370 protein-coding genes, 6 tRNA genes, 5 pseudogenes and 1 riboswitch (2 of these 382 cut by a window edge) are annotated in these 461,373 nt (G+C 40.6%); of the genes and pseudogenes, 160 read left to right on the forward strand and 221 right to left on the reverse strand.

Going from position 1 to position 461,373, the window contains the following annotated elements:
* The 3 genes in view from araA to A9970_RS09830 are tightly spaced (at most 42 nt apart) and all read right to left on the reverse strand, a layout consistent with a single transcriptional unit that may run on beyond the window.
* Positions 1–638, reverse strand: the 5' end (the start) of a protein-coding gene (gene araA / locus A9970_RS09820) for an L-arabinose isomerase (RefSeq protein WP_182982171.1). The gene continues 865 nt to the left of window position 1, outside the view; 638 of the gene's 1,503 nt are visible here — the first part of the coding sequence; the start codon lies at positions 636–638; the stop codon falls past the left edge of the window.
* A 42-nt stretch (positions 639–680) separates the two neighbouring features.
* Complete coding sequence (locus A9970_RS09825; RefSeq protein WP_182982172.1) at positions 681–1,373, reverse strand: L-ribulose-5-phosphate 4-epimerase; 693 nt, start codon at positions 1,371–1,373, stop codon at positions 681–683.
* 17 nt (positions 1,374–1,390) lie between these two features.
* Positions 1,391–3,079 carry a ribulokinase gene (locus tag A9970_RS09830; RefSeq protein ID WP_182982173.1) on the reverse strand — a complete coding sequence of 563 codons (1,689 nt, stop codon included), beginning with the start codon at positions 3,077–3,079 and terminating at the stop codon, positions 1,391–1,393.
* Positions 3,080–3,410: 331 nt separating this feature from the next.
* Between A9970_RS09830 and A9970_RS09835 the strand changes: the two genes are divergently transcribed.
* The 17 genes from A9970_RS09835 (at position 3,411) to A9970_RS09915 (ending at position 22,781) form a co-directional block, all read left to right on the forward strand.
* Positions 3,411–4,115, forward strand: coding sequence for an NrtR DNA-binding winged helix domain-containing protein (locus A9970_RS09835; RefSeq protein WP_153844265.1), 705 nt, complete (start codon positions 3,411–3,413; stop codon positions 4,113–4,115).
* 147 nt (positions 4,116–4,262) lie between these two features.
* Positions 4,263–4,913: a hypothetical protein gene (locus A9970_RS09840; protein WP_182982174.1), complete on the forward strand. Its 651-nt coding sequence runs from the start codon at positions 4,263–4,265 to the stop codon at positions 4,911–4,913.
* A 367-nt stretch (positions 4,914–5,280) separates the two neighbouring features.
* Positions 5,281–6,783, forward strand: coding sequence for a F0F1 ATP synthase subunit beta (gene atpD / locus A9970_RS09845; RefSeq protein WP_075994361.1), 1,503 nt, complete (start codon positions 5,281–5,283; stop codon positions 6,781–6,783).
* A 21-nt stretch (positions 6,784–6,804) separates the two neighbouring features.
* Entirely contained in the window at positions 6,805–7,053 is a 249-nt protein-coding gene (gene atpC, locus A9970_RS09850) for an ATP synthase F1 subunit epsilon (RefSeq protein ID WP_120335003.1), read from the forward strand.
* A 398-nt stretch (positions 7,054–7,451) separates the two neighbouring features.
* Positions 7,452–8,342, forward strand: a complete 891-nt coding sequence (locus A9970_RS09855) for a branched-chain amino acid transaminase (protein WP_075994363.1) — start codon at positions 7,452–7,454, stop codon at positions 8,340–8,342.
* Positions 8,326–10,026, forward strand: a complete 1,701-nt coding sequence (ilvD, locus tag A9970_RS09860) for a dihydroxy-acid dehydratase (protein ID WP_153844268.1) — start codon at positions 8,326–8,328, stop codon at positions 10,024–10,026. The genes A9970_RS09855 and ilvD overlap by 17 nt, the downstream gene beginning before the upstream one ends.
* A 119-nt stretch (positions 10,027–10,145) precedes the next feature.
* Positions 10,146–11,888: a biosynthetic-type acetolactate synthase large subunit gene (gene ilvB, locus A9970_RS09865; RefSeq protein WP_153844269.1), complete on the forward strand. Its 1,743-nt coding sequence runs from the start codon at positions 10,146–10,148 to the stop codon at positions 11,886–11,888.
* Positions 11,889–11,896: 8 nt separating this feature from the next.
* Positions 11,897–12,487, forward strand: a complete 591-nt coding sequence (ilvN, locus tag A9970_RS09870; RefSeq protein ID WP_070570155.1) for an acetolactate synthase small subunit — start codon at positions 11,897–11,899, stop codon at positions 12,485–12,487.
* A 14-nt stretch (positions 12,488–12,501) separates the two neighbouring features.
* Entirely contained in the window at positions 12,502–12,966 is a 465-nt protein-coding gene (locus tag A9970_RS09875; RefSeq protein ID WP_220801573.1) for a DinB family protein, read from the forward strand.
* Positions 12,967–13,011: 45 nt separating this feature from the next.
* Positions 13,012–14,493, forward strand: coding sequence for a ketol-acid reductoisomerase (gene ilvC, locus A9970_RS09880; RefSeq protein WP_088163107.1), 1,482 nt, complete (start codon positions 13,012–13,014; stop codon positions 14,491–14,493).
* 134 nt (positions 14,494–14,627) lie between these two features.
* Positions 14,628–16,025, forward strand: a complete 1,398-nt coding sequence (gene leuC / locus A9970_RS09885; protein ID WP_153844270.1) for a 3-isopropylmalate dehydratase large subunit — start codon at positions 14,628–14,630, stop codon at positions 16,023–16,025.
* Between the two features lie 10 nt (positions 16,026–16,035).
* The gene (gene leuD, locus A9970_RS09890; protein WP_075994369.1) at positions 16,036–16,626 is read left to right on the forward strand and encodes a 3-isopropylmalate dehydratase small subunit; all 591 of its coding nucleotides are present in this window, start codon (positions 16,036–16,038) and stop codon (positions 16,624–16,626) included.
* Positions 16,620–18,098 carry an ATP-binding cassette domain-containing protein gene (locus tag A9970_RS09895; RefSeq protein ID WP_182982175.1) on the forward strand — a complete coding sequence of 493 codons (1,479 nt, stop codon included), beginning with the start codon at positions 16,620–16,622 and terminating at the stop codon, positions 18,096–18,098. Before leuD ends, A9970_RS09895 begins: the two co-directional genes overlap by 7 nt.
* A 177-nt stretch (positions 18,099–18,275) precedes the next feature.
* Positions 18,276–19,349 carry a 3-isopropylmalate dehydrogenase gene (gene leuB / locus A9970_RS09900; RefSeq protein WP_159727357.1) on the forward strand — a complete coding sequence of 358 codons (1,074 nt, stop codon included), beginning with the start codon at positions 18,276–18,278 and terminating at the stop codon, positions 19,347–19,349.
* Positions 19,350–19,390: 41 nt separating this feature from the next.
* Positions 19,391–20,554: a 2-isopropylmalate synthase gene (locus A9970_RS09905; protein ID WP_120335010.1), complete on the forward strand. Its 1,164-nt coding sequence runs from the start codon at positions 19,391–19,393 to the stop codon at positions 20,552–20,554.
* Positions 20,555–20,766: 212 nt separating this feature from the next.
* Positions 20,767–22,014: a threonine ammonia-lyase IlvA gene (gene ilvA / locus A9970_RS09910; protein ID WP_075994373.1), complete on the forward strand. Its 1,248-nt coding sequence runs from the start codon at positions 20,767–20,769 to the stop codon at positions 22,012–22,014.
* A gap of 251 nt (positions 22,015–22,265) precedes the next feature.
* Positions 22,266–22,781 (forward strand): DUF2911 domain-containing protein, encoded by a 516-nt coding sequence (locus A9970_RS09915; RefSeq protein ID WP_182982176.1) that lies wholly within the window; start codon positions 22,266–22,268, stop codon positions 22,779–22,781.
* A gap of 125 nt (positions 22,782–22,906) precedes the next feature.
* Here the strand turns inward: A9970_RS09915 and A9970_RS09920 are convergent, their stop codons facing one another.
* The 9 genes from A9970_RS09920 to A9970_RS09960 form a co-directional block, all read right to left on the reverse strand.
* Positions 22,907–24,790 (reverse strand): sodium:solute symporter family protein, encoded by a 1,884-nt coding sequence (locus tag A9970_RS09920; protein ID WP_182982177.1) that lies wholly within the window; start codon positions 24,788–24,790, stop codon positions 22,907–22,909.
* A 42-nt stretch (positions 24,791–24,832) separates the two neighbouring features.
* The gene (locus A9970_RS09925) at positions 24,833–25,732 is read right to left on the reverse strand and encodes an endonuclease/exonuclease/phosphatase family protein (RefSeq protein ID WP_182982178.1); all 900 of its coding nucleotides are present in this window, start codon (positions 25,730–25,732) and stop codon (positions 24,833–24,835) included.
* Positions 25,733–25,885: 153 nt separating this feature from the next.
* Positions 25,886–27,061: a glycosidase gene (locus A9970_RS09930; RefSeq protein WP_182982179.1), complete on the reverse strand. Its 1,176-nt coding sequence runs from the start codon at positions 27,059–27,061 to the stop codon at positions 25,886–25,888.
* A gap of 31 nt (positions 27,062–27,092) precedes the next feature.
* Complete coding sequence (locus tag A9970_RS09935) at positions 27,093–28,913, reverse strand: aryl-sulfate sulfotransferase (RefSeq protein WP_259655365.1); 1,821 nt, start codon at positions 28,911–28,913, stop codon at positions 27,093–27,095.
* Positions 28,914–29,035: 122 nt separating this feature from the next.
* The gene (locus A9970_RS09940) at positions 29,036–29,515 is read right to left on the reverse strand and encodes a hypothetical protein (RefSeq protein WP_153844279.1); all 480 of its coding nucleotides are present in this window, start codon (positions 29,513–29,515) and stop codon (positions 29,036–29,038) included.
* Positions 29,516–29,576: 61 nt separating this feature from the next.
* Positions 29,577–31,199, reverse strand: a complete 1,623-nt coding sequence (locus A9970_RS09945; protein WP_153844280.1) for a RagB/SusD family nutrient uptake outer membrane protein — start codon at positions 31,197–31,199, stop codon at positions 29,577–29,579.
* A 41-nt stretch (positions 31,200–31,240) separates the two neighbouring features.
* Positions 31,241–34,258 (reverse strand): TonB-dependent receptor, encoded by a 3,018-nt coding sequence (locus A9970_RS09950; RefSeq protein ID WP_182982180.1) that lies wholly within the window; start codon positions 34,256–34,258, stop codon positions 31,241–31,243.
* Between the two features lie 469 nt (positions 34,259–34,727).
* On the reverse strand, positions 34,728–35,597 hold the full coding sequence (locus tag A9970_RS09955; protein WP_075994380.1) for an AraC family transcriptional regulator: 870 nt from the start codon (positions 35,595–35,597) through the stop codon (positions 34,728–34,730).
* A 242-nt stretch (positions 35,598–35,839) separates the two neighbouring features.
* On the reverse strand, positions 35,840–38,242 hold the full coding sequence (locus A9970_RS09960) for a prolyl oligopeptidase family serine peptidase (RefSeq protein WP_182982181.1): 2,403 nt from the start codon (positions 38,240–38,242) through the stop codon (positions 35,840–35,842).
* Positions 38,243–38,703: 461 nt separating this feature from the next.
* Here A9970_RS09960 and A9970_RS09965 point away from each other — a divergent pair, with 461 nt between their 5' ends.
* The 4 genes from A9970_RS09965 (at position 38,704) to nrdF (ending at position 42,563) form a co-directional block, all read left to right on the forward strand.
* The gene (locus A9970_RS09965; RefSeq protein WP_046673718.1) at positions 38,704–38,937 is read left to right on the forward strand and encodes a co-chaperone YbbN; all 234 of its coding nucleotides are present in this window, start codon (positions 38,704–38,706) and stop codon (positions 38,935–38,937) included.
* Positions 38,938–38,971: 34 nt separating this feature from the next.
* Positions 38,972–39,379, forward strand: coding sequence for a class Ib ribonucleoside-diphosphate reductase assembly flavoprotein NrdI (gene nrdI, locus A9970_RS09970; RefSeq protein ID WP_083296125.1), 408 nt, complete (start codon positions 38,972–38,974; stop codon positions 39,377–39,379).
* Entirely contained in the window at positions 39,339–41,444 is a 2,106-nt protein-coding gene (gene nrdE, locus A9970_RS09975; RefSeq protein WP_120335019.1) for a class 1b ribonucleoside-diphosphate reductase subunit alpha, read from the forward strand. Before nrdI ends, nrdE begins: the two co-directional genes overlap by 41 nt.
* A 132-nt stretch (positions 41,445–41,576) precedes the next feature.
* Positions 41,577–42,563 carry a class 1b ribonucleoside-diphosphate reductase subunit beta gene (gene nrdF, locus A9970_RS09980; RefSeq protein WP_070570180.1) on the forward strand — a complete coding sequence of 329 codons (987 nt, stop codon included), beginning with the start codon at positions 41,577–41,579 and terminating at the stop codon, positions 42,561–42,563.
* A gap of 69 nt (positions 42,564–42,632) precedes the next feature.
* On the opposite strand, the gene A9970_RS09985 is transcribed toward nrdF, so the two are convergent.
* From A9970_RS09985 to A9970_RS10030, 10 genes are all read right to left on the reverse strand, one after another.
* Positions 42,633–43,526, reverse strand: a complete 894-nt coding sequence (locus tag A9970_RS09985; RefSeq protein WP_153844285.1) for an alkaline phosphatase — start codon at positions 43,524–43,526, stop codon at positions 42,633–42,635.
* 385 nt (positions 43,527–43,911) lie between these two features.
* A complete protein-coding gene (locus A9970_RS09990; protein ID WP_182982182.1) occupies positions 43,912–45,078 on the reverse strand; it encodes a glycoside hydrolase family 76 protein in 1,167 nt (388 codons plus the stop codon).
* Positions 45,079–45,133: 55 nt separating this feature from the next.
* Positions 45,134–46,780, reverse strand: coding sequence for a RagB/SusD family nutrient uptake outer membrane protein (locus tag A9970_RS09995; RefSeq protein ID WP_182982183.1), 1,647 nt, complete (start codon positions 46,778–46,780; stop codon positions 45,134–45,136).
* 11 nt (positions 46,781–46,791) lie between these two features.
* Positions 46,792–49,848, reverse strand: coding sequence for a SusC/RagA family TonB-linked outer membrane protein (locus A9970_RS10000; RefSeq protein WP_227550055.1), 3,057 nt, complete (start codon positions 49,846–49,848; stop codon positions 46,792–46,794).
* 482 nt (positions 49,849–50,330) lie between these two features.
* Positions 50,331–51,893 carry a RagB/SusD family nutrient uptake outer membrane protein gene (locus tag A9970_RS10005; RefSeq protein ID WP_153844288.1) on the reverse strand — a complete coding sequence of 521 codons (1,563 nt, stop codon included), beginning with the start codon at positions 51,891–51,893 and terminating at the stop codon, positions 50,331–50,333.
* An 18-nt stretch (positions 51,894–51,911) separates the two neighbouring features.
* Positions 51,912–55,058 (reverse strand): TonB-dependent receptor, encoded by a 3,147-nt coding sequence (locus tag A9970_RS10010; RefSeq protein WP_182982184.1) that lies wholly within the window; start codon positions 55,056–55,058, stop codon positions 51,912–51,914.
* Positions 55,059–55,482: 424 nt separating this feature from the next.
* On the reverse strand, positions 55,483–57,198 hold the full coding sequence (locus A9970_RS10015) for a GMC oxidoreductase (protein WP_182982185.1): 1,716 nt from the start codon (positions 57,196–57,198) through the stop codon (positions 55,483–55,485).
* A 7-nt stretch (positions 57,199–57,205) separates the two neighbouring features.
* Positions 57,206–57,694: a gluconate 2-dehydrogenase subunit 3 family protein gene (locus A9970_RS10020; RefSeq protein ID WP_182982186.1), complete on the reverse strand. Its 489-nt coding sequence runs from the start codon at positions 57,692–57,694 to the stop codon at positions 57,206–57,208.
* Positions 57,695–57,781: 87 nt separating this feature from the next.
* Complete coding sequence (locus tag A9970_RS10025) at positions 57,782–58,441, reverse strand: HAD family phosphatase (protein ID WP_182982187.1); 660 nt, start codon at positions 58,439–58,441, stop codon at positions 57,782–57,784.
* Between the two features lie 36 nt (positions 58,442–58,477).
* Positions 58,478–59,113, reverse strand: coding sequence for a DUF6266 family protein (locus A9970_RS10030; protein WP_182982188.1), 636 nt, complete (start codon positions 59,111–59,113; stop codon positions 58,478–58,480).
* A 482-nt stretch (positions 59,114–59,595) separates the two neighbouring features.
* Between A9970_RS10030 and A9970_RS10035 the strand changes: the two genes are divergently transcribed.
* The 4 genes from A9970_RS10035 (at position 59,596) to A9970_RS10050 (ending at position 64,014) form a co-directional block, all read left to right on the forward strand.
* Positions 59,596–60,207 (forward strand): fumarylacetoacetate hydrolase family protein, encoded by a 612-nt coding sequence (locus A9970_RS10035; RefSeq protein WP_182982189.1) that lies wholly within the window; start codon positions 59,596–59,598, stop codon positions 60,205–60,207.
* 13 nt (positions 60,208–60,220) lie between these two features.
* Complete coding sequence (locus A9970_RS10040; protein WP_259655366.1) at positions 60,221–61,945, forward strand: M23 family metallopeptidase; 1,725 nt, start codon at positions 60,221–60,223, stop codon at positions 61,943–61,945.
* A gap of 74 nt (positions 61,946–62,019) precedes the next feature.
* The gene (gene bcp, locus A9970_RS10045; protein ID WP_075994391.1) at positions 62,020–62,481 is read left to right on the forward strand and encodes a thioredoxin-dependent thiol peroxidase; all 462 of its coding nucleotides are present in this window, start codon (positions 62,020–62,022) and stop codon (positions 62,479–62,481) included.
* A 63-nt stretch (positions 62,482–62,544) separates the two neighbouring features.
* Complete coding sequence (locus A9970_RS10050) at positions 62,545–64,014, forward strand: glycine--tRNA ligase (protein WP_075994392.1); 1,470 nt, start codon at positions 62,545–62,547, stop codon at positions 64,012–64,014.
* Between the two features lie 92 nt (positions 64,015–64,106).
* On the opposite strand, the gene A9970_RS10055 is transcribed toward A9970_RS10050, so the two are convergent.
* The 6 genes from A9970_RS10055 to A9970_RS10080 all read right to left on the reverse strand — a co-directional run bounded on the left by A9970_RS10055 (position 64,107) and on the right by A9970_RS10080 (position 73,884).
* Positions 64,107–65,546 carry a hypothetical protein gene (locus A9970_RS10055; protein WP_182982190.1) on the reverse strand — a complete coding sequence of 480 codons (1,440 nt, stop codon included), beginning with the start codon at positions 65,544–65,546 and terminating at the stop codon, positions 64,107–64,109.
* Between the two features lie 76 nt (positions 65,547–65,622).
* Positions 65,623–67,341 carry a M64 family metallopeptidase gene (locus tag A9970_RS10060; protein ID WP_182982191.1) on the reverse strand — a complete coding sequence of 573 codons (1,719 nt, stop codon included), beginning with the start codon at positions 67,339–67,341 and terminating at the stop codon, positions 65,623–65,625.
* A gap of 215 nt (positions 67,342–67,556) precedes the next feature.
* Positions 67,557–68,417, reverse strand: coding sequence for an AraC family transcriptional regulator (locus tag A9970_RS10065; protein WP_070570223.1), 861 nt, complete (start codon positions 68,415–68,417; stop codon positions 67,557–67,559).
* Between the two features lie 65 nt (positions 68,418–68,482).
* Complete coding sequence (locus A9970_RS10070; RefSeq protein WP_182982192.1) at positions 68,483–69,685, reverse strand: DUF4369 domain-containing protein; 1,203 nt, start codon at positions 69,683–69,685, stop codon at positions 68,483–68,485.
* Positions 69,672–72,011 carry a glycosyl hydrolase family 95 catalytic domain-containing protein gene (locus A9970_RS10075; protein ID WP_182982193.1) on the reverse strand — a complete coding sequence of 780 codons (2,340 nt, stop codon included), beginning with the start codon at positions 72,009–72,011 and terminating at the stop codon, positions 69,672–69,674. The genes A9970_RS10070 and A9970_RS10075 overlap by 14 nt, the downstream gene beginning before the upstream one ends.
* The gene (locus tag A9970_RS10080) at positions 72,001–73,884 is read right to left on the reverse strand and encodes an alpha-L-fucosidase (RefSeq protein ID WP_182982194.1); all 1,884 of its coding nucleotides are present in this window, start codon (positions 73,882–73,884) and stop codon (positions 72,001–72,003) included. Before A9970_RS10080 ends, A9970_RS10075 begins: the two co-directional genes overlap by 11 nt.
* A gap of 593 nt (positions 73,885–74,477) precedes the next feature.
* On the opposite strand from A9970_RS10080, the gene A9970_RS10085 reads away from it, so the two are divergent.
* Complete coding sequence (locus A9970_RS10085) at positions 74,478–74,966, forward strand: META domain-containing protein (RefSeq protein ID WP_182982195.1); 489 nt, start codon at positions 74,478–74,480, stop codon at positions 74,964–74,966.
* A 147-nt stretch (positions 74,967–75,113) separates the two neighbouring features.
* Here the strand turns inward: A9970_RS10085 and A9970_RS10090 are convergent, their stop codons facing one another.
* Positions 75,114–75,788: a hypothetical protein gene (locus A9970_RS10090; RefSeq protein ID WP_182982196.1), complete on the reverse strand. Its 675-nt coding sequence runs from the start codon at positions 75,786–75,788 to the stop codon at positions 75,114–75,116.
* 136 nt (positions 75,789–75,924) lie between these two features.
* On the opposite strand from A9970_RS10090, the gene A9970_RS10095 reads away from it, so the two are divergent.
* The gene (locus tag A9970_RS10095) at positions 75,925–77,097 is read left to right on the forward strand and encodes a PLP-dependent aspartate aminotransferase family protein (protein WP_153844304.1); all 1,173 of its coding nucleotides are present in this window, start codon (positions 75,925–75,927) and stop codon (positions 77,095–77,097) included.
* A gap of 70 nt (positions 77,098–77,167) precedes the next feature.
* On the opposite strand, the gene tpx is transcribed toward A9970_RS10095, so the two are convergent.
* Positions 77,168–77,668 carry a thiol peroxidase gene (tpx, locus tag A9970_RS10100; RefSeq protein WP_120335038.1) on the reverse strand — a complete coding sequence of 167 codons (501 nt, stop codon included), beginning with the start codon at positions 77,666–77,668 and terminating at the stop codon, positions 77,168–77,170.
* 148 nt (positions 77,669–77,816) lie between these two features.
* Between tpx and A9970_RS10105 the strand changes: the two genes are divergently transcribed.
* The 3 genes from A9970_RS10105 (at position 77,817) to A9970_RS10115 (ending at position 80,980) form a co-directional block, all read left to right on the forward strand.
* On the forward strand, positions 77,817–79,043 hold the full coding sequence (locus A9970_RS10105; RefSeq protein ID WP_153844305.1) for an OmpP1/FadL family transporter: 1,227 nt from the start codon (positions 77,817–77,819) through the stop codon (positions 79,041–79,043).
* Between the two features lie 22 nt (positions 79,044–79,065).
* Complete coding sequence (locus tag A9970_RS10110; protein WP_182982197.1) at positions 79,066–80,394, forward strand: SGNH/GDSL hydrolase family protein; 1,329 nt, start codon at positions 79,066–79,068, stop codon at positions 80,392–80,394.
* Positions 80,395–80,563: 169 nt separating this feature from the next.
* Positions 80,564–80,980, forward strand: coding sequence for an OsmC family protein (locus A9970_RS10115; protein ID WP_182982198.1), 417 nt, complete (start codon positions 80,564–80,566; stop codon positions 80,978–80,980).
* 153 nt (positions 80,981–81,133) lie between these two features.
* Here the strand turns inward: A9970_RS10115 and A9970_RS10120 are convergent, their stop codons facing one another.
* On the reverse strand, positions 81,134–83,506 hold the full coding sequence (locus A9970_RS10120; RefSeq protein ID WP_182982199.1) for an outer membrane beta-barrel family protein: 2,373 nt from the start codon (positions 83,504–83,506) through the stop codon (positions 81,134–81,136).
* A gap of 185 nt (positions 83,507–83,691) precedes the next feature.
* Between A9970_RS10120 and A9970_RS10125 the strand changes: the two genes are divergently transcribed.
* The gene (locus tag A9970_RS10125; protein WP_182982200.1) at positions 83,692–85,035 is read left to right on the forward strand and encodes a sensor histidine kinase KdpD; all 1,344 of its coding nucleotides are present in this window, start codon (positions 83,692–83,694) and stop codon (positions 85,033–85,035) included.
* An 83-nt stretch (positions 85,036–85,118) separates the two neighbouring features.
* Complete coding sequence (locus A9970_RS10130; protein WP_182982201.1) at positions 85,119–85,793, forward strand: response regulator transcription factor; 675 nt, start codon at positions 85,119–85,121, stop codon at positions 85,791–85,793.
* 3 nt (positions 85,794–85,796) lie between these two features.
* Here A9970_RS10130 and A9970_RS10135 read toward each other — a convergent pair whose 3' ends face one another.
* On the reverse strand, positions 85,797–86,852 hold the full coding sequence (locus A9970_RS10135; protein WP_182982202.1) for a DUF2157 domain-containing protein: 1,056 nt from the start codon (positions 86,850–86,852) through the stop codon (positions 85,797–85,799).
* A gap of 157 nt (positions 86,853–87,009) precedes the next feature.
* Between A9970_RS10135 and uvrA the strand changes: the two genes are divergently transcribed.
* The 5 genes from uvrA (at position 87,010) to A9970_RS10160 (ending at position 94,737) form a co-directional block, all read left to right on the forward strand.
* Entirely contained in the window at positions 87,010–89,850 is a 2,841-nt protein-coding gene (gene uvrA / locus A9970_RS10140; RefSeq protein ID WP_159727395.1) for an excinuclease ABC subunit UvrA, read from the forward strand.
* A gap of 303 nt (positions 89,851–90,153) precedes the next feature.
* The gene (gene mutL / locus A9970_RS10145; protein WP_153844312.1) at positions 90,154–92,040 is read left to right on the forward strand and encodes a DNA mismatch repair endonuclease MutL; all 1,887 of its coding nucleotides are present in this window, start codon (positions 90,154–90,156) and stop codon (positions 92,038–92,040) included.
* 12 nt (positions 92,041–92,052) lie between these two features.
* Complete coding sequence (locus tag A9970_RS10150) at positions 92,053–92,739, forward strand: rhomboid family intramembrane serine protease (protein ID WP_153844313.1); 687 nt, start codon at positions 92,053–92,055, stop codon at positions 92,737–92,739.
* 11 nt (positions 92,740–92,750) lie between these two features.
* Entirely contained in the window at positions 92,751–93,629 is an 879-nt protein-coding gene (locus A9970_RS10155; RefSeq protein ID WP_182982203.1) for a rhomboid family intramembrane serine protease, read from the forward strand.
* Positions 93,574–94,737, forward strand: a complete 1,164-nt coding sequence (locus A9970_RS10160) for an endonuclease/exonuclease/phosphatase family protein (protein WP_236582734.1) — start codon at positions 93,574–93,576, stop codon at positions 94,735–94,737. The genes A9970_RS10155 and A9970_RS10160 overlap by 56 nt, the downstream gene beginning before the upstream one ends.
* On the opposite strand, the gene A9970_RS10165 is transcribed toward A9970_RS10160, so the two are convergent.
* Complete coding sequence (locus A9970_RS10165; RefSeq protein ID WP_088163153.1) at positions 94,727–96,337, reverse strand: S41 family peptidase; 1,611 nt, start codon at positions 96,335–96,337, stop codon at positions 94,727–94,729. The two genes, A9970_RS10160 and A9970_RS10165, sit on opposite strands and share 11 nt — an antisense overlap.
* 311 nt (positions 96,338–96,648) lie before the next feature.
* On the opposite strand from A9970_RS10165, the gene A9970_RS10170 reads away from it, so the two are divergent.
* The 5 genes from A9970_RS10170 to A9970_RS10190 all read left to right on the forward strand — a co-directional run bounded on the left by A9970_RS10170 (position 96,649) and on the right by A9970_RS10190 (position 101,518).
* The gene (locus A9970_RS10170) at positions 96,649–97,218 is read left to right on the forward strand and encodes a hypothetical protein (RefSeq protein WP_075994411.1); all 570 of its coding nucleotides are present in this window, start codon (positions 96,649–96,651) and stop codon (positions 97,216–97,218) included.
* A 130-nt stretch (positions 97,219–97,348) separates the two neighbouring features.
* Positions 97,349–98,746, forward strand: coding sequence for a class II fumarate hydratase (gene fumC / locus A9970_RS10175; protein WP_075994412.1), 1,398 nt, complete (start codon positions 97,349–97,351; stop codon positions 98,744–98,746).
* Positions 98,747–98,851: 105 nt separating this feature from the next.
* On the forward strand, positions 98,852–99,283 hold the full coding sequence (locus A9970_RS10180; RefSeq protein ID WP_227550058.1) for a fumarate hydratase: 432 nt from the start codon (positions 98,852–98,854) through the stop codon (positions 99,281–99,283).
* Between the two features lie 63 nt (positions 99,284–99,346).
* Positions 99,347–100,501 (forward strand): MFS transporter, encoded by a 1,155-nt coding sequence (locus A9970_RS10185; protein ID WP_120335055.1) that lies wholly within the window; start codon positions 99,347–99,349, stop codon positions 100,499–100,501.
* 15 nt (positions 100,502–100,516) lie between these two features.
* The gene (locus A9970_RS10190; RefSeq protein ID WP_182982204.1) at positions 100,517–101,518 is read left to right on the forward strand and encodes an acyltransferase; all 1,002 of its coding nucleotides are present in this window, start codon (positions 100,517–100,519) and stop codon (positions 101,516–101,518) included.
* 21 nt (positions 101,519–101,539) lie between these two features.
* Here A9970_RS10190 and A9970_RS10195 read toward each other — a convergent pair whose 3' ends face one another.
* The gene (locus tag A9970_RS10195; protein WP_182982205.1) at positions 101,540–102,004 is read right to left on the reverse strand and encodes a copper resistance protein NlpE; all 465 of its coding nucleotides are present in this window, start codon (positions 102,002–102,004) and stop codon (positions 101,540–101,542) included.
* A gap of 195 nt (positions 102,005–102,199) precedes the next feature.
* Complete coding sequence (locus A9970_RS10200) at positions 102,200–102,574, reverse strand: DUF3127 domain-containing protein (protein WP_075994416.1); 375 nt, start codon at positions 102,572–102,574, stop codon at positions 102,200–102,202.
* A gap of 77 nt (positions 102,575–102,651) precedes the next feature.
* On the opposite strand from A9970_RS10200, the gene A9970_RS10205 reads away from it, so the two are divergent.
* The 8 genes from A9970_RS10205 (at position 102,652) to A9970_RS10240 (ending at position 113,044) form a co-directional block, all read left to right on the forward strand.
* Complete coding sequence (locus tag A9970_RS10205) at positions 102,652–103,830, forward strand: class I SAM-dependent RNA methyltransferase (RefSeq protein WP_153844545.1); 1,179 nt, start codon at positions 102,652–102,654, stop codon at positions 103,828–103,830.
* A complete protein-coding gene (locus A9970_RS10210; protein WP_088163158.1) occupies positions 103,823–104,470 on the forward strand; it encodes an HD domain-containing protein in 648 nt (215 codons plus the stop codon). Before A9970_RS10205 ends, A9970_RS10210 begins: the two co-directional genes overlap by 8 nt.
* A 265-nt stretch (positions 104,471–104,735) precedes the next feature.
* Positions 104,736–105,503 (forward strand): glycerophosphodiester phosphodiesterase family protein, encoded by a 768-nt coding sequence (locus A9970_RS10215; protein ID WP_182982206.1) that lies wholly within the window; start codon positions 104,736–104,738, stop codon positions 105,501–105,503.
* 102 nt (positions 105,504–105,605) lie between these two features.
* Complete coding sequence (locus A9970_RS10220) at positions 105,606–106,442, forward strand: endonuclease/exonuclease/phosphatase family protein (protein ID WP_075994419.1); 837 nt, start codon at positions 105,606–105,608, stop codon at positions 106,440–106,442.
* 229 nt (positions 106,443–106,671) lie between these two features.
* The gene (locus tag A9970_RS10225) at positions 106,672–107,469 is read left to right on the forward strand and encodes a DUF4197 domain-containing protein (RefSeq protein ID WP_182982207.1); all 798 of its coding nucleotides are present in this window, start codon (positions 106,672–106,674) and stop codon (positions 107,467–107,469) included.
* Positions 107,470–107,816: 347 nt separating this feature from the next.
* Complete coding sequence (gene pepT, locus A9970_RS10230; RefSeq protein WP_182982208.1) at positions 107,817–109,079, forward strand: peptidase T; 1,263 nt, start codon at positions 107,817–107,819, stop codon at positions 109,077–109,079.
* A gap of 17 nt (positions 109,080–109,096) precedes the next feature.
* On the forward strand, positions 109,097–109,660 hold the full coding sequence (locus tag A9970_RS10235; protein WP_220801575.1) for a nitroreductase: 564 nt from the start codon (positions 109,097–109,099) through the stop codon (positions 109,658–109,660).
* A 210-nt stretch (positions 109,661–109,870) separates the two neighbouring features.
* Positions 109,871–113,044, forward strand: coding sequence for a TonB-dependent receptor (locus A9970_RS10240; RefSeq protein ID WP_182982209.1), 3,174 nt, complete (start codon positions 109,871–109,873; stop codon positions 113,042–113,044).
* A 77-nt stretch (positions 113,045–113,121) separates the two neighbouring features.
* Here A9970_RS10240 and A9970_RS10245 read toward each other — a convergent pair whose 3' ends face one another.
* The 8 genes from A9970_RS10245 to A9970_RS10280 all read right to left on the reverse strand — a co-directional run bounded on the left by A9970_RS10245 (position 113,122) and on the right by A9970_RS10280 (position 125,294).
* Entirely contained in the window at positions 113,122–113,829 is a 708-nt protein-coding gene (locus A9970_RS10245; protein ID WP_182982210.1) for a hypothetical protein, read from the reverse strand.
* Positions 113,819–114,367 (reverse strand): RNA polymerase sigma factor, encoded by a 549-nt coding sequence (locus tag A9970_RS10250; RefSeq protein WP_075994424.1) that lies wholly within the window; start codon positions 114,365–114,367, stop codon positions 113,819–113,821. The genes A9970_RS10245 and A9970_RS10250 overlap by 11 nt, the downstream gene beginning before the upstream one ends.
* Before the next feature lie 144 nt (positions 114,368–114,511).
* Complete coding sequence (locus A9970_RS10255) at positions 114,512–117,109, reverse strand: TonB-dependent receptor (RefSeq protein ID WP_182982211.1); 2,598 nt, start codon at positions 117,107–117,109, stop codon at positions 114,512–114,514.
* A 772-nt stretch (positions 117,110–117,881) separates the two neighbouring features.
* A complete protein-coding gene (locus A9970_RS10260) occupies positions 117,882–119,138 on the reverse strand; it encodes a YeiH family protein (RefSeq protein WP_075995001.1) in 1,257 nt (418 codons plus the stop codon).
* A gap of 122 nt (positions 119,139–119,260) precedes the next feature.
* Positions 119,261–121,042 carry an acyl-CoA dehydrogenase family protein gene (locus A9970_RS10265; protein ID WP_153844322.1) on the reverse strand — a complete coding sequence of 594 codons (1,782 nt, stop codon included), beginning with the start codon at positions 121,040–121,042 and terminating at the stop codon, positions 119,261–119,263.
* A gap of 135 nt (positions 121,043–121,177) precedes the next feature.
* On the reverse strand, positions 121,178–122,353 hold the full coding sequence (locus A9970_RS10270) for an acetyl-CoA C-acyltransferase (protein WP_088163166.1): 1,176 nt from the start codon (positions 122,351–122,353) through the stop codon (positions 121,178–121,180).
* Between the two features lie 30 nt (positions 122,354–122,383).
* The gene (locus A9970_RS10275) at positions 122,384–124,813 is read right to left on the reverse strand and encodes a 3-hydroxyacyl-CoA dehydrogenase/enoyl-CoA hydratase family protein (protein ID WP_182982212.1); all 2,430 of its coding nucleotides are present in this window, start codon (positions 124,811–124,813) and stop codon (positions 122,384–122,386) included.
* Between the two features lie 40 nt (positions 124,814–124,853).
* A complete protein-coding gene (locus tag A9970_RS10280) occupies positions 124,854–125,294 on the reverse strand; it encodes a MarR family winged helix-turn-helix transcriptional regulator (RefSeq protein ID WP_075995002.1) in 441 nt (146 codons plus the stop codon).
* Positions 125,295–125,570: 276 nt separating this feature from the next.
* Between A9970_RS10280 and A9970_RS10285 the strand changes: the two genes are divergently transcribed.
* A complete protein-coding gene (locus tag A9970_RS10285) occupies positions 125,571–126,533 on the forward strand; it encodes an isopenicillin N synthase family oxygenase (protein WP_182982213.1) in 963 nt (320 codons plus the stop codon).
* Positions 126,534–126,633: 100 nt separating this feature from the next.
* Here the strand turns inward: A9970_RS10285 and A9970_RS10290 are convergent, their stop codons facing one another.
* The 4 genes from A9970_RS10290 to A9970_RS10305 all read right to left on the reverse strand — a co-directional run bounded on the left by A9970_RS10290 (position 126,634) and on the right by A9970_RS10305 (position 130,177).
* The gene (locus A9970_RS10290; RefSeq protein ID WP_236582732.1) at positions 126,634–127,389 is read right to left on the reverse strand and encodes a porin family protein; all 756 of its coding nucleotides are present in this window, start codon (positions 127,387–127,389) and stop codon (positions 126,634–126,636) included.
* Between the two features lie 5 nt (positions 127,390–127,394).
* The gene (locus A9970_RS10295) at positions 127,395–128,591 is read right to left on the reverse strand and encodes a PCMD domain-containing protein (RefSeq protein WP_259655367.1); all 1,197 of its coding nucleotides are present in this window, start codon (positions 128,589–128,591) and stop codon (positions 127,395–127,397) included.
* A 144-nt stretch (positions 128,592–128,735) separates the two neighbouring features.
* Entirely contained in the window at positions 128,736–129,050 is a 315-nt protein-coding gene (locus A9970_RS10300) for an MmcQ/YjbR family DNA-binding protein (protein ID WP_310889279.1), read from the reverse strand.
* Between the two features lie 572 nt (positions 129,051–129,622).
* Positions 129,623–130,177, reverse strand: a complete 555-nt coding sequence (locus tag A9970_RS10305) for a thioredoxin family protein (protein WP_182982215.1) — start codon at positions 130,175–130,177, stop codon at positions 129,623–129,625.
* Positions 130,178–130,404: 227 nt separating this feature from the next.
* Here A9970_RS10305 and A9970_RS10310 point away from each other — a divergent pair, with 227 nt between their 5' ends.
* The 3 genes from A9970_RS10310 to dnaK all read left to right on the forward strand — a co-directional run bounded on the left by A9970_RS10310 (position 130,405) and on the right by dnaK (position 136,006).
* Positions 130,405–133,092, forward strand: a complete 2,688-nt coding sequence (locus A9970_RS10310) for a TonB-dependent receptor (RefSeq protein ID WP_182330662.1) — start codon at positions 130,405–130,407, stop codon at positions 133,090–133,092.
* Entirely contained in the window at positions 133,085–133,969 is an 885-nt protein-coding gene (locus A9970_RS10315; protein ID WP_182982216.1) for a GLPGLI family protein, read from the forward strand. The genes A9970_RS10310 and A9970_RS10315 overlap by 8 nt, the downstream gene beginning before the upstream one ends.
* Before the next feature lie 132 nt (positions 133,970–134,101).
* Positions 134,102–136,006 carry a molecular chaperone DnaK gene (dnaK, locus tag A9970_RS10320; protein WP_153844330.1) on the forward strand — a complete coding sequence of 635 codons (1,905 nt, stop codon included), beginning with the start codon at positions 134,102–134,104 and terminating at the stop codon, positions 136,004–136,006.
* 109 nt (positions 136,007–136,115) lie between these two features.
* Here the strand turns inward: dnaK and A9970_RS10325 are convergent, their stop codons facing one another.
* The 3 genes from A9970_RS10325 to A9970_RS10335 form a co-directional block, all read right to left on the reverse strand.
* Positions 136,116–136,799 carry a TIGR02117 family protein gene (locus tag A9970_RS10325; RefSeq protein ID WP_182982217.1) on the reverse strand — a complete coding sequence of 228 codons (684 nt, stop codon included), beginning with the start codon at positions 136,797–136,799 and terminating at the stop codon, positions 136,116–136,118.
* 98 nt (positions 136,800–136,897) lie between these two features.
* Positions 136,898–137,809, reverse strand: a complete 912-nt coding sequence (locus A9970_RS10330) for a sugar phosphate nucleotidyltransferase (RefSeq protein WP_120335075.1) — start codon at positions 137,807–137,809, stop codon at positions 136,898–136,900.
* Positions 137,810–137,943: 134 nt separating this feature from the next.
* A complete protein-coding gene (locus A9970_RS10335) occupies positions 137,944–139,485 on the reverse strand; it encodes a helicase HerA-like domain-containing protein (protein WP_182982218.1) in 1,542 nt (513 codons plus the stop codon).
* Positions 139,486–139,653: 168 nt separating this feature from the next.
* On the opposite strand from A9970_RS10335, the gene A9970_RS10340 reads away from it, so the two are divergent.
* The 5 genes from A9970_RS10340 to A9970_RS10360 all read left to right on the forward strand — a co-directional run bounded on the left by A9970_RS10340 (position 139,654) and on the right by A9970_RS10360 (position 145,609).
* Positions 139,654–139,989, forward strand: a complete 336-nt coding sequence (locus A9970_RS10340; RefSeq protein ID WP_228280107.1) for a hypothetical protein — start codon at positions 139,654–139,656, stop codon at positions 139,987–139,989.
* Between the two features lie 247 nt (positions 139,990–140,236).
* A complete protein-coding gene (locus A9970_RS10345) occupies positions 140,237–141,778 on the forward strand; it encodes a SulP family inorganic anion transporter (RefSeq protein ID WP_182982219.1) in 1,542 nt (513 codons plus the stop codon).
* Positions 141,779–141,985: 207 nt separating this feature from the next.
* Positions 141,986–142,633, forward strand: coding sequence for a carbonic anhydrase (locus tag A9970_RS10350; protein WP_182982220.1), 648 nt, complete (start codon positions 141,986–141,988; stop codon positions 142,631–142,633).
* A gap of 178 nt (positions 142,634–142,811) precedes the next feature.
* The gene (locus tag A9970_RS10355; protein ID WP_182330657.1) at positions 142,812–144,482 is read left to right on the forward strand and encodes a glutamine--tRNA ligase/YqeY domain fusion protein; all 1,671 of its coding nucleotides are present in this window, start codon (positions 142,812–142,814) and stop codon (positions 144,480–144,482) included.
* Between the two features lie 461 nt (positions 144,483–144,943).
* Positions 144,944–145,609: an OmpW family protein gene (locus A9970_RS10360; protein WP_182982221.1), complete on the forward strand. Its 666-nt coding sequence runs from the start codon at positions 144,944–144,946 to the stop codon at positions 145,607–145,609.
* 145 nt (positions 145,610–145,754) lie between these two features.
* On the opposite strand, the gene A9970_RS10365 is transcribed toward A9970_RS10360, so the two are convergent.
* The 5 genes from A9970_RS10365 to A9970_RS10385 form a co-directional block, all read right to left on the reverse strand.
* Entirely contained in the window at positions 145,755–148,784 is a 3,030-nt protein-coding gene (locus A9970_RS10365) for a DUF2723 domain-containing protein (RefSeq protein ID WP_182982222.1), read from the reverse strand.
* A 247-nt stretch (positions 148,785–149,031) separates the two neighbouring features.
* Positions 149,032–149,988, reverse strand: a complete 957-nt coding sequence (locus tag A9970_RS10370) for a methylenetetrahydrofolate reductase (protein ID WP_153844338.1) — start codon at positions 149,986–149,988, stop codon at positions 149,032–149,034.
* Between the two features lie 70 nt (positions 149,989–150,058).
* A riboswitch (SAM riboswitch) is annotated at positions 150,059–150,161 on the reverse strand.
* Between the two features lie 218 nt (positions 150,162–150,379).
* On the reverse strand, positions 150,380–151,231 hold the full coding sequence (locus tag A9970_RS10375; RefSeq protein WP_182982223.1) for a hypothetical protein: 852 nt from the start codon (positions 151,229–151,231) through the stop codon (positions 150,380–150,382).
* Between the two features lie 103 nt (positions 151,232–151,334).
* Positions 151,335–151,859, reverse strand: coding sequence for a ribosome maturation factor RimM (rimM, locus tag A9970_RS10380; protein ID WP_075994448.1), 525 nt, complete (start codon positions 151,857–151,859; stop codon positions 151,335–151,337).
* A 119-nt stretch (positions 151,860–151,978) separates the two neighbouring features.
* Positions 151,979–152,500: a 30S ribosomal protein S16 gene (locus A9970_RS10385; protein WP_075994449.1), complete on the reverse strand. Its 522-nt coding sequence runs from the start codon at positions 152,498–152,500 to the stop codon at positions 151,979–151,981.
* A gap of 359 nt (positions 152,501–152,859) precedes the next feature.
* Between A9970_RS10385 and A9970_RS10390 the strand changes: the two genes are divergently transcribed.
* Positions 152,860–156,210 carry an exodeoxyribonuclease V subunit beta gene (locus A9970_RS10390; RefSeq protein WP_182982224.1) on the forward strand — a complete coding sequence of 1,117 codons (3,351 nt, stop codon included), beginning with the start codon at positions 152,860–152,862 and terminating at the stop codon, positions 156,208–156,210.
* An 8-nt stretch (positions 156,211–156,218) separates the two neighbouring features.
* Positions 156,219–159,098: a PD-(D/E)XK nuclease family protein gene (locus A9970_RS10395; protein ID WP_182982225.1), complete on the forward strand. Its 2,880-nt coding sequence runs from the start codon at positions 156,219–156,221 to the stop codon at positions 159,096–159,098.
* Positions 159,099–159,192: 94 nt separating this feature from the next.
* Here A9970_RS10395 and A9970_RS10400 read toward each other — a convergent pair whose 3' ends face one another.
* The 3 genes from A9970_RS10400 to A9970_RS10410 form a co-directional block, all read right to left on the reverse strand.
* Complete coding sequence (locus A9970_RS10400) at positions 159,193–160,062, reverse strand: cupin-like domain-containing protein (RefSeq protein WP_088163188.1); 870 nt, start codon at positions 160,060–160,062, stop codon at positions 159,193–159,195.
* Positions 160,063–160,491: 429 nt separating this feature from the next.
* Positions 160,492–161,262, reverse strand: a complete 771-nt coding sequence (locus A9970_RS10405; RefSeq protein WP_075994453.1) for a uroporphyrinogen-III synthase — start codon at positions 161,260–161,262, stop codon at positions 160,492–160,494.
* 11 nt (positions 161,263–161,273) lie between these two features.
* Positions 161,274–162,248: a DUF4271 domain-containing protein gene (locus A9970_RS10410; protein ID WP_182982226.1), complete on the reverse strand. Its 975-nt coding sequence runs from the start codon at positions 162,246–162,248 to the stop codon at positions 161,274–161,276.
* A 123-nt stretch (positions 162,249–162,371) separates the two neighbouring features.
* On the opposite strand from A9970_RS10410, the gene A9970_RS10415 reads away from it, so the two are divergent.
* Together A9970_RS10415 and A9970_RS10420 are read left to right on the forward strand one after the other, a co-directional pair.
* Positions 162,372–162,935: a DNA-3-methyladenine glycosylase I gene (locus A9970_RS10415; RefSeq protein ID WP_182982227.1), complete on the forward strand. Its 564-nt coding sequence runs from the start codon at positions 162,372–162,374 to the stop codon at positions 162,933–162,935.
* Between the two features lie 104 nt (positions 162,936–163,039).
* Positions 163,040–163,537: a hypothetical protein gene (locus tag A9970_RS10420; RefSeq protein WP_182982228.1), complete on the forward strand. Its 498-nt coding sequence runs from the start codon at positions 163,040–163,042 to the stop codon at positions 163,535–163,537.
* Positions 163,538–163,581: 44 nt separating this feature from the next.
* On the opposite strand, the gene hpt is transcribed toward A9970_RS10420, so the two are convergent.
* A complete protein-coding gene (gene hpt / locus A9970_RS10425) occupies positions 163,582–164,121 on the reverse strand; it encodes a hypoxanthine phosphoribosyltransferase (protein WP_075994457.1) in 540 nt (179 codons plus the stop codon).
* Between the two features lie 27 nt (positions 164,122–164,148).
* Complete coding sequence (locus A9970_RS10430; RefSeq protein ID WP_182982229.1) at positions 164,149–166,323, reverse strand: transglycosylase domain-containing protein; 2,175 nt, start codon at positions 166,321–166,323, stop codon at positions 164,149–164,151.
* Between the two features lie 294 nt (positions 166,324–166,617).
* Between A9970_RS10430 and A9970_RS10435 the strand changes: the two genes are divergently transcribed.
* Positions 166,618–167,682 carry an Mrp/NBP35 family ATP-binding protein gene (locus A9970_RS10435; protein ID WP_153844347.1) on the forward strand — a complete coding sequence of 355 codons (1,065 nt, stop codon included), beginning with the start codon at positions 166,618–166,620 and terminating at the stop codon, positions 167,680–167,682.
* A gap of 88 nt (positions 167,683–167,770) precedes the next feature.
* Here A9970_RS10435 and A9970_RS10440 read toward each other — a convergent pair whose 3' ends face one another.
* The 5 genes from A9970_RS10440 to A9970_RS10460 form a co-directional block, all read right to left on the reverse strand.
* The gene (locus A9970_RS10440) at positions 167,771–168,538 is read right to left on the reverse strand and encodes an exodeoxyribonuclease III (protein ID WP_120335089.1); all 768 of its coding nucleotides are present in this window, start codon (positions 168,536–168,538) and stop codon (positions 167,771–167,773) included.
* Between the two features lie 73 nt (positions 168,539–168,611).
* A complete protein-coding gene (locus A9970_RS10445) occupies positions 168,612–169,370 on the reverse strand; it encodes a peptidylprolyl isomerase (RefSeq protein WP_153844349.1) in 759 nt (252 codons plus the stop codon).
* Positions 169,371–169,428: 58 nt separating this feature from the next.
* Positions 169,429–169,776: a hypothetical protein gene (locus tag A9970_RS10450; protein ID WP_153844350.1), complete on the reverse strand. Its 348-nt coding sequence runs from the start codon at positions 169,774–169,776 to the stop codon at positions 169,429–169,431.
* A gap of 71 nt (positions 169,777–169,847) precedes the next feature.
* On the reverse strand, positions 169,848–170,294 hold the full coding sequence (locus A9970_RS10455) for a low molecular weight protein-tyrosine-phosphatase (RefSeq protein ID WP_153844351.1): 447 nt from the start codon (positions 170,292–170,294) through the stop codon (positions 169,848–169,850).
* A 511-nt stretch (positions 170,295–170,805) separates the two neighbouring features.
* Positions 170,806–172,359, reverse strand: coding sequence for a Do family serine endopeptidase (locus tag A9970_RS10460; RefSeq protein WP_153844352.1), 1,554 nt, complete (start codon positions 172,357–172,359; stop codon positions 170,806–170,808).
* A gap of 230 nt (positions 172,360–172,589) precedes the next feature.
* Here A9970_RS10460 and dapF point away from each other — a divergent pair, with 230 nt between their 5' ends.
* Positions 172,590–173,369: a diaminopimelate epimerase gene (gene dapF / locus A9970_RS10465; RefSeq protein WP_182982230.1), complete on the forward strand. Its 780-nt coding sequence runs from the start codon at positions 172,590–172,592 to the stop codon at positions 173,367–173,369.
* A 260-nt stretch (positions 173,370–173,629) separates the two neighbouring features.
* Complete coding sequence (locus tag A9970_RS10470; protein WP_182982231.1) at positions 173,630–176,515, forward strand: DEAD/DEAH box helicase; 2,886 nt, start codon at positions 173,630–173,632, stop codon at positions 176,513–176,515.
* Positions 176,516–176,524: 9 nt separating this feature from the next.
* Here A9970_RS10470 and A9970_RS10475 read toward each other — a convergent pair whose 3' ends face one another.
* Positions 176,525–177,334 carry an AraC family transcriptional regulator gene (locus A9970_RS10475; RefSeq protein ID WP_159727434.1) on the reverse strand — a complete coding sequence of 270 codons (810 nt, stop codon included), beginning with the start codon at positions 177,332–177,334 and terminating at the stop codon, positions 176,525–176,527.
* Between the two features lie 380 nt (positions 177,335–177,714).
* Here A9970_RS10475 and A9970_RS10480 point away from each other — a divergent pair, with 380 nt between their 5' ends.
* Positions 177,715–178,764, forward strand: a complete 1,050-nt coding sequence (locus A9970_RS10480) for an HlyD family secretion protein (RefSeq protein WP_182982232.1) — start codon at positions 177,715–177,717, stop codon at positions 178,762–178,764.
* Positions 178,765–178,770: 6 nt separating this feature from the next.
* Positions 178,771–180,348: an MFS transporter gene (locus A9970_RS10485; protein ID WP_182982233.1), complete on the forward strand. Its 1,578-nt coding sequence runs from the start codon at positions 178,771–178,773 to the stop codon at positions 180,346–180,348.
* A 222-nt stretch (positions 180,349–180,570) separates the two neighbouring features.
* Here the strand turns inward: A9970_RS10485 and gltX are convergent, their stop codons facing one another.
* A complete protein-coding gene (gene gltX, locus A9970_RS10490; RefSeq protein WP_182982234.1) occupies positions 180,571–182,091 on the reverse strand; it encodes a glutamate--tRNA ligase in 1,521 nt (506 codons plus the stop codon).
* Between the two features lie 121 nt (positions 182,092–182,212).
* On the opposite strand from gltX, the gene A9970_RS10495 reads away from it, so the two are divergent.
* The 5 genes from A9970_RS10495 to A9970_RS10515 all read left to right on the forward strand — a co-directional run bounded on the left by A9970_RS10495 (position 182,213) and on the right by A9970_RS10515 (position 187,039).
* Complete coding sequence (locus A9970_RS10495) at positions 182,213–183,442, forward strand: HAMP domain-containing sensor histidine kinase (RefSeq protein WP_153844359.1); 1,230 nt, start codon at positions 182,213–182,215, stop codon at positions 183,440–183,442.
* On the forward strand, positions 183,423–183,971 hold the full coding sequence (locus A9970_RS10500) for a DinB family protein (protein ID WP_153844360.1): 549 nt from the start codon (positions 183,423–183,425) through the stop codon (positions 183,969–183,971). The genes A9970_RS10495 and A9970_RS10500 overlap by 20 nt, the downstream gene beginning before the upstream one ends.
* A complete protein-coding gene (locus tag A9970_RS10505; RefSeq protein WP_046673622.1) occupies positions 183,937–184,362 on the forward strand; it encodes a hotdog fold thioesterase in 426 nt (141 codons plus the stop codon). Before A9970_RS10500 ends, A9970_RS10505 begins: the two co-directional genes overlap by 35 nt.
* Positions 184,363–184,664: 302 nt before the next feature.
* Positions 184,665–185,957: a glucose/galactose MFS transporter gene (gene gluP, locus A9970_RS10510; protein WP_182982235.1), complete on the forward strand. Its 1,293-nt coding sequence runs from the start codon at positions 184,665–184,667 to the stop codon at positions 185,955–185,957.
* Positions 185,958–186,193: 236 nt separating this feature from the next.
* The gene (locus A9970_RS10515; RefSeq protein WP_182982236.1) at positions 186,194–187,039 is read left to right on the forward strand and encodes a DUF2911 domain-containing protein; all 846 of its coding nucleotides are present in this window, start codon (positions 186,194–186,196) and stop codon (positions 187,037–187,039) included.
* 89 nt (positions 187,040–187,128) lie between these two features.
* Here A9970_RS10515 and cdaA read toward each other — a convergent pair whose 3' ends face one another.
* Positions 187,129–187,923, reverse strand: coding sequence for a diadenylate cyclase CdaA (cdaA, locus tag A9970_RS10520; RefSeq protein WP_182330648.1), 795 nt, complete (start codon positions 187,921–187,923; stop codon positions 187,129–187,131).
* 60 nt (positions 187,924–187,983) lie between these two features.
* Here cdaA and A9970_RS10525 point away from each other — a divergent pair, with 60 nt between their 5' ends.
* The gene (locus A9970_RS10525) at positions 187,984–188,700 is read left to right on the forward strand and encodes a pyridoxine 5'-phosphate synthase (RefSeq protein WP_159727442.1); all 717 of its coding nucleotides are present in this window, start codon (positions 187,984–187,986) and stop codon (positions 188,698–188,700) included.
* Positions 188,701–188,852: 152 nt separating this feature from the next.
* Here A9970_RS10525 and lepB read toward each other — a convergent pair whose 3' ends face one another.
* The 5 genes from lepB to A9970_RS10550 form a co-directional block, all read right to left on the reverse strand.
* Complete coding sequence (gene lepB, locus A9970_RS10530) at positions 188,853–190,421, reverse strand: signal peptidase I (protein WP_182982237.1); 1,569 nt, start codon at positions 190,419–190,421, stop codon at positions 188,853–188,855.
* A gap of 16 nt (positions 190,422–190,437) precedes the next feature.
* Positions 190,438–191,181 (reverse strand): 4-hydroxy-tetrahydrodipicolinate reductase, encoded by a 744-nt coding sequence (gene dapB / locus A9970_RS10535; RefSeq protein WP_153844365.1) that lies wholly within the window; start codon positions 191,179–191,181, stop codon positions 190,438–190,440.
* Between the two features lie 185 nt (positions 191,182–191,366).
* On the reverse strand, positions 191,367–192,089 hold the full coding sequence (locus A9970_RS10540) for a DUF5683 domain-containing protein (RefSeq protein WP_120335101.1): 723 nt from the start codon (positions 192,087–192,089) through the stop codon (positions 191,367–191,369).
* A gap of 1 nt (position 192,090) precedes the next feature.
* Complete coding sequence (locus A9970_RS10545; RefSeq protein WP_153844366.1) at positions 192,091–193,026, reverse strand: ParB/RepB/Spo0J family partition protein; 936 nt, start codon at positions 193,024–193,026, stop codon at positions 192,091–192,093.
* A 1-nt stretch (position 193,027) separates the two neighbouring features.
* A complete protein-coding gene (locus tag A9970_RS10550; protein ID WP_070561294.1) occupies positions 193,028–193,825 on the reverse strand; it encodes a ParA family protein in 798 nt (265 codons plus the stop codon).
* A gap of 227 nt (positions 193,826–194,052) precedes the next feature.
* On the opposite strand from A9970_RS10550, the gene A9970_RS10555 reads away from it, so the two are divergent.
* The gene (locus A9970_RS10555) at positions 194,053–194,574 is read left to right on the forward strand and encodes an NADPH-dependent FMN reductase (RefSeq protein ID WP_159727449.1); all 522 of its coding nucleotides are present in this window, start codon (positions 194,053–194,055) and stop codon (positions 194,572–194,574) included.
* A 204-nt stretch (positions 194,575–194,778) separates the two neighbouring features.
* Here the strand turns inward: A9970_RS10555 and A9970_RS10560 are convergent, their stop codons facing one another.
* Entirely contained in the window at positions 194,779–197,724 is a 2,946-nt protein-coding gene (locus tag A9970_RS10560) for a pitrilysin family protein (protein ID WP_182982238.1), read from the reverse strand.
* 260 nt (positions 197,725–197,984) lie between these two features.
* Here A9970_RS10560 and A9970_RS10565 point away from each other — a divergent pair, with 260 nt between their 5' ends.
* Entirely contained in the window at positions 197,985–199,166 is a 1,182-nt protein-coding gene (locus A9970_RS10565) for an acyloxyacyl hydrolase (RefSeq protein WP_182982239.1), read from the forward strand.
* Between the two features lie 119 nt (positions 199,167–199,285).
* Here the strand turns inward: A9970_RS10565 and A9970_RS10570 are convergent.
* The 17 genes from A9970_RS10570 to A9970_RS10645 all read right to left on the reverse strand — a co-directional run bounded on the left by A9970_RS10570 (position 199,286) and on the right by A9970_RS10645 (position 222,568).
* Positions 199,286–199,360, reverse strand: a tRNA-Val gene (locus A9970_RS10570).
* A 35-nt stretch (positions 199,361–199,395) separates the two neighbouring features.
* Positions 199,396–199,470: transfer RNA gene (locus A9970_RS10575), tRNA-Val, on the reverse strand.
* Between the two features lie 9 nt (positions 199,471–199,479).
* Positions 199,480–199,557 (reverse strand) — tRNA-Val (locus tag A9970_RS10580).
* A gap of 10 nt (positions 199,558–199,567) precedes the next feature.
* A tRNA-Val gene (locus A9970_RS10585) sits at positions 199,568–199,645 on the reverse strand.
* Positions 199,646–199,775: 130 nt separating this feature from the next.
* A complete protein-coding gene (locus A9970_RS10590) occupies positions 199,776–201,845 on the reverse strand; it encodes a putative porin (RefSeq protein ID WP_182982240.1) in 2,070 nt (689 codons plus the stop codon).
* Between the two features lie 113 nt (positions 201,846–201,958).
* On the reverse strand, positions 201,959–202,774 hold the full coding sequence (locus A9970_RS10595) for a purine-nucleoside phosphorylase (protein WP_153844371.1): 816 nt from the start codon (positions 202,772–202,774) through the stop codon (positions 201,959–201,961).
* A gap of 119 nt (positions 202,775–202,893) precedes the next feature.
* Positions 202,894–204,384, reverse strand: coding sequence for a sodium:solute symporter (locus A9970_RS10600; RefSeq protein ID WP_182982241.1), 1,491 nt, complete (start codon positions 204,382–204,384; stop codon positions 202,894–202,896).
* Positions 204,385–204,424: 40 nt separating this feature from the next.
* Entirely contained in the window at positions 204,425–205,237 is an 813-nt protein-coding gene (murQ, locus tag A9970_RS10605; protein WP_145329004.1) for an N-acetylmuramic acid 6-phosphate etherase, read from the reverse strand.
* Between the two features lie 22 nt (positions 205,238–205,259).
* Positions 205,260–205,895, reverse strand: a complete 636-nt coding sequence (locus A9970_RS28660; RefSeq protein ID WP_310889280.1) for a polysaccharide deacetylase family protein — start codon at positions 205,893–205,895, stop codon at positions 205,260–205,262.
* Between the two features lie 59 nt (positions 205,896–205,954).
* Positions 205,955–207,781 (reverse strand): glycoside hydrolase family 9 protein, encoded by a 1,827-nt coding sequence (locus A9970_RS10610; protein ID WP_259655368.1) that lies wholly within the window; start codon positions 207,779–207,781, stop codon positions 205,955–205,957.
* 42 nt (positions 207,782–207,823) lie between these two features.
* Positions 207,824–209,683, reverse strand: a complete 1,860-nt coding sequence (locus A9970_RS10615; protein WP_182982242.1) for a PQQ-binding-like beta-propeller repeat protein — start codon at positions 209,681–209,683, stop codon at positions 207,824–207,826.
* Positions 209,684–209,826: 143 nt separating this feature from the next.
* The gene (locus A9970_RS10620; RefSeq protein WP_182982243.1) at positions 209,827–211,668 is read right to left on the reverse strand and encodes a RagB/SusD family nutrient uptake outer membrane protein; all 1,842 of its coding nucleotides are present in this window, start codon (positions 211,666–211,668) and stop codon (positions 209,827–209,829) included.
* Between the two features lie 13 nt (positions 211,669–211,681).
* Positions 211,682–215,173: a TonB-dependent receptor gene (locus A9970_RS10625; protein WP_182982244.1), complete on the reverse strand. Its 3,492-nt coding sequence runs from the start codon at positions 215,171–215,173 to the stop codon at positions 211,682–211,684.
* Positions 215,174–215,224: 51 nt separating this feature from the next.
* Complete coding sequence (locus A9970_RS10630; protein WP_259655369.1) at positions 215,225–216,469, reverse strand: DUF1343 domain-containing protein; 1,245 nt, start codon at positions 216,467–216,469, stop codon at positions 215,225–215,227.
* Positions 216,470–216,914: 445 nt separating this feature from the next.
* Entirely contained in the window at positions 216,915–217,571 is a 657-nt protein-coding gene (locus tag A9970_RS10635; RefSeq protein ID WP_182982245.1) for an N-acetylmuramoyl-L-alanine amidase, read from the reverse strand.
* Positions 217,572–217,629: 58 nt separating this feature from the next.
* Positions 217,630–219,402 carry a SusD/RagB family nutrient-binding outer membrane lipoprotein gene (locus A9970_RS10640; RefSeq protein WP_153844381.1) on the reverse strand — a complete coding sequence of 591 codons (1,773 nt, stop codon included), beginning with the start codon at positions 219,400–219,402 and terminating at the stop codon, positions 217,630–217,632.
* Between the two features lie 7 nt (positions 219,403–219,409).
* Entirely contained in the window at positions 219,410–222,568 is a 3,159-nt protein-coding gene (locus tag A9970_RS10645; protein ID WP_182982246.1) for a SusC/RagA family TonB-linked outer membrane protein, read from the reverse strand.
* A gap of 595 nt (positions 222,569–223,163) precedes the next feature.
* On the opposite strand from A9970_RS10645, the gene A9970_RS10650 reads away from it, so the two are divergent.
* Positions 223,164–223,811 (forward strand): DUF6266 family protein, encoded by a 648-nt coding sequence (locus tag A9970_RS10650; RefSeq protein WP_182982247.1) that lies wholly within the window; start codon positions 223,164–223,166, stop codon positions 223,809–223,811.
* 15 nt (positions 223,812–223,826) lie between these two features.
* Here the strand turns inward: A9970_RS10650 and A9970_RS10655 are convergent, their stop codons facing one another.
* From A9970_RS10655 to nagA, 3 genes are all read right to left on the reverse strand, one after another.
* Positions 223,827–224,381: an acyl-CoA thioesterase gene (locus tag A9970_RS10655; protein WP_182982248.1), complete on the reverse strand. Its 555-nt coding sequence runs from the start codon at positions 224,379–224,381 to the stop codon at positions 223,827–223,829.
* A 99-nt stretch (positions 224,382–224,480) separates the two neighbouring features.
* Positions 224,481–226,106 carry a glycoside hydrolase family 10 protein gene (locus A9970_RS10660; RefSeq protein WP_182982249.1) on the reverse strand — a complete coding sequence of 542 codons (1,626 nt, stop codon included), beginning with the start codon at positions 226,104–226,106 and terminating at the stop codon, positions 224,481–224,483.
* A 95-nt stretch (positions 226,107–226,201) separates the two neighbouring features.
* Positions 226,202–227,308: an N-acetylglucosamine-6-phosphate deacetylase gene (gene nagA / locus A9970_RS10665; protein WP_182982250.1), complete on the reverse strand. Its 1,107-nt coding sequence runs from the start codon at positions 227,306–227,308 to the stop codon at positions 226,202–226,204.
* 147 nt (positions 227,309–227,455) lie between these two features.
* Between nagA and A9970_RS28900 the strand changes: the two genes are divergently transcribed.
* The 10 genes from A9970_RS28900 to lipB all read left to right on the forward strand — a co-directional run bounded on the left by A9970_RS28900 (position 227,456) and on the right by lipB (position 240,128).
* Entirely contained in the window at positions 227,456–227,587 is a 132-nt protein-coding gene (locus A9970_RS28900; RefSeq protein WP_310889281.1) for a DUF6728 family protein, read from the forward strand.
* Between the two features lie 12 nt (positions 227,588–227,599).
* The gene (locus tag A9970_RS10670) at positions 227,600–227,986 is read left to right on the forward strand and encodes a RidA family protein (RefSeq protein ID WP_182982251.1); all 387 of its coding nucleotides are present in this window, start codon (positions 227,600–227,602) and stop codon (positions 227,984–227,986) included.
* Positions 227,987–227,989: 3 nt separating this feature from the next.
* Entirely contained in the window at positions 227,990–228,922 is a 933-nt protein-coding gene (locus A9970_RS10675; RefSeq protein ID WP_310889282.1) for an EamA family transporter, read from the forward strand.
* 433 nt (positions 228,923–229,355) lie between these two features.
* Complete coding sequence (locus A9970_RS10680; protein WP_182982252.1) at positions 229,356–232,415, forward strand: SusC/RagA family TonB-linked outer membrane protein; 3,060 nt, start codon at positions 229,356–229,358, stop codon at positions 232,413–232,415.
* A gap of 10 nt (positions 232,416–232,425) precedes the next feature.
* Positions 232,426–234,096, forward strand: coding sequence for a RagB/SusD family nutrient uptake outer membrane protein (locus A9970_RS10685; RefSeq protein WP_182982253.1), 1,671 nt, complete (start codon positions 232,426–232,428; stop codon positions 234,094–234,096).
* Between the two features lie 263 nt (positions 234,097–234,359).
* Positions 234,360–234,770, forward strand: a complete 411-nt coding sequence (locus tag A9970_RS10690; protein WP_182982254.1) for a hypothetical protein — start codon at positions 234,360–234,362, stop codon at positions 234,768–234,770.
* Between the two features lie 45 nt (positions 234,771–234,815).
* Entirely contained in the window at positions 234,816–235,529 is a 714-nt protein-coding gene (locus tag A9970_RS10695; RefSeq protein ID WP_182982255.1) for a hypothetical protein, read from the forward strand.
* A 36-nt stretch (positions 235,530–235,565) separates the two neighbouring features.
* Positions 235,566–237,671 (forward strand): ATP-dependent DNA helicase RecG, encoded by a 2,106-nt coding sequence (gene recG / locus A9970_RS10700; protein ID WP_182982256.1) that lies wholly within the window; start codon positions 235,566–235,568, stop codon positions 237,669–237,671.
* 510 nt (positions 237,672–238,181) lie between these two features.
* A complete protein-coding gene (gene hflX / locus A9970_RS10705) occupies positions 238,182–239,372 on the forward strand; it encodes a GTPase HflX (protein WP_182982257.1) in 1,191 nt (396 codons plus the stop codon).
* A gap of 60 nt (positions 239,373–239,432) precedes the next feature.
* Positions 239,433–240,128 carry a lipoyl(octanoyl) transferase LipB gene (lipB, locus tag A9970_RS10710; RefSeq protein WP_153844393.1) on the forward strand — a complete coding sequence of 232 codons (696 nt, stop codon included), beginning with the start codon at positions 239,433–239,435 and terminating at the stop codon, positions 240,126–240,128.
* Positions 240,129–240,310: 182 nt separating this feature from the next.
* Here lipB and A9970_RS10715 read toward each other — a convergent pair whose 3' ends face one another.
* Positions 240,311–241,531, reverse strand: coding sequence for a hypothetical protein (locus tag A9970_RS10715; RefSeq protein ID WP_182982258.1), 1,221 nt, complete (start codon positions 241,529–241,531; stop codon positions 240,311–240,313).
* Between the two features lie 288 nt (positions 241,532–241,819).
* On the opposite strand from A9970_RS10715, the gene A9970_RS10720 reads away from it, so the two are divergent.
* Positions 241,820–242,038 carry a hypothetical protein gene (locus A9970_RS10720; protein ID WP_182982259.1) on the forward strand — a complete coding sequence of 73 codons (219 nt, stop codon included), beginning with the start codon at positions 241,820–241,822 and terminating at the stop codon, positions 242,036–242,038.
* Positions 242,020–242,304, forward strand: coding sequence for a Txe/YoeB family addiction module toxin (locus A9970_RS10725; RefSeq protein WP_182982260.1), 285 nt, complete (start codon positions 242,020–242,022; stop codon positions 242,302–242,304). The genes A9970_RS10720 and A9970_RS10725 overlap by 19 nt, the downstream gene beginning before the upstream one ends.
* A gap of 186 nt (positions 242,305–242,490) precedes the next feature.
* On the opposite strand, the gene A9970_RS10730 is transcribed toward A9970_RS10725, so the two are convergent.
* On the reverse strand, positions 242,491–242,871 hold the full coding sequence (locus tag A9970_RS10730; protein WP_182982261.1) for a hypothetical protein: 381 nt from the start codon (positions 242,869–242,871) through the stop codon (positions 242,491–242,493).
* 28 nt (positions 242,872–242,899) lie between these two features.
* Positions 242,900–243,316: a hypothetical protein gene (locus tag A9970_RS10735; RefSeq protein WP_182982262.1), complete on the reverse strand. Its 417-nt coding sequence runs from the start codon at positions 243,314–243,316 to the stop codon at positions 242,900–242,902.
* Between the two features lie 190 nt (positions 243,317–243,506).
* On the opposite strand from A9970_RS10735, the gene A9970_RS10740 reads away from it, so the two are divergent.
* Genes A9970_RS10740 through A9970_RS10750 form a run of 3 tightly spaced genes read left to right on the forward strand, consistent with a single transcriptional unit; the run spans position 243,507 to position 247,070 of the window.
* Entirely contained in the window at positions 243,507–244,778 is a 1,272-nt protein-coding gene (locus A9970_RS10740; RefSeq protein ID WP_182982263.1) for a hypothetical protein, read from the forward strand.
* A 23-nt stretch (positions 244,779–244,801) separates the two neighbouring features.
* Positions 244,802–246,496, forward strand: a complete 1,695-nt coding sequence (locus tag A9970_RS10745) for a HEPN domain-containing protein (protein WP_182982264.1) — start codon at positions 244,802–244,804, stop codon at positions 246,494–246,496.
* Between the two features lie 25 nt (positions 246,497–246,521).
* Positions 246,522–247,070, forward strand: coding sequence for a YcxB family protein (locus tag A9970_RS10750; RefSeq protein ID WP_182982265.1), 549 nt, complete (start codon positions 246,522–246,524; stop codon positions 247,068–247,070).
* Positions 247,071–247,089: 19 nt separating this feature from the next.
* On the opposite strand, the gene A9970_RS10755 is transcribed toward A9970_RS10750, so the two are convergent.
* Together A9970_RS10755 and A9970_RS10760 are read right to left on the reverse strand one after the other, a co-directional pair.
* Positions 247,090–247,728, reverse strand: a complete 639-nt coding sequence (locus tag A9970_RS10755; protein ID WP_182982266.1) for an NAD-dependent epimerase/dehydratase family protein — start codon at positions 247,726–247,728, stop codon at positions 247,090–247,092.
* A gap of 75 nt (positions 247,729–247,803) precedes the next feature.
* Positions 247,804–249,381: a Na+/H+ antiporter gene (locus tag A9970_RS10760; protein WP_182982267.1), complete on the reverse strand. Its 1,578-nt coding sequence runs from the start codon at positions 249,379–249,381 to the stop codon at positions 247,804–247,806.
* A gap of 173 nt (positions 249,382–249,554) precedes the next feature.
* Here A9970_RS10760 and A9970_RS10765 point away from each other — a divergent pair, with 173 nt between their 5' ends.
* The gene (locus A9970_RS10765) at positions 249,555–249,926 is read left to right on the forward strand and encodes a hypothetical protein (RefSeq protein ID WP_153844404.1); all 372 of its coding nucleotides are present in this window, start codon (positions 249,555–249,557) and stop codon (positions 249,924–249,926) included.
* A gap of 2 nt (positions 249,927–249,928) precedes the next feature.
* Complete coding sequence (locus A9970_RS10770; RefSeq protein WP_182982268.1) at positions 249,929–251,344, forward strand: PLP-dependent aminotransferase family protein; 1,416 nt, start codon at positions 249,929–249,931, stop codon at positions 251,342–251,344.
* A 231-nt stretch (positions 251,345–251,575) separates the two neighbouring features.
* Here the strand turns inward: A9970_RS10770 and A9970_RS10775 are convergent, their stop codons facing one another.
* From A9970_RS10775 to A9970_RS10805, 7 genes are all read right to left on the reverse strand, one after another.
* Positions 251,576–253,219 carry a PepSY domain-containing protein gene (locus tag A9970_RS10775; protein ID WP_182982269.1) on the reverse strand — a complete coding sequence of 548 codons (1,644 nt, stop codon included), beginning with the start codon at positions 253,217–253,219 and terminating at the stop codon, positions 251,576–251,578.
* 6 nt (positions 253,220–253,225) lie between these two features.
* Positions 253,226–253,504 carry a hypothetical protein gene (locus tag A9970_RS10780; RefSeq protein ID WP_145330364.1) on the reverse strand — a complete coding sequence of 93 codons (279 nt, stop codon included), beginning with the start codon at positions 253,502–253,504 and terminating at the stop codon, positions 253,226–253,228.
* Positions 253,505–253,514: 10 nt separating this feature from the next.
* A complete protein-coding gene (locus tag A9970_RS10785; protein ID WP_153844407.1) occupies positions 253,515–253,847 on the reverse strand; it encodes a hypothetical protein in 333 nt (110 codons plus the stop codon).
* A gap of 29 nt (positions 253,848–253,876) precedes the next feature.
* A complete protein-coding gene (locus A9970_RS10790; RefSeq protein ID WP_182982270.1) occupies positions 253,877–256,291 on the reverse strand; it encodes a TonB-dependent receptor in 2,415 nt (804 codons plus the stop codon).
* Between the two features lie 126 nt (positions 256,292–256,417).
* Positions 256,418–257,134 (reverse strand): DUF4198 domain-containing protein, encoded by a 717-nt coding sequence (locus tag A9970_RS10795; protein ID WP_182982271.1) that lies wholly within the window; start codon positions 257,132–257,134, stop codon positions 256,418–256,420.
* 386 nt (positions 257,135–257,520) lie between these two features.
* On the reverse strand, positions 257,521–258,333 hold the full coding sequence (locus A9970_RS10800; protein ID WP_153844410.1) for an MBL fold metallo-hydrolase: 813 nt from the start codon (positions 258,331–258,333) through the stop codon (positions 257,521–257,523).
* Between the two features lie 76 nt (positions 258,334–258,409).
* Complete coding sequence (locus A9970_RS10805) at positions 258,410–259,837, reverse strand: L-serine ammonia-lyase (RefSeq protein ID WP_182982272.1); 1,428 nt, start codon at positions 259,835–259,837, stop codon at positions 258,410–258,412.
* 215 nt (positions 259,838–260,052) lie between these two features.
* Here A9970_RS10805 and A9970_RS10810 point away from each other — a divergent pair, with 215 nt between their 5' ends.
* A complete protein-coding gene (locus A9970_RS10810) occupies positions 260,053–261,600 on the forward strand; it encodes a glycoside hydrolase family 10 protein (protein ID WP_182982273.1) in 1,548 nt (515 codons plus the stop codon).
* A gap of 92 nt (positions 261,601–261,692) precedes the next feature.
* Here A9970_RS10810 and A9970_RS10815 read toward each other — a convergent pair whose 3' ends face one another.
* Both A9970_RS10815 and A9970_RS10820 read right to left on the reverse strand, forming a co-directional pair.
* Positions 261,693–263,399: a glycoside hydrolase family 3 protein gene (locus A9970_RS10815; RefSeq protein WP_182982274.1), complete on the reverse strand. Its 1,707-nt coding sequence runs from the start codon at positions 263,397–263,399 to the stop codon at positions 261,693–261,695.
* A gap of 314 nt (positions 263,400–263,713) precedes the next feature.
* On the reverse strand, positions 263,714–264,256 hold the full coding sequence (locus A9970_RS10820; protein ID WP_153844414.1) for a TetR/AcrR family transcriptional regulator: 543 nt from the start codon (positions 264,254–264,256) through the stop codon (positions 263,714–263,716).
* A gap of 217 nt (positions 264,257–264,473) precedes the next feature.
* Between A9970_RS10820 and A9970_RS10825 the strand changes: the two genes are divergently transcribed.
* Positions 264,474–267,212, forward strand: a complete 2,739-nt coding sequence (locus A9970_RS10825) for an outer membrane beta-barrel protein (RefSeq protein ID WP_182982275.1) — start codon at positions 264,474–264,476, stop codon at positions 267,210–267,212.
* Positions 267,213–267,250: 38 nt separating this feature from the next.
* Here A9970_RS10825 and A9970_RS10830 read toward each other — a convergent pair whose 3' ends face one another.
* A complete protein-coding gene (locus A9970_RS10830; RefSeq protein WP_182330631.1) occupies positions 267,251–267,925 on the reverse strand; it encodes a response regulator transcription factor in 675 nt (224 codons plus the stop codon).
* A 121-nt stretch (positions 267,926–268,046) separates the two neighbouring features.
* The gene (locus A9970_RS10835) at positions 268,047–269,483 is read right to left on the reverse strand and encodes a cell wall metabolism sensor histidine kinase WalK (RefSeq protein ID WP_182982276.1); all 1,437 of its coding nucleotides are present in this window, start codon (positions 269,481–269,483) and stop codon (positions 268,047–268,049) included.
* A 119-nt stretch (positions 269,484–269,602) separates the two neighbouring features.
* Here A9970_RS10835 and A9970_RS10840 point away from each other — a divergent pair, with 119 nt between their 5' ends.
* The gene (locus A9970_RS10840; RefSeq protein WP_153844418.1) at positions 269,603–270,970 is read left to right on the forward strand and encodes a DUF4270 family protein; all 1,368 of its coding nucleotides are present in this window, start codon (positions 269,603–269,605) and stop codon (positions 270,968–270,970) included.
* 3 nt (positions 270,971–270,973) lie between these two features.
* Positions 270,974–271,996: a kelch repeat-containing protein gene (locus A9970_RS10845; RefSeq protein ID WP_153844419.1), complete on the forward strand. Its 1,023-nt coding sequence runs from the start codon at positions 270,974–270,976 to the stop codon at positions 271,994–271,996.
* 478 nt (positions 271,997–272,474) lie between these two features.
* On the opposite strand, the gene A9970_RS10850 is transcribed toward A9970_RS10845, so the two are convergent.
* The 3 genes from A9970_RS10850 to dnaG are packed head-to-tail and all read right to left on the reverse strand — an operon-like array spanning position 272,475 to position 275,902.
* A complete protein-coding gene (locus A9970_RS10850) occupies positions 272,475–273,503 on the reverse strand; it encodes a glutaminyl-peptide cyclotransferase (protein ID WP_153844420.1) in 1,029 nt (342 codons plus the stop codon).
* Between the two features lie 30 nt (positions 273,504–273,533).
* The gene (locus A9970_RS10855; RefSeq protein WP_145330336.1) at positions 273,534–273,890 is read right to left on the reverse strand and encodes a YraN family protein; all 357 of its coding nucleotides are present in this window, start codon (positions 273,888–273,890) and stop codon (positions 273,534–273,536) included.
* A gap of 8 nt (positions 273,891–273,898) precedes the next feature.
* Positions 273,899–275,902: a DNA primase gene (gene dnaG, locus A9970_RS10860; protein WP_182982277.1), complete on the reverse strand. Its 2,004-nt coding sequence runs from the start codon at positions 275,900–275,902 to the stop codon at positions 273,899–273,901.
* Positions 275,903–276,128: 226 nt separating this feature from the next.
* On the opposite strand from dnaG, the gene A9970_RS10865 reads away from it, so the two are divergent.
* Positions 276,129–277,514 carry a nucleotide sugar dehydrogenase gene (locus A9970_RS10865; RefSeq protein WP_153844422.1) on the forward strand — a complete coding sequence of 462 codons (1,386 nt, stop codon included), beginning with the start codon at positions 276,129–276,131 and terminating at the stop codon, positions 277,512–277,514.
* A gap of 139 nt (positions 277,515–277,653) precedes the next feature.
* On the opposite strand, the gene A9970_RS28665 is transcribed toward A9970_RS10865, so the two are convergent.
* Together A9970_RS28665 and A9970_RS10875 are read right to left on the reverse strand one after the other, a co-directional pair.
* Entirely contained in the window at positions 277,654–277,845 is a 192-nt protein-coding gene (locus tag A9970_RS28665) for a hypothetical protein (protein WP_228280105.1), read from the reverse strand.
* 256 nt (positions 277,846–278,101) lie between these two features.
* Complete coding sequence (locus tag A9970_RS10875) at positions 278,102–280,213, reverse strand: M3 family metallopeptidase (RefSeq protein WP_153844423.1); 2,112 nt, start codon at positions 280,211–280,213, stop codon at positions 278,102–278,104.
* Positions 280,214–280,384: 171 nt separating this feature from the next.
* Between A9970_RS10875 and A9970_RS10880 the strand changes: the two genes are divergently transcribed.
* Positions 280,385–281,461 carry a DUF4407 domain-containing protein gene (locus tag A9970_RS10880; RefSeq protein WP_120335147.1) on the forward strand — a complete coding sequence of 359 codons (1,077 nt, stop codon included), beginning with the start codon at positions 280,385–280,387 and terminating at the stop codon, positions 281,459–281,461.
* A gap of 90 nt (positions 281,462–281,551) precedes the next feature.
* Here A9970_RS10880 and rmuC read toward each other — a convergent pair whose 3' ends face one another.
* Together rmuC and A9970_RS10890 are read right to left on the reverse strand one after the other, a co-directional pair.
* The gene (gene rmuC, locus A9970_RS10885; protein WP_182982278.1) at positions 281,552–282,874 is read right to left on the reverse strand and encodes a DNA recombination protein RmuC; all 1,323 of its coding nucleotides are present in this window, start codon (positions 282,872–282,874) and stop codon (positions 281,552–281,554) included.
* 203 nt (positions 282,875–283,077) lie between these two features.
* Complete coding sequence (locus A9970_RS10890) at positions 283,078–284,265, reverse strand: formimidoylglutamase (RefSeq protein ID WP_159727490.1); 1,188 nt, start codon at positions 284,263–284,265, stop codon at positions 283,078–283,080.
* A 191-nt stretch (positions 284,266–284,456) separates the two neighbouring features.
* Between A9970_RS10890 and A9970_RS10895 the strand changes: the two genes are divergently transcribed.
* The 5 genes from A9970_RS10895 (at position 284,457) to A9970_RS10915 (ending at position 292,572) form a co-directional block, all read left to right on the forward strand.
* Positions 284,457–285,428, forward strand: a complete 972-nt coding sequence (locus tag A9970_RS10895; protein ID WP_182982279.1) for an NAD-dependent epimerase/dehydratase family protein — start codon at positions 284,457–284,459, stop codon at positions 285,426–285,428.
* Positions 285,429–285,537: 109 nt separating this feature from the next.
* A complete protein-coding gene (locus A9970_RS10900) occupies positions 285,538–286,830 on the forward strand; it encodes an HAD-IB family phosphatase (RefSeq protein WP_182982280.1) in 1,293 nt (430 codons plus the stop codon).
* A gap of 137 nt (positions 286,831–286,967) precedes the next feature.
* Positions 286,968–287,552 (forward strand): hypothetical protein, encoded by a 585-nt coding sequence (locus A9970_RS10905; protein WP_182982281.1) that lies wholly within the window; start codon positions 286,968–286,970, stop codon positions 287,550–287,552.
* A gap of 292 nt (positions 287,553–287,844) precedes the next feature.
* The gene (mfd, locus tag A9970_RS10910; RefSeq protein ID WP_182982282.1) at positions 287,845–291,180 is read left to right on the forward strand and encodes a transcription-repair coupling factor; all 3,336 of its coding nucleotides are present in this window, start codon (positions 287,845–287,847) and stop codon (positions 291,178–291,180) included.
* A 201-nt stretch (positions 291,181–291,381) separates the two neighbouring features.
* Positions 291,382–292,572 (forward strand): PLP-dependent aspartate aminotransferase family protein, encoded by a 1,191-nt coding sequence (locus tag A9970_RS10915; protein WP_182982283.1) that lies wholly within the window; start codon positions 291,382–291,384, stop codon positions 292,570–292,572.
* Between the two features lie 85 nt (positions 292,573–292,657).
* Here A9970_RS10915 and galK read toward each other — a convergent pair whose 3' ends face one another.
* The 5 genes from galK to A9970_RS10940 all read right to left on the reverse strand — a co-directional run bounded on the left by galK (position 292,658) and on the right by A9970_RS10940 (position 298,183).
* Positions 292,658–293,812 carry a galactokinase gene (gene galK / locus A9970_RS10920; RefSeq protein ID WP_182982284.1) on the reverse strand — a complete coding sequence of 385 codons (1,155 nt, stop codon included), beginning with the start codon at positions 293,810–293,812 and terminating at the stop codon, positions 292,658–292,660.
* 1 nt (position 293,813) lies between these two features.
* Complete coding sequence (locus tag A9970_RS10925) at positions 293,814–294,863, reverse strand: UDP-glucose--hexose-1-phosphate uridylyltransferase (RefSeq protein ID WP_153844430.1); 1,050 nt, start codon at positions 294,861–294,863, stop codon at positions 293,814–293,816.
* A 68-nt stretch (positions 294,864–294,931) separates the two neighbouring features.
* Positions 294,932–296,206 carry a metallophosphoesterase gene (locus A9970_RS10930; protein WP_182982285.1) on the reverse strand — a complete coding sequence of 425 codons (1,275 nt, stop codon included), beginning with the start codon at positions 296,204–296,206 and terminating at the stop codon, positions 294,932–294,934.
* 12 nt (positions 296,207–296,218) lie between these two features.
* A complete protein-coding gene (gene hemH, locus A9970_RS10935) occupies positions 296,219–297,253 on the reverse strand; it encodes a ferrochelatase (RefSeq protein WP_182982286.1) in 1,035 nt (344 codons plus the stop codon).
* An 81-nt stretch (positions 297,254–297,334) separates the two neighbouring features.
* Positions 297,335–298,183 (reverse strand): 4-hydroxy-3-methylbut-2-enyl diphosphate reductase, encoded by an 849-nt coding sequence (locus A9970_RS10940; protein ID WP_182982287.1) that lies wholly within the window; start codon positions 298,181–298,183, stop codon positions 297,335–297,337.
* A gap of 279 nt (positions 298,184–298,462) precedes the next feature.
* On the opposite strand from A9970_RS10940, the gene A9970_RS10945 reads away from it, so the two are divergent.
* Complete coding sequence (locus tag A9970_RS10945; protein WP_075994543.1) at positions 298,463–298,882, forward strand: nucleoside-diphosphate kinase; 420 nt, start codon at positions 298,463–298,465, stop codon at positions 298,880–298,882.
* 141 nt (positions 298,883–299,023) lie between these two features.
* On the opposite strand, the gene ybeY is transcribed toward A9970_RS10945, so the two are convergent.
* Both ybeY and ruvX read right to left on the reverse strand, forming a co-directional pair.
* Complete coding sequence (ybeY, locus tag A9970_RS10950) at positions 299,024–299,452, reverse strand: rRNA maturation RNase YbeY (RefSeq protein WP_182982288.1); 429 nt, start codon at positions 299,450–299,452, stop codon at positions 299,024–299,026.
* A gap of 48 nt (positions 299,453–299,500) precedes the next feature.
* Positions 299,501–299,914: a Holliday junction resolvase RuvX gene (ruvX, locus tag A9970_RS10955; protein WP_046671589.1), complete on the reverse strand. Its 414-nt coding sequence runs from the start codon at positions 299,912–299,914 to the stop codon at positions 299,501–299,503.
* Between the two features lie 321 nt (positions 299,915–300,235).
* On the opposite strand from ruvX, the gene def reads away from it, so the two are divergent.
* Positions 300,236–301,462 carry a peptide deformylase gene (def, locus tag A9970_RS10960; protein WP_182982289.1) on the forward strand — a complete coding sequence of 409 codons (1,227 nt, stop codon included), beginning with the start codon at positions 300,236–300,238 and terminating at the stop codon, positions 301,460–301,462.
* A 123-nt stretch (positions 301,463–301,585) separates the two neighbouring features.
* On the opposite strand, the gene A9970_RS10965 is transcribed toward def, so the two are convergent.
* Positions 301,586–302,575, reverse strand: a complete 990-nt coding sequence (locus tag A9970_RS10965; protein WP_088163260.1) for an aspartate-semialdehyde dehydrogenase — start codon at positions 302,573–302,575, stop codon at positions 301,586–301,588.
* Between the two features lie 576 nt (positions 302,576–303,151).
* On the opposite strand from A9970_RS10965, the gene A9970_RS10970 reads away from it, so the two are divergent.
* From A9970_RS10970 to A9970_RS11015, 10 genes are all read left to right on the forward strand, one after another.
* Complete coding sequence (locus A9970_RS10970) at positions 303,152–304,099, forward strand: NAD-dependent epimerase/dehydratase family protein (RefSeq protein WP_046671586.1); 948 nt, start codon at positions 303,152–303,154, stop codon at positions 304,097–304,099.
* A 2-nt stretch (positions 304,100–304,101) separates the two neighbouring features.
* Positions 304,102–304,827 carry a YebC/PmpR family DNA-binding transcriptional regulator gene (locus A9970_RS10975; RefSeq protein ID WP_182982290.1) on the forward strand — a complete coding sequence of 242 codons (726 nt, stop codon included), beginning with the start codon at positions 304,102–304,104 and terminating at the stop codon, positions 304,825–304,827.
* Between the two features lie 119 nt (positions 304,828–304,946).
* Complete coding sequence (locus A9970_RS10980) at positions 304,947–306,212, forward strand: hypothetical protein (protein WP_182982291.1); 1,266 nt, start codon at positions 304,947–304,949, stop codon at positions 306,210–306,212.
* A 64-nt stretch (positions 306,213–306,276) separates the two neighbouring features.
* Positions 306,277–307,020, forward strand: a complete 744-nt coding sequence (locus tag A9970_RS10985; protein WP_046673148.1) for a DeoR/GlpR family DNA-binding transcription regulator — start codon at positions 306,277–306,279, stop codon at positions 307,018–307,020.
* 23 nt (positions 307,021–307,043) lie between these two features.
* On the forward strand, positions 307,044–308,504 hold the full coding sequence (locus tag A9970_RS10990) for a lipopolysaccharide biosynthesis protein (protein ID WP_182982292.1): 1,461 nt from the start codon (positions 307,044–307,046) through the stop codon (positions 308,502–308,504).
* Positions 308,505–309,377 (forward strand): glycosyltransferase family 2 protein, encoded by an 873-nt coding sequence (locus A9970_RS10995; protein ID WP_182982293.1) that lies wholly within the window; start codon positions 308,505–308,507, stop codon positions 309,375–309,377. It begins immediately after the preceding gene.
* Positions 309,378–309,380: 3 nt separating this feature from the next.
* Positions 309,381–310,295: a glycosyltransferase gene (locus tag A9970_RS11000; RefSeq protein ID WP_182982294.1), complete on the forward strand. Its 915-nt coding sequence runs from the start codon at positions 309,381–309,383 to the stop codon at positions 310,293–310,295.
* Positions 310,296–310,300: 5 nt separating this feature from the next.
* Entirely contained in the window at positions 310,301–311,056 is a 756-nt protein-coding gene (locus A9970_RS11005; protein WP_182982295.1) for a glycosyltransferase family 2 protein, read from the forward strand.
* Positions 311,056–311,271, forward strand: coding sequence for a DUF3820 family protein (locus A9970_RS11010; protein WP_046673143.1), 216 nt, complete (start codon positions 311,056–311,058; stop codon positions 311,269–311,271). Before A9970_RS11005 ends, A9970_RS11010 begins: the two co-directional genes overlap by 1 nt.
* 95 nt (positions 311,272–311,366) lie before the next feature.
* Positions 311,367–312,353 (forward strand): rhodanese-related sulfurtransferase, encoded by a 987-nt coding sequence (locus A9970_RS11015; RefSeq protein ID WP_182982296.1) that lies wholly within the window; start codon positions 311,367–311,369, stop codon positions 312,351–312,353.
* 128 nt (positions 312,354–312,481) lie between these two features.
* Here the strand turns inward: A9970_RS11015 and A9970_RS11020 are convergent, their stop codons facing one another.
* The 5 genes from A9970_RS11020 to trmB form a co-directional block, all read right to left on the reverse strand.
* Positions 312,482–313,177 carry a DUF937 domain-containing protein gene (locus A9970_RS11020; RefSeq protein WP_182982297.1) on the reverse strand — a complete coding sequence of 232 codons (696 nt, stop codon included), beginning with the start codon at positions 313,175–313,177 and terminating at the stop codon, positions 312,482–312,484.
* A gap of 124 nt (positions 313,178–313,301) precedes the next feature.
* The gene (locus A9970_RS11025; RefSeq protein ID WP_259655370.1) at positions 313,302–314,792 is read right to left on the reverse strand and encodes a DUF5689 domain-containing protein; all 1,491 of its coding nucleotides are present in this window, start codon (positions 314,790–314,792) and stop codon (positions 313,302–313,304) included.
* A gap of 64 nt (positions 314,793–314,856) precedes the next feature.
* On the reverse strand, positions 314,857–316,395 hold the full coding sequence (locus A9970_RS11030) for a SusD/RagB family nutrient-binding outer membrane lipoprotein (RefSeq protein ID WP_182982299.1): 1,539 nt from the start codon (positions 316,393–316,395) through the stop codon (positions 314,857–314,859).
* Positions 316,396–316,406: 11 nt separating this feature from the next.
* Positions 316,407–319,673, reverse strand: a complete 3,267-nt coding sequence (locus A9970_RS11035; protein WP_259655371.1) for a SusC/RagA family TonB-linked outer membrane protein — start codon at positions 319,671–319,673, stop codon at positions 316,407–316,409.
* Between the two features lie 436 nt (positions 319,674–320,109).
* Positions 320,110–320,766 (reverse strand): tRNA (guanosine(46)-N7)-methyltransferase TrmB, encoded by a 657-nt coding sequence (gene trmB / locus A9970_RS11040; RefSeq protein WP_159727515.1) that lies wholly within the window; start codon positions 320,764–320,766, stop codon positions 320,110–320,112.
* A gap of 201 nt (positions 320,767–320,967) precedes the next feature.
* Here trmB and A9970_RS11045 point away from each other — a divergent pair, with 201 nt between their 5' ends.
* Positions 320,968–321,909 carry a GDP-L-fucose synthase gene (locus A9970_RS11045; protein WP_182982300.1) on the forward strand — a complete coding sequence of 314 codons (942 nt, stop codon included), beginning with the start codon at positions 320,968–320,970 and terminating at the stop codon, positions 321,907–321,909.
* A 16-nt stretch (positions 321,910–321,925) separates the two neighbouring features.
* On the opposite strand, the gene A9970_RS11050 is transcribed toward A9970_RS11045, so the two are convergent.
* From A9970_RS11050 to A9970_RS11060, 3 genes are all read right to left on the reverse strand, one after another.
* Positions 321,926–322,426, reverse strand: coding sequence for a hypothetical protein (locus tag A9970_RS11050; protein WP_075990247.1), 501 nt, complete (start codon positions 322,424–322,426; stop codon positions 321,926–321,928).
* Positions 322,416–322,835 carry a hypothetical protein gene (locus A9970_RS11055; protein ID WP_182982301.1) on the reverse strand — a complete coding sequence of 140 codons (420 nt, stop codon included), beginning with the start codon at positions 322,833–322,835 and terminating at the stop codon, positions 322,416–322,418. The genes A9970_RS11050 and A9970_RS11055 overlap by 11 nt, the downstream gene beginning before the upstream one ends.
* 181 nt (positions 322,836–323,016) lie before the next feature.
* Positions 323,017–323,286: a YtxH domain-containing protein gene (locus A9970_RS11060; RefSeq protein ID WP_075990249.1), complete on the reverse strand. Its 270-nt coding sequence runs from the start codon at positions 323,284–323,286 to the stop codon at positions 323,017–323,019.
* Between the two features lie 235 nt (positions 323,287–323,521).
* On the opposite strand from A9970_RS11060, the pseudogene A9970_RS11065 reads away from it, so the two are divergent.
* A pseudogene (locus A9970_RS11065) lies at positions 323,522–324,574 on the forward strand (YifB family Mg chelatase-like AAA ATPase); the annotation flags it as partial.
* Here the strand turns inward: A9970_RS11065 and A9970_RS11070 are convergent.
* The 34 genes from A9970_RS11070 to A9970_RS28670 all read right to left on the reverse strand — a co-directional run bounded on the left by A9970_RS11070 (position 324,549) and on the right by A9970_RS28670 (position 351,296).
* Complete coding sequence (locus tag A9970_RS11070) at positions 324,549–326,036, reverse strand: recombinase family protein (RefSeq protein ID WP_182982303.1); 1,488 nt, start codon at positions 326,034–326,036, stop codon at positions 324,549–324,551. The pseudogene A9970_RS11065 and the gene A9970_RS11070 sit on opposite strands and share 26 nt — an antisense overlap.
* A 108-nt stretch (positions 326,037–326,144) precedes the next feature.
* Complete coding sequence (locus A9970_RS11075) at positions 326,145–326,360, reverse strand: hypothetical protein (protein ID WP_182982304.1); 216 nt, start codon at positions 326,358–326,360, stop codon at positions 326,145–326,147.
* Positions 326,361–326,530: 170 nt separating this feature from the next.
* A complete protein-coding gene (locus A9970_RS11080; RefSeq protein WP_182982305.1) occupies positions 326,531–327,022 on the reverse strand; it encodes a hypothetical protein in 492 nt (163 codons plus the stop codon).
* Between the two features lie 12 nt (positions 327,023–327,034).
* Complete coding sequence (locus A9970_RS11085; RefSeq protein ID WP_182982306.1) at positions 327,035–327,682, reverse strand: hypothetical protein; 648 nt, start codon at positions 327,680–327,682, stop codon at positions 327,035–327,037.
* 108 nt (positions 327,683–327,790) lie between these two features.
* Positions 327,791–328,399 carry a hypothetical protein gene (locus A9970_RS11090; protein WP_182982307.1) on the reverse strand — a complete coding sequence of 203 codons (609 nt, stop codon included), beginning with the start codon at positions 328,397–328,399 and terminating at the stop codon, positions 327,791–327,793.
* Between the two features lie 14 nt (positions 328,400–328,413).
* Entirely contained in the window at positions 328,414–329,229 is an 816-nt protein-coding gene (locus A9970_RS11095; protein ID WP_182982308.1) for a DUF4099 domain-containing protein, read from the reverse strand.
* Between the two features lie 28 nt (positions 329,230–329,257).
* A complete protein-coding gene (locus A9970_RS11100; protein WP_182982309.1) occupies positions 329,258–330,484 on the reverse strand; it encodes an ArdC family protein in 1,227 nt (408 codons plus the stop codon).
* On the reverse strand, positions 330,474–330,632 hold the full coding sequence (locus A9970_RS11105; RefSeq protein ID WP_182982310.1) for a hypothetical protein: 159 nt from the start codon (positions 330,630–330,632) through the stop codon (positions 330,474–330,476). Before A9970_RS11105 ends, A9970_RS11100 begins: the two co-directional genes overlap by 11 nt.
* A gap of 1 nt (position 330,633) precedes the next feature.
* Positions 330,634–331,134: a M23 family metallopeptidase gene (locus tag A9970_RS11110; RefSeq protein WP_182982311.1), complete on the reverse strand. Its 501-nt coding sequence runs from the start codon at positions 331,132–331,134 to the stop codon at positions 330,634–330,636.
* Entirely contained in the window at positions 331,131–331,562 is a 432-nt protein-coding gene (locus A9970_RS11115; RefSeq protein WP_182982312.1) for a hypothetical protein, read from the reverse strand. The genes A9970_RS11110 and A9970_RS11115 overlap by 4 nt, the downstream gene beginning before the upstream one ends.
* Before the next feature lie 35 nt (positions 331,563–331,597).
* A complete protein-coding gene (locus tag A9970_RS11120; RefSeq protein WP_182982313.1) occupies positions 331,598–333,634 on the reverse strand; it encodes a type IV secretory system conjugative DNA transfer family protein in 2,037 nt (678 codons plus the stop codon).
* Between the two features lie 86 nt (positions 333,635–333,720).
* Entirely contained in the window at positions 333,721–334,569 is an 849-nt protein-coding gene (traN, locus tag A9970_RS11125) for a conjugative transposon protein TraN (RefSeq protein ID WP_182982314.1), read from the reverse strand.
* Positions 334,570–334,589: 20 nt separating this feature from the next.
* Positions 334,590–335,753 carry a conjugative transposon protein TraM gene (traM, locus tag A9970_RS11130; protein WP_182982315.1) on the reverse strand — a complete coding sequence of 388 codons (1,164 nt, stop codon included), beginning with the start codon at positions 335,751–335,753 and terminating at the stop codon, positions 334,590–334,592.
* A 15-nt stretch (positions 335,754–335,768) separates the two neighbouring features.
* Positions 335,769–336,209, reverse strand: a complete 441-nt coding sequence (locus tag A9970_RS11135; RefSeq protein ID WP_182982316.1) for a hypothetical protein — start codon at positions 336,207–336,209, stop codon at positions 335,769–335,771.
* Entirely contained in the window at positions 336,187–336,807 is a 621-nt protein-coding gene (traK, locus tag A9970_RS11140; RefSeq protein WP_148908905.1) for a conjugative transposon protein TraK, read from the reverse strand. The genes A9970_RS11135 and traK overlap by 23 nt, the downstream gene beginning before the upstream one ends.
* A gap of 21 nt (positions 336,808–336,828) precedes the next feature.
* Entirely contained in the window at positions 336,829–337,971 is a 1,143-nt protein-coding gene (locus A9970_RS11145; protein ID WP_310889283.1) for a plasmid transfer protein, read from the reverse strand.
* Between the two features lie 18 nt (positions 337,972–337,989).
* Positions 337,990–338,775 carry a hypothetical protein gene (locus tag A9970_RS11150; RefSeq protein ID WP_182982317.1) on the reverse strand — a complete coding sequence of 262 codons (786 nt, stop codon included), beginning with the start codon at positions 338,773–338,775 and terminating at the stop codon, positions 337,990–337,992.
* Positions 338,776–338,777: 2 nt separating this feature from the next.
* Entirely contained in the window at positions 338,778–339,452 is a 675-nt protein-coding gene (locus A9970_RS11155; protein ID WP_182982318.1) for a hypothetical protein, read from the reverse strand.
* Positions 339,449–340,108, reverse strand: coding sequence for a hypothetical protein (locus A9970_RS11160; protein WP_182982319.1), 660 nt, complete (start codon positions 340,106–340,108; stop codon positions 339,449–339,451). Before A9970_RS11160 ends, A9970_RS11155 begins: the two co-directional genes overlap by 4 nt.
* Complete coding sequence (locus A9970_RS11165; RefSeq protein ID WP_182982320.1) at positions 340,105–340,767, reverse strand: hypothetical protein; 663 nt, start codon at positions 340,765–340,767, stop codon at positions 340,105–340,107. Before A9970_RS11165 ends, A9970_RS11160 begins: the two co-directional genes overlap by 4 nt.
* Positions 340,764–343,253 (reverse strand): TraG family conjugative transposon ATPase, encoded by a 2,490-nt coding sequence (locus A9970_RS11170; protein WP_182982321.1) that lies wholly within the window; start codon positions 343,251–343,253, stop codon positions 340,764–340,766. Before A9970_RS11170 ends, A9970_RS11165 begins: the two co-directional genes overlap by 4 nt.
* The gene (locus A9970_RS11175) at positions 343,225–343,536 is read right to left on the reverse strand and encodes a DUF4133 domain-containing protein (RefSeq protein ID WP_182982322.1); all 312 of its coding nucleotides are present in this window, start codon (positions 343,534–343,536) and stop codon (positions 343,225–343,227) included. Before A9970_RS11175 ends, A9970_RS11170 begins: the two co-directional genes overlap by 29 nt.
* The gene (locus tag A9970_RS11180) at positions 343,533–343,841 is read right to left on the reverse strand and encodes a DUF4134 domain-containing protein (RefSeq protein ID WP_028069947.1); all 309 of its coding nucleotides are present in this window, start codon (positions 343,839–343,841) and stop codon (positions 343,533–343,535) included. Before A9970_RS11180 ends, A9970_RS11175 begins: the two co-directional genes overlap by 4 nt.
* A 41-nt stretch (positions 343,842–343,882) precedes the next feature.
* Entirely contained in the window at positions 343,883–344,188 is a 306-nt protein-coding gene (locus tag A9970_RS11185) for a DUF4134 domain-containing protein (RefSeq protein WP_182982323.1), read from the reverse strand.
* Between the two features lie 7 nt (positions 344,189–344,195).
* A complete protein-coding gene (locus A9970_RS11190) occupies positions 344,196–344,516 on the reverse strand; it encodes a hypothetical protein (RefSeq protein ID WP_182982324.1) in 321 nt (106 codons plus the stop codon).
* Positions 344,513–344,860, reverse strand: a complete 348-nt coding sequence (locus tag A9970_RS11195; protein ID WP_182982325.1) for a hypothetical protein — start codon at positions 344,858–344,860, stop codon at positions 344,513–344,515. Before A9970_RS11195 ends, A9970_RS11190 begins: the two co-directional genes overlap by 4 nt.
* Positions 344,857–345,492: a ParA family protein gene (locus A9970_RS11200; RefSeq protein WP_182982326.1), complete on the reverse strand. Its 636-nt coding sequence runs from the start codon at positions 345,490–345,492 to the stop codon at positions 344,857–344,859. Before A9970_RS11200 ends, A9970_RS11195 begins: the two co-directional genes overlap by 4 nt.
* Positions 345,493–345,529: 37 nt before the next feature.
* Positions 345,530–346,702, reverse strand: coding sequence for a relaxase/mobilization nuclease domain-containing protein (locus A9970_RS11205; RefSeq protein ID WP_182982327.1), 1,173 nt, complete (start codon positions 346,700–346,702; stop codon positions 345,530–345,532).
* Positions 346,699–346,938 (reverse strand): plasmid mobilization relaxosome protein MobC, encoded by a 240-nt coding sequence (locus tag A9970_RS11210; protein WP_182982328.1) that lies wholly within the window; start codon positions 346,936–346,938, stop codon positions 346,699–346,701. Before A9970_RS11210 ends, A9970_RS11205 begins: the two co-directional genes overlap by 4 nt.
* A gap of 167 nt (positions 346,939–347,105) precedes the next feature.
* Entirely contained in the window at positions 347,106–348,155 is a 1,050-nt protein-coding gene (locus A9970_RS11215; RefSeq protein WP_182982329.1) for a DNA cytosine methyltransferase, read from the reverse strand.
* 613 nt (positions 348,156–348,768) lie between these two features.
* Positions 348,769–349,722, reverse strand: a complete 954-nt coding sequence (locus tag A9970_RS11220) for a toprim domain-containing protein (protein WP_182982330.1) — start codon at positions 349,720–349,722, stop codon at positions 348,769–348,771.
* Positions 349,723–349,739: 17 nt separating this feature from the next.
* Positions 349,740–350,573, reverse strand: coding sequence for a hypothetical protein (locus A9970_RS11225; RefSeq protein ID WP_182982331.1), 834 nt, complete (start codon positions 350,571–350,573; stop codon positions 349,740–349,742).
* A gap of 29 nt (positions 350,574–350,602) precedes the next feature.
* Positions 350,603–350,878, reverse strand: a complete 276-nt coding sequence (locus A9970_RS11230; protein WP_182982332.1) for a hypothetical protein — start codon at positions 350,876–350,878, stop codon at positions 350,603–350,605.
* A gap of 295 nt (positions 350,879–351,173) precedes the next feature.
* Positions 351,174–351,296 (reverse strand): hypothetical protein, encoded by a 123-nt coding sequence (locus tag A9970_RS28670; protein ID WP_259655372.1) that lies wholly within the window; start codon positions 351,294–351,296, stop codon positions 351,174–351,176.
* A 398-nt stretch (positions 351,297–351,694) separates the two neighbouring features.
* Here A9970_RS28670 and A9970_RS11235 point away from each other — a divergent pair, with 398 nt between their 5' ends.
* Entirely contained in the window at positions 351,695–351,913 is a 219-nt protein-coding gene (locus A9970_RS11235; RefSeq protein ID WP_028069958.1) for a hypothetical protein, read from the forward strand.
* Between the two features lie 43 nt (positions 351,914–351,956).
* Here A9970_RS11235 and A9970_RS11240 read toward each other — a convergent pair whose 3' ends face one another.
* The 5 genes from A9970_RS11240 to A9970_RS11260 all read right to left on the reverse strand — a co-directional run bounded on the left by A9970_RS11240 (position 351,957) and on the right by A9970_RS11260 (position 358,998).
* Positions 351,957–353,135 (reverse strand): hypothetical protein, encoded by a 1,179-nt coding sequence (locus A9970_RS11240; protein ID WP_182982333.1) that lies wholly within the window; start codon positions 353,133–353,135, stop codon positions 351,957–351,959.
* A gap of 156 nt (positions 353,136–353,291) precedes the next feature.
* Positions 353,292–354,485, reverse strand: coding sequence for a hypothetical protein (locus A9970_RS11245; protein ID WP_182982334.1), 1,194 nt, complete (start codon positions 354,483–354,485; stop codon positions 353,292–353,294).
* Positions 354,486–354,503: 18 nt separating this feature from the next.
* Complete coding sequence (carA, locus tag A9970_RS11250; protein ID WP_220801578.1) at positions 354,504–355,586, reverse strand: glutamine-hydrolyzing carbamoyl-phosphate synthase small subunit; 1,083 nt, start codon at positions 355,584–355,586, stop codon at positions 354,504–354,506.
* A gap of 48 nt (positions 355,587–355,634) precedes the next feature.
* A complete protein-coding gene (carB, locus tag A9970_RS11255) occupies positions 355,635–358,475 on the reverse strand; it encodes a carbamoyl-phosphate synthase large subunit (protein ID WP_182982336.1) in 2,841 nt (946 codons plus the stop codon).
* A 118-nt stretch (positions 358,476–358,593) separates the two neighbouring features.
* Positions 358,594–358,998: a ribonuclease P protein component gene (locus A9970_RS11260; RefSeq protein ID WP_182982337.1), complete on the reverse strand. Its 405-nt coding sequence runs from the start codon at positions 358,996–358,998 to the stop codon at positions 358,594–358,596.
* A gap of 203 nt (positions 358,999–359,201) precedes the next feature.
* On the opposite strand from A9970_RS11260, the gene A9970_RS11265 reads away from it, so the two are divergent.
* Entirely contained in the window at positions 359,202–360,047 is an 846-nt protein-coding gene (locus A9970_RS11265) for a universal stress protein (protein WP_182982338.1), read from the forward strand.
* A 599-nt stretch (positions 360,048–360,646) separates the two neighbouring features.
* On the opposite strand, the gene A9970_RS11270 is transcribed toward A9970_RS11265, so the two are convergent.
* From A9970_RS11270 to nhaA, 5 genes are read right to left on the reverse strand one after another with little or no spacing between them, the layout of a single operon-like run.
* Positions 360,647–362,479, reverse strand: a complete 1,833-nt coding sequence (locus A9970_RS11270; protein ID WP_182982339.1) for an ABC transporter ATP-binding protein — start codon at positions 362,477–362,479, stop codon at positions 360,647–360,649.
* A 22-nt stretch (positions 362,480–362,501) separates the two neighbouring features.
* On the reverse strand, positions 362,502–364,238 hold the full coding sequence (locus A9970_RS11275) for a phospho-sugar mutase (RefSeq protein WP_182982340.1): 1,737 nt from the start codon (positions 364,236–364,238) through the stop codon (positions 362,502–362,504).
* Position 364,239: 1 nt separating this feature from the next.
* Positions 364,240–365,049, reverse strand: coding sequence for an inositol monophosphatase family protein (locus A9970_RS11280; RefSeq protein WP_182982341.1), 810 nt, complete (start codon positions 365,047–365,049; stop codon positions 364,240–364,242).
* Positions 365,049–365,846, reverse strand: coding sequence for a type I methionyl aminopeptidase (map, locus tag A9970_RS11285; protein WP_182982342.1), 798 nt, complete (start codon positions 365,844–365,846; stop codon positions 365,049–365,051). The genes A9970_RS11280 and map overlap by 1 nt, the downstream gene beginning before the upstream one ends.
* Before the next feature lies 1 nt (position 365,847).
* Entirely contained in the window at positions 365,848–367,014 is a 1,167-nt protein-coding gene (gene nhaA / locus A9970_RS11290; RefSeq protein ID WP_182982343.1) for a Na+/H+ antiporter NhaA, read from the reverse strand.
* Positions 367,015–367,137: 123 nt separating this feature from the next.
* Between nhaA and A9970_RS11295 the strand changes: the two genes are divergently transcribed.
* Together A9970_RS11295 and A9970_RS11300 are read left to right on the forward strand one after the other, a co-directional pair.
* Entirely contained in the window at positions 367,138–367,977 is an 840-nt protein-coding gene (locus tag A9970_RS11295; protein ID WP_182982344.1) for an AraC family transcriptional regulator, read from the forward strand.
* Positions 367,978–368,446: 469 nt separating this feature from the next.
* Positions 368,447–368,653: a hypothetical protein gene (locus A9970_RS11300; RefSeq protein ID WP_182982345.1), complete on the forward strand. Its 207-nt coding sequence runs from the start codon at positions 368,447–368,449 to the stop codon at positions 368,651–368,653.
* Between the two features lie 244 nt (positions 368,654–368,897).
* Here A9970_RS11300 and A9970_RS11305 read toward each other — a convergent pair whose 3' ends face one another.
* Entirely contained in the window at positions 368,898–369,314 is a 417-nt protein-coding gene (locus tag A9970_RS11305) for a transcriptional regulator (RefSeq protein WP_259655373.1), read from the reverse strand.
* A 333-nt stretch (positions 369,315–369,647) separates the two neighbouring features.
* Between A9970_RS11305 and A9970_RS11310 the strand changes: the two genes are divergently transcribed.
* A complete protein-coding gene (locus A9970_RS11310; protein ID WP_182982346.1) occupies positions 369,648–371,414 on the forward strand; it encodes a hypothetical protein in 1,767 nt (588 codons plus the stop codon).
* 3 nt (positions 371,415–371,417) lie between these two features.
* The gene (locus A9970_RS11315) at positions 371,418–374,471 is read left to right on the forward strand and encodes an ABC-three component system middle component 1 (protein WP_182982347.1); all 3,054 of its coding nucleotides are present in this window, start codon (positions 371,418–371,420) and stop codon (positions 374,469–374,471) included.
* 359 nt (positions 374,472–374,830) lie between these two features.
* Here A9970_RS11315 and A9970_RS11320 read toward each other — a convergent pair whose 3' ends face one another.
* The 4 genes from A9970_RS11320 to A9970_RS11335 all read right to left on the reverse strand — a co-directional run bounded on the left by A9970_RS11320 (position 374,831) and on the right by A9970_RS11335 (position 380,566).
* Complete coding sequence (locus A9970_RS11320; RefSeq protein WP_182982348.1) at positions 374,831–376,162, reverse strand: glycosaminoglycan attachment site; 1,332 nt, start codon at positions 376,160–376,162, stop codon at positions 374,831–374,833.
* 416 nt (positions 376,163–376,578) lie between these two features.
* Positions 376,579–378,822, reverse strand: a complete 2,244-nt coding sequence (locus tag A9970_RS11325) for a S8 family peptidase (protein ID WP_182982349.1) — start codon at positions 378,820–378,822, stop codon at positions 376,579–376,581.
* A 1-nt stretch (position 378,823) separates the two neighbouring features.
* Entirely contained in the window at positions 378,824–379,942 is a 1,119-nt protein-coding gene (locus tag A9970_RS11330; protein ID WP_182982350.1) for an AAA family ATPase, read from the reverse strand.
* A gap of 261 nt (positions 379,943–380,203) precedes the next feature.
* On the reverse strand, positions 380,204–380,566 hold the full coding sequence (locus A9970_RS11335) for a helix-turn-helix transcriptional regulator (protein ID WP_182982351.1): 363 nt from the start codon (positions 380,564–380,566) through the stop codon (positions 380,204–380,206).
* Positions 380,567–380,673: 107 nt separating this feature from the next.
* Between A9970_RS11335 and A9970_RS28905 the strand changes: the two are divergent.
* Both A9970_RS28905 and A9970_RS11340 read left to right on the forward strand, forming a co-directional pair.
* Positions 380,674–380,793, forward strand: a pseudogene (locus tag A9970_RS28905) (ATP-binding protein); the annotation flags it as partial.
* Positions 380,794–381,165, forward strand: a complete 372-nt coding sequence (locus A9970_RS11340) for an ATP-binding protein (RefSeq protein WP_310889284.1) — start codon at positions 380,794–380,796, stop codon at positions 381,163–381,165.
* Here the strand turns inward: A9970_RS11340 and A9970_RS11345 are convergent.
* From A9970_RS11345 to rsfS, 4 genes are read right to left on the reverse strand one after another with little or no spacing between them, the layout of a single operon-like run.
* Positions 381,162–381,785 carry a rhomboid family intramembrane serine protease gene (locus A9970_RS11345; protein ID WP_182982352.1) on the reverse strand — a complete coding sequence of 208 codons (624 nt, stop codon included), beginning with the start codon at positions 381,783–381,785 and terminating at the stop codon, positions 381,162–381,164. The genes A9970_RS11340 and A9970_RS11345 overlap by 4 nt on opposite strands.
* 8 nt (positions 381,786–381,793) lie before the next feature.
* Positions 381,794–382,441, reverse strand: a complete 648-nt coding sequence (locus A9970_RS11350; RefSeq protein WP_182982353.1) for a lactate utilization protein — start codon at positions 382,439–382,441, stop codon at positions 381,794–381,796.
* A gap of 55 nt (positions 382,442–382,496) precedes the next feature.
* Positions 382,497–384,578 carry an ATP-dependent zinc metalloprotease FtsH gene (gene ftsH, locus A9970_RS11355; protein WP_182982354.1) on the reverse strand — a complete coding sequence of 694 codons (2,082 nt, stop codon included), beginning with the start codon at positions 384,576–384,578 and terminating at the stop codon, positions 382,497–382,499.
* A gap of 46 nt (positions 384,579–384,624) precedes the next feature.
* Complete coding sequence (rsfS, locus tag A9970_RS11360; protein ID WP_046673130.1) at positions 384,625–384,999, reverse strand: ribosome silencing factor; 375 nt, start codon at positions 384,997–384,999, stop codon at positions 384,625–384,627.
* A 47-nt stretch (positions 385,000–385,046) separates the two neighbouring features.
* On the opposite strand from rsfS, the gene A9970_RS11365 reads away from it, so the two are divergent.
* From A9970_RS11365 to pfkA, 4 genes are all read left to right on the forward strand, one after another.
* The gene (locus A9970_RS11365; protein ID WP_220801580.1) at positions 385,047–385,817 is read left to right on the forward strand and encodes a biotin--[acetyl-CoA-carboxylase] ligase; all 771 of its coding nucleotides are present in this window, start codon (positions 385,047–385,049) and stop codon (positions 385,815–385,817) included.
* 155 nt (positions 385,818–385,972) lie between these two features.
* Positions 385,973–386,422 (forward strand): protein-disulfide reductase DsbD domain-containing protein, encoded by a 450-nt coding sequence (locus A9970_RS11370; protein ID WP_182330617.1) that lies wholly within the window; start codon positions 385,973–385,975, stop codon positions 386,420–386,422.
* An 86-nt stretch (positions 386,423–386,508) separates the two neighbouring features.
* The gene (locus A9970_RS11375) at positions 386,509–388,215 is read left to right on the forward strand and encodes a protein-disulfide reductase DsbD (protein WP_182330616.1); all 1,707 of its coding nucleotides are present in this window, start codon (positions 386,509–386,511) and stop codon (positions 388,213–388,215) included.
* Positions 388,216–388,411: 196 nt separating this feature from the next.
* Complete coding sequence (gene pfkA, locus A9970_RS11380; RefSeq protein ID WP_075990255.1) at positions 388,412–389,386, forward strand: 6-phosphofructokinase; 975 nt, start codon at positions 388,412–388,414, stop codon at positions 389,384–389,386.
* A 168-nt stretch (positions 389,387–389,554) separates the two neighbouring features.
* Here pfkA and A9970_RS11385 read toward each other — a convergent pair whose 3' ends face one another.
* From A9970_RS11385 to A9970_RS11405, 5 genes are all read right to left on the reverse strand, one after another.
* Positions 389,555–390,001 carry a hypothetical protein gene (locus A9970_RS11385; protein WP_182330615.1) on the reverse strand — a complete coding sequence of 149 codons (447 nt, stop codon included), beginning with the start codon at positions 389,999–390,001 and terminating at the stop codon, positions 389,555–389,557.
* 302 nt (positions 390,002–390,303) lie between these two features.
* On the reverse strand, positions 390,304–391,443 hold the full coding sequence (locus tag A9970_RS11390; RefSeq protein ID WP_182982355.1) for a TlpA disulfide reductase family protein: 1,140 nt from the start codon (positions 391,441–391,443) through the stop codon (positions 390,304–390,306).
* A gap of 74 nt (positions 391,444–391,517) precedes the next feature.
* A complete protein-coding gene (locus tag A9970_RS11395) occupies positions 391,518–392,282 on the reverse strand; it encodes a YgcG family protein (protein WP_120335179.1) in 765 nt (254 codons plus the stop codon).
* 202 nt (positions 392,283–392,484) lie between these two features.
* Positions 392,485–392,913 (reverse strand): TPM domain-containing protein, encoded by a 429-nt coding sequence (locus tag A9970_RS11400; RefSeq protein ID WP_075990259.1) that lies wholly within the window; start codon positions 392,911–392,913, stop codon positions 392,485–392,487.
* Between the two features lie 154 nt (positions 392,914–393,067).
* Positions 393,068–393,646, reverse strand: a complete 579-nt coding sequence (locus A9970_RS11405) for a LemA family protein (RefSeq protein WP_046673163.1) — start codon at positions 393,644–393,646, stop codon at positions 393,068–393,070.
* A gap of 165 nt (positions 393,647–393,811) precedes the next feature.
* Between A9970_RS11405 and A9970_RS11410 the strand changes: the two genes are divergently transcribed.
* Together A9970_RS11410 and A9970_RS11415 are read left to right on the forward strand one after the other, a co-directional pair.
* A complete protein-coding gene (locus A9970_RS11410; protein ID WP_153844455.1) occupies positions 393,812–395,356 on the forward strand; it encodes an NAD(P)/FAD-dependent oxidoreductase in 1,545 nt (514 codons plus the stop codon).
* A 59-nt stretch (positions 395,357–395,415) separates the two neighbouring features.
* A tRNA-Gly gene (locus tag A9970_RS11415) sits at positions 395,416–395,488 on the forward strand.
* A gap of 334 nt (positions 395,489–395,822) precedes the next feature.
* Here the strand turns inward: A9970_RS11415 and sufD are convergent.
* The 3 genes from sufD to sufB form a co-directional block, all read right to left on the reverse strand.
* The gene (sufD, locus tag A9970_RS11420) at positions 395,823–397,130 is read right to left on the reverse strand and encodes a Fe-S cluster assembly protein SufD (protein ID WP_182982356.1); all 1,308 of its coding nucleotides are present in this window, start codon (positions 397,128–397,130) and stop codon (positions 395,823–395,825) included.
* A gap of 59 nt (positions 397,131–397,189) precedes the next feature.
* Complete coding sequence (gene sufC, locus A9970_RS11425; RefSeq protein ID WP_046673119.1) at positions 397,190–397,948, reverse strand: Fe-S cluster assembly ATPase SufC; 759 nt, start codon at positions 397,946–397,948, stop codon at positions 397,190–397,192.
* 62 nt (positions 397,949–398,010) lie between these two features.
* On the reverse strand, positions 398,011–399,462 hold the full coding sequence (gene sufB / locus A9970_RS11430) for a Fe-S cluster assembly protein SufB (RefSeq protein ID WP_153844457.1): 1,452 nt from the start codon (positions 399,460–399,462) through the stop codon (positions 398,011–398,013).
* Positions 399,463–399,794: 332 nt separating this feature from the next.
* Between sufB and A9970_RS11435 the strand changes: the two genes are divergently transcribed.
* Positions 399,795–400,265, forward strand: a complete 471-nt coding sequence (locus tag A9970_RS11435; RefSeq protein ID WP_046673117.1) for an Lrp/AsnC family transcriptional regulator — start codon at positions 399,795–399,797, stop codon at positions 400,263–400,265.
* A gap of 126 nt (positions 400,266–400,391) precedes the next feature.
* Here A9970_RS11435 and ung read toward each other — a convergent pair whose 3' ends face one another.
* Positions 400,392–401,066, reverse strand: a complete 675-nt coding sequence (gene ung, locus A9970_RS11440) for a uracil-DNA glycosylase (protein ID WP_153844458.1) — start codon at positions 401,064–401,066, stop codon at positions 400,392–400,394.
* Between the two features lie 222 nt (positions 401,067–401,288).
* Here ung and A9970_RS11445 point away from each other — a divergent pair, with 222 nt between their 5' ends.
* Complete coding sequence (locus A9970_RS11445; protein ID WP_075990263.1) at positions 401,289–401,828, forward strand: hypothetical protein; 540 nt, start codon at positions 401,289–401,291, stop codon at positions 401,826–401,828.
* 67 nt (positions 401,829–401,895) lie between these two features.
* Here A9970_RS11445 and A9970_RS11450 read toward each other — a convergent pair whose 3' ends face one another.
* The gene (locus tag A9970_RS11450; RefSeq protein WP_182982357.1) at positions 401,896–402,360 is read right to left on the reverse strand and encodes a hypothetical protein; all 465 of its coding nucleotides are present in this window, start codon (positions 402,358–402,360) and stop codon (positions 401,896–401,898) included.
* A gap of 67 nt (positions 402,361–402,427) precedes the next feature.
* The gene (locus A9970_RS11455) at positions 402,428–402,910 is read right to left on the reverse strand and encodes a DUF4293 domain-containing protein (protein WP_075990265.1); all 483 of its coding nucleotides are present in this window, start codon (positions 402,908–402,910) and stop codon (positions 402,428–402,430) included.
* 194 nt (positions 402,911–403,104) lie between these two features.
* Between A9970_RS11455 and A9970_RS11460 the strand changes: the two genes are divergently transcribed.
* Positions 403,105–403,626: an acetyltransferase gene (locus A9970_RS11460; RefSeq protein WP_153844460.1), complete on the forward strand. Its 522-nt coding sequence runs from the start codon at positions 403,105–403,107 to the stop codon at positions 403,624–403,626.
* Here the strand turns inward: A9970_RS11460 and A9970_RS11465 are convergent, their stop codons facing one another.
* From A9970_RS11465 to murF, 3 genes are all read right to left on the reverse strand, one after another.
* Positions 403,627–405,390 carry an ABC transporter ATP-binding protein gene (locus A9970_RS11465; RefSeq protein ID WP_153844461.1) on the reverse strand — a complete coding sequence of 588 codons (1,764 nt, stop codon included), beginning with the start codon at positions 405,388–405,390 and terminating at the stop codon, positions 403,627–403,629.
* 24 nt (positions 405,391–405,414) lie between these two features.
* A complete protein-coding gene (truA, locus tag A9970_RS11470; RefSeq protein ID WP_259655374.1) occupies positions 405,415–406,209 on the reverse strand; it encodes a tRNA pseudouridine(38-40) synthase TruA in 795 nt (264 codons plus the stop codon).
* A gap of 292 nt (positions 406,210–406,501) precedes the next feature.
* Positions 406,502–407,803 carry a UDP-N-acetylmuramoyl-tripeptide--D-alanyl-D-alanine ligase gene (gene murF / locus A9970_RS11475; RefSeq protein WP_153844462.1) on the reverse strand — a complete coding sequence of 434 codons (1,302 nt, stop codon included), beginning with the start codon at positions 407,801–407,803 and terminating at the stop codon, positions 406,502–406,504.
* Between the two features lie 315 nt (positions 407,804–408,118).
* Here murF and A9970_RS11480 point away from each other — a divergent pair, with 315 nt between their 5' ends.
* The 11 genes from A9970_RS11480 (at position 408,119) to A9970_RS11530 (ending at position 421,069) form a co-directional block, all read left to right on the forward strand.
* A complete protein-coding gene (locus tag A9970_RS11480; RefSeq protein WP_182982358.1) occupies positions 408,119–408,766 on the forward strand; it encodes a pectinesterase family protein in 648 nt (215 codons plus the stop codon).
* A gap of 101 nt (positions 408,767–408,867) precedes the next feature.
* Positions 408,868–409,329 carry a hypothetical protein gene (locus A9970_RS11485; protein ID WP_182982359.1) on the forward strand — a complete coding sequence of 154 codons (462 nt, stop codon included), beginning with the start codon at positions 408,868–408,870 and terminating at the stop codon, positions 409,327–409,329.
* Positions 409,330–409,336: 7 nt separating this feature from the next.
* Positions 409,337–411,253, forward strand: coding sequence for a glycoside hydrolase family 88 protein (locus A9970_RS11490; RefSeq protein WP_182982360.1), 1,917 nt, complete (start codon positions 409,337–409,339; stop codon positions 411,251–411,253).
* 181 nt (positions 411,254–411,434) lie between these two features.
* Positions 411,435–411,560 carry a pectate lyase gene (locus A9970_RS11495; protein ID WP_259256301.1) on the forward strand — a complete coding sequence of 42 codons (126 nt, stop codon included), beginning with the start codon at positions 411,435–411,437 and terminating at the stop codon, positions 411,558–411,560.
* A gap of 12 nt (positions 411,561–411,572) precedes the next feature.
* Positions 411,573–413,093, forward strand: coding sequence for a tagaturonate reductase (locus A9970_RS11500; RefSeq protein WP_182982361.1), 1,521 nt, complete (start codon positions 411,573–411,575; stop codon positions 413,091–413,093).
* An 8-nt stretch (positions 413,094–413,101) separates the two neighbouring features.
* Positions 413,102–414,748 carry a UxaA family hydrolase gene (locus A9970_RS11505; protein ID WP_159727539.1) on the forward strand — a complete coding sequence of 549 codons (1,647 nt, stop codon included), beginning with the start codon at positions 413,102–413,104 and terminating at the stop codon, positions 414,746–414,748.
* A gap of 14 nt (positions 414,749–414,762) precedes the next feature.
* Positions 414,763–416,163 (forward strand): glucuronate isomerase, encoded by a 1,401-nt coding sequence (uxaC, locus tag A9970_RS11510; protein WP_153844468.1) that lies wholly within the window; start codon positions 414,763–414,765, stop codon positions 416,161–416,163.
* Positions 416,164–416,168: 5 nt separating this feature from the next.
* Positions 416,169–417,194, forward strand: a complete 1,026-nt coding sequence (locus A9970_RS11515; RefSeq protein ID WP_227550070.1) for a sugar kinase — start codon at positions 416,169–416,171, stop codon at positions 417,192–417,194.
* On the forward strand, positions 417,191–417,835 hold the full coding sequence (locus A9970_RS11520; RefSeq protein ID WP_153844470.1) for a bifunctional 4-hydroxy-2-oxoglutarate aldolase/2-dehydro-3-deoxy-phosphogluconate aldolase: 645 nt from the start codon (positions 417,191–417,193) through the stop codon (positions 417,833–417,835). The genes A9970_RS11515 and A9970_RS11520 overlap by 4 nt, the downstream gene beginning before the upstream one ends.
* 100 nt (positions 417,836–417,935) lie before the next feature.
* Complete coding sequence (locus A9970_RS11525; RefSeq protein WP_159727543.1) at positions 417,936–419,378, forward strand: MFS transporter; 1,443 nt, start codon at positions 417,936–417,938, stop codon at positions 419,376–419,378.
* 71 nt (positions 419,379–419,449) lie between these two features.
* Positions 419,450–421,069, forward strand: coding sequence for an NADP-dependent glyceraldehyde-3-phosphate dehydrogenase (locus A9970_RS11530; protein WP_153844472.1), 1,620 nt, complete (start codon positions 419,450–419,452; stop codon positions 421,067–421,069).
* Positions 421,070–421,251: 182 nt separating this feature from the next.
* Here A9970_RS11530 and A9970_RS11535 read toward each other — a convergent pair whose 3' ends face one another.
* The gene (locus A9970_RS11535; protein WP_182982362.1) at positions 421,252–422,019 is read right to left on the reverse strand and encodes a rhamnogalacturonan acetylesterase; all 768 of its coding nucleotides are present in this window, start codon (positions 422,017–422,019) and stop codon (positions 421,252–421,254) included.
* Between the two features lie 488 nt (positions 422,020–422,507).
* Here A9970_RS11535 and A9970_RS11540 point away from each other — a divergent pair, with 488 nt between their 5' ends.
* Positions 422,508–423,518, forward strand: coding sequence for a LacI family DNA-binding transcriptional regulator (locus A9970_RS11540; protein ID WP_182982363.1), 1,011 nt, complete (start codon positions 422,508–422,510; stop codon positions 423,516–423,518).
* A 60-nt stretch (positions 423,519–423,578) separates the two neighbouring features.
* Here the strand turns inward: A9970_RS11540 and A9970_RS11545 are convergent, their stop codons facing one another.
* From A9970_RS11545 to A9970_RS11555, 3 genes are all read right to left on the reverse strand, one after another.
* A complete protein-coding gene (locus tag A9970_RS11545) occupies positions 423,579–425,987 on the reverse strand; it encodes a TonB-dependent receptor domain-containing protein (protein ID WP_182982364.1) in 2,409 nt (802 codons plus the stop codon).
* A gap of 138 nt (positions 425,988–426,125) precedes the next feature.
* Entirely contained in the window at positions 426,126–427,796 is a 1,671-nt protein-coding gene (locus A9970_RS11550; protein ID WP_182982365.1) for a PspC domain-containing protein, read from the reverse strand.
* Positions 427,789–428,160: a PadR family transcriptional regulator gene (locus tag A9970_RS11555; RefSeq protein ID WP_046673104.1), complete on the reverse strand. Its 372-nt coding sequence runs from the start codon at positions 428,158–428,160 to the stop codon at positions 427,789–427,791. Before A9970_RS11555 ends, A9970_RS11550 begins: the two co-directional genes overlap by 8 nt.
* A 154-nt stretch (positions 428,161–428,314) precedes the next feature.
* Between A9970_RS11555 and A9970_RS11560 the strand changes: the two genes are divergently transcribed.
* Positions 428,315–428,698, forward strand: coding sequence for a VanZ family protein (locus A9970_RS11560; protein ID WP_083663417.1), 384 nt, complete (start codon positions 428,315–428,317; stop codon positions 428,696–428,698).
* A gap of 192 nt (positions 428,699–428,890) precedes the next feature.
* Here A9970_RS11560 and A9970_RS11565 read toward each other — a convergent pair whose 3' ends face one another.
* The 6 genes from A9970_RS11565 to A9970_RS11590 all read right to left on the reverse strand — a co-directional run bounded on the left by A9970_RS11565 (position 428,891) and on the right by A9970_RS11590 (position 435,958).
* The gene (locus A9970_RS11565; protein ID WP_182982366.1) at positions 428,891–429,589 is read right to left on the reverse strand and encodes a ComF family protein; all 699 of its coding nucleotides are present in this window, start codon (positions 429,587–429,589) and stop codon (positions 428,891–428,893) included.
* Between the two features lie 41 nt (positions 429,590–429,630).
* Positions 429,631–430,701: a 23S rRNA (adenine(2503)-C(2))-methyltransferase RlmN gene (gene rlmN, locus A9970_RS11570; RefSeq protein WP_153844478.1), complete on the reverse strand. Its 1,071-nt coding sequence runs from the start codon at positions 430,699–430,701 to the stop codon at positions 429,631–429,633.
* Between the two features lie 104 nt (positions 430,702–430,805).
* The gene (locus A9970_RS11575) at positions 430,806–431,387 is read right to left on the reverse strand and encodes a tRNA-(ms[2]io[6]A)-hydroxylase (protein WP_153844479.1); all 582 of its coding nucleotides are present in this window, start codon (positions 431,385–431,387) and stop codon (positions 430,806–430,808) included.
* 71 nt (positions 431,388–431,458) lie between these two features.
* Positions 431,459–432,499 carry an Atu2307/SP_0267 family LLM class monooxygenase gene (locus A9970_RS11580; protein ID WP_182982367.1) on the reverse strand — a complete coding sequence of 347 codons (1,041 nt, stop codon included), beginning with the start codon at positions 432,497–432,499 and terminating at the stop codon, positions 431,459–431,461.
* Positions 432,500–432,673: 174 nt separating this feature from the next.
* A complete protein-coding gene (locus A9970_RS11585; protein WP_182982368.1) occupies positions 432,674–433,342 on the reverse strand; it encodes an AcvB/VirJ family lysyl-phosphatidylglycerol hydrolase in 669 nt (222 codons plus the stop codon).
* Positions 433,343–433,363: 21 nt separating this feature from the next.
* On the reverse strand, positions 433,364–435,958 hold the full coding sequence (locus A9970_RS11590) for a phosphatidylglycerol lysyltransferase domain-containing protein (protein ID WP_182982369.1): 2,595 nt from the start codon (positions 435,956–435,958) through the stop codon (positions 433,364–433,366).
* 125 nt (positions 435,959–436,083) lie between these two features.
* On the opposite strand from A9970_RS11590, the gene A9970_RS11595 reads away from it, so the two are divergent.
* Complete coding sequence (locus A9970_RS11595) at positions 436,084–437,319, forward strand: glycosyltransferase family 4 protein (protein ID WP_182982370.1); 1,236 nt, start codon at positions 436,084–436,086, stop codon at positions 437,317–437,319.
* A 4-nt stretch (positions 437,320–437,323) separates the two neighbouring features.
* Here A9970_RS11595 and A9970_RS11600 read toward each other — a convergent pair whose 3' ends face one another.
* Positions 437,324–438,424, reverse strand: coding sequence for an MBL fold metallo-hydrolase (locus A9970_RS11600; RefSeq protein WP_182982371.1), 1,101 nt, complete (start codon positions 438,422–438,424; stop codon positions 437,324–437,326).
* 8 nt (positions 438,425–438,432) lie between these two features.
* Entirely contained in the window at positions 438,433–438,969 is a 537-nt protein-coding gene (gene dcd, locus A9970_RS11605; RefSeq protein ID WP_046673098.1) for a dCTP deaminase, read from the reverse strand.
* Between the two features lie 119 nt (positions 438,970–439,088).
* On the opposite strand from dcd, the gene A9970_RS11610 reads away from it, so the two are divergent.
* The 5 genes and pseudogenes from A9970_RS11610 to A9970_RS11630 all read left to right on the forward strand — a co-directional run bounded on the left by A9970_RS11610 (position 439,089) and on the right by A9970_RS11630 (position 441,928).
* A complete protein-coding gene (locus tag A9970_RS11610; RefSeq protein WP_153844485.1) occupies positions 439,089–439,730 on the forward strand; it encodes a 4'-phosphopantetheinyl transferase superfamily protein in 642 nt (213 codons plus the stop codon).
* Positions 439,731–439,840: 110 nt separating this feature from the next.
* A tRNA-Glu gene (locus tag A9970_RS11615) sits at positions 439,841–439,912 on the forward strand.
* 247 nt (positions 439,913–440,159) lie between these two features.
* A complete protein-coding gene (locus A9970_RS11620) occupies positions 440,160–440,729 on the forward strand; it encodes an Arm DNA-binding domain-containing protein (RefSeq protein WP_182982372.1) in 570 nt (189 codons plus the stop codon).
* A 228-nt stretch (positions 440,730–440,957) separates the two neighbouring features.
* A pseudogene (locus A9970_RS11625) lies at positions 440,958–441,329 on the forward strand (RHS repeat-associated core domain-containing protein); the annotation flags it as partial.
* 212 nt (positions 441,330–441,541) lie between these two features.
* Positions 441,542–441,928: a hypothetical protein gene (locus A9970_RS11630; protein WP_220801582.1), complete on the forward strand. Its 387-nt coding sequence runs from the start codon at positions 441,542–441,544 to the stop codon at positions 441,926–441,928.
* Between the two features lie 355 nt (positions 441,929–442,283).
* On the opposite strand, the gene A9970_RS28675 is transcribed toward A9970_RS11630, so the two are convergent.
* The 3 genes and pseudogenes from A9970_RS28675 to A9970_RS11640 form a co-directional block, all read right to left on the reverse strand.
* Positions 442,284–442,454, reverse strand: coding sequence for a hypothetical protein (locus A9970_RS28675; protein WP_259655375.1), 171 nt, complete (start codon positions 442,452–442,454; stop codon positions 442,284–442,286).
* A 42-nt stretch (positions 442,455–442,496) separates the two neighbouring features.
* Positions 442,497–442,745 (reverse strand): annotated as a pseudogene (locus A9970_RS29040) (transposase); the annotation flags it as partial.
* 41 nt (positions 442,746–442,786) lie between these two features.
* Positions 442,787–443,011 (reverse strand): hypothetical protein, encoded by a 225-nt coding sequence (locus tag A9970_RS11640; protein ID WP_182982375.1) that lies wholly within the window; start codon positions 443,009–443,011, stop codon positions 442,787–442,789.
* Positions 443,012–443,370: 359 nt separating this feature from the next.
* On the opposite strand from A9970_RS11640, the pseudogene A9970_RS11645 reads away from it, so the two are divergent.
* Both A9970_RS11645 and A9970_RS29045 read left to right on the forward strand, forming a co-directional pair.
* Positions 443,371–443,990: pseudogene (locus A9970_RS11645) on the forward strand (transposase).
* Positions 443,917–444,213: a transposase gene (locus A9970_RS29045; protein ID WP_409079950.1), complete on the forward strand. Its 297-nt coding sequence runs from the start codon at positions 443,917–443,919 to the stop codon at positions 444,211–444,213. Before A9970_RS11645 ends, A9970_RS29045 begins: the two are co-directional and overlap by 74 nt.
* Positions 444,214–444,947: 734 nt before the next feature.
* Here the strand turns inward: A9970_RS29045 and A9970_RS11650 are convergent.
* Positions 444,948–449,723, reverse strand: coding sequence for a DUF6443 domain-containing protein (locus tag A9970_RS11650; RefSeq protein WP_182982376.1), 4,776 nt, complete (start codon positions 449,721–449,723; stop codon positions 444,948–444,950).
* A 31-nt stretch (positions 449,724–449,754) separates the two neighbouring features.
* Positions 449,755–453,225, reverse strand: coding sequence for a hypothetical protein (locus tag A9970_RS11655; RefSeq protein ID WP_182982377.1), 3,471 nt, complete (start codon positions 453,223–453,225; stop codon positions 449,755–449,757).
* A 539-nt stretch (positions 453,226–453,764) separates the two neighbouring features.
* On the opposite strand from A9970_RS11655, the gene A9970_RS11660 reads away from it, so the two are divergent.
* Genes A9970_RS11660 through A9970_RS11665 form a run of 3 tightly spaced genes read left to right on the forward strand, consistent with a single transcriptional unit; the run spans position 453,765 to position 455,081 of the window.
* Positions 453,765–454,115 carry a transposase gene (locus A9970_RS11660; RefSeq protein WP_182982378.1) on the forward strand — a complete coding sequence of 117 codons (351 nt, stop codon included), beginning with the start codon at positions 453,765–453,767 and terminating at the stop codon, positions 454,113–454,115.
* The gene (locus A9970_RS28680) at positions 454,108–454,353 is read left to right on the forward strand and encodes a hypothetical protein (RefSeq protein ID WP_259655376.1); all 246 of its coding nucleotides are present in this window, start codon (positions 454,108–454,110) and stop codon (positions 454,351–454,353) included. Before A9970_RS11660 ends, A9970_RS28680 begins: the two co-directional genes overlap by 8 nt.
* A 32-nt stretch (positions 454,354–454,385) precedes the next feature.
* Positions 454,386–455,081 carry a transposase gene (locus A9970_RS11665; protein ID WP_259655377.1) on the forward strand — a complete coding sequence of 232 codons (696 nt, stop codon included), beginning with the start codon at positions 454,386–454,388 and terminating at the stop codon, positions 455,079–455,081.
* Positions 455,082–455,185: 104 nt separating this feature from the next.
* Here the strand turns inward: A9970_RS11665 and A9970_RS11670 are convergent, their stop codons facing one another.
* The 4 genes from A9970_RS11670 to A9970_RS11685 all read right to left on the reverse strand — a co-directional run.
* Positions 455,186–455,809 (reverse strand): hypothetical protein, encoded by a 624-nt coding sequence (locus A9970_RS11670; RefSeq protein ID WP_182982379.1) that lies wholly within the window; start codon positions 455,807–455,809, stop codon positions 455,186–455,188.
* A 240-nt stretch (positions 455,810–456,049) separates the two neighbouring features.
* Positions 456,050–457,396, reverse strand: coding sequence for a BT_3987 domain-containing protein (locus A9970_RS11675; RefSeq protein ID WP_182982380.1), 1,347 nt, complete (start codon positions 457,394–457,396; stop codon positions 456,050–456,052).
* Between the two features lie 22 nt (positions 457,397–457,418).
* Positions 457,419–459,257 (reverse strand): RagB/SusD family nutrient uptake outer membrane protein, encoded by a 1,839-nt coding sequence (locus A9970_RS11680; protein ID WP_182982381.1) that lies wholly within the window; start codon positions 459,255–459,257, stop codon positions 457,419–457,421.
* An 11-nt stretch (positions 459,258–459,268) separates the two neighbouring features.
* Positions 459,269–461,373: the 3' portion of a TonB-dependent receptor gene (locus tag A9970_RS11685; protein WP_220801584.1), read on the reverse strand. Its footprint extends 1,198 nt past the window's final position; the window shows 2,105 of its 3,303 coding nt (coding positions 1,199–3,303); its start codon lies off the right edge, out of view; the stop codon is at positions 459,269–459,271.

Raw genomic sequence — 461,373 nt, forward strand, 5'->3', positions numbered from 1 at the left:
CCAATGGCATAGGTGTTTACAGCGAAACCAAATTGCGACTCTGCCTCTACTTTATCGCCGTCCGTAACAGCCACATAACGCATGTTATCGCCGAAACGTGCAAACTTAGCCCCTTGCCAGTCGTGCCATCCCGCGGCTGCCCGCGCCCAAACATTAATCCGTTCCAGCACTTCCGCATCTTGCCAATGCCCTGTTACGACTTTACGACCTATTTTTAAGCGGCTAACGATGTGTCCAAATTCGCGATCCCCATGCGCACTTTGGTTGAGATTCATAAAATCCATATCGATACTATTCCATGGGATATCCTGATTATACTGCGTATGCAGATGCAACAATGGCTTTTGCAAGGCTTTTAATCCTCTGATCCACATCTTTGCAGGTGAAAATGTATGCATCCAAGTAATAACCCCAATACAGTTTTTTTCATTGTTGGCGGCTGCCAATGTTGCATAAATCTCGTCCGTATTTTTTACGATCGGTTTATATTTTACCGCTACTGGAATCGCTGCTTGGGTATGTAAATAATTGGCTATTTCCTCAGCATGTAGGGCAACTTGTCGCAAGGTTTCTTCACCATATAGGTCTTGGCTTCCCACGACAAACCAAACCTCAAGCTCTTTTAAATTGATATTCATGTTAAATTGTAGTTTTTGCTATAGATTTTTTATTACTGAAAATTATTGACCATAATAGGCGTTGATCCCATGCTTCCGTTCGTAATGCTTTTTGATCAGTGCAGGCTTTAATCGAGGCGCATTCGGATTGATCTGTTCTGTCAACCAAGCCATTTTAGCAACCTGTTCCAATACTGCACTGTTATAAACAGACTTTGTTCCAGTTTTACCCCAGGCAAACGGTGCGTGGTTACCAACGAGAATCATCTCCACCTCTTTATAATCCAGCTTATTTTCGGCAAAGTGATTGATAATCTGAAACCCCGTTTCATGCTCGTAGTTTCCGGCGATCATCTCATCGTGCATTGGTGGAGCACAGGGAATATCGACCGTCAAATGATCGGCATGTGTCGTTCCGAAAATGGGAATATCCCGTTGCGCCTGTGCCCATGCTGTCGCATAGGTGGAGTGTGTGTGGGTGATCCCACCGATTTCCTTCCAATGTTTATACAATAGCGCATGAGTTTTCGTATCTGATGATGGCCGAAGATTTCCCTCAACCACATGACCATCAAAGTCTACAATCACCATGTGTTCCGGTGAAAGCTCTTCATATGGAACCCCACTTGGTTTAATCGCAAAAACTTCCTGACGACGATCGACAACGCTCACATTTCCAAATGTAAAAAGCACCAATCCCAGCTGGGGCAATTGCATATTGCAATGGTAGGCTTCTTCTTTAATTGAATTATACATGATTAAAATTTGAATGGTTAAACAGTAATGGCGAGCGATTCCTTTCCTTCGATGAAAGCTCCCAAAGCCTTGTAATATTCATAGCGTTCGGCGTAGATGGTTACCCATTTTTCCTCAGGTATGTAAGTTCGTTCAAAACCCTGCCCCATTGCCTTCATAGCATCTTCAACCCGGTCATATAAACCAGCAGCTGTTGCGGCGAACATTGCTGCGCCAATGGCACAAGTCTGTTCACTTTTATGAATACGAATAGGCATATTCATCACATTCGCCATCATTTGCATAATAAAAGGTGATTTCTTTGCAACTCCGCCTAAACCGATCAAGCCTTTTACCGGAATACCCTGCTCCACGAAACGGTCAACAATAGCCTTCGCGCCAAAACAAGTCGCTTCGACAATCGCCCTGAAGATCCGCGGAGCATCTGTTCCAAGGTGCAAGCCTGTAATCGCTCCTTTCAAGGATTGATCCGCATCCGGAGTTCGACGACCATTGAGCCAGTCCAAAGCTAATTCAGATGTTGCCGTTACGGAAAGTAATGCAGCCTGCTCACTTAGACTGAACAAGAGTTTATCTTCTAGGGTTGCCATCAACTGTTCACGCGTATGCGCTTCGATCTCTTCAATATCTTGTATCAAATTTTTCGTTGGCCACAGTAACACCTGTTTCAGCCAAGCGTAAGCATCTCCAAATGCCGATTGTCCAGCTTCCATACCAATCATTCCCGGTATAATTGAACCGTCTACCTGACCGCAGATTCCCCTGACCAACGTATGCTGAACCTCCTCCTTTGGGGCAACTAGCATATCACAGGTCGATGTCCCCATCACCTTACTCAGATAATATGGCTCAATTTGTCCTCCGACGGCCCCCATATGACAGTCAAATGCACCGACACCAACAACGACTGATGTTGTAAGACCTAATCGTTGCGCCCATTCTTCCGAAAGCTGACCGGCAGATTGATCAGCAGTGTATGTTTCGGAAAACAAACGATCAACCAAACCATCCAGCAATGGATCAAGTGTTGAAAAGAAAGAATTTGGAGGTAGGCCATCAAATTCTTTGGCCCAAAGCGATTTATGACCTGCTGAACAAACCCCACGCTTCATAGCAGACACCTGTGTTCCTCCAGTCAATAGAAAAGGAATATAATCACAATGCTCAACCCAGCTATATGTGGCGGTACGGACCTTTTCATCAGTCCTAAAAACATGAAGTAATTTGGCCCAGAACCATTCAGAAGAGTATACTCCGCCCACATACTTCAAATAATCCACCGGACTATTTTGATTGTGCAGGTTAATTTCTTTGGCCTCACCAACAGCTGTATGATCTTTCCATAAGACAAACATGGCATTGGGATTGTCTTTAAACTCGTCCAACAATGTCAATGGAACCCCGGCTGCGTTTACGGCAACTGGAGTAGATCCCGTTGTATCCACGGAAATTGCTTTTACAGCCGCGCCAATATTGTCGATTTCCGATTTGAGCAAACAATCTTTTATTGTCGCTTCCAAGCCTTCGATATAATCCAACGGGTGTTGCCTAAACTGACTTAAAGCAGCATCACAATACTCCCCTCTTTTCCAACGCGGGTAGTAAAATACAGAAGAAGCTATTTCCTCGCCATTGTTAGCATCAACCAATACCGAACGGACCGAATCACTTCCATAGTCCACCCCAATGACATACGATTTATTCATTTTTGCTGAATTTGGTTTATAACTTATAATTGTTTCTAACGCCTTATTTTTCAATCCCCCCCTTTCTGAAGTTCGCCTTGAAAAAATAATTAGTGTCAAACAAACATTTATTTTTTTAAATATGAAAGAAAATTTTCATATTTAAAAAATAGAGCTAACTTCATAGCAGCAAATTATGGTTAACCCGAATTCCTGACATAGGTGTATAAAAGCCTTTTAAAGGGATGTAACAGACAATTATTATACTTATTTTTAGCTATTTACTTTTTTACATAGTTTTGCTCGTGGAATAAATGGGGTGGTGTCAGATAAAAAGATAAAACGATAGACGATGGAATATTATAAAAAAGATTCAGGGATCCTTTTGGCAGTAGACTGTATCATATTTGGATTTAACGGCGAATCCCTTGAAGTACTTTTAATTAAACGTGATTTCGAACCAGAAAGAAATAAATGGAGTCTGATGGGTGGTTTCGTTCAATCCGACGAAAGTCCGGAAGAGGCGGCGAGCCGAGTGCTCAAACAGTTAACAGGACTTGAGAATGTATACATGGAGCAATGTAGTGTATTCGGTGAACCTCAGCGTGAACCTAGCGACCGGGTTGTTAGTATCTGTTATTTTGCGCTGATTGATACGCAGCAATATAAACATATCCTAAGTGACGATTACGAAGCTCAATGGTTTCCATTACGGGAGCACCCAACGCTGATCTTCGATCATGATCAGATGATCGCTTCGGCACAGCACCGTCTACGTATGAAAGCAGCCTTGTATCCGATATTATTTGAACTGCTGCCTGAGAAATTCACGATTCCCCAGATTGCAGCACTCTATGAGGGAGTTTACAATATCGAGTTGGATAAGCGCAATTTCAGCCGAAAACTGCTTTCCTCAGACCTCATAATCAAACTGGAGGAAAAGGATAAGGAAAATTCAAAAAAAGGAGCATACTATTTCAAATTAAATACGGCGATTTATAAGGAAAAGATCATGTCCTTTTTACGGTATTTGCCAAGTTGGTCTATCGAATCATGATAAAGTAGCGGGAAATGACCTATGGGAATTGGAATATATTTCACTTAACATTTTCGTTTTTTCAATAATTCCTTATATTTATCACAGGTATATCCTAGTTTTACAATTAGGATAAGCTAGATTAACGCATTTTATAAAATAAACAACATGAGCAAATTGAGATTAGCATTTATATTCTTTACGATTTTATTTATTTCATCACATACGCTATTGGAGGCACAAACTCCTGCTGCGGCTCCCGCCACTACAGCAACACAACAGGATAATGCCTTCAAGTACAGTCCGGATGGATTAAAAAAAGGAAGTTTGGCAAATCAATTTGACCACCTGAATTATATTTCGAAAAACAACTATGATTTCAAGATGGTACGAAAAACCAATCTTGATATTGTGAAACGAAATGTAATTGATACCGTAGCAAAACTCCACAAGGAAATCAGCTCTTTAAAATCGTCTTCAAGCAACTATACATCCAACACCAAAACTTTACAAGATTCTATTCAGGTTTTAAAGGATCAGCTGACACAGGAGAAGGAAAAAACAGAAAGTTTCTCTTTCTTAGGAATCAATACATCTAAAACTTTTTACAATACTGTTGTTTGGACGATCATTGCCGTATTGGCAGTAGCAGCATTTATCTTTTTATTTTCTTATCGGAAAGCGAAAGTGGACACGGTGGAATTCCAAAAAACGGCCGAGCAATCGCAGGAGGAATTCGCTACTTTCCGCAAAAAGTCCATGGAAAAGGAACAACTGCTCAAGCGCCAGTTGCAGGACGAACTAAACAAAAAAATCTAGTCCTGCTTTTCATAAAATAGCAGATTTATTTTGATCGACCTGTAACGAATCCTAGAGGCACTCCGTTACAGGTCGATTTTATTTAATCAGGTTCCATTCCTAAAACGAATAAAAGATTCAGTGAAGTAAAGCACTAAACTTCAAAAATACGTAGCCCAATAAAAGAGAAAAACTATATTTGGAGGTATAGAAATCGAAACATACAGAATTACAATCGATAACATTTTGACCTACATTAATAAAATTGTAATTTAATTGCAAATTCTATTTGTTTTTAAAAACGAATAACCTTATTTTTGCTGACCAAAAAAGAGGCCTTTTATGTCTCTTATATAAAATTGATTAATAAATATTTAGTCCCTATAATATGCCCAAGATTGGTAAAATAGCGCAGATTATCGGCCCAGTTGTTGACGTCAACTTCGCCGACAGTGAAAATCTACCTAAAATTTACGATGCATTGTACATTCAAAAAGAAAATGGACAACGTGTTGTATTAGAAGTTCAACAACACTTAGGTCAGGATCGTGTACGTACAATTGCCATGGACGCAACTGAAGGTTTAGTTCGCGGAATGGAAGTTGTCGATACTGGTGCTCCTATCAAAATGCCTGTTGGTGAAGAAATCAAAGGTCGTGTATTCAATGTAGTTGGTGATGCCATAGACGGGATCCAAAATTTGAATAAGGAGAATGGTCGTCCTATCCACAACGTACCTCCTAAATTCGAAGATTTGTCAACTGAATCCGAAGTACTTTTTACTGGTATCAAAGTTATTGACCTTTTAGAGCCATATGCTAAAGGCGGTAAAATTGGTTTATTCGGTGGTGCCGGTGTAGGTAAAACTGTATTAATCCAAGAATTAATCAATAATATCGCAAAAGGTCACGGTGGTCTTTCTGTATTCGCTGGTGTAGGTGAACGTACACGTGAAGGTAATGACTTATTGCGCGAGATGTTGGAGTCTGGTATCATCAAATATGGTGAGCACTTTATGGAAGGCATGGAAAAAGGCGAATGGCCTTTGGATACTGTTGACCACGAATTGATGAAAGATTCTAAATGTACTTTCGTATTCGGTCAAATGAACGAGCCTCCTGGTGCACGTGCACGTGTTGCTTTATCAGGTCTGACAGTTGCGGAATACTTCCGTGACGGTGATGGCGAAGGTCAAGGCCGTGACGTATTATTCTTCATCGATAATATCTTCCGTTTTACACAAGCAGGTTCTGAAGTATCTGCCCTATTGGGTCGTATGCCTTCAGCTGTAGGTTACCAACCAACATTGGCAACTGAAATGGGTTTAATGCAAGAGCGTATTACTTCAACTAAAAACGGATCAATCACTTCGGTTCAAGCCGTATATGTACCTGCCGATGACTTAACTGACCCTGCTCCAGCGACAACTTTCGCTCACTTGGATGCAACGACAGTATTGTCTCGTAAAATCGCTGAGCTAGGTATCTACCCTGCTGTGGATCCTTTGGATTCTACATCACGTATCCTTTCTCCTGCCGTTTTAGGTAACGAACACTATAATACTGCACAACGTGTAAAAGAAATTCTTCAACGTTATAAAGAATTGCAAGATATCATCGCCATCTTAGGTATGGACGAGTTATCTGAAGAAGATAAACAAACTGTACACCGCGCACGTCGTGTACAACGTTTCTTATCTCAACCTTTCCACGTTGCAGAACAATTTACAGGTTTAAAAGGTGTATTGGTAGACATCAAAGATACCATCAAAGGTTTCAATATGATCATTGACGGTGAAGTAGATGAGTACCCTGAAGCTGCCTTCAACTTAGTAGGTAACATCGATGATGCTATCGAAAAAGGTAAAAAATTATTAGCAGAAGCAGTTTAATCTAGATTATATCTAAGAATAATGAAATTAACAATTATCACTCCAGACAAATTAGCATTCGAAGGCGAAGTAACTTCAGTTACTGTACCGGGCACTGCGGGTTCTTTTCAAATTTTGAAAGACCACGCTGCCATTGTTTCTACTTTGGAAGATGGAAAAGTAATTATTCAACAAGGTAAAGGTGGACAAGAAGTGTTCATTAAAGGTGGTGTTGTGGAAGCAAAAGACAATGTCATTACCGTGCTTGCTGAAGGAATTATCGGAGATTAAATCAAATCGATTTTATAAAATCTAAAAAGCTTCCGATAGAAATATCGGAAGCTTTTTTTTTAAAGTTTTTTTGACATTTTCTTCATTTTAGGAAGAAAATTGGCCATTGTAACAAAAAATAATTTTTTGACCCTGTAGACCAATTTTAAATATGGTATACGACTAACAAAATATAAAACCGAATAAAACGAGTTACTGAAAAATAAAATTTTACAAAAACAGATTTAATAAAATTTTATTCTAAATACAAAATTAGTACTTTACCTATTGCCAATTATTGTAATTCCTGCTACCTTGAGGAAATGAAATTCGAAAGTTTTTATAGAAGCTTGAGATAGCATGATTTACCACCAATATTACAACAAAGGGAACTATTATAATTAGGTAAATTTTGGGTTATGAAATATTACGATAAAAACACGTTGATCTATTTAGATGGAGCTTTTGTAAAAGCTTCCGAAGCTGCATTGGATCCCTTTGCACAGTCACTGCATTATGGGTATGCAGTGTTCGATGGTTTACGTGCGTATAATACCCACAATGGACCACGTATCTTTAAAGCTGACATGCATTTCGATCGCTTAAAGAGATCGTGTGAAGCAGTTAATATTCCCTATCGTTGGAGCAACCGAGAGCTGATCGACATCTGTTATGAGCTCCTGGCCAACAACAACCTAAGAGAAGCTTATATACGTCCATTGGTATTGACCGGTTCAAATATGCACCTAACCTCATCAACCGAAGCAACCATCATGATGGCAGCATGGGAATGGGGACCATATCTTGGTCAAAACCTATTAAAGGTATGTATCTCTGATATCAAAAGACCTAATCCGAAGTCGTTTAAAATTGACTCGAAGATCTCTGGGCAATATGTAAACTCCATCCTTGCGACAACAGAAGCCATCAGGAAGGGTTACGACGAAGCGTTAATGCTCGACCACGAAGGCTACGTTGCCCAAGCATCCAGTGAAAATATTTTCATCGAAAAGGATTTCAAAATCTATACGCCACCAGTGAAGAATATCTTCCCGGGCATTACACGCCAGACTGTAAAAAACATTTGTAAAAAATTAAACTTCGAAGTCATTGAAAAGCAGTTGACGATAGAAGACATTTACACTGCTGACAGCGCTTTCTTATGCGGGACTGCGGCAGAAATTATCGGAATCAAACAAGTCGATGATGTCATCTACAAAGAAGCCTGGGAACACAGCATAGGTGCATCAATCCAAAGAAGATATAAAAATTTAGTATTAGAGAACGAAAATTATGAAGTCATCATCTAACGGCGAAAACGGAATGAACAAATACAGCCGTACATTTACACAAGACGAAACGCAACCTGCTGCAAAAGCAATGCTTTATGGTATCGGTCTTACGGATGCCGACATGGACAAAGCACAGGTCGGTATTGCCAGCATGGGATATGATGGTAATACGTGTAATATGCACTTAAATGATTTGGCACAAATCGTCAAGAAGGGCGTTTGGAACAATGATTTAGTGGGTTTGACCTTTGGAACCATTGGCGTCAGTGACGGTATGAGCAACGGTACCGATGGGATGCGTTATTCGTTGGTAAGTCGTGATGTGATCGCTGATAGTATCGAAACGATCTGTGGTGGACAATATTATGATGGCTTGATCTCTATTCCTGGCTGTGACAAAAACATGCCTGGTGCAATTATGGCAATGGCTCGTTTGGACCGTCCTTCTTTAATGGTATATGGCGGTACTATCGCTCCAGGCCACTATAAAGGTGAAGAATTAAACATTGTGTCTGCATTTGAAGCATTGGGACAACGCATCTGCGGAAATCTTTCCGATGAAGACTATGAAGGCATTATCAAACATACCTGCCCTGGTGCTGGTGCTTGTGGCGGAATGTATACTGCAAATACCATGGCTTCGGCAATTGAAGCCTTGGGAATGAGCTTACCATACTCATCTTCCAATCCAGCGATCTCGGAAGAAAAGAAAAATGAATGTTTAGAGGCAGGTCAACATATCCGCACATTACTTGAGAAAGATATCAAGCCCTCTGATATCATGACACGTAAAGCATTTGAGAACGCGCTACGTACCATTGTTATCTTGGGTGGCAGTACCAATGCTGTACTTCACTTTATTGCAATAGGCAAAGCCGTAGGCGTAGACATCACGCAAGACGACTTCCAACGCATGAGTGACGAAACCCCTGTATTAGCGGACTTTAAACCGTCCGGTAAATACTTAATGCAAGATCTTCAGCAATTCGGTGGAACTCCTGCTGTTATGAAATATCTTTTAAATGAGGGTTTACTTCATGGCGACTGTATCACGGTAACAGGAAAAACGGTCGCTGAGAACTTGGCTGATGTTAAATCAATCATGGAATATGATCAACCGATCATCAAACCATTGAGCGATCCAATCAAGGCTACAGGACACTTACAGATTCTTTACGGGAACTTAGCAGAGAAAGGTTCTGTTGCCAAGATCTCCGGCAAAGAAGGTGAAAAATTCACTGGCCCTGCACGTGTATTCGACGGAGAGCACGATTTAGTGGCCGGTATTGCATCTGGCAGAATCAAAAAAGGAGATGTTGTCGTGATCAAAAATGAAGGTCCTGTTGGAGCACCCGGCATGCCTGAAATGCTTAAACCTACGTCACTGATAATCGGCGCGGGTCTAGGTAAATCTGTTGCTTTAATCACCGATGGCCGTTTCTCAGGTGGAACACATGGTTTTGTCGTAGGACATATCACACCAGAATCTTACAAAGGCGGATTGATCGGTCTTGTCAATGATGATGACATTATCGAGATCGATGCGGTGAATAACAGTATCAATGTACTGCTTTCCGATGAAGAGATCGCGCAACGCCGTGCCGCTTGGGTCCAACCAGCGTTAAAAGTTAACAAAGGAGTTTTATACAAATACGCTAAAACTGTTGCCGATGCCTCAGAAGGCTGTGTAACGGATCAGTAGAAAATAAAAAACAGAGACATTAAGCAAATAGAGACCTAAACAATCGACGCTTAATGTCTCAGATCTAATATCTAAATACTAAAAAGACTGAATAATCAACAATAAAAAAAATCAACGTAATGAGTACACTGGAAATAACAGAAAATAAGGCCGCTACAGCGCAGCAAACTCCGACACAAATTTCGGGATCGAAAGCTGTATTGGAGGCCTTATTGAGCGAAGGAGTTGATACCGTATTTGGTTATCCTGGAGGCGCAATTATGCCGATCTATGATGCCCTTTATGATTATACGGATCGTCTGAAGCATATTTTAGTGCGCCATGAACAAGGTGGAATCCACGCGGCGCAAGGTTATGCAAGAACTTCAGGTCGTACAGGCGTCGTCTTTGCGACAAGTGGTCCTGGAGCAACAAACCTAGTTACTGGACTGGCTGATGCCATGATCGATAGTAACCCTATCGTCTGTGTCACAGGTCAGGTCTTTGCTTCACTATTGGGAACAGATGCTTTTCAGGAAACAGATGTCATCAATATCACGGCACCAGTCACAAAATGGAACTACCAAGTCACCGACGCAACTGAAATTCCAGCTGCACTCGCAAAAGCATTTTATATTGCCAGCACAGGTCGTCCAGGACCGGTATTGATCGATATCACTAAAAATGCACAGCTACAATTGTTCGATTACTTCGGTTACGAAAAATGCAACCACGTTCGTAGCTATAGACCTGCACCACAAGTTCGTAAAGAATATGTTGAGCAGGCAGCCGAGTTAATCAACAATGCAAAAAAACCGTTTGTTCTTTTTGGACAAGGCATCATCTTGGGGAAAGCAGAAGAAGAGTTCAAAGCTTTTATCGAGAAGACAGGAATTCCATCGGCAGCGACCGTAATGGGGTTAAGTGCACTTCCAACGGATCACAAACTCCATGTAGGAATGCTCGGAATGCATGGTAACTATGCGCCAAACGTGATGACAAACGAATGTGATGTTTTAATTGCTATCGGTATGCGTTTCGATGACCGTGTAACAGGTCGTTTGGACAAATATGCCAAACAGGCAAAAGTAATCCATTTGGATATAGACCCGGCAGAGATTGACAAAAACGTACAGACAACCGTACCTGTATGGGGAGACTGTAAAGAAACTCTTCCGATGCTTACAGAATTGGTAACGGCCGTGGATCACTCCGCTTGGCTTGCACAATTCCGTGAACTTGAAAAAGAAGAAATCAAAGAAGTCATCCAAAATGAGCTTCATCCTCAAACTGATATCATGACCATGGGTGAAGTGATTAACGTATTGAATGAATTGACAGGTGGTGATGCAATCATTACAACGGACGTCGGTCAACACCAAATGGTAACTTGTCGCTATGCTAAATTCAATAACAGCAAATCGAATGTAACCTCAGGGGGCTTAGGAACGATGGGCTTTGGTCTTCCGGCAGCAATCGGTGCCTGGTACGGTGCTCCAGAGAAAACTGTCGTAGCAATCATCGGTGATGGTGGTATACAAATGACGATCCAGGAGCTCGGAACGATTATGCAATTTGGCGCAAAAGTCAAAATCATGATCCTCAATAATGAATTCTTGGGCATGGTACGCCAGTGGCAGCAATTGTTCCACGACAGACGTTATTCATTCGTGAATATCACGAGTCCTGACTTTGTTGCAGTAGCGAAAGGCTATTACATCGACGGTCAGAAGATTTCGGAACGTAAAGACCTACGTAATGCCCTGAAAACCATGATTGATCACGACGGAGCATATCTATTGGAAGTGATGGTAGGTAAGGAAAACAATGTATTTCCAATGGTTGCACAAGGAACATCGGTATCTGAGATACGTTTAAAGTAGAATTTAACATGGAAAAACAAGAATATACCATCACCCTATATACAGAGAATTCAATCGGTCTTATCGGTCGGATCTCAACAATTTTTTCAAGAAGAAAAATCAATATTGAAAGCTTGAATACTTCTCCTTCTGAAGTAGAAGGAATACATCGTTTTACCATCGTAATCACGGAGGCTGAAGATGTTTTGCGTAAGCTTTGTCGTCAACTGGAAAAACAGATTGATATCCTCAAGGCCTATTACAACACTAATGATGAAGTGATCTGGCAAGAACAGGCGCTGTATAAAGTGCCTGCGGATGTTGTCAATGAAAAGGTATATGTAGAACGCTTATTACGTCAATATGGCGCCAATGTTGTTGTGATCCGCAACGACTATATCGTCTTTGAAACTGCAGGTCACCGCGAGGAGATCGATAAGTTGACAGAAGAATTGACCAAATATGGTTTGATCGAATTTGTCCGTGGCGCACGTATCGCCATCATTAAAGATAGTGCAGGTTTCCATTCCAAATTGGTTCAGTTTGAAGCCAAGGAACCATCGATAGAAATTGTAGAAAACGAGTATCTCGACAAAAGAGATGACGTATTTACGATGTAAGCTTTAATAGTATTATGCAAGAGACATTTAAATTTATCTTAAAGTCACGTCAAAAATTCATTGAATTACTTGACGGTCTTTCCATTGAACAGCTTAACAAAATTCCCGCGGGATTTAACAACAATATCATCTGGAATTTTGCCCACATTGTCGTCAGTACACAGACCTTGGTTTATGTCCGTACAGGAATCAAGGCCGATACGACTTGGGTGAACTATAACGAAGATTATAAAAAAGATACCAAGCCAACCCGCTTTGTTGAACAAGCAGAGGTTGATGAATTGAAAGAAATTGCAATCCGCAGTATTGAGCAAATTGCTGCTGACTATGAAAACGGTGTTTTCGGAGAAATCACCTCTTTTTCAACAGCAACCTATGGCTATCCAATGGATACCATTGAAGAAGTTATAGCCCTGACATCAGGACACGATAACGTTCATTTCGGTTACGCAATGGCTCAACGCAGATTAGTACAATAATTAAAATAAATAATCAACAACCCATAACAGAAAGAAAGTAAAACAATGGCAAATTATTTCAACACCTTACCGCTTAGAGAGCAGTTAGAACAATTAAGTCACGCTGAATTCATGGACAACACCGAATTCACGGATGGTGTAAATGCTTTAAAAGGTAAAAAAATCGTAATCGTAGGATGTGGTGCGCAAGGCTTGAACCAAGGTTTAAACTTAAGAGATAGCGGACTGGACGTTTCTTATGCTTTGCGTAAAGAAGCTATTGAACAAAAAAGAGATTCTTGGAAAAACGCTACGGACAACAACTTTAACGTAGGCACTTACGAAGAATTGATCCCATCTGCGGATTTAGTTATCAACTTGACTCCAGATAAACAACATACTTCAGTAATCAACGCTGTAATGCCCTTGATGAAAGAAGGCGCTACGTTATCGTATTCACACGGTTTCAACATCGTTGAAGAAGGTATGCAGATCCGTAAAGATATTACTGTCATCATGGTTGCTCCAAAATGTCCAGGTTCTGAGGTTCGTGCAGAATACCTTCGTGGTTTTGGTGTTCCTACCTTGATCGCTGTTCACCCGGAAAATGATCCACAAGGAAAAGGCTGGGCTGAAGCAAAAGCGTACTGTGTAGGAACAGGTGGACACAAGGCTGGTGTATTGAAATCTTCATTCGTAGCTGAGGTAAAATCAGATTTGATGGGTGAGCAAACGATTCTTTGTGGATTGTTGCAAACAGGATCGATCTTGTCTTTCGACAAAATGATCGAGAAAGGCATCGAAGCTGGTTACGCATCCAAATTGGTACAATACGGTGTAGAAGTGATTACGGAAGCCTTGAAACATGGTGGTGTGAGCGGAATGATGGACCGTTTGAGCAATCCCGCAAAAGTAAAAGCATTTGAGATCTCTGAAGAATTGAAGGATATTATGCGTCCTTTATTCCAAAAACACCAAGATGATATCATGTCAGGTCACTTTAGCAAGACCATGATGGAAGATTGGGCAAATGGTGATGCAAATTTATTGAAATGGAGAGCCGAAACAGGTGAAACTGCATTCGAAAAAACACCTGCTGGTGATGTTAAAATCAACGAACAAGAGTACTTCGACAACTATACGCTAATGGTTGCTTTCATCCGTGCAGGTGTTGAATTGGCGTTCGAAACAATGGTTGAAGCAGGTATCAAACCAGAATCAGCATATTACGAATCATTGCACGAAACACCATTGATCGCTAACACAATCGCTCGTAAGAAGTTGTTCGAAATGAACCGTGTTATCTCTGATACAGCAGAATACGGTTGTTACCTATTCGACCAAGCTTGTAAACCTTTGTTGGCAGACTTCATGAAAACTGTTGATACGGATTTAGTCGGTAAAAACTTTAACGACAACAAAGATGCTGCAGTTGATAACGCACAATTGGTTGTCATCAATGAAATTCTGCGCGATCACCCTGTAGAAATCGTTGGTCGCAAATTGCGTAAAGCGATGACTGCAATGAAAGCGATCAAAACTGTTTAAAAGTCCATACGAAATTATACATGCTCCAAAAATCATGAATATTTCGTAATTTAGTATATTGAAATCAAGGTGATATTGAGACATTTACAATATCACCTTGATTCATATAAAAATAACATAAGAGAGATTAAAAAATGTCAAAAACATTAGTAGAAAAGATTTGGGATGCTCACGTCGTCAAGCGTGAAGAAGGGTTTCCGGATATTATATATATCGACACCCACTTGATTCATGAAGTTACTTCACCTCAAGCTTTCGATGGCTTGCGTAAAAGAGGAATCCCAGTTTTTCGTCCAAAGCAAACGGTAGCTACTGCCGACCACAACGTACCGACACTCAATCAACATTTACCGATCAAAGAAGAGCTATCCCGTTATCAAGTTGATATGCTCACCAAAAATTGCGCTGAATTTGGTATTGAATTATATGGTTTGGGGCATCCATACCAAGGGATTGTACACGTTATTGGTCCGGAGCTGGGTATCACCCTACCAGGTAAAACGATGGTCTGTGGCGATAGTCATACCTCAACACATGGTGCTTTTGGAGCTATTGCTTTTGGTATTGGAACCTCTCAGGTTGAACAGGTCTTCGCAACACAATGTTTATTGCAGTCGAAGCCAAAAACAATGAAAATTGAAGTCAACGGTACCCTTCAAAAAGGTGTTGGGGCAAAAGATATCATCCTATATATCATCTCCAAAATCTCTGCTGCGGGCGGTACAGGTTACTTTATTGAATATGCCGGTTCAGCAATCCGTTCATTAAGCATGGAAGCACGTATGACCATTTGTAACATGAGTATCGAAATGGGTGCACGCGGAGGCTTAATAGCTCCGGATCAGATCACTTTCGACTATGTAGAAGGCCGTGAATTCGCACCAAAAGGTGAGGAATGGGATCAAGCCCTAGCGTACTGGAAAACATTGTATTCTGACGAAGATGCCATCTTTGATAAAGTGTTGACTTTTGATGCTGCAGACATTGCGCCAATGATTACTTATGGCACCAACCCTGGCATGGGTATGGGTATCGCGGAGCATATCCCAGCAACTATCGCACAACCGGAATCAGAAAGACCATCGTACCAAAAAGCATTGGATTACATGGGCTTTAAAGATGATTCAACAGTCTTAGGCAACCGTGTTGATTATGTTTTCATCGGAAGTTGTACCAATTCCCGTATTGAAGATTTACGTGAAGTAGCTTCATTCGTTAAAGGCAAGCAAAAAGCACAAGACGTTGAAGTATGGATTGTACCAGGTTCAAAACAAGTAGAAAAACAAGCTAAAGAAGAAGGCTTGGATAAAATATTTGAAGCGGCAGGATTCCAGTTACGTGAACCAGGATGCTCGGCATGTTTAGGTATGAACGAAGATAAAATCCCTGCTGGTAAATATTGTGTTTCGACTTCAAATAGAAATTTCGAAGGGCGTCAGGGACCGAATGCCCGCACCATGCTGGTATCTCCTTTGACAGCAGCAGCAGCGGCAGTAACAGGTAAAGTAACAGATGTAAGAGAGTTGATCTAAGCAGAAAAAAATGAAAAAATTTGAAACTTTAACGTCACAGGTAGTCCCTCTACCTATCGAAAATATTGATACCGATCAAATTATTCCCGCACGCTTTCTAAAAGCAACTACGCGCGAAGGTTTTGGTGATAATTTATTCCGCGACTGGCGTTTTGATACAGACAATCAGCCCAAAACTGACTTTGTATTGAACAACCCGACCTATACAGGGAAAATATTGGTTGCCGGTAAGAACTTTGGTTGTGGTTCAAGCCGCGAACATGCCGCATGGGCTATTCAAGACTATGGTTTTGATGTGGTCATCAGCTCATTCTTTGCCGATATATTCAAAGGAAATGCCCTTAACAATGGTGTATTACCGATTCAGGTACCCGAAGAGTTTTTGGCAAAAATTTTCGAATTGGTGCACCAAAATCCGACAACAGCCATTATCGTTGATCTTGAAAAACAAACAGTCATGTTGACAGAGACAGGTGATCAATTTGAGTTTGAAATCAATCCATACAAAAAATCATGTTTGATCAATGGATATGATGACATTGATTTTATCCTTAACCAGAAAGATTCAATCGAAGCATTTGAAGCAAACAGACAATGGTAGATCCTGTCGTCCATATTGCCAATTTAACCATTCAGTACGGTAAAGATACCGTACTGCACGACTTAAATTGGCAAATTTTTCCTGGCGAGCAATGGATCTTAGGCGGTCCGAGCGGTACAGGAAAAACCACACTTGCAAAAGCGATTGCCGGGCAATTGAAGTATGAAGGCGAGATCACATTCCACCTTGATCCAACGAGCCCACTGCCGGCAAAAATTCACTACGTTTCCAATTGGTTTCAGTTTACCAATCTTGAAGGCGATCGCAATTTCTATTACCAACAGCGCTACAACAAATTTGCAAAAAACGATACATTAACGGTTTTTGCTGAGTTGAAACATTTTGCGCAAGAAGAACAGCTTTCTTTTGAAAACGTACGTTCTTACCTGAACATTTTTGGATTCGAAAATTTCAAAGATCAGCAATTGATTGAACTTTCGAGTGGCGAACATAAAAGACTGCAATTGATCAAGGCCTTGTGGCTTCAACCTCAGGTGCTCATTATCGACCAGCCTTATACAGGACTAGATGCACAGTCTCGGGAAGATCTCAATCAGATTTTCGATCAGCTTGCGGATAAAGGAGTTACCTTGTTGTTGATAAGTAATGATGACGAACAACCGGAATGTATCAATCGTTTTGCGGAGATCCAGCATGGTAAGATTGTTATTCGCCAAAATAGCAATGAGCTATCCAGAGGATTGCCCCGCACAAGAAAGGCACTCCCCTATTTTCTGCAACGAGCCCCTGAAGTAACTTCTCCGATCATGGTAAAAATGAACAAGATCAATATCTCCTATGGCGAAAAACAAGTCTTAAAGAATATTGACTGGGAAGTAAAAGCCGGCGAAAAATGGTTGCTACAAGGGCATAATGGTTCAGGAAAATCCACGTTGCTCAGTTTAATCAACGGCGATCATCCACAGGCCTATGCCAACGACATCCATCTTTTTGGCAAAAAAAGAGGATCTGGAGAAAGCATTTGGGATATCAAGGAACATTTGGGTATTATATCGCCAGAATTGCATTGGTACTATGATATGAATGCCAACGTTGGGCAGACTATTGCTTCTGGATTTTTTGATTCCATGAGCCTATACCAGCGATTAGGATTTGAACAACAGCAAAAGCTCGAGCAAATTCTCCATTTTTTTGACCTTAAAGAGGTTAAACACAAAACCTTGGGGTCGTTACCATTAGGCCAACAACGTTTGGTCCTATTGGCTCGCACGATCGTGAAGCATCCAGAATTGCTGATTTTGGACGAACCTTGTCAGGGCTTAGATAAAGAGCAGACCCAGTATTTCAACGATGTCATTGATGACCTCAGTAAAAGTGGCCAGACGCTCATTTATGTAGGGCACTTCCAGACACAACTACCAACGTGCATTGACAATAAAATCGTGTTGGAAAAAGGAGAAGTAAAGGCTGTATCCGAAGTTATCCACAAAAAAGAAGCTTTATCAACATAAAAAATATGGAAAACTTGAATTAATTCGAAAACAAGAACAAAAAAATAAAAAGAGAATCAAGCTATCGGCAAAACACTGGAAATCAAAAGTCAAAAATAAAGACAATACAATAGGGCTTAGGCCTATCTTCCAAAGTTTCAATATACATATCGCTGATAGCTCAATACTAAAAATACAATGAAGAAAAATATTTTAATCATACCTGGAGATGGCATCGGCCAAGAAGTAACAACTTGGGGTAAAAAAGTTTTAGAAAAAATCGGTGAAAATTATGGTCATGAATTCAGCTTTGATGAAGCTATCATGGGCCATACTGCAATTGAAGCTACGGGCAACCCTCTTCCTGATGAAACATTAGCGAAAGCAAAAGCTTCTGATGCTATCCTTTTCGGCGCCATTGGCCATATCAAGTATGATAATGATCCTTCTGCTAAAGTAAGACCTGAACAAGGCTTGTTGAAAATCCGTAAAGAACTAGGTCTTTATGCAAATCTTCGTCCAATCCTTTTATTCGACGAGTTATTGGATGCTTCGAGTTTAAAGCCTGAAATTCTTCAAGGTACAGATATCCTTTTCTTCCGTGAATTGACAGGTGATGTGTATTTTGGTGAAAAAAACCGCAATGAGGACAACACCTTTGCGTCAGATCTGATGAACTACCATCGTTACGAGGTTGAACGTATCGCACGTAAAGCTTATGATGCAGCACGCACACGTAACAAAAGATTATGCTCTGTTGATAAAGCCAATGTATTGGAAACATCCCGCCTGTGGAGAGAAGTTGTACAGGAAATCGCAAAAGAATATCCGGATGTTGAAACCGAGCACATGTTTATCGATAATGCAGCCATGCAATTGGTTAAAAATCCGAAGAAATTCGATGTGGTATTGACAGCCAATCTTTTTGGTGATATCTTGACAGACGAAGCGTCACAAATCGCAGGCTCAATGGGTATGTTGGCCTCTGCTTCCGTAGGTGATGGCACAGGCTTCTTCGAACCTATCCACGGCTCAGCACACGATATCGCTGGTCAAAATAAAGCAAATCCACTTGCTTCAATTTTATCTGCAGCCTTGATGCTTGATATTAGCTTTGGTCTACAGGACGAAGCTAAAGCTGTTACCAATGCTGTTGCTGAAACATTAAAAGCTGGTTGGAGAACCGGTGATATTGCCAACAGCAGCACTGAAGCTTCAAAAATCTTAGGTACTCAGGAAATGGGTGAAAAAGTATTGGAGTTTATTAAATAGTATACCCTTTTTAATTTGTAAATCTTTTGAATTAAGAAATTATGTTACACGATCCTAATCATCTTTACATTTTCGACACCACCTTACGTGATGGCGAACAGGTACCAGGCTGCCAATTAACTACTCCAGAGAAAATTGAGATTGCTAAAGACTTGGAAAAACTAGGGGTAGATATTATCGAAGCCGGTTTCCCAGTGTCTAGCCCTGGTGATTTTCAATCGGTGGTAGAATTATCTAAAGCGGTGAATGATGTTATTATATGTGCATTGACCCGTGCCAATCAAAACGATATTGACGTAGCTGCCGAGGCATTAAAATATGCCAAACGCCCACGTATCCATACCGGTATTGGTTCTTCGGACATGCATATCAAATATAAATTCAACAGCACAAGAGAAGAAATTTTAGAACGTGCTGTTGCGGCTGTAAAACACGCCAAATCCTATGTAGAAGATGTCGAGTTTTATGCAGAAGATGCTGGTCGCGCAGACTTGGAATTTCTAGCTAAAATGGTTGAGTCGGTGATTGCGGCTGGTGCTACGGTGGTCAACATCCCTGATACAAACGGTTATTGTTTACCGGACCAATATGGTTCAAAAATCAACTACCTAAAGGAAAATGTACGCAATATCGATCAGGCAATTATTTCGGCACATTGTCACAATGACCTAGGACTTGCAACAGCAAATTCTATCGCTGCCATACAAAACGGAGCCCGTCAGGTAGAATGTACGATCAACGGTATCGGCGAACGTGCCGGAAACACGTCGCTTGAAGAAGTAGCCATGATCCTTAAGGTGCACAACCAGTCGTTTGGAAGCTTAACGTCAAACATCGATAGCCGCATGTTTACGTACTTATCGCGCAAGGTAAGTGAAATGATGAATATGCCTGTCCAACCGAATAAAGCAATCGTTGGCCGTAATGCCTTCGCCCATAGCTCGGGTATTCACCAAGATGGTTTCCTAAAACACCGCGAAAACTATGAGATCATCAGACCAGAAGATGTTGGTTTGATTGAAGCTGATATTATTTTAACTGCACGTTCAGGAAGACATGCCCTTAAACACCATTTGGAGCGTTTAGGCTTCCATCTTGAAAAAGATGATTTAGCAGATTGCTATCAACGCTTCTTGGTTTTAGCCGACGAAAAGAAAAATATTTGTGATGATGACCTAAAAAGCCTCATCCAGGAAAAAATATAAAAAAGGAAGGCTGCAGATGCAGCCTTTTTTTATCATAAGTACATTTTTTTTAAAGGATACAAATGACACATAGCTGATTATTATTTTAGCATGTGTTCAGACGATCTTCCAATCAAAATCAACTAAATTTAAACACTGTATAGGTAGAATCTCTCATATAACAGCGAATATCTGCGTTTTATTTGCTACCTTAACTAGGCAATCATCTAACAATGAATCTATCAACCTTAAACATCAATTCAGAAGCTACACTTGACCGCATCAAGTCTGTGGTCAACAGAACACCGCTTCAATATAATCGGCATCTATCCGAAAAATATGGTGCCGAAGTCTATCTCAAACGGGAAGATTTACAAGTCGTACGTTCCTATAAATTACGCGGTGCCTACAATAAAATTATCTCCTTAACAGCGGAAGAGCGACAACGCGGCGTTGTATGTGCGAGTGCAGGTAACCACGCCCAAGGCGTTGCTTTCTCCTGCAATAAACTCGACATCAAAGGCGTGATATTTATGCCGGGTCCTACACCACGCCAAAAGATCTCACAAACGGAAATGTGGGGTAACGGTAATGTAGAGATTATCTTGACAGGAGACACTTTTGATGACTGTCAAAAAGCGGCGCTGGCTTACACAGAAGAACATGGTATGACTTTCATCCCGCCATTTGATGATCTCAAAGTTGTGGAAGGACAGGGTACTGTGGCCGTTGAAGCTCTACAAGATCTTCCCGATATGGATGCCATATTTATCCCAATTGGTGGCGGTGGACTTGCCGCGGGAGCGAGCTATTACCTGAAGAGTAAAAACAAAGCGATCAAATGTTATGGTGTTGAACCCGAAGGAGCTCCTTCTATGCAAGCGGCCTTGACACATGGCGCACCGATCGAGCTCGAGCATATCAACAAATTTGTTGATGGAGCCGCTGTTAAAAAAATCGGTGCAACGACATTTGAAATTGCGAAACAATTGTTGGATGATACACGCTCTATTCCTGAAGGAAAGATCTGTACATGTATCCTAGAGCTGTATAATAAGGATGCAATTGTCGTTGAGCCCGCGGGTGCTTTATCGGTAGCTGCTCTTGAATTTCACAAAGATGAAATTAAAGGCAAGAAAGTCGTCTGCATCATATCCGGTGGAAACAACGATATAGACCGCATGAGTGAAATCAAAGAATTGTCTCTGCTTTACGAAGGGTACAAACATTATTTTATCGTTCGTTTCCCACAACGCCCAGGTGCATTAAAACTCTTCGTTTCTGAAGTATTGGGACCTAAGGATGATATTACCCGTTTTGAGTTTATCAAAAAAACAGAACGCGAAAGAGGTCCAGCGCTAGTCGGCATTGAGCTCAACAAGCCTGAGGATTACGAAACATTGATTGAACGCATGAAAGAATATAAGTTTGATGTCATTGAAATCAACAAAGACCAGACACTATTTGAATATCTTGTTTAAATAATAGGTATAAACGGAAAAAGCCAATGATTCATATCCTGGCTTTTCTCGTTTATATAACCAAAATACCTCACCCAAAGTCTTCAAAAAAAACTAACAATTCCATAACTTAAAAAATCTTATATTTCCTTTATTAAAAGATATTCAATAGCTGAGAAGAGATCGATAAATTATCTTATTTGGCCAAAGGCATATTGCATATAAAAAGTAATTTATCTAAGTTTAATTGTTTAATCAATAATATACGAAAAATGAGAGTACTAATTTTAACAATCCTGACCTTAATAGGTCAACTTACCTTTGCCCAGACCGACAAAAGTAAACGCCCGAGTCCTCCAGACAACACCAAAGTAACCACCACCGACGGTGTCACGATCGACATTAACTATAGCCGCCCTTCTTTGAAAGGCCGTCAGCTTGGTGTTGATATCGCCCCTATCGGCATTGTATGGCGTACTGGAGCGAATGAAGCGACCACCATCGAATTTAATAAAGATGTATTGGTTGAAGGCAAGAAATTAGCCGCTGGAAAATATGGTCTTTACAGTATCCCTGGGGAACACGAAACAACAATTATGTTTAATAAAGTGTGGAATCAGTGGGGAACAAAATATGATGCCAACGAAGATGCCCTACGTGTTTCTGTTAGCAATGCCACAGCAAGCAATTCACAGGAACAGTTTAAGATCAATGCGACTCCACAAGGAGCTATTTCTTTGGAGTGGGGACAGTATGTAGTTCCATTTACGGTTAAAGTGAGCAACTAAACGCAAAACCCATCATCAATGTAATCGGTACGGTACGAGTGAACGATTTTTTAATCAAACAACGGGCCGTCCGATTACATGATTCTTCGCTTCTTTCAGCCCTATTTTAAGAACTTAATTACTTATCAATCCGCTTTATTCATTCCGTATTTTATCATAAAAGCATCGTATTCAGCCTCATCGCGGCACATCTTGTCATACCAGTTCTTTTTAAGAATCAGTGTGGTAATACCCAATATCAGTACACTGGTCAATAAGCCCTGTCCCTGTTGAATAACAATATACATCGGGATCAATGTCAAACAACATTGCCATACAATCCCCACCCCAACATTAAATAAATCACGCTTAAAGTGATCGTTTCTTTTAAGATCAGGGTATTTCTGCAATGCTTTTTGGTGAATTGGCCCCCAAAAGCCCCATGGGCGAACACGAACATAAAAATCAACCAACACAGATTCCTCAGTTGGCTTAGATAACCAAGTTCCAAGTAAGCAACCTAATAACGATAGGACAAACAAAAAGGGGAAATAATAAAGCGGCAAAGTATGTGGGAAAAACTGAGGCAGAATAATTGCGCCGAATATACCAGTCAACATTCCCCAAAAAAATCCCGTCCCATTAAATCGCCACCAATGCCACTTAAGCACATTCGCGGCAATATATCCACCATAGAGTGCCGAAACGATCCACTGCAGCACCGAATTGATGTTTTGGACATATAATCCGATGATCGTGCTACAGACAACCACAGAAACAGAAACAATATAACTCAAACGAATCTGTTTTTTAGGCGAAGCCGAACGATAAAAAAATTTCAGCAAGACATCATTGACCAAATACGCTTGCGCCGCATTTATCGTTGAAGCAAAAGAAGACATAAAAGCAGCCAGAAGTCCCGCCAATAGTAAACCTGTCAATCCAACCTTCCCAAAACGACTAATTGCTTTGGGTAAGATGATCTCGAAATCCATATGGCTTCCCATTGCTGTAAACTCATCCCGAAAGAACACAAGCGCTAACACCGTAAAACCCATGATCATCAGATAACGCGGGATCAGCAAGATAACAGATACCGAACCGCTCATTAATGCGGCCTCTTTTGGTGACCTACAAGCAAGAATCTTTTGCATATCATAGTTTGCCGCGGGCCCAGCCATACTCATGAAAATACCTTTGAAAAGCATCATCATCACAAATATGGTAAACAGGTTGTATTGATCATCGGCTATTCTGTCCATAATAGAAGGGAGTACGTTACTCCAGTCCATATCCAAATGCCAGCCAAAGAAGGGAGAGTCCCATCCCTCAGGAGTATTGGCGGCCAACAATTCAGGACTTACCTGCTGCATTGCAATCACTGCGATTGCAATGCCGGATACAATCATGATAGCGAACTTCACCATATCTGCCCAAACGATACTATGCATGCCGCCAAGCATGACATAAAATGTCGTGATAGCAGTAAAAAACATGCCGTATAATTGGGGAACATACATCGGGTCAATAGTTAAGGGAATGAACCGCGAAAGCTGTTCCCAGGGGAAGAATACCTCCATAAATTTACCGATTCCGATAAAGCCGTAACATAGAAAACCCAATACTGCTACAATAGCGTATAGAATGACAATGGTGTAAGCTCCATCTGCACCCTTACCATGTCCAAAACGGGTTCGGATCCATTCAGCTCCCGTCAAAACATTTGAACGCCGCAGCCATACTGAAAGGTAAACCATCAGGAAAATCTGATTAAAGACAGGCCATAACCAAGGAATCCACATACTCTTGAGGCCATAGACAAAGGCAAGATAAACCATCCACATTGTGCCCGAAATATCGAACATCCCCGATGCATCAGAAATACCAAGCATATAGTAAGGAAGTGACTTCCCTCCCAAGAAATAAGAGTCGAGATCCTTAGAAGCTCGCTTTTTAAGAATCAGGCCAATGACAATCATCGTCAGCAAATAACAGACAATGATCACTATATCTATTACGGAAAGTTCCATGAATATTCTTCTCGTGGTCAACCGCAATCTACAATTATATTTCTACTTCTCCAATTGGCCAATCACGACCGAAACTGGGTAATGATCTGATATTCCTTCGAGATCAGGACCATTGTGCACTTCGACCTGCTGAACCAAAGGCGACAATCGCTCCGACAATAAGATATAATCAAGTCTTTCCGACACTTCTGCTAATCGGCTGTCGCCCCAATTCCAGCCATATATTGTTGCTGTAGGAAAACTGACCCGCTTATTTTCTGGAAATACAGTACGTCCGATACAATCATCAAAACCTGCAGCAATAAAAGTCGACAGCACACTATAGTCAAAACGCTGGCCACGCATATTGCCATATTCTGGATGCGCTTGATCCCAATTCGATAAATTCTTTCTCAGTTGTGCTTTGTGTTCCAGCCAAATTGCATCCAATGGAGAATAAGCATTGAGGTCCCCCATGATCATACAGTTATTCAAGGAATTACTCTTGATATAATCCACAATCTGCTGTGCTTCTTTTAATCGATACTTCCAGGAAAAAGGGCTGAAATGTGTGACTATAATGTCAATATCTTTAATTTTAACATGCAGCATACCATGCCAAAACTCATCCACCTGGGCTTTGATCAGGGTAATCGGATAGCGAGATGTAATCCCTACTGGATAGCCCTTCTCCTTGAGTAAGACGCTGTAGTGGTGTCCGTAGGATTCGGCCAGCTGTTGAAGATCGGCCTGTTTGAAATCGACCAGTTCTTCCAAAGCAACAATATCCGGTTGCTGTCGTTCCATCCAATGGACAAATTTATCCGATCTTGCTTTCGTATGCTCAAATCCATTCCAGATATTATAAGATATTATCTTTAGCGGTTGATCGGCCTGAGATTTCACTGTCAAACACAGCAAGAGTAAAGCAATCACTCCATAAAACTTGATCAGATCTTTCATTTGTATACTCCTAAATATCGATTTTATAACTAACAATAAGCCTTTATAACTAACAACAAGCCGGGCTATCCGATCTAGAATAGGAGACCGGCTTTCAATTTTCACATCCTATTATCAGGCCCGTTTCACACCGTTTCGGGAACAAATTCCAGATTACATAACATATAGCGCATTGCGACCAATAAGCTGGAGGACATTGTCAACCGAGGTTGCCGAGCGCAAACCGTCGGATGCTGTATTTAGACAATAATCCAAAAGCCGGTCAACCGAGGATACAGCAACATGCATTCGTGTATCACTCGATGCATAGTAGATATAAACCATGCCATTGGGATTCATGATCCAACCGTTAGAAAACAACACATTGGAAACATCACCGATCCGTTCTTCTCCCTCCGGAGCCATCAGATAACCAGCAGGCTCGGCGATCAATTGGCTTGGATCATCCAGACTGGTGAGATAAAGGTAGAGCACATAACGTAACCCTGCTGCCGTCCCCCGTACGCCATGGGCAAGGTGTAGCCAGCCTTTCTCCGTTTTTAAAGGCGCAGGGCCCTCACCATTTTTCAGCTCTTTAATCGTATGATAAAAACGTTTGTTGATAATTTGTTCTTCAACAACAACGGCATTTTTAATATCATCAATCAATGACCATCCAATTCCACCTCCACGTTTTGCTAGGATAAAATCATCTTGTGGTCGTGTATAGAGGGCATATTTCCCCTGTACAAATTCGGGGTGCAATACGACATTTCGCTGTTGACTGCTCGCTTTCAGATTGGGTAAACGCTCCCAGTGCTTCAAATCTTTTGATCGAATGATCCCTGCTGAAGCAACGGCGCTGGAGAGATCCCCCGGAGCAGCTGCGGCATCGCGTTTTTCACTGCAAAAAATACCATACACCCAACCGTCTTCATGAGCAGTCAGCCGGATATCATATACATTTGTTTCCTCTTTATCCAAATCCGGAAGTACCAATGGCTGATCCCAAAAACGAAAATTATCCACCCCATTTTCACTTTCTGCTATCGCAAAAAATGATTTCCGATCAGCCCCTTCAACCCGAACAAACAACAGATACTTTCCTTGCCAATAGAGTGCCCCCGCATTCATTGTTGAATTGAAGGTGATTCGCTCTAGAAAAAGAGGGTTTGTCAAGGGATTAAAATCGTAACGCCAGGTCAACGGGATATGTTCTTTGGTAACAACAGGATATAAATAACGCTTAACAATTTTTCCTTGATTAGACAGTTCAACATTAGTTCTCTCCAATAATAAGCGTTGTGATTCGATAATATAAGCTTGCTGACGTTCAAATGATTCGGCCATAAATTTAGTTCAGTTCAAAAAAATAGTTACTTTACAAGTTTTCGGGATAAAGTGGCATACGGGTCACACGATGGAATGCCGTACCGCTACCAGTAGCGACCTCAAGATCAAATATCACTTCTTTTGTTTTCGGATCAATCTCCACAACACGTCCGCCCGAACCAATAGAAGTTGCTACCCCCATACCCGGACAAAATAAAACATGTCCAGTTTGCCCCAAATATTGTACGCCCGATATGGCCTGTGAAAAGCCTTGCGTGCCACGATCTTTTCCATAAGACCATACTTGCTGTACCGTTCTATTGGTCAGGTCAACCTTATATTCCACTACCCGGCTAAAGCTTTTCACCCCGGGAGCAAAATTTGATTTCCATTGCCGGTTATACCCATTGTCAAAAACCAAAATACGATCCTTGCTCAACGCGACAGGTGTATGTGGCCCCCAAGGCCAGTCAAAACCTGCAACCGCAGCATCTCCATTGATCACTGCTGGGTCTGTAATTGCAGTGCCATCTTCGGCAATTGGCTTTAGCAACAAGGTCTGATATTTGGCTCCCCAATTTTTATGGGGCGATATAATCCATTGCGTCACTCCCGAATGATTAAAACTGAAAATCCCCTGATAACGTGCCGTGGCCAATAAATCTTCGCCAATTTCTGTAATTGAATTATTATGTGCCCAATTATTTGGACTCTGCGAGAAGGCCGGTGGTGTAATACCATCGGGCTTGATATAACGCGTTGTATCCAGTTGCTTGGCAAGATCCCATTCATTGACTAAGACACCTGTTTGGGGGTTCAATTCGATGATAAAGTCGTTAATACGCGGTTCGCCATTAGTTAAACGTGCCGCAACTTTGGTTACATTGATCAAGAAATTACCATTGGCAGCTTCACTAACCTCATGGTGAAATCCATACCCCAGTTTCCCCAGATCCCACTGATTGATCAGATTTCCAAAAAGATCAATTTCAACAACACGTTGTTGCGACTGGTCACCCGAAATAAAGGTCCCTTTTTTGGTCCGCTTAAGACCTATCGATCCGGAAAACTTCTGTAAATCAGGCGATTTTTTCAACAGCAACAACCAACGCAATTCCCCCTCGTTATCAATCATATAAGGTAAAGAAGTATCTAACTCACTCTGACCGGGATAACTCACCAAATTGATCCCAGGTTCCATTTTCTCGGTTTGCCCCTTGACAATCTTCCATTGGGGAAAGTCTTGTACTGTTAGAGCTTGTGTGATAATATGTATCGTTGTGCTACCGCGCTCGTTGCCTTCCTGGTCAGTAAAAGCAAGATCGACCACATTATCATAATCGGCATATAAGCCTAATATCGGTACGTTTTGACGTGGTGTATCATCGTTACATAAATGCGTAATGGCACCCAATTTGCCATGCTTACCATGCACAGTCACCCGTACTCGACCATAGGTCGGTAACCATACATTTACCATGGCCGACAGTGGATTATAACCCGAAGGATCGAGTTTAATATTTTCAACAATAAAATCGAGCGAAGTACCTTTGGTAGGTACCTCCACCTCCGATCCGTCGCTAAAGGAGAGTTTTGTACGCCAATGTGCCAGATCAGAAGTTATCTTGAGAATATCCTTTACGGGGACATTTACGGCTCCCTTCTCAAAGTTGAAAACATACTCTAGTGTATGTTGATTGACATCAAGCAACAATTCTCCAGCATCGATTTTGGATGTCAATGCCAGCTTGGAAGATAATTCATTCGTTGTTTCCCGATCTTTCTTACAGGAAAAAAACAACAGAACAAAGCCTATAAGTGGCAAAATCAAAGTAGTGAAAAATCTACCCATCCGTTGTACTGCAATCATACATATTATTGTTTAAAAGAAATTTCAAAAAGTATTCCGGCAGAGGCATCTACTCCCCTACCGGAAAAAACTAACACTCAACTGTGGAATCGAGAATAAATTTTTATGTGTATGCCAAGCTCTTAGTGATTTACACAGAAAGGATAACCACTAGCTTGACTAGCAAGTATACATATGATGGAAAATTGGTCATAATCATTAAGTTGATAATTTCCGAAGTTCGACTCCGGCCCCCCGCATTTAGATCCCTTCATTGGCAATCCATAAAGATATTGGCCAGAATTCGATCCTAAAAAGAACCCTTCAACTTCGTAAGTTCCTGCTGGAATGTTCGTATAAAAGTTAACACCAGGTGCAATAGGATAATACAAAGTCATCACTATATTTCCATTTTGTTTAAGATAAACACCACAATTAGGTAATGCTGTACCTGTTGAATTATTGAGGTTTATAGAAACGGTATTAGCAAATACCAGCTTCTTTGTTTTTACATAACCCTTACTATTTGTATTATTCTCATTTTCAATAAGTTTAGGAACAGAATAGCTGCTTGCAACAAAAGCCATACAACACAATAAGCATAATGTCAGATAATTTTTCATAATACTTTACAATTTTAATGATCGTTAAATTTATACGGATTAAGATTTTGACTATACTTCTTTATCGCCACAACGGATGCTGCTGAATCTTGGTGTTGGTATTAATTTCACCCTCTGGCAAAGGCAGATAATAATGCTTTGGTTGAAACTCGGTGGCACCTTGCTTTTTATTATCTACAAAAATCTGCTTCATTTGAGCATAAGGATACCAGCGTTTTAAATCGAAGAAACGATGACCTTCAAAGAAAAACTCAAGTTCGTTCTGGTGAATAATCTCTTTCATCAAATCATCCGCGTTGGTCCAAGTTTTATTGGCTAATCCTGCACGATCGCGAACGCGTTTTAAACTAGAAGCTGCCCCGGCAGTGTTACCATTCTTAGCACATGCCTCTGCATGTAAAAGTAGCACTTCTGCAAAACGTAGCAGACGGAAGTTATTGTTTGTATTTGCGGCGTCGTACATACTGTTAGCTCCGGATACATTTCTAAAGAAGTTGGTGTATTTCTTGATCAAGAATCTTCCAGGCTTATTATCTATCGTCGGATACACAAGACCTGGATTTGCTGAAATTTTAGCCATAGACTCTGACCACAACTTATCAAAAGAAAGATTGCCGAACCAAGCGCCGTCTGTAAGACCAGTTTCATAGTCCGAATATTTCCAGTAGAAGCTGGTATACATCCGTTTGTCAAAACGGCTATCTGATCCACTTGGGCGCTCCTCTGCGATAAAATCGCGAACAACGGAAATACCTGGTACCAACTTAAACCAAGCCCCTGTACCTGCCGGTCCCGCAAAATTGGGAATGATAAATCCTTGACGACTATTGGGATTCTCTGCCCCCCAAATACCATCTGAACCATATTTACCATCATATACCAATTCCCAAACGGATTCTTTATTTAACTTTGTATTGTCTTTAAAATTATCTTCGAAATTTTCGACAAGATCATAGTTATAAGGAGCAGTTAACAGCGTCTTCAATTCTGTTTCGGCTTCCCCGTATTGTTTAGTATACACCAATGCCTTTCCTAAAAAAGCAATCGCTGCTCCTTTAGTCACTCGGCCTGCTTCTGCTGCTGGACGTGTAACAGGTAAATTTTCTTTTGCAGCCTTGAAGTCCGCGATCACTTGTTTCCAGATATCAGCTTCAGCTGTCGATGGTTTATTTTCGGGATCAACATCTGCGGGAACCAACAATAACGGTACATCACCATAATTGGAAGCCAACAAAAAGTAATATACGCCCCGTAAAAAAGTAGCCTCGGAAATCAGCTCCTTTCTCTTTGCTTCGTCCATGGAAACTTTCCCAATATTATAGAGAAGCACATTGGCTCGATTAATACCATTATATAAACTTCCAAAATCACTTCCTCCAGTTCCCGGAGTATTTAGAAAGGTTGCATATTCCCATGTAAATCTTTCTTCACCTGCAAGGAACCAAACATCATCAGCACGATTCATCGTCTGCCATCCCGTATAGGCGCCATAATACCCTTCCATTTGCCCACGGATAGGTGAATAAACGGTTGCCATTGCCGCCTGTACTTCAGCTTCATTCGACCAGAAAATCTCCGACACCGGTTTGTTTGGGTTCGTACGATTGAGAAAATCTTTGCTGCAGCTTCCCATCAAAAGAAGAACGGCTGCTGCTGCTGTATATTTTTTAATTGAAATCTTCATCCTTTTCATTTTAAATTTAATTGTAAACTTCCTGTAATCCACTAGAAATTAGCCTGTATACCAAACATAATAGTTCGCGCCAGCGGATACCGACCATGATCTGTACCAGCTGTCATTACTCCTGTCTGGCCGACCCCATTATCGTTATTGCTTGGACCTAAATCAGGGCTATAACCTTTATATTTTGTTACGGTAAACAGGTTGTCAGCAGCCAAATAAATACGCGCATTTTTCAAGGTTACTTTATTCAACCAAGTATTAGGTAGTGTATAGCCCAATTCTATTGTTTTTAAACGGAAGAACGCACCGCTTTCCAACCAGCGGTCACTGACGCGACGTACGTTACCATTGGGATCCTCACGCGTATAACGCGGGATATCGGTATTGGTACTACTTGCTGTCCACGAATTCAAAAGACTGGTAGAATAATTATGCACCTCACTTGTGCTCTCTATTCTAGCACGCGTATAATTGTATATTTTGTTACCGTACATACCATCAAAGAAGAACGCAAAATCAACGCCTTTATAATCCAGTCCACCACGGATACCGTAGGCTAATGAAGGATAAGGACTGCCCATGTATTGACGATCGTTGTTATCGATCTTTCCATCGCCATTGTAGTCAACGAACTTAATGTCCCCAGCTTTGGCAGTAGGTTGGATTACAGTACCATTCCCCGATTTATAGGCTTGTACTTCAGCATCTGACTGGAACAATCCATCCGTTTGAATCAGCCAAAAACCGCCAATGGGATAACCAACTTTAGCCCAACTAATTACACCTTCACCCTGTGGATTATATCCCTCAAACTCCTGCTTATTTCCCACGGTAATCGCTTTCATTTTATTTTTAACGGCCGAAGCGTTGACACCGATATTGTAATTTACCTCACCAATTGCATCGCGATAGCTCGCTAAAAACTCGAAACCCTTGTTACTGATAGTACCCGCATTCATTACTGGTGAACCCGATTTTCCTGCAGAAGGTGGTTGGTTGATTGACAACAAGATATCTTTCGTATTTCGAACATAATAATCTGCACTGATTCTTAGCTTACTTTGTAAAAAAGCCAGGTCAACACCGAGGTTACTCGTCTCGGTCTCTTCCCAAGTTAGATTAGATGGCGAAACCCAGCTCGTTCCAGGGATTGCTCCTTGCCACCACGCTCCACCTTGGATATAGTTAATACCGTATCTCGTAACATTTTGTGTCGTATAATTGGCAATCTCCTGATTACCCAAGCGACCATAAGTTGCGCGGATTTTGAATTCATTGACTGTATTTTTCGCCTTTTCAAAAAAGCTTTCGTTCATGATATTCCAGCCCAGAGCCACCGATGGGAAAACCCCATAGCGATGTCCATTATCAAACTTCGAAGATCCGTCTCGACGAACCGTTGCCGTAAATAGATAACGGTTATCATACGTATACATCACACGACCAAATTGCGATATCATGGATGCTTCCTGCAGACTTCCTGAAGTTGATTGCTCTGCTGGTGATGCTGCATCAATTGCATCCGTGCCTGCTGGAATATCAAGTCTCTTGGCACCAAATCCTCTATTTGAGTTTTCCTGAGAGGAGTAACCCGCCAATAAGGAAATTGTATGCTTATCAAAAGTATTGTCGTAATGTAAGGTATTTTCAATCAGCCACTGATTATTGAAGAAAGCGCTTTCATTCAGCGAAGATTGCAAAACGGCAGTACCATCGGGACGTCGATCCGATTTGTTATAATTTCTTCCTGTGGTTCTATTAATCCCTACATTCAATCTATATTTTAATCCTTTTACAAAAAGATCTGCCTCCGCATATCCATTGAGCATGATATCTGTCTGATAGACATGATTAGTATTGAGATTCAAATTACCAACGGGATTATCCAAATTTTTCATCCATGGTGCATAGGTTGAATATCCACCGACAACATTGGCATCATAAACTGGTAATAACGGATTTTGACGAAGGATATCTGTGATTACCAAATTGGCATATTGGCGATCCCCCGATTTAATCAAGAAAGTATTTCCAACACGGAGATGATCATTGAAAAAGTTAAAGGTATTTTTGCTACGTACATTGAAAGATTCATAACCCGTTGTTTTCAAAATACCTTTTTGATTCAGATACCCTCCGGAAACACTATAGGTCGATCGATCGCCACCACCAGCAACATCCAGATTGATCTTATTCACGGGTGCTGTTTGAAACACTTCATCTTGCCAGTCGGTATTCGCATTGAAGTCTTTGGCCTGTACTGGTAGGTATCCCTTTTCGTCCACAAATTTTTTCCATTGCGGTCCATCCATCAAGCTCATTTTTTTTGGTAGACTTTGTACCCCAGTATAAGCATTTAAACTCAACGTGGCTGGACTTGCCCTTTTACCGCCCTTCGTTGTAATAATCACCACTCCATTAGCCGCACGAGAACCATAAATAGCTGCTGCTGATGCATCTTTTAATACTTCCAATGAAGCGATATCATTTGGATCTACCGTATTGATATCGCCAAATACACCATCAATCACATATAAAGGATTAGTACTGCCCATCGAACCTATACCACGAATATTGATATTCATTCCTGCTCCTGGCGATCCGCCAGCATTTGACACACTCACCCCAGCAACGCGCCCCTGTAAAGCGCCGGCAGCACTTTTAGCTAAAGTAGATTGTAGATCCTTGCCCGTCACGGATGCCACTGCACCAGTCAAATCACTTTTTTTCACCGTACCATAGCCGATCACCACAACTTCATCTAATTCCGTACCCGACTGAAGTACAACACTATAGATTGATTCATCATTGACAAGCACCTCTTGCTCCTTCATCCCCACGTAGGTAATTTTTAAGGTTTTTCCTTTCGCAACATCAAGTGTAAAAGAACCATCTGCATCTGTTTTCGTTCCGCTGGCGCTGCCCTTGATATTGACCGTAGCTCCTGCCACTGGCTTATTATCCGCATCGAGGACTTTGCCCCTCACCTTTTGGGATTGCTGTGCAAAGGCTAAGCTCCCATAAGTGGAAAGTAAGAGTAGTAAAGCTGTTTTTCTCATATTGTGTGTATTTAAGGTTTACAATAAATAGATGGTTTGTATAATATGTCTATACTTAATTGGTATTCTTATATCGGTTTGTTTGACGAAATTAGAGAAAAGGAGAAGCCGTAAATAGCAAGATCAACTCATTTGTATTGTACTTTTCATTCATATTTCTCCTGGGAAAAACACAAAAATGTCAACACAAACGATTGCGCAAAATAGAAATGACAATAAAATAGGAAAAAAAATGAGGCAACAGAACAACACTGTAAACAGTTAAAAAACAGCACATTAAAAACAAAGAAAGGTCACTTTATTGAACTTTAGACTCACTTGTATTGAATTATCTAGCAAGAGGAACAGAGGTAATCAATAATTAAATAGCGTTGAAACGCCCCCATATTCACGGAATAGTTGACTTTATTTAGATAGACCTATATAGATCTTTCGTTTATCTAAAAAAGAGAAATGGAAAAAGAAAAAATTAGATGATCATCTGTTGCTTGCGGAGGCTATTTCTATACTCGACGGGAGTGAGGTCCTTTTTCTTTTTAAATACACGGTAGAAATACGAAACGCTGTTAAAGCCACATTGTTCGACAATATCGGCAATCAAGGTCTCTTCTTTCAGTAGTCGCACAGCCATATTGATCCGAAAATCGAGCAGATAATCTGTAAAATTCATCCCTGTAGTCGATTTCAGAAAACGGGAAAATGTTGATTTGCTCATGTTCATCACCGCGGCAACCATAGGAAGGCTCAATTCTCTATTTACATGGGTAACGATATATTCCTGCAATCGTCCCATCATCAATTCGCTATTGCTCAGCACTGTATTGGTCGCAGTAGATAATACACGGATATCTTCACCCTTGGACAATTCGTACAGCAACACCAAAAGTTTCATAACCGAATAGAATCCATCCCTTTCCAAAGTCAGTATGCGTAACAGCGGTAATACCCGATCTACTGTGTCTTTCCCAAAAACTACACCACGCGAAGCTTTGGATAATAACTGCTGTATACTTGCAAACTGCTTTTTATCCAGATACTGTTCAATTAATGAAGGGTGAAACTGAATCGTGATCTCATGAATATCATTCGATTGGCAATCGCCATCTTTCCAGGCGTGTTCAAGCTCAGGACTTGCAATGAGTACCAGATCCCGCTCGCCAATAGACTCTATCGAGTTGCCAATGATACGTTGTGCCCCCACTGCCCCCTCAACATAATTGAGCTCATATTCTGGGTGAATATGTACAGGAAACGTAAAAGAAGATTTTCTCCGATCGAAGACCACAAAGCAGTCATCGGAAGATAATGGCGATTTCTCTCTAAATATATCAGGTCTCATAATTGGATTTTCCCTCCAGTAAATTACCCAAACTTAAAAAAATAATATGTATAATCCATTGGTACTTCAGCACATTTGCCGGCCGGCCAACAGGAGCCTGCCAAAGTTGAGCCCTAACTTCGGGGTATCCAAATCAGATTAACGCAGATCAAGTGAAGCATATCGATCCATCTAAGCGAAACTTGAGCAACAAAAAAGGTTGCCTTTTACGGCAACCTTTTATATTCGTTTTGATTTTCACCTTATTTTTTAAGGTATTTCTCCAAAAATTGATCCTGCTCCCAAAGTAAATGGAAGATATTTTCTTTGGCGACGTATCCATGTGCTTCGCGTGGTAAAATAACCATACGCACGGGAGCTCCCAAGTTTTTCAGGGCCTGGAAATAGCGTTCTGTCTGCAGGGTGAATGTTCCGGGATTATTATCGGCTCCGCCGTGAACCAACAAAAGTGGGGTTTTCATCCGATCAGCACTCACAAATGGAGACATCGTCATATACAAGGCTGGATCATCCCAGAAGTTACGTTGTTCACTCTGAAAACCAAATGGTGTTAAGGTCCGATTGTATGCTCCAGAACGCGCTATTCCTGCGGCAAACAATTTTGAATTGGACAACAGATGTGCTGTCATAAACGCACCATAGGAATGCCCACCCACAGCAACTTTTTTCCGATCGATATAACCCAAATGATCTACCGCATCAATTGCAGCTTCGGCATTTGCCACAAGTTGTTCAATAAAGGTATCATTCGGTTCTTTTGTTCCCTCTCCAACAATAGGGAAGGCCGCATTATCCAATACAGCATACCCCTTCGATACCCAGTAGATAAAAGAACCATAACTTGGGAAGGTAAACTCCTTCGGATTGGCCGTACTTTGTCCGGCTGTATTTTTGTCCTTATATTCCCGTGGATAAGCCCACATTAGCAGAGGCAACTTCTCTTTCTTCGTAAAATCATAACCGGCAGGTAAATATAATGTTCCGGAAAGTTCGACTCCATCCTTGCGCTTGTACTTTAAAATCTCTTTATGAACTTTTTCCAAAGATTTAAACGGATTTTCCAAGGAGGTGAGTGTCAGCTGTTTCCCCGATTTCATATTTTTCATGAAATAATTCGGATAAATCGATGCTGACTGAAGCGAAATCAACAAATCCCCAGTTTTAGGGTTTACTAGTTGGGTGATACGTTCCTGCATTTCAGATGCTGGAGCAGTGTAGATGCGTTTTTTCTTCAATGAATGCAGATCAAGCTCATCCACAAAAGGAAACTCGCCATTTTTAGTAAAACCCTTACCTACAAACAACGCTTTATCCTTATCTATATACATCGAATAAGTGCCTAAACTATTTTTTTCCATATACACATCTCCCGGATCATTATAGACGTCCTGACTGTTCCGGTCATGCAATAGTTTAGATTCTCCCGAGGAAGGATTCACCACAAAAGTTTTTGCATTTCTCGTATCATACCACTGCGAATTGATCAATGCATATTTATCATTCCCCCATGTTACACCAGCATAACGGTCTTTGATTTTAAAAATAAGCTTTCCCGCACCATTGTAAGGGTAAGATAAAGTATATAAGGCATCACGAAACTCCGCAGGTTTGTTCGCATCCCCGCCATCCAAGGCTTCTACATAAGCCAACGTAGCTGGCTGATCACTCCGCCAATGCCAGGCACGTTTTCCCGATCGTGCCGACGAAAAACCTTTGGGCATTACCTCTGTCAAGGCTGTCTCATTGACCAGCGCTATTTCCTTGCCCGATCGATCATATATACGAACCTGCTGTGGAAAAGACGAGACCGGAACTACGTAGGAATAAGGTTTTGCGATCGTCGTGATCATCACATACTCACCATCCGGCGAGAAACTGATCCCCGTATAAATGGCTTTATCTTTAAAGGAAGAAATCTTGCCGTCCAGATCTACAAGTTCAAGGTTGGATTGCACCAATGTTTCAAAATTCACTTCATCCTGCGGATTTTTAAGCAGGTCTTGGTATGTCCTCAATTGGGACACCTTCCCATCACTTGTTGAGACAATAGGTCCCGTCGGCAAATCTTTTGAAGGATCCAACAGTGCAGCCCTATCCTTTGGCAGGCTTGTAATCAGTAAACCGGAAGAATTTCTCAGCCACTGAAATGGTGCTGTCAATGTTCCATTCAAATTGTAAGCTGTCAACTGTTTGACATTTCGCGTTGCAAGATCAATGACAAATAAGGCCGTTCCACTTTCATTTGTATTGCTAAATGCCAAACGCTTATTGTCTGGAGAGAACACAAAATTGGCCATCGCCGCTTTTTCGGGCATCCCCATGAAGTCGGAAAATTCCATATTTTGTCCTATTTTTTTCAAGGCAATCTTATCGAAAAAGATTGTCGAACTTTCCATGTTCGTTTTAGGATTAATCCGCAATCCCGCCAGTTTCATTTCTTCCTGGCCTAAGTCCGCCAGGCTTTTATACGTAGGCCGGAACGTAAATAACATCCAATTTCTATCGCTTGAAATCTTTATTTGAGGTGGGCGCACATAATCGGCTAAGGCCAAAATTTCTGTAGAGGGTTTTTGAAAGGTAATATTTTCCTGCGCCTGCGTCTGTAGCGACGCTAGAAGCAAGAGACCATAGAATAGTTTCTTCATAAATTTATTTTTCAAATTAGGGCAAAATAAAGTAATAAAATTTTCATAAAAAAGCAAGCTTTGTAGCTTTTTTATGACACTAAAATTAAACTTAAATCATTTGTAAAATAGTGGTAAAATTTACTAATTTAAAGTTATCCACATTTGTAAAATTAAGATAATCAACAATTTACAAACACTAATCTGCAGCAAACGCATTCTCTGACAAACTTTTACCCAAAATGTGGAAAAGTCAAACTACCGCATCGAAAGAAAATATAAGATATTTGTTAAGCTAATGAAAGAATTGGCAACTCAACGAAGTTTTTAAGTATCGAAACACAGACTTTTCTTTTTGATGAATTGTCTATTTTAAATGGCCAGATGCACCTTAAATCTGGTCTCCCCGATTAAAATTGATACCATTAACTCCGTACCGAGTTTTTCTATAAAGATTGGAATAAAAAAATAAACAAGTAAACATGGCAAGAATTATCAAATTTGAGAAAAACGATTGTGCTCCTTGTGCACAAGTATCGGCTTATTTGGATCAAAAAGGTATCCAATATGAAACGGTTAATCCTTTTGATGAACCAGACTTGGCCGCAAGATTCAAAATCCGCACAGTTCCTACGGTAATTGTGTTGGAAAATGAAGAGATTCAACACCGTATCATTGGCTTTAAACCAGAGGAATTGGCTGCCATTGCACTTTAATAAATTCAGCGTATCATTAAAATGAAACAGTGACATGATACACATTTATTATGATTCCAGAACGGGGAACGTACAACGTTTTATGGATAAAGTAGCTCAGATAACGGGTTGGCAAATCCATAAGATCACCGCCGATTTAACGGTAAAAGCCCCTGGTCATTTGGTCACTTTCACCACAAATTTTGGACAGGTGCCCGAAAACACAAAAGAATTCATGAAACGCGAAGCTAAAAATATCTATTCTGTTACTTCCAGCGGCAACCGCAACTGGGGACCGAATTTTGGTCTAGCAGCTGATCGCATTTCACAGGATTTCGACATTCCACTGGCGTTCAAATTTGAACTGTCCGGAACAATGGAAGATATTAATCAATTTATTGACATCTTAAAGAACTTTTGCGATGGTAGCAAACGAAGTAGCAAAAAACTGGATATTGCTTAATAATGAAATCATGATTAAGCATGATGACGAATTCAGCTTACATAAAGATAAGGAAGCGGTTCGTGCATATTTCTTGGAATATGTAAATAAGAACACAGTGTTCTTTTATACATTAAAAGAAAAAATAGACTATTTGGTAGAAAACAACTATTATATTGACTTTTACCAATGGTTTACATTTGAAGAAATGGAAACGGTATTCAACTATGTATATGCGAAGAAATTCCGTTTCGAATCTTTTATGGCGGCATTCAAATTCTTCCAGAGCTACGCTTTACGTGATGACTCTGGCGAGAAGTTTTTAGAGCGTTATGAAGACCGTGTAGTTGCTGTTTCCTTATTCTTGGCAAGAGAAGAGGGTGTTCAAAAAGCAATTGAGTATGCAGAAATCATGATCAATCAAGAATATCAGCCAGCGACACCTACATTCTTAAATGCAGGAAAGAAACGCTCGGGTGAATTGGTATCTTGTTTCTTGGATGAAATCGGCGACAACTTAAATGGTATCGGTTATGCTGTTGATTCCGCAATGAAATTGTCTTCTATCGGTGGTGGTGTATCGTTCAATATCTCTAAAATCCGTGCTCGCGGAGAAGCTATCAAAGGTGTTGAAGGCCGTGCTGGCGGTGTACTTCCAATCATGAAGATTATGGAAGATACATTTTCATATGCTAACCAGTTGGGACAACGTCCGGGTGCTGGTGCAGTATACCTCAATATTTTCCACTCTGACATCGAAGAATTTTTAGATTGTAAAAAAATCAACGTTGACGAAAAAGTACGTATCAAATCATTGTCGATCGGTATCATCGTTCCTGATAAATTCATGGAATTGGCAGAAAAAGATGAACCCTGCTATTTGATCTACCCACATACGGTGATGCAAGAGTATGGACAATTCTTGGATGAGATGGATATGGACAAGATGTACGACGAATTGATCACGAATCCAAACGTGAAAAAGAAAAAAATCAATGCTCGTCACCTTTTAGTTAAAATTGCACAGACACAAAAAGAATCAGGATATCCTTATATTTTCTTCAAAGAGAACACCAACCGTGTCCATGCATTGAATGAAATCGGTCAGGTGAAATTCTCGAACTTGTGTACTGAAATCATGCAAGTATCTCAAGTATCCGATATTGAGATCTATGGCAAACAGGACACGATCCGTTATGGTATCTCCTGTAACTTAGGCTCCTTAAATATTGCGACTGTAATGGACAACAAACGTATCAAAGAGACCGTAAAAACGGCTATGCGTGCTTTGACTGTCGTTACAGACGTGACCAATATCGATATGGTTCCATCTATTGCAAAAGCAAACCGTGAGTTACATTCTGTAGGGCTTGGTGCAATGAACCTCCATGGTTACCTTGCAAAAAGCTTCATCATGTATGAATCTAACGAGGCGCTGGATTTTGCCAATACCTTCTTTATGATGATGAACTATTATTCATTGGAAGCTTCGATGGAAATTGCCAAAGAACGTGGTAAAACATTTGTTGGGTTTGAAAAATCAGCCTATGCCGATGGAACGTATTTCAACAATTACATAAACCGCGATTACATACCTAAAACAGCTAAGGTAACGGAGTTATTTGAAGGAATACATATTCCAACAGTAGAAGATTGGTTGGAATTAAAAGCAAAAATCAAAGAACATGGTATTTACCATGCTTACCGTTTGGCTATTGCTCCAAATCAATCGACTTCGTATATCATGAATGCAACCGCATCAGTCATGCCAATCGTAGATATCATTGAGGTACGTGAGTATGGAGATAGTACAACTTACTATCCAATGCCATACTTGACAAACGATAATTATTTCTATTTCAAATCGGCTTATGATATGGATCAATTCAAGGTCTTAAAATTGATCTCGGTTATCCAACGCCATATTGATCAGGGTGTATCTACAATTTTGCATACAAACTCAAAGGATTCGACGAGAGATTTGTCTAGATATTATATCTATGCACATAAATTGGGATTGAAATCCCTTTATTATACACGGACAAGAAAATCGACCATCGACGAATGTGTCTCTTGTTCAGCTTAATTTTGAGATTTTAGTATTTGGATATATAATGGGAGAAAGTCAAAAGTTGCCTACGCCATTGGCGGCTTTTGGCTTATCTAAAATCAACAATCCAAATACGTGATAATAAATGCCTAATACTTTAAACTAAAAATGAGTAAAACATATAAAGCTGTCAACTGGAATACCCCTGAGAACGATTATGTATTGATGTTCTGGGAACAAAATATCCGTCAATTCTGGATCGATACGGAATACATTCCTTCAAAAGATATCGATAGCTGGAAACGTATCAGTCCAGAAATGAAAGATGCGTATAAAAAAGCTTTAGGAGGATTAACCCTATTGGATACCCTTCAAAGCCATACTGGTATGCCTAAAATCATCGATCATATCGATACATTACAGAATAAAGCTGTATTGTCGTATATGTGTATGATGGAAGCTATCCACGCAAAATCGTATTCCACTATTTTCACGACAGTTTCTACAACCGCCGAAATAAACGACATTTTCGAATGGGTTCAACAAAATAAATATCTTCAATACAAAGCAGAAACGATTGATGGCTACTACCGTGCGATCGATAAAGAAGATGCTTCGGACGAAGAGATTTATATGGCGATGGCTGCATCCGTATTATTGGAGTCATTCTTATTCTATTCTGGATTCTTCTTGCCGTTATGGTTATGTGGACAAGGTGAAATGGTTGCTTCTGCCGATATCATTAAGAAAATTATCGCAGACGAATCAATTCATGGTGTATTCGTTGGATTAATAGCCCAAGATCAATTCAAAAAATTAAAAAATCAAGATCAGGTAAAAGCTCGTTTCTTGGCCTTGCTTTACAATTTGTATGAAAATGAGCTGAAATATACAGAAGAGATCTATACTGAAGTTGGCTTAACTGCAGAGGTAAAAGAATATGTTCGTTACAATGCCAACAAAGCATTGATGAATTTGGGCTTTGATCCGATCTTCGAAGTAAAACAAGTCAACCCAATCGTATTGAATGGTTTGAATACTGAAACGACACAACATGACTTCTTCTCTAAGAAATCAACTAACTACGAAAAAGCAACGGAAATTGTCCATCTAAAAGATGATGACTTCAAAATGGATGTGGTCGTAGATATATAATATTGACGGTTCGTCAAACAAAAAGCCCCAAAGAAAATTCTTTGGGGCTTTTTGTTTGACGGGCAACGACTATTGTTGGAATGCTTTGATCGCCTGTCCGCGCCAAGCGGCATCAAGCGGTGCACCAAGCAACCATGTTAACGTAGGCGCGATATCATAAATCATCAAAGTTTCCTTGATTTCTTTTCCTTTTGGCACACCAGGTCCGGTCATTACCCAGGGAATCTCCACCTCGGCCAGCGATTTACCACCGTGTCCTTTTCCTGTACCGCCGTGATCCGCAGCAATAACAAAAATTGTTTCGTCTGCAATTCCTGCATCTTTTACAGCTTGCTGTAAGGTACCAATACGTCTGTCGACCTGTTTCAGTTCAGCATAGTATTCCGGTGTATTGTGCCCGATATTATGGCCTACACCATCAGGTTGGTCGAAATGCACAAAAGTAATCGTCGGTTTCTCCTTTTTTATGATATCCACAGTGGTACTCAAAGCCGCTTCATCATCATCCTTAGTGTTAATGACCTTTTGCACGACTTTGTTGTCGATCAAATAGCCTATACCCGGCCAACTATGTACCACAGCAAACTGTGCCTTGGGATTTTTGCTGGCAACAGCATTAAATAAGGAAGGAAACATTCCGTTTGCTGTTTTGGTTGTAGAAGGGATCTCGGGTGTCTTGCTATCCCATTCTGTATATCCATGCGCGGTAGGACCAGCGCCCATAATCATGGAAGCCCAGTTTACAGCACTAGAGGAAGGTAATACGGTACGTACATGTGTACTATATGTCCCCTCCTGCATCATCTTTTTAAGATTTGGCATTTCCGCTTTTGGTAAAGCATAAGCTCCAAAACCGTCAAAACCAACTAAAACAATGTGTTTGATCTTTTTGCTCTGTGCCGATACAGCACTTGTGGATAGCCCCAGTACGATCAATGGTAATAATAGATTTTTAATTTTCATCTGTATAATTTTTTTTTCAATTGCGATGAAGCTATCAGATTTATTCATTCCCTAATGTGATTGAATAAATCATGATGGTTTCATAATAAAATAACTTGGTATTCAATCAGTACGCAACCTCCTCAAGCTTTCTTGTATCCAGAATAGATAACCTGATGTTCCCGCCTATCCAATGAATCGTTCACATGCTAGATCAAGGTTTATCGATCATATTTTACAAGTCACGCTGGTAATAAGTTGACCTACCTCAAAAATAGAAATTTTACAGCGTCTATTATGTTAAGTAAACATTATTTAATCTCTCTAACCAATATGTTACAGAACAAAAAAAAGACGCTGAAAAATTATTTTCAGCGTCTTAACCTTATACCGTTTTACATCGATTTTAATACCCAGCTTTTGCCAACCGTGCATACATTTCGACAAAAGCACATTGATCGAGCAGCCATTTCGATTTATGTTGATCTTTCAGGCTCCAGTCTGCACTAAATAATCCTTCTTTATCGCGCATATGCTGCCAGGCAAATTCAAGATTCTTCGCAAACACTGTGAGGTACTTTTGGTCACCGTTCACTAAAGCGAGCTCTATGTAACCACGCATCATGACAGCATGAAACCACAAATTGCTATTTTTCAATTTTGGAAAATCCAATTTCTCCTTCGTTTCGAAAAAATAGCCGAAACATGCCTCAGCCAGCTGTTGTGCCTCCGCGAGGTACCGTTTATTTTTCGTTAACTTATAAAGCAATGTAGCCGCCTGTAACATTTGTCCGGCGTTGTACGAAAACTTAGCTTTTCCAATGTTTCCATTGAGCTGCATATTGTCCCAATATAACTTATCTTCGGGATCCTGAAGATTTCTTTTTGTCCATTCATAAAGACGCTCCCCTTCTTGCAGATAGTACCTATCATTGGTTGCCATAAATAACTTCAGTGCAAATACACTTGCTGGTGCATTCGAACACGTATTTTTAGATTCCTTTTTCTGTTCACACCAATAAACGCCACCGCCTAATTTATCATCCTCCCCACTCTTTACAAAATTCCAGATCTCTTTGGCTGAAGTCAGGTAGTTTGTTTTTTTTGTATGGATATAGCTATCTGTAAAATCGATACCCAACCAGATATTATCGTCATAAAAACGATCCGAGGGAGGAGCTGTATTTAAATAAGAAGCATAGCCAATAGGCGACCTACTTTCATCCCTATATTCCTGTAACCCCATCAGGACTTTTTTGTCGAGTATGAACTGAAATGCCTTTTTTGTTTTTGGCAATTCCATCAAGGCATTTACAGCCGAGAAACTACCCGAGAAAGGCCAGAGGTAAGCATATTTCTTATGCTGCGCTGCCTGTTGATTATTATCCAGATAATCGGCTTTAAAGTTTTCGTCAAAGGGATATTTTTCAGCCAAGAGCTGATTCTTGGTATTTCCAAACTTGCTATAGATGCTATCTAAAGTTTGGATAGCATAGTTTTGAAAATTATTTTTTTGTGCAAATAAGGTTGCACCAATAAAGTTCAAAAGAAACAACGTAAAATATCTTTTCATGTGTTTTAGGTAAAAGAATAGTAGATGCCTATGCGGCATCTACTATTCCTGAACATTAATAACCAGGGTTTTGTTTTAAATTGGGATTCATCGATATCTGTTGCTGAGGTATTGGATACACTGTTTTGCTGTCAGAAGAAGGTTTATGATCCCACCAAGTTGCTGTATGAAATTTGCCGAAGCGGATTAAATCCTCCCTTCTAAATCCTTCAAAAATAAATTCACGTCCTCGCTCTGCCAAGAGCTCGTCAAGTGTCAGTGTGCTGGTGGTATACTTTGCTTCACTCCAGTCTGTATCAGAAAAGGCTCTCTTTTTACAACTATTAATCAAATCGACAGCTTCTTGTGAAGGGCGTCCTCCATTTTTTCGCATCAATGCCTCGGCTTTCGCAAAATAAATCCAGCTTAGACGATAGACGTTCCAATCCGTATTGTTGTAATTTGCATTCGCAGGTATTTTAATACCGTTGACAGTACCCTCTACAGAGTTACCAAGCTTATATTTATTAAATCGGATACCACTATTCTCTTCTCCATCGCTCATTGTAGAAGACGTACCTCCAGTCTTAGCCCTTCGAATATAATCAACAAAAACAAGCTGTTCTCCTTTGTATTCCTCCGAACCTTGCACAATTTTACCGTCCACAAACTTAACCATAGGTCCGCTTAAAAACCATTCTTTTTTTCGCAAATCTTTTTCGTTATATTGATCGAAAACACCCGGAATTAACACAATACCGTTATTGCCAGTTCTTCCCCCACCATAGATCTCGCTTTGCACAAAATGATAAAATTCCCCTGGAAATCCAGGTTCAAAGTCTGCTGTCTGATAATCGTAGGCAATTGAAAAAATAGTTTCCTTAGACATGTCATTGGTCGGCACATAGGAATCTGTTAAATTTGGATCTAATGCCATGGCACCATTCAAACCTCCTCCAGCGCCCGATATCAATTTATCAGCAGCCGCAATACAATCGTCCCATCGCGGTTGACCAGACCATCTTTCAGCATTCAAATATAGTTCAACGAGCATTGCATAGCCTGAAGCCTGAGAGACTCTTCCCAGCATACTTTTTGTTAATTTAGGGGCTGAACCAATGTTATCTAAAATTTCCTTTTCAATAAATTCAAAAACCTCTTTTGTAGAAGAAGGTAGAGGCAAGGGCTCCTCTGCTGAACTCGGGGCTTTGGTAGTTATTGGAATATTGCCGAATAAATCCATTAGCTTTAGATAATGTAATGCCCGTAAAAGCTTTAGTTCAGCAATAAACTCATTCTTTTCAGCATCTGTTATCCCCATGCGAGCCACGTCAGATTTTTCGAGAATATCAATGGGGCTATTACACAAACCTACTCCCCAATACATCAATACCCATGCGTTGTTTAACCCACCTTCATCTACTGTCCAAGTATGATAATGCAGCCTTTTCCATTTGCCTCCATCTTCTCCATGCCGCCCTTTGGTCGGCCAGGCCAATTGATCTGCGGATAATTCTGCTGGCCGCCACCATCCATCCTGCCCTGATGGTGATATCCACGCATTTGCATGCGTGTATGGACGCAATACAGCTGATATAACCTCATTCTTATTTTTATAAAAATCGTCCGCTACAATGATATCATAAGCGTTTTCATCTAAATTTGTACAACTTGATGCATTAATTACGCAAGCTAAAAATAAAATCTTAACAATATTTTTCATAATACTATCTATTAAAAACCAAAATTTACACCAAACAAAAACGATCTCGTATTGGGATAAGGTCCTCTACTATCAATACCTAAACGTTGTCCATTTACTTCATTACCCAGCCCCGTATCCAATACAAAATCAGGATCATTCCCTGAATACCCTGTTATTGTTGCCAGATTTTGAGCCGTCAAATATATGCGCACATTATTCACCCAAGTGTTACTTTTCAATTTAAATCGATATCCCAATGTAACTTCATCAATTTTTAAGTGACTACCACTTTCCAAATAGTAATCAGAATACATATAGGTATCATTAATATCTTTATATTTGGTAAAAGCATCTCTCAAAAGATTCTCTGACCAGACCTTATTGCCATAAGAAAGTGCCGTTGTATTTAAGATATCATAATCGAATTTACCCCGCATAAAAATTCTCAGATCAAAATTCTTATAGGAAAAATTATTCGTCCAGGAAATATAATATTTGGGGACTGCATTTCCTATTACCGCTAAATCAGAAGAATTCAAATCATCTCTTGAATTATTAATCGCATCATTGTGCACAGCTTCGCCATTTCGGTTATAAAAAAGCCATTTTCCTTCATCATCAAATCCGGCAAATCGTTTACCAAAAAATTCACCGATCTTGTGTCCTTCGTACGTTGTGAATGCATCGCCCAATGCTCCTGCTCCGCCGATTTCACCAAATGTTTTATATTTTACTTTAAATATATCATTCGAATAACTATCTAAAACATTTTTTAGCGTACTAGCTGTAAAATCCATGTTCCACTTAAAATTCTCACGATCTATAGCACGATAGCTAAGCGCTAGCTCAATACCCTTTGAAGAAAGTGTACCTACATTGGAATATATATTATTTCTTATATAAGGAGGCTGTGGGGTAGTATATGTATCCAAAAGATCAACAGTTTTTCGTTGAAAAACATCAATTGAACCTGAAAGCTTATTGCTCAACATTGTGAAATCAACACCGATATTTGTTTCCTTCTTCGTCTCCCACCGCAAGTTTGGATTCGGATTACGGTCGGGTCCGTAGGTTTCTCGGTAGGACTCATCAGGGAACAGATATTTTCCTCCTCCCCCCAAAGTTAATCGAGAGGCATTATTAGCAAAGCCCGTATTTCCCGTTTCGCCATAACCTGCACGTAATTTCAAATTATTTATAAAACCGATATCTTTCATAAAATCTTCATTGCTGATGTTCCATCCCACTGATACTGCCGGAAAACTCCCCCATTTGTTATTTGCTCCAAATTTAGACGAACCTTCACGCCTTAGAATAAACTGAGCCATGTACTTATCCGCGTAGGTATAATTTACCCGGCCAAAAAAGGCGATCAAAGTATTGTCATTCTTATAGCTGTCCATATTAGCACGTCCATCCCGAAGCGCTTGTCCTTCCGACAAATTATCTTCATGGAAATTATTATTTATAAATCCCCTATTGTCTGCACTTTGTCCCTCGTCTTTCTCATAACGATAACTATATCCTGCTAATGCTGTGATTGCATGTTTTTCCGCAACGGTAGTGTTATATTGAAGTGTCGGTTCAAATGCATATTTTTCATTCAACAGATTGGATTTGGAAGCATATCCCCCACCCGGATAGTCTTGATCTTCTAAAGATGCTTCACTATTGAGCGCTCTATAAGCACCATCTGTATAGGAATTACGTTGTACCGACCCAAAAACACTGGCCTTTAATCCCTCAATTATATTTAAATCTGCTTTTCCGTCTAAAGAAGATGTCTGTTGTTTCCGATAACTTGTTTCAGTAAACAATCGCGCAAATTCATTTGTACTCGTTCGGTCATAACGAAAAGATCCATCATCGTTATAATTTGAGAGCGTCGGATTTTTCGTAGCTTCACTTTCCCAGCCACCACCGCCTAACAAGTTCGCATTGTTCGTATTGGTAGCGATATTGAGGAGAAAATTCAAACGATCGTTAAAGCCCTTCTGGTTTATACTCGTTCTCACTGTATATTCCTTTCTTGAATTTTCCTTTGCAATACCTTCCAAATTTCGGAAATTGACACTTCCACGATAGGTAGTTGATTCATTACCTCCAGACAGTGAAAGGTTATGATTTTGTGAAAAATTATCTTTATTAATCAATTCATCAAAAAAATCGGTAGAATGGCCAAAATCAGTTTGTTTTAGCTCACCAGATGCAATCTTATCCCTAAACTCTTGTGGAGTTAAAAAATCAGGTCTATTATAGACAAAATCTTTGCGAAAATAACTGGAATAGTTGAATACCGATTTACCAGGTTTTCCCCTTTTTGTCGTAATCAGAATGACACCGGCATTGGCGCTTGTTCCATAAATCGCAGCACCAGATCCATCTTTCAGCACATCTATAGACTCAATATCATCTTGTTGTAGTAGATCCGGATTACCTCCAGGTATCCCATCAATAACAAACAATGGACTGGCACTACCAGTGACAGAAATCGCGCCCCGCAATTGAGTCGCTACACCTGAATTAGGATTTGACCCACTTCTAGACACCTGCAATCCCGCGACCTTTCCTTGAATGAGATCCAACGGGTTTCTCGCGCCGCTTTGACGAAATTGGTCTGCACTTACATGGGCTACTGAAGAAGTAACTTCCCTTATTTTTTGCGTACCATAACCGACAACTACAACCTCTTCCAACTGACTTTGGTCTTCTTCCAATTGAACAGAAATGGTATCGCCAGAAACTGTAACTTCTTTCGCTTTGTAACCAATAGAAGAGACAACCAACACGTCTCCCTGTTTAGCATCCAAAGAAAAATTACCTGACACATCTGACTGTGTCCCCTTCGATGTTCCTTTAACAGTGATGTTTACACTTGAAATTGGCTTTCCATCAGCATTCAAGACTTTTCCCTTAATTTGTTGTTGGGGCTTTTTCGATTCCGTTAGAAAAGAGTTGCTTAACATCCTTTGAGAAGAGACAGTAGCCTGCGCATGCTGCATTGCTCCTGCGATAAAAATCAAAGATAAGAATAGCTTAGATTCTCCTTTTAATCGCACAACTGTTTTTAAATCAATTTTGCTCATATTTTTATTATGGTGATTAGTATATAAAACGATTTAGCTTATTGGCAAAGGCATTTTTATTTATTATTATTTATAATAGTTGCCGAAAACAGTGATTATTGTGTTATTCAATACACATCATTATATCGGAAACATTTAGTATTAAATATTAATTGAGTATCGGCACGTGATTCAAAATCGCCATCCTATATCAGCAAAATCGGTTTTGCTAAGAAAGTAAAAAAAATGGAAGCTTTTTTAGAAATATACGTTGGATTTCCTTCTTTGGTTTATTATTTAGTTCAAGTGTATGATTCGATCGTTAAGATAGGTATTTTTAATTTTAAATCAAAAATAATTTAGAATTATTGTTTTTATGAAATTCAGTTAAAAAGCAACTTATATCCCATAAAAAAGAACTCATGAATATTCACAAGCCCTATTTTTATACATTGATAAGATAAAGGGTAGATTGAATACCCTTTATCTTATATTAGTTATGTCTATTGGTATCCTGGATTCTGAGTCAGTTTATTATTACGCTGTATCTCATCAGGAGAAATAGGCCATAATAAGTCGGATTCTTTAAATGTTGCTCCAGAGCCATTCTTTGCACCAATCAATGGAACAAAATCTACTTTTCCAGCTTCTGTTGTAGAAATAACAGGGAACATTTTAGTTCTAACAATATCGTCCCACATTTTAAATTCCAATGGGAACTCGCGGAGACGCTCTTTCCAGCATTCTTTCACAAAATTTTCTGCTGATAATGTTTGCAATTCGGCCGTATAAGCAGAAACTGATTTTCCTTCTGTATTAGCACGAGCTTTGACCTTCGCTAAATAACCCGCTGCTTCCGCACTTACACCCGTTGATTTAGCAATACTCTCAGCGGCAGTCAATAATGCCTCAGGATAGCGGTAAAAATTCCAGTCTTTTGTACCCCTCCCTGTTGTCAGCAATGCCTGTTCATCCACATAATACCATATTCCTGCATCTGTAGATGTCCATGTTTTACCGTTAATCGGATTTGTATATGACCAATGGTAGAACTGATTTGGTTTAATCCTTAAATCTTTTTTATCATAAACATTCAAAAACTGCTTAGTTGGGCCAAAAACACGCTCAAATATCGAATAAGTAGTAAATACAGAAACTGCCGAAGAACTAAAAGCAGTCGCTGTTCGCGCACCACTATTATTAATAGTTTCATCAAACTCCTGTGCATATATAACCTCATCTAAGTCATCAGTCTTACGCAGTAAGTTATATGCACTACTCTGCTCAAGATCAATATTTTCAGTCATCTTATGCGGAGAATTCACCACAATTTTAGCTGCTGTTGCCGCATCTGCGTATTTTCCCTCTTGCAAATAAACATCAGCTAAGAGCATTGCTGCTGCATATTTAGTAATGCGATGCCCATTCTCTGCGAATTTTTTTGCAGGCAATACTTCAACCGCACTCTTTAAATCTTGCTCGATCAACTCATATATTTTCGCAGCATCTGTACGCTCTATGTAAAGTGGATCAGTCAAGTTTTCGTTAGGGAGCGTATACAACGGGAGTGCCCCGAATGTTTTGACAAGGTAAAAGTAGTTATAAGCTCTAAAGAATTTTGCCTCTGCCAACAACGTATTTTTCTTTGCCTCATTTGGCATACTTATTTCTGGAATGTACTTTATACCTGCATTGGCAATATTAATCGCTTTAAAACCTTCATCCCAGATCGTATTCATCGTTGGCGAGATGATATTTGTATTTTGTTGTCGCGTCAATTCACGGGCGAATAAACTAACACGTTCTTGTCCTTCGTAGCTATTTGTAAAATATCCAGTCAAAATAGTATTGATCGAGGCTGTAGATCCAAGGTAAGAACCGGTAGAAGAATAACGTATTGGCGCCCCGCGACGATAAAGTGAATTTACAGTTGCTTCGGCCTGTCCTTCATTCTGATAATAACTTATTAACGATAAGTTTGAGCCCGGATTTTCTTCCAAAAATTTATTACAGGATGTTGTCAATGCCATTCCGGCTAATAACAACATGATTAATTTAGTCTTCATCTTTTTAAATTCTATGAATTAAAATGTAACATTAACACCTAAAGAGAAAGTCTTCGCTCTAGGATAAGAGAAAAAGGTCATATTTTGTCCAAATTTACTCTCCCCTTGTGAGGTACTTTCTGGATCATAACCTTTAAAATCTTTTGATGTGAACAAAAATGGATTATTTGCATTCGCATAAACACGTAATCTCGATAATCCTATTCGCTTCAACGCATCAGCTTTGAATGTATATCCCAATTGCATCAAGTTTACACGAAGATAGGATCCGTCCGCAACCCAAGCATCATCCACATTGGTATCCTGTCCCGCATGCCCACCATTGGTCAGATAGATGGCCTGCTGCATGGTATTCGGATTGGAACCATTGTATGCATCTGTCAAAATTTCCTTCAGACCATTGGTAATTCCAAAACGATCATAAGTAGAATGGAAAAATTGTTGCATGACATCCACTCCTTTGACAAATTGCAGATCTAGGGTAAAATCGAAGTTCTTGTAACGGAGGTTGTTAATAAAACTACCTGTCCAATCAGGTAGTCCTTTTCCTATGATTTCCTTTTCTTTTGAACGTTTTGCACGTCCTATATCTTTTATTTCTGCATTTCCTGCGTCAACATCCGCCTGTGTATATACGCCTAATCTTCTATAGCCATAGAAACTATTTAGGTTTTCACCGACACGAATAATGCTATTGGCCCCGCCGACCCAATCATTTTGTAAGATATCAGCGTTGTTCTCGCCTAATTTCAAGACTTTATTTTTGTTATAGTTTCCGTTCAACGATGCCTTCCACTCAAAATTCTCATTGGTCACAATTGTACCTGTAATCATCATGTCTAAACCTTGATTCTGAACAGATCCTATATTCTTATAAACCGAATTAAAGCCGGTTGCCCTTGGTAGAGGCGCCTCCAACAAAAGATCTGTCGTTTTCCGACGATAATAAGAAATATCAAAGTTTAATCGATTTTTTAGTAATCCCAGTTCCACCCCAAAATCAAACTGGGCCGTTTTTTCCCATTTTAAATCCGGGTTCGAAATCGTGTTCACAAATGAATATGGAGCCCTAGCATTATTCAGCAAGATTGTTCCAGCGTCGACGATTGACAACGACTTATAGGGGTCGATTTCGGAGTTACCTGTCAAACCGTAACTTGTATGTAATTTCAAATTACTGATTGTTTCGTTGCCTTGTAAAAATTCCTCATTGGACACATTCCATGCCAAACCTAGTGAAGGGAAAAATGCATATTTATTGTTCTTACCAAATTTAGATGAACCATCATAACGGCTGGTTACCGTTGCTGAATAGCGATTATCATACGAGTAAGCAGCTCTTAAGAAATATGAATTCATCGCCCATTCATTGACATTAGACTCGAGTCCAGAAGGAGTGATGCCCAATCCCATGTTATTATACTCGTAAAAATCATCCGGAAATCCCTCTGATCTCATTTTATCGTAATCATACGTTTTCTTTTGCCAAGAGAGACCTGCCATTGCATTGATCCGATGTTTATCGAATTGCTTATTATAGGTTAGATAAGTTTCTTCCTGCCAATACAATGTATTTGTATGGGTACGTTCTGCCCAGCCATTCGGCCTAGAAATATTATTTAACAGCTTTGAAGAATATCCCTTATAATCTTTTCTATGGTGGTCAATCCCTAGTTGTGTTTTCAAATCCAAACCATCAGCTAGATGAAATGTTAATGCCGCATTTCCAAAAATTTGTGTATTGTAGCGCATTCGTTTTTGCAAATCTAGAATGGCGACGGGATTGGACATACCTTCAAAACCCAATTGTTCTGCTACAGTCGATGACGACGAATTCGTATAGAGACCGTCCTTATCATAAACTGGATACCAAGGAATCATCTCAATCATGGTACGACGAGCTTCCTGTCCACCGCCATCTTCTGGAGTATAACGTCCCCAAGTGTGATTAACGGTTAAATTAATTGCTGTAGATAACCAGGATGTAGGTTTTGCATCATAAGCCATTTTTGCATTTATCCGCTTGTTCCAGGTATTATTCATGATCCCTTGTTGGTCGGTATAATTCAAAAATGCACCAACAGAAGATTTTTCATCACCTTGTTGTACATTTAGTTGATGATTATGTGAAATAGCTGTACGTGTTGCCTCTTTCTGCCAATCCGTATCATACAGTGGATTACCATTTCCATCAAAATAGTTTGCATCATTAAACCAGGTCTTTTTATCCAAAGACCAAGATTTTCCTTGGTATTTGTTTTCATTCTCCAATCCGATCATAAAGGCATCCACCCATTCCTGTGCATTCAGCACATCCATGTAGCGTTGAGCAGAGCTCACTCCAGCTGATCCTTGATAACTAATTGTTCTAGATCCGTCTTTATTTCCACGTTTTGTTGTTACCAAGATAACGCCATTTGCACCACGTGCACCATAAATAGCTGCAGAAGAAGCATCTTTTAAGACCTCAATATTTTCGATATCATTCGGATTCAACAAATTGAAATCTTCCATCACGACTCCGTCGACAACGTAAAGAGGATTGGAAGACGAGTTGATCGTAGCCACACCACGGATAACGACTCTATTTCCATATGCTCCAGGTTGACTGGAATTAGAAAAGATATTCACCCCCGAAGCTTTTCCCCTCAAGGCATCTAAAGGGCTAAAACTCTGATCTTTGATCATGTCTGCCCCTTTGACCATGGCGATAGAACCTGTCACATCAGATTTACGCATTGTACCGTAACCAACAACGACAACCTCGTCCAATTGGCTTTGATCATCGTCCAATTGTACAGAAACAGTTGCACCGGAAACAGTAACTTCTTTGGCTTTGTAACCAATGGAAGAGACGACCAATACATCCCCCGATTTAGCATCCAATGTAAAATTACCCAAGGCATCAGATTGTGTGCCCTTTGAAGTACCTTTAACGGCGATGTTAACTCCTGAAATTGGTTTTCCAGTAGCATCCAATACTTTTCCTTTAACTTGTTGCTGCACATGGTTTACTTCTTTTACGAAGGATTTGCCATCGTAATTGGCAGAAGTTCCGACTGCGGCATTGACTTGTTGGAAAGTACCAGCAATGACAGCCAATGAGAAAAATAACTTTGATTTTTTCCCAAGCTGCGCAAGTGATTTTACGTCAACTTTGCTCATATTAATAGTGATTTGGTTTATAAAAACGTTTTAGCAAAAAGATGCTTAGAACGTCTAGTTTAATTTAGTTTCCCTTAATTGATGGTTTTAAAATCGATCTGCTTTCTTAAAATTGCATATGATACTCCCCTTGCTTTCATTTAACAGAAAACATAAGGTTTCAAAATGTCTATGGGATTATTGCCGCATAGCATCTGTAATAAATTAAGCTAAATCGCTTTTGCTTTTGTTGTAAAATTTTTTGGTTTCCCTATTTTGGTTCTTTAATTGTCTTTTTTATTACTTATTGGTTCTTTAATTGTTTATTCGTTATTGTTTTCCCTTTTGGTTATTATTTCTTGGTTTTAACGTGCTATTAAGTTGGAAAGATAGCACTTTAATTTTACTGGGGAAAGATTTATTTTCAAAACCTTTCCCCAATAAACTAAATATTTCCTTTCTTCATCTCGCTGATCGCATAATCGACAGATCGTGCCGAAAATGCCATATAGGTCAATGAAGGATTTTGTGTTGATGTTGAGGTCATACTTGCACCATCTGTGACAAAAACGTTTTTCACAGCATGCATCTGATTCCATTTATTCAGTACCGAAGTTTTCGGATCGTGCCCCATACGTGCACCGCCCATTTCATGGATATCCAAACCTGGAGCCTGCCAGTGTGTATCCGGGCGAATGTTTGTGAAGCCAGCATCCGTAAACATCTCCGTCATGACAGCAATGTAATCCTTTTTCATTTTTTCATCATTCTCATCATAATCGACAGCAATTTTTAACAAAGGAATACCCCAGTCATCTTTCTTATTGCTATCCAATGAAACCATTCCTGATTCTTTTGGTATCGTTTCACCCATCATGTGAGATCCAACCTGCCAAACACCTAATTTAGGATTCAACAAATTGTTCTTCAGATCTAGCCCTAAACCTGAACGATCTGACTCTTTACTACGTGAAGCTCCGAAACCGGCGGCATAGCCCCTTAAAAAGTCTGTTTCCTGTTTGTGCAAGTTTCTGAAACGTGGAATATACCCTCCACCTGCGGGATTCCGCCCTTCGGCCGTGAAATCCAACATCCCTTCATACTCTGCATAAATGCGTGCACTATAGTTGTGAAAGGCAACATATTTTCCGAGCACACCACTATCATTACCCAAACCATTTGGAAAACGGTTCGATTTAGAATTCAATAAGATCAAATTAGTATTGATTGCAGCCGCATTGACAAAAATCAGTTTGGCATAAAAATCAATTTCCTCTTTTGTATTGGTATCTATAACACGTACACCGACTGCTTTTCCTTTTTGTTCATCATAGAGAATCGAATGAACAACCGAAAATGGGCGTAAGGTCATATTCCCGGTCTTGGCGGCCCAAGGGATTGTCGTTGCATTGGAACTGAAATATCCACCAAAAGGACATCCTCGCTGACAAAGTACGCGATTCTGACACTGTACACGTCCTTGTTCGATGTGAATCTGATTTGGTTTAGATAAGTGTGCACAACGTGCTGAAATAACTTTGCGTTCCGGAAATTTCTTTTGGACGCTTTCTTTAAAATACTTCTCGACAATATTTAATGGGTACCCTGGCAAAAACTCGCCGTCTGGCAATTCAGGAAGTCCATCGTGATTACCGGCAATACCGGCAAATTTTTCGACATAAGCGTACCAAGGTGCTAAATCAGCATAACGTATCGGCCAATCTACGGCAAAACCATCTCTCGCTGGCCCTTCGAAATCAAAGTCAGACCAACGTTGCGTCTGTCTCGCCCATAATAACGACTTGCCACCAACTTGATAGCCTCTGATCCAATCAAAAGGTTTCTCTTGAATATAAGGGTGTTCCTTGTCTTTTACAAAAAAATGAGCCGCATCTTCATGGAATGCATAACATTTGCTGACAATCGGATTTTCTTCTTTTACTTTGAAAGGCATTTCATTCCGATGTTCAAACTCCCAAGGCATCATATTGGTGGTTGGGTAATCCTTAATATGTTGTACATCACGTCCGCGTTCCAAAACCAATGTTTTCAAGCCTTTCTCGCACAACTCTTTTGCGGACCAACCGCCACTAATTCCCGAACCGATCACGATCGCATCGTAGGTTCTATTTTTTTCACTGTCAATATTTAGATTTGCCATCTGCTATTTATGCCTTAACTTTTACCGCACCATTGTACGGACCCGGAATAAGTTTATAGATCACCTTATTCTTCATCACGTATTCTGAGTTCATATACCCCTGAATTGCACGCGATTTGAAGGTCTCAAAAAAAGCCTTCTCGTCGGTTTGGTCTTTTAACCCCGCCAAAGTGGTCTCAGTCTCTTTGCTATTTTTTAAATTCAACTGTTTTCTCAATTTGTTGAAACCAGCGACAAATTTAGCCTGATTTTCTGGCGACTCACAGTCATCCACCATTTTGATGACGAAAAGATGTAAGTTCAGATCCTTTCCTCCCGGTGTATCCGATTTCGGAATCAGGATATTAGCCAGATCGCCCAAAAATTGCTCATCCTCCGCCGAAATCTTCAGCTTATTTAATACAATTGATGCACCTCCATCATTCAGACAGGACGACAAAATTGTCAGTCCTCCAGCTATAATGAAAAATTGCTTTATTGCGGTTCTACGGTTCATAATCAGAGTTCCCTTTACAATTCGGTAATATTACATATATCCGAATAAAAATACAAATGCTAAAACGATTAAATTATTTTACAACCCTCAAATCCATTGCGCCAACAGGGCTTTTGCCTCAGATAAGTTTTCCACAATGTTATCAACAGCTGTTAGTCTAGCACGTTCTACCTCCTGTTTCGTAACTGCAATCAACTGCGTCCCTGCTCCCAACGCAGATGTACTTCCGGTTGATGTATCCTCAATAGCCACACAGCGGTCAGTTGGTAGACCCAGATTTGTTAATGCCAAACGATAGGGTTCCGGATTGGGTTTTGGCAACTCCACACACTCACGCGTGACAAAAAACTCAAAATAATCCAAAAGCTCATGCTTGCCCAAAACAGTATCGACTGTGCTTCTATAACTCGAGGTCACAAGCCCAATACGGATATCTTCTGCTTTCAAAAAAGCTAAAATTTCTCGTGCTCCAGGCATCAATTCAATATCGCTCATGTTAGAATCGGCATAGGCCGCACGTGTACGCTTCCACATATGTTCTTCCGTCACGTCGTAGCCATAGTCCTCGGTAAGACGCTTGACATTATGTGCTAAAGTATGTCCAGCAAAATCGCGAATCCAATCTTCATAGTTGATCTGAAGGTTAAATTCTTGTTTTAATATAGGTGCCCAGTTTTTGAAATAGAAATATTCCGAATCAATTAACGTACCGTCCAGATCGAACAATACCGCCTGTATTTTATTCATAGTGTTAAAGATACACAAGTAGGTGGAAAAATCCTATTAAATGACACCACAATAGGTAGAATTTGAGAATGCACCATGATAGGTATCCCAAAAACCGATGTAGACATGATAATCAAATTTATCCTTTTTAAATGCCGCGACGTCAACCGTACATTCCCCCTGCGCCGCATCCGCGATGGCCATTTTGAGGTCGCCCTCCCGATCTAAACTAACTAAGGCCACATTTAATTTAAACATGCTATCCCTGTATTTCGGGTTCGGTATCCACGATAATTTCAACAGACCGTCTTCCCAACGAGCCTGAACACCTTCGGGTGAGACGAGATCCCCGACAAATACCTGCACTTTTTCCATATTAATAACTGGTTTATTTTCGACATCCACATCAAGCGCATTTTTGAAAATATGCTGCTGTGCAAGTTGAAATTTCCCTCGTCCGGAGTTTTTAGTTTCTTCAAATTGATACCCAAAGTTGACAATAGGCTTTATCCAGCCACAAAACTCACTTACCAATTTTATTTTCTGACGATGCGCCAATTGCGCGGCAGTTGGTGGTTTCGTACTTTTCTTCCTCGCCCCCCGGATAACACATTTTCCATTGAGATTGTAGCCATATACTGAACCTACTTTGCCTCGAAAACCACCATTTGGACCATCTTCTAATATTGCCATTTTTAAACCTTTTTATTGTAATTGCGGGATCTATTTTACACCCTAACAAATAATAGTTATCAATGTTTGACTTAATTTAGCAATAAATTAGAATTTAGCTAGGTTTAAGTTAGGGTTTATTTAGGTTATACCTAAACAAACCCTAACTAAACCCTAAGCTAACCCTAACTAAACCCTATGTAAATAGTTGCTTTGATAGTATGTACAAAAGCAGTTGTTTTCCTTCATTTTTGGATAAGCTTTGGACATTTATTAAGTTTGTTGTGGTAAACGAAAACTAATGTATACCGAGTATGAATGCACGACCAGCTTTTAGAAGATAGCCATTACGTTCGTTAGCATAGCGCATTCCGGCCAAGTGTAGGTAATTCACAACTAGCATATAGTACTTTCTAATACCGCCTCAAACGTACACGCGATGAAAACCGAGCTCATGAGTTCGCAAGAAATCTGAAAGCTTCATTGCCTTAAAAATTTATATAATGAAAATAATTGCAATCGGTCGCAATTACATCGACCACGCGAAAGAGCTCAATAATCCAGTCCCCGAGAATCCCATTATATTTTTAAAACCTGATACTGCGGTATTAAAGGATAACAAAGATTTCTATTACCCGGAATTCTCCAAAAATATTCAGTTCGAAACCGAAGTTGTCCTCCGGGTCTGTAAAGAAGGAAAACATGTGACACCAAAATTTGCATCAACATACTTCGATGCAGTCGGTCTGGGGATTGACTTCACCGCAAGGGATGTACAGCAGGAACTAAAAGCAAAAAGCCTTCCCTGGGAATTGGCAAAAGCATTTGACCATTCTGCAGTGATCAGCAACTTGATTCCTAAAGAAGAGCTTGCAGATGTGAACTCGATTGATTTCTCCCTGCAGCAAAATGGGCAAATAGTTCAGCAGGGAAACACCAAGGACATGATTTTCTCCTACGAGGATCTGATTGTGTATACCTCCAAGTTTATTACCCTCCGCAAAGGGGATCTCATTTACACAGGTACACCTGTTGGTGTCGGTTCCGTTGCCATCGGCGATTTATTGGAAGGTTTCATCGGCGAACAGAAGATGTTTAGCTGTAGAATTAAATAAGTTGGGACATCTTATGACAAAAAAAAGAATAGCATTACTGGCCATCCTCACTTGTATGACAGGTTTGAGCCAGGGACAAGATATTATCAAAAGCCGCAATTATCCACAAAATTATTTTGTACGGCCCATGGACATTCCGCCGCAGGCTTCAGGATCGTTCGGCGAATTGCGCGCAACGCATTTCCATGGCGGGGACGATTATCGGACACAACAACGCATCAATATTCCTGTGCATGCAGCGGCGGAAGGTTTTGTATCCCGCGTCAGGGTACAGATAGGTGGTGGTGGTAATTATGTTTATATTGATCACCCCAATGGTTACACATCGGTATACATGCACCTAGAAAGTTTCAATTCGGATCTTGCTAAAATCATCAAAGATGAGCAGTACAAGCAGAAACGTTTTGATGTCGATGTATTCCTCAAACCAAATCAGGTCCCGGTGAAAAAAGGCGAGTTTATTGCAAATTCGGGCAATACAGGTGGCTCTGCAGGTCCGCATCTTCATTTTGAAATCCGTGATACAAAAGCGCAGCTACCACTCAATCCACAATTGTTCGGACTGCTCTTTCCGGATGGTGTAAAACCGATCATCCGCGGCATGACGGTCTATGATTTAGGCTCCGAACTGTTTGATGAAAATACGCCCCGCAGACATCAAACGATCAAATCCGTTGGTAGCGGCAATTATAGTTTAGCAACAAACGCCCCCATCTCTGTGAATGGCACCTTTGGGCTAGGCATTAACACGGTTGATAAACGCAGTGGTATCTCATTTACGTATGGCGTCTACTCGATCGAACTTTTTTTGGACAACAAAAACATCAGTACGGTGCTGTTTGAATCAATCCCTTTTGATCAGACCCGTGCGATCCAGTCTTACGTCGACTACCCCTACTTAAAAAAATCCGGTGTACGCGTTCAAAAAAGTTTTAAAGATCCAAACAATCCGATCAACATCTATAAACACCTGGACAACCTGGGAAAAATCGAATTGAAAGACAATGAGGTCCATGAGGTAAAATATGTTGTCAAGGATGTTCAAGGGAATACGAGCGAATTGAATTTTAAGGTGCAGAATAACCCTTCACTTTCCATCAGCCGTACAGGTGCTACAGGCCTCAAAATGTTCCACTATGCTGACGAGAATAAATATGAAGCGGAGAATGCTCGGGTTTATATGAGCAAAAATATATTGTATGACGACCTTTACTTCAATTATTCGCAGGGAGCAAAACCTGCAAAAGGCTACTCGGCAATGCACTATATCCACAACGCTTATACACCGGTATTCGGATACTACAAACTCATGATCAAACCAGACTACAGCTTGTCTGAAAATCTTTATGACAAAGCTTTGATTGTTTCTTCCGACGGCGGAGCACAGGGAGGTAAATATGAGAACGGTTGGGTTGTGGCCAATGTACGCGAGTTTGGCGGTTTTTATGTTGCTGTTGACACCATTGCACCGAATATTGTCGCACGTAACCTGACCGACGGAAAGAATGTGAGTGGACAGCAATCCATTGACTTTACAATCAGCGACAATCTCTCTGGAATAGATACTTTTGGCGCTTATATTGATGGAAAATGGGCCTTGATGAAATATGATCCTAAAACGAGACATATCTGGCACGACTTCGAACCCGACTTAAGCAGTGGCCGACATGAGTTTAAACTCGAAGTGAAAGACAATAAAGGGAATTTAAAGACATACGAAGCTTCTTTTATGAGGTAGACCCCTAATTTTTGGCAATAAATCAGGGGGTTCAAGAGATTAATCGTATCTTAATCGACTAAATACAATGTAATATGGCAACACTAGAAATAGGACAGAAAGCACCGGATTTCAGTGCAAAAAATCAAAATGGTGAAACAGTCCATCTTTCAGATTTTAAAGGGAAAAAAGTTATTTTATATTTTTATCCAAAAGACAATACCCCAGGCTGCACCACGGAGGCCTGCAATTTCAGAGACAATTATCAGTCTTTGAAAAAAGATGGTTTTGAAATCATAGGCGTAAGTGTGGACGGCGAGGCATCGCACCAAAAATTCATCAGCAAACATGAGCTTCCTTTTCAGCTGCTTGTAGATGAAGACAAGAGCCTTGTAGAGGCTTATGGTGTATGGGTAGAAAAGAACATGTATGGTAAAAAGTATATGGGCACAGCACGCACCACTTTTGTGATTGATGCAGATGGCATTATCCAGCATATCATCAAAAAAGTAGATAACAAAAATGCGTCCCAGCAGATCCGTGATTTAGGCATTTAAAGAATACCTCTTATCAAGAATCTTATATCTAAAATCTAAAACTAATATCTATATTTGCCACTTATGAGCAAACAGACAGACGACTTTTTCAAAAGTGTAGTATCACACGCGAAGGAATACGGTTTTGTATTTCAATCGAGCGAAATATATGACGGATTAAGTGCCGTCTACGATTACGGTCAATTAGGTTCGGAATTAAAAAACAACCTAAAGACTTATTGGTGGAAATCCATGGTGCAATTGCACGAAAACATTGTTGGTATTGATGCCGCAATTTTCATGCACCCTACGACATGGAAAGCCTCTGGTCACGTTGATGGCTTTAACGACCCGATGATCGACAATAAGGATTCAAAAAAACGTTACCGTGCTGATCAATTGATCGAAGATAAGATTGCACGTTATGAGGCAGATGGCAAGACAGCAGAAGCTGCTGCATTATTAGACGCTTTGAATACCGCATTGAATGCAGACGATTTAGCTGGACTAAAAACCATCATTGAAGAACATAATATCGTATGTCCGGTTTCAGGCACCAAAAATTGGACTGAAGTACGTCAATTTAATTTGATGTTTGCAACTCAGATGGGTGCTATGGCAGATGGAGCAGATCAAGTTTATCTTCGCCCTGAAACTGCACAAGGTATTTTCGTCAACTTCCTGAACGTTCAAAAGACAGGACGTATGAAAATTCCTTTTGGTATTGCACAAATTGGTAAAGCTTTCCGTAACGAAGTAATTGCACGTCAGTTTATCATGCGTATGCGTGAATTCGAGCAAATGGAAATGCAATTTTTCTGCCGCCCGGGTACTGAATTGGAATGGTACAACAAATGGAAAGAGACACGCTTGAAATGGCACTTGGCATTGGGCTTCGATCCATCAAACTACCGTTACCACGATCACGACAAATTAGCGCATTACGCAAATGCTGCAGTTGATATTGAATTCAACTTCCCATTCGGATTCAAAGAAGTTGAAGGTATCCACTCGCGTACAGATTTTGACTTGAAACAACATCAGGAATTTTCTAAAAAGAAAATGCAATATTTTGATCCTGAAATCAATCAAAACTACATTCCATATGTAATTGAAACTTCAATTGGATTGGATCGCCTTTTCTTAACTGTATTATGTAACTCTCTGGTAACGGAAGATCTTTCTACAGCAGAAAAACAAGATTCTCGTGTTGTATTGAAATTTCCACCAGCATTGGCACCGGTAAAAGCTGCAATTTTACCATTGACCAAAAAAGATGGTTTACCAGAAAAAGCACGTGAGATCCTAAATACGTTAAAATTGGATTACAACGTTCAATATGACGAAAAAGATGCCATTGGAAAACGTTACCGTCGTCAAGACGCAATCGGAACACCAATCTGTATTACAGTCGATTACGATTCTCTGGAAGACAACACCGTAACCATCCGTCACCGCGATACGATGGCACAGGAACGTGTTGCCATTGCCGATCTTGAAAAAATATTGAATGACTTGGCTGGTTGGAATACCTTGCTAAAAAAATTGATATAGCCAATCCGCTATCACAGAAAAGGTGTCCATTGCTGGACACCTTTTTGTTTTAATAGATGTAGGGCGGCTAGATGCTAAGTACAATAACTGTGCTAGTATTCTATCACAATATGATCGTCCCAATGTTCATTCTTCACGATCTGAAAACCCAAATTCCCATTGGCAGTCTCCAGCAATTTGCCCTTAAACTGTATTTGAACATTATTTCGGATTTCGCTTCCCAGTTCAAATGTACGCAGTAATTGGCCGTCTTTGAAAACTCGAAACTGATACCGAATAGCCTTGTTATCGAGATAATAGCCCATAAATTGGTTGAACGAAAAACTTTGATCAGCTACCGTAAAATGTGGGACAACCGTCAACACACTTTTATCGAACTGATCACTACTTCGCGTCATAAAAGGATAATAATGAAATACAGGATGAAGTTGCTCCACCTGAATACTATCAATTGCGCTCAGATCTTCGCTGTCTGTAAAGGTCAACTTGACCTCACTGTAGATCCGGTTTAACTTCAGTACCCGCTCTAGCGCCCCCTTAACCTCAAAGGTATCCCGACCTGCAAACAACTCCGCAGATTGTTCAGAAAAAGCATTCGTAGCATAAAAGTGTTCAAAATCCACAGCCTCCGCCATAATCAGCGGCAATGTTGAATTTTTAGCAATCAGACTCAGGTAATAGGTTCCATTTGGCAATTCAACATCGAAAGTTTCCTGCGAATTAAGTACGCCCGATTTGATCATGGCCTTCGATTTTGCATCGAACACATGGTAGTAAAATTTGCTTGGTAAAGCCTGCGGCTTTACTTGCCCATAAATCATCAAGTTATCCATCTTAAAGGTACCCGTCGTTGGACTGTAGCCCACTCCACCGTCTCTGCTCCCGGCAAATAATGAGATTTTCAACCAAAGCTCTTTGCTGCTGCCAAGCGAAATATTTGCCAACGATGTACTTATTGGAATTTTAGCTGAAAGTTGCACATTCGGGGGATACCTGATTGTGTCCGAGAGCACTGAAAAACTATTTCCCATATCCAGGGAATAGCTCAACATGAGCGCTCTTGGTCCTGTACTCGAACTATTGCCATCAAACGTCCAGCTGCCTAAGGATTGAATACCTTTGGTAGGGATTTTAATTAGGATCTCTTTCCCGCCCTTAAAACTTATGGCTTTTCCCGTTGCGGGCCAACCGCCCAAAAAATCATAGTCTGTCTTTGCATTGTTGTAATCGATCAAAACAGCGGCATCGAGTGCAACTTCTGGAACAGTGTTGCTATTATCAAACGTCCAGTGGTACAGCAATTCGTTTTCGGAAGCAGCTCCGCTCAGCGCAGCTCGTTTTGCCGTGGTTGATTGTTTTTTTAGAGGAGTAACAATCGCTTCAAAATCCTTGACTTTGAATTTTACCGCATGAATTGTTTCATCGTTTTCATCGGGAAGTTTTGCATGCTTTTTGCACGAAGGCATTGCGGCTAAAACCAGGATGAATACGCATGAAAGAATTCCCCAAGTTGACTTGGATTTTCTTTTCATAAATATAAATGATTTATAAGTTAATTAACCGGCAGATTAAAATTAACTTATAAATCATTTCACTCCAATAGTATAACTAAAAAGTTACAATCGTTTTCTCGCTTTTGCAAGTGGTCTCTTTATCTATTTTTTGAACGTATATCTTTCCAGAAGAGGTTGTTAATTTCATTTTGAGCACATTATTCACCCCTGTTGGACGTACATACTCGCCATTAAATTCGTCCCATTCATAAATCGGATTACCTTCTTCATTCAACCAGATATAGTTATAACGCGCATCGACTTTATCTTTTACCGTCAACTGTAATGTGTTTTTCTTCTTGTCGATTTTAACCTGAATATTCTTTGGCTTATCAATTTTGTCCAATGTGTTGATGTAAACTTTTGTTTTCTCGGAAACCCGGTCATCCCAAATACCACGGACGAGGTATACTTTTGATTCCACAATATTTTGCAAAAAAATATTATTGCCCGTCTCTTCCCAAAACCCTGTGGCGGCATCATACCAGCGATATTCAAGTCCTGCAATAGGATGCTTCACTGTAAGCACCTGAGCACCACCATAACAGGTTTCCAATGTATCGCCCCATGTGATCGATGGCTTCGCTAAATCAATCAATTTTACCTGATTAAATGTCCACACAACCGAGTCTCGATGGTTGACATAGGATGGATTCCGTAATAGATTTGTCGTATCCTGAATCATCACCTTCAACGTATTCGCTCCAACGCTTAGCATTCCCGGATCGAGGTAAATCGAATCAATGTCGGTCGCAATTGTTTGATCATTCAACAACCAGGACATTTTAAAGGTATTCGGGGAAGGTTTTGCCAGACGTAGCGAAAACTTTTGAACACTATCTAAGGTAATCGGCTTATCGAGGGCAGGTTTTACCTGAATAAATGGACTTGACTTTTTCTTGATGGAAGCAACAAATTGCTCTTGACAAACGGGACAAAATGGAGCTACCAGGTATTGCATTTTACAATATTCATGTGGTCTAAACCAGTTAGAGGGCGAACCTTTACCACCATAAGAATAAATACCAACTCCGTCTTTTCCAAGCCAGTATTTCCAGGGGACCTGCTTTGCATCTGCCGATTGTGAGCGGTTTGCAGACTCAATAGCATATTGATTCCCAGCCCAATACTCATCCGCAAGCTGGGCAAAGGAATGTCCAATTTCGTGCACCGCGATGTCATTGCTCTTAAAATTAACAGTAGAAGTTGCCCATTTTCCTCCTGAACCACCATAAAATGGGGAATTGACCAGCACAACGACCTGTGTATAATTTGGGGTATGCATTTTCAATACCTCTTCAATACGATCATTTTTCTGCGGTACAACCAAACGATGTAAACCACCATTGTCAAAGCTGCTTCCAAAAATCGTGTTCGGATGAGCAATCGGAACAGCATGATCTCGTGTAAACTTATTGTAACGTGGGGGATATTTACTCAGATCGGTTTCACCATGTACACAGTCACCCGCTTTGCAGTCGTGCACTGCACCAGATTCCTCGGAGATCGTACGAATAGCAAACACATTAAAAAAACTGCTGTATTGCTTGAAGGGTTCGATCGCGAAAAAATAGTTGGTAAACTGCTTGGCATCGGCAGCGTAATCATCCAGCTGTGCTTTGGTGTAACCGTCCCCCAAAATGACCAGATTGACAATATGCTTATCCGTTCCTTGGTATTGCAATGTATCAATCTTAAAAAGAGAAGATTGGGCCCGGAGCTGCAGCGCAGATATACATAAAACTATGAGTGCAATAAATAGATTTTTATTCATCGAATGGTTATCGTTAGAACTCAAAAATACCATTTTAGCACCTGCTATTTTTAAATTTTATTGACGAGTCTTTCTCCGATATTGTCAACAAAACCATTCTTCCGATTTCCGCGGAGGGGAGCCTACCAAAAATCAACGGGATGAGGATCCTGCCATAGCTCGGAAATCTCCATAGACTATTCCATTAAACGGCATAGTAACATCCGCCAAACAGCCTAGTCGCGCATACGATGTTCCTGTACATATTCACTCGGCGAAAGTTTGGTTATTTTCTTGAACACCCGATTGAAATTGACAACATTGTTAAACCCTGTTTTAAAAGCGATATTAGAAACACTTTCCGAAGATTCGTCAATCAACATTTTACAGGCGCGTTCAATCCGGATTTCATTGAGGAAGGTAACATAGGTTTTCCGGGTATGTTTCTTAAAATACTTGCAAAATGCGTGTGGCGTCATGTGTGCTACCGCAGCTATATCTTCCAAGGAAATTTTGTCTCCAAAATGCTGGAAAGTATATTGGAATATTTCATTGATTCGCAATCCTTCGGCATCTGAGAACTTCTTTTGTGGAATACCTGTATACAGCGAAGTCCATTGATCTACTTTTTTACTTAAAAAATTAATCAGCTTCACAAACGAGAGAAGACGATCTATGCCCGCACTCACGTTAATCTGTACAAATTTTTCTTTCAACGCGACAGAGTGCTCCGCATCCAATTTTTTACTGACGTTGATGTGTTCCAGGAAATACTTGACATCATCGAATTCAGGAAAATCCAGAAAGGGTTTAAAATGCTCGTAGTCGAAAAAAATATGGATGGCATGAATGCCATCCCTTATATCTTCCCCCGTTTTGAACATATGCGGTTCATCCGCATCAACGATATAGATCTCGTCCTCTTCAAAACTATGTGTAAAGTTGCCAATCATAAAGGTTCCCCGCCCTTTCAGAATATAGGTCAGCTGGATTTCCTTGTGTCGGTGATAGTTGCTATAGAATGAAGGCAGAATGTCTTCCTGCACACAAATAGATCCTTGGTAAACAACCGGAACTGTAAATTGAACGACTTTCATTACGTATTGAAATAACAAATATTAAACAGTTAATTCAAATGTAAGATTTTTTAAGACAATAATCGTTAATTTTTAGCAAGAAATTCCTTTACCTTCCCTAAAAACTGAGGCATTGCTGGATCCTCACCACTCAAGGATAAAATTTGGAAGGTCTGCGGATTTATCCATAGATAACTTGGCGTACGATCTATACCAAAATCATTTTCCATCGTTGCTTGGTCGTTATAATTCAAAAAATAGCTCTGCTTGCCTAGGGCGAGCTCTTTACTTGATTTGATCCATTTATCCAAATCCTTATCCAGCGAAAAATAGATAACCCTTACCCCCATAGCGTTCAACTGAGATTCTTTTTTCCGTAACATCACTATATCTGCCTTGCTATTTGTATTGGAAGTTCTCCAAAACGCGGCTATCAGCATTTTAGCTTTTGAAATATCCTTTAAATTCAAACTATCCCGCTCTACATTCATCGGGCTAATAGCAGGAAATACAGGCATATTTTCATAGAAGTCTTTCACCCTATCGACCTTTTCGCGGGCAAATTTAAAATAAGGATGCTTCTGCAAATCCGTATTAAAACTCAGCAATGCCGCATCGAATTTTTTATAATTCGTCTGATCCAAGGAGATGTATTTAAAAAAATAAGGCAATACTAAGGATGAACGGTGGGTACTATCGAGAATAAAATCGGCGTATAGTATGCGTGGATTAAATGCGGCATTGCCGCTTAAGCGCTGTATTTCATCCACTGCTTTTTCATAGGAACCATCATTTCTTGCAGCCATCGAAGGCAACTGGCTCTCCAACTGCCTTACCCGTTGGCTTTTATTTGCCGTTCTATTTTTTTCCTCCTCCTCACGCTGTTTGTAGTTCGCATTGAACTGTATGAAATCCTTGGCATTCTGCGAAGAGGTTGTCAAGGTAAACTTGCCCTGATTTTCACTCAAATCATAGTCACTCCCGCCTTCGACAAATAATGTATAGGCCTCCAAACCCTTTATCTGAATATCATAAAATCCGGCCATGGCTAGTTCGCCTTCCAAAACAAATTGCCCATTGGCAACCGGCGTTTTTACAAATTGCTGCAGTTTATTATCGTGATCGACGAGGCTCACCTGAGTCCCGTCCGCGGCAGTGGTTTTTCCAGTTATCTTATAGCTAAAGCTATTCAACAAGGCGGCTGTCTTCGCCGATTCGGACTTTTGTGTACAGGCTGTCGTCCCCAAGGCCAGCACAGAAATCAAGCAAAAATATTTAACGAACTTCATAATCTTTATAGTTTCCGTTTTCAAATAGACGAAGCTTTCCTTTTTTACCTTTAATCTGCAAGGCGGAAACCTTTCCATTTTCCCATTTGATGTCTACGGTATAGTTTCCACGGGTTTTAAGTCCCTTAACTTCACCCTTTGACCAGGCTTTGGGTAGAGCAGGTAATAGATGGATATAACCGTTGTGACTCTGTATCAACATCTCGGCAATCCCGGCTGCGCCGCCGAAGTTTCCGTCTATCTGAAAAGGCGGATGCGCACAGAACAAATTAGGGTAGGTACCTGCCCCGACTCCCTGATAGGTTGTTTCATTGGTAAAAGCGGGCTTAAGCAACTGCCTTAGAATTTCGAGTGCATGATCACCATCCTGTAATCTCGCCCAAAACAATATTTTCCAAGCTCTAGACCAGCCAGTTCCTTCGTCGCCACGTACAGCTAAAGTCTTACGTGCTGCGTCAGCCCATTCAGGTGTTGTCTGTGGCGAGATAAATGCCGCGGGATACAGACCATATAAATGTGATACATGTCGATGTTTAGGTTCAACTTCCTGATAGTCCTCGAGCCATTCCATCACGCGCCCCGATGGGCTAACGACTACCGGCGGAGGGATATCCTTCAGCTTCGCTTTCAAGGCGCCGGCAAAACTATCGTTCGTCGCAAGGATAGAATCAGCTTGAATCACTGCCTGGTATAATTCCCGTACGATCTGGTTATCAATGGTAGGTCCCATTACAACCGCAGCAACTTTTCCATTGGCCATTCGGAAAGCATTTTCCGGCGACACAGACGGTGAAGTGACCCACCATCCTGTTTTAGGGTCCTGAACCAATGTATGATCGTAGAACTCTGCCGCTCCTTTGAGTATCGGATAAATCTCTTTGAGGTAATTTTTGTCCCCGGTAAACAGATAATGTTCCCAGAGATGGTTACATAACCAGCCTGATGCCGTACTCGCTCCCCAGGAAGCCTGCTCACCCGGAGCGGAATACCCCCAGATATTCGTCATCATATAGACCACCCAACCCGGTGCGTTATAGTAAGCCTTTGCTGTCTGCTCGCCAGTTTTTGCAATCCGCTTTATCATTTCAATAAAAGGCTTATGATATTCGCTCAGGTTATTGACCTCCACGCCCCAATGATTCATCTGTGCATTGATATTGAGATGATAGTCACCATTCCAAGGTGTATTGATCTGATTAGCCCATAGTCCCTGCAGATTTGGCGGCAGAGAATTTGTATTTTTAGGAGCAGCACTTGAAATATTCAAATACCTTCCATACTGATAATAAATCGTGGCCAGATCAGGGTCCTGAACTGGATTTTTATAGAAATTGGCAATCCGTTCATTAGTCGGAATAGCGTTATTCGCCGTATTTCCAAACAAATTAAGATTTACCCGATTAAAGATTTTTTGATAGGCAGCAAGATGGTTTTTATATATTTTCTGTTCGTCAGCAGTTTTTGCTGCTGCAACAGCCGCTTTGACAACAGGTAAAGGATCCTTCCCATAATAGGAAGTACTTGCTGAGAAATAGACCGTGAGACCGCCTTTTGCAGACAGCTCTAAGGTTTTATCCTTTTTACTGATCTGCAGATTTTTACCTTTAACCTGAATTAATCCAACGAATTTCAGATTTTTACCTCCCTTTCCATCAGGCAAAGATCCCTCGATCAGAATCCCATCGTCCAACAAGGTATAACGGTCAATATTTTCCTGGCGCTGAAATGATATGCCTAACTGCTGTACCTCATCTTTATGTTGACTCAATTGGATAACACCTACATTATTGTCAAAAGAAGTATAATAACGGCGTTGGACCTGTTGGCCGTTGATCTTGAATGAAGTTTGTGCCGAGGCCGTCGCTAAGTCCAAGGAACGCTTGTAATCTTGGATCGTTCCAGCGGGCAATTTATAATCCAGCAAAAGGTCGCCGAATAGCTGATAACAGCCATAGGGAACCTTTGCACCATTACCAAAACCGGACCCCTTGCCTTTGGTCACAAAAGTTTCATTGACCAGTTTTTCGGCTTCATCATTTTTACCTGCTTTAAGCAGTGCCTGAATAGCTTCAACATTTTTGTAGGCTTCATAATTATTGGGATCTTCTGGACTGCCCGACCACATACTGATCTCGTTGAGTACGATCTTTTCCTGACTAGGGTTTCCATCTGGCATCATGCCGATAAGTCCATTTCCCAATGGCAGAGTTTCTTCCCAAACCTTCGCGGGCTTATTATACCAAAGTACGAGTGGATTTTGCTGAGCAAAAAGAGTCGTGGTATGACAAATACATACCACGATAAACATTAAGAATTTATTTGCCATACAATTCAAGTTCCGCTATGGCTAATTCATTGCCGTCGATAAATTGTTTTGGTTCAAATTTGATAAACTTGGTTGCGCTGTTCGTATCAAAAAACACCTGTTGCAAAATTGGATTTGCCTTAATATTGGAAAACTCGCCCTCTTTAACAAGGGTCCATGTTTTCCCGTCGGTACTGGTTGAGATTTTATAATGTGTTGGTGTCCCTATGTTCTTTCCATCCTGACGAGGAAGGAAGCCGATACCAGAAACAGGTTTGTCTGTAGCGACAACGATTACACCTTGATCGGCAACAGTCGCAAAAGTACTTGGTTTTCCGTCAGATATATAAGCATTATTATTAGATCTACCTGTCGAAATCTTAAATCCGGTCAGCTTTTTCACCTCTTTGGTATTAAATGCAAAGGGCTCGTTATACTCCTTGAACAATCCAAAATCACTGAGCGTAATCGCTACAGGAGCATAAACATGAAGACGTAATTTACTTGCAGTTTGAGGTTGCTCGAGTTTGATGAGTCGGTTTGCGCCGATACTTGTTGCTTTGGCCAAAGGCTTCCAGCTGTTATTTTCCCAACGTTCAATCGAAACACTATCGATACGTTGTCCCAACTTAATATTCTCTCTCAACTGAATAAGATCGAACTTCGCTGGGGATTTTAATTTTATTTCCAATGTTGCCGATGTTTTGGAATCGTCTGTTGCCCAATAGCTATAGCGATCATTATCGGTAATAAATGAAGTCCCATAGGATTTTGAATCACCATTACGGACATTGGATGCCGTGATGGTTGCTCCCTTAGCCAGATTTGTACGGAAAGTTTCCTTCACTTTTTTTCCAAAAGCCTGCAACGACTTCACATCATTCTCATGTAATGTACCAGAAGGCATCGGTGCTAAGCCAAGATTCATGCATGCTCCTCTTCCAACTGATTTTAAATAGATCTCAAAAAGCTGATTTGGTGTTTTTACACGACTATCTTGTTCTTCATGATAAAACCATCCCGGACGTTGTGGCACGTCGCATTCAGCAGGTATCCAATATTTACCATTACGGTCGCCTGTTTCGGCATTATGTGATTCTGTTGCTCCAGGTACAGCGACTTTTCCATTTAAGCCAATCGGCGTAAATGTTGCCCATGATGTTTCAGCAGCAAATCCTTTTTCATTACCCACCCAACGCATATCCGGACCGATATCTGAGAAAATAACGGCTTCAGGCTGTAATTTACGTACGATAGGCCAGGTTTTTTCATGCCACTGATAGTAAGTTGTTCGATCAATAATACGCTTCCCTTCATGGCCACCATAAAAGCCATCACCTCCATTTGCTCCGTCATGCCAAGACGTAAACAATGGACCATAATTGCTCATCAATTCAGTCAGCTGCTGTCTGTAGGCTTCAGCATAGGCCGGAGTACCGTAACGTTCGTCGTGACGATCCCAAGCAGAAAGATATACACCAAATTTCATCCCATTTTGATGGGTCGCTTGCATAAAATCTTTGACCATATCACCTTTTCCATTTTCCCATGGTGAAGAAGCGATACTATAGGATGTTGTCTTGGTTGGCCACAAACAGAATCCATCATGGTGCTTCGCCACACTAATTAAGCCCCTGAAACCACCTGCTGCAGCTGCCTTAGCAATTTGATTTGCGTCAAAAGCCGAAGGATTAAACAACGAGGGCTGTGCGTCACCATAACCCCACTCCTTATTTTGGAAAGTTGTCGGCGTATAATGAATCAAACAATACGTTTCCATCTCTTGCCACTTTAATTGACGCTCGGTTGGCAGAGCCCCGTAAGCTTTTAAAGTATCTGATTTGGCTACAGGCCCGCTGGAAAGTAAAATGGAGGATAACAAGATTGTCAACATAGTCTATATTTATGTGCTAGAAAATTAGGTTGTAAAGCCCTAAGATAAGAAGTTTTGCAAAATGCTGTATGTAACATTTGCGTACAAAACCGACCGATGCTCAGCTCCAATAGGATTTATCCCTAGGTCAAATCGTATTCTTTGTTTTAATCAATCGATTGATTAAAACAAGAATTCCAATTTATCAATGGTACTATTTACAGCCAATTATTTAACTTTTCGTATACCGGCATAAGCGATTTTTTATCTTCAACACCAAAGAAAAACATGCTGTACCTCGATTGATATGCTATATCAACACAAAACTGTTCTTTTTTCACCCTAATTTCCCCAAAAATCTGATTCTTTCGCTTGTCGTTCAAACAAAAATCATCCATCCGTTATTAATAGAGGATAAAGTAGTTAACAGCATTCGACTAGATGCTCCATTGGGCTATACTTGAGATTGGCATGATAATTATAAGTATAGGGCAGAAAAAGGAATGTTTTTTCTGAAAGTGTCTGTCTTTATTGACCAAAAAGAACCTTCAGGTTGTTTTCATGGTTTTTGATGCTGAAGAAATAATGAAAGTTTTATATTATTAAAAATGATTATGAGAGGAAATTTAATGATTTTAGCGGTTGCATTGGCGTTTTCAACAATCGCATGTAACACAACTGGAAAAAAAGCTGAGGCAACAGGTAGCGGCGACACTGCGACTACGGTTCAAAAACCAAGCACAGTGGACAATTCGTCTTTGGAAGGCACCTGGGAACTTAAATCCCTGACCACACCAGAGACTGCAGGAAAACAACTTAAGGATTTATTTAAGGACAAAATTCCAACATTAACTTTCAACACAAAAGACCACAAAGTAGATGGTAACAACGGTTGTAATGGTATTGGTGGAACCTACGAAAGCGAAAAAGGCAATTCGATCAAAATCGGAGATAAATTGGTTTCAACCATGATGCATTGTGAGAACGCAGCTTACAACGAATTTATGAATGGTTTAAAGTCTACGACAAACTTTGATGTACGGGATAATGAATTGACATTTATTTCTGGAGATATCGTGGTGATGCAATTCGTAAAAAAATAAGTTAGTTTAATGATATAAAAAAGGCTAGTAAAATTTACTGGCCTTTTTTTATTTAGGAGTCGAGGTTATCCACCAGGTTATGCTTCGGATAACATTCACAACCATTGATTCATCCCAAAGCATAAAGTTTAATCGTATTATGTTTCATTAATTGAAGAGGCTCACGTCCCATTTTTTCTCACTTGGCGGAGTTCGTTGGCCATTTTCAAAGATCGTTACAGTAGTTTTTTTTAAATAATTATTTTTGGACAGTGCCCTCGGCATAAGATCTTCAAGTACTGTAAGTCCTCTTACCTTATTTTCTTGTGTATCATAATTACTAAATATTTCTACTGTCTTGGAGGTAACATAGGAAAATTCAGATACAATACTGTCCAAATTTTGTTTTTGATTAAAATAAAACGTCTTGTCGGTATATAATTTACCGTCAACATATCGATATTCTTTTTTCAACCGGTTCCCCTCATATTCATAGCTATAGAAATTAGTGGAGACATCTTTTTGAACGATTGTTCTTTCAACAATCAACTTATTCCGATACAATAATTCATGCGTTTCAGTAAAAGCCATCATTGCATTGGTACTCTTTTTTTTCAATATTGCTCGATTGCCACTTAAGTTAACATCCCAATAAATTTCATCGGTAAAATAAGGCTTGTAACCTGTTGCCAAAGGTAATGGCATCACATCACCGGTAATGCGTGTAAGTTTATTCCCTTTATAGGTCAGTTTCATCTCGCTCAATGCAGATATTAGCTCTCTCTCTATATAAGAGTTTAAATAAAAAATCGCAATTTTTTTCGGTTTGTTCCCTAAGTCCATTTCTCCTTCCTTTGAACAGGAAAAGCAAAGCACTAGGAATATAGTACAAGGCAAAAGCCATATTTTTTTCATAAAATGGGTTATTTCATTGCTAATTATACAAATATAAAATTTTCATCTCGTACCTTTACACATCATGAAACAAGATCAATCTAAAATCATACGTGAACAGGTCGATCGTTCAGCACTTCGCGAACATTCGACTCCTTTATACCTTACATCAAGTTTTATCTTCGACAGCGCTGAACAAGGTCGGGCGGTCTTTGCTGGCGAAGAGGATGCAATGATTTATTCCCGCTATGCCAATCCAAATACTTCAGAATTCATCAACAAAGTTTGTATTCTTGAAGGTGCAGAAGCAGGATTGTCTTTTGCATCAGGTATGGCAGCAGTATTTGCTTCCTTTGCAGGAATTATCGAAAGTGGAGACCATATCGTTTCTTCACGCGCAATATTCGGCTCCACACATCAGTTATTTACGGAACTATTCCCACGTTGGGGTGTTACCACAACTTACGTAGACGCAGCTAATCCTGAAGAATGGGAAAAAGCAATCCAGCCGAATACGAAAATCATCTTTTTAGAATCGCCATCCAACCCTGGTCTGGAATTGGTTGATTTGGAATGGTTGGGTAAATTCAAGGAGAAATATCCTCATATCATTCTGTCGATCGACAACTGCTTTGCCACACCTTATCTTCAGAAACCGATTCAATATGGATTTGACCTGGTTATCCATTCGGCGACCAAATATATGGATGGGCAAGGGCGTGTCTTAGGTGGAATTGTTGTCGGAAAACAAGAGCTAATCGACAAATTGATGTTCTTCATCCGGCATACAGGCCCGGCGCTATCCCCATTCAATGCCTGGATCATATCAAAAAGTTTAGACACGTTGGGCATCCGTATGGACCGCCATTGTTCTAACGCATTGGCTTTGGCCGAGGCATTGGAAAATCATGCGGAAATTGAGGATGTAAAATATCCATTTTTACCAAGCCATCCACAATATGAGCTGGCCAAGAAACAGATGAAAGCTGGTGGCGGTATTGTAACCTTTGTTGTCAAAGGTGGTTTTGAGCGAGCAAAAGCCTTTGTAGATCATTTGGAAATGATTTTATATACCTCTAATTTAGGAGATTCAAGATCAATCGCAACGCATCCAGCCTCCACCACACACTCAAAGTTATCGGAAGATGAACGCCTGAACTTAGGTATCAGACCAGGCAGCATCCGTCTGTCGGTGGGTTTGGAAGATCAACAAGATATCATCAACGACATCTTGCAGGCTCTGGAGAAAACAAAATAACAACAAGAAGACATATTAAATAAAAAAGCCTTTGCTTGTGCAAAGGCTTTTTTATTCATTCACATCCTTCTTAATTCAACGATGCGATCGCTGCGGCATAGTTTGGCTCGTCAGCAATTTCTGCAACTTGCTCTTCATACAACACTTTTCCAGTTTCATCTAATGTAATGACAACACGGCTCAACAAACCCGCCAAAGGTCCGTCCGCAATAGCCAATTGATAAGCATCTGAAAAGTTTGAATCTTTATACTCTGATAATGTCACTACATTATTTAGACCTTCTGCTGCACAAAAACGACCTTGTGCAAAAGGTAGATCTTTCGATATACATAACACTACAGTATTATCCAACTGCGATGCTTCTTTATTAAATGCACGTACGGAAGCGGCACAAGTTCCGGTATCTACACTAGGAAAAATATTTAATACAATTTTTTTTCCCTTGAAGTCTACTAGAGACTTATCGGAAAGATCGCCTGCAGTTAATTTAAAATCAGGAGCTTGCTCGCCAACCTGTGGTAAACTGCCTTTCGTGTTTACTGGATTGCCTTTAAAAGTGATTGTAGCCATATAATATGATCGTTTAATTTTTAGTATCCTTGCATTTAAAGGTACGAGCAAAAAAAATATTACACAACATTTATTAATTTTAGTCAAACATTTATTATGTTAGCATTGTATTTGATAGAGGAATGTTAACCAAACAATAAACACTAGTATGAAGAAACTACTATTCTCAATACTTTGTGCAAGTCCGTCACTCTTGTTTGCACAAGGATCACAAGTGAATCTACAAAGTCCCAAGGCAGTGGGAATGGGAGGAGCAGGCTCTGCTTACTTTTTAGATGAATCTTCCATTTTCTATAGCCCGGGTGCCTTAGCAAAAATGGACCATAATGCTATTTCCGTTGCCGGTAATGCCGTGATGTACAAGTCTGCATTTCAAGAGGTTGGAAGTACAGTTGTTTATCATACTAGAAATCAGATTTCAACTCCTTTCTCATTATTTGCCGCATTCGGCCCTAAAAACTCCTGGTGGAAAGCCGGTATTGGAGTCTACACACCTTATGGTGGAGCTGTCGATTGGGGAAAAGATTGGGTTGGTAAATTCAGTTTGGTTAGCCTTTCGCTACGTGCAATCTATATTCAGCCCACATTAAGTTTCAAACTGACTGAAAATTTTAGTGTTGGGGGTGGTTTTGTATACAACATTGGTACCGTAGACCTCGAAAATTCTGTTCCCGTATTCTATCCGGATGGTCACGCCGGATTGGCAACCCTAAAAGGAACTGGAACTGGAACGGGGTATAACGTGGGTATTCATTATAACTTAGAAGACGAATTTGCAATATCGGTAAGTTACCGCTCTAAAGTCGTCACCAAACTTAAAAATGGGGATGCAAATTTTGACGTACCTGAATCCGTCGCAAGCAACTTCCCTGCGGGCAACAAATTCAGTGCTGAATTACCGCTGCCATCCACATTTGCAGTGGGAATGGCCTTCCCTATTTCGGAGAAATTGAAGATGGCTATTGATGCCACACTCATCAACTACGACATTTATAAGTCCCTGGACTTCGATTACAAGGAAAATACGCCTGTATTACAGGATACGCATTCACCAAAAAAATATGATAAAGCAGGATCTGTCAAAGCAGGATTGGAGTATATTGCTTCCGACTGCCTACAATTACGTATAGGTGGCGGTGTGATCGCAACACCGGTGCAACAGAGTGCCTATGTCTATCCGGAGACACCAGATAACACCAGGTACTTGATATCTGGGGGTTTTACCGTAAAACCGTCACCGAAAATTGACGTCACAGGTTCTTTTGCATACCAACGCATTGTGGCTCGCCAGTCAACCAACGTTGAGAGTCATCTTTCGGGTACTTATGCGACAAATATTTTTGCTCCTGGTATCGGTGTAAGCTATAAATGGTAATTAACAGCCAAATTTGACTAAGATGAAAAAAAACAAACTTTATATAGCTGCGGCGTTAGCACTTTTTGCGATCGCCTCATGCAAACCGTCCTTGGACGAATATAAGCCTTCGGCTGGATCGCTTAATTTTTCAAAATATGTTGCCATCGGAAACTCATTGACAGCAGGTTATGCCGATGGAGGACTTTACTTGGAGGGCCAAAAGGTGGCTTACCCCAATTTAATTGCGGAGCAATTAAAACAAGTGGGTGGTGGTGAGTTCAAATCGCCATTTTTCAGTGAAGATCAAGCCAATGGTTCTGGCTATATTACGCTTACAGCACTTGTCAATGGCCAGCCGGTGACGGCACAGGTAACGGATAAATTAGCCTACCGCTCAGCTTCACCAAAATTATTGACCAAATATACAGATCCGATCAACAACCTTGGTGTACCAGGTATGCGTATGGACCTTTCTATGGTAGCAGGTATGGGGTCTCCCGCTGGAAACATGTATTTCGAGCGATTATTACCTGATGCAGATGCGATGAAAACATATTTCACCTATTCCACCACGCAAAACCATACCTTCTTTAGTTTTGCGCTTGGAAATAACGACGCGCTCGGCTGGGCAACAAATGGTGGTGTAGTGAACATTAACCCAACAACTAAGCAACCGGATCCGACAACTGTGTTGACAGAAACAGCTCAGTTTACTGCGATTCTCAATGGCTATGTACAGGCATTGACTCAAGGGGACAGAAAAGGGGTACTGGCAACAATTCCTGATGTAACAGCAACACCTTATTTTACGACGGTAACCCGTGCTGCTTTATTGGCAGCCGTAAATGCAACAAATCCGCCGACACCGGTAACAAATATCTATATTGCAACAAAGTCAGGTCCTCGTGCAGCTACTGATCAAGATTATTTTGTTCTACCATTCTCCTCAACAGGATTATTGGGAAAACCTAATGCAGCACAAATTCCTTATGGCTTGCATCCTTTGAACCCCGTAGAAGACAAATACGTGCTTGATGTAAGCGAAACGGCAACTGTCGTACAACGCATCAATGAGTTTAATACCGCCATCAAAGCTGCTGCAAATTCAAAAGGCTTGGCCTTAGCTGATGTGCATGAATTCTTGAACAATGTAAAAGATGGTGTTCGTATCAACGGATTAGCGGTGAGTGCCAAATACATTACCGGAAATGCTTTCTCTTTGGATGGTATCCACCTAACGCCAATTGGAAATGCCCTAATGGCCAACATCTTCATCAGTGCGATCAATTCAAAATATGGATCGAAGATCCCACAAGTTGACGTAGCAAAATATCGCGGTGTTAAATTACCTGATACTGTTTCAAAATAAACAGTGATCAATATACTGACAAAAGGCAGACGAATAATCGTCTGCCTTTTTTGTATATTTGTTTAGTATAGATTGAACAGAAAAAACTCTTATGGATTGAAAAAGAAGATGAAGTATTACCCCATCTCCTCACAGCCTAAACTAGCAAAAAAGAATAAAATAGAATAAGATGAAAATCAAATTAAACCGTGTCAACCAAGCTGTGCATTTCGAAGCCAGCAGTGAATTATCCCCTGTCAAAGTCAACATTGATGGCTCGGAAGCTATCGGCGGTGAAGGAAAAGGTGTTCGTCCAATGGAATTGGTTTTAATGGCACTGGGTTCTTGCAGCGTCTTTGACCTCCATAGCATACTGGTAAAACAACGCCAACAAATTGACGATATCCAGGTCGAAGTAGAAGGTAAACGCCGGGAAGAAATTCCACAAGTATTTACAGATATTCACATTAATTTTTTCCTAAAAGGTGAAATTGATGAGATAAAAGCAGCCAAAGCGGCTGAATTAGCCGTTAAAAAGTATTGCTCAGTACACGATATGCTTGCCGCTGGTGGTATTAATATCACGTATTCGTTGAAAATAAACTAAGAAAATACTTTCTTAGCATCTGATAATCCTCCACATACGATGTGGAGGATTATTGTTTTTAATGAATGCTACATCCATTTCCTTTACCAATGTATTATGAATAAAATAGGTACAGGGAATCGGAAGGATTTAACTTTACTAAGGTTAACTGATTTACAAACGATTCTGCTCTTCTGTTCTAGTGGGTTGATTACTGCTTTTGACTTTCTGATTTCCAAAATGATACCGCAGCGTCAGATTTACTTTTCTGGTATCCCGATAGTCCCTATAAAAATTATTTTGATCGCCGTACTTGGATGATATCGTCATTTTCTCTGTTTTGAAAATATCCATAAATGATAGATTTACTTCAAATTTCTTTTTAAAGAATTTTCGATTTGTCGTCACATAGGTACTTGAATACCCTGTAATATTAAATGGCCCCTGTATCGTGGGCGATGTAAATGTATTACCCAGTTCAAGGTTCCAACCGGCATCCTTATTCAGCACATAGTTGGTGCTTACGTTTCCGTTGCCGATATACACATCATTCTTGTGCAACACGTCATCAGTACCCATAAAGTAATTCTGGTTATACATCCCCTCTAGCTGCAGATTCAATCCCCAGCGTCCGGTCAGCTGAAAACTCTTTCCTAAGTCTATCCCCGCTCCCTGTCCTTTCTTGATATTGGTATATTGGAAAATCAGTTGATGATTGTTGTTATCTTGGCGGGAAATTTCCATATTGGGCCACTTTTCAAATCGGTAGAAGAGATCGATATTCCAGTTGTTTTTTGTCCAGGTCAGATTCAGGTTATGAACGATCGTCGCCCTTAAACGTGGATCTCCCTGAAAATAAGAAAAACGATTGTAATAGGATTTTGCAGGATTAAGCCAAGAATACGAAGGTCGGCTGATACGCTTTCCATAGGAAAAACCAAACTGCTGATCATCAGTCAAGGCATATTGCATGTAAAATGTCGGAAAGAGCACAAAATAATCACGCTTATTGATGTCAGCCGGTTCGGATACAATACCTTCCAAATCGGTATATTCTCCTCTTAAACCAGCTTTCCAGCTCCATTTTTTCCAAGCATAGTCCAATGAGCCATACAAAGCTACATTACGTTCTTTGTAATCAAACACACTACTCTTATCAGACCTTTGCTCGAGCTCTCCTGATTCATCGTCAAAGAAAACAAGGGTGCTCGTCGTTTTCACATCGCTAAATTTTCCACCGAATTCCATGCCGAGGTTCTTTATTTTTCCCGTAAAATCTATCTGTGAAGAAAAAAGCCGATTTTTATTTCCATTATTACTGATAAATCGGGTATCTGTCGGTTCCTCCCCCTTAAATCGCAGCGCCGTCAGCACATCCTGATCATTTGTCGAATGATTGTCAGTGAAGTAGGATGACCAATTTATGCTCCACCTGGAATTAAGCTTCTTTGTTACCTGAAGGTAGAGGTTATTTGTTTTTGTCGATCGTTGATGATCATTGGTGGTAAAATAACTGGACTCCTGTACATGATTTTTATCGTATATAATGGTGGGCACTTCATAAATACCATAGGTTTTCGGTCCGTAATATCCATTTAGTCCAGCATTAACCGTCCAGGTTGTATCGGGGGTATAGTCTATCGAAAATACATAGCTGTTCTGACTGTTATTGGTATCAAATCGATCCATGACACCTTCCCATGAGGTTTGCTCATTCGGATAATATACATAATTCGTTTCATAGCGTGCGTAAGTCCCTCGTCCGAAATTATAAGTACCACGAAGATTGAATTTTTCATTTTTATAATACTGGGTCAGTCCAAACAGTTGCTTCCAGGTACTGCTTTTTTCGGCCAATGCAACCACCGTGCCTCTATAGCCATATAGGTTGGATTTGGAAAGTTTAATATTGATAATCGTGCTTCCCTCAGCTTCATATTTTGCAGGTGGATTGGTAATAACCTCTATCGATTGCACGTCGCTACCTGCTGTATTCTCCAGATAGGTTTTCAGTTCGTCCCCCGTGAGCATCACTTTGCGGTCATTAATGAGGACAACAATATTTTTGTTTCCACGGACCATTAAATCCGCACCATTCACCATCACCAATGGCGTACGCTTCAAAATATCCCAGCTATTCAGTGCTGAAAGATTGGAATTTTGAACGTTAAATTCCAAGCGGTCCAACTTACGGATCAATCGGGGAGCTCGACCCACGACCTGCGCTTCTTCGAGTACCTTTGCTTCAGGAAGAAGTTCAAGTAACAAAGGGCGAGAAATGGTATCGCTGCGAAAAAAAAGTTCCTGAGACTTGAAGTTCAGATAGGTTGTCCGTAGATAGTATCCATTAGGGTGATCCAGCGTAAGTATAAACTTTCCAAAATGGTCAGTCTTTACTTCACGGATCTCTTGATAGTTGCTATCCAATAGCATAACGGTCGCTCCCGCCAGCACAATTTTGTTTGCATCCTGTACTTGTCCCCCGATTTGTTTGGTCTGTGCTGAAAGCAACAAGGGGAAAGCCAGAAAAAATAGGATCAATTTCATGTACAAATAATTAGTCTTTTAATTCTAGTATAGCTTATCCGCATTATTCTATTTGACAATCGCGGCCATTTCATACTGATATGCTATGCTTCAAAAGTGTCTATAGTTGCGACAAATAATGGTTAATGAAAGGTTAATACTGGGTTAAGGTATATTATCTTAGCCGTCAGCAGTTATATTTGTGTATGGAATTGAAACCCAAAAGTTATATCGTCCTCTTCACGTTATTTTTTGCCGTACTTATTGGCATACAGGGGTATCAATTGTACAATACCTATCAGCTCAAACAGCGTGATATTTTTGCCACTGTGAAAAGTAAGCTGGGCAAGCTTCATGACAACGACAAGCTTTTTGATGATGATTTAATGAGCAAGGACATTGCTAGAGACTACTACATCAAATTGGTTAAAAATGAGATAACAGCCGAAAAACTAAAAGAGCTATACCGCGCAAATGCCCATAAAACTTCCCAGAAGCTCACGCGATATGTCGACAGTCTATTTCAACCCTTAGGAATGGATGTCATCCTGAAAAAGGAAATTTTGGGTATTTACTTCAAGAACCTAGAAAAACAAATCGCAGCGGGGCCTATTACTGTCTACATAACAAATGGAACGTTTCGTCAACCCGTAGAGCTCTCTTCAAGCGAATGGATAACTGAAAAAACGGAAACACAGAAAATCAAAGACAGTATCCAAAGCCGGGAGATCTTGTACACCTTTTTTGTACACCGGAAAACTTCCTTTGAGGTAACGAATCTCAACTGGATATTGTTCAAAGAACTCACCTCACTCCTATTGAGCACCTTATTTATTCTAGCCGCTTTTCTTTGGCTTTTTTATAGAACCATTCAGAACCTCAGAAAACAGCAGAAACAGATCACCGTACTGCACGATGTCGTCGACAATATTTCACATGAACTCAAAACACCTATTGCAACCCTGAAAATTGCCGCTAAAACACTTCGAAAATCAACAGACGAAAGCATTATAACGGTCATTGAACGACAAGTAAATCGCTTGGAACAAACCCTTGACCCACTTAACGAAAATCTTCAAAATATTGATCAGCCTCCTGTCACCAGTACAGAACTTCAAGCTATTTTCGACGATTTTCAATTGACCAATCCCGCTATCGCATTCCAATTAAGTCCCTTGCCTGACGGCAAATTATGTCTGAGTCCAAATGATGCGACAACACTATTTCAGAACCTGATGAACAATGCCGTAAAATATGGTGCAACTTGGATTAATATCTTTTTTGAGGATCAGAAAGGTAAACTCTCGGTTTGTATACAGGATAATGGTTATGGCATGGAGGAGTCCGAGTTACCTTATATTTTCGACAAGTTTTACCGCATACAAAAAGACAATGTTCACGACACCAAAGGCCTGGGAATAGGTCTTTTCCTTGTAAAAAAAATCGTCGATCGTTATCACGGACAGCTTACTGTAACTAGCAAGCCCGGTGTAGGGACTACGTTTAAAATCCAGCTGCCGCATGCGCTTATTCCATCATCGGAAATATGACCAAAAACAAGGATAAGCTGTGGAAAGAAAATAGACGGCCATAGACTAAAGCATTTATATTAACTCAACTACTGAAAACAAAAATGAATAAAATATTACTCGTTGAAGATGATCCAGATTTTGGTTTTATGCTTAAGCAATACCTTGAGCTATCCACATTTGCCATAGACTGGATAGCACAGCCCAATGATCTTACGGAAAATTTTCAGCAGCTAGCCGATTACGATCTGGTGATACTGGATGTTATGCTTCCTCAAATCAGTGGTTTTAGCCTCGCCAAAGAAATCAATGCACTATACCCTGCTTTACCCTTTATCTTTTTAACAGCGAAGGAGCAAAAAATAGATAAGCTCACGGGACTAAAAATCGGTGCCGATGATTATGTCACTAAACCTTGTGATCCCGAGGAACTCTTGCTTCGCATACAAAATATATTAAAGCGAAATCAGAAGAATAGTACTCCAAAATCGATCGCCATCGGGAGCTATCTATTCCATCCTGAACAATTATTATTAAGCCATACTTTGGAACAATTTAAGCTCACTGAACGTGAAGCACAACTTCTCCTCTTTCTATGGCAACACAATGGTCAGCTTGTCACGCGTGAAGAAATTCTTGAAAAGGTATGGGGAAATGCAGATTTCTTTACAGGAAGGAGCATGGATGTCTTTATTACCCGGATCCGCAAATATTTAAGCCTGGATCCCAATCTGAGCATCAGTTCGAATAGAGGTGTCGGATTTACGATTCAATTTTAAGGGTTATCCAGCAATCTCTTCCTTCCGTTTGTTCCATAATTTCTCTGCCCAACGGCCGACAAACCAAAAGGACACGGCCAAAATCAAAAAGAACACTGCTCTATTGATATTATCCCAGAGATACTCGACATAGCGGGTATAGATATTGAGCACTAAAAATACAAAGCCTACTTCTCTGCTGACATTATCTTTCGCTTTTAAGCCGTAGACAACCAGGAATGCCGACACGGCAGTGGATAAAATACCCCAGTAGAACATATGGTATTGACGTACAGTCGTCCATTCATAGAAATCAGCATAATTTCCAAAAATAGAAAGGGTCCACAAGGATACCATCAGATAGATCAATCCCACAATATAACTAATGGGCTGAAAGATTTGTAGCCTTTCAAACCTGGGTTGAACCCAAACGGCTAAAGCGGTTATCAGTGCTCCAAAAATGGTAAAACGCAGCGGGTAGTTCATCCCCCAAAACTTAAATCCCCAATTGCTGTGGTAGGCGGTCTCGGTCGCAAACCATACTCCCAAGGCCAAAAGCATAAACGTCCAGATCAGCTTACTCTCGAGCTTAACGGCAAGAAAGCCATAAATCGCCACGGAGAGTAAAAATAACAGGGAATAGTGCATCGTATCTTTATCCAATACTTTACCCATGAACCCGATACAGGCCGCAGTTCCGAAAACCCCAATCAGCATCATGGTTTCCGTGGATAGATTTTTATAAGGATAGCGTTTCTTATACCGAAAACCCAACGTATAGAATAATACAGCCACGGCAGCGAAAAAGAAGCAAAAAAGGATATTAGGTGCTTCGTAGAGTGTATCCACAAAGGCCAAGAACGATGCATCTGTAAACAACGAAAAAACAGCGAAGACCAGAGATGCCAAGGCAATCCAAAAGGCATATCTAGCGAGTTGTCCCCAATCAAAACTTTTCACGTCTAGACTATCCATCAGCTCGTTCGCTTTTTGTTCATCCAATAAGTTCTCTTTCTTCCAAAATTGGACAATATCGTCGATCGATTGTTTCTCTTGTTTGCTGACGTCGTATTTTCGCATAAATTTAGATTTACTGTGCAAGGTACATTATTTTTTTAAATCACTTGTATATCACATTTTGTTCCAAAAGTCAGATAGGCTCGCATAATTCCTTTAAAATCTGTAATTTTGCATGTTTTGCATTTAATCCCTCACACAGGGACCTTAAGGAGTTTTCATGGCAGTAAAAAGAAGCCCAGATTTGGGCGAACAAAGTGAAGTTCAGGTATTTGGAGCGCGTGCGCATAATCTAAAAAATATAGATGTTTCTTTTCCGAGAAATGAATTGGTTGTTATCACAGGTTTAAGTGGCAGCGGAAAGTCTTCCTTGGCTTTTGACACCATTTATGCTGAAGGACAACGTCGGTATATGGAGACATTCAGTGCCTACAGCCGTCAGTTTTTGGGTGGCATGGAACGTCCGGATGTGGACAAGATATCGGGCTTAAGTCCAGTGATCTCCATTGAACAGAAAACCACCAGCAAAAACCCGAGGTCCACTGTTGGAACCATTACTGAGGTGTATGATTTTATGCGTCTACTATTTGCCCGAGCAGGAGAAGCTTTCTCCTATGTGACTGGTAAGAAAATGGAGCGTATGTCGGACGATCAGGTTATCGAACGGATTTTGACTGAGTTTGAAGGACAGGCCCTGAACATCCTGGCTCCAGTGGTTAAGGGTCGTAAAGGCCACTACCGTGAGTTGTTTGAACAAATCCGTAAGCAAGGTTATGTGAAGGTACGTGTGGATGGAGAAATATTGGACCTTGTTCCAAAAATGCAGGTCGACCGCTACAAAATACACGATATTGAAATCGTCGTAGATCGTCTGAAAGTAGAGCGTGAAGATAAAAAGCGCTTACAGACTTCAGTGATGCAGGCGATGAAAACAGCGAAAGGCATCATCAAGGTCTCCACGAAAGATAATCAGGAGCAATTCTATAGCCGTTATCTCATGGATGCCGAATCGGGGATCTCTTATGATGAGCCACAGCCAAATACCTTCTCATTCAATTCCCCATACGGTGCGTGTCCTACATGTGATGGTTTGGGCTATATTTTTGAAATTGATAAGAATGCCGTTATCCCGGATAAAAAACTAAGTATTCAAAAAGGTGGTTTGGCCCCTTTGGGACCTACCCGGGAAAATTGGACTTCGGAAGTATTGAAAGCTGTCGCAAAAAAATTAGATTTTACAATTACAACACCGCTTGAAAAACTAACTGAAGAACAGATTGACCAGCTTTTATTTGGCAATAAGGAAGAGCCTATCGTTGTCACGGTATCTTATGGAAGTTATGGCACACGAGAATATCGTGTTGAATTTGAAGGAATCTTTAAGATGCTGGAAGAGTTTTCGGGAAAATCATCGGATGAGGCGCCTTCTTTAGATGACTTCAGAACGAAAGTGACCTGTCCAACCTGTGCGGGAGCGCGTCTGAAAAAAGAGTCTTTACATTTTAAAATTGCGGATAAAAACATCCATGAGCTCTCAACGATGGACATTACATCCATCAAAGAATGGTTTGATCAGGTTGAAAGCAAACTTGATGAACGCCAGCTCATTATTGCAACGGAGATATTAAAGGAAATCCGCGCACGTTTAGGCTTCCTGCTGGATGTCGGCCTAAATTACTTGACCTTGGACCGTACAGCTAAAACACTTTCGGGTGGCGAAGCACAGCGGATCCGTTTGGCCACACAGATTGGTTCCCAACTGGTGAATGTACTTTATATTCTGGATGAGCCGAGTATTGGGCTCCATCAGCGGGATAACGAACGTTTGATCAATGCGCTTAAAAACCTACGCGATATTGGCAATTCGGTCCTTGTTGTAGAACATGATAAAGACATGATCCTACATGCCGACCATGTTATCGACATGGGACCTGCTGCAGGCGTTCATGGTGGCACTGTGGTTGCCGAAGGTACACCAACAGAAATCCTAAAATCAAACTCTTTAACAGCAGCTTACCTCAACGGGACAAAAGAGGTTAAGATTCCTGAGAAACGCCGTGAGGGCAATGGAAAAACATTGTCATTACATGGAGCAACCGGACATAACTTAAAAAATCTGTCTGTCTCTTTTCCATTAGGAAAACTCATTGTTGTATCGGGTGTTTCAGGTTCGGGTAAATCAAGCCTAATCACAGGTACTTTATACCCGATTTTGAATAAACATTTTTTCAGAGCCAAAGCAATTCCACTTCCTTTCAAAAAAATTGAAGGGTTAGAACATATTGACAAAGTCATCGAGATCGACCAAAGTCCTATCGGCCGTACACCACGGTCCAACCCTTCGACCTATACTGGTGTATTTTCGGATATCAGAACCTTGTTTGTTCAGCTTCCAGAAGCTAAGATCAGAGGCTATAAGCCAGGAAGATTCTCCTTTAACGTCAAAGGCGGTCGTTGTGAAACCTGTCAGGGAGCCGGGCTGAAAGTCATCGAAATGAATTTCCTTCCCGATGTACAGGTTCCTTGTGAAACATGTCACGGAAAACGCTACAACCGAGAAACTTTAGAGGTACGCTATAAAGGAAAATCCATTTCCGATGTACTTGATATGAGCATCAACGACGCTGTGGATTTCTTCGAAAATGTACCGAGCATTTACCGAAAGATCAAAACACTGCAGGATGTAGGTTTGGGTTATATCACCTTAGGACAGTCCTCGACAACCTTATCGGGAGGTGAGGCACAACGGGTAAAATTGGCTACTGAACTTTCTAAAAAAGACACTGGAAATACATTCTATATCCTTGATGAACCGACAACAGGTCTTCACTTTGAAGATGTTAATGTTCTTATGGGCGTTATCAATCGCCTGGTCGGGCGCGGGAACACCATTTTGATCATCGAGCACAACCTTGATGTCGTTAAATCGGCTGATTGGGTCATTGATATCGGTCCCGAAGGTGGCAAAGACGGTGGGCAGGTTCTATTTGAAGGAACACCTGAAAACTTAATTAAGAATAATAAAAGCGAAACAGCACGTTTCTTAAAATTGGAAATGTAATGTCTACAAAACGGCATCTGCGAAGTATTATGTTTCGTGGCTGCTGTTTTCCCGGGATGGCTCGGTTATTGCGCAGGAATGTTTTCCAACTCCTTGGGCTTTGTCTTACAGGGGCAATAGATATCGCACACTGACTTTGACGGCCGAGGAAGAGGGCGCAACTATTTATCAACGCCATCCATTTTCATTTGTATAAATGAACACATTAAAGGTTTTTGCTTTTAAAGAACATACAGAATGTCCGGTTGATTTTCATCAGTGTTTATACGCTGTAAATATGGATATTTCTTAACTTTGTATTATATGTCGGATATTATTCAATTACTTCCAGATAATGTTGCTAATCAGATTGCGGCGGGAGAAGTGGTGCAGCGACCAGCGTCTGCCATTAAAGAATTGATTGAGAATGCTATTGATGCTGGAGCTGACAAAATAAAACTTATTGTTAAAGATGCAGGCAAGTCATTGATCCAGGTCATTGACAATGGCTGTGGCATGAGCGTAACTGATGCTCGTCTTTGTTTTGAACGTCACGCAACATCGAAAATTCGTAAGGCTGAAGACTTATTCGCTATCCGCACAATGGGTTTCCGTGGTGAAGCAATGGCCTCCATTGCTGCGATTGCACAGGTAGAGCTCAAAACACGCCGCATCGAAGATGAACTGGGTACAGTTGTTGAGATAGAGGGATCAAAAGTTGTCAACCAATACCCGGAAGCTGTTGCTGCCGGAACAAATATTTTAGTTAAAAATCTTTTTTACAATATTCCTGCGCGAAGGAACTTTCTAAAGAGTAACTCCGTAGAAATGCGTCATATTATTGATGAATTTCAACGTATTGCCTTATCAAATCCACAGATTTTCCTATCCTTACATAGTGACGGAAATGAGATCTACCATTTGCCAGCTGAGACGCTGAAACAACGTATTGTCCATATTTTCGGAAACAATTACAATCAGCGACTTGTCCCTGTGGAAGAAGATACATCCATCATTAAGGTAGAAGGTTTTGTGGGAAAACCTGAATTTGCAAAAAAAACACGTGGTGAACAGTTTTTCTTTGTCAACAAACGCTTTGTACGTGATCCATACCTGCATCATGCAGTCATGAATGCTTATGAAGATATTTTACAGGCCGAAACATTCCCTTTCTATGTCTTATTTATCGACATAGATCCTGCACGCATCGATATCAACGTACACCCTACCAAGACAGAAATTAAGTATGAAGACGATAAGGCTATTTACGCCATTATCCGTTCAGCCGTAAAAAGATCATTGGGACGGTACAATATCATGCCATCTTTGGATTTTGAACAGGAAACGAGCTTCACCAATCTCATCACAAAAAAGGCATTGGATGAAATTATCGTTCCAACGGTAACTTTTAATCCAAACTTCAATCCATTTGATACAGACAAATCAAAATCTGGTTCGAGCTACACGCGCTCGGAAAGCTACGCTGAGGGACTCAGTAAGAAAACAGGTGGCATACCCAGCAATTGGGATTCCTTGTACCAGATTGTCGAAAAAGAGGAATCTGTTCAGCTGCCATTGCATGCGGAGCCAGAATTGCATACGGATAACTCACAGACCATTCAGGCCGAAGATAAGTCATCCTCAAAGCTCTTTTTTCAGCTCCATAATAAATATATTGTTTCTCAGATTCACTCTGGATTTATTCTAATCGATCAACAGGCTGCACATGAACGTATTCTCTTTGAACAATTTCTTGCGCAACTGGACCAACATAAAGGTCTGAGTCAACAAAGTTTGTTTCCACAGACTTTGGACCTGAATGCTGCAGATAATGAATTAATGAAAGACCTCCTGGAGGACATCAATGGCTTAGGCTTTCAAATTCGTGAATTTGGAAAAAATTCCTATATTATTGACGGAATTCCTGCAGACTTAGGAACAGGATTCGACGAAATAAAGATGATTGAGAAAATATTGGAGGATTACAAAAACAATCAATCTGAGTATAAGCTCGCTAAGCGAGAAAATCTTGCCAAGAGTCTTGCCCGTAATGCGGCCATTAAGCCCGGTACCGTATTGGACAATACAGCGATGGCGGAGCTTGTGGATAGACTTTTTGCTTGTCACTCACCCAATATCTCCATTTATGGCAACCCTGTAATTGTAACATTTACATTGCAAGAATTAGCTGAAAAATTTGGTAAAAATTAGAAGATAAAATATATGTTTCCACAACTGACACCTGTTATCAAGAATTTATTGATCATCAATATCATATTTTATATTGGATCACAACTTGTACCTGCAGCATATGATTATCTTGCGGTCTATTATCCGGACTCCCCTTATTTTAAAATCTGGCAGGTGATTACGCATATGTTTATGCATGACAAGAACAATATTACCCATATTTTCTTCAATATGTTTTCCCTGGTTATGTTCGGTCCTATGATTGAGCAGGTACTTGGGTCAAAACGTTTTTTAAATTTCTACTTGGTTTCGGGAATCGGTGCCTGGTTTCTTTATACAGCTGTAAATGGTATACAACTCTATAATGCGACAGGTTCTTTCGCTCCACTTCACGGCATAAGCGGAAACGAACTTATTGCCATGGCCAATACCGGAAATAATGAAGCACTAACTTACCTCATTCCGATGTTAGGGGCCTCAGGAGCCATTTATGGTGTTCTATTAGCATTTGCCTACCTTTTTCCAAACATACCACTTCAATTTTTGTTTATTCCTGTACCAGTCAAAGCAAAGTATATGATCGGTGGATTCATCCTCATCGAAATTTATATGAGCTTGTCTAGACCAGGAGATTCTGTGGCTCACCTGGCGCATGTCGGTGGTGCACTATTTGGCTATCTACTGCTTAAACTGTGGAAGATTAGAAAAGGAATTTATTAATATCGTGCGCAATGAATAACATCGGTTTAAAAGATTTTTGGAGACAAACCTATAAAACTGGCTCGCCCGTACCTTTGGTGATCAGTATTCAGGTCTGTTTATTTGTCCTCATTTATTTTTTAGATCTACTCTTCGAATTAAAAATTGTACCACAAAGCTTTTTGGAGCCTATTGTACGCCGGTTGAGTTTACCGAGTAATTTCTCAGCATTTATTGCACAGCCTTGGTCATTAATCACATCGAATTTTGTTTACGTCAAGCTTCTGACCATACTTTTTGATAGTCTTTGGCTCTATTGGGTCGGTCAGATCTTTTTTACCTTCTTAAACAAGCGGCAATTTCTATTTGTTTATATTTCTTCTTGGTTGCTCGGCAGCATTCTTTATATGGGCTTTGGGTCACTTATTCCCGTTTCTGACAGCGTTCAGCTCATGGGTGGCTCTCTTCCCCTGGCAGCGATATTGGCGGCAATTGTCACTTTGGTCCCCAAGTACGAATTACGCTTCCTGCTTATTGGTACTGTTAAGCTAAAATTAGTGGCTATTATTTATTTTGGATTGGAATTCCTTGCCCTTACCATGACCAATCGACCTGCTGCCATTTCATACTTTGCTGTTGTACTCTTCGGAATGGGATTTACTTATGCGCTAAAATCGGGGATGGACTGGTCCACAATTTTTCAGAAAAAACAAAAGAAGCCTGCAAAAATGAAAGTCGTTGTAGGTAACAATATTCCGACAAATCGGAAACATCGTTATGACTTACCCAATCAGGACGAAATCGATGCTATCTTAGATAAAATTTCTATTTCTGGCTACGACAGTCTAACGAACCATGAAAAAGAAACGCTCTTTAGGGCAAGCAATAGTGGTGACAAGGTTGATGGATAAAAGGACATTTTTAAGAAGAAAACTGGGCTTTATAAGTAAAACAATGTTCCTGGCAAATATGCTTGCGATCGTTGCATTGCTTATGAGCTATTCGGCGACCTTCATTAATCCTAAATCTTTTTGGCCCATTGCATTTATGGGCCTGGGCTACCTTCCAATTCTTCTTATCAATATTGGATTTATCTTTTATTGGCTACTCCGCAAACGGAAAATTGCTCTTTATTCACTCGTAACAATCCTCATTGGATGGCCTTTTTTAACTAAACATTGGAACATTCGCAAAGAGAATGCCCCTGTATCCTCCGAGACACGTACCCTGCGCATCATGACCTTCAATGCTCATTTGTTCAAAAAAGTAAACGATGAGAAAAAAAACTTTAAAGCCGACGTTGTCCGAATTATTGACAGCATATCTCCCGATGTGATCTGCTTTCAGGAATATATTAGCAAGATCAAAGGAAAACATGTGTTCTCCGAAGAATTCAAGGATAAACTGGGCTATGATTATTTTTTCTTTGAGCCTAGTTCTAAAAACGATTACGAGGCCTATGGAATGGCTGTCCTGTCCCGCTTCCCAATCTATGATTCAGGTACCATCAGAGACAACGATTACGGAATCAACCGGATTAGTTATGTAGATATCAAAAAACAGGATACACTGATTCGCATCTATAATATACATCTCCGTTCTTTTGCGCTTCAAAATGAAGACAAGGAATTTATCCAAAATCTGTCCAATAATAATGAATCGGATAATTCGAGGACACGTAAATTGAGCCGCAAACTTAAGAATGCCTTCGAGCTTCGTAGCGAACAGGCGCATTCGTTAAAGAAACACATGAATGAATGTCAATATCCTTATATTGCCGTAGGTGATTTCAATGATACTCCAATGAGCTACTCGGTCAATCTAATTGGAGACGGGCTGTACAATGCATTTAAGGAGAAAGGTAATGGCTGGGGAGTAACCCATCATGCCCTCCTTCCGATATTCCAGATCGATTATATTTTTGCCAGCCAGAAATTTCAGGTGATGAACTATCAGATTGTCAAACAGAAATTGTCGGATCATTATCCTGTATGGTCTGATCTTAGACTTAAACCTTAGGCATTTGATAGCCCAACGTTTTAAGACCTATTTCAATAAATTTATCTCTTCGGTTTTTGATTTTGTAATACGCTTCACGACCAAAATAATATCGACCTACCAAGGCCTCGATATCGGATTGAATTAAATCATGTAAGTTTTTTGCTTCTTTGGCTGTGACCGCGATCCGCTTTTGACTATTAAGATATGAAATGAATAAATCAAATTCTGTTGCTGGCAAGTGATAGCCACTAATAAAATTCTCGATAGAATATGCCGGCAGATGTTTCGTGAAGCGATCATAAACAAACTCTTCGATCGCATTGGAATGAAATATCTCGCGATACTTGGCACTGGTTTCATTGGTGTCAATCGGGATGGTTACATCCGGAAGAATACCGCCACCACCGAAGACAAGCTTTCCTTTGCTGGTTGTAAACATTTCTTTTTGGCTGAATTCGGTATCCATTGTCCATAGATCGAAGCCTGTCATGTATTTTGCTGCATCAAAATTCGCCCGTGCATATTTTCGCTGAATACATCTTCCAAGCGGTGTATAGTAGCGAGCCACAGTCAGATTGATTGCAGAACCGTCTGAAAAATCAAATTGCTCTTGCACCAAACCTTTGCCATAGGATCTGCGGCCGACAATAGTTGCCCGATCCAAATCCTGAAGAGCACCGCTCAGTATTTCGCTCGCTGATGCTGTACTTTCATTGATCAGCACAATGACCCGGCCATCACCAAAATCGCCCGCCTTCTCAGAATAGAAATCCTGGCGCAGTTCATTCGCACCCTCGGTATACATCAACAGTCTCTTTTCTTTGAAAAATTGACCTGCCAGGTCAATTGCCGTATGTACAAATCCGCCGCCATTATTACGTAGGTCCAAAATAAGATCTTGAGCTCCGCTTTTTCGTAAGTCAATGAGTGACTGCCTGAATTCATCTGCTGTCTTATGTCCAAATCTTCGAATTTTCACATAAGCTGTTTTCGGAGCGATCATATAGGATGCATCTAAACTCGAAACATTTACCTGATCACGAATGACTTTTATTGGATTGCCCAATACCTCTCCATTGCGTTGAATGGAGATCAATACAGCTGTTCCTTTCTTTCCGCGGATCAGTTTTTCAATTTCGGATTCGGCAACCTTTCTTCCGACAAGATCCTTATTTCCGATCTTTAAAATGCGGTCGCCAATACGCATACCTGCTTTTTCAGCGGGACCTGCTGCAACCATCCCAACAACAAGTAGCGTATCTTTCAGGCGAAAGTACTCTACTCCGATACCATCAAATGTTCCCTCAAGAGTTTCCTGCTTTGCAAGCACTTGATTGGGTTTCAAAAAGGTGGAAAAGGGATCCAGGCGGGAAACAACATGCTCGATGGCTTCATCCTGCACGGTGTCTATACTGACATTGTCGACGTAATTCTCGGAAATTAATTGAATGAGATATTGTAATTTATCAGAATTGCCATTGGAGCGCAAACTTGAAAAGGTTGTTTTCTGGTTACTTCCCTGTTCCTCGGCATAATTTTGTCCCAACAGCAAGCCGAGAAGCAATACTGCAGCATATGTAGCGGCTACAAAAATATTTCGTTTAATACTTTTCTGCATGGGAAATCTTCATGAATTACCGAAGATGAGACAAACTATTCAACAATTAATTACTTTATCAAAAATAGCAAGTTTATTCGGTTAAACGAGTTTTTGAACCCATATTTTTACATTAAAAACAAAAAGTTCACGTCATTGTTTTGGTCAGGAAACAAAGCTGTCCATGATTAAAAGTCTTTATCAAAAATCATAACCAAACAGCTACTAGGAGTGCCAAACATTTAATTGCAATAGATGACAATGATCCCTATAATTTAACTTGCAAATTCGCGTAAATTTATCTTAGTTTGAATTGAAAAAGATTCCACTTTATGCACGAAATCGAACCTTATTACAATTGGCGGGACTATTACATTGCCGCTGAAGATGAACAATCCCCATTTTATGGTACAGTCTACAGCGAATTCGATTTTGACAAACAGATCTATAATTTTCTTTTGCACCCACAATGGGATGAATTCGGTTCGCTTACCTTATATCTGAAAATACTATTTGTAGACTATGAGAAACAGTACTGTATTATCGAACTAATTGGTGAATGGAATGATGCAATCTACAATGACATCATGTTGCTCAAGCGAGAGATTATCGATGTATTGATCAGTCAAGGGATCAAGTATTTTATTCTCATCGGAGAGAATGTACTGAATTTTCATGCTTCAGACGACTCTTACTATGAGGAATGGTTTCAGGATATCGAGGACGGATGGATTGCGGGTATTGGTTTCCGTGAGCATGTTATTGAAGAATTCCAGCAACAAAATATAGATTATTACATTAATTTCGGTGGTACATTGAACGTGATTCCCTGGCGGACGTTAAAACCGAAACAGGTTTTCCACCATGTGAATGATTCCTTGACAAAACGTCTTGGTTTTTAAAACCTGCTTATTGTGTCTTTCTGCTTTAATCCTTGTTCTTTACTGTATTATCCTGTAACTTTGTGAGTGATGTATGATGTGCTTTGCACATATGCTTTTAATTTTTACGTTTTACTTATACTTACATACTATGTCATTCAGAATTGAAAAAGACACAATGGGTGAAGTTCAAGTACCTGCAGACAAATACTGGGGTGCACAAACAGAGCGTTCACGCAACAACTTTAAAATCGGACCGGCAGCTTCAATGCCACACGAAATCGTCGCAGGCTTTGCTTATTTGAAAAAAGCAGCTGCTTATGCTAACCACGAGTTGGGGGTATTACCTGTAGAGAAACGTGATGCGATCGCTACAGTATGTGATGAGATCTTGGCGGGCAAATTGGATGATCAATTTCCATTGGTTATTTGGCAAACGGGCTCGGGTACACAATCCAATATGAATGTGAATGAGGTTGTAGCAAACCGTGCACAAGTATTGGCTGGACATAAAATTGGTGAAGGTGAACCTGTGTTAAAAGCAAATGATGATGTAAACAAATCACAATCATCTAACGATACTTTCCCTACAGGAATGCATATTGCGGCTTACAAAGCTGTTGCTGAAGTTACCATTCCAGGTGTAGAAAAATTGCGTGACACATTGGCGAAAAAAGCTGAAGAGTTTAAAAACGTAGTTAAAATTGGCCGTACACACTTAATGGATGCTACTCCATTGACTCTAGGTCAAGAGATTTCAGGTTATGTTGCTCAATTGAACCATGGTCTGAAAGCTTTAAGAAATACACTTTCGCATTTGTCAGAACTTGCATTGGGTGGTACTGCTGTAGGTACAGGATTAAATACACCAAACGGCTATGACGTTGTCGTTGCTAAATATATCGCTGAATTTACTGGCCTACCTTTCGTAACCGCTGAAAATAAATTTGAGGCATTGGCTGCTCACGACGCAATCGTTGAAACACATGGTGCATTGAAGCAATTGGCTGTTTCATTAAATAAAATTGCAAACGATATCCGTATGTTGGCTTCTGGCCCACGTTCAGGTATCGGTGAAATCTTGATCCCTGAGAACGAACCAGGATCATCGATTATGCCAGGTAAAGTTAATCCAACGCAATGTGAAGCATTGACAATGGTTGCGGCGCAAGTGATGGGTAATGATGTGGCTATTACAATTGGTGGAACGCAAGGTCACTATGAACTAAACGTGTTCAAACCATTGATGGCCGCAAACTTCTTACAGTCTGCTCGCCTATTGGGTGATGCTTGTGTTTCATTTGAAGAGCACTGTGCAGCTGGTATTGAACCGAACTACAAACGCATCAAAGAATTGGTAGACAACTCATTGATGTTAGTAACGGCACTAAACACAAAAATTGGTTACTACAAATCAGCAGAAATCGCGCAAACAGCACATAAAAATGGTACTACGCTTAAAGAAGAAGCCGTACGCTTAGGTTATGTGACTCCTGAAGATTTCGATGCCTGGGTAAAACCAGAAGATATGGTTGGAAGTTTAAAATAAGCTGTGACTTTTATTTCAATAAAAAACATACGAACAAAAACATACCTATTGGCACTTGCCATAGGTATGTTTTTCTTTTTTACTGCCTGCAAATTCAATTCGGATATGCAGAACGAAGGCGCACCCTTTTTACAGGGAGAATGGGTCCAAGACAGTATTCCAGGACAACAGCAGATGATGCAATATACCTTGACCGATTTCAAGTTTACCTGTGATTCTGTTTACGCGACCATGCACGTCAACAATAAGGTACAAACAATCCCGGATAGCTGTTACAAAAATGGATCTTGGACAGAACATGCAAAGGGTATTTATGTTTTGCGTGGAGACTCCATCATTGTCGATGGTATTTATACCAAAGAGAATGGCAAGCAGAAAATTTCAGGCTGCTATCTTTCCGGCCAGTACATCCCCCGCTTTAAAGTTGTTTATCATGCTGCGGATTCGGTGGTACTGGAAAGCAGATTAGATCAACGTCAGATCATCTTAAGAAAGACTAAAAATATTACTTGTGTCCCTCAAAAAAGGTATCAGTAATTTTTAGTACAATCTATTTATTATCTTCGTACCATTATCGTACAACCTCAACCTTAAAATACAATGAACAAAGGAATTATCGCTTTGGCATTTGGCGGACTTGCCATCGGAATGACCGAATTCACGATGATGGGTATCCTGCCTGATATTGCCAAAGATCTTCATATCGAGATCCCTACTGCCGCGCACCTGATTGCACTATACGCACTGGGTGTTGTTGTAGGTGCCCCAACATTAGTCCTATTTACGGGAAAATATCCACCAAAGAAGGTATTACTTTTTTTAATGTTGCTCTTCTTTATTTTCAACGGCCTATTTAGTATTGCTCCAGGTCAATTTTTGATCAGCCTCTCCCGCTTTATGGCGGGGCTTCCGCATGGTGCATTTTTTGGTGTTGGATCTGTTGTTGCTGCTCGGTTGGCACCAAAGGGAAAAGAAGCCCAGGCTATATCTATCATGTTCACAGGAATGACCATTGCCAATTTGGCTGGAGTACCGCTAGGAACCTACCTCGGCCATCATTATTCATGGCGTTTGACCTATGGTATCATCAGTATATTGGGATTAATCACTTTTGCAGCAATTTATGCTTGGATGCCAAAAATTGAAGCTTCCAAAGGGAATAACATCTTTAGCCAGCTCAACTTCTTCAACAAAAAAATTGCCTGGCTATTAATGGCTATTATCGCCATCGGTACCGGTGGACTTTTTGCATGGATCAGTTACATCGCGCCTTTAGTGACCAATGTGTCGGGCATCGCTGCTGATCGCGTACCGTTGATTATGGTCCTGATCGGTGTTGGTATGTTTTTCGGGAATCTTATCGGCGGAAAATTGGCCGATACAATCTCCCCAACCAAAGCTGCGATCGCTAGTTTTTCCGCCATGGCGCTATGCCTTGTGATGGTTTACTTTATATCGCCTTTGGGCTGGACAGCCTATCCTTTGGCATTTATTACTGGACTGGTATCCTTCACCATTGGTTCGCCGACACAACTGATGTTAATTCGCGCTTCAAAAGAAGCTGCAACATTGGCTGCGGCAGGTGGCCAGGCTGCCTTTAACCTGGGCAATACCTTAGGTGCATTTTTAGGTGGAATTCCAATAACCTGGGGTTTAGCTTATAACACACCTTCGCTTGTTGGCGTGGGCATGGCGAGCATTGGCGCACTCCTAACCCTGCTGTATTTGAAAGCCTACGACAGTAAAAGTCAATAAAAATAGCATAATCAAATGGCGCGAACCAGTTATATCAGTGTACTACGTATTGTTGCGATATTCCTCGTTATCTTGATTCATTCCTCTTCGGGCTACCTAAACAGCAATGAATTTGAGTCATTCGACTGGAGTTATGCCAATTGGATCAATAGCTTCTCGCGCTTTGCAGTACCCCTGTTTGTCATTATTTCAGGCGCTCTGCTGCTACAGAAAGACGAAAGCACGGGACAATTTTATCAGAAACGTCTGTTAAAAATTGTCCCGCCCTTTCTTTTTTGGACGATCGTCTATCTTCTCTATTATTTTATTCGGTACATTGATTTTGACTATATTGGTTTTCCACAAGTTATTAACATTGTGTTAATTCGCTTAAAATCAGGCACGAATGCACACCTTTGGTATCTATACATGATACTTGGGCTCTACCTTGCAGTTCCTTTCATACGCAAAATTGTTGGCAACTGCAGTAAAAGGGAGCTTGAGATCTTTTTGGGATTGTGGTTTGCAGCGTTATTTTTTACGAATAAATGGTTCAATAGTTACCTACCTAATTTTGACCTGACCTTTTTCTCGGGGTATGCGGGTTACCTTGTCTTGGGGCATTATTTACGTAATTATCCAATCCAAATGGTCAAATTATCAAGTTTTACGTTTTTTCTGATCTGTTGTTTAATTACGGCTTCGGGGACATCGCATTTAAGTGTCTCTCGCGGAGAATTTGACCCGACACTTTACAACTATCTTTCGCCAAATATCGCATTGAGTGCAGGCTTTTTATTCATTTTCGTGCAAGGTCTTAAACTCCCAGAACAGCTTAACCCCTTCTGGGAATTTATCGACATTCACAGCTTTGGCATTTACTTATGCCATATTTTATTGCTGAATTATATTCATCCTTTGCTTCCATTATCCACTTTGTGGAAAATCCCGGCAGCAACGGTTCTCACCCTGTTAGCGAGTGCCTTACTGACGTATCTTCTCCGAAAAGTTCCCTACGGTAAATACGTCAGCGGCTAATTCTGTTATCGGAGCTTCGTTTTACAGTTTCTCTCCTTCGACCTTATTGTACACATAGAGATGTGCATTGGGACCATCGATCGCATGGCCTTCCTGATCTAGTCCAATCAGCTTATTTTCACCGACCTTCAATTTCATATTTGTCTCTTTCCCTGTGAGATGAACAACGGATCCGTTGTCGTGCCACATGACTTTGCCAGTATCTTCAACCTTGGTATTTTTATTAATATATTCACTGACGATGGCAAAGGTATTATCATTCTTTAAGGTGATATTGGTTTTGATACCTTCACAATCTGCACAGGGAATAGTAGCTTCATAGGTACCAGCCCAATCCAGTGAGTTTTGCGATGTATGGGCAGTATCTACTGCCGCAGTCTCATGTACTGAAGAATCTGCTGTAGCATGCTGACTCTCTTTTGAAGTTTGATTGCATGCATTTAGCGAAACTGCTGCTAAGCAAAGAAATAATACGGATGATTTCATATTTATTGTTTTTTGATGTACGACACCGTATAGCAAGCAATTTCAGCGCCAAGAAAAATCAGGTGCCCATGCTGATGCTATGAAAGAAAAAAGGCTTCTTGAAGAAGCCTTTCTATTGTAAATAACTGGATTGTTTACAGTTCAAATAATCTATTGGCTACCGCAAAGGCGATAGTGCATAAAATCCTATTCAGATTAGAATGGTAGATCATCATCATCTGATGAACCAGCCAAATCTACAGGAGCAGGCATATCTGCGTAACCTGGAGAAGATGGTGCTGGAGCAGCATTACCCAATTTTGTTACACGCCATGCTACCAATGAATTGAAATAAGTTGTTACGCCATCTTTATTAGTCCAAGGACGACCACGAAGATTAAAAGATACTTCTACCTCTTCACCAATTGCTAGGTTATCAAAAATTGACGTTCTGTCTTGTGTTGATTCAAAACGGATATACTCAACAAATTGTGGGTTTTCGGCATAAGCTACAATCATATCGCGTTTTTTGAATGATTCTGTCACTTGTTGTGTCGCTCCTATCTCGTGTACTTTTCCTCTAATTTCCATAATCAAAAAAATAAATATTAAAGCGTAAAATTAAGCAATTTTTGAGGAAGAGTTTAATTAACTTTGTACAAAATATGATGGAAGTTTTCAACACCCCCAATAAAGTTATTATAACGTGCAATAAGCGCTTATCACCTTATTTGCAACAGGAAGTTAAAGAGTTAGGTTTTGACATTGTCAGGGCATTTCCTACAGGAGTAGAATTAAAGGTCAGTATAAACGATACGATCAAGCTCAATCTGAACCTGCGCACAGCATCTCAGATTTTGTATTCGTTAAAAGAGTTTACGGCCAATAATCCGACGGAGCTCTATGAAGAATTGAGTCAAATCGCATGGGAAGAACTCATTCAATTTGACGGATACTTCTCTGTCAGCTCCAATGTAGACAATGAGACAATCAGCACACCATTATTTGCAAACGTCAAAGTTAAAGATGCAATCGTGGACCGTATCAAGGAAAAAAAGGGTATGCGCCCTAATTCAGGTCCGGACAATAATAAAGCGGTTGTGCACTTGTACTGGAAAGATGACCGTGCTGAAATTTTTCTCGATACCTCAGGTGAAACATTAGCGAAACATGGCTACCGGAAGATCCCGGGAAAAGCGCCAATGTTGGAAGCCCTGGCAGCCTCGACTATTATTGCGTCCAAATGGGATGGTAATTCTCCATTTGTGAACCCGATGTGTGGATCCGGAACTTTAGCTATTGAGGCAGCTCTGATTGCAACAAACAGAAAACCTGGATTATTACGCATGAACTATTCATTTATGCATTTCATAGGTTACGATGAAACAGTTTTCTTCCAGGAGCGTCGCGTACTTAAAGATCAGATCAATAAAAAAGCGGCTCCGCAAATTATCGCAAGTGATATCTCGGAAGAGGCTATCAACGTCTCCAAGATGAACGCAAGAACTGCTGGTGTAGAGCAATTAATTTCATTTGAAGTATGCGATTTTGCCGAAACACACGTTCCTAAAGAAGGAGGGGTCATTTTATTCAATCCTGAATATGGTGAACGTTTGGGCACACACAGCAAGCTAGAAATTACCTATAAGCGTATGGGAGATTTCATGAAACAGGAATGCAAAGGTTATAGAGGCTATATATTTACTGGAAATCCAGATCTGGCAAAGAAAATCGGGTTGCGCGCATCCCGACGTATAGAATTTTATAATGGTAAATTAGATTGTAGATTATTAGAATACGAATTATACGAGGGTACTCGCGAAAAAACAAAAGTATTGTATGAATAACATTATTGAGCGCACAGTAGCATTTGTGCAAGACCGGTTGAAATTTGCAGAAGCAGGCCACGATTGGTCGCATATTCAACGCGTATGGAACAATACGAAGTTAATTTTAGAAGATGAAGAAGCAGATGTTATGGTGTGCGAATTGGCGGCGCTATTACATGACATCGCTGACAGTAAATTCCATGATGGCGACGAAACAATCGGCCCTCGTGTTGCCGGAGAGTTTTTGGCAAGTCTAGAAATTTCGCCTGAGATCATCGACCATGTCAAGAAAATCATCTTCAACATGTCTTTCAAAGCAAGTTTAGGTGAAGTTTCATTCCATTCAAAAGAGATGGAGATCGTGCAAGATGCTGACCGTCTAGATGCTATTGGCGCAATAGGTATTGCCCGCGCGTTTAGCTTTGGCGGAAACAAAGGCCGTGAGATGTATAATCCCAACGTTCCCGTTCAGGAATATAAGGATAAGGAAGCGTACAAGCATTCGGAAGCTCCTACAATCAATCACTTCTACGAAAAGCTACTATTGTTAAAGAATAAGATGAATACAGAAGCAGCGAAAAGAATCGCAGCGCATCGCCATGATTATATGCTCAGCTTCCTAGATGAGTTCATGGCCGAATGGAACGGTAAAAAATAAATTACACTTAACAATTCCTAAATATAAAAGTGGTACTTTAGATCTTGTACATCGAGATAAAAAGTACCACTTTTTTTGTCTTATGTAAAATCAGCTTTTAAACAGATTTGTAAGAAATGATCCTATCATTAGGGGTCGATTTTTTACCATAAACATCTTAATCGGTAATATAAATGCCCAAAAAGAGAAATAGAATAGGAATAAATCAACGAGTGAAACGTGCAAATTATGCCGTTGAAAACAAACACTCATACATAATTATCACATGAAAAAACATATTTTTAGCTGTCTGACACTAGCCATGGTGATCTCATCTTCGGCATTATTTGCACAAACTAAAGCCATTGCGCATCGTGGCGTATGGAAAAACAGCCATCTTCCGCAAAATTCTATTGCTTCTTTAACAGCAGCCCACGACCTTAAGCTCTTCGGATCCGAATTTGATGTGCATTTGACCAAAGATAATATTCTTGTGGTCAACCACGATAATGATTTCTATGGTATCGATATTGCCACAGCAACGTACAAGGAGCTCTTAGAAAAGAAGCATCCTAACGGTGAATCTATTCCCACCTTGGAAGAATATCTTAACGCTGGAAAAAAATTAAAAGGTTTACGTCTTATCCTTGAATTGAAAATCAATAAACTAGGGGTAGAGCGTACACTTGAAGCGACAACAAAAACGGTGGAAATGGTTAAAAGCTTGAAAGCAGAGAAAATCACTGATTATATTTCCTTTAGCTTTGAGGCTTGTCAGAAGATTCACGAACTGGCGCCTAAGGCCAATATTCAATACCTCACAGGTGACAAAACTCCTGCTGAGGTGAAGGCTGCGGGAATAAATGGTTTGGATTATCACTTTTCGGTTTTCAAAAAGAATGCGACATGGCTGAAAGATGCACATCAACTTGGCATGAAAGTGAATGCGTGGACAGTAAACACAGAAGAGGAAATGACCAATCTAATTAATCAGAAAATTGATTTTATTACAACTGACGAACCTGAATTGTTGCTCCGTGTATTAAAGAAATAACAATACCGTTGAAATAGTCATGGTTCCTAATCAGTTGACCACTTATCAGGCCGACTTGATGAGCGTGACCGTTTCAGTACCTTTTTAAAAACTAGATTCTAAATGAAAAAAAGTATTATTCTCGCTTTAGCGCTCTGTCTATCCTTTCTGTCTTATGCACAGGAATTTATTGCAGCCAGCTATAATATCCGTCAAAGAAATACCGTCGATGTTGACAACATGTGGAACGACCGTAAAGTTCCGCTAACTAATCTGATTAAATACCATGGCTTTGATATCTTTGGTATCCAAGAAGGTTTTTTTGATCAGGTTCAAGACCTCAAAAAGCTCCTTCCTGGATTTGATTACGTGGGTGTTGGTCGCGACGATGGTGCACAAGAGGGCGAGCACTCGGCTATTTATTACAATACAAATCGCTTTAAAGCAATAAAGAGCGGAACTTTCTGGCTTTCAGCGACAGATACCGAACACCCGAATAAAGGCTGGGATGCAGCACTACCGCGGATCTGTACCTGGGGTATTTTTGAAGACAAGGCCAACAAAAAACGCTTCATCTTCATGAACACGCACTTTGACCATATCGGCCGCACTGCACGCACCGAGAGTGCCAAGTTGATTCTAGAAAAAGCAAAAGAGTTTGCCAAAGACCTACCTTTGATTTTAACCGGCGACTTCAATGTGGATGAAAAAGATGAGGCTTATTTCACATTAGCCAATAGCAAAGTAGTCACTGACGTACATGAACTGGCAACATTCAAATATGAACCCAATTCTTCCTTCAATGGCTGGGGCAAAAGCATCAGACCAACAGGCCGCATTGATCATATTTTTATTACCAAACCTTTCCAGGTTAAAAAATATGGTATCCTGACGGACACGTATATGAATAAATTCCCCTCAGATCACTTTCCAGTAGCAACGACGCTCTCCTGGAAATAATATCATGTTAATTACAACAACCCTATAACACAAACAGCAGGTTCGCTTAGAATCTGCTGTTTTATTTTGTGGGACAGCTTTTTATTTATACCGCATCAGGGATAGCGATTCAGCACGCTGTAGCGCATTTGCTACGATTCTTGACAATAGCTATGGTTCCTAGCAATTGCTTTAAACTTTCACATAAATTAACAGTCGATATGTTTAATTTTGACAGCAAAACAATAACATGATGAAATTTCCACTATTATATTGCACACTATTTGTCTCAGGACTACTTTATTCCAATGCAAGCGAAGCACAGATTTTTAAGAAAATCAGTGAAACATTGACAAAAGCAAATCAGGGCCAAACCGACAGTACTAAAACGACCACAGCATCAAAATCCAATACCTTGACGTCTTTATCCAACAAAGATGCTTCATTGGGGATCAAACAGGCTTTAAGCAATGGTTTAAATCTGAGTATCGAATCTTTAGCCAAGAAGGATGGTTTTTTGGGTGATGCGGCAGTAAAGATTTTGATGCCTGCCGAAGCACAGAAAGTAGAAAAAACACTTCGCGCTGTTGGTATGGGAAAATTATGCGATCAGTTTATACAGAGCATGAACAGAGCTGCTGAGGGAGCCGTTAAAGAGGCTGCCCCCGTATTTGTCAATGCACTTTCAAAGATGACAATTACAGATGCGACCAATATTCTTTTAGGCAGCAAAGAAGACGCCGCGACAACGTTTTTTAAAACAAATACATCGACAGAATTAACGAACAAATTTAGTCCTGTTATCAAATCTGCCATGGGTACAAACAATGTGGACCAGTATTGGACACAATTGACCTCAGCTTATAACAACCTCCCTTTAGGCAATAAAGTGGAGACAAATCTTACTGCATACGTTACGCAGAAAGCAATAGACGGTCTTTTCATCAAAGTTGCCGACCAGGAGTCAAAAATTAGACAGAACATAGGCGGCAGTAGAAATACCAATATTTTACAGAAAGTATTTGGTTACGCAGACGAAAAGAAATAGAGAACGATACACTTAAAAAAGGACCTGTCAACGATTTGATAGGTCTTTTTTTTGATTTGGGATCATCCAAGATTTCTGTTCACATAGCTATGGGTAAAACTTTACTGTTCAAAAGCGCTACAGCACATTGTATGTAGCAATAAATTATAGATAACAATAAATTCCTTTCAGCGGGAATTGGGGTCGTGCCCCCTCCTATGAGTTTCAGTTATTGTCAGTTTGTTAACAAATAGAATTAAACCTGTGGAGTAGGGACAAATTGTTTGTAAATGCAACCAAATTAAATTGCAAATAAAAAGCAATTTATCTAAGTTTGACCACCCTTATCACATTAAGGCTATTAGAAAATGAGCACATTTGAGATCAACAACATAAGTGATTTTTCGGTATCCGAAAGATTTCAACGCTATGTACAGATTGACACACAATCTGATGCAAATTCACCAACATGTCCTTCTACGGAAAAGCAAAAGAACCTTGGAAAGTTACTTGTAGCGGAGTTGCTAGCATTGGGTATTTCAGACGCAGCAATGGATGAAAATGGATATATCTATGCAACTATTCCATCCAATACTGCAAAGCAAGTTCCTGTTATCTGCTTCTGTTCTCATATGGATACATCTCCGGACTCTTCTGGAAAAGATGTTAAACCACTGGTTCATCCTAATTATCAGGGCCAGGATCTTGTGCTTCCTGACGACAAGAGTATTATCATCAAATACGCCGAACATCCCGATCTAGCCAATCAAATTGGCAATGATATCATTACAGCGAGTGGCACCACTTTGTTGGGTGCAGATGACAAAGCAGGTGTGGCCGAAATCATGGATGCTGCCCGTCTATTAATGAAACATCCTGAAATCAAACATGGTGATATCAAAATTCTTTTCACACCAGATGAGGAGATTGGCAGAGGTGTTGATAAAGCAGATTTGAAACGTTTAGCAGCAGATTTTGCTTATACAATGGATGGCGAAAGAGCTGGAACCATTGAGGATGAAACATTTTCAGCGGATGGAGCTACATTAACTATTCATGGTGTATCCGTACATCCCGGCTTTGCTAAGGGTAAAATGCAAAGTGCCATCAAAATCGCCAGTGCGGTAATTGATGCACTACCAAAAGATCGACTTTCACCTGAAAGCACCAACAAAAAAGACGGCTTTGTACACCCTGTTCATATCAGTGGATCTGTGGAAAAAGCTGAAATTCAATTTATCGTACGCGACCACGTTACAGCCAATCTAAAGAAACATGAAGATGAACTGGAAGGCATCGCAAAATCGATTGTGGAACAATATCCAAACTGCACCTATACTTTTGTCGTAAAAGAACAATACCGTAATATGAAAGAAGTGCTGGATCAGCATCCTGAAATTATGGAAATCGGCATGGAAGCCATCAACCGTGCAGGAATGGTGGCCGAAAGAAGGAGTATCCGCGGTGGAACAGATGGCTCCCGCCTTTCGTTTATGGGCTTACCTTGTCCAAATATTTTTGCTGGAGGGCATGCTTTCCACGGAAAACAAGAGTGGGTAGCTGTACAAGATATGGAAAAAGCCGTCAAAACAATTTTGCATGTTGTATCTTTATGGGAAGAAAAAGCATAAAGGAAAAATAAATTATAATGAAAAACGACGTATTAAAAGCAATACACTACAGAAGATCCGTATTTCAAGCTTCCTTTACTGAAGAAGAAGTCAGTAAAGAAGATATCTTGAGTATCTTGGAAGCGGCCAATGCTGCTCCAACACACAAAAGAACACAACCTTGGCGTTTTGTGATCTTCCGCAAAGAGGGATTAGAACGTTTAGGCACCGAATTGTCACGTATCTACAAATCGGTAACACCTACAGAGAAATATACTGAAGCAACTGAAATAACAATGGGCAAAAAAGCAACACAGTCAAACGTTGCCATTACGATTGTTGTCAATTATACGGGTGAAGTTCCTGAATGGGAAGAATTGGCTTGTACGGCTGCTGCAGTTGAAAACATGTGGTTGGCTGCGCACTCGCTAAATATCGGTGGATACTGGGCGACACCAGGTTTAATCAATCACTTGGGTGGTTTCTTAAATCTCGAAGAAAATCAAAAATGTATTGGTCTATTCTACTTAGGACACCACCAATCTGAGGTGCGTGAACCTAACCGTACACCCATTGCAGATAAAATTCGTTGGGAAGAGTAAATCCTCTCATCTTTATACACAGAGCGGGCGGCTCGGATTCTTCCGAGCCGCCCGCTCTGTGTATAGGTTAATTAATTATACGCAATAGGCAGCCTAAATCCATTTTTATTAAATATTTAATAATGAGTCCTTAACCATTTAACAATCTTGCAGGGATAATTTCGCAACATACTTGTGACAGACACTAATCAACTAAAAAGTGAAATTATTATGCAAAGACAGATCATTTGGTTAATCTCATTAACCATCATTACATTTTTTCAAATTCCAACTAACAGCTGGGCTCAGGGTACTGAAGCAACCATTACAGGCCGTATCATGGACAACAATGGCCCTGTAAAAGGAACGTCCGTATCAGTAAAAAATGAATCTACCGGGTTTAAACAAACAACACTGACGAACCAAAACGGTATCTATACCTTTCCACAATTACCTTTAGGCTCGCCATACAGCATATCGGTAAACCATGTTGGCTATGCAGAACAAAAAAAGACCGACTATAAATTAAGCTATGGTGACGAGCTCAATGTGGATTTCACCTTATCATCAGCTGAAAATAAATTGGATGAAGTTATCGTTCAAGGAACTGCAGCTGATCTAAAAAACAAGATCAAGACATTGGGTGCATCTACAGCTATTACGGCTAATGATCTCAAAAAAATGCCTGTAAATGGACGTAATTTCTCCTCGCTAATTGATTTATCACCTGTTAGCAGTGGAACAAATCTAGCTGGACAACGAGCATCTTCGACCAATTTTACGGTAGACGGCATGAATTCACGCAGTACAGTAGCTGGCGGGAACAGCGGTGGTGCCTATTCAATCTCCATGGAAGCGATTCGCGAATTCAAGGTAGTGACCAACGACTACGATGTTACGTTCGGCCGCAGCGGTGGCGGAAGTATTACCACAGTAACCAAATCAGGTACAAATACTTTAACAGGAAGTGCGTTCACTTTTGCACGCGCGGGCTGGCTTTCGAGCAAGTACAACCTTAATGGAACGGCACGTAAACAAAAATTCTCCACCTATCAATATGGATTCTCACTTGGCGGGCCAATCATCAAGGACAAAGCCCATTTCTTTGTAACCTGGGACCGTCAGATGGATACCCGCCCACTTCAGATCGCTGATATTCAAACAACGGAGGATATTGCACGTTACAAAGTAACGCAGGCTACTTTAGATGAGTTTACCCGCATTGCTGTAGGCAAATATGGCGCTAGCGCCGATCGTCTGTTTGGTTCTTTCGACAAAAAGAAAAAGACCGATGCTGCCTTTGCCCGCATTGACTGGCAGTTGAACGATAAAAACCTATTGACAATTCGTAACAACTTTGTCTACGACATGGACAATCAACAGGAAGGGGACAATACAGGGATCAATGCTTTTGAATCTTATACGAACAGAAGGTACATAAACAATAGCCTAATGGCCTCCTTGCGTACGTCTATCAACTCCAAACTGACCAACGATTTGAAGGTACAACATTTCTATGAACGTTCAGAAGCACAACATAATGTTGCTGGATTTGATCAATCACACAGTATTCCGCGTGCGATCGTCGAATCCGTTCAATCTGTAGACGGTACAAATAAATATACCAATTCAATACAGCTTGGTGGTCAGCGTTATGCGCCAGAATGGTTTAATGGAAATATGTTACAATTGGTCAACAACCTATATTATAATACAGATAAAATCAAATATACCTTCGGTGCAGATGTCATGTATACCAACATGGACTTCCGCTACGGCAGCGAAATGAATGGCCGTTTTTATTTTACCGGTTTACAAAATTTCGACAACCTGACTCCTTATCGCTATGCCCGTGATGTATATATGACCGACAAAGAAAACACCTTGGTCAACAATCTGGCTGTAGGTCTTTATGGACAGATGGAAGCTAAAATCGCAAGAGGTCTTGATGTTGTCGGCGGCCTACGTCTGGACAACACGAAATACCTAAAGAAGGCAACATTCAACCAAACGGTCTATGACGAACTGGGTCTCTCGACCGATAATGGGATCAATACTTTTCAGATACAGCCCCGTGTGCAGTTCAACTGGGATATCAATGAAGAAAAGAAAAATATCATCCGTTTTGGCGCTGGTATATTCGGTTCGGCCCTCAACCCCTATTCTATGTTAAACAATATGTTGTTTGATGGTTCACGCATTGCCGGTGTAGATATTACTGACCCGACCTTAATTCCCAAGCCAAATTTTGCAGGATATCGCAAGGATCCCGATACAGCTCCGGGACGTGAATTGTTGGACAACCCAAAGATCGAAAAACTTGTCACCATCAATACCAATAGCAAGGATGTGAAAGTGCCGACGGTATATAAAGCCAATATTTCCATCAATCACTTTTTCACACCTTCGTTACGTATCGGGTTAAGTGCTTACGGAACTTGGGGACGCAACAATTATATGTATGTAGATCGCAATATGGTGGAGGACCCTTACTTTAGGTTGACTGCCGAAGGTAACCGTGGGGTGTATGTTCCAGCATCGAGCATCAACACGACAAATGGTGCCGCCAACTGGACCAATAGCCGTAAAACCAAACAAATAGGCCGCGTACTGGAAATGAACAGCGAAGGGAAAAACAATTCTTACACCGTTGTACTGGACGGAACTTATCGTTATTATAAAGACGGTCAGATCACGATGTCTTACACCTGGAACGATACCAAAGACAATACCTCCTATAACGGTAATGTTGCCAACTCTGCCACCCTTTCCCTGATGGTCAAAGATGATCCACGCGACTTGAGTACGATGACATATTCGGACAATCAGTTCCGCCATAAAGTCGTCTTTTATGGTACCATGCCATCGTTATGGGGTGTTTCGATGGGTTTACGTTTCAGCGGGATTGCAGGAACACGCTATTCTTTAGCGGTCAATGGGAATGTCAACGGCGATTTTGTAAATTCCAACGATCTTGCCTTCGTATACGATCCAAATAACAAAAACACACCCGATTACATCAAAACCGGCATTCAAGCTATTTTAGATGATCCAAATGCAGAGCAGAGCATCAAAAAATACATCAATGGAAACCTCGACCGCATAGCTGAACGTAACGGTGGCATCAACGGTTTTTACGGCGTATTTGACCTGCACTTGGCCAAAAATCTAAAAGTTTACAAGAAACATGGTATTGAAGCTTCGATAGACATTTTCAATGTAGCCAACCTTTTGAAAAAAACTTGGGGTGTAGGACACAATCTGGGTAAACAGAATCTATATGCCATCAAAAGCTTCGATGCAGCGAATCAACAATATGTTTACAATATGAGTTCAGGCGTTGGCGTATCTAACTTAAATGGTAATCCTTATCAAGTACAATTGGGTCTGAGATATGCATTTTAAGTAATTCAGACCATATAAAAAAGCAGCGAGCCATTTCTTTCATAGGAAATGGCTCGCTGCTTTTTATCAGATCACTTTTATTTTTTTTCAATTCCAAAACAATGCGGAGGTTTAATGACAGCTGCTTGTGCCGGATTATTTTCCGCTTTGACGGGGAAAACAATCTTTAAACGTCCTTTTGTTCCCTGCCATTTTGGTCCATTCTGTAGAAGGTGAACCGTTTCATTAAAGAGTAACTGATCGGGTTGCCCTTCGGCACTAATATTGGTGGGCACTCCATTTTTGTCGACCGTAAAATTAACAATAATTTCGCCTCCTCCTGCAGGCGCTACCGACTTCTGATTGAGGTACTGTTCAAAAATTTTCCATCCTTCACGGGGTGTTGCATCCCCCCCGTCCAACAAAGGTTGAACAGATACCCTATTTTCAGGTTCACTTAATTCTACATCCGTTGTACGCTCAGCTTTACCGCTAAAATGTTTAAAATATAGCAGGGCCAATAAAGTCACAAACAGTACACCTGCGGTAGCACCTATGGCCAAACGCTGCCATGTGAAATACTGGGCGTGTCTTGTTGCAACAGTATCTTCCACCCTACGATTGAGGCGCTGTTGTAAGAGGCTCAATTGCCGGGCATCCACACCATTTTGTAATCGGTAACCATCGATGGCATCTTGTAAAAAGGGATCTTCCAACGCTTCACGTTCCAACTGAAACATCTCCTCTTTACTCATCAAACCTTGGATGTAATTATGGATCCTTGATAATTGATAATTATTTTCCATTTTCTTTCCTTTCCATACAGATTTTCAGATTGCGCTTTCCATTTTGGATAGCACTTTTGACCTTATTCAAATCATATCCAGTCAAATCTGCAATATCTTTATAACATTTTTGCTCGAGATAAAACAAACGTACACATTCCTCTTGTTCGCGGTTTAAAGTTTGCATACAGCCTTCCAGTTTCTCGAAATCCTTTTCTTCCCATTTAGCTTCACTGGTATCATTTAGCTTTTGTTCGCTTTCAAACAAATTGTTTTCAATATCAACCTGCGTGGTCCGCTTATCCTTACGTAATTGCATAAGGCAATAATTTTTACTGTAAACGTGTAACCAGCTCTTAAAATTATCGACTTCATATTGACGAAGCTTCGGTATCAGTTCTTCAAATATCTGCATCACAGCATCCTGACTACGATCGGGATCCTGTAAGTATTTAAAGCACACACCATAAAGCAAAGACATATAGGGCGAATATAGTTTCCCCAGTGTAGACAAGTCACCGCTTGTTTTATAGTGTTGTAAAAGCTCTTTTTCGTTCATGCGCAAATCATTCACCTTAATGATGATTTAATATACAAATTTCCATATATAAAAAAAGGAGCTATTGAAAATTACCGAAAAAAGAAAAACCGTCCCCATGATGAAATGGAGACGGTCGATAAGAATATAATATGAATTACGGATTTAATTTCCTTGTTTCCAATTGTATCGCAGTGTAACGCCGTAAGTCCTTGGATCGGCAACTACACCTGCGTATTGCCCATAACTTCCAGGCGCCGCCAGCAACTGTTCGTAGTAATCTTTATTTGTTAGATTTCTACTCCACACAAACACCGAAATACCATTCGATCCCCTGAATCCTAACCTGGCGTTCAATACCGAATAGGCATCAATATTTAGGTATTGTGAGGGGGAAGAACTTGATGAAAATTTAGAGCGGTGAAATAGGTCTGCGCCCAAAAAGTAAGATCCATTAATCCCGATCAGCTTACCGCTTTTATTCGCTTCGCCACCCAGCGACCAGGACCATTTGGAAACACCAGGAAGGACGCCGCCAGAGATATCTTTAAAAGCCTGAGCTCCGCCAACCTCTTCTAAAGGGACAGGTGCATTGGTAAATTTGACATACTTGGCATCTGTATAGGCTAGCGCTCCATTCAATCGGAGAAAATGTCCGATGTTGATGTTTCCATCCAATTCAACTCCCTTTACACGCACCTTCTCGGCATTGGCCAGATAACCACGGTTCACCCCAGGTTCAGGAGTCTGCACTTGGGTCTGATAGTCTTTGATATCCGTTTGGTAGACGGTCAGATTGAGGAGTGAATTGCGTGTTGGATTTGTCTTCACACCAATTTCCTTATGACGTACAGCCTCAGGTTTTACTTCGGCGAGATCCAGCAACACTGCTCCATTGGCTGTCGGCAATCCACCAACGTTGATACCAACAGGTTTATAGCTGATGGAATACGTTGCATAAGCATTTATCTTCGGATTGAAACGATATCTTGCCGATAGCTGACCTGAGAAATTATCGGCATCCGCATTGATATCAAAAGTCTGATTGGTATATACACCGTTCTTTAAGGCTAGCAGTGCCGGGTCTGACGTCTGCAAACCACCATAGGTCTGCCTATCGTAGTTAGCCACCTTTTTATCGTAGTTGTAGCGCAGCCCTGGGAGGATGTGTAATTTTGGTGTCACAGCCCAATCAATCTGTGTATAGGCTGCCAGGCTTGTACTCTTAATTCCGTAAACGGTCTTGATTCCAAAATTGTCAAATAATCCTGGTGTCTGCCACAAAGCACTGGTAGAGCTTTTTTGAAAACGCCAAAAGGCAGACCCTGTTTCTTCGGTATGTACGGGATCTGTACCCAGATCCTGCCAAAGGCCAAATAAACCAACAACCCCGCTGACCTTTTCACTGATTTTTCCAGAGTATCTGAATTCCTGTGACCACTGATTATGGACGGAATTACCTGCTGAAACGGTGTATACCGGAAGTCCCAAGTAATCGCGGTCATTGAGCGGAACCCATGTCCATGTCCGCCACGCAGAAGTTGAGGTCAGTGTCCCTTCTCCAATCTTGATATCGGCATTCAATGCGACACCACCCAATTTATTATCAGCTTTGGACTGTGTATCCAAATCTATCTTACGCTCGAAGGCACTTTTATAGGGCAACTCGTAGCCAAGATCTTTAATAATTGCATCAAATTGTCTGTAGTCCGCACGCTGTGTTTTTACAACTCCGGCAACCGCCCAACCGTAACCATCAGGCTTTTGTGATGACACGTCCCCAGAAAGCACCAGTTTGATATTTTCAGTCGGGGTAAACAGCAATTGCCCTCTAAAGCCCAGGTTGTTGATATCATTGATCTTCCTATTGGTATGTACATTAAACAGGTTTCCATCCCGTTGTGTGCCAGAGAAAGAAGCTCTCGCAGCCAGGTTTTTGGCCAATGGCCCTGAGATTGAAGTCTTCGCCTGAATAAAACCTTGGTTTCCGTAACTGACTTCCACATTGGCCTCTGGTGTGAATTGTGGTAAACGTGAGGTTATATTGAATGCACCTGCTGTTGTGTTCTTTCCAAAGAGTGTACCTTGGGGTCCACGCAGTACCTCTATCTGGTCGATATCAATAAAGTCTAGCCAAGTCGCGGCAGGACGGGCAATATATACACCATCAAGATAAAATCCTACACCAGGATCGATACCATCATTGGTGAGGCCATAAGTTGAGCCCAGTCCCCGGATATTAAGCGTCGTATTACGTGCATTCGATGCATATAACTGAACTGTAGGTACAAGCTCTTTTAGTCGATTGACATTAAATGCCCCTGCATCCTCCAATGCAGCGCCACGAATAATCGATATGGGAATCGGAACATCCTGTAACTGTTCCTTACGACGGCGTGCAGTGACCACTACTTGATCCAATGCTTCCAATCGTGGTGTAAGTTCAATCACTGCCGGAGAATGGTCTACAACGATATGACGGGTTTGATAACCGACAATGGATACAATCAATGAAAATGGCAATTTTTGTCCAGTTACAAACTGAAAAACGCCTTTACTGTCGGTTTTCACCTGGTGTGTAACGGCCTCCAACTGAACCGTTACGCCTTGCAGAGGCTCTTTTGTTACGGCGTCAATTACGGTACCTGTTAACGAGGCATTTATAATAGGTTTAGGATTTTCTACTTGCGCGTAGGTATGGTAAGAACCTGTTAAAAGCAAGCTAAAAATGACGCTAATTCGAAAAATAGCATTTTTTTTCATAAATTTATTCAGTTTAATGGTGAATCTAAAACAAGTGCCAACGCCAATCGATACTTGCTTCATTGTTAAAACTTTGTAAAAGGGAAGCCTCGGCTTCCCTTTTCTAATATAAGAGAGTGTAAGAGAGAAATTTTAACAACACATTCGTTTCTTGTCACTTTTTAGGGTAACAACAGATCCTTCTACCGAAGCAACCAATAAACTTGTTTTTGGAGAGTAATTTTGTTTCATTCTTTTTATCTTGTTATTTTCTTTTATTTCCTGCTGCATAAACGAATCAATTTATGCACTTATCAAGCGGCAATCTCAAACAACTTTAATCACATGTCTTTTTTATAAAATCAATTTCATGGCTAGTTCGATTCATAATCAAGTCAGTCCTTTTTGCTCGCCTTCCTATTTACCTGTAAATCAGATAACGATACAAATATATAAATATTTTTTAAAAGACTACTAATTTGATAGATTTAATGATGTTTTTTTTCAAAAAGCCATTAAACATTAATTTTAAGACACTTAAAGCAAATAAAAAGCGCTTCGAATTTCTTTCAGCATGAAAAAAATCACGAAGGCAACCATCCTACACACCAACAGTCCAGCGAAAATCAAGAAGCAAGCAATTTTATAAAAAACGAAGATCTGTGCTACGAATCTGAAAAAAACGCTACTCATAAACCCTTGATGAAAAAGCATAAAAAAGGCCGTCCTAGTTAGACGGCCATCTTTACAATCATATTTTAACGATCTATTTCACCTTGAAACACTTACCGTCTTAGCGAAATAGCACCAGAGCAATCAATAGGGTAATAATAACATTAAAAGTCTGGGCAATCAGAAAAGCATATAGCGGTTTCTTGTTATCTTGAGCAAAAAGATCCTTAAAGTTCGTTTCCAAGCCAATGGATGTAAATGCCAAGGTAAACCAGAGGCCCTGTAAGTTTTTCAAACTTCCTTTGACCGCATCAATCTTCTCAGGAGATATCACGAATGAAAAGAGCAACGATGCAAATACAAATCCCAACACAAACTTCGGAAAACGTTCCCATATAATTTTTAGCGTAGGCTTATCCCGCTTGGTTTCATCATCAACCGATTTCGCATAAGTCCAATAAATACTGATTGCAAAAGCAGCTAGCCCCAACAATACGTTTTGGGAAAATTTCACAATGGTACTGATTTTCAACGCTTCTTCTCCTACCAGGGAACCTGAAGCCACGACAGCACCGGTTGTATCAATACTCCCGCCGAGCCAAGCACCGGTAACTTCTTGCGACAAGCCCATCCACTCCGCCATATAAGGCATGAAAATCATCATTGGAATCGCTGTAATAAGAACCAGTGAAATGACATAGGAAAGCTTTTTGCTATCACCTTTAATTGCTCCCGAAGTTGCTATCGCTGCGGAAACACCACAAATAGATACTGCACTCGACAGCATTAGGGACATCTCCTTGTCAATCTTTAATTTTTTACAGATCCAGAACGCAAAATACCAAACAGACAATACGACAGCCAGTGCTTGAATAAGCCCCAAGGATCCCGCTTTCAGGATATCCCCGAAGATCACGGTAGTCCCGAGCAGAATTAGGCCTATCTTGACATACAGCTCGGTACTGAGCGCCTCTTTAAACCAATTAGGCAGTTTAAAGCAATTGCTGATGACTAAACCGATAATCAAACTAAAAATTACAGCTTCGAGATTATATTCTTTAACCGTTGCATTTCCTGCCAGCACCAATGCAAATACGGTAAGGATAAATACAACAGGAAATACAACGAATAAATGTTTCACAGATTTCCCCAAAAGAAAGGCGCCCAATATCGCGGTAACGAATACAAAAATAAACTGCTCAAAAAGCTTCATTAAATTTGTCGGGTCGAAAACCGTTGCGACGAGTTCGGCGGAATTACTCCACGAAAAACTAGGTACTGGCGCAACAATTCCTGAGAGTGCAAGAAATATGGTAGCGATCCCCAAAATGACGACTACCCAGTCTTCTGTAAATGTAAATGATCTTGAAGATGTCATATAATGGTTAGGGTTTAAAAGGTTAAATGTAGCATAATTACAGTGACTTTCTAGGATTGTAACACAAAAATGGCCGAAGATTTCTCTCCGGCCATTAACCAAAACCAATAATCTATTACCAATCAAAAACAATATTTATTCTCATCTATCAATTTCTTTGCGATTCGCTGACGTGCATCTTTCACATTAAATGGCTGTGCTTTTGTGAATCTGCGCAAACCAACCAACATCATATTCAGTTCATCACCTTCACCAAAAGAATATAATGCTTCTTTACCGGCGGCGCTGATTTTATCAATAGCACCATACAGATAGATCTTAGCCATATCTTTTGCATAGTCTGCTTTATCAGATCCTGTATGCAGCAATTTTTCTGCGCGCAACAAGACTGACTCGGTGATATAAACATACCCGATAATATCAGCAATATTCATGAGGATTTCCTCTTCTTTGGAAAGGGACATCATCAATTTTTGCACAGCTGCTCCCGCAATCAATAACCCTGCTTTTTTAAGGTTTGCCACAATTTTCTTTTCTACAGCGAAAGGCGCATCGTCCTCTTCACCAAAATCTGGAATAGCGAGTAGCTCTCCAGCTACAGCTTGGGCAGGTCCCATCAGATCCAATTCACCTTTCATGGCCCGTTTTAACAGCATGTCAACGACAAGCAATCGATTCACTTCATTCGTACCTTCAAAGATCCTGTTGATCCGTGAATCCCGATAAGCGCGTTCCATTGGCGCATCTGCCGAGTAACCCATTCCACCATAAATCTGTACCCCTTCGTCAACCACATAATCCAACATCTCCGAACACCATACTTTGATGATAGCGCACTCAATTGCAAACTGCTCCACAGACTTCAATTTTGCTTTAGCTTCATCCATACCGCCAGCAATCAATGCATCGTAGGCATCATCAATATTTTGACCGGCACGATACGATGCCGACTCCACAGCAAACAAACGTGTTGCCATCTCAGCCAGCTTATAACGAATGGCTCCAAATTTAGAAATCGGCAGATTAAACTGCACACGTTCATTGGCATACTGCACCGCATGATTGATCACCATACGTGCCGAACCGATCGTGGCGGCGCCCAGTTTTATACGACCAATATTCAGGATATTTACAGCAATCTTAAATCCATTTTCACGATCAGAAAGCATATTCTCTACAGGAACGGCGCAATCATTGAAAAAGATCTGACGTGTTGAAGATCCCTTAATACCCAATTTATGTTCTTCGGGATTCATCGTGATGCCACCAAAGTCTTTCTCTACAATAAATGCCGTCAGGTTTTTATCATCATCGATTTTTGCAAATACGATAAAGATATCTGCAAAACCACCGTTTGTAATCCACATTTTTTGTCCGTTGATCAAATAATGTGTCCCTTCGGCATTTAATTTTGCGGAAGTACGACCCGAATTTGCGTCCGATCCAGCATTGGGCTCTGTCAAACAATATGACGCCTTCCATTCACCGGTAGCAAGCTTTGGAACATATTTTGCCTTTTGGGCATCATTACCATAATACAAAATAGGCAGCGTACCGATTCCCGTATGAGCAGACAATGCGACAGCAAAAGAAAACCCGCCACCTACCGCATCGGCAACAAGCATAGAAGTGTTGAAATTCTTGCCGAAACCACCATATTCTTCGGGAATAGAAACACCCAACATCCCCAGTTCACCGGCCTTATCCATCAAACTAGGCATAAGTCCTTCTTCTTGCGCATCGATACGGTCCAGCTTGTTCAATACTTCTGTATCCAAGAAATCCAAGCAGGTCTGACGAATCATTTTGGCTTCTTCATCAAATTCTTCCGGAATAAAAACGGCTGTATAGGGAGTCTCTCTAATCACGAACTCTCCGCCTTTAATTGCTTTATTTTCACCCATTGTCTTTTTAGATTTATATGGACCAGCAAATCACTGCTTAGTGATGATGCTGTCCACAATGTTTTTAAATACTTCTATGCGTTATGAGATCAGAGATCCATATTTCGTTTATATTGCTATTCTTAGCGGCTAATTTCAATCCAATAACTCAAAAATACCAGCAGCTCCCTGACCAGTTCCGACACACATCGTCACCATGCCATATTTTTTGCCTCTGCGTTTTAACTCGTTTAAGACTTGGACCGTCAATTTAGCTCCTGTACATCCAAGTGGATGCCCTAAAGCGATGGCACCGCCATTGACATTTACTTTCTCTTCGTCTAATCCAAGTTCACGAATAACGGCTAGCGATTGAGAGGCGAAAGCTTCATTCAGCTCAAAAAGGTCAATATCTTCCTTTTTAAGACCGGCTCTTGCCAAAGCCTTGGGTATGGCATAGATAGGTCCGATACCCATAATGCGGGGCGGAACACCTGCTACAGCAAAACTAACGAGCTTTGCTATAGGTTTTACACCAAGCTCTTTCACTTTTGCTTCAGACATCACCAAGACAAATGCAGCCCCATCAGAAGTTTGTGAGGAATTCCCTGCTGTGACGGAACCATTCGCTGCAAAAACTGGTTTTAATTTCCCTAAAGCTTCCAGGGAAGTATCGGCTCGAGGACCTTCATCCGTATCAACGACATATTCACGCGTTGCAATCTTGCCGTCTTTCAAATAATTTTCTTTTACGGTGATAGGTACGATACCATCTTTCAAATGACCATTTTGAATAGCTGCAACTGCCTTTTGATTTGACTTAAGTGCAAAAGCATCCTGATCTTCACGTGAGACATTGTAATCTTTGGCTACAGCTTCGGCAGTCAATCCCATACCCCAATACCAATCTGGATGTTCTTTTGCCACGACAGGATTAGGCACAATTTTCCAACCTCCAAAGGGCATTCCGGACATCACCTCTACCCCACCGGCAATAATAACATCGGCCATCCCAGTCTTGATCTTTGCTACCGCTGTTGCAATAGTCTCCAAACCTGAAGCGCAGTATCGATTAACGGTTACTCCCGGGACCTTATCCGTGTCCAATCCCATCAGTGAAATGAAACGTGCCATATTGAGTCCCTGCTCCGCTTCCGGCATGGCATTCCCAACGATGACATCATCTATATCTTCTTTATTTAAATTTGGCACAGTGGATACAAGATGTTTAATAACATCCGTGGCTAAATCATCCGCCCGCATAAAGCGAAATACTCCCCGCGGCGCTTTGCCTACTGCTGTACGAAATCCTGCTACTATATATGCTTCCATTATTTTTATTTTTTTCGTGAGTAGTGATTTTTAGTTCCGTAAAGGCTTACCCTTGGTCAGCATAAATTGAATCCTTTCAAGCGTTTTGCGTTCGGCACAAAGCTCGAGGAAAGTTTTACGTTCAAGATCCAGTAGATACTGTTCAGATACTTCGGTCGGTGACGATAAATTTCCACCACACATCACCCAGCCTAGTTTTTCTGAGATCTTTCGATCATAATCAGAGATATAATTACCTTCACGCATCGATGAAGCCCCTACATACACGATCCCTAATCCTTGGTTTCCTAAAACCTTGATATCATTGCGTGGAGCAGGCTGAACATAACCCTCATCAGCCAATTCCAGTGCCTTTGCTTTGGCATCTGCCAAAAGGCGGGCACGGTTCATTGTAATTGCAAATTTATCTTTCTGCAAATAGCCGAGTTCATAGGCTTCATAAGCAGAAGTCGAAACTTTCGCCTGCCCAATGGTCAGGAATTTATCTTTTAAGGTGTTCTGAACAATCTGATCCTCCTTAAATTCCTCCGAGGCACGTAGTGTAAATTCTTTGGTTCCACCGCCACCGGGGATAACACCAACGCCAAGTTCAACCAAGCCCATATAAGTTTCGGCGTGAGCCTGAACAAAATCAGCATGCATGGAAAATTCACAGCCCCCACCGAGGGTCATTTGAAATGGCGCAACGACTACAGGTATTGACGAATAGCGTAAGCGCATGGATGTATTTTGAAAGGCACGAACGGCCATATTCAATTCATCAAAATCCTGTTCTACAGCCATCATGAAAATCATTCCAATGTTGGCGCCAGCAGAAAAGTTTTTCCCATCATTGGACACCACTAAACCGCGATATTCCTTTTCAGCGAGATCAATAGCTTTATTCAGGCCCTGGATAACATCTCCGCCAATGGTATTCATCTTGGTATGAAATTCACAGTTAATGATACCATCGCCAAGATCAATAATAGAAACACCCGTATTTTTCCAGATTGTTTTACTTTCCCGAATATGATCCAATACGATCAGATCTTCCGTTCCGGGAATAGCTTTATAAGATTTGGTCGCAATATCATAATAGTGACGTACACCATTTTCAATTTTATAGAATGATTCACATCCCGCTTCCAACATCTCGTGTACCCAGGAAGCAACCTCCCCATCCTGACCTGGAAGTCGTTTTTCTTCGGCCTTAATTTTAGCTAAGGTCTCTCGGACACCTAGCGCATCCCATACTTCAAATGGTCCTAACTCCCAACCAAATCCAGCACGCATGGCATCATCAATGCGGAAGAAGTCATCTGTAATTTCGGGAACACGGCGGGACACATATTCAAACAATGGATAATGCATGGCACGGAAAAGTTCCGCCGCTTTATCGCTTCCTTGTTCATATACTTTCATCCGCTTGCGGATATCCTCCACAGGCTTGGTGGCTTCCAAAGTAGCTGATTTCACTTTTTGCTGTGAACCAAATTCCAGTGTTTTTAGATTTAAAGACAAAATCTCCGAATTACCATCGGCAGCTTTTACTTTTTCATAAAACCCTTTCTTGGTTTTCTCACCCAACCATTTATTCTCTACCATCTTATTGATGAATGTTGGAAGTTGGAAGACACCCTTGGCTTCATCTTCGGGCGCATTCTGTGCCAGTCCATTGGCAACATTCACCAAGGTATCAAGTCCTACAACGTCAGCCGTACGAAAAGTTGCCGATTTGGGATGCCCCATTGCGGGACCGGTATATTTGTCGACCTCTTCCACTGTCAACCCCAAGGGTTCCACTAAATGGGTAACCGCCAACATCGAATAAACACCGATACGATTACCAATAAATGCTGGTGTATCCTTACACAATACAACCGATTTTCCCAGCATCTTATCGCCAAAGTGAAGAATAAAATCAATTACCTCAGGCTTGGTGTGCGGTGTGGGAATAACTTCCAATAAAGGAAGATAGCGTGGTGGATTGAAGAAGTGCGTACCGCAGAAATGATCTTTAAAATCTTCACTTCTGTCCGCTGTCATTAAATGAATAGGAATACCAGAAGTATTGGAAGTAATCAATGTTCCAGGTTTACGAAATTGCTCAACACGCTCGAAAACAGACTTTTTAACATCAAGTCGCTCAACGACAACCTCTATGATCCAGTCCACATGAGCAATATCTTTTAGATTATCATCAAAATTTCCTGTTTTGATACGTCTGACAAATGACTTGCTATAAATTGGCGAAGGGTTTGTTTTTAAAGCCGTGTCTAGGGAGCTGTTGACAATTCGGTCCCGAACGACCTTACTCTCCAACGTGAGACCTTTGGCTTGTTCCGCTGGCAGCAGTTCACGCGGAACGATATCCAACAATAAAACTTCAACACCAATGTTAGCAAAATGACAAGCAATTCGCGAGCCCATAACACCCGAACCGAGAACCGCCACTTTTCTAATATTTCTGTTCATCATAACATATTTATCATGCACTTCTGTACATTTGGTTTAACTTCTAAACGATTACTTCTTCCTTGTAACTGGTTGCAAGCTCATTGAGTTTCGCTAAAGAAGCAATCAATTGATCACGTTCATTTTCTGAAAAATTATCCGCTAAGTATTGATTGAAATTACGCACCACATCCTTGGCAATTCTTCTTTTCTCCCGACCCAATTCAGTCAAGTATACTTTTACTGACCTTTTGTCGGTTTCACTCGTTTCACGGTATATAAATCCCAATGACTCCAAATTATTTAACACCCGGGACAAACTAGTTGTTTTAACTCCTGTCAAATTTGCAATCTGAGAAACAGGTGTACCCTCTTTATGGATGTTAATCAAAATATAACCTGCAGCCTGGGTAAAACCGTACTGCGAAGCAATTTGATTATATTTATTGGCTATTGTCTGCCAGCCTGTTTTTAAAAAATAGTCGATTGTCTGATTTTGGTTCATAAGCGTACTCACAAGCTATTTATTATGCTTGCATAACAAATATACCAGTTAGTAATCAGAATAACAAGATCCAAAATATAAATTTTGTCATATATTCGTCAGCATGACTGCGCTTCATATTTCTTAGCTGAATTTGCCAATAATAGAAAATGTGGAAAACTTTTAAGCACTGAAATACAACCAAATAAAACAAAACATAAAACTTTTATTAACAGCTCCTGTTTAATAATCAAAATTAATTCCGTTAACTTTGTCCTGAACAAACATCAACACCGTATGGCTTTAGTAAACATACCTCGCTTGGACTTGCTACATTATACTCAAGGAACCCAAGAACAACGAAATCAATTCATCCAAGATATTGGCAAGGCTTTTAACGAAACGGGCTTTGTAACGATTGCAAATCATGGCTTATCAAAAGAGCTGATTGAAGAATTATATCAGGTAGTGCCTGAGTTTTTTGGTTTGCCGACCGAGACGAAGGAAAAATATGAATTTCCAGAACTTGCAGGTCAACGTGGCTATACAGCAAAAGGAAGAGAAAAAGCGAAAGATGCGAAGACTCCTGATTTAAAGGAATTTTGGCAACGCGGTCAAACGATCGTTGGTGAAGAATACTCCAAAGCTGATTTTCCGGACAATCCTGAAGTGGCTGAAATACCTCGCTTTAATGGTGTGACAGCTGAGGTCTATAAAAAATTAGAAGATACAGGCCGGGACTTATTAAAAGCGATTGCTACCTACCTCGATCTGGAAGAAGATTACTTTGAAAAATATGTTATCAACGGTAATTCTATTCTACGTGCAATACACTACTTCCCAATCAGCGATCCGGATGCCTTATCTCCAGATGCTGTACGTGCAGGCGCTCACGAAGATATCAACCTCATCACCTTATTGATTGGGGCTAGTGCAGATGGACTTGAAGTATTGACAAAAGACGGAGAATGGTTCCCTATCAAAGCCAAAGGTGAAGATATCGTCATCAATGTGGGTGATATGTTGCAACGGTTAACAAACAATAAGTTGAAATCCACTACGCATCGCGTAGTAAACCCGCCACGTGAAAAAATGGGTACTTCCCGTTTTTCTATTCCATTCTTTTTACATCCAAAATCCTCCATGAGTTTGGCTTCATTAGATTCCTGCATCGATGCGGAACACCCGAAGGTCTACGAAGATTATACCGCTGGTCAGTACCTGGATGAACGATTAAGAGAAATCGGATTAAAAATGTAAGACTCCGCATCATTTAAATTGGTTTAAATGAGCAGAATAGCATATAAAAAAGAAATGGCCGATCCTAGGATCGGCCATTTCTTTTTTATGGATATGAAAGCTATTTCAACTTATAACCTATACCAACATTCATAAAGATATTATGCAATCCGAAACTAATACTTTCAAATCCGGTTTTCATAATATTATTGAAACCATAATCCAACTGTGCCAACGCAAAGAATCTTTTGTCGATAGCATAATGGGCTCCCAAACTCATACCAACATCAATACTCCTGACACTCTCCGAGAAATCATAATCGGCATTATCCACAACAATTTTATTTCCAGTAGGTTCTTCATGTCTAAGATAGCCATTGTAAGCCTCGCCATAGAATTCCTTTTTTACCGCAAAAGAAATATAAGGACCTGCCTGCACATTCCAACGATTTGAAAGCTGATAAGTCGCTTGAATCGGCACAGACAGATACAGATTATGCACTTTGGTTGTAATATCACCCGTATAATAACCTCTCAGCTCCTCTTTTGCATCATTCACAGCATTGAATGTCGTCTTATATCCCTTAACACTCGCTTTTGTATCCATGCCCTTTCCTTCGAAGACGAGTCCCAAAGATACTCCCCATTTGGGATCAATATGATAGTTTGCCCTTGCTCCGACAAAAAAGGGAACATTCGGATTATAGCTTTTAATTTTTCGGATTTCACGTGGCAGTGAAAGCGGTGCGGCTCCGCCGATCTTACCGCCAACCATCACATCAAAACCTAATTTACTTTCACCCGATGTATTTTCCTGCGCATTTGCAACAGACCCTATCAAAACCATCGCAGCAAGTGCGATTGTATATTTTATCATTTTCATTATTTCTTCGTTACAATTTTGAGATCATCCACCGTTAACTTACTACCGACAGCACCAATAAAATTATCACCATATTTACTCGAAGACATCACAATAGCAATGCTATAATCCAAATTGGCAACGTCAGCATCATTTACTTTCGCCGTGTACTTAAATGGCAATGTAAACTTGACAAAACCATTGGTCGCTGTTGCGCCACCATTTTCCAGCCTGGCTATAGCCACTATACTTGGATCTTTCAAAATATTATGTCCAGTCAAATAGGAAACTTTCTTCTTCGGATCAGGCTCCGAATCCATCAGCTGCTTCCGATTATAAAAAACCGCATAGATATCACAGGAATCTTTGGTATTGACCGGCTTCATGTTTTCGTCCGTCACCGTCGCGCCAGGACTATATTTATAGTAACCTTCCAAAACCAAGGGTATCTGATTGAAAGGAAGACCAAACTGCGTTGCCGAAAGTGGATCTGTCAATACAGGTCCCGTGTCAAACGCTCCTATAAAAAGATTTCCCGCAGCAATAGGTTTCTTGAACATCGCCCCAAAAGCACCGGTCAACTTCGTTTCCAATAAAGCCGCTTTCGATCCTGAATGTGCATCCGAACTCGTTTTAGTAGGGTATGACTCGGGCTCCTTTGCACCTCCTCCCAAGCTCAATGTCAAGGAGAAACTTGGATTTCCGGAAGCCCAATTATAGAAATCCTGGCCATCAATTTTATTATAAAATATGGTGTATTTATCATCTTTATCGATCGCCGTATCTTCAAAACCATATTCTGTTGGAACAAATCCACCATCTGTTTTCACAATTTTAATCAGGTAGTTCTTTGTAAACTGATGATCTTCGGACGTAACTTTATAATATACGCCGTTTTTTAGCAATTCATCAACAATTACTTTATTCATATCCTGAGTTCCGGCCGGCATTTTCAAAGAATCCTTCAAAAGTTCAATCGAGGCACCAGGAGTCAGGTCAAAAGTCATATTCAACTTGGTAAGATCATGAATATTGGGCTGAAGATAAAGTGTAACTTGCGTATTTGAGATAACCGGGTTCAGCAAGAAGACATCTTCATCGGCATGAACACCGACAATATCCGCTTCCATATTAAGCGCTTCTTCCTTTATACAACTTCCCAAACTGAAAAGAAGCATAAAACAGATTACCCACGAGTAATTTCGTGTTCGTTTCATAAAAATAATATTTAGTGTAAATTTAATGATCGATGTTATTGAGCGATACATCGATTTGGCAAAGCTACCATTCCTCGCTCCAAAAACAGCTCTTTTAATACCTTTTATGCACCAAGCAACTAATTCTTTACACGTAAACCACACTTAGCGCCCACTAATTTCTTGTCTAATCTTCGCGGGCAGGCTTTCGACAATAAGTTGATAGCTATGCAAAATCAACTCTTCAAGCTTTCTATCATCAAGTTCCCGATTGGCAATAATGGTATTCCAATGCTTTTTATTCATATGATACCCCGGAAGCACTGTGTGTTCGTGCCTTTCACGCAGTTCGATTGCCCACTCCGGATTACACTTCACATTAAACCGCAGCTCATCAATCTGATCCAGTCCCACCAATAAAAAAATCTTGCCACCAACCTTAAATACCAGTGTATCCGGACCAAATGGCGTCTCTTCCATAACTGGTCCAATAGATAAACAATATTCCCTCAGATCTTCAATGTTCATATTTTTTTTAGTTTTAGTTATCGCTCAAGCTAATCTGAATGCCCTTCATAAAATGGACAATAATTCATATAAAGCTAACAAAAACAGCGGGTCGTTTTACTTAAAATCTTTTAATCTTTAGCAAAGGCGATATTAAACCTATTGGCAATAAAGCGATATGGATACAAAGAAAAACAATTGCGGAATAAACTGGGATTAGACAATGAAAAGGATAGGACAACCTCGGTCTTTATAGGAATTATCGACGGATATGAAGCGGTACTCATTCGGAGCTTCTTCGCTTGTAACCGAAGAAGCTCCGAATGAGTACCGAACAAGTACCGAGGAAGCACCGAACAAGCAGCGTTAAAAGGCAGAATATATTATACTGAAATAGGCTTACATATACCAAAGTTAAACGCGGACTGTTACAGCGAATTCTTTCACTTTTTCAAACCATGCTCAGGAAAGACCAGGTCTACTCCTGAGATGATTATCCGGTTAAACTTTAAAATTGCCAGTCTATTATAAAGATGTATTTTTTCTTATTTTTCTAGCAAAGCCTGGATTTCCTTTTGGATTTCGGTTCCTTTATCGGCATTGTACCACTTTTGAATCTCCTCTTTGATTTCGGAGAAATCTGCCCCTTGCGCTTTCATATTCAAAAACAGCTCCTGGCAGGCTTGCGGTCTTGGACCCCAGACAGCCAAATCCTGTCCCTGTTCATTACGTATCACCAGAATTGGAATAGATTTACCTCCGTTGGTTAAATAAGAATCGATCAGAAACGGAGCGCTGTCACGCAGTTGGATATCCACCGTGATATTGGGATTTTTGGAGGCCATCTTCGCCAACATAGGCACCGAATGCGCTGCATCCCCGCACCAAGGTTCAGTAATAATAATCCATTGTTGCTTTTCAGTAATTGACTCCACAAACTGTTCAAAAGTCGACGTTGGTTCAAAGCGTTTTAACCAACGGCCCATTCTTGTCCAGTTCATTTTTGTGTACTGATAATATTCATCATCTTGATAGGCTGGGTGATTCTCAGGATGATTTAAGATATCTTCGAATTGTTGTAAGTAATTTTCAAACGTCATAATACCAATTTTGTGCAAAGGTAAATTTTACTTCTAACTTTCTCAAAAAACCTTCCGCCAACAATCTGTATTGAATGCAATAAAAAAAATGATGCTCAAAAAGTACATGTACAGCAAGAAAAAATGTGATTTCCTCTACCTTATATACCAAAGATTTTACATTCAGAAGAGATGTTTTACATTTATTAACGATTAAGTAAATTATATTTGAAAGATACAACCCGTACATGAAAAGATTAGTTCAATTAATACTTTTACTATTTATCGTCATCAACAGTGCTTACTCCCAAATAAACATCAAGGGGAGGATTCTAGACAAGGCGGATGACAAGCCCCTGACCAATGCTTCCATTATTTTACTGAACCGCGATTCAGTCCTCCGTTATTTTAACCGAGCCAATGAAGAGGGAAAATTCCAGGTCAAAAATATCAAACCCGGGAGCTATATTATTTTGGCCACGTACCCCAAGTTTGAACTATATAGTGATACGATCCAAATTGCAGACAAAGATCTCGATTTGCATGATATCAAAATAAATTCCCAAAGAAATGTTTTGCAGGAGGTGATTGTCACCCGACGTCTTCCAATTACACTGAAAGGCGACACCATCGAATATGATGCGGCGAGTTTTGCAACAGAAAAGAATGCGAAGTTAGAAGATTTACTACGCCGTCTACCCGGTTTTACGGTTACGGGAGACGGAAGTATCACTGCTCAAGGGAAATCAGTACAGAAGGTTTTTATTGATGGGGAAGAATTTTTTGGTTATGATCCTAAAATAGCCATTCGAAATGTACGGGCAGATGCCGTTGACAAGGTGCAGCTCTATGAGAAAAAATCGGAGGAAGCTGAGCTGTCAGGTATCGATGATGGCGTAAGAATTCAGACAGTTAATGTTGTACTCAAAGAGAAAGCAAGAAAGGGTGTCTTTGGAAACATGGAAGCATTGGCTGGATCAAAAGAATTGTATGCGGGAAATCTCTTTGCGGCCAAATTTAATAAGACTGAGCGGATTGGCATCACCGCGAGTCACAACAACATGGGTAGTTCAAGCGGTCGTGAAGGCTCTCTACGGATGAACAACCAAATTACGGGCGCACCACTGAACACCAACCTTGGTGCCAATTATGAAAATCAGTTCTTCAAAAAAGCCCTAAAAGTCAATGCCAACTATGGTTACGACAACAACAGCAACAGGAACCACTCGGAGACTTACAATAAGAATGTACTACCAGACGAGTCCATTCAGGAAAAAAACAGCAAAAACGATAATGAAAGGCATAGTCGAAGCAATGGTTTAAGGTCAACCCTTAACATGCGACTGGATTCCACGCAAACTATGGAACTTCAATCCAATGCCAATTGGGCCAACAATTCTAATCTAACCTATACAGACAGCAAAACGGGCGACGGATCAGGTAATCCGATCAGCGACTTTAGGGAGAACAATCAATCCAATTCTTCAAGCTCCAACAATAATTTCCGTTTAAATTATAGAAAACGATTAAAAGCGGGTCGTTCTGTAAACCTAATGGTCGGGAATAACCATAAAGAGTCAAATTCAGACAGCAAAGTCTATTCGCGAACCTATTTCTACAAAACAGGAGATAGCACAATTATTGACCAAGACCGGCACGGACGGAATAGCGGAAATGACTTCAACTCGTCAATTAACTTCAATAACCGAATCAGCGATTACATTAATTTGGCGCTAGGTTATAGCTTTAATCATTCGAAGAATACGAACACACAAAATTCGACAGACAATATCACGCAAAAGTTTGATTCACTGTATTCTCAAAATCAGATTGACAATAACACCAATCAAGGTGTTAATATTAACTTTTCTTATCGTAAAGAAAAGCTGGAAATCAATTTTTCAAACCGTACGTTCTACAAGAATCAAAAGTTAAATGATAGTTACAGATCAATCGATCTCGCCCGGAATTTTTGGGACAACAATTTAAACGTTGATGCGAATTATCGCCTTTCAAATAGCAAAAATATACGTTTAGCTTATCAAAGTTCGAATATCATCCCCTCCTTCGATCAGCTACAACCACTGCAACCTCAGACCAATCCTTTGTTTCAACAAGTTGGTAATCCGGACCTAAAACGCGCGGTGAACAATAATATTTCGGCCAATTATAATGCTTTCAGTTTATTGAAAGGAACCAATATCAATATCAACGGAAACTTATCTTTCGTAAATAATCCGATTGTCAACAAAACAACCATACTGGACAACTCTGCCCAGATCAGTACTTATGAAAATCTATCCGGTAAATCCAACTGGAATGGCGGTCTGAATATCAACCATATGCAGCCCTTGGCCAATCGTCGTATCAATTTTAACAAAAGTGCAAACGTTAGATTTAACAACAGCTATAGCTACACCAAATTTGAAGGCGGACAATCCGGCGGCGAGTTTCTGCTGAACAATGCAAAGAATACCAACTTTAGCCTAGGTTCAAGCTTAAATGAGCAAGATTCAGAAGGATTCGATTTCGACCTTTCTGCAAACGCAGGCTTTAATATCCAGCAAAACTCGATCAACACACAATACAATGCAACAAGTTTTCAAGGTGGGACCTCAGCCTATGTCAAATACTTTCTACCGAAGAAGTTTAATATCATGGCCAACATCTTCTATAGCTATACAGGACCTACGAAACTTTATAAGAAATCAATCAATCAATTTTATACCAATATCGAATTGGAGAAAAAAGTACTGAAAGATGAGAGCATGACACTCAGTGTAAAGGCCTTTGACCTCTTCAATACGTTTAACAACACACGCCGTAATGCGAGTGATACCAACTACTCCGAATCCGTTCAACAGGTATTGACACAGTATTTCTTGGTCGGTGTAAAATGGGATTTTAACAAATATCTAGGGAAAGGAAATGATTAAAAAAATATATTTAACCGTAATCATCTGCTGTTTGTGTGGCTTATCGCTTCAGGCGCAATACGCCTATTTTGGAAGTAGGGGTACCATTAGTTTTGACAAAGTCACCTACACAAAAGCACGCATACGGCAGATGTCCAACGACATGAGCTCGAAAGGGATGGACAGAGGTATGGGAATGGTCGAATATCTTGACAAGGTACCGGATTCACATACAGAAAAATTAAACTTCTACTTTGATGAGAATTCTACCGTGTTGATGCCCGAGGAAAGCCAGGGTACCGAAAAACAACGTGCTGAAGTAAAAATGGCTGCACCTACCATAACTTCGGCCAATGGCAGAGGGGGCAGATCTCAGGGCGCGGCCCGAATCGGAGGAAACCAAAGAGGACAATTTAGAGGTGGTGCCAACAAGAATGGCAAAGTCCTCTACCAGGATCTGAAAGGTGGTACAGCGGACATCCAGCTTGACATCGACGAAAAATACATTCTTTCGGAAACATTGGACAGCATCACTTGGCGTTTCACGGAGGAGTTCCGCAATATTGCTGGTGTAAACTGCCGTAGAGTCAACGGTGCCACCAAAGACTCACTTTATCTAATTGCTTACTATTCGGAAGAAATCCCAGTATCAGCAGGACCAGCCTTGAGTCATGGCCTCCCGGGAATGATATTGGGTCTTGTCATCCCAGAAATGCACATTCAATATTGGGCTACAAATATCGCCTATACCAATAAACTTGTTCCTTCTGATTGGCGGGATAAGAAATCAAAAAAAATGAAACTTGCCGAATTCTCGGAAATCTTTGGCAGATATATGCCACGCAATCGCCAAAACGAGTCAGCAAAAAAAAGGATATTAGAGCAACTGGTGTATTGAAAATGTCAGTTTGGCAGTACCTAAAGACAAATTGATGACAAATAGTGTTTTTTTTACAAAACTTTTGGATTGGCATAAGGGTTGATAATAGACTGATAGAATTTATTTAAGTAAAAAATTAAAACACAAGATATGTCTAAAATTATAGGAATTGACTTAGGTACTACAAACTCATGTGTTGCCGTAATGGAAGGTAACGAGCCTGTAGTAATTACGAACAACGAAGGTAAACGTACAACTCCTTCGATCGTAGCTTTCGTAGAAGGTGGCGAGCGCAAAGTTGGGGATCCAGCAAAGCGTCAAGCAATTACTAACCCGCATAAAACTATTTATTCCATCAAGCGTTTTATGGGACTTTCATACGATGAAGCTGTGAAAGAAGCTGAACACGTACCTTATAATATCGTTAAAGGTGACAACAATACACCTCGTGTAGAAATTGATGACCGCAAATATACACCACAAGAGATCTCTGCAATGATTCTTCAAAAAATGAAGAAAACAGCTGAGGATTTCTTAGGTCAAGAAGTAACTGAAGCTGTTATTACAGTTCCTGCATATTTCAACGACGCACAACGTCAAGCAACAAAAGAAGCTGGTGAAATCGCTGGTTTATCTGTAAAACGTATCATCAACGAGCCTACAGCAGCAGCTTTAGCTTACGGTTTGGACAAAGCACACAAAGACATGAAAATTGCTGTGTTTGACTGTGGTGGTGGTACACATGACGTTTCCGTATTGGAATTAGGTGACGGTGTATTTGAAGTTAAATCTACTGACGGTGACACACACTTAGGTGGTGATGACTTTGATAACGTAATCATCAACTGGTTGAACGAAGAATTCAAAAGTGAAAACAATGGCTTTGACTTGAAAAAAGATCCAATGGCATTGCAACGTTTGAAAGAAGCTGCTGAGAAAGCGAAAATTGAATTATCAAGCGCAACTTCTACTGAAATCAACTTGCCATATATCACTGCTGATGCAACTGGTCCAAAACACTTAGTTCGTTCATTATCACGCGCTAAATTTGAGGCTTTGGCAGCTGACTTGATCAAGAGAACAATTGCTCCTTGTGAGTCTGCATTGAAAAATGCTGGTTTCAGCAAATCTGATATTGACGAAATTATCTTAGTAGGTGGTTCTACTCGTATCCCTGCAATCGTTGAAGCTGTAAAAGCATTCTTCGGAAAAGAACCTTCTAAAGGTGTAAACCCGGATGAAGTTGTAGCTTTAGGTGCTGCTATCCAAGGTGGTGTATTGACAGGTGAAGTAAAAGACGTTTTATTATTGGATGTTACTCCACTTTCATTAGGTATTGAAACAATGGGTGGTGTGATGACTAAATTGATCGAAGCAAATACAACAATTCCAACTAAAAAATCGGAAACGTTCTCTACTGCTTCAGACAATCAGCCATCTGTAGAAATTCACATCTTACAAGGTGAGCGTCCTATGGCAACCCAAAACCGTACAATCGGCCGTTTCCATTTGAATGACATTCCACCAGCTCCTCGTGGCGTTCCTCAAATCGAAGTTACTTTTGATATTGATGCGAATGGTATCATCAAAGTATCTGCGAAAGATAAAGCTACTGGAAAAGAACAAAATATCCGTATCGAAGCATCTTCAGGTTTGTCTGACGACGAAATCAAACGCATGAAAGAAGAAGCTGAAGCAAATGCTGATGCTGACAAAAAAATGAAAGAAGAAGCTGACAAAGTAAATGCAGCCGACGCTTTAATCTTCTCAACTGAAAAACAATTGAAAGAATATGGCGATAAAATTTCAGCAGATAAAAAAGCGCCAATTGAAGCTGGCTTAACAAAATTAAAAGCTGCTTACGAAGCGAAAAACTTTGCTGATATCGACGCTGCTTCCGAAGAATTGCAAAATGCTTGGAATGCTGCCTCTGAAGAAATGTATGCTGCTTCTCAAGGTGGTGCACAACAACCTCAAGGTGATGCAGGTCAAGCTCAAGGTGGAAACCAAGGTGGTGATGATGTAACTGACGTAGATTACGAAGAAGTGAAGTAATCACTCCTCCTCATAAAAAAAGCTCCGGGATTAACCTGGAGCTTTTTTTTGTCTATCATTTTCACTACCTCACTTCACATTCAGCGAGATCCTGCTTATGGATTTCTAGCTACTTCTTATGCTTATAGTGACTTAATATTCCTTTGTCCAATGTCGCCCATATACCTGCTGGCATAGCCGCCTTCTTTAAGGCATTATTTGTCCAGGTATTGCAGGAATAAAACATGCTATAGGCTCCTTTTGCTTCATAAAAAGCGTCTGAGTCACCATACTGTGCATCTGTTTTCACCAAAATAGTTTCCGCTTGATTTCGATCCAACGAATCTTCTATGTACTTTATCAGATCCCGGTATTGGGATCTACTGATTTGATAAGCAAAACATAACTCATCCTGTTGAACCGAATTGTAATAGGTCACATGAATGGCAGACTCCCCCAATCCAAAGGCAGCAACAAAAGCCGTCGATGCTTTTAGATCCTTCCATTCTGGTGTATCCAAATAGAATCCTTTATCACCCCAACCGATACCCACATACCGATATCTGCTATGTTTCCCAACTGTATTCCCATAAGGAAATAGTTGCGACCAATCCATATCTTCGTTAACGACAGGCAATACAATATCGGTATGAATACCATTGGATTGAACAAAAACCTGAATCGTCTTCTCTTCGTCTATATTCTTCTTTGGAGCCGAAATTCTTGACAGACTGTATTCAGCAACAATATAGAGCACACAAAAAGACAACAATCCTAAAATAATATAACCAAACACCTTAAGAATTTTTTTCATCTAAGATCTATTTCCGCTCAATTAATCTAGCGCACAGGTAAAAAAAAACCTGTATTGCTTGACAATACAGGTTCAATATAAGCTATTTCTTTTAGCTCTTAAAATAACTTTTCAGGATATATTCCATCAGCTACTAATTTCGAAATCGATTCTTGTACGATAGGTTTATCTTCTTTATAAGTTACGCCAAACCATTTCGAAGAAGTTGGGATCACTTTAAAATCAGCCAACTTATGTTTCACCATATAATCCGGTACGGAAGGAATGAAAAATTCTGCTTTTAAATTCTCCTTATTTTCCTCAACAAATGCAGGGAACATCGCCTGCGCCACTTCGAAAATCTTTGGTGTAAAACCCCAAAAATTCATCGAAACGCGGGTTTTTGGATCTAGGTCTGTTTCAACACCATTTTCTTCATAAACGATTTTACGATCGTCACCTTCACCTTTGTAGTATATATTTGTACGTTCAGTTACACTTTCCATGTGACCAGAAGGAGTAACCTCACATACTCCGCGTGAAACATAACCATAATCAGACATGGTATTTCCAACCTGGAAGCCCATCAATGACATTTGCTCATCAGAGACTTCGGTTGTTAAGAATTGGGCCATTTTTTGAAAAGAATCCGAGCCATAGAAATCGTCTGCATTGATTACACAAAAAGGTTCATGCACTTTATCCTTAGCGCTCATCACCGCATGGGCAGTACCCCAAGGTTTAGTTCTTTCGATAACGTGGTTAACACCGAATTTCGTTAGGTCAAAATCTTGAAAAGCGTAATCTACTTCTATTTTACCTTTCAATTTTTCATCAAACACCGATTTCATCTTTTCCAGAAATTCTTCCCGGATAATGAATACAACTTTTCCAAATCCTGCGCGAATGGCATCGTAAATTGAATAGTCAATAATTGTCTCGCCGTGTGGGCCAAAACCGTCTACTTGTTTTAAAGAACCATACCGGCTAGCCATTCCTGCTGCCAAAATCAAAAGGGTTGGTTTACTCATATTTAAATTGCGTTAATAGAATTTTCTTTTCGTCCGCAAACTTAGCTAAATTTGCCCTTAAAAGCAAATCTAGCTAAGTTCAGCTCCACCTTCAAAGGTATAGTATTGAAACGAAAAGAATCAAAAAATTATTGTTATTTCTTTTTTAAGAATGCGTTTAATAAACCCGTCGCTAATTTACCCAAAAACTTAACGCCTTCCCGTGCTAAAGTCGTTGTCGCAGTTCGTTGTGCAGCCTCCAAAGGCGTCTGTCTTCTGGAAGAAGGCCGACTTGCCTTCTCTGCTTCTTTTTCCTGTGCCGCACGTTGTTGTTCCTGCTCCGCTGCTTGCATTCTTTCATCTATGATTTCAGCTGCAGAACGATTTTCTTGTCGCTCCTGGTATTTAGCTTTCAAATCAGACTGATTGATAATCTGGTTGATTGTTGCATCAGCTGCAGGCCCCATCACGGCACGTGCCGGCACCAAATGCGTAGCAACAACCTCTGTAGGAATACCTTTGTCATTCAATACGGTAATCAATGCCTGTCCCGTCCCCAAAGCGGTCAACACCTGATCAATTTCATAAAAATCAGATTTTGGATACGTTTTAACTGTCTTCTTTAAGTTTTCAGCATCATTGGGTGTAAAGGCACGCAATGCATGCTGTACCCGATTTCCCAATTGCGCCAATACAGACTCCGGCACATCGGTTGGAGACTGTGTACAGAAGAAAACACCAATCCCCTTCGAACGGATAAGACGAATAATCTGATCCACCTGTGTCAAAAAGGCTTTAGGAGCTCCGTTGAACAGCAGATGGGCTTCATCAAAGAAAAAGACCAGCTTCGGTTTATCCAGGTCGCCAACTTCGGGCATATTTTTAAACAATTGTGCCAACAAACTCAATAAGAATGTAGAATACAGTATGGGCTGATCCTGCACATCGGAAATATTCAACAGGCCAATCACGCCCCTACCATCTACTTTTTGAAACAAATCGTTGATATCAAACTCTTTCTCGCCAAAGATATGAGCCAAACCTTGCTGCTCCAGGGCGACGATCTTACGCAGGATAGTTCCTGAGCTGGCGGAACTAATCTTACCATAATCGCTTTTGATTTCTTCGCTACCGGGTCCTTCTGAAAGGTAGCTTAGCAGTTTTTTAGTATCTGAAAAATCGATCAATGGCATTTGATGATCTTGCGCATATTTAAACATCGCGGCCAATACCCCTGTTTGTGTTTCATTGAGCTCCAGGATCCGGCCCAGCAAGACCGGTCCGAAATCTTCTACGGTAATCCGCATAGGAATCCCCTTATTGCCAGAAAGTGAATACAGTTCAACGGGAAACGACGACGGCTCAAACGGCACCCCCACAGCGTTTCCCCGATCAATAAGGGCCTGATTGGTGACACCTGGTTCTGCTAAGCCTGATAAATCGCCTTTGACATCCAGCATAAATACAGGTACAGAGGCATCCGACAACTGTTCGGCAATCAATTGTAGCGTACGCGTTTTACCGGTTCCGGTGGCCCCGGCAATAAGTCCGTGACGGTTCATCATTTTCAAGGCTAAATTCACTTTCGCTTCAGCCAAAATTTCACCATTGAGCATTCCCGCTCCCAGATAGATAAATGCTCCTTTGGGATTATAGGAGGCCTGGACCTTCTCAATAAATTGTTCTTTATTTGCCATATGAAAGGCTTAATATTTATAAATCAAAAAAAATTGAAAACTTTTCAAAAAATAATCTCTTCGTCACAATTTCGTGCCAAATTTTATTTTTAGTGCACTATTAATTTGAATTTAACATAGAATTACTATTTTTACGATGTAAAACAGTAAGATTAAAGGTAATAAAAAATGTTAAATAAGAGATTTAGATTTGTGGCAGCATTCCTTTGTGCTATCATCTTTTTCACAAAGATGGCCATTTCTATTTCGCCTATTTTTTCCAACAGCTTAGATCAAAGCACCATCTTACAAGTCGTTTTACAACTGGAAATCGAAAACAATAACGGTGCAAGTAACGATACACTTGAAACCGCCTCAAAATTTTTCAATACAAAAACAGAAGAACCTATTGTATTTGAAACCATTACCGTTGAGAACCAAGGAAAACAGAAGAATTATCTTAAAAATGAGAAAAGCATTTTAGCTTTCCATCCTACGGTTCCAACACCGCCTCCTAACTGTTAATACAGGCATCCCTGAGTTAGGGATGTATTTCCATCGACCCGCATGCAAAAGATAAAGCATGTGCGGTATCCTTGATTTTTCTGAAGTAACCTTATCTGCTTTAGCTTGGTTGAATCTTATCGCGTTGAGCTTTCTCAGCAAGACGCTTTGTCAATGCTATTGAAGGTCATATGATATAATGATACAAAGCTACAGCTAGCTAAAGGTTGCCTGATGAAAACTTTATTTATAGATAAACACAAATTTTATGTTTGGAACTCGTACGTCGGCTTTTCTGAAACTATCGAAAAGAGACTTAAAATATGACTTCCCTGCTAGTGTTGTGGTGTTTTTGGTGGCACTTCCATTATGTTTGGGAATTGCAATGGCCTCTGGTGCGCCATTGTTTGCAGGATTATTGACTGGTGTAATTGGTGGAATCGTTGTCGCTTCAATCAGTAAATCACCACTCAGTGTAAGTGGGCCAGCTGCTGGCCTTACCGTTATTGTCTTAGGTGCTATTCAGAGCCTAGGTGCATATGAAACCTTTCTACTTGCCGTCGTGATCGCTGGTGTAGTACAGATCATTCTTGGCATATTAAAAGCCGGGATGATCGGCAATTATTTCCCTTCAGCGGTCATTGTAGGTATGCTTGCTGCGATCGGTATCACAATTATCATGAAGCAGATTCCTTTGGCATTGGGCTTAGTGGAAACACATGCCTTCGAAATGGACAATGGACATGGTATTGGCGCCTATTTTGATACGATCGCCTCTGCGATCAACTTTGGGGCATTAATCATCTGTGCACTATCATTGGCAATCCTAATCTTCTGGCCATCTATTCCAAAGCTTAATAAGATTCCGGCCCCATTGGTTGTCGTGATTCTGGGCGTAAGCTTAGCTTATTTTTTCAACGGCTCAGCGTTCCAATTGCATGACAAACAATTTGTTTTGGTCCCTATTGTAGGTTCTTTTGCGGAACTCACAGGATTATTTACCCTACCGGACTTCACACAGATTGTCAACAAAGAGGTGTGGATAGCTGCATTTACGATTGCAATTATTGCAAGCCTAGAAACCTTATTGAGCATCGAGGCGGTTGATAAAATAGACCCTTACAAAAGAAATACGCCAACCAACCGTGAACTCGTTGCACAAGGAATCGGTAACATGACCAGCGGACTTCTAGGTGGTCTACCCTTAACATCCGTTATCGTACGCTCATCAGCAAACGTCAATGCAGGTGGAAAAACGAGACAGTCCGCTATCATGCATGGCATGTGGCTATTGGTCGCTATGCTCGCTATCCCAACAATGCTGAATATGATTCCTTTGGCATGTCTTGCAGCTATCCTTCTCCATACAGGGTACAAATTGGCTAAACCAAGTCTATTCACCTCGATGTACAAAAAGGGCTTAGATCAATTTATTCCATTTTTTGTCACCATAGTAGCGATCGTGTTTACCGATCTTCTTATGGGTGTAGGAATAGGTATTGTCGTGGCGACATTCTATATTTTGAGAGCAAATATGAAAAATGCTTTCAAATATAATATTGAAAAAGACAATGAAGAAGATAAGGCTGTCATTACATTAGCGGAGGAAGTATCCTTTTTGAACAAGGTTCCGATCCAACAGAAATTATACAGCTTACCAAAATCTATCAGTAAGATCCGCATCGATGGAACATTCAGTAAATTTATAGACAAGGATGTCATCGAAGTCATAAAAGATTTTGAACAGAACGCGAGAAGTAAGGGAAAAGACATCGAGCTTTTGCAGGTTGTCTATAAAAAACCCTCATAGGCACTGGCTTTCGACATATATCGTGGGCGATTACCTTCCATCGTTCTACCGGCAACCCTTGGTTGAAACAGGAGGAAGGATTATTGAATATCAAGAACAGATTTTCAATAAAAAATAAGTTGTTTGACGTAAACAATGAATTTAGACATTTGTATTATTATAATAAAATCGAACAATGCCTTTGGGCAAGAGTGAAATAAGAAGAATATGGAAAATAAAGATTTAAAAATAGGATTTGACAATATCATTAAGGGAAATAAAGAGTGGATGGAATTCGTAAAGAGTGACGCTACGGGACGCTTCCAACAACTTGCTAAAGGTCAAAATCCGGAAATTCTTTGGATCGGTTGTGCAGATAGCCGTGTACCCGCAAATGAATTGACAGGTACAAAGCCGGGGGAGGTTTTCGTTCACCGTAATATTGCCAACATGGTCATTCACTCGGATATGAGTATGCTTTCCGTATTAGACTATGCCGTGAATGTGCTGAAAGTAAAACATGTGATTATCGCTGGTCACTATGGCTGCGGTGGTGTTGCGGCTTCTTTAAGCCGTAAGCAGTATGGTATTATCGACAACTGGTTGGGCCATATCAAGGATGTCTATCGCTTACATAGCGCAGAGATCGATGCGATCCAGGAACATGATAAAAAAGTAAATCGCTTAATCGAGCTCAACGTACAAGAACAGGTTTTCAACCTTTGTGCGACGTCGATTATCCAAAACGCATGGAAAGAGCGTAATGATCTTGCAGTACATGGAATGATTATCAATATCGGCACGGGAGAATTGATCGATCAACACTGTACCTTTACCAATAATGATGAGCTAGGTGAAGTCTTCGCTTATAAATAGAGTAGTAATAACAATCGGTAAAAAGGGACGAAGTTTCGTCCCTTTTTTATTTCATATCCCAACGTTATTAAGTCTCTCCATTCCAACAGATACAGCTGGCATATTCAACCACTCATGCTAAGCCGAATATCTACGATCTCCTAGCTAATATTTCACGGCGAATAATTAACTTTGTATTATGAGTGAAGAAAAATCATTAAATTTTATCGAGGAAATTGTCGAAGAGGATCTTCGTACAGGGAAGCATGGCGGACGTGTATTGACACGTTTTCCTCCTGAGCCAAATGGTTACCTCCACATTGGTCACGCCAAATCCATCTGCTTGAATTTTGGATTAGCACAGCAGTATAATGGCAAGACTAATCTACGTTTTGATGACACTAACCCTGTCACTGAGGACACTGAGTATGTTGAAAGTATCAAGAAAGATATTCAATGGCTTGGATTCCAGTGGGCAGAGGAATTATATACTTCAGATTATTTCGAGACACTATATAGTTATGCCGTTGATCTAATTAAAAAAGGTCTAGCTTATGTCGACGACAGCACTGCTGAAGAAATTGCAGCAGCAAAAGGTACCCCAACAGAACCGGGTGTTCCAACTCCCTATCGCGATAGGTCTATTGAGGAAAATCTAACCTTATTCGCGGCTATGCGTGCCGGTAAATACCAAGATGGTGAAAAAGTGTTACGCGCAAAGATTGATTTAGCTAGCCCGAATATGCATTTGCGTGATCCTTTGTTATACCGCATCAAACATGCACATCATCACAGAACAGGGAATCAATGGTGTATCTACCCGATGTATGATTTTGCGCATGGACAATCAGATTCCATTGAGAAAATCACACATTCGATCTGTACGCTGGAATTTATTCCACACCGTCCACTTTATGATTGGTGTATTGATAAATTGGAGATTTTCCCTTCTAAACAATACGAATTTGCACGTTTGAATATGACTTATACCGTCATGAGTAAACGTAAATTGCTGCAGTTGGTCAATGAGAAGTTTGTTGAAAGCTGGGACGACCCGCGTATGCCTACGATCTCAGGATTGCGCAGAAGAGGGTACACACCTGCGAGTATCCGCAACTTCTGTGAAAAAATCGGTGTTCAAAAACGTGAAAACATGATCGATGTCAGTCTTTTGGAGTTTTGTATCCGTGAGGATCTCAACAAAACGGCATGGCGCAGAATGGCTGTTCTTGATCCGATCAAATTGGTGATCACAAACTATCCTGATGGTCAGGTAGAGGATCTTGTCGGTGAGAACAATCCAGAAGTCGAAGGTGGTGAAGGTTCACGCTCCATTCCATTTTCAAAGGAGCTCTGGATAGAGCGCGATGATTTTATGGAAGATGCACCAAAAAAATTCTTCCGTTTAGGCCCTGGGCTTTCTGTACGTTTGAAACATGCTTACATCGTCACCTGTCATGATTTTGTGAAAGATGAAAACGGCAATGTAACGGAAGTTCATTGTACGTATGTTCCAAACTCAAAATCAGGAGAAGACACTTCGGGACTAAAAGTAAAAGGAACAATCCACTGGATCTCGGTTCCACATGCAAAAGAAGCCGAAGTGAGATTGTACGACAGATTGTTCAATGATGAAAATCCTGCTGCTGCAGAAGATTTTAAAGCATCGATCAATCCGGAAAGCCTACATATTATTGAACGTGCTTACATTGAACCGGATCTTGCAAATGCAACGCCGGGGAAAGGATATCAATTTATACGATTGGGGTATTTTACCTTAGATACACATTCAACTCCGGCTCATTTAGTCTTTAACCGTACGGTTACATTAAAAGACTCTTGGGGTAAGGAAGTAAAGAAAAACGCGTAAAACCGTAACCCATAAAAAGAAGAGGTTGGAAGTGATTCCAACCTCTTCTTTTTATAGTGTATTCTTATCCCCAATATTCTCCAACATGCCGGATTTATATCCCCATTAATCTTGCTAAACTACACCTCTGTCAACCTCTTGAAACATCCGCTCTCATAGCATAAAGCTTCGCAAAGGACCCACTGCTGCTCGAAAGTGACCACCTTTTATCAGGTTCGCCTGTTCTCAAGCTAGATAAATGCTAGAAATATGCCTGCCCATTTACTTTCTTCGAACTGAAAACCTACAACAGACGATTTATGCCCTCCCGTACTTCTCTTTTTTTTACAGCAGTAATTTATAAAGGTACATCATCTGCAATAAGAAAAACGTCGTATCATTCATTTTTCAACCTGATTATCGTCACTCTTTTGCCGTGATTTTAGCAATAGTTTTACAGCAAACAAAATACCCTTAATGATATGAAAAAGCTACTTTTAATTGCACTAACACTCACCCTAGGCGCACTAAGTTTACAGGCACAAACAATCCCTAATCAACGCTGGCAAATGAGACTCAGAGGTGTGACAGTCATGCCAAACGAATCGGCCAATATTAATACCATAGGCGGAGACGTCGACATCAATACGAAATTGATCCCTGAACTGGACTTCACCTATTTCTTCACAAAAAACATTGCTGCGGAATTGATCCTTGGGACTACAAAACATAAAGTTAATACAACAGGTTCAAATTTAACTGCCATTGGTGGTAGTTCATCCAGCAATGTCGATCTTGGCAGTGTATGGCTCCTTCCACCTACACTGACAGCTCAGTATCATTTCCTCCCCGATGGTGCCATTAAACCTTATGTAGGTGCAGGAATAAATTATACAATATTCTATAGCGTCAACGCGGGACAAACGGTAAAAAATGTAAAATACGATAATGCTTTCGGTTTTGCGACTCAACTGGGAATTGATTTTAAGCTATCTGAAAAATATTTCGTGAATTTGGATGCGAAGTACATTCTTTTAAAAACCGATGTCAATGTTGATGCATCAAATCTTGCACCTAACTTATCCATACCGGCAAAAGTTGACATCAATCCCTTCCTGCTCGGCTTTGGTGTCGGCATGAAATTCTAATCATTTGGCTCATTCCCTATCCTATATGTATCGAGGCCTCTTCCAATATTTTAGAAGAGGCCTCATCTGGTTTTTTACCTCAAGTATAGCAGTCAATTTACCGTTTAGGCAGACCGCGTAAATTTGGTTCAGTGTGTCATCAAAATTATTCTACTCCGTACCAATTTTGATATTGCTGTCTCAAGCGCTCAACACGTGCCAATCGCTTGGTATCTTTTGCTTCCAATAAAATAGCCTTATACCGGTCTACAGAGTCCAAACCGGTCTGAATATCATTCCACTCGAAGCTCAGGTTTTTCTTATCCGTCACCAACTGATGTAGATACTCCATATTTTCAGCCACATAATCAAGGTTTCTGTCCATCATCCTGTTGGCTAGCTGAGGTTGTCCCGAACGATATAGACTGTCGATAATATCGGCATAATTGATGGCATCCGACATCGCATATACGCGATCTGGTAATTGATCGTATGCTTTTTTTGCTACTTCCCCAGCTTGTTTGACCTGACCATTGGCCAAGAGCATCCGGGCGGCTTTTCCAAATATATCACGGGCGTACATACTTGTAAAGCGAAACGAATCTGTATCTAAATACTGTGCATTTTTAACATTGCCCCAATGATACGTATGCATAATATTGTTATATAATGCTTCCATGTTAACTAGCCCGGCCTGCTCATTTCGTTTTCCTGTCGACTGATCTGTAGCAGCGACGGGCATCAATCGGGAAGTAAAGCCCTCATTGACCAGGTATTTATCCAGGCCCAATTTAATGTCACTTGGCAGCATGTTCGAAAAATATATTGGTCTGTCCCAATGGTTATTTTCAAGCACCGATAACAGGGTTAAATCCGCCCTGGTCAGATGATCATTCGGAATTTCCCATTCCATTGCAGAAACAATAGCGCCCTGAAAATAAGCCGGAACCGCTTTTTTCTTAACCACCTCCTCTTTATCAATGCGCAATTGGACCTTCTTGGAAGGGAAATAGTTTTCCATATCACCTGAATTCAGCTGAACTTTATACTCGGGATCATCCGATGTGACAAACTGCAATAATTGCTGTATATCCACCGCATTGTCAAGCCGTCTATCCACAAAAGGGATATAATCACGAACGCCTTTTTTCGTCTTTTCAGCTGGGATCGTCACGGGAAGACCTGCCGCTTGATACGTCGGCTGCTTGGCCTGTTGCATATACCAATCGCCAGTCAGATAACTTAATACCACAACCCGAACATCCGGACGTACTCCTTCCACTTCTTGCAAATACCATACAGGAAATGTATCATGATCTCCATAGGTAAATAGAATAGCATTTGGAGCACAGGATTCTAAATAATTACGTGCCATGTCCCTTGCCAGCGATTTTTCAGAACGATTATGATCATCCCAATTTTGATGGGCCAAAATAATGGGACCGCCCAATAAAGCGAAAGAAATACCTGTCGCTAACGCATACCTTGTTTGTACAAAACGGTTGAGAAACCGAACAAATGCTATTGCTCCCAGTCCGATCCAGATCGCAAACGCATAAAAAGATCCTACGTAAGCATAATCTCGTTCCCGAGGTTGCATAGGAGTTTGGTTGAGATAAACAACGATCGCTATTCCCGTAAACACAAACAGTAAGGTCAAGACCAAGGTATAAGGTTTATTATTTCGGTACAACCAGATCGCTCCGGCTATCCCCAGTAGCAGTGGAAGGAAAAAATAGGTATTCCGGCTCGGGTCATGCTCCTGCGATTTGGATATTTTATCTTGTCCTCCTAAACGCCAATTATCCAATGGTTTAATCCCCGACAACCAGTTGCCGTCACTATAGGTCCCATACCCTTGCCTGTCATTCTGTCTACCGACAAAATTCCACAAGAAATATCGGGTATACATATCGCCCAGTTGAAAATTAAAAAAGAACTTAAAATTATCCGAGAATTGTGGCTGCTGCCCCTCCTTCAAATTGAGGTAACTCCTATAATAAGCTTGATGGGCTCCATCTTGACTATATATGCGGGGAAAGAAAGTTTCCTTATCAAACGTATACTTATCGACCTGACTAAAAGGAATATACCCTGATTCATCTTTGCGATAACCGGTTTTACTCTCGACACCAACGACTTGTGAATCATAATTGGGTCCTTTGAGTAAAGGTTCCCGGATATATTGCTCCCGGCTCAGATAACCCAAAAAAGAAAACACATTGTCTGGCGCATTATTGTTTAACGAGGGATTCGCTTTTCCACGGATCAAAACCATGGTATAGGAGCTATACCCAAATAGAATAAAACAAAAGACCAGCAGCCCGGTGTGGAGTGTGTATTGCCGCTTTTTATAAGAATAATAGAGCCCATAAATGAGGAAGCTCCCCAACAGCAGACAAAAGAAGAAGATGCCTGAGCCAAAGCCCAAACCTAGCGAGTTTACAAACAAGAGGTCTACCTTAGCTGCGAGACCGACCAACCATTGAATAATTCCCCACAAAACGGCCCCCAAGATCAGCACTCCTACCAAGAAAGCTTGTATTGTGCCTTTCGCACTAACCTGTCCTGCTCTTCTGAAATAGACAACCATCGCTATAGCCGGAATTGCCAACAGATTTAATAGGTGCACTCCGATCGAAAGGCCCATAACAAAAGCAATAAAAACCAGCCAACGATCGCTACCTTCTTCATCTGCACGCACTTCCCACTTTAAAATTGCCCAAAAAACAATCGCTGTACACAATGAAGACATCGCATATACCTCAGATTCAACAGCCGAATACCAGAATGAATCACTGAAGCAGAAAGCCATTGCACCAACTAAACCCGCAGCAAAAATTTGGAAATAATTCGATAATTGAACTTTCTCTTGCCTGTTGAGTATCCTTTTGGCAATTGCTGTTATCGTCCAGAATAAAAATGTAACAGTAAGCCCACTGCAGATTGCGGATCCAATATTCATCCAATAGGCAATTTTACCTGCATTACCAAAAGCCAGGTTGGAAAATATATTCTGAATAAGAAGAAATAATGGTGCTCCCGGTTGGTGTGCCACTTCCAGCTTGTAGGCACAGGCAATAAATTCACCACAATCCCACCAGCTTACCGTCTTTTCAACGGTGGCGATATATACACATGTAGCAATTAGTCCGCAAGCAAAGCCGAGTAGAGAATTTAATCTAGTGTACTTCATAAGGTCAATTTGGTCTATTGTTAAAATCCTTTTTAGCACTTTAAGTTAAAAAGTTATCCTGACTCCAATAAGTTAATTAACACTATTTAACACAAGTATCTGACTATAAACAGGCTATTAAACCCTGAATATACAGATCGGCCTAAACCACACTATCAAAATTCTGGACATATTTTAGGCTTTCACAACGAATACTGCCATAAAAAAAGGGAGCTTATGCGCTCCCTTTTCGTATTATTTTTATGAGTTAGGCTAGTTTTTCAACAATCTTCTTTGTTGGACCGGGATTACTCATCGTATAGAAATGTAATACCGGAGCGCCAAATTTAATCAGCTCCTGACATTGTTGCACCAACCACTCCTCACCGACTTGTCTGACGTCGGCATTCGTTTTACATGCTGAAACAGCATCGCTCAGTTCCTCCGGAATATCTAAATGAAATATCCTTGGTAAGGTCACCAACTGCTTTTTCGTTGTCAGTGGTTTTAATCCTGGAATAATAGGCACATGGATTCCATTGTCTCTACATTTTGTTACAAACTCTTTGTATTTTTCAACATTAAAGAACATCTGAGTCACAATAAACTCTGCTCCCATATCGACTTTTTGTTTCAGATATTTAAAATCAGTATTGAAATTTGGCGATTCAAAATGCTTTTCGGGATATCCCGCTACTCCGATGCAAAAATCAGTCTTTTCCGATGTGATAATGTCTTCATGCAGATACTTTCCTTTATTCATATCAGTTACCTGTTCCAATAGGTCTGTTGCAAAAGCATGTCCACCATCGCTCGGTATGAAATCGGCATCGCCCTTACGTGCATCTCCCCGCAATACCAAGACGTTATCTATCCCCAGAAAGTTCAAATCGATCAGGGCATTTTCAGTTTCCTCTTTTGTAAAACCACCACATATCAAATGGGGCACCGCATCTACTTTATATTTATTCATGATTGCAGCACATATCGCCACTGTCCCAGGACGTTTACGATAGGAAACGCGTTCCAGTAATCCACTCGCATGCTCTTTATAGATATAATCTTCCCGATGGTAGGTTACGTCGATAAAAGGAGGTTTAAACTCCATCAGTTCATCCATGGTTTTAAAAATACTTTGGATGCCCTGCCCTTTTGCCGGTGGCAATAGCTCAAAAGAAAACAATGTTTTTCCTTTGGCATTCTGGATATGATCGATAATCTTCATTAAAAAACTGTTTTTAGTTTGGTTGGCTTACATCGAAACGCACAAGTCGAGGAATCGTTTATCTACATGTAACTTATCTTTCCCACATGGAGTAGGGTAGAATTTAGCACCTTGAACAATACAGGTTGCTAAGGCTTCAACGGGTCTAGTCCCTCGGCCTTTCTCTATAAGCGTTGCTAATATCGTTTTAAAAAATCAAAAGACAAAAATATTTTTTCGAAAAGGCAAAAATAGCGGCAAAAAGACTTCAATAAATGCGGCTTCAGGTTTATTCCCAGTCAACAACAGGAATTTACGCTCCACCAAAAGTAAAAGACTTAAAAAAACAGATAAAATTAACGATCGAGGATCATCGACAGCGAAGAGATTGACTATGCCACAACAGGATTGGCTAAAGATTCGCTGCCAGGGAATTCCGTAGATTTTTGAGATAAAATGTGATCAATAAGAGTCCTGTAACATGGTACTCCTCTTTCGATCCAAATTTAAAACCATCAAATAAATATTGATAGGCGACTAATGCATTTTTTTCGTTGTAAAATAATTCCTTCCAAGAATCGGGAACATCTGCCCATGCCTTGAGCACAATGCCATTCTCAGCATAAATAATGGGTGATTCAACACCATCCATTCGATAATCGTGATGTGTACCAGAACTTGATATGTGTTGGAAATAAGCGATAGAATAATCTACAAAATTCAATGCCCTGGCTTTTATCTCCTTTTCACTTTCTGATTTTACAGGGGCATTTCGCCATAGATTCACTTGACTATCAAATTTGCTGGGGGTCTCCCGGATAGGGGTTTTATCTAACGCAAAGTTGATATAAAGTCTTTCGCTAGTGGGTATACGTGCTGAGCTAAACTGTGAAAAATCACCTCTCAGCTGAACAAAATCGCTTTTTACCTTAATAATATCTAATGCGAGGCTACCTTTTTTCTCATCGGTCAATTCTAATCGATCGCCATTGAATCTATACTTACCGAAGAGTAAGATATCATCGATCGCCATGACAAACTTGTCTTTATCATGGAGAGAGAGAAAGGATCGGTATATCGTAGGATCATTACCATAGGTATCTGCCTCGACATTTTGGGGTGATTCTCTTTTTACTTTATGATACTCTTCATTTGAATAGCCCAATATCATTTGGTAATTGCCTTCAGGAAAGTCCTTTTTCTTCCCAAAGAAAGCACAAGAAGACAACGAGAATATGAATAGCAGCAGTAATAACGGTTTCAAAATAAATCAATAATTATGGCCAGTAATAATATACAGACCAAGATAAGAAATTACTGCAATAGTTCGTATACGGCTATTTATTTGAATAAGCTCGGGGATATGCTTATTCTTTATAAAGATCCACCAAGCCTTCTGGCAATTCAACTTCAATGATCTCCTCTTCGCCATCGATTCCTAAGATCAAATCATCAGACAACGGGAACATCAGTTCTTTACCGTCCATATTTACCGAAGCGACAAATTGTTGTGGAAATTCCTGAACATCTGTTATTTGCCCCAATTCACCATGGTTTTCATCAATCACTAAAAAACCGATTAAATCAGTATATCTAAAATCATCTGGATCGCGCTCGGGCATCTTATCATTGGAAAGATATAGCTTTTTACGTACAAGTACTTGAGCCTTATCGATATGATCCACATCCTCAAATGTCACATACGCTGTACTATTTTTTTGAAATTTAATGGTATCAACAAAATAAGGAACAAGCTTTTTGTTCACTTCCACAAAGACAACATCGATATTCAAACTCTCGTATTCCTCGAATTCAAAAAATAGTTGTACTTCTCCTTTAAGACCTCTTGTTTTACTGATGTAACCGATGTAAAAGCTTTGATCAATAGTCATATATTTCGTATTTAGCGATTAGCTGTGAGACATGATTTGGCGAACCATTAGCCTATTGGCTGTTTCAAAAAAAGCCGGCTCAAGATTGAGTCGGCTTTCTCGAATACTTTATGAAAGAATTAACCTTCAGTTTCTTCTGATGCAGGAGCTTCAGTCTCTTCAGCAGCAGTTTCTTCCGCTACAGGAGCATTTTTAGCAGCTACAGCAGCAGCTTTTTCTTCTTTTTTCTTAGCTTCAGCCACTAAAGCAGCTTTTTTAGCTTCAGCTTTAGTTTGTGCTAAACCATCTTTTTTACCAGAGATTCTTGCATCATTAGCTTCAGTCCAAGCTGTAAATTTAGCTTCAGCAGCAGCTTCATCAAAAGCACCTTTTTTCACACCACCTTGCAAGTGTTTTTTGTAAAGAACACCTTTGTAAGAAAGGATAGCGCGAGCAGTGTCAGTTGGTTGAGCACCTTTATTCATCCAATCCAAAGCTTTTTCAAAATCCAAAACGATAGTTGCTGGATTTGTGTTTGGGTTGTAAGAACCAATACGTTCGATGAATTTACCGTCACGTGGAGCGCGAGAATCCGCTACGACTACGTGGTAAAAAGGACGTCCTTTTTTACCGTGTCTTTGCAATCTGATTTTAGTTGCCATTTTTTAATTTTATTTTATGTATTCAACATATCCCCCGAGCTTCATACTAGAGGGGATGCAAAGATAGTTATTTTTTTTTAATCATCATTATAATTTAATAAAACTTCACTGAAAACGACAGGGTTAGCTCTTTTCAACAAGCTCTTTCAACCGTAATACCTACACCTTAGACCTTCATCTTTTCTTGCTTCCATACGGAAGCTACAACAAACTTTTCAAAAATCAAGACAAAAAACAGCTCCTTCCTTCAAAAGGACACCTTTACCAAATGTAAACAGGATGAACCGTTTGGGTACAGTGCCTTCGAAATAGTCATCGACATTTTTGCCAATTCACTTTTTACTTTCTACCTTCATTCCATGAAATCTGTTGCGCCATTAAAAATACTAAAAGCTTCAGCCGGTTCGGGAAAAACCTTTAGCTTGACTTTACACTATCTCACGCTCCTACTCTCCAACGAGAATAGCTATAAGGAGATTTTGGCGGTGACATTCACCAATAAGGCAACCGCCGAGATGAAGGAACGTATCCTCTCGGTACTCCATGGCTTGGCAACAGGCAATCGTAGCCCTAAAATTGAAGATATCAGAAAGCTTTTACTCCAGCAGCAGCCAGACTGGAATCCGCATCTGATACAGGAGAAAGCTTTTCGGGTTTATCGACGTATCCTACATGACTACAGTCATTTTACCATAAGTACAATTGATGGTTTTTCCCAAAAAGTCATTCGTGCATTTACGTATGAACTCAATCTTGATGCTGCTTATAAGATTGAAATGAATGTCAATAAAGTGAAAAATGACCTGACAGTCATGCTTAATCAATTGCTGGATGAACGACCCGACCTACTGGATTGGATTATCGCTTATGCGGAAAAGAAAATAGCAAAAAATGAAAATTGGAACTACCGTCAACAACTAATGGGTTTGGCAAGTCTTATTTTCTCTGAAAATTTCCAGGAATTTGATGGTGACATCAATTCTGCCAATCCAAAGGAAGTTTTTAATCTCCTCAATCAGGAAGTTGAACAGAAGATAAACTCCTTCACTGAGGCGCTCTCCATGACAATTGAAGCCTTTAGTGAAACATTTAAGAATTTTAATATCTCCGAAAGTGACCTGAAAGGTAAATCGCGCAATAAAATAATCTCCGCTAGCAAAACCAATAAAAAAACGGAAAAGCTGAGCGCTTCCGAAATCGCCAAGGTACTGGAAAAATATATCCAGTTGATCGACAATGAAGATGCTTTTACAGATAGTGACAAAAATATACGTCATGATCTTATCGCCGCACTCGGGCCCATTCTGGCATCGTTCCAAAAGCTACACGATAATCTATCGGCTTACATTGCTTATCAAGCGGTACAAAGTAATCTCTATTACCTACGCCTGCTCAAGGAAATGAGCGATTTACTGACGCAATGGCGGCGGGACAATGGTGCTCAATTAATCTCCGACTCGCAGATTTTATTAAACAAACTCGGACTTGATGAAAATAGCGATCCAACATTTATCTGGGAGAAGATCGGCAATCGCTTTAACTACTTTTTGTTTGACGAATTTCAGGATACTTCGCGTATTCAGTGGAAAAACTATAGTCCGCTATTGATCAATGCATTGGCAGATGCCAAAGGCACAATCAGCGAACACCTGATCGTTGGGGATGTCAAACAGAGTATCTATCGCTGGCGGAATGGGGATTGGCGTATACTCCTGCAACAGGTAGAACAACAGGTTGGTCATACCTTTCACTTAGACGAGGATAGCAAAACCACCTTTATCGAAAACGGAAGCCTCGACACCAATTTTAGAAGTCTTCCAAATATCATCCATTTAAACAATTACCTCTTTAGCAGTATTCCCCAACATCTGCAACAGGTACTGAATGAAAAAGTATTCGAAAGCCTTGATGAAGAAGGTAAACAATGGTGGATTTCTGCTGGCAATGACAATATGCTGGTCAAAGCTTATGAAAACAGCCAACAGGAAGTACCTGAACATAAAAAAGGGAAACTTGACCAATTAGGATCTATCGAAATCTCCTACATTCCTGTCACTGATGGACGCTATAGAAGAAATCAGGTTATTGAAGAATCGTTACTACAACTATGTCAAAAAATAGGCGACTGGATCGGTAGCGGACGATATCAGGCGCAGCAGATCGGTATCCTGGTACGGAGTAATGTACAGGCTAAATTGGTCATCCAAAAGCTCATGGACTTCAAAAAAGAGCAGCAACTTACATTTGAAGTGATATCTGGTGATGCTTTATCCTTAGCGAGCAATGATGCTGTACTATTATTGATCGAGACGTTGAAGGCTTTAGTCTATAATTCAGATAAACATACCATCCATAAAGCAAAGATGGTCTATCTATACCAGCATATTCAAAATAAGACAATCGATCAGAATGCATGGTTAAAATTTGCCAGCAACGACATCCGCGCACTTAAAGATTATCTCCCTGGGGCGCTGATTGACTCCTGGGAAATGGCACAGAAACAGCCTTTAGTTCATTTAATTGAAAAACTCATTGAAATCTACGGTTTCACAACCACAGATAATATCCACCTCCCTTACCTCCTCGCATTCAAAGATATGATCTCAGCTTTCTCCACCAATGGCGAACGTGGCATTATACAGTTCCTGGAGTTTTGGGAAGAAGATGGCAACCGGGCGGTGCTCCCTTCCAACGGAGAAATTAATGCGATCGAGGTAACAACAATTCACAAATCAAAAGGTCTAGCCTATGACGTTGTGATGATTCCATTCTGTTCCTGGGATCTCGATGGCATGATCAATGGCGATTTTTGGATAGAGACCTCGGATACTCCTTTTTCCCAATTGGGAAAAATTCCAATAAAATATACATCTACAGTCGGCAAATCTGTATTTTTCAAGCAATATTTTGAAGAGATGCTGTTCAACTACATGGATGCACTCAACACATTCTATGTAGCAACAACACGTGCTGTTGAACACCTCTATATTACGGCACCTTCCTTTAAAGAATCTGTTGACAAAAAAACGGGTGAAATTACAGGATATGATATTAAAGACGAATATATCAGCGATGTGCTTTATCAAGTCTTGGATAGCCCGATAGCTCCGTTTGCACTGGAAGAAAAAGGTATACACATCGATCAAACGATCGAACAAAAAAAACATCAGGCTCAAAAAGACAATATTATTTCCCTTCGCCATTACCCCATTTCCAAAGAATTGGAAATGGCCTTAGAAAAATCGAGTACACGTAACATCAATGATATTATGATGCTGGAGAAAGCCGCGCAGTACGGTATATTGGCCCACGATATTATGGCTCAAATTTCAAAGGAAGAAGACATCCATAAACTGGTACGCCGACTGATCCAGGAAGGAATCCTTTCCAAAGAGGAAGAGCCTTTTCTCATGCAGGAGATCAATCAGATCTGGAAGCACCCCATGATCAATAAATGGCTCACCGGAAACTATAAAATCTGGAATGAAGCAAGCATTATTACCGCCAAGGGTGAGACCATTCGTCCCGATAAAGTCTTCACCTCCGTGGAAGAAACAATCGTTCTGGATTTTAAATTCACACAGACAGACTATATTGGGCACAAGTATCAAGTCGACAACTATAAAAAGAATTTGGAGAACCTTGGCTATAACAACGTTAAAGCCTATCTCTATTATGCGAAATCAAATCAATTAACTGAAGTAAAATAAATAGCACGATGCAGACAGCCTTTCTAAAATTAGTAGCAGCAGACATTCAAAAACGTTTTGGAAACGATCTGAGTGAAATTGCCATCGTGTTTAATAATAAACGGCCGATTACCTACCTCAAAAAACATCTTGCCGAAGTGTATGGTCAGGCGATCTGGTCGCCGCAGTTTTTTACGATTCAGGAATTTTTCAGACTTTCGACCGATGATACCGAAGCCAGTCCTTTAACCCAATTTTTTCATCTGTTTAATATTCATAATGAGTTATTGGTAGCTGAGGGCAAGCAACCAGAAACGCTGGAAGAGTTCTATCCCATTGCCGAAATTATATTGAGTGACTTTGGTCAACTGGATTATGATCTCGTTCCCATCGAGCAGATCTATCTAGAACTTTATGACAATACCAAAATCGACATTGCTTTTCAACATCTCACGCAAGAACAGCAAGGGTTTATCCGTCAATTTTGGCAGTCCTTTTCTATTGCGGGGCATAGTGGAGTACAAGAGCGCTTTCTTCAACTTTGGAAAAGACTGCCCGTATTATATGATCGATTCAAAGAAAAGCTCAAAACAGAAGGCCAAACCAACTATCCAACAATCTACCGTGATCTGGTTGATGGCAAGGCTACAAATCAGCAGTTTGCATCTTCCTTTCAGCATATCCTTTTTGTCGGTTTCAATGCTTTAAATAAAGCCGAGGCAAAATTATTTAGACAATGGCAGGACAAAGGCAGCGCACTATTCTACTTTGATGCCGATGCCTATTACCTGGAGGACACTATGCAGGAGGCGGGACTTTTTATCCGTCGAAATATTTTTCAAACAGGTTTGGTCAATGCCCTTGGCGATAGCCCGAACATTATAGGCAATAGAACCTCAACCGTAAATCTATATGCCAGCACCGGAAAAATCAGCCAAACAAAATTGCTCTATGATATCCTCGAACAGCACCATAACATGGAACAGACCTCTGCCATTCTTCTAGCAGATGAAAACCTACTGGTTCCTTTGCTACAGAGTCTACCCGATGTCAACCCCAACATCACAACGGGATATCCCCTGACGCAGTCTCCCATTTTCGGCATCCTGGACCTATGGATGGATGTTCATTTGGAGATATCACAGTTCAAGAGACGGAAGATTCCTTATCAGGTCATAGAGACCTTTATCAACCATCCGCTCAGCATGGTTTCTTTGGCAGATAAACTTCAGATCCAAAAAGAGATTGCCGACAAACAGCTCTTTGAGATCGCATTGGAGGAACTTCATCTCAAAAGCTCCCTGCCTCAGTTTTTTGTGCCAATCGAAAATTCTGCACATTTGATCCCTGCGCTCATTCTGATCGTCGATGACCTATTGCATAGCATCTCTTCTCAGGAGCGCATCCGCCAAATTGACAACAACCTCTTGATCGAAACAAAGAAAACGTTAAATCAGCTGCTACTGGGCTTTGAAACAGTTGCGCCCTTAAGCATCAGCTTCCAGATTGGCCTGATTAAAAAAGCAATTGCCCCAATTAATTCGGCGATAGAAGGAGATCCGCTGGAAGGAATTCAGATTATGGGACTCTTGGAGAGCCGTTGTTTAAATTTTGACAACGTATATATTTTAGGCGCAAATGAAGGCATTCTACCCAAAACGTCCAATTCACCGACCTTTATACCCAATAGCCTGAGAAGCGCTTATGGCCTTCCCATATTGGAGAATCAGGATGCCCTGTCAGCTTATTTATTCTATCGCCATTTTCAATACAGTGAAGGAATACATATTTTCTACAATGGCTTAGTAGACGAAAGCTCTACCGGCGAAGAAAGTCGTTTTATCAAACAGCTGGAGTTTGAAAGTAAATTTCAGTTTGACCGAAAAATTCAACAACAGACCATCCAATTTGCCGATAAAGCACAAGAGATTGTCATAGAGAAACGTGGTGAGGTCTGGGAAAAGATGTATCAGGACTTTATCGTCAACCAAAAAAGGATATCTGCAACAGCACTAACAACTTACCTGCAATCCCCGCTACAGTTTTTTTTAAAACATATTGCCGGCATCAAAGAACCGCCTTCAATCTCTCAGGAATTTGAGATGAATAAACTGGGAACTGTCATCCATAATGTCATGGAGAAGATATTCCTACCTTTCAAGGGGCAACAGGACTTTACACCGACAACTGTCTTACGGCACGAGATAGACAAAATAGAAGCACAGGTGATTCGTGAAATAGGCCTGCAATATCAGATCGAATTAAAGACAACACATGATTTAAACAGCCTGCAGCGGATCATGCTGAAGATTGCCTGCGAGTATGTCAAGATGTATCTTGAATATGACATCAACAATTACAAAGCATTTCGGATTATTGAACTCGAGAATGACAAGGATTATGTACTGCCCTTTCCTATTGAGATCAATGGAGAAGAACAACAGGTCACACTTTACGGCATCATTGACCGTGTAGATGAGGTCGTAACACACGACGATCGCATGATCAGTAGAATTGTTGATTACAAGACTGGTGGAGACTCGATCATATTCAAAGAAATCGACCAGGTGTTTGCGCCAAATACCGAAAATAAAGCCATGGTGCAGACGCTATTCTATGCCTATGTATTTGAACAGAAAACAGGAAGAAAACAACTCGAACCCCATCTCTATGTCGCCCGTAAAATGCGGGAAGAAGGGACATTATTCAGTGGTAAAGAGGGAATATTGACGGATGAATTCCTTGCTTTCCAGAAAGAAAATTTTGTCAGATTCCTGCGAGATATTCTTCAGGAAATCTTTAACCCAGATGTTCCATTTCGGCATAACCCGGACGCAATGATTTACCCCAGCGACCCTTATACACTGTTCTACCGGGAAGCTAGCAAATGGGTTGATGCAGAAGAATGAGTACAGCAAAGGCTTTAAGAAGAGGTCAAACTAAATGATGTACAAAAAATACATTTAAAAACAAAAGGGGACATTTTACTGTCCCCTTTCTATATTAACGTTTATTTCTTTTAATTGCATTATTGGCTCGACGTTTTGCTGTATTAATTTTATAATGGAACCAATGGTCTTTGAAGATCTTTCGCATCGTATTGTCAAAATGCCTTGTGATAAACAGATTACGCGCCCCCTGCAATTTCTCGCTGATCGAATTTGCTAAAGCCCTAACAGAAATCGAATAGCCTTCTGTCTCATATTGAATATAATGCCACCAACCTGCCGGCATATATAAGGTCTCTCCAGGATGAATAACCGCTTCATAACCATCTAAGTACTTAATCCCGGGATATTCCTCTTCACTACTATATTTGGGGTTTGCAATACTATGAAAATTGTATGGCAATTTATACATCAAATCAGATTGATCATTCGGAAAAAGCCAAATACGTTTTAATCCTTGAAATTGAGAAATAAATACGTGTGACATATCAATATCGAAATGGTTACGGGTACTTGACCCCTCTCCACCAAAGAACATAAATGGCAACCATTGCAATACCTTACCTCCTGTGACATCGTTATAAATAACATCGTGTTTCAGTTCAGGACGTATTTTGAGTAGATTGAACAAAAACAACCGTAACTCTGTAGGTTCTTTTGTGATCAGATCCAAATATTCTGCAAATGTCATATGGCCAACAGGAGCACTGGCAGCACGGTCCATTGATTCTTCCTCTTTTCCATAGACATCTATCTTTATATCTCCTGCGATTTCCTTAAAGTAATCATAACTCCATTTCTTCCACGCTGGACTTTCTGCACTTATAAAATCTGATATAATTACAGGAAAACCTGGTTTCAGATAATTCTTTAAAAAGTCCTCTGATTGAATGCCCGAAATTTTATCAACTTGCTTTAACTTCACGACTGACTAATTTTGCTTAATTACAAACATAAAAAAATATTTCTATCAAATTTTAAAAATACTGCCTATGCTTTATTTTTAATTGGAATAAATTATTCCAAGCAATTTAATAGAAATATACTTAAAATCTCAATGACCATCGTCACTTTTATTACATTTTAACATCATCGATTCGACTCGCCACCATTTCTATACCCCTACAGATAAAAATACGATTCATCTATCTTTCATACAACATGAACATACTTCACAAATTGATCATCCGGCCAATTCGTAAAATTGTCATCGTACCATTCCCGATTCGGAATGATAAAACTCAACAACAACGCCCGTAAAAGTCTTTACAGATCTTTGCGGACCTTAAACTGCATAAATAACAAAAAAAGGGTCTTAAGAACCCTTTTTTTGTTATTTACCTTATGTTAGGTACTACTTATTTACCTTTTTGATATATTCTTCTACAGCCATCGTCATACTAGGAGCTTTTGGTGTTGGAGCAGGGATATCTAAAATCAATCCGTGATCTAAAAGTGCCTGTTGAGTAGAAGCACCAAATGCTGCAATCCTGGTATTATTCTGCTTAAAGTCAGGAAAGTTATCATATAAGGACTGTACACTTGAAGGGCTAAAGAACACGATAACATCGTAGAAAACATCTTTCAAATCAGTCAAATCGCTTACAACAGTTCTAAAAAGCACAGCTGGTGTAAATTTATAGCCGTTTTGTTGTAACCAATTACTTGTTTCCTCATTAGCTACATCCGAACAAGGGAACAAGAAATTCTCCCCTTTGTGTTTTTTCAATACCTCTTCAAGGTCTTTCGCGGTCTGTTTACCAAAGAAAATCTTCCTTTTTCTATATTGAATATACTTTTGAAGATAGAGGGCAATCGTCTCTGAAATACAGAAATATTTCATTTCTGCAGACACTTCAAATCGCATCTCTTCACAAATTCTAAAATAATGATCTACAGCATTTCTACTCGTAAATATTACGGCAGAATAATCTGCTAAATTAACCTTATCCCTACGCACATCTTTGGCAGGAACTCCTTCTACGTGTATAAAACCTCGAAAGTCTAATTTTAACCCGTATTTCTTTGCTAAATCATAATAAGGGGACTTATCGTTTTCAGGTTTTGGTAAAGTCACCAGTACACTTTTTACCTTCTTTGCTCTTTCTACGTCTGAAGTTTGCATATTAACCAGTTTTAGCTCAATAATCTTAACAGTATTAATATTGGTGCTATTTCTAGGCAACAAAGGTACAAAATTAAATAGGAAATTGAAAATTTATACATAGACATAATATGAGCCGCGGTCTTAAGAAATCGATAGAAAAAGAGTAAAGCCGCTCCAACGATGGCCAAATGCAGCACAATACCTACTGATGTCAAGGGTACAAGGCTCAAAATTAATAGTACAGGAAGCATTAAAAAAAGCGTATTGAAATAAATCAGATACAGCACTGTCACATACTCCTTTACTAGCTTTCTAATTTCAAAAACAAAGGATAAGAATCGGATGAAACCAATTTTTAGCGCAAATAAACCGCCCACCATTCCCGCCGTCTTCATATAATTGGGAAAAGTAATAAAATCGAATCTATTTAATTCATACGCATAGAATAGACTTACAAATAAGCCTATCGCCCCGGAGAATAATACGAATAGAAAAATAAATGGCCAGGATGTCAAAATCGTATCCTCTTTGCTTACAGAGAGTAAAACCCGATCATCCCAGTAACCCTGAAAAACCAATTTGATATCAGAGGGAAAAAATACCCGAATCAACCCAACACCAAAGATCAATGCAAGAACCGTAAATAGAATCCAGTTTTCACGATGAGCCTTGAGCGTCCCATATTGCCGATCCAAATTGCTTTTTCTCAGTTCACCCTGAAAATACTGCTGTACATCAAAATTATAAATGTTATGAACCCTTAAACCTTCCCCGTTCACTGTTACGATCCGATATTGATCTTGTAACGCTGGGTTCAAGGACGCCAAAACTTTTTGGTTAGGCGTTTCGACAGAATCCCTGACAACATTTAGACTATCCGTCCTAACGATGCTGCTGTCCTGAACAACTGCCCGTAAAGTCCGTCGCTGTGCATTTGATCCTGTTATTGAAAATAGCAGGAATACTACAAATAGAAAATGATATTTGAAGATAGTTACGCTCATTAAAATGAATTGTCTCTTAACGGCAATGAAATGTTCAACAACCGTCTATATTCGAAACTCTTAAATTGTGGTCGTAAAGTTAGGATAAAAAGTTATATTGCATTCAAAAAATCTTCAGAGAACATGTACAAAGAAATCACACGTTGTCAATGGTGCGGATCTGACCCACAATATGTAGACTACCACGATAAAGAATGGGGACGACAAGTCCGCGATGACAAAACTTTATTTGAATTCTTGATCTTGGAGTCTGCACAAGCTGGTCTAAGCTGGATCACGATTCTTCGTCGAAGAACGGCATACCAAGAAGCTTTTGCCAATTTTGATGTTGACCAAGTCGCTGCTTATACAAACAAACATGTTGCTAGACTTTTGGTCGATTCGGGAATCATCAAACACAGGAATAAAATTGAATCCACCATTACCAATGCGCAGCACTTCAAGAAAATCCAAGCAGAATATGGTAGCTTCTACGACTATTTATACACCTTTTTGCCCGAAAAACAACCGATTGTCAACCACTGGACCAGTTTGCAACAGGTACCTGCAACTACAGCTATTTCTGATAAAATAGCAAAAGACATGAAGAAAAGGGGATTCAAATTTTTCGGTTCTACCATCTGTTATGCTTATATGCAGGCCGTTGGAATGGTGAACGACCATATCGAAACCTGTTCGTTTAAATAGCTAACCATTAAAATACGCATAGGTTTCGCAAATACTAATTTATAGAAATCAAAACAGGTTCTCTACACCATAAAAACAGACCGTTAAGAACAGAAATGCAGTATATGAATCAAATCGACCTAAAACAAAACCAATTGGTATTAAAAGAAAAAAGAGGTCCGCTAATTGCCAGACTATTCATCTATTTACTTACCATATTTTCTATAATTCTACCCCTTGGTGGCGTCACTGTCAATGTATCCAATAGCGGGCTGACAATTGTGGGTGTTATCATGCTTGGCTTATTTGGATTAATAGCATACTATATGCTCCGTGTTTCATTATGGAATACCTATGGCGCTGAAATTATTGAATTTCAAAAAAACAAAATCAACTACACCGCCGACTACCAATGGTTTAAAGGGGGTCAAAAAGAATTTGATTTTGAAAAGATAGACTTTACAATACAAAAATCGGGCTATGAGGAAGATAACAAAGGTGTCTTAGTCATTAAATTTGATGAAAAGGAAATATTTGAAACTGTCTCTAAATTACCCTTGTCTGATTTAGAAATTTTACGCATAAATCTAAAGGAATTATACAACGATCAAACAATTGAATAAATCAAAATTCTATAGTTGCAATCTAATGATCACTTGTTAGTACATTAGACTGCTACGTTTTTATAAATATCAGGGAGATTCCGACAAAGACCATTAAAGTCCATACCATACCCAACGACAAATTCCTTACTTATTTCAAAGCCAACATAGGTCAATTCCTCGAAATGATACTGCAGCGCCTCGGGTTTCACCAGAAGTGCACAGGCAATCACACTCGCTGGATTCAATTTTTTCACGGCATCCAATGTATACTTCAGGGAATGCCCAGAGTCAACAATATCTTCTACAATAATCACATCACGGCCTTCAAGATCAATACCAAGTCCTAAAAGCTCGTTTAATTCAGATTGCCCCGTTCCAATATAAGACGCCAACTTAATAAACGACATCTCACAAGGAACATCAATTTGCTTAAGCAAATCTGCCATAAACATAAAACATCCGTTCAAGACGCCTATAAAAACAGGCTGTTTATGTTCATAACGCAGGCTTATATCAATCCCCATCAAGCGCACTCGTTTCTGAATTTGCTCCTCTTCAAATAAAGGTTCGAAAAGCAGTCCGTCAATTTCTATCTTTTTCATGCTAATATTCTTCTTTCGTCACAGGCACTATTTATGTGCGTCGTTTTCTTTTTCCTCTTTTTTACGCCCCAATATCTTATCAAATAGCGATCGTTTTGGTTTCTCCTGCTCACTAGCCTCCTCATCTTTCTTTTCCGTCAGATCCATTTGTTTTAGCTTCTTTGGAACAGATACACGCTCAAGATTGTCGGCAGGAGAATTACTTTCGAGACGATCGAACAACAATGGATCATCTCCCATATCAAATACATCAACAGAATCGACCACAGCTGGTCTTGCTGCTCGCAGATGCGGCTGCAGAACAACTTCATAAAAACCATAATTTGAAGTTGTTGAATCCACACTAATCTGCCCTGTTTTGGTCATAATATGACCATAGGTATTAAAATAGCGCAACATATTCCCTTTCAGGTGCCCTGTCCAGTCAAAAAAGTTCAATCCCTTTTTAGGACGCGGAACAATGCTCGACAAAAATATACTTTCTCCAAGGCCTAATTGCGCCGGTGTTTTCCCAAAATAATAGCGTGCAGCTTCGGTAATACCATATACATTATTGCCCCATTCGATGACATTCAGGTAAACCTCGTACATGCGTTTTTTACTCACTTGCTGAGAGCGTTCCATCAGCCATACCAGCAAAATTTCTTCCAGCTTCCGCACCACGGTCTTATTCCGATTTAGAAAAACATTTTTCACCAGTTGCATTGATATCGTACTTGCCCCTCGTTTAAATCCTTTCTCCTTGATATTTGTAGCAATGGAGAGCTTAAAAGCCTTCTCCTCAAAGCCCTTGTGTTTAAAGAAAAATGGATCTTCTGTATTGATCAAACTAATCTGCATATAACGGGATATTTGATCTATAGGTGTAAAATTAGGGTTTTGAGGTCCGACAACAATCTCCCGCATCGGCTTACCATCTTCATAGGCGGTATACGTGAATGGTGTATTTAACATCGCAATATCGGCCTCCCCCCATTTGACTACTTTTAAATCCTTATCATCCATCTTAGAAGAGAAAAGAAGCTTTTCGGGCTTTTTGATTTCGAGAGCAAAGTTCAGATCGTATTGAATATGCCCCTCCACCTGAATACCGTCTAAGCCAGGAAATAATCCAACTGGCATGGCATCAAAAAAGTGCTGAGCCTCTATCCTATCGGTATGAATGGCAAGGAAGAGTTCTTTTTCCGGCTTGTGCACATATTTGATATAAGGAGAAAACACAAAATCTTTGACCTGTACGGTACTTTCTTTGCTTACTTCAATCGACGATGCTCCGATATTCAATGCACCTTGCATTCTGGCCTCAGGAAAGATAACATCTTTACTAGAAATACGCCAGTGATTTACTTTCAGATTTTTAAATCCCCATTGCCCATGCAACTCCAGTAACTCCTTATTTCTTCTATGAGCCTTGTCCAATCGGAAGGATATTTCATCAAAACTTACCGCAAGACCAAATTTGCGCTGTAATAGTGGAAGATTTACCTCCTTCTTATCGGAAAAAAGACGAAGATCACACTCTTGATTATCTGAATCAATCGTTCCGGTCAGATTCCAAGCTGCCTCATGGTCATTTAGCAAGAACTTCGTTTCCATATCTCCGCCGTCTATCACAGCAGAAGGAATAACAACGCGTTGTGAAGTACTGTCGTCACGATAGGAAAGTTCAAGGTTTTTGAGATCGAGATCATTTGGAATCTTAAAAAATACATTTTTCAACAATCGATCTGCCAAGGCCGCCAGATTCTGCTTTGGGTTATCATTTTCAACAGTATCCTTTTTCTGCTTTTTGAACAGGAAATCGTAGTTACTGATCGAATCCTTTTTAACAAGAGAAACCTTCCCATTATCTAAAAGAACTTGTCCTAACTTCACATCCCCAAATAACAAAGGCCATAATTTAACAGATACTGTCAAATCATTGATTTGGGCTAATTGATCTCTATTTTTGGGCAATAGCTGTATATTCTTAAACTGTACGGCATTAATCCCCTGGAAAGCATAATATTGAATCTTCAATTCCATATCATACTTTTCAAGCAACTTCGCTTTCGCTTTGTTGATTGCTCCCATGAGCATGGCATCTCTTTTCTGATAAGCATACGTGCCTACTGCGATCGCCAAAACCAAAATAGCAGCTAAAGCGATATAAAGCCATCGCCATTTGCGGGACTTAAAAGATGTTATAAATCGATTGGACATAATTATTACTTAATGCAAATTCGTGCATATCAACAGTCAAACTTAGATAAATTTGGCTGCATATACAATTATAATTCACTGAAACCAGGATGGCCTTTATCCCTTTCTACAGTCCGACAAAATTATTTAGAAAACACCTTGGTTACCCGAAAACGAAAATGTACTGGATAACGGATCTTTCCTAAAGATTAGGAGTACGATACAGTAATCTTAATCCCATTAAAAACAAAGAAATGACATGAAATTGATCCGCAATGAGTAGTTTTGTAATCCATGATTACAAATGAATAATAGATGGTTACCAAAGAACAAATATTAAATGCATTATCCTATGTTGAAGAGCCTGATTTGAAAAAGGATCTTGTAACATTGAATATGATTCAAAATATCGAGATCGAAGGTGAAAAAATTTCTTTCGATGTCATTTTAACTACTCCAGCTTGCCCGCTTAAGGACCATATTGAACATGCCTGTCGAAACGCCATAGCCCATTTCATAGACAAAAACCTCGAAGTTCATATCAATATGACTTCCAATGTGATCGGAAAACAAGGTGCGCAAGTCTCAGGTATTAAAAACATCATCCTGGTATCTTCAGGCAAAGGTGGAGTTGGTAAATCTACTGTTGCCGCAAATCTTGCGCTTGCTCTCCATGCTAAAGGTGCTAAAACAGGACTTTTAGACGCCGACATCTATGGTCCATCTCTTCCGATTATGTTTGGGCTTGAAGGCGCTAAACCAGGTTCAGTTGAAATGCCAGACGGTCAGGTTAAAATTGAACCGCTTGAAAAATTTGGACTGAAATTACTTTCAATAGGATTTTTCACTGATCCAAACCAGCCTATTCCATGGCGTGGACCGATGACAACCTCGGCCATCAAGCAGCTTTTTAACGATGCACATTGGGGTGAACTGGATTACCTGGTTGTTGATATGCCTCCAGGTACTGGTGACATCCATATCACCGTATCTCAGACATTCCCTATCGCGGGAGCGGTCATTGTCACAACCCCGCAGCATGTTGCCCTGGCTGATGCTGTAAAAGGAATTGGAATGTTCTTAATGGATAGCATCAATATTCCATTATTGGGTGTCGTGGAAAATATGGCCTATTTTACACCAGCTGAACTGCCAGAGAATAAATATTATATTTTTGGTAAAGATGGCGGAAAACGTCTTGCAGAAGAATATAAAGTTCCTTTCCTAGGTGAAATCCCTTTGTTAAAAGGCATTTCTGATGCAGGAGATAATGGTTTCCCTGTTGCCATAGATACCGAAGATCCTGTAACGAAATCATTTTTAACGATCGCAGAGAAAGTTGCCCAGCAACTTTCCATTATCCATAGCCAGGGGAGATAGTTCGTTAATAATGTGCTCTTGCGCTTCACCATAAAAAAAGGCTTTCATACGTATGAAAGCCTTTTTTTTATGAAATGTTATCTAATTATTAGATAGCAAGCTCCAGCAATACCGGGCAATGGTCGGAATGGACTGCATCCGGCATTATGCTGGAAGATTTGATTTGTTCCGCCAAAGGTTTTGAAACCATATTATAATCAATACGCCAGCCCAAATTCTTTGCACGAGCCCCTGCGCGATAGCTCCACCAACTATAGTGGTGTGGATCAGGATTTAAATGGCGAAAAGAGTCAATATACCCCGAATTAATAAAATTCTCCATCCATTCGCGCTCTTCCGGAAGAAATCCCGAAGAATTTGCATTTGATTTTGGATTGTGAATATCGATGGCACGGTGACAAATATTATAATCACCACAAACGACCAAATTCGGTTTTTCGATCAAAAGCTTATCGCTATATAACTGAAAATCCTCCAGAAAACGGTATTTAAAATCCTGTCTCACATCTCCTGTTGTACCTGATGGAAAGTAGGTACTCATCACTGAAACCTGATCAAAATCAGCACGGATAATACGCCCTTCAAAATCATAATCTTCATGACCGCAACCATACTCAATATGCTTAGGTGTGATTCGCGTAAACAAGGCGACTCCGCTATAGCCCTTTTTTTGAGCTGGATACCAGTAATGCTCATAGCCCATCTGCTCCAACAAAGCAATTTCGGGAATTTGATCCGGTGTAGCTTTAATTTCCTGAAGACATATGACATCCGCATTTACAGTTTTCAACCAGCCTAACCAATCTTTCTTCAAGGCTGCACGTAAACCATTCACATTATAGGTTACTATTTTCATTTTTTGAGTATTGAGATTCTAAATAATAGGGAAAAAAGCGCTTCAATCCCTGATTTGCGACTTCATAAAAACATTAATAATCCTTAGAAGAAAACAGATCACCGATTTTAGAAAAGATACCAGTCTGAGGTTTTAGACCTTTTAATTCCCGCTCTAAGTTTAACGCTTCTCGCCTCGTTAGCACATGCATGTTCATCTTTTGGTCGACTTCCGGTCTATCGTGCTTATCTGTTTTCACAGCTGCAATCTGATCAATAACATCCACTCCCTTGACCAACTCACCAAATACAGTATAATTCCAGTCTAAATGTGGCGCACCGCCAATAGTCGTGTACGCTTGGCGTTGGGCTTCCGAAAATTTCTTACCATTCATCCGTGTTTGCTCCAAACGATTGAGATCTTCAGGGGTGAATACTTTTCCCTGAACAAGATAAAACTGAGAACCCGAAGAAGCTTTTGCGGGATTGTTATCTCTAGCTGCTCCAATAGTACCTTTTTTATGGTATAGACCATCTTCGATCTCCGCAGGAATGGTATACCCTGGCCCTCCATTACCCAGCTGCGCTCCTCCAACGGCATTTCTTGAGTCAGGATCGCCCCCCTGAATCATAAAATTCTGGATGACGCGATGGAACAAGGTTCCGTCGTAGTATTTACTTTTTGCTAATTTCACGAAGTTATCCCGATGTTTTGGTGTCTCATTGTACAACCGCAGCACACAGGTCCCCTTGTCAGTAACGATCTGTACATATTTAAACTCGGGTTTAGCCGCAAATGCCAAAACCTGTAAAAAGCAGAATACTGCTATTAAACTAGCCTTTAAAAATCTCATCTGTTAATAATTATATGTTCCCATTTAGAACTTCCTGTCTTTTCAATTGTGTTATCTTCTAGATAACGTTTAATTCCTCAAAATAATTTATGATCAACGACTTCATAATCAGTTCCTGTTCCAAAAGAGTATAGTTAGGAATAGGTTTTACCAATTCCCAATGTGGCCACCCTTCTTCATCCAGACCTTTCAGATTATAAAATCCCATAGCACTGAAAAGACGACACGTCGCAATGTGCATCAATTCTTCTTTTTCTCGTTTTGAGAATTTTTGGGCACCTTTCCCCAATTCCTGAACACCAATAAGGAATAAACAGACCTTGATGTCAGGCTTTTCCATATCGAATAGCGAAGCAATTTCACCCTGTAGGATGCTCCACTTCTTGTTTACTTCTGCTGCCTTCATTTTTTTGTTTTAAACAAACTAAGATAAATTTACGATGATTTGCAAGCAAATTAACGCACAGATAAATACAGTTATACTATTGGATTCCCCCCTTTGGCAATAACCTCTGCACAACGTTGATCAATCATCTGAAACACTGGATCGAACAAATTATCATCAAAATACGGATCAGGAACAACATCATCTCCCAAAAACAATTTAACTTTGTGCAGATCTTCCTTATCAATCACCTGAGCGCATACATCCGCATAGTTTTGTCTATCCATTACAAATATAAGATCGTATTCGGAAAAAAATTGCGGTTTGAAATGCCGAGCCCGCTGACCGGAAATATCGACACCATATTTCTTTGCAATTGCTATAGCTCTACGATCGGGGGCTTCACCAATATGCCAGTCGCCTGTACCCGCCGATTCAACGACCCAGTTTAATTGCTTATCTGCTGCTTTTTGTTTCAATATACCATGTGCAAGGGGAGAACGACAGATATTTCCCAAACAAACCATTAAAATCTTCATCTCTATAATTTTTAAAAGCTATCAAAGAGTAGCCATACCACGCTATGATCCAACTAAACGGTGCAAAGAACGCCATTAGCCGACATAATCAGGCTTTCGCGCTTGTCAATAGCAAAATATGTAATAAATCACAAGGCCAGAAGGGCCCAGCATAAAAAGTGCTGGAGCTGTTTCGGCACTTCATTCCGCAAAATAGCTAAACTAAAATGATTAAGGAAACAACCGGCTTAAAATTGACTTACTTCTTACCAAGTGTCCTAGCTTTCCCATAAAGTCCTTCTGACTCCGTATCCACCAACAGCAATGAAAACAGACCGGAGAACTTTGCTGTCCAATAACCAAGTTCAATGAAGCCAATGAGACTAAACTCTTTTCATTAAACCAAGCGTAGCGAGCTGAATGATATCGTCATAAAAAATACGATCAATAACACAAAGCATAAAAAAGGTGGCCTAACCTTACGGTTAGAACCACCTAAACTATATTAATCAACCAATTCTTAATTCAATGTTTAATATTCTACAGGGAAGCTCAATTGAACAGCACCACCTTGCGGAGATACTCCTTTCAATCGTACAATATTACGTTGCGTTGCACCAAGCGCTGTTTCAACATCATCTACTGTATTGACCGCTTTTCCATTCACCTCTGTAATGACCAGTCCACGCTCTACACCGAAATAATCAAAGATGCCACCACGATTCACTTGGGTCACAACAACTCCAGAGTTTACCCCCAGTTCCTTTTTCTTCTGAGCTGAAGCAGGAATAAAGCTTGCCCCTAATTTATTGTAAATCTCCGTTGCACTTTTAGAAGCTTTTCCTCCTGTACTTGCAGTCTTCAAGGATTCTTCACCTTTCAATGTCATAGTTACTTGTTTTTCCTTACCATCACGTTTGTAAGTAACATTGACCTTATCTCCAGGACGCGCACGACCTATAGTTTCACTTAAGACAGGTGAACCTGTAATCACTTTTCCATTAATCTTGGTCAAGATATCTCCTTTTTTGACACCTGCAGCCTCTGCAGCACCGCCACCAACTACATCTTGAACATATAAGCCATCCACATCTGTAAAACCTTTTTCCTTGGCCAATTCAGGTGTTATTTCAGTATAAGTAACACCAATATAACCACGTTTTACATTACCGTATTCGACAAAGTCATCAACAATCTTTTTCACCAAATTGACCGGAATCGCAAAACCATAACCAGCATATGTTCCTGTTGGAGAGGCTATGGCCGAGTTAATACCAATCAATTCTCCAGAAGCGTTAGTCAAGGCTCCGCCACTATTCCCTTTGTTGATAACCGCATCTGTTTGAATAAAGGATTCGATCGCTGAACTTACTGGGATTTGATCCTGTCCACCACCAAATGGATTACCACGTTGTTGTTGACCTTCATTCAAAATACCAATCTGACGACCTTTAGCACTAATGATACCTGCGGTCACTGTAGATTGAAGTCCAAGCGGATATCCGAAAGCCAGTACCCATTCACCGACATTGACATTGTCTGAGTTACCCAATTTGACAACAGGAAGGCCCTTACCTGATACTTTCAACAAAGCCAAATCGGTATTCGGATCACGTCCGATCAATTTAGCTTCAAACGAACGCTTGTCTGTTAGTACCACTTCAATTTTATCTGCATCTTCCACGACGTGATTGTTCGTTACAATATAGCCATCATCGGAAATAATTACACCTGATCCAGATGCCTGTACGGGTTGCGACTGCATTTGACGACGTCCACCACCTTGTGGCATGCCAAAAAACTCTTCAAACATATCGAACGGAGAACCCTGCGATTGCTGCGACCCCTTACGGCTATAAGTAGTCTTAATATGTACGACACCCGGTGATACCGCCGCCGCAGCTTGGGTAAAATCAGGATTACCTGTAGAGGACATTACCCCTGTTGGATTGTTTGCAAAATAAACCTTTTGTTTGTCTTCGAAAGACATACCATCAAACTTCTTATTCTCAATAAGCTTGTAACCTCCTAATGCTACCGCTCCACCGAAAACAGCTGTTAATAGCGTTAAACCGACCTTATTCATAAACTTATTTTTATTTTAAAATGTCTTAATATAAGCTGATAATTTTTGCTCTTAAAATTACCGATTTTATTCGGATATGTTCAAATGTAATACCATTTCGAAGCCTTCGGAAAATCCGACACGTTAAAAAATGTTAATTACTAGACAAATGCAATCATTTTAACAAATCTTAACTTTTCTCCGTTTTTTTGTAACAAAAAAACGTACTTTTGTTACTACAAATCAACGTAATGGCATCAAAAGTAAGATTTTCAAAATATCAGGGAGCAGGCAATGACTTCATTTTAGTAGACAATCGCGACAATGCATTTGACCGCGCAGATGAAGCATTGGTAGAAAAGCTCTGTAACCGCAGGTTTGGCATTGGTGCCGATGGTCTAATGCTCTTACAAACCAGAGAAAATTACGATTTTGAGATGATTTATTATAATGCCGACGGCAGAGAAGGCAGCATGTGTGGTAATGGGGGCCGTTGTATCGTCGCTTTTGCACACGACTTAGGCATTATCACTGACAAAACTGTCTTTTTGGCAGTAGACGGCATACACCATGCCTCTTTATCAGCAGACCTTGTCAATCTCCAGATGATCGATGTAACAGATTTTGCCCGTGATGGAGAAGCCTATCTGTTACAAACCGGTTCTCCACATTATGTTGAGTTCGTAAAAAATCTGCAGGATAAAAATGTCTTCCAAGATGGCTACGCAATTCGCAATAACGCTACTTATGGAAAAGAAGGCATCAATGTAAATTTCATTGAAGCTGAAGGAGATGGTTATTTCCTCCGTACATTTGAGCGCGGTGTTGAAGATGAAACCTATGCCTGCGGCACTGGAGCAACTGCTGCGGCCATGGCTGTCGCCTTGCAGCAAAATTTAGAAGGTGATATCAATATTCCTATCCGAGTATTGGGAGGACAGCTTTATATCTCCTTCCATAAGCAGGGCAAGCATTTCACAGAGGTGTTCTTAAAAGGCCCGGCACAGTTTGTCTTTGAAGGGAACTATTAGATTTTTACTCCTATAGCGATCAAGGTTAATTGCAATCCAAATTTTCCATCCAAGAAAATCAAGATTGGAATATCGCCTGCTACCCTTGGTGTTCACGTATATTTGAGTACAACGCTCTTCATGTAGTTAGGTATTAGATTTTAACCAAACGCTAAGCAATCCCCAGTAACCGATTTTTAAAATTTCAACGCGCAAATTGCGATTAATGGTATATTTTATTGTATATTAGATACCTTTATTTATAAGGTCCGCTATTTTTAATGCAACAGTCAAAGTCATTTCCAGTATATAAAATCGTTTATTCTATATGTGAGCACCCCTATCTTGGCTATCTTATTGAGCCACACATGGTCAAACTCAATCCCAATGGGACTTACTCACTACGCTATCAACGTATATTTAGCAATACTGTCGATGCTTACGCCGCTGAATTGGATGAATTAGATTATAAACTAATTCGATTGCTCGATGAAATCGAACAAACTCACCTCATCAAAAAATACTACAAAAAAGCAATTAGACCTGTCGATTTCTTTTCCAAAGTTTTCGATAAAAAGCTATATGAGCTTCTTCGTCCTAAAATTGATGAAAAAATGATTCAATTTTTTGAAGCTGTTGGAGACAAACCGCTTTTCATGATGAGCAAAGATGGTTATCCAGCAGATCAAGAAATTAAATTGGCAACCTCTGCGGCATCGGTTCTATTTCATTTTCGACGAAACGAAGAAGAAACACGTTATTTCCCGACAATCAAATACGAAAATCAGCGTCTGGAGTTCATGTTCAAAAATGCCATTGTCTTGACCAATGTACAAGCATGGTTACTTTTAAACAATACCCTATATTATTTCGATCAGGCTCTTGAGGGCAAGAAGCTCAGCCCTTTCCTAAATAAACGTTACATTTCTGTCGGTAGAAGCACTGAAAAAAAATATTTCGAGACCTTTGTATGTGGACTGATTGAACGCTATCATGTCTATGCCGAAGGATTTGAAATTCAAACCCACCAGCACCAAGCAATTCCGCTCCTCCATTTGATTTATATCGAAGATGGAGCGTCGCAATTACAACTGCAATTCAAGTACGGACCGCATACCTTTACCGCGGGAGCCGAGAATAAAGTTACTGTTCGTATGGAATATAATGTGGAAGATGACCATTATATATTCCACCGTGTCAAACGCTCTTTGCAATGGGAAGAACAACAAAATGAAAGCTTAAAAAAATTGGGCCTACAGGATGTTGACCCCCAACTCGGTTTATTAACGCCAACTACCCATACTGGGAAACGGCTTTCAGTATTTGACTGGATGAACAACCATCAAGAACAACTTGAGAAACTTGGATTCCACATTATACAAAATAGTGAAGAAAAACGCTTCTTCATAGGTCATACCTCCTTAGATATCTCCATTGATGAAGACAATGATTGGTTTGATATAAGTGCTATCGCAAAATTTGGACCCTATGAGATTCCATTTATCCAGCTGCGCAACCATATTCTTAATAACATTAAGGAATTTACCTTACCGAATGGAGAAATTGCCATGATTCCGGAAGAATGGTTTGCAAAATACAATCATCTCTTCCAATTTTCTGCAGATCGGCATGAGCTCAAACTAAATAAGGTACATATTGGTCTACTCTTTGAAATTAGTGAGCATACACAGCTGGTATTTACGCGAAAACTACAGAAGCTAGCCAACTTTGAAGAAATTGCTGATATTCCCGAACCAAAACATTTCAAGGGAAATCTTCGCCCATACCAAAAAGCAGGATACAATTGGTTTAATTTTTTGAAGCAGTATAAATTTGGTGGCTGTCTTGCGGATGATATGGGTTTGGGTAAAACCATACAGACTTTAGCCCTATTGCAACAGCAAAAAGAACAACTCCAAGACGAACAGGATATCCGTACCTCACTTTTGGTTTTACCAACATCATTGGTATACAACTGGCAAAAAGAAGCACAGCAATTTGCTCCACAGCTTAATATTCACCTTCATACCGGAAACAACCGCATTAAAGATGCCTCACTTTTCGCCAAATATGATCTGGTAATTACCACCTACGGGATTGCCCGTATTGACGAAGAAACCTTGAGTGGCTTTTATTTTAATTACATTATCCTCGATGAGAGCCAGAATATCAAAAACCCAACTTCCAAATCTTTTAAAGCCATCAAAAGCCTAAAAAGCAAAAACAAATTGGCTTTGAGTGGAACTCCTGTAGAAAATTCCGTTTCGGATCTTTGGGCACAGATGCACTTCACCAATCCAGGACTACTAGGCAGTTATACCTATTTTCAAAAGGAATTTGTACAGCCCATAGAAAAGAAAAAAGATGAAGAAAAAGCACAGCGTCTTCAAGCGATTGTCAAACCATTTATATTAAGACGTACGAAAGATCAGGTGGCAACAGAATTACCGCCAAAAACTGAACAGGTCCTTTATTGTGAAATGACGGAAAAACAATCCGAGTTGTACGAAAAAGTCAAATCTGAATATCGCAATGCAATTCTTGACGGACAATTGGACAGCAAGCCTAAATCTACGCAAATTGCGCTGTTGCAAGGCTTGACAAAGCTCCGACAATTGGCCAATCATCCCAGAATGGTGGATGAGAAATTCTCGGGTGATTCCGGCAAGTTCGAAGCTGTAATTGAAACACTTGAGATGGTCATGCAAAGAGGCAACAAAGTACTGATTTTCTCCCAGTTCGTAAAACAGCTCAATATCTTCCGTCAGTATTTCGATAATAAAGGTACAAATTATGCCTACCTGGATGGCGGCACAAAGAATCGGGATGAAGCCGTAAGCCAATTTCGTAAAAACAACGATACCAAGTTATTCCTTATATCGATAAAAGCAGGTGGGGTGGGACTCAATCTGATTGAAGCCGACTATGTTTTTATTCTGGATCCGTGGTGGAATCCAGCTGTGGAACAACAGGCTGTAGACCGTTCACACCGCATCGGTCAAACGCGCAACGTGTTTATCTATAAATTTATCAGTAAAGATACCGTCGAAGAAAAGATATTAGCTTTACAGAATAAAAAGAAATCGATTGCACAAAGCCTGATCACGACAGAAGAAAGCTTTATCAAGTCACTATCACAGGAAGATCTGCATGAACTTTTGGCCTAAATAAAAACATTACTCTTTATATCCATTAATCTTCGCCATATATATCGATGGACGGATACCCGTTACACGCGTAAAAATATTGCTAAAAGAAGACAGCTCGTTGTATCCCACTCGCATAGCTATTTCTAGAATGGAGTAGCTATTCTCGGACATCAGTTCCAGAGCTTTAGCAATTCGTATGGCTCTTAAAAACCGGATATAACTAATCCCCATATCTTCTTTAAACAAACGTGACAATGAGCGGCTGCTCATCCCGAATTGCGCCGCAATCTGTTCAATGGTATAGGCCTGATCAATGTTACTGTTCAGATATCTAGCCACACTCCTGAGCTTTTCACTTTTAGGATAGGGATGTTGCATCGGAAAAGCATCTATTGGTGAACTCGTATCCGGAATAATCGCCATCATCGCACGCAAGAGACAGTATTTTGAATAATCAGCCGTTTTGCTAACCCCTCCGCTCCAATCCTGAGCAAATAAAAACATTTCACGTACCAGATCATTACTAAGAAATATATTCGGCGTTGAAAGTACAGACGGCATATGCTGCTGCTGCTTGAAATAAAAACTATATAGCGGGATACGAGAGCTTGTGCTCTCCAGATGATAAGTTGTATTTGCCGGAATCCACATATAAAACCTTGCTGGCAAATACCAGTGCTTTGTTGTTGTAAACACATGAATAATACCACCGTCAGCATAGATCAGACGCGCCTTTTTATGTTTGTACTCGCGAGAATCGATACGATCGACATACATGTGGTCTACATAAAAGTCATATCGGTCAGCATCGATAGCTGCAAGTTTTTCCTCTTCCATAATCTAAAATTACACTTTTTCTACAATATGGCGCAAACGAACAAATATCCGTCCGACTATACAAAACAAAACATTTCCATCCCACAGTATCTTTGTACGGCCATATTCTCAAGCATTCGGATGAGCTGATCGATATTCCAAGGATTCAAATTTAAGTAAAATGCAAAAACAGAAAAATTGCTACTCCGAGTACATCATAAGCGGAACTGAATACTGGCACAACGGGCTTTAATTAAATTTTTAAAAGTCCCCTACAACATAGGATTAAATAAAAAAACTCAACTGCAAATTTAGTTGATGCTAAAATTATACAGTTAGCCTGTGTTGACACACTATAAGCACATAAAGCAGGCTATTAAAATCGCGCAATCAAAACAATAATGAATAAAGAAGATAAAAAAGACAAAACAAAAGGATTTAATAAAATGCTCGTCATATTTGCCAGCCTATTATTATTGACCGGTATTGGCGTCTTAGTCAGGCACCTCATTTTTACCAATCAATATGTAACAACAAATGACGCACAAATCGATCAATACTTGACACCTATTGCCAGTAGAGTCTCTGGTTTTATCAAGGAGGTACGATTTGAGGAAAACCAATATGTACATCGGGGCGACACTTTATTAATTATAGATGCCAGTGAGTATCAAACCAAGGTTGATATGGCGAATGCCGAACTCCAAAGTAGCCAGAGCAATGTTGAGGTAATCAGCAAAACAGCCAATGCCACAGCCAATAGCATTTCCGTTCAAAAGGCAAGATTAGAAGCTGCAAAAGTAAGTGTATGGCAGACCGAACAGGATTACAATCGATTCAAGAATTTATTTGAAGCAGAGGCTGCGACCAAACAACAGTACGATAATGCCAAAGCAGCATATGATATAGCATTGGCACAATTGCACACCACAACCGAAGAATATAATTCAGCTCAACTAAACACCTACAAAGAAAAAGCAAGCGAGTTACCGGCAAGAGCCAATATCAATATCAAAAAGGCTGCAAAAACAAATGCACAGCTTTTTCTTTCGTACACCGTAGTTACAGCACCTTATGATGGCTTCGTTGGAAAACGAACCATCCAAGCAGGACAATATGTAAAGGAAGGTCAGACACTTGCCAATGTCATTAGTGAAGAGAAATGGATCAACGCTAACTTTAGGGAAACTCAACTCGAAAATCTTGCAGAAGGCACTATAGTTACTATACAGGTAGACGCTTTTCCCAAACTCAGTTTTAAAGGAAAAATTCACTCATTTTCTCCGGCATCAGGTTCCAAATTTGCCGTGATACCACAAGACAATGCAACCGGAAATTTCGTAAAGATTGAGCAACGAATTCCCATTAAAATTGTATTTGATCCAAAACAGGATCTGAAGAAATTACGTGCCGGTATGAATGTCGTTATCCATGCTGCCCATCAATCCTAATCGCCCATGAGTACGAACAAATCTTTATACTACAGCTGGGTGCCCGAATGGATAAAACTTCCGCTTATGATAGTAGCGATGTTTCCACACCTCATGTTAATGTCGCTCTTCCATTCCAATACAGCATTTACCGCTTCGGCACTGGACATTGAAGCTGAGGATATTCAGTATTTTCTATCCTTGATGTATGGTGCCATTGTCGTTACCTTACTTATATTTCAACGGCTGTTCTCGTTTTTTAGGGTAAGGACATACATACTCTTGACCTGTAGCCTCTCCATCCTGATTCTACTCGGTATTTCACTTACAAGAGACCCTTTCCTTATTGGTATTCTCCGCGTGATCGAAGGTATTTTCTGTGTACTGGAAGGGGCATGCTTTCTTCCGCTGCTTATGATGCAGATTAAGCATAACAAAAGCCGAACGATCGCCTATTTTTTCCTGTATACCTTTATGCTTACAGGATCAACTTTGACGACATCCTTACTCAAAGAAAGCATAATGGACTATGGATGGCAAGATATGATCCATGTCGTGCTCTATTGGCATTTGATAGTGATTGCAATAGCCTTGCTGTTACTCAACAATAATCGCTTGGGTAAAAAGTTCCCACTCTATCAACTGGATCTGGCCAGCTGTCTATTTTTATTGATATCATTGAGCTGCGGGGCCTACGTTTTAATTTATGGTCGCAAATACTATTGGTTTGAATGCTCCACGATCACCATTAACTTCGCACTTTTCCTTATTTTCGGAGCACTTTTCATCATTAAACAGCGGATGGTCAAAAGACCGCTTTTTCATTTTGAGATCCTCAGATACAAAAATGTGATCTTTGGTGTTATACTGTTTTTTCTCTTTTATATTATTCGCAGCTGTCTCAATAATGTATACACAGTGATGGCTACCGTATGGAAGTGGCCCTGGCATTATATTGTTGATGTACAGTACATCAATGTGCTTGGTACAATACTGGGTGTTGGCAGTTCAGGTTTCTTACTCCTGCGCGATGTATCCCCTAAATATATCTTTGGTTTTGGCTTTTTGATATTGGCGACTTCATGTTTTCTATTTGTACCCACATTTTACCCTGATACCACAATCTGGGCAATCGGTCTTCCTTTGTTTATTCAAGGAATCGGACAAGGATGGCTTTTTACACCACTGGTTATTTATATTTTGACAGGTGTAGAATCCCATCATGCTGGCAATGCAGGCCTCATGGGCACAACCGTTCGGTTTTGGAGTACCAATGTCGGATTTGCACTTATTCAAAATGCCAGCTATACACTAAATCAAAAGCATTATATTCAACTCGAACAGACACTGAATACAAGCAACCCACTGACAATAAACTATTGGAATACATTAATGGAGAAATATACCGGAATATATGGCGATCAGATAGCAGGTCGTATTGCAAGCAAAAGTATTTCGGGAACCCTAAGTCAGCAAGCTTCACTAATCAGTAACATGGAGATATTTACTTATCTGGGAATCCTGGGAATACTGATAACAGGGCTAATATTTTTATTCGGCCCAGCCAAAACACTTTTCATGCGCCTAAGGATGCCATACTTGTAAACGAGGCAGCTAAATCTCCTATATACAACTTTCATGCTTTCGCAAGCAGCAACAGCAATGAAAGCGAACCGGAGATTCCTTTTGCCTAATAAACCGAGTATCACGAGCTCATTGATGCCTTAATAAAAACAATACGAATCAACTAAACAGGTTCTTTCAAAAAAGGGGCTGTTTGCAAATCAATGCAGACAACCCCTTTTCGGTATCTCGTACTTAATCTATTTAAGCATCGAATTCTTTAAGTGCTTTTTTCACACGTGATATTACCTCGTTTTTGCCGAGCAATTCAACAATCTGAAAGACATCTGGTCCAAATTTACCGCCTACCAACATAATCCGGAATGGCATCATCAGTTCGCCCATTTTCATTCCCGATGCCTGAATCGCATCTTTGAAGAAAGGTTCCAATTCAGCAGCTTTCCACGTATCAAATCCTTCGAATGATTGGTTTATACCCTCAAAAAATGCTGTTTTTTCAGCAGACCACTTAGGCTTTACAGCATTCAAATCATATTCCGCAGGTTGCAAAAAGAAGAAAGACGCCTGACTCCAAAAGTCCTCAACAAAAGTTAAACGCTCTTTCACAGCATCCAATACCCTGCTCACGTAAGCTTCATTGGCATCTACTTGATGATGTTCCAATACTGTTTTGATCTGTGGCAACAAGGATTCTGTCGACGTGCGTTTAATCCATTCATGGTTGAACCATTTTGCTTTTTCAAAATCAAATTTCGCACCGGCTTTACTGATACGGTCAACACCAAATTTTTGAATCAATTCATCTAAGGAGAAAAGCTCCTGTTCAGTGCCATCATTCCAACCTAACACGCCGAGCATATTGACAAAAGCCTCGGGTAAGAAGCCCATCTCACGGAATCCTTTTGTTGTATCGCCAGATTTAGCATCGGTCCAGTTCATAGCATAAACAGGGAAACCCAAACGATCGCCGTCACGCTTGCTTAGTTTACCGTTTCCATCTGGTTTAAGAATCAACGGAAGGTGCGCCCAGCCTGGCATGCTATCTCCCCAACCGAGGTATTCCCACAATAAGATGTGGATGGGTGCCGAAGGCAACCACTCTTCACCACGGAATACATGCGATATTTCCATGGCCTTATCATCTACAACAACAGCGAGGTGATAAGTCGGCATCCCATCTGCCTTAAGCAATACCTTATCATCGACAAGATTTGTATCAAAAGCAACCTTTCCACGGATCATATCAGTGAATAATACCGTTTCATCTGTTGGAATCTTTATACGGATGGTGTGCGGAGTGCCCGCATCCAATAATTGTTGAGTTTCAGCCTCAGACAAACTCAATGAATTACGTAATTGAAGTCTGTTCTCGTGGCTATAGCGAAAATTAGGCTGCAACTTACGCTGCTCATCCAGCTCCTCTGCTGTGTCAAAAGCATAGTAAGCATAACCATTCTCGATCAGCTGTTCAGCATATTTCCGGTAAGATGGTTTTCGCTCACTTTGACGGTAAGGTCCGTACTCGCCTCCTTTTAATGGGCTTTCATCTGGAGTCAAACCACACCATGCTAAGCATTCGTTGATATATTCCTCAGCACCTGGGACAAAACGAGTTTGGTCCGTATCCTCGACACGTAAAATAAAATCTCCCTGATGCTGACGCGCATAGAGAAAATTAAACAAAGCTGTACGTACCCCACCAAGGTGAAGACCACCTGTCGGGCTTGGTGCAAAACGCACTCTTACTTTTCTTTCTGAACTCATGTCGCAAAATTACCACAAAATTTTTGATTTGGGCGGCACCATAACTTCTTCAATGAAATAAAAGTGCAGAAAACAGACATTTATTCAGTAATTTGCAAATGAAGGACACGAATACGGAATCATGAAACCCTCTCAGATTACCCAGCAACGCTGGAAATTTATCTTGCTTATCTTTGCCGCAGTCATTGCTGTCGCCTCGCTGGTTTATACCAATTACCTCGTTCGAAATCTTGCACATGCCGAACGTTCGAAGGCTGAGGTATGGGCCATGAGTACCAAAAATATCATGACCATGCCCGACGTTGATGATGAATTCATTACATTTATTTACGCCGTAAGAGATAGTCTAAATTTACCCGCAATTATTACTGACGACAAGGAAGACATTATTTTCTGGCGCAACCTCGATTCCACAAAGACAAATATTAAACCCGGACACAACGACAGTGTTACAAAGCATCTCGATTATGACCCGGCCTATTTCCAAAAACAGCTTGCATTTATGAAGAAAAGCCATCCGCCCATTACGTTGGAATTGGAAAATGGACAAAAATGGCGTGTGTATTATAAAGATTCATGGTTTTTACAACAGTTAAGGGTGTTTCCTTATGTGCAACTATCGCTGATTGCACTCTTTCTCATTATTGCTTATACCGTTTTCAATTCTATCCGGAAATCCGAACAAAATCTCGTTTGGGTAGGGCTCACGAAAGAAGCCGCACATCAGTTAGGCACCCCTATTTCGTCGTTGATGGGTTGGTTGGAATTGATTCGCATAAAATTCGATGCCGAAGAAGATGACACCCTAAATGAAATGGAAAATGACATTAAGCGACTTGAAATCGTCGCTGATCGCTTTTCGAAAATAGGATCTACTCCCGTGCTGACTAACCATAACCTGTATGATGTCATCAAAAATTACATGGATTATTTTCGCGTACGAACCAGTAATAAAATTGCTTTCGAATTAAAAGGCGACACACATCTCGAAGCACAGCTTAATATTCCACTCTTTGATTGGATTATCGAAAATTTATTGAAAAACGGAGTAAACGCCATTGGCACAGAAGGAAAGATAACTGTTAATATTTCAGAAAATATTGCGAAAGAAGAAATTTTTATAGACATTAGTGATACGGGCAAAGGAATTCCGAGATCAAATTTTGAATCTGTTTTCCAGCCAGGGTTCACAACTCGGAAAAGAGGTTGGGGGCTTGGCCTTAGTCTGACAAAAAGAATGGTGCGGTACCACCAAGGGCAAATTTTTGTAAAAGAATCTGAAGTAGGTAAAGGAACAACATTTCGAATAATCTTAAAAAGCAATTTAAAATATGAAGCCACTCAAATCTGACGAATATCCAGCAGTCTACGCGCCTTATATTGAGACTGTCGTCGATAACGTGTTTGATGCACTAGAAGAACAAACGCTCTCCTTTCCAGCATTTCTGGACACGATACCAGAGGAAAGAGGTAATTTTAAATACGCCGAAGATAAGTGGACAATCAAAGAAGTTGTTGGCCACGTCATCGATAATGAGCGTATCATGGCTTACCGAGCATTGCGTTTTTCACGTAACGACCTTAAAGAGCTAGCCGGATACGATCAAGACTACCTCATTCAGTATTCTCGTTACAACGATCGCACCTTAGAAAGCCTGAGCAAAGAATTTACTTTTCTCCGCAAAGCGAACATGATGCTTTTCAATAGTTTTAATGAGGCTGAATTAGAACGTAAAGGGATGGCATCTGAACGGCTAACAAGTGTAAAAGCGCTCTTGTATGTCATTGCGGGCCACCTCAATCATCATCGCATCATTATCCAAGAACGTTATTTAAACTCAGACGATGTCAAAAATTTGGTTTCAGCATTACAGCATTGAGGAAATAAACGTATTTTTCAACAAATACCTATCGGGTCTGCTCGAGATTCAAGCGACAGAAATTGATGACAACTCCATCACTGCGACCATGCCGGTGACAGATAAAGTCAAACAGCCACATGGTATTTTACATGGCGGCGCTTCTGTCGTTCTGGCGGAATCCTTGGGAAGTATAGCATCTAACCTCGTGGTTGATCCAGAAAAATACCGCGGAGTTGGACTTGAAGTAAATGCCAATCATATACGCCCGGTAAGTAGCGGCGTAATAACAGCAAAATGTAGCCCAATACACATTGGTCGATCCACACATATTTGGGAAATAAAAATGTACGATCGCTTCAACAAATTAAATTGTATCTCAAGACTTACAGTAGCTATCGTTCCAAAATAACGATAACTATACGACTCTTGCTAACTCGATTTATCACCTCGTTCCAATTACAATTCGACAATATTTATAAGCAAAGAAGGATAAATTTCACAATTTATCCTTCTTTTTTTTGTCAATTAATTATCAAAATCCCCCAAAAATATGCCTTTATTTATTTCCGATATTCAAGAAATTTAAGTAGTCTTGTAGGATGGATACTTTAAAAATCAGTAATTATGAAGCGCAATCGTTTGTTCATTCCTTATTCCTACTGATTTACCAATCCTCGAACGATAACTTAACTAAATATAATAAAACAAAACATGACCACTAATCCTAACGTTGGTAAAACAGCTTTTCGCCCTATGGCCATCTGCTGTGGTTTATTTTTTATCCTCGGTTTTATTACCTGGGCAAACGGAACCTTAATTCCATTCTTAAAAATTGCTTGTAACCTCGAAACAGATTTACAAGCTTTCTTCGTAACCTTTGCTTCCTATATTGCTTATTTTTTCCTAGCACTTCCAAGCTCAGTCATCATTAAAAAAATTGGTTTCCAAAATGGTTTAGTTGTCAGTCTTATTATATTAGGTTTAGGATCTTTGATCTTTATTCCTGCGGCAGATAATAGAAGCTACGGCCTATTTTTAACAGGAATCTTCATCCAAGGTTCAGGAATGGCATTGTTACAAACAGCCGTTAACCCTTACTTAAGTATTATTGGCCCCATTGATAGTGCCGCACAACGCATCTCAATTGCTGGTTTTTTCAATAAATCGGCCGGTATTATTGTACCTATCCTTTTCGGAACACTCTTTTTAAAAGATGCTCAAAAGGTAACAGCAAAATTAGAAGCAACAACGGATCTTGTCCAAAAGAATGCGATCTTAGATGATCTTCTTCAACGCGTACATACTCCATACATCTCGCTAGCAATTATATTCGTTGCCTTCGCAATATTCTTAAAGTTCACACACCTGCCTGAGGTCGATATGGATGCCGAAGAAGAAACCAGCGCAGAAAGCGGAACTGTGGCAGCAAAGAAAACATCGATATTTCAATATCCGCATTTGTTCTTGGGAGCTTTGGCAATTTTCTTCTGTGTAGCTGTTGAAGTTATGGCGGGAGATATCATTGGCGTCTATGCACGCGAACTGAAAGTTGATCCCTTCTTTACAACCTATGCAACAGCATTTACACTCGCTTGTATGTTGATCGGTTATATTATTGGTATTATTTCTATTCCAAGATTTGTATCACAACAAATGGCCCTGCGCATTTGCACAATCATTGGCATCACATTCACCATTATTTCTGTTTTTACGACTGGTACAACTTCATTTATATTCGTTGCCTTGTTAGGAATCGCTAACTCCCTCATGTGGCCAGCTATCTTCCCGCTAGGAATTAAAGGCCTCGGAAAGTTCACGAAAACAGGGTCAGCCATCATGATTATGGGTATTGCAGGTGGTGCTATATGGCCTTTGATCTACGGATTGTTAAAAGATCATTTACATATTGATTTTCAACACGCATTCTTATATGCAATGATTCCGGGCTATCTATACATTATGTTTTTCTCTATAGTAGGTCATAAAGTTGGAAAAACGAATTAATGTAAATCCATCTTATATTTTAAGAAAAAAAGGCATCTAAAAATAGATGCCTTTTTTTCTTAAAATTCTTCCTATTTTTAGGAGATAGATGCTGTAAGAGCCATTAAATATTACAGCCATACTATAATCAGATTTTCTGTTTTTTCAACAGGAGAAATGGAAAGCATGATCAAATGCATATCAAGAGCATATTGAACCACAGGATTAAGCATACAACAAAACAAACAATAATACAGATGAAAAAGAATCTTTTTGCAATTGCCATTGCCGCAACAATGATGTTTACGGCCAACGAATCTTTTGCTCAGTTAAAACTACCTGCAGCAAGTAGCTCACAGACAGTTACACAAGGATTAGGTATTGAAAACGTAACCCTTAATTACAGCAGACCTAGCATGAACGGTCGTAAGATTTTTGGTGATCTTGTTCCTTACAACGAAGTATGGCGCACAGGTGCAAATACAAATACCACATTAACCTTTGAAGGTGATGTTGAGCTGAATGGACATAAGCTTTCCGCCGGAACCTATGCTCTTTTCACGATCCCGAACAAATCAGAGTGGACCATCATCATCAGTAAAAACACAAAACAATGGGGCGCCTATACCTATAAACAAAGTGAAGATGCTTTACGCTTCAATGTAAAACCTCATACCCTGGCAAATCCAGTAGAAACTTTCAGCATTTCTTTCGACAATGTTACGCCTACAGGTGCTGTATTGAGTTTGGCTTGGGAAAAAACGTCAGTAAAGGTTGATCTCAAAGTCAATCAACAGGCTAAAATATTAGCTTCGATCGACGAAGCTATGAAGGGCGAGAAAAAACCTTATTTTGCCGCAGCCCAATATTACTTTAGTAATAACTTAGATCTAAATAAAGCGCTAAACTGGTATGACGAAGCTGCCAAAGCTCAACCTAAAGCTGCTCACGTTCTTTATTGGAAAGCAAAAGCTCAATTAAAAGCTGGCGATAAAAAAGGTGCAATAGAAACTGCAACGAAAGGTCTTGAAGTTGCCACAGCAGATAAAAATAGTGAATACATCAAATTGAACACACAAGTTATCAACGCTGCAAAGAAATAGGTATTTATAGCTAAAAAATGCCCCCAGAAAGTATCTCACTTTTTGGAGGCATTGCATTTAAGGCCTTTTTTATAACTCGGCTTTTAGTTTTATAGCTCGTCTTTTAGCAATTGCTCAAGTTCTTCTGGTGAAACGTTCATATTGACGTTTCCATCCTTCGCAAAAGATATTTCACCTGTCTCTTCAGAGACAATAACAGCAATCGCATCCGAGATTTCCGTCACCCCAATAGCGGCACGATGCCGTAGTCCGAATTGCAGCGGCAAATCCTCACTATCCGACAATGGTAGCACACAAGATGCTGTCATAATCTTAAAATCAACAATAACGACTGCACCATCATGCAAAGGGCTATTTTTATGAAAGATACTTTCAATCAAACGCTTCGAAATATGAGCATCGATATACTCACCGCTACTCTGGTAATACTCCTCATCAAAATATTTTGAAAAAACCAATAAAGCGCCTGTCCGTGTACGCGACATGCTTCTACAGGCTTCAATAACGGGTTTTATATCCTCCGTCAAATCCTTTTGTATAGCCTTCTTATTCCCGATAAACGACCAAAAAACCTTTTTCCGCTTCATGGATATATTCTTCCCAACGTGCAGTAAGAACCGCCTGATTTCCTGTTGGAACACGACAATCAATGCGATGGACCCTACAGATATAAAACCGCCGAATATTTCGGTCAGCAAGCGCATATGCATCTGCTTAACGACTATGTAAACACCATAAAACAGTGCTACGCCAATCAGGATATTAACGGCAATGGTCCCTCTAATCAAACTATAGATATAGTAGATAATAATCGCTACCAATATGATATCAATAACGTCCAATAGGCGAAAGCCGCTAAACAGGCTATAGTCGATTCCATCCATATATGCAAGTTAAAAAAAAATAGATATTATTTGTATTTTTACAACATAACATACAGGAAAATGACTAGACTTTCAGTAAATATCAATAAAATCGCAACGCTCAGAAATTCTAGAGGTGGCAATAACCCTAATCTAGTATCTGCGGCATTAGCCTGTGAACGTTTTGGAGCACAGGGTATCACTGTCCACCCGAGACCTGATGAAAGACATATTCGATATCAGGATGTCTTTGACTTAAAAGCAGAAATTCAGACCGAACTCAATATTGAAGGAAATTGCCAGGAACAGAAATTTATTGACCTCGTATTGGCCAATAAACCAGCACAAGTAACCTTAGTGCCAGATACCGAAGGACAATTGACCTCGAATCATGGCTGGGATACCATTAAGAACAAAGCCTACCTGCAAGATATGTGCAAATTGTTCAAAGATGCAGGTATACGCGTTTCTATCTTTGTTGATCCGGTCGAAGAAATGGTAGAGGCAGCGGCAGAAACCGGAACAGATCGCATTGAGCTTTACACCGAAGGATTTGCCACGGAATATGGCTTTGACAGCGAACTCGCTATAAAACCTTATTTCAAAGCAGCCTTAAAAGCACGTGAAGTCGGTTTAGGTCTAAATGCAGGCCATGACTTAGATCTCAACAATCTGCAATATTTCAACCAACATATCCCCGAACTCCTGGAAGTAAGCATAGGCCATGCCCTCATCGCTGATGCTCTATACTTAGGACTAGAAGAAACGATCAAACGTTATCTAGCTTGTTTGAAGTAATAGCATGTTCGGCGAAGAGCGCGAACTTTATAAATAAGCTTATTGTGACCTAGCGAATTGCACAAAAGACATAAATAGAAAAAGGGCTTTCTTAAACGAAAGCCCTTTTTATTACCCCACAAATAGCGGTACTATTGCTGAACTTGCAATTATTAATGAATTCCTTTAAAGATACGGTTCCAGCGAATTTTCGAAAGTCCGGTACCAATGTCGTCCCAGCTCATCCAAGTAAATAAGGCCTTTCCGACAACATGATCCTCTGGAACAAATCCCCAGCCCCTTGAATCCAAAGAATTATGGCGATTATCACCCATCATCCAAAAGTAATCCATTTTAAAAGTATAATGGTCTGCTTTCACATCATTGATATAGACTCCATCCGAACGTTTTTCCAACTTGTTATTTTCGTAAACACGGATAGCTCTTTCATAAATGGGCAGAGTCTGTGCATTTAATGCCACTGTCCATCCTTTCTTCGGGATTAAAATAGGTCCAAAATTGTCAAAATTCCATTTGTATTGTGGATCATACGGATAAGCTCCTTCTCCACCCGGATTTCTTCTGATTTCTTTGACATTCGACCAAGATTTTACAATGGCTAGTTCATCTTTTGTCATGAACAACTGATAAACACCAGGCTGCTGATCCCCACCGACCGCTTCTATTCTCAACTCTCGTAACCTATCCATATTTAATGGGGTACCATCCGTTAATACGAGATAGTCCAATTGGCTTTCAGGAGGATCAAATCCCGGTTGATCGTTCACAAAGAGTTTAGCATCTTTCATGAAAATTTTATCGCCAGGCAATCCAACACAGCGTTTAATATAGTTCTCCCTTTTATCAATAGGTCTTGCCTGGATTGTAAACTGAGAATTGACGGTCTGCCAACCATATGCGCGAACAAGATCATAATAACTTGAATTTTGGTTTTCAAGCGCAACAGTGTCACCTGCAGGAAAATTGAAAACAACGACATCATTACGTTCAATCTTTTGAAATCCTGGCAAACGTTTATAGGGTAGTTCAATTAATTCAGAATACGCTTTTCCTCCAGTGATAGGCATCGTATGATGTGCAAAAGGAAACGCAATCGGCGTGTTGGGAACACGCGGTCCATAATTTAACTTGCTTACAAATAAGAAATCCCCGATCAACAAGGTGCGCTCCATAGATCCTGTAGGAATCATATAAGCCTCGATCAGAAAGCCACGAATAAGCGACGCTGCCACAGTTGCAAATACGATGGCATCTGCCCATTCGCGTACCATGGATTTCTTGTACGGATATTTAATTTTATAATCTTTATAAGATTCAAGTGCAATTTCGGCACGCTTCTCCGCTGTCAATTCAACACCATCTTGGCTCGCAGCCTTTAAATTTTTAGCATATAAGCCATTCAAAAAACGCACATTATTGTCCTTTGCCCACATTGGCAGAACAATAAAAGGCACTAAAACTGCAGCAGCATTCTCCCAAAACCGGCGTTTTCCAAAACAATGGATAAAATCAAGATAAAGATTATAGAAAACAAAGACATTGACAATTGGAACTAGTAATAGAATCACCCACCATGTAGGTCTTCCCGTCAATTTTGCCTGAATATACTGGCTATAAAAAGGCACGATCGCTTCCCAGCCATTTCTGCCAGCTTTAACAAACAATTGCCACAATCCATATCCCGATATTGCTGTTAAAACCGCAAATATAATTAAGCCCATAATCTACTAATTAGTACTATTTATTAAAATCAAAAATTTCAGTAACCTGATAGAAACCTCTTTTGCCATTCAACCATTCAGCAGCAACTACAGCTCCTAAAGCAAATCCATCACGGCTATGTGCGGTATGCTTAAACTCTATTTGGTCAACCTCGGAACTATAAAGTACCGTATGTGTTCCCGGAACCTCTTCGATACGATGGCTTTCAATTAAAAGCTCCTGTGGTTTTGGAATAATTTCATCCTGATCACCAATAACAGTATTCACCCAGGTGGTTTTCACATCGCTATTATCCAATATCCCCTCAGCAATCGTAATTGCTGTACCACTTGGTGCATCAAGTTTATGAATGTGATGTATCTCCTCTACCTGAACATCATATTGTTTGTATGGTTGTAGGGCCTTCGCCAACATCCTATTGATATGGAAGAACACGTTCACTCCGATGGAAAAGTTAGATCCATACAAAATGGAACCATCAGCCTCCAAACACTTCGCCTTAACTTCCTCCAGTTGATCATACCAACCGGTTGTTCCGACGACAATAGGCACACCTGCCTCAAGGCAAAGATTCATATTATCCAGTGCCGCGAAAGGTACACTAAAGTCTATTGCGACATCAGCTCCTTTGATATCATCAGCAGTCAGGTTAGGACGATTATGTTCATCGACAACTAAAAAAATTTGATGGCCTCTTTTCAGCGCGTATCTTTCGATAATCTGCCCCATTTTGCCATATCCCAAGAGAATGATGTTCATATATTTAGAAAAAAAAGTATAGTTTATTTTTAAAATTAAAAAATTCCAATGAAATACCCATGTTTAAAAACCACAAACATCAATCTAAACTAGCAGTGTATATGCAATATTCACTAAAAGACAAATTAGATAAACCCGGATCAACAATCATTTCCAATCGAAATATCATTTTAGGAATACGGGATTTAATTGAATTTCATGGTCAATTTAAGTCCTACAGTAGGTTTAAATGAATAAGTTCCCGACGCGAGACTCGCATCCATTAAAGTAGGTCCAATTAAGAAAGCAGTCTTTTTGGGCTTATCGTCACCAATACTCCAGCGATATTTAAGCATCGAGTCAATATAAGCCTCTGCGACATTCAGGCCATAAACACCTAAGGTAAGCAGCACCATGAGATCTCGATTTCGCCGCGCATTATCTTTTGCTCGGATGATAGATTGGTCTGAGATTCCGATGTAATAAGGATCAATTGGCTTACCAAGAGCTTTGTCTTGTAATACCCCCAGTAGTTCCTTATAATAACGGTTATTAAAATCAAAAACTAGTACGGTTGTTATTAAGCCACCATAGATTGCAGGCACTTTTATCCACCAAACGCCACCGTTGGTGTATTGTCCCCAGCCTGGAAGGACCAAAGAGCGTTTCCAAGCCTGTTTATTTTTTGCTTCAATAGCCAAGCGTGTCGAATCCTTAAACACAACCTTCTCTTTCGCCTTAGCCTCCTCCTTCTCCCGTTTTTTACGTTCCTTCCGAGACTCTTTCTTTACGGTATCCTGTACCGATTTTTGTTTTATGCTATCTATTTTGACTGGTGCTATTTGTTTCTTAGGAATTGTATCCACAGTCTGTCCATGTACCACCGACAGTGCAAACACCGCAAATATCAAGCTTATTAACTTGGCCATATTACCAATCTAACAATTCAAGAATGCGACTTAAATCATCTTCCGATTCAAAAGGGATCTCAATTGCTCCTTTTCCTTTTGTGCTCTTCAGATTCAATTTGACGCGAGAAGAAAATTTCGACGCCAGATCATCTTCAATTTTCTGCAATTGAAAAGACATCGGAGCATTATCTTTTCCAGCTTTTTTCTTACCACCTTTTTGTAACTCACGAACCAACTCCTCCGCCTTACGAACGGATAAACCTTGATCAATAATCAACTTAAAGATATAAAGCTGCTTATCAACCTCCGGAATATTAATCAAAGCACGAGCATGTCCCATGGTCAATGCGCCATCGCGTATTGCCGCTTGAATGACAGGTGGGAGTTTTAATAAACGGAGATAATTTGTAACAGTAGAACGGTTTTTGCTGACACGCTCACCCAATTCTTCCTGTTTTAGATTACATTCCTCAATCATGCGCTGAAAGCTCAAGGCTACTTCAATCGCATTTAGGTTCTCCCGCTGAATATTCTCAATCAGGGCCATTTCCAGCATCTGCTGGTCGTTGGCGGTACGGATATACGCTGGAATTTCGGTAATACCGGCCAGGCGTGAAGCACGGAGACGTCGCTCTCCGGAGATCAACTGATAATTACCGTCCGAAATTTTACGTACGGTAATCGGCTGAATTAATCCTTGTAAAATAATCGATTCCGATAACTCCTGTAAGGCAACCGGATCAAATTCTGTACGCGGCTGAAAAGGGTTGACAGATATTTCTTCTACACGAACATGGCTGATACTGCCATTCTCTTTTGTTGTTTTTACAGCAGTTGATGTAACTAGAGGAGCTTCTTCCACTTGCTGATTACTTTTAGCAGGAACTTCTACACTATCGTTTAATAGCGCACCTAAGCCTCTTCCCAGTCCTGTTTTACGCTGATGTGCTGCCATATTATGCGGTTACTGTTTTATTCATTTCATTAAGATGCCCGTTTTTTTGTAAAATCTCTCGCGCCAAGTTCAAATAGTTGATTGCCCCTTTACAGGACGCATCATGCATGATAACAGAAATTCCAAAGCTTGGAGCTTCGCTCAAACGGGTATTTCGCTGAATAATCGTATCAAAAACTAAATCTGTGAAATGTGTTTTCACTTCCTCGACCACCTGATTTGACAATCTTAAACGAACATCATACATGGTCAACAAAATCCCTTCGATCTCCAAACTTGTATTTAAACGGTTTTGAACTATTTTAATTGTGTTCAACAACTTACCAAGTCCTTCTAGGGCAAAGTATTCGCACTGTACCGGAATGATGACTGAGTCCGAAGCAGATAGTGCATTGATTGTAATTAAGCCTAAGGAAGGCGAACAATCGATGATAATAAAATCATAATCCTGTTTCACCTGATCCAAGATTTTTTTCATCTTGTACTCCCTTTCGTGCATATTGATCATCTCAATTTCTGCCCCAACCAAATCAATATGAGCCGGTAAAAGATCCAAATTTGGTGTTTCTGTTGACTGAATAGCCTCACGAGGATCCAAATCATTCACTAAACATTCGTATACACTTGCGCTGATTGTACGAGGGTCAAAGCCAATCCCAGAAGTAGAGTTTGCTTGGGGATCTGCATCGACCAACAATGTTTTATATTCTAAAACCGCCAAACTAGCCGCCAAATTAATTGACGTTGTGGTTTTTCCGACCCCACCCTTTTGATTTGCGATTGCAATTACTTTTCCCATCTTGAATGAAAACCTTTCTTAATTAAAATGTCATTTTATTCCACATTTCACTTCTTTGAAGATCAATTTGCCAAATTTTTTATCCGTAATTCAAATTAACAAAACAAATTCAGCATATTTCGTACTTTTGATTGATCGAAAGCACATATCCTCAGGATGCTAAGATACAAAAAATCAAGATATGTATCCACTTTGAAACTGCGCTTTTTATAAGTATCAACAACACAATGATTTTAATAATATCCGGAACAAACCGTCCCAATAGTAAGACGTTAAAAATAGCAAAGTGCTACCAGCAATTACTTGATCGTAAGTCAATTGAAAGTGACATCTTTTCGCTGGAAGATCTGCCAGCAAACATTTTAGAAACAGATCTTTATGGAAAAAGAAGTACAGCATTTGAACCTATCCAAGAAAAGGTCAGTAAAGCGGAACTGTTTATTTTCATCGCACCAGAATACAACGGAAGTATACCAGGAGCGCTCAAGCTTTTTATCGATTGCTGCACTTTTCCGATCAGCTTTTATCACAAGAAAGTTGCATTGGTCGGACTGTCTTCAGGACGCTATGGCAACCTCCGCGGCATCGATCATCTGACTGGCATATGCCACTACTTAAGAATGCACGTGCTTCCCCTCAAGATCTTTCTACCCAATGTTCAGAACGAACTGAATGACGACGGGCAGTTATTCAAAGAAGATACGCTGCAATTCATCAACGAACAGATTGAGGAGATTATCCGGTTTTAATACACTAGCTTGAGTAGCCACGATAACGAATTCACCCTAAAATTAATCCTCCCCGTGAACAGTGAAACAAGGATTGCGTAGCGTGAAATAAGAAAAAAAACAAAGGGCATCACAAAACCTGACACGAAAGAAGCCTCCGGCAAACACCGGAGGCTTCTTTAATTTCATAAGCTAATCTAATTCTTAAGACAAGCAATTCTGGATCTAATAGCCGAAGATCTCTTTAAGATCCAGCTTTTTAACCTCGCCCAATTTTGCAAGATCTTCTGGCTTAAGACTTTCTTCCTTCGCTACAATACAGTAAACGTACGGCTTTTGACTCATTTCTTTCTTGTGGAAAGTATTTAGATCGCCATAAGTTAATTTTGGCGCTTGCTCATAGACAACTTTGCGAATATCAGTTGCATTCCCCAAACGTTGTGCCGCCAGATAACTACCTAAAATAGAAGCATTCAACACACGCTCACTGGCAATTGATTTTTCCAGACTTACTTTCGCAATATCCAGCCCTTTAGCACTTTCAGGCAATACATCCAATAGTTCGTTCATGCCTTTAATCGCATCGTTAAACTTATCCGCCTGCGTCCCAATGTAAGCGCCTACTGTATAATGGTTTTCCTTTTTATAAGGTTGTCCATAATAAGCATAAGTTGAATAAGCCAATGCTTTTGATTCACGGATAGTCTGGAAGACAATACTTCCCATTCCGCCACCAAAGTAATTATTAAACAATGAAACAGTCGGTGTCAAAGCACTGTTGTATATTCCTGAACTTCTATACCAAAACACTTCAGCCTGCTTCATATCGAAATTAGCAAAAAGGACCTGGTTCTTGCTTGTTGGCAATTCTGCAAACACGACCGCCTTTTTCGCCTGAACATACTCTCCAGCACCTTGTTTCAAAGGCTTCGCTTTCGCTACAAATTCCGAGGCAGTTAATGGGCCAAAATAAAGCATCGTATGTTTCATATTAGCCAAATCGTGCAATGCCTTCACCAAATCCTCCGCTTTTAAAGCATCCAATTCCGCATCTGTAAACACATTATTAAACGGATTTTTAGCGCCGTATTTAGCATAAGATTTTAGACCCTCCATGATAGCGCCCTTGTTTTCTTTCGCATTTGCTCTCGCTTTTTTAAGACGGGCAATATACATTTTGAAAGCCTCCGGATCAGCAACACAATTACGCAATAAATCCTGAATCAAGTTCAATGTAGCCGTAAAGTTGGAATTCAAACCTGAAATCGACACCATGGTTTCCTCATTTCCTGCAGACACCGAAAAATCAGAAGCCAATTGATAAAAATCCTTGCTGAATTGCTCACTAGACTTATCTTTTGTACCCAAAAATTCAAGGTAACCCGCAGCCAATGAAAGTAACTTATTGCTCCATTTTCCACCATCAAAACGATAAGACAGCGAAAACAGTTCATTATCTGAGTTCTTTACAGCAAGTACTGGCAAACCGTTTGCAGTAGCTTTCTGAATATCTTTGTTATAATCTACCCATACCGGCTGGATTTTATCCTCTGGCATTGCTTCAACCCGCTTCAAGAACTCAGACTGGTCGTCACGATTCACCGTTACAGGAGTAATCTCAGGTTTAACAACTTTAACAACATTACTATCAACACCCTTACGTTTATAAATAACGACGTAATTATTATCATTCAAGTATTTGTTAGCAAAATCCACCACATCTTGCTTGGTGATTTTATTCAATTCATCCGAATATCCCACAACAGACGCCCAATCCTGGCCCGAAGTAAAGGCATCCATCAATGATTCAGCTCGGTCACCATAGCTTTCATTCTGTTTGATTTCGTCTTTCTTCGCATTGTTGACAATGGCTGTAATCAAATCATCCGAGAATTCACCTTTTCTCAATTTCGCCAATTCTTGCAACAGCAGCTGTTGTACCTCTTCCAAGCTCTGTCCCTGACCAGGATTACCCTGCAACAGGAGCAAAGAGTAGTCTTTTAACACATACGGAAAAGCACCTGCACCTAATAATTTTTGATTCTTCACCAAATCCAGATCAATCAGACCAGCAGAACCATTTGTCAAGATCTGACTCATCAAATTGAGCATACGGGCATCCTTTGTCGCAGCGCCAGGAAAACGGAATCCCATTAACATAAATTCGGCATCCGGACCTTTAACCTCGCGGACAACAGGAGTTAAAATTGGTTTCTCCGCATCAAAAGTATAGGCCGGAACTTCTTTCGCCTGCATAAAAGCAAAAGTCTTATCCACCTTTTTCACCACCTCGGTAGGATCAAAATCCCCCGACATAATAACCCCCATATTATTAGGGACATAATAGGTATGAAAATATTCACGAATCGCTTTCAAAGACGGATTTTTAAGGTGCTCTACAGTACCAATTGTCGTCTGCTTTCCGTAATTATTATTGGGAAACGCTGCTGAAAACATCGACTCCACAGCCTTACGATTATCTTTATCCAAGCTGATATTTTTCTCTTCATACACAGCTTCCAGCTCAGTATGGAACAGACGCAATACCGGATATCTAAATCGTTCTGCCTGTACAGCAAGATACTTATCCATTACATTACTAGGAATTTGCTCCTGATAAACAGTCTGCTCAAATGAAGTGAAAGCATTGGTACCTTCCGCTCCCATTGATGCCATCAATTTATCATACTCATTCGCAATAGCATATTTCGCAGCTTCTCCAGATACTTTATCGATTTCCTTATAGATTGCTTTCCGTTCGGTTTCGTCTGTTGTACCATTGTATTTCTCATAGAGCGCATCAATCTGATCTAACAAAGGTTTCTCCTTTGCCCAGTCTTTAGAGCCAAATTTATCAGTTCCTTTGAACAACATATGCTCCAGGTAATGAGCCAAACCGGTGTGATCTTTTGGATCTGTTTTGCTCCCCGCCTTTGTTGCAATGTAAGTTTGAATACGTGGTTCTTTTTTGGTCGGACTCAAAATCACAGTTAAGCCATTTTTTAGCTTATAAAACCGTGAATGTGTAGGGTCGTTGGTTACGTACTTGTAGGTGTACCCCCCCTCAGATGCTTCTTTCCAATCAAATTTGGTGTTTTGGGCAAACAAAGCACCCCCTGCTGTTGTTAGTGCAAACGTAACAGCAGTAATTCTAAATAGGTTTTTAATCATATTTCCTTTTTCTTTTCACCTCAAACTTAGATAAATTGCTTTTTATATGCAATATAATTAAAGACATAAACAATAATTATTTACCCATTTGACATCCTGATGGTTAATCCGCCCAATTTCTCTCGCCATTAACCGACAAGATGTGGCTGAAAAATGGCATTTTTTACAACTAGATTTCGCGACTGTTTAAATACTATTGTTACAATGATATATCATTCTTATTTTTGCAAAAATTTTAAAAAACGCTAACGTTTTATTTCATGAGATCAAGAATACTTGCTTTTGTGGTCCTGGCACTACTCTCCTTTCGTGCCACTGCACAGGTCACACCCCGAATAGAGAATCCGAAAGACACTTTACAAAGCCGTACCCCAGCCAAGACGAGACTTATATTTCAACTTGAACATGAAAGCGGGGGCGAACTCAAATTCAATGAGCGCTCCAAAGAAACCCTTGCTGACTCATACTATAGTGGACTAAATTTCAGAGTCGGTTTTCAAACTCAGTTTCAAGACTCATTAAAGAGCATTTACAATGAAATATACAACTATCCGATATACGGCATCGGAATCTACAGCAGTACTTTTGGTCAGGAACACCTCGGACGACCTTTCGCGGCCTATGGCTTTGTCGCCATTCCCATTAGACCAAAAGTAAACTCGAGATGGAATTTCAACTATCGGATTGCACTCGGCCTCTCTGGCAGATTCAATCCCTATAATGAGGAAGACAATCCCTTCAACCTACTTATTGGCAGCAAAAATAATGTATTTATTGATCTTGGACTTCAGGTCAACTACCGTCTAAACAAAAACTTCCAGGTAGGGGCCGGCGCAGCCTTTCATCACTTCAGCAATGGAGCCCTGGCATTACCAAACACCGGGATAAACCTCGTCCCCTTGAGCCTATCTGTTTCGTATACACCAACAAACAAACCTTTTGATTATAGAAAAACGAATATCCCACAGATAGAGAAAACGGAGGAGCTCCATTTCAACTATGCCTTTGGCTTCAAGCAGATTGACCGCGAACACGATGGCCAATATTTTAAATCTACATTAGGCGCATACTACAGCAGGCATTTCGGCTACAAATGGCGCCTTGGCGCTGGGTTCGATGCCTTTTATTCAGCTAGCGGAAACGACGAGAAGGTTGCCGGCGACAAAGCCGGGAAATTCTCCGCCCTATTTTCTTACGGCCCAGCATTCTACATTGATCATGTGTTAAATTCACGTCTATACATCAACGGAAATGTAGGAGTTTATCTTCATCGCAACGAATTCAATGGCGAAAGCATGCCCGTGTATTTAAGAGCAGGTGTACGTTATAAAGTATACAAAGATTTCTTTGCCGGTGTTTCCATTAAAGCCCATGGCGGTAAAGCTGATTTTATTGAATGGACGACAGGTTACGGAATTAAACTAGGTAAGAAACGGAAATAGTAAGAAAATAAACGCGAGAGATTCCCGAGACAGATTGAATACCGGATCGGGGACTTTCAAATTTACAAAGCATTCGACCCATAAAAAAAAGCGTTCATGAAGAACGCTTTTTTTTATCGTGGGGATTACTGGGTTCGAACCAGTGACCCCTACCTTGTCGAGGTAGTGCTCTAAACCAGCTGAGCTAAACCCCCTAACGAAAAAAAAGCACCATTTGATGATGCTTTTGTGGAGGCTACAGGATTCGAACCTGTGACCCTCTGCTTGTAAGGCAGATGCTCTGAACCAGCTGAGCTAAGCCTCCGTTTTGGATTGGTGGAGAATACTGGATTCGAACCAGTGACCCTCTGCTTGTAAGGCAGATGCTCTGAACCAGCTGAGCTAATTCTCCGACTTTTGTATGGTGGAGGCTACAGGATTCGAACCTGTGACCCTCTGCTTGTAAGGCAGATGCTCTGAACCAGCTGAGCTAAGCCTCCATACTTTTTTAAAGAACGCCGTTCCCTAATTGCGTGTGCAAATATAGCTTAAAAATTCTATTCTCAAAATTATTTTATAAGATTTTATGCCTTTAATATCACAACAAGCTAAGAAACACCGAAATAATTTTTAATCATAGAACTTCCAAGAAATACCAAATCTAAAATTAGCACTATTCATCGGATAACGTCTGACCGTATAGTAACCGTGCGGATAGAAGTTCTGATTTAAAAAATTATAACTCAAAAACATATTTACCCGTTGTATATTCGCTGTAATCCATAAATCCATGATTGGATATGTCGAAAACTCAATCTGTTTGTAAGCATTGTAAAACTGCCCTGTCCCAATCGAATAATTCGGATTGGCATAGGGTGTGTTGAACTTTGCGTCCAGACCGATACTATAATCAATAACTTTATAAAACAGGTTACTGTAATACAAACTATGCCAGGTATACAGCTCCGGAACAGCCAAGACATCCTTTTGATCTGTCTTCTGATAGACCACAAGATTATCGAAGGTAAAATGGTTTAATTTAAATTTTTGTCCAACAGTTACCTTTAACAAATTAGCTTTATCCAATTGTGCCGGAACAATCCATTTATCTTTCTTCGGATCGTTCTGTGGATTGGACAACTCTTCGAAATAAGTATAATTGTTCATCAGAAAATACTCCACCTTGCCATGGAAACCAAGCATCGGATTGGCATATTGAAAACCCAGATTCTGAATTTTCGTCTTTTTAAGGTCTAAATCATTCCATTTTCCGTAGGTATAATTCAAATTCTCGAAAACCATCTCCGGGGATTTGTTCTGTGAATAAGCTGACAACGTCACCTTTCCGATTTTATCCCCCATCGAGATATCCGCTTTAGCTTCATACAAGAAATCTCCAAAGTTGTGGCCAAATACGATTTGATTCGCTTTTAAACTAAAATCAAGTCGATCTGAAAACTTATACCCTAATTCACCTTTCACGATCCCGTTCTGATAAAAACGATCAAATGTCGTGCTATCCGGCAGTTTCTTCAGCGGCTGTGGATAAGCTGAAGTATTATTATAATAGCGATTTGAATCCAGTTGATTTTGCTCCACCCAGTTCATGTCGTGCTGAAAAGCCAAATTCAGCTTTGCCTCGTTCTTAAAGACCGACTTCCCTCTGAGAAAAAAATTATATTCAAATTCATTTGAAACATTCGTGATCAGCGTCTTATCATTGTTTAGCGCCAATGCCCTATTATTGTATGGCAAAGCCGCATTCTGGTCATCCATGTTCTTGAAGAAACTGTAAGTCTGCCTTCGGATGCGGGTATTATGTGCCATGCTATTCGTTGGACGGATCTCCATCGTAGGCTTCCCTTTATCGATCGTATCCAATCGCCCCAAATAAAGTGACTGTCTCAGGAAAAATGAATTATCCCACCACTTAGATCGAGGTATCCTTGTGTTACCTGCATCATAGAATTTTGGTATAAATCGGTCCGGCGATTGTCTATTTCCAGGCGCAAATGGAAGATCTTCCGTAATAGAACCATTCTCCATGGCATCCAAACGATTAAATACCCCATTGATCAACAAATTATACCGATTATTTTTCGATTCATACCAAGAAGCAACTGAAGCTTTTAAATCGGAATAACTCTGTCCAAGGTAAAATCCATCCGTTTTGGTAGAATGAAAATCGACATTCATATTCCATTGGGAATTGATATTCTGGGCCACCCGAGCCCTAAAAACCTGGTCATTAAAAAAGAATCCTACCGCAGACAATTCGGAGTACCTTGCGCGGGCCCTAAAATATTGGACCGAATCGGGGTTCAATAAATAACGTTCCAACGCTGTAAATCCAGACTGAAAGCCAATGGTCTTTTTAGGCTGGAACAATAGATCCCGTGTGGCAAGCCCATAGGCTCCAAGGTTCACACTGGGATTCCAGGGTAAATTCTGCGGATTATAATATTGATAATTATGATGTGACGTATCAATCTGCCGCGTATAAGTGCCTTTTTTTAACATATCCAACGTTGCATATCGGATATACTTTGCAGACAGGATAACGGAATCCTTCTTTCCATCCTCCTTGGCTCTAGCCGAGTCTAATGCACTGCTCCAATCCTCTTTGCTCTGCGCAATGACATCCACGGAATAAATAAATAAAACACACCATGCGGCAAGTATGCGTACGATCAACTTCATCTAAAATTATATAAAAACCAAAAAAGCTAAATTCACCTGAATGAACCAATTACCCTTCACACCACACAAATCCAACAACCTTCTCCTTCAACAGTGACACATAAAGATGTAATTTATTGCAAAGCTATTAATTCTTTCAAAATTAATGTCATTTTAGGTTCCGCTTTCTCCGCAACAGTGACAATTTCCTGCAACGACACAGGTTTAAGTTGTTCATGAAAGCCCTCATCCGTAACAACAGAAATGGCAAATACCGGAAGAGCCATATGATTGGCGACAATAACCTCCGGAACGGTACTCATACCGACCACATCGCCACCGATCAGGCGCATATAACGATATTCAGCTTTTGTTTCCAAATTTGGACCTGCGGAAGAAACATAAACAACTTTTCGCGCAGCAATATCATGTTTGGCTGCAATTTCAAGAGCCTGCTCGATCATCTTTCGGTTATAAGGCTCGCTCATATCCGGAAATCGTGGTCCAAACTCAGCCAAATTTTGTCCGCGAAGCGGATTATCCGGCAATAAATTGATATGATCTTCAATAATTCCAAGGTCACCTTTTTTCACATCAGGATTAAGGGATCCCGCAGCGTTGGAAACAAACAATTTCTGTACCCCTAACACTTTCATGATCCGGATCGGAAATGTAATCTGCTGCATATCATAACCTTCATAATAATGCAACCTTCCCTGCATAGCGACCACATTGCGTCCACTCAGCTTTCCAAAAATAAGCTTACCAGAATGAAATTCAACAGTTGAAATAGGGAAATTAGGTATATTGGAATACATCAGCTGATACTCGACTTCAATTTCATCAACCAACTTACCTAAACCAGTACCTAGGATGATACCGAATTCTGGAGCAAAATCTCCAATTTTTCTACGGATAAATTCCGTAGTCTCATTTATGCTATGATACATACGTACAGAAAAACTAAGTATATCAAACTTAACTTAATTTTTCTGTACGTACAAATCAAAATCACTACTTGTATTTACATCTTCTCACCAATGGAGAAACTTTTTATAGCTGAAATGCATTAATTGTGGGACAATGCTTTTTCACTTGCTTTACCTGGAGAACTGATCAAAAGCATTACAAACGTGATAAAACCATTTATAATGATCAAATCCAATCCGACAACATACGGTGTATACACCTCAATAACATAGGTTTTAAGCAAAAATAATATGGTAGGCGAAAGCACACAGATATAGGGTACAGCCTTATCCCGCACCGCATATTTTGTGAATATTCCAAAAACGAATAAACCCAACAAAGGTCCGTACGTATAACTCGCCGCAGTAAAGATTGCATTTACGACCGAATCATCATTGATCAGCTTAAAGACCAAAATAACCAACAACATCACAATGGAAAAACCAAAATGGACATAGTTACGCTGTTTGATCAGCGCTGGATCATTGGGATTTTCTTTTTTATTGAAGTTTAAAAAGTCTATGCAGAAAGATGTCGTTAGCGCAGTTAGCGCACTATCTGTCGTTGCAAAAGTAGCGGCCGTCAGCCCCATCATAAAAATGATTGCAGGAACAATAGCCAAGTGGTTTAATGCAATTTCTGGGTACAAATAATCGCGTGTTGCCAGTTGAGTCACATCAATCCCGTTTTTAGCCGCATAGATATACAGCAAAGCACCGACAGCTAAAAAGAAAATATTAATGACCACAAAAACACTTGTAAACGTGATCATGTTCTTTTGGGCCTCTTTAATGGTCCCCATCGATAAGTTCTTTTGCATCAGATCCTGATCAAGCCCCGTCATTGCAATGGTCACAAAAATCCCTCCCAAGAATTGTTTCCAAAAATTTGCCTTACTGCCTACAAAATCATCCCAGAAAAAGATCTTAGAATAACTACTTTCTTTCACAGCCTCGAAAGTATCCACAATACCAAAATCTAATCCTTTTGCCATAAAATAGATGGAGAGAATTACTGCAGTCACTAAAAAGGTAGTCTGTAGGGTATCCGTTACAATGATTGTCTTTAAACCGCCCTTATTTGTATACATCCAGATTAACACCAAACATATAACGACCGTAATCGCGAAAGGCACATTCCAGGCATCAAAAATAAAATGCTGCAATACGATTGCCACCAAATAAAGACGAAATGCCGAACCTATCGTACGGGAAACCAAAAAAATAGCAGCACCTGTCTTATACGTGGTGTGCCCAAAACGTTCTTCCAAATACGTGTAAATGGAAGTCAAGTTCATTCTATAATAGAGCGGAAGCAATACATAGGCAATAATGACAAAACCAACGGCGTTCCCAAGAACAAATTGAAAATAGCTAAATTCAGACGCACCGACTGCGCCGGGAACCGAAATAAAAGTTACGCCGGAGAGCGCGGTACCGATCATCCCAAAGGCGACCATATACCATTTAGAGTTCCGGTTTGCGACAAAAAAAGTAGAGTTATCGGAAGCCCCCTTCGAGGTGAAGTGAGCTACTGCAAGCAGAACTGCAAAATAGATTATTATAAAAGATAATAATATTACTGGTGACATAGTTTGTTTTTAAAAATAGGTGATTTTTAGTAGGTTATACTCAATGGGTAGCCTGATAAGCTTCAATTGCCTGTCTTACATTACCAAATTGTTCAAGTAAAGCCGCTGCCTCTTCTTCAAGCGCCCCGGTTTGATCCATAATGATACGTACACCACGACCGACCAGCTTATGGTTTGACAATTGCATATCGACCATCTTATTCCCTTTTACCCTGCCCAATTGGATCATCACTGCGGTACTGAACATATTTAACACAAGTTTCTGTGCTGTACCCGATTTCATCCGAGTAGATCCGGTAACGAATTCTGGCCCAACAATAACTTCAACCGGATACTGCGCTACTTCAGCAATCGGAGACCCCCCATTACAGACAATACATCCCGTCACAAGTCCTTTCTCGTTTGCCGTTTTTAATCCGCCAATAACATAAGGTGTGGTTCCAGAGGCCGCAATACCGATAACAACATCGTTTTCATCAATATCATAGGCTTCCATATCTTTCCAGGCCTGCTCCAAATCGTCTTCTGCAAATTCAACTGCTTTTCTAATTGCAGTATCACCACCAGCAATTAACCCAATGATCCATTCAAATGGAACGCCGTAAGTCGGAGGTAATTCTGACGCATCCAACACGCCCAAACGACCACTTGTACCAGCGCCGATATAAAAAGTTCGACCACCAGCCTTCATTTTCTCCACAGTGACTTTAACCAATGCTTCAATCTGAGGGATAGCCTGCTCTACAGCAAGTGGCACAGATTTATCCTCATTATTGATATTTGTCAATAACTCATGCACAGACATCTTGTCCAAATCCTGATAATTCGAATCTTTCTCCGTTGTATTTACCATTATTAGTATATATTGTATTTCTTTATTTCAATAAATCGGGCACATCCAAAAGTTGATACCCTTTCCCCTTTAATATGCTAATGATATCATCCAAATGATGATACAGTTTATCTTTCCGCCGATCATCGGTTCCCATGTGAATCAATATCAGAAATCCATTGAGCCCATATCGAGTTTCATAAGACCAGAGATTGTCGAGAATCGCTGTCGACGATAAATAACGAGCCCCCATTTCAGGATAGGTATAGTCAGCTGCAGTCCGTATTCCTGGTGTATAATTAACCGAATTTAGACCAACTGCTTTTGCCCAATCGACTGTTTCACTATTATACCATTCATAAGAAGGAATATAATAGGACAGCTGCTCTCTTTGAACGCCCACACGTTCCAGTGCTTTCAGATTTGCCCTTAGATCAGCGACAAAAGAGTCACGCTTCACCAAAAGCACATCCCTACTCCCCCAGTCACTCACCAGAAGATGTTTATCCGAGTGCCCCGAAATCCAATGGCCATCGCTTAACATCTGACGGACATACGCCTCAAAATCTGGCGTTCTGAGATAATCACCTGTCAGGAAAAAAGAGCCTTTAACGCCATTACGTTTTAGACTTGCTAATACCTCAGCTGTACCCTCAGATAAATCATGACCTGTAAACACCAGAGCCACCTGCCGTTTTGTCGAGTCGCCCCGGACAATAGCACCGAAAACATCCCGTGTTACTTTTTTCCGGTCGGCTCCTCCATTGCCTTACCCTCCTTTGAAGCCAGCAGATAAATCAACGAAGCGGTACCATCCATTGTCGGCTCATTCGTACTATAATCTCCGTAGTCGTCATGATAGACCGCCAAATCACTTTGAAACTCCGCATAGCTATCCGGATTATTCAACTTGATACCGATCAGATTGCGATACGTGGATGCCATAATGGGCCCATCAACCAAACCGCCATCGATCGGATGCTTTCCAAGAAAGGTAAACGCCGAATGCGGATCAACAGGTGTATCGCCCCCAGATGGAAGACCATATACCATACTCGTGCCCCAAGGGTTCGTCCCAAATAACCAGTCAAAATTTGCTTGGGCTAGCTCATCAAAATGCGCATCTCCCGTCAATTCTTTATACCAGAGACATTGGATCGCAAAGGATACCGTTAAGTTGTTGCTACACCAGATAAAGGGAACTCCGCGAAAAAAAGCATTTTTTTCGGCTCTCCGATTGACTTCCTCAATCCCCTGTTTATAATAAGAAACAATCTCCTCGCGATCTTGTCCTTTTAATCCTTTTGCCAACTCATAATGCCCAAGATTGATAAAAGGGTACCACTGATAATGTGCAGCAGTATCGCTTACCATCCAAGGTGTAATCTTTTCTTGCCGGGCGTAGTCTAAGGCTTCTCGTGCAAACTTTTCTTTTTTTGTCACCGAAAACCCCATTGCAGCGGCCAACTGCATATCGTCCACCCAATTATCTTCGGCATAAATATAAGGCGATTTCACAGAAACTGTCTGTGTCACGCCTGGTTTTATATTGGCATAAGCATAGGCCGTTTCCGATTTCTTCGAAAGCAGCTTTGCATATTTCCCATCCTCTTTGTCAAACAACATCGCCCCCAGGCGAAAAGCACTACTAAATTTACCAGCAGTAGAACTTGTCCCCGTCGTATTATTCATAAACTTACCACGCTGTTGTGGTTCGCCATCGATAAAATACACCGGTCTCTCAAATCCACGACCATAATAGGGATCTTCCTTTGGCATCCGCATGCTTGCATGATCCCGGTCATCACCAATCTGATTGTACATTTGATTGGCTTTAGGATGCATTTTCAACAACCAATCCAAGCCCCATTTTGCTTCATCCAGTACATCGGCACGACCGTTTTTTCCATCAAGACCATTTGCTTGCTTTAGATCACCAAATACCTTTGGAAAATCGCGGTAAGCCGCTAACAGATGAAATGTCGCATTTGCCGACGTTGTCGCATATTGCAAATAATCAGAAGCATCATGCCAACCTCCACCCGCATCGATATGGGAGCTATCGGGAATACCAACCTTTCCTGCATAAAGCGCAAATCCATCATGTGTATGGCAGCTGTCTTTCAGAAAAGGGTTAAACAATGTCCGTTGTTGCCGCATATAACGCAGTACAAAATCTGCCGCTCCTTTGTAAACGTCCCGAGCAATGCGAAATGTTGGAGACTTCACATCACCAGCCTGAACAAAAAAGCGTCCTGTATCCTGCATAGAAGAGAAATCCAAACGAAAGCTTTGAACAAAAGGACCATAAGCCCCATAATCTTTTCCAACAGGATGCACATAAACTGTTTTACCCGTTTCTGCGTTTTTAATTTCAAAAGAACGAAGCTGCCTGATTGATTTCCCGCCCCATACCGCGACCTTCTTGCCCGCCGGAGTATAGCCCAATTGGTTTATTCTAATCCAAGCATTTTGCTGTGCTTTCGCAAAGTTACAAACAAAACATGCAAAAACAAGCAAAAAAGCTTGACGTAAATTTAAGAAGTTTAGACATTTTTTTATCATATCAAGGCATTTATTTTCAAAAAGATCAATTCAATCGATTGCTTAAAACTGTAATGAAACTATTTTGCCATCCATCGTACTCGCTATCACTGTATTCCTGCCATTTAGCACTACAGGATTAACCATTCCATTGGATATTTTATATTGCCATATTACCGCGCCTGTTTTTGCGTCAACCCCGGATAGCAAACCCGAATGACTCGGCACAAATACCAATTTGCCATTGGAGGTAATTGCAGAAGGTGTCAATTCGTAGGGCAATTTAAGCTTGGACTTCCAGGCAACAGCCATACGATCACCAGCAACTGAAATACCCAAAAGATCCCCATCCATCGTCTTCACATAAACCAGTTTATGATCTGCTGCCAACCCCATAGATTCGCGCACCCGAATGGTATCTTTCTTTTCCCGCCAAATGACCGCCCCCGTTTTCGCATCCAGTGCTGTCATAAAACGATCCGGTGCAACTACAAAAACACGATTATTTACCCCCACTGGATTACATGCCGCCGCTGAAAACATCCGATTAGCCTGTCCATTATTCCATTCCCACGACAGCTTACCTGTATTGACATTCAAAGCATAGAATCCATTACTCCAGGAGCCAAAAATTACATTCCCCAAATAATATGTTGGCAGGGTCGATACAAATCCTTTGACCTGATCAAAGCTCCATTTTACAGCCCCCGTCTTGATGTCCAGTGCTCTAAACTTACCATCCGAACCACCGATATAAGCCACGCCATTATGTAGCAGAGGCGAACCCAAAACAGCCTTTTCAGTCTGTACCTTCCACAACAACTTGCCATTACGGGCATCTACAGCATAAATTGCATGATCCGATGATCCCGCCACGACAATCCCTTTCCACACAGCCGGAGTAGAATAAACTTTACCACCTGTACGAAATGCCCATAGCTTTTTGCCAGTTTTTAAATCAAGCGCAAAGATATCGCCCGCGGTATTTGATGTAATCACGCTATTTTTGTAAACAGCTAGTCCCGCCCCAATATCACTAGCGTCTTCGAAAGTCCAATTGACTTTAACCTGATCTGCATATTTGGTATTCACAGCATAACTTGGTCTCGGATAGCTTACCGTTTCATTTTCATAATGATGATTAAATAGAGGGACAACAACCCAAGATTTATCCTGCATCCCTACACCGGGATTACGCTCCTGATAACTCGCTTTACCATCAGCGATAGTCACAATATTATAACCGCCAACCTCTTTATTCGCACGCAGGTTGGAACGCCCCATTACTCCTGGAATTCCTTCCCAATCGTATAATTTATTGGCATGGCCATGTCCGCAAAGCGCCAATTGAACATTCCGCGTTTTGACCCTTTTTAAAGCGTCAAACCAGTTGTTTAACGATGAATCCTGTGGATAATGATTAATATAGATCAATGGCAGCTGATTATCAGGATTCGCTGCAAAAATGGAATCCATCCAAACCAGGTTTTCACGAGGAATCTGGCCAGGACTCATACGCATATTTGGCCCTGAATTGGTTCCAATGAATGTGTAACCTTTATGCTTAAAGAAAAAGGTCTCACCACCAAAAACGGTACGAAATGTATTGGCTCCATTTTCAGACCAATTTCCATCGTGATTTCCCGGAATCACATACCAAGGCAGCTGCAAACTATCTAAGATGCGCTTTGCAAGCTTTAACTCATGATCAGCACCAAACTCAGTGATATCTCCGGAGAGTATAACAAAATCAATATCTTTCAATGTATTCAGGTCCTTTACAGTACGTCGCAAATCCTCCTCTCCTGTTGCACCACCGACATGCGTGTCTGTTACGTGGGCAAATTTGAAGGACTGTTGCGCTATCACAACGTTAAAAACGCAGGATAATGCAATAAAAAAGGTGATAATTGGAAACCTCATGCGTAATGTTTTCTTAAAAATAGCGTTTTTATGCATAATAATAAAATAAAAATGCGTTTTTATGCATCTTCATATAAATCAAAATTCGTTATGTATTAAAAAGCCTTTCTGAAATTCAGAAAGGCCTTTTAATACAATGCTATCTATTGCCAACCTGGCGTCTGCGTTAAGATATAGCCCAAATTCGCATATTGTTGAATCTGATTTAATCCTACAGGAGCCAAATAAGACCGATCGGTAAAACTTACCCTGTTTGCAAATTTCGGAATAACGTAATACCCCACCATAGCGTCGCCATTGGTTCCGTTATAGGTAATGGTATTTCCTGCTGCATCACGCACTTTTAAAACGCCTTCATAAGCTTTTGTTAAACGATTTGGCAGATCCTTTTTGATATTTACCCAAGGGCCTAGTGAGTAATCGACACTACGCGCAAAATTCATATAATCCAATTTTTTCCAGCGGCGAATATCATTCAGTCGCGCATATTCATATACAAACTCCATTCTTCGTTCACGTCTGATTTCCCACATCAAGGGCGACACATCCGCATCACGATTTGGATCGTTCGGCAGAGAATTTAATACCAAAGGCGCTGTTTTCTTTACCCCTTTTGCTATGGCATCTGCATCTAGCGGTCTATTCCGTACGGCATTGATCGATTTATCCAAATCACCTTGGGTAACAGCTGCTCCGCCAAAAAACTCGGCAAGAATCTGTCTTGCCTCAATCCAATTCAATACAACTTCGCCAAGACGCACAATTGGAGCATCATTTGTATTTGTATTACTACTCCATTTTGCCGGATACGTTTTCCCGATATACGTCAAAGCCTCTCTAGCAGCAAATTTATGACCATAAGCAAATGTTGAAGAAGCTGTATTAACTGTATCCATCAACGAAGCTTCAAATCGGGGATCTCTCGTTCTCGCCAAAGACTTCATCGAAAAGTCCGAAGCATTTGTGAGCGCTGAGTTTTGCCAAACCTTTCCATCGTTGCAGATAAAAGATTTCAACAAATCCAAGTTAACCCCTTTCTGCCCCTCAGTACCATTGCTGTAAGAACCTACGGCGTGTGTCACCTTTAATGCATCATTATAGGTTCTAAAGAATATTACCTCCGGATTACTGGAGAGATCCTCAGATGCAAACAGGCTTTTAAAATCACTTCCAAAAGACCACTTACCACTATTCATGACCACTTCAGATGCTTTAACAGCAAGCGCAAGATACTTTTTCGCACGATCTTGATCTAAGCCATGGTATTTTTCCCAGGAACCTTCAAACAACATTAGATTAGAAATAAGTGCTGCTGCTGCATACTTATTTACATAACCTTTTCCATCATCAGCACGCATGTTATCAAGCACATACTCAAAATCTGTATAGACTTTATCCATCACCTCTCCGCGCTTGGTACGTTCCTTATACATTGTAGCCTGATCCTTTGGATCTACTTCAACATCAAAATAAGGCACATCACCAAATACAGAAACTAACCTACTATATTCATAGCCTCTAAAAAAACGAGCAACTGCTGTCCAGTGCTTATACTCAACCTCTGATAATTTTGACTTGGCCTTTGTTTCAATCCTACTCAACATCACATTAGCCTTTCTGACCCAGTAAAAATTCCAGGTAGGACCCGAGTAGGTAGTCAACATATCAGGTGTTACCGTGCTCGCCCCTCTACTCGTCGGAACAACTGCCTCAAACCCGCCCTGAATTCCTTCAGAGGTAAAGTCATCCGCATAATTATACCCCACCAAGGGAGCATAGGCCGTACCATAAAAAGTATTATAGCCAACAAAATAATTTAAATAAAAATCATTTGCATACAAACGAACATCAGCTTCATTTCTCCAAAAATTTTCATCGATTACTTTAGTTTGATCAGGCCTATCCAGAACATCCTTACTACAACCTACCCCCAACAACATGGCGGATAGCATGATAGTTCCTATTTTTATTCTATTTAATTTCATCTGTCAAATTCGTTTAAAAGTTTAACTGAACACCAAATGATGCACTCTTAAATGTTGGTGTCCCCACACCTGTACGTCCACCATTGTAATTCGATTCATTAAAAATCGAGAAACCTTCCACTTCTTCCGGATCGATCGGTAAACCCCGAAGCTTATCCCAAGTGAAGAAATTCTCCAACGAAACATAAACACGTAAGTTATTTAGCTTAGCTCGCTGAACAATATGCTGCGGAATTGTATAACCCACAGTTAAGTTCTTAATTCTCAAATACGACATATCCAATAAGTAGCGCGACTGAACTTGCATATTATTCACATTTGCACTGCCTCCATTGTTAAATGCAGCAGGATAGAAAGCTCCCTGATTATCTTTAGTCCAGTAATCATTTACAAAGCTTGCAGGCATGGCACCGTCTGAAGTGTTAAATCCTGGAATCGCCAAGAATCCCGCTCCCCAAACCTTACGTTGTCCCACACCTTGGAAAAATGCTGAAACATCGAAGCCTTTCCAATCAGCACCAAATCTAAAACCATACTGATAACGAGGCGTCGAATTACCAATGATCTTCATATCGCCAGGATTATCGATGGTACCATCACCATTATCGATCTCCCCGTCACCATTCAAATCTTTGAATTTAACATCCCCAGGACCAAAATAGAAATTAGTTGAATTTTGGAATCGTGGCTGATAAACAGGTTTTTCACCGTTCGGCCCTTCTTTTAATAGATAGACGTTATCTGTACTTCCGTGATATTTAGTCATATCTGCATTTGGTTTTACCAACTGCGGATTGTTATCTCCATCCAACACAAAATCATTATATTGGTACAGACGGTCAGTCTCATATCCCCAGATATCACCATACACCCTACCATTATAATTCACACCCGTAGTGCGTAACGACGTATATCCACTAAAGACAGATTTAGAATCATCTAAATTAGCTCTAAAATTAATTCCCAATCCATTTTCAAATCGATGGTTAAAATCTATAGCCAATTCAAAACCTTTAGTCGTCAAGGTACCAAAGTTACCCCAAGGTGCCGCAGAACCCAAGGTCAGTGTTGTCCCTTCCAAAGGAGCAAACATATTTTTGGTCTTCTTCTGATACCAGTCAAATGTCAAACCTAATTTATTCTTAAAGAATCTAGCATCTGCACCAAAATCCAGGGTTTCCAAATCTTCCCACGTAACGCTTGGCCAATTCAGTTTTGGCGTACCGACAGAATTTAACAACGCCCCATTGACAATGTAATTAATCTGACCCGCATCCATGTTTGAAACATAAAGATCAGAAGGCACCGTTTGATTTCCGATAACACCCCATGAACCCCTAAACTTCAACTGATTTAACGTAGCCCTTGACCAGTCCATGAATTTTTCTTCTGAGACTACCCAGCCTGCTGAAAAGGATGGAAACCATCGCCATTTCAAATCTGTTGGAAACTTGGACGAACCATCATAACGGATATTACCTTCAAATAGATACTTATTCTTATACGCATAGTTCACACGGCCAAAATACCCCAACTGTGATTCCCAATACTCACCACCGCTACCCGTAATTTGGCCCACAGCCAAATCAAACTGAGGATTTGTGATATCTAATAAATCAGCTCGCTGTGTCCAATGGTAAGAACCATCGTTTGTTACTCTATTTAAACCAAGGATAAATTTAAAGCTATGATCATCATTCAAGTCAAGCTGATAAGTTGTAAATGCATTGACAGTATGCTTATGTTCATTTTGCGAACGCATATAAATATGATCTTGCGCAGAACCATTAGCTGTATACATATCATTGGAAAGATCATAAGCTAAAGTTGCATCAGCATCGCCCTTATTGACAACAGCTCCTTCTTTATTGACATAAACTGGATTTCCTTGCGCGTCAACCCGTTGCTTGGCAGCTACCCAAGAATTGGCAGCGGTATATCTTGTTCCATTTTTACGCCAGCTATAATCCTCATTGGTAAATGTATAGTCTACATCTACTTTCCAATTTTTCATAATATTAACTGTAGCACCAGCGCTTAAATTAATATAATTACGGAGCATGGAAGCTTGGTTTGCCGCCTCATTTTCACTCCATGGACTTCTTATCGGGTTGCTATTTTCGTCATAGCCCATTGGATACAGGGAACTCCAGCGATACATGTACAACCATGGATCGGCCGTTGTTGAGTTTGTCGCATAAGGATAGACCTTGTTCCGTTGCGCAAACATAGCCCCACCCCTAATAGTCACATATTTATTCAGTTCGGTATTTAGTCTTAATGCAGCATTATACCGTTTAAATTTATCCGAATCACCTGCCTTTAACATACCGCTCTGATTCAATGAACCAAATGAAGCAGTATACTGTGTTTTCTTAATCGTGCCATTTAAAGACAAGTTATGCGTTTGTGTTGGAGCCCATTCCCGCACCATATAATCATAAGGATCATAAGTTCTAACGCCATATTTTTTCGTTGGTGATCCTGGATCAACATACCAGTCTCTACCATATACCGTTGGATCATCTTTACCTATAGTGGAACCATATTTTTTATCCCACTCAACAGCACGCTCATAACTCTCTCTATTTACTTTATAGAAAGCACCAGTCTCGGTTCCCCCGACTCTTTCCAGTGCATCGATCGTATATTTTAAAGCATTGACGCGTCCCATTTCCAACTTTTTATATGGATTCTGGAATGAGAAGTTATTGGAATAATTTACGGTAACCTTTTCCGCACTTCCACCTGTTTTCGTCTTAATCAATACCACCCCAAAAGCAGCTTTCGCACCATAAATAGACGAAGAGGCAGCATCTTTTAATACGGTGATAGATTCAACATCGTCAGGATTTACGTACTGTATACTTGGAATCTCCACATTATCCACCAAGATCAATGGACTACTATTGCCCTGAATTGATGATATCGCACCACGAATACGCATCGTTGGATCAGACCCTACCTCTCCACTCGGAACTGTGACACTAAAACCTGGTGTAGTACCCTGAATTGCCCTACCAACATCGGCAATCGGACGACTCTGTAAATTTTCCTTCACATTGATCGATGCAACTGCCCCCGTTAAGTTGGCTTTTTTCTGCGTACCATAACCGACAACAACCACTTCATCCAATGCTTGATTGTCATCAATTAACGTCACATTCAACAAGTTCGAAGTCACAGGAACTTCGCGTGTAACATAACCCACAGATGAGAATCGTAACTTGCTCCCCACAGCAGCTATAATTTTGAAATGCCCCTGCGCATCGGTCTTCGTTGACACATTACTGCCAATGACAGACACGCTCACTTCAGAGACTGGACCTTTTCCATCCGTTACAGTACCTTGCACCGTATTTTGAACCGAGCTTTTTAAAGAAGAACTGAGAAGAGCGCTTGTTAATTTACCACTGTTCAAAGAACCTTCTTTTTTTGTAAAAGAATAGGATTCAGAAGGAAAACTCAATCCAAGAGCAACAGAAAATAGTACAAATTTTCTCATTGATTATAGAGTTTTAAAATAAATGATTCTAGTTAATATTGTTAGTTATCGCTATTCAAAATCAGTGTAAAGCAAATACTTCTTTCGCATTTGCTTATATATTTTCAGATCAGCTTCCCAGGAAGCACGAATCTGGTCCTCAGATTCTCCTGCAAGAATTTGCTTACGTAATTGATCAGTTCCAGCCAACTTGTCAAAAAATTCAGGCCTCGCAAAAAAGGTAGATTTATCGGGAGTCTTTTGATAAAAGTCCAACAAATATTTCAATGTAAACTTTTGATTATCTGCATTCAAACCTCTCAAGTCGACACCATAATTCTTCGTCCCTTTACCCTCCACGTGTTTAGACATACCATGACGCTCACCAGGGGTAAACGTAAAAGAACCATACACCGGATTTGTATATCCTAAAATTTGGAACGGCCAATCCGTCCCGCGTCCTACAGAAATATCTGTACCTTCGAAAAGACACAAAGAAAGATACAGGCGCACAGAAAGGTGATTAGGAAGACTTGGCGAAGGAATAACAGGCAAATCATACATACTATTATGATCCCAATTTTTGATCTTTACAATTTGTATATCAGCCTGACGACCATTCTCCAGCCAATGCTCCCCATTGATCATCAGTGCCAACTCTCCAATTGTCAAACCATGTATCATGGCGATTTTATGCCAAGAGACATCGGACTTAAACTTATCATCATGACGCACAGGGCCATCAACCTGATCGCCATTTGGATTGGGACGATCCAATACAATTAATTTTTTGTTATGCTTTGCACACAATTCCATCACACGGTGCAAAGACGTGATATAGGTATAAAAACGTGCTCCAACGTCCTGGAGATCAAAAATCATGACATCAATGGAATTGACAATAGAGTCTTGTTTCTTATTTCCACCATACAATGTAAACAGTGGCAAACCAGTCTTTTGATCAACATCATTCCCAAACTTCTCACCACGTTCAACATTCCCGCGGAAACCATGTTCAGGCGCAAAAGCAAATTTTAAGTCAACTTTATTATCGATCAAGACATCTACAAGATGTTTTTTATCAGACCCCACAATGGAAGTTTGATTTCCCATTATCCCCACTTTTTTATCCTTTAGCTGTGATAAATACAGCGTAAGCTGATCTGCTCCTGGCACAATAGCTTTGTTCGTTACATTACCAGAAATGCTGTTTTCTGCTTTTTTATCTCCTTGCATAGATTTCAAAGAACTCCCACAAGAAACAAAAACAGCAATAGAAACAAGAAAGTATAGTTTTAATAAGGCATTTTTCATCATAAATAGACTCTTAGATCATACATAAATTGCAGTTTTATGCATGAATAATTGAAAATCAGAATAAAAGTAAGTAGAACTTTTCGTTTTTAAAACTAAAAACTACACAAAAACGCAAAAGAAAGTAAGTATTCACTTACATTGCAGCGATAAACATGATATAAAAATAAGAGTTACCCACTAAATCAGAAGAACAGAAATAACTATAAAAACCTGATAATGAGCATATAAATGAAAAAATAATTGGTAAAATTAAAATCTGGTAAGTGTGCAAAACACACCTATATGTAACAAATAGAATACAATTAACATTTTGTTAACAATACAGCAAAACACAGCAAAACCGCAAAATATATCGCAAAACGATTGCATTTCGCACACTACCAAGTTAATCCTGCAAAAGAACGAAAACAACGTATATAAGCTATCCCTAGAACAGATATTCTGATTAAGGTAGCGGGCTCAATTTTAGATCGACAAGATGTTTTCTCAATTCATTCATAAATTTATCTCCCGGATCATCTTTACCCGTGATATAATTGGGATCAGTTTCTTTCCACCAACTTGTTTTCTTAAAACGCTGATATTCATGATGACCCAATACAAATTCAATGGGGTATTTTTTACTGAGATAGCGGATCAGTTCTTCATTGGCTTTTAGTTGCGCATCGGTCAATGGGTTCTGACGGCTACCTATATTCTCAATACCGATAGCGCAATAATTGAGACCTATCGTATGCCGCGCAAAAATAGAATCCGGCAGAAACTGGTAAATAGTTCCATCCCGATCAATGACAAATTGCGAAGAGACGTTCAATGGACTGGCCTTGGTCAGTTCCGGTCGTCCCGGAAGCCTGACAGGATTAAAGGTATTAAAAGTTGCTTTTACGCTGTTGTTGGCCGTCCAATGCACCACCACCATTTTAGGATGGATAACAGGTGTCGACTGCGTCAGACCATGCCGATTTTTCAGGTAATCCAACGAGAGCTGAACACGCTCCTTGTCCCAGGCAATCGGTTTTTGAATAATCTTGGGCGATTGTGCGAATCCTATAGATGTCCACAGCAACGCAAAAGCTGTCGTTAAATAATTAGTGAATTTCATACATTAAAATTACAAAAACAAAGCCGTTAAAAAACGGCTTTGTACAATACATATTATATTATTCGGCAATATCCCACCATACTGGATAAGACCAAATATCATCACTTAAAGCATTAGGATGTGATGCCATTAGGCTTTGCGCATTATAGTTGATCTCATGCGACACTTGCCTAACACGTCTAAATTGCTTACCATCGGGTATTTTAGTTTTCGCAGCTGCAGTAACTGTGTACTCATAAGGAACGCTCCAGCCAGGATAAACATTGGCACTAAAATCATAACGTCGCATATCATTCCAGTTCTGTTGCGTAAAAGACATCGCTATGAACTTTTGTGTCATAATTTTCGGCAGTGTAATATCTGCAGCAGTTCCAATACCTTTATTGATAAATTCATCAATTTTACTTTGAGCCATTGGAGATTTGCTCTGATTGACGTTGCCATAAGTAGCCAACTTAAGATTCATAAGGTCGATGTGCCCTTGTATAGCAGTTTTATAAGCGGCAAAAGCACCTGCCTTATCACCTTTTTTAAATAAAACCTCTGCCTTAATAAAATTCATTTCAACAGATGTTAAGAGATGAGTCGGTGCATCGGGGCGCGAATAAAAAGTTCCACTTGCAGCAACAACACCGTCGTCCCATTTATAAATATCGGGTGTTTTCTCCGCCTTTGCATTCGAGGTGCTCCTAAACGAAACATATACGGTATCACCCCATCGAGCAGTATTCGCTGAATTGATATACCAACTATGCGGAGCCACCGAACGATTATTACTTTCAATAGCAACATCTTTGGCATTATACGAGGCGACAATAGGACCAGATTTCATGCGGATATCAGACTGCATATCAACCCCTTTAGAACGAGCCATTTTTTTCGGAATACCATATTCCGCCCATGGAATCAACTTATCCGCTCTCGGATCCTCAACATTTTTGTTATCAAAATTGGTCAATAAATTCTCATACCATTTGGTCACCAAAATATTGGAATTCATCCCCACATTATCATAAACAATGGAAGTCTTAACTGGATCTGCAAACAAAATATCACCAAGATTATCCCCCTGTACATCAACATGATTTACAATTGTACTTTCATTGATGGATAGTGGCGCATTATTTAATGCAGCCAAAATATCATCGGGTTTGTACAAACTTGATTTTTTCGATAAGTTATTTAGCCAGCGCGCTTTTACCCCATAACACATCTTTATCCATTTCGAAACATCCCCACCGTTCCAGCTATCTCCCGCAGACAAAGCTGTAGCTGTGGCAGGTTGCTCCATCTTGAGATAAGCAATAGCTTCATCAATTTCCTTTAGGCAACCTTCAAAAATAGTTTTTCCATCATCAAATTTGGGGGTGATAACATCTCCCAATGCCTCTGTATAAGGCATTTCCCCATACCAATCTGTCATCAGCATAAAACCCATGGCACGAATTGCCTTCATCGCACCAATATAATGATAGGCATTTTCTGCTTTGGCTTTTATCTCTAAATCAGAGAAATTGGCCCCTGCTCCTACAAAAAAGAACTGATAAGGTGTCGTCGACATCCCAGCAATGGGGTTCCAACCAGCAATCATACTATTGGAAGCGGTACCATTCGTAAAACTCAACTGTTGTGTCACAAAACCCGCCCTAGCACCAGCAGTACCTTGCGCATATAAATAATAATGCTGAATCCATGCCAATCGACTATCAACCGATGCTACCGTACTAGAAGGTGTATTGGGATCCACATTGATATCCAACCAACCCTTACTACAAGAAGAAAGACTAGCCACCCCTATCAACAAGGCCAATAAATATTTTGATTTTTTCATAATGTGCTTAGAATTTTAAATTAACACCAAAAGTTACACCTGCCGTGCTTGGCACTCCATTATAATCAATACCAACAGAACTCGAACCTGTCACTCCCGATCCTGCTGCACTAGCTTCTGGATCCAATCCTTTGTAATTAGTCAAAAGCCATAAATTCGTACCTGTCAGCGTCGCTGTCAACCCTTTAATAACTTTGGAAACATTAGATTTTTTAAGCAAAGAATTTCCGAAATCATAAGAAACGGAAACAGTGCGCAATCTCAACCAATTGGTTTTTGTCATAAAATTGGCACTTTCTTTTATATAGTGTATCCCCCAATAGTCTTGAATGATCTTTTTACCACTTGTTTGCGCTCCACTCACCAGATAAGATTCATTTGCATTGAATGTAAATGTTTTATCCTCATAAACTGGAGCTGCAGCTGTCCCAGTGTTCACAACACCAGACAATGTCAATTCATCACGCTCCAATGTACGCATGCTCAATCCATTAAGTGTCATCGCATAATCTGTTCCGTTATAAATATCACCGCCAATACGATAGTCCAACAAAAATGAGAGGTTGAAATTTTTGTAGGTTAAACTATTATTTAAGCCGCCAATTAATTTCGGTTCCCGATTACCGATATTATACGTCGTCGCATTATCACTAGTTGGCATACCCGTATTGGCATCAAGGATCAACTTACCATCTGGAGTGCGCGCATATTTTGATCCAGAAATACCCATAAAACTTCCACCATTGAATGACGCAGCCTTAGCATTACCAACTTGCACATCCGTTACATAAAGAATGTCCACGCCAGAAATCAGGTTATCTACTGTTCCCTTATTCCGAGACATATTTAAGGTAACATCCCATTCAAAATTTTCTCTTTTGATAGGTTTACCCGTTAATGAGAGCTCCATGCCTTTATTGTAAATATCGCCCGCATTGACCGAGACAAAAATATAGCCCACAGACTGCCCTAAACGTGGCGAAAGGATCTGATTATACGAATTATTGGTATAATAAGCGTAATCTACACCCAATCGACCATTTAAGAAACGTAATTCAGCCCCAACTTCAAAAGATCCTGTCGTTTCTGGTTTAAGATTTGGATTCCCTTTTGTCCAGCTATTTCCTGTTCCAATAATTCCACCTAAAGATTCTCTTGGTGTCCACAGATAGGTATTTGTAGCATATGGCGTAGCATCCTTACCAACACGGGCCCAAGAAGCACGTAACTTACCAAAGCTCAGCCAGTCTAGCCCTTTATCTTTCAACAACTCCGTAAAAACAAAACTTCCTCCCACAGAAGGATAAAAATAGGACTGATTTGCAACCGGGAGTGTGGATGTCCAGTCATTTCGACCGGTTACATTTAAGAAAAGGAAATTTTTATAGGAAGCCCGTAATTCACCATATAGGCCATATAACCTCTTCTTGGAGGTAACTTCATCAAAAAGCTTATTTGCTTTATCAATATTTCCAAAACTATAGAAGTTATTAACGACAAAATCATACCCCATCCTTCTATTTGTATTCACCTTGGTCTCTTCAGCGAAATAACCGACCATGGCCCCTAAATCAAAATCACCTATTTTCTTATTAAAGTTGGACATTAAATTGGAAGACCAATAGTTGAATTTCAAATCATTCTCAGACATCATACCATTTTGCCAAAGTTGTTTAACAGCCCCGTTTTCGGCAATTAATGTAGAGTTTTTAGTTAAATAACTATCCATCCCAACACGATAAGATACATTCCACCAATCAAAAATATTCATATTGGCATTAATACTTCCTGTGATCCTTTCTGTATTATCGGTTAATTTATTTTTATTGATCGTCCAATACGGGTTTTCAACATCATCCTGAAGCTCCTGCAAACCTTCGAACATCCGATATTTAGTTCCATCATCATTCAGATATTTCTTCATATCATCACTTCTCGACCAGCCGTAAACTGAAGAAATTGCTCCAGCTCCGCCAGAACCATATAGCCCCGCCGAAGTTAAAGTCTTATCTGTATTGGCTAAAGTATAAGCCACATTGGCTCCTACACTTAATTTTCCAAATTTTTGATCACCATTAAAGCGAAAAGCCGTTTTTCCATAACCAGTTTCCGGGATAATACCCTGTTGATCAAAACGTGATCCAGACAAATAAAAAGACCCATTCTTATTACCACCGGTCATGTTAACTGTATTATCAAAAACGGTAGCCGTCCGAAAAAAGTCCCCAACATTATCATAAACTTTTTCCCCTGAATTGAAAGCCTCTCCCCAAGATTGTGTTGTATAGTTATCTAAAGTCCCAGCACTGTTATAGTACCCACGCTTGTACTTACCTTGTTGTTCAGGCAAACGATTAGCCCAATTTGCAGAAAAACGACTCGAAAAGCCTATTTCAACGCGCCCTTCACTACCACGTTTCGTCGTAATAACAACCGCTCCAGCCGCTGCACGTGAACCATATAAGGCTGCTGCCGCCGGACCTTTTAATACGGAAACATTTTCAATATCTTCCGGATTAATATCCATGACACGGTTGCTATTGGAAGTTGACGTTGCTTGCATTCCATCAAATCCGCTATTTCCTCCAATGGGCGTTGAATTATCATAGATAATACCGTCGACAACAAACAAGGGCTGGTTATCCCGCTCAAGTGAGGTACCGCCCCGAAGGATAATCTGCGCACCTGCACCTGCTGCTCCCGAAGATTGTGTTACGTTTACCCCCGCAATCTTACCTGCCAATGAATTGACCAAGTTAGCGGTCTTATTCTTCATCAACTCATCCGATTTTATATCCTGAACAGCATAACCGAGCGCTCTCTTTTCCTTCTTAATTCCCATTGCGGTCACAACAACCTCTTCAAGCGCCTCCTCACTGCCAGAAAGCGCAACATTGATCGTTGCATTTGTCCCAACCAATTGTTGTCTTTCCTGAGACCCCACGGCTCTAAAAATCAAAATATCGCCTGGCTCCGCATTGATGGTAAAACTTCCATCAGGCTTGGTTTGTGTACTGACAGATTTACCTTTGATGCTCACGGTTACATTAGGCATTGTACCACCATCAGAGGCATTCGTCACTTTACCCGTTACAGTTTTGGTCTGTGCCCATAAACTGGTTGACAGCATCACCCCTGAACAGAATAAGAGAAATTTTTTATTCATGGTTTTTAGTTAGTTGTTAATAATTTTCCATAACGGGCGGTTCCAACCCTAGGTTTATATCAATTACTACACAATAGTATGAAAAGCTTCCTGTTTTTGCAAGCTTATGCGTAATTATTTGAAAAAGAAATAACAATAAACACATTAACGCACAATCTGACAACAAAAAAGCCATAAATCCACATAAAAACAGATGCAAAAACGCACAGCACAGCAAAATAAAAACAAAAATATCTTATAAAAGCATTTAGCAGGACCTTTTCACCGCACTTGATAGCAAAAAACAAACATTAGCACAACAAAATCACCAATAGCATGCATCATCCAACAGATAACAGCGTGCTTATGCAATGAATTATTCGATTTACACCGCCATTTTAAACTAATTAATAGCTATTGTATTCGGAGATCGCTCGGTGCTTCTTCGGTACTTGTTCGGTACTCCTTCGGTACTTCTTCGGTTGGAACCGAATAAAGTCCGACTAAATTCCGTTTAAGCTTCGTTATAATTTCGAAAAAAGGCCGAACTTAATATTGACCGATATCTATTTATTTTGTAACTTAAAGAAAAATCAATAGCAATTAACTTAATATTATGGCAGTCATTAAAAACGGTGCCAATGGCACGCTTTCGGGCAAAGCAGGATCAGTGGTGTTTGTCACCAACGGAAATACAACCTATGCAAGGGGGCTACCAAAGAAAACCAAAAAAAAACCTTCTGCAGATCAAATCCAATCAAGGTCGCGTTTTTCCCTTATCCAGAAATTTATCTCCCCAATGCTAAGTTTATTACGGGTAGGATTTAAAAATTATAACCCCGATAAAAAGGCCTATAGTAACGCCATGTCCTATAATCTCAATCATGCGACAGAAAAAACCGCAACTGGCTATGCCATCAATTATGAAAACTTTCGCGTGAGTAAAGGGGTTCCCAATCCCATTTCCACCTATACATTTCAGGTAGATGAAGAGACAGGAACATTTACAATCACCTGGGAATATGACGCAAATACTACATTGCAATACGACATTAGCTCAAGTAATTGCCGTTTGCTGCTATACAATCCCGATGAGTGCGCATTCACAAATGAAAGCATGAATCCCCTGACGCATAAAACACAGACAGCCACCCTAACCCGACAGCAAACCGTCGGCAACTATCATGTCTATGTATTTTTCTACAAAACAGACGGAAGCGATGAATGCACAGACAGTAAATATCTAGGGACATTTAAATGGTAAGAAAGGGAGGAAGATCTAGGAATTCAGACTGATCTTCACATCAAAATGCTGTTTAATATAAACCTGTTGTTCGGCAGAATCCGTTTCCAGATCTTGGATAGCACGATCTCTTTCTTTGTCGACCTCCATCTTCACCACACAACGGTAGAAACGAAATACATCTTTTTCGGTCTCCAATATTAACCTTGGCACCCGGGCAGGCTTGCCTGTTTCATCTTTTGCCACCATCGTAAAATAAGAGGAATTACAATGCTTGGTTTCACCCGTCTGAATATTCATGGCTTCGACCCGAATACCGACTTCCATAGAAGAGTTACCCACATAATTCACAGAAGCGATCAATGTCACCAATTCCCCTACCTCAATAGGCTTCAAAAAATCAACTTTGCCAACTGACGCTGTCACACAATAATGTGCAGAAAATTTGGACGCCACAGCAAATGCGATCTGATCCATCAATGATAAAATATAACCGCCGTGTATTTTACCGCCAAAATTAGCATTCGAGGGCAACATCAGCTGTGACATCCGAATCACAGAGTCGCTTACTGTTTTATAGATTTCTTCCATACCTATAAATTTACCTTGCATAGATTACAATTCAAAACAAAAAAGGGATATCTAAAATTCAGATATCCCTTTTTTAAGTGTTGATGACACAACAGCTCGTTATTTTATCTTCTCAGCGACATACGGCCCTTCGTTGCTCAGGCGGTCAACAGCTTTTACCGCAACATACTGCAGTTTTTTGTTGTTCAATGTCGTTGGAATGTCCTTACTTGTAACCCCCGGATCCAAAATCTCATATTGCCATACCCCACCGTAGTTGAGATATAATACCCATTTTGAAACCTGATCAATTTGCTGGTGCTGCCATTTCGCAAAAATATTGCCCCCTTGAGGAGTCAATAGCAAAGTCGGTTTCAACAAAGGATTTGCATTCAACCAAGGACTTGTTGGCACCAATGCTTTCACCTGATAAGGACCATTCACCAAAGCTTGTGTCATGGCCGGGTTTTTGGTCAGTCCCGCCAAACTCCAGTGGATTACACCTTCCCGGTTATCAGGCAATAGTGTCCGTGCTGCCTCCACTTGATTAACAATTTCCTGAACATACTCCGGACCACGCCTGCCAACCGTATTGATGCCCGGCCAAAGGTGGCGTCCCAATGTATTTTCACTTTCCCACCATTTTAACAAAGCCGTATAACTCTGTTTGGCTGGCTGTATGGGCCAATACAACTGCGGAGCAAAATAGTCTATCCAGCCTTTGTTCAACCATAATTTAGCATCTGCATAAAGCATATCATACTGGCTAGACCCCTGAATTCCTGACGGATAACCGGGTTTCCAGATACCAAAGGGACTGATACCGAATTTCACAAAATTCTTCTCTTTCTTAATATCCTTATAAATACGTTCGATAAAGGTATTTACACTATTTCTACGGAAGTCTCCGCGCGATAGATCCCCACCATTACGTTTGTATTCATTGTAACTATCCGAATCCGGAAAATCCTGACCACCATTATATTCCGCGTAAGGATAGAAATAATCGTCGAAATGCACACCATCGATATCATAACGCTTGACAATATCCATAACCACGCGCGCTGCGTGGTCCTGTGTAGATTTTTTGGATGGATCAAACCAATAATAGCCCTGTTTCAATTTGACAACCGACTCGGGCATTTTGCGCGCCATGGAAGCTGAAGTAACGGCACCGCCAGCGGTATGGTGGGCACGATAGGGGTTCAACCAAACATGAAGTTCAATCCCTCTTTTATGAGCCTGCTCAACCCAAAAATCAAGCGGATCGTAATAAGGAGAAGGTGCTTGCCCCTCTGTACCGGTCAAAAAGTACGACCAAGGCTCAAGATCACTTTTATAAAATGCATCGGCTGATGGGCGTACTTGAAAAACAACAGCATTAAAATTATTATTTTTCAGAAAATCCAATATGCCGATCGCTTCCTGTTGCTGTTCAGCTGTACTCAGGTTATTTTTGCTCGGCCAATTGATATTTGCAACAGAGGCCACCCAAGCTGCGCGAAACTCGCGCGGTAACACAGGAAGATCGACAACGATTTCCTTCTTCTTTTCTGCAACTGGCTGTTCTTTTGTTTCAATTGTATTTTTTACCCGTTCGCGCTTGGGTACCGAAGGCGGGTCTTTTTTTACAATTTCGACATTTGTAGTTGTGGTATTGGCAGGCTCCTGTTTCTTATTTTTCTTGGATGAACAAGAAGATAAAACAAAAAGTGCTGCCGCTAAAAATAATAGGGAACGTTTCATCAATCTATAGAATAGTGTTTTTTCAAAAATAACTAACGAAGATACGTATAATATTAGTCAATCTCGGCCAGTCGGCCAATCTTCTCCGAAATGGATCAGCGCTTTAACTCTCCTTTGAAGATCACCTGCTCCAGCTTAAAGTCATCATTAAAGACAATAACATTCGCCATACTTCCATGATTGAGATTTCCGATATCTCCTCTATTTAAAAGATTTGCGGGATACAGCGTTGCCATTCGGATCGCTTCATCGAGTGGTATGCCCACCTTTTGCACGGCATTTTTCACCCCTTCGAGCAAGGAGATTGCAGCCCCTGAAATGGTACCATCAGGTAAAGCATAATATCCATCGTTCAACACATGCTGATAAATATCTTTATCGCAACTGGCAACAGCATCAGTAATCATAAACAGCCGCTCACCCATCTGACGTTTCGCAATTTTTACCGCTTCAAAGCTTACATGATGTCCGTCGACAATAATACTTGCCTGTGCAGTCGGATGATTAAAAATTGCACCGACCAACCCAACTTCGCGATGATGTAAAGGCGACATTGCATTAAACAGGTGGGTGCTTGTTGGAATCCCCAAATCATAGCCGTGCGTACCTTCCTCAAAAGTTGCATCACTATGTCCAGCACTGAGCAGCAAATTATAGCCCTGCAAATACTTTAAGACATCGTCCGTTATACATTCAGGCGCTATCGTCATCATCTTGACAACCTGATTTCCGGCCAAAAGATCGTCAATCTTTTCCTTCGTAGGCTCGATAATTAATTCCGCAGGATGCGCACCCCGTTTTTTAGGATTTAAGAAAGGACCTTCCAAATGTAGCCCTAAAAATGCATCATGCCGGAAGCCTTCTGCCACGCGAATGGCATCCTTAAATACAGGGATGGTATTGGTCGCCAGGGTCATCATAAAAGAAGTCGTACCTTTACCGACCAAGCCCTCGGCGATGCGTTCCAAAGAGGCTACACTACGCTCGGCGGAATACAAGTCTGATCCGTCACCATACAATTGAAGGTCAATCAGCCCAGCACAAACAGTAGACCCGTTAACTGGATAACTGGTATAATCTGCAGGCACCTCCTGATCATTGACAATCGCTACAATTTTACCTTCGCGGATCAGCAATGCTTTTTGTTCCAAAATCGACTCACCAGTGTATATTCTGCCACCAATTAATGCTATCTTATTCATATAAATTCTATTTCATTACCAAGTTACCAAAATTCAAAAAAATCCGGCCACTTGTACAAGATTTTGTTTTATCGTCTACCGGGAGTTCTTTCAAAGTTTTTGATCTTTTCATTTTCACTTTCTAATTTACTGTTGTAACTTAGTTCCATGTACTTTTTTAGAAAGCGTAACGCAGATCGCCCGACGAATGGAAATATAAAAGCCATGCATATTATTAATGCAACGGCCATAATTATCTTTTTATTGGGCCTGATTTACAAAATATTTTTCACCTCCTAAACACTGTCATCCATGTCAAAAAAAGAAATCTTAAATACAGACAAAGCTCCTGCTGCAATAGGACCATATAACCAGGCAATTAAAGCCGGCAATACATTATATGTCTCTGGACAAATCCCACTGGTTCCCGAAACAATGGAGTTAATTTCATCGGGCGTGAAAGACGAAGCGCACCAGGTGTTGAAAAATGTAGAAGCTATCCTGACACATGCCGGATATACTTTTGAAGATGTTGTCAAAGCTTCGATTTTCTTAAGTGATATGGGCAATTTTGCATTAGTCAATGAAGTATATGCGGAATATTTTAAAGACGCCCAACCAGCACGCGAGTGTGTTGCGGTCAAAACTCTTCCCAAGAACGTCAATGTCGAGATTTCAGTCATTGCCTGGAAAGATTAATCCGTGGGAAATAGCAACGAAACAGCAAGCCGCGGAAAATATCTTTTCGCGGCTTTTTTGGCCCCTTTTATCTGGGGATTTATGTCTATCCCTGTACGCTGGATACGCGGCTATCCGGCCGAGGATATTCTGTATTTTAGAATAATAACTGCGCTCCTGATCCTCTGGATATACCTGTTGCTGTTTCGAAGAAAAACCATGCAAGCTGATATTCGGAAGTTCCAACTTCTACCTCGTGTGGGCAAGCTCCGCCAGACCTGCCTTACCCTACTCGCGTCGGCCTTAATCTTTGGAAACTGGTTTACCTATATCTATGCGGTCAACCACATCAGCATTCAGTCTGCGGCATTGGCCTACCTGACCTGCCCCTTGATCACTGCAGCGGGAGCCTATCTCATACTCAAGGAGAAGCTAACGAGCTGGCAAAAAACAGCACTTTTTATTGCTTTTGGCAGCGTTTGTCTCCTTGCAAAAGGTTCGTTACATGATGTTCTCTGGGCTATTACTATTGCCACCTGCTACGCTTTTTATCTGATCGTACAACGGATATCCACGAGTTTCGATAAACTCAATCAATTGGTGATCCAGCTCAGTATATGTGCATTGTTTGTGATCCCCAAACTGATCTACAATCATCATGCAATTCCGGCAGAGCCCCTATTTTGGGGCACCATAGTTCTTATCGCATCGCTATTCACGATTATCCCCCTTTTCCTGAGCATGTATGCACTCATAGGCATTTCATCAACAACGACTGGCGTTCTGCTTTATATCAATCCGCTGATCGCATTTACTTTGGCTGCAACCTATTTCCGAGAACCCGTTTCTCCAATAAAATATATCGCTTACGGAATTATATTTGTTGCAATTATCCTTTTTAATATCAAAAACATCAAGGAGACTGTTTCCACATCGAAGACGCCTGCAAAACAATAGATCATTTGTTATTTTCAAATAGCTCCTAAATCAAGTACACTGTCTGAAATTAAACAGATTACATCTTTCGGATGATGAAAGACAGTCGCGCAATCTCGACTTAAAAAAATGACAAAACATATAACAAAATAATTATCAAGGCTTTAAAAGTAAAAAACACCTTATATGTATCATTTTTGTTTCATAAAATTTTTGATTTTTGCTCAACTATAGTAAATTAGATCTTTATTAAGGGAAATCACAGCGCTCTTTCTTCCTATAACTAGGTATTGAATAGCATAAACACTATTACAAATAATCACTTATTTTGCCCCCCGATTATTCAATATCTTCTCTTCTAACCAAAATGCTAAATGGAATTAGCCCATTTCATTAAAAATTTCACCGTTATGAAAATATGTATATAAAAAACTGAATATAACACATATACTATATGAATAACAAATTATACTCTACATTAAGGGTGTTAGGTATTGTTCCAACAATGCTTTTTTCAGCATCTTTATTGCACGCGCAAACCAACCAGGTAAAGGGAACGGTTGTAGACGCTAAAACCAAAGCTCCTATTCCAGGTGCCACAATCAAAGTATTGGGCACTTCCAACGCAAGTTCTACGGATGTTAAAGGTGCATTTCAGATCAATGTCGACGACAAAAACCGCATACTAAACATCAGTACGGTCGGTTACGAAAATAAAACGGTTACATTGGGCCCTGGAGAAACGACAGTAACGGTGAGTTTGGAAGAACAAACCCAACAACTGGAAAGTGTAGTCGTTACTGCTTTGGGTATTAGCCGTGCACAAAAATCATTAACATACTCTACGCAACAGGTCAGTGGTGACGAATTAAACAAAGTTAAAAGCACCAACTTGGCGAATAATTTAAATGGTAAAGTCGCCGGTGTTAACATTGCTTCCAGCTCTTCTGGACCAGGTGGTTCAGCAAAAGTTATTTTGCGTGGTAACAAATCGGCTTCCGGCAACAACCAGGTACTTTATGTTGTCGATGGGGTTCCAATCAATAACCAGACATTGGCAAGTCAGCCAGACAACGTTTTCGGTGGACAACGTGATGGTGGCGACCCTATTTCATTGATCAACCCAGAAGATATCGAAAACATTTCGGTATTAAAAGGAGCATCTGCGGCGGCATTATATGGTAGCCAAGCAGCCAACGGCGTTATCTTGGTAACAACAAAATCAGGTAAACAAGGTCGCACAACGATCAACTTCTCATCAAGTGCACAGATCGAACAAGCTGTATCAACACCTAAATTCCAAAACCAATATGGTCAAGGTTCGGGTGGTAAAAACAGTAACACCAGTGTATTTAGCTGGGGCGACAAAACCAATGGCGCCAACTATGATAATGTAGGTGAATTTTTCCGCACAGGTAGCAACTTCACCAATTCATTGACATTGTCTGGAGGTAACGAAAAAAATCAAACGTACTTCTCTTATGCAAATACGCTTGCAAAAGGTATTCTTCCAGAAAATGACCTGATGCGTCACAATTTCAACCTTAAGGAGAGTGCTTCATTTTTTGATAATAAGTTGACTGTTGAAGGTAGTGCCAATTACATTACCCAAAAATTGGATAATGCGCCTAGTTCGGGCTTTTATTACAATCCATTGGTTGGAACTTATCTATTACCACGAAGCTTAAATATCGCAGACTACAAAAATTACGAAACCTTTAATACAAGTCGCAATCTGAATGAACAAAACTGGTTCAGCCTGAGCGATAGCCCTACAACACAACAAAATCCATGGTGGATCGTCAATAGAAACCCTACTCAATCAACCCGAAACCGTTTGCTTTTAAATGGTAGCGCAAAATATAAGGTTGCCCCATGGATCAGCATTCAAGCCAGAGGAAGTGTCGATCGTACTTCAGAGGTTTGGGACCGCAAAGTCTATGCGAGCACACCGAATCCTTTAGGAAAAACAAATGGTAACTATAATTACACAAATACGACCATTACACAACAATATGGTGATGTGGTTGCCAACATGAACTTTAATGTCAGTGATAAATTTCAGATTACTGGATTGGTCGGAACAAGTATCACAGACTGGAAAACCGAAGGTGTAGATTTTAACACAGGTATTGATGGATTAAAAATCCCCAATCAGTTCTTTATTCAGAACACAACAACTCCTGTGACTTCGACATTGTCGGCTAATCGGAGACAATTACAATCGGTATTTGCATCAGCCAACTTAGCTTATGACAACTGGATCTATTTAGATCTGACGGCGAGAAACGACTGGTCTAGTACTTTAGCTTTCACAGGAACAAAATCTTTCTTTTACCCTTCTGCGGGATTGGGTGTCGTATTGAACGACAAGTTAAACTTGCCTGAATTTGTCAATATGGCCAAAGTTCGTGGTTCATATGCGGTAGTGGGCAACGACTTGCCTCCATATACCAGTTTATTAACAAACACGGTGAATCCATATGCAGTATTGACAGTCAATGACATTGCTTTCTTAAAAACATTAAAGCCTGAAAAAACCAAATCTTTTGAGATCGGTACAGAATGGCGTATGTGGAACAACCGTTTGAATGTGGATGTTACGTATTACAAAACAAACACGACGAATCAATTCTTCAAAGTTGCTGCTAGCCAAGCTTCGTTAAACAAGCAATATGCGATTAATGCGGGCGATATCCAAAACCAAGGTGTTGAAGCATTGGTATCATTGGATGCTATTAGAAATGACAATTTCAAATGGACAACAAGCGTCAACTTCACCTACAATAAAAACAAAATAAAGAAACTAGCTGATGCTGTTCCTGAATTTAATCTAACTGGTGAAAATCAAAACAACTTTGCTTCCAAACTTGAAGTAGGTGGTTCTTTTGGTGATATTTACGGGCAAGATTTTGTTCGCGATGGTGAAGGAAGGATTATTATTTCTGAAGATGGTATTCCTCAAAAAACCAATGCCTATACGAAGCTAGGAAACTCGAATCCGATTTGGCAAATGGGCTGGAACAATAGTTTCAATTATAAAAATTTCAACTTAAGTTTCTTGATTGACGGCAAGTTTAATTATGATGTCATGTCAATTACACAGTCGGTAATGGATGGTTATGGCGTATCTGAGGCAACTGGAGCAGCCCGAGCAAATGGTGGTGTTGCTGTAAACGGCGTTACACCAAATGGAACTCCTGTTTCTGTCGTCGATGCTGAGAAATGGTATACATCAACTGGAGGTATAGGTCCTGTCAGCAGCCAATATATCTATGACGGAACAGTCGTGAGACTTCGTGAGTTGACCTTTGGCTATGACTTCAATATCAAAGATAGCTTTTTCAAAAAACTGCGTGTAAATGCTGTAGGAAGAAACCTATTCTACATTTCGAAAAAAGCGCCTTTTGACCCGGAAGTAACGATGTCAACAGGCAATTCGTTGAGCGGTGTGGATATCTTTATGATGCCTGCTACGCGTAATTACGGTCTTACATTAAATGCAACTTTCTAAACGATCAACAATGAAATTTAATATCAAACATATATCTAAATTCTCGCTTGCCCTGTTACTTCTCGGAGGAACATTGACCAGCTGTACAAAGAATTTCGAAGAATACAATAAAAACAATATTGGGCTTACCGACGAAGATTTAAAAGGTGATGGACAGGATCTTGTGCTTTTTCTCAGAAATGCACAAATGTCTATCTATAATTTTTCCGGTGCTGGAGACCCTAACTCCTATCAGGTACAACAAAACCTGAATGCAGACGTTTTTTCAGGCTTTTTCATGTCACCTACGCCTTTCAATAGCGGACAAAACAACCTGAATTATGCGATGGTTAATGGATGGAATGGCGAACCGTTCCAGGTCTTATATCTCAACGTTATCAAATCCATTGAGAAGCTAAAAAGCAATGGACTTGCAGAAACATATCCAGCACTATGGGGCTCCGCATTAGTGATAAAAGTAGAAGCGGCCAGTCGGGTGACAGATATCTATGGTCCTATTCCATATAGTAAAGTAGGTACTTCCAATACCGTTCCATACGACAAACAATCGGATGTATATGCTGCTTTCTTCAAAGAGCTTGATGAGGCTGTAACAGCATTGAAATCATACAAAGCAGATAGTCCAATGGCTGCTAAAATTGACCAGATCGACCTTGTATTTCCGAATACAGATAATCAGGTCAGATTTAAAAATTGGTTGAAAATTGCCAATTCATTGCGCCTTCGTTTAGCGATGCGTTTGGTTAAAATCGATGCGACATTAGCGAAAACACAGGCTGAAAAAGCATTGGATCCAGCAAATGGCGGTGTCTTGGAAAGCAATAGCGAAAACTTCAAGATCACTGTACCGGCAGATGGAACCTACAGCAATCCACTTTGGTTTATTTCCAAAAACTGGGCTGACACACGTATCAATGCGACGCTTTCGTCTTATATGACAGGATTAAATGACCCGCGTATCTCCAAATACATGGCACCCGTCATTAAAGATGCAACCACAACGGCTTTCGCTGGTAAATACATTGGAATCCGCACAGGAGCAGAGGGTATCGAAAAGGATAAATACCAAAAGCTATCGGCTTTGAATACCGAAGGTACAACGCCTACTTTCGTAGCGACAACAGCACCATTATTAATGACTGCTGCTGAGGTTTACTTCCTACGTGCCGAAGCAGCATTGAGAGGTTGGAACAATGCTGGCGGAACAGCACAATCACTTTATGAAAAAGGAGTGGAAACTTCCTTTACGCAATGGGGTGTAACATCAGGTTTAAGCACTTACCTAAATGATAATACAAGTAAGGCAGCAGCTTACGAGGATCCTTTTAATGCGAAGAATAACGCAGCTTCACCAAGCGCACTGACCATCAAATGGAATGAGGGAGCTACCAACGAAGAAAAATTGGAACGTATTATCACACAGAAATGGTTGGCGATCTTCCCTGAAGGACAAGAGGCTTGGAGTGAATTCCGTCGTACAGGATATCCACGTCTATTCCCAGTTGTTGTCAACAACAGTGGTGGACTGATCGATACTAAAATACAGATCCGTCGTTTACCGTTCCCACAAAATGAATACAATACAAATGCAGCCGAAGTACAATCCGCAATCTCCTTGTTGGGCGGACCTGACAACGGCGGTACCAGACTTTGGTGGGATGTAAATAAGGGTAATTTCTAATCGAGAAATCATCCGGAATAAATTCTCAAACGGGGCTGTCCAAAATGATTGGACAGCCCTCTTTTTATGCATTCTCTTCTCTTCTCTTCTCTTCTCTTCTCTTCTCTTCTCTTCTCTTCTCTTCTCTTCTCTTCTCTTCTCTTCTCTTCTCTTCTCACGGCTACTGCGACATACTCCAAGTTCCCTTAACAAAAACTTAATAGAGACCTCCTGTAGCAGAGATCAAAAATTACCCGTTTAGTTAAAAAACCAAAAAGAATATTATGAAAAATCTTTCCATTTTGGGTATGACCACCCTCTTAGCCTGCAGCCTGCTATTTGTTGTCTGTAAATCAGAATCACATTTGGAAAATCCCTACAAGGACAAAACAGAAAAGGAACTTGAGTCGCTTTCCAATGAGAAGTACCGCAAAATCGTTGCTTTTGCTAGCCCAAAATCATGTACTGACGCTACGGAATGGGAAATGTTGGAAATACGGACAGTGTGCGGAATAAGTTACCTCCCCTACCACAAATCTGTAGACAAAACAAAATTGCAGAATATGATCAATGACAACAACAAACTGATGGAAATATACCAGCCGATGATGGCGCCCAGAATAAATTGCACACCTTATCAAAAACCAACAGGTATTATCTGCAAAGAAGGGCAGGCAACAATTAAATACGAATAGACAGATTCTACACATAAAAATAGCAAAAACCCTAATTAACCAAACATGAAAAAAATAATCTTTATAGTCCCGATTATTGGACTTATACTCTTCTTTGCCTGTTCGAAAGATAGTTCTAAATCGTACGAATATTGGAATGAGCAAGTCAATGCAAAAGCGCAGGAACTCAACAAGCTGCTTGAATCTGTTCCCTGCACAAATATTGAAGAATTTGAAATTGTACAGCGTCCATATTATACATATTACCTAGTGCATTCTTCACTGAAAAACCAATTCGAAAAATTGAATCTCGAATTGGCTCATCTCCAAGATGAGCGAAATAAAGCCGCTGAACGTGAAGGAAAAACGTTCTATGATGCACAACGGCTATCAATGCCAATCCCCAATCCACCTGTTGGGAAAGTCTGTTATAGTGGTAAGGCCGCACTCCGTTTTGCCTACGATCTATCGCTTGAGGAAATCAACACAGAACTAGCCAAAAGACTCAAGGAGCTGAAAGAGTTCTATAAAGACGTGACCTGCTCGAATCCAAATGATTGGACCAGCCATTTTTTACGCACAGGCTGTTGTATGGAAGGAATTGCGGTACACAAAACCATCCGATCAACCGAGATGATAGAAAAAATAGAGCTCTATAACCGTCTCATGGAAAACAAGCTGCGTTTGGAGAAAACAACCTGTCAAGGGGACTGTCCAAATATGGCTAGACCAGTTCAATGCAGGGATGGAAAACCATTTGTAGAAGTATATAAATCGTAAAAATTAAATTTTTCGTAATTTAGCCATTCTAGAAGAATGGCTGAATTAAGTTTAATTACCCCCATAGAATACCTCAAAGGTGTAGGTCCACAAAAGGCAGATGTGCTCAAGAAAGAGTTGCAGGTATTTACCATTGGTGATCTACTGACGCAATATCCTTTCCGTTATATCGATCGTACGGAATTCCATAAAATTAGGAAACTCCACCCAGACATGATGGCAGCACAGGTCCTGGGCCGTCTGGTTTCTTTACAGCTCGTGGGTGAGAAAAAGACAAAACGCCTTGTCGGTTCATTCAAGGACGAAACCGGCTCCATGGAACTTGTCTGGTTTCAGTCTATCCCATGGCTCCAAAAATCACTGAAAGTAGGTTCGGCCTATATTATTTATGGCAAGCCGAGTGAATTCAATGGACAACTATCCATTACTCATCCCGAAATGGACCTGTACAACCCGCAGGTAAAACAGGTCGGCAATATGAGCTTACAGCCTGTATACTCTTCAACGGAGAAACTCAAAAAATTCAACCTTGATGCCAAAGGCATACAGCGGCTACAGCAGACTGCACTGGAAACCGTATTTCGCACTATAGGCGAATCGCTTCCCCAGGAAGTTCTCACTAAACATCGCCTCATTTCGCGGCAGCAGGCTTTCGCATCCATACACTTTCCAAGCGATCAAAAGGAGCTGAACCAAGCGATCAAACGCATCAAGTTTGAAGAACTATTCTTTATTCAGCTCAAGTTGCTCAACAACAAACAGCTCAATACCCAGAAGTTTAGAGGCCAGCGGTTCAATAAAGTCGGTGAAAAATTCAACACATTCTTTAATGAGCGCCTTCCGTTCCCGTTGACAGGCGCACAGAAGCGCGTTGTGAAGGAAATCCGTATCGATACCAATACAGGCGCGCAGATGAACCGTCTGGTGCAGGGTGATGTTGGCTCCGGGAAAACAGTTGTTGCCCTGATGAGCATGCTACTCGCTGTCGACAATGGATTTCAGGCCTGTATGATGGCTCCAACAGAAATCCTGGCGACACAGCATTATCATGGACTAAAGCAGCTCGTAGGCGATGACATCGTCAATATCAAGCTACTTACAGGCTCCACAAGCACGAAGGAACGTCGGTTGATCCACCAGGCACTGGAAGATGGCAGCTTAGATATTTTAATTGGCACCCATGCCCTGATCGAGGATAAGGTGCAGTTCAAAAACCTGGGCTTCGTTGTTATTGACGAACAGCACCGCTTCGGCGTAGAACAACGGGCCAAACTCTGGCGGAAGAATGTCATTCCACCGCATATGTTGGTCATGACAGCCACACCAATTCCACGGACATTGGCGATGACCATGTACGGCGACTTGGACATCTCCGTGATAGACGAGTTACCTGCGGGGCGTAAACCGATCAAGACTGTTCACTTTTTTGAAAGTTCACGTTTAAGGATGTTCGGCTTCATGCGCGAGGAGATCGCCAAAGGCAGGCAGGTCTACCTGGTATATCCCCTCATCAAGGAAAGCGAAAAACTGGATCTGATTTATTTAGAGGCAGGCCTTGAGAATTTGCAACGCGAATTTCCGCTACCACAATACAAGATCAGTATTGTTCACGGCAAGATGCCCGTAAAAGATAAAGACTTTGAGATGCAACGATTTGTCAAACATGAAACGCAGATCATGGTTGCCACCACCGTTATAGAGGTCGGAGTTAATGTTCCTAATGCATCGGTCATGGTCATTGAAAATTCCGAACGTTTTGGATTATCCCAGTTGCACCAATTGCGTGGCCGCGTAGGCCGTGGTGCCGAACAGTCTTTCTGTATCCTGATGTCGGGCAATAAGCTGAGCAAAGAAGGACGATTAAGGCTGGATACAATGGTGCGTACCAATGACGGGTTCGAGATTGCAGAAGTCGACCTACAGCTACGTGGTCCAGGCGATATATCGGGCACCCAACAGTCGGGTGTACTTGACCTCAAGATGGCGAACCTAGCGACAGATCAGGCATTGCTTACCGAATGCCGTAACACCGTCATTGCTATTTTCAAAGAAGACCCAACACTACAAAGCGAAAAGAATCATTTACTGCGAAGCTTCCTCGCCAGAAAATCCGATGGCATTGCTTGGGACAAGATTTCTTAACCGCATGTCATTTTCGCGACAAAAAACGGGGCCAGCAAATAAATCGATAACGTGTTTAAGTGAATAAACAGAGCGCATTGGAATCTAAAGGCCGCTCTTCAACATAAATAGGATACGAATTGTTGTTAATTAGCTTTTGAAGACAATTTATCTTTTTTGTATATAAAACCAAATTTATTTACTTTTGCATCATTATGAACATGATATAGAAAAATATCCCTTCTTTTACTAGGCAAAAGATGGCGACCGAACGCTTACATATTTTGAGTTGCCCTGGTAAGCAAATCACAGGAAATTTATTGGTTAATGGAGAATTATGTCATAATCGGCATCAGTCTTGTGTGGTGTACAAACGCATAAATTCTTAAATTTACCTTTTCAAACAAAAACCGGGCTTGCGAGCTCATTGAAAATAATTAAAAAGTGAACGTATAACAAGAGGTAGGCAATAGCGCACATTGCAAAGCTTAATGACCTGCCGACTTCACTTGAAAGACTTAATAGTACAAAATGGCCAGATTTAAAATACACGATACAGCTATAAAACCCGAAACAGCCGTCTTGGTGAGTGTCATCACGCCAAGTGTGACGGAGACAAAAGCAAAAGAATACTTGGAGGAACTTGAATTTCTTGTACAGACTGCCGGTGGTGAGACCAAAGGCATGTTTACACAGAAACTGGGCTTCCCCGATCGCGCTACATTTGTCGGTAGTGGAAAGCTGGAAGAAATAAAAGCATACGTCGAAGCCGAGGAAATCGACATCGTTGTTTTCGACGATGAGCTTTCACCTTCGCAGTTGCGTAATATTGAAAAAGAACTGAAACGCAAGATATTGGACCGCTCCAATCTCATCCTGGACATCTTTGCCCGTCATGCCAAAACTGCACAGGCGAAGACACAGGTGGAATTGGCACAGCTGCAATACCTTTTACCACGTTTGACCCGTATGTGGACCCACTTGGAACGTCAGCGCGGGGGTATTGGTATGCGCGGTCCGGGGGAGTCACAGATCGAGACTGATAGACGGATCATTCTGGACAAAATTTCCTTGTTCAAAGAACGCCTAAAAGCAATCGACAAGCAAAACGAGACACAACGAAAAAACCGTGGTGAGATGATCCGTGTAGCTTTGGTAGGTTATACCAATGTCGGAAAGTCGACGATCATGAATATGATCTCCAAGTCTGATGTATTGATCGAGAATAAACTTTTCGCAACATTAGATACTACAGTACGTAAAGTTGTTATCGACAACCTTCCTTTTTTGCTTTCAGATACCGTTGGTTTTATCCGCAAACTACCGCATCACTTGGTGGAATGTTTCAAATCCACATTGGATGAAGTTCGGGAAGCCGATGTCCTGATTCACGTAGTCGACATCTCGCATCCGAATTTTGAAGATCATATCCAGGCGGTAAACGAAACATTGAAGGACCTTAAAGCGCTGGACAAACCAGTGATTACGGTGTTCAACAAAATTGACCTTTATAAACCGGCGGTCGAAGAAGGACACGATGGCGAGGAGATCGAGGTAACGTTGGATGATTTCCGTAATTCCTGGATGGCAAAAAATTCAGATCCCGCAATCTTTCTGTCAGCAACAAATAAAACGAATATCGAAGAGTTCAAACAAAAACTTTACGATATCATTGTGGAGATGCACAATGAGCGTTACCCATACAATAACTTATTGTATTAATTTTGACAAACAATGCTGTGAATGGGCCTTATGTCCATTCACAGCTTAAAAAAATACAAAATGAACAAAGAGGTGCAGTTTCAAGATTGGGGTCTTGTCGATTATCAGGAAGCCTGGGATAGACAAGAATCCATCTTTAAGGGCGTATTGGACATTAAGCACGACAATAGGGTCAACGCGACAGCAACCAGTACCCCGAATTACTTGATCTTTACAGCACATCCCCATGTTTACACCTTAGGGAAAAGCGGGCACGAGGAATACTTGCTGTTAGATGAAAAAGGACTCGAAGAGAAAGAAGCCAAATTCTATAAGATCAACCGTGGCGGCGACATTACCTATCACGGTCCGGGACAGATTGTCGGTTACCCGATCCTGGATCTCGACAACTTCTTTACAGATATACATCTTTATCTGCGTACACTGGAAGAAGCGATCATACTGACCTGTGCTGATTTCGGTATCGAAGCCGGGAGATATACTGGATTTACCGGTGTATGGATAGAGCCCGATAAACCGACGGCACGCAAAATCTGTGCGATGGGGGTTCGCGCTTCACGCTGGGTGACCATGCATGGTTTTGCATTCAATGTCAACACAGACCTCGACTATTTTGGCAACATCATTCCTTGCGGTATCGACGATAAGGATGTAACGTCTTTAAAGCGGGAACTTGGCAAAGAAGTCGATATGGAAGACGTGAAAGAAAAATTGAAAGGCCATATTGCACAACTCTTTGAAATGCAAGTAGTCTAATTTAAGATTTCAATAACATCCAAAGGCCCTTTGAAAGCGGAGTTTTAATTCCCCTTCAAAGGGCCTTATTTTTTGAGCATCCCTGTTCCTCCTCGTTAATAAAATCCTTGCTAACATCACAAAGGAAGGACATTTTCAAACGCTTGGAAGTCTATACTTGACCCCTACACAATTTCGGAGTATTAACAATAATACATGCACTCATAGCTGGCCAGTTTCCCATCAACAAATCTGAATATAAATAATCCTGCATCGCTATTTTGAATATAGTACGTATGTGGTGTTGAAATCCAATCTGCCGAAAGCAATTCACCAAAGTGGTTTACAAAGTCTTTTTCTGCGTAATTGGCATCCATCCGCTCGTTGCCCATGACAATGGTTTCGCCATCACTAAAAAACAGCTTATACATCGTACCGACCACTTTCCCCTTATAGTTTTCTTCGAAGGCAACGATCATATTCGGTGTTTTATAGTAATACCGCGGCTCCCAGCCACATTCGGGCATATCGGGAATTTCGGAAACCCGTTGTAAAGCCAGTTGCTTCATCTGCGCATCCGTAATCTTGCCGTCAGCTAACGACACTCCTTTCCATTCGAAATGGAAATTCAGCGCTTTCAGTTTCTTGGCATAAACTTCGGACTGGAGCTCATTTTGGAATTTATTGGCCAAGAGTAATTCAAAGTCTATATCAACTTTGGGATCTGCTATTCCCGCTTGTCCATAGGATTCCTTCCAATAGGTAAGGGCCTGTTTTAATTTGGGATACTTGGTCCACCCGATCTCACGCAGGCGGCCAACTGCTGCCAGCTCTTTCTCCTGGTCCTTTCCTTTTACGGCCAGATATTCTCTTAGCACCTTGTCATACGTTAGTTCAGATCCCAAAAACTTCATCTGAATATACTCCGGACTTTCATGAAAGTGGTCTCCAATGTAGACCCATCCATCTGTGTAGAGCGGCACATAATCGATACATACCATTTCATTGAGCCCGGCCCTACGCACAGCGGTACTTGTTGTATTAGGAGCCTTACGCACGCGCAATTGCGACACCTGCACATAGAAATGTGGGCATTGGGCATCTGTTGTTCCGCGATAGAAATATTGCTTTGGCTCGCCGGCAGATCTTTTTCCGAACATTGCACTTTTCAAAGGCTGACGGTCAATATAGCCGATATCCCCATTACTCACCTGCACCTTATACTGTGTATTGGTGGAATCTAGCAGGTAGACAGGTGCCTCCGTTGGGAAAACCCCCAAGAGGTCTTTACTGTTTCCTGCTTCACGGTAAAGGTGCCCCCATGTTGAGGTATACATTGGCCGTTGACCCGCTGGCTGTGCTACTGCCTGATGCACAAAACAAGCTAAAAGCAGACAGCATATAATAAATACTTTTTTCGACATAAAATTAATTCTTTGAATACATGACTAGTGGTCGTTCCATTGCGATCAACAGTAGGGAACGAGACATCTATAAATGCAACAGAAACTTTTCCTGGCTGCCGATCAAACACGCACCGTTGCAATAACGAAATTAAAACAAAAAAGAGGCCAATGAAATCACCGGAATCAGGTATTTTTATTATAACCCGCCTCTGCGACATGCTATTCATTTGTAAACTAACAAAATAGTTTTCGTATCTTTGTAAGTAGAGTATAAAGTTTGACCGCTAGAATTAAAAAGGCAAGATTATGACAACAACAGTATTTTCATTTGAATATTCTTCCAGTTCTTCGGAAAGAAAAAAAATCATTGCTGTTCTGAAGGCCCTTGGCGTGAAAAATGTCTCTATTCAGGAAAAAGAGCTCCCATCGGATCTATCACAACTGATCGAGGAAGGGAGAAATGATTTAAAGGAAGGGAAGACAAAAACTGTAACAGCCAAGAATATATGGGACAGTATCAAATAGAACTCTCGGTAAAAGCACAGAAAGATCTTCTTCAAATAAAGAAGCGAGGAAGCAAAATCGATATGAGTAAGGTCGTAAAACTCCTAGAAGAATTAGAGAACCACCCGAGGACAGGAACCGGCCTTCCTAAACCACTCCGAAATAATGGCGATGCAGAAATATGGAGTAGACGACTGAACCAAAAAGATCGAATCATATATGAAATAATTGATTCTAAAATCATAGTATTAGTGTTCAGCTTTATAGGCCATTATGATGATAAGTAAACATAATTATCATCATCGATCTTTAAAAAAAATATTTTACCTTAAATCTATATTACCGACCTATACCGTATCTGCGGTGATATACCCCTCGTATCAATTCAGTAAAATTTGGTGTAGTCGATTAACTAAAAAGACCGAGTCCTTTACGAAATACCATTTATATAATACGCTTCCGTGGGATTGAGGCTACTTTTTGTTTAATAAACTCACCTGTCCTTCCAATGACTGGATTGTTTTTTCCTGTGCCTTGACCGTTTGCTCTAAGGCATTGACCAGCTGCTTATAAATTCCGAGGCCTTCGGCTGTAGCTGGAGCAGTTTCGGCAGGTGGAGCACTTACTACATTTCTCTCATCCTTCCGCATCATAGTTCCTTCGCCCATCAATAACCAGGCTGGACTAATATCGGGATGCCTGGACAGTATAGCAACCATGGCATCCGAACTGAGTGCAGTATTTTTCTGCCCTCCCTTAAAGTTTGCATAGGAAAGTTGCACATCTTTGAAAAACTCAGTTTTGCTGATTCCTTTGGTTTCAGCAATAAGCAGCACACGTTCCTTTACATTCACCGATACCCGTTTTTTAAATACAGACTGTTTATTTATTTCTTAAAGACTTTATTTCCTGCTCTTGAATCGACAATAATCGCTCCAACGAAATAATTGTCTTCTCCTGAGATTTAATAGTGATATTTTGTGACGATATAACCTGTTTTAAGGAATTGACAACGGCATTAGTAACGCCTTCAATTTCATTTGTCAGATAGCCTTCCTGTTCCTCTTCCTGAGCAAGAACAGGCTTTAGCATCTCGCCTTCGCCTTTTAACAACCATTCGGAAGAATATGCTGGATATTTTTCAACAATACTAACTAACCATTTCGCCTGTACATCTGTATTGTTGGTTAAGGCACGTGTAAATACACCTCTACTAGCTCCAACGGCAGTTTCAAAGGCTGTTACGCTCAGTCCTTCTCTATCTGCAATAACTTTAATTCTCGTTAAAAAAGAACTCATAATCAATAATTATCAATATAAAATTTGTTTAATCGAAAATTAGTGTTTAAATTAGCTTAATTATTGATAATTATAAACACAACATTAACCAAAAAAACTTACAAATGAAACCGATAAGGCTTTGGATCAGGTGCACGGATCGTTATTAGCCCTACGCAGCAGTTTCATCAACTTTAAAACATATAATCTGATGAAAAATACGCAAAAGAAACTAAAAGCGAAACATTTTCGCTATTTAACCCAAGAATACATCGAGGATCCGATGAAATATCTTATAGAGTTCTTTGAAAGCGAAACATCCATACCTGACTGGTTAGCAGACCTAAATATGCTAATCAACGCGGCTTCAAACGCAAAGATGAACCCACCACGTTCCTCTATCGGATATCTTACCAAAAAATTAATTGAACAGGTAGAATTGGCATATGTCATTTTTAGGAAATGTAAACTAAAAACAATAGAACAACCGCTGAAGTTCAACAAAGGCGTTTCAGACTACTGGAATAAGCTATTAGCAATAGACTCATCGGCAAGCAATATTGACACAGCAGCAGATAGCATTAGCCGTTTTTTTTCTTATGAGTCTTTACAACAATGGTACGACATTCTTGATGATTTATGGATAAGTTTAGGAGACAGAGATAACGGCTTTTTAGGCAATAACGGTCATGAAATACTTGCTGTAAAAGAATTCTTACTGCGTCTAGCGACTTCTCTCGGAAAGATCTATGAAAATAAAATACTTCCAGACTATGTTAAAGAAAATCAAGAAGACATTGCAGATGAGCAGCGCCAAACCCAGCAATCTTTGGACGAAACAGAAGACGAAATACTTCATCCAAAAAAACGCATCATATCGCCCGACTGGCTTGCTTCCCAATCTTATTCCATCTCAGCATTAAAAGACTTCTTTGATAGAGACGATCTAAATGGATGGCGAGAAGATATCCGATATTGGTACCAAACGGTCATCGACGAAAAAGAATTCTGGTCTGCTGATCATGAAAACAGTAAATTTTCGGGGGCAAATCTACTCTTTAACTATGCTTGCCTTTACGCCTTATTGGAGATGTTATCCAATAAATCTGAGGAATCCTCTAATCTACCAATCGGTATGGACAATTCATTTTCGATATTGCCCGAATGCCAATCAGTTTTGATTAGGCATGCAAAAGAGGAGATTATACTTTATTATGTATCGAATGAAGAACTAGACAATCCTTTGTCAGCACTATTGGCAACAGTTAAAACATACGATCAACAAGAATGGAATGAAATCTTGTATGAATGGATCAACTATGGCCTCGCCAAAAACCGATATACCGGCGCCTATTCAGATTACGGTACACGAATTTACCAGACTATGATCAAAATAATAGAACTCGCCTATTTAACAGCTTTTTCTGAAGAGATAGAATCTCTCAATCAAAAACAGACAGCTCTTCTAGAAACAGAAATATAAAGCCCATTTATTCAATCCATATTATGAACACCGATATTAACCCTATTATCGAGGCAATCCTTCGTGCTGTTGCCGTCGATGAAATTTACCAATGGACTTTTGACCACGATAGTAAAAAGTATCAGATGCTGCAGATTAATATAGCATCAAATACAGGAACGCGACATTCGGATCCCCGTAGCCTGATTAACAAAATCGTCAAAAACCGGCCATCAGACTTATATATCAAAGTGTGCCTTACGCACGAAGCACAAAAACAACTGGATCTCGGACAGGCTCGCACTTATCTGATCTACCAGCCTGAAAATCGAGTTTATCAAAATCCGGTGCAAGAAATCCCACTGATCTTTCCGAATTATACAGCTATGGAGATTATCGAAAAAACACGGACATATATCGATAAGGAAAAGGGCAAGATTCGATCTTTTATAGATGGCTACAATTTCTATTTCGAGCATAAAAATTATGCACATGCAGCCTTTATGCTACATCAGGCCATCGAACTATCCTTGAAAACCGCAGAACATATCCTTTTAAATGATGATCGAAAATCACATTCGCTTACAGGTAGTATGGGCTACCTTAAAACTTTTGACTCCAAACTGGCGAGACTAATCGACAACAAAGAAGAAAAACAAGCCTTAGCTAAAATCGATGAAGCTTATATTGGTTATCGTTATAATCAAGACTATTTTATCGATGAAGCTGTATTAGAAACAGGCTATCAAATTTTAATAAACACGTTAAACTGGATCTACGATTATTCCAATCTTTTATTCGAAGAAATTAAGTCAAAACTTAACCCAGTCCCAGTTGCTAACAATGAAGTTGAAAATTGCAAAAATAACAATGAAATATACAAACAAAACTATTGTAACGCCAATTATCGAGACCTCATTTTAAACGCTATAGAGCGCTATTGCACGCCTGCGCTGGTAGTATGTTTCGGTTATGATTCTGATCATCACAACTATCAGAATGCACTCCGAAGGACAAAAAATGATTGTATCACGCATGCCTACTATATTTTTGTCGCTTATGATATTTTAAGCGCTGAGATCAATAATCTAACGCAGCTCATAACGGATTTGCTCCCCAACAATGTATCGCTTACGCTCGCCCCTGAAAACACCACCGCTTTCAGCAAACAGCTTTCAAAGGGTCATCCCTTTTTTCTTTCGCTCCTGAAAGCCGGCGACATCTGGTTTCAGAATCCATCAATAGCAAATATCGATCTGGAAAGCATCGTTGCCCCACAGCTTAATCTGGATTATGTACATCAACAATGGAAGACGCGCTATAATAATGCGCGCACATTATATTTACCCTACGAGGAAGACTGGTCGTCAATAAGCATCGAGGCCACATATTATATGCTATCGCAAGCGTTGGAGCAGGCTTGTCTCGGGGTAATCAATTCCGTCATCCAATACAAACCGCAACGTGTCAACCTGACTTTTCTGATGACGCTCTGCAAATTGATAGTCCCTAATGCCTACGCAACATTTTGCCTAGATCATGAGGATCATCTTCACGCCTTTAAAAACATTACGGAAGCACAACAGCAATTTAGGCACAATGCAAATTACCAAGCGAATCCGCTAACCATTCTAAGATTACAGGAACTCACCAAAGCGTTTATCGAAAAATGTAACAATGAGATGGAAATCTATTTTGAGAAAATTTCCAGCCAACAGCTGCTCGAAAAAATCGAATAATCCAAAAATTTGATATTTTTATCTTATGAAAGAACTGAAACTAACACTTTCCGAACAGGATCAATTGGAAGCCATACTTTTTAGCATGTCCAAATCTCCACAGATCATCAAAGCCCGTAAGAATGCTCGCTTACTTTTCTTGTTGTTGATGCTGATCCTCGCAGTTCCCTTCTTTTATTATGAAAAATTTCTGGCAATTCTAATTATCCTTGTCGGCCTACTCGCGTTCCTATTTTTTCAAAAATACCTGGGAATATACTATAAAAGATATGGCACCAGATATGTCAGGAGCCAAGAGTTCAAAAACCGCATCGGCCTTGTCCATACCATCACTTTTGAAGATGATCATCTGGAAATCAAAAGTGATCAAATGGAAGCCAAATATCAATTCAACCAATTTGAATATATAACGGAAACGTCCTCGGCTTTTTTTATAAAATTAAAAATGGCTGACCAATTATTTTTTCCAAAAAATCAACTATCAGAAATCGCTGAATTCAAAGTTTTCCTGCAGCAACTTTGTCAGCGTCTTCAAATAGACTATCGTGAAGAACTAAACTGGAAATGGGCATAACCATAACATCCCGAGCGGTTTAAGCCAAAGCGCGAATATCTTTAATCTCCAATATATTATTAACACCATCTCTTTCCACTGCATGTATCATCGCCCTTCCGACCTCATGCAAGGATAGTACTGCCGAAGGGGCAAAAAACTTGATGATTTTGGCCACAAAAGCAAAGGGATTGGCATGCTTTTGCCCTGCAACAGTCGTCATTGCCCCCGGTCTAAAGTTATACTCCTTTTTGAACGGTAATTTGGCCAGATCATTCTCTGTCTTTCCCTTAACCCTAGCCCACATCACCTTGCCTTGCTCCGTACTATCGGTGCTTCCGCCGGATACATAAATAAAACTGATCTCCGGATTAATTTCCAGCAGGGACTTTGCAAAAGCCAGTGTCGTATCATACGTAATATAACGGTACTTGTCTTCTTTCATTCCCACAGAACTCACACCTGCACAGTAAAAGCAGGCATCATATCCTGCAATCGCATCTCTAAATAGCGAAAGTTTAGTAAAGTCTTCAACCAAAAGTTCCTTCAATTTAGGATGTTGAATGGCCGCTGTACGACGCGAAATGCTCAGCACAGCTGTTACCTTTTCGTTTTGGAGGCATTCCAGCAAAACACCTTCGCCAACCATTCCGGTGGCTCCTGTTATGATTACTTTCATATTTTGTCGTGGCTCCTTTGGAGCCTTTAGTTATACAAGTATTATTCTCGTCGGTCGTTTTACACAACCAAATGGCTAAATCCGTCGCAATCGCTCTTCTTCCAAGTCGAGTTGATATAACTGCGAACGAACAATACCCTCATCAATGGTCGACTCACAGTTTAGCTTCTGAAGATACTCCCGTTGCACATCCAAAAGCTCCATAAATATCACTTTCGTTTTTTCGTTCATCCAGGAATCATCTGCCGCATTCACCTTTTCCTCCCAATGTTTCAAAATACGGTCCATAACATCGCGATTGTGCAGTTCTTTCTCATGTTTATCTTTTAGAAATTGGTAAACATGATGTTTTAACCCTTGCTTCATACGAGTACGAACCTGCTCTTCGGGCTCTTCTTCAAAAGTTTCAAATAGTCTGGTCCTTTTGATCAAGTACGGTAAGGTAAGCCCTTGTATCAAGAGCGTGGATAAGATCACTACAAAGGTGATAAATAAGATCAGGTTTCGCTGCGGAACAGCCACACCGTTCATAACAACAGGGATGGACAATGCTGCTGCCAGTGATACAACCCCGCGCATGCCGGTCCAGCCCAACAAAAGGGGCATTAGAAAACGCTGTTTGCGAGACCGTGACCTTGGCGCGACAGCAGGACGGAAAATTAGGGTAGCAATCATAGCCACATACGAGCTGATGATACGGGCAAGGATCAATACTGCCGTTACCAAAAGACCGTACCCTATAGCTTCCCGCAGTGAAGTTCCATTGGATCGCAGACCGTCAACAATCTCCGGAAGATCCAATCCAATAATAAAAAATACAATACCATTTAAGATAAATACAAAACTCTCCCAAACACTCAGACCCCGCACCCGGCTCGTACTATTGAGAAATGTCAACCGCTGACCGGACATCAAAAGACCTCCAGCAACAACAGCCAACACACCTGAACTATGGAATTGCTCCGCAATCCAATACATAAAGTAGGGTTCAATCAAGGTAAGTGCAATATCCGACGGCGCATCTGTCGGCAGGCGTTTGTGCGCCTGTATAAAGAACCAACCCAATAACAGGCCAATACCCACACCACCGACAAGCATCCAGATAAAGGATACCGCAGCTTGTCCCCATACAAATTGCCCTGTCCCAACGGCAATAAGGGCAAAACGGACAATGATCAAGGAAGAAGCATCATTTAATAGGCTTTCGCCTTCCAAGATAGCAGAAGTGGCTTTGGGAACTTTCACAAATTTCATAATCGCCCCCGTACTGACGGCATCCGGCGGTGACACAATGCCCCCCAACAGAAAACCCAGCGCTAGTGTAAACCCCGGTATATAATAATTGGCAACCACCGCAACGGAAAGTGCGGTAAAGAATACAACCAAGAAGGCAAAACTCCCTATAATGCGCCACCATTTCTTCATCTCCTTAAACGAAATAGACCAAGAGGCCTCGCAGAGCAGTGGTGGTAGAAAAATGAGGAAGATGACATCCGGATCAATTGTCACTACGGGCAAAGTGGGAATAAAACTGATCAATAGCCCCGCCAGAACCAAGAGAATGGGATAGGCTATCCGTAGTTTGGTGGCCCACATTTCGATCAATACGATGATCGCGATCATCGCGATAAATAACGGAAACAAGCTATGCATACGAGTTCATAATTTATGGATCCAGAGATATCCTTTTCCTAGTGTAAAGATCTCAAATGGAAATTAAAAAAACTCATGGTCATCTTATTTTTTTCTGTACCCTTATTTTAACAGCACTCTGTACCTAAACAGCATCCTGTACCCTTCTTAAATTAGCAAAAAGATTTATTCTTATGGCGACAACTGCAAATCAACCGTATCTGATCAGACAAGTGGATCTTTCTGATTTAGCGCTTATCAAAGAAATACTCAACAAAAAACAACTGGATACAGACTCGATAGGCATGCCTTTTATGGCACTCGATCAATGTAATCAATTAACAGCTTTTTCGTCCGTAACAATCTGCAAAAAAAATCTGTTATCGATCGAAATTACCTACGAAGCGCCTATTTCGGACACGCTCTCCAAAGTATTCACGGAAAAAGTACAATCCTTCTTCGAGCACCAGTTGATTGACCTATTTGGTTCGGAAGAATTGCTCAGAAAAGGAATCCATCGATATAACAACTGGTTAAATCAAAACAGAAACAGTAAATTAGCATAAGCATGGAGCAGCAACTGTTATATAAGAAAATAGCGAATATTGTAGAGAATCAGATCAAAAATGGCTCTTTGGTCTATGGAGATCGTTTGCCCTCTGTCCGGAGCGCTCAGAAGCTATACAATGTAAGTTTAAATACAGCAAAAAGTGCCTATATGGAATTAGAGAGCAGATCTCTAATTGAATCGCGACCAAAATCAGGCTATTTCGTTAGCCGGTCGGGACTTCGTCGGATGGCTATTCCTTCTATTTCCACGTTTAAAATAGACGAAAAGAAACAAGATCCTGCAGCGTTGATCGATAAAGTTTTTCACTCCCTGGAAGACAAGGAAATTACACGCTTTTCACTGGGTTTACCCAGTGCATCATTACTTCCGATTCAGAAACTCAATCGATGCATTATAGAGTCGGTTCATGAACTGCATGATTACGGTGATCAATACGGACAGGTACAGGGAAGTCCAAGCTTACGGAAAGAAATTGCCAAATGGTCAATGGTACTTGAAGGAAAAATAAGTGACGAGGATCTTATTATCACGTCGGGCGCCATGAATGCGATCTACAGCTGCCTTCGCGCAGTAACTAAGCCTGGCGATACCATCGCGGTGGAAAGCCCCCTTTATTTTGGTTTTATTCAGGCCTTTCAACTACTGGGTCTCAAAACCATCGAGATTCCGACCCACCCTATTACGGGAATTGAATTAGATGCCCTGAAAAAAGTTATTCATAAAATTGATGTCTGTTGCTTCGTTACCAACTTTAGCAATCCATTGGGCGCGCTAATGCCTGAAGAACACAAGAAAGAGCTTGTCAAACTGCTCGCCCATCACCATATTCCATTGATTGAAGACGATCTGTATGGAAACATCTATTTCGGTTCGTCACGGCCCAAGCCATGCAAATATTTTGATGAAGAGGGACTGGTGATGTGGTGTGGATCATTTACCAAAGTATTGGCGCCAAGTTTTCGGCTCGGATGGGTTGAGCCCGGACAATACAAGGATAAGATCCTAAAACAAAAACTCATACAGACGATTTCGCAGCCTGCAATTTATCAAGAGGCGGTTTCCAAATTCTTACAGATCGGCAGGTACGACCATCACCTCAATAGCTTCAGAAAAAAATTGTACAGCAATTATGTCAATTTCAGAAACAGTATTGAGGCCCATTTTCCGGAAAACACAAAAATGTCACAGCCTGAGGGTGGATTTGTACTTTGGCTAGAACTGGATGCTAAAATTGATTCAACGATGCTCTACGATTATGCCCTAAGGCAAAAGTTGAGTTTTGCTCCAGGAAGGATGTTTACACAGCACGATCAGTTTAAAAACTGTATTCGGCTCAACTATGCCGTGGACTGGAACGAAAAGACTGCACAGGATCTGATGCGCCTTGGGCGATTTTTCAAAGCCGTACGCTAAGAAAGCCGTACTCCAAGTAAATCAATCCCAGTCTATTTCATCAACCTGAATGGGAGGAGGAATATCATTGGGACCTTCTTTGAAAAAATTACCACTTTTCCATCAAGGATCAACATGGCATCAAAGATTTTTCCCAAGCCTTACCCTATAAACGTTCCAAGGGCACCTTGTGAGCGCCCTTGGAATTAAAAAACGAAGTGTACTTACTTCGCAGAGAGAAAAGAATCTTTGTTAACGAATAGTCTCAAAGAATTTTTTAGTCTTGTTATAGGCGATTATACCGATGATACCGATCATAAGCCATAAAAAGTCTACGACAAAAATATCACGCTGTCCATTGCGAAATGTATCCCAGATCCAGTTGCCGGTCATAAAACCATTGACTAGTGGAATAAAAAATGCCAATATGCTTCCAACCAGCAATGTTTCGCGATTGGTGCGTCGAATGCTTCTCCGTATAATATAATACAGTGAAAGTACAAGCCAACTATAGAAATACACACGGTAAATAAAATCCTGATTAACCTCTGGACTCAATTTAATGGCAATGAAAGTCAGCGCTGTAACAGGTAGCATGGTCAGACATATTGCCGTGAAGATATTGGCCGCCCAGAAATTGAATTTCCGTTTTCGTGGAATTACATTGTTTTTGTCACGTGCTACCAGCCAGATTAATATACCAGAGATAATGACTAAACAGCCCATGACACCTAAAATAAAGTATACCATCTTAAGCGGATAGCCACCATAATCACCATAATGCAGACGGTATAAAAGGCTCCGGACACCATCGGCATAGGTAGCATCACTGATCGGGGATTTTTCGGCCACAATTTTATTGTCGATAGCTCTCACAGACAATATACCCGATCCAGCAAAGCTCTTGTTAAACTGCGGCTCCAGCTCCATGACAACATGCATATTGGAATCTGCATAGTTTTTGATCGTAATGCGCTGAAAATCGGATTCAGGCCATTTATATTTTGCCAGATCCAAAAATGGAGCAATCTTAATGTCTGCCTTTAAAGGTTTGTAGGTATAAGGAAAATCGGTCTCGGCACTAACCCCCATCTCCTGATACATTTTTTGTTGATCACCATCATACAACAACTTGCTCAGCGGCAAAGCCAGGACAGAATTAATGATCAAAAACGTGCCTGTTACCGCAAAGATAAATTGAAACGGAAAACCAATAACACCCAATGCCGTATGCATGTCGGTCCATACCGTTTTCCATTTACTGAACGGTCGAAACACGAAGAAATTTGAGACGATCTTGTCCCAATGCAGCAATAGTCCTGTAATAAGAGCAAATAGGAAAATAAAAGCGGTAATTCCAGCAATAAGATAACCAAAGGGAGCTATACCTACCCTAATGGGTACCTGATTGAGCTGAGCCATGAAGTGTAAGCGGAACAGAAATTCGCCCATATCGTAATTCTGCGTATAGTCACCTGACTTCTTATTTGCAAAATTATATGTAAAGTTCTTTGAATCATCATCTCCACCTCTTCTGCGGCCCTTCTGTTTTGCTGCTTTCTGTTCTGGAGTTACCTTTGCTAGATTTTCTTTGTTGAGGATGCTATCGTTAGATGCGCTCAAGCCCACATAGGCTGAGGTTCCTTCCCGGTGCATATAAAACGTGATATCGCGTCCATGCAAATTTGTTTGTCCTTTGAGCGAATCGAGCAAACGATCAAAGTTTTGGTGATCTTCGCGATAGGTCTTATAGGACGTATTATTCTGCCAGGCAGCGATTTCATTCCTAAAAAATGCAAATGATCCCGCAAAAAATATCACATAAAGGATAGCGCAAATGATAATGCCACTAATGGTATGCGTATTGAAATAGATATTATAATTTCGGTTATTCATGGTCAATTACATTTTGAAAAAATAAGGCAGCGAAAAAACTGCAGCCAAGAGTAAATATAGTCCCCATATTTTCCATCCGTTCTTTGCAAGGAAAGCAAACAGTAAGAGTACTGCCCATAGGAGATAGCCCGTGAAGCAAGCCGTGACAACAACATCCTTTTTCTCAAAAATATGTGTGACCAAGACGTGGAAAGAGAGCATGACAACATAACCACCGATAAATCCGGCTGTAATTTTCAGGAATCGCTGAAAGGGCGTACTGAGGTATTTTTTATTAGCAGGCATATTTTATCGGTTAGGAAATCAATAATTCAACACAAAGGCTAAATACATACAATCCCACAATTGGGTATAATTTGAAATAGCGATAAGGATTCAATAGGACTACAAGACACATCATGCACATGAAATAGGCAAAAAAAGCAAAAAAGCCCGCGCCAAATCCTTGCATATAGAGAACAGTGCCAAATGGAAAGAGCAGCAGCAACATGCTCAAAGTGCGCACAAACTTAGTTTGTGCGCACAGCTTTTCAAGCCATTGTGGCCTAGGGCCAAATTTCACCTTTTTGCTCGTGTTGTAAAAAAGGTATGCTCCAAAGAGTATAACGACTAGTAATGTACTATACATCGATTCTATAATTTATCGAGATCGTTTATTTAAAACTTATAGGTAACCCCCATACGGAAATTACGTCTAGCTTCTACGATATAGGTGTAATAACTAACACTTTCTGTAACACTCGCATTTTTTGCAGTCGTAGAACCTGAGGTCAGCAACCTCCTGTTATCTAACAAGTTATTTACCATCACAGAAATACTATATTTCCCACTTTGATAGCTGATTCCACCATCCGTTCTTATATAATTCTTAAAGTTACTTTCTTTTGTCGTACCAATAGCACGATCGAACATTCCCTGAACGCTACCTGTTAGCCCCAGTCCTTTCAATGGTCCCTGCTGCAAACGGTAGGTTAACCAAGCATTTGCAGTATGTTTTGCTGTATTCGGTGTGATATTTCCGATATTTTCTTCTTTTCCATCTTTCGATATTTTGGAATCTGTCAATGCATAGTTGGCATTAACATTTAATCCCTTGACAATTTCACCCGTAATATCGAACTCTATCCCCTTACTTGTCGTTTCACCTAGGGCGATTTTAAAGAAACTATTACCACCTGCAATTGGATGGTCAAGATCATCTGTTAAAGCATTCTTACGTTTGATTTGGTATGCACTTAACGTAGAAATCCATTTTCCATTACCCCACTCTTTCTTAATACCTGCCTCTAGATCATTACCTCTGACGGGCTTAAAAGCATTTCCTTCCCAATCGGTACCGGCCTGCGGAACAAAAGACTGGTCAAATAATCCATACACACTTGTTGATTTGTCTATGGAATAACTTAATCCAACACGTGGTGTAAATGCTTTATCCGTCCGATCCGCTACAGCCGTTTTCCCTACAGTTTGGGCTATTGTATAACGCAAGCCTAAAGACAAACGTAGTTTTTCTTCCAAAAATGCCATTTCATCATGTACATACAAAGACGAATACGATACCGAGTTAACATAATTTTGTCCCCCTGCCCTTACTTTAATACTTTTGGACCTGTCAGGATTAGGTATTGCCGCTTCCGCGATTCCATAAACAGGATTATAGACATTCAATGGTTTTGTGACCAATGTATCTTTTGCCAGTGGCGAAAAATCACCCCAGAATTTTTTAGTACCAAAGTCAGCACCAGCCAAGATACGATGACGAACGCTACCGGTATATTCTTCTCCTGTAAACGAGAATTGGCCAAATTTGTTTTCCCCTGCTTCATCAGCCATATTATAGGTTCGAGACATGTCACCGTTGGCACGCATCGCACCCACCCACGAACTGGTAGCGATCATTTTAAAATTAAAATAAGCAAGCTGCCCATGGAAATTCCATTTGGAATTTAGTTTTCGATCAAAATATACGTATGCACTATGATCTTTGATTTTATTTGGCGCAAATGAAGGATCTCCTGCAAAAAAATCATTTGAAATACCTGGATCGGCGAATCCTTTTGGCGAAAATGCATAATTACCATTTGACAAGTAGGTAGAACCTTGATAGGTATATTCAAATGTCAATGAAGTTAATGAATCCATCTTGTAAGTCACGACAGGAGCAATCACAATACGGTCACTATAGTTATATTTTGTATAGAAATCCTTCTGTTGACCAGCTACATTCAGACGGTAAAGTAGCTTTCCATCTTTCCGCAATTTACCATCTAAATCAAGAGCAGCACGATACGTACTAAAACTACCTGTATTCAGCGTCACAGATCCTTTGGTATTTCCTGTCGGTTTCTTAGTCACAACATTATAGAACCCTCCTGGTTCGCCATTGGCTAACATAAATCCAGCAGGCCCCTTTACAAACTCGATCCGCTCGATCATACTCGCATCTTCGGCTGTAGGTCCCCAAGAAGCTTCGATATTCATCCCGTTACGGAATGCTGGGATCTTAGAGCCACGCATGCGTATATTGGCATATTGGTTGTCCCAATGGCCTTGACGTGTAGCCCCGCTAATATTACGCGTAATACCATCCACAATATCAAACACCTGTTGATCGGCCATTAAATCAGAAGAAATAACCTGTATATTTTGAGGCAACTCTAAGATCGGTGTTTTAAGGCGTAACGATCCGGAGATACTGTCAAACTTATAATGCTCATAGTATTTACCATAAACCGCAACTTCGTCGATAGCTTGCGATTGGTCTTTTAAGATGATGGGGCCAAGGTTTGTCGTCTCATCTTTTACGTTCACTTCCATCGTGTGCTTGCCGTAACCGATCGCTTTAATCTCGATATGATAGGTTTTGGATGAAAGCTTATGAAAAGCGAAATGCCCCTCACTATCTGTGCTGGTGGTCACACCCGTATTGGTTAATTTTACTGTCGCCCCTGTGATAGGTTCAGATTTTTCATTGATAAGAATTCCTTCAATTATTTTGTTCGTCTGTGCTTGTGCAACAGAAAAAACCGAACTAATCATAGGAATAGCCAGAAAGGATAAAGTTTTATTCATGAATGTAGTATGGTAGATGTTTTTTATAGTAGATATTTCTTAGATATTCTTTTTTTGCAAGGATCCATTGGTGTTTCCATCGTTTCAGATGAACCCTTTATTATTTTGTCTGCGCTGTATCTGCAGTTATTTGATGGTAATGAAAGTTGTACTTCCCTGCCATGCCGAAGCATAGGGTTTTCCTTCATGTTCACCTGCTGTCTCAGCAAACGTACTGGCTTCCAAAACGTATGGACCTGACCAGATTGCATCAAATTTCAGTATACCATTCTCGTCCGCAACAAACTCTTTCCCCCAACCAGTCGCCGAAAAAACAGAAACTTTGGCCTGAGGCACAACTTTGCCGAAGCTGGTGATCTTTGCTTGTACGCTTTGTCCTTTTTTTGCGTTAGCCGCACCAAGCAGCTCAATCTGCAATGGGCTTTTTACAGCCTTATAATCAAGTGTTGCAGACTTTCCTACGACAACAGGTACTAAGGAAGAAAATTCATACTTCGTTTTGCCGCCGAGATCTTTAGGTGCTTTAACAATAGATAGGAAATAGGTTCCTGCTGCTGTAGGTTGAAATGAACCGCTAAAGTGATCGCCTTTATTCGTCAACTGAAGCTTGACGGGTTCCTTTCCCGGGGCATGCAACATTAATGAGAAGTCCTTCACGTCGGAGTACCATTTGTCGACCTGATCTCTTTCATTCGTTGCAAACTCACCGTAATATACCTTGACTTCATGGGATTGGTTTAACGTCCCATAAGAAGATGATTCAATCCAAAGGGCATGTGCATGACCGGTATGACTACACAGTAATACCGCAAGAAATGTAAAAAATGAAATTAAAATTTTCATAATATGTTGATTGATGTTTAGTTTTCTTCAACTTATTATGGGAGAATTTGCTGGTTTAAGCGAGCTCTACAACGAATAAACAATAAAATTCGTTATCTTGCAAGTTCTTCCATATCGTATATCGGGAGTAACTGACACAGCGTGCTGTTTCAGTCATCTACATCCAGTTGCCGCTGTGTGTAGATTTACGCCATGTGATAGATTGCCGTCTATTACATGGTGTTTTTGTTTCTTTTTGTCCAAATAAGTACACAAGGTGTTATTTAGACTGATTAAAAACAAAGCAAATATAACAGGAAATCTTTTTAAATCAACTAATTTTTTTATTTTACAGTATTCTTACGCTTTAACTGAAGAAATACAGCGAACAAAAAGTGCGTTTTACGCTAGGAAGAGAGTGCGGAAGGGATTGAAAAGGATGTTACAGGATTCTCTAGCACAAGTTTCAGGTCGAATAATTCCGTTTCCTGGTAACGTGTCGCTACATGAAGCTGGATACGTTCGCAGTGTGGCTCGAAAGTCTGCTGAACCAGATCGACCGTATTATTTTCGCCGGAGAGGTGAGTTAGAATAAGATGTTTAAGGCGATCTGTTTTATAGGCGTTAAACAGTTCGACGGCAACACGATTTGAAAGGTGTCCCCAACCACTGCTGATCCGATTTTTCAGAAAATACGAATAGCGTCCTGTACGCAACATCTCCTCATCATAATTTGATTCCAGGAGCAATACATCCGAATGTTGAATAACATGCTGCACATTTTCGCAAGGTCGCCCAATATCTGTAAGTACACCAATATTGTATGTTCCATCTGAAACAAGGAAACTACAGGGTTCTTTGGCATCGTGATATTTGGGAATACCGTAAACTTTGAGCCCTCCGATTTCAACGACTTCATCGTGACTTATGATATGAACCAAATGAGCTGGCAAATGTAATCGGGTACCATCGTAACTCCCCTTGGTGATATAAACCGGTAGATTATATTTTTTGGCAAATACTGATAGGCCTCTGATATGATCAGAATGTTCATGGGTAATGAAAATTGCTTTGATCTGAGTCGGTAAAAGCCCCAGATTGTACATCCGAAGGTGTATATGTTTGCTGTTGATTCCAGCATCTATCAAAATAGCCGAATCATCTTTAGCGACATAATAACAGTTTCCATTACTTCCGGAGGCGATTGCACAATATTTCATTCGTTTACGCTATTTATAAGAATATATCTATTTTACCGCGGCAAAGATACGAAAAACAAGAAAACTCAGACAGTCATTAACATTCCGGCAAACTCAATGGAATATTGACGGCAAGTCCACCGTCTGCTGTTTCTTTATATTTAGCATTCATATCCAAAGCGGTCTCCCACATAGTTTTAACCACAGTATCCAGGCTCACTTTTGCCTTATCTGGGTTCGATTGCAGTGCTAATTGCGCAGCAGTAATTGCCTTAATGGCTCCCATTGTATTACGCTCAATACAAGGAATCTGAACCAACCCACCAATTGGATCACATGTTAATCCAAGATGATGTTCCATCGCTATCTCGGCAGCCATCAGAACCTGGCGCTGCGATCCACCCAACACTTCTGTCAGCGCACCGGCAGCCATCGCTGATGAAACGCCAATCTCGGCCTGACAGCCACCCATTGCAGCAGAGATCGTTGCATTTTTCTTAAATATTGAACCGATTTCAGATGCCGTAAGAATAAATTGGATAATTCTATTCTCACGCATACCGTCGTGGAAAGTAATATAATATTGCAATACAGCCGGGATAACGCCCGAAGCTCCATTGGTAGGCGCTGTAACCACACGTCCGAAAGAGGCGTTCTCCTCATTTACGGCAAGTGCAAAACAACTTACCCAATCAAGAATATATTGAAAGTTTTGGCCGCCCTCACGAATGGCCGCTACCCAGGACTCATAATCTTGATAACTGCGTCCCTGCATTAATTTCTTATTTAGCTTGGCTGCTCTACGTTCAACGTTTAGCCCCCCAGGCAATGTCCCTCCGGTGTGACAGCCCCGGTAAATACATTCATGGATTGTATTATAAATATTCAATACACCTGCTACGGTTTCACTTTCTTCACGCCATGCACATTCATTTTCAAGGACCAGCTCGGAGATTTTCAGCCCCGTTTTCATCGTCCAATGCAAGAGTTCGTGTGCAGTATCGACAGGGAATGGAAGATCTACTTCAGACAGGACACTTTCCGTATCATTTTCCTGCACCACAAAACCGCCACCTATAGAATAATAAGTTTCGGTAATTGCCTTTCCATTAGCTAGAAAAGCCTGAAAGGTAACGGCATTGGGATGGAAAGGCAAGCTTTCGGCATATAAAAACAATAAATCTTCCTGGTAGGAAAATGGGATCATTCGTTCGCCAGCGACTTCGAGTTCGCCGACAGCCTTGATATGCTCGACTTTGGGTGTCACTCTATTGACATCAAAGGTGACCGGATCATCTCCACTTAGCCCCAGTAGAACGGCAATATCAGTACCGTGCCCGGCACCGGTTTTGGCCAAAGAACCATATAGCAGAATTTTGACTTGTTCGACTTCATGTAATAGGCCTTTTGACTTGAGCACAGCGGTAAATTGCTGGGCAGCGCGCCAAGGTCCTAAGGTATGCGAACTCGAGGGGCCGATACCAATCTTAAACATGTCAAAAACGGATATTTGTTCTGTGCTCATAATCTTTTTTATTGCGGTTAGCTGATCAAGCCATTGCTTTTGTGAAAACCGCATCTAAATTAGCACAAATAAAGTACAATGTTACCTGTATTTGCATTATTATCAATTTGAAAACCAAGCTCAGGTTCTTTTAACAAGTATCCAACAAACATCTTACATTTTTTAGGGAAAAAGTAAGAAATGCTTCCCTATCTTTGTTGGCTATAATTTATAGAATGACGGGAAAAACATATTTATATTCTTTTTTTACCATTGTTATCTGTTTATTTTCGATTAGAACGTATTCCCAACAACTACCTAAGCGGGAGTTCCGTGGAGTGTGGGTTGCAACCATAGGTAATATAGACTGGCCCTCTGTCAAAGCGGGCAATAATGTCGCACTGCAAAAACAGGAGTTTATTGATTTACTCGACCAGCACCGCAGCGCGGGACTGAATGCAATTATTTTGCAGGTACGTCCTGCTGCCGACGCTTTCTATGCAAAGGGCAGAGAGCCCTGGAGTAGATACCTGACCGGAAAACAAGGCCTGCCTCCGTCGCCATTTTATGACCCCTTAGAATTTGCGATCACAGAGGCACACAAAAGAGGCATGGAACTACATGCCTGGTTCAATCCGTATCGCGCTTCAACAACATTAAATCCGGCCCATTTTTCGGAAGACCATATTACCAAGCGCCACCCAGAATGGTTCTTCACCTATGCTGGCAAGAAGCTTTTCAACCCAGGTATTCCGGAAGTTCGTAAATATATTATTGATGTGATAATGGATGTAGTCAAAAACTACGATGTAGATGGTATTCATTTCGATGATTATTTTTACCCCTATCCTGATAGCAGAAATACACCGGTACCGGATCAGATTACCTTTGGTCAATATAACAACGGGATCGAGAAAATTGACGACTGGCGACGCAACAATGTCAACGTACTGGTACACGATCTTGGTGTTGCCATCAAAAAGATAAAACCTTATGTAAAATATGGCATTAGCCCCTGTGGCGTATGGGACAACAAAGAAAATAATACCGCTGGCTCAGATACCCGTGGTCTAAGTGCTTACCGGGAACTATATGCTGATGGTGTAAAATGGATGCAGGAAGGTTGGATAGACTACATCAATCCCCAGATCTACTTTCCTTTCAAAAATCGCGCTGCAGCATATGAGATCTTAGTTGACTGGTGGCAGAAACACACCTATGGCCGTCACTTTTATGTGGGGCATGGGGCTTATCGTGTTACAGAAAATAAAATCGGCTGGACAGACCGCAGTCAAATCCCCAGACAGGTACGCCACTTAAGAGAGGAGCACGACGTGGAGGGAAGTATTTATTTCAGTTCCAAATCACTCACGGACAATCTTGTTGGACTGCAGGATTCCATGCGAAATGACCTGTATCGCACACCAGCTCTCCCCCCCACAATGCCTTGGTTAGATAGTATCCCACCCAATGCCCCTTTCGGTCTTCTGGTTAAAAATTCGGCCAATGCTAAAATGAACACCTTATTTTGGCAAAAACCAGATGTGGCCACTGATGGGGAGTCTGCTTATGGCTATGTGATCTATCGGTTCAACCTCGATGAAAAAGTGAACATTAAGGATCCTGGAAAAATCATCTTTATTACCTTTGATGGCGATAAGCTTCAATATACCGATGACGATATCAAGCAGCATCAACAGTATAAATATGTCGTTACAGCTATTGATCGCATGAAAAATGAAAGTAAGCCGTCAGATAGCAGGAGTGCTAACGAAGAAATTTAAAGGTTTAAAAAATGCCTCTCCCTAAATGGCTTTGCTAATGCAATGGGACCATTTTCGGAAGAGGCATCCTGTTTGTGTGATTTTATAATACGTTATTTCCCCTGTCCGTATTTAAATTTTTTGTTGATCGTAACCGGAAGTTTTCCTTTCGGCGTATTTTGCCCCAAAATCGTTTTTACTGCTGCTTTCTGCATGAAGGCATCATTTTGATAAGCCAACAAAATTGTCTTTGCTTTTTTCGTTGCTTCGAAACCATCCAAAGCATAAGCATTGGTAAATAAGGTCAAGATCGATTTTTTTGCAAATTTCTTCATCAAGCCCTGAACATCTTTATTCAATACCATGGTCGGACGCGGACGAAGTCTCGTGTCATGCACAGCGATAATAAATTGTTTATTTTTCTTTATTTCTTTGGTAATACGCTTGATATCATCCTTACTCATGCTGTCTGTGACGAAATACTGTGTTTCATTGGTCAGCGCACCCGCTAATTCATTCTGAAAAGTCTGATTAGCCGTAATTCCGATATTGATAATAGCAGTAGGTAAATCCTTTTTGAATGATTTTAATTTTTCGGTAGAGTTCAATGCAGTGATCGCTGCATTTGACAGTTCGTCAATGAGCTGAACCGCAGATGCACGATGTAAATCATTGTATAGATTTTGCTGTGCAGTTGCTTGATATTTGTCCAAACCAAGCCATAATTTAGCAGCCAGCACTCTTTTAACACGTGCATCAATATCGGACTGCGCGATACGTCCCTCTTCGATCGCTTTTAATATCAAATCGATCGCACGTTTGCTGTTTTCCGACACTTCAAGTAAATCATGCCCTGCAATGATAGCCTGTACATCGGCCTCTCCATTTGGGAAAAACTTCTTTACACCTTTCATGTCCATGGCGTCAGTGACTGTTAGCCCTTTAAAGCCAAGTTCGTTGCGTAAAAGATCGGTAACGACCTTTTTGGAAATCGAAGATGGCATATTAGGGGTATCATCTAAACTCGGAATGTTCATGTGTGCCACCATGACAGCAGGAGCTCCGGCTTTGATAAGTTCTTTGAACGGATACATTTCCAGGGTATCCAAGCGTTTTTTGTCAAAAGGAAGTTGCGGCAGATCATAATGTGAATCCACATCTGTATCTCCATGTCCCGGGAAGTGTTTGATGGAAGCCAATATACCGCCATCCACCATACCGTCCATATACGCTTTTGATTTCTGGGTTACATTATATTTATTATCACCAAAGGAGCGGATACCGATCACCGGATTTTTAGGGTTATTGTTGATATCCACATCGGGTGCAAAATTGAAATGCATACCTATACGTTGGAAATCTAAGGCCACTTCACGACCCATGCGATAAATCAACTGATTATCTTGAACGGCTCCTAATGTCATCTGATATGGGAACGACAAGGTTGAATCCGGCATACGCATACCTAATCCCCACTCGCCGTCAAAGGTCATCATCAATGGTACCTTTGACAGGGATTGATAGCGATTGAACATGTCGACATGACGTACGGGACCGCCCTGAAAAACAACTAGACCACCCAAATGTTCGTCTTGTATCACCTGAGCGACCGAGTCAATATACTTCTGACCTAGATTTGTATGTGCTCTAACCAAAAATAACTGAGCGACTTTTTCTTTTGGCGTCAAGGTATTGAATACCGCATCTACCCATTCATGCTGAGAGTTGATGTATTTCACAAAATCTTTTTTGTCCTGAGCTTTCAAAAAAGAAATTGTGCCGACTAATGCCAATATTCCCAGACCGAGTTTTTTGAACATAAATTAGTTTGTATAATGTATTTAAAATAGAAATACTAAGAACGTTATTATTTCGGACAATATGAAATTGTTTTTGCAACAATTTCATATAAAAACGCATAAAACAGCATTCCGTTAGGTTACAAAGCAGAAAAATGACGCATGCAAATTTGAGGAAGCGATAAAACAGTAAATATGCGAAAGAAGTGATACCTCTTGAAAACAGCTCTGTGCCAATGATTGTAGCCCACGATAGCCGGTTTGACCAGACAGAAAGAACTTTAGTAAGGAAACGGTTTTTAGAAAAAGTCTATAACTTAGCCTTATAATATAATCTAAATCAGGTTATACTTTTTCTCTAGAAAGAGTGCCAACTCTATGGTATTCTCGAGTTCTCCAATGGCTTCTTTTTTCCACAGAGTATCTATGATCAGCAATAAGAATTCGGTTTCAAATTCAGGACTCTCATAACCCAGCTCTTTAAAAGCACGGTGAATAATGGGTTGAACCGGCTTCATAAATTGTTCGTGCTGCTGTTTGGAAAAAGGGTGATGCGACAAACGCTCCTGCAACCTCCAGAATATGGGTTCTGCACTGACCAGCTTGCCTGGGAGATTGATCATGGTACGCAGGAATTCCTTTGGTTCACGATAGGTCATCATTCCACGGTGATGTGTAAGAACTTTTCGGTAGCCTGATTTAATTAAATAGACCAGTAGTGCATCTTTATTCCCAAAATGTTTAAAGATTAATGCTTCGGAGACCCCTGCATTTTGGGCAATCGTTTTGGTAGAGGTATTTGTATAGCCTTGATCTGAGAAAAGCAACAATGCTTCTTTCATAATACGCTCTTTTCTACTCAAAACACTTTCTTTCATCTTTTATTTTTTTTATCTATACCCGTATATCACTACATCTCTACACGGTTTTGTTCAGTTGATTTTTAATTCTACTGCAAATATATCTAATCTTTCCATTCACTTGGGGTTATTGTAACTAAAATGATAATAATTCGTAACAAATAGTGCCATATTTTTGGGATATAAAATTATATAACCGTCAACAACACATTAAAACACATTTGTACCTCGACCGATGAAGACCAAACTTTGGACCATTTTGTTCTTTTCTATCTGCTTATTATTGGGGACGAACGCGCAAGCCCAGCAGTATATTACGGGCAAGTTGCTCGATAATACGACTTCGCAGCCTATCAGAGGTGCAAGCATCACCATTATCGCGGTAAAAGATTCCATTAAAGTACAGGTCCCTACAGATATTTTGGGCAGGTTCAGCAGCAGTACACTTCCCAATGGAGATTATCTGGTCAGTACACAGCCGATGGGCTACAGCATGGATCTTCGGCGTGTAAAACTAATCGGCCAAACAATCGATCTAACGTTTAAACTCACTAATGCCGAGATTGTGCTGGACGAAATTAACATTTCTTCGAGCAGTATACAGGTTAAAGGGGATACACTTGAATTTGACACCAAGAAATATGTCACACAGGATTTTGCAGATGCTGACGAATTGGTCAAACAGATTCCCGGCGTTGAAATTGATGACGATGGCAACGTAAAAGCACAGGGAGAACCTGTCAATAAGATTATTATTGATGGTAGGGAGTTTTTTAGCACCGATCCTAAGGTTGCTTTAAAAAACCTTCCGGCCGATGTTATTGCTAAAATCCAGATTATCGATGACAAAACCGAGCAGGCCAAATTTAGTGGTTTTGACGACGGAAAACGTATGAAAGTGATCAATATCGTCACCAAGCCTGATAAAAGAAAATCATATTTTGGTAAGCTCTCTGGGGGAGTAGGTCCCGATCAGAAATATGCCATAAATACCCAGGTGACCAAAATGAACCCCAAGCGCCAGTATGCCATCGATATAAATACCAACAACGTCAATCAACCCAATGGTTTTGCTCCACGCGGAAACACAAGAGGACGTACCGGACAAGGAGTGACGACCCGCTTCAACGCCGGGTTCAACTACTTGGATCGTTTTTTCGAGGATCGGATGGATTTCAATGCGAATTACACGTACAATTATACGGACAATAATATCCTCAGCCAAAGTAAAACAGAATATACGGCAGGCAACCGGGCCAACCAAATCAACAATCAGGATCAATTAAATAGCACCTACAGCAACAATCATGCATTCTCTATCCGCGCAAACTGGAAGATAGATTCTATTCAAAAATTGGACTTTCAGCCTAATTTTTCCTATCAGAGTAACGACAGGAACAGCAGCTCTAAAGGCAATACGTTATTAAATCTTACAGAGATGCTTAATAGTTCAGATCGTAGAAATAACAGTTTTGGAGAAAATTTCAACTGGGGAGGAGATCTCACTTACATGCGGAGACTCAACAAACCGGGGCGCACGATCAGTTTTAATTTCAATGGTTCATTTAGCAGTAACAAGAGCCATGCAACAAATTTTGCACTAAACTCTTATTATAAAGATGGTGTATTTAACCGCGTCGATACCGTCAACAATAGGAATTACTCCATTGGCGATAATAATGGCTTTCGCTCAAAGGTAGCCTATACCGAGATGCTCGGTAAGTATTCCCGGTTGCAAGGGAATTATACTTTTCGGAATACGGCACGCTATTCGGACCGCAAGACCTATGAATTTCTGGCCGAAACAGGCCAGCTGGGTGAATTAAAAAACCGTCTTTCTAATGAATTCCGTAATGATTTTGTTTACCATAGCGGTGGGATCTCCTACTTATTTAACAAAAAAGACAGTATAAGATTTCAGATTGGCTTAGATTATCAGACGGCTTCACAGGTCAATGATAAATTATTTCCCAATACACTGACAACAAAAAGCCACTTCAATAGTCTGCTGCCCAATCTAAACTTCCAGTATAATTTCAATAAAGACACGCGGATTGAGTTTCGGTATAATGCAAAGACAAATACCCCTTCTATCGAGCAATTGCAAGATTTTACAGACAATCAAAATCCACTACGCATTAGCTCAGGGAATCCGGATCTTAAGCAAGAATATGACCACAACCTTGTGGTACAATTTAGATCAATCAATAAAGGCTCGGGCAGAAGCTTCACCTCCGACTTTACTGCAGATTTTATTGAGCATAAAATCTCCAATACCATTTTCACCACAGATTCAGCCTTTACGATCACCGAGGATGTTGTACTCGGGCCAGGTGGGCAATACATCAGGCCTGAAAATTTCAATGGAGTCTATAACCTCAAATGGCAAAATAGCCTTGGATACCGCTTTGAACCATTGAAACTTAATTTCAACCTAAACAATAACCTCTATTTCAACCAGAATTACACCTTATTGAATCTCGAAAAGGTCAATGCGCAAACGTACGGCTTGAGTCAACGCGTCGGCGTCAATACAGCATTCAGTAAAGACGTTATCATTGGATTGGATTATAATGGAAACATTGCCTTCTCCAAGAACTCAGCAAGCGAGAAATCGAATTATTCGGTCTATAAACATACCATTGGCAATTCCATTGCATTGACCTTGTTAAAAACATGGACGCTCAATTCAACGTTCAACTACCTATACAATGGCAGCATTCTGAATTCAGCAAGTACAACAAGTTTGTTATGGAATGTCTCTATCGGCAAGAAATTGTTCAAACGTAGGAATGCCGAAATCAATCTCACGGTATTTGATATTTTTAACGACAATAAAAATATCAATCAGCAGGTAAACGATCTTTGGGTACGTGTATCCCAATCAAATGCAATAACACGCTACGCGATATTAAGTTTCACCTATCATATTCGTGGGCTTGGCGGAAAATCGGGCATGAAAAATCGTCGTTAGCCACAGTGCCCTTGACGTCAATCCACGTGGAACACGTCTCAATCGACGGTAAGCATATACCCTACCCCTCTGACATTGATAATCTTGATCCGATCATCCTGACTGAGGTATTTCCGTATACGGCTGATAAACACATCCAAACTTCTTCCTGTAAAATATTTATCATGGCTCCAATAGGCACGCATGATATCCTCGCGTGGGATGACCTTATCTTTTTGTTCGTATAACTTCCGCAGCAGTTCACTTTCCCGGAAAGACAGCTTAAGCACCTCACCTTGATAAGTCAACTGATGTTTTAAGCTATCGAGGCTATAGTCTCCTATCATCAGCTTTTGGCCGAATAACATCTTGGGACTATTTTTCAATAGGGACTCTATCCGCACAACCAATTCTTCAATCTTAAACGGTTTTTTAACATAATCGTCCCCGCCCAAACGAAATCCCCTCACAACATCCTCTGTCTGCACTTTGGCTGTCAAGAAGATAATGGGCACCTGCGTATCTGATTCGCGTATTTTTGTTGCCAATGTAAAGCCATCCATGACGGGCATCATGACATCGACGACCAAAATATCCGGCCGAGCCGCTGTAAATGCTCCCAAGGCTTCGTGACCATTACTGCAATGGGTAACATGAAATCCATTAGCTTCCAAGCTATCGGCAACGATCATTCCGAGACTTGGCTCGTCTTCTACATATAAAATTTCAATCATAGCGTTGTCATTCAATCAAAATATATTTCGGCCTTGTTTCAAAGACATCTTTGGGATAAATTAGCCCAATTACTGCCCGATAAACAGCCCTATTTCTGCTCAGAAAAATAAATAATGCTGTCTATTTATACGGTAATCGGATACTGAAGGTACTTCCTTTTTCCAGCTCACTATCGACGGTAATCTTGCCATCGTGCCTTTTTACCACCTGCTTGACATAAGCAAGCCCCAAACCAAAACCCTTGACATCGTGCAGATTACCGGAGGGAACCCGAAAGAACATATCAAAAATCTGAGTATGGTATTCCGCGGAAATCCCTTTGCCATTATCTGTAATACGAATATGGACATTTTCCTTGGTTTCCTTCACTTCCACCTCAATATAAACCTGCTGTCCAGCGTATTTTATTGCATTTTCCAGCAAATTATTGATCACATTTTTTAAATGGGCTTCGTCGCCATTGATCCTTATCTCACTTGGAACAGCAATAAGCTTAAAGTCCACTTGCTTAGTTTTATTCAGCTGAGCAACTTCAATGGCTCCCTTCACCATGGCGACAAGATCGAAGTCAGTACGTTGCAAAACAATGCCCCTTGATGCATCGATATCCATTTGAAGCACTTTTTCAATCATATTGGACAGATGCTCCAGTTCCTTTTTGGAGATATTCAGATAGCGATTCATCTTTTCCCTGTCATCCTGTACACCATACAACTGTATAGCTTCTATGGCTGCCATGACAGTAGATACCGGCGTTTTGAGTTCATGTGTCATGTTATCGACGAAGTTCTTACGCAGCTCGGCCATCTTATTTTGGTTGAGAATGGTTTTCATCAAATAGAAGAATGTCCCGAGCAGCAGTCCAATCAAGAGCAGTGAGATTAACAGCTGCCAGCTTAAGCTATACAGCAGATACTTCCAATCCTCCTGAAACTTGATCACAAGAAATTCATTTTTTAATGGGTTGACCATCATGGGTCTCGTCCAAGCAAGATTTGCTTCGCGGTACTTGCGTCGCACATCTTTGATTTGATCGTGCGGAATGGTGACAATAGCCATTTCAAATGGCACTGATATGCTCTTATTGTTCAGGGATTCTTTAAACTTTCTTTCGATTAAATCCAGATTAGCTTTGTTCATCTCAAAGTCCCGGAACAGAAAGGGCGGGATAATTGCGCCTTGCCCTTCGCGGTCTTTGGGAAACATTTTCTCTCGTCTACCGTGGCTATCGCGATCAAAGCGCTCATTTTTAGGACGTTCGGCATTTACACGTTGTAAAGCCTTATCCAATTCAGCAGCGGGCACTAAGACCGAAAGCTCTCGTTTTACATCTTGGAGGAGTCGATTCCGATCAGCCTCCGGGCCATCTAACTGCCGATCACCATTGCGCGTTTGGTATGCCTCTTGAACAGCATTAAAGAGCGAACGCTCAGCGGTAGAAAGAAACAGGTCGCGACGATTTGTATAACTTCCATAAAGCCAAATTCCCAGTACTACAGTAATTCCTGCCCCTATTAAAACGATCAAACTGATCAGTAATTTAAATCTTCTACCCATAACTAAAACAAATTTAAATTACTAGATTTGCAATCGCTGTGGTAATTAACCATATTTAACAAAATATAACACTGATTAACAGTTGGCATTGATTACTTTTGCACTATTCAAAAATTAATATGATTAAAGACTTTAAGAGACGTAGTATTCAACTTTTACTTCCACTTTTTACATTGGCCGCTTTCGTTGGTTGTAATAAAGACATTTCGCTCTCATTGGATAGTTCAAGAGATGAAACAATCGGTTTAGTACCAATTGATACGGTTTCCGCCAAAGTTTCGACTTATCAATTGGACGATATTCCGACTTCCTCTACTGGAACAATGCTTGTCGGAAAGAATAGCAATGCTGTTACGGGTAGTATGAAGTCTACGGCTTATATGCGCCTCGGAGTAGGAACGATAAGCAATGCTTCTATACCTGATGATGCGGTACTGGATTCTGTGACCTTGGTATTAACGCCAAATAAATACTCTTACGGTGATACAACGAAAGTACAAAAGATATCGGTACACCGTGTTACGGAAGAAATCACGCAAACGCAGATTGATTTAACCAAACCGGTTGATGAACGTCCTGTTTTTGTCACTTCTGCAGCAATCTTCAGTAAACAAAAGTTTGCCTATGAAAATACGCCATTGGCAGAACTTTCCTTTAAACCACGTATACAATCAGCAGATTCATTATTCTTTAGGTTCAACAGTACCATTAGCAATGAGCTATTTACGATGATCAAAAATAATGACAACCGGATTCAGAACAGCACAAGCTTCCAAGAGTATTTCAAAGGATTGGCACTTGTTCCTGACAATAGCAATACTGCAGTTATCGGATTCAAGGACACTGTATTTTTACAAGTGCACTATTCGTTCCTGAATAATGAAGGGACGAAATCTGTTGGCAAACAATATTTTTCCATTGACAACAAGGCTTACCAGTACAATCAAATTGAAGCAGATCGCTCTGCAACAAAGTTTGCGCCGATGAGCTTAAAAAATCCTCAAATTTCGAGTCAACAAACTGATGGAAATGTGTTTTTAGAGGGTTCAACGGGTGTTGTAGCAAAAATTGAGTTTCCAACGTTATTAGAATTGGTGAATAATCCATCAATTGCAATTAATAAGGCTGAACTTGTCATTGAAGTCCCTAACGGAGCTTCCAGTATTTTTGATCAGCCGCAAAGTTTAGTCTTAATGGTGGCAAGTAATAATGGAAATCCGATTAGTTTGGTAACTTCACCTTATTCGACAACAACACAACAAGCAACATTAGTGCGTGGAAATGATTTTGGTTCGAATGGAACATATACATTCAATCTTATTGAATATTTAACAAAAATTAAAACAACAGCATACAATAATACTTCATTATATCTATCTTTACCGACATCGGGTTTGTTTTCAACTGGAAATAGATTAATATTGGCAAAAGATAATGAGAATGATCCGAAAATTAAATTAAACATCCTTTATACTAAATTTCAATAATTTATGAACAAGAAAAATTGGCTACTCGTTTTATTAGCTTTTGTATTTACAGTTACAACTTTCTCTTCTTGTAAAAAAAGTGACGACAGCTCAACCAAATCAGACGAATGGTTTGCAAAAGCTGCTTTTAAAGGCCCACAAACTTCATCTGCTGCTAGCTTTTTGATAAATAATGTTGCATATGTCACTACTGGTCTAGCAAGTAATGCTGGTGGTAAGCCTTTCCGTGTGAAAGATACGTATGCGTATGATGCAGCATCAGATACTTGGGCTGAAAAAGCGCCTTTCACAGGTGTTGAGAGAAACGGTGCCATCGGTTTTTCCATTGGTAATATCGGTTATGTTGGTGGTGGAAATGACGGAACAAACAACCTAACAGATTTCTACAAATTTGACCCTACGGCTAACAGCGGAAAAGGTGCTTGGTCAAGCATTGCTCCACTTCCTATTGCTTTATCAAATGCGGTAGCTTTTACTTTAAATGGCGCTGCTTATGTTGGAACAGGTGAAACTGTCGTTAGCGGTGGAACAACAAATACAAATGAGTTCTACAAATATGATCCAGCTGCTAATACTTGGCAAGCAATTAGTGATGCTCCTTTTTCAGCGAAAAGAAAAGCAGCTTTCTCTTTTGTTGTCAATAATGTAGCCTATGTAGGTGGTGGTATCTCTAACGGTTCTTACCCAAAAGATTTCTATAAATTTGATGGTAGCAAATGGACTAAATTGAACGATCTAAACAGAGCAGATGATTCATATACTTACGATTTGACTCGTTCAAATGCTTCTGCTTTCGCAATCAATGGTACTCCATTCGTTGTTGGTGGTTACAAAAATGCTGTTATCAACAGCACTTGGAAATATAATATTTCTGGTGATTACTGGACGAATGATAACGGCGCTTTCGCTGGTTCAGCACGCCAAGATGCTGTTGGTTTCGCTGTAGGAAACAACGGTTACATCACTACTGGACTTAATGGTTCATCTCGTTTTGACGATACTTGGATGTTTACTCCGATTTATTAATCGAAATAAAATCAATATAAAAAAAGGGATGAAGTTTCAAACTTCATCCCTTTTTTTTGCTTCAAATATTTTGTTTCTATTGGTTAAAAAAGATTTCTAGGTCTCTTTTATGGCTGTCCGCTATAGCGAAATCAGTCATCAATATAGCATACATCCAGCTGCTATTTACTAATATAGGGCAACTCTCTTGTTCTTCATTAATTGAGGTGCACCTGACGAGAGATCTGCTCGTCATAATATTTCATTCTCTCCATGCAGTTTTAAAAGCTTCCGATACAGTTTTAAAAGCGATCTCTCTCAGCCCGGTGCGTCATTATAAAAAAGATGGAATTGAAAGCCTCACACGATAACATCCATACTTCAAAGAAGAATGGGGGCAATAAAAAAACCTTGTCAGATAATTCTGACAAGGTTTCCATTTTATGCGAACTTGCAATACTTTCGACCTCACGAAGAAAGGTTAAGATCTGAAGTTCATTTATTTTTCAACTGTCTTGATTTCAAATAATGTATTCCATAACTTCCCTGTTATAAAGAGACGCTTTCCGGCTTGGTCGTAAGCAATTCCATTCAATTCATTGTCATATGCGGAAGTATGCTCATAGATACCTACAAGATTAATCCGTCCTTCTACCGCTCCTGTTTGAGGGTTGATTATAACAATAACATCTTTTTGATAGACATTTGCGTAGACTTTGCCGCCTATATATTCCAGTTCATTAAGTTCATCCACTGGCCCAGCTTCATCGTAAACTCCGATAGCGTTTAGCTCCTTACCGGTCGTTGCATCTAAAAAGAACAATTTATTGGATCCATCAGACTTTATCAAATGCTGCCCGTCGTAGGTCAAGCCCCACCCCTCTTTGCTATTTTCATATTTAAAGGAACTTTCCTTTACAAACGAGTTTTTATCAAAGACATATCCTTCTCCCTGTTGCCACGTTAACATAAATAACTTATTACCTACCAATGTCATTCCTTCGGCAAAAGTCTTTTCATCAAATTTGATTTCCTTGAGTACTTTACCTGTTTTTAGGTCGACCTTTCTCAAGTTTGACTCACCATAACGGCCATTAGATTCGTAGAGAATGCCATCAGCAAACTGTAGCCCTTGTGTAAAAGCAGTCGTATCGTGCGGGTATTTGTTGACAACCTCAAAACCATAGTTCTTCGCATTTTCAGGTACAACATAAAATGTACTTGAAACAGAATCGGGTTTTCCAGCATTGTATACCAAGGCGGAAATATTACGTGTACCGTAGGCCATATCTTTGGTATCGATCGTAATTGCCGTAGTGTCAGTTGAGGACCCCACATGTTTATCATCAACAAAATAAGCCACAGAGTCCATTGATACTGATTCAAATTTCAATTTCAACTGGACTTGAGCTCCTTTTAAAACAGCTTGATTTGCTCCAGGAGATGCAAATTCCAAACTTGATTTTTTTGACTTACAAGAAGCAAAAGCTAGCGCTGCAATTGCCATAAAATAAGTGATTTTTCTCATCTATGTATAATTATTTATAAGTACGTATCCTTAACTATCCCAAAACGCATCTTTGATATGGTTGAGTACTGTTTTGGGAGATCTTGTTATTGCGACAACATCAAATCTGACTTCACCGACATAACCTGTTTTAAGAATATAAGCCTGTGCTGCACGAATCAGTAATCGCTGTTTTTTGCGATCTACAAATTCGTAGGGTTCACCGAAATCCGTTCCCGACCGTGTTTTTACTTCAACGAATACCAAGGTATCCCTGTCCACGACAATCAAATCTACTTCTAAATTCTTAAATCGCCAATTTCTTAACACTATTTTATAGCCTTGCTCCACGAGGTATTCCATGGCCATTTGCTCACCCCATTCGCCCGTTTCAAGATGCTTGGCCATATCAAGTATTACTTAACAATCGTATTTCCCAGAAAGCCTCCCAAGAGCCGTTCAGCTTCTTTAAGTTTCTGATATTTAAAAATAAGGACTTCTAGGTTTGCCACATCTTGTTCATGTTTCATTTCTTCACGAATATGATGCATTTCTGCCTCAATCTTACGTTTCTTAATCCGATAAATTGCTGTAACAACAAGTTGTTTTAAATGCTCGTATTCCTGCGTTACATAAATTTTACGCTTATCGTCATTCCAATTTTCGCTGAGCGAATATTTACTGGCAACACTATTAATCGCCAAATCGGATATTGTTGTATCCGAATTCGAATAAAACTGCTTAGCATCTGGAATTTCGTAATTTTCTGCAGCATCTCTATAGACTTTTAAAATATAGGCCGCAGCTTTATCCTTAAATTCGATGTCGCCGATATTCCCTAGTAGCAGTCCTGCAACGGGAATATCCCCGTCACCTTCCCAGGTTGCCAGATAATCCCCATAGTTGATTAAAATACGGACAATCTCCCGTTCCTGAAGAATTTCCGAAGTCAGTTGTACCGGTTGTTCGACATTCTCCATAGGAGCTATTCCCCCTCTTTCATCGTCTGTCATGAAGAAATCCGGAGGTGGACCGTCCATCCCAAAAGGTGGCATCCCTGCATTTGGAGGGGGGCTCTGTGGTTTACGAGCAGCATCCTTATCTGCCTTCTTTGCTCTATTGAGCCTAATCTTGTTGAGTTCAGCCAATAAAATGCGCTCTTCGATATCCAAAAGGCTGCTACATTCCCGGATAAAAACCGAAACCTTAATTTCATCGGGAATCAATGCAATACTTTCGACGACATCACGGATTACCGAAGCCCTTTTTATTGGATCGTTATTGGCATCGCGAAGCAGGATATTCGTTTTGTAGAAAATAAAGTCCTGCTGATTGGATTTGACATAATCTTTAAAAGCTGTGGCGCCAAACTTTTGCACGTAAGAGTCGGGGTCATTACCGTCGGGAAAAAGCAGCACTTTAACGTTTAAGCCTTCTTCGAGCAGCATATCTGTACCGCGTAGGGAGGCTTTGATCCCTGCTTCATCCCCATCATAAAGTATGGTCACATTCTTTGTGAATCGGGAAATAAGCTTGATCTGACCTGTTGTCAAAGACGTTCCCGAGGAGGAAACAACATTTTCGACTCCAGCTTGATGTACCGAAAGAACATCGGCATAGCCCTCTACCAAGTAGCAATTATCCTCTTCCATAATTGCCTTTTTGGCAAAATTCAATCCATACAGCACATCGGATTTATGGTAGATTTCGCTCTCGGGAGAGTTTACATATTTGGCGACCTTTTTATCCGTCTTTAGTGTCCGACCACCAAAGCCAATAACACGCCCTGTCAGGTTATGAATCGGAAACATGACCCGGCCACGGAAACGATCATATAAAGATTTATCATCGCGTTCAATAGCCAAACCACTCGCGGCCAAATAATCTGGGTGAAAACCCGCTACCTGTGCTTTATCGACCAATGCAGTCCATTCCTCCGGCGAATAACCCAATTCAAATTTTTTGATAATATCCTCCCGGTAGCCACGCTCCTTGAAATAGTTGAGTCCGATGACCTGGCCCATTTCAGTTTTCCAGAGTTGTTCAGCAAAGAATTTACTGGCCCAAGCACTTAGGACATATAGACTTTCCCGTTTATCCTGCGCAGCAAGCTGGGCTGGAGAACGCTCGATTTCTTCAATTTGAATCGAATATTTATCGGCTAAATAACGGATGGCTTCCGGGTAAGAGAACTTTTCCAGTTCCATGACGAATTTAAGGGAATCTCCACCAACACCACAACCAAAACACTTATAGATACCCTTTGACACAGAAACGTGGAAGGAAGGCGTCTTTTCATGGTGAAAAGGACAATTTCCAATCAAAGAAGTTCCCCGTTTCTTTAAATCAACGAAGTCTCCCACCACCTCTTCTATCCGTGCTGTTTCCAGTACCTTATCAATAACTTCCTGCTTTATCAAACCGTTTCTTTTTTAATGTAAAATTAGAATAAATCTTTTGCATCTCCACTACGAAATGGCTTCTTTAATGGCATTGCAGAAGGGCAATGAAACAAATAGAAGGAAAAACAATGGATGAGCCAGTTCGTCTAAATAAATTGTTTTGATATGCTGTGCTTTGTATTGCATATCAAAAGCAATTTATCTAAGTTTGTTCTTCAATTTATAGCTGATTAAGATAATCAAAATGAGCAAAACAATCAAGAAAATATGCTGTATAGGTGCTGGTTATGTCGGTGGACCTACCATGTCAGTTGTTGCAAAGCAATGTCCACATATTGAGATTACGATCGTCGACGTCAATGCCGCCCGTATTGCGGCTTGGAATGATGAGAATCTAGACAACCTTCCTGTATACGAACCTGGCTTACAAGAGATTGTTGCAGAAGCGCGTAATCGTAATTTGTTTTTCTCAACCGATATCGAAAAAGCTATCGACGAGGCCGACATGATTTTTATTTCGGTCAATACACCGACTAAGAATTACGGAAAAGGCAAGGGAATGGCTGCAGACTTAAAGTATATTGAACTTTGTGCACGGCAGATCGCAGCGGTTGCCAAAAACGATAAAATTGTTGTTGAAAAATCGACTTTACCCGTCCGCACTGCGGCAGCTTTAAAAAGTATCCTTGATAACACGGGTAATGGTGTTAATTTCCATATTCTTTCCAACCCTGAATTTTTGGCTGAAGGCACAGCAATACAGGATTTAATCAATCCAGACCGTGTGCTTATAGGCGGAGAGAATGATGAAGCTATCGCCGCATTGGTCGACATCTATGCACATTGGGTAAGTCGCGACAAGATTCTCACAACGAACCTTTGGTCATCTGAACTTTCAAAACTAACCGCAAATGCCTTTTTAGCACAACGTGTCTCCTCCATTAACTCCATCTCGGCACTATGCGAGAAAACAGGGGCAAACGTAGATGAAGTTTCCAAGGCGATTGGTATGGATTCCAGGATTGGATCCAAATTTCTGAAAGCTTCTGTAGGTTTTGGTGGCTCTTGTTTTCAAAAAGATATCCTCAATCTGGTTTATATCGCACGAAGTTACGGTCTCACAGAGGTTGCCGAGTATTGGGATCAAGTGATTTTGATGAATGATTATCAAAAACAGCGATTTGCGGACAACATTATCCAAACATTGTATAATACTGTATCGGGCAAAAAGATTGCGTTCTTAGGCTGGGCATTCAAAAAAGACACCAATGATACACGTGAATCTGCAGCGATCTATGTTGCAGATTATCTATTGAGTGAACAAGCTGAAATCACGGTCTATGACCCCAAAGTGTCTGCTGAACGTATCTATGCCGACCTCGATTATCTGAATACGCGCTCTTCGGAAGAAAACCGAGCTTTGGTAAAGGTTGTCAATACCGCCTATGAGGCTTGCAATGATGCACATGCAATTGCAGTATTGACTGAATGGGATGAATTTAAACGTTATGACTGGGCCAAAATTAAGGAGCACATGAAAAAGCCTGCATTTGTGTTCGATGGCCGTAAACTATTGAACCGTAAGGAACTTGAAGACCTTGATTTTAAATATTACGCGATAGGCGAGTAATCAATATATAGATAAAAAGAACCCTCAGCATATAGTCGCATAAGTGTATGCAACTATAACTGAGGGTTTTGTTTGTGCCTGTTGTCAACGCGTAAGGAAAGAGAGATGAAACACAAGCGATGCAACAGGACTTTTTATCTTAATTATTCAGCATTCCATAAAACTCATTCATGTAATAAGATTCTTGGAGTGCATCCCTGAAATTCTGCCATTGTTCTTCATCAAATGAAAATACGATATCTGGATAAGGTGTTTTCATAATCAACCGAAATTCACCATCTGGAAATGTGCTAAAAAAGAGCTCATCACCATTACTTTTCGTAATATTCAAGAAATCGAAGAATTTATTCCTCGTAAATGTCAGTACAAAACTTTGTTGCCAGATATAATATGTTTGACACTTATGGCAAACACTAATATGGGTATCTCCTCGTTGGCTTAGAATTTTTGTGTCACACATACTACCTACATTTATTTAGACTCATTATAAATAATATTCAAATGTAAGAATAGTTTTTAGAATAACAAGTACCTGAACAAAAAAAAGGCGATATATTTCTATATCGCCTTTTTTTGATTAGAGAGCATTAGTTCAAACCTCTCTTTTTCAATAGATATTTTGGATCTGGATCTGCACCTCTAAATGTACGGTACATTTTAGCGGGATCATCAGTACCTCCTTTTTCAAGGATATTTTTACGGAAAGAATCCGCTGTCACTTGATCGTACAATGATTTTTCCTTGAAAGCTGCGAAGGCATCTGAATCCAATACTTCAGACCAGATATAGGCATAATAACCTGCAGAATACCCTCCAGCGAAGATATGTTGAAAATATGTACTTCTATAGCGCGGAATAATAGCGTCAATAATACCTATTTTTTTCATTGCTGTTTTTTCAAAGCCATTAATGTCTTTTGAAATTTCTTTTGTGGTAGCATGATAATCCATGTCTAACAACGCGGCAGAAAGGTATTCAACGGTTGCAAATCCTTGATCAAAGGTACCGGCCTTTTCCATTTTCTGAATCAATGAATCTGGCATTGCTTCTTTGGTCTTATAATGCTTAGCATATGTTCTTAACACCTCTGGATCCGCTGCCCAATTTTCCATCACTTGTGAAGGTAGTTCAACAAAGTCACGTGGTACAGAAGTTCCCGCCATTGAACGGTATCTTACATTGGAAAGAAGACCATGCAAAGCATGTCCAAACTCATGGAACAAGGTAGTCGCTTCATCAAATGTCAACAAGGCAGGATTTTTCCCCACTGGTTTTGTGAAATTGCATACGATGGAAATTACTGGAGCAACACGTTTGCCATCTTTTGTTGACTGGTTACGGTAAGAAGTCATCCAGGCACCCCCTCGTTTTGACTCACGCGGGAAGAAATCGGCATATAGCAGACCTAAATGTGAACCGTCTTTGTCTTTAACTTCATACACTTCCACATCTTTATGGTAAGTTGGGACATTGTTTAAGGCTACAAATGTCAAACCATATAATTTATTGGCTACAGCAAATGCTCCTTCACGAACTGCAGGGAGGCTCAAATAAGGTTTAATTTCGTCCTCATTCAATGCGAAGCGTTTTTTGCGAATAATCTCTGTATAATATCTCCAATCGTAAGGGGCCACAGCAAAATTACCTCCTTCAGCCTTAATTTCCTTTGCTATATCTGCTTCTTCACCTTTTGCTTTAGCGAGTGCTGGAGTCCAAAGTTTATTTAATAGTGCATAGACATTGGTCGGATTCTTCGCCATTGATTCCTCTAGTACATAGGCCGCATGTGAAGAATAACCCAATAATTTTGCTTTTTGAAGACGGAGATTAACAATTTTTTGAATGATCGCCTTATTATCGTTGGTGTTATCTTGATTACCGCGTAGCTGATATGCCTCCCAAAGTTGCTTTCTCAATTCACGATTTTTTGCATATTGAAGAAAGGGCATAATGGAAGGATTCTGTAAGGTAAACACCCACTTATCCTTCTTTCCTTTTGCTACGGCTTCTTCAGCTGCTGCTGTTTTCAACGATTCTGGCAAGCCTTCCAATTGGCTAGCAGAATCAACGACCAGTGTATAAGCATTGGTTTCAGCAAGCAAATTTTGTCCGAATTGCGTTGTTAATGTTGAAAGCTCAGCATTAATTTTTTTCATTTTTTCCTTATCAGCATCCTTTAAATTCGCTCCGGAACGTACAAAACTTTTATAGGTTTCTTCCAACAGTTTATTGTCCTGTTCGTCTAATCCAAGTGTATTTCGGCTGCTCCAAACTGTTTTGATACGGTCAAATAGTTTGGTATTCATCGAAATTTCATCAGAATGACTCGATAAGATGGGGGCCAAATCTTTTGCTATCGCCTGAATACTGTCATTTGTATTGGCACTATTTAGATTATAAAATACAGTAGATACATTACTCAATAATCCACCTGCATTTTCTAGGGCGACTATCGTATTTTGAAATGTTGCTTTATCCGAATTGTTGACTATCGTGTCAATTTCCAAATTGTGTACTTTTATCGCTTCATCAAAAGCTGGCCTAAAATGCTCTGTTTTGATCTTGTCAAAAGGAGGTACATTAAATGGGGTTTCGTAAGCCAATAAAAGAGGATTATCTGTCATCACTTTTTTTTCCTCACAACCAACAAATGCAGTTGCCACTATCGCAAAGAATGGCAAAAGTTGTCTTTTCTTCATATTATCTGATTATTCCTGATTTTTTTTTCAAAGATAATAAAATTAGGCAAATGGTAGGCCTCGTTAAGGAGGTGTGCAAAGGAACCTGAAAACAGTCATCGTATTGTAAAACAAAAACTTATTCATAAACCTTGTTAAAAATAATCTGTCAATTTGGATAAAAATATTTTAATGAGCGATATTAACCGTTTCTTTTGGAGATGTGCGGGGGTACATCAAGAAACTCTTGAAAAATATCCGGAAGAGCATAGTAAGTACACAGCCATAGGTGCTACTATTTTTTTTACGGGATTGTTTGCCAGCCTTTCGGGTGGCTATGCCATGTATTTCGTATTTAGTGGTGGGGCATTTGACTGGCTTTTGGCCATTGTATTTGGCATCATTTGGGGTTTAGCGATATTCAATATGGATCGCTATATTGTACTTAGTATAAATAAATCAAAAAGTGGCCTTATGCAGCTTCTGCAGGCTCTTCCACGAATTTTATTGGCAATTTTGATTGGTTTGGTTATCTCTAGGCCATTGGAGTTAAAAATCTTCGATAAAGAGATTCGAGAAAACCTCCGTGTACGTTTTCTCGCAGATCAACGCGCTAAAATCGACACGCTCAACAGTACTTTCAATAAGAAATATGCCAATGAGGTTTCGCTTTTAAAAGCGATTACGGTCGAACGTGATTCATTGGAAGCCAGTATTAAAAATGATCGTACAAAATTGAATTACGAGATATTCGGGAACAAAACAACTGAAACATCTGGTGTCATGGGATATGGCCCTTATGCCAAAATGAAAGAAGAAGAGCTGAAGAAAAAAGAGGGTTATTTGGACACTTTACGGAACAAGATAACGACCCAACAAAACGCAATACGTCAGAAACAGAAATTTGAAGGGATATTGGACCAAAAAGTCTTATCCAACGCTTCTTTGGACAGCGCCGTCAATGTCGCTGGTTTTGCAGACCGCAACTCTGCGCTGGGCAATCTAAGGTACGATGCCAATGGAAAGGTCAACGAATCCAATGCAAATGCTGTATTTTTTATTGCGCTGCTTTTTGTCTTCCTCGAATGTCTTCCGGTAATCGTCAAGCTCTTGGCAGGAAAGGATCCTTATGACAACGAAGTCCAAAACCAAAGGACTATTCATGATTACGAATCAGACACCAATGTCACTGTTCAAAAAGAAGCTGTAGATCGTTTAAAGGATACGTATGTGGATGTTTCCATCAATAAGCGGATGAAAGAGCTTTAGTAGAACCTCTAGCATAAGTTAGCAGAGCAGGCTTTGCTTTGCACGGTTAAAAATTATAAACGGGCTTACCTTTCGGCAAGCCCGTTTTTGTTAATCTTCCTCATCTAAAAATTTGGAATCGATCTGTTTATTTGCTTTGGCTCCTAAACGTTTTAATTTCTCCACTTTTCCGATCACGTTCCCAGCGCCTGTAGAGAGTTTTTTAGTTGCATCTTCATGGCTTTTTAATGCGCGCTCCAACTGATTTTGCACCTGTTCCATATCGTTCAGAAAGCTCACAAATTTATCGTACAAACTCCCTGCTTCCTTGGCGATTTCAATCACATTGCGTGTCTGGCGCTCTTGTTTCCATATACTGGCGATGGTACGCAATGTCGCCAACAATGTCGAAGGGCTAACGATTACAACCTTACGATCCCAGGCATCGCTGAATAGATCTGGTTTTTCAGCGACGGACATACTCAATGCAGATTCAATCGGCATAAACAGCAGGACAAACTCCGGGGATTCGATACCATATAACTCGTGATAGTTTTTTGCGGAGAGTTCTTTCACGTGATTTTCCACAGACTGTACGTGTTGTTTTGCGAATATTGCGCGGTCCTCGTCCGTCTCAGCATTGACCCAACGTTCGTAGGCAATCAGCGAAACTTTTGAATCCACAATTAGATGTTTATCTTCAGGGAGGTCGATAATAGCATCGGGCTGCATTCTTCTTCCTTCGGCGTCCATAAGAGAGACCTGTAATCTAAATTCGCGATCGCGCATAAGTCCCGAACGCTCCAAAACCCGCTCTAAAATTACCTCGCCCCAATTGCCCTGCTTTTTGGTATCCCCTTTTAATGCCTTGGTTAAGCTATTGGCTTCGTCTTTAATTTTAAGGCTCTGTTCGACCAGCTGAAGGACAACTCCCTTTAAAGAATTTCTTTCCGCTGCCTCTTGATTGTAATTTTTATCGACTTTCTCTTCAAACAATTTGATTTTTTCCTTCAATGGATCCAAGATCAAGCCCAGGGAACGGTGATTGGTCTCTGTAAACTTTTGTGTCTTCTCCTCCAATATTTTATTGGCAATGACCTGAAACTCATTGTTGAATTGTCGTTTAATCTCGGCGATTTCATTCTTCTGTTCCTGAAATTTATCGAGCTGCGCCTCATAAAAAGAACGTGTACTCTCTAAAGACCGCTCTGCGACCAGAAGATTCTCCCGTTCCTTATCCAATTCATTTTTTAGCATAAGACGTTCTTCCAGCAAACTTTGTTCCCGCTGTTGCGATCTAGCGAGCTCAATTTTTAGTGTTTCAACCTCTTTATTGTACGCAGGACCGGCACTGGTATCGGTATTCTTTTTTAGTACCAATATGATCAAAATGACCAATAACAATACGATTCCCGCAAAGAAAAATATTTCCATGATTTGTATTTTCTGAAGATGGTGTATGCTTACCTGAGCAGGTCTATTTTGCCATCACTGCATTTAATTAAAACTATAACGTCTCAAACTTAATGGATCGACAGGACTAAAAACAGATAACTCCAATCTGTAATCAGTTTGCACGATGTATTACACACTTCTCTATGGTAAGGCGTAATACCAATGTCCCTCTTAGAGGTACATTATTGTAACTTTTGGTGTGTTTTCCACCATAGATCAGGCATTTCACCTGAAACAGCCAATTGGTAGTCTTCATAACGGCAAGGCACGAGGTAATAGCGTTCATTGACTGATTTAGATCCAAAATAAGGCACTTGAATCCACCAACGGTCTGATTTTTTACTTTTCACAAAGACCAATTCATGTTCTTCATTTTCCAGTGTCGTGCGATAAATGATATAAGATGATTTGGGGTACAGTGGCGTATCTTGTTTACGGTTATAGTAACCATCAATAAAGCACCAGATCATTTGGGAAACCAACATAGCCGTCTGCTCCATTGGATCAAAAGTTGGATTGAATTCATAAAAACCGATGGAAGAACATTTATCCGACATCCCGGCATAGCGGGCGAGTTGACAAGCTTCATCGCCAAATAAGCCATTGGGCATTGCATTGGCATTTCCAGGTGCTTCAGAGGCGCGAATGGCTCCAATATCAAAACTAATTAAATCTGCTGCTCGGATCAAAGGCTCTGATTGGTCCATTTTACCGGCAATCATACCGACTCGTGTCGCATTAAAAAATAGTTTATCATACATGTTGATAGACTCTTTACTTACGAGGTAGGTTTGATAGGCTATGGCATTTAAATTGAATAAATAGTCTGGCTGGTGCAAAATAATATGGTTCACATACGATCGGGAATTCAGGCTTACATTTTCGGCATTTTCCTCATCAAGGTCAAAACGGGCATCTATAATCGCCAGCTCTATCTTTCGCTCTAAGTTTTGATACCCCAAATATTGTGCATAAGTGAGATCCTGTCCACCACCAATGATAATCGGAAGAATATTTTCTTTGACCAGTTCCTCTACGACAGATTTTAAAGCGATATAGGTATCTTGAATTGTATTACCGGCTTTGATATTTCCCAAGTCAACGATATTCATCTTATAATCGCCCTGATATAGCGCATAGAGATGTTTTCGTACAGCATCCGGCGCTTTATCCGTTCCATTATTATTCATGGATGCACGATCTTCCTCCACACCGACAATAGCCAATTGAGGCTGTTTATCCGCTTCCCAGCTCGGAAAATCTGTTTCATAGGCTTGAATAACGTTTCCTAGTTGAGAACTCAAGAACCCATGCTCAGGAGCAAAACCTGTAATTGAAATCGGGCTAAAGAATACGGACAGTGATGACATAAGCTATAATTTGTAAAATCTCCTATTTGTTCTGAAAACGACTGTTTTAATTGGACTGAAAGAAGCTACCTTGGCTTTCATGGCGTTTGAGACCTGCGAAAGCATGAAGGTTTTTTCAGGATGCAATTCACACAAATATCCATTTATTAACTAACTTTTGAAAACATTATTTTTAACAGTATCTTTATCAAGTGATATTAATAACTGGAGGAACAGGTTTTTTAGGGTCTACACTAATCAGACAGTTGATAGACCAAGGAATTGACGTCATTGCCATCAAAAGAGCTCAATCGACTATTCCGACCTCGTTGTTATCTTCTTCGTTGGTTCAATGGATCGATGCTGATATCAACAATTATTTTGAATTAGAAGATGCTCTTGAAGGGGTTACTAAAGTGTTCCATTGTGCAGCATTGGTTTCCTACCAAAAGAAAGACACTAAAGCGCTCTTTAAAGTGAATGTGGAAGGAACGACAAATCTGGTCAATCTTTGCCTTGAAAAGGGCATTCGCCTGCTCCATGTCAGCTCGATCGCAGCTTTAGGGACAAATAGAGACAACCTGCCGGTATCCGAAAAAGACCATTGGGAACACAATTCACTGACATCCAACTATTCGTTATCAAAATATCAGGCGGAGATGGAGGTGTGGCGTGGCATTACCGAAGGTTTAAGTGCAGTTATTGTTAACCCCTCAGTAATTTTAGGTGCTTCGGCAAACGAGAAAGGCTCTGGAGCTATTTTTTCGATGATCAATAAAGGTCTACGATTTTACCCGAAAGGAAGTGTCGGCGTTGTTGACGTAGAGGATGTTGCTGCGATCATGATTCAATTGATGGAAAGAGATGATATTAGTGCTGAGCGCTATATCATCAATCATCTCAATATAAGCAACAAGGATTTGTTGAGCGTGGCAAGTGTATTAATGAACAAGCCAGAACCGACAATCGAAGTTTCGGAGACCTTACTCCAAATTGCCTCTACTGTTTCCAGTATGCTTTCCATATTTAAAAAATCGGAGACAACATTGACCAAAGAAACTGCGGCGGCTTCAAGTGCCAAATTGCAGTATTCCAACGCTAAAATCCAGGAACTTCTAAACCACAGTTATCGGCCTTTGGAACAAACGCTAAAGGAAATTGCAGATTTATATAACAAACAGTAAAACTATAACATAACAAACAACCGAACCTTGAAACCATCGGAAACCTACCGATATCGTAGATCAGCACTCAGCGCTATTGCTCACGATCGTTTCATAAAAAAATAACAAGATGAAAAACTATTACATCATTGATTTTGATAGTACATTTACACAAGTAGAGGCACTTGATGAACTTGCACGGATCTCCCTTGAGAACCATCCGGATCGCGAATCTATTTATCACGAAATTGAGCGGTACACCAATCTTGCCATGGAGGGCAAACTATCTTTCCGTGAAGCTTTGGCTGGTCGCGTAAAACTCTTAAATGCCAATAAATCTCATCTGGATAAACTTGTTTCACATCTTAAGAAAAAGGTTTCAACCTCTTTTTCCCGAAATCGTGAATTCTTCAAGAAACACTCCGACACAGCATGGATTGTTTCAGGAGGTTTTAAGGAGTTTATTACCCCTGTTGTTACACCGTATCATATCAAGACTGAAAATATCTATGCCAATACATTCAGATTTGATGAAGAAGGTAATATTATCGGTTTTGATGAAGAGAATCCATTATCAAATGAAGGTGGAAAAGTGCAATTATTAAAACAATTAAATATTGAAGGAAGACTCTTTGGCATTGGTGACGGCTATTCAGATTTTCAACTGAAAGAATCGGGATTAATTGAAAAATTCTTTGCATTTACAGAGAATATCCAACGTAAAAGTGTCACTGAGAAAGCAGACTTCATCACACCTAGTTTTGATGAGTTCTTATATGTAAATGATCTGCCCCGTGCAATATCCTATCCTAAAAACCGTATCCTTTGTTTGATTGTGGGCGACGTACCAGAAATAGCGGCTCATATCTTAAAAAGAGACGGTTTTTCTATCCGTACAAAAGATACCTTCGAAGAAAAGTATGTGAAGGATGTAGGGATGCTTCTATTGGGGGACAATATCGATATCAGTGATGAGCAACTCCAACATGCTGACAAATTAAAAACGATCGGATATTTGGGCGATATCAGAGGGCATATCAATAAGGATATCTGCAATGCTAAAGGTATTGTCGTTTTCGATGATAAGAAAAAGAAAAAGAAAAATTCAGAGTTTATACCTCGGCGGATGGCCGATTTTATCAACAATGGTGATACTTATTTAAGTCGCAACTTCCCAAATCTGATTTTACCAAAAGTAAAACAGGTAACAAGATTACTGCATATCCACCAAAACGTTCCCGGAATTATGGCGCAGATCAATAAGGTCTATGCCCAAAATAACATCAATATCGTTGCCCAATTTCTAATGACCAAAAGTGACATAGGCTATGCGGTAACCGATATACAAGGTGAATATGATAAAGATCTATTGAAACAACTCAAACAGATCGACAATACAATTAAGTTCAGAATATTGTATTAATAGCAGACGTCGGTAAATATGGGCGGCAGCTATTGCCTACCTAAATTTCGGCTTATGAAACGAGAAATTTATTCAGGCACACTTTCAGTGTGCCTGAATTTTCGCTCAACAACTCTTTTTACACTAAAACACAGATTATGTCCTTACATCAAGATGCCGAATTAAAGAAAGCTGTCCTTGACCTACCCCAGAAGGAAAAAGACAAACTCCTTGTACGCCTGATAAGCAAGGACAAAATGCTGATCAAGCAATTGCATTTCCAATTACTGGAGAATGCGGACGATTTAGAGGAACGTATTGAAAAACTACGAAAGCAACTGGCGCAATTGTTCGATATTGGTTTAAGTCAAATTGGCAATACGCCACAACACAGTAATTTTATTGCACTTAGTAAGCTGGTGAAACAGGCAAGCGGTTTAGTGAATGAACACGAAAAAGTCACCAAGGACAAAATCAGTGAAGTAGAATTTAGATGCTATATCCTGAAGAGAACCATTGCTGATTACGACAGGCTTTTCGACTCCTCTTATCAGTCTGCCGCCCACAAATTGCATAAATATATAACAGGGCGTATAAAGCATGCGGTGGGTAAATACAGTAAACTTCATGAGGACTTTCAGTTCGACTACCGGGAAGATTTTCAAAATACACTGGATGCTTTTGGTAATACAACACTTAAAAGCTATATTAGTGAACAGAAGATTGACCTCGACCTAAATTAATCATGAGAAATAGCAAAAACCGCGTTAAAATTGGATCCTTTCATGTTACAGCTTACGAGCAATATAAATTAATTTACTTGGCCACATTATTGGTGTTGCTCGCTTTTGCCTACACCTTTTACCTCGCGAAATAAACTCCTGCACAGATCAATCTGTTATAGCTTTTGAGCTCCCCAAAGTCATGCCCTTCTTAACGAGGGATTCAGCGATTTTTTTACCAAAAAATTTAGTACTTCATACCCAATACTTGATACTATTTCGTTAAATTCGCAATTATTCGAAATTTTTGCTCGTGGGAATTCAAGAAATATTAGAAAAATACAGCCAAAGCGAATCTGTCCAGTCGCTTACCAAGGCCATGCAATCCAAAAACCCAAAGATTCAGCTGAAAGGGCTTATTGGATCTTCGGATGCGTTCATAGCCGTATCTTCTTACAACTTACAGGAACGTCCAATGGTCTTTATCTTACCGACTCATGAAGACGCTTCTTATTTTTTAAGTGATCTAGAAAGCCTATTGGATAAGCAGGTTCTTTTTTTCCCTTCGTCTTATCGCAAAGCATTTGATTTTACACAAACTGACTCTGCCAATGTATTGCAACGTGCGGAGACTTTAAGTTCACTCAACCATACTTCGGAATTACCGAAAATGGTTGTTACTTATCCGGAGGCTATTGCTGAGAAAGTGATTAACCGCAACGACTTGGATAAAAACACGTTGGAAATAACGGAAAACACGGCTCTAAGTATTGATTTCATCAACGAATTTTTGATCGAATATGATTTCGAACGTGTCGACTTTGTGTATGAACCGGGGCAATTTGCGATACGCGGTGGCATCGTAGATATATTTTCTTTTTCGAATGACCTCCCATACCGTATTGAATTCTTTGGCGATGACATCGAAAGCATACGTACATTTGACATTGAATCCCAGCTGTCTGTCAAAAAAATCCACAAAGTAACCATTGTACCAAATGTCCAAGCGAAATTCCTGACATCCCAACACATTTCCTTATTGGAATATGTAGATCAAGACGCTACGATCTGGATCAAAGACGCTCAATTTACATTAGATATTGTAAAAGATGGGTTAAAGAAGGCGGAAAAATTATGGGCGGGACTAACAGATAAGCAGAAAAAAGATAATCCCGAATGGCATAACCCAGCCTATGAGTTTACAGATGAGAAGAATCTCAATGCCTTATTCTTTGAGTTTCCAATCATCGAATTTGGTAAACAGTTCTTTTATAAAGCTGAGGTAACACTCAAGTTCGATATCCATCCCCAACCTTCGTTCAATAAGGATTTTAATCTCTTAATCCATAATTTCAAGGAGAATGAGGGCCAGCGGATCCAGAACCTTATCTTTTCAGATTCAACCAAACAGGTAGAACGTATCTATACGATTCTAGAAGATCTTGATAAATCGGCGACCTTCATTCCGATTCATAAAGCTTTACGGGAAGGTTTTAGAGACAACAGTTTAAAGTTAGCCTGTTACACGGATCACCAAATATTTGACCGCTATTATAAATATAAACGTAAGAAGGCTTACGAGCGCTCACAGGCAATTACACTCAAAGATCTACGGGATCTTAAACCGGGCGATTTCATTACCCACATTGACCATGGTGTCGGCCGCTACGGTGGTTTGGAAAAAGTGGACGTCAACGGTAAGTCCCAAGAAATGATCCGCTTGATCTATGCGGACAATGACCTTTTGTATGTGAACATCAACTCCTTAAACCGCATTTCCAAATATTCCGGCAAAGAGGGTACTGTTCCCAAAATGAATAAATTGGGTACCGACGCCTGGGACAAACTCAAGAAGACGACCAAGAAAAAAGTCAAGGATATTGCGCGCGACCTGATCATGCTTTATGCCAAACGAAAGGCCCAGCATGGAAATGCTTTCTCACCGGATAGTTACCTACAGAATGAACTGGAGGCTTCCTTTATCTACGAAGATACCCCCGATCAGGAAAAAGCTACTGCCGATGTAAAAAAAGATATGGAGTCTCCACATCCAATGGATCGATTGGTCTGTGGGGATGTTGGTTTCGGAAAAACGGAGATTGCTATCCGTGCGGCTTTCAAAGCCGTAGCAGACAGTAAACAGGTTGCCGTGCTTGTACCGACGACAATTCTTGCGCTACAGCATTATCGGACTTTTTCGGAACGACTAAAGGGTCTTCCATGCACGATCGACTATATCAATCGTTTCAAAACGAGCAAACAGATTAAAGATACGTTAGCAAGGCTTGCCGAAGGAAAAATAGACATTATCATTGGCACACACCGCCTTGTCAGCAAAGATGTCAAATTCAAAGATCTTGGTCTAATGATCATTGATGAGGAGCAAAAGTTTGGCGTTACCGTAAAGGAAAAATTGAAAGTCATGCGTGCGAATGTAGACTCGCTGACATTGACAGCAACGCCAATTCCAAGAACATTGCACTTTTCATTAATGGGGGCCCGCGATCTGAGTATCATCTCGACTCCCCCACCCAACCGTCAGCCTGTACAGACCGAACTCCACGTTTTCAATGAAACACTGATCGGGGAGGCCGTCAGTTACGAACTTGATCGTGGTGGACAGGTATTCTTTATCCATAATCGTGTTGCAGATCTTCCGCAGCTGGGCAATTTGATCCGTAAGCTGGTTCCAGGAGCCCGCGTCGGTGTTGCACATGGCCAACTTGAAGGTGATGAGCTCGAGGATGTGATGCTTAAGTTTATCAATCACGATTTCGATGTCTTAATCGCAACAACGATTATTGAAGCAGGTCTTGATATTCCAAACGCGAATACGATTATTATTAATCATGCACATATGTTCGGACTGAGTGACCTGCACCAAATGCGGGGTCGGGTCGGTCGCTCCAATAAAAAGGCTTTCTGTTATTTACTGAGTCCGCCATTATCGACTTTAACACCGGAGGCCTATAAACGACTTTCTGCGATAGAAGAATTTTCCGAACTGGGCTCTGGATTTAATGTTGCCATGCGCGATTTGGATATACGTGGCTCGGGAAACCTATTAGGTGGCGAACAGTCGGGATTTATTGCAGAGATCGGTTTCGAGATGTATCATAAAATCTTGGACGAAGCTATTCAGGAACTGAAAGAGGATGAGTTCTCAGCAGTATTCGCTGATGAGAAAGAACGAAAATATGTGTCCTTTACGCAAATTGACACCGACCTTGAGGTATTGATCCCTGATGAATATGTAACCAATATCACGGAACGATATAATCTGTATACAGAACTCTCTAAATTAGAGAATGAGCAGCAATTGGCAGCCTTTGAAAAAGAACTTGAAGATCGCTTTGGCCCTATCCCACGAGAAGTATTTGAATTATTCAATACACTCCGTTTACAGTGGTTTGGTAAAACGATCGGATTCGAAAAAATAGCGTATAAAAAGCATACACTGAAAGGTTATTTTGTCAATAACCCCAAGTCGAGCTACTTTGAATCTGATCAATTCGGCCGAGTACTGTCCTTTGTGCAAAGCCATCCGGAGATCAGCAACCTCAAAGAAGTCAAAGGCCAGCTTCGTTTAGCGTTAAACAATGTGAATACCATTGGTTATGCGTTGAGCCTTCTGAAAGAAATGCTGTAAGACATATTGATGCATCCGATATAAATAAAATCTACATATTGAGTAGATTTTATTTATATTTGATATACAAGACAAACCTTCTTCGAGCTGTTAGCACCAACAGTGCTTTCAAACGAGCTAAGGGTTCCTTACGATCAAAGATTCGACAAGATCGAGTTATGGATACTTAAGGCGATACAAGCATCAATCAATATTATTAGTATGGCTACCAATACCGAAACGATACTCGTCCATGAAGGACAGCAATTCAACCAGACATCTGCAGTAACTACTCCAATCTATCAGACATCCACATACATTGCAGATCCTGACCCAACGGAATACATCAAGGCTGCTACCGAACCGAAACACCCTTATTTTTATCATCGTCATGGCAACCCAACGAATAGCCAAGTAGCGTCCATCCTAGCAAAATTGGAAAAAACGGAGGATGCACTTGTATTTGCAACAGGTATGGCAGCGATCAGTACTGCCATATTGGCCATCGTTAAATCGGGTGATCATATTGTCGCCCAACATGCACATTATTCCGGAACAGCTATTTTCTTTAAAGAGTTCCTAACGGATTATGGCATCACGGTTACGGCTGTGGATCAAACAGATGTTTCAGCTTTTGAAAAGGCTATTCAAACAAATACCAAACTGATTTATATAGAGACTCCATCGAATCCAAACCTCAACATTAGCGATTTAAAAGCACTCGGAGAGCTTGCTAGAAAACATGGAATCCAGAGTATGGTCGATAATACATTTGCCTCCCCTATCAATCAAACACCGACAGATTTTGGAATAGACGTCGTTGTCCACAGCGCCACGAAATATTTGGGCGGACACAGCGACCTCACTGCAGGCATCGTCTGCGGTACGCAGAACTATATCGCCAGCGTATGGAAACGATCCGTCGCTTTGGGAGCATCACTTGCACCGCTTGATTCCTGGTTACTATTACGGGGATTGAAAACATTAAGTCTACGCGTCAAACAGATCAATATAAATGCGCTGAAGCTGGCCGAATTTCTGGATCAACATCCAAAAATCAAAAAAGTCAGTTATCCTGGATTACCCAATCATCCACAACATGAGCTCGCAGCCCAACAAATGAACGGTTTCTCGGGTATGCTTTGCATCGATGTCAATGGTAAAGATGAAGAAGAGGCATTTTTAAATGCGCAGAAACTCATCAATGGGCTGCATATATTTATCAATGCAGCCAGTTTGGGAGGGGTCGAATCGCTTATTGTACACCCCGCGAGTATGTGGGGCGGTCATCATACGAAGGAACAGAAAGAAGCTTCCGGAATCACGCTAGGCATGTTGCGCATCTCTGTTGGAATTGAGCATGCCGATGATCTAATCGCCGACTTAAAACAGGCATTAGACCAGCTTAACTAGGACTTGTGTGGTAAGTCGTTATCAAAAAAGACAAAAAATAAGGGGAATAGCATGTTCATGTTATTCCCCTTACTGTACCTATGTCTTATGAAAGTACGCGGGTACCATCGGCAATCCTGACCTGAATAACCGAAAGTTCTTTATCAAATTTCTGTTTGTATTCTTTTTCGAGTGTTGGCAAAATTGAAGGTAATACACCTTCTTTGACGATATTGATTGTACAGCCACCGAAACCGCCACCCATCATTCGGGCACCGATCACCTCTGGAAATTGCTTGACGTAATCCACTAAATAATCCAGTTCCGGACAACTGACTTCATACACTTTACTTAATCCTTCATGGCTCTGAAAAATATACTGTCCAAGCTGAACAACATCTCCTGAACGTAGTGCATCACACGATTTCTCTACGCGTTCATTCTCACGGACCACAAAGCTAGCTTTCGCATAAATATCGGCATCTTTATCTTTCACCAATTCATCAAGCATCGCTATGGTTACATCACGCAGGTTCTTGACTTCCGGGTATTTTTCCTGTACCCATGCAGACGCCTGTTCGCATTGTTCACGACGTGTATTGTAAGCTGTAGAAGCTAATGAGTGTTTTACGTTTGTATTCAATAACACAACTTCATAACCCTTAAGATCAAGTGGAACATACTCGAAACCCAAAGTACGGCAATCCAGTTTGATGACATTTTTCTCTTTACCAAAGGCAGAAGCAAACTGATCCATGATACCACACATCACACCAGCATAGGTATGTTCGGCCTTTTGTGCAATCTGTGGAATCTCAAGTCGTTCGACCTGCAAATCGAACAATTCGCTGAGTGCTAAGGTAACGGCACATTCAACGGCTGCTGAAGACGATAATCCGGCTCCCAATGGCACATCGCCATCGATATACAGGTTGAATCCACCTAGCGTTGCCCCACGTTTCTGATACTGATCAACTACCCCGAGAATATAGTTTGGCCAATGTTTTTCTGAGATTGCAATATCTGCTAGTTTTACCTCATGACGCTCTTTATAATCTTCCGCATAAAGCACAATGTTATCATCCGATCGCTTACTTACAGCAACGTATATTGCTTTGTCAATTGCGGCAGGCAATACAAATCCATCGTTATAATCCGTATGTTCTCCAATAATATTAATCCGTCCAGGGGAAGTAACGACAAGAGGTTCCTCCTGGTAGAGTTCTTTAAATCTATTTACAATTGTATCTTTTGTTATCATCTTATTTAGCTTTATAATGTACTGTCGAACAATTTCGCAACTGTTCTGCGGCAACTTCCGGTGTGATATCACGTTGTGGATTTGCTAGCATCTCATAACCTACCATAAACTTTTTAACAGTAGCAGAACGTAACAGTGGCGGATAGAAGTGCATATGCCAGTGCCACTCCGGGTGGTCTCCATCATTTACCGGCGCTTGATGCATTCCTGCAGAATAGGGGAAGGATGTTTTGAAGAGATTGTCATAACGCGTTGTCAGCAACTTGAGGATAGCGGCAAAATCCGTCTTTTCCTTTTCGTCAAACCCAGCAATGTTTTGGATAGATCGTTTGCTGACAATCATCGTTTCGTAAGGCCAGGCAGCCCAAAAAGGGACTAGAGAAACAAAAGAATCATTTTCGTCAATAATGCGCTCCTCTTTTCTCAACTCTGCTTTAACATAATCTGATAGGATTGTACGTTGATATTTATTGAAATATTGCTGTTGTTGAACGCATTCTTTTTGGATTTCTACAGGCAAATGATTTTGTGACCAGATCTGTCCGTGGGGATGTGGATTACTACAGCCCATGATCGCACCTTTATTTTCGAAAATTTGAATGTATTTGATCCAGTCAACCTTGGACAGTTCAACAAATTCCTTCTGCCAAAGATCAATCACTGATTTGATTGCGGCCTGATCCATTTCGGGTAGTGTAAGATCGTGGCGTGGAGTGAATGCAATTACCTTACAGATCCCTCTTTCGGTCTCTGCGACAAATAATTCATCCTCATTAAATTCTTGCTGGCTTGTATCTTTTAATAAAGCCGAGAAATCGTTCACGAAGACAAAACTTTCTTTATAATCTGGATTGATATCACCGTCTGCTCGTTTATTTGTCGGACACAAATAGCATTGTGGATCATATTCCGGTCTATTATCCCCGGGAAGATCCTCCACTTGCCCTTGCCATGGTCTTTTACTACGATGCGGAGACACAAGTACTTTTTCCCCGGTAAGAATATTAACACGTGTGTGGGGAGAGTCCCCAAAGTTTAAAGTTGATTGCATGTTATGTATAACTGGTGTACAGAATACACAATTATAGCTATATTAACTCAAAAGTCAAAGGGGATTTTTTAGGCTTTAAACTTTGGGTCTTGCGCTTTTAGCAATTCGAATATGGTAATTTCAGGCAGAATTCCAACGCGTCCCGGATAACCCAAAAAACCATAGCCGACATTCACATATAATCGTTTGTTCTGTTGTTCACGATATAGCCCTGCCCATTCCTTATAGATATATTGTACTGGACTCCATTGCAACATCTCGGATCTTACGCCAAATTGCATACCGTGTGTATGTCCGGCAAACATCACATCCACGTCGGTATCCAATACCTGAGCCCGCCAATGCGACGGGTCGTGAGATAACAGCAACTTGACAGGCTGCTCTTCGGTACCCATTAAAGCTTTCTTGATATCACCATGTTTCGGAAAACGGCCTGTCCCCCAATTCTGAACCCCGACAATACAAAGCTCTTCACCGTCGACCTTAATCTTGCGATTTTCATCCATTAACAGATCCCAGCCCATGATTTTATGAACATCGATCACATCCTTGAGGTTCTTGCGTTTTGCAGGAGAATCTTCTTTACCATAATAATAATCACCATAGTCGTGGTTACCTAATGTAGAAAACACACCTAAATCAGATTTCACACGAGCAAAAATATCTTGATAACCGCGCATTTCAGAAGCTTGGGCATTCACAATATCACCGGTAAAAAATGTCACATCAGCCTTTTCCTTTAAAAGCATATCAATACCACCGTTGACAGCCTTTTTATTGTAGAAAGATCCCGAGTGCACATCTGAAATCTGCGCGATGGTCATTCCATGAAATGCTTTGGGCAAATTTGGCAAATACAACGGTACTCTCCTTACACGATAGTCGTAGGCTCCTGAAATAATACCCCAGCTCAATGGTATCAAGGGTGAGGCACCGACTAGAATACCAGCTTTTGTCAAAAACTCGGATCGGCTAATCCCTTTCACCGGATTTTCCGGTAAAGGGTCTCCGGCATCTTCAACTAGGTCTTCAATAGATCTCTTTTTTGTAAATAGACGTTTTAACCATACACCACCGCGTCGGATATCATCAATTAACAAAATCAAAAAGAAAAATATCTTTGATGCGGCAGTCAGAAAAAAGGCGACTAAAATAACCGACCGTACGATTAAAGGAATACTATATTGTGCTGAGATAAAAACTCCCAATAGTAGTAGAACAGAATAAGACCACCAGAGGATGGAAAATACTTTTGTTTTGGGAAATTTGATCTTCGTTGCACGGAGCGCAAAGAAAATATAAAAATCCAATATGAGTAATACACACGCGTTTACTAACAACATCTTTTACCTATTTTAGTTTTTGGCATTGAGTGCCAATTGTTTTAAAGACTCGATCCATTTGGGATCATCGTTAAGACTTTCTACCAAACAAACCTCTTCTCCACCTAAGTGCTTAAATTCATTAGCATATTCCACGCCAATTTCATCAATGGTCTCGATACAATCCGCCACAAAAGCAGGACTGAAAATTAATAACTTCTTATAACCTTTCGCGGCAAGGTCGTGCAACAAATCCGAGGTATATGGCTGTATCCAGGGCTCTTTACCTAACCGTGATTGAAAGCAAAGCGAATATTGTTCTTTTTTTAACCCAAGCTTTGCAGCTATCGTCCGTGTAGTTGCATAACATTGCGAGAGATAGCAGTATGAATTGGCTGTCGTTTTACAGGAATCACAGCCTGATTCAGGGCATTTGAGCCGACCTGTCGGATCCACTTTGCCAAGCTGTCGCACAGGAAGTCCATGATAGCTAAAGACAAAATGGTCAAAACTTTCCAAATCGTGCCTGCGGGCATGATCTGCATAAGTTTCTGCCATCAAATCGTCTGTACAGAAATTGCTTACGAAACTGATTTCCGGTAGATAATTCCATTTGCGGATTAGCTCCATGACGCGATCAATGACCGAGCCCGATGTTGCCGAAGCGTACTGTGGAAATAAAGGAATTACGCGAATGGACTCCAAAAATAGGCCTTCCATATTTTTCAATGCAGCCTCAATCGATGGGTTTTGGTAACGCATCGCTAATTCGACATGATATTCTTCACCCAATGCCTCTTGAAGCAGATCACGTTGCAAAATACTGTAATGCATCAAAGGTGATCCCGTTTCTTTATCCCAGATCGTTTCGTAAACTTTTGCAGATTTGGGAGCACGTGTACGTGCAATGATTCCCTTTACCAATAAGGTTCGTTGAAAATAAGGAATATCAATGACACGTGGATCCATTAAGAACTCCGTTAAATACTTTTTTACATCTGGAGTAGTGGGACTATCAGGTGTACCCAATTGTACTAAAAGAATACCTTTTTTGCCTTTATTGCTCATAGCTTACAAAGCTACGCAAAAAAGAATGCACTCGGGATCTAAACCGCGGAATTATGAAATATCTGTGACGGGTAATTGTGCTTATAATGCCTCTAAACTTGCTTTTACGTCTTTCATCAACCACATTGGCGTTGAAGTAGCACCACAGATACCAATGCGGTCATTTTCGGCAAAGACCGATGCATCTAACTCAGCTGGATCAGAAATAAAATAACTAGCGGGATTGGCGTTTTGACAAACTTCAAACAATACCTTTCCATTGGAGGATTTCTTACCCGATACAAAGACGATTTTATCGTATTGTCTGGCGAAAGCACCAAGATCTTCGTATCGATTGGAAACCTGTCGACAGATGGTATCATTGGCCTTCACTTCATACCCGCGTTTGATTAGTTCGTCTTTGATAGCATAAAATTTATCTACGCTTTTTGTTGTCTGGCTGTATAGCGTAAATGAGGCCGGCAATTCGACCTGATCCAATTCGGTAATATCCTGAAAAACTAAGGCTTCATTATTTGTCTGCCCCTGCAAACCGATCACTTCAGCATGCCCATGCTTCCCGAAGATTAAAATTTTCTCCTTTTGATCGAACGAGGTTTTTATACGGTTCTGCAATTTAAGCACCACTGGACAAGAGGCATCTATCAAGGTAATGTTGTTTTCCAAAGCAATGCGATAGGTTTCGGGCGCTTCACCGTGGGCACGGATCAATACCTTTTCATTGCTCAAGGTTGGCAGAGCAGCATGGTCGATAATCCGTAAACCTTTTGCTTTCAATCGAGCAACTTCCTCATCATTATGAACAATATCTCCCAAACAATAAAGATATCCATCCTCCGCCAAGATTTCTTCCGCCATATCAATAGCGTATACCACTCCAAAGCAAAAGCCTGAATCTTTATCGATGTCTACTGTTAGATTTAATGCCATAATATCACAAAGTTACATATTCGTATTGAACTTAGATAAATTGTTTTATTACTTTTCTAGTAACGGTCACATACAAAGCCTTGTTACATACCGAGAAAAAACAGCTGATTAGGAGCATGCGAAACGTCTATTTCAATATAAACATATTTTCGAGGCGTATAAGATTTAGCGATAAGGATCACATCAGCCAGTTGGCTTATCAATAATTGTGTCTATATGAAGCGTAATGATATTGCATATGAAAAGCAATTTATCTAATTTTGCAAAAAAATTAAAATAATGGCAACTAACAGAACTTTTACGATGATCAAACCTGACGCAGTAGCGAACGGTCACATCGGTGCAATCTTAAACGATATCATTGCTGGTGGTTTTAAAATCATTGCAATGAAATACATCCAACTTTCTCAAGAGACAGCTGGTGCATTCTATGCAGTACACAAAGAGCGTCCTTTCTATGGTGAGTTGGTAAAATTTATGACTTCAGGTCCTATTGTTGCTGCAATCTTGGAAAAAGATAATGCTGTTGAAGATTTCCGTACATTGATCGGCGCGACTAATCCTGCTGATGCAGCGGAAGGTACAATCCGTAACAAATATGCTAAATCTATTGACGCAAACGCTATCCATGGATCGGATTCAGATGAGAATGCTGCTATCGAAGGAAACTTCTTCTTCTCTCAATTTGAAAGATTCTAGTCGTTAGAAACAACATAAAAAAAGCGCTTTACAAATTGTAAAGCGCTTTTTTTATGTTGTTTCCTTCTCACTCTCGAGTAAAATAGAACCTTCAACCGGTTCACCGAACAGTCGGCCCTAACGACAGCACGAAGGAGTATGTTAAAAGTTTCTTTGACCTAGATATTCATCCTCCTTGGCGGTCATCTTTGCTTTATCTGCCGGCTTTTTATCCGGATAGCCACACAGGTGCATTACACCATGAATGATAACCCGATGAAGCTCGTCACGCACATCAACCTTAAATTTTTCGGCATTCTCCTGAATACGTTCCACGCTGATAAAAATATCACCAGCGATGGTGTCATCATATTCGGAAGAATCAAAAGTAACGATATCAGTATAGGTATCGTGATTTAAATACTGCTTATTGATTTCAAGTAAGTAAGCATCCGAGCAAAGGATAAAACTCAATTCGCCTACACGTTTAAATCCTTCGGATTTGATGGCATCAGCAATCCATTGACGAATCTTTCCCTTTTCTTTTAATTTGAAATCCGTATCCTCGGTAAAAAATAATATGCTCTTCATCCTTCTATTTTTTATTCATTTTTGTTTGACTTATCAGTCGTTGTGTATCTAAAAATTACGGCTATCCATGTAGCTTTGCAAAATGATCGTTGCAGACACGGTATCAATTAGTCCTTTTTGTTGACGGTCCTTCTTTTTTTTTCCACTTTGTGCAATCGCTGCAGAAGCCATTTTAGAAGTAAAACGCTCATCTATTTCGGCGACAGCAATTGCGGGATAAGTCTTCTTCAGTTTCCGAATAAAACCGACAACATGCTGTGCGGATTCCGAATCTGTCCCATCCAGCTGCCGTGGCTTGCCTACAACAAACGTTTCCACCTGTTCTGTCTGTAAATAATCAGCTAAGTATGTCCAGATATCCTGCGGATGTACTGTCGTCAATGCTGTAGCGATAATTTGCATTGGATCGGTCACCGCAACCCCTATTCGCTTTGTACCGTAATCAAAGGCCATCAATCTCATGGATATATATTTTTTACAAAAATACAAAGTAGTCCTGAGTATTACACAGGAAGATTTAATATTTCAATTGGACTCCGCTTTCTAATACATCCTCTTCTCGTTTTTGATCTTTTAATTTTGATCTTTTAATCAAAAAAAACTATAACTTTGATAGACTATTTGACAACGACAAGCTAACTTGCTTTTTGAGGCAATAGATCACCGAATTCAATCTGATCATAGCGGGCCTATAGACTTACCTATAGGCACACTGATCAAAACAACATCAAAAGCAATGCGGCATTTGGCTGTGCGAAATCGGAAGAATAAATATTTAAACAAATGAAAAAAACACTTATTGCCAGTTTCCTTTTGGCCTTATGCTTAAGTACACATGCTCAAAGTAAATATGAGCAACAAATTACCGCTCTTCGTGAAAAAAAAGCCACTGAATTGGCGAAAGAACAATATGGCCCATTGAAATCAGATCAAGTAGCGTTTTTGGATTACTTTCCCGTAGATGCGGGCTATAAAGTCAACGCCAAAATTGAAGTTTTGTTTGACGAACCGGTATTTCGGATGCCAACCTACGATGGCACAAGCAACGAGTACAAACGTTACGCCATCATAACATTTACTCTTCATGGAAAACAACATACGTTGAATGTCTACCAAAGTGTCGCATTATTTCAAAATCCAGCATACAAAAACCATTTATTTTTACCATTTTTAGATTTAACAAATGGTCAGGAAAGCTATAGTGGGGGCCGGTATATTGATTTATCAACAGACGACATTAAAGGAAACAATGTTGAGATAGACTTTAACAAAGCCTATAATCCGTATTGCGCTTATAGCAATGGCTACCGTTGCCCAGTCCCCCCAGTTGAGAACAATTTAGAAACAAAAATTATGGCCGGAGAAAAAGCATTTCATAAGTCAAAGAATGAAAGACCAGTCAACCTTAACGCAGGACAGGAGTTCAGTGCTGCCGACAAGAAAATCATTTTATCAGGAGATGAAAATGCAATTCTTCGCGTATTGCAAACAACAGACGATAAAGATCTGAAAGTTTTAAAAGCTACAAGCAGTGATGTCAAATACAACGACCCATTGATTGAGTCTCTTTCCAAAAGAATGTTCGCGACTGTACGTGATCCCAATCACCCCGGTGTAGGCATTGCAGCGCCACAAATCGGTATAAATAAAAATCTAATCTGGGTACAGCGATTTGACAAACCAGATCAACCATTTGAATTTTATGTAAATCCTAAAATTCTATGGCGCTCCAAACTGAAACGCAAAGGCGCCGAAGGCTGTCTTTCTATCCCTAATCGTAAAGAGGATGTATTACGGAGTTATGCTATCCGCCTACAATACATCAATAAAGAAGGTAAAGTTATCGAAGAAAATATCGAGGGTTTTACTGCTGTTATTTTTCAGCACGAAACGGATCATCTTTTCGGCATTCTATTTCCAGATCGACTGGAAGAGCAAAGCAAAGAAGCCTATGCGCCGTTGAATGACAAGATTGAGTTTTCTATCCAACCCACAACATTGACGCCATAATTTCTAGCCCCAGTATCAAGGGCCAAATCATAAGTATATAAATTGTGATTTGATGATAGTACAAAAAGAGCCCCCATGAACGAATTCGTGGGGGCTCCATATTTATTATGGAATCTACTTGAGTTAGATCAATCCTTTTTCGGCCAATAACTCCGCTACCTGAACTGCATTTGTTGCAGCACCTTTACGTAAGTTATCCGCTACTACCCACATGTTAAGGGTATTTGGCTGAGATTCATCACGACGGATACGTCCTACAAAAACCTCATCTCTGCCATGTGCATCCTTTGGCATTGGATATTGTAGTGACGCAGGATCGTCAACAACAATACAGCCACTTTGCGCCGCTAAAGCTGCACGTACATCATTCAAATCAAAGTCATTTTCAAATTCGATATTCAATGATTCCGAGTGTCCTCCCATAACTGGAATACGCACTGTCGTTGCAGTTACTTTAATAGAATCATCACGCATGATTTTATTTGTTTCCAAAATCATCTTCATTTCCTCTTTCGTGTATCCATTTTCTTGAAAAACATCAATATGAGGAATAACGTTCAAATCAATCTGATAAGGATAAGCTTTTTCACCATCTTTTCCGGCACGTTCATCCATTAACTGGTTAACGGCCTTAACACCAGTACCTGTTACAGATTGGTAAGTAGAAACTACAACACGTTTGATTTTATATTTATCATGTAATGGCTTTAAAGCCACCACCATTTGTATAGTTGAGCAATTCGGGTTTGCAATAATCTTGTCTTCAGCAGATAACACATCGCCATTTACTTCTGGAACAACCAACTTTTTCGTTGGGTCCATACGCCATGCCGAAGAATTGTCGATCACTGTAATTCCAGCTTCAGCAAATTTAGGCGCGAATTCTTTCGAGGTATCACCACCAGCAGAAAATAACGCAACATCAGGTTTCAAAGCAATAGCCTCAGATGGTGTAACCACCTTATACTTCTTTCCCTTGAATTCAATTTCCTTACCCTTACTACGCTCTGAAGCTACTGGAATTAATTCTGTTACTGGGAAATTTCGCGCCGCCAACACGGTTAGCATCTCAGTACCTACAAGGCCTGTTGCGCCGACTACTGCCACTTTCATTTTTGTCTGTGTTTAAATTGTGTATATAAAATTGTTATTTGATTTTGTTTTTAGTTGATTCTTGAAGAATGAATTCTTCAAATTTAAAAAATATTCCCTAATTCCACTATTAAAATAACAAAATATTACTCCCTCTGCTAAAAATATCACAACATTAAGAATTTTTCCTCCATAATTGCTAAAAAAGGAATCCATGCATCCCATAACTATTGCTAAAAATCAAGATTAAAGCAATTCAAAAAAAATAAAAATTTTCGCTGCTTATTCAAAAAAAAAGAACAAACGATTGAAACAGTTTAAAATCTCATAAAAACAGTCCCAAGAGTCTAAAAATTAGCATTTTTTCCCTACTTCCTAAAAGGCCACAAAGTTGATAGATACTGAAAAGCCTTTATATTTGCATCATAAACCGCCATGGTTGAAATTTCATTTTTCATTACATGATGAAACGTAAATTATGTCAGGCTAGATCTTATCATATCGATAGGAAGAAACGAGCGAAGCGATTCATTTATATTCTTGAGCATGGACACTCATTATAGTGAAAGCAGGAGCTTCATAAAATAAAACTTACAAATGAAAGAAAGCATTATTATCATTGGTGCAAATGGCCAGATCGGCACAGAATTAGCTATCGCCTTGCGCAAAAAATTTGGTGCAGAGAATGTTGTAACCACTGACATTAGAGAACCACAGATTAAAAGCCCTGACGAAAATTTCGAAATCGCTAATGTCCTTGACAAAAATGGACTCGAGACATTATTTCAACAATATAAACCTACTCAAGTATATCTATTAGCTGCCATGCTTTCGGCTACAGGTGAAAAATACCCTGAGAAGGCTTGGGAATTGAATATGAATGGTCTATTGAATGTTCTTGATCTAGCCGTAAGCTATAAAGTTTCAAAGATATTTTGGCCAAGCTCAATCGCTGTTTTTGGACCGCATTCTCCGAAAACAAATACCGAACAATATTGCGTAATGGATCCGAACACAATTTATGGTATCAGCAAACTCGCAGGTGAGCGTCTCATTGAATGGTATCAGGAACACCGCGGTCTGGATATTCGCAGTGTCCGCTATCCGGGCATCATTTCTTGGAAAACGGAACCAGGAGGTGGCACAACGGATTATGCAGTCGATATTTTTTATGAAGCATTAAAAACCGGGACATACGCCTGCTTCTTATCTGAAAACACAGCATTACCCATGTTATATATGGAAGATGCCATCCGTGGTACACTCGAATTAATGGATGCACCGAAGGAAAGCCTAAGCATTCGCCACAGTTATAACCTTGGTGGTATTACATTTACTCCAAAAGAACTTGCACAAGAAATTAAAAAAATTCTTCCTAATTTTGCAATCTCTTACATCGAGAACGATCCAAGACAACAGATTGCCGATTCATGGCCTGCTAGTCTAGATGATTCTTATGCGAGAAAAGACTGGAACTGGACGCCGGAATTTGACATCCAGAAGATGACTGTCGACATGATTGAAAATCTTAAAAACAAAATATAACAATGGGAAGAGCTTTCGAATTCAGAAAAGAGCGGAAATTCAAACGCTGGGCCAAAATGGCCGTTCAATTTACACGTTTAGGTAAAGAAATCGCCATGGCGGTTAAAGAAAGCGGCCCTCACCCTGAAACCAACTCGAGACTTCGTACAGCAATACACAATGCCAAGGCAGTAAATATGCCCAAGGATCGTATCGAAGCCGCAATCAAACGTGCTTCAGAAAAAGATTCAAAAGGTTACGAAGAATATGTATACGAAGGCTATGGCCCTCATGGTGTACCTGTTTTAATTGAAACTGCAACAGATAACACCAACCGCACCGTAGGAAACATCCGTAGCTATTTTACAAAAGCAGGTGGTTCATTAGGGAAAACAGGATCATTGGATTTTATTTTCAATCGTAAATCCATTTTCCGCTTTGCTGCAACAGAGGAACTGGACTTAGAAGAGCTTGAATTAGAGTTGATCGATGGAGGCTTAGAAGAATTGTACGTAGAAGCTGATGAAGAAGGCAATGATATTGCTGTCGTTCAAACTTCCTTCGAAGACTTTGGTAATATGCAAAAATTACTCGAAGAAAAGAGAATTGAAGTAACATCTGCAAAATTGGAACGTATCGCTTTATCGCATTCAGATATTACGGAAGAACAAGCTGCTGATGTGTTGAAGATGATCGATAAAATCGAAGAAGATGACGATGTTCAAGCAGTTTACCATAACATGGCTTAAGCTATTGAACCTATAAAACAATAAAAAAGAGCGCTAGTCGCTCTTTTTTATTTTAGGCCTCCCAGCTGCGTCAGAAAAATTACTACATTTGTAATAGACTATATTAAACTCATAACAGGATGACTTTTGAAGAATTTTTCATAAAAAAGAAAATTGATTTAAAAGCTTTACAAGCTGCAGATGGACCTTTATTTGAAGAGTTCAAAGCACATTATTCTGCTATGGGAGAAAAGAGTTTTGACCACAGCAAAAAGTTTTGGTTCAACAAGCTCCGAAAAAGTTTCCATCTAGCAGAGGAGGAAACTGTCATTGCAAAACCTATTGTAAAACAGGTTATCGCTGATATTGCACCCGACAACTCCGGTGTTGCGGCAACAAAACCAGCAGGCTTTAAACCACGATTCAAGGCACCGCCTACAGCCGTAGAAGATGAAGTCAAGGCAACATCCAAAAAGGAAATAACTGATTCAGCGGAATCCACTCCTGATTCAATACCGACAGGCTTCAGACCAAGGTTCAAAGCTGGAGTTACCAAAGCTCCTGATGCAGCCGCAAGCACATCTGTACCAGAAGAAAAAACCGACGAGGCAACAAACTCCGCTCCAAAACCGACAGGCTTCAAACCAAGGTTCAAAGCTGGAGTTACCAAAGCTCCTGACGCAGCGGCAAGCACATCTGCATCCGAAGAAACGACCGACGAGGCAACAAACTCCGCTCCAAAACCCACGGGCTTCAAACCGAGATTCAAAGCCGGAGTAACCAAAGCCCCTGACGCAGCGGCAAGCACATCTGCATCCGAAGAAAAAACCGACGAGGCAACAAACTCCGCTCCAAAACCGACAGGCTTCAAGCCAAGGTTCAAAGCTGGAGTCTCCAAAACGGAAACTTCTGAACAGGCACAGCTGCCCGATACGAAAGACGAAATTAAGTTAGATAACAGCGTAAAGGCTGAACCTGAAAACAGCAGCACAGAAACACAGGAACCCGCTGCCAGTAAACCTACGGGCTTCAAACCGAGATTCAAAGCCGGAGTAACCAAAACGGAAACTTCTGAACAGGCACAGCTACCTGATACGAAAGACGAAATTAAGTTAGATACCAACGTAAAGGCTGAACCTGAAAACAACAGCACAGAAACACAGGAACCCGCTGCCAGTAAACCCACGGGCTTCAAACCGAGATTCAAAGCCGGAGTAACCAAAACGGAAACTTCTGAACAGGCACAGCGACCTGATACGAAAGACGAAATTAAGTTAGATACCAACGTAAAGGCTGAACCTGAAAACAACAGCACAGAAACACAGGAACCCGCTGCCAGTAAACCCACGGGCTTCAAACCGAGATTCAAAGCTGGCATAACAAAAATTGACAAAAAGGAAGAATAATTTTCACTACATTTAGACTGATTTTTTTAATTATTTTTAAATTCCGATTAAAAACCAAAGACCAATGTTAAAGGAAGAAAGACAAGCATTCATTATACATCAGATTAACCTACATAATAAAGTTTTATCATCAGATCTAAGTGTTCAACTGAATGTATCTGAAGATACAATTAGACGTGACTTAAACGAACTCGCCGAGAATGGAAAAGTTCTAAAAGTCTATGGTGGGGCATTATCAAAATCTTTTCAATTCCCTTTTCAGGATGGAAACGTATATGCCAAGGAGGCAAAAAAAGAAATTGCCAAGAAAGCAAGCACTTTAATCTCCAATGGAATGACTGTTTTAGTCGGAGGCGGGACAACCTTAATTGAATTAGCGAGAACAATACCCGATCATTTGCAGTGTACATTTTTCACTATAAGTCCATTAGTTGCACTAGAATTGGCCGAAAAGCCAAATCTTGAAGTCATTTTAGTTGGCGGAAAACTTTCACGCAATACAAACATTGTTTCCGGAGCCCAAGTCGCTAATGAATTGGCAGATCTTAAAGTCGATCTTTGTTTGTTGGGAACAAATTCTCTTTCAGTAGAAGATGGGGTGACCGATTCAGACTGGGAGGTGGTACAAATCAAACGTGCGATGATTAAATGCTCGAAAAAAGTGGCTATTTTAAGTATTGCTGAGAAACTAAATTCAGTTCAAAAAATGAAAGTTGTGCCGTTACGTGATATTTCTTATTTGATTACCGATGTCAATCCAACTGATGTTTCCCTAAAAGAATTTGCGAATACAATTGCAATACTTTAATATTGCCGCTCATTTAATTTAGCATGTCATCGCAAACGAAAAATGACTCTTTAAAATCAAAAACAACAAAAGGACTGCTGTGGGGTGGTATGGCAAGTATCATCCAGCAGTTTTTGGGCTTCGGCTTCGGCATCCTACTAAACCGTAAGCTAACAGCAGAAGATTATGGCTTAGTAGCTATGATCACCATCTTTTCTGTTCTCGCCTCTGCTTTTCAAGAAAGTGGATTTGTGTATGGAATTGTCAATAAAAAAGAAGTCGAACATAAAGATTATAACGCGGTATTTTGGACAAGTGTAGGAATTGGAACATTTATTTATATCGTTTTATTTTTTGCGGCTCCTCTTATCGCCTTATACTATAATCAACCAGTACTTGTAGAACTTAGTAGATTTACCTTTTTATCCTTTTGGCTAGGTAGCTTTGGTATTGCGCACAATGCTTACCTCTTCCGGAATTTAAAAATCAAAGAAAGAGTCATCACAGGCACCTTTGCGCTTATTGCATCAAATATAGTCGGAGTTTATTTAGCCTATAAGGACTATGCCTATTGGGCATACGCGATCCAAATTGTCTCCTATAGTGGTTTCAATATGCTCGGATTCTGGTATTTTTCCAAATTCAGACCTACTTTCCAGTTCGATTTTAAACCTATTCGCGACATTTTAGGATTTAGCAGTAAAATACTAGTCACCAATATTTTCATCAACATCAACAAAAATATATATGCTGCGATCTTAGGCCGGCATTATACCGCTGAAGAACTGGGATATACCGTGAATCCAAATCGTTGGAGCATCATGGCCCAGAATATATTGACCAATATGGTTAATAATGTGACACAGCCTATTTTAAAGGAAATAGAAGATGATAAGGATAGACAAGTTCGGGTTTTTCGCAAACTAATTTCCTTTACGGCCTTTTTAGCCTTTCCAATGTTATTTGGTTTAACAACTGTAGCACAAGATTTCATTACTATTGCGATCACCGATAAATGGGCACAAAGTGCCATATTTCTTCAAATATTTTGTATTGGCGCGGCATTTGATTCTGTAAGCAATGTCTTTTCCAACCTCATCATTAGCAAGGGAAAACCTGAAGTTTATATGCGGAATATCATCGTGTTTGGTATACTCCAAATCGCTATTCTATTCTTCGGCAAATCATTAGGTCTTGAATTGCTCATTGGATTAACCTCAGCATTAAATGCCCTCTGGATATTCGTTTGGTATGCTTCCGCTAAACCTTATATGAATTATTCATTTCGTTATCTTCTGGCAGATATTTTTGCTTATGCATTATTGGCAGCTGTCAGTTGTATTACAGCTCACTATGCCACCGCATCTATCGCCAACCTCTATCTTCGGTTTGCAAGTACAATTGGAGTGGCTGTATGTGCATATATCATTGTCAACAGAATCTTTAAACCCAGCATTTTGTTGGAATTATTCCACTATTTCCTAACAGTTATCCGAAAAAAATAGATGGCCAGGATTCTCACCATAATCGTCTCTTATAATTTTGAACCTTGGATCCACAAGTGCTTACCCAGCCTATTGGATTCGAGCTATCCAACAGATATTTTAGTTGTCGACAACAATTCGGGAGACAACACAACACAGATCATAAAAGAAACGTACCCGACAATAAGGCTAATAGAAAGTTCCGAAAATCTGGGTTTTGGAAAGGCCAACAACATCGGACTTGACATTGTTTTGAAGGAAGAATATGATTATGCATTTTTGGTCAATCAGGACGCCTGGCTGGATCAGGACTGTATTGCCAACTTAGTGAAAATAAACGCAGACAATATCGGAATTATCTCGCCTATTCACTACGATGGAACCGAAACAACACTAGACCATGGTTTTGCCGTATATACAAAAAATGCTACTAACGAAAATTCTTATCGAATTTGCTCTTTCGTCAATGCTGCATTTTGGTTTATCCCCAACCCGGTGATCAGAAAAGTCGGTGGTTTCGCGCCGATCTTTTTCCATTATGGAGAAGATAAGGATTATGCCAACCGCATCAAATACTACGGATTAAACATCATTCTCGCCGACAGAGCAAAGGCCTATCACGATAGACAACAGCGTAAAACAGACCGAAAAGCCTTTCTGAAAAGCGAATTTGTCTATCATTTGACAGAGTATTGCAATATCAATTATACCTTTGTAAGATCTTTTTCGATGGCCATATTGGCGAGTCTGAAGAAAATGGGAGCTTCAATTTTTAAAGGTCATATTTTTGAAGCAAAAAGCTACTTAAACATTGCTTTTAGATTGCTAGGCAAATCGGGAGCTGTTTATCGTACTCGTCTAAGCAACAAAAAAGCATACAACAAAATCTATTGATAAATGAACAGTATTGCTCCAGTCATACTTTTTGTGTACAATCGTCCTGATCATACAATAAGAACACTCTCAGCTTTAGAACAGAACAAGCTTGCAGACCAGACTACACTTTACATTTATTCGGATGCTGCAAAAAACGAAAAATCTCTTCAGGCAGTTACTGAAGTCCGAAAGATTATCAACAAGTCCTGGAACTTTAAAGAAGTTATTATTGTCGAACGAACAGAAAATTGGGGTTTGGCAGCCAATGTGATCGACGGAGTTACAAAAGTGGTTAATGCACATGGAAAGATTATAGTTTTGGAAGATGATCTGGAAACTGCTGTGTTTGCCCTAGATTATTTCAATCAAGCACTGGAGCGCTATAAAGATCAAGATCAGGTCATGGAGATCAGCGGTTATGGTTATCCGCTAAAAGATTTAAATAAACTGCCTGAGACCTTCTTTTTTCGGGTCGCCAATAGTTGGGGCTGGGCAACCTGGGATCGCGCCTGGCAACATTTCAATCCGAATATTGATGAACTTGTATCGGATTTTACGGCCGAGCAGATACACCAATTCAGTATCGAGGGTAAAGAAAACTTCTGGAAACAAGTGCAGGAATTTAAGGCCGGAAAGATCAACTCTTGGGCGATACGCTGGTATGCTTCTGTATTCAAAAAAAATGGGTTAGTTTTGTATCCAAGGAATTCGATGACGCAAAATATTGGCAACGATGGTTCGGGTACACATACAGCTGCGGAAGCAACTTATCAGGTTACACTAGCAGAAAGCCCTGTACGGTATTTTCCGACGGAAATTTCAGAAAACAAGCAAGCTTATGAGGCCATCAAGTATTTCTATGCACATCGGAAAGGATCTTTATTCAACCGTGGCATCCGATTCCTGAAGAAGAAAATGAATAAATTCAATACATAAAAAACATGTCTGCTCATCCTAAATTTTCGATTATAACTGTCGTTTACAACAATGTGCGTGACATAGAACACACCCTAAAATCTGTTGTCAATCAGAGCTATGACCATATAGAATATATTGTCATTGATGGACAATCAACTGATGGAACATTAGAGATCATCCAAAAATACAGGGATAAAATCACCGTTCTCCTTTCCGAAAAGGATAAGGGGATCTATGATGCAATGAATAAGGGATTAGCATTAGCAACAGGTGATTATGTTCTTTTTCTAAATTCCGGAGATGAGATCTATGATCTCAACAGCATTGAGAATCTTGCCAAACTGAGCGATGATGCGGATATTCTTTACGGCGAAACTATCCTCGTAGATGACAATCGGAATATTATTGGTGAACGGAGGCATAAAGTTCCGGCTCATTTCGACTGGAAAAGCTTTCGCTATGGCATGAATATATGCCATCAGGCCATCTATATCAAACGGGAAATTGCCGAGCCATACGATCTCAATTATAAATTATGTGCTGATATTGACTGGGTTATTCGTTGTGCAAAAAAGGCAAAAAAAACGGTCAATGCACAGCAATATGTAGCTCGGTATCTTGTGGGCGGGATGTCAAAACAAAGACATAAGGAATCCTTGAAAGAGCGCTTTGCTATTTTCAAACACTACTATGGGGCCATTCCCAATCTATTCAATCATGGGATCATTGCGCTAAAAGCAGTTTGGTACCGTCTCAATTATGGAAAACCTCAAGACTAATGTTGAATCCTGAAATTTTAACCGAGCTTGTTACAGTCAAGATGCCATTTGGCAAATACCAGGGATACACATTGTGTAATCTTCCTGAGCCCTACCTTGTATGGTATAACCAAAAAGGCTTTCCAAAGGGAAAGCTAGGCCAGCAGTTAGCGACACTCTATGAAATAAAGCTTAATGGCTTGGAATACCTGCTCGAACCTTTAAAGAAAAGGTGACGACGGTCATTTTATTCCACTTATTATTTTTTGTAGCTTTGCACTAAATTTATTTTTAGCATTAAACGCCGTTTGCAGCGGTATCAATGAATATCATGACACAATATCAAACTTTGCTGTACTATTGTTACAGCCCTATCGAGGATGGCGAAAAATTTGCATCAGATCACTTAGAATTTTGTAAATCACTGGATCTAGTCGGTCGTATCATCGTAGCTGATGAAGGTCTTAATGGGACTGTTTCAGGCACTGTTGAGGCCTGTAAAAGCTATATGGATGCTATCTATGCCGATGGTCGTTTCAACAAAACAGAGTTCAAAATTGACGCTGTAGATGAACCGTCATTCATTAAAATGCATTGTCGCTACAAAGCCGAAATCGTTCACTCTGGCTTGAGAGATCCAAAAGAAATTGACCCCAACCGTCAAACCGGTGTGCACCTTGAGCCGAAAGATTTTTTAGCCATGAAGGACCAAGAGGATGTGGTTGTATTGGATGTACGCTCAAATTACGAGCACAATGTTGGTCATTTTAAAAATGCTGTCACCCTAGATATTGACAATTTCCGCGAGTTTCCAGAGAAAATAAAAGAGCTCGAACAATTTAGAGGAAAAAAAATATTAACATACTGCACAGGGGGCATCAAATGTGAGAAGGCATCTGCTCTTTTGTTAAAAGAAGGCTTCGAGGATGTTTATCAATTACATGGCGGAATTATCAAATACGGAAAGGAAGCTGGTGGCGAAGATTTCGAAGGCCAATGCTACGTCTTCGACAATCGTGTTACTGTCGATGTAAATTCTGTCAACCCATCTGTGGTATCGACTTGTTTTAACTGTGGCAAGCAAACCACTAAAATGATCAATTGTGCCAACCCAACTTGTAATGAACATTTCACACAATGTGACGAATGCGGCTGGGAGATGGACGGATGCTGTTCGCCAGCATGTAAAGAAAACCCCAATAAACGTGAATATGACGGAACAGGATATTATGTCAAGGTACCTCAACCCGTCAATATTGACAAAATCAGCAAAAGAAAACATAAAAATTTCCCACCGAAAGTATCGGTCGAAGATTAATACGAATTGGACAAAAGTGATGAGGTCGGAAGTATGTAACTTCCGACCTCATCACTTTTAGGATCTGCGTCATCTTAGCTTAATCTCATACGAGCTTTTTATCAGGACAAATAATAGCTTAACACAGCTTACTTCCCAAACATACCAGCGATCGAATCAAGAATATTTCCCTTCGCCTGTCCATCGTTATTTTTATCAAAAAAACTGCCTGCCAATCCACCCAGCATGTCCGTAATATTACTCCCTGCTGCTGGCTGCTCAGTCCCTTGCGTTTGTTCTTCTTGGCTACCGCCTAAAAAAGAGCCTAAAATACCACCTAACATACCACCACCTGCATTTTGTGATGTTCCGCCACCTAGTACAGAACCGATTAGGTCACCAATCCCCCCACCACTCGAAGCTTGCTTTTGTTGTCCTAGATACCCCATTACGATTGGAGCAAGTGTGGCCAGTACGCCTGTCACTTGAGAAGAGCTCAAGCCCGCTTTATCCGCAATATTCTGTGTTACGACTTCAGTATTTTGGCCAAACATATGGTTGACAATTTTATTGCCATCTTCAGATCCACTCTGCTCCGCTCCTCCTTGCCCAAAGAAATCTCCAATTTTATCAAGTATGCCACTATTGCTATGCTGGTCAATGGCATTGTCAATATTTTCCGCCTGGCCTTTGTTTTTCGCATTGTAATTCAATGCTGCAATCATCAAAGGAACTGCCGCCGCTACTATCCATTTTGCTTTAGATTCACTGACACCAGTAATTTTTGAAATAGTCTCTATCGCTTTAGAGCCTACTCCACCTGTAACTAAATCTGTTAAGTTCATAAGTCTTCGTTTATAGTTATATAATGAAGATAATAAAAATATGTTTTAGCTCTACCAATATTTAGCTAACGGCATGCCATCTATACCATAAATAAAGGGGCCGCAGCTCCTTTATTTATATCGTTTATTGTTCAATTTTAGTTGACAATTCATTTTCGATTTCACTCAGCGTAGAAGCCTTGGTCATCTCTATATTATTCTGAGACCGTGCAGATGTCCATCTCGCTAATGACGTATTATATACCCCTCCCAAACTCACAAAATAACCCACATCAGCTGTATTATATTTTAGAAAGATATTATTGGTTCCCGCCATAAAAAACGGTTGCGACTTTAAAGATAGTGGATCGATAACATCGTAAAAATCATTATTTGTAATACGATAACCTTTCGTTCCATCCGTCAATGCACCGCCCCCTGAGATATACATAACATCTACCGGTTTTGTTGCTTCCGTCACCGTTGTGGTATTAAATACGGCGATACCAAATGCGTTACCACTATTCGCCATAAGTCCACCGGTTTTGGTTCCTATACCATCAAAACCATCTTTTGCAACGTAATCATAATTTACGACCCATTTTGCATTAGAAATATCCGTTGAGCTTGAGCCATTGATCAATTTATATTTTCCACCTACATAGAAATACTGTCCCTTTGTAACAGTTCCAGAAGTAATATTCAGCTTATAGGTCCGCATTCCTCCGGTTGCCCAACCTTTTGCAGGAACACCTGTCGGCGTAGATGCATTGGCATTATTACTGACAATGACAGCATAGGGTGTCTTCGAGAAGTCAATATCTTCAATTGCCAGAAGCTGAATATATTCATAATTCCCATCCCCACCTTTTACGTCGCTGGCAAAACCTGAAATAGCCGCAGGGGTGTGTTCAATCACCGAACTCAGCTCCTGAATATCCGATTCTTTACGTAACACCTCATAAGGAATTAGTTTACCTTCAGCATCCTGTTTACTAAAGATCACTCCAAAATAATTCGCCAAAACACTTAAATTTCTCTTGGCAAATTTCGCGGATGACTTAGTCTCCAAATTTAAATTACCAAACCCATCATTCAGAGTTTTCTGCCCTTCTAGAATATCTCCGGCTACAGGCAATGGGTTAAAACCGCCCTTTACGATCGCAACCAACGTACTTTCATATTTATCTGGATTTGCCAAAATATCTTTTGCAGTCACTCGATTATTGGGGATTGGCTTATCCGAAGCGATTTTTACAATACTTGATTCAGCAACGTTTTTCAGTTGAAGAATACCATTTTCCCTGGTTAGTTCGCTACCAACAATATTGATTTCCAAGGAATCCCCTATCACGTAATTTTCCGCGGCCTTCCCCAAGGGGATCGTTATACCGCGCAACTGTCGTAGGCGTCTTCGGTCCTGTATGACCAAGTAGCCATCAGGAAAGTTTCCCTCCCGATGATCGGAAACAACAACACCAGCAATTGTTGTAGATCCATCCAAATTATCTTGATTGATTTGTACAGGTTGTCCTTTATAAATGTTCCTGACGTCAAAAATTCCGATATACGAACTAACTACCCCACCTGGATAATTTCCGTCTTTGCTACAAGAGCCGAGAGCTAGTGCGCTCATGAATCCTGTTATTATGTAAAAAATATATTTTTTCATTATCTACGCATTAAAATTATAAAAGCCATTATCGTCTCTGCCACCATACTTTCGTATTAATCTCATCAGCACCTTGCTGTGCGATAGCTAGCTTATAGTTTGTTGGATTTGCCGATTGGACATAAATTGGATACTTCAAACGGGCAGGCATCTCCCCGCCATTTTTTAAGCCAGTTCCCTTTGGCAACAAAGGATAGCCTGTCCTCCGAAATTCAAACCATTGCTGACAGTCTACAAATAATAGCGCATAATACTTCTGTAGATGAATCATTTCCATCTTTTTCTCAAAACTGTAGCTTTCGTCCCAATTTATATCGCCATTATTTAAGTAATCCTCGATAGATTCGGTATAAGTCGGAAGCCAAGTTGTAATACCTTTCATAACACCGTCTTTGTAAAGATCACCCGCCTTATCCGTATAGAATCCTTTCAATGCGAGTTCCGCTTTGATAAACTGCAATTCTGCACAATTCATAATCATTCCTGTCAACGGTTCATTCATCATTGTCTTTACGGGAAGGTTATTCACCGTTTGATCATACGAATAGAAATAGGACTGACGCTCCCACCCCTCACCAGCAGCATAACCACTTGGAATACCGACAAAATTTCCACTCACCGGTGCAATTCCCAAACGATTCACACCATTTGAACCATATGTAGGAATGTTAATCCGTGGATCATTCCAAGCAACCAGATGATCAATAAAATAATTTGCTAAAGATGCTTGGCGAAAGTCCTGTGCTCTAACATCCATGAATGGAGAAATCAAGGGTGACATACCCGTCCAGCGCAGAATAGCCGAATCATCATTACTTGACATAACGGGATAAGAAGATGCATTATCAACTAGAATGTCATTAATTTTTGAACGAACAAATGTAGCAACTGCCGGATCTGATTGTCCGGAAGCCCTGAGTAATAACCGTAAAAATAACGAATTTCCAAACTTGCGCCATTTGCTAACATTTCCATTGTAAATGGGATCATATTCTCCTTTGATTGCCGTATTTTTTGACAACAATACATTGGCAGAATCTAATTTATTAAAGAAATCTAAATAAATTTCCTTTTGTGTATCGAACTTAGGTTCTAAGATGTCTTCGCCCAATCCTCTTAAGGATTCCGAGTAAGGAATATCGCCATAAGTATCGGTCAAAATAGAAAATCCCCAAGTCTGCATAATTAAAGATATCCCACGGTAGGATGCATTATCATTGATACCACCATCCGCTAATTTGTAAATTTCTTTCACATTTTTCAGTTCTGGATAGATGGAATTCCAGGGACCATCGGAAACCGTATTACGTATATCATAACGGAATATGCGATACTCACCATCACTTATACTGACCGTTATCTGCATCAACTCATTATTTAATGAGCGATTACGAGACATATTAGACGCAACAAGATCCCTAAATGCAGGCTGCATTAATTGATATGGATAAGCGTTTACACTGTTATTTGGATTTGTATTAATGTCTTCAAAATTTTTATCGCACGATTGCAAAAACGTTGCAATCGCAATTAGGATCATGCCTATGAAATTGAAAGATTGTTTCATTGTCTATAATGTTAAAAGCCTACAACTAAGTTAAAACCGTAAGTTCTCGTAGAAGGGAATTGAGCAATTTCAAATCCTTTGACAATATCTGTCCCCGACAACGTACCAAATTCCGGATCAAAGTTTGGCCAGTTTGACCAAATCACAAGATTTCTTCCATAAACACCAACTGAGGCCTTTTGTAATTTCAAGCGGTTAACAAAAGCTTTTGAAAATGAGTAATCAAATCGAGCTTCCCTAAACTTGATAAAGTTTGTAGAAAAGGTACTTCCTTCCGCATTATCCTGCCCGTAATGAGAGCGGTAATATTCATCCACATTGGTTGCAATGATATCATTTTTACGATAAGTACCGTCCGGATTTTGCACGACACCATTTCCGATAATTCCACTATAACGTCCTGGTAGGGTATTTTTTGTTTTTCCTTGTTCGGCCAATTTATAATGCGTCAAGGAATGGGCAACCCCACCAAATTGTGCATCAAACAATAAATTCAGTCGGAAACCTTTATATCTAAATTCATTACCTAAACTTACTTTTCCTTTAGGAATTGTATTCCCTAAGTAAACCACATCATCGGTCAACAAAGCTACACCGCTTTTACTATCATAAATAATTTGTCCATCTGGAGATCTTTTATAACCAATACCATATAAATCGCCCATTGACCCACCTACTTTTGCCACTAACTGACCACCTGCTACAGGTCCTGTCTGAAGAATCATAGCCGAGTCGGCCAAGGACATAATTTTGTTCTGATTCGTAGAGAATGTCGCGAATACTTTCCAATTAAACCCATCTTTAATTTTAATTGGAGTACCATCCATGGCCAATTCTATCCCTTTATTTCTAACCTCCCCTGCATTGACAACTTTCTGCCTACCACCGGTAGAAGCATCAATAGTCCTTCTCAGTTGTTGATCCCGTGTATTACTCTGATAAACAGCAACATCAAAACCAAATCTATCCTTAAACATACGCACCTCTGTACCAAATTCGATGGATTGTGTACGTAACGGTTGTAAGTAAGGATTTACAATCAATGTTGGAACCTGTAGCCCGCCAGGATATTGGCCACCAGCATTTTCATAAGAAAAATCAATTATATAAGGATCATTGCCACCACTTCCCACACCTGAAATCGAGCCCCGCAGTTTCGCATAATTAATAGCCTTTGGCAATTTCCATAATTCTGAAGCGATTAAACTTGCATTTAAGGATGGGTAAGTAAAATATTTTTTCTTATCTGGTGCCATTGCAGACGCCAATGTACTTGCCCAGTCAATACGATAAGTCCCGTCTAAATATAAAAAGTTCTTATAGGCTGCGGTAAAAAGTCCATAGACACCATTTCTTTGCACATGACTTTTATAAGGTAAGTTAAGAATAGGTCCTTTTGCATTGGCCATTACATAAACTCCTGGATAAGTGAGAGAGTCTGCACGCATTTCATCTTTATGATAACGATTATCATTCGTACTACCACCAACTGTTCCAGACACTTTCCAATCTTTGTTTATCTCATTTTCATATTTTAATAAGAAATCCAAATTAGTTTCCCGTGATGAAATGGACTGGGTTCGGTAACTACCATAAGGCATTTTTGCCCCCGCATCGTAAGGCCTTTTTTGTTCCCTATTCTCATAAGCCATGTCCAAAGAACTTCGCAACATCAAATTCCAATGTTTATTAAACTGATAATTGGCTTGAACATTCCCCGTTACCCCCTGGCGATCAGTACCATTGATAAACTCTCGAGATATAGCATACGGATTTTCAGGATAGGAAGAAAATGGATACTTGATTTTCTGTCCCTCTGCCCCTTGCACCCAATAATCCTTCAACCAATTCATATCCGCATTTGGCTGCCAAAAAATAAACCAATACATCAAAGACTGGTTTCCATATCCAGCTCCGGGCAGATTATCAGACCATTTATTCGTATAATTTACCTTCGCATTGATCTGAAGCTTATCGCTTACTTTTGAATTGACAGACAACGCTACGGTGTTCCTTTTATAACCCGTATTTGGAACGATCCAGGTATTATTTACATTGGTCGCTGAAAACCGGGCTGATGTTTTATCTGTTCCACCGTCTATACTCACCGAATTGGTGAATGTTTTTCCGACATCAAAAAAAGACTTCAAGTTATTATACGGACGCCAAAGCGTCCGTTCCGTTCCGACTTTTTGTGTAACCGGATCGTATTGGTAGAAATATTGACCATCAAATTTCGGTCCATAGGAGGAACTTGTCCCAGAAGTGCTCGTACCATCTTCTGTTGTACCATAAGAATAATAATCAGCACCATCCAATCCCTGTCCATATTCATACTGTAAATCGGGCATACGGTTAATGGCTTCAAGCGAAGTATTGGAATTTACTGTAACCCCGATACCTTTTTTACCTTTTGCACCAGACTTAGTTGTGATCATAATAGCCCCATTTGCACCACGTTGTCCATACAAGGCCGCAGCACTGGCCCCTTTTAGCACCGTTATATTTTCTATATCCTCCGGATTGAGATCATCTATACCCGACCCGTAGTCAGCAGGCATATTATCGGATCCTGTACCATAAGCACTTTCACCGGAATTTGCCGTCTTACGTCCGCTTCCTTCATTTACAACGACACCATCGACAACGATCAATGCCCCAGGGTCTCCATTCAAATTCGTCTCACCTCTTAAAATAATTTTGGTAGAGCCCGTAGGACCAGCATTTGAACGCATTAAATTCAATCCAGCCACTTTTCCCGACAACGCGTCACTCCAGTTATTGGAAAGCGCATCAGTTAATTGTTCGCCTTTCACGACTGTTGTCGCATACCCTAACTCTCTCTCTTGCCTTTTAATCCCCAATGCAGTGACCACAACCTCATCAAGTGCTTCAGATGTTGGATTTAATCCAATATGGACATTGCCTTGAGCGGCCTCGTAAGTACGCGTCTGGGCCTCATAACCGATCATCTGAAAACGGATTTCCCCCCCTACTTCTATATCTACCTCAAAATTACCATTCCGATCCGTAGCACCCTTCGTCACTCCACCTGAAAGTATCGATACTGAAGCCAGTGGCTCCTTGGTTTTATTATCGACAACTTTTCCTTTGATTTTAATCTTCCCTTGATTAAAATAATGAAAAACGCCGTGGCCCTGTTCTAACGGAACTGCTGCCCCAGCTACATCCATATTGCAGGCAATTGCTAATGCCGCAAATAGCACTTTCGAGGAGGAGTGCCTCAGATTAATTTGGATAGGGTTAATACTAAACATAGTTATTGGTGTAAATTGTTAATTTTCAATTTGGCACAAAAATATATCCCTAACAAAAAGTTTGCTTTAACTTAATGTTTTCTTTTTGTTAACAATTATTTCGAATAGTATTTCTTTTCGTCACACTATTACGATTTAAAATTTTAATAAAATGCCTTGAAGTCCATTAAAAAAGGGTTTTCATGCATTAGGCACGCTTTTGAAGCGCTGTTTCCTTGGTTATTTTTTATTTTCAAATCGAAAATAATTAATAATATTTAAAAAACGAAATAAATCGAAATTATTTAAATATCGATTAAACAAAAAAGAGCCCCCAAAAAAAGACTCTTAAATTAATTGAAAACCAATAAAATACAGCAAAAAATAATGCAATCACTAAAAACAAAAAAAGTCTAAACTTTCGTTTAGACTTTCTATTATGAAATAAACCTATTCGTTATCGTTTTTCGAAACTCCATTTCACATAATTAATGTTCTTGTCATCAGCTAAATACTTCCGCTCGTAGTATGTTTTAATGGATAATACGTTATCCACCAAGTCTGAATGGTAAAGATCCGTCGTTTCTTTATATTTTTTCAAATGCTGTAAATCGATCTGCTCCAGTGTGTAAGCATAGAAACCATCGTTATCTGTTTTCAAATTCATCATCCCCTCAGGTTTCATAATGATTTTATAACGATCTAAAAACTTTGGCCCCGTCAATCGTTTCTTTTCACGACTATCTTGCGGTTGCGGATCCGGAAAGGTAATCCAGATTTCATCAATTTCATTTTCAGCAAAATGTTCAAGGATAGTCTCAATTTGTATCCGAAGAAAAGCAACATTCCGAATTCCATCTTCCAAAGCTGTCTTGGCTCCACGCCAAATACGATTGCCTTTAAAATCGATACCGATGAAATTTTTCTCCGGAAACAATCTCGCTAGATTAACAGTATACTCACCTTTACCACAAGCAAGCTCCAAAACAACTGGATTATTGTTACCAAATTGCTTCTCAGCCCATTTTCCTTTATATTCTTTGCCTGCGTCGAGTTGGATTACATTTTCAAAAGTAGCAACTTCAGCAAATTTACGTAGTTTGTCCTTTCCCATTTTTTAATAAATATCCGGCAAAAATAACCTTATATTCCCGCTAAAAAAAATAAATCTGAGGGACAGCACCAATACCGCCAATTGCGGAACAATCTGAAGTCCGATAGCACACACATGAATGAATAAATCGCCCTCATAGCGGCGAATTATATTGCATATAAAAAGCAATTTATCTAAGTTTGCAGGAATCAATAACTTATCGTGGAGAAAGACGCTAAAATTTATATAGCAGGCCATCGTGGAATGGTCGGATCGGCAATTCATCGCAAATTATCGGAACTTGGGTACAACAATATAGTCACACGCACATCTTCCGAATTAGATTTGCGCAACCAGCAAGCGGTCGCTGATTTTTTCGATCAGGAAAAACCTGACTATGTTTTCTTAGCAGCAGCCAAAGTTGGAGGGATCATGGCGAACAACACCTATCGCGCAGATTTTATCTACGAGAATATGGCTATACAGAATAACGTCATCAAATCTTCCTACGATAATAAGGTTAAAAAATTAATGTTCTTAGGTTCAAGCTGTATCTATCCAAAAATGGCACCACAACCTTTGAACGAAGATATGCTACTTACGGGCATACTGGAACCTACAAATGAGCCCTACGCAATCGCTAAAATCGCCGGAATAAAAATGGCAGAAGCTTTTCGAGATCAGTATGGATGCAATTATATCTCCGTTATGCCAACGAATCTTTACGGAATTAACGACAATTACCATCCGCAAAACTCACATGTCTTACCGGCCTTGATCAGAAGATTTCATGAAGCTAAAATCAATCAGCTCCCTGAAGTTATTATCTGGGGAACAGGAACCCCCTTACGGGAATTTCTCTTTTCCGATGACCTGGCAGATGCCTGCGTATTTTTAATGAATAATTATGACGAGAAACAATTTGTCAACATTGGCATTGGCGAAGATCTAAGCATTAAGGACCTTGCCGAATTGATTAAAGACGTTATTGGTTACAAGGGAACTATTTCCTTCGACAGTTCCAAACCAGATGGAACACCACGAAAACTCATGGATGTCTCAAAACTGCACGCACTGGGTTGGAAACATCAAATTAACCTCCGGGAAGGCATCCAACTAGCTTATGCGGATTTTTTGGAAAAAGAAGCAAACGCTTCCGAATAAATCCAACACGATCGCATTAGTAGGTTTCGCTATAGGAAGGAATTCCGTACTCGTTAACCTCATCCTTGATAACCGCATTTTCAGCTTGGGCAGCTTTATTTTTCTTCTTTTTGGGACGAATAAACTGTGTTAACTTGCTAAGGAGACCACTGATTTTATCTTGATTGATCTGGCCGACAGCACGCTCTGACAATAGCAACATCAACGCTTTCTTAAAAACACCGGTATTTTTTAGGAACAACCTATTCATCACAAAAGGCACGCCGATACGTAAGGTCTTCGTTAGCCAATCGGAATCTGGATTGCTACTTTTAGAGAACAACTGCTGGACAATATTTACCCCCGGTATATTATCTTTTAATGTATTGAAAAAGCGAATTGGGGCCTCTATTTTATTGTTGAGTAAGGTAAATTGAGTCTTAAGATAGACTTCTTGCTCATTCTTAAGGGCTTTCAAACGAGAAATCTCAGCCTTAAGCTCTTGTAGGTTACGTATTTTCGTATGTTTATTGTTCATTTGTAGCCCTTTCTCTATCAAGTTTTTCCTTCTGTAGATCTTCTTCCTCCTCCTCAATCTCATCGTTCCATTTAGCCAAAAAACGGCGGATAGAAAGATCCATAAATTTGGACTCTAACATCGGCTCAAAAACCCGTATTAAGATAATAATCACCAAGAAAATACCCGCTGTCGCCAAAAAGCCCAAGGAATAACTCCCCAGTAATTCTCCGAGCCAAAAACCCAGTGCCAGGCATAAAAAAAACAGGACAAATAACGTGAATATCAGCTTTGTCGCATCAACCACAAGGCTAGCGATCAATCGAGAAGAACGCTCAATTGTCTTTAATTTGACAAGCTTAAACTGGGAGTCAATGTACTCTTTGGTTTTTTGAAAAGTACCACTAAGTGAAAATTTTTCTTCTTCCATGCATCTTAAAATTATTCAGGCTATTTCAATGTCTAGTTTATAAAACGAATCCTGTTTCGGCCCAACGCCCGCAACTTCAATCCTCTATCCTAAAAAGAAAGGTGTTATCGTAAAAATCTATCCTAGAAATAGCCTGATGATATGTATTCTACACCAATTATTCATACGAATAATTTGCGAACTATGCATGTTCGATGATATCATCATCTAGCACTTCTTCGGTCTGATTTAATTTTCCTTTTAATGTAGAAACAATTTTCTCTTTAAAATCATTCAATTGATCGAATTGTTCTTCCGCTCTCTCACGAATAGCATCACTCAAATCGCTTAATGAATCATTGATTTTATCTCTCGTATCCGACCCCTTGTCTGGAGCAAATAAAACTCCCAAAGCTGCACCTGCAGCAAGACCCGCTAACAACGCCAAAGCTACTTTACTTGTGTCATTCATTTCTTTTTCGTTTTAAAGTTCTAATTCTATTACGATGAATCTAGTCCTCGTTAATAATACAATTAACAGAGCAAATCGTTTGCCAAACGCGGCATTTAATCCATTATTTACAAGAAACTATATCTTCCAATATAATCATTTTTTGATAAACTTCGATTGACTTTCAATAATTCACCAAACAATTATTAACCCGTTCAGTTTTTTAGTATCTTTAAATCAACCCATTATAAAAATTATGCTAAATAAAACCTATTGCAGTGCTGTCTATGGAATCAATGCCTGCACAATTACCGTTGAGGTAATCGTATCTACAGGCCTACATTATTATATTGTAGGATTGCCTGACAATGCTGTAAAAGAAAGCTTAAGACGTGTCGAAAGTGCCATTACTTCCTGTCAACTTCACATGCCACGTCAAAAGATTGTTGTCAACTTGGCACCTGCAGACCTTCGCAAAGAAGGTTCCAGTTACGACCTATCAATCGCAATCGGCATATTGGCCTCCTCCGGGCAAATGACAAATGAGCTTCTGGCAGATTATCTCATTTTAGGAGAACTATCATTAGACGGAAGCATTAAGCCCATCCGCGGTATTTTACCCATCACCTTACAAGCCCTGAAAGAAGGCTTTAAAGGGCTTATTTTACCACAAGAGAACGCAAAAGAGGCCGCTATTGTCAGGGGAGTCGATGTTATCGGAGTAGAGAATCTCAGCCAAGTTGTCGATTTCCTAAATCATAAGCTGAAAATTGAACCAACAAAAGTTGATATTCAAACTTTCTTTCATACCGATACAGCGAATTACGATGTCGATTTCTCGGATGTTCAAGGACAGGAGAATATTAAAAGGGCACTGGAAATTGCCGCTGCAGGCGGTCATAATCTTATTTTAATAGGTCCCCCAGGCGCAGGAAAAACTATGTTGGCCAAAAGATTACCGACGATACTTCCACCCCTCAACATGACTGAATCATTAGAAACCACCAAAATACACTCTGTATCTGGAAACCTGAAGACCAAGGAGTCTCTCTTGACTACACGGCCATTTCGCTCTCCGCATCATACCATATCCGACGTCGCCATGGTAGGTGGGGGCTCCAATCCGCTGCCTGGTGAAATCTCACTAGCACATCATGGCGTACTGTTTTTGGATGAATTACCGGAATTCAAACGCAGTGTACTCGAGGTCATGCGGCAGCCTCTCGAATCGCGACAGATTACCATATCAAGGGCAAAACTTACGGTGGATTATCCGGCTAGTTTCATGCTGGTAGCGGCCATGAACCCCTGAAGTTGTGTGGACTTGTTTGTTTAGAGGACAAAGGAAGATGGGAAACACCAATATTAATAGTGTCCTGTCCTATGGTTATATATTCGGTAATCGTTTCAACAAGAGCTCGCTTTTGTGGGAAAAGCATTCTCGGCCAATCGTTATATAGTTTCTTAGCTCCTTGTAACACATAATCACTTGACGTAAGTTGAACCCGTTTCAAGTCTATATCTGCTTGTAATTTCGGATTAGATTGATCCAATTGTTGAACTTGTGTGACAAGTGGTTGGTATAATTCTGCAAAATGTTCTTTGTCGAGCTCGCTCCTAAGAGGAACCAATTCATCCATTTTCTTTCTTATTTGAGCCCGTTTTTTTACTGCCGCTGCATATAGCCTTTCTGTTTCTCTTAGTTCTGCTTCAAGTTCTTCTATATATATTTGCGGATGTAAATCATTTAGGTACCCTTTAAGTAATCGATGATAAACTTCGTCCATATCTTTAACGGGAATATTGTTCTTGCATTTTTTGCATGTGAATTTTTTAACCGAACTTAGTACATACATCGAGGTACCACATTCACACTTCACGAATCCGGCGAGTAGATACTCTGATTTTCTTCCAACTCTTTTTCTTTTCTTTGCTTGTTCGTCAAGTATTGCATTGCACTTCTCCCATAATTCTTTATCAACGATGGGTGGACATGGGATTGTAATCCATTCATCTTCCGGTTTGATAACCCATTGCTTGCCCTCACCCAAACTTTTCGTATAGTTTGCAATGCGGAGACCTTTGGCGGTGGTATCACGTAACAGGCGATCTACAGTAGTGTCCGAGAAACGTGCGCCATTCCGAGTTCTATACCCCATTTGGTTCAAGGTATGAGCAGTTGTTTTCTTACGCTGACAATCCAAAAATATCTCGTACAACAACTTACGAACGGGTGCTTCTTTCTCGTCAATTACCAAAGTCTTATCCTGCCATTTGTATCCAAAACTTGCCTGTCCACCGAGAGGTTTACCCATCCGTGCCCGAATAGGTACAGAAGCAGCGACACGGCTGGAAATCTCCTCACGTTCCCATTCTGCCATTGCAGCAACAAGAGTAAAGAACAACCTCCCTGCCGGAGTGCTGGTATCTATCTGTTCTGCCAATGAAACTAAATCTGCTCCCTCTGTTCTAAAGATTTCTCCAAATTCTAAGAGCTCCTTAGTGTTTCGGGCAAGACGAGCAAGTTTGGAAAATACCAAACCTGATATACGCCCACTTCTTAAATCGCTAAGCATTCGTTGTGCTTCGGGATGGTTCATAACAGATTTACCCGATACGGCTTCAAGCCTATATACCTCGGCTACCTGCCAATCTCTCGATTCGGTATAATATCTTGCCCGTTGCTCATGATGCTCTGGACTATCGTCCTTAACCTGCATGTCGGTGGATACACGTATCCAAATACCAACTTGTTTTTTGTGTTTCATCATGTGGTGAATTGTTTTTGTTAGCTAAATATAACTAAAAAAGCGGTTATACACAACAAAAACCAGTCTTTTCAAGTCATTAGAAAGCGATATTTTTGATACAAAATATATCTATTTTTTGATCGGCTTTTTCATGATATTTTCAATAATACCACGTTTGATTCTTCTTTCTTCGTCTGTAACTTCAATGTATACTACAGTCACCCTATATCTTTTAACCGATTCTTTGGTAAGGGTAACTTTTCGGCCAAAAGTTACTTTCTTGTTGTCCTGATAATTTGCTTTTTCTATTGATTCAATTTGTGAGGTTTTTTCTTCGTTTTTCATCGGGGAGTGTCCTTTACGAGTGGTAGATTAAAACACCTTAAATGAAAAAGAGCCGCACATAATGGCGGCTCTAATAAAGATGTCGGTTAATGCTTCTAATAAAACTTTGGAATTTTTGGCCTTTGATGTTGTTACCTTTCTTTAGATATAACTTTATCAGTAGGTTAGGCTTATCTTCCCCTGCCTCGGCTTCTTGTAACTTCTTGGTCTTCTTCCCTTGTAGGGTTGAGCTCCCGATTTTTCTTACCGACGATTTGCTTTAAGACAAAGAATTGATGATTATCAAGTTTCCCCATATAAGCTTCTTGCAGCAAAGATTGATCTGCTTTACGGAGTTCATCCGGGGAAGTACAGTTGTTGATGGACTGGCGGATTTCTTCACCTATATGGGAAAGTGCTTGTTTTTGATGGCAAACATAAATATAGTTTGATTTAATGCCCCAAGCTGAACATTCAAGGGTATAATTAACGTCAAACTTTTCTGCGATTTCGCTTAAATCCCGTATTGGTGGGAATTGTTTTGAATCGAAATACAGCGTATTATCTTGTACAAGAATAGCTTCAAATGGCGGGCTGTCAATGGGCATTTGTTTAAAATGCGATAATATGTTTTCGCTGTTTTCTCCCTTGAAAACAACGACATTATAAACGTACGTATTCATATTTTAAGTCCGTTATCTTGATCTACCCCTTTTATTGTTATTATCGTCTACATCGGGGATTGTACCATATCTGATATTCTGAATTGTGGGCTTTACGTATTGTTCTTCTTTTAAACCAGAGGCCTTAATGATACTTTCGGGAATATTCGTGTTTAAAAGTTTATTCCCGTCCTTTAGCTTAGGCAGAATTTTGTCCTTAATCGTTTGTAGGACGGTTTGAGGGCCTTTAGGGTGAGCCAGAACGTTAACAAGTGGCAGGTTAAAACTAATAGCACCGTAGGATTGATCGGGTATTCCGTAAACTATCCCTTTTAACATTGTTTTATTCAATTTTGCGTTGAATTTAGCTGTTTCCTTTTTCTCGATGTATTTATTCAGTTGTTCATCGATATAATGTTCAAGATCCATATCAACCGAAAATGCATCCATGTATTTGTCGGCAGGGTATTCAATCGGTGGTAAACTCTTACAGTATTCCTCCGCTTGACGGATTAACTCACGTCCTTTTTCGTCTTTTGCATAATAATCGGTATTACCTCCATGCCCCTCATTTTTGGCATAGCCTGCGTGAACGCCATTTATATACAAATTAGCGGTAAAGGCTTCCGTTTCTTCACTAAGCTGGACACTGTGATAAATGCTCTTTAATTCGATTTTCATAATGAATTGATTAAATGATAAATTGTTGCCTGTTTTCTTTCGTTATAATTGACACGTTACAAAAACCCCTGACCCAATTAAGGATCAGGGGTGCGGGTGGTCTCTGGCTCAGATTAACCCGTTTATAAAGGATTGATAGAACGTTTCAAATGGCGCTTTTGGTTTATGTGTTCGGATACCCGAACGGATACCGGATATTTTTTCAAAACGGCTTAATGAAAAAATGCTTATTGGAATACGGTATTTCTTTTTGTTGTAATAAAACTCTCCGTGGTCATCGGCCAGACGAAACCTTGCGTTTTTACCGAGTTGCCACGTTGCCACTTTGCAATCAGCTACACGGCCACTTATTCCGCTATCGAATACGGCATGAATTTTAGCGTTCGGGAATAGGTTTTTAAGCCAAGTAAACTGGTCTTTAGTTGGCAGTAAACCCAAAGAAGCAAATGCACTCAAACAGGGCGGATTAACCCAATTGGAGTGATAATGGCAAAAGCACAACAGATCGCTTGCTGAATGACCGATAAAAAGATGGGTGACGGATACAGGTAAGCCGTCCGTCACCAACCACATCCCTTTACAGACAGGGATACGGACACCGTTTTCACTCCAATGTTCTTGGGCCAATACCTGATTTTCCAATGTATAAGGAAACTGAATGTTATCCTCGACTATATTGATATGTGGTGCAAAGAAGTTCCGTACTTCGGACTTCAATCGGAGAAATACCATTACCTCGCAACGCCACGTCCGTAGCTTCTGCTTTCCTGTTTATCACGAAGATTTAGCACGAGGTCTTGAACGGTTTTCTCATTGCCTTTGTCATTTTGTTTTTTATCGGCCATCATTATATCTGTCAATGCGCGGTTATATCCCTCACTATATCCCTCGCTCTGCGGTTCAAACCTACCTTTTAGGTTATTGATACCTCGGAAAACCAAGTAAGATATACCGCCGTCCAAAAGCACCGATAGGATGAGCCGTTTTCGGTCTGAACGGATACCCTTGTTGTCAGTCGCCGAATGCTGGATTTTCGTTCCATCTGTGAGTTCTACCACCTCACCGTTGCGGAAAGCCTCCTGTTGCTTTTCCGAAAGTTCTTCGCCGTTTACTCGGATTGGGGCCTGCACTTCTTCGGGTTCATACGCCACAAATTCCCTTGTTAGGTCGTCATATTCAATGATGACTTTTTTCTTTTTGTTACCGTCAATCTCCTGTTCCTTACTGACTACGTGCTGTTCTCCTGCGATCAAGGCTTTTTCCTCGTCATCGCTCAATAATGGATGCCATTGTGGTTCTCGGTAAATGGGATGTATGTTTAGCTGGACATCGCCGAGCTCATTCCGGCTAAGGGATAGCTTTGCATCCAGTTGGCGGATGGCAAGCCCGTCGATGTTCAGACCTGCCATGCTCAACATATCGGTTCTTCTTCCTGCAAGCAGGGCATCGATATTCTCCGGACTGATGCTGAACCCTCCGTCTTTGTAAAGCCCCAATTTTTCAAGTTCATTTAGGGGCATTTCATTTTCGTTGATGGGATATTTCATGATGTAATTGTTTGTTAAGTTTTAGATCTTATCTTCTGATACCATAGGCGGCAACAGCCTCCTTTTCGGCATGTACCGGGCGGTGCAGGTCTTCACTTACCTTAACAGCATCGGGATGCTGTTTGGCGTGGAGCAGGGAACCGTATAACCGATCAGTTTTCGACAGTGGGAAAATATTTCCTGTAGTTAAGTCTTCCACACGCATACGGCCACGTTTCAGATGACCTTGCACTTTGTAGACGGTATTGTTATAAGCAATTTCATCACCTATGGACAGGCTGCTTTCTTTTGTCCTTTGTGATCTTGCGTCGGTCTGTACTTCGGCCTGAATATTTGCGGCAGCTTTGATCTCCCTTTTTTGCTCAAATGCCAAAAGGTAATTAAGGATTTTTTCCGCATCGGCAGCGGCGGCATGTATTTCAAAAGGTGTGTCACGCAATATCTGTATCCAACTGTCCACGTAAGCAACGTGCTGGCCCGGATCATGGCCTATGTTGAGTTCCTGACCGATAAGCATCGAAGCGATTTCGGCACGGAGTTCCTCGCGGGCATAACCCTCTGTGCCAAAACTGTCAACCATACTTCTGTCCAGACGGTCTTTATGTCCCGTCCAATGGCCGAGCTCATGGAGCAGGGTGGCATAATACTTATCCGATGCATCGAATTGTTCCCGCATGGGCATGGTGATACTGTCGAGTGCCGGACTGTAATAGGCTCGATCTCCTGATTTGTGGGTTATGTCTGCTCCCGAAGCCTGAATGATATTTTCCGCTCTTTGGATAGCGTCCCATTGGAATTGCTTTACTTCGGGTTTTACCAAAGCCTCTATGCCGTCGATCTGCTCGGCATTGAACACCCATGCACTGGTAATGATTGCCCTGTTCAGACCTACTTTGGCTTTTACGGGTTTACCCTTTTCATCCAAAATCGGTTTGCCCTGTTCATCTCTTTTGGTAACAAGTTCATGGGTTTTGACAAATTGGATCAAGGATGCTTTTTCGCCCTTTCGTACTTTCCAACCGTTTGTCGAAGCCTGATTGAACGTCATCCAACGCGGGTCTTCTCGGTCTGACGATAACAGCGACAGGCTGTTAATACCTTTGTAACGGTTACCCGTAATCGCATTATAGGGCAGTTCAAATGCTGGGCTATTGCTGTTCCACGGCTTCTGCCACGGTGCCGTACCCTGTTCAAGTTTCTTGATGATGTTCTCCGCAACTATTTCATGCAGGGATTTTGAATTTTTACTGCTCATCTTCGTCCACCTCCGGGGATTCGTCTTCCGGCCATTCGTCGGCGCATTCCACGCCATAAATGGCCGCTTCCGCGGGTGTTAGTCCAATGTCCTCACCACTGGCCAGAACACTTAATTTTTGTTGCAGTGATCTTAAATGATAGTCCATATTATTCGATGTTTAAGGATTGATCTGATTGTTCTCTTAACCTGTGCAGGAATTTCAAAGGGTCAAGGAATTTACCGTTGAATTTCACCGAAAAATGCAGGTGTTCTCCTGTCACCCTGCCAGTGCTTCCAGTGATGGCGATAGGTTGTCCAGCTATAATCGTATCACGCGGTGAAACGAGTATATGGGAAAGATGCCCGTAAATGGTTTCTACTTCGCCGTGTGCTATACGTATGTACTTGCCGAGCAACTTATGTTTTCCAATTTCTTTAACCCAACCGTCAAGTACATTGAAAACGGGATCGGAACGGGCAGCAAAGTCAACACCATTGTGAAAATCATATTTCCCTGTCACCGGGTGGGTGCGCCAACCAAAAGGCGAAGTAACCTTAAGGTGGGATAATGGTAGGGAAATTGAAAGTTGTGCTTTAGCTCCTACCGGAATGACAAAAACGAGCGATATAACGAATATTTTGGTAAGGGCTTTTTTTATCGTAATCATCTCGCCCTCCCTGTCTCTTGTTTCTCGTGGCTTTGTTGTTGGTCAACCGACCGTCGTAATTTCTCATGTAGCGGAATCGTGCTTATCGATAAAATCGTTTGGTTGCTTAATGCAATTTCAAGTGCCTGTGCAAGCGCGTTTATTGATCCGTTTCGCAAACGGTCATCAATTTCCATAAGGGTGACAAAATCTTTTTCGTCCAGTTTTTTGAAACTGTCCTTGACAAGAGTGTATAGTTCTTCTTGCGGCTTCAATACCAAAAGTGCATCCGTGGCGTAAAGACTTTTTTTGCCATCTCCAAAGGCTACGGTGATTTCATCTTTTTTTAGTCTTGTGTCTGTAATGACCCCTATTTGACTTTGGCGGAGATAGGGATCGTATGTCAATTGCGGGTTCACTAAAACCAATTGGCCATGTAATTCTTCCATAGTTTTATGTTTTAATTAAAAAAGGGTTCAGGTTTTTACTTCTTGAATACCGGGTTCATGGTACCCTTTGGTTGGAGAATTTGATCGTCATCGTTCATAGGAATAAATTTTTCGACTATTTCTTCAACTTCCCTGTTGATACGGAAAAAATTGTCCAATAGGATTTCTTCTTTTCGATCACCAAAGTCGTAATAGGTCGGCAGTTCCCGATAATTTGCTTCTTCTTTTTTGATGGCTTCCATGTCCAGATTGACACGGCAGTTTACCGCGGTGGTCTCGTATTTGCCCGTATAGGTTTCCATCGTATCACGGGCAACGATGCCGACAATTTCACCCGCTTTCAGTGATGCTATCTTTCCGGCGGGTATCAGCGGTTCAAGCTTTTCATTCAGGGACAGTGAGGTTTTCGTACGGTCGATGCTTAGGCTTTCTCCCGTCTGTTTGACCTTGCCAAACAAACGTTCCAGCCATTCTAACGTTTCTTTGCTCCTGACCGCACCGGACAGCACATTACCCATAATGGACGTGATGGTTTCGGCCGTTTCCTTGCCGTATTGTTGGCGTAACATAGGCAACTCCTGAAGCCCCAAAACGACCCCAGAAAAATTGGATCTGCTTTGTGCCACAAGTAGGTCAACACGGTGAATATAGAGGCTTGTGGCCTCATCCACCACTAAACCGATGGGTAAATTGCCTTTCGTATTGATAAGTTTTGTCACCCGATTAAGTACCACCGACAGGCAAGCGGAGTTGATGCTCTGGGTTCGCGGGTCATTGGCAAGCACCAGAACACCGGGGTGTTTGGGGTTGCTGACTTGAAGCTCAAAATCATCCGCACCGAAAACCCAAAACGTTTCTTTGGTGGCCATCCGGCTGATAAAGATTTTTAGCGTTCCAACTTGCCCCTCCAACTGATCGTACGATTTCGCCTTGTAGGCGGACAGGAACGGCGACAAAAGGGAAGCAAGCTCCCCATTACTGAACAGCACCGTAAAAATCTCTTCATACGACAGATTAAGAAAGGCAAGTACATGGGGCAGACTGGAATAGCGTCCATCTTGATAGCTACTGAAAAAGTAAATACAGGCGGCAAGGAAGTTGATCGCAGACTGTGTAAAGAATTGATCGCTACCACCGCTTTTGTCTCCCTTTTTCAACGCTTCAACGAGCGCTTCGGCAGTTTCCGAAGCATCTGCAAGGGTATTAAGATACTCCCGTTTCAAAGGGTTTACCCGTCGGCTCTTTTCGGGTTCATTGAGGTTGATAACGTGGAAGCGGTAATTCTTGCACCGACCGTTCTGCTTGGCAAGCAGGTAATGATAATAGGCAATCTTGCCGAGATCGGGGTATTTCAGATCGTATAGGCACATGGTGAACGAATTGGCCAGCATTTGGCGGATGATCGGCATGATGATCCCAAACGATTTTCCACTGCCCGGAACCCCGCAAAGAAGCAGGCCCCTAAAAATATTTTCAATTAAAATATACCCTCTACGGACTTTTCCTTTGTAATAGAACAAAGTCGGAATATTGATTGCATACGGGCTTACGACGGGTTCGGTCGGTTGCATAAAGGATTCTTCTTCGACGTTCCAGCGATCCTTTCCCAGATTGGAGCTTATGATCTTGGATACATTGTCCATTGCCATGTGTACCAAAATCGCACCCGCAAAAGCACTCGTGACATAGGCGAGGTCATACCAACCTACCGATTGCCATATCGGGGCTGCTTCACGTCCCTGCAACCATAGACCAGAAAAAAGGATGAGCATCCCCAATGCCAAAGGATATACGATCTGGGTCTTGGGATTAAGGTCTTTTTTCTTTCGGCTCAATGTTCCGACGGACACCAGACAGATCAGCACGAGTGTAAAGAGTTTGCTGTTTATCAGTTCGGCATAGAACGGCACCCTCGAAAGTCTCTCGGCAAACAGGAACAACCCGTTATTGGCTGTTCCTGTCAAGAGGAAGCTATCTACATAGAAAAACAGAAAGACTTCGAGGACAACGGATAGGTATATGCCAAATTGCAGGGAACGGTAAAGTCCCTGTTGCTCTTTGGTTTCTTCCATACATTATTTGATTTTCAAAGGCTGGAAGTCTGCCTTTCGGCGGTCTTCCATAAGTGTTTGTAATTAAAAAGCTGGACAAAACCGACTTAAAAGGTGTCGGCTTTCAGAATATCTCCATACTTTATTTTTAGGTTGACCGTACGACCAGAAATCTGTTTTTCGGTGAGCGTTACCCGAAGTACTTTACTGCCGGGAAAGGTGGCCTTTTTTAGTACGAACACATTGCGGTGTCTTTTCTTAAACTCCATCAACGGCTGGTATTGCCACAAGGGTTTAATCTCAACGGTCTGCACGTTCGTTGCTTTGGTGATCTTCTTGTCCTCAATGAAAAACCGGAGTTCATCCACATTGTAAGAAAGGTTTGAGGTATTGGTAAATGATACGTCAAGAAAAATATAATCGCCCAATGTGCTGATACCGTTAAGTACAATGCCTACACCGTATTCCTTTGTGCTTCGTACAGGATTGTGAACACTTTTTGTAAGCAAACCGAACGCAAGGTTTTTCATATTGCTACGGCTCAACCCGATTTCCGAAAGTTCCAAAGGTCGGGTGTGTTCCGGTTTGATTTCCAGCATGGCCGGAATGCTCTCGTCATTAACCCATAATGGGGCGGTTAGGCGGTATTGCGCCACGAAGTTATCGCCCACAATGGTAACCGTTCCAAGTTCATAATCGAGGTGTTCTGTCTGCGTGGTGTCCTCATTCAATTTGATCCGCAACACGTTTTCAAGGGGCAGGTCGCCCGATACATGGTGCGAAGCGATGTCAACGTACTGGATGGGTTCGGGTGAAAGGATATGCACCGTATGTCCACGGTGCAGGCTTAGTTCGGGAAGTGTTCCTAATCGGGTATCCGTAGCCTGTTGACTGTGTGCGGAATATCCGATACAACATAAAAGGAAAAGGATAAGAAAATGATGTTTCTTTTTCATGGTGAAATCTTAAAGTGGTTTTACTGTTTGTAGTTCTGTTGGTTTTGGCGGAGTGCCTGGGGATCGATGAGGTACACCATCGTATTGAATTTCAGTTTGGCCCTGTTCTTCCGTATATGCTTTGATACGGCGGTCGTTGTGGATTGGAACATCCGCTGAATGGCACTCATGACCAACTGGCTGTTGTTTTCGGCCTGTTGTTGCAGGGTAATTCCCTGTGTGGTGTTCCCGCCAAGCTCGCGGCTAAACTCCCTGAATGCTGACGCGGGCACGTACAGTCCGGGGGAACCGTCATTGTCGTAGATTTCGAGCCTCACGGGCAATATATTGTTTTCGTGCATAATGGAAGTGATAGTAAGCAACACCCGTTGTCCTGAAAAACCGGAAATCCTTGCAAATACGTGCGTACCTTTCTTAACGATGTGCTGGCCGACCAATAAGTCATCCATGAGCCGTATCCGTAGACGGGAATCGGCATAACCCGTTATGTTTTCGTCAATGATGGCCTGTATGAAAGTATTATCGCTTTCGGGGCGGATGGTGTTGAATGCTCCCTGACCTGTACCGTATTTGGAAACGGAAAGACGGGGCTGGTTTTCGAGTTCTTTTTTCGCCTCCTCCATGCGTTCACGTTCCTTGCGGGCAGCCTGTTCGTCGGGGTCGTTCGCCCTTGCCATACTGTCCGCATAGGCCATCTGTTTGCGGAAAAGTTCCATCGGATCGGTCTTGTCCGGTTCCGCTTTGGTCGGTTCGGGTTTTCGCTGTAATGAGGAAAGGGCCTGTTGCAATGCTCGGTCTTGATCGTCATTTTCCGAATCTCTATTAGCGGAAAAAGGTCGCTGATTTTTGAGCGCTCGCTCGATGGAATCAAGTCTGCGCTTTTCTTCCTCGTTATAGAGTTCATCGAAACGGAATTGTTCGGCTCTTTCTTCCTGTAACTGGCCTATTGCCGTATAGCCGTCACCACGGCGGTACTGTTCGCGGTAGGCGGCAAGTTTGTCGGATAGCGCACGGTTCTTCACGTCCTCCGATACTTCGGCAATCTGCCCCTGCAAGGGATCGCCCTCTTGTTGGGGTGCTTCTTCCTTTGCAAAACCTGTTTGGTAGACATAAAAAAACAGGCATAGAAAAGGCAGCACTATGAGGGGTAGCACATAGCGCGGTTGTCTGAAATTGATTTTCATGTTTGTTGGATTGTATTAGGGTGAATTATGGTGTTTGTTTGCTTCGGCCAGTCGCTTTTCGAGGATCTGCATCCTGTCGATGGCACTTTCCATCAGCAGGCTATCAGCGCTGTCCAAACTGTCCTTTTGCATAAGCGTGTCAAGGACGGTACGGATTTCAAGCAGTTCCTTTAAAGCTGAAACGGTGGTGACAATACCGCCCATTCCATCCATTAGGGGTTGTTGTACCGAAAGTTGTAAGGGTTCTTTCTTCGGTGTTTCCTTTGGGAGAAAAAGAAAGCAACTGGCGGAAACGAGGATGCTTACTACCATTGCAGAAAATACCGCCCGTGGCCGGGCTTCAAGAAACTGTTTGGCACGTGTGATGCTCCCATCGATGTACTTGCCAAACTCTTTGTAAAAAGCTGCCCACAACGTGGTATCAGGTGGTCGGTTAGAAGTTATTTTTTTGAACATAGCTGATGTCTTTGTTTTCGAGTGTTTTCCAGCGGGTTATCAGTACGCCGTGGCCATTGTTCTCCGTACGCATTTCAAGGTCCCGCAAATAGCCCTCGGTGACCAGCGAGCGTATTACGGTAGAGCTGCGCCGATCTATCGTCTGTTTGCCATAAAACTTAAAGTATTTCTTTACCGGATCGACATGGATGGAATCCGTCTGGATGGTGAGTACGGAGCTGGACGATAGAACGGAGTTAAAAAAGCCTTTTTCCCGTAGGTTGTTGTACTGCAATGCACCGGATTCATCGATCAGGTACATGGCTTTTTTCATCTGGTATTCGATAAACTTCTCGTCGGGCGCGAGCGTAAAGAACAGCGAATGAAAAAGGTTGATATGTGTACGGTATTCCACGGGCCTATTTACCTCTACGTCGGTTTGGCTTGCGGACATGGGTACATTATTAGCATCAAGTATATACACGGATTTCCGTGCATTGCCGACCTGTTTGTAGGCGAAAAAAGATACCGCCACCACCATGAGCAGGGCGGCGATCAGGCTTGCCCCTGCAATAAAAGTGGCAAGCCTGATCTTGGCTTCGATATTTTTTATTATCATGAAATGAAGTGTTTAAAAGGATTAAAACTTGGCGATTATCTTTCTTGCGGCACGGCCCATATTGGATGCTCCGCGTCCCATTGTGCTTGCGGCAGAGGTGATGCCGGATGTCGATACGATCCATGTACTGATACTCGGCACGGTGAGCATGGTCAATCCTCCGATCAGGAACGTCACGATGACGATGCCAAAACTTAAAATACCGTTGCCCGCAAACCAGCCCATTTTCTCCAATGTGTCGCCCGTACTTTCAAGGAGTTGTTGATACCTTGTGATCTCGGCTTCCATCGCATACTGTTGGAACAGGCTGGCTACGTGCATGACCAGATACGCAATTCCCGAATACAGGTTAACGGCGATAAACCGGGCTATCCACGTACCAAAGGAATCCCTAAATGCAGGCAGAATACTTACGGCAACACTAAACGGGCCTAATATGATAAGGATGGTCGAATAGATGATCTGGATAATGAATATGATATAAACGCAGATACGCAATATCCAAACGGCCAACGTTTCTAAGGTATAGGTCGCAAGTAGCTGTAACCCCACCTGCATACGGTTTTTAAGTTCAACGATTGGGTTCCACACCGAAGCAAATCCCTCCTTTACGGTTGAGGTGACTGCATCCCATGCCTGACCATACCACGTATCCGCTTCTTTTTCGGCAATCTCGGTTTCGGCCTGTATGGTGGTCAGTTGGTCGGCAACGTCCACCATGAGTTTTGCACGTTGCAGGCGTAGGTTGTTAACTTCGATCTGACCGCTGTCAAACAGGCTTTCCGTCTTGGCGGCCACGATGTCGGTTGGGTACGCAAGTACGCGGGTGAATGTTCCCCACCAGATAATGACCATGACCAGCCCGAACGGTCGTAACAAGGGCATGATTTCCATTTTTTTGTCGCCCGCCATCATTTCGTACGATTTGATGGCAAAGAATATGAGCATGAAAATGGCGGCGAGGGCCTGTGCATCGGTGATGAACGTGTCGAAGTGCGTCCATATCGTGTTTTTCATGCCTTTTAGAAAGTGCATAACACCCTCCTCATAGACACCGTTCCCTTGTAAAAAATTGAACGTGTCTTTAAAGGAATCGGGCACGTTTACAGGATTTCCCTGCAATAAAAAACGGGGCATTAGCCCCGTCATGTTCATAAAGTCCATAAAGTAATCTGATTTTGGTTATTGGGTTCTTTTTAGGATGTCCTCCGCAATCTGAACGTCGGAACGATCCGTTGCAAACTCCGGCAGATCGGGGTTATCACTTTGCAGGCGATCACGGTTCTTGGCCAATAAAAGGAATTTGGCGGCATAGTTCTTTTTGGCTTCCCATGCAGACAGTAGTTTTCTATGCTCCCCAAGCAAACGGTGATAGGCCATGATACGGCTGCCTCGGTCAAGTGTGGTCGTTCGGGCTGCTTCCAACCGTTCTTTGAGCTCTGCACGTTCTTCGCTGTACCATTCCAATAGACCTTTATTTCTCAAATAATCCCCGACGTCCGGTGAAAGTCCGGCGAGCGGATCGGTCTCTGTTCCGTCAATAAGGTTTCCAAATTCCTTGCGGTAATACAGGAGCCATAAGGGATCGGCATCCGTGACCAGACCGGAATAATTGAGGGCTTCGGTCACCGCCACATTTCGAATCGTGTCGGCGTGTTTTTTATAGGCTTCGTCCGTCTGTTGCATGGCCAGTACCATACCCATGCGCAAGGTCTGCGGGCCTGTACCGCTCAACGGTCGGCGGTCTGTCTTGGGGTAGTTGGGATGCCACGCCCAGGTGAGCCAATATTGATAGTTGAGACCGAGAAAGCCGCTTGTCGGCGTAAACTTCTTGCGGTCCCATTGCTTATGAACCATGCGTTCCTGTTGGTTCACGATATGTTTATCGGTCTGTCGCTTCACGTTCTGGGCCATCGTTCCCGTGGAAAATAGGAACAGCAGTAGCCAAATGATATTTATCTTTTTCATCTTTAGTCCTTTAGTAGATAATAGTTCCGTATGATCTCGTCCGCTTTGCGTTTGTCCATGTTGATAAAGTTTCGGTATGGGTTCGCCATTTTCAGTACGCCGTTGATCTTTGCGTAATACATTGACCTCTCCATGCTGAATACCAATGCCCGGATTACTTTCAGTTCCAGAATGATCTTGCGCATGAGGTGGTCTCTTTTTTCGTAGTCCATCAGCACGTTTTTTCCCTCTTGTAGAACAAACTCGGAGACTTCGGCGGCAAGGTTTATGCCCCTGTCTTTGAGCTGGCGGGCGACGTCCTCGGCAAAGAGCAGTAACCACGGTTCACCTTTGGCAGTTTCGAGCATTTTGGTGCTGTGGTTGGCGATGTCCTGAACAAGCCTTGAAATATGGAGCGCGGAACGGCCGGATTTCAATGCCCGATCCACTTCGGTCAATGATCGGTGGATCATGTTCTGCACCAGCACCACGGAAGAAAGGTTGACGTTAATATTGTCGATCCGTCCGCGGATGTTGCCGAGCATATTGTTATGGGCCTGTTCGGAAACCAACCTGACCGCACCGTTCTCGTTTACGATGGCAAGGTGCTTGGCATCATAGACTATCGTCACATAGCTTTGGGCGAAAGTCATCTTTGAAAGACAGATAAACAGCAGGATTATGAGTTGTGTTTTCATGGCTTAAATTCCTCCAATTGCCTTAAAATATTATCGACAATACGCTTGTCCTCATTGATATAACCGGAAAACGGATTGAGGGAGTCGAGCAGTTTTTTTCGTGTCGAATAGTACAGCGTAGCTGCAAGCCCCCGTGATGCTCCTGCGATCTTCCGAAGCTCCTGCAGGACGTGTCCGTAAAGTATTCTCCTGTCGCTTGCTTTCATCTGGTTAAGGTCACCGATACTGATAAAAAGTCCGGTCAGGTAGCGTGCGAGCTGCACGGCTTTTTCTGCCATATCTTTTTCTGCATCGATGGCAAGCAAAAGAAATTCGGGGTGTGTGGAAACGATACCTATAATCCTTTTTTGTTGGTTTATGATCTCGGTGACAATTGGCGCAGATTCAAGCCCCATACTAAGCCCCTGCAATGCTGTTCCCAAAACCTGAAAACGGCTGTGCAACTGCCGATAGCGGGTTTTGAGCTTTGCCGTTTCTTCTCGGTTTACTTCCTCGTTGGCCGAGGTAATGGCCTGTCTGTTTCTTGCGGTGATCTGACGGTCGTATTCATCTTTGCTGTGTTCGACCAATTGGTGGAGCAGTTCCACGTTGAGCTGTGCATTTGCTCTGGTCAAAGCGATGACCAAAAGCAAGAGGGTCAGGATAAAGTATCTCATCGTTTGAGCAATTTTGAATTACGGATAATGTCATCGGCAATCTGTTTGTCGATATTGATAAAACCTGCGTATGGATTAAGGGAGTTAAGGATACCGCGCTGTTTCGCCCAATACATACTTCTGTGCATCCCAAAGGCCACGCCTCGCAGGATGGTCAATTCGGTACGTATCCGGTTGAGTAGTTTTGCCCGTTCGCCTGCATCCATCAGGTTATCCTTTCCACCTTTCAGTACAAATGCGCTGACCTCGGCAGACAGGTTCGTCGCCCGTGTCTTAAATTCCCGTGCGCCCGCTTCGGCAAATAGCAGGAGTGCCGGATTTCCTCTTGCGATGTTCATTGCCTTTTCTACGTCGTTAACGATGTCAAGGGAAATGCTGGCAATGTCCTTTACGGTGAGCAGGGAACGGACAACGCCGGAGACCTCGCTCAATCCTTTGTAAATCTTGTCCTGCAAATCGTTCACGATCAGGAGCTGTCCCGTGACGGCCATTTGTCCACGTTGGATAAGCGTGAGATTGTCGTTCACGTTATTGAGCTGGCTGTTCATCACTCCGGCATGGACACCCGTCGCGGCTGCCACGGCGGGGTCAATGTAAATCTGTCCCCTTGCGTAGAAAACAGCAAGGGACAGGATCGTTATTGCAATAATTCGCTTCATGTAAAATCAGGTTTAAAATATTCTCTTTGTGTTTCAACGGGTGCGTTGTTCTCGTTTACCCTTTGCACAAAATCGCCCAATAAAAGACCGCTCTTTTCCATGTCGGACACGAACGCCGTTAGGGCTTTTGGGTAGCTGCCATGATGTTTGGCGTAAATCTCCACGGCGCTTTTTTCGGGTTTTTCGGTCGTGAACGCCAAATGGTGGTAAATGCTGACCTCCACGCCGTAAACTTCCCCGACATTTCCCCGACGGATATAAAATTCGTTGAAACGGGCACGCCCCTCTTTGTTTTCAAGGCGGTTTATCGTGAAAATCTTTTTCTGTTCGGCTTCGGTGATGGAGAGCAATTCGGCGACCTTTCTAAAATCGGCTTCGTTCTGTTGCAGTAGGATGATGGTATCCGAATTGTTTATGATGCTGTCCTTGATAATGGGATTGCCGATGATGTCATTGATTTCCTGTGTTACCTCGATGATTTCCCCCCAGAACTTCCGTACGGTCTTGTTCAGGTATAAAAGGAAATTTGCCATCATTGGCGAGGAAATGGCCCGCCATGCTTCCTCCAAGATCAGTGTTTTCCGGCGGTTCTTCCGGTGGCGCATCTTTTGCACGAACAGATCCATTATAATCAGCGTTACGATTGGCAGGAGCGTCTTGTTATTCTGTATGTTGTCAATTTCATAGACTATGAACCGTTCGTTGAACAGTGATTGGTCGGCATCTTCGTTCAGTATCGCTTCGTATTCACCCCCTCTGTAAAACTTCTTTAATACAAACCGAAATTCCTCCACGTCAAAAGCGATGCTTTCTTCGTTCCTTATATCGGGGATTTTCTGAATGGCAAATTCATAAAAGGAATTGAAGTCCAACCTGTCTACACGGTCTTCGATAGCCTTATCGAAATGATGGGCGTAATAGGCTGAAATGACATTGGAAATTACGTCACGCTCGACGGTGGCTACCGTACCCTCGGAACCTTTCCAGAGCAGGCAGATCAACGTTATCAAAAAATCCTTTTTCTCGATGTTGTATTCTTCCTCGCTGATCGCAAAGGGGTTCATCGTGATGGGTTTTTGCTCCGAATAGGTGATGTACTTTCCTCCGTATGTACTGCAAAGACCGGAATAGGAATGCCCCACGTCCACGATCACCACGTCCATGTTGTATTGCAGGTACTGTTGGACGATCGCATTTATGGCATAACTCTTACCCGTGCCACTGCTCCCTAACACGAAGCGATTTCGATTTTTTATACGGCCTGTCCTCATAACCAAATCCGATGGGTCCAGCGCCACGGGCACCCCTTGACGGTCGGTAAACCTTAGCAGAAACTCCGATGGTTCGTCGGTCGGCAACCGTTCCTTGAAAAAGAAACAGAGGGCGGCATTGGCCGTCGTCAGGAACCAATCGTACTTTTTCAGTTCCACGCCGACGCCCGGCAAAGCACACCGGAACAGTTCCAATTGGTTGTAAGCATTGCGTGATGGAATGATCCCCTGTTGGAACAGGGCGGCTTCGATAAAATTGGCCGTTTTGTCGATCTTGTCCGTATCGGCACATACGATCATGGAATAGTGCGCATTTACCAACAGCTGGTTGTCACGTGCCACGTCCACCAGTAAACGGTCGATGTCCTCCACGCACATGAGGTTTGCCGGATCGGGTACGCTCGAATGCCTTTTACGTTTTACTTCAAGTTTGCCAAGCGCGATCTGTTGGCTGGGTATTTCCAATAGCTGGTTATAGATAATGGTGCGATAACCCGGAACATTGTGCAGGAAAAACAGGTTGTCCACTGGAAAATCACGCATCCCGTTCGTTTCATTTTTGGCCGTAAACGTGCCGACTTTTTCGGGCAGGTCAACCGAATCGGTGTTGACCATGCTGATACAGCGTACGGCCCGGTCACCGATCCGCAACTCGCGGTCTGCACACCGGAGATTGTCCAACGTGATGTGTGGCTGTTCAAACTCCACGGCGAGCACCCTGTTTACAAAACGGTTTATTTCCGCTTCGGTAAGGTATGCGGGGTTAAGTGCGGTGCCGGAAAGCAGGTCAAATACTTTCGCCATGTTCTGCCCGAAAGTGGCCAGTATCTTTTTGTCATAGGTGTAGAATGCCCCTTTTTTGACCAGACGGGTAACGGTCAGGTAGGTTCTGATCTCGGTATATTCCCGACCCTTGAAATGTTCTTGGTATTTCTGTTCCAAAAACTCGGTTGCGGGTTTGGGCTGGTATTTCCGTTTGATGAATACGTCGTGCTTTTGGATGATATGCCCCTCTCCAAGTATCTTGATGACGTTAAGCAATACCTGTTGGAAAGCGGTATAGGCTTCGGGATCGGCGCCATACTGTAAGACGGGATTGGTAAGTCGCATCACGACTGAAAAATCGCCACGGTCGCCGTACAGTATGGACATGCCCTGATAATGGTCGATACCCACATAGGGCATTTCAAAGGCTGTCTTTCTTTCTGTTTTCATAACTGATGGATAAATGGACGGGGTGGATAAATACGCCTCGGTGGCGGGTTTTGTCATGGAGACCGTTACCCTGTTTCATGAATGTATAGGCAAGTCCTGCACCCATCAGGGCAAGGGTGGCAAAGCCGCCCAGGATCAGGTTGGTCAGTGCGCCGATAAGTCCACCGATGGCCAGACCACCGATAAGCGAACCTATGCCCCAATAGATAAACTTGCCCTTGAAACCGCGGTAAATAAGGGGCTTTTGCAGCCCCTTATAGATTGGATAACGCCCGTGTGTCATACGCCGAAAAACGCTTTGATGACCACCGACACGAGTACCAAGAAAAGGCAGGAACCTCCCCACGACATCAGTTCCTTGTTGATGTCCTGATCTCCGCTGTTCCACTTGATGTACACCCGTATTCCCCCAATGAGCCCGACGACCGCGCCGATGGCCAGAATGAGCGTCGAAATGGGGTCTACGTAGCTGGTCAATGATGATGTGGCGGCATCGATACCAACTGTACCACCTTGCGCGAACGTTGATTGGGCCGCGGAAAGGCAAAGCGCGGCCATTGCAAACAGTTTTTTAGTGTTTACTGTCATAGAAATAATGGATAAAAAGTGAATAAAAAATGATTGGATTGTTAGTTTACCCCGAACAGGGCCTTTAGTGCGGCGCCGACGAGCGATAGGAAAAGGCAGGAAAAGAACCATCCCATGACCTGTGCATCGATGTGATGCTTGCCGGACTGCCAGTTGCTGTACACCCGCAAACCGCCGAGCAGCCCGCACACGGCGCCGATGACAAAGGCAAGGTCAGAGAAGTTGTAATACCACGTATTGACTTCCTTGCGTACTTCCCTAAATTCGGCAAGACCGGGCTGGGCGGTTGTGTACAGGGCAAAAAAAATGACAGTAAGGAATACTGCCAAAAAGCGGATTGGTCGCATAATGGATTTAATAAGGGATGGTTTTGGTGTACTCGATAACGTCGTTCTGTACGAGCGATACGAGCTGCTTTAGGTTTATGCCTCCCGTGGATTGTAGGGGGCCGGACGAGATAACGGGTTTCCCCTCGGTTACCATAGGTTCGTTTTCTCTTTTGGATGGTTCGGGGATAACCCTTTCGGGTGGGGAATCTTCATCAAATGTCAATTCGTTTCCTCCATCGGCCGCCCGTGGAGCGCAGCGGTGGATAAACAGGTCATACAGTACGTTTAGGGCATAGTAAATGCCATAGATGGCGATAACGCCGAGCAGGAATTGTGTCCAGTTCATAGATCAAGGGTTTTAATGTGTTCTTTGATGTATCGGGTGAGTTCGGGATGGGTTTTTAGGAATTGGTGCAGGCTGTAAGATATGATCTTGGTCATGTCGATACCTTTGGCAACTTTCAGTTGTTTGAGCAGAAAAAGGGTTTTGTCGTCCAGACGGATCAGTAACCGTTCACGTCCGGTCAGTTCATGGTTCTGGATACTTTCAAACAGGCGTTCCAGCGTTTCCGTTTTTTTCTTTGGCGTGTCCTTTGGTGGTTCTGCCGGGGGGATTTCATTTGACTGTGGCGGTTTCCCTTTCCGCATGGAATCCCGAAGCTCGTCGGCAAGGCTTTTTATTCCGCTCATAATGGTTCCTCCTTAGCAATGTACTGTTCATAGATCAGGTCTAAGAGCGGCAGGATAACGGGATATAGGATGATCGGTGTCTGGAATGTATTTACCCGTTGGAAGTCGATACGGTCTGGCAGACCGGGTGCGACCGTGCCGAAACCGCGCAGGACATTTTCGACTTCCGTCCGTGTTTCGTACTTGACGGTGTTTTTGATACGGTTCGGCACGAAAATCAGGGGCGCCCGCTTGTTGATCCTGCCGATGACCATTGCAAACAGCAATGTGGAGTCCACCGAAAATTCGTCAAAGGCAAACGGACAGATCACCGCATCGGCGGCGGCAAATATGGGGATCAGCCCATCGTCGTCCATCTTGCCCGGCAGGTCTATCAGTACGATTTCGTTACGTGATTTTCCCAGCTTCCGTTGCATTGCCGGAAAATGGCTAAGGTCTGCGGGTACGATTTCGTACAGCGGTTCATTTTCCAAAATCTTAGCTTTCTCCGCTTTGGCGGAAAGTGATTGCTGATAGTCCATATCGAGCACCGTAACCCGCCGTTCCTGTTGTTGGGTCAGGTAGTTGGCGAGCAGCAGGGTGAGCGTACTTTTTCCGGCCCCGCCTTTTTGGTTTCCTATAAGTATGAGCATAGTGCATGGGTTTAATGGTGATGTTGGTAAAGTGATGTCAGCGGGTATTTGTGCGGGCTTTACGCTTACGTCTCCGGTTACGTCCGTGGATTGCCTCGTCGTCGATGTCGTCCGAAATGTCGATCTGGATATTGGGTATCCATTGCTCGGATGTTCCCTGTACATGATCGGTATAGATGGCTGTTTCTTCGGACGGCGATTTCTGTTCCTTTTCGTTTTGTTCAGCTCTGTCCACTTTAGTTTCTGCTTTGGCCGATATTTCAGGGGTGTCCTGCGATGGTGCGATAAATTCTGCCAACGGCATGAGGTCTTTGCCCTTGTAGACCATTTTCCTCGAATGGTCGATGACGGTATAACCGTATGGCGGTTTTCCGTCCTTACCGTGGAATATGATCTGTACCCCGAATTTGTCCGATAGCATCTGCGCCATTGCGGACGTGTAGCCCGATGGGGCGGACGATCTACTACCGGGAAGCGGGGTCGTAACATGTACGACCGCCGGATCGTACTGGCCACGGTACTTGGCAAAGACCGCGCGGAGCTGTGCCAGCCGACCGATGTCTTTACTGAATGTGCCGATTTTGGCGTCCACCTGTTCCAATGAGACCGCGCCTTGTCTTTTGCCGTAACGGCTGATCTGATATACCCCATCGGAAAGTTTAAGGGAATATCCTTGCGCTTCAAGTATCATCATGAATTGCGCCCGTGTGGAGAAACCATAGCTCAACGCTTTTTCGATGTTCTTATCGACCTCCTGTTTTTCATCCACGCCGACAATACGGTTCAGTATCTCGTAGGCACGGATTTTCTCGAAGCTGTCGTTTATCTTTTTGCCGTCCCGGTCTACACGTGTAGACACGACATGGATATGGTTGTTCGCCGTGTCCTTGTGGAATACCAACAAATAAGGCTGTTCGCCGTAGCCCATTCCTTTCAGCCATTGTTCGGCGATGGCTGTAAGTTGTTGCTTGTTATGGGAACGTCCTTTGCAGGAAATGACGGCGTGGAGCTGTGGGTACTTCGTCCGTTTACTGGCTGCGGATTGGGCTTCCAGATAATTGACGTAATCTTCCGGGCGGAGACTTTGCAGGGCCTGCAAGGCACCGAAACCCGATACTTTCATCAGCTCGCCTTTGTCCTTGTCCACTTTGTTCGTATTGTACCGCACCCCTTTGAACGTGGTTGAGGGGTCAAGTATCTTGACGATCATGTCTGCCCCCTTATAAGCCTAATGAGCTGCCGGACGGACTGTTCCAATTCCCGTTGCAACCTGACATATTCGGTAAGCAAAGGGACAAGGTCACGGATAAGGACAGCGCGCAGCATTCCCTGTTGTTGCAGGGTATTGGCATGCCTTGCCAATTGGTTGATGTTGTTGCCGGATCGGCCGATCTCTGTACCGATACCGTCCAGCAGTTTCATGATCTCGGTGGTATTGACCAGCATCTTTTTGGAATGTTGGAGCACACGGATACGCACGATGTCCGCGCGGCTTAGGCCAAGTGCTTTTTCAAGTTCGAGAAACTGCGCCCGTTCCGCTTCGCTCAACCGGAGCTCAAAGCGTCGGGTACGCTGTTCATGGGCTGTGGGTTTTCGGTTTCCTTTTTTGTTTTTCATGGTACTTGATGGTTCAAGGTGACGGACTGGATTGCCCTAAAGATTTCAAGGGCAACCTGCGGAACGATGGCGTTGCCGTAGGCTTTTATACTTTCTGCCCGCCACGCAGGAAAGGTAATTCCGTCCAGTCTTTCGGAAAGCCCATCATCTCGGACACAAAACGGGGGTTCACTTGGCCATCCCGTCCATAGGGGAATGTCGTGCCATCGATCTGCTCCGCTGTCGGCAGCACTTTCAGTAAACGCTTCTGTATTTCGTTCGGCATCCTCTCGGCTATTTCCTCTGCCGGGCTCCATAGGGAGATCAGGGCATGGTACACCAGAAAATCCGTCAGGGAAACCTGACCGCCGTTGCCCCGTTCGTTCTTCCTGTCCTTTAGCCGTCGTCTGTCCTGCGCCTGTTCCATCGTTGTTTTTATATTGCTTATCTCGGTGGCGGTCGGCGTGGGCAACAAACCAAACCCGATCCCGTTGGTGTGGAGCGCCAACGGCAGCAGCCGGAATACACAAAACGATTGGTGTGCCGTCTTCAAGTGTCGGAAGTACATATCCTGCTGATCCGATTTCTGAAATGATGCTTCCGATAACCCGTCGTTGGAGCCGGATAATGGTACTTGTTGCAGGTTGCTCACTGTCCTGACAAAAAAGCTCAACCGCTTTGATCTCCATTTCAGAAAGACTATCGGGTTCGAGAATGGTGAACAGTCCAGTAACGTTTTCAAGAACAATCCACTCCGGCCGTGCTTCCTTAATAATTCGGATAGTCTCCGGGAAGAGGTAACGGTTATCTTTCGCCCCCTTTCTCCGTCCGGCCTGACTGAACGGTTGGCATGGAAAACCTCCGCTGATGACGTCGATATGTCCTCGATAGTGAGCTGCCCGAAAATCGTAGATGTCTTCATAGTGTGTTGTATTTGGCCAATAGTGTTTGAGAACGGTTCGGCAGAATGGGTCTTTCTCGCACGAGAAAACGTTTCGCCAACCCATCCATGAAGCGGCGATGTCAAAACCGCCGATGCCCGAAAAAAGGCTACCGTGTCTTAGCATGGTGATGGTTTTAAAGGTTTATGGATGTTTTGCCGTTATCGGCGTATGTGGTACGCTGTGCAGGAGAAAAAGGGAGTTGCGACCTTTTTCCTACCCTGGTACAGACCCGCTCCATCGGAGCCGGGATGTTCCGGGGCAAGTTGGTTTTTGTGGGTACGGCCGAGGTACGAGAGCCGTACGTACAAAAACACAACTTGCACACTACAAAACAAAAAACAGGGGTTATACTGCAAGGGGCAAAAAAGTGGGTTTTGGGGGTGTTTTTCGCATATAGATTCGGGAATGACCGATTGATAAACTCCGTTTAAATGGGGCATATATCCATATATACAGCTATCGGTATAGGTGTTTATTTGGATAGCTGTATATCGGCATGTGTAGTTATCTGAATATCTATATATATGGATATGTGGCTATATATATCCATATCGCTACCTATCTGGATATACTTATATCGGGATATATGTATATCTATATGTATTGCTATCTGCATAGCTGTCTATCGGAATATATGAATATCTGTATATCGGGATGGCTATATAGATAGCTATCGGTATATACCTATATCCGGTTATCTATATAGCTGAATAACCGATTTCAACCCCAAAAAAAATCAACGTTTGGGGCCTGCCCGTTGGTGCTGTAATTCCTGCTCATTTAGGGCAGCCCTTAGCATATCGTTGTAATCTTTGTACTCCCCATAAACACCGGATCGGTCTTTGGCCTGTGGTACGGCTTCGATCAGTCTTTGGGTACAATTGCGGCCGGGATCGTCATTGTCGAAATACACGTCCACGGTGGGTATGCCTTTCACTCGCTCGATGGCATTCTTTAATTGGACAATGGAGTTTAGGACAATGGCGGTCGGTGCAGGATTTGGTCTGTTTACTTTGAGCCAACTTAAATAGTCCATATACCCCTCAAAGAGAACGGCATGGTCTGGATTGCCGGGGATCACGGATATACCTTTCTTGCCGATACTGCTCTTGAAGCCTTTGGCATTGGTAAACTCCCAATTGTCTTGATCGTTCTTCCAGCCAATGGCGTAGAAAATGCTTTTATTTTCGTTATCAGGGCGGTTTCTGTAATAGATTTCGTGCAGGTGTCCATGTGCAACGTCCAATATCCCACGTTCTTCGAGGTATTTGGTCAGGACAAAGTTTCTGCCGACGGGCTGTGTTCGTACAAGTTCAAAGGTGTATCCTTTCTGCTCTTGTTCCGTTGTTGGTTTGACAGGTTTGTAGGCGGGTATCATGGACACCTGAATATCGCAGGTATCCTTTATTTTGTTGAGTACCTCGACAAAGGAGAGCTGGGGCCAGTAGGCAAGGCCGAGCTGGACGATACTACCGCCCTGTATGCCTGTCGAGTTTGGGCCACCTCGGTCGATCCATTTTCCACCCTCATCCCATACGGTAAGGGATGGCGTATCTTGCTTGGTTTCCCTTAGCATACTGTGGTAAAAGAGTTCCTTGCCCGTTTTCCGTACCGGATGGTGGCCGAGCCGGGCCAGAAAGTCCGAAATTGGGATTTCCCGCAGGTCGTCCACGTTTACATATTTTGACATAAGCAGGGATTGGATAATTAAAGGGGTATAACTTCGGTATGTGGTAGTTTGTCCGCGAATACTTCTTTCGCTGATTGGTACCCGGTCCTCGTACCATAGACATAGAACAGTACCTTTCCAAAATGGCTGGCACGTTTCAGTGCTGCGGATAAAAATTCGGGATGGTTCAATATCAGAACCGATGCGTATTGTAGATGCTTGTCATTCCGTCTTTTCAGATAGTCCACATATTCGGGGAATATGGCAAGCACGGAGCGGCTTCCCGAATTAAAGGTCATTCCCTTTGTGCCGATACAGCCTGTATAATTTTGGGCACGTACTTCCCAGCCTCCGTTTTCATTCAACCAACCTGCGGCACAAAAGTCCTTTCGCTTACCCTTTTGATCGGTTACATAATAATGGACTTCTCGGATGTTCAGATCGGCGAGTTCCCAAAGACCGCTTTCCATCAGAAAATCGGTAACCTCATTGTTGTATCCCAATGGGCGAGAACGGGCGACACGATAATCGGGTATCTTGGTTGCTTTGCGTTTGCGCAAGGGTCTATCTTTTTTAGCTGATTGGGTCTGTATCTCCCGAAGTTTTTCTTCGATCCGTTCGGTAGATAGATCAGGCCAATAGGTACGGGCAAAATCCATGAGGTTGCCACCTTTGCCAAGTGAGCTGTCAAACCAGCTTTTAAATTGTTGATTGACCGTTAGGACAATTTTGTTATTGGTTCGCTTTCCGAACACACTGGCGTACCCAAATTCATCGCCGTTGATCGATACAGGTTCATGCCCCAATGTTTTGAGCAGGGTTACGAGGTCGGGCGTTTCGTTGGATGGTGTGTTGCTTTTATAAGATGTCATAAGAATTGTTTTTGATGTGATGGATAGGATTATAAATAGCGCATAGCCTCGCGGGATTTGCTCACGGCTTCGATCTCCATGCGGTCGATTCGCCATGCGGCGGAGTGGTCGCCGTCCTTTCGCGGCGTGATGAGTCCCAGACCGATCCAATGCTCTACATTCTTTCGTCCGTACCGTTTGAATGCCTCCGATTTTTTAAGGTACGGCCTGATATGGCCGGTTTTGGACAGGGCCAGTTTTGCGCCCATTTCGGCGGCATAAGAAAGCAATGTCTGCAATTGCAGAGGTGTCAATAATATGTGCATAGCTTCTTTGGGGTTTAATGGTTTACTGATAAGGGGAAAAGGGATTTCCCATGATGGAACCGGCAACGGGCAACGAACCCGAAATGATCCGCTCTTGCCGATTAGGATAAGTTGTCGGAGCTACTCACGTCAGTCCGTACGGACCGGGCTACTGCCTGCCAATGCGCTTTCAGCATATTGGTATCGCCAAGTATTGGCTTACCTCACTTTCGCAAAATTTCCTGTTCCTCGCAGGATAATGCTTCACTCCTCAATGTCAAAGACCGTCCATGCTCCGCTATCGCAGCGGATGCGATTACCTGTCTCTTGCGGGCAGGTTGGTGATCTGATTGCTCGAAGCCGCAACGGCTTCGAGTTCCGATCTGTCAAAAAAGATTTGGGAAGTGTCGGTAGGTTGTTGTTCCTTGGTCGGCTGCATTTTTTAGCAGCGTTGCCAGTTCCATGTACTTCATTCTTCCCGATGGGTTTACTCTCCCATTCGGGTACAAAGCACGAAAACGGGCTAACGCAAAAACAGTGTAAGGGGGTGAAAGAAACGTTTCACCCTTGCGCTAAAAAGCGGATTTAAACAGTCTTAAAGTTAGTTTTTAGGATTTTTCAAAAGTGGAGTATTTTATGGGGAGAGGTTCTAAATTGATTGGAAAAGCAGTAGAAATGTGGAGACAATTTGGGAATGGTTTGGTATTGGAAAGAATGTAATATAACCTGTCTTACTGCCGTTAAGAAATAGAAACGTCATCTTTCACATTTGAATTGAAAAATTTGTGATGATAGGATATTTATTTTTAATTTACACCACGTAATCTAATTTGACAAATGACATCAACAGACATATTCCTAACCCAAATCCAGAGTGATGTTGAATTTATACAGCGTGCGAAACGTATGGGGTTGGAAACGCTGGGCGATATTATGGATATTAAGCTACCCGATCTGCGAAAGAAAAAAGATTTCACTTATCTATGGTATGCCGATCTGTTGGCGATGCTGGATAAACGAGGACTTCTCGAAGAATTTGAACGGAGACAGCTTTGAATTTTACGCTATCTGGTAGGTGCTAAAAAAGAAAAAGGTATCTTCATGGATTAGATTCTTTATCACGTTGGGTATTATGATGCTCATTCAGCCAATTGACCATCCCAATCAAATGCCCCTTAACTTTATTTGCTGTTGAGTATTCGATATTGGTAGATTTCTTTTGCAGGCTTTCAGCCGAAATAAAGGGTGTCTTAGGTGTACGATAGTGTCGAGCATAGTACGCAAACGTGCGTCCGACATTTTCTTTAGGCAAAATCCCTCTCTCCATAAACAACCTCACGAATACTCCTAATTGAGTAACAGGTACGTTTACTTCCATACGTTCGTTTTCCTCGGTGAGTTTATGATCTTCAATTTCAGATCGGCGCAACTCCATCCGTTGTTGAAGATATGCTTTCTTCTCTTTTAGGAATACCCTCAATTGTTCCCTAATGGACTCGTCTTCCGTCATCCATCTCAAAGCTGTTCGTGGGGGCAATCCGTTTATTCGATCCTCAAATCCGATCAGTATTTCCATTTGCCCGTGCAGACTTGGCGTGTCCACGAGCACTCGATTACAATTAATAATGCAGTAGTTGAAAAAAGCAGGTGTATTAAAATCATATTGGTATAAGAGGTTTTCTATCTCCATCGTTGAATAGCTTTCCGAATCTTCAAGTCTGTCCAATATTAGACAGGCATAATCCAGATCGGATTTCTTTATTTGCTTTTTTCGGATATGAGATTGCAAGCCGGATAATAAGAGCTCACTTAATTGTTTATCTATATTGGCGTTTTCGATTTTTTTACGGACGACCTCAAACTTTTGGTTTAACATGATCCTTATGTTGGATAATGAATAGTTTGTTATAGGAAGTCCTAATTGGATTTCTCTGTCAAAGCCTCCACACATTTCCATAAGTGACCCCAATAAAGAAAGAACGTGTTGATAAATATTCCGTATGTAGTTTGGAAAACGGCCTGTAGTCCATAATGTTGACAGTTTAGTTAGATAGGCATAAATTTTATTGCTCACCTCTATTATTTGAATAAGGTAAATTCTCGCAACTTTCTCTGAATTGCCAAGCTGTTCAATAAAATAGGGCCGAAACTGCTTAATCTCTTTCTCTAAATCGGCCATTAATCGATAAAGAATATCGTGTTCTTCGTAGGCATTTAGTTTACTGGGATGCAAACTGTCTTCCAATGTGTACAGCCAATTCATTGTAACTCCTTCCATAACCACAAAACTTATAATCTGACATACAACTAAGGTTTTTTAATAAAATCCAAAATAGGGCGAACCAAAAGTGGTTACAAGTACAACTTTTGGTGTTCCCTTTTGTGCCCGTGGTTATTAAGGCGAAATTAAGATGGAGTGTAGAATATTTTTAGGCTAATATTCTTTGATTTTCTCTATGATCCGCTCCAATGTTTCGATGGCAATCTGCCTATCTCTTTCCTCTGGACTATAGGCTTTGCTCCGCATCGCTCCATGAGAAATATCTTCTTTGTATGGGGTAGATAGATAAGGGGCTATAGTTTTAAAAACCTCATTTAGCGATTTGGCTTGAATAATTCTTAGATCGTCTGTCGCTCGAAGTATCAATGCCATTTGATCGGTCGAAAGAACACAAAGGACTTTTTGTTTTGGTATTTGTTCATTACTATTGTTCGTTCCTACGATCCCTTGTAATGGTAATACGACTAATCTCAATTTCTTTTCTAAGTAAACAATTTCTTGCGAAAACCAATTGCCTATAACAGCATCTAAGTCCCGATATTTAGGATTAAGTTTCATATCGGGCTTACGATGCAATTGGTTATATGCTTTATAGTAATATAATAATTTATCCATTTTTTCTACGGGCTGTCCATAACGATTAACTTCGTTCGCGAGCCGATCAGTAAGCAAATTCATAAATTTCTTACTGTTGAAATTCAAGTATATAAGCAACTGTTCCAATGGGGAAAAGTCATCACGGTCATTTTGTGTCCAGTCGATTTGTTCTAATCCATTTGTAAGCTCCCTTAAATACAGGACAACCCTAAAAGTCAATTCATAAGGATGTGAGGGCGTCGTCACAAAATGTGTCAACTTTTTAACCAACAATTTCACAACCGGATCATCTGATACACACTTCTGTAATCGGTCGGCCTTAATCTTAAGTTCATGTTTGGTCACGTCAAAATAGGTGACTGGCACCCTCTCATCAAGACTAATATATTTGGAAAAACGTGTTTCTAAAAAAGACAGCAGTTCGTCAAGATTAGTTAGCAGTGCTTTGTTTAACCTGTGTACCGCTTTGATATTTGGGTCTGTGAATTTTTGGTTCTTAATTATTTGGTCAAGCAATGCTATCAATGAAGCATGGTACTGCTTTATAAGTAGGTCTATTTCGTTTTCCTTGTTGATGGAGAAAACTTGACTTTTTATAAGTGATTGCAAACGCAAGTTTTCTTCACTCAAACGTCTTTCGATTTGTTCTGCCAGTTCTTGGGGAATCGCAGAAACGTCCGTTTTAGATGGATTTAATGTAACCATAACCATCAAGTCTAACCATTCTAAAGGATACTTTCCATGTTCCATAATAAACCCGCACAACGCTTACTTTCTTATCAGTTCCAAAAATTCATCAAATAAATATCTTGCATCATGAGAACCGGGCGTACTTTCGGGATGATATTGTACCGAGAAAGCTGGCTTATTCTTTAATCTGATGCCCTCGATAGAACCGTCATTGAGATTTACATGAGTTATTTCAACCGAGCCTTTGGCTTTTTCCACGTCTTCCGGTTTGATACCGAATCCATGATTTTGGGTAGTGATTTCGCTCTTGCCTGTCCTAAGATTCAGTACAGGGTGGTTCAATCCTCTATGTCCGTGGTGCATCTTAAAAGTGCCAATACCTGCGGCACGGGCTAACAGTTGGTGACCAAGACAGATACCGAATAATGGTTTTTCTGTTTGCAAAATACTCTTTACCGTTTCGACTGCATAATCCATCGCAGCGGGATCACCCGGCCCGTTTGATATGAAATAAGCATCGGGGTTAAATTCAGTTATTTGCTCAATGGTACTTTTTGCAGGGAAAACCTTAATAAACAATCCTCTCTCTGCCATATTATGCAACATGCTCCGCTTGACACCAAAATCAAGCAATGCAAGTTTATAAGGTGCATTTTCTTCACCAAAAGTATAAGGCTCCTTTGTCGAGACAATAGATCCCAACTCCAACCCCCCCATTTTCGGAATGGCGTCAAGAGCCTGTTGCAATTCTTCCTTAGTGGTCAACTCCGAACTGACCACGCAATTCATCGCCCCCTTGCTTCGGATATGGTTGACAAGCGCCCTCGTATCAATATCCTGAATGGCGACAATTCCATTCTCTATCAAGTAGTCTCCGAGCGATTGGGTGGCAGTAAAACGGGAATAGCGCTCTGTCAGATTTTTACAGATAAGTGCCTTAATCTTAATCCCCGCAGATTCTATATCGTTTTCATTTATGCCATAGTTGCCAACGTAGGCCGTATTCATTATCAAAACCTGACCGGAATATGAGGGATCGGTAAAGACCTCTTGATAACCTGTCATGCCTGTGTTAAAACAGAGCTCTCCGCCCGAAGTACCTATTTTACCAAAAGCCTTTCCTTTAAGCAATGTACCGTCTTCAAGGTACAAGTATGCCATAGTATTTTTATTTGCTGTCTGCATTTAATATCTCTTTTTTTATTACCACTATTTGCTTAGGTGCATATTCCGTTCTTTGTACAACTGCCTAAACCACGGGTCTTTCAAATCCTTGATAAAGCGGATCGCTTCTCCTGTGCTTTTCATTTCGGGGCCTAATTCCTTATTGACGTTAGGAAACTTCTGAAAAGAAAATACGGGCTCTTTTATAGCAAATCCCGCAAGGTTCTTTTTGATGTCAAAGTCCTTTAGGGTTTTACTCCCCAACATGATCTTTGTAGCTATGTTCAGATACGGAACGCCATACGCCTTAGCTATAAATGGTGTTGTACGGCTCGCTCTCGGATTGGCTTCGATAACATAAACCCTGCCGTCCTTGATGGCAAACTGAATATTGATTAAGCCTGTGATATTTAACCGTAATGCTATCTTCTTGGTAATCTCTTTCATTTCCTCTACTTCCAACGGGCCTAAATTGAATACTGGCAGCACCGAATGGGAATCGCCACTGTGTATTCCGGCAGGCTCCACGTGTTCCATGATACCCATGATATGAACATCAGTACCGTCACAAATTGCATCTATCTCCGCTTCTTGACAACGTTCAAGGAAATGGTCTATGAGTATTTTATTGCCCGGAAGATGTTTAAGCAGGCTGATTACACTCTTTTCCAATTCGTCGTCATTGATAACGATCCGCATACGCTGACCTCCAAGAACATAGGACGGCCGTACTAAAACCGGATAACCGACCTCTTTGGCAACGTCCATTGCTTCATCGGTTGAATAGGCTGTTCCATATTTCGGATAGGGAATCTGCAATTCTTTGAGCAGGTCAGAAAATCTCCCCCTGTCTTCGGCAATATCCATATCATCAAAGGATGTTCCGATAATCTTAATACCTTGTTTATGCAGGCGTTCAGCTAATTTTAAGGCTGTCTGTCCACCAAGCTGTACGATTACGCCCTCTGGTTTTTCAAGCTCGATTATTTCCCATAAATGTTCCCAATAGACAGGCTCAAAATAGAGTTTGTCGGCAATGTCGAAATCTGTAGAAACGGTTTCGGGGTTACAGTTAATCATAATGGCTTCGTAGCCTGATTCCTTGATGGCTATAAGCCCATGTGTACAGCAATAGTCAAATTCTATTCCCTGACCAATTCTGTTCGGTCCCGAACCTATTACAAGCATTTTCTTTCTGTCAGAGACTTGGGATTCGTTGTGCATTAAATCTCCCTCCGCATCTTCCTCAAACGTACTATAGTAATAAGGTGTCTTGGCTTCAAACTCGGCACTGCATGTATCCACCATTTTATAGACACGTGTAATACCCAATGCTTTTCGCTTTTCATATACTTCCTCTGCGGTACAGTCTTTCAGCAATTCGGAAATCTGTTCATCAGAAAAACCCATTTTTTTAGCTTCCCATAGGACATCATCCGTTAGGCTCTCCAAATGCTTATATGATACGATCTTGTTTTCGAGATTGACTATTTCCTGTATCTGGTATAAAAACCAACGGTCTATCTGTGTAAGCTCCCGAAGTGATTTAATGGAAATCCCCATTTTAAGGGCCTCCTTGATACGGAATATCCTATCCCACGTAGGTCGTTTTAGGTATTCTAACATTTCTTCCGGTCGCATCTGGCTGCGTGAAATGGATTCAAGACCGATTGCGTTGTTTTCAAGACTCTGACAGGCTTTTTGTATCGCTTCGGGAAACGTTCTCCCAATCGACATCACTTCCCCGACAGACTTCATCTGTAATCCTAATGTATCGTCAGCGCCCTTGAATTTGTCAAAGTTCCATCTTGGCATCTTGACAATAACATAATCAAGTGCAGGTTCAAAAAACGCAGAGGTGGTTTGGGTTATCTGATTTTTCAGTTCGTCCAATGTATAACCAATGGCAAGTTTAGCGGCTATTTTTGCTATCGGGTATCCGGTCGCTTTGGAAGCAAGAGCCGACGAACGGCTAACCCGTGGATTGATTTCGATAGCGATTATTTCTTCGGTTTCGGGATTTAGGGCAAACTGAACATTACAGCCTCCTGAAAAATTACCAAGATCCCGCATCATACGGATAGCGGTATTCCGCATGAGTTGCATAGCGGTATCGCTTAGGGTCATAGCTGGCGCAACGGTAATACTATCACCTGTATGGACACCCATAGGATCGAAATTCTCCACCGTACAGATGATGACCACGTTGTCAGCCGAATCCCGCAAAAGTTCCAGTTCAAATTCTTTCCAACCCAATACCGCTTTTTCAACCAATACTTCGTGGATAGGCGATGCTTTCAATCCGTTCTCCAAAGCCTTGTCCAAATCATCCGCTGTCTTTACAAATCCCTGTCCCGAACCACCGAGCGTGAAAGAGGGTTTTATGACCAATGGAATACCGATCTCCTGTGCAAACTCCTTGCCCTCCAATAATGAATTGGCTACCTTAGCCGGAGCAATCGGCACACCCAATTCCAACATCCACTCCCGGAACAAATCCCTGTCTTCCGCTTTGTCAATTGCTTTGATGTCTACACCGATAAGCCGTACTTTGTGGTCTTCCCACACACCTAAATCCTGTGCTTCCTTACAGAGATTCAATGCCGTCTGCCCTCCCATTGTAGGGAGTACGGCATCTATCTCATTCTCGCCCAGAATCTGTTCAATACTTTCTACGGTCAGCGGTAATAAGTACACTTTGTCCGCAACCAATTCGTCGGTCATGATGGTTGCAGGATTTGAATTGATAAGGATAACCTTGATTCCCTCTTCTCTAAGGCTTCGGGCCGCCTGTGAACCGGAATAATCGAACTCACACGCTTGTCCGATGACAATCGGTCCTGATCCGATTATGAGGACACTTTTGATAGACTTGTCTAATGGCATTGTAATGTTTCCTATATAGTTTATGATATAGCAAAATTAGAATGGAAACGAATGCATTTAAAGTAAAAAATGGACACTTATAACAATGTTACGTGTGACTTTCGTAGAAAAAAATCGGTTATTTTTCTCCCAGATACACCTTTATTTTTGCTATAGCTTTTAGGACTGAATCGTTGATTTCTCGGAACGAAAGAGGTTCGTTGTGCAGGTAGAGGAATGCTAAATCTAATGCCTGATCGCGACCGATCTGCTCAATAAGTTTATGTTTGTTTAGTCGATAAGCCTCTCTAATCAGCCGTTTGACCTTGTTCCGTTTTGGGACAATCTTGATTTTCCGTTTTGGAACATTGACGAGTACTGAAACAGGGGGCATAGATTCATCCGATCTTGGGGCATATATAACACGTAAAGGAAAAGCAATAAACGATTTACCTTTAGTAAACAATTGGTTAATCCGTTTTTTTGAGGATAAACGCTCGTCTTTTCCAAATTTATAGCTAATCTTCACTTGTCCATTGCACATAATAAACACATTTTATACAACGAAATTATCGAGATTATAGAAAAGGGGAAAGTAAAAATTGGACACTCAAAAAACTTAGCTTGACTAAGATATAATTTAGAAAGTATGTCCAAAATTTACTATCATAGGTACTTGCCGATTTGTAATTTTGAAAGGAGCGTAAAGGAACGTCCTAAGAATATCAAAATCTTAAATAAATAATTATGGTTCAGACGATTTTAGTGCCTACTGATTTTTCAAACAATGCACTTGTAGCAACCAAATATGCTGTTGGCTTGGCAAAAGAATTGGGATCGGAAATACACGTTATCCATGCCTATCAGCCATTCACTTCCGCATTCCAAAGTCCACTTGCCAATGAAACAGATGAAAAGCGTGCTAAACTTGGGGCTGAAAAAACCATGTCTGTTTTTTTGGAATCAGTCGGTAAGGCGATGGGGGTTCAAATAACCCATAGTATCGTAAAACAGTCGGTGGTTTCTGCAATTAAAGAGTATATTCGAGACAATGCAGGAACATTATTGGTTATGGGTACACATGGAGCTTCGGGTACGAGAAAGGATGTTTTGGGTAGCAATACGTATGATGTCACGAAAACCTTATCAGCCCCTATGTTGATTGTTCCAGAGCATACCACTAATAATAGTATCCGTAATGTTGTTTTTTTTACCGATTATCAGCAAAATGACACCCAGACGCTCACGGAACTTGGAAAAGTCACCGGAAAAACGGATGTCAAGTGTACGCTTGTCCATATCCTAAAGCAACATGACACGCCAACACAAGACGACTTTCAGAAATTGGAAAATTGGAAAACAAATCTTGGACAACAGGCGAGTTTTGAAAACATCTCGACCGAGTTGGTACAGGGAAAGGAAAATGTCGAAACGGTAAATAAAGTCCTCCAAAAGCTAAACGCAGACTTGGTATTATTGACATTGGTAGGTGGCAGGGGATTCTTTGAAAAGCTATTGCACAAGAGCTTGGCGAGAACGATCATCCTTAACTCTGAAACTCCTGTATTTCTATCTTCAAGGGAAGTTGAGTAAGGATATAGACACCTGAACCTGCAATATATAGACAGACGTCGATTGGATCGGTTATCAAACGGTGCGTAAAAACAGGGAAAATAACTTCTGCCAATATGGACACGATTGAAGTATATCCGACTATATAGCTAAGGGGCAATTTATACATTGGGTTGTCGCATATTATCCTGCGTTCGACGGTGATTAGATGCAATAAGATTGGCATAAAAATTAGTGGGTCAAGATAACTGTCAAAAACAGCTATTTTGACCTTTGCTATTTTTTCGAGATATTGATGTACGATAAATAGGATTAGACAAATAATAAACAGAATGTGCGATTTTCTTTGGTTGTTCTTCATAAAGCTAAAAGAAAAACGAGCAATAATACAACCAATAAAACAGGAGACAGCAATAGTAAAAGCAAAAGAACGGGTAATTTCAATATAAAAAATAGAATTTGCAGAATGATCGGATGTGATTTTTTTGGTCGCATCCAATCTTCAATTGCTGAATAGGCATGCGAAAGGTTTTCTTTTATCCCGTCACTTATCGTTTTTTTCTTTCTTTTGTCCTCGTTCATTATAATCCGCTATTATTACCCAAAGAGACGCATTACGATCAGCTTGAGAATTGTTGCATCTCAATCAACCTATGGTACAGTCCACGTTGAGCAATAAGTTGTTGATGTGTCCCGACCTCTTTGATAGTGCCTTCTTCCAACACAATTATTTTATCCGAGTTCTGAATTGTACTAAGGCGGTGAGCTATGACCAGCGTGGTTCGGTTCTTCATCAAGGAATATAACGATTCCTGAACCAATTTTTCCGATTCGGTATCCAGAGACGAGGTAGCTTCATCCAATAACAGAATTGGCGGATTTCGCAATACCGCCCGTGCTATACAGATGCGTTGCCGTTGACCACCGGACAGCTTTGCACCACGGTCGCCAATGTTCGTATTGTAACCGTTTTCCGTTTTTAAGATAAAGTTGTGTGCATTGGCAATACGTGCTGCATGTTCCACCTCTGCCATAGTTGCATTGGGCAGAGCAAATGCGATATTGTTAAAGATTGTATCATTGAACAAAACTGTTTCTTGATTTACCGTTCCTATCATTGCCCTCAAAGATTCTTGCTGAACATTCCGAATATCCACACCATCAAAAAAAATCGCTCCGCCTGTAACGTCCATAAAACGGGGAATTAAATCGATCAAGGTTGATTTCCCTCCACCAGAGGGCCCGACTAATGCCACGGTCTTTCCTTTCGGAATTTCTAAATTGACATTATTAAGTACTTGTTTTTTATCGTATGCAAAGTCAACGTGGTTAAATACTATCGATTGATTAAACTCCGTTATCGGTTTTGCATCTGGTTTATCCGTAACCGCGTTGCTCTCATCGATAAGTTCCAATACGCGTTCGCCAGCAGCTATTCCATGATGGATATTGGAAAAGGATTCTGTTATTGCTTTTGCTGGACGCATCACCTGTGAAAAAATCACAATATATCCGATAAATTCGGACGCAATAAGCTCACCCCCGCCGGACAATACCAAACTCCCACCGTACAATAATATGATTGCCACCATTACTACACCGAGCATCTCGGATACAGGAGAGCTCAATTGTTGTCTACGCACCATTCTCCGCATAATCTTGGAGTAACGTTCGCTCTCCCTATTAAAACGATGTTTTACGAATGGGACTGCATTGAAAATTTTGATGATTTTAATCCCCGACAGTGCTTCGTCCAAGTAGGAAATCATATTGGCATACAATTGTTGACCTTGCCTTGCCTGTTGGCGTAATCTTTTTACAATCATGGATATGAAAAAAGCTGAAACAGGGATAATCGCAAGCGAAAACAATGTAAGTTTAGCAGAAAGAGCAAAAAGCACAATAATATACGCAATCAACTGCAATGGTTCTTTAAATGCCACTTGTAAAGTAGACGTGACGGAAAATTGCACCACCTGTACATCGGATGCGATTTTGGACATCACATCTCCCTTTCGGCTATTGGTGAAAAATCCCACGTGCAGATTCATCACATTATTGAATACAGCTTTACGCAGGTTCAATAGTGTGTGGATACGCAAATTCTCCATTACCCGTTGTGCCAGATAACGGAAAAGATTGCTAATGAATACCGAAGTGAAAATAACTATACATACATATTTTAATGCGTCATACGCTCCAACGTCATAATATAATTTATCGGTCGCATATATAAACCAATCACCGAGGTTGTAACCCTCGGGTTGGTTTATTGGTTCTTCGGGTGTAAATTTCGTGTTATCTGTTCCTCTGAATAATACTTGCAGAAGTGGCACGAGTAAAGTGAGGTTTAGTGTTCCAAAAACTATAGCGATCAGTGTGCAGATAATATATGGAATCGCATATTTTTTTATAGGTTTGGCAAACGAAAGTAGTCTAAAATATATCCTCACAATCTCACAATTATCCCTCATTTTACTGCTTACCTGTTATATCATCCAAAAGGGATTGTATTTTCGTTTCCAATATTTCGTCTGCATTTTCCTCACCTTTTGTAGCGATGTGTTTTGCACTACAATAGAATTTTATTTTTGGTTCAGTGCCGGACGGTCTCACTGATACGACATCACCTATCTCGGTTATAAACTGAAGAACATTTGATTTGGGAAGTTCGATAGCTGTTTTATCGCCATTTATCAGATCAAAAGATTCGGAAGTTTCATAATCTTTGACAGTTGCTATACGGAGTCCCGCCAAATGGGTAGGGGGAGATTGACGTAGGCTATTCATCAAATCGGCGATTTCTTCAAGTCCCTCTTTCCCTTTCTTGGTAACAGAAATCAGCTTTTCTTTGTAGTACCCAAACTTATTGTACAATGAAGATAGCGCGTCAAGCAACGTTAAATCCTGTGATTTGTACCAAGCTGCCATTTCTGCAACGATGGTACAGGAAATAATGGCATCCTTATCCCTAACCAGATCACCAATGAGATAGCCATAGCTTTCCTCTCCGCCTACAAGAAAGATTTTTTGGTTTTCGAGCTGGGTTATTTTTTCGCCTATGTACTTGAATCCTGTCAGGACATCAAAGCATTCTACCCCAAAATATTGGGCTATGTCTTTGATAAGTCCTGTAGTGACAATGGTCTTGACAACAAAACCATTTTCTTTTAGACCATTTCTGTCTTTTAACCCTTGCAGGACATAATATACCAACAGACTACCCAACTGATTTCCGTTAAGTAGTTCATAATCTCCATTGGCATCCCTTATGGCAACACCGACACGGTCACAATCGGGGTCGGTTGCCATCGCAATATCGGCCTTTACCTCACGGGCCAAAGCCAGTGATTGTTCAAATGCTTCATGTTCTTCGGGATTGGGGTATTCAACAGTTGGGAAATTCCCGTTGGGTGTTTCCTGAGATGGAACAACGTGAACATCTGTAAAACCCCATCTTAACAACGCTTCCGGCACTATAGTGATACCCGTACCATGTAATGGAGAAAACACAATGCTAAGTTCTTTCTTTGCCGTACCTAAATCCGTTCTAATGGATAATGGCTGAATCTTCTCAAAGTAAACTTCATCAAGTTCATTGCCCAGGAATGTTATTAGGTCAGCGTTGGAAATAAAATTTACTTGGTCAACATCGGATATTGATCTAACCTCCTTGATGACTTCAACATCTGCGGGCGATACCAATTGTCCGCCGTCATTGCCATACACTTTATATCCATTATATTCTTTAGGGTTATGTGAAGCCGTTAACATAATCCCACCTTGACAACCGAGTTCCCGAACGGCAAACGATAAAATAGGTGTCGGTCTCAATTCTTCGTAGATAAAAACCTTTATGCCGTTGGCACTAAGCACATCTGCACATATACTTGAAAGATGTTTTGAACTGTTCCGATTATCGTATGCAATGGCTATTTTAATGGACTGGCCTTTATACTTCTTGGTAAGGTAGTTGGCAAATCCCTGCGTGGCTATTCCGACAGTATATTTGTTCATTCTGTTCGTTCCTACACCAACAATGCCACGCAAACCTCCCGTTCCAAAATCAAGGTCACGGTAAAAAGCATCCGTAAGGTCTTTAAAGCGACCGCTTTCAAGCATATCGCTTATCTCTTTTTTTGTTTCTTCATCGTAATTACCCTGTAACCACGTTTGTACCCGTTGGTTCAATTCATTTTCAAGCTGTTCCATTCTAATATCTTTTAAAGTCCAATGTATCGTATTCAAAATTATTTTTGGCAATAAAACCTCCTACCTTAAACCTGTCCGAAGTGTATTCGATAGGCATAATACCGTCCTGTCCGGTCACCATGTAACCGCAGGAATGGACAATAAGGTCAAATGCCCCAAGCTCCCATGCCAACACGGGTTTGAGATGCACATAAATATCCGCCCTGTTTTTGGCGATTTCGATAAGGTTCAGCGGGGTTTCCATGTTGACCAATCGAATTGCCCCATTGTGGTTATCTATGATGCTTTTTACATAGTTCTCCGTTTTCATATTGACGGGCCTATTGCCCTTTACAATCCGTAAGAACCTATCGTCATCTATGTACTTTTCAATTTCTGTTTTTTTGTCAAAGTATCGCTTCGTCCGAATAGATGATTCACAAAAATCAAGTTCGTGCGCACGTTCCGATTGAATAGCTGAATACACAACTGACGTTATCGGAAACAAGACGATACCTACCGTTGGTCTTTTTTGCTCAAACTTTGTTATGGTAATTGCACTGTTTGTTCCTCCCTTGTCCCTCACAAACCCCAACAGCCAAAATTCAGCTACATTTTGATTAATACTTCGATAACGGTTTATGACAGGATCACCCAATTTCTCTATGGAACAGGAGAGGTCTATTATAAGCTGTTTTATCTTCTTACTATCAATATTTTCGTTACCCTCCATACCACTGAACAGACCAATATGGGGAAGAATCGATTTTTGAAAAACAAAATCGAGTTCCTTTTTCAATTTCTTGGGGTTCGGTCGTTCCGTATCGTACATCAATAATATGACGAATTAAGGTTGCTGTTCGCCTTTTCTTCCTGTTCGATAATGCCAAAATCTGTCAACAATAATGCTTCGCCTTTTTTGACACATACATCATGCTCAAAGTGAACAGACGGTTTGCCATCAGCGGTCAAAATTGTCCATCCATCGTCCTCTGTGATTATACTGGCTGTTCCCAAATTAATCATGGGTTCTATCGCAATGACAAGATTCTCCCTTAACATTTTCCCCCTGCCCTTTGCACCATAATTGGGGATGTTGGGTTCTTCATGCAGGTTCTTTCCAAGACCATGCCCGACAAGCTCCCTTACTATACCGTATCCATGTGGTGTCACATGAGATTGGATGGCATAACTTATATCGCCAACTCTGTTCCCATGTACCGCTTGTTCAATCCCTTTTGATAAGGATTCTTTTGTAATCCTTACAAGTTTCAGTATTTCATCTGATACCTCACCGAGTATGAAAGTATAGGCTTGGTCTCCGTGATAACCGTTCATATATGCACCAACATCAATGGAAACAATATCACCCTCCTTTAAGGGAGTTTTGTTAGGAAAGCCGTGAACTACTGCTTCGTTTACCGATGCGCAGACGTTAAAAGGAAAGCCCCCGTATTTATAAAATGATGGGACAGCTCCATGATCGCGCAGGAATGTATTGGCGTGTGTATCTAAATCCAAAGTCGAGATTCCCGCTCTGATTATCTTCGCAATTGAAGCAAGCGTTTTGCTTACAAGCATAGCACTTTCTTTAAGCAATGCAACTTCTTCTTCCGTTTTGTACAGCATATCAGTCAATTTTTTTCAAGCTATTTGAAGTGTTCAATAAAGTATATCCGATTATTCCCGAAAGTAACGAAGCTATCAGAATGGAAAACTTTGCTTCTGCAATCAGGAGACTGTCGGTAAAGGATAACAGGGAGATAAAGATTGCCATTGTAAAACCCACACCCGCCAACGATCCCAAACCAATGACGTGTTTCCAGTTTGCTCCGACTGGCAATTGGGCGATATTGAGTTTTATAGCCAATTTGGACATAAGAAATACACCCAACGGTTTTCCGAGACATAGACCGGCTATGATTCCCAAACCTAACGGGGAAACCAAGCCATCCAGCATGGCACGTTCAAACGTGATGTTCGTATTTGCAAGTGCAAATATGGGTACAATAAGGAAGTTAACAGGGGTAACCAACGCATGTTCCAATTTCAATAAAGGAGATTCTTTTTCTCCCTTTGTCCTCATTGGGATAACCAAAGCTGTCAATACTCCCGCAATGGTGGCATGGATACCCGAATGGTGAATGAAATACCAAATAAAAAGCCCCGGTATAAGATAGAATGCAAGCGAACGTACCCCCATTTTGTTGAAAATGATAAGCAGTAGCATTATTCCACCTGCATACCCCAAATATACGGTGTGTAGTTCCGCAGAATAGAAAATTGCGATAACAAGAATGGCAATAAGGTCGTCCACGATTGCCAAAGCAGCCAAGAATATTTTGAGCGATGGGGGTACTTTGTTTCCCAACATGGCGAGGATGGCAAGGGCAAACGCAATATCCGTTGCCATCGGGATTCCCCAACCACTTGCTGTTTCCGTACCTCCATTCGCAAACAGGTATATTCCGGCAGGAATTAATGCGCCACCTATCGCGCTTAAAATAGGTAATGACGCTTGGCGTGGTGTGGACAATCCACCGTTGATTATCTCCCTTTTGATTTCCAAACCGACCAATAAGAAAAATATGGCCATAAGACCATCATTTATCCATAGGGCTGTCGAATATTTCAGATGGACTGATGCATTCTCAAAGCCAAGAGGAAAATCAAGAATCCGTTGGAATGTCGTTCCCAACGGTGAGTTTGCCAAACCGAGTGAAACAATGACACAAATGAACAATACTATTCCACCACTTGATGCAGACTCAAAGAATTTTTTGAAAATTTTTCTCATGACTATTAACCATAAAATTATACACAAAGATATTCTGATTGTAGTGGTCGCGAAAGTAAAAAATGGACACTTATAACCTTAGTCATAGGTTATTAGGAGTTTATATCTTATATTTGTAATTGTATGCCAATCAAATTTTTAAAAAATATTAAACTCGATACGTCGGCTCGTTCAAAATCATCGAACGGGAAAGAAGTGCTGTATAAATCATTTGTCAATAAGCATATTCTTGGGGCATATCTTTTTCCTTGCAAGGATCTGGAATCTAATCAGCCTCTTTTCAATGACGGTTTTCCTTCACTGATCTTTATGCCCCGTTCTTCTGACGATGTTGTACTTAAAAAGAAAGGGGAAACCATCAAGCTAAAATCGGCATGGGTTTGTTGTGGGATCATTCAAGATACTCATTGGGAGATACCTGATGGGCTTGAATATATTATGGTCATAAGGTTCAATCCTGCGTCTTTCTATTCGATATTTAATATTGACCCTGCGATTTTCCAGTCAGCACCTGTATGCGGTTTCCGGGATATTGTTGACGAGAAATGGTGCTTGATTATCGATAAAATGTATGAAAGGGAAAGCATCAAGGATAAAATCAAGTTTCTTGATAAGGTGTTTTCTTCATGTAATATTGAGAACAATTTACCATACTTTTTACAGGCGGCTATCGATCACATAGATGAACAAAGAGGGAATACTACTGTTGCAGACCTGTTAAGGAAATTGGGCAGCAAAGTCAACCATAAGTGGTTGCATCGTAATTTTGTAAAATACTTAGGAATACCCCCAAAGAAATATATATCCCTCCAACGCTTTATTTATGCGTATGGTCACTACGATCCAAAAGGTTCGGATTTGTTTGATATTGCGTTGAGATCAGGTTATTATGATTACAACCATTTCTTCAAGGAATTTAAACAGTATTTAGGTATTGCGCCATCAAGATATTCTTGGGGATAATATTATTCACTCGTCAACCTGTACTTTTATTCGTTGAACGTATTACTATTTTTAGTGGTTTATTGGTGTGAACAATAAATCCGTGCAGCCATTAACATTTAGTGTTCGACATGGATCGCGATATTCTTTATTAACGGCCGACTGGCAACCCCATTCCAATACAATTTTAACCTGCCTACAAATTCTTCCTTTAGCTTACTCTAAAGACGGTGGCTTGTCGTATAAATTGGCGGAAAACAGAGTTAATTATTATCTTTGTGCAAAGATATTCTTAAAGCGTTTTTGCTTTGAGTCCGGCACTGAAACTTAGGAACTTTCAAAACAGCAGGACAACAAGTGTAAAACGCTCATGCTACGGCGTGGGCGCACTTATTGTTGTTGGGTTTCCTAAGACCTCAGTGCTGTAAGTTGTTGCCTACGCTCTTTTTTACGGCGTCGGCAAGATGGTTTAAAATCAACTCTTGATAATATGGCGTCCGCAACATATTTCCCGAATTTTGAATATCCTGCTTCGGAAGTTTTCAAGTATATATGTATTGTTAAAGATTTCACCCTAATGTTGCATACCGGAGATATTGTAAAATTTACTCCTGACGACGAGGATGCTTTTAAAAAATGGCTGGATGATAACGGAGTACAAAATATCAGAGCGGAAAGTAATTGGATGGTGAAATAGTATAACCATATCACCACCTAATATATCAGCGTCTCCGTCTTCTTGGCTTCGTAGTTGTCCATATAAATATAAACCATATACCAAAAGCTACGGCAAATCCTACCCACGGAGTTTTCATAGATAAGGCTGCAAAGTACCCTACTGTTGAAATGATGCAAGTAATAAAAAACCAAATTACATTTTTCATCGTTTTTCAAATTTAAGTTTTTAAAATATTTACAACAAATTGCATAAGGAGAAATCCCTATGCAACTTGATGACTACACATCGGTGACTGATACCGATTTATAACAAATTCATAGCTATCCAATAACACTTTCAATTTATCAGACACACGCCCTTTACCATTCTCCCACGCAAGAATGGTAGAGGGATCAACATCAACCATCTTAGCTAAGCGCTTTTGGCTAAACCCATTCAAATATCTATAAGCTTTAATCCTACCCGTTAATGTAGATATATCAAGTTCAAACGGACAATATCCTAAGAACCCAAAAATAAGTGGATAGTATTGAATTTGGGGTTCGTTTTTATTATTTTCCCAATTGGTGATGCAAGCCTCGCTAACATTAAATATTGCTCCTACGTCCTTTTGAAACAACTTTTGCTCCATTCTCCTTTTTCTTATATACTCTCCAAGAGTGGTTGGATTTAAAGGCATCGATATTGGCAACGGTTTACTTGTTTTTTGCTCAAATCGCAAACAAGGCAACGCATGAATGATACTATGCTATGTTGCCTCAACCGCAAATAGGAGGAGTTATATCGGTAAGTTCCAGCAAAATTTAACGGCCGCAGCTCAGCATACCTACATAGTCATTGGGCATTTTATAAGATAACTTGTAGCTTCAATGATGTTGATAATCGTAAATCAAGTCCCTTATGTCTTGAAAGCGTAGTGATTTAAAATTTCATTTTAAATCGAGATGTTTGCAGATTTATTTTATTAGCTTTATCTAACGGTTAGCTTGTGATTATAACGCTCGACTAAAAAATGGAATTTAAATTTATTGATGACATATTTCAAGGACTGACTATCAATCTGAATGTACTGAAAAGAACCTCAGAACCTTACACAACCCTTCTCTATCAGCATGAAGGGGTACTGTCGGCAAGCGATCAAAGAATTGGCAACCGCCATGATGCCGCTGCAAAGCTTAGATCCTATTTTACTCTTTTAAAAGAAACGGGAGCAGATTTAGCCTTGGTCCCTGAGTATTGCTGCCCATTTGCTTTGTTAAATGAAATTCTAAATGACCCAAACAAAAGGCCTGCGTCAAACAAGCTTTGGGCAATTGGTATGGAGTCAATAAAAAAAGATGAATTAGTAGCCTATCTTGGAGCACTTGATGCAGATATTATCTCATATTTTGACCACCGGGTTTTGGCAGTTAACAAGAATTTTCTAGACCCTCTAATTTATATATTCAAGGCAATTAAAGATGGGGAAGAAAAGCTCATTGTACTGGTACAGTTTAAAAATTACCACATGGGGGTCTGGAGCGGTGGAGATGTTGAACGAGACAATATGATTCCAGGTAATGAGATTTATATTCTGCGCAATTGTAAAACGTCAGTTCATATGCTATCGGTAGTATGCTCGGAAGCGATGAATCTTTCTACTGAAATGAACCAGAATGTGCAGAATGACCTGCTTTGGGGTGATGTGCCTTTTTTAGTTTTGAACCCACAGGTTAACCCTGGGCCAAGTCATCCCTTTTTTCTAGGTTTCAGAAACTTTGTACTCTCGGTCCAACGAACTGAGATTATTGGGCTCAATTGGAATAACACTTCAAAGATCGGAGGGACTGAATTGCTGCGCTCAAAATTTTCGAGAAGTGGAATCTATACTCGGACAACGGATATGAATTTCAAAAATTTAGAAAGGATTAGGGAAAATCATAAACGGGGTCTTTATTACTTTTATTACGGTGCAGATAGACATGCTTTCTTACTGAATAGTGGGGCTCACGCATTTTTACTTAAAAATACTTCTGTTAATATTAACGAGGGTGTAGCAGTCCAACGGATGAGAAATGGCCCACATTTGCTGTCTACATACGTTTTTGATGCTAATGACAATCTACAATCCGTCGATGAGATCTCGGATCGCCATATTGATTACCTTAACTCTGTTGGTTGCCGTAATGCATTCCTTTCCGATCCAGAAAACTGCGTGATCGAGAAGGAACTTTTAGCTTGCCTTAGCACAGGGGAATTACCTAATAAATCTTCCAAGAACTGGTCTGAACTTAACAATATTTGGTCGGTGAAAAGTGTCGACAACACTGAAATCAATAGACGGATTACTGTTGCTGAGGATATGGATGCAGAAAGTACGAGGATTCGAGACAAATATGCCGGATTGATCGAAGTGTTAGGCACAGAAATATTAAAAAATCCAACCTATATGCCGGATAGTCTTTCTGACTTGAGGTCCGAACATTTGCTTTTAGGGTATTCCAAGCAACGTAATACAAGCAATGAACGGCTGGTTGGCCTGCAATATTTTAGATGTAATATAACTACAGTAACCGGCGAAATGGTATGGGCGACAGTTTGCTATCTGGATATGGCGAGCGACGAAAGAATCGGTAGGGTGTTTGAAGCACTTCAAGGCTTATTTGACCATGACAGTCGTAACAGAGATAGGGTTGTTGTATTTTACAAGCGAGATGGTATTTATCAGGCAAAATCGAGCGAATCGAGTAGCAGTATTAAACAGGTAAAAACAGGCAATGAAAATTCATTTTTAAAATAGGCTATGAATACTTTAAAAATAATAGAAGTAGCAAAGACTATTCTTCCAGATCTGGTTGAAGTCCATAAAAACATATTTAGGGGTACGCTAAACGTTGAAGAAAAGGTTGCTGGTGTTTGTTTTATAGATCTTAAAAACGACAAAAAAGAAGATTTCCAAGATTATCAGGAAAAATTAATTTCCAAGGAATTTTATAGCAATCCAGGTCCATTGCAATGGAATTATTATTTATTTCTATTGAACGACCAATTGTCGGTAAATGAGGTGCTCGATATTGAAAGCGATGACAAATATGCAAGGAAATATGTGCTGGACGAAAATGCGTTCGTAGAGTTTTTCAAGATCGAAGATACCCTTAAAGCTACCCAACCCAATATCGTTTCAGAATGGAAAAAAGCTTTACAGGAAGTCGATCTTCAAGAAGTTTATACCGAGGCGACTTATGTAGATGTATTTGGACGTTTCGCTTCTAACCAAACAATCAAAGAAGTAGCAATTAATTCAAAAAAAGGCACTCAGGAGGTCGCAAAAATACAATTTATAAACAAATTGATCCTCAAAGACAATTATAGGCCCTATCCAAACACGAATAGAGAATTCAATTTTGGTAAGGTGAACCTGTTCAAAGGCATCAATGGTGTCGGAAAAACTTCTGTTTTTGAAGGCATAGAGCTCATGCTCTGCGGAAAATCCTTGAGGAACGTCAGTCAGAACAACCCAAATGGATGTCTTGAGGCGATTTTCAACGGCGAAGCCAAAGCCGAAAAGTATCAGAGTACGAATTTGGCGATTTATCAAGCGCGTGACCTGAAATGGTATTCTTCTACCTATAACAGGGGAAACAACTTATACAATTCGTTCAATAGGTTCAATTACTTTAATGCAGATGCCGCTCATAGTTTCGCCAGCAGTAAGACAGAGAGCGACGTGATGGATGCGCTGTATAGTATCGTTTTGGGGCCAGAGTTCGGATATATTCAAGAAAGGTGTAAAAAAATAATCGATAGGATCAGACCGGAATACAACCGACTAAAAGATTCGATCGATACTGCAAATAGAGAGATAATTGCTGATAAAACACTAGTAGATAAGTACATTGAGCCAGAAAGTGTCCAGTACATTCGTAAAAAAATTGAAGATGAAGTAAAAGCGATAGGCTTTAGGCAGCTAGATTTGGATATAACTACCGGCCAAACGCGGATTGAGAATATTAATAGCCAAATCAATATTGCATTGCAGAATTTGGCTGAACGTAATTTTCGGTATGATTCACAGGCTGATTTTAATTCCGCTCTTGAAAAATTCGATGCGAAAAAACATGCTTTTGATGGTCTATTAGAAAAAGTAAAAAATCTCGGACGAAATAGCACTGTCATCCTGAATGCGCAAAAGGACCTTGAAGGGAATCTTGATCTACTTGAAAAATCACTGGATTACTTGGCTGATTCCAGATACCTTGAACTGGACGGTCTTGCGACTAAATTGAAGGAAGTTCAATATATCAAAAGTAAAACCGATTTTGTTTCTAATCTGATAAAAGACGTCGATTTCAAAACGTTCGAATCTTCAATTCAAATTGGGGAATTAGAACTCGCGGATAGAAATTCATTGGAAAATCTGAAGCGGGATTCATTCGAGCTTAGGGAATCAATTAATAGAGAGCTGGAGAAAATGGGGAAAGTGGATGGCTTAATCAAAGAGCTGAAAGCAAAGGGCGCCGAATATCTACAGGCAGTTCCACTTGCAACCGAATGCCCATTATGCAACACAAGTTTTGAACGCGACTTACTTGAACAAAGAATCAATCTTCTTTTGGGGGCAGATCAACTAGAGGTAGAGAAATTTCATGAAGACAATAATAAGCTAGCGAAATGGGCGGAAGATCAGACTGCTCTGGAAAAAAGGCTTGCTATATTTGAAAAAATTAAAAACGCTTATCAGGGCTTTTTTGGACTGGATGAAAAGCTTGGAACAATGACCGAAATTCTGACCAAACTCAACGATGTAATGATTAGCTCTGAAGGAATAAATAAGGAATTGGAGCGATTAAAAAGTATTGAAAGCTTTGGAGCGATAGCGGGTAAATCAGAAAGTAAGCTATATGACCTCAAAACTAAAATATCACATGTTTTTGCTGGCGAACTTGATTTCAATTTAGATTGGATTGAACTTTTTAAATCCAAACATTCAGAGTTGGCAAAAGAATTGGACGACAAGAAAAATGAGCTTGAAAAGAATATCTCTGACAGATACAACTTCGGTCTCGAAATAAAACTGTTGTTGGGATTGCCTACTGAATCTCCAACAGATGTCAAATCAGCTGAACAAAAACTGGATAGCGACAAGAAAGACCTTGACCTTTATGCTGGCTATATGGAAAGGGTTAAGATTCTTGTGCAGCTGGCAGATACTACAAAGTTTTCAGAACTTAAAAACAAGTCGGATATCCTACGCCAGAGTATCCAATCACTTAAGGATTCGCTCAATGCCGAATTTTTAGTCAAACAGGCTAGAGAAAGACTTGTGAAGAATGAAAAAAATGTTAGCGAGAATACGCCTAAAAGGGATCGTTTCGAAAAGGCCTATAACCGATTACTCGAACTGACTTCAGACGAGGCTACCAAACGTGTGGAAGAGTTTTTCAAAAACAATTTGAAAGAGGTAATTGAGATCTTCAAATCAATCCATGTGCCAAGGGAATTTTCTGACCTGAAATTTGAGAACAAAAGGTTAACCTTGATTAGCGATGATAACAATGACCAACGATATATTACCGAGATCAGTACAGGGCAAAGGTCTGCACTTGCACTATCTATTTTCCTGTCATTGAACAATAAACTTGCCAATGGCCCCGATCTGATCATGTTCGATGACCCTGTAGCATTCATAGATGATCTTAATGCGCTATCATTTTTAGACTACCTGCGGCTACACGTACTTAAGTCTGGGAAACAGATATTTTTTGCCACTGCAAATACTAGGCTGGCCCATCTGTTTGAAAAAAAGTTCGCTTTTTTGGAGGATGATTTTAAGCAATGGCATTTGGAACGGAATTGATTAGCATGTAAAACAAAATGGGGATAGTATTATTCTTAATATGTTCGCCAATGGTGGGATTTAATAATGGAATTTCACGTTACAAACAAGTCAATTAATGTTTTAAGATAGAGTATGTTGACACTATTATGTAGATAACGATGAGGTTCTGGTATTTCAATTTACAGACTTACACTTGTTTCCCAATATGAGGAATGTAATACAGGCTGGTCTTGGGTGGCATTATAAGTATTTCGATAAGTCAAATTCTCTAAAATCCTACACGGTTTTTCTGAATTTGGCATTGTGATGGATTATATTTAAACAGCAATGAAATTGATCAATCGCAATAACTTGCAAGACAAATAAGAATATATTTATTAGAGTTGCTTTTTCGATATATTTAGTACCCAGCCACTATAAGGATGTACTTCTGGAATAATACTGATAAGCTTTCCATCTTCAAGATGGTAGTGTGCAACCCCATCGTCAAATAGGAATGGATCTAATGGTAGCTTTGTATTAGGATTATGAAAGATGGTCGCTCCACCAGACCATGGTTCACAAGAGTTTTCATCGATAATGTGGGTTACAATTTTTGGCACTAACGCGCCTGGAGTATGGTCATGGAAAGCTACCGTCCAAATCAGACTTGTTTCACATGTTCCGAGCCCCGCTTGTCGACCAATCCTATTAAATTTTGAGATGGTCGCTATGGGATTATAAATAACTGCACTTATATTTTCGTACTCTTCTAAAAAAAATAATCCTGCAGGAATCTCTGTACCATTAGTTTTTGTGAAAGATGCAACTTGCTCAAAGATTTGAATCCCTTGGCTTTCTTCGTTCTTTTTAATTTTTGGTCTTATCCCGTATAAAACGGTCAGAAATGCCTCAAATGTCCATATCATAGATCCTGCATCATGAAAATCGGCGATTGCCAGTACAAAAGGAACCCCTTTTACATGATCTTTATCCCAATACTTCTTCTTTGCCTTTTCATATATTGCATTTGAAACCATTAAAGGGATTTCATTTTGAAGCAACTGATTCATTTCTTCCGGTGTCTTCGGTAGTCTCGGACCAAAGTCCTTATTTTTTCTACTAATCACGACTGCCTCTATAGCAATCTTAGTTTCGCCTTTTTCGATGATGTAATCTGGAGCTTCATGATTCCTATTGAAACTAAAGAGCTGTTCTCTAAAAAAGCAATAGAGATATAATTCCCATAGCCTCGCGTCAAAGCCATTGATAGATTGAAATTGGTCAATAAAGTTTCCGTCGACATCTTTATAATGATATGACACCTCTTGTATGGCTTCTTTAGCAGAAGAATAGGCAGGGCTATCTTTCAAAAGCTTGAAATGAGGGTGTTCTTGCTGGGGCTTGTTGATTGGCTTAAAAATGTCGAAAAACTTTGCATCATTATGAAAGATTATTTGATCTTTAGCCATTTCACTTTCCAATGCTTGACGAGCAGTAATCAGATCGGGAAAATCTACCTTTATACTAACAGCTCTATATTGTCGTGACTCATCGCGAGATAGTATTATCGTGGAAAAGTCGTTATCGAAATTATCTCTAACTATTATACCTAGTAAGCCTCCCTCGGAAGTAACGTAATATTCAATTTCCTCTGCCAAAAAGAGAGCAAATGGCTCCCTTGTGAACAACAGGTAAAGATCAGCTAAGTTCTTTGAAATACTTTCCATAAATTCTGGTATTGATATATGCTCCAAGCTACCCTTTTTTCAATTAATCGCACAAGCGATTCAACAACAATATTCCCCTTTAACCTCTCCGTAATCTTGTAGAAATCATTGGCGAGTGCTTCATTTACTGGCCTGCCTTTTTCTCCGCAAATACTAAATTTCAATTTATATGCCTCAGCTAACAAAATCCCGACAATATAATTGCTTTCTAGTCTCATAAAAGTACGAAGTCTATTAGCTTTAGAGGTACCTCCCTCGTAATATTGTTCCTTTGTTATGTCTAAGCCAGTTACATCGAAAATGAAGGATTGAAAAGTTCTATCGGAAAAATCGAGAACATACCCTTCCCCATTTCCAAAAAAGTTTCAATTATCCTCCTATCTCCAAATGATATATCTGCCATTGCTAAAACATGTTTATCGAACCTTTAAAGGAATATCAATGATCGGTTGTAACTGTTCAAGCTGTGTAGCATACCTCCTCACAACTTGGTCATACAAATCCTTGACTTTAGGAGCTTCTACGGTAATCACGAGTGCATATTGTAATTCTTGATTTCTCGTGTCATTGTGGCCCTCTATTCGGGCATTATAATGAATATCAAAAACAGGCTCATTTACGGTATTTCCTCTATATTTGTTTTTGGCATGAATACAGTTTTCCCATTTCCAAGCATCACGCCTAAGCTCATCTTCCGTTTGAAATGCCTTTTTGACCTTTCCAAAAAAGCTTTTTGACTTTGCATGTAATGGCTCATTTTCTCCGTCTTTCACTTTGCGCTTAACGTCTTTGTTAGGACGGAATGTCACTTCAAGTCCACTCCGTGTATAATTATTTGGGTGATGGGGATCGACTGTAGTTGCATAACATAAGGTCGCTTTAATTGTAACCATCCCATCTAATGATCCAGGTGGAAGTGGAATAGGGGCCCTGACAAATTTCGATCCGGAAATTGTTCCTTGAAAGACGACACGCATTACATGATCATCACAAACTGCAATCTCATCAAGTGATCTGGAAACTCTGCCCCACCCAACTTCAAATTTTGGCAAATCAGCCTGTTCTGCACTGTGTACTAACAGTGTTCTAATCGCAAGGGCACTTAGTGCATTGCCAAAATGTGCCCTTACACCAGCTCCTAATCTTAACACAGAAGGAGATGAAAAGCTCGTTCCTCCCGTAGGTACAAGAGTTAAACCAGTCTTATGGTCAAGTGTTAGGAATGGGCGTTGTACCGATCCTCCAAAGTCAACAAGATCAGGCTTAATCAACCCAGGGCTTCTTCCCGGCCCCACAGAACTATATGGTGCTCTCTGCCAATTATTATCCGGAACGTCACATGCACCAATCCCTATGGCATTTACACAATCTGACGGCACCTGAATTCTGTCTGCACCAATTATGGAATCTCCCTCTCCATCATTTCCCACAGCTACAGTCACTAAGGTCTCGCCGTCAGACAGATATTCATCAAGAACCGCCGTCCAAGCGTGGATTTCATCGTCATCAATAGGTAAACATGGCCCCAGACTTAAATTTATAAAATCATAGTTATTTGTGTTTATAATATCGCTTATCCTATCCAAGACTTCAAATAATTCGTACGGGTTTTGTCCTGGCATGTCATCCAATACACGGTAATGGTCAACATGGGAATATGGCCGTACTATTGGAGCGGTAGGGTCAAGGTGTCCAAACAAAAAAGCAGACGTTACACCTACTCCGTGAGCCAAGAGCTCGTCTGAAGCAGGTAGCATCCCTGAAAATTCAAAGGGAGTTGCCCACTGACATAAAGGGTGATCATTAGGGATTCCTCCGTCAAATATTGCAGCCTTAATTGTTGGATCTAATGGAGCTTCGTTAGGCAACTTGACATTAGTCTTAACATTTTGTGTCAATCTTATCGTTGGCCTTAACAACCTTAGTTCGGGCATTTTCCTTAAAGCCCTAACTAAACTAAATTTAGCAATATCTTCCGCCAATTCGCTTGGAGCTTCTACTTCCAGAAAACATAGTCCACCTGCATAAAACCTTCGTTCAAAGGATGGAGTTATATTTAATCTATTCAAATACTTCCTAAAGCTTCCGAGGTAAAGACTCTCAGATATAGATTCATTCATGTGTAGAACAACTTCAAATACAGTTTTTGACGAATCTCGGTCAAAATGCTTAACCTTACTTTTAGGTTCTGGAAACGATATTTCTTCGATTTCAACAATCTGATTTGCTCCGGTCTGATATTCTGACCATTTTGGAAATTCCTTTGCCCATTTTTTAAATGCTTCTCTTTTTCCGTATACAAACAATTCAGTTGTAACTGCGGGCAATGGATCTCGCCCCTTGCTTTTTTTCTCGGGTGTAATTTGCCTCGACTTGCTTCCAACTGAATCCAAGCCTACGGCTCTCAGCAATTCTGAGGGATAATATGTCTTTGCAATGAACTCTGGATTTAAAGTTATTGTAGCAACTGCATAATCATCTGGACATGCATCGTCTGGAAGGTTCTCAAGTTTTTGGACAACATCATTCAACATCGGCTCAAGCCTACTTCTAGCTTCAGAGAATGTATAAGGAGCTGCCTTTTCCACGGGGCCGCTCAATACACGAACTTGCTCTGTCAAACGTTCACCCTTACCTAATAAAAAATTAATCTTTGCCATATTAAATGTTAGATTTATTTAACTGCCTTTTTGCGTGTTTACGGATTGTTTCGCGTGCAACTCCAGTCAATTCTTGTGCTTTACGTTGTGTTACTACACCGCTGTCGTAAAGTGCGCAAGCAATTTGGGTCCTCTGTTCCTTAGAAAGTCCTTCTCCGGATACTATCATATTTTCAAGCTTGTCAGCCAAAGAAGAACCATCAATGGCTGCAGCTTTTCTCGTCAGATTGATTTGTCTTTCTATCTCGCTGAAAGATTTTCCAAGCAAAACGAATGACAAGATTTTCCCCCATGTATTAGCATCTTCCATCTCATCCCTTAACAGGCTTGTCACTTGTTTCTCTATCTGATCTGCTGTAGGGTTGTCGAAGTTTACAACAAGTTCAAATCTTCTCCAGATAGCAGGGTCCAGAAGGTCTGGGTGATTGGTCGCCGCCATTAGAATTCCACTGGCTGGCCAATCATCAATTTCTTGCAATAAAACAGTGACAAGTCTTTTTAACTCACCTATCTCGGAACTATCATCGCGTCTTTTGGCAATTGAATCTAACTCATCAAGTAAAAGGATGCAATCTGTTTTTTTTGCATAATCTAAAACAAACCTAATATTATTACCAGTTCTCCCTAAAAAGCTACTCATAACAGCGGCCAAATCAAGGACTAATAAAGGCTTATCAAGCTGAGAAGCTACCCATTTTGCTGCCATCGTTTTCCCAACTCCCGGAGGGCCGGTAAACAAAACCGATTTTGTAGGATGTAATCCATGCTTCATCAATGCTTTACTATTCCTACGCTCGGATAGCAGCTGGGACAAATCATTCTTTATGTTTTCAGAGACAATTAATTCGTTGTCTAAAACACTCGATTCTACTTTTAATAACTGCAGCCTAGAATCCAAGTCAACGGGCAAGGGTGTTTCAGAATGTTTCCGAAGAGGGGTTGTTCTTGTTGGCGATTCCTGTAAAAGTGACACTAAAGATTCTGTTAATTCAGGATAGTCCTGTTTGAATTTCTTTGAGGCCCTATGAATAACCAATTGAACATCCTGCTGCCTTCCAGTAAGAGCCGTTCTTGCAAGCTGTATGAAATCTGAGAAAAGTTCATTAGTGATTTTGTTCATGATGTATTTTGTGGAAGATTTGTTATGATGTTATTATTTATTTAGTCCTTACAATACAAAAATAGCATTATAAATAGCTATAATGCAAATAAAAATGGAAGAATTTTTTATATTTTTTATTTAAAGTCTTCCAAATAGAATGTAATACAGTTTAATTCAGCATTTTATCTTTAATTTCGAATGGGAGACTTTAAACTGTTATCCGAAGGAGATCATTTGAGATAAGCTTTAATATCATTTGACTTAAGGTGTGCATAAAAGTTAACAGCCTGTATTTTCATTTGGCTGATTTATTGCGGAATTTCCACTCTCTAAAAAAGCTTCAACTAGCTCTTTTTTCGCCCCCTGTCCCTTCCCATTTTCCCAACGACCAACGGTAGCAGGGTCTAGGTTCATCAACTTTGCAAATCGCTTTTGAGTGAGCCCATTTAAATATCTATAAGCTTTGATCTTACCGGCAAACGTAGATGCATCAAGTTCAAACGGACAATATCCCAAGAACCCGATGATAGGTGGATAGTATTGGATTTGAGGTTCACTTCTGTTGTTCTCCCAGTAGGTAATACAGTCCTCGCTAACATTAAATATGGCTGCTACATCTTTTTGAAACAGTCTTAGCTCCATCCTTCTCTTTCTTATATGTTCTCCAAGAGTCGTTGGATTTAAAGGCATCGATACTGGCAAAGGTTTACTGATTTTTTGTTCAAAACGCAAACAGGGCAACGCATGAATGTCCCTGTGGCTATTTCAATCATCCCGAAAAGGAATGCATATGTGGCAGCAACACCGTACAACGGTATTTAAGTAAAATATCGGGACCTCTTTTAGACCGCATCGATCTGCATATTGAGGTGACGCCTGTACTATTTGATCAACTGAGCACAACACGTAAAGCCGAGGACAGCCGTACTGTGCGAAGTCGGGTCATTCAGACACGAGAAATTCAGAAAGAACGGTTTGATTCTTTTCCAGACGTTCATTGTAATGCGCAAATGAGTACACAATTGACCCGAGAAATATGTCAGGTTGATGAGGCCGGAAGGAAATTACTTAAAATAGCTATTGAACGCCTCAGCTTATCCGCGAGAGCATACGATAGAATACTCAAAGTTGCTCGCACAATCGCTGATATGGAACGGAGTAAAATGATCGAAAACCATCATCTCGCTGAAGCAATCCAGTACAGAAATTTAGACCGGGAAACCTGGGGCGGAAAATTTTAGAACTGAGCCAAACAATGCTTAATAACCCAAGGGAAACAGATAATCGTCAAGATCACACCTGACAATGCACCAAAGAAATGAGCATCGTGATTTATACCATCTTGTGCTTTTTTTGACGCCCACACACAGTAACCTAAAAACAAAAACGCAAACAGGTAAGCCGGCATCGGTATAATCATCATCACACCAATGGTACTCTTCGGATCGAAAAGAATGTAGCTGAACAGGACCGCACAAATTGCACCTGAAGCACCTAAACTATAGTAACCCGGATTATTTTTCTGCTGAATGATCGTTGGAATATCACTCAGGATTAAACTACCGATATAGATCACGGCAAATAAAATATGTCCGTATTGACTTGCTTCTGCAAGTATACGCTCTAAACCAAAAGCAAAATAGTAGAAGGTAAGCATATTAAACAGCAAATGCCCCCAATCTTTATGTACAAAACCACTGGTAAGAATCGTATATACTTTTCGATTACGTGCGATACTATACGGGTGTAACATCAGTTTGCCGTAAAGTTGCTCATGTGAAAATGTATAGATACTGGTAGCGAGTGTAAAAAAGAAAATAATACTCGCAACAGGCATTTCTGTTAGATAAAATAATAGCATAGTAATTCTTAGAATCGATCCTCTAAAAGTAAAACGTAAAGCTCTTTTGGTCCATGTGCTCCCAAAACCAATCTTTTCTCTATATCAGCGGTTCTGGAGGGGCCGGTAATTGTCGAAATCATTGTCGGGATTTCCTGACCGTAACGCTTCTGCATATAGGCTAAAGCATCCTTTAGATCCCAAACCAATTGCGAAGCTTTAGCAATAACAATGTGAATTGGGGGATATATACTCAACCTGCGTCCTGAAGCATTTGCATTACTCACCATCACACTGCCATTGCGTGCAACTAATGCTTCACATGATGTAATACTTGCATTTGCAAATTCAAAATCTTCCGCTGTTTTCAAAAAAGGAAAACCATATGGACTGAGTAGATTTTGAACACCTTGTTCCCAAGCGTATATATTTTTAATATTATTCTCCTCAGTCAATGAAATCAAATTTTCAATCAGACCGATCTCGCCATCACAATACAGAAACTTGCCTCCCGCAGCAGTCAATTCGCGAACAAAAACAATATCCACCAACTCATCCTCTTCTTTATAAAGCGGTGTTTCTTTGAAATTGGGATGTGGATTATCGTTTTTCTGTAGTAATGCCTGACGTACCCGTTTTAACATTACCTCCTTCGCTGTTGCGTTCTTCACGTTCATGGCGCAAATATATATAAATGCAGCGCTAGATGACTCTAGCGCTGCAGCATTCAAATTAATTCAAATTATTTGACGGTGTTTCTGAGCCCTGCTCTTCGCGAGATCGCGCTTCGTCCGGGTGAACATCCAACGGTAGATCTGTCTGCGGAACTCCGCCACCATCAGCACCATTCACAAACTCCTCGTAAGTAGTCTTAGTTTCAAATGGGCGTTTACCTAATATCTCTTCCAAGTCCGATTGAAAAAGAATTTCTTTTTCCAGTAGCTTTTCAGCTATTTTAATCAAACCTTCACGTTTGTCCAGCAATAACTGTTTCGTACGTGCATAGACATCACTAATTAAGTTGCGAACCTCAGCATCAATCAACTCTGCCGTTTTGTCAGAATATGGTTTTTGGAAAGATGCCTCAGAACTGTCTCGGAAGGAAACATTTCCAACTTTATCATTCATACCGTAGATTGCAATCATCGCATAAGAAAGTTGCGTGATACGCTCTAAGTCATTTTGAGCACCTGTTGAAATTCTTCCAAAAGTAATATCTTCAGCGACACGACCACCCATAGTCATACATAAGCTGTCTATAAGCTGCTCTGTCGTATACAAGAACTGCTCGCGGGGAAGATACTGTGCATAACCCAAAGCGGCAACACCACGTGGTACAATAGATACTTTTACCAAAGGATCGGCGTGTTCTAAAAACCAGCCTGCAATAGCATGCCCAGCCTCATGATAAGCAACAATACGTTTTTCTTCCGGAGAGATGATTTTATTCTTCTTCTCAAGACCGCCGATCACACGATCAACCGCATCTTGAAAGTCCTGCATATCAATCTCTGGTTTATTTTTACGTGCAGCGATAAGGGCCGCTTCGTTACACACATTGGCAATCTCAGCTCCCGCAAAGCCAGGTGTCTGCGCCGATAATTTTTTTGCATCGACCTCAGCCGATAACTTCAACGGCTTTAGATGCACTTTAAAAATTTGCTCCCGGCCAATTAAATCCGGTTTATCAATAGAAATTTGACGGTCAAAACGTCCAGGACGCAATAACGCTGTATCCAGTACATCAATACGGTTAGTAGCGGCTAAAATAATAACGCCCGAATCAGTACCAAAACCATCCATCTCCACCAATAATTGGTTCAATGTATTTTCACGCTCGTCATTACCTCCCATCATCGAGTTCTTACCACGAGCACGACCAATAGCGTCAATCTCATCGATAAAAATGATACATGGAGCTTTCTCTTTCGCTTGCTTAAACAAGTCACGAACACGCGATGCACCTACACCCACAAACATTTCGACAAAGTCAGATCCCGAAAGTGAGAAAAATGGCACTTGAGCCTCTCCGGCTACAGCTTTAGCCAATAAAGTCTTACCCGTTCCCGGAGGCCCTACAAGCAAAGCTCCCTTCGGAATTTTACCCCCTAGATTCGTATACTTACGTGGATTTTTTAAGAAATCCACAATCTCCATAACTTCCTGTTTTGCCTCCTCAAGACCAGCAACATCATTAAATGTGATATTGATCTGCGACTCTTTATCAAATAGCTGAGCCTTTGATTTACCAATATTAAAGATTGCACCGCCGCCGCCGCCAGCACCACCGCCCATACGACGCATCAAGAAAATCCAGATTGCGGCCAACACCAACAATGGCAACATAAATGTGATAAACCAACTTGCCCATGGATTAGAACGATCATCATAAGTCAATTGGACCTTTGGTGTACCTGGAGTTAATTCCGCTTGCGATGCAGCTAATTTCTTTTCTAAAACATCGGGAGAAGCATCCTTAAAAATATATTGTGGTCCCTTATCCTCCTGCCCTGATAGACTTGGAAGCGGATCAGCAGTTTTTATAGCGTCTTTAAAACTTGGGTTATCTTTCCAGCCCTTTTTTAGATAGACCTCCACCTCGACAAGATCATTCTTCTTATAGGCGACAAGGCGCTCTACAGAACCTGTATTCAACATGCGTGTCTCAAAATCACTATAGCTAACTTCCTTAGCTGGGTTTTCTCCAAAAACGTACTGTAAGGCAAAAAAACCTAAAAACATGGCAATCATAAGCCACACAAAATTGAATTTTGGCGGTTTCGGGCTTACCTTACTACTCGGGATTTTTTTCATTATATCGTAATTATATTTTCTTTATAAATTTTTTCGTTGAGGACAATTAAGCGCTTTGGAAATGCTGTACTTCTGCATCTCCCCATAAATCCTCGATACCATAATGCGCTCTTTTTTCGGTCTTAAAGATATGTACAACCACATCCACAAAATCCAAAATCAACCATTCTCCATTTGATTGTCCTTCTTTATATTGGGGTTCTTGACCAAATGCCTTATAGACTTCTTCTTCGACACTCTTTGCTATCGCATTCACCTGAATGTTAGAATCGGCATGACAAATCACAAAATAATCGGAAACAGAACTGTGAAGATCTCTTAAATCCAAGCGAACGATCTCGTTTGCTTTCTTTTCTTGCATACCGTAAACGATAATTTCTGATAGACGTTGGGACAATTCTGAACTTTTATTTTTACTCATTAAAAAATGTGATAGTTTTGACTTAATATTTATTTAATACTTTCAGTTTGCAAAATAACAATATTTCGGGACTTATCATCGGTCAAAATACAATATATCTTGACAAAGTCGCCTCTACAAACGATTATCTCAGAGAATTATTGTCAAATTTCAAGCCACTAGCTGAGGGGACTGCCATTTTAGCAGAAGAACAATTTCAGGGTAAGGGGCAGCGCGGAAGCTCCTGGGTCAGTGAACCAGGGAAAAACCTAACGACATCTATCCTCTTAAAGCCTCAATTCCTACCAATAGCACAACAATTTGCGCTTTCAGCTACAATCGCCATTGCAACCGTCAATTGGCTGCAAAGCAAAACGGAGCAGCCTGTTGCCGTGAAATGGCCCAATGATATTTACGTCAATTCAAAAAAAATCACAGGCATTTTAATAGAAAATAAATTAAAAGGCAGTAAAATCGACAGCGCTATTATCGGCATCGGTGTAAATATTAATCAAATTAATTTTGACACAGCAACAACAATAACCTCGCTCGCCTACCTGACCGATCGACAGGATTACAACATCAAGGTACTCGCTCATGAGTTGTTCCAAGTGATCCAACAGGAGTACCTGACCCTTTATAAAGAGGGTGCCCAATATCAGTTAAGCCGCTACAACGCGTTATTGTTTTGGAAAGGTGAAGAAAGACCATTTCTCATCAATGGCATCAAGAAAACTGGAATCATTCAACAGGTATCTAGCGATGGGAAACTATGCGTTCTTTTGGAAGACGCCCTTCGCGAATTTGATATCAAAGAAATTACACATCTTATTACCTAATCTTTACAAAAAAACGATAGCCCATTTTAGAATTGTCAAACCTTTGTTCTAAATTTGTCAACAGCGTGATTAAACCTTTATTCACACGAAGCATCAAAGAACAATAACACACTGCAATCATTGTAGCGGAAAAGGAAAGAACAAATTAAATTCGGATGAAAAAGTTAATACTGTTAATGACTGCAGTAATTTTTGCAGTTACGGGAGCATTCGCTCAGATTCACAAGCCTGTAAAATGGACTGTGGCCAGCAAAAAGTTAAATAACAAGGAAGCTGTAGTTTATGTAAAAGCTACAATCCAAAGTGGATGGCACATTTATTCACAAAATGTGAAAGATGGCGGGCCAATTCCAACTTCTTTCACCTTCGCTAAAGCTGCTGATTATGCACTAGTAGGTAAAACTGCAGAGCCAAAACCAAAAGTAAAACATGAGGATGTATTTAAGATGGATGTTGGTTATTTTACAAACGAGGTAATTTTCCAACAAAAAGTAACTTTAAACAAAGGAACTGCCACAGTTAAAGGTACTGTCGAATGGCAAGCATGTGATGCATCACAATGTCTTCCTCCAGACGAATATGCTTTTGCTGTGACAATCAAATAGTAAAAATGATTCTACACGGATAAATTAATAAGGCGATTCTCATCGCCTTTTTTTATTTTTGACCATAACATCAGAAATTCATACGCATGTTAAAAAACACATTCATTCTACTTTTAATTGCTTTTTTCAGCCTTTCTTTAACTACAGCAACTTTTGCCTCTGCACAAGATAGCTTAACAAATACAGAAGGGCTTCAATTTGAATCATCACCGGATACAGCTACTGCTGTTGAAGCAGTACCTGAGGATCTAAATTTTACAGCTTCACCTGACACGATGGTTAGTCAAGATAGCAGTAAAATAGTTCCAGCTAAGGCAAACGCTTCCTCCGGAAATCAAGAATCAGGAAAAAAATCACTTTGGAGTATCTTTATTGCTGGATTAGTTGGCGGCTTCGCAGCATTGCTCATGCCTTGTATATTTCCAATGCTCCCACTTACCGTAAGCTATTTTACAAAACAGGCCGGAAGCCGCGCAAGCGGTATCAGCAAGGCACTCTTATATGGTCTCTTCATTATTGTGATCTACGTCGCTCTAGGAATGATTATTACGATTGCCTTCGGTTCGGATGCGTTGAATGCTTTATCGACAAATGGGGTATTTAATTTCCTATTCTTTCTGTTATTGGTTGTTTTTGCCGCGTCCTTTTTTGGCGCTTTTGAAATTACGTTGCCAAGTTCTTTCGTCAATAAAATGGATGCCAAATCCGACAAAGGCGGTCTTGTAGGACTTTTCTTTATGGCATTCAGCCTTTCACTGGTATCTTTCTCCTGTACTGGCCCCATTATTGGCACCTTACTGGTCGAAGCGGCCTCAAAAGGAGAACGCTTAGGTCCCGCAATCGGTATGCTCGGTTTTTCTATAGCACTTGCAATTCCTTTTGGTTTATTTGCGATGTTCCCTTCGATGTTAAAATCCCTCCCAAAATCTGGCGGCTGGCTAAATTCGGTGAAGGTTGTACTTGGCTTCTTAGAGCTCGCACTAGCGCTGAAATTCTTATCAAATGTAGATTTGGCTTACCACTGGAATTGGCTGGATCGAGAAGTGTTCTTATCGCTATGGATTGCCATTTTTAGTATGATGGGCTTATATCTTATTGGAAAGATCAAGTTTTCACATGACAGCGAATTAAAATTCCTATCTGTACCGAGAACTATTCTCGCTATCATTGTATTTTCCTTCGTTATCTATATGGTACCGGGACTGTGGGGAGCTCCCCTAAAATCGATTTCAGCCTTCTTGCCACCTTCGGCAACACAGGACTTTGACCTGTCGGCAGGAATAGCAGCCGCTCCTTCACACAATGATGGTAAGGTTAAAAAATACGCGGAGATTTTTCACGAACGTGGTACACCAAAAGGATTTGATCCATACTACGATTATGATCAAGCCTTGGAAACAGCAAAAGAACTGAATAAACCGGTATTGATAGATTTTACAGGCTGGAATTGTGTCAATTGCCGAAAAATGGAAGCAAATGTATGGACTGATCCTGCGGTTGCCAAGCTCTTGAAAGAGGAATTTATTATGGCTGAATTATTTGTTGATGATAAAACAGAATTACCTGCAAACGAACAATTCGTTTCAAAATATAGTGGCAAAAAAATCAAAACTATAGGTAATAAAAACAGTGATTTCCAAGCCTCAGCTTTCGACAGCAATTCGCAACCACTCTATGTCATCGTCGATGCATCAGGAACAGTATTGGTTCCAAAAACCGGTGCAAACTATAATGTAGCAGAGTATACTGCGTTTTTACAGAGCGGAATTGACGCCTTTAAGGCAAAAAAATAGTCTGTATACGCTGGAGATATCCGTATTGAATGATACATGAGAAAAAGCAATTATTAAATTTGCATTATCTTTAGCTCACGCTTAGGTGAATTGCACTTAAAAAAGCTCTTGCTTGTTCTTAATAGCGTTATCGGCGACTTCCAATAACGGAAATATAATTGTATATACGCTTAAAAATAGCTAAGTTTGAGTACGTATGAGTAACATTAAAAAAATTGCTGTTTTGACATCTGGAGGAGATGCTCCAGGAATGAATGCTGGTATCCGTGCTGTTGTTAGAGCGGGTATCTACAATAATCTGGAAGTATTTGGCGTACGCAGAGGTTATGATGGTCTAGTGAATGGTGAGATCATCCCTATGGATGCTAAATCTGTAGCCAATATCATACAACGTGGTGGTACTATCCTAAAAACAGCCCGTAGCGAGGCCTTCAAAACTATTGAAGGACGTAAACAGGCTTATGAAAATTTACGCAGCCACGGTATTGATGCCATGGTTGTCATCGGTGGCGACGGTACATTTACTGGCGCATCCAAATTTATAGAAGAATTCGATTTTCCGATCATCGGTCTTCCGGGCACAATTGATAACGATTTGGCCGGCACAGACTTTACGATTGGTTATGATACAGCCATTAATACCGTTATCCAAGCCGTAGACAAAATTCGCGACACCGCCGAGTCTCATGATAGACTTTTTGTGATCGAAGTGATGGGTCGCGACTCTGGGCTTATCGCCGTTCGTTCTGGTATCAGTACCGGTGCCGAAGCAGTTCTGGTTCCTGAGTTCGAGGTAGACTATGATGCGATCATGAAAAGACTTGACAAATCCCGTAAAAATAAATCATCCCGCATTATTATTGTTGCTGAAGGTGACAAAGAAGGCGGCATGGTTGTTTCGGAAAAAATCAAGGAAAATTTCCCGCATTACGATGTTAGATTATCAATTTTAGGACATATTCAACGCGGCGGAAGCCCAACATGTATGGATCGCGTGTTAGCCAGCAGGCTTGGAGTTGCATCCGTAGAGGCTTTACTACAAGGTCGCAGGGGTGAAATGGCCGGACTGATTTGCAGTGAAGTAAGATTCACTCCTTTTAAGAGCGCCATCAAGCATAACGTAAAAATGAATGAAGATCTGCTTCGTATCATTGAAATCCTTTCTTTGTAAGTGATATAAGTTATTCTTAACTAACAATAAAAAAAGAGTATACATTGTGATGTATACTCTTTTTTTATTGACTTCCGTTACTAGATTGTCCAAATTCTTTGGTTAAGGTCTGACACCCAAACTGTCATGTGACATAAAGCCCCAATAGTACCATATCCTGCACAGTTGTTATTTAAGCAAATTATTGAGGTACTCTTCAGATACCGGAGGCAACTGAATGGCTTGGCCTGCTTTCGCCATCGAGTCAGCAAAGTGATTCGTGTTGCTGATTGCCTGTTCATAGGCCTTAACAACCTGTTCCGATAAATGCAATACCTTAGGATCTTTAAGATCAACACGGTATTGATTATTTTCCAGTGTAACATGCTGATAAAAACGATATGCAGCAGCTTTTAGTTGGCCCAGCTCCTGCTGCGACAATTGATCGATTCTGGCATTAGGCGGCAGCGTAACATCGATAAAAGTCGTGTCTTTAGCCAATTGATCAATAGCGTGATCCAAAGGAATAGCGTGCAATGCCTCTAGGTTGACAACGGGAATCCCCTTATCCTGATCGCCACTGCAGGAAGCAATCACACTCCCTAGAAATATGCTTAGAATTACTGTTTTATTCATCTTTATAATTTTTATTACCACAATAGCATTAGAAATCCAATTGCTCAACTTGTTTAAAACCCAGGATTCATCACCCCTTAGTTGGGCTGTACATGAGGATATAGTAGTTCCATGTAATCATTCGCTATAGCAACAGGCGAAGTTAGTGAATTCCTTCTATGTTATCACAGCCGCTAGCGCAGTAACGATGAAAGCGCCATTAGGACAACATGATTAATAAGAAACCCCTAATTGTAGGCTCAGTTCACCTGAGTATAACAATTAGGGGTTATTCAAATGCCTAATGGCGGTTATATACCGATTTATTTTAGCAATTCAGCTAACTTAGCCTCCAAAGCTTCACCTCTTAAATTTGATGCGACAATTTTACCGGAAGGATCAATGAGGAAGTTTTGCGGAATACCACGTACTTCGTACAACTTAACCGGAGCCGATTTCCAACCCTGTAGGTCCGAAACGTGTGGCCATTGTTGTAAATTATCATCATGGATAGCTTTCACCCAGGCATCTTTTTTACCCGGATTGTCTAAAGAAACACCAAACACGGTAAATCCTTTATCTTTGAATTTATTGAAAGCCGCAACGACGTTCGGGTTCTCATGGCGACAAGGGCCACACCAGCTTGCCCAAAAATCCAATAAAACATATTTACCTCTTAAAGAAGATAAGGAGATATTTTTTCCTGTTGTGTCTGGCAATGTAAAGTCAGGCGCTACCGAACCAACAGCCACTGCTTTCAATTTCTGGATACGCTCAGCCAATTCCTTCCCTTTTTCAGAATTTTTCAATTCAGGAGACAATTTCTCAAAAGAAGTCACATATTCATTGACGTTCTCACCGCTGACATTCTCAGACAACAAATCCAACGTATACCAGCTTTTTGGGTTTTTGTTAATAAATTCAGCATCTGCTTTTTCCATTTTTTCGGAAATCTCACCAGCCTGTTTTTGCAGACCTTCGATGAATTTAGGATCCTGTTTTTGAGTCTCCGAAGCAGCATAATATTGTTGGTTCAACGCCTCGAACGCATCTGCATGAGGTTTCACAAAAGCCTTGTATTGCGTCAGATCATCATTGAGCGCTGTACCCGAGACGGTTGCATTTTTGAATCCTTTGGTTGCATCGACTTTGATAACTCCTTTAGAAAGATACAGCTGTGCTGTTTCAGGCTGCTTTTGACTATTTCTAAGTTCAGCGAAAGATAAGCCCTCCGGTGAATAGATCATCATACCCTTCGTTGGCGAAGTCACCTGTCCATTGAACTTAAACTCACCTTTTACAACCGTTGCTGAATCTGTTTGGCGAGTTCCATTGGCAGCATATTGCATAAACACTTTCGCTTTGTCCGACGTCGTGTTTACCTTTCCTGTAACCGTGTAGCTTTCTTGTGCCATTAACAAGGCTGGTAAAAAGCTTAAACCCATTAATATTCCCTTTTTCATAATTATATACTTCCCATAAATGTAAAACATTTCCGTTTCACTGTCCTCCTATTTAACATTATTTAGCAAAGTTGTTACCAACGTCCTGAAGCACCGCCACCCCCAAAATCACCGCCACCGAAACCGCCAAAACCGCCACCTGAACCACCACCGAAGCCACCGCCGCCACCGCGACCGCCACCACCGCCAAGACCATTCAGCAATGTCCACCAAAAGATATCAGAAGCTCCGCGTCCATTCATCACACGGCCTCCACCACCACCTCCACCGCGGCCACCGCGATTGGAGAAAATAACAATCAAGAATATCACAATAATAATGACAAACATCACCGAACCTGATCCCTTTCCTTTCGGTTGTTTTGGATCAGCTTTGTATTCTCCTTTTGTGTAGGAAATTAGGGAACTGGTTGCATCGTCGACTCCTTTGTAGTAATCTCCTTGACGAAAAGCCGGTTTGATATCATTTTCAATAATACGATATGCAATGGCATCGGGGACAGCCCCCTCTATACCATAACCTGTTTGAATGGTCACCGCACGATCTCCCAGCGCTACCAACAACAGAATACCGTTATTATACTTTTTATTCCCAATACCCCATTTTTTCGCTAAACGGACTGCATAATCAGAAATATCATAGCCGCCGGTAGAATTCATCATAACCACTGCAATCTGCGTAGATGCGGAATCCTCAAATGCCAATAGCTTCTGCTCCAATAATTGCTTCTGACTTGCTGTCAATGTGTTTGTATAATCATTGACAAGTCTGTTTGATGTTTCCGGGAAATCTTGACCCAATACTGTGGCTATCGACAGCATACAAAGCAACATAGCCATAGCAGGGATTCGAATCCGAGAAAATAATCTCGATACAAATTTCATCCTATTATTCTCTTTTATTCATTTTTATTTGCCTTAAGCAGCTTTCATGCTCCTAATGGCGTTCGGTGAATCCCGAAGTCGGGTTTATCACAATTTTTATCAACCTATTTGCGAGACAGGCAATAGCAGCTCGGGGTTCTTGCTGGCCACTTAACAATTAACGGTCTCCAAAAACAATATCATTTGGAAGCTCATTGATGTCATCGTGTTCACGCGGAAAGAATTTCGCCAATTGTTTACCCGCATGCTCGATCCCTTTGACCAAGCCCTCAACAATGCGATCCACCCGAAACTCCGCCACCATAAGATCTTTGGTACTATTCCAAAAATCACTTTCTACACGTTGATGGATTCCCTTATCGCCGATAATGGAAAATTTATGGTCTTCAAGCGCGATATAGATAAGAACACCGTTTTTCAACGTGGTCTTATGCATGCCCAATTTGGAAAAATAATGTGTTGCACGATCATGTACCTCGTCGGGGCAATGATTTTCTACCACTACACGAATCTCACCAGAAGTCTCATTTTCAGCCACATTAATGGCGTGAACGATCTTCTCTTGTTCTTCAGAATTTAATGCCATAGTCTGTATAAGTTTGCACTCCTAAACCAAATTACCAAACGGTATTCCTGATTCAAAGTATCTAAAACTAGTTAAAACACGATAAAAAAATGGATGATGTGCTTCTACGAAAGCCGCATCATCCATCGTCCTGTTCATTACTAATAATTTACTATTAGAATGATACCGTTGGCGCTTTATCCGAACCAGGGGCCGCAGTAAATGTACCTTTTGCCTTAAATCCGAACATACCCGCCATTAAATTATTCGGGAAGCTACGTACGGTGGTATTGTATTGCTGTACCGCTTCATTGTAAGATCTACGTTCTGTTGAAATACGGTTTTCAGTACCTTCCAACTGTGCTTGTAATTCCAAAAAGTTCTGATTTGCCTTCAAATCAGGATAAGCTTCAACCGACGCTAAAAGTCGACTCAACGAACCGCTGAATTCATCCTGAACTTTTTGAAACTTGGCAATATTCTCCTCAGACAAATCATCGGCATTAATCGTCACCGAAGTTGCTTTAGCTCTCGCCTCTACAACGGCTGTCAATGTACTTTCTTCGTGCTTTGCCGCTCCTTTTACCGTATTAACCAAATTTGGAACTAGATCCGCACGACGTTGATACGCATTTTCAACTTGTGCCCATTTTCCTTTAACATTCTCATCTTGTGAGACCATCGTATTGTAGCCACAGGAGTTTAATGATACTAATGCAAATAAACCACATAGGGCGACCAAAAATCTTTTAATTTTCATTGTTCAAAGAATTAAATACTATTCAAATTATACGGTTACACTATCAAAGCATATACCAAGCTCTTACTAAGATAAGAATATTTTTATTTCCAAATCTCCAAATAGCCAATATTCATTAACTTTGTCTCGGTTTTGGGATAAAAACCCAGCCCTCATACTATGCAAAAAGAAATCGAAATTGCGATACTTCCAGAAAGGATCGAGGACGAACAGTACATTATACAGCAGGGCATAAAAGCTTTACGCGTTCAACCCCAGCAAATCAAAGGTTATAAAATCCGGAAACGTTCAATTGATGCCCGAAGCAAGCAGGTGGTCTACCGGGCAAGGGTTATCTACTATATCGATGAACTGCCTGTTCCTGAAATCTACGAAAATAATTTCAAGTCTGTCAAAGACGGAAAATCCGTTATTATTATTGGAGCAGGCCCTGCCGGCATATTTGCGGCTATCCGCTGCATTGAGCGTGGGCTCAAACCAATTGTAATCGAACGCGGTAAGAAAGTACAGGACCGTAGACGCGATCTAGCAAAGCTGAACCGAGAAGGCATCGTAAATCCCGAATCAAACTACTGTTTTGGTGAAGGTGGAGCCGGAACTTACTCCGACGGGAAACTATATACACGTTCCAATAAAAGAGGTGATGTAGACAAAGTGCTCAATCTTTTTGTCTCCCATGGTGCTACGACAGATATTCTAGTCAATGCACGGCCACATATTGGTACAAATAAACTGCCGCATATTATTGAAGCAATGCGCGAGAGTGTTCTTGAATTTGGGGGCGAATTTCATTTTGACCAACGTGTCGACGACATTTTAGAATCTTTCGGTCATGTGCGCGGGGTCAAGTTAGCCAGTGGCGAAGAAATTAAGGCCGATCACGTCATCGTAGCAACAGGACACTCTGCACGGGACATCTTTGAGCTTTTTCACCGTAATAACTGGCTGATCGAAGCCAAAGCCTTTGCATTGGGGGTGCGCATCGAACATCCGCAGTCAATCATTGATCAGGCGCAATACCATTGTCAGGTTAGAAGCGAGCATTTACCCCCTGCATATTATAGTTTGGTTGAACAGGTTAATGACCGTGGGGTATTTTCATTCTGCATGTGCCCAGGTGGCGTTATCGCTCCCTGTGCAACAGATTTAGATGAAATTGTTGTCAACGGATGGTCCCCATCCAAACGAAACAATCCGCACGCCAATTCAGGCACCGTTATTCAGATTAACCTTGAGGACGTTGCCAATGCACATAAGGATCCTTTTGCATTACTTAATTTTCAGAAAGAGATCGAGCGAAAGGCTTTTGCCGTAGGTGGTGGTAAACTCGTTGCTCCGGCACAACGTATGGTCGACTTTGTCGAAGGACGTGTGTCTATGGATCTGCCAGAAAACTCTTACAAACCCGGAACAGCATCTGCAGATCTCACCGAAGTGCTACCTGCTTTTGTTCACGAAGCATTACGCGGTGCATTGCCAATCTTTGGCAAAAAGATGAAGGGGTATTATACCAATGAAGCCATTTTAGTTGGTGTAGAATCACGGACATCTTCACCGATTCGGATTCCTAGAAATAAAGAAGATTTACAACACCCTCAGGTCAAAGGACTTTACCCTTGTGGTGAGGGTGCAGGTTATGCCGGAGGTATCATTTCAGCGGCTATAGACGGTATTAATTGTGTTGATGCGATCAATTTAAGTTAACATTTTTTGTTTTTTCTCTTGCAGAATACGAATAAATGCCTTACTTTTGTAGCATCAACGCGAAAGTAGCTCAGTTGGTAGAGCACAACCTTGCCAAGGTTGGGGTCGCGAGTTCGAATCTCGTCTTTCGCTCTAAAAAAGCTTCCAAAATTTGGAAGCTTTTTCTGTTTTATAGCATTATACTTTCTTTCTTGCCAGCCTCCTAATTGGAGCATTGAAAAAAGATAATATCCCAATATCCTAATATAAAGAGGCCCTCCTATCTATTTTTCGATAGAGATCTTAACAAGAGAAAAAGCGAACACGCTATAAAACCCAAGGTTTGTAAGCGTAAGTTGTATATAAAGACATGTACATGGTCGCACAAAACTACAAACAGGTACCGTAGATCCAATTGTTTCTATAAAAAATGGCGTTCACCGTATCGGTAAACGCCATATTTAAAAGTATATGATCCTAAATGGATTTAATTTGTTCTTAGACTTTCTTCTACAAGCTCTTCAACATATTTGCGAACAACTTCATTAGAGAAACGTGTCGTTACGTCAAATGCAAATGCATGTACCAACAGGATACGTGCAGACTCTTCACCAATTCCTCTTGCTCTCAAATAAAATAAGGCTTCATTATCAAACTGACCGATGGTACATCCGTGTGAACATTTTACGTCATCTGCAAAGATCTCCAATTGTGGCTTGGTGTAAACCGCCGAATTGTCCGACATCAACATATTATTGTTCTGTTGAAAAGCATTTGTTTTTTGAGCATCCTCACGCACAAAGATTTTTCCATTGAAAACCGCAATGGACTTGTCCTGTGTAATATTTTTATACCATTCGTAAGACTCACAATGTGGCTTAAGGTGGTCTACAATGGTATGATTATCGACCAATTGATCACCTGCAGTTAAGTTGATTCCATATAAATGGCTCTCCACATGTGCTGCATCCAAGCGAACATTGATATTGTTACGGATAAAAGAAGCGCCAGGAAAATTACAGTTGTAATTATTATAAAGGCTATCTTTTTCTTGGTATACCTCTGTATGATTAAAGTAACGGCTTACAGATTCTGCGAGCTGTAAATAATAATGTTGTACTTTAGCGTTCTCTTTGACGATAATCTCAGAGACCTTATTGTGTACATTATTTGCAGTACCTTCTGCAGTGATAAAGCTTTCGATCAATTCAAGCTCAGCATTTGGCTCGACAACGATCAAATTGCGTGTTTGTGCAAAGAAATCCTCTTTCCCTGTAGCGACATGAATAATCTGTATTGGTTTATCAAGTACAACTCCCTTTTTCAAATGTATAAAAACACCATTTGTAAAAGCAGCCGTATTCAATGCGACCATAATATTGTCTGACTTATCCGCATATTTAGCAAAATGGCTCTCGAATGCAGGCTCTGAAGTGGCTTCATCCATTGGAATAACCGTCAGTCCCTTCACACTTTCTAATTCACTTACCGCTAACACATACTGACCATTCACCAAGATAATACGGTAGGCATCCAATTGAGGAATCTCCCCTGCACTAAAGTCTAAGCCTTCGATATCCACATCGACATCAAGCGCATAAGGCTTATTGATAATACTGTGGATGTTTGTATATTTCCATTCTTCATTCTTAACGGTGGGAAAGCCTGCTGCTTCGAAACGCTCGAATGCAAGTTGGCGGGCCTCCACGAAAAACGAAGGTTCGTCTGAAACGCCCTGCTCTTTGAAAGCTCCCAACACTTGTTGAAGTAATGATTCTGAAACTAATGTACTCATGTTATTTTTTAATCAAATCGCCAAAATTCTCTTCCAATCCTATTTACTCAGGTAAAAGATTAGGCGTTTTGTGTATCATATTCTTTTAACCAATCGTATCCTTTTTCTTCGAGCTCCAAAGCCAATTCTTTAGGTCCCGATTTCACGATACGGCCATTGTACAATACGTGAACAAAATCTGGAACGATATAATCCAACAAACGTTGGTAGTGTGTAATAACAATAAAAGCATTGTCTTTAGAGCGCAATTGATTCACGCCATTTGCAACGATACGAAGTGCATCGATATCCAAACCAGAATCTGTCTCATCCAAAATAGATAATTTCGGATTCAACATCGCTAATTGAAAAATTTCGTTACGCTTTTTCTCACCACCGGAAAATCCTTCATTTAAAGAGCGGTTAGCCAAATTAGCCGAAAATTCAACCAATTTTTGCTTATCTTTTACCATTTGTAAAAATTCCTTCGCTTCCATTGGAGGAAGGCCTTTATACTCACGAATATCATTTACAGCTGTTTTCAAGAAATTGATATTCGATACGCCCGGAATCTCAACAGGATATTGAAAAGCCAAAAACAGCCCTTCACGTGCGCGGTCCTCAGGTGAAAGATCCAATAAATCTACACCGTCCAATAGTGCAGAACCTTCACTTACTTCATAGGATTCACGTCCGGCTAATACATTACCTAATGTACTTTTACCAGCACCATTTGGTCCCATAATCGCATGAACTTCTCCAGCTTTTACTTCTAGGTTTAACCCTTTTAATATTTGTTTGTCTTCTACAGACGCATGTAAATTTTTAATGCTTAACATTTTATTCGTATTGAGTATGGTGTAATGTAGCGTCATAAACTACATTCCCAATGATTTTTTATCTATCCTACTGAACCTTCTAATGAAATTGCCAATAATTTTTGAGCCTCTACAGCAAACTCCATCGGCAATTGATTTAATACTTCCTTCGCATACCCGTTGACAATTAAACCAACAGCTTTCTCAGAATCGATCCCACGTTGATTCAAATAGAATACTTGGTCCTCACCGATTTTGGAAGTAGTCGCCTCATGCTCTAATTTGGCTGTCTTATTTCTATTTTCGATATAAGGGAATGTATGTGCCCCACATTTATCACCGATCAATAAGGAGTCACATTGTGTAAAGTTACGTGAGTTGTCTGCATTTGGACCGATTTTCACTAAACCTCTATAACTGTTGTGGCTCTTACCGGCAGAGATACCTTTAGAAATAATTTTAGATTTCGTGTTTTTACCCAAATGAACCATCTTCGTTCCTGTATCAGCTACCTGATAATTACGTGTCATGGCTACAGAGTAAAACTCGCCAATAGAGTTATCACCCTTTAAAATCACTCCGGGGTATTTCCATGTAATTGCAGAACCAGTTTCTACCTGTGTCCAGGAGATTTTACTGTTATCACCCTTACAGATTCCACGCTTGGTTACAAAGTTATAAATACCACCTTTTCCATCTTTATCACCAGGGTACCAGTTTTGCACGGTAGAATATTTAATATCAGCATCGCGTTCGGCAATCAATTCAACCACTGCAGCATGCAGCTGGTTTTCATCACGCATAGGTGCAGTACATCCCTCCAAATAAGAAACATAAGCTCCCTCATCTGCAATGATCAACGTGCGTTCAAATTGTCCGGTATTCTGTGCATTGATACGGAAATAGGTCGATAATTCCATTGGACATCTAACGCCTTTTGGAACGTAAACAAAGGATCCATCCGAAAACACTGCAGAATTCAACGCTGCATAAATGTTATCTGTCTGTGGAACTACTGTACCCAAATATTTTTTCACCAGGTCAGGATGCTCTTGCACAGCCTCACCAAATGAACAGAAAATAACACCTTGTTCTTTTAATTTCTCACGAAACGTTGTTTTGACAGATACCGAGTCAAAGACAGCATCTACCGCCACAACTCCTGCCAATATTTTTTGCTCATCCAAAGGAATCCCCAATTTTTCAAAGGTAGCAATCAACTCAGGGTCAACCTCATCAATCGAATTAAGCTGTGGTTTTGCTTTCGGGGCTGCATAGTAGGAAATCTCTTGAAAATCAATTTCAGGAGCTTTGAAATTCTGCCAAGTAGGCATTCTTAACGTCAAGAAATGACGGAAAGCTTTTAATCTCCATTCCAATAGCCATTCAGGTTCATTCTTTTTTGCCGAAATAAAACGAACCGTATCCTCAGTAAGGCCTTTGGCTGCAATTTCCATCTCGATATCTGTCGTGAACCCGTATTTATATTCTTCGAGCTCCAGCTCTTTTAACAAATCGTCGTCTTTAGTACTCATATTGCGCTCTCACGGTTTAACTAATTTGGGAGGGCTTCACCTCCGCACCTATCGAACTGCAAAGTTACAATTTCAAAGCCAATAAAACAGCATTTAATAGCACCATACGAAGGCATTTTTAATAAAAAAATGACATTTATCACTCCATTTCATTAAAATGAGCACATTTCAATCGATTATGACAGTCAAATGATTTTACATCGATTAAAATTATAACTAAACAATCATAATATAAATAAAATCTATTAATCATCAATAATTTTGTATATTTTTAAATTTCCAAATATAATTTTGTATATTTACAAATACTATTGATTATTAAGACTTAAGATATGCCCTTTGCACCGGATAAAACAGATTTAAAAATTCTTAAACTATTACAAGAGAATGGTCGTATAACTAATTTGCAACTCGCATCTAGCATCGGACTATCTCCCGCACCAACTTTAGAGCGTGTGCGAAAACTGGAAAACTCTGGCTTCATCAAAAGTTACCATGCTTTTGTAGACGAGGAGAAACTGGGACTCGGAATAAAATCGTTTATCCAGATCTCACTCGATTTCCATACACATAACGCTATCCCTGAATTTGTTGCTGCTGTCAAAATGATACCCGAGGTGACCGAATGCCACCACGTCACAGGCAATTGTGATTTCATCCTCAAGGTTTACGTAAAAGATATCAAAGCTTATGAAGGCGTCATCATGGAAAAAATCTCCAAAATACCTTTTGTAAAGACATTCCAAACCATGATGATTATGTCAACCAGCAAAAAAGAACCAATTATTCCTTTAGAATATTAAGCGAATAGAATATTAAGCGAAGGAATAAGCCCAATCAAAAATATCATTACCGGAATCTCGCTTTTGGACGTATTTGCTCCATGCGACGATCACCGGCAATGATGTTTATTTAACTCAAGACAAAACTTAAACCAGGCGCCAATCAATTGGGTCTTTACCATGTTCCATCAAATATTGGTTTGCGCGTGAAAAATGCTTACTACCAAAAAAACCACGATAGACAGACAACGGTGAGGGATGAACCGCCATTAGTATAAGATGCTTCTTAGCATCAATAAGCACACTTTTCTTTTGGGCATAACTTCCCCACAACAGAAATACCACATGTTCACAACGCTCCGAAATGGCATGAATAATACTATCTGTAAAAATCTCCCAACCTTTCTTCTGATGTGAACCAGCTAAATGCGCCTGTACTGTCAATGTCGCATTCAACAACAACACCCCCTGCTTGGCCCAATACGTCAAATCGCCAGCATGCGGCTCAACAAAACCGGGTATATCGTCTTGTAATTCCTTAAAGATATTTTTTAAGGATGGCGGCAAAGCAATCCCTTCTGGCACAGAGAAAGACAAGCCGTGCGCCTGCCCATCATTATGGTAAGGATCCTGCCCTAAGATAACTACTTTTACCTGATCCAATGGCGTCAGCTTAAAAGCATTCATCACTAGATCTGCCGGTGGAAACACTTTCGTTTTCTGCCGCTCTTCTTGCACAAAAGTAGACAGCTGTTTCATATAAGGCTGACCAAACAAAGGCTTTAGCACAGGAGCCCAAGAATCATCGTATTGCTTTTCCATACCCCAAACATAGATAAAGTTGCATATAAAGGCAAATTTATCCACATAAGCTCTTCTTAAGGGACTACAGCAAAAAAACACGAGCACATCTCGTTTATCCATATCCTCTTCAGGGGAAAAACACATTTTTACAAAATAACCACCTGAACGAGTTGCTTAAACGGTGAAATTAACGGATATTTGCAGAATTAAATTGAATACAAATATTTTAAACAAAGATTTATGTCAAATCTCGTTAGAATCATTATTTGCAGTGCATTGCTTATCGGAACAGTTGCCTTATTCTGGACCGGAAATTGGGGATGGGGAATCTTAGGTATCTTGATCACGATCTTAGGTTTTGTTACTGTATTTTTCCACGAATATATGCTGATTGCGCAATGGTATATGCGTAAACAAAATATGGCCGCAGCTGAAAAATGGCTACGTAAAATCACCAACTACGAAAAGCAATTGATCCCACAACAGCACGGTTACTACAATATGCTGATCGGATTGATCGAATCACAACGTGCACCTATGCAATCTGAAAAATATTTTAAGAAAGCATTGGCATTGGGTCTACATATGGACCATAATATCGCCTTAGCAAAATTGAGCCTAGCCGGTGTAGCCATGGCTAAGCGCAATAAGCGTGAAGCCGAAAAACTTCTTCAAGAAGCTAAAAAAGCAGATAAAAATAAATTATTAGCTGATCAGATCAAAATGATGAAAGACCAGATGGGCATGATGGACAAACAGCAGATCAGATACAATCGATAATATTGAATAATCAAAAAAAGCTTCGAAGTATAACTTCGAAGCTTTTTTTATCAAGAGCCAAAATCTATTATTTCTTTAATGAAATAGGAACTTCCAAAAATTCACCCTCCTCTGTACTGCTCTCAAATACCAGTTTAATCATAACCGGCTTATCCGTTTTCTTCCAATCCTTTACAATCACCTGTATATCCACAGGCTTATCTTCTTCTAGCAAATAGTGCAGATAATTCTGCTTATCTTCAAATTTAACCAAAACATTTCCCATCTGAATCGTTGAAAAGAAATGGGGTTGTTTCTTCTGATCCAACACTTGGGTGGAAAAGGTATTCATTTTATATTCCCGCGGATCGGTACTATAAGATGTCGCAAACAAATTGATCACCAATTCATTCTTACCCTCATCGAAGTGAAATTCCTTTACATCGAATTGAATATCGTCGACAACCAGCAATGAATCTGCTGACTGAGCCTTTACAAGCCCACCTCCAAGAAAGAGCATCAAGACAACAACATATCTAAAAAAAACATTCATATCATATTATACTTAAAAAAGCCACGAAGACCGTGGCTTTGACTATTATTGTGTTATCGTTTCAAAATTACGCCCGCAACCGATCGGCAGATCGGATTAACTTTTCATCTTTACGTACTCCACCCATGGCTAACGCACAGAATATAATCGAAATAGGCAACAAAAAGAAACCTACCCCGATATTCCCGGCACCTAAAAACTGGCTCACCGTAGCGAGATGAGTACTTGCAGAAGAGTATAGCCATATTGCAAATAAGATGATCGCCACAATCTCTACCCATATAAGCAAAAGTTGAACTTTACGCTTTTTAAATTTAAATATCGTAAATAGCGGAAGCCCTCCCAATAACACGGTCACCACAGTCTGGAGAATATAACCAAATCCCCCCTCATGTACCGACTGGCCAGCAGCAACACTATACACACCAGTCACCTTCACATTTTTTCCTAAACCCACTAAATCGCTATAATTAACATAGGGAAATAGAAACAAGCCAAATATGACTAATCCTGCTATCAGCAAATAAACAGTTTGGATACGTTGAATCATAGTTTAATTTTTGTATATCAACAAACTTAGATAAATTGATTTTCATATGCAATATAATTGCGACCGAAAAAACAACCAACCCTACAGCTCTATAAACACCAAAACAATCAAACCTGACATTTTGTTGTATTTTTTTACATCATACCAAAGCGCTTCTTTTTAGAAAGCTTTATCTTTGCGAAAAAAAAAATACGATGTTATACATATACGGAGCAACCGCTCATGCTAAAACTGCGGTAGATGTAGCAGAAGATTTAGCGATTGAAATTGGCGGTCTTATTGACAAATCGCTACTAATTGAAGATGTATTTGATTACGAGGTTCAACTTCATCATGAATCAAAAGGCACGGAAGAAAATTTCTTTGTCGCAGTCAAGAATCCTGGTCTTCGCCAAAGGATTGTGTCAGAAAACACAAACTGGAACTTCCAGACCCTCATCCATCCCAAAGCCTACGTATCAAAAAGAGCCGAAATTGGTGAAGGCACCATTATTCTTCCTGGCGCTTCGATCGCTCCAGATGTACAAATAGGCAACCACTGCGTTATTGCCGGTTCCGCCGTTATCGAAAGTAATACCATAATTGAAGATTTTGTCAACATCGGACCAAATGTCTCGATCGGAGCAAACGTTCTAGTAGGCCGCGGTTCAGAAATTAAAGCAAATACACGTATCGAAGACGAAGAAACTATCCCAAAAGAAAGTATAATCGCTTAATTAAATCCCCGCGGAATGAAACTGCAAATCGTATAGTTTTTTATAATAACCATCAAAAGATAGCAATTCCTGATGCGTTCCGATTTCCTTGATTTCGCCTTTATCCAACACAATAATCTTGTCCGCCTTCTGAATGGTGGACAAGCGGTGGGCAATAACAATCGATGTTCTTCCTTTCATGAGATTATCAATTGCATGTTGGATCATTTCTTCCGTTTCGGTATCTACCGAAGAAGTCGCTTCATCCAAAATAAGAATCCGAGGATCGTGTACCAAAGCCCGTATAAAAGAAATCAATTGAGCCTGCCCCGCAGATAAGGTTGCTCCCCGCTCTTTCACATCATAATCATAGCCCCCAGGCAGTCGCATAATAAAATCATGCGCGCCCACTTCTTTTGCTGCCTCGATTACCTGTTCTCTAGATATCCCAGGATCACCCAATGTGATATTATTGATGACGCTATCCGAGAAGAGGAATACATCCTGCAATACCGTCGAAATGGTATTTCTCAGATAATCGAGATCATAATCCCGGATATTACGGCCATCCAATAGAATTTCACCTTTATTGATTTCATAAAAACGGCTCAGAATATTAATTGTAGAAGATTTTCCGGCACCAGTAGCCCCAACTAACGCCAGAGTCTCGCCCGGATTAACTTTAAAGTTAACATCCTTTAGAACCCAGTTCTCCTCATTATAGGCGAACCAAACATCGCGAAACACAATCTCCCCTTTGATGTGTGCAGGTTTCAACGTCCCTAAATTTGGTGTCTTTTCATCGGTGTCCAAAACTTCAAAAATACGTTCAGCGCTCACCATACCCATTTGAAGTGTATTGAATTTGTCAATAAGTTCCCGAATGGGCCTAAAGATCATATTGATATACATGATAAAGGCCACAACTACACCCGGAGAGATCACATCACCCATAATTTGTTTGGAACCAAACCACACCAATAATCCCAAAGCAATGGCCATGATAATTTCCAAAACAGGAAAAAAGATAGAGAAGTACCAATTGGTTCGAATATGTGCATTTCGATGTTGCGCATTAATTTCTTTAAACTTATCCATTTCCTGCTTTTCACGCGCAAAATATTGGATAATACCGACTCCCGTAATGTGTTCCTGCAAAAAGGTATTTAAATTGGAAACCCATTTCCTCACATCAATAAAAGCAGATTTCATCGCCTCTTTAAAAACGTAAGTTGCCGCTACCATCAAAGGCATGGGTATTAAAACAATCAATGTCAGCTTCCAATCGGAATAAAACATCACAACCAGAATAACAACCAGCTGCAATAAATCACCGATAATCTGGATCAAGCCCTCAGAAAAAATATTGGAAAGAGTCTCCAGATCAGAAATGGTACGTGTAATCAGTTTTCCCAACGCCGTACGATCAAAATATTTTAGCCTGAGTTGAACAATGTGGTTAAATACCTGAATCCGGATATCGCGGATGACCGACTGCCCCAGGGTATTTGTCATTAGGGTATGGTAATAACGAATCAAGGTCTGCAGAATAACCAATGCCAACATCGCTATCAGCATGAGGGACAAGCCGCTTGTATCGAAGTTTAAAATATAGCTATCTAATGTATGCTGAATTAGCATAGGCAAAGCGGGCGCCACGGCGGCCAACAATATCGTTAGAACGACCGATATCCAAAATGACACATGGTAGGGCCGCATATAGCGACTCATGCGTTTCACTAAATTGATATCGTAGGTTTTACCAGTTATTTTATCTTGACTCACGTTAAATTCTATATCTATTAAATTCTATATATAAGGATATGCCACTTCTGTTAAATACAAACCATGTGCAGGTACAGAAACGCCCGCTTTTCCGCGGTTTTTACTTTGAATAACATCTTGCATAAATGAAACGGACTTGCCTTTTATCCCTATTTCCAACGATGTCCCTACAATGGCACGCACCATATTGCGCAAAAAGCGATCTGCAGTTATGTGAAAAACGAGATGTTGTTCAGTATGCCATACCCACTCGGCTCTACGAATATCGCAAATATTTGTAAACACCTGCGTATGAGACTTACTAAAGCATTCGAAATCTTGTTTACCCAATAAGAATTGCGCAGCTTCATTCATCTTTTCAACATCCGGACGATCGCGCATAAAACATGAATAGGGATAGATAAAAGGATCTTTATGAAAATGAAGATGGTATTCATATGATCTTTGTGTCGCATCGAAGCGAGCATGTGCTTCGGGTTCCACTTCGATCAAGCGCTTAACGGCCACATCAAAAGGCAATAAGGCATTGAGCGAATGAATAAAACGATCAGCTTTTTGCAGAATACCCACAGGAGCTGCATCAAAATGCGCATACAATTGCTTAGCATGAACACCTGTATCTGTACGGCCAGCCCCCGTTGTTTCAATGGGCTCCCGCAGCAGGGTTTCAAGCGCTTTATTCAGCACTTCCTGCACGGAAATTGCATTATTCTGAATTTGCCAACCATGATATCCCTGCCCGAAATAGGCTATTTCCAAAAAAAAACGTCTTTTATCCATTATACGCAACAAAGGTACGTTTTTCCAAATGAGCATCATTTCTTCACGGAACGAATTTGCTTATTTTCATCATTATTTAATCCTTACATGACAAAACTAATTGTTTTGCACTTCCTTTTTACTCGAATCTGCTTGGCGAGTAATTCGGTATCCAGAGCCACCAACGCTATAGCAAACTCCTACCATCTTCGGCCTGCGACCACGGTAAGTCCACCGTGAGTCCACGTTGAGTCCACCTTTTTAAGTACATTCAATGCGGGAGCACCATGGCCGCAATATGGTCGCACCCCGAACTTATCCCCTAGTTGTGCATAACACAGGGCTAAAAAGGCTATAGTAAATCGACCAGATTTTCAAAAGCCATGCCGCGTGATGCTTTCAATAAAACTGTGGCATCAGTTATCGGCTTTTCGCTGATTGCTTGTTTTGCTTCGGCAGTAGTTTCATAAAACTCACCACCTTCATACCGATGCGCGAAAAATTCTTTGCCGACAAAAATTTTGCGATCTGCCGGAATAGATCTTACGTTTTCAACAATTTTTTTATGTTCCTCAAATGATTCCGCCCCCAATTCAAACATATCACCTAATACCATAGCTTTCTTATCCGCTTCAATAATCCGGATATTATCCAGCGCAGCGGCCATGCTTGTTGCATTGGCATTATAATAATCGCAGATCAGCGTATTGTGGGCCGTCTTCATAATCTGCGAGCGATTATTCGTGGGTGTATAGCCTTCAATACCCCGATTGATCGCCTCGGAAGAAACGCCAAAATGCAGACCTACTGCAATTGCTGCAAGAAAGTTTTCGGTATTATAAGAACCTGTTAACTGTGTATCAATTACATAAGATTCGGCCATGCCCTTTTTTTGCCATTCAATTTGCAAAAGGGGATTTGCTTTAAGAAGCTTTCCAATCACGTCATTATCTTCCGAAAAACCATAAGTGACAATGTTAGCTATCTGGCGATCAGAAGCCATTTCTTTAAGGTGTGGATTATCGGCCTGCAAAAATAATACACCTTGATGGTCTTGCAGCCAATCGTATAGCTCACCTTTAGTTTTCTTCACTCCTTCAAAAGACCCAAAACCTTCTAGATGGGCTTTACCAACGTTAGAAATCAAACCATGTGTCGGTTCGGCAATTCCACATAACAAAGCTATTTCTTCCAAATGGTTTGCCCCCATTTCGATGATTGCCAGCTCAATGGAATCATCTATTGCCAATAGTGTTAAGGGAACACCAATATGATTATTCAAATTTCCTTTTGTCGCGTATGCTTTATACTTCTGTGAAACAACGGCATACAATAGTTCCTTCGTAGTCGTTTTTCCATTCGTACCCGTCACCCCAATAATTGGAATATGTAGCTGGTGTCTGTGGTAATTTGCAAGCTGCTGTAGTGTTTTTAAAACATCATCAACAAGAATATACGCTTCTCCTTTTCGGTAGGTCTCTTCATCAATAACAACATATTTAGCGCCCATTTCAAGTGCTTTCTCGGCGAAAGTATTCCCATTGAAATTAGCACCTTTTAAGGCGAAAAAAATACTATCCTTTTCAATTTTACGTGTATCCGTTGTAATATTTGGATACTGCTTATAAATCTGATAGAGTGATTGGATGTCCATGTTGAGAAATTTGTTGAACAAACTTAGAGAAATTGCTTTTTAAATGCAATACAATTGAACTCCATATAGACAATTTAGGACTCTTAATCGTTCTAAACATCCTTTTGTGGCTATATGAACTCAATCAAAGATATCCAAAACACGCAATATTTCAAGATACAAGTGCACGCTTCATGCCATGGTAGCATGCTAGAATTGTCTTTTCAATCGGTTTGCACAAACGTTACCGATAACGTTTGCGCATTTATTTTGGTGGATTTCCTTTAAGGAAGGCTTTAATATTGGTAATTTCATTGACCAATTAAACAATTTGGAATGCGAACGATCATACTTTCCTTTTTTTTAATTCCTTTTTTTCTTTTTGCTGCGGAAGTAAAGAGTTATGATTTTGTCGTGGCAAAAGATGGTACGGGAAATTTCACAACAATTCAAGATGCCATTGATGCTGTCCCTGATTTTCGAAAAAAGGAAACGGAAATATATATCAAAAACGGGACATATCGCGAAAAAATCATCCTCCCGGGGAGCAAGCAGTTTGTTACATTAGTCGATGAAGATAAATTTAAAACGATTATCAGTTATGACGATTATGCGCAAAAGAAAAATCGTTTTGGTGAGGAAATGGGTACTTCTGGCTCAGCAAGTTTTTATTGCTATGGGGACGATTTTACGGCCATAAACCTTTCTTTCGAAAATCTGGGACGCCCTTGGCGACCTTATACCAAAGTAATCTTCATGCATTGTAACCTTCCCAAATTTATTGAAGACAAAGGTTGGCACAACTGGGGCAAAGAGTCAAATGAGAAAACAGCTTATTTCGCAGAATATAAAAACAAAGGCGCGGGCTCAATGTCACAAAATCGTGTCAAATGGAGTTGCCTGTTAACAGATAGAGAGGCCGATAGCCTTAATTTCCAACGTGTATTCAAGGATTGGGTACCAAACCTTACATTTGATCGATAAGTAATGACCGGTAACGATTGCATAAGTTTTTCATCCAAGTTAGGGACAAAGAATGTACAATTGCTTTTACAAATAACCATTTTTAAACCAAAATGTAAAAAATGAATTCGTTTAAAAAGCACTATTCACGTACATTGAAATCCGCTCTTGGATTGTTGCTCGTGCTACCACAGCTGTGTATAGCCCAAGAGCCTGCCCATCCTATCGTACAACAGGTCGAATTTAAGAAAGACACGTTAAATATCGGCAATTATGGCGCTAAAGGTGACGGTCAATTACTTAACACAGCGTCAATCAACCAAACGATCCATACGTGTAGCGAACATGGCGGCGGTCTGGTACGGATCCCTTCCGGAATTTGGTTGACAGGGCCTATTGAAATGCAGAGCAATGTAAACCTGCACCTCAAACGAGATGCCGTACTGCTTTTCACCAAGGACTTTGATCAATATAAGCTTGTTGAATCTAATATCCATTTATCGAAATCCAACACAAGGACTGCCAAGAAGATCAGCCAATTTATAGCGGGAAGTACAGATAAATCCTTAACGATCAAAAATTAGGAACGCGATGAGAAAGTTATTTTTAATTCTTTTAAACCTTGCAGCACTTGTTCCATTTTCTGGATTTGGGCAACAAAAGCCTTTTTCTGAGCAGATGGCTAAAACTGTACTTGAACAGCTCTATCCGGATTCATTATTCAACAGGACCGACAAATTTCCAAAATGGTCATACGATATGGGGGTTATTTTTGAAGGCCTGACAGATGTGTGGCGCAATACGGCAGACGCTACCTATTTTAATTATATGCAATCGCGCATGGATGCTTATCTCAGCATTCCGGATTCGATTAAAAACTATGATGCATACGATTTCAATATCGACAATATCAAAAATGGCACCGCGCTATTAACACTTTACAAAGTAACCGGTAAAGAAAAATATCTAAAGGCCTGCCACCAATTATATGCACAGCTTCAAAAGCACCCTCGCACACATGAAGGTGGATTTTGGCATAAGAAAATTTATCCTTACCAAATGTGGCTAGATGGTTTGTACATGGGACAACCTTTTTATGCAGAATATGCAAGCCTAATGGATATTCCTGCTGCTTTTGACGATATCGCCAACCAGTTTAGCTACATGGAAAAAAACGCGCGTGACAAGAAAACAGGTCTGCTGTATCATGGCTGGGATGAATCAAGAAAGGAAAGCTGGTCAAACCCCAAAACAGGTTTATCGTCACACTTTTGGGCTAGGGGTATGGGCTGGTATGTAATGGCGCTTGTCGATATATTGGACTATTTCCCAGAAGAGCATCCACGAAGACAAGAACTCCTTGCAATCTTAAACAGAACGTTATCCGCAATTGTCAAGTATCAGGATGTCAAAACCGGCGTTTGGTATGACATTGTGGATCTGGGGACAAGAAAAGGAAATTACCTAGAATCTTCGGCATCAAGTATGTTTGTATTTGCATTGGCAAAATCACTACGCAAAGGTTATATTCCAGCTTCATTTCAGAAAAATCTGGATCGGGGCTACCAAGGGCTTCTACAACAATTCATCACCCCTGCTGGAGAAAACCGTGTTAATCTCACAAAGACTGTTCAAGTTTCTGGTTTGGGAGGAAAAAATTATCGCGATGGCAGCTTTGCGTATTATATGAGCGAACCAGTCGTTACCAATGATCCCAAAGGAGTCGGTGCTTTTATCCTTGCCGCATCCGAAGTTGAATTTGCAAAGGAACAAAAGGGCAACAAAAGGCGCACTGTCACATTGGACAATTATTTCAACAACGAATATAAAAAGACTGCATCGGGGCAAATTAAACCCTACCACTATCTTTGGGATGGTGACGACAACAACGGGTTTTCCCTATTGGGTAGGGTATTTGAAAAAAATGGTGGTCAATTAAACACATTAAGAACAGCACCTACATTACAGAATCTCTCAAAATCCAACGTCTATATCATCGTAGACCCCGACACAGAGAAAGAAACTGAGCATCCGCATTTTATGAATGAAACCGACGCCCAACAGATTACGCAATGGGTTAAACAGGGCGGTGTACTCGTTCTTTTCTTAAATGATAGCGGCAACTGCGAAATCAGCAGATTCAATACCCTTGCTCAAAAATTTGGCATCACATTCAATGAGGATAGTCGCAATCGAGTGAAAGGAAATGACTTTCAGACGGGAGCAATTGCTATTCCAAAAGGTAACGCCGTATTTCCGAGTACGGCAAAAATATATATCAAGGAAATTTCAACATTACAGGTAAACGCTCCGGCCCAAACATTGATTCAAGACCATGGTGATACCATCATTGCTACGGCAAAATATGGAAAAGGTACCGTATTTGCAATTGGAGACCCCTGGTTATATAATGAGTATACCGATGGAAGAAAGCTACCTAAGGAATATGAGAACTTTACTGCAGCGAATGATTTAGTACACTGGTTATTCAAACAGATCAACAACTAGAGACCATGAGAAAAATAAGTATGCTAAGTTTCATCGCGGTATCAGTGTTTCATAATTACTGTACAGGACAGACTGTGCGCACTAAAGATTCAATGGCCGAAAAGATGCTTCAGTACCAGTTGTCAAATGGCGCCTGGCCCAAACAGTTGGTAGACAAAAGTTTGGAGATCGGGACAATACAATCAAATACAACTTTGAGGAGGTTTCAGAGGAGCGTAGAAATGGCTATGCCTGTTTTGGCAACTGGCCGGAAAAGCTGATCCAAAAGGACTATCCAAAGTGGAAAAAACAATACAAAATTCAATAATAAAACTTTCAGATGTTACTGACACAACATACTATACATACAATCAATTCTGATCTCATCAGCAAGCCGACAGAATCCTCTTTCCTCTATCCGGAAAAGATTCTTCAATTTGGCACCGGTGTATTGCTCAGAGGCCTCCCAGATTATTTTGTCCATAAAGCAAATCAAAAAAAACTGTTTTGCGGTAGAATCCTCGTTGTAAAGTCAACAAGTTCGGCCGGTGCTGATGCTTTCGAACAGCAGGACAATCTATACACATTATCTATTAAAGGAATAGAAGATGGTGAAGAGATTTCACATTACGAAATCAACAATTCGATTTCTCGTGTATTGGCGGCCAACCAAGATTGGTCCGAAATATTAAAAAGTGCTGAAAATCCGGATCTGGAAATTGTTTTCTCCAACACTACCGAAGTCGGCATTGTTATGAGTGAAGACACGATCAATGACGCCCCCCCCACTTCTTTTCCAGGAAAACTTTTAGCGATTCTCTATCGCAGATTTGTTTACTTCAATGCGGATAAAAACAAGGGCTTAACCGTCGTCCCTACCGAACTGATTACCGACAATGGAACTAAACTGAAATCGATCGTCACAGCCTTAGCTAAGCTGAACGAACTCTCAGAAAAGTTTATGGACTGGCTTGATACCGCCAATGACTTTTGTAACACGCTGGTCGATCGCATCGTCCCCGGTGCGTTGCCTTTAGCAGAATACACGAAAACCTGCGCTTTATTGGGCTACGAGGATCAATTGATGATTATGGCTGAGCCCTTTCGCTTATGGGCGATAGAAGCTAATTCTGAACGTGTGCAACAACGCCTTTCTTTTGCATTGGCAGATCCGAATGTCATGTTGGTTCCTTCAATTGAAAAGTACAAGGAAATCAAATTAAGGCTCCTCAATGGAACGCATTCCTTAAGTTGTGCACTTGCCCTTCTTGCGGGCTTCGAAACAGTAAAGGAGGCCATGCAAAATACAGCATTCAATCAATTTATACGTCTTTTAATGCAAGATGAAATTGGTCCCGCCATTTTAAGCGACAGTATTTCTGTTGCCGATATCAACGATTTCTCATCCAAAGTCATCGACCGCTTTGCCAATCCACATCTGGAACACAAATGGGAATCCATCGCTTTAAATTATAGCTCAAAAATGGCAATGCGCAATATTCCGCTGCTAAGAAAGTGGTATACAACGCACAATAAAGCTCCTCAACTCTTCGCACTTGGATTTGCGGCTTATCTCTATCTATTAAAATCCAAGCTGAACGGTGATCAATATGAGCAATTGATTAATGGACGGACGGTTGTACTTCAGGACGAATCGGCACCGAGATTACATGCCGCCTGGAGCAATCCAGATAAACTCGTTCATACCGTGCTTTCAGATACGGATTTATGGGGGATCAATTTAACGGAGTTTCCTCATTTTGAAGAAACAGTCAACCAGAAATTGCAACAGATCATTGAAAAAGGGGCATTAAAGGCACTCGAAATTTCATCAGTTCTTGACAATAAAAAGTATAAATAGCGCTACAGATGAAAAACAACGTATTAAAGATACATCCCAAAGACAATGTTTTGGTCGCCTTACAAGATCTCAAAAAAGGTGATGCGATTTCGTTTGAGGGCAAACATTATATTCTACAGGAAGATATTCCTGCCAAGCATAAATTTTTTATGCAGGATATGCAGTTTGGTGACGAAATCTATATGTATGGGGTTCTCGTGGGAAAAGCGCAATTTGATATCCCACAGGGAAGCATCATGAATACCGACAACACCAAACATGCAGCCGAGCCTTACCATTTCAGGTCTTCACATTATCACTGGGAAAAGCCTGACGTTTCAAAATTTGACGGAAGAACTTTCAATGGTTACCTCCGTCCGGACGGTCGTGTAGGCACCGCAAATTACTGGTTATTTATCCCAACCGTTTTCTGCGAAAACCGAAATCTTGATGTTATCAAAGAGGCATTATACAATGAGCTTGGTTATTCAGTCTCTGGAAAATACAAGAACTTCACCCATCAGCTGTTAAAAGCCTATGAAAAGGGAGAAACACTGGATATGACCTCCCTCGGGCAGCTAAACACAATTACGCAGCAATCGGATCGCATATTCAAAAACGTGGACGGCATTAAATTTTTGAATCATCAGGGTGGTTGTGGCGGAATTCGACAAGATGCAGCCATCTTGAGTAAGTTACTTGCCGCCTATGCCGACCATCCGAATGTCGCAGGTATTACGGTATTAAGTTTGGGCTGCCAAAATTTACAGCTGAACGATCTAGTCAACGATATCAAGTTGCGTAATCCGGATTTTGACAAACCACTGTACTTATTTGAACAGCAGCAATCCAAAAGTGAGGAACAATTACTGAAAGAGGCGATACTACAAACTTTTATGGGCCTGACAGAAATTAATAAACTTGGAAGACAGCCGGTACCATTGAGCAAATTAACCTTAGGTGTAAAATGCGGTGGTAGCGATGGGTTCAGCGGTATTTCTGCCAATCCCGCAGTCGGTTATACTGCCGACCTTTTAGTTGCTCTTGGCGGAAAGGTACTGTTGGCCGAATTTCCAGAATTATGTGGTGCCGAGCAGAATCTAATAGACCGTACCATCGATCCAAAGGCTGCCAATAAATTCATCGATCTGATGACCGCTTATAGCAATGCTGCCGAGGCTGTTGGTTCGGGTTTTTATATGAATCCATCTCCAGGAAATATCCGCGATGGACTTATCACGGATGCTATAAAAAGTAATGGTGCCGCGAAAAAAGGTGGTACTTCGCCTGTTGTAGATGTCTTGGATTATACTGAGGAAGCAACAAAGCCCGGTCTTAATTTGGTCTGTACCCCCGGAAACGATGTTGAGGCAACAACTGGAAAAGCAGCCGCTGGTGCAACACTAATTCTGTTTACAACTGGCCTGGGTACGCCTACCGGAAATCCAATATGCCCGGTCATCAAAGTTGCAACAAATAATATACTGGCAACCAAAATGGCCGACATTATCGATATCAATACCGGTCCTATTATAGACGGTGAGAAATCGATCCAAACCATGGGTGAAGACATTTTAGAATATTGTATCAAAGCAGCTAGTGGTGAAATAACACCTAAGGCTGTCCAATTAAATCAAGACGACTTTATACCTTGGAAAAGAGGTGTGAGTTTATAAAAATAGGATATTGTATGAAAGCTTTTTTAGACGACAACTTTTTATTAAACACAAAAACAGCAGAACAGCTATATCACAGCTATTCAAAGCATTTGCCGATCATTGATTATCATAATCACTTGATTCCTGAACAAATCGCTAATAATGTAAAATTTGACAATATTAGTCAAGTGTGGTTACATGGCGATCATTACAAATGGCGGGCCATGCGGGCCAATGGAGTCAATGAACGTTATATCACTGGCGATGCTTCCGATGAGGAAAAATTTATCAAGTGGGCAGAAACTGTACCTTATACGCTTCGCAACCCGTTACATCACTGGACACACCTCGAGTTACAGCGCTATTTTGGCATCACAGATTTGTTGTCACCAAAGACGGCTGCCAAGATATATGCCGATACAGGCGCTTTGTTACAACAAGACAGCCATTCCGTCCGCGGGTTACTGAAAATGATGAAGGTTGAAGTGGTTTGTACCACTGACGATCCTATCGACAGCCTCGAGTTTCACCAACAATTTGCAAAGGAAAAAGAATCGTTCAAGATGCTTCCCGCCTTTCGTCCGGATAAAGCGATGAACTCCGATGATATTATTGCATTAAATCAATATATCGATAAACTGGAAGCAGTCAGCGACATTCAAATCAATAGCCTTGGGGATTACTTAAACGCGTTAAAAACAAGACATGATTTCTTTGCTGCCAACGGATGTAAAGTATCGGATCACGGCCTGGAACAAATCTATGCCGAAGATTATACCGAACAGGAAATTGTGACGATCTTTGAGAAGATTCGTACAAAAAAGGAAATCTCCCCAACCGAAAACCTGAAATTCAAATCTGCGATGTTGATTTATTTTGCAGAATGGGACCATGAAAAAGGCTGGGTTCAACAATATCACTTAGGAGCATTGCGCAACAACAATGCCCGTATGCATCGTTTGATCGGACCTGATACCGGTTGGGATTCGATCGGAGATTTTAGTCAGGCACGTGCATTGTCAAAATTTTTGAATAAATTAGACAATCAAGATAAGCTAACCAAGACCATCTTGTATAATCTCAATCCTGCCGATAATGAACTTATTGCAACCATGATCGGGAATTTCAATGATGGATCAATTAAGGGAAAAATTCAGTTTGGCTCGGCTTGGTGGTTTCTAGACCAAAAAGACGGAATGACAAAACAAATCAACACGCTGTCAAATATGGGTTTATTGAGCCGTCTCGTCGGTATGTTGACAGATTCTAGAAGCTTCCTTTCATTTCCAAGGCATGAATATTTCAGAAGATTGTTGTGCGACATCTTCGGACAGGACATTGAAAAGGGAGAGATACCACATGATATCGAATGGGTAGGGAAAATCATAACAGATATCAGCTATAATAACGCGAAAGAATATTTTGAATTTTAATGAACATGCAGGGTAAAGTTTTAAGCTTTGGAGAATTGTTGTTGCGGATCTGCCCCGACATCGAACAAGATTGGATTGAACAACATCAGTTGCCTTTTTACGTCGGCGGTGCCGAGCTGAATGTAGCCACAGCCTTAGCGTTGTGGAATGTACCATCATCCTACTTATCTGCAATTCCTCAAAATGCCATCTGTGAAGGTATTGATAGTTACCTTCAACGCAGAAGTATAGACACATCAGCGATGCAGTGGACTGGCGAGAGGTTGGGTATTTACTATCTGCCAAAAGGAAAAGATCTAAAAAATGCAGGTGTCATTTATGATCGTGCGAACTCCTCCTTTGCAAACCTCAAAGTAGGTAGCATTGACTGGGAAGAGGTCTTTGCCGATGTTAAGTGGTTTCATTTTTCAGCCATCTGTCCTGCAATTAGTCAAGATATTGCAGACCTATGCCTGGAGGCCGTAAAAAAAGCACAAGAGAAATCAATCTTTGTATCCTTGGACCTTAATTACCGTGCTAAACTCTGGAAATATGGAAAGGCCCCAAAAGAGATTATGCCCGAAATTGCCCAATATTGCAATTTAATTATGGGCAATATATGGGCTGCTCATCAGATGCTCGGAACCCAGCTAGAGGAACAATTCTTAACTTCTTCTTCCGGATATCAGGAAGAAGATCTATTGGCACAAGCAGATCGTACAAGCAAGGAAATTATATCAGCGAATCCGATTTGTCAGTATGTGGCCAACACTTTTCGTTTTGACTATAAAACCAAGGGAATCAAGTATTATACCACACTGTTTGACAAAGACAGCCTGATTAAATCAACGGAATATACTGCCGAAGAAATTTTGGACAAAGTAGGTAGTGGAGATTGCTTTATGGCAGGCCTGATTTATGGGTTGTATTCCAACCTTTCTCCAAAAGAAACCCTAGCGTTTGCAACGCTCGCAGCATTCGATAAACTATTCATCGCGAGCGACGCAACAACAAGTACAGTGGAAGACATAAAAAAAAGAATGATAGCATGAATTTGAAAGAAATTGTATTAGATAAAATTATAGAGCAGGGGACACTTCCTTTGTTTTTTCATCACGATAAGGCCGAAAGCATAACTATCCTGCGAACTTTATATCAGGCAGGCATACGTGTCTTTGAATTTACAAACCGCGGCCCAGAAGCATTGGCAGTGTTTGAAAGTTTGATTGCCGCAAGGAATTTAGACATGCAAGATCTCTATTTAGGTATTGGCACCATCAAATCGGTTGAAGAAGCGCAACAATTTCTGCAAATTGGTGCAGATTTTATTGTTTCTCCCATTGTAAACCCCTTAGTTGGCTCTCTTGTGCATGAGCAGCATAAGTTGTGGATTCCAGGATGTATGACACCGACAGAAATCTATACTGCGCAACAGCAGCAAGCGGCGCTTATAAAATTATTTCCTGCAAATATTCTGGGGCCGGCATTTATGTCGTCGATAAGAGATCTCTTTAAAGGACAGAAATTTATGCCGACGGGGGGCGTAGAAATCGAAATGGAGAATTTAAAAGCCTGGTTCAAATCCGGGGTTTGCGCAGTAGGCATGGGCAGCAAGTTAATTGACCCCAAAGACACAAGCAATTTATTCGAAAACACTAAAAAAGCACTTGAATTTGTCTCAAAAGCACGATAAACGTCTTCATATAGTGACTTCAAAAAAGTCATGCTGAGGGGCACTTTTTGACAGCAGGAAACAGACACGTACACTAAAAAAATAAACTATTAAACCCATTATGATTAACACGGAGAAAAAGAGTAATTACCGTTGGGTGATATGCTCTCTACTATTTTTTGCTACCACAATCAATTACCTGGATCGGCAGGTGCTGTCCTTGACCTGGAAAGATTTTATTAGTCCTGAGTTTCATTGGACAAATACAGACTATGGTAATATTACAGCACTATTTTCGATCTTTTACGCCATTAGTATGCTATTTGCAGGTCGCTTTGTGGATTGGATGGACACAAAAAAAGGTTTTCTATGGGCAATTGGAATCTGGTCAATTGGTGCCATATTACATGCTTTCTGTGGTATAGCGACCTCAGGAATTGTTGCCGGCGAATGGTTCGTCGGTTTCGAAGGCGCAAAAGAGGCAATTTCTCATGTGAATAATGCCGGCTTAATCATTAGCGTTAGTGTCAACCTATTTATCTTTGCCCGCTTTGTTCTCGCTGTTGGAGAGGCGGGGAATTTTCCTGCCGCGATCAAAGCCACAGCCGAATATTTTCCAAAAAAAGACCGGGCGCTCTCAACAAGTATCTTCAACTCGGGCGCAACTATTGGTGCCCTGGCTGCACCCTTGACCATTCCTGTAATCGCCGCACATTGGGGTTGGGAAATGTCTTTCATCATCATAGGTGCATTAGGCTTCGTTTGGATGGGTTTCTGGATTTTTCTCTATAAAAAGCCACATGAAAATCCAAAAGTCAATGCGGCAGAATTGGCATATATCAATCAAGATGACCATGAACAGCAGTCCGCACATACGGTCGATACGAAACTTCCAAGAACAACCATATCTGAATGCTTAAAATATAAGCAAACCTGGGCATTCGCCTTTGGAAAATTTATGACCGACGGAGTCTGGTGGTTTTTCTTGTTCTGGATGCCAGCTTATCTTTCTGCCGTCTACGACATAAAATCATCGGATACAGAAGGGCAGCTCGCAATTTTTGTGCTCTATGCAATTACTATGTTATCTATTTATGGTGGATGGCTACCGACCTACTTTGTGGAGAAAAAGGGTATGAATGCCTATGAAGGCCGCATGAAAGCCATGCTGTTATTTGCTTTTGTACCATTGGTTGTTCTTTTCGCTCAGCCCTTGGGGCATCTCTCCTATTGGATACCTGTCATTCTGATCGGTTTCGCCGGAGCCGCACATCAGTCCTGGTCCGCCAATATCTTTTCGACCATTGGAGACTCATTCCCAAAACGCTCCATTGCAACTGTTACAGGGATTGGAGGGCTTGCAGGAGGTATTGGAGCCTTTATTATCAACAAGACGTCAGGATGGTTATTTGATTATGCAAAAGAAACACAAATGACTTTTATGGGATTCAAAGGCGAAGAAGCTGGATATTTTATTATCTTCTCTTTCTGTGCGATCGCATATTTAATTGCATGGGTGATAATGAAAACCCTAGTTCCTAAACTTATTTTAATAAAAAATTAACATATATTGCGAAATTTATATTACATTAGCAATATCTTTATAAATATCAATCTAAACCATTTTTTAAAACAATGAGCTTAAACTTAGAAGGTATCTTCTACGAGGAGAAAGACATTCCCGCAGAATTTACGCTCGACGAACAGGTCGATCAAAGAGAGTTCCTTTCCAATGGAGAAATGATTTCTTGGACGGGTCAAGTAAACGAAGTTTTTTCACCTATTTGTGTGAAGACTAAGGATGGCTTGAAACGTAAGCGCATCGGTAGTTTCCCTGTTTGTACTGAAAAAGAGTCCATGGAAGCCTTAGACGCTGCTGTAAAAGCATACGACAATGGCCGTGGAGAATGGCCGACAATGAGCGTTGCCGATCGTATTACTTGTGTTGAAAATTTCACGCAAAAGATGATTGCCAAAAAGGACATTGTTGTCAAGCTTATTATGTGGGAAATTGGCAAATCCTATGCAGACTCAGTAAAAGAGTTTGATCGCACAGTGGAATACATCTATGCAACGATCGATGCATTGAAAGATATAGACCGCGATTCTTCGCGTTTTCAAATCGAACAAGGTATCGTTGCCCAAATCAGAAGATCTCCATTAGGCGTCGTCCTTTGTATGGGCCCATTTAATTATCCATTGAATGAGACATTCACGACTTTGATTCCAGCATTGATCATGGGAAATACCATGTTATTCAAACCACCTAAACATGGTACGTTATTACATTATCCTTTATTAGAAGCTTTCAGAACGAGTTTCCCAAAAGGTGTTGTCAATACAATCTATGGCCGTGGCAACAAGATTGTCCCTAGCCTAATGCAATCGGGAAAGATCAATGTCTTGACGTTAATCGGTTCAAGCCGTGTTGCTGATGAACTTAAAAAATTGCATCCAAAAGTGAATCGCCTTCGCGCTATTCTTGGCTTGGACGCAAAAAACGCAGCAATTATTACAAAAGATGCAGATTTGAATCTCGCGGTTTCTGAAACCGTACTGGGTTCACTCTCTTTCAATGGCCAGCGTTGTACAGCATTAAAAATTATCTATGTACATCGCAGCTTAGCACAGGAGTTCCTAAAACGTCTCTCTGCTGAAGTCGCAAAATTGAAATATGGAATGCCTTGGGAAAAGGGGGTATCTTTGACTCCGCTTCCAGAAGTCAATAAACCAGCTTATTTAACTGAATGCATTGAAGATGCAAAAGCATATGGTGCAAAAGTAGTCAATGAAAATGGTGGTCAAGTTGCAGAATCGTTCTTCTATCCGGCAATTGTTTACCCTGTCAATTCACAGATGAAACTTTATAGAGAGGAACAATTTGGCCCAGTTATCCCTGTTGTTCCTTTTGACGACCTTGAAGAACCTATCGAGTACTTAATCGGATCTTCACACGGACAACAAGTAAGTATTTTTAGTAATAACGCAGCTGTTGTTTCATCGCTTATTGATCCACTTGTCAATCAAGTTAGCCGTGTAAACATCAATTGTCAATGCCAACGCGGTCCGGATACTTTCCCTTTCACAGGTAGAAAGGACAGTGCTGAAGGAACGTTGTCAGTAGTTGATGCTTTGCGCTCATTCTCCATACGTTCTCTAGTGGCCACAAAGTTCACCGAGGAAAACAAGAAATTGTTAAACGAAATCGTGAGTGAAAATGAATCAAATTTCTTAAGCACGAAATACATTTTCTAGTATACGGCTGATATGAACAAGCGACATCGATCATTTCGGTGTCGCTTGTTTTTAAATCCATTTTTTCAGAAATTTTCCAAGTACATTTTCAGATCAACTCCATCCTTTTTACGACAGCCCTTCCTCTGTCAATCAAATTGTTTTAGGTGTATGCTTCTTTCTGATTTTATAGCATCCTAAAGTTATTTCAACATCAGATTTTTTTGAATAGGTAACTGCAATTCACAAATCCCTTTGGCAACCAGCTTTGCCACTTCATTGGCACCAAAGGTATTCAAATGGGTATCATCTTTCTTTCCCTGTGGATAATTCATATCGCCACTGTCTACATGTAAAAACAATTTCTTACTTCCATCTTCTCCGTAAGACCTGACAAGTACTGTTGTCTGATCTTCCATGTCAATACAAGGTATTTGCATATTTCGAGCAATCTTGCGGATAACAGCCGGATACTGCCCATGGGTTTTGATGAGAACACCATTTTCAAATTTACGTCGCGCTATCGGTGTCAAAAGAATTGGAATCCCCCCTTTCTCCTTTGTCTGATTGATATAGAAAGTTAAATTCTGTTCAAACTCTCCCAACGAAGTTCCCACATTGGGTTTATCGACTTTTTCGTCATTATGTCCAAACTGGATAAAAACATAATCTCCGCGACGGAGGTTTTCAAAAATAGGTTCCCAATGATTAATAGTACTCCCGTCCTTGCCCGAATCTTGTTTAAAGGATTTAGAACTGCGGCCATTTAATGCACGATTATCGATCCTCACTTGTTGATTAAACATCTTTGCAAAAGCCATTCCCCAACCAGTTTCAGGAAAGGTGCGCTTATCTTTATTTGCAGCTGTTGAGTCGCCAATTATATAAATTGTGAGGGTTTGTTCCTGCTGTAAAGCGAGGAGAAAAATTACCATCACAAAGCCCGAAATAAGTGTACCGATTTTCTTCATTGGGTATATCTAAAAAACACCTGCCTTCAACATCCAGAAGGCGAGTTGTATTCATTTTACTTAAAATCCTATTAAACCTACCCTGCTTATAGAGGAGAACAAACGGGAGCATTAAAAATCACTCCTGCTCCTGTCACAGTGACACTCCCCCATTAATTCCTTTTGATCGCTATCAACGACAGTTACTTGGACTTTTTGGGTTTGAACATGCACATTTAATGTGGATAAAGAAGCACAAATAGCAGTAGATACGACTAAGGCTTTACTCATATTTTTAGGTATTCAATTCGAATGATTAAATCACCCTCGCTGGAAATGCAGAGGAATTTAACCAATCATCATATAACCAAGTTTACAAAGTATATTTCACTTGTTGGTGCAAGTATCAGGACTAAAGTTACGCAAACGTTGCCGGCAACGTTTGCATAGGGGAGCCTATTAGGTTTTGTAATTTTTTTTAATTAATATTATGTTCTATTTTGCCAATTATGAGATTCGAAAACTATACAATCAAAGATATTGCTAAAGCACTTAACTTATCAACGTCCACAATCTCCAGAGCACTAAGAGATAGCTATGAAATAAGTCCTGAAACAAAAAAGATTGTGTTGGAGTATGCCGAAAAGATCAATTATCGCGCTAATCCCATTGCAAGGAGTTTAAAGGAACGTCGAAGCCACTCTCTTGGTATCATTGTCAGTGAAATAGCCAATAATTTTTTCTCCCAAGTCATAAACGGTGTCGAATCTATTGCCTATGACAAGAACTTTCATATCATTATTTCACAGACACATGAGTCTTCAGAAAGGGAAAGGCTGAATGTTGAGTATCTAACATCCAGAGGCATAGATGGGTTATTGATAGCCTTATCCTCTGAAACCGAGGACATTTCTTATCTCTACCAATTAAAAGAACGTGGATTTCCAATTGTATTTTTTGATCGGATCCCACAACAGTTCGACACATACAAAGTCATCGTAAACAATCAGCAAGGAGCCTATGATGCCACCCAGCACCTCATAAAACTTGGAAATAAGAAAATTGCACATCTTACAAACTCTAAATCATTGTCCATAACAAAGGACCGACTAATGGGGTACAAAAAGGCACTGATGGCTAATCATATTGATTTCGATCCAGATCTGGTTAAATACTGCCAATATGGGGGGCTACATTTGGAAGAAATCGAAAATGCAATTGAAGAGCTTATCCGCATTGGTTTTGATGCTATTTTTATTTCTGGCGATAAGTTAACGACAGGATATCTCCATGTCATGAAAAAAAGAAATTTTGAAGCCTGTAACGATATTGCTATCGCTGGATTTACAAACTCTAATGTTGTCGAACTATTCTCATCTAAAGTAACTGCCATAAGACAACCTGCTTTCGAAATGGGGAAAATCGCTACGGAACTTCTTATCAAATTAATAGAAGCCAAATATCCGATTACAGAATTTGAAACGCGTGTATTACCTACTGAGTTAGTCTTCAATGACTAAATAAAAAGCCGTAAGAAAAAATTTTCCTACGGCTTTTTGAAACGACATAATAGTGCGTAGCTATTGCGCTCTTTCCTTCTCCTCGTTACTTGTATCTTTCTTACGATAGTTATTTTTTAAATTTCCGAATTTATACGAATAGGTCAATCGAACCACACGACGATCTTGGTATTGCCTGATACTGGAGTCGAAATCGCCGAAATTGGTTTTCAGATTCTGATTCCCTGTATTAAACAAATCGCTCACCGCCAGTTTCAAAGAACTACGTTGATCTTTAAATGTCTTTGTCGCTCCAAGCTCCATATCCCAGCGGGCCTTCATATCGTATACATTATATTTGAAAGGAGAGAAATACCTCAAATTGACATTAGCCGACAGACTTTTCGCCAATTTTAAATTGTGCATCGATGTAGCCTGCAAAAGAAATGACTTCCTTTTCAGCGGATGACCACCCACCATGCCATCAAAGTTAAAATGGATGCCTGTAATATTGTTATTCATGCTCCAAATCTTGGATACCGTTATAGGGATGTTCAGATTCAGATAAGCAGTCAAATTTTTACCTAAATTTTCACGTATAACCCAAGTTTGTTTCAGTACTGAATCTTGCCCCATACTCTCTACAATCGCATCCCGTACATCGTTAATTCCCAATGTCACATTGTAACGTTGCATCAACGTATAATTTAGGGTGAATTCATTGGAGAATTGCGGATTCAGATAAGGGTTGCCACGTTCGAAGGTTAGTTTATCAATGAAATAATCAAAAGGATTCAACTGTCGGTAATTGGGACGGGTGATTTTCCTTGCATAACCTAAGGAAAGAATATGATTCTCATCGAGGGTATATGTCAGATTTGCATTCGGAAAAAGTTTAAAGTAGTTCCGCTTCACCTGCTTATTTAAGGTCAATGAGTTTCCATCAGAAAACGTATATTCTCCTCTCGCACCGACCTTCAGCCCCCATTTTCCTATCGTATTATTATAGTCTATATATCCAGCGGCAATCTGCTCCTTATACACAAAATGATTCGTACGTTTTTCATTATTAATCCAAGAATTGTTCAAAAAATCTTCAAAGGTTAAGTCGTTATCCGACGTAACATTAGAATATTTAGCCCCCATCTCAAGCTTGGAAACCTTAGACAGCGGTTGTTCATAATCCAATTTGGCGACATAGATATCGATTCCGATGGGCATTCTACTACGTTGGATCTCCTCGGGAGTAATCGCATCCATCTGACCATCAAAATATTGGTTATTATACCCTACCCGTTTGCTGCTTTTGAATTTACTCCAATCCAGATCAACGGTAAGTTTTCTGCCATTAGAATCAATTCTAAACTCATTGTTTAAATTAGCAGAGTACCGATCAAATAACTCTTTGAATTGCGATGTCGAAATCAAAAGCGAATCCAATGTTGTAAAAGACTTTCCTACATTGGTCTTACTATCGTTATCATTGTATTCGATATTATTCGAACCATTAAACTGCACGGTTAACGTATTTCTGGCTGATGTCCTTTGCTCAACACCGAAACGATAGGAATGATTCTGTTCCTTTTCATCCAATATCGACCTTTGTTTAAAATAGGTCTTTTCCCCTTTATTTTGAATAACACGATCAAGCAGGAGCTTCCGGTGGCTTTTCTCATTCGAATATGCATACGATCCAAATACTGTCGTATTATTCTTTTTATAATTTAAGGATAAGGAGCTATTCCCTCTGAATTTTTCTCCCCGCCCTGCCGTCATGTTAAAGGTTCCGTTAAATCCTTCCATCCGATTTTTCTTGAGGACAATATTTATAGTCCCCACAGCCCCCTCAGCGTCATCTTTTGCTGCCCGGGTGGTGATAACTTCGACGGACTTAATCTGGTTACCATCCGTACTTTTCAAAAAATTCACCAACTGTTCACCCGACATATAGGTCTGTCGACCATCGATGGTCACTGATACACCAGATTGACCCATCAACTGTAGGTTATTATTGTTATCTAAACTCACTCCAGGGGCGCGCTGTACAATATCTAAGGCATTATTCCCTGCGGCCAAGGGAGAGTTTTCGACATTTAAAACCAGTTTACCAGGCTTGCTTTCAACCATCGGCCGCTTACCCTCTACGGCGACCTCCTGCAATTTTCGTGTGTCCGTGTTCAGCAGGATCGTTGGGAGCTTGTAATCTGATTTACTGATATCAAAAACGCTGCTCTTATTGGCAGTATACCCAACCATTTTGACGTCGACATAATAACTTCCAGCTTGGATATCCGAAAATTGGTATTCTCCATTTTCATCTGTAACAACTGCTTTCAAAATAACAGTTGTCTTTGCCTTCATCAGATAAGCAGTTGCAGAAGCCAAAGGCACATTATTTTCCACCCGTACATTGCCTGTAACTTTCACTTGTGCATAGGCAAAGGAAGCAATTAAAAAATTTAAGAGTAAGAGGTAAAAATATCTTTTCATTCGTTTATAAATAGGTGTAATAGCATTTACTTTTAATGGCACTAAATAGGCTTATCACACGAGGTTCAGTAGTGATTTTCGATTGGTTACAGCTTCAATAATTTGTCTTCCACCTGAAGGTGGAAGACTTGGTTTATGTTATTTCTTTTTTGTCTCTATGGTAACACCATCTTTTTTGACATTAATAATGGTATCCCGACGAATGACAACAGACGTATCAGTTGCGATTACTTCATTGCCCTCAGCATCTGTTTCGTCACTGTCATCTGACTTTTTGGGCGGTAAGGCACATTTCAACCCGAGTGAAGTGACCACAAACTCAACATCTTTTACATCCGCTAGATCTTCCCGATAACGATCCCGACATTCGTAGAATGAAATATCCCTTAATTTATCTCTAAGATTATCATTGATGGTCAATTTGGTGCCTACTGGGAGAAACAAGGTAATATTGACCTCTTGATCCCGATAGAGTTCACCTTCATTCAACTGGAACGCATTGTCAAATGTTAATGACGTACTATCTTGTCTCAACGCATAATTAATTTTACCTGCTCTGTCTGTTGCAACTTTATAGGAATTTCCTTTAGCCGAATACTCATAACGTACATAAGGTTCCTGTAGAGAATCGATACGTTCGACACGGATACGAATATTACGTCTCAGGTAAGTAGAGAGGTTTTCGTTTTTTATACCCAAACCGCTTTTTACGCCATTTTTTAAACGGATTACCCGAATATCATTTTCATTTAAGTAATAAGCAGCTTGTTTTTGCAGCGGTTTCTCTTCAACAATTGTACTAGACTCTTTGAATTCCTTTGCTACCGATGTAGCGTAGTAGATAATTGCGCCTATCGACGCCAACCAGACTAAAAATAAGGTGGTTGTCAAATAATTGTTCATTGGTTTTTTCTCGAAGAGAACGCGGAGAAGCAAATAGAACAATCCAGCAAAAGGGATAAAAATGGCCAAGAAACCCGCTATCAAAGCAAAAGGTACGTCACTCGGATTCATGAGATAAAAAGGACCAGAATCGTCCATGACGTCAGGAATTACGTTCACAATAGCCAGTGCAAAGAAAATAAGTCCAATAATCAACCCGATGAGCGTCAACCCAACGATAATAACAAAGAATACGCCGATGACTTTCACAAAGACCTGCAATAATTTAGCAACACTATCGCCTGTACGATCCATTCCCCTCGAAAATGAATCCCTCACCCCGCTCATTTCTTCGTCGAACGAACGTTTGAAGTTCTGAATATTCGGTGCCTCCCCACGCATTTCCATCTTATCTGCACGAGTTACAGCGAGCGGCATGACGATCCACAGGATGACATAGACCAATACGCCCGATCCACCGATCACAACAAATAAAGCAAAGAGTAAGCGCACCCATTTGGCCTCAATGCCAAAAAAATGTCCCAGTCCACTACATACTCCACTGAAAACTTTGTCATCAGGGTCACGCATCAGCTTCTTCCCTACTTTAAAGCCGTCTGCATTTGGCTGGCGCTGAAAAGATGCATAACCATCCTGATCCTCAGATTCAAAATCACTTACACTCCCCATTTGCTCTATCACAGCATTAACATCGTCCATATTCAGAACTTCTTTGCTGCCCGCCTGAATCTTTTCGGTAAACATTTCAGAAATACGATTTTCAATGTCCTCTAAAATCTCCCGACTATCTTCCGATTGCCCAAAGTGCTTCTTTATATCAATCATGTAGGAGCGAAGCACCTCATAAGCATCCTCTTCAATATGGAAGACGATACTATTTATGTTGATAATTATTGTCTTATTCATCGTTATTGTCTTTAACTGGTTTAGTTGAATCATTGTTTCTACCCACCAATGACGTGTTTACAGCAAACACGAGCTCATTCCAGGTAACATCTAGTCGCGAAAGGACTTCTAACCCTTCTTGGGTAATTTCATAATATTTTCTAGGCGGACCTGAAGTCGACTCCTTCCATATATAGCTTAACAGGCCATTGTTTTTTAGACGTGTTAAAAGCGGATATAAGGTTCCTTCCACAACCAATAATTGAGCTTTCTTCAGTTCGCTGATAATATCGGAGGCATAAATTTCTCCTCGAGAAATTATGGATAGGATACAATATTCAAGTATCCCCTTCCTCATTTGGATTTGTGTATTTTCAGCTATCATAACAATACAAAGATATATGTATTTTATGGTACCATGCAATACATAGTACCATACAAAACAAAACAATTTTATTAAATCACTGATTTACAGATGAATAATTTTTAAATTCATAATATTTTTATTTCTATCAGGAAATTTTTGGATATTTAACGCCATGATTAAAATCTTATTAGACTATAAGTGGTGTTTTATTTGGGCCATAATAGTTATTATTTTATGCACACTCCCGGGTAACAATTTTGACGCAGTTCCCGCCTATCCGGGTATGGACAAATTAGTTCATTGCGGTATGTTTTTTGTTTTCTGTACGCTGCTTTACAATGGTGTTATCCAGCAATTCAGCGGTAAACCAACCCGCTGGCTTCCGATTTTTATCGTATCTATCCTCGGATTTTTATTTGCTGGACTGACAGAATTACTTCAGCTTTATATTTTTACTTATCGGAGCGGTGATTGGTGGGATTTATTTGCCGACAGCATCGGAATAGGGATGGCCGGGTTTGCCTATCTACTAAACTATGTCAACCGAAGGTCGTAAATACCGGGTTGATTTAGTTTTGACGATTTCGTTATCATTGAGTGCTTTACCAGATATATATATTGGGTCTATATAATTAGCTACTTAAATTATAAGAATTCGCTTTAAATTATCTGAACGCGTTCTTCCGGGCTGTGAATTTTATTCCTTATTATTTTTAAATGAACCCATACGCTATGGACCAGATTGGACTTAGGCCCTTGCTAAAGTAGCAATAGATACCCGACAGTCAACAGCATCTAAGAGTGTTAATGCCGCGGAAACAATCGTAGCGCCTGTTGTTAACACATCGTCCACCAATAGAATGTGTACATTGGCCGGCACCCCAGTGGCCTGACAATCGAAAATATCACTTACATTTTCGTAACGGTCGAGTCGCCCCTTACCTGTTTGGCTAATTGTCGCTTTCTTTCTTACCAAAATATCTTCACGCAACGGGATTTCCATCGCTCTGGACAAACCTCTCCCAAAGTAAGTGGATTGATTATAACCTCTTTTTCGGAGTTTGCTCTTATGTAATGGCACAGGAACAATACAATCGATATCCTGATAGGCCTTTACTTCTATTAATTTTAAGCCGTATAGATAACCAAAATATTCCGCAAGAAAGGGTTGATTATTGTATTTAATCTGATAAATGAGGTGCTCTACACGGCTATCCTTTTGCATTAACAAAAAAGAACAGGCCACTTCCACTGGAGCTTTCCCCCAAAGCTGTCTTGCGGTATCGTTATCTGAATATTCGTGAAAGTTAGTATAAGGCAAGTGGAAATCGCATGCTATACAAATAAACTTTTCCTGATATTTTAGCACACAGCCACAACAGCCACATTCTCTTGGAAAAAAGATGGATACAAAATCGCTAAAAAGTTTATTTAATTCGGATTTCATCTGGTTAATTCCCCTATTAAAGATAGGAACTATCCTTCAGATTATGCCTCGGATTCCTCCTTTTTCTCATCCTTGATTGCTAATTGTCCGCAGGCTGCATCGATATCTTTACCACGGCTACGTCTCACATTCGTGATTATACCTTGACTTTTTAGATAATTTGCAAATACCTCGATTTTATCTGCTTCAGCATTCAAGAAATCGGCCAGTGCGATAGGATTATATTCAATCAGGTTGACCTTACAAGGAACGTGTTTACAGAACTTGGCAAGTTCTTTAGCATCCTCCAATTCGTCATTGAAATTGTTAAAGACAATATATTCAAATGTAATTGGACTTTTTGTCTTTGCATAAAAATACTTGAGGGCTTCTGCCAGAGCTTTTAGTGAGTTCTGCTCATTGATAGGCATAATTTCATTCCGCTTTTTATCATTTGCAGCGTGCAAAGAAAGTGCAAGATTAAAACGCACCTGATCATCACCCAATTTCTTAATCATTTTTGCGATGCCAGCAGTGGAAACAGTGATCCGCTTGGCAGCCATATTTAATCCATCGGGAGCCGTAATGCGCTCAACCGACTTCATCATATTGGCATAGTTCAGCAAAGGCTCACCCATCCCCATATAAACGATATTTGTCAGTGGCTGCCCATAATTCTCTTCGGCTTGCTTGCTGATCAGAACGACTTGATCATAGATCTCATCGGCATTGAGGTTCCTTTTACGGTCCATATAGCCTGTTGCACAGAACTTACAGGTTAAGCTACAACCCACTTGTGAGCTTACACAGGCTGTCATTCGCTCCGGAGCAGGGATCAATACCCCCTCAATGATATTATTGTCATACAGCCAAAAACTACTCTTAATTGTTTTATCTGAGCTGATCTGAGATTCTTTAACTGTAACTGCATTGATCGTAAAATTCGCTTTCAGCTTCTCACGAAGGGGCTTACTTAAATTGCTCATCTCATCAAAATCTACACAGGACTTTACCCAGATCCATTCATAAATCTGCTTCGCACGAAAGCCCTGCTCCCCCAACGCTGTAAGTTGATCTTTGATCTGATCCAAAGACAAACTCCTGATATCTATTATTTTACTTTTTTCAATCACGGTACAAAGATAAGAATAAATAAGTGACAAAAAATCCCGTTCTAAGAAATAGAACGGGACAACTGTTATGTATGTGTTTTAAAATAGGTAGGAGCGAGATCCAATTAGCCATGAATGGCTTCTTTACTTCCGTACGACTGAATTAACTTCCCTTCAAAATCCAACCACTCCTTCCAACGCTTTTCTACGTCGACGTCTACGGTATATTTGCGTGCAAAATTTAAAAATGTTGTATAATGATTTGCCTCAGATACCATTAAATCATGGTAAAACTTCGCAAGATCTTTATCTTGAATATTTTGCGAGAGCACTCTAAAACGTTCGCAGCTTCGGGCTTCGATCATCGCCGCGAATAATAAACGGTCAATAAAAGCCATATTTCTACTGCCATCTTTTTTAGAGAATTTCATCAATTGGCCAACATAATCATCTTTTCTTTCACGACCCAAGGTATAGCCACGTTCTTTGATGATATCAATAACCATCTTAAAATGTTCCATCTCTTCGATAGCAATTGCTGTCAGTTCATGCACTAAATCTTCGTATTCTGAGTTGTTTGTGATTAATGATATTGCATTTGAAGCAGCCTTTTGCTCACACCAGGCATGATCAGTCAAAATTTCTTCTAAATTTCCTTCTGCGATGTTTGCCCATCGCGGATCTGTCAACAACTTTAATCCAAGCATCTTACTCTCTAAAATGATTTACGCCACAAAGGTAGCGAATATCTCAGCGTTAAAAAAATGATAATAGCTCTTTAGGCATCTTTATGAAGAGCCTTTCGAATTTCAGGTGCTATTTTTTCGCCAAAAATCTCAATAGAACGGAGCATCTCTTTATGTCCAGGGGCGCCCACATCCATGTGTGCAGAGAAACGTGTCAATCCGAATTTCTCCTGTATTTGCAAAATTTTATCTACGGCATAATTAGCATCCCCAACAATAAGGTGACCCCTTGAAGAACGCCCAAAGTCATATTGTGTACGTTGGTATGGAGGCCATCCGCGGCTCGCCCCTATGCGATCCATTTGAGAAGAGTAAACAGGATAATAATAATCTGCTATTTGGGTACTATTGTCGCCAAAGAAGGCATGCATGTGCACGCCAACTTGAAAATTAGCCATATCATGCCCATTGTCTTCATAAGCTTGGCGGTACATATCAAATAAATGGTCGAAGCTTTCGTACATGCCACCGATGATAGCAAACATCACTGGCAAACCTAGTTTTCCTGCACGGATAACAGAAGATGTTGTACCTCCTACGGCAACCCAAATTGGCAGTGATCCATTTTTAGGCCGTGGGAAGACTTCTTGATTGATTAATGGTGCTCTAAAATTTCCTCGCCAAGTAATTGGATTTTGCTTGTTCAATCGTAGCAAAAGCTCAAGTTTCTCCTCAAATAATTCGGAATAATCTTTCAGATCATAACCAAATAAAGGGAAGGATTCAATGAAGGATCCTCTTCCAGCCATCAGCTCAGCACGTCCATCGGATAAAAGATCGACTGCCGCGAAATCCTGAAATAATTTAACAGGATCCGCAGAACTCAATACCGAAACTGCACTACCCAATTTAATATTTTTGGTAACTGTAGAAGCCGCAGCCAAGACTATTTCGGGTGCTGCAACCGCATAATCTGCCCGGTGATGTTCCCCGATTCCAAAGAAATCCAATCCTACTTGATCCATAAGCTTGATCTCTTCAATAATTTCTTTCATTCTATCTTGTGCTGCCTGGATCTGACCTGTAACAGGATCTATCCTCGAGTCACCAAACATTCCTATTCCTAATTCCATAATTGTCTATTTAAATTCTAAATCAAAATTAAAACCTTCTTCATTTAATTAAATTGATGTAGGACAAGAAATCCGAATAGCTTCAGCGCTTTCACCGATTTTGACAAGGTAAAAGGCCTATCGCTACTGTATAACCACCTTAAAAGAAAGCTAGCAGACAATAACCCCGCCCAATTAGAAGAGAGCGACCGTATTCTTCGCTACCTGGTCTGCATTCCCACTAAAATGATGCCCCCCGGAGAGGTATTTTTTTGTAAAATTCTTAAGTGTTATTTTTTGTACAGGAAAATCGGCTTCGTCGTCACCGAGAATGACGCCCGTTTTGACTCCATCCATGCGATTGATTTCAGCGATGACATCAAGACTTCGCTTTGTATTACTACGGCCTAAAATATCAGCTATATGGATCTCCAGATCTGTAGACACGGATGGTTCCAAAAGCACAACGCTCTTTACATTTTTTTTAACAACTGGATCCAAGCGGTTAATAATAAAAGGGACCGCATCTGCTCCAAATGAATACCCAACGATGAAAAGACGCATATTCTGCCGTGAGGATAACAAAGTCTTCAAGGTATTAGAAATATCTCCTGCTATCTCATTCGGGCTTTTTTTCTTCCAGAAATAATTTTTTGAATCAAGAGCTGCGACAGTATATCCTGCTCCAGCAATCAGCTCACAAAGCTTGTTAGAGAATGAATTAAATCCACCATCTCCACTCAGATAGAGAACCAGGGGTAGTACAGCTTTATTATTCCAATATTTCATGTCAATCAAACGTTGTTGAGCAAAAGCATGAAATGCTATGCTACCAATTATAAATAAAGTGGCTAATTTTTTCATCTGTATGAGATCTACATGAAGCTATTCATTCGGTTTCATCACTTTGACCAGCGCTACAGGAAGTTGTAAGAGATCAAAATCGTTATCAAATATAATGTATTTATTTTCCCAAAATGTCGCATACTTCTCTTTGAAATCACGCAGACTATGGTAATGTTTAAAGTTTCCCAATCGTGTTGAGGCAAACTTCATAATCTTTTCAGCGGGACTATCTGTCGCTCCCAAGCCCGTCATTGGCACCATGCCCAAATTTAGATAGACATACTTTTTGGCTTTAGCATATGCAATAAGCTCAACAATCAATGCGTCCATACTCCCACCTGGCGCGTCAAGCGACTTTCGGATCATATCATAAGTGCACTCATCTTTAGCATAATCGGGAATAATATTCAAAAAGGCGACAATATTATTTTGCTCATTTTTCAATACAATAATATCTTGCATAATAAGCTCATTTTCATCAAACATCCCTTGCGAAAAAACCATTTCCTTTTTATCAAATTCTTTCAACCATTCATTGGAAATCAAGCTTAACTGGTCTATGATTGCTTTTTCCTGCGGTGCTTTCAACGCTTCTGTTGTAAAACCCTTTTTTTGAATCGCATTAAGTCCATTACGTAATGACTTACGGTCTTTTCCTTCTAGCTTGAATGTTTCCAATTCTAATACAGCCTCCTGTCCAATGGTAATCTTCTGTTTACGAAGGGATGAGAAATGAACCAAGCTATTTTCATCAACACGATAATAAATGGACTTTAAACCATTCGCGTAACAGTATTGATCAAATTCATGGACCAGCTCTTCCTTATCTCCCTGTTCACAGACAGGTTCATCCAATACAATAGCAAATTCATTCGCCAGGCGATACGCCGTAAATCCCTCCGAGACTTCTGAGAAGAACAGACTCTTATCTTTTCCCAATTTAAAGAAGTCCATCGGAGACTGTCCAAACTCGATTAGTAATTGTTCTGCATGCTCCATTTCGGAGCTACTCGAATCTTCGTCATCAATCAGCCGAGGACGTGCAAGTGCGTAGATCAATAAGAACCAACAAAATAGCCCCAAAACTTGAGTGATGCGCAAAAATTCCTGACCAAAAGCTGTTTGGGGCATCAATTCATCATCTGCAAACAACAGAAAACTCCGTGCCGTATGATATATTGATTGTCCCCATGTAAAGTCTAGCCCGAAATGTTGCTTATCAATGAAGTAAAAACTCAACACATCAAACAGGCATATCGCTATCAGAGCGACAAAAAATGTGATAAACCCAATTCTTACCCAACGAATATTACTCTTGATGCGATATTGTTTATAGCTCATTGCCAATAAAATCAAGGTCAATAAAGCAACCGATGCCTCTTCATAGTCCAATGCCTTAAACACATGTCCAAACAGCGACAAAGCACTAAACACCACGGCGATCCAGAACGCAATACGGAAACCTTTAATCAAGTAGGCTGAAGTAACCAATAGTCCTAAGCCCAAAACCAATACCATAAATTTAGAAGCATGAATTGCTTCTAGCGGTAAGTAAAAACGATCCAGTTTCATTCGGTCCGCCAAAGGAGGCGTCAATACAGAAACAAGATTTACCACGCCTAAGAAAAATATAAGCAACGCCGGTCCAATACGTGCCAGCAATTGCTTACCACGCCATGCAAAGGCAAGGATCCCCAAGAGTAATGGAAGCCAAAATTCGAATGCCCGATAGAGAATCGTGATTCCTAAGCCCTCTGCCTGCGAATAACCGTATGCTTTAAAAATATACAGCATGGTCAGCTCTACAGCCCCAAGGCCCCGTAGAAAAGGAGAAACAATCATCAATACGACCGAAACAGTATAGGCAATAGCCGCGGCCTCGAAGGAGTGGTCCAAACCAAGAGCATACATACTTACAAAGGCATGGGCAATACCGCAACATTCGACGATCATGGAGGCCAACATGGTACCCAACAAATATTTTAGCTTGACTTCCCCTGAAAATATTTCATCGATATTAGAGGCTACAGCAGGAAACTTTAATTCAACCCAGCGATAGATGCCTTTGTGTGTTCGAAAAGACCAAACGAACCAAAATACGACAGCCAGGAGCAGTCCCAAAACCACCAATGAGATCCAGGCATCACCAAAATTTTTATTATGCCAGATCGTATACAATATAACAGGTACACCAATCATAAAGACCGTCAGTAGTCCGACATAGCCATAAAGCGCCCCTGCTTGGTGAATTTGCGTCGTATTTAAATTTCTTTTCCGCAACTCCGTTGTTGTATATGCCAAAGAACTAATCCCACCCGCTGGGAGAAACACACTGAGTAAATTTCTCTTCAGGAAAAGATCAATGGCGATTCTCAGATTAATAGAAAGGCCGATCGCTTTAAAACTCTGCACATACATCAATCCCTGAAGCACAATATAAACGATGGTAATTCCAACTCCAACTGAAACCCAGGTTAGGTTGGCCGCGCGCAACTGTGGAATAATTGCCGCAAGCTCTTTCCGCTCATTTCTAAAAAATACGAAGGCCAATAAGATAACCAAAACAGCTATTAGTTCCTTCCAATAGGTCTTTGGTGAAAAATGTCGAATCCGTTGAGCAATAGTTTTGGCCATATGATCGTTTAATGATGAATAACCTTTAAATATATTATAAACACTAAAATAAAGCTAATCGTTTGAAAATGACTAATTGTTAATTTTTCGTAAATTCTTTTCACATTAATCAGTAATTTTCCTGCATGAAAGAGAAAAAGGTTTTGTTCATCGGACTTGTGTGGCCAGAGCCAACATCTTCAGCAGCGGGCTTTCGCATGATGCAATTAATTGACACATTCTTGAATGGCTCTTATCAGATTACTTTTGCCTCAGCGGCGGCTAAATCACCTTATAGCGCACCTTTACAGTCACTGGGTGTGCATGAGCAAGCAATCGTGCTAAATAGCGATAGCTTTGATAAATTTATCATTCAACTTCAACCCGACATTGTTGTATTTGATCGCTTTATGGTGGAGGAGCAATATGGTTGGCGCGTTGCCCAGCAATGCCCTAACGCACTTCGCGTACTCGACACGGAAGACTTGCATTTTTTACGCCAGGCGAGACAGGCGTCCGTCAAAAATAAAGGTGATTTCTCCTTTCAAGAGTTATTTACAGATACCGCTAAACGGGAAATTGCCTCAATTCTGCGAAGTGACCTCTCCTTGATTATCTCCGAATCCGAAATGAAGATTCTTATCGAAGAATTTCGAATTTCACCCGACATCCTCTATTACCTCCCTTTCCTTGAACATGAGATCAGTTCTACTGAAATTAATCAATGGAAGCCCTTTGAAGAGCGTAAGAACTTATTATTTATCGGAAATTTTATCCATGAGCCGAACTGGCATACGGTTCAATATCTAAAAACACAAATCTGGCCCCAATTACGGAAGATGCTTCCCAAAGTAGAATTGCACATTTATGGAGCCTATGCAACCCAAAAAGTACTCCAGTTAAACAACTCTAAAGAGAATTTCCTGATCAAGGGCCGAGCGGAATCTGCTCGTCTTACCATGGAAAACTACCGTGTACTGGTAGCTCCAATTCAATTTGGTGCCGGTGTGAAAGGAAAGTTTATCGACGCTATGCAGACAGGCACGCCATCTGTCACCACGACAGTTGGAGCAGAAGCCATGAAGGGTAATTTGGATTGGAATGGTTTTATCGAAGACGATCCCGAAACTTTCTGCAGAAAGACAGTTGAGCTCTATGAAAACGAAAATCTTTGGAAAACGGCCCAAGAACATGGTATCCGTATTATCAACGAGCGTTATGAAAAACGAAAATATCAGGCCGACTTTATGACGAATCTATCTTTGTTAAAAGTGCAGATTGACAGGCACCGCCAACAAAACTTTATTAGTCAGATATTGTTGCACCACACGATGCAGAGCACAAAATATATGTCTTTATGGATTGAGGAAAAAAATAAATAGATCTTTAGTTGACTTCACGCCACCAAGGCGCGTATACTGTATCTAATCTATTAAAATGGATCATTTCCCCTATTTTTGGCGTAAGGAGAGTGATCTGTTCTTTGTTCGCTGTCTCGTAAAATTTCTCCATTGGCTCTTTCCAGTCGTGCATAGCCAACGCGAACTTAGAAGAATGAACGGGCAAAATAGCTTGAGCTTTCAGATCCTTCGTTTCAGCAGCCCATTCGTCAGGTAAGGAATGGATATAATGCCAGGCATCGTTATATTGGCCATTTTCCAAGATTGCTAAATCAAATGGACCGAACTGGTCACCTATCTTTTTGAAGTGCTTACCATATCCGCTGTCTCCACCCAAGAAAATAGTGTACTGGGAAGTTTTTAACACAAAGGATGTCCACAAGGTATTATTCCGTGTAAATCTTCGTCCCGAAAAGTGCCTTGCGGGTGTGAAGGTTACCTGAAAATCGGGCGCCAGTTTTATCTGGTCGTACCAGTCACCCTCGATGATCTGATCGGACTTATATCCCCAAGATTCAAAATGCGCCCCCACGCCAAGACCACAAATCACCCGACCGACTTTATCCCTCAATTTCACAACAGTCTCATAATCCAGATGGTCGTAATGATCATGAGAGATAAACAAATAGTCAATTTTCGGAAAAACCATCGTCGCATAGTCGACAGACATCTTAAATGCTTTATTGCTCCCTGGGATAGGAGAAGCATTTGGGCTGAACACCGGATCAACCAATATTAATTTCCCATCTAACTTCATCAGGTAGGAGGAGTGACCAAACCAAATCAGAACGTCATCTGCGGGAAGATGTGCTAAATCGCATTCCATAGCAGGCAATACGTTGATCGGTTTCAAGCGGGGATTTTTGTTGAAAAGGAAATCCCACAGCAAAGAGGCCATATTCACATCGGCTTTCAACGATGGCGTTACTTCGAGATTATGAAAAACACCATTTTTAAAATTTGGTGACTGTTTCATCCGTTCCAGTCGAGCTCCTTTGAAACTTCCACCAAACATTGGATGAACAAAATAATAGAGTACTCCACTGATGAGAACAATCAATAGAGCCCCTAAAATAATCCATCCCATATTCCGCATCAGAAATTATTCTTCCACATCATGGATTCCACCGGGCGGATGGTCTTGCCATTGTATTTTGCGTTACCTTTTGTATTATAAAATGTTTCGATATCGCCTTCTACAGCAAAATAGATCAATTGTCCAATAGGCATTCCCGCGTAAACCCGAACAGGTTGGGCAACCGAAATTTCCAAGGTCCAGGTATTACAGAAACCGACATCACCCTTTCCTGCTGTTGCATGGATATCTATCCCTAAGCGACCAGTACTCGATTTGCCCTCTAAAAAAGGAACATGCTTATGCGTTTCGGTGTATTCTTGCGTAACGCCTAAATAAAGGGTATTGGGTTCCAATACAAAACCTTCTTCCGGGATTTCAAAATGCTGAATTTCATTGTGTTTCTTGGCATCAAGGACACGGTCTGCATACGTTGCCAAATATTTCCCCAAATGCACATCGTAGGAATTTGTTCCCAAACATTTACGATCAAATGGTTGAATGACAATACTGCCATTTTCAATCTCTTCAAGAATTCTTTTATCAGATAAAATCATGTGTATCAAAATAGCAAAAGCGTCAGGCAATGCTATACAAATTCAAAAATACAGTTATCCCACTAATTTTACTTCATTTTTCAAAACAAAAATCTGCGATTTGTTTTTTAAATTTGGGTATGAGTCTAGTGTATCTACGTGAAATTGATAATCAAACCAAATTTGCAATTTGGCGAATTGAGGAATCGGACGACGATTTGCTGTCGAAACTTCAATTGGATGAACGTGAAAAAGCAAAATTAGGGTCCTTCAATAAAGGGAAAAGACGGTTACATTGGCTTGCCACACGTGTTCTCCTGCGAACCCTATTGAACACATCCCGCTATATTGAATGTCCTTCGGATGCAAATGGCAAGCCTTATCTCGCTAATTTTCCCCAAAAAATATCACTTTCGCACTCATTTGATTATGCAGCAGCTATGATCAGTACAAAAGGAGAGGTTGGTATCGACATGGAAATCATCAAAACAAAAGTAGAGCGCATCCAACATAAGTTCCTAAAACCTGCGGAGCTTGCATTCATCGCCCAAGATGAGAGCCGATATGAGCAGCTTTATGCTTGCTGGTGCGCCAAAGAAGCGATTTATAAACTTCAAGGCAATGCAGGTGTCTCCTTCTTGAACAACATGACCATACAACCATTCGAATACCAAACGCAAGGCATATTAAAACTTGAACTCGACAGCGATCAAAATAAACATATTTATGATGTATATTACGAGAAGTTTAATGAATATATGCTCGCCTACGCTGTAGAATAGGTTCTTTAAAAAAATAATTTTTCTCAATTTCAATGAATTAGCATCCAAACAGCACTTTTTTTTTGCGCTTTTTGAAAAAGCTTCTATATTTGCATCATCGAAAACGATATGGCCCGTTCGTCTAGGGGTTAGGACGCAAGATTTTCATTCTTGAAACAGGGGTTCGATTCCCCTACGGGCTACACATCTAAAAGTCAAAACATACAAAATCCTGCAAATTAAACGTTTGCAGGATTTTTTGTTTTTCAGTATCTACAAAACTTACACGAATTCCCAATAAAAAAGTGAGTCATTCAGTGAGTCATTTTCTTCGATCTGACTACTCACTGAAATGTGTTTAATCATCTTATTATCAATGTGTTCAAAAACTAAACATCTTGATCCGTTTTAGTTGCAAGGCTAATTTTGTTTCACTTAAATGATGTTGTCATGAGTACAAATTATTCCTTGCTCTTCTATCTGAAGAAATCCAAAAATTATGTTAGCGGTCCCAAGCCGATCTACATGCGAATTACCGTAGATGGAATCCCAAAAGAAGTCTCCACGGGGCGGGAATGTGATCCTTCAAAATGGAGCTCTAAAGCCAACCGCATGAAGGGCACAACGGAGGCTGTCAAGACCCTGAACACTTATCTCTATGCCCTGGCCAGTAAAGTAAGTACAATACACACTACAATGACAGCTGCCACGGAGGAAATTACGGCGGAATCCATCAAACTTAGGTATCAGGGGAAGGATATCAAGCGAACGCAATTCCTTGAAGTATTTAGGGAGCACAATATGCAGATGGAAGCACTTTTGGGTAATGGATTCAAGCCCAATACACTCAAAGGGTATAAAACCTCTCTTTTGCATATCGGACAATATCTGACCTTTTTCAACTGGTTCGCCAGTGAATTCTTGCCAGATCTATTGTTTCGACTTACTGCCCTCCTGATAAGCACGGATGATTTCACGCTTCTGTTTTACACTGAAATAACGGCTCGGCCGCTGCTTTGATTTAAACCTTTTTTCTTCCATCTTTTGTCTGATTTAGGTGTAAACCTATGCCAACACAAGACATATTGATATTATCCATAATTCGGTGGGGGATGCACTGAAAAGCGGAACAAACTATATTTATCATTTTAACCTGAGGGATCATCTGGGCAATGTACGAGCCACATTGAAACGAGGCAGTACCTCGACGACGGTTGATGTGGTTCAAAGGACAATTACTATCCATTTGGCGAGCGTAAGGTTGTTATAGATGGCAATAATAAGTATCTTTATAATGGCAAGGAGATCCAGGGTGAGCTTGGTGACCAATATGATTATGGAGCAAGGTTTTATGATGCAGATATTGGCCGTTTTAATATTATAGACAGGCTTGTGGAAAAATATTCTCCCATGACGCCATATACCTATACAGGTAATAGTCCAATTAATTTTTTGGATCAAAATGGTGATTCTATTATCATCTGGGGAGTAGATGATAATAGAAATATGTATTCTGTGATGGATGAAAATGGGATTGCATATCATTATACCCGCGATGCGTGTGGAAACATTAATGAGGATGAGTTATGGAAACAATCGAATAAATTTTGGAGTAAGTGAGGCTTCTTATTTTAAAAATTATTCTTTCCTATTACGAAAAACAGAAATTTATAAAAGAATAGGGCCAAGTACCTCTACTCTTCAGGATAATACAAGAATTGATAAAAATTATTATAGGATCTATGATACAAGAATGCAAAAATTTACGACAGGTTTTTAATTTATTATTTATTATAAATTCACTATTTGCATTAACATCATGCAGTAATCATGTGGAAGCATTTAGAAGTCAATGTGATCAAGATGGATTGTATAAAAGGGTTAATTTTAACGAGTTATTAAGAGATATTGACAAATATGATGGACAGTTCGTTGAAATAAAAGGTAAGTATATTTCTGGTTTTGAAGAATCAGCTTTGTACGGTAATAACACTTTCTATAAAAATTCGCCCCAAAATGGTTTATGGATATTATTTGATAGTTTTAATCTGAAATGTCCACTTAGGAGCATTAATAATAAGGGAGGAAAACTTTTAACTGATTCTGATTTACAAAATAGAACCATACTTTTACATGGTAGAGTTGATAAAAGGAATAAAGGTCATTTGGCATTATATAAAGGAGCTTTAATTGATATTACATTGGTGGAGATTGAGTAAGCGATGTCGTGTCGTGAAATATGAACAAGATTGTGAGCCTATAGCAGAAAAAGACGCGAAGGCATTCAAAATATCATCATATAACTATGCTGTTGATATCTTGATTGGGTTCACTAATCCTCTTTGGATGATACCAATATGGAAACATCTGGGATACAATATTTGTAATATTAGAAAAAGTGGCTGGATATAAGACACTGTCTCATAAAGGTACTATAATCAAATACAACTATTATTTCATTTATTTTTATCCATCTTCGTTAAATTTGTTCCACCCTAGAGGAAACATAAGGTGATTGTCCGCATGTGATGTTTAGCTTGTGTAGTATCGGCGTAACTGTCGGCAATATTTGCTTTATAATCTTTCTAATACTCCGGTCGGCTGCGTCTCCGACCCGAGAGAAAAATCCGATTCCTGTTCTTTGTAATTTATATTTTGGTGATTGGGATTGTACTCTTCATTTCTTTTCCAAAGTGAGAAAATGACGACCAAGAGCTTTTTCTGTACGGCTACATAACTTTTCATTTTTATGCCATGCTTAGCGAATGTTCGTTCGTATAAATCCTCAAACGGCTTTACCTTCCATATTACAACGCCAAAATTAGGTAAATGCAGGATTCTTCGAATGTGACTATTACCTTTTTTTGAGATTCTAGTTTTTCTTCGATGATTTCCTGACTGGCTCTCAACAATATCATATCCTGCAAAACTAACTAACTGTCTGGAGTTATTGAATGATTGAAAGCCGTTCGTTTCTGCGATCAAGGTTGATACAGTTCTTGTCACCACCCCTTTTAACGTGCAAATTTTAGCCACCTTATCTGCTATTTCTTTGTTGGAATTAATATAGTTATGGATTAACTTATCATAACTTCCAATTGTTTCTCTATTAGTTTCAGCTGTTCTTTTAGTGCCTTGTTGACATCTTTGTTTTGATACATAGCCTGCTTAAGAGCCTGCTGTTGGTTGGCAATAGCTGTTCTTCTCTCATGAAGACGTTCAATCTCTCGAGTTATCAATCGCAACTGATAATAAAACTCACTAATTGGCAACAATGGCTCAAGAGCCTTTTCCGCTCCCATTTATGCAAGCCCTTGCGCCTCAATCTTATCGTTTTTAGACTTTTGACCCGACGCTTGCAGGTATTTTTTGGCAGAGATGTCTAACCCAACTGAATATTTTAACATAATCATCCTAATTTAACATTAATAAAACAGATTTCGCGAACAACCATTACTCATGTTTTATACAGGATTATTTAACTTGTAAATATCCTTAAGTACTATCCCGGCTCTCTTCAGAAAGAAACTAAAGCAGACTTTTCTTTACGTCAGCATCATTGATTTATGTGCCTAGTGTGTATTCAAGTTGCTGTTTTAGCTCTGTTTCTTTATTTAGTATTTAATGTAAAGGCATGAGTGTTTCGGATATAGAAAATATGATGCGCGATGTGTATGGATTTGACCTTTCTGAATCGACAATTTCCCGGATTACCGACTGTGTGGCCGGTGATGTGATCGCCTGGCAAAACCGCCCGTTGGACAAAGTCTATCTGATTGTCTGGATGGATGCCATTGTTCTAAGGTCAGAGAGAACTCCAAAGTGGTCAATAAAACCATTTATCTTGTTGTGGGCCTAAACAGGGATGGCTATAAAGAATTTCTGGACATGTGGCTGGGCAAGAATGAAAGTGCCAGTTTTTGGATGGGAATCCTGACAGACCTGAAATCCCGGGGCGTAGAGGATATGCTGATTACAGCGACCGATAATCTCAACGCCTTCTCCTCTATCATACGGAGTGTATTTCCTGAGTGCAGCACCCAGGTCTGTGTCGTCCACCAGATCCGAAATGCTTGCAGATATGCTGTATGGAAGGATAAAAAGGCGTTTACAGCGGATATGAAGCCTATCTATGATGTTGCCAATAAACAAGCTGCACAAGCCGCACTGGCTTATTTTGCCGATAAATGGGAATCCAAGTATCCTTATGCCGCAAGATGCCGTAAGATCATGGAAGGAAAACTGGGACGACCTGATCGTCTTTTACGACTTTCCACTTGAGATCCGAAGAATAATCTATACGACCAATATCATCGAAAACATGAATGGGAAGATCTTTAAATACACAAAGAATAAACTGTCATTTCCCAGCGATGATACTATATTGAAATCTGTATATTTAGCTTTGAGAGAAATCTTTAGAAAATGGACAATGCCCATTCGTAACTGGGCTATTATCCTAAATCAGTTCTTAACTTTATTTGAGAACAGAGTCCAGTTATAAGGAACATAACTGAACTCTATAGTTTTTATTTACCCACTTAGTGGGACAGTCCCTTTTTTCAGTATCTACAAAATCTATAGTAATTCCCAATAAAAAAGTGAGTCATTTTTGCTCATTAGCTTACTTATCGAAATAGCATTAAAACTCTTATAGTCAATATGTTTAATGCTGCCATTCGAAGAGAGTATCCTCGGAGGATACTCTAAAGCCAATTTGCAAAGCATAGCGCAATAAAAGTAGGGCAGATTCCCACTTCTGCTTGCTCTAATGTTTCGTCCGATTATGGGGTTGCACTATTTAATATCTACTAATGTAATTTTCTTGTGAATTCCAGAATATTGTCCCCAATGACCTTTATGTTTTATATCAATTTGCCCATGTAACCGGACAATTCTGTTATACATTATGTCGTTATTACCCTTTTCAAAAAGATTCCGACCTGTTTTTTCCGAATTAAGTGGACATTGTAAATTATATGCATCAAAGTCAAAATCCACAACCCATGGATTGGGGATCGCTTGGAGAAGAAGCCTGTAGCATATAATACAGATTCTTCAGGACTTGCATTGTATTCTCCTTCAACTTCTACATATTTACCATCATAGTCTTCTATTTTTTTTATTAATTCTGAAAGTTCTATTCTTTGATATCCCTGATTTTTATTACAAACGCTTTTAAATGTCTCTGGTGGATTGCCACATGATGTAATAAACAAAACAAGAACGAAAATACACTTAAAAACCTGAAGTAAATTTACGTGATCTGGTATCATAGGTCCTGTAATAATTTCTATCAATTCTTGTATTGTCCTGAAGAGTAGAGGTGCTTGGTCCTATTCTTTTATAAATTTCTGTTTTTCGTAAAGGGAAAGAATAATTTTTAAAATAAGAAGCGTCACTTCCTCCAAAATTTATTCGATCTTTTCCATAACTCATCCTCATTATTGTTTCCCCGCTCATTGCACGTAAATAATTTTCAAATTTCACAGCATTATATTCTGTATTTAAGATTCCACCATTATAATCATGCATATTTTCCGATCTACCAACCAAATGATCCCACGCATGTGATAATTCATGCCCTAATTTCACAAAACTTTTATCAAACGAAACTCCATCTTGAAACCCCGAATTTGCTTGATTATACATAACTTTCTTTGAAGCGGGATCATAATGTTGATTCTTTCGATCAAAATACTCAATATCAACAATTTCACTTGAGTTTTGCAAATCACCAATTAGCCTTCTACCTGCGCTATAAGAACTTATTTTATTCAAATCGGCAACAGTATTTTCTATGAAGCTATTTCTTCCATCATATTTGTTACCTCGTCTATTGTTTCCACTTGCATCGCGGGTATAATGATATGCAATCCCATTTTCATACATCACAGAATACATATTTCCATTATCATCTGCTCCCCAGATGATAATATAATCACCATTATGATCTAAATAATTTATCGGATTATTAGCAGTATAATTATATGGTGTCATGAGTGAATAATTCTCTGAAAATCGATCTACTACATTAAAACGGCCTATTTCAGGATCATAAAACCTCGCCCCATAGTCATATTGACCTTCCAGCACATAACTACTACCCAAATTATGTGTACCTAGATTCAGATCTTTCTGAATCTCCTTGCCATTATAAAGATACTTGTTATCAATACTTGTTGCAATGGATTTCGTTTTACCAAACGGATAATAATCCTGTTTCTGCATCGCTGTTGCTAATGGAGCTGTAGATGTACCATCTTTCTTCAGCACGACACGGACATTGCCTAAATGATCGGTCAGATTGTAATAATAGCTGTAGGTACCAGAGCTGTTCAACAAGAAGCCATCCTCCATCGCTATACGTTCAATAACGGGGCTAGCAGATCCTGTCCTGCTATATTCAATACCTCCTAGGTAATCTTGCTGCGTGGTTGTCGCTCCAACAGTTGAGGTCCTGTTCAACTTACTTCCCGTCGCGTCATAGATATAAGAAATGCTTTTGCTTCCACCAACTGCTGTTTTCGGAAGGTTCAAGAAATTGTAACTCAATGTCATTCCTGTGCGATCTTTAGTGGCATTGCCGTTTCCATCATATACAAATGTGCCAGTGAATCCCCCTGAAAGACTCGCAAGCTGATTACTCTTGTTGTTATTGTTGTAACTATAGCTGATTGTCGTACCACTATCACGAATCAGGGTTTTGATATTGCCCATGTCATCATATGTCAAGACTTCGCTCATTACCGTTCCGGTGCTTACTCCACTCTTTAACCTATTCAGTGCATCATAACCGTAGGTAAAAGTATTACTTGTTGTAGCGGAATATCCCCACAATTGCTGGGCTATATTGCCATTATACTGCGCGTTTGTCAGGACTGTTGTGCCGTTTTTATTGTAGTTCAACTGAGCTGTAAACTGTTGAGAACTTGTCTTGGTCATCCAGCCTCGTTCATTGTACTGATAGGCGATACTTGTCAAAAAGTTGCTGCCACTGTTTTCACTATGAAGTGACTTGGTTTTCAGCTGCCCAATCTCATTATAGGCGCGGCGGCTCTGAATAAATTCGGTCTGGCTGTTGACCCTCTTCTTTGTCTGTGTCAATCGCCCAACGTGGTCATACTCATTTGTAGTCAAAAGTGTAGTCAGGTCAGGTGAACCACTGATCCTATGCTGCCTTTTACTCGTCAGTAGATCACCCACAAAATTATAGCTATTGGTTACTCTGTCCACCCCTCCAAGATGATTGTCTGCAACTGTTTCCACAATATCTCCATATTTATTATAATAAATCGACAACATTAACGCAGATGCACCGTTATCTCTACAAATTTTCGTTCCAGTCAATAGCCCCTTCACCATCCAGGTACTGTCCAATCCAGACGTTGCTGGAAGAATTGTATTTGTCTTGAAACTGTAATCATCATAATAATTGGTGGATAATTCCATTAATTGAGCAGTCGTATTGGGAAAAGCATTATTACTATAGATGGTTCCTGTACGTGTTTCCCATAACGCTGAAATTCCATCAGCCATAGACTGTATCTGAGCCCGGGTCTTCTGGCCCGTCAGGGTATTTGTATAGATTCCTGTTGAGGCAATGCGGCCGAAGGCATCATATTTTTTATACGTCCATTTACCTGCGGGCCGCTGCACAGAATCCTGTGTTAATATGGGCTGGTCATTCTTATTGTAGACGAAATATTCCCATCCTTTTCCCGGAATTTTCTTTTCGGTCATCCTGAGCCTCTCATCATATTTATAGGCGTATATGAGCTCATTAAAATCATTATCATTGGTTTCTTTCAATGTAGGCGCTATATATCCGGGCGGAACCACATATCTTAAATTACCGTAGTCATCATAGATATAATAGGTATTGAGTGCTTTTGTCTTGGTCAGCCAGACCCTTTTAAGGACAAGTTTGTCCTCGAAAATATCAATGTATTCTTCTATCGTTCCCGCCTTTGCACTGTCGGAAGTCCAGTTCTCATCCTTAGAGACAGTTTTATAGAGTTTTTTTGCTGCATAATATGTACTACCATCCGCACTGATATTGTCCGCATTTATTGTCCACTTTCGGACATCCCCGGCCACATTGGTACCATACTCAGAAACCTGGGTATGGCCTGAGGCACTCGTTATACCAACCGTTGACCGATTCGAGGTAAGCTGCCATGCCTGTCCGGATGCTCCCTTTTCAGTTATACGGTTCAGAGGGCTGTTGTCGAATTTGGTAGCCGAGTATGGATTATCCGTTTTCACCACAGCTGCATCCCAAGTATTCCCGGCCGAATAGTATGCCAACTGATCTACCTTTGCCGTTCCGTTGAAATTACCACTATTAGCTCCACTTTTAACATGTGGGAGAAACTTGATACTATCTCGGCCATTATTATCGTATTCCAGATGCTGTACGATATCATTCTTTGACGGACTGGCCTGCCATCTGACATTCTGCACTATTCTGCCCAGGCCATCAAAATATTCTATGGAAACATTTGCACTGTCCACCGGTTTTCCCTGAAGAGATGAAGCTGTTTTGTATCCTGCTTTCCGAACGGTCCTGGTGACGATGTTATTTTTTCCAAAACTTCCGATGTCATTATTCGTTGTACTGGCAGCAATTGCGAAACTAACCGTTTTGGTTGCACTTCCAGCGGCATTGTAGGCTGTAATGGTGTAGCTGGTCAATGCCTTTGCACCTGTTGGCGTACCTGATATCACCCCTGTGGACTTATTAAAAACCATCCCTGCAGGCAATGTCGGGCTAATACTGTAACCGTTGCCATTCCCAACCCAGCGCATCTGATAATTTCCGGAATCCCCTAGGTAAAGGTTATCCACAGAAAGTGCGAAGATTCCGTTTAAGCTGGAGAAAGTAGCTGACATTGGACTTCCATTATCGCTACCACTACTTCCTGTTCCTGCGATTGTTGTAACTACACCAGAGGGCGTGATCTTGCGGACGCGGTTATCCAATTGAGTCACATACACATTTCCCGATCCGTCTACGGTAATAGCCATTGGAAAGTAGAAACTGGCCCCTGTTCCCGTACCATTAACATTGCCGGCAGAACCGGATCCGGCAAATGTAGTAACAACCCCAGCCGGAGTAATCTTTCGGATCTTACAGCCATTGTATTCAGAGACATATAAATTTCCTGACAAATCCGCAGCAATTCCTTTCATACCATAAAAACCCGCGCCTGTCCCTGTACCATCCACACTGCTGGCTGAACCTGATCCAGCTAATGTCGTTACAGTCCCAGATGGTGTAATCTTCCGTACGCGAAGATTATTCTCATCGGTGACATATACATTTCCACTTCCGTCCACGGTTATTCCCCAGGGTTCACTGAACCTTGCGGACGAGCCTGTAGCATCCGTGTATCCTGCCGTTGTAGAGCCTGCCAATGTTGTAACGGCTCCTGACGGCGTAATTTTGCGTACCATGTTATTACCGCGGTCACTTACATATAAGTTCCCGGAGACATCTTTGCATATGGAGACAGGCTTATAGAATCGGGCCGTCGATCCCGTTCCGTCCTGCCATCCACTAACTGAAGAAATTGACCCGACGAAACTCTTTACTTCCCTCGTGCTTGGGTCATAAGAACGAATTGTATGGTTGCCAGCATCACTTATATATATTAGACCTGAAGATCCAGCAACCATTCCCGCTAGTCCCTGAAAACGGGCAGCAGTACCAATTGCATCAACGTAGCCGGACGTACTGCCTCCTGCCAGTAAGGTTACGTCCCCATCGGCATATACAGCCCCACCACTGTTTGTCGGTAAATAATTCACTGGTTGCCCAACCATCAGCGTGCTGGGAATTATATAATTAATATTCGGAAGAGATGGGAGTACCATCGCAACTGCCATGCTTCTCGATTTTGGCGATGATCCCCGTGCATAAATCTCCGAACTGTCAACAACTTGCCCAAATATTGTTCCTGCTCTAAAGATCAAAAGAGCCAAGATCATTTTTTTTAGCGTACTTTTCATAACGAGTTTGATTTCAAAGATAACTGACAATTTACCACTCAATCCATTGGTCACTGCATTGATTTATCGCCGTGACTGTTCCATCTGAGCCGCTGACATATGCAATGCTAGGCCCTCTGGAATAATAACCAGCAGGAGCGTAGTTTCCTTCGATTGTGAAGAGTACTGTGCCTACCACAATTCCCGGGCTCACCTCATTTCCTGCATTAATGAAATAATACCTCTTTTTATCTGTTGAGGCACATAAAGGTTCGCCGGAGCCATCAATGAAGGATTTGTAAGCCAGATTAACAACGTAAGCATTTTCTGGAAGACGCCTATTACCATTACAATCATATAGCTTTCCATTGAGATTGTAGCAATATGTTCGGATAATATCCCCAGTATGGTTCTTTACTGCAATCAACCGATTGAACACGTCATATTCATACGACTCGATTATACCTCGGGAATCTGTTCTGCTTTTTATTCCAATGAAAGGAGCATAGGTATAGGAGGTGATCTGTGCTTTTTTCAGGGACGCATTGTTTCGGAGCAGCTTTATTGCATTGTTAATGGTCGTTTCAGAAGCTGCTGACGAATTGAGGGCATCTATCGTTGACTGTCCCAGAATTCCGAAAATCTCATCGTAGGTAGCATTATTTATTTCCGCAATAAGATACTGTCCACAATAACCCCATAAATAGACCTGTTGGGGCTTGCCATTTTCTATGATTTCCAATGGATTTCCATAAATATCGTATTTCGTTATCTCTTTTAGAAGAACTGCGCGGGAATCCACCCGGAGGTACTCCCTCCAAAATGCTGTACCACCATTATCATAATATGACGCCAAAATAGCCGGTTCAAGATAGTTTATCGTTTTGCTGTCAAAGTTCATCCGGTAAATTCGTGCAGGGGCAATAATATTATCAAATGTCCCATAATCAATAATATCTTGGCTTACAGGAGTAGAATGATAAGCATTATTTATATATCTTGTTTTATTATTTGCAGTTACAACAGGATAAGCAAGCATATTCTTGATTTTCATTGTCCTGTATGTATGTTCGCGCACGGATATTACACTTTTTGGAAAGCTAAATGGAAACTGATAATCCATCATACGGCCAATATTATTACTTGGTGCATTATTGACCTCATAAAAAGTAATATTATTAGCACGATTGACAGAAATATCTTGGTCTCCATAGAATCCCGATAAATAAAACAGCTCCGTATTTGTTGTTTCAATCATATTACCATCCCTTAGCTCCTTAACAATGGAAGATTTTAGGGAAGGAGTAACAGTGGGATAAGCTCCCGAGGACGCCCGCGTCCCGCCAATATCCCCTTCCTCAACACGTTGGATAAAGGGCACCCCATAAGCATTCAAAGTAGCAGTCTGATAGGTGTTAACTGTTTCTTTCTGCAACACTTTGGAATTGTTATAGATCTTTTGGATAAGTTCCAGTCCCCGATAGGCTTGAAAAGAAATAAATGGATCTTCAAACTGTTCACTGTTGAAATTCGAATGCATCAATAGCGGAGCTCCATCCATATAACCATTGTCGTGATTAGAGTAAATCCTTGTTATATACCCATTCCCGGTCGTTTTTTCTGTTACTTCTGAATAGGTGATATGGGCGCCTTTGGTCAATCCCAAGGGAAAAAAATTCCTGTCCATTCCTCGCTGATAATAAGCCTGTACCGAACCCGAACTTCCAGACCAGAAATCGCCGGACTTATAGGAGGAAAAACGGCTGCCGGAATTGGAATACCGAGGATTGCCAGCAAGCACTCCGGAAGAGACTGCACCGGCAGTTATATAGTTTCGTGAATAAAAATATTCAGTTTTTTTGGGAGCACTCCCATCTTCGGGGCTTGAGATAATGCTTTTTATACGCAACCCACCAGCAATCAGATTAGATGTCGTATCACGCACAGTAAATGGGTATTGAAATGCAACCTTACTGTACGTGTGCGGCTCATAGTCCAATATAGTGACACCTCCTTCGGGATATTGTATTTTTTTTAGCATTTCTGCCTGTAAATAGGTGCCATTAGGCTGGCGATTGGCATAATAAGTGGAATTATAGCCATATTCATTGCCATTAAAATATCCCCAGTGATCAACCGCTCTTGATTCATAATTTGGCAACAACTGCTCATTATAAACAAACCTGTATTCCTGATCCTTTAGAAATGAAGTACCCGTTCCAACTCCCAACAAGATTTCATCTAAACGCAATCTTGTATCGCTTTGTTCCCTATATCTAAACCTGAGCGTCTTGTTGGTGCGGCCTATACGGACTTCATCCAGTTTCTGCCAATAACTCCTTCCACCATTTGGATCTGGAGATTGGGTTGCATATAGTAACTGACCTATGGTAGGTTGTTCATATCCTGACATATTATAGGCTAGTTCACCGCTTGGACTATAATGAAACGTTACTTCCTGCAGGGGAGTTTTAATGGACTTTAGATAACTTGGATAGATAAATGAATACGTGCTCCTCTGCAGGCTTCCATAGTATTGATAACCACCCGAACCCCAGCTTACAGAAAAAACAAGCAGAAATTGGGCATAATTTTTAAAATTGTATGAGCCACTTGAAATTGTAAGATCTCTGAATGTATCTGGTACTATAAGGCGGCCTTTGCGTTCATATTCGAAATCGGTACTATAACCATTCGGCGATATAATTTTGCTTATATACCAAGCGGTAGCTATATTATCCTGACTGTAACCAAGCGTTCCCGAATTGGTAAACTCAATATTGTTTACTGAGTTTCCAAAGATATACTGATAACCCTTGTCATCAGTAATCTTGATACCGTAAATACATCGCTGGCTCGTTTGGGTGTACATACCCCCACTTTGATTTGGAGAATCTTCAAATTGGACATTATCTTTAATTTCTGTAATTTCCCCCTTTAAAGTATAATTACCGTCCGATAAAAATCGTAGTACCGGAGGGCTCGTGGAATTCTGCCTAGTGATATAAAATACTCCGGAATAGCCATTAAAATTAAAGTAAAACTCATCAGGGGAACCATCGTAGGCATAATCGTTGACAGGTAAATTTGCCCCATCTCTGGCAAACTTCTTGACAGTATTAATATCATTATACGTGTCCGCAACTCTTCCACCGGTATAATAATATCCGATATCATAGGTATAAGTTACCCCATTAACAGTACGGTAGATCTCATCTTTTTCAGCTACCACTTTACGGTAAATTGCTCCACCTCCGGCACTTAAACTCCACCCGAGCCCCGAAAAGCCGGGGTGCTGCTTGACTTTGTTTCCCTTTGTATCATAGTTGAGTACAATTGGAACAGAGATATCCCTATATGCAACAGTATACAATGGGACCTGAACATTTGCCTGTCCAGTAAAACCCGAGACAGGAACAATGCCCCTTTCAATTAATTTTTCAACGTTCGGAGAGACGACGCTTTGACAATAAATAGTAGTCCATTGCCAAATAAATAGCGAAATGAGAATAATTCTTTTCATATTATTCAAAGTGTAAGTTAAGAAATGTAAGGCTAATGGCAAGAAACTCCACTGAAGGAAGTTCAAATCTGGCTATACGGCATGTTATAAATAATCGTAAATATAATAACTGGTAATTGAAGTTAAATTTTATTTCTTAGTTTTCAAAATCAAAAACGTTTTTAAATTTAAAAATCTATCATTTTATAAAAAAATAAACTTTAAATAGTTGAAACGGGAAAAACGAACTAGAAATTGGTCCGATGTATAATATTAATTTGTTATATTTAGGCTATTAGGGCTTGCAGCTAAAACGTATATCAAACCAGTGAGTTATTCGGTGAGTAGGGAAAAAGAAGGTTTGTAAGCTGCTGATAAATAGATTGATGCAAGTAGGGTTCGATTCCCCTACGGGCTACACAAAGCGACTTCAAAAGAGTCGCTTTTTTTATTTAAAGCCGTTACCAATTTAATGCCTTTGATAAGCATATTGGGATCAATCTGAATTCTTGGGGGAATACTAAAAATTTCCTAGTTTAGCCTCTTTAATTCAGATAACATTGCAAGAGGCCGAACGTAAATTATTATCCCTGTTGATGCCCGAAGGGCTTTTAGAGTATTTCCAGATTTTAGAAGTCGATCAGGTTGACAATCAACTCCACATTTATCTAGACGAGCTTAATATTGCTCCAAGGGGCTATGAGAACAGCAAGTTGGAGTCAAAGGGCTTTATGCCTTCCACAGAGATTTCAGACTTTCCCATTAGAGGTCACAAAGTTACACTACATATCCACCGCCGCTGGACAGTGTTAGATACGGGACAGGTTATCATAAGAGATTGGAACCTGGTGCGTGAGGGTACTCGAATGACGACTGAATTCGGGCTTTTTTTAAAGAAGATATTTGGATAACTATCCTGTAAGTGCCCAATTGGTAGGATTATTCTTCGAGATGGACGGCAAGCAACTTCAGGATCAATACAAGAACCATCTCAGTGACTTCCATAATTGGGGCCAAAAGCCACATGCAGAAGGATGGACTCTTTTCCCCGGGAACATCTCCGGACGCTTGAGCATCGATGAGACCAGTTTTAGCAACGGTGAATTATATACCATTGTTAGCAGTAAATCGGCAAAAGGACGATCCTAGCAACTATCAAGGGCACCAAGGCTGAGAATATCATGACTGTTCTTGAGTTAATACCTTTACGTTCAAGGAATAAGGTGAAGGGGGTGACCATGGATATGGCGCCGAACATGGCCAAGGCAATCCGTAGATGTTTCAGGAATGCCAGACGTGTGGTCGATCGGTTCCATGTCCAAAAGTTAGCTTACGATGCAGTGCAGGAACTCCGTATCAAGTACCGCTGGGAAGTATTGGATGCGGAAAGCAAGAAGATAATGGAATCGCGAAAGGGAGGAATCCCATATGAACCCGAGTTGTTGCCTAATGGAGACACGCTCAAACAGCTACTAGCTAGATCCAGACACCTCTTGTTCAAGCATCCAAACCGATGGTCCGAAAACCAGAAAAACCGAGCTGAATTACTGTTCATACGGTTTCCCAAGCTAAAGCTGGCTTATGACCTTGGAATTGCCCTGGGCGACATATTCAATAAATGCCAGGACAAAAAGATAGCATTTACCAAACTAGGACTGTGGCATAATCAGGTTGAAAATGCGGGCATCGCTTCATTTGAGAGCGTAGCAAGATCCATTGCAGCGCATCATCAATACATTCTACACTACTTCGACAATAGAAGCACCAATGCTTCAGCAGAATCTTTCAATGCAAAGCTCAAAGCGTTCAGGAGTGTCTTTCGCGGCGTAAGGGACACCACATTCTTCCTATATAGAGTAATGAAATTGTATGCTTAAAAACTTCTCCTCCCCCAAACTTTCGGTATGATCCCATATTGCCTCTCAAAAAAATCAATAGAAATTTATTACCAGCGTAGTCAAAAGCATACAGCTTAGTTGTTTTACTTCCTATCTAAAGGTTCAAAATTTTCAAACCGCATTACCTGTGCAAATTGTATCAGTTCAGCTTTTAATTGTTCGATCGTCAAATTGTCTACCTTTTTAGGCGAGTAAACTTTAATTAATGAATCTATGTCTAAATATATTCTATCCTGCTTGGAACTTGCCACGAAAGCCATAAAGCGTTCTCTTTCTACTTTTGGATACTTAACTAAAGCCCTAAATTCAATATTACTCGGAAATCCCATGATTACATTGAACTGTATTCGATAACCATCAATTACAATCTCTTTGATTTCTTCGGTAAAATTCCATTTTGATTTTTCATTAATATAGGCTGTAGCAAATCCTATCCGATCCAATTCATCGAATGGCTGTATATTAAGTGCTTTCTTCTTAACCCATATTTTATTCAGCCAGGTCAAGTAAGTCATTCCGACTAAGAAAAGAGGGAATATAACGGACCCTAACAGAAAAACGCTGATGAAAAGAGTCCAGGTAGGATAATCTCCATTCGCAATAGAAATTGCCATGGGAAGGATAACAAAGAGTACGGTAAAACTTAACGATAATATCTTGAATGCTAAGAAGAATTTATGCTTATTGAGTTCTAAAAAGTTATTCATTATAATGTAGTAATATAGCTCGGTATAAAGGATAGCTGCTTGACAAATAAATATACTAGGGAAGTCGAAACTTCCGGCTTAGGCCATTCAGCATCACATAATTCAGCGCAAAAGTATCAAATAAGAACAAATATTAAAAAAGTAAAAAAGTCACTCCGGAAAATGGAGTGACTTTCAGCTCTACCAGATTGCAAGCTAGACTATACTTGAAGTTGTATTATGTCTAATCTCGGATGCATTTTATAATCCTTTAACATATACTTCTGCTATAGCGGATGAAGGAGGACGATTACTTGCTGTTACTGTACATTTTAAATAACGGGCTTTTGTTGTCGGAACATTAACGGCCAACGTTGATTTGGGACTATTTGTTCCAAAATCAATCTTTCCTAATGGAACATATGTTTTGTTATCATTACTAGCCGAAAACTCAACAACTTTTAAATCATTATTCCAAAGTCGCCTTGTCAATTCAATCATCATCACATTATATTCTTTGCCAAAATCTATAATCACGTAATGTGGCAACGGTGGTTCTCCACCCATCCATATGTTATGCCAGAAAGTATCGGGGTTTCCGTCCAGTATATTTTCCTTTTCACCACCGCCAATCCATTCGGAAGAAGCAGCGATGACCTTCCAGCCACTACGTGGAATATCCGGCGGCTGAAACGAAACAGGAACTAATATTGTCGAAGCAACGGGGTTAATACTATTTTTTGAAACAGACTTAATCCGTAAAGGCAAAGCATATTCTCCGAATAAATTGGTTGATCCATCAATAAGTCCCTTTTTTTGAATGGTGTATGAGAAACTCGCTTTATTCTCCTTCTCAGCAATTTTATAAGGTGCAGGCAAAAGCTGATAAGCCGTTTTCGGCAGTAATTTCAACTTCTTATCATCTGATACCGTCCCATTGTAATCATCCAAAATCATGGGATCTACTTCAATTTCGTAGTCAAGATTCCATTGATTAGGATAATTTGTCACTAATGTAGCTTCGCCTATAACCTGTTCAGCACCAGTGGGGCTTAATTTGATTTGATCCAGCTGCAGTCCTGGCGATGTGAACTCCAAAAAAGGATCTTTAATATTGGGGATGAGCAATGTAGTTGCCATTTCAGGTTTCAACGCATGCAATAGTCCGCCCTCGACTTCAATACGGCAAGGAAGCACATACAACTCCTTATACTTTCCCTGCAACGCTTTTATACGTTCGCTATCAAAAACAATTGCTATATCATGTAAATAGTCTTTTTTTGAAAATTCTAAAGCGGTATTGTCGATTTTATAGCAATCTGGGGGGAGCAACTTATAGTTTGTACCCTCTTGCGCATTATATGCAGCTAGATAGGCTTCGTCAATCTTAAAGTTGACCTTTGCTTCCTGCTGTCCAATTCCAGCCTTCACAACAGTTACATTATAATCAAACTTTCCCCAGTCAAATACCGTTATTTTATTCTCTTTAAAGTCTCTGAAATAAATGGTGTCATCGACCATATTATTCATTCGATCATCCTTTTGACATCCATTCATCAAAACCAATGTCAGCAGGAAAATACAATAGGAAATACAATTTCTCATCATTTTCTGTATTAGTAAATAAGTACTACCATCCATAGTTTTGCGTCATGTTGACCATCTCACTCAGTTGCTGCTGATGTATCGGAAAGAAATAGTGTTTTGCTTGAAATACCCGTTTGCCAGGGAAGACATCTTTTGTGCGTTCCCATGAAGCCTCATAGGTTGTCGCTGCAACATTGCGTGTGTAATAAGGTTCATTCATTTCCTGTTCTGCAATCATCCATGTTCTTAAATCCGGATAGCGATGTCCTTCAAAAGCCATTTCTACCATGCGCTCTTTACGAAGAAGTCCTCGAAGCAATTCTTTATTTCCCAAGACTTCAGGATAAGCCTCCTCCAATTTATTCAATCCGCTGCGTTGGCGAACGAGATTAACATATTTCAGGGCCTCAGTTTCATTTCGGTTTGGCTTTTCATTACATGCTTCAGCATAATTGAGGTATATCTCTGCCAAGCGATAAAAAGGCCAGGCAAACTGTCCCCAGTTTCCAGATTCTATGTCGTTTGTTGGGTCACTCATCCTCCGCCAGAGATATCCCGATTTGACACAGTCGCCCGTTTTGGTATAGGTTGATGTTCCTCCATCGAAAAACGTCACCTTTTTGTCGCCATGCAACCTATTAATCCAATACATTCCATTCGCTAGAATAGATGCATAAAATCGTGCATCACGTCCCACACAACTGTTATGTGCTTTAAAGGCCGCAAAATTGTCCAATGGATGCACATAGTTATCTGTAAATCCAGTTTCTTGGTACCCGGATTTTTCATCAATAATAGGTTGGCCATTGCTACTGTAGCCCGTAATTGGATAACGTCCAGAGCTCGCCATTGGATAAGAATCGACCAATTTCAATGAAGGAGCATACCCACCCCAGCCCATCGTAACGACGCGAGGAGGCGCGGTACGAACATTATAATTAAAGCCATCGTCTGACCAGCGGCCCCAAATAATTTCCGAATTCCACTTTTCAAAATAAATACCCATATATGATTTTATCGCACGACGAAAGCTGTTCGTCTCTTTATTATCCTGATACAGGGTATATAAATTTAGATCAATGAGATCTTTAGCCGCTTGGGCAGCTAGCTCCCATTTAGTAGGATCAACAGTTTGAGGAAACAGGAATTCACCATTTCTATTCTTCAAACCCACATATAATTTCGCACCATTAAATAACGGTCGTGCCATGTACAACAATAGCTCTGATTTAGCGGCCATTACTGCACCTTTGGTCAAGCGACCATACCAGGCCTGATCGGTAATCTCCTTAGGTAATACAGCAGTTGCTTTATCAAATTCCGAGAGTATAAAATTAACGTTGGCTTCCAAGGACATGCGATCCACTGTCTTAGCATCGATCTTATCGTCTGCAGCACGATCACCCCAAACAAATACAGGTCCGTAGCGTTTTAACAATAGGTAATAAAAATAAGCGCGTAAAAACCTGGCTTCCGCCTTCATGATACTTTTAGTAGATTCATTGAGCTCTACATTTTTATCAACATTATTGATAAAAATGGTCGCCTGGTTAATGCCTTGATAATTATGTACCCATGTTGCATAATCGTCTGTTGTCACTCCCCAACCTCCATTTGTGAAGTTGAGCCAAGGTACCCATGCTACCCAGGAGAACAGCGCTTCATCGCTAAGCGGCACATTCCCCCCCTCACTATTAAATAGATCATGTTCAATGGGTAAGTAACCATATACTTGCGCGAGATACCGTTCGGTTGTTGTACGCTTCTGAAAGGTTTCATCAAGGGTCTTCTGGTTTGCCAAATCCACATCCAAATACTTACTGCATGCCCCAAAGAAAACCGGTACTAAAAGACAAGTCAAGAGGTAAATATATTTTTTCATCGTTTTTTCGTTTAGAATATCACACTTAGACCAATATTAAATACGCGCATTTGCGGATAACCACTTCCCGAGACCGTTTCCAATTCTGGATCCCATAATTTGAATTTACTGAACGTAAAAACATTGACTCCTTGGGCATAGAAACGCATTGTTGACATTTTCCATTTTTCTATCCAACGTTTAGGTAGTGTATAACCAAACTCCAGATTTTTTAAACGGATAAAGCTCATATCGCGCTGCCACCATGTAGATGCCTGGGAATTATTGGCAATATTGAGAGACATACGCGGATAAATAGCGTCCGGGTTTGGGTTATCAGCGCTCCAACGATGATCTGCGACATCGGAATAAATTTGTCCTGCATTCCAGATATTGCCTGTCTGCCCATACAAGGGCCCTCCGGCAATAATTCGCGTAATCTCACCCACACCATGAAAAAATGCGGCAATATCAAATCCTCTCCAGGATACACTCGTTCCAAATCCATACGTCAACTGTGGCATATCAGTATCACCTATTGCGACCTTATCCTGCTCGGTTATCTGTCCATCTCCATTAATGTCTCGATACTTGAGATCTCCCGGGTGCGGACCATCTCCGTATTTCTGCACAGGACTGTGTGCTATTTCCTCGTCGGATTGGAATAAGCCCAGCGCTATCAAGCCCCGCTGCTGTCCCCAACGCTGTCCGATATCCGATTGGTAAGCCCACACGGGAACTGGTTTGTCATCAAATAACTTTTTATTACGATTATAGGTGATATTCCCACGAATCTGAAGGCCGAAATCTCCCTGATGGTGATTAAATTCCAATGATCCTTCTATACCCCTATTCTCCATTTGACCAATATTGACTAAAGGTTTCACATTTACCCCAACAACAGAAGGCACACTCTCCTGTGGGATATAAATCCCATCGCGCTTCTCAGCGAAATAATCCGTCTGAATGGTCAATTTATTAAATAGCGTCAATTCTAAACCAATATTTCGTTTCAATGCACTCTCCCAGGCTACCAATGGATTTCCGGGATAACCTGTGGCAATTCCAGTCAATGGTTTTTGCCCCCCTATACCAAATGAATATCCTCCACGGTCTTCCATCTCCGAGTTATAAGCAAACCGACGTTTTCCATCAATTTTATCGCTACCAATCTTACCGATGGATCCGCGGATCTTCAAGAAGCTAATCACGGGTAATAAGGACTCAAAGAATGGCTCATTACTTAGCACATAACCCATGGCCAAGGACGGAAAGAATCCAAAACGCTTCTTAGGGGCAAAGTTTTCTGAACCGTTATAACCAAAGTTGCCTTCGATAAAATAGCGATCCTGATACGAATAAGTGAGACGGGAAGCAATTCCGGTATTTCGATAAGGTAACGCAGCTATATAATTGTTCTCCGGAAAATTATTCGTGCGCTCACGCATAGAGAATAAAAATAGCCCCCCGAAACGATGCTTCTCCGCAAACAATCTGTCGTACATTAGTGAGCTTTCAAAGTTGATTGCCCGCTCGCCAGAATGCCAATCCTTTAATGTGAAATAATCGCTTCCAGCGCCATTATCTTTCAAAATCAAATTTCCATCACTATCCCGGGCATTCGTCTTATCCACATAATAAGTGATAGGATTTTTACGTCTGTCCAAAGAAGTCGAATTTTTAGCATCCCAAGAGAATTTGACATTTGCTCTTAATCCAGGTGTGATCAACTCTGAGAAATCTTGCGTTACGCCAACCAGCGATTGCGCATTATTCCAAAAATCCTTTGAGTATCCTGTTGTATTCAGAAAATAATAGGGACTCATTGTATAGGCACCATTAGAAAATTGCGTTGGAATTGCCACTGGTGTTGTATGCAAGATAGTCTCGTACATCGTTCCCAAATCTAGTCCCAGACGGTTCTTTGTTTCGAATTGATTGGAGAGATTTAGGTTTACCTCAGTTGAAGGAGAAAGCTTGATATCTACATTAGATCGGAAATTGATCCTGTCAAAGTTCACCGAAGGATCATAGTTTGATGTTTTACGAGGCTGAAAGATGCCATTCTCTTTCATGTAAGAACCCGATACATAATATTTGATAAAATCTCCACCTCCGGTCACATTCACATTCAAAC

Source organism: Sphingobacterium sp. UME9, assembly GCF_014170215.1.
In the GTDB taxonomy this organism is placed as follows: Bacteria; Bacteroidota; Bacteroidia; order Sphingobacteriales; family Sphingobacteriaceae; genus Sphingobacterium; species Sphingobacterium paramultivorum.

Coding starts and splice junctions, on each gene's coding strand:
- A9970_RS11080 (WP_182982305.1), bottom strand. CDS start 327,022: ATGAATACGTACGTTTATAATGTCGTTGTTTTCAAGGGAGAAAACAGC.
- A9970_RS10645 (WP_182982246.1), bottom strand. CDS start 222,568: ATGAATAAAAAATTTCTCTTATTCTGTTCAGGGGTGATGCTGTCAACC.
- A9970_RS11325 (WP_182982349.1), bottom strand. CDS start 378,822: ATGGCAAAGATTAATTTTTTATTAGGTAAGGGTGAACGTTTGACAGAG.
- A9970_RS10830 (WP_182330631.1), bottom strand. CDS start 267,925: ATGATTGAAATTTTATATGTAGAAGACGAGCCAAGTCTCGGAATGATC.
- A9970_RS11320 (WP_182982348.1), bottom strand. CDS start 376,162: ATGGAAAGTATTTCAAAGAACTTAGCTGATCTTTACCTGTTGTTCACA.
- A9970_RS09825 (WP_182982172.1), bottom strand. CDS start 1,373: ATGTATAATTCAATTAAAGAAGAAGCCTACCATTGCAATATGCAATTG.
- nrdE (WP_120335019.1), top strand. CDS start 39,339: ATGGTAGCAAACGAAGTAGCAAAAAACTGGATATTGCTTAATAATGAA.
- A9970_RS10000 (WP_227550055.1), bottom strand. CDS start 49,848: ATGAGCAAAATTGATTTAAAAACAGTTGTGCGATTAAAAGGAGAATCT.
- ftsH (WP_182982354.1), bottom strand. CDS start 384,578: ATGAAAAAAATCCCGAGTAGTAAGGTAAGCCCGAAACCGCCAAAATTC.
- A9970_RS11575 (WP_153844479.1), bottom strand. CDS start 431,387: ATGCTTGGATTAAAGTTGTTGACAGATCCGCGATGGGCAAACATCGCA.
- leuB (WP_159727357.1), top strand. CDS start 18,276: ATGAAGAAAAATATTTTAATCATACCTGGAGATGGCATCGGCCAAGAA.
- A9970_RS09830 (WP_182982173.1), bottom strand. CDS start 3,079: ATGAATAAATCGTATGTCATTGGGGTGGACTATGGAAGTGATTCGGTC.
- A9970_RS10880 (WP_120335147.1), top strand. CDS start 280,385: ATGAGCGATATTAACCGTTTCTTTTGGAGATGTGCGGGGGTACATCAA.
- A9970_RS09945 (WP_153844280.1), bottom strand. CDS start 31,199: ATGAAGATTTCAATTAAAAAATATACAGCAGCAGCAGCCGTTCTTCTT.
- bcp (WP_075994391.1), top strand. CDS start 62,020: ATGGCAACACTAGAAATAGGACAGAAAGCACCGGATTTCAGTGCAAAA.
- dnaK (WP_153844330.1), top strand. CDS start 134,102: ATGTCTAAAATTATAGGAATTGACTTAGGTACTACAAACTCATGTGTT.
- dapB (WP_153844365.1), bottom strand. CDS start 191,181: ATGAACATCATTCTCTTGGGATATGGCAAAATGGGGCAGATTATCGAA.
- A9970_RS10060 (WP_182982191.1), bottom strand. CDS start 67,341: ATGAATAAAAATCTATTTATTGCACTCATAGTTTTATGTATATCTGCG.
- A9970_RS10365 (WP_182982222.1), bottom strand. CDS start 148,784: ATGAAGTACACTAGATTAAATTCTCTACTCGGCTTTGCTTGCGGACTA.
- A9970_RS10565 (WP_182982239.1), top strand. CDS start 197,985: ATGAGATCAAGAATACTTGCTTTTGTGGTCCTGGCACTACTCTCCTTT.
- A9970_RS11480 (WP_182982358.1), top strand. CDS start 408,119: ATGCGAACGATCATACTTTCCTTTTTTTTAATTCCTTTTTTTCTTTTT.
- A9970_RS11460 (WP_153844460.1), top strand. CDS start 403,105: ATGTTATACATATACGGAGCAACCGCTCATGCTAAAACTGCGGTAGAT.
- A9970_RS10695 (WP_182982255.1), top strand. CDS start 234,816: ATGAAAAAAATAATCTTTATAGTCCCGATTATTGGACTTATACTCTTC.
- A9970_RS10330 (WP_120335075.1), bottom strand. CDS start 137,809: ATGAGTAAACCAACCCTTTTGATTTTGGCAGCAGGAATGGCTAGCCGG.
- A9970_RS10750 (WP_182982265.1), top strand. CDS start 246,522: ATGAAAGAACTGAAACTAACACTTTCCGAACAGGATCAATTGGAAGCC.
- A9970_RS09840 (WP_182982174.1), top strand. CDS start 4,263: ATGAGCAAATTGAGATTAGCATTTATATTCTTTACGATTTTATTTATT.
- A9970_RS10220 (WP_075994419.1), top strand. CDS start 105,606: ATGAAAAAAAGTATTATTCTCGCTTTAGCGCTCTGTCTATCCTTTCTG.
- A9970_RS10820 (WP_153844414.1), bottom strand. CDS start 264,256: ATGAAAGAAAGTGTTTTGAGTAGAAAAGAGCGTATTATGAAAGAAGCA.
- A9970_RS11165 (WP_182982320.1), bottom strand. CDS start 340,767: ATGAAGCGAATTATTGCAATAACGATCCTGTCCCTTGCTGTTTTCTAC.
- A9970_RS10775 (WP_182982269.1), bottom strand. CDS start 253,219: ATGAATAACCGAAATTATAATATCTATTTCAATACGCATACCATTAGT.
- A9970_RS10840 (WP_153844418.1), top strand. CDS start 269,603: ATGATTAAAGACTTTAAGAGACGTAGTATTCAACTTTTACTTCCACTT.
- A9970_RS10340 (WP_228280107.1), top strand. CDS start 139,654: ATGTTAAATAAGAGATTTAGATTTGTGGCAGCATTCCTTTGTGCTATC.
- A9970_RS11160 (WP_182982319.1), bottom strand. CDS start 340,108: ATGAGATACTTTATCCTGACCCTCTTGCTTTTGGTCATCGCTTTGACC.
- A9970_RS10485 (WP_182982233.1), top strand. CDS start 178,771: ATGAGTACGAACAAATCTTTATACTACAGCTGGGTGCCCGAATGGATA.
- ruvX (WP_046671589.1), bottom strand. CDS start 299,914: ATGAGATTGATGGCCTTTGATTACGGTACAAAGCGAATAGGGGTTGCG.
- murF (WP_153844462.1), bottom strand. CDS start 407,803: ATGGACATCCAATCACTCTATCAGATTTATAAGCAGTATCCAAATATT.
- A9970_RS10875 (WP_153844423.1), bottom strand. CDS start 280,213: ATGAAGAAAAGACAACTTTTGCCATTCTTTGCGATAGTGGCAACTGCA.
- A9970_RS10020 (WP_182982186.1), bottom strand. CDS start 57,694: ATGAACCGTAGAACCGCAATAAAGCAATTTTTCATTATAGCTGGAGGA.
- A9970_RS11670 (WP_182982379.1), bottom strand. CDS start 455,809: ATGAATAACTTTTTAGAACTCAATAAGCATAAATTCTTCTTAGCATTC.
- A9970_RS10540 (WP_120335101.1), bottom strand. CDS start 192,089: ATGGCCAAGTTAATAAGCTTGATATTTGCGGTGTTTGCACTGTCGGTG.
- A9970_RS10065 (WP_070570223.1), bottom strand. CDS start 68,417: ATGAAAGTCGTTCAATTTACAGTTCCGGTTGTTTACCAAGGATCTATT.
- A9970_RS10150 (WP_153844313.1), top strand. CDS start 92,053: ATGTTTCCACAACTGACACCTGTTATCAAGAATTTATTGATCATCAAT.
- A9970_RS10835 (WP_182982276.1), bottom strand. CDS start 269,483: ATGGGTAGAAGATTTAAATTACTGATCAGTTTGATCGTTTTAATAGGG.
- A9970_RS28670 (WP_259655372.1), bottom strand. CDS start 351,296: ATGCAGCCGACCAAGGAACAACAACCTACCGACACTTCCCAAATCTTT.
- A9970_RS11000 (WP_182982294.1), top strand. CDS start 309,381: ATGAACAGTATTGCTCCAGTCATACTTTTTGTGTACAATCGTCCTGAT.
- A9970_RS10550 (WP_070561294.1), bottom strand. CDS start 193,825: ATGGGAAAAGTAATTGCAATCGCAAATCAAAAGGGTGGGGTCGGAAAA.
- A9970_RS11610 (WP_153844485.1), top strand. CDS start 439,089: ATGAGTCTAGTGTATCTACGTGAAATTGATAATCAAACCAAATTTGCA.
- A9970_RS10560 (WP_182982238.1), bottom strand. CDS start 197,724: ATGATTAAAAACCTATTTAGAATTACTGCTGTTACGTTTGCACTAACA.
- A9970_RS10790 (WP_182982270.1), bottom strand. CDS start 256,291: ATGAATAAAACTTTATCCTTTCTGGCTATTCCTATGATTAGTTCGGTT.
- nrdI (WP_083296125.1), top strand. CDS start 38,972: ATGATACACATTTATTATGATTCCAGAACGGGGAACGTACAACGTTTT.
- A9970_RS11310 (WP_182982346.1), top strand. CDS start 369,648: ATGGAATTTAAATTTATTGATGACATATTTCAAGGACTGACTATCAAT.
- A9970_RS11175 (WP_182982322.1), bottom strand. CDS start 343,536: ATGACACACGGGCGTTATCCAATCTATAAGGGGCTGCAAAAGCCCCTT.
- nrdF (WP_070570180.1), top strand. CDS start 41,577: ATGAGTAAAACATATAAAGCTGTCAACTGGAATACCCCTGAGAACGAT.
- A9970_RS10200 (WP_075994416.1), bottom strand. CDS start 102,574: ATGGAAATTAGAGGAAAAGTACACGAGATAGGAGCGACACAACAAGTG.
- ilvN (WP_070570155.1), top strand. CDS start 11,897: ATGGAAAAACAAGAATATACCATCACCCTATATACAGAGAATTCAATC.
- A9970_RS10725 (WP_182982260.1), top strand. CDS start 242,020: ATGGGACAGTATCAAATAGAACTCTCGGTAAAAGCACAGAAAGATCTT.
- truA (WP_259655374.1), bottom strand. CDS start 406,209: ATGATGCTCATTTGGAAAAACGTACCTTTGTTGCGTATAATGGATAAA.
- A9970_RS10395 (WP_182982225.1), top strand. CDS start 156,219: ATGCAGACAGCCTTTCTAAAATTAGTAGCAGCAGACATTCAAAAACGT.
- A9970_RS10285 (WP_182982213.1), top strand. CDS start 125,571: ATGGCTTTAGTAAACATACCTCGCTTGGACTTGCTACATTATACTCAA.
- sufC (WP_046673119.1), bottom strand. CDS start 397,948: ATGTTAAGCATTAAAAATTTACATGCGTCTGTAGAAGACAAACAAATA.
- A9970_RS10625 (WP_182982244.1), bottom strand. CDS start 215,173: ATGAGAAAATTTGTACTATTTTCTGTTGCTCTTGGATTGAGTTTTCCT.
- A9970_RS10500 (WP_153844360.1), top strand. CDS start 183,423: ATGAAGCCACTCAAATCTGACGAATATCCAGCAGTCTACGCGCCTTAT.
- A9970_RS10650 (WP_182982247.1), top strand. CDS start 223,164: ATGGCAGTCATTAAAAACGGTGCCAATGGCACGCTTTCGGGCAAAGCA.
- A9970_RS11225 (WP_182982331.1), bottom strand. CDS start 350,573: ATGACATCTTATAAAAGCAACACACCATCCAACGAAACGCCCGACCTC.
- A9970_RS10770 (WP_182982268.1), top strand. CDS start 249,929: ATGGAGCAGCAACTGTTATATAAGAAAATAGCGAATATTGTAGAGAAT.
- A9970_RS11115 (WP_182982312.1), bottom strand. CDS start 331,562: ATGGAAGAATTACATGGCCAATTGGTTTTAGTGAACCCGCAATTGACA.
- sufB (WP_153844457.1), bottom strand. CDS start 399,462: ATGAGTACTAAAGACGACGATTTGTTAAAAGAGCTGGAGCTCGAAGAA.
- A9970_RS10740 (WP_182982263.1), top strand. CDS start 243,507: ATGAAAAATACGCAAAAGAAACTAAAAGCGAAACATTTTCGCTATTTA.
- A9970_RS11650 (WP_182982376.1), bottom strand. CDS start 449,723: ATGAAAAGTACGCTAAAAAAAATGATCTTGGCTCTTTTGATCTTTAGA.
- atpD (WP_075994361.1), top strand. CDS start 5,281: ATGCCCAAGATTGGTAAAATAGCGCAGATTATCGGCCCAGTTGTTGAC.
- A9970_RS11075 (WP_182982304.1), bottom strand. CDS start 326,360: ATGAAAAACGAAGAAAAAACCTCACAAATTGAATCAATAGAAAAAGCA.
- pfkA (WP_075990255.1), top strand. CDS start 388,412: ATGAGTAACATTAAAAAAATTGCTGTTTTGACATCTGGAGGAGATGCT.
- def (WP_182982289.1), top strand. CDS start 300,236: ATGAAAAAAACACTTATTGCCAGTTTCCTTTTGGCCTTATGCTTAAGT.
- A9970_RS10450 (WP_153844350.1), bottom strand. CDS start 169,776: ATGAAGGCAGCAGAAGTAAACAAGAAGTGGAGCATCCTACAGGGTGAA.
- A9970_RS10410 (WP_182982226.1), bottom strand. CDS start 162,248: ATGAGCGTAACTATCTTCAAATATCATTTTCTATTTGTAGTATTCCTG.
- A9970_RS10415 (WP_182982227.1), top strand. CDS start 162,372: ATGTACAAAGAAATCACACGTTGTCAATGGTGCGGATCTGACCCACAA.
- A9970_RS10900 (WP_182982280.1), top strand. CDS start 285,538: ATGAAAAACTATTACATCATTGATTTTGATAGTACATTTACACAAGTA.
- A9970_RS11555 (WP_046673104.1), bottom strand. CDS start 428,160: ATGATAGCTGAAAATACACAAATCCAAATGAGGAAGGGGATACTTGAA.
- A9970_RS10215 (WP_182982206.1), top strand. CDS start 104,736: ATGAAAAAACATATTTTTAGCTGTCTGACACTAGCCATGGTGATCTCA.
- A9970_RS10270 (WP_088163166.1), bottom strand. CDS start 122,353: ATGGAAGCATATATAGTAGCAGGATTTCGTACAGCAGTAGGCAAAGCG.
- A9970_RS11315 (WP_182982347.1), top strand. CDS start 371,418: ATGAATACTTTAAAAATAATAGAAGTAGCAAAGACTATTCTTCCAGAT.
- A9970_RS11030 (WP_182982299.1), bottom strand. CDS start 316,395: ATGAAACAATCTTTCAATTTCATAGGCATGATCCTAATTGCGATTGCA.
- A9970_RS10430 (WP_182982229.1), bottom strand. CDS start 166,323: ATGTCCAATCGATTTATAACATCTTTTAAGTCCCGCAAATGGCGATGG.
- A9970_RS11640 (WP_182982375.1), bottom strand. CDS start 443,011: ATGGGAGCGGAAAAGGCTCTTGAGCCATTGTTGCCAATTAGTGAGTTT.
- A9970_RS09940 (WP_153844279.1), bottom strand. CDS start 29,515: ATGAAAAATTATCTGACATTATGCTTATTGTGTTGTATGGCTTTTGTT.
- A9970_RS10420 (WP_182982228.1), top strand. CDS start 163,040: ATGAATCAAATCGACCTAAAACAAAACCAATTGGTATTAAAAGAAAAA.
- A9970_RS10265 (WP_153844322.1), bottom strand. CDS start 121,042: ATGGGTGAAAATAAAGCAATTAAAGGCGGAGAGTTCGTGATTAGAGAG.
- A9970_RS09835 (WP_153844265.1), top strand. CDS start 3,411: ATGGAATATTATAAAAAAGATTCAGGGATCCTTTTGGCAGTAGACTGT.
- A9970_RS10110 (WP_182982197.1), top strand. CDS start 79,066: ATGAAAAAAAACAAACTTTATATAGCTGCGGCGTTAGCACTTTTTGCG.
- A9970_RS10350 (WP_182982220.1), top strand. CDS start 141,986: ATGGAAAATAAAGATTTAAAAATAGGATTTGACAATATCATTAAGGGA.
- A9970_RS10385 (WP_075994449.1), bottom strand. CDS start 152,500: ATGGCAACTAAAATCAGATTGCAAAGACACGGTAAAAAAGGACGTCCT.
- A9970_RS10640 (WP_153844381.1), bottom strand. CDS start 219,402: ATGAAAAAATCAAAATATTTATTGGCCTTGTTGATAGGGGTGGCTAGT.
- A9970_RS29045 (WP_409079950.1), top strand. CDS start 443,917: ATGCCGCAAGATGCCGTAAGATCATGGAAGGAAAACTGGGACGACCTG.
- A9970_RS10310 (WP_182330662.1), top strand. CDS start 130,405: ATGAAAAGATTAGTTCAATTAATACTTTTACTATTTATCGTCATCAAC.
- A9970_RS10275 (WP_182982212.1), bottom strand. CDS start 124,813: ATGATGAACAGAAATATTAGAAAAGTGGCGGTTCTCGGTTCGGGTGTT.
- A9970_RS10155 (WP_182982203.1), top strand. CDS start 92,751: ATGAATAACATCGGTTTAAAAGATTTTTGGAGACAAACCTATAAAACT.
- A9970_RS10115 (WP_182982198.1), top strand. CDS start 80,564: ATGAAAATCAAATTAAACCGTGTCAACCAAGCTGTGCATTTCGAAGCC.
- A9970_RS10850 (WP_153844420.1), bottom strand. CDS start 273,503: ATGAGAAAAATCACTTATTTTATGGCAATTGCAGCGCTAGCTTTTGCT.
- A9970_RS11020 (WP_182982297.1), bottom strand. CDS start 313,177: ATGAACTTAACAGATTTAGTTACAGGTGGAGTAGGCTCTAAAGCGATA.
- A9970_RS11580 (WP_182982367.1), bottom strand. CDS start 432,499: ATGGAATTAGGAATAGGAATGTTTGGTGACTCGAGGATAGATCCTGTT.
- A9970_RS11190 (WP_182982324.1), bottom strand. CDS start 344,516: ATGAACTGGACACAATTCCTGCTCGGCGTTATCGCCATCTATGGCATT.
- A9970_RS10280 (WP_075995002.1), bottom strand. CDS start 125,294: ATGAACCAAAATCAGACAATCGACTATTTTTTAAAAACAGGCTGGCAG.
- A9970_RS09960 (WP_182982181.1), bottom strand. CDS start 38,242: ATGAAGAAACTATTCTATGGTCTCTTGCTTCTAGCGTCGCTACAGACG.
- A9970_RS11335 (WP_182982351.1), bottom strand. CDS start 380,566: ATGGAGCTAAGACTGTTTCAAAAAGATGTAGCAGCCATATTTAATGTT.
- A9970_RS10855 (WP_145330336.1), bottom strand. CDS start 273,890: ATGGCCAAGCATCTTGAAACGGGCGAATGGGGTGAGCAAATGGCCATG.
- ilvA (WP_075994373.1), top strand. CDS start 20,767: ATGAATCTATCAACCTTAAACATCAATTCAGAAGCTACACTTGACCGC.
- A9970_RS11435 (WP_046673117.1), top strand. CDS start 399,795: ATGCCCTTTGCACCGGATAAAACAGATTTAAAAATTCTTAAACTATTA.
- A9970_RS10235 (WP_220801575.1), top strand. CDS start 109,097: ATGAAAAACGACGTATTAAAAGCAATACACTACAGAAGATCCGTATTT.
- A9970_RS10370 (WP_153844338.1), bottom strand. CDS start 149,988: ATGAAGATTATCGATCATATCCAGAATGCCAAAGGAAAAACATTGTTT.
- A9970_RS10165 (WP_088163153.1), bottom strand. CDS start 96,337: ATGCAGAAAAGTATTAAACGAAATATTTTTGTAGCCGCTACATATGCT.
- ung (WP_153844458.1), bottom strand. CDS start 401,066: ATGGAAAAGCAATACGATGATTCTTGGGCTCCTGTGCTAAAGCCTTTG.
- A9970_RS11200 (WP_182982326.1), bottom strand. CDS start 345,492: ATGCTCATACTTATAGGAAACCAAAAAGGCGGGGCCGGAAAAAGTACG.
- A9970_RS11345 (WP_182982352.1), bottom strand. CDS start 381,785: ATGCTATTATTTTATCTAACAGAAATGCCTGTTGCGAGTATTATTTTC.
- A9970_RS09905 (WP_120335010.1), top strand. CDS start 19,391: ATGTTACACGATCCTAATCATCTTTACATTTTCGACACCACCTTACGT.
- A9970_RS10680 (WP_182982252.1), top strand. CDS start 229,356: ATGAATAACAAATTATACTCTACATTAAGGGTGTTAGGTATTGTTCCA.
- A9970_RS10970 (WP_046671586.1), top strand. CDS start 303,152: ATGAAAGAAAGCATTATTATCATTGGTGCAAATGGCCAGATCGGCACA.
- A9970_RS11135 (WP_182982316.1), bottom strand. CDS start 336,209: ATGTTCAAAAAAATAACTTCTAACCGACCACCTGATACCACGTTGTGG.
- A9970_RS10255 (WP_182982211.1), bottom strand. CDS start 117,109: ATGAAAAAAAATGCTATTTTTCGAATTAGCGTCATTTTTAGCTTGCTT.
- A9970_RS11230 (WP_182982332.1), bottom strand. CDS start 350,878: ATGCACATATTATTGACACCTCTGCAATTGCAGACATTGCTTTCTTAT.
- A9970_RS10515 (WP_182982236.1), top strand. CDS start 186,194: ATGAAAAAGAATCTTTTTGCAATTGCCATTGCCGCAACAATGATGTTT.
- A9970_RS11155 (WP_182982318.1), bottom strand. CDS start 339,452: ATGAAAACACAACTCATAATCCTGCTGTTTATCTGTCTTTCAAAGATG.
- A9970_RS11060 (WP_075990249.1), bottom strand. CDS start 323,286: ATGAATGACACAAGTAAAGTAGCTTTGGCGTTGTTAGCGGGTCTTGCT.
- A9970_RS11390 (WP_182982355.1), bottom strand. CDS start 391,443: ATGAAAAAGGGAATATTAATGGGTTTAAGCTTTTTACCAGCCTTGTTA.
- map (WP_182982342.1), bottom strand. CDS start 365,846: ATGCTGTACAAAACGGAAGAAGAAGTTGCATTGCTTAAAGAAAGTGCT.
- A9970_RS11370 (WP_182330617.1), top strand. CDS start 385,973: ATGAAAAAGTTAATACTGTTAATGACTGCAGTAATTTTTGCAGTTACG.
- A9970_RS11055 (WP_182982301.1), bottom strand. CDS start 322,835: ATGGAAGAAGAAAAATTTTCACTTAGTGGTACTTTTCAAAAAACCAAA.
- A9970_RS10595 (WP_153844371.1), bottom strand. CDS start 202,774: ATGTATCATAGCATAAATGAGACTACGGAATTTATCCGTAGAAAAATT.
- A9970_RS10445 (WP_153844349.1), bottom strand. CDS start 169,370: ATGAGATTTTTAAAGGCTAGTTTAATAGCAGTATTCTGCTTTTTACAG.
- A9970_RS09925 (WP_182982178.1), bottom strand. CDS start 25,732: ATGAAAGATCTGATCAAGTTTTATGGAGTGATTGCTTTACTCTTGCTG.
- A9970_RS10440 (WP_120335089.1), bottom strand. CDS start 168,538: ATGAAAATAGTAACCTATAATGTGAATGGTTTACGTGCAGCCTTGAAG.
- A9970_RS10905 (WP_182982281.1), top strand. CDS start 286,968: ATGTCCTTACATCAAGATGCCGAATTAAAGAAAGCTGTCCTTGACCTA.
- A9970_RS10325 (WP_182982217.1), bottom strand. CDS start 136,799: ATGAAAAAAATTCTTAAGGTGTTTGGTTATATTATTTTAGGATTGTTG.
- A9970_RS10085 (WP_182982195.1), top strand. CDS start 74,478: ATGAGAGGAAATTTAATGATTTTAGCGGTTGCATTGGCGTTTTCAACA.
- hemH (WP_182982286.1), bottom strand. CDS start 297,253: ATGAGCAATAAAGGCAAAAAAGGTATTCTTTTAGTACAATTGGGTACA.
- A9970_RS11210 (WP_182982328.1), bottom strand. CDS start 346,938: ATGCTGGTCAATACCACCGAGATCATGAAACTGCTGGACGGTATCGGT.
- A9970_RS10070 (WP_182982192.1), bottom strand. CDS start 69,685: ATGAAGTTCGTTAAATATTTTTGCTTGATTTCTGTGCTGGCCTTGGGG.
- A9970_RS10405 (WP_075994453.1), bottom strand. CDS start 161,262: ATGCAAACTTCAGACGTAGAAAGAGCAAAGAAGGTAAAAAGTGTACTG.
- A9970_RS10720 (WP_182982259.1), top strand. CDS start 241,820: ATGACAACAACAGTATTTTCATTTGAATATTCTTCCAGTTCTTCGGAA.
- A9970_RS10785 (WP_153844407.1), bottom strand. CDS start 253,847: ATGTATAGTACATTACTAGTCGTTATACTCTTTGGAGCATACCTTTTT.
- A9970_RS10125 (WP_182982200.1), top strand. CDS start 83,692: ATGGAATTGAAACCCAAAAGTTATATCGTCCTCTTCACGTTATTTTTT.
- A9970_RS11560 (WP_083663417.1), top strand. CDS start 428,315: ATGATTAAAATCTTATTAGACTATAAGTGGTGTTTTATTTGGGCCATA.
- gluP (WP_182982235.1), top strand. CDS start 184,665: ATGACCACTAATCCTAACGTTGGTAAAACAGCTTTTCGCCCTATGGCC.
- A9970_RS09950 (WP_182982180.1), bottom strand. CDS start 34,258: ATGAGAAAAACAGCTTTACTACTCTTACTTTCCACTTATGGGAGCTTA.
- A9970_RS10190 (WP_182982204.1), top strand. CDS start 100,517: ATGGCGCGAACCAGTTATATCAGTGTACTACGTATTGTTGCGATATTC.
- traN (WP_182982314.1), bottom strand. CDS start 334,569: ATGAAAAAGAAACATCATTTTCTTATCCTTTTCCTTTTATGTTGTATC.
- A9970_RS10505 (WP_046673622.1), top strand. CDS start 183,937: ATGTCAAAAATTTGGTTTCAGCATTACAGCATTGAGGAAATAAACGTA.
- A9970_RS10925 (WP_153844430.1), bottom strand. CDS start 294,863: ATGCAATCAACTTTAAACTTTGGGGACTCTCCCCACACACGTGTTAAT.
- carB (WP_182982336.1), bottom strand. CDS start 358,475: ATGCCATTAGACAAGTCTATCAAAAGTGTCCTCATAATCGGATCAGGA.
- A9970_RS10435 (WP_153844347.1), top strand. CDS start 166,618: ATGGTTACCAAAGAACAAATATTAAATGCATTATCCTATGTTGAAGAG.
- A9970_RS09965 (WP_046673718.1), top strand. CDS start 38,704: ATGGCAAGAATTATCAAATTTGAGAAAAACGATTGTGCTCCTTGTGCA.
- A9970_RS10690 (WP_182982254.1), top strand. CDS start 234,360: ATGAAAAATCTTTCCATTTTGGGTATGACCACCCTCTTAGCCTGCAGC.
- A9970_RS09855 (WP_075994363.1), top strand. CDS start 7,452: ATGAAATATTACGATAAAAACACGTTGATCTATTTAGATGGAGCTTTT.
- A9970_RS10765 (WP_153844404.1), top strand. CDS start 249,555: ATGGCGACAACTGCAAATCAACCGTATCTGATCAGACAAGTGGATCTT.
- A9970_RS09920 (WP_182982177.1), bottom strand. CDS start 24,790: ATGGAACTTTCCGTAATAGATATAGTGATCATTGTCTGTTATTTGCTG.
- pepT (WP_182982208.1), top strand. CDS start 107,817: ATGAGCACATTTGAGATCAACAACATAAGTGATTTTTCGGTATCCGAA.
- A9970_RS11505 (WP_159727539.1), top strand. CDS start 413,102: ATGAAAAACAACGTATTAAAGATACATCCCAAAGACAATGTTTTGGTC.
- A9970_RS10655 (WP_182982248.1), bottom strand. CDS start 224,381: ATGGAAGAAATCTATAAAACAGTAAGCGACTCTGTGATTCGGATGTCA.
- A9970_RS11305 (WP_259655373.1), bottom strand. CDS start 369,314: ATGCCTTTAAATCCAACCACTCTTGGAGAGTATATAAGAAAAAGGAGA.
- A9970_RS11550 (WP_182982365.1), bottom strand. CDS start 427,796: ATGAATAAGACAATAATTATCAACATAAATAGTATCGTCTTCCATATT.
- lipB (WP_153844393.1), top strand. CDS start 239,433: ATGAACAAAGAGGTGCAGTTTCAAGATTGGGGTCTTGTCGATTATCAG.
- carA (WP_220801578.1), bottom strand. CDS start 355,586: ATGGCATACTTGTACCTTGAAGACGGTACATTGCTTAAAGGAAAGGCT.
- cdaA (WP_182330648.1), bottom strand. CDS start 187,923: ATGGATGGAATCGACTATAGCCTGTTTAGCGGCTTTCGCCTATTGGAC.
- A9970_RS11450 (WP_182982357.1), bottom strand. CDS start 402,360: ATGAATGTTTTTTTTAGATATGTTGTTGTCTTGATGCTCTTTCTTGGA.
- A9970_RS09895 (WP_182982175.1), top strand. CDS start 16,620: ATGGTAGATCCTGTCGTCCATATTGCCAATTTAACCATTCAGTACGGT.
- A9970_RS10965 (WP_088163260.1), bottom strand. CDS start 302,575: ATGAAAGTGGCAGTAGTCGGCGCAACAGGCCTTGTAGGTACTGAGATG.
- A9970_RS10805 (WP_182982272.1), bottom strand. CDS start 259,837: ATGAGCACAGAACAAATATCCGTTTTTGACATGTTTAAGATTGGTATC.
- A9970_RS10825 (WP_182982275.1), top strand. CDS start 264,474: ATGAAGACCAAACTTTGGACCATTTTGTTCTTTTCTATCTGCTTATTA.
- A9970_RS10635 (WP_182982245.1), bottom strand. CDS start 217,571: ATGAAATTCACTAATTATTTAACGACAGCTTTTGCGTTGCTGTGGACA.
- A9970_RS10685 (WP_182982253.1), top strand. CDS start 232,426: ATGAAATTTAATATCAAACATATATCTAAATTCTCGCTTGCCCTGTTA.
- A9970_RS10975 (WP_182982290.1), top strand. CDS start 304,102: ATGGGAAGAGCTTTCGAATTCAGAAAAGAGCGGAAATTCAAACGCTGG.
- A9970_RS10360 (WP_182982221.1), top strand. CDS start 144,944: ATGAAAAAGCTACTTTTAATTGCACTAACACTCACCCTAGGCGCACTA.
- trmB (WP_159727515.1), bottom strand. CDS start 320,766: ATGGGAAAGGACAAACTACGTAAATTTGCTGAAGTTGCTACTTTTGAA.
- A9970_RS10035 (WP_182982189.1), top strand. CDS start 59,596: ATGAAAATAATTGCAATCGGTCGCAATTACATCGACCACGCGAAAGAG.
- A9970_RS11235 (WP_028069958.1), top strand. CDS start 351,695: ATGACATCAACAGACATATTCCTAACCCAAATCCAGAGTGATGTTGAA.
- leuD (WP_075994369.1), top strand. CDS start 16,036: ATGAAAAAATTTGAAACTTTAACGTCACAGGTAGTCCCTCTACCTATC.
- A9970_RS10195 (WP_182982205.1), bottom strand. CDS start 102,004: ATGAAATCATCCGTATTATTTCTTTGCTTAGCAGCAGTTTCGCTAAAT.
- A9970_RS11455 (WP_075990265.1), bottom strand. CDS start 402,910: ATGATTCAACGTATCCAAACTGTTTATTTGCTGATAGCAGGATTAGTC.
- A9970_RS11515 (WP_227550070.1), top strand. CDS start 416,169: ATGCAGGGTAAAGTTTTAAGCTTTGGAGAATTGTTGTTGCGGATCTGC.
- A9970_RS11110 (WP_182982311.1), bottom strand. CDS start 331,134: ATGATTACGATAAAAAAAGCCCTTACCAAAATATTCGTTATATCGCTC.
- recG (WP_182982256.1), top strand. CDS start 235,566: ATGGCTGAATTAAGTTTAATTACCCCCATAGAATACCTCAAAGGTGTA.
- A9970_RS10845 (WP_153844419.1), top strand. CDS start 270,974: ATGAACAAGAAAAATTGGCTACTCGTTTTATTAGCTTTTGTATTTACA.
- A9970_RS10185 (WP_120335055.1), top strand. CDS start 99,347: ATGAACAAAGGAATTATCGCTTTGGCATTTGGCGGACTTGCCATCGGA.
- dcd (WP_046673098.1), bottom strand. CDS start 438,969: ATGATTTTATCTGATAAAAGAATTCTTGAAGAGATTGAAAATGGCAGT.
- A9970_RS10390 (WP_182982224.1), top strand. CDS start 152,860: ATGAAATCTGTTGCGCCATTAAAAATACTAAAAGCTTCAGCCGGTTCG.
- A9970_RS10480 (WP_182982232.1), top strand. CDS start 177,715: ATGAATAAAGAAGATAAAAAAGACAAAACAAAAGGATTTAATAAAATG.
- A9970_RS09915 (WP_182982176.1), top strand. CDS start 22,266: ATGAGAGTACTAATTTTAACAATCCTGACCTTAATAGGTCAACTTACC.
- ilvD (WP_153844268.1), top strand. CDS start 8,326: ATGAAGTCATCATCTAACGGCGAAAACGGAATGAACAAATACAGCCGT.
- A9970_RS10300 (WP_310889279.1), bottom strand. CDS start 129,050: ATGGAAGAGACGCCATTTGGTCCGGATACACTGGTATTTAAGGTTGGT.
- A9970_RS10015 (WP_182982185.1), bottom strand. CDS start 57,198: ATGGCAAATCTAAATATTGACAGTGAAAAAAATAGAACCTACGATGCG.
- A9970_RS11395 (WP_120335179.1), bottom strand. CDS start 392,282: ATGGCTATGTTGCTTTGTATGCTGTCGATAGCCACAGTATTGGGTCAA.
- A9970_RS11520 (WP_153844470.1), top strand. CDS start 417,191: ATGAATTTGAAAGAAATTGTATTAGATAAAATTATAGAGCAGGGGACA.
- A9970_RS10095 (WP_153844304.1), top strand. CDS start 75,925: ATGAAACAAGATCAATCTAAAATCATACGTGAACAGGTCGATCGTTCA.
- A9970_RS11540 (WP_182982363.1), top strand. CDS start 422,508: ATGAGATTCGAAAACTATACAATCAAAGATATTGCTAAAGCACTTAAC.
- ilvC (WP_088163107.1), top strand. CDS start 13,012: ATGGCAAATTATTTCAACACCTTACCGCTTAGAGAGCAGTTAGAACAA.
- A9970_RS10810 (WP_182982273.1), top strand. CDS start 260,053: ATGACGGGAAAAACATATTTATATTCTTTTTTTACCATTGTTATCTGT.
- A9970_RS10225 (WP_182982207.1), top strand. CDS start 106,672: ATGATGAAATTTCCACTATTATATTGCACACTATTTGTCTCAGGACTA.
- A9970_RS10735 (WP_182982262.1), bottom strand. CDS start 243,316: ATGAGTTCTTTTTTAACGAGAATTAAAGTTATTGCAGATAGAGAAGGA.
- A9970_RS10295 (WP_259655367.1), bottom strand. CDS start 128,591: ATGAAACGAACACGAAATTACTCGTGGGTAATCTGTTTTATGCTTCTT.
- A9970_RS10460 (WP_153844352.1), bottom strand. CDS start 172,359: ATGAATAAGGTCGGTTTAACGCTATTAACAGCTGTTTTCGGTGGAGCG.
- A9970_RS10050 (WP_075994392.1), top strand. CDS start 62,545: ATGAGCAAACAGACAGACGACTTTTTCAAAAGTGTAGTATCACACGCG.
- A9970_RS28900 (WP_310889281.1), top strand. CDS start 227,456: ATGTACTTTTTTAGAAAGCGTAACGCAGATCGCCCGACGAATGGAAAT.
- A9970_RS10930 (WP_182982285.1), bottom strand. CDS start 296,206: ATGTTGTTAGTAAACGCGTGTGTATTACTCATATTGGATTTTTATATT.
- A9970_RS10670 (WP_182982251.1), top strand. CDS start 227,600: ATGTCAAAAAAAGAAATCTTAAATACAGACAAAGCTCCTGCTGCAATA.
- uvrA (WP_159727395.1), top strand. CDS start 87,010: ATGGCAGTAAAAAGAAGCCCAGATTTGGGCGAACAAAGTGAAGTTCAG.
- A9970_RS10795 (WP_182982271.1), bottom strand. CDS start 257,134: ATGAAAATTTTAATTTCATTTTTTACATTTCTTGCGGTATTACTGTGT.
- A9970_RS11265 (WP_182982338.1), top strand. CDS start 359,202: ATGGTTCAGACGATTTTAGTGCCTACTGATTTTTCAAACAATGCACTT.
- A9970_RS11665 (WP_259655377.1), top strand. CDS start 454,386: ATGACTGTTCTTGAGTTAATACCTTTACGTTCAAGGAATAAGGTGAAG.
- A9970_RS11350 (WP_182982353.1), bottom strand. CDS start 382,441: ATGAACGTGAAGAACGCAACAGCGAAGGAGGTAATGTTAAAACGGGTA.
- A9970_RS10160 (WP_236582734.1), top strand. CDS start 93,574: ATGAAAAAGAAACGCTCTTTAGGGCAAGCAATAGTGGTGACAAGGTTG.
- A9970_RS10345 (WP_182982219.1), top strand. CDS start 140,237: ATGTTTGGAACTCGTACGTCGGCTTTTCTGAAACTATCGAAAAGAGAC.
- A9970_RS10815 (WP_182982274.1), bottom strand. CDS start 263,399: ATGTTCAAAAAACTCGGTCTGGGAATATTGGCATTAGTCGGCACAATT.
- A9970_RS10030 (WP_182982188.1), bottom strand. CDS start 59,113: ATGGCAATATTAGAAGATGGTCCAAATGGTGGTTTTCGAGGCAAAGTA.
- galK (WP_182982284.1), bottom strand. CDS start 293,812: ATGATAACAAAAGATACAATTGTAAATAGATTTAAAGAACTCTACCAG.
- A9970_RS10455 (WP_153844351.1), bottom strand. CDS start 170,294: ATGAAGATTTTAATGGTTTGTTTGGGAAATATCTGTCGTTCTCCCCTT.
- A9970_RS10010 (WP_182982184.1), bottom strand. CDS start 55,058: ATGAGCAAAGTTGACGTAAAATCACTTGCGCAGCTTGGGAAAAAATCA.
- A9970_RS10990 (WP_182982292.1), top strand. CDS start 307,044: ATGTCATCGCAAACGAAAAATGACTCTTTAAAATCAAAAACAACAAAA.
- A9970_RS11180 (WP_028069947.1), bottom strand. CDS start 343,841: ATGACAGTAAACACTAAAAAACTGTTTGCAATGGCCGCGCTTTGCCTT.
- A9970_RS11085 (WP_182982306.1), bottom strand. CDS start 327,682: ATGAAAATCGAATTAAAGAGCATTTATCACAGTGTCCAGCTTAGTGAA.
- A9970_RS10245 (WP_182982210.1), bottom strand. CDS start 113,829: ATGGAAAATAATTATCAATTATCAAGGATCCATAATTACATCCAAGGT.
- traK (WP_148908905.1), bottom strand. CDS start 336,807: ATGATAATAAAAAATATCGAAGCCAAGATCAGGCTTGCCACTTTTATT.
- A9970_RS11120 (WP_182982313.1), bottom strand. CDS start 333,634: ATGGAAGAAACCAAAGAGCAACAGGGACTTTACCGTTCCCTGCAATTT.
- A9970_RS10040 (WP_259655366.1), top strand. CDS start 60,221: ATGACAAAAAAAAGAATAGCATTACTGGCCATCCTCACTTGTATGACA.
- A9970_RS11620 (WP_182982372.1), top strand. CDS start 440,160: ATGAGTACAAATTATTCCTTGCTCTTCTATCTGAAGAAATCCAAAAAT.
- A9970_RS10800 (WP_153844410.1), bottom strand. CDS start 258,333: ATGAAATATTGTGCAATCGCCTCCGGAAGTAATGGAAACTGTTATTAT.
- hflX (WP_182982257.1), top strand. CDS start 238,182: ATGGCCAGATTTAAAATACACGATACAGCTATAAAACCCGAAACAGCC.
- A9970_RS10745 (WP_182982264.1), top strand. CDS start 244,802: ATGAACACCGATATTAACCCTATTATCGAGGCAATCCTTCGTGCTGTT.
- murQ (WP_145329004.1), bottom strand. CDS start 205,237: ATGGTAAATACAACGGAGAAAGATTCGAATTATCAGGATTTGGACAAG.
- A9970_RS10180 (WP_227550058.1), top strand. CDS start 98,852: ATGCAGAACGAAGGCGCACCCTTTTTACAGGGAGAATGGGTCCAAGAC.
- lepB (WP_182982237.1), bottom strand. CDS start 190,421: ATGGGCTTAATTATATTTGCGGTTTTAACAGCAATATCGGGATATGGA.
- A9970_RS11260 (WP_182982337.1), bottom strand. CDS start 358,998: ATGTGCAATGGACAAGTGAAGATTAGCTATAAATTTGGAAAAGACGAG.
- A9970_RS09935 (WP_259655365.1), bottom strand. CDS start 28,913: ATGATTGCAGTACAACGGATGGGTAGATTTTTCACTACTTTGATTTTG.
- A9970_RS10865 (WP_153844422.1), top strand. CDS start 276,129: ATGAGCAAAACAATCAAGAAAATATGCTGTATAGGTGCTGGTTATGTC.
- A9970_RS10890 (WP_159727490.1), bottom strand. CDS start 284,265: ATGTCATCACTGTCCGTATTCTTTAGCCCGATTTCAATTACAGGTTTT.
- A9970_RS11385 (WP_182330615.1), bottom strand. CDS start 390,001: ATGAATAAAACAGTAATTCTAAGCATATTTCTAGGGAGTGTGATTGCT.
- A9970_RS10005 (WP_153844288.1), bottom strand. CDS start 51,893: ATGAAGACTAAATTAATCATGTTGTTATTAGCCGGAATGGCATTGACA.
- A9970_RS11220 (WP_182982330.1), bottom strand. CDS start 349,722: ATGTCAAAATATGTAAACGTGGACGACCTGCGGGAAATCCCAATTTCG.
- A9970_RS11565 (WP_182982366.1), bottom strand. CDS start 429,589: ATGAAATCCGAATTAAATAAACTTTTTAGCGATTTTGTATCCATCTTT.
- A9970_RS10915 (WP_182982283.1), top strand. CDS start 291,382: ATGGCTACCAATACCGAAACGATACTCGTCCATGAAGGACAGCAATTC.
- A9970_RS10170 (WP_075994411.1), top strand. CDS start 96,649: ATGCACGAAATCGAACCTTATTACAATTGGCGGGACTATTACATTGCC.
- A9970_RS10940 (WP_182982287.1), bottom strand. CDS start 298,183: ATGGCATTAAATCTAACAGTAGACATCGATAAAGATTCAGGCTTTTGC.
- A9970_RS11035 (WP_259655371.1), bottom strand. CDS start 319,673: ATGTTTAGTATTAACCCTATCCAAATTAATCTGAGGCACTCCTCCTCG.
- A9970_RS10355 (WP_182330657.1), top strand. CDS start 142,812: ATGAGTGAAGAAAAATCATTAAATTTTATCGAGGAAATTGTCGAAGAG.
- A9970_RS11410 (WP_153844455.1), top strand. CDS start 393,812: ATGCAAAAAGAAATCGAAATTGCGATACTTCCAGAAAGGATCGAGGAC.
- nagA (WP_182982250.1), bottom strand. CDS start 227,308: ATGAATAAGATAGCATTAATTGGTGGCAGAATATACACTGGTGAGTCG.
- A9970_RS11275 (WP_182982340.1), bottom strand. CDS start 364,238: ATGGAACAGCTTGAAAATGAATTGAACCAACGGGTACAAACGTGGTTA.
- rsfS (WP_046673130.1), bottom strand. CDS start 384,999: ATGAGTAAAAATAAAAGTTCAGAATTGTCCCAACGTCTATCAGAAATT.
- A9970_RS10755 (WP_182982266.1), bottom strand. CDS start 247,728: ATGAAAGTAATCATAACAGGAGCCACCGGAATGGTTGGCGAAGGTGTT.
- A9970_RS11300 (WP_182982345.1), top strand. CDS start 368,447: ATGGCGTCCGCAACATATTTCCCGAATTTTGAATATCCTGCTTCGGAA.
- A9970_RS11675 (WP_182982380.1), bottom strand. CDS start 457,396: ATGATGAGAAATTGTATTTCCTATTGTATTTTCCTGCTGACATTGGTT.
- A9970_RS10590 (WP_182982240.1), bottom strand. CDS start 201,845: ATGAAGTTGATCGTACGCATACTTGCCGCATGGTGTGTTTTATTTATT.
- A9970_RS10055 (WP_182982190.1), bottom strand. CDS start 65,546: ATGAAAAGAAAATCCAAGTCAACTTGGGGAATTCTTTCATGCGTATTC.
- A9970_RS09990 (WP_182982182.1), bottom strand. CDS start 45,078: ATGAAAAGATATTTTACGTTGTTTCTTTTGAACTTTATTGGTGCAACC.
- A9970_RS10615 (WP_182982242.1), bottom strand. CDS start 209,683: ATGAGGTTTCCAATTATCACCTTTTTTATTGCATTATCCTGCGTTTTT.
- ybeY (WP_182982288.1), bottom strand. CDS start 299,452: ATGAAGAGCATATTATTTTTTACCGAGGATACGGATTTCAAATTAAAA.
- A9970_RS11245 (WP_182982334.1), bottom strand. CDS start 354,485: ATGGAACATGGAAAGTATCCTTTAGAATGGTTAGACTTGATGGTTATG.
- A9970_RS10305 (WP_182982215.1), bottom strand. CDS start 130,177: ATGACGTTTGAAAATTACTTACAACAATTCGAAGATATCTTAAATCAT.
- sufD (WP_182982356.1), bottom strand. CDS start 397,130: ATGAGTACATTAGTTTCAGAATCATTACTTCAACAAGTGTTGGGAGCT.
- A9970_RS11185 (WP_182982323.1), bottom strand. CDS start 344,188: ATGCGACCAATCCGCTTTTTGGCAGTATTCCTTACTGTCATTTTTTTT.
- A9970_RS10025 (WP_182982187.1), bottom strand. CDS start 58,441: ATGAATAAAATACAGGCGGTATTGTTCGATCTGGACGGTACGTTAATT.
- A9970_RS11375 (WP_182330616.1), top strand. CDS start 386,509: ATGTTAAAAAACACATTCATTCTACTTTTAATTGCTTTTTTCAGCCTT.
- A9970_RS11585 (WP_182982368.1), bottom strand. CDS start 433,342: ATGAAAAAATTAGCCACTTTATTTATAATTGGTAGCATAGCATTTCAT.
- A9970_RS11150 (WP_182982317.1), bottom strand. CDS start 338,775: ATGAAAAAGATAAATATCATTTGGCTACTGCTGTTCCTATTTTCCACG.
- A9970_RS10620 (WP_182982243.1), bottom strand. CDS start 211,668: ATGAAATTAAATAGAATAAAAATAGGAACTATCATGCTATCCGCCATG.
- A9970_RS11485 (WP_182982359.1), top strand. CDS start 408,868: ATGAATTCGTTTAAAAAGCACTATTCACGTACATTGAAATCCGCTCTT.
- A9970_RS11195 (WP_182982325.1), bottom strand. CDS start 344,860: ATGAGCGGAATAAAAAGCCTTGCCGACGAGCTTCGGGATTCCATGCGG.
- A9970_RS10315 (WP_182982216.1), top strand. CDS start 133,085: ATGATTAAAAAAATATATTTAACCGTAATCATCTGCTGTTTGTGTGGC.
- hpt (WP_075994457.1), bottom strand. CDS start 164,121: ATGAAAAAGATAGAAATTGACGGACTGCTTTTCGAACCTTTATTTGAA.
- A9970_RS10105 (WP_153844305.1), top strand. CDS start 77,817: ATGAAGAAACTACTATTCTCAATACTTTGTGCAAGTCCGTCACTCTTG.
- ilvB (WP_153844269.1), top strand. CDS start 10,146: ATGAGTACACTGGAAATAACAGAAAATAAGGCCGCTACAGCGCAGCAA.
- A9970_RS10475 (WP_159727434.1), bottom strand. CDS start 177,334: ATGGAAGAGGAAAAACTTGCAGCTATCGATGCTGACCGATATGACTTT.
- A9970_RS10780 (WP_145330364.1), bottom strand. CDS start 253,504: ATGCCTGCTAATAAAAAATACCTCAGTACGCCCTTTCAGCGATTCCTG.
- A9970_RS10240 (WP_182982209.1), top strand. CDS start 109,871: ATGCAAAGACAGATCATTTGGTTAATCTCATTAACCATCATTACATTT.
- A9970_RS28675 (WP_259655375.1), bottom strand. CDS start 442,454: ATGAAAAGTTATGTAGCCGTACAGAAAAAGCTCTTGGTCGTCATTTTC.
- A9970_RS10660 (WP_182982249.1), bottom strand. CDS start 226,106: ATGAAACGTTCCCTATTATTTTTAGCGGCAGCACTTTTTGTTTTATCT.
- A9970_RS11680 (WP_182982381.1), bottom strand. CDS start 459,257: ATGAAAAAATATATTTACCTCTTGACTTGTCTTTTAGTACCGGTTTTC.
- A9970_RS10130 (WP_182982201.1), top strand. CDS start 85,119: ATGAATAAAATATTACTCGTTGAAGATGATCCAGATTTTGGTTTTATG.
- A9970_RS10980 (WP_182982291.1), top strand. CDS start 304,947: ATGACTTTTGAAGAATTTTTCATAAAAAAGAAAATTGATTTAAAAGCT.
- A9970_RS10205 (WP_153844545.1), top strand. CDS start 102,652: ATGGAAGTTTTCAACACCCCCAATAAAGTTATTATAACGTGCAATAAG.
- A9970_RS10470 (WP_182982231.1), top strand. CDS start 173,630: ATGCAACAGTCAAAGTCATTTCCAGTATATAAAATCGTTTATTCTATA.
- A9970_RS09985 (WP_153844285.1), bottom strand. CDS start 43,526: ATGAAAATTAAAAATCTATTATTACCATTGATCGTACTGGGGCTATCC.
- A9970_RS11445 (WP_075990263.1), top strand. CDS start 401,289: ATGTCAAATCTCGTTAGAATCATTATTTGCAGTGCATTGCTTATCGGA.
- fumC (WP_075994412.1), top strand. CDS start 97,349: ATGTCATTCAGAATTGAAAAAGACACAATGGGTGAAGTTCAAGTACCT.
- A9970_RS10995 (WP_182982293.1), top strand. CDS start 308,505: ATGGCCAGGATTCTCACCATAATCGTCTCTTATAATTTTGAACCTTGG.
- A9970_RS10260 (WP_075995001.1), bottom strand. CDS start 119,138: ATGACATCTTCAAGATCATTTACATTTACAGAAGACTGGGTAGTCGTC.
- uxaC (WP_153844468.1), top strand. CDS start 414,763: ATGAAAGCTTTTTTAGACGACAACTTTTTATTAAACACAAAAACAGCA.
- A9970_RS11280 (WP_182982341.1), bottom strand. CDS start 365,049: ATGTACGATACGGAACGACCGAACCCCAAGAAATTGAAAAAGGAACTC.
- A9970_RS11600 (WP_182982371.1), bottom strand. CDS start 438,424: ATGGGATGGATTATTTTAGGGGCTCTATTGATTGTTCTCATCAGTGGA.
- leuC (WP_153844270.1), top strand. CDS start 14,628: ATGTCAAAAACATTAGTAGAAAAGATTTGGGATGCTCACGTCGTCAAG.
- rimM (WP_075994448.1), bottom strand. CDS start 151,859: ATGACTATTGATCAAAGCTTTTACATCGGTTACATCAGTAAAACAAGA.
- A9970_RS10075 (WP_182982193.1), bottom strand. CDS start 72,011: ATGGCAAATAAATTCTTAATGTTTATCGTGGTATGTATTTGTCATACC.
- A9970_RS11590 (WP_182982369.1), bottom strand. CDS start 435,958: ATGGCCAAAACTATTGCTCAACGGATTCGACATTTTTCACCAAAGACC.
- A9970_RS10760 (WP_182982267.1), bottom strand. CDS start 249,381: ATGCATAGCTTGTTTCCGTTATTTATCGCGATGATCGCGATCATCGTA.
- A9970_RS10945 (WP_075994543.1), top strand. CDS start 298,463: ATGGCAACTAACAGAACTTTTACGATGATCAAACCTGACGCAGTAGCG.
- traM (WP_182982315.1), bottom strand. CDS start 335,753: ATGAAAATCAATTTCAGACAACCGCGCTATGTGCTACCCCTCATAGTG.
- gltX (WP_182982234.1), bottom strand. CDS start 182,091: ATGAGTTCAGAAAGAAAAGTAAGAGTGCGTTTTGCACCAAGCCCGACA.
- A9970_RS11400 (WP_075990259.1), bottom strand. CDS start 392,913: ATGGCATTAAATTCTGAAGAACAAGAGAAGATCGTTCACGCCATTAAT.
- A9970_RS11530 (WP_153844472.1), top strand. CDS start 419,450: ATGAGCTTAAACTTAGAAGGTATCTTCTACGAGGAGAAAGACATTCCC.
- atpC (WP_120335003.1), top strand. CDS start 6,805: ATGAAATTAACAATTATCACTCCAGACAAATTAGCATTCGAAGGCGAA.
- A9970_RS11330 (WP_182982350.1), bottom strand. CDS start 379,942: ATGAACAAAATCACTAATGAACTTTTCTCAGATTTCATACAGCTTGCA.
- mutL (WP_153844312.1), top strand. CDS start 90,154: ATGTCGGATATTATTCAATTACTTCCAGATAATGTTGCTAATCAGATT.
- A9970_RS10985 (WP_046673148.1), top strand. CDS start 306,277: ATGTTAAAGGAAGAAAGACAAGCATTCATTATACATCAGATTAACCTA.
- A9970_RS11070 (WP_182982303.1), bottom strand. CDS start 326,036: ATGATGAAACACAAAAAACAAGTTGGTATTTGGATACGTGTATCCACC.
- rmuC (WP_182982278.1), bottom strand. CDS start 282,874: ATGGAAATATTTTTCTTTGCGGGAATCGTATTGTTATTGGTCATTTTG.
- A9970_RS10715 (WP_182982258.1), bottom strand. CDS start 241,531: ATGTCGAAAAAAGTATTTATTATATGCTGTCTGCTTTTAGCTTGTTTT.
- A9970_RS10525 (WP_159727442.1), top strand. CDS start 187,984: ATGACTAGACTTTCAGTAAATATCAATAAAATCGCAACGCTCAGAAAT.
- A9970_RS11535 (WP_182982362.1), bottom strand. CDS start 422,019: ATGAAGAAAATCGGTACACTTATTTCGGGCTTTGTGATGGTAATTTTT.
- A9970_RS10630 (WP_259655369.1), bottom strand. CDS start 216,469: ATGATGAAAAATGCCTTATTAAAACTATACTTTCTTGTTTCTATTGCT.
- A9970_RS10290 (WP_236582732.1), bottom strand. CDS start 127,389: ATGATAAAATATACAATCGCACTTGCTGCGATGGTTTTGATAGGGTCT.
- A9970_RS10600 (WP_182982241.1), bottom strand. CDS start 204,384: ATGTCACCAGTAATATTATTATCTTTTATAATAATCTATTTTGCAGTT.
- A9970_RS10610 (WP_259655368.1), bottom strand. CDS start 207,781: ATGATAAAAAAATGTCTAAACTTCTTAAATTTACGTCAAGCTTTTTTG.
- A9970_RS09955 (WP_075994380.1), bottom strand. CDS start 35,597: ATGAGACCTGATATATTTAGAGAGAAATCGCCATTATCTTCCGATGAC.
- A9970_RS10080 (WP_182982194.1), bottom strand. CDS start 73,884: ATGTTGACAATCTTGTTATCCTCCATTTTACTTTCCAGCGGGCCTGTA.
- A9970_RS11295 (WP_182982344.1), top strand. CDS start 367,138: ATGCCAATCAAATTTTTAAAAAATATTAAACTCGATACGTCGGCTCGT.
- A9970_RS11015 (WP_182982296.1), top strand. CDS start 311,367: ATGACACAATATCAAACTTTGCTGTACTATTGTTACAGCCCTATCGAG.
- A9970_RS11240 (WP_182982333.1), bottom strand. CDS start 353,135: ATGGAAGGAGTTACAATGAATTGGCTGTACACATTGGAAGACAGTTTG.
- A9970_RS11215 (WP_182982329.1), bottom strand. CDS start 348,155: ATGCTAAGACACGGTAGCCTTTTTTCGGGCATCGGCGGTTTTGACATC.
- A9970_RS11145 (WP_310889283.1), bottom strand. CDS start 337,971: ATGGACTTTATGAACATGACGGGGCTAATGCCCCGTTTTTTATTGCAG.
- A9970_RS11500 (WP_182982361.1), top strand. CDS start 411,573: ATGTTACTGACACAACATACTATACATACAATCAATTCTGATCTCATC.
- A9970_RS11655 (WP_182982377.1), bottom strand. CDS start 453,225: ATGAAAAGAATTATTCTCATTTCGCTATTTATTTGGCAATGGACTACT.
- A9970_RS11010 (WP_046673143.1), top strand. CDS start 311,056: ATGTTGAATCCTGAAATTTTAACCGAGCTTGTTACAGTCAAGATGCCA.
- A9970_RS10335 (WP_182982218.1), bottom strand. CDS start 139,485: ATGGCAAATAAAGAACAATTTATTGAGAAGGTCCAGGCCTCCTATAAT.
- A9970_RS10090 (WP_182982196.1), bottom strand. CDS start 75,788: ATGGACTTAGGGAACAAACCGAAAAAAATTGCGATTTTTTATTTAAAC.
- tpx (WP_120335038.1), bottom strand. CDS start 77,668: ATGGCTACAATCACTTTTAAAGGCAATCCAGTAAACACGAAAGGCAGT.
- A9970_RS11170 (WP_182982321.1), bottom strand. CDS start 343,253: ATGAAAACAGAAAGAAAGACAGCCTTTGAAATGCCCTATGTGGGTATC.
- A9970_RS11490 (WP_182982360.1), top strand. CDS start 409,337: ATGAGAAAGTTATTTTTAATTCTTTTAAACCTTGCAGCACTTGTTCCA.
- A9970_RS10250 (WP_075994424.1), bottom strand. CDS start 114,367: ATGAACGAAAAAGAGCTTTTACAACACTATAAAACAAGCGGTGACTTG.
- dapF (WP_182982230.1), top strand. CDS start 172,590: ATGGCATCAAAAGTAAGATTTTCAAAATATCAGGGAGCAGGCAATGAC.
- A9970_RS10545 (WP_153844366.1), bottom strand. CDS start 193,026: ATGGCAGCACATCAGCGTAAAACAGGACTGGGAAGAGGCTTAGGTGCG.
- A9970_RS09930 (WP_182982179.1), bottom strand. CDS start 27,061: ATGGCCGAATCATTTGAACGTCAGCAAGCTTATATTATCGAATCACAA.
- A9970_RS11050 (WP_075990247.1), bottom strand. CDS start 322,426: ATGAACAATAAACATACGAAAATACGTAACCTACAAGAGCTTAAGGCT.
- A9970_RS11205 (WP_182982327.1), bottom strand. CDS start 346,702: ATGATCGTCAAGATACTTGACCCCTCAACCACGTTCAAAGGGGTGCGG.
- A9970_RS11100 (WP_182982309.1), bottom strand. CDS start 330,484: ATGAGCAGTAAAAATTCAAAATCCCTGCATGAAATAGTTGCGGAGAAC.
- A9970_RS10210 (WP_088163158.1), top strand. CDS start 103,823: ATGAATAACATTATTGAGCGCACAGTAGCATTTGTGCAAGACCGGTTG.
- A9970_RS10495 (WP_153844359.1), top strand. CDS start 182,213: ATGAAACCCTCTCAGATTACCCAGCAACGCTGGAAATTTATCTTGCTT.
- A9970_RS10120 (WP_182982199.1), bottom strand. CDS start 83,506: ATGAAATTGATCCTATTTTTTCTGGCTTTCCCCTTGTTGCTTTCAGCA.
- A9970_RS11595 (WP_182982370.1), top strand. CDS start 436,084: ATGAAAGAGAAAAAGGTTTTGTTCATCGGACTTGTGTGGCCAGAGCCA.
- A9970_RS09875 (WP_220801573.1), top strand. CDS start 12,502: ATGCAAGAGACATTTAAATTTATCTTAAAGTCACGTCAAAAATTCATT.
- nhaA (WP_182982343.1), bottom strand. CDS start 367,014: ATGAGAAAAATTTTCAAAAAATTCTTTGAGTCTGCATCAAGTGGTGGA.
- A9970_RS11025 (WP_259655370.1), bottom strand. CDS start 314,792: ATGAGCGCACTAGCTCTCGGCTCTTGTAGCAAAGACGGAAATTATCCA.
- A9970_RS10135 (WP_182982202.1), bottom strand. CDS start 86,852: ATGCGAAAATACGACGTCAGCAAACAAGAGAAACAATCGATCGACGAT.
- A9970_RS09995 (WP_182982183.1), bottom strand. CDS start 46,780: ATGAAAAATATTGTTAAGATTTTATTTTTAGCTTGCGTAATTAATGCA.
- A9970_RS11095 (WP_182982308.1), bottom strand. CDS start 329,229: ATGAAATATCCCATCAACGAAAATGAAATGCCCCTAAATGAACTTGAA.
- A9970_RS11525 (WP_159727543.1), top strand. CDS start 417,936: ATGATTAACACGGAGAAAAAGAGTAATTACCGTTGGGTGATATGCTCT.
- A9970_RS11545 (WP_182982364.1), bottom strand. CDS start 425,987: ATGAAAAGATATTTTTACCTCTTACTCTTAAATTTTTTAATTGCTTCC.
- A9970_RS11005 (WP_182982295.1), top strand. CDS start 310,301: ATGTCTGCTCATCCTAAATTTTCGATTATAACTGTCGTTTACAACAAT.
- A9970_RS11105 (WP_182982310.1), bottom strand. CDS start 330,632: ATGGACTATCATTTAAGATCACTGCAACAAAAATTAAGTGTTCTGGCC.
- A9970_RS10555 (WP_159727449.1), top strand. CDS start 194,053: ATGATTTTAATAATATCCGGAACAAACCGTCCCAATAGTAAGACGTTA.